General features: G+C 44.0%; 390 protein-coding genes, 2 tRNA genes, 12 pseudogenes and 1 riboswitch (2 of these 405 cut by a window edge). Of the genes and pseudogenes, 225 read left to right on the plus strand and 179 right to left on the minus strand.

Going from position 1 to position 461,373, the window contains the following annotated elements:
- The 4 genes in view from hisH to hisIE are tightly spaced (at most 12 nt apart) and all read left to right on the plus strand, a layout consistent with a single transcriptional unit that may run on beyond the window.
- Nucleotides 1-343: the 3' portion of an imidazole glycerol phosphate synthase subunit HisH gene (gene hisH / locus R7Z78_RS04420; RefSeq protein ID WP_005389830.1), read on the plus strand. Its footprint begins 272 nt before the window's first position; 343 of the gene's 615 nt are visible here — the last part of the coding sequence; its start codon lies off the left edge, out of view; it ends in the stop codon at nt 341-343.
- Between the two features lie 12 nt (nt 344-355).
- Nucleotides 356-1,093 carry a 1-(5-phosphoribosyl)-5-[(5-phosphoribosylamino)methylideneamino]imidazole-4-carboxamide isomerase gene (gene hisA, locus R7Z78_RS04425; RefSeq protein ID WP_104975220.1) on the plus strand — a complete coding sequence of 246 codons (738 nt, stop codon included), beginning with the start codon at nt 356-358 and terminating at the stop codon, nt 1,091-1,093.
- Nucleotides 1,075-1,848 (plus strand): imidazole glycerol phosphate synthase subunit HisF, encoded by a 774-nt coding sequence (hisF, locus tag R7Z78_RS04430; RefSeq protein WP_104975221.1) that lies wholly within the window; start codon nt 1,075-1,077, stop codon nt 1,846-1,848. The genes hisA and hisF overlap by 19 nt, the downstream gene beginning before the upstream one ends.
- Nucleotides 1,845-2,480: a bifunctional phosphoribosyl-AMP cyclohydrolase/phosphoribosyl-ATP diphosphatase HisIE gene (gene hisIE, locus R7Z78_RS04435; protein ID WP_017821718.1), complete on the plus strand. Its 636-nt coding sequence runs from the start codon at nt 1,845-1,847 to the stop codon at nt 2,478-2,480. The genes hisF and hisIE overlap by 4 nt, the downstream gene beginning before the upstream one ends.
- Nucleotides 2,481-2,759: 279 nt before the next feature.
- On the opposite strand, the gene R7Z78_RS04440 is transcribed toward hisIE, so the two are convergent.
- From R7Z78_RS04440 to R7Z78_RS04455, 4 genes are all read right to left on the minus strand, one after another.
- On the minus strand, nt 2,760-3,275 hold the full coding sequence (locus R7Z78_RS04440) for a YchJ family protein (protein WP_104975222.1): 516 nt from the start codon (nt 3,273-3,275) through the stop codon (nt 2,760-2,762).
- An 80-nt stretch (nt 3,276-3,355) separates the two neighbouring features.
- Nucleotides 3,356-4,570: an EAL and HDOD domain-containing protein gene (locus R7Z78_RS04445; protein ID WP_104975223.1), complete on the minus strand. Its 1,215-nt coding sequence runs from the start codon at nt 4,568-4,570 to the stop codon at nt 3,356-3,358.
- A gap of 98 nt (nt 4,571-4,668) precedes the next feature.
- Entirely contained in the window at nt 4,669-5,406 is a 738-nt protein-coding gene (gene lpxH, locus R7Z78_RS04450; protein ID WP_005389817.1) for a UDP-2,3-diacylglucosamine diphosphatase, read from the minus strand.
- A gap of 60 nt (nt 5,407-5,466) precedes the next feature.
- Nucleotides 5,467-5,961, minus strand: a complete 495-nt coding sequence (locus tag R7Z78_RS04455; protein ID WP_104975224.1) for a peptidylprolyl isomerase — start codon at nt 5,959-5,961, stop codon at nt 5,467-5,469.
- 203 nt (nt 5,962-6,164) lie between these two features.
- Here R7Z78_RS04455 and cysS point away from each other — a divergent pair, with 203 nt between their 5' ends.
- Nucleotides 6,165-7,547, plus strand: coding sequence for a cysteine--tRNA ligase (gene cysS, locus R7Z78_RS04460; RefSeq protein ID WP_033905095.1), 1,383 nt, complete (start codon nt 6,165-6,167; stop codon nt 7,545-7,547).
- Nucleotides 7,548-7,634: 87 nt separating this feature from the next.
- The gene (locus R7Z78_RS04465) at nt 7,635-8,213 is read left to right on the plus strand and encodes a thymidine kinase (RefSeq protein ID WP_042522050.1); all 579 of its coding nucleotides are present in this window, start codon (nt 7,635-7,637) and stop codon (nt 8,211-8,213) included.
- Between the two features lie 60 nt (nt 8,214-8,273).
- On the opposite strand, the gene R7Z78_RS04470 is transcribed toward R7Z78_RS04465, so the two are convergent.
- Genes R7Z78_RS04470 through R7Z78_RS04480 form a run of 3 tightly spaced genes read right to left on the minus strand, consistent with a single transcriptional unit; the run spans nt 8,274 to nt 10,637 of the window.
- A complete protein-coding gene (locus tag R7Z78_RS04470) occupies nt 8,274-8,912 on the minus strand; it encodes a YdcF family protein (protein ID WP_005389814.1) in 639 nt (212 codons plus the stop codon).
- Complete coding sequence (locus tag R7Z78_RS04475; protein WP_025766873.1) at nt 8,909-9,736, minus strand: NAD-dependent epimerase/dehydratase family protein; 828 nt, start codon at nt 9,734-9,736, stop codon at nt 8,909-8,911. The genes R7Z78_RS04470 and R7Z78_RS04475 overlap by 4 nt, the downstream gene beginning before the upstream one ends.
- 22 nt (nt 9,737-9,758) lie before the next feature.
- A complete protein-coding gene (locus R7Z78_RS04480; protein WP_104975225.1) occupies nt 9,759-10,637 on the minus strand; it encodes a LysR family transcriptional regulator in 879 nt (292 codons plus the stop codon).
- A gap of 89 nt (nt 10,638-10,726) precedes the next feature.
- Here R7Z78_RS04480 and R7Z78_RS04485 point away from each other — a divergent pair, with 89 nt between their 5' ends.
- Nucleotides 10,727-11,173: a PACE efflux transporter gene (locus tag R7Z78_RS04485; protein WP_042522041.1), complete on the plus strand. Its 447-nt coding sequence runs from the start codon at nt 10,727-10,729 to the stop codon at nt 11,171-11,173.
- Between the two features lie 43 nt (nt 11,174-11,216).
- On the opposite strand, the gene R7Z78_RS04490 is transcribed toward R7Z78_RS04485, so the two are convergent.
- On the minus strand, nt 11,217-11,450 hold the full coding sequence (locus tag R7Z78_RS04490) for a TIGR02647 family protein (RefSeq protein WP_005378148.1): 234 nt from the start codon (nt 11,448-11,450) through the stop codon (nt 11,217-11,219).
- 299 nt (nt 11,451-11,749) lie between these two features.
- Here R7Z78_RS04490 and focA point away from each other — a divergent pair, with 299 nt between their 5' ends.
- Nucleotides 11,750-12,610, plus strand: coding sequence for a formate transporter FocA (focA, locus tag R7Z78_RS04495; RefSeq protein ID WP_005378146.1), 861 nt, complete (start codon nt 11,750-11,752; stop codon nt 12,608-12,610).
- 85 nt (nt 12,611-12,695) lie between these two features.
- Here the strand turns inward: focA and R7Z78_RS04500 are convergent, their stop codons facing one another.
- Together R7Z78_RS04500 and R7Z78_RS04505 are read right to left on the minus strand one after the other, a co-directional pair.
- Entirely contained in the window at nt 12,696-12,833 is a 138-nt protein-coding gene (locus R7Z78_RS04500; RefSeq protein WP_005378145.1) for a hypothetical protein, read from the minus strand.
- A gap of 354 nt (nt 12,834-13,187) precedes the next feature.
- Entirely contained in the window at nt 13,188-14,000 is an 813-nt protein-coding gene (locus R7Z78_RS04505) for an ABC transporter permease (RefSeq protein ID WP_104975227.1), read from the minus strand.
- 462 nt (nt 14,001-14,462) lie between these two features.
- Here R7Z78_RS04505 and torE point away from each other — a divergent pair, with 462 nt between their 5' ends.
- The 4 genes from torE (at nt 14,463) to R7Z78_RS04525 (ending at nt 20,304) form a co-directional block, all read left to right on the plus strand.
- On the plus strand, nt 14,463-14,642 hold the full coding sequence (torE, locus tag R7Z78_RS04510) for a trimethylamine N-oxide reductase system protein TorE (protein ID WP_005378141.1): 180 nt from the start codon (nt 14,463-14,465) through the stop codon (nt 14,640-14,642).
- A gap of 50 nt (nt 14,643-14,692) precedes the next feature.
- Nucleotides 14,693-15,877, plus strand: a complete 1,185-nt coding sequence (gene torC / locus R7Z78_RS04515) for a pentaheme c-type cytochrome TorC (protein ID WP_005378139.1) — start codon at nt 14,693-14,695, stop codon at nt 15,875-15,877.
- 26 nt (nt 15,878-15,903) lie between these two features.
- Entirely contained in the window at nt 15,904-18,366 is a 2,463-nt protein-coding gene (gene torA / locus R7Z78_RS04520) for a trimethylamine-N-oxide reductase TorA (RefSeq protein ID WP_005378138.1), read from the plus strand.
- 198 nt (nt 18,367-18,564) lie between these two features.
- Complete coding sequence (locus R7Z78_RS04525; RefSeq protein WP_104975228.1) at nt 18,565-20,304, plus strand: glycoside hydrolase family 36 protein; 1,740 nt, start codon at nt 18,565-18,567, stop codon at nt 20,302-20,304.
- 77 nt (nt 20,305-20,381) lie between these two features.
- Here the strand turns inward: R7Z78_RS04525 and R7Z78_RS04530 are convergent, their stop codons facing one another.
- Nucleotides 20,382-21,596 carry a putative manganese transporter gene (locus tag R7Z78_RS04530; protein WP_005378133.1) on the minus strand — a complete coding sequence of 405 codons (1,215 nt, stop codon included), beginning with the start codon at nt 21,594-21,596 and terminating at the stop codon, nt 20,382-20,384.
- A gap of 186 nt (nt 21,597-21,782) precedes the next feature.
- Here R7Z78_RS04530 and R7Z78_RS04535 point away from each other — a divergent pair, with 186 nt between their 5' ends.
- Nucleotides 21,783-22,688 (plus strand): manganese-dependent inorganic pyrophosphatase, encoded by a 906-nt coding sequence (locus R7Z78_RS04535; protein ID WP_017634678.1) that lies wholly within the window; start codon nt 21,783-21,785, stop codon nt 22,686-22,688.
- Nucleotides 22,689-22,756: 68 nt separating this feature from the next.
- Nucleotides 22,757-23,146: a DUF2750 domain-containing protein gene (locus tag R7Z78_RS04540; protein WP_005378129.1), complete on the plus strand. Its 390-nt coding sequence runs from the start codon at nt 22,757-22,759 to the stop codon at nt 23,144-23,146.
- An 85-nt stretch (nt 23,147-23,231) separates the two neighbouring features.
- On the opposite strand, the gene R7Z78_RS04545 is transcribed toward R7Z78_RS04540, so the two are convergent.
- The 6 genes from R7Z78_RS04545 to pspF form a co-directional block, all read right to left on the minus strand.
- A complete protein-coding gene (locus R7Z78_RS04545) occupies nt 23,232-24,023 on the minus strand; it encodes an ATP-binding cassette domain-containing protein (RefSeq protein WP_005393308.1) in 792 nt (263 codons plus the stop codon).
- On the minus strand, nt 24,020-25,015 hold the full coding sequence (locus tag R7Z78_RS04550) for an oligopeptide/dipeptide ABC transporter ATP-binding protein (RefSeq protein WP_005378126.1): 996 nt from the start codon (nt 25,013-25,015) through the stop codon (nt 24,020-24,022). The genes R7Z78_RS04545 and R7Z78_RS04550 overlap by 4 nt, the downstream gene beginning before the upstream one ends.
- Nucleotides 25,015-25,902 (minus strand): ABC transporter permease subunit, encoded by an 888-nt coding sequence (locus R7Z78_RS04555; protein ID WP_005378123.1) that lies wholly within the window; start codon nt 25,900-25,902, stop codon nt 25,015-25,017. The genes R7Z78_RS04550 and R7Z78_RS04555 overlap by 1 nt, the downstream gene beginning before the upstream one ends.
- A complete protein-coding gene (locus R7Z78_RS04560) occupies nt 25,889-26,851 on the minus strand; it encodes an ABC transporter permease (protein WP_005378122.1) in 963 nt (320 codons plus the stop codon). The genes R7Z78_RS04555 and R7Z78_RS04560 overlap by 14 nt, the downstream gene beginning before the upstream one ends.
- Complete coding sequence (sapA, locus tag R7Z78_RS04565; RefSeq protein ID WP_017820870.1) at nt 26,851-28,470, minus strand: ABC transporter substrate-binding protein SapA; 1,620 nt, start codon at nt 28,468-28,470, stop codon at nt 26,851-26,853. The genes R7Z78_RS04560 and sapA overlap by 1 nt, the downstream gene beginning before the upstream one ends.
- A gap of 205 nt (nt 28,471-28,675) precedes the next feature.
- Nucleotides 28,676-29,683 (minus strand): phage shock protein operon transcriptional activator, encoded by a 1,008-nt coding sequence (pspF, locus tag R7Z78_RS04570; RefSeq protein ID WP_017820869.1) that lies wholly within the window; start codon nt 29,681-29,683, stop codon nt 28,676-28,678.
- A 232-nt stretch (nt 29,684-29,915) separates the two neighbouring features.
- Here pspF and pspA point away from each other — a divergent pair, with 232 nt between their 5' ends.
- From pspA to R7Z78_RS04605, 7 genes are all read left to right on the plus strand, one after another.
- Nucleotides 29,916-30,587 carry a phage shock protein PspA gene (gene pspA / locus R7Z78_RS04575; protein ID WP_005378119.1) on the plus strand — a complete coding sequence of 224 codons (672 nt, stop codon included), beginning with the start codon at nt 29,916-29,918 and terminating at the stop codon, nt 30,585-30,587.
- A 14-nt stretch (nt 30,588-30,601) separates the two neighbouring features.
- On the plus strand, nt 30,602-30,835 hold the full coding sequence (gene pspB, locus R7Z78_RS04580) for an envelope stress response membrane protein PspB (RefSeq protein ID WP_005378117.1): 234 nt from the start codon (nt 30,602-30,604) through the stop codon (nt 30,833-30,835).
- Nucleotides 30,828-31,217: an envelope stress response membrane protein PspC gene (pspC, locus tag R7Z78_RS04585; RefSeq protein ID WP_025766867.1), complete on the plus strand. Its 390-nt coding sequence runs from the start codon at nt 30,828-30,830 to the stop codon at nt 31,215-31,217. The genes pspB and pspC overlap by 8 nt, the downstream gene beginning before the upstream one ends.
- Nucleotides 31,218-31,378: 161 nt before the next feature.
- Complete coding sequence (locus R7Z78_RS04590; RefSeq protein ID WP_005378114.1) at nt 31,379-32,410, plus strand: efflux RND transporter periplasmic adaptor subunit; 1,032 nt, start codon at nt 31,379-31,381, stop codon at nt 32,408-32,410.
- 1 nt (nt 32,411) lies between these two features.
- Nucleotides 32,412-33,509: an efflux RND transporter periplasmic adaptor subunit gene (locus tag R7Z78_RS04595; protein WP_005378112.1), complete on the plus strand. Its 1,098-nt coding sequence runs from the start codon at nt 32,412-32,414 to the stop codon at nt 33,507-33,509.
- Entirely contained in the window at nt 33,506-36,616 is a 3,111-nt protein-coding gene (gene vmeI / locus R7Z78_RS04600; RefSeq protein ID WP_085569587.1) for an efflux RND transporter permease subunit VmeI, read from the plus strand. Before R7Z78_RS04595 ends, vmeI begins: the two co-directional genes overlap by 4 nt.
- Before the next feature lie 72 nt (nt 36,617-36,688).
- Complete coding sequence (locus R7Z78_RS04605; RefSeq protein ID WP_005378109.1) at nt 36,689-37,255, plus strand: DNA-3-methyladenine glycosylase I; 567 nt, start codon at nt 36,689-36,691, stop codon at nt 37,253-37,255.
- Between the two features lie 24 nt (nt 37,256-37,279).
- On the opposite strand, the gene R7Z78_RS04610 is transcribed toward R7Z78_RS04605, so the two are convergent.
- From R7Z78_RS04610 to cls, 4 genes are all read right to left on the minus strand, one after another.
- Nucleotides 37,280-38,140: a lipase secretion chaperone gene (locus tag R7Z78_RS04610; RefSeq protein WP_104975230.1), complete on the minus strand. Its 861-nt coding sequence runs from the start codon at nt 38,138-38,140 to the stop codon at nt 37,280-37,282.
- Between the two features lie 12 nt (nt 38,141-38,152).
- Nucleotides 38,153-39,058: an esterase/lipase family protein gene (locus R7Z78_RS04615; protein ID WP_053307435.1), complete on the minus strand. Its 906-nt coding sequence runs from the start codon at nt 39,056-39,058 to the stop codon at nt 38,153-38,155.
- Nucleotides 39,059-39,306: 248 nt separating this feature from the next.
- Nucleotides 39,307-40,512, minus strand: coding sequence for a cystathionine beta-lyase (locus tag R7Z78_RS04620; RefSeq protein ID WP_169644476.1), 1,206 nt, complete (start codon nt 40,510-40,512; stop codon nt 39,307-39,309).
- Between the two features lie 211 nt (nt 40,513-40,723).
- On the minus strand, nt 40,724-42,178 hold the full coding sequence (gene cls, locus R7Z78_RS04625) for a cardiolipin synthase (RefSeq protein WP_053303198.1): 1,455 nt from the start codon (nt 42,176-42,178) through the stop codon (nt 40,724-40,726).
- 430 nt (nt 42,179-42,608) lie between these two features.
- Here cls and R7Z78_RS04630 point away from each other — a divergent pair, with 430 nt between their 5' ends.
- The 3 genes from R7Z78_RS04630 to R7Z78_RS04640 all read left to right on the plus strand — a co-directional run bounded on the left by R7Z78_RS04630 (nt 42,609) and on the right by R7Z78_RS04640 (nt 45,718).
- Nucleotides 42,609-43,979, plus strand: a complete 1,371-nt coding sequence (locus R7Z78_RS04630; RefSeq protein WP_042522154.1) for a sodium-dependent transporter — start codon at nt 42,609-42,611, stop codon at nt 43,977-43,979.
- Between the two features lie 82 nt (nt 43,980-44,061).
- Nucleotides 44,062-44,754 (plus strand): TIGR01621 family pseudouridine synthase, encoded by a 693-nt coding sequence (locus tag R7Z78_RS04635; protein WP_169644477.1) that lies wholly within the window; start codon nt 44,062-44,064, stop codon nt 44,752-44,754.
- Between the two features lie 31 nt (nt 44,755-44,785).
- On the plus strand, nt 44,786-45,718 hold the full coding sequence (locus tag R7Z78_RS04640; RefSeq protein ID WP_053303196.1) for a class I SAM-dependent methyltransferase: 933 nt from the start codon (nt 44,786-44,788) through the stop codon (nt 45,716-45,718).
- Between the two features lie 93 nt (nt 45,719-45,811).
- On the opposite strand, the gene R7Z78_RS04645 is transcribed toward R7Z78_RS04640, so the two are convergent.
- From R7Z78_RS04645 to R7Z78_RS04685, 9 genes are all read right to left on the minus strand, one after another.
- Entirely contained in the window at nt 45,812-46,867 is a 1,056-nt protein-coding gene (locus R7Z78_RS04645; RefSeq protein ID WP_053303195.1) for a hybrid-cluster NAD(P)-dependent oxidoreductase, read from the minus strand.
- 80 nt (nt 46,868-46,947) lie between these two features.
- Nucleotides 46,948-48,609, minus strand: a complete 1,662-nt coding sequence (gene hcp, locus R7Z78_RS04650; RefSeq protein ID WP_053307434.1) for a hydroxylamine reductase — start codon at nt 48,607-48,609, stop codon at nt 46,948-46,950.
- A 174-nt stretch (nt 48,610-48,783) separates the two neighbouring features.
- Nucleotides 48,784-50,313 carry a nitric oxide reductase transcriptional regulator NorR gene (gene norR / locus R7Z78_RS04655; protein WP_169644478.1) on the minus strand — a complete coding sequence of 510 codons (1,530 nt, stop codon included), beginning with the start codon at nt 50,311-50,313 and terminating at the stop codon, nt 48,784-48,786.
- Nucleotides 50,314-50,515: 202 nt separating this feature from the next.
- Complete coding sequence (locus R7Z78_RS04660; RefSeq protein ID WP_005386695.1) at nt 50,516-50,995, minus strand: glycine zipper 2TM domain-containing protein; 480 nt, start codon at nt 50,993-50,995, stop codon at nt 50,516-50,518.
- Between the two features lie 123 nt (nt 50,996-51,118).
- A complete protein-coding gene (locus R7Z78_RS04665) occupies nt 51,119-51,730 on the minus strand; it encodes a CDP-alcohol phosphatidyltransferase family protein (protein WP_005386693.1) in 612 nt (203 codons plus the stop codon).
- Nucleotides 51,723-52,370, minus strand: a complete 648-nt coding sequence (locus R7Z78_RS04670) for an ATP-binding cassette domain-containing protein (protein ID WP_115385873.1) — start codon at nt 52,368-52,370, stop codon at nt 51,723-51,725. The genes R7Z78_RS04665 and R7Z78_RS04670 overlap by 8 nt, the downstream gene beginning before the upstream one ends.
- A complete protein-coding gene (locus tag R7Z78_RS04675) occupies nt 52,336-54,045 on the minus strand; it encodes an ABC transporter permease (RefSeq protein WP_169644479.1) in 1,710 nt (569 codons plus the stop codon). Before R7Z78_RS04675 ends, R7Z78_RS04670 begins: the two co-directional genes overlap by 35 nt.
- 9 nt (nt 54,046-54,054) lie before the next feature.
- Entirely contained in the window at nt 54,055-55,215 is a 1,161-nt protein-coding gene (locus tag R7Z78_RS04680) for an ABC transporter substrate-binding protein (RefSeq protein ID WP_104979001.1), read from the minus strand.
- Nucleotides 55,216-55,650: 435 nt separating this feature from the next.
- Nucleotides 55,651-56,097, minus strand: coding sequence for an META domain-containing protein (locus R7Z78_RS04685; RefSeq protein WP_005378077.1), 447 nt, complete (start codon nt 56,095-56,097; stop codon nt 55,651-55,653).
- 184 nt (nt 56,098-56,281) lie between these two features.
- On the opposite strand from R7Z78_RS04685, the gene R7Z78_RS04690 reads away from it, so the two are divergent.
- Nucleotides 56,282-56,530 carry a DUF1289 domain-containing protein gene (locus tag R7Z78_RS04690; RefSeq protein ID WP_005378062.1) on the plus strand — a complete coding sequence of 83 codons (249 nt, stop codon included), beginning with the start codon at nt 56,282-56,284 and terminating at the stop codon, nt 56,528-56,530.
- Between the two features lie 135 nt (nt 56,531-56,665).
- Here R7Z78_RS04690 and R7Z78_RS04695 read toward each other — a convergent pair whose 3' ends face one another.
- Both R7Z78_RS04695 and ushA read right to left on the minus strand, forming a co-directional pair.
- Nucleotides 56,666-56,887 (minus strand): hypothetical protein, encoded by a 222-nt coding sequence (locus R7Z78_RS04695; protein WP_005386686.1) that lies wholly within the window; start codon nt 56,885-56,887, stop codon nt 56,666-56,668.
- Nucleotides 56,888-57,302: 415 nt separating this feature from the next.
- Entirely contained in the window at nt 57,303-58,991 is a 1,689-nt protein-coding gene (gene ushA / locus R7Z78_RS04700; protein ID WP_169644481.1) for a bifunctional UDP-sugar hydrolase/5'-nucleotidase UshA, read from the minus strand.
- A 751-nt stretch (nt 58,992-59,742) separates the two neighbouring features.
- On the opposite strand from ushA, the gene R7Z78_RS04705 reads away from it, so the two are divergent.
- The gene (locus tag R7Z78_RS04705; RefSeq protein WP_104979003.1) at nt 59,743-60,258 is read left to right on the plus strand and encodes a GNAT family N-acetyltransferase; all 516 of its coding nucleotides are present in this window, start codon (nt 59,743-59,745) and stop codon (nt 60,256-60,258) included.
- A gap of 147 nt (nt 60,259-60,405) precedes the next feature.
- Here R7Z78_RS04705 and rplY read toward each other — a convergent pair whose 3' ends face one another.
- The 5 genes from rplY to R7Z78_RS04730 all read right to left on the minus strand — a co-directional run bounded on the left by rplY (nt 60,406) and on the right by R7Z78_RS04730 (nt 65,316).
- Nucleotides 60,406-60,684 carry a 50S ribosomal protein L25 gene (gene rplY, locus R7Z78_RS04710; protein ID WP_005378066.1) on the minus strand — a complete coding sequence of 93 codons (279 nt, stop codon included), beginning with the start codon at nt 60,682-60,684 and terminating at the stop codon, nt 60,406-60,408.
- Nucleotides 60,685-60,968: 284 nt separating this feature from the next.
- Nucleotides 60,969-62,318: an ATP-binding protein gene (locus R7Z78_RS04715; RefSeq protein WP_005378071.1), complete on the minus strand. Its 1,350-nt coding sequence runs from the start codon at nt 62,316-62,318 to the stop codon at nt 60,969-60,971.
- Nucleotides 62,308-62,967, minus strand: a complete 660-nt coding sequence (locus R7Z78_RS04720; RefSeq protein WP_005378073.1) for a response regulator transcription factor — start codon at nt 62,965-62,967, stop codon at nt 62,308-62,310. Before R7Z78_RS04720 ends, R7Z78_RS04715 begins: the two co-directional genes overlap by 11 nt.
- A gap of 76 nt (nt 62,968-63,043) precedes the next feature.
- On the minus strand, nt 63,044-63,409 hold the full coding sequence (locus R7Z78_RS04725; protein ID WP_372036143.1) for a PepSY domain-containing protein: 366 nt from the start codon (nt 63,407-63,409) through the stop codon (nt 63,044-63,046).
- A gap of 155 nt (nt 63,410-63,564) precedes the next feature.
- Nucleotides 63,565-65,316 carry a DEAD/DEAH box helicase gene (locus R7Z78_RS04730; RefSeq protein WP_064376430.1) on the minus strand — a complete coding sequence of 584 codons (1,752 nt, stop codon included), beginning with the start codon at nt 65,314-65,316 and terminating at the stop codon, nt 63,565-63,567.
- A 121-nt stretch (nt 65,317-65,437) separates the two neighbouring features.
- Between R7Z78_RS04730 and rsuA the strand changes: the two genes are divergently transcribed.
- The 3 genes from rsuA (at nt 65,438) to R7Z78_RS04745 (ending at nt 68,441) form a co-directional block, all read left to right on the plus strand.
- On the plus strand, nt 65,438-66,139 hold the full coding sequence (gene rsuA, locus R7Z78_RS04735) for a 16S rRNA pseudouridine(516) synthase RsuA (RefSeq protein ID WP_033905117.1): 702 nt from the start codon (nt 65,438-65,440) through the stop codon (nt 66,137-66,139).
- A 437-nt stretch (nt 66,140-66,576) separates the two neighbouring features.
- Nucleotides 66,577-67,779 (plus strand): Bcr/CflA family multidrug efflux MFS transporter, encoded by a 1,203-nt coding sequence (locus tag R7Z78_RS04740; protein WP_017820848.1) that lies wholly within the window; start codon nt 66,577-66,579, stop codon nt 67,777-67,779.
- Entirely contained in the window at nt 67,779-68,441 is a 663-nt protein-coding gene (locus R7Z78_RS04745; protein ID WP_005378053.1) for a DUF2913 family protein, read from the plus strand. The genes R7Z78_RS04740 and R7Z78_RS04745 overlap by 1 nt, the downstream gene beginning before the upstream one ends.
- Before the next feature lie 30 nt (nt 68,442-68,471).
- Here R7Z78_RS04745 and R7Z78_RS04750 read toward each other — a convergent pair whose 3' ends face one another.
- Complete coding sequence (locus R7Z78_RS04750; protein ID WP_064376429.1) at nt 68,472-69,923, minus strand: DUF2867 domain-containing protein; 1,452 nt, start codon at nt 69,921-69,923, stop codon at nt 68,472-68,474.
- Between the two features lie 94 nt (nt 69,924-70,017).
- Here R7Z78_RS04750 and R7Z78_RS04755 point away from each other — a divergent pair, with 94 nt between their 5' ends.
- From R7Z78_RS04755 to fabV, 8 genes are all read left to right on the plus strand, one after another.
- Nucleotides 70,018-71,394 carry an MATE family efflux transporter gene (locus tag R7Z78_RS04755; RefSeq protein WP_005378048.1) on the plus strand — a complete coding sequence of 459 codons (1,377 nt, stop codon included), beginning with the start codon at nt 70,018-70,020 and terminating at the stop codon, nt 71,392-71,394.
- 187 nt (nt 71,395-71,581) lie between these two features.
- A complete protein-coding gene (locus R7Z78_RS04760; protein ID WP_005378040.1) occupies nt 71,582-72,253 on the plus strand; it encodes an ABC transporter ATP-binding protein in 672 nt (223 codons plus the stop codon).
- Nucleotides 72,234-74,687 carry an ABC transporter permease gene (locus R7Z78_RS04765; RefSeq protein WP_169644482.1) on the plus strand — a complete coding sequence of 818 codons (2,454 nt, stop codon included), beginning with the start codon at nt 72,234-72,236 and terminating at the stop codon, nt 74,685-74,687. Before R7Z78_RS04760 ends, R7Z78_RS04765 begins: the two co-directional genes overlap by 20 nt.
- Entirely contained in the window at nt 74,687-75,811 is a 1,125-nt protein-coding gene (locus R7Z78_RS04770) for a lipocalin-like domain-containing protein (protein WP_085569574.1), read from the plus strand. The genes R7Z78_RS04765 and R7Z78_RS04770 overlap by 1 nt, the downstream gene beginning before the upstream one ends.
- Nucleotides 75,812-76,141: 330 nt before the next feature.
- Nucleotides 76,142-77,293 (plus strand): Na+/H+ antiporter NhaA, encoded by a 1,152-nt coding sequence (nhaA, locus tag R7Z78_RS04775; protein ID WP_005378034.1) that lies wholly within the window; start codon nt 76,142-76,144, stop codon nt 77,291-77,293.
- Nucleotides 77,294-78,012: 719 nt separating this feature from the next.
- Entirely contained in the window at nt 78,013-78,648 is a 636-nt protein-coding gene (locus R7Z78_RS04780; RefSeq protein WP_005378033.1) for a TetR/AcrR family transcriptional regulator, read from the plus strand.
- Nucleotides 78,649-78,719: 71 nt separating this feature from the next.
- Nucleotides 78,720-81,002: an acyl-CoA dehydrogenase gene (locus R7Z78_RS04785; protein WP_104975243.1), complete on the plus strand. Its 2,283-nt coding sequence runs from the start codon at nt 78,720-78,722 to the stop codon at nt 81,000-81,002.
- Nucleotides 81,003-81,176: 174 nt separating this feature from the next.
- Nucleotides 81,177-82,379: an enoyl-ACP reductase FabV gene (gene fabV / locus R7Z78_RS04790; protein ID WP_005388648.1), complete on the plus strand. Its 1,203-nt coding sequence runs from the start codon at nt 81,177-81,179 to the stop codon at nt 82,377-82,379.
- A 73-nt stretch (nt 82,380-82,452) separates the two neighbouring features.
- Here fabV and R7Z78_RS04795 read toward each other — a convergent pair whose 3' ends face one another.
- Nucleotides 82,453-84,135 (minus strand): aspartate:alanine antiporter, encoded by a 1,683-nt coding sequence (locus tag R7Z78_RS04795; protein WP_104975244.1) that lies wholly within the window; start codon nt 84,133-84,135, stop codon nt 82,453-82,455.
- A gap of 175 nt (nt 84,136-84,310) precedes the next feature.
- Complete coding sequence (locus R7Z78_RS04800; RefSeq protein ID WP_005378026.1) at nt 84,311-84,577, minus strand: GrxA family glutaredoxin; 267 nt, start codon at nt 84,575-84,577, stop codon at nt 84,311-84,313.
- Nucleotides 84,578-84,954: 377 nt separating this feature from the next.
- Here R7Z78_RS04800 and R7Z78_RS04805 point away from each other — a divergent pair, with 377 nt between their 5' ends.
- A complete protein-coding gene (locus tag R7Z78_RS04805) occupies nt 84,955-86,199 on the plus strand; it encodes an iron-containing alcohol dehydrogenase (protein ID WP_104975245.1) in 1,245 nt (414 codons plus the stop codon).
- Between the two features lie 76 nt (nt 86,200-86,275).
- On the opposite strand, the gene R7Z78_RS04810 is transcribed toward R7Z78_RS04805, so the two are convergent.
- The 5 genes from R7Z78_RS04810 to R7Z78_RS04830 all read right to left on the minus strand — a co-directional run bounded on the left by R7Z78_RS04810 (nt 86,276) and on the right by R7Z78_RS04830 (nt 91,993).
- Nucleotides 86,276-87,130, minus strand: coding sequence for a MurR/RpiR family transcriptional regulator (locus R7Z78_RS04810; protein ID WP_005378021.1), 855 nt, complete (start codon nt 87,128-87,130; stop codon nt 86,276-86,278).
- Between the two features lie 311 nt (nt 87,131-87,441).
- Nucleotides 87,442-89,088, minus strand: a complete 1,647-nt coding sequence (gene panP, locus R7Z78_RS04815) for a pyridoxal-dependent aspartate 1-decarboxylase PanP (protein ID WP_104975246.1) — start codon at nt 89,086-89,088, stop codon at nt 87,442-87,444.
- A 211-nt stretch (nt 89,089-89,299) separates the two neighbouring features.
- Nucleotides 89,300-89,812, minus strand: a complete 513-nt coding sequence (locus R7Z78_RS04820; RefSeq protein ID WP_104975247.1) for a hypothetical protein — start codon at nt 89,810-89,812, stop codon at nt 89,300-89,302.
- A 208-nt stretch (nt 89,813-90,020) separates the two neighbouring features.
- The gene (locus R7Z78_RS04825; protein WP_005378011.1) at nt 90,021-90,926 is read right to left on the minus strand and encodes a lysine exporter LysO family protein; all 906 of its coding nucleotides are present in this window, start codon (nt 90,924-90,926) and stop codon (nt 90,021-90,023) included.
- A 146-nt stretch (nt 90,927-91,072) separates the two neighbouring features.
- Nucleotides 91,073-91,993, minus strand: coding sequence for an HDOD domain-containing protein (locus tag R7Z78_RS04830; protein WP_005378009.1), 921 nt, complete (start codon nt 91,991-91,993; stop codon nt 91,073-91,075).
- 369 nt (nt 91,994-92,362) lie between these two features.
- Between R7Z78_RS04830 and R7Z78_RS04835 the strand changes: the two genes are divergently transcribed.
- Nucleotides 92,363-92,950: a TfoX/Sxy family DNA transformation protein gene (locus tag R7Z78_RS04835; protein ID WP_005378007.1), complete on the plus strand. Its 588-nt coding sequence runs from the start codon at nt 92,363-92,365 to the stop codon at nt 92,948-92,950.
- A 193-nt stretch (nt 92,951-93,143) separates the two neighbouring features.
- On the opposite strand, the gene R7Z78_RS04840 is transcribed toward R7Z78_RS04835, so the two are convergent.
- The 3 genes from R7Z78_RS04840 to R7Z78_RS04850 form a co-directional block, all read right to left on the minus strand.
- Nucleotides 93,144-93,692 carry a hypothetical protein gene (locus R7Z78_RS04840; RefSeq protein ID WP_005378006.1) on the minus strand — a complete coding sequence of 183 codons (549 nt, stop codon included), beginning with the start codon at nt 93,690-93,692 and terminating at the stop codon, nt 93,144-93,146.
- A gap of 291 nt (nt 93,693-93,983) precedes the next feature.
- Entirely contained in the window at nt 93,984-94,481 is a 498-nt protein-coding gene (locus tag R7Z78_RS04845) for a response regulator (RefSeq protein ID WP_005378005.1), read from the minus strand.
- Nucleotides 94,478-96,418 carry an ATP-binding protein gene (locus tag R7Z78_RS04850; RefSeq protein WP_104975248.1) on the minus strand — a complete coding sequence of 647 codons (1,941 nt, stop codon included), beginning with the start codon at nt 96,416-96,418 and terminating at the stop codon, nt 94,478-94,480. The genes R7Z78_RS04845 and R7Z78_RS04850 overlap by 4 nt, the downstream gene beginning before the upstream one ends.
- Before the next feature lie 186 nt (nt 96,419-96,604).
- Between R7Z78_RS04850 and R7Z78_RS04855 the strand changes: the two genes are divergently transcribed.
- From R7Z78_RS04855 to R7Z78_RS04865, 3 genes are all read left to right on the plus strand, one after another.
- On the plus strand, nt 96,605-97,873 hold the full coding sequence (locus R7Z78_RS04855; RefSeq protein WP_104975249.1) for a DUF945 family protein: 1,269 nt from the start codon (nt 96,605-96,607) through the stop codon (nt 97,871-97,873).
- Between the two features lie 137 nt (nt 97,874-98,010).
- A complete protein-coding gene (gene serC, locus R7Z78_RS04860) occupies nt 98,011-99,105 on the plus strand; it encodes a 3-phosphoserine/phosphohydroxythreonine transaminase (protein ID WP_005378000.1) in 1,095 nt (364 codons plus the stop codon).
- An 83-nt stretch (nt 99,106-99,188) separates the two neighbouring features.
- Complete coding sequence (locus R7Z78_RS04865) at nt 99,189-100,520, plus strand: D-serine ammonia-lyase (RefSeq protein WP_104975250.1); 1,332 nt, start codon at nt 99,189-99,191, stop codon at nt 100,518-100,520.
- Between the two features lie 97 nt (nt 100,521-100,617).
- Here R7Z78_RS04865 and cydC read toward each other — a convergent pair whose 3' ends face one another.
- The 3 genes from cydC to trxB form a co-directional block, all read right to left on the minus strand.
- Entirely contained in the window at nt 100,618-102,339 is a 1,722-nt protein-coding gene (gene cydC / locus R7Z78_RS04870) for a heme ABC transporter ATP-binding protein/permease CydC (protein ID WP_053349524.1), read from the minus strand.
- The gene (gene cydD / locus R7Z78_RS04875) at nt 102,332-104,119 is read right to left on the minus strand and encodes a heme ABC transporter permease/ATP-binding protein CydD (RefSeq protein WP_104975251.1); all 1,788 of its coding nucleotides are present in this window, start codon (nt 104,117-104,119) and stop codon (nt 102,332-102,334) included. Before cydD ends, cydC begins: the two co-directional genes overlap by 8 nt.
- Nucleotides 104,120-104,222: 103 nt before the next feature.
- The gene (trxB, locus tag R7Z78_RS04880) at nt 104,223-105,182 is read right to left on the minus strand and encodes a thioredoxin-disulfide reductase (protein ID WP_005377991.1); all 960 of its coding nucleotides are present in this window, start codon (nt 105,180-105,182) and stop codon (nt 104,223-104,225) included.
- 359 nt (nt 105,183-105,541) lie between these two features.
- Between trxB and R7Z78_RS04885 the strand changes: the two genes are divergently transcribed.
- Together R7Z78_RS04885 and R7Z78_RS04890 are read left to right on the plus strand one after the other, a co-directional pair.
- Nucleotides 105,542-106,198, plus strand: a complete 657-nt coding sequence (locus tag R7Z78_RS04885; protein ID WP_005377989.1) for a 2OG-Fe dioxygenase family protein — start codon at nt 105,542-105,544, stop codon at nt 106,196-106,198.
- Nucleotides 106,182-107,417 carry a cysteine desulfurase-like protein gene (locus tag R7Z78_RS04890; RefSeq protein ID WP_005377986.1) on the plus strand — a complete coding sequence of 412 codons (1,236 nt, stop codon included), beginning with the start codon at nt 106,182-106,184 and terminating at the stop codon, nt 107,415-107,417. The genes R7Z78_RS04885 and R7Z78_RS04890 overlap by 17 nt, the downstream gene beginning before the upstream one ends.
- Before the next feature lie 90 nt (nt 107,418-107,507).
- On the opposite strand, the gene R7Z78_RS04895 is transcribed toward R7Z78_RS04890, so the two are convergent.
- A complete protein-coding gene (locus R7Z78_RS04895) occupies nt 107,508-108,332 on the minus strand; it encodes a DUF2797 domain-containing protein (protein ID WP_005377984.1) in 825 nt (274 codons plus the stop codon).
- A gap of 336 nt (nt 108,333-108,668) precedes the next feature.
- Between R7Z78_RS04895 and R7Z78_RS04900 the strand changes: the two genes are divergently transcribed.
- Entirely contained in the window at nt 108,669-109,988 is a 1,320-nt protein-coding gene (locus R7Z78_RS04900) for a GGDEF domain-containing protein (RefSeq protein ID WP_104975252.1), read from the plus strand.
- A gap of 161 nt (nt 109,989-110,149) precedes the next feature.
- On the opposite strand, the gene R7Z78_RS04905 is transcribed toward R7Z78_RS04900, so the two are convergent.
- The 3 genes from R7Z78_RS04905 to R7Z78_RS04915 form a co-directional block, all read right to left on the minus strand.
- Nucleotides 110,150-111,520: an SLC13 family permease gene (locus R7Z78_RS04905; RefSeq protein WP_005377981.1), complete on the minus strand. Its 1,371-nt coding sequence runs from the start codon at nt 111,518-111,520 to the stop codon at nt 110,150-110,152.
- Between the two features lie 219 nt (nt 111,521-111,739).
- A complete protein-coding gene (locus R7Z78_RS04910) occupies nt 111,740-112,474 on the minus strand; it encodes a vancomycin high temperature exclusion protein (protein WP_005388862.1) in 735 nt (244 codons plus the stop codon).
- Between the two features lie 154 nt (nt 112,475-112,628).
- Complete coding sequence (locus R7Z78_RS04915) at nt 112,629-114,317, minus strand: NAD-dependent malic enzyme (RefSeq protein ID WP_005377977.1); 1,689 nt, start codon at nt 114,315-114,317, stop codon at nt 112,629-112,631.
- A 213-nt stretch (nt 114,318-114,530) separates the two neighbouring features.
- Between R7Z78_RS04915 and R7Z78_RS04920 the strand changes: the two genes are divergently transcribed.
- From R7Z78_RS04920 to R7Z78_RS04930, 3 genes are all read left to right on the plus strand, one after another.
- Nucleotides 114,531-116,885: a helicase-related protein gene (locus tag R7Z78_RS04920; protein WP_104976003.1), complete on the plus strand. Its 2,355-nt coding sequence runs from the start codon at nt 114,531-114,533 to the stop codon at nt 116,883-116,885.
- Between the two features lie 288 nt (nt 116,886-117,173).
- Complete coding sequence (locus tag R7Z78_RS04925) at nt 117,174-117,551, plus strand: hypothetical protein (RefSeq protein ID WP_005377965.1); 378 nt, start codon at nt 117,174-117,176, stop codon at nt 117,549-117,551.
- 329 nt (nt 117,552-117,880) lie between these two features.
- Nucleotides 117,881-119,554 carry an alkaline phosphatase D family protein gene (locus R7Z78_RS04930; RefSeq protein WP_054577921.1) on the plus strand — a complete coding sequence of 558 codons (1,674 nt, stop codon included), beginning with the start codon at nt 117,881-117,883 and terminating at the stop codon, nt 119,552-119,554.
- Nucleotides 119,555-119,632: 78 nt separating this feature from the next.
- Here R7Z78_RS04930 and R7Z78_RS04935 read toward each other — a convergent pair whose 3' ends face one another.
- From R7Z78_RS04935 to R7Z78_RS04965, 7 genes are all read right to left on the minus strand, one after another.
- On the minus strand, nt 119,633-120,736 hold the full coding sequence (locus tag R7Z78_RS04935) for a phosphoribosylaminoimidazolesuccinocarboxamide synthase (protein WP_064368087.1): 1,104 nt from the start codon (nt 120,734-120,736) through the stop codon (nt 119,633-119,635).
- Nucleotides 120,737-120,939: 203 nt separating this feature from the next.
- Nucleotides 120,940-121,332, minus strand: coding sequence for a SulA-like leucine-rich domain-containing protein (locus R7Z78_RS04940; protein ID WP_064368089.1), 393 nt, complete (start codon nt 121,330-121,332; stop codon nt 120,940-120,942).
- Nucleotides 121,333-121,743: 411 nt separating this feature from the next.
- Nucleotides 121,744-121,926: a hypothetical protein gene (locus tag R7Z78_RS04945; RefSeq protein ID WP_005377960.1), complete on the minus strand. Its 183-nt coding sequence runs from the start codon at nt 121,924-121,926 to the stop codon at nt 121,744-121,746.
- Between the two features lie 177 nt (nt 121,927-122,103).
- Entirely contained in the window at nt 122,104-123,078 is a 975-nt protein-coding gene (locus tag R7Z78_RS04950) for a molecular chaperone DnaJ (protein ID WP_054577920.1), read from the minus strand.
- A gap of 76 nt (nt 123,079-123,154) precedes the next feature.
- Nucleotides 123,155-123,814, minus strand: coding sequence for an OmpA family protein (locus R7Z78_RS04955; RefSeq protein ID WP_169644525.1), 660 nt, complete (start codon nt 123,812-123,814; stop codon nt 123,155-123,157).
- A 217-nt stretch (nt 123,815-124,031) separates the two neighbouring features.
- A complete protein-coding gene (locus tag R7Z78_RS04960; protein WP_005377954.1) occupies nt 124,032-124,727 on the minus strand; it encodes a DUF2786 domain-containing protein in 696 nt (231 codons plus the stop codon).
- A gap of 208 nt (nt 124,728-124,935) precedes the next feature.
- Nucleotides 124,936-125,616 (minus strand): DUF3334 family protein, encoded by a 681-nt coding sequence (locus tag R7Z78_RS04965; RefSeq protein WP_005388843.1) that lies wholly within the window; start codon nt 125,614-125,616, stop codon nt 124,936-124,938.
- A gap of 264 nt (nt 125,617-125,880) precedes the next feature.
- Here R7Z78_RS04965 and R7Z78_RS04970 point away from each other — a divergent pair, with 264 nt between their 5' ends.
- Together R7Z78_RS04970 and R7Z78_RS04975 are read left to right on the plus strand one after the other, a co-directional pair.
- Nucleotides 125,881-128,916, plus strand: a complete 3,036-nt coding sequence (locus R7Z78_RS04970) for an FAD-binding and (Fe-S)-binding domain-containing protein (RefSeq protein ID WP_064368092.1) — start codon at nt 125,881-125,883, stop codon at nt 128,914-128,916.
- A gap of 73 nt (nt 128,917-128,989) precedes the next feature.
- Nucleotides 128,990-129,451 (plus strand): methyltransferase family protein, encoded by a 462-nt coding sequence (locus tag R7Z78_RS04975; RefSeq protein WP_033905135.1) that lies wholly within the window; start codon nt 128,990-128,992, stop codon nt 129,449-129,451.
- A gap of 110 nt (nt 129,452-129,561) precedes the next feature.
- Here the strand turns inward: R7Z78_RS04975 and R7Z78_RS04980 are convergent, their stop codons facing one another.
- The 6 genes from R7Z78_RS04980 to hutC form a co-directional block, all read right to left on the minus strand.
- Nucleotides 129,562-130,287 (minus strand): DUF3581 domain-containing protein, encoded by a 726-nt coding sequence (locus R7Z78_RS04980; RefSeq protein WP_017821813.1) that lies wholly within the window; start codon nt 130,285-130,287, stop codon nt 129,562-129,564.
- Nucleotides 130,288-130,622: 335 nt separating this feature from the next.
- Complete coding sequence (hutH, locus tag R7Z78_RS04985) at nt 130,623-132,158, minus strand: histidine ammonia-lyase (protein WP_104975253.1); 1,536 nt, start codon at nt 132,156-132,158, stop codon at nt 130,623-130,625.
- A gap of 11 nt (nt 132,159-132,169) precedes the next feature.
- Nucleotides 132,170-133,867, minus strand: coding sequence for a urocanate hydratase (gene hutU / locus R7Z78_RS04990; RefSeq protein ID WP_104976004.1), 1,698 nt, complete (start codon nt 133,865-133,867; stop codon nt 132,170-132,172).
- Nucleotides 133,868-133,940: 73 nt separating this feature from the next.
- A complete protein-coding gene (gene hutG, locus R7Z78_RS04995) occupies nt 133,941-134,951 on the minus strand; it encodes a formimidoylglutamase (RefSeq protein ID WP_005377946.1) in 1,011 nt (336 codons plus the stop codon).
- Nucleotide 134,952: 1 nt separating this feature from the next.
- Nucleotides 134,953-136,203, minus strand: coding sequence for an imidazolonepropionase (hutI, locus tag R7Z78_RS05000; protein ID WP_005377945.1), 1,251 nt, complete (start codon nt 136,201-136,203; stop codon nt 134,953-134,955).
- Between the two features lie 129 nt (nt 136,204-136,332).
- Complete coding sequence (gene hutC, locus R7Z78_RS05005; RefSeq protein WP_005385493.1) at nt 136,333-137,040, minus strand: histidine utilization repressor; 708 nt, start codon at nt 137,038-137,040, stop codon at nt 136,333-136,335.
- 248 nt (nt 137,041-137,288) lie between these two features.
- Between hutC and R7Z78_RS05010 the strand changes: the two genes are divergently transcribed.
- Entirely contained in the window at nt 137,289-138,032 is a 744-nt protein-coding gene (locus R7Z78_RS05010) for a sporulation protein (RefSeq protein ID WP_025766828.1), read from the plus strand.
- A gap of 6 nt (nt 138,033-138,038) precedes the next feature.
- On the opposite strand, the gene R7Z78_RS05015 is transcribed toward R7Z78_RS05010, so the two are convergent.
- The gene (locus R7Z78_RS05015; protein WP_104975254.1) at nt 138,039-139,016 is read right to left on the minus strand and encodes a DUF3187 family protein; all 978 of its coding nucleotides are present in this window, start codon (nt 139,014-139,016) and stop codon (nt 138,039-138,041) included.
- A gap of 404 nt (nt 139,017-139,420) precedes the next feature.
- Here R7Z78_RS05015 and thrS point away from each other — a divergent pair, with 404 nt between their 5' ends.
- From thrS to R7Z78_RS05045, 6 genes are all read left to right on the plus strand, one after another.
- A complete protein-coding gene (thrS, locus tag R7Z78_RS05020; protein ID WP_005395892.1) occupies nt 139,421-141,349 on the plus strand; it encodes a threonine--tRNA ligase in 1,929 nt (642 codons plus the stop codon).
- 3 nt (nt 141,350-141,352) lie between these two features.
- Complete coding sequence (gene infC / locus R7Z78_RS05025; RefSeq protein WP_080276913.1) at nt 141,353-141,904, plus strand: translation initiation factor IF-3; 552 nt, start codon at nt 141,353-141,355, stop codon at nt 141,902-141,904.
- A gap of 120 nt (nt 141,905-142,024) precedes the next feature.
- Nucleotides 142,025-142,219 carry a 50S ribosomal protein L35 gene (gene rpmI, locus R7Z78_RS05030; protein WP_005377932.1) on the plus strand — a complete coding sequence of 65 codons (195 nt, stop codon included), beginning with the start codon at nt 142,025-142,027 and terminating at the stop codon, nt 142,217-142,219.
- Nucleotides 142,220-142,259: 40 nt separating this feature from the next.
- Nucleotides 142,260-142,613 (plus strand): 50S ribosomal protein L20, encoded by a 354-nt coding sequence (gene rplT, locus R7Z78_RS05035; RefSeq protein ID WP_004727974.1) that lies wholly within the window; start codon nt 142,260-142,262, stop codon nt 142,611-142,613.
- 189 nt (nt 142,614-142,802) lie between these two features.
- Nucleotides 142,803-143,120, plus strand: a complete 318-nt coding sequence (locus R7Z78_RS05040; protein WP_005377919.1) for a heavy metal-binding domain-containing protein — start codon at nt 142,803-142,805, stop codon at nt 143,118-143,120.
- 366 nt (nt 143,121-143,486) lie between these two features.
- Nucleotides 143,487-144,296, plus strand: coding sequence for a helix-turn-helix domain-containing protein (locus R7Z78_RS05045; RefSeq protein WP_005377917.1), 810 nt, complete (start codon nt 143,487-143,489; stop codon nt 144,294-144,296).
- Here R7Z78_RS05045 and R7Z78_RS05050 read toward each other — a convergent pair.
- The gene (locus R7Z78_RS05050; protein ID WP_017821820.1) at nt 144,289-144,474 is read right to left on the minus strand and encodes a hypothetical protein; all 186 of its coding nucleotides are present in this window, start codon (nt 144,472-144,474) and stop codon (nt 144,289-144,291) included. The two genes, R7Z78_RS05045 and R7Z78_RS05050, sit on opposite strands and share 8 nt — an antisense overlap.
- A gap of 270 nt (nt 144,475-144,744) precedes the next feature.
- On the opposite strand from R7Z78_RS05050, the gene R7Z78_RS05055 reads away from it, so the two are divergent.
- The 6 genes from R7Z78_RS05055 to pheT all read left to right on the plus strand — a co-directional run bounded on the left by R7Z78_RS05055 (nt 144,745) and on the right by pheT (nt 153,756).
- Nucleotides 144,745-145,533: a TetR/AcrR family transcriptional regulator gene (locus R7Z78_RS05055; protein ID WP_005377913.1), complete on the plus strand. Its 789-nt coding sequence runs from the start codon at nt 144,745-144,747 to the stop codon at nt 145,531-145,533.
- Nucleotides 145,534-145,782: 249 nt separating this feature from the next.
- Nucleotides 145,783-148,161: an efflux RND transporter permease subunit gene (locus R7Z78_RS05060; RefSeq protein ID WP_054574058.1), complete on the plus strand. Its 2,379-nt coding sequence runs from the start codon at nt 145,783-145,785 to the stop codon at nt 148,159-148,161.
- 18 nt (nt 148,162-148,179) lie between these two features.
- Nucleotides 148,180-148,971, plus strand: coding sequence for an outer membrane lipoprotein-sorting protein (locus tag R7Z78_RS05065; RefSeq protein WP_104975256.1), 792 nt, complete (start codon nt 148,180-148,182; stop codon nt 148,969-148,971).
- Nucleotides 148,972-148,981: 10 nt separating this feature from the next.
- Complete coding sequence (locus tag R7Z78_RS05070) at nt 148,982-150,157, plus strand: hypothetical protein (RefSeq protein ID WP_017634846.1); 1,176 nt, start codon at nt 148,982-148,984, stop codon at nt 150,155-150,157.
- Nucleotides 150,158-150,348: 191 nt separating this feature from the next.
- Nucleotides 150,349-151,332, plus strand: coding sequence for a phenylalanine--tRNA ligase subunit alpha (gene pheS, locus R7Z78_RS05075; RefSeq protein WP_005385470.1), 984 nt, complete (start codon nt 150,349-150,351; stop codon nt 151,330-151,332).
- Nucleotides 151,333-151,350: 18 nt separating this feature from the next.
- Complete coding sequence (gene pheT, locus R7Z78_RS05080) at nt 151,351-153,756, plus strand: phenylalanine--tRNA ligase subunit beta (RefSeq protein ID WP_104975257.1); 2,406 nt, start codon at nt 151,351-151,353, stop codon at nt 153,754-153,756.
- A gap of 215 nt (nt 153,757-153,971) precedes the next feature.
- On the opposite strand, the gene R7Z78_RS05085 is transcribed toward pheT, so the two are convergent.
- Nucleotides 153,972-154,853, minus strand: coding sequence for an AEC family transporter (locus R7Z78_RS05085; RefSeq protein ID WP_005377901.1), 882 nt, complete (start codon nt 154,851-154,853; stop codon nt 153,972-153,974).
- A 534-nt stretch (nt 154,854-155,387) separates the two neighbouring features.
- Between R7Z78_RS05085 and ihfA the strand changes: the two genes are divergently transcribed.
- Entirely contained in the window at nt 155,388-155,684 is a 297-nt protein-coding gene (gene ihfA / locus R7Z78_RS05090; protein WP_005377899.1) for an integration host factor subunit alpha, read from the plus strand.
- Nucleotides 155,685-155,806: 122 nt separating this feature from the next.
- Here the strand turns inward: ihfA and R7Z78_RS05095 are convergent, their stop codons facing one another.
- Nucleotides 155,807-156,586 (minus strand): phosphoribosylglycinamide formyltransferase, encoded by a 780-nt coding sequence (locus R7Z78_RS05095; protein ID WP_025766820.1) that lies wholly within the window; start codon nt 156,584-156,586, stop codon nt 155,807-155,809.
- 315 nt (nt 156,587-156,901) lie between these two features.
- On the opposite strand from R7Z78_RS05095, the gene R7Z78_RS05100 reads away from it, so the two are divergent.
- Nucleotides 156,902-157,552: a thiopurine S-methyltransferase gene (locus R7Z78_RS05100; RefSeq protein WP_021707633.1), complete on the plus strand. Its 651-nt coding sequence runs from the start codon at nt 156,902-156,904 to the stop codon at nt 157,550-157,552.
- A 72-nt stretch (nt 157,553-157,624) separates the two neighbouring features.
- On the opposite strand, the gene purT is transcribed toward R7Z78_RS05100, so the two are convergent.
- The 7 genes from purT to R7Z78_RS05135 form a co-directional block, all read right to left on the minus strand.
- Entirely contained in the window at nt 157,625-158,800 is a 1,176-nt protein-coding gene (purT, locus tag R7Z78_RS05105) for a formate-dependent phosphoribosylglycinamide formyltransferase (RefSeq protein WP_025766819.1), read from the minus strand.
- A gap of 143 nt (nt 158,801-158,943) precedes the next feature.
- Entirely contained in the window at nt 158,944-159,831 is an 888-nt protein-coding gene (gene cdd / locus R7Z78_RS05110) for a cytidine deaminase (protein WP_005377892.1), read from the minus strand.
- A 430-nt stretch (nt 159,832-160,261) separates the two neighbouring features.
- Nucleotides 160,262-160,939, minus strand: a complete 678-nt coding sequence (locus R7Z78_RS05115; protein WP_005377888.1) for an LrgB family protein — start codon at nt 160,937-160,939, stop codon at nt 160,262-160,264.
- Nucleotide 160,940: 1 nt separating this feature from the next.
- A complete protein-coding gene (locus R7Z78_RS05120) occupies nt 160,941-161,315 on the minus strand; it encodes a CidA/LrgA family protein (protein ID WP_005397786.1) in 375 nt (124 codons plus the stop codon).
- A 55-nt stretch (nt 161,316-161,370) separates the two neighbouring features.
- Nucleotides 161,371-162,792: an exodeoxyribonuclease I gene (gene sbcB / locus R7Z78_RS05125; RefSeq protein ID WP_104975258.1), complete on the minus strand. Its 1,422-nt coding sequence runs from the start codon at nt 162,790-162,792 to the stop codon at nt 161,371-161,373.
- 157 nt (nt 162,793-162,949) lie between these two features.
- A complete protein-coding gene (locus R7Z78_RS05130) occupies nt 162,950-164,323 on the minus strand; it encodes an L-cystine transporter (protein ID WP_005377885.1) in 1,374 nt (457 codons plus the stop codon).
- 200 nt (nt 164,324-164,523) lie between these two features.
- Entirely contained in the window at nt 164,524-165,213 is a 690-nt protein-coding gene (locus R7Z78_RS05135) for an NAD(P)H-binding protein (protein WP_169644483.1), read from the minus strand.
- 248 nt (nt 165,214-165,461) lie between these two features.
- Between R7Z78_RS05135 and cobT the strand changes: the two genes are divergently transcribed.
- The 8 genes from cobT to btuD all read left to right on the plus strand — a co-directional run bounded on the left by cobT (nt 165,462) and on the right by btuD (nt 173,526).
- Nucleotides 165,462-166,505, plus strand: coding sequence for a nicotinate-nucleotide--dimethylbenzimidazole phosphoribosyltransferase (gene cobT, locus R7Z78_RS05140; RefSeq protein WP_005377883.1), 1,044 nt, complete (start codon nt 165,462-165,464; stop codon nt 166,503-166,505).
- A complete protein-coding gene (locus tag R7Z78_RS05145) occupies nt 166,505-167,311 on the plus strand; it encodes an adenosylcobinamide-GDP ribazoletransferase (RefSeq protein ID WP_104975259.1) in 807 nt (268 codons plus the stop codon). Before cobT ends, R7Z78_RS05145 begins: the two co-directional genes overlap by 1 nt.
- Nucleotides 167,308-167,841, plus strand: coding sequence for a bifunctional adenosylcobinamide kinase/adenosylcobinamide-phosphate guanylyltransferase (gene cobU, locus R7Z78_RS05150; RefSeq protein WP_065274411.1), 534 nt, complete (start codon nt 167,308-167,310; stop codon nt 167,839-167,841). Before R7Z78_RS05145 ends, cobU begins: the two co-directional genes overlap by 4 nt.
- 10 nt (nt 167,842-167,851) lie before the next feature.
- Nucleotides 167,852-168,466, plus strand: coding sequence for an alpha-ribazole phosphatase (gene cobC / locus R7Z78_RS05155; protein WP_005389801.1), 615 nt, complete (start codon nt 167,852-167,854; stop codon nt 168,464-168,466).
- Nucleotides 168,467-168,594: 128 nt separating this feature from the next.
- A complete protein-coding gene (locus R7Z78_RS05160; protein ID WP_104975260.1) occupies nt 168,595-170,391 on the plus strand; it encodes a M3 family oligoendopeptidase in 1,797 nt (598 codons plus the stop codon).
- A 274-nt stretch (nt 170,392-170,665) separates the two neighbouring features.
- Nucleotides 170,666-171,694, plus strand: coding sequence for a succinylglutamate desuccinylase (locus tag R7Z78_RS05165; protein ID WP_005377878.1), 1,029 nt, complete (start codon nt 170,666-170,668; stop codon nt 171,692-171,694).
- Nucleotides 171,695-171,776: 82 nt separating this feature from the next.
- On the plus strand, nt 171,777-172,772 hold the full coding sequence (gene btuC, locus R7Z78_RS05170; protein ID WP_053306934.1) for a vitamin B12 ABC transporter permease BtuC: 996 nt from the start codon (nt 171,777-171,779) through the stop codon (nt 172,770-172,772).
- Entirely contained in the window at nt 172,759-173,526 is a 768-nt protein-coding gene (btuD, locus tag R7Z78_RS05175) for a vitamin B12 ABC transporter ATP-binding protein BtuD (RefSeq protein ID WP_080960060.1), read from the plus strand. The genes btuC and btuD overlap by 14 nt, the downstream gene beginning before the upstream one ends.
- A gap of 68 nt (nt 173,527-173,594) precedes the next feature.
- On the opposite strand, the gene R7Z78_RS05180 is transcribed toward btuD, so the two are convergent.
- The 3 genes from R7Z78_RS05180 to R7Z78_RS05190 all read right to left on the minus strand — a co-directional run bounded on the left by R7Z78_RS05180 (nt 173,595) and on the right by R7Z78_RS05190 (nt 176,165).
- Nucleotides 173,595-174,170: a nucleoside triphosphate pyrophosphohydrolase family protein gene (locus R7Z78_RS05180; RefSeq protein WP_005377875.1), complete on the minus strand. Its 576-nt coding sequence runs from the start codon at nt 174,168-174,170 to the stop codon at nt 173,595-173,597.
- 110 nt (nt 174,171-174,280) lie between these two features.
- Nucleotides 174,281-174,853: a DUF1415 domain-containing protein gene (locus tag R7Z78_RS05185; protein WP_104975261.1), complete on the minus strand. Its 573-nt coding sequence runs from the start codon at nt 174,851-174,853 to the stop codon at nt 174,281-174,283.
- An 88-nt stretch (nt 174,854-174,941) separates the two neighbouring features.
- Entirely contained in the window at nt 174,942-176,165 is a 1,224-nt protein-coding gene (locus tag R7Z78_RS05190) for an MFS transporter (RefSeq protein WP_104975262.1), read from the minus strand.
- Nucleotides 176,166-176,271: 106 nt separating this feature from the next.
- Here R7Z78_RS05190 and R7Z78_RS05195 point away from each other — a divergent pair, with 106 nt between their 5' ends.
- Nucleotides 176,272-177,141, plus strand: a complete 870-nt coding sequence (locus R7Z78_RS05195; RefSeq protein ID WP_017820887.1) for a LysR family transcriptional regulator — start codon at nt 176,272-176,274, stop codon at nt 177,139-177,141.
- 27 nt (nt 177,142-177,168) lie between these two features.
- Here the strand turns inward: R7Z78_RS05195 and R7Z78_RS05200 are convergent, their stop codons facing one another.
- Nucleotides 177,169-177,399, minus strand: coding sequence for a glutaredoxin family protein (locus R7Z78_RS05200; protein ID WP_005377871.1), 231 nt, complete (start codon nt 177,397-177,399; stop codon nt 177,169-177,171).
- 138 nt (nt 177,400-177,537) lie between these two features.
- Between R7Z78_RS05200 and R7Z78_RS05205 the strand changes: the two genes are divergently transcribed.
- Both R7Z78_RS05205 and rlmF read left to right on the plus strand, forming a co-directional pair.
- Nucleotides 177,538-178,053 (plus strand): M48 family metallopeptidase, encoded by a 516-nt coding sequence (locus R7Z78_RS05205; protein ID WP_005377870.1) that lies wholly within the window; start codon nt 177,538-177,540, stop codon nt 178,051-178,053.
- Entirely contained in the window at nt 178,040-179,167 is a 1,128-nt protein-coding gene (rlmF, locus tag R7Z78_RS05210) for a 23S rRNA (adenine(1618)-N(6))-methyltransferase RlmF (protein WP_104975263.1), read from the plus strand. Before R7Z78_RS05205 ends, rlmF begins: the two co-directional genes overlap by 14 nt.
- A gap of 71 nt (nt 179,168-179,238) precedes the next feature.
- Here rlmF and R7Z78_RS05215 read toward each other — a convergent pair whose 3' ends face one another.
- The 6 genes from R7Z78_RS05215 to R7Z78_RS05240 form a co-directional block, all read right to left on the minus strand.
- Nucleotides 179,239-179,559 carry a hypothetical protein gene (locus R7Z78_RS05215; protein WP_025766761.1) on the minus strand — a complete coding sequence of 107 codons (321 nt, stop codon included), beginning with the start codon at nt 179,557-179,559 and terminating at the stop codon, nt 179,239-179,241.
- 70 nt (nt 179,560-179,629) lie between these two features.
- Nucleotides 179,630-181,225: a S41 family peptidase gene (locus R7Z78_RS05220; protein WP_104975264.1), complete on the minus strand. Its 1,596-nt coding sequence runs from the start codon at nt 181,223-181,225 to the stop codon at nt 179,630-179,632.
- A gap of 365 nt (nt 181,226-181,590) precedes the next feature.
- Nucleotides 181,591-182,355, minus strand: coding sequence for a transcriptional regulator (locus tag R7Z78_RS05225; RefSeq protein ID WP_104975265.1), 765 nt, complete (start codon nt 182,353-182,355; stop codon nt 181,591-181,593).
- Between the two features lie 30 nt (nt 182,356-182,385).
- Nucleotides 182,386-183,060 (minus strand): GntR family transcriptional regulator, encoded by a 675-nt coding sequence (locus tag R7Z78_RS05230; protein ID WP_005377862.1) that lies wholly within the window; start codon nt 183,058-183,060, stop codon nt 182,386-182,388.
- 152 nt (nt 183,061-183,212) lie between these two features.
- Complete coding sequence (locus R7Z78_RS05235; protein WP_104975266.1) at nt 183,213-184,745, minus strand: aldehyde dehydrogenase (NADP(+)); 1,533 nt, start codon at nt 184,743-184,745, stop codon at nt 183,213-183,215.
- Between the two features lie 21 nt (nt 184,746-184,766).
- Nucleotides 184,767-185,768 carry a 4-hydroxyproline epimerase gene (locus tag R7Z78_RS05240; protein ID WP_047008677.1) on the minus strand — a complete coding sequence of 334 codons (1,002 nt, stop codon included), beginning with the start codon at nt 185,766-185,768 and terminating at the stop codon, nt 184,767-184,769.
- Between the two features lie 109 nt (nt 185,769-185,877).
- Here R7Z78_RS05240 and R7Z78_RS05245 point away from each other — a divergent pair, with 109 nt between their 5' ends.
- From R7Z78_RS05245 to R7Z78_RS05275, 7 genes are all read left to right on the plus strand, one after another.
- Nucleotides 185,878-187,134 (plus strand): NAD(P)/FAD-dependent oxidoreductase, encoded by a 1,257-nt coding sequence (locus tag R7Z78_RS05245; protein ID WP_104975267.1) that lies wholly within the window; start codon nt 185,878-185,880, stop codon nt 187,132-187,134.
- Between the two features lie 123 nt (nt 187,135-187,257).
- A complete protein-coding gene (locus R7Z78_RS05250) occupies nt 187,258-188,331 on the plus strand; it encodes a polyamine ABC transporter substrate-binding protein (protein WP_017820893.1) in 1,074 nt (357 codons plus the stop codon).
- 86 nt (nt 188,332-188,417) lie between these two features.
- Complete coding sequence (locus R7Z78_RS05255; RefSeq protein ID WP_053306927.1) at nt 188,418-189,392, plus strand: ornithine cyclodeaminase family protein; 975 nt, start codon at nt 188,418-188,420, stop codon at nt 189,390-189,392.
- 56 nt (nt 189,393-189,448) lie between these two features.
- A complete protein-coding gene (locus R7Z78_RS05260) occupies nt 189,449-190,363 on the plus strand; it encodes a dihydrodipicolinate synthase family protein (protein ID WP_005389756.1) in 915 nt (304 codons plus the stop codon).
- A 73-nt stretch (nt 190,364-190,436) separates the two neighbouring features.
- Nucleotides 190,437-191,558 carry an ABC transporter ATP-binding protein gene (locus tag R7Z78_RS05265; protein WP_048626301.1) on the plus strand — a complete coding sequence of 374 codons (1,122 nt, stop codon included), beginning with the start codon at nt 190,437-190,439 and terminating at the stop codon, nt 191,556-191,558.
- On the plus strand, nt 191,555-192,835 hold the full coding sequence (locus R7Z78_RS05270; protein ID WP_047100695.1) for an ABC transporter permease: 1,281 nt from the start codon (nt 191,555-191,557) through the stop codon (nt 192,833-192,835). The genes R7Z78_RS05265 and R7Z78_RS05270 overlap by 4 nt, the downstream gene beginning before the upstream one ends.
- 2 nt (nt 192,836-192,837) lie before the next feature.
- The gene (locus R7Z78_RS05275; RefSeq protein WP_104975268.1) at nt 192,838-193,686 is read left to right on the plus strand and encodes an ABC transporter permease; all 849 of its coding nucleotides are present in this window, start codon (nt 192,838-192,840) and stop codon (nt 193,684-193,686) included.
- Nucleotides 193,687-193,806: 120 nt separating this feature from the next.
- Here R7Z78_RS05275 and R7Z78_RS05280 read toward each other — a convergent pair whose 3' ends face one another.
- On the minus strand, nt 193,807-194,241 hold the full coding sequence (locus tag R7Z78_RS05280) for a hypothetical protein (RefSeq protein ID WP_042521922.1): 435 nt from the start codon (nt 194,239-194,241) through the stop codon (nt 193,807-193,809).
- A gap of 302 nt (nt 194,242-194,543) precedes the next feature.
- Between R7Z78_RS05280 and R7Z78_RS05285 the strand changes: the two genes are divergently transcribed.
- Nucleotides 194,544-196,988 carry a collagenase gene (locus R7Z78_RS05285; protein WP_104975269.1) on the plus strand — a complete coding sequence of 815 codons (2,445 nt, stop codon included), beginning with the start codon at nt 194,544-194,546 and terminating at the stop codon, nt 196,986-196,988.
- Between the two features lie 160 nt (nt 196,989-197,148).
- Here R7Z78_RS05285 and R7Z78_RS05290 read toward each other — a convergent pair whose 3' ends face one another.
- From R7Z78_RS05290 to R7Z78_RS05320, 7 genes are all read right to left on the minus strand, one after another.
- Nucleotides 197,149-198,945, minus strand: a complete 1,797-nt coding sequence (locus R7Z78_RS05290) for an aminopeptidase P family protein (RefSeq protein ID WP_017633962.1) — start codon at nt 198,943-198,945, stop codon at nt 197,149-197,151.
- Nucleotides 198,945-199,937 carry an ABC transporter ATP-binding protein gene (locus tag R7Z78_RS05295; protein ID WP_017633963.1) on the minus strand — a complete coding sequence of 331 codons (993 nt, stop codon included), beginning with the start codon at nt 199,935-199,937 and terminating at the stop codon, nt 198,945-198,947. Before R7Z78_RS05295 ends, R7Z78_RS05290 begins: the two co-directional genes overlap by 1 nt.
- Nucleotides 199,938-199,946: 9 nt before the next feature.
- Entirely contained in the window at nt 199,947-200,930 is a 984-nt protein-coding gene (locus tag R7Z78_RS05300) for an ABC transporter ATP-binding protein (protein WP_017633964.1), read from the minus strand.
- A 10-nt stretch (nt 200,931-200,940) separates the two neighbouring features.
- The gene (locus tag R7Z78_RS05305; RefSeq protein WP_005377839.1) at nt 200,941-201,873 is read right to left on the minus strand and encodes an ABC transporter permease subunit; all 933 of its coding nucleotides are present in this window, start codon (nt 201,871-201,873) and stop codon (nt 200,941-200,943) included.
- Between the two features lie 9 nt (nt 201,874-201,882).
- Complete coding sequence (oppB, locus tag R7Z78_RS05310) at nt 201,883-202,803, minus strand: oligopeptide ABC transporter permease OppB (RefSeq protein WP_005377838.1); 921 nt, start codon at nt 202,801-202,803, stop codon at nt 201,883-201,885.
- A gap of 144 nt (nt 202,804-202,947) precedes the next feature.
- Complete coding sequence (locus R7Z78_RS05315) at nt 202,948-204,558, minus strand: peptide ABC transporter substrate-binding protein (protein WP_017633966.1); 1,611 nt, start codon at nt 204,556-204,558, stop codon at nt 202,948-202,950.
- Between the two features lie 264 nt (nt 204,559-204,822).
- A complete protein-coding gene (locus R7Z78_RS05320) occupies nt 204,823-205,929 on the minus strand; it encodes a M20/M25/M40 family metallo-hydrolase (protein WP_047100686.1) in 1,107 nt (368 codons plus the stop codon).
- Nucleotides 205,930-206,467: 538 nt separating this feature from the next.
- Between R7Z78_RS05320 and hppD the strand changes: the two genes are divergently transcribed.
- The 8 genes from hppD (at nt 206,468) to R7Z78_RS05360 (ending at nt 212,079) form a co-directional block, all read left to right on the plus strand.
- A complete protein-coding gene (gene hppD, locus R7Z78_RS05325; protein ID WP_005377835.1) occupies nt 206,468-207,541 on the plus strand; it encodes a 4-hydroxyphenylpyruvate dioxygenase in 1,074 nt (357 codons plus the stop codon).
- A complete protein-coding gene (locus R7Z78_RS05330; RefSeq protein WP_005388948.1) occupies nt 207,534-208,664 on the plus strand; it encodes a homogentisate 1,2-dioxygenase in 1,131 nt (376 codons plus the stop codon). Before hppD ends, R7Z78_RS05330 begins: the two co-directional genes overlap by 8 nt.
- Before the next feature lie 9 nt (nt 208,665-208,673).
- On the plus strand, nt 208,674-209,711 hold the full coding sequence (locus R7Z78_RS05335) for a fumarylacetoacetate hydrolase family protein (RefSeq protein WP_047100685.1): 1,038 nt from the start codon (nt 208,674-208,676) through the stop codon (nt 209,709-209,711).
- Between the two features lie 21 nt (nt 209,712-209,732).
- Nucleotides 209,733-210,401, plus strand: a complete 669-nt coding sequence (gene maiA, locus R7Z78_RS05340; RefSeq protein ID WP_005377832.1) for a maleylacetoacetate isomerase — start codon at nt 209,733-209,735, stop codon at nt 210,399-210,401.
- Nucleotides 210,402-210,596: 195 nt separating this feature from the next.
- Complete coding sequence (locus tag R7Z78_RS05345) at nt 210,597-211,256, plus strand: DUF2726 domain-containing protein (RefSeq protein WP_005377831.1); 660 nt, start codon at nt 210,597-210,599, stop codon at nt 211,254-211,256.
- Nucleotides 211,257-211,375: 119 nt separating this feature from the next.
- Nucleotides 211,376-211,714 carry a hypothetical protein gene (locus R7Z78_RS05350; RefSeq protein ID WP_005377830.1) on the plus strand — a complete coding sequence of 113 codons (339 nt, stop codon included), beginning with the start codon at nt 211,376-211,378 and terminating at the stop codon, nt 211,712-211,714.
- A 179-nt stretch (nt 211,715-211,893) separates the two neighbouring features.
- A tRNA-Val gene (locus R7Z78_RS05355) sits at nt 211,894-211,970 on the plus strand.
- Between the two features lie 32 nt (nt 211,971-212,002).
- Nucleotides 212,003-212,079 (plus strand) — tRNA-Val (locus tag R7Z78_RS05360).
- Between the two features lie 196 nt (nt 212,080-212,275).
- Here R7Z78_RS05360 and R7Z78_RS05365 read toward each other — a convergent pair.
- Entirely contained in the window at nt 212,276-213,088 is an 813-nt protein-coding gene (locus tag R7Z78_RS05365) for a tyrosine-type recombinase/integrase (protein WP_033905174.1), read from the minus strand.
- 51 nt (nt 213,089-213,139) lie between these two features.
- Nucleotides 213,140-213,421 (minus strand): annotated as a pseudogene (locus R7Z78_RS05370) (helix-turn-helix domain-containing protein); the annotation flags it as partial.
- 172 nt (nt 213,422-213,593) lie between these two features.
- Between R7Z78_RS05370 and R7Z78_RS05375 the strand changes: the two are divergent.
- From R7Z78_RS05375 to R7Z78_RS05395, 5 genes are all read left to right on the plus strand, one after another.
- Complete coding sequence (locus R7Z78_RS05375) at nt 213,594-213,809, plus strand: hypothetical protein (protein WP_033905175.1); 216 nt, start codon at nt 213,594-213,596, stop codon at nt 213,807-213,809.
- Nucleotides 213,810-214,360: 551 nt separating this feature from the next.
- On the plus strand, nt 214,361-214,804 hold the full coding sequence (locus R7Z78_RS05380; protein ID WP_033905177.1) for a hypothetical protein: 444 nt from the start codon (nt 214,361-214,363) through the stop codon (nt 214,802-214,804).
- Nucleotides 214,805-214,955: 151 nt separating this feature from the next.
- A complete protein-coding gene (locus R7Z78_RS05385) occupies nt 214,956-215,264 on the plus strand; it encodes a hypothetical protein (RefSeq protein ID WP_033905178.1) in 309 nt (102 codons plus the stop codon).
- 833 nt (nt 215,265-216,097) lie between these two features.
- The gene (locus R7Z78_RS05390) at nt 216,098-216,754 is read left to right on the plus strand and encodes a hypothetical protein (RefSeq protein WP_104975270.1); all 657 of its coding nucleotides are present in this window, start codon (nt 216,098-216,100) and stop codon (nt 216,752-216,754) included.
- An 836-nt stretch (nt 216,755-217,590) separates the two neighbouring features.
- Entirely contained in the window at nt 217,591-217,998 is a 408-nt protein-coding gene (locus R7Z78_RS05395) for a hypothetical protein (protein WP_033905182.1), read from the plus strand.
- Between the two features lie 174 nt (nt 217,999-218,172).
- On the opposite strand, the pseudogene R7Z78_RS05400 reads toward R7Z78_RS05395, so the two are convergent.
- The 3 genes and pseudogenes from R7Z78_RS05400 to R7Z78_RS05410 all read right to left on the minus strand — a co-directional run bounded on the left by R7Z78_RS05400 (nt 218,173) and on the right by R7Z78_RS05410 (nt 221,857).
- Nucleotides 218,173-219,150, minus strand: a pseudogene (locus R7Z78_RS05400) (DDE-type integrase/transposase/recombinase).
- A 1,808-nt stretch (nt 219,151-220,958) separates the two neighbouring features.
- The gene (locus R7Z78_RS05405; RefSeq protein WP_064353863.1) at nt 220,959-221,528 is read right to left on the minus strand and encodes a hypothetical protein; all 570 of its coding nucleotides are present in this window, start codon (nt 221,526-221,528) and stop codon (nt 220,959-220,961) included.
- A complete protein-coding gene (locus R7Z78_RS05410; RefSeq protein WP_081248153.1) occupies nt 221,528-221,857 on the minus strand; it encodes an AHH domain-containing protein in 330 nt (109 codons plus the stop codon). The genes R7Z78_RS05405 and R7Z78_RS05410 overlap by 1 nt, the downstream gene beginning before the upstream one ends.
- A 652-nt stretch (nt 221,858-222,509) precedes the next feature.
- Between R7Z78_RS05410 and R7Z78_RS05415 the strand changes: the two genes are divergently transcribed.
- The 4 genes from R7Z78_RS05415 to R7Z78_RS05430 all read left to right on the plus strand — a co-directional run bounded on the left by R7Z78_RS05415 (nt 222,510) and on the right by R7Z78_RS05430 (nt 225,082).
- A complete protein-coding gene (locus tag R7Z78_RS05415; protein ID WP_225452469.1) occupies nt 222,510-222,779 on the plus strand; it encodes a YegP family protein in 270 nt (89 codons plus the stop codon).
- 1,000 nt (nt 222,780-223,779) lie between these two features.
- On the plus strand, nt 223,780-224,013 hold the full coding sequence (locus R7Z78_RS05420) for a hypothetical protein (RefSeq protein ID WP_033905186.1): 234 nt from the start codon (nt 223,780-223,782) through the stop codon (nt 224,011-224,013).
- A gap of 184 nt (nt 224,014-224,197) precedes the next feature.
- Entirely contained in the window at nt 224,198-224,491 is a 294-nt protein-coding gene (locus R7Z78_RS05425; RefSeq protein ID WP_104975271.1) for a hypothetical protein, read from the plus strand.
- Between the two features lie 165 nt (nt 224,492-224,656).
- The gene (locus tag R7Z78_RS05430; protein ID WP_104976005.1) at nt 224,657-225,082 is read left to right on the plus strand and encodes a hypothetical protein; all 426 of its coding nucleotides are present in this window, start codon (nt 224,657-224,659) and stop codon (nt 225,080-225,082) included.
- Nucleotides 225,083-225,438: 356 nt separating this feature from the next.
- Here R7Z78_RS05430 and istB read toward each other — a convergent pair.
- From istB to R7Z78_RS05480, 10 genes and pseudogenes are all read right to left on the minus strand, one after another.
- Nucleotides 225,439-226,179, minus strand: a pseudogene (gene istB, locus R7Z78_RS05435) (IS21-like element helper ATPase IstB).
- Between the two features lie 10 nt (nt 226,180-226,189).
- Nucleotides 226,190-227,705, minus strand: a pseudogene (gene istA, locus R7Z78_RS05440) (IS21 family transposase).
- A gap of 193 nt (nt 227,706-227,898) precedes the next feature.
- Nucleotides 227,899-228,102, minus strand: a pseudogene (locus R7Z78_RS05445) (histone acetyltransferase); the annotation flags it as partial.
- Nucleotides 228,103-228,252: 150 nt separating this feature from the next.
- Nucleotides 228,253-228,633 (minus strand): hypothetical protein, encoded by a 381-nt coding sequence (locus R7Z78_RS05450; RefSeq protein WP_047100679.1) that lies wholly within the window; start codon nt 228,631-228,633, stop codon nt 228,253-228,255.
- Between the two features lie 153 nt (nt 228,634-228,786).
- A complete protein-coding gene (locus R7Z78_RS05455) occupies nt 228,787-229,191 on the minus strand; it encodes a DUF1801 domain-containing protein (RefSeq protein WP_017633973.1) in 405 nt (134 codons plus the stop codon).
- 141 nt (nt 229,192-229,332) lie between these two features.
- On the minus strand, nt 229,333-229,614 hold the full coding sequence (locus R7Z78_RS05460) for a YnfA family protein (RefSeq protein ID WP_225452533.1): 282 nt from the start codon (nt 229,612-229,614) through the stop codon (nt 229,333-229,335).
- 115 nt (nt 229,615-229,729) lie between these two features.
- The gene (locus R7Z78_RS05465; RefSeq protein ID WP_005385757.1) at nt 229,730-230,197 is read right to left on the minus strand and encodes an Sbal_3080 family lipoprotein; all 468 of its coding nucleotides are present in this window, start codon (nt 230,195-230,197) and stop codon (nt 229,730-229,732) included.
- A gap of 419 nt (nt 230,198-230,616) precedes the next feature.
- Nucleotides 230,617-231,300 (minus strand): DUF4336 domain-containing protein, encoded by a 684-nt coding sequence (locus tag R7Z78_RS05470; protein ID WP_086046699.1) that lies wholly within the window; start codon nt 231,298-231,300, stop codon nt 230,617-230,619.
- Between the two features lie 248 nt (nt 231,301-231,548).
- On the minus strand, nt 231,549-233,024 hold the full coding sequence (locus R7Z78_RS05475; protein ID WP_054576461.1) for a Na+/H+ antiporter NhaC family protein: 1,476 nt from the start codon (nt 233,022-233,024) through the stop codon (nt 231,549-231,551).
- Nucleotides 233,025-233,042: 18 nt separating this feature from the next.
- Nucleotides 233,043-234,386, minus strand: a complete 1,344-nt coding sequence (locus R7Z78_RS05480) for a glutamine synthetase family protein (RefSeq protein WP_005377815.1) — start codon at nt 234,384-234,386, stop codon at nt 233,043-233,045.
- Between the two features lie 340 nt (nt 234,387-234,726).
- Here R7Z78_RS05480 and R7Z78_RS05485 point away from each other — a divergent pair, with 340 nt between their 5' ends.
- The 9 genes from R7Z78_RS05485 (at nt 234,727) to R7Z78_RS05525 (ending at nt 245,474) form a co-directional block, all read left to right on the plus strand.
- On the plus strand, nt 234,727-235,473 hold the full coding sequence (locus R7Z78_RS05485; RefSeq protein WP_005385752.1) for a gamma-glutamyl-gamma-aminobutyrate hydrolase family protein: 747 nt from the start codon (nt 234,727-234,729) through the stop codon (nt 235,471-235,473).
- Nucleotides 235,474-235,491: 18 nt separating this feature from the next.
- Entirely contained in the window at nt 235,492-236,049 is a 558-nt protein-coding gene (gene puuR / locus R7Z78_RS05490; RefSeq protein WP_005377813.1) for an HTH-type transcriptional regulator PuuR, read from the plus strand.
- Nucleotides 236,050-236,084: 35 nt separating this feature from the next.
- Nucleotides 236,085-237,569 carry an aldehyde dehydrogenase gene (locus tag R7Z78_RS05495; RefSeq protein ID WP_104975273.1) on the plus strand — a complete coding sequence of 495 codons (1,485 nt, stop codon included), beginning with the start codon at nt 236,085-236,087 and terminating at the stop codon, nt 237,567-237,569.
- A 37-nt stretch (nt 237,570-237,606) separates the two neighbouring features.
- Nucleotides 237,607-238,884 carry an NAD(P)/FAD-dependent oxidoreductase gene (locus tag R7Z78_RS05500; protein WP_054574096.1) on the plus strand — a complete coding sequence of 426 codons (1,278 nt, stop codon included), beginning with the start codon at nt 237,607-237,609 and terminating at the stop codon, nt 238,882-238,884.
- 17 nt (nt 238,885-238,901) lie between these two features.
- Nucleotides 238,902-239,768, plus strand: a complete 867-nt coding sequence (gene aguB, locus R7Z78_RS05505) for an N-carbamoylputrescine amidase (protein ID WP_005377808.1) — start codon at nt 238,902-238,904, stop codon at nt 239,766-239,768.
- A 12-nt stretch (nt 239,769-239,780) separates the two neighbouring features.
- Nucleotides 239,781-240,863: an agmatine deiminase gene (aguA, locus tag R7Z78_RS05510; RefSeq protein ID WP_054574097.1), complete on the plus strand. Its 1,083-nt coding sequence runs from the start codon at nt 239,781-239,783 to the stop codon at nt 240,861-240,863.
- A gap of 54 nt (nt 240,864-240,917) precedes the next feature.
- Nucleotides 240,918-242,345: an NAD-dependent succinate-semialdehyde dehydrogenase gene (locus tag R7Z78_RS05515; RefSeq protein ID WP_054574098.1), complete on the plus strand. Its 1,428-nt coding sequence runs from the start codon at nt 240,918-240,920 to the stop codon at nt 242,343-242,345.
- Between the two features lie 14 nt (nt 242,346-242,359).
- Entirely contained in the window at nt 242,360-243,631 is a 1,272-nt protein-coding gene (gabT, locus tag R7Z78_RS05520; RefSeq protein WP_054574099.1) for a 4-aminobutyrate--2-oxoglutarate transaminase, read from the plus strand.
- A gap of 520 nt (nt 243,632-244,151) precedes the next feature.
- Nucleotides 244,152-245,474, plus strand: coding sequence for an EAL domain-containing protein (locus tag R7Z78_RS05525; RefSeq protein ID WP_081007901.1), 1,323 nt, complete (start codon nt 244,152-244,154; stop codon nt 245,472-245,474).
- Nucleotides 245,475-245,606: 132 nt separating this feature from the next.
- On the opposite strand, the gene R7Z78_RS05530 is transcribed toward R7Z78_RS05525, so the two are convergent.
- A complete protein-coding gene (locus tag R7Z78_RS05530) occupies nt 245,607-246,494 on the minus strand; it encodes a DMT family transporter (protein ID WP_005385740.1) in 888 nt (295 codons plus the stop codon).
- A 110-nt stretch (nt 246,495-246,604) separates the two neighbouring features.
- Here R7Z78_RS05530 and R7Z78_RS05535 point away from each other — a divergent pair, with 110 nt between their 5' ends.
- The 4 genes from R7Z78_RS05535 to R7Z78_RS05550 all read left to right on the plus strand — a co-directional run bounded on the left by R7Z78_RS05535 (nt 246,605) and on the right by R7Z78_RS05550 (nt 248,532).
- Nucleotides 246,605-247,087, plus strand: coding sequence for a MarR family winged helix-turn-helix transcriptional regulator (locus tag R7Z78_RS05535; RefSeq protein ID WP_017633984.1), 483 nt, complete (start codon nt 246,605-246,607; stop codon nt 247,085-247,087).
- 23 nt (nt 247,088-247,110) lie between these two features.
- A complete protein-coding gene (locus R7Z78_RS05540) occupies nt 247,111-247,464 on the plus strand; it encodes an MmcQ/YjbR family DNA-binding protein (protein ID WP_017633985.1) in 354 nt (117 codons plus the stop codon).
- Nucleotides 247,465-247,583: 119 nt separating this feature from the next.
- Nucleotides 247,584-248,018: a DUF962 domain-containing protein gene (locus R7Z78_RS05545; protein ID WP_005377800.1), complete on the plus strand. Its 435-nt coding sequence runs from the start codon at nt 247,584-247,586 to the stop codon at nt 248,016-248,018.
- Nucleotides 248,019-248,220: 202 nt separating this feature from the next.
- Nucleotides 248,221-248,532: a hypothetical protein gene (locus R7Z78_RS05550; protein ID WP_005377799.1), complete on the plus strand. Its 312-nt coding sequence runs from the start codon at nt 248,221-248,223 to the stop codon at nt 248,530-248,532.
- A gap of 146 nt (nt 248,533-248,678) precedes the next feature.
- Here the strand turns inward: R7Z78_RS05550 and R7Z78_RS05555 are convergent, their stop codons facing one another.
- From R7Z78_RS05555 to metA, 7 genes are all read right to left on the minus strand, one after another.
- Nucleotides 248,679-249,770, minus strand: coding sequence for a sulfate ABC transporter permease (locus R7Z78_RS05555; protein ID WP_104975275.1), 1,092 nt, complete (start codon nt 249,768-249,770; stop codon nt 248,679-248,681).
- 1 nt (nt 249,771) lies between these two features.
- Nucleotides 249,772-250,248, minus strand: a complete 477-nt coding sequence (locus R7Z78_RS05560; protein WP_054574102.1) for a hypothetical protein — start codon at nt 250,246-250,248, stop codon at nt 249,772-249,774.
- A 9-nt stretch (nt 250,249-250,257) separates the two neighbouring features.
- Nucleotides 250,258-253,434, minus strand: a complete 3,177-nt coding sequence (locus R7Z78_RS05565) for a response regulator (protein ID WP_081007902.1) — start codon at nt 253,432-253,434, stop codon at nt 250,258-250,260.
- A 156-nt stretch (nt 253,435-253,590) separates the two neighbouring features.
- Complete coding sequence (locus R7Z78_RS05570; RefSeq protein ID WP_104975276.1) at nt 253,591-255,747, minus strand: GGDEF domain-containing phosphodiesterase; 2,157 nt, start codon at nt 255,745-255,747, stop codon at nt 253,591-253,593.
- Entirely contained in the window at nt 255,747-256,676 is a 930-nt protein-coding gene (locus R7Z78_RS05575; protein WP_017633990.1) for a phosphate/phosphite/phosphonate ABC transporter substrate-binding protein, read from the minus strand. The genes R7Z78_RS05570 and R7Z78_RS05575 overlap by 1 nt, the downstream gene beginning before the upstream one ends.
- 267 nt (nt 256,677-256,943) lie before the next feature.
- Nucleotides 256,944-257,669: a type IV pilus biogenesis/stability protein PilW gene (gene pilW, locus R7Z78_RS05580; protein WP_017633991.1), complete on the minus strand. Its 726-nt coding sequence runs from the start codon at nt 257,667-257,669 to the stop codon at nt 256,944-256,946.
- A gap of 187 nt (nt 257,670-257,856) precedes the next feature.
- On the minus strand, nt 257,857-258,798 hold the full coding sequence (gene metA / locus R7Z78_RS05585; protein ID WP_005377792.1) for a homoserine O-acetyltransferase MetA: 942 nt from the start codon (nt 258,796-258,798) through the stop codon (nt 257,857-257,859).
- A gap of 340 nt (nt 258,799-259,138) precedes the next feature.
- Between metA and R7Z78_RS05590 the strand changes: the two genes are divergently transcribed.
- From R7Z78_RS05590 to R7Z78_RS05600, 3 genes are all read left to right on the plus strand, one after another.
- Nucleotides 259,139-259,525 (plus strand): DUF6559 family protein, encoded by a 387-nt coding sequence (locus R7Z78_RS05590; RefSeq protein ID WP_005377791.1) that lies wholly within the window; start codon nt 259,139-259,141, stop codon nt 259,523-259,525.
- Between the two features lie 123 nt (nt 259,526-259,648).
- Nucleotides 259,649-259,984 (plus strand): DMT family transporter, encoded by a 336-nt coding sequence (locus R7Z78_RS05595; RefSeq protein ID WP_169644527.1) that lies wholly within the window; start codon nt 259,649-259,651, stop codon nt 259,982-259,984.
- A gap of 419 nt (nt 259,985-260,403) precedes the next feature.
- The gene (locus R7Z78_RS05600) at nt 260,404-261,354 is read left to right on the plus strand and encodes an LpxL/LpxP family Kdo(2)-lipid IV(A) lauroyl/palmitoleoyl acyltransferase (protein WP_025998561.1); all 951 of its coding nucleotides are present in this window, start codon (nt 260,404-260,406) and stop codon (nt 261,352-261,354) included.
- 70 nt (nt 261,355-261,424) lie between these two features.
- Here the strand turns inward: R7Z78_RS05600 and R7Z78_RS05605 are convergent, their stop codons facing one another.
- Nucleotides 261,425-262,897 carry a carboxypeptidase M32 gene (locus R7Z78_RS05605; protein ID WP_104975277.1) on the minus strand — a complete coding sequence of 491 codons (1,473 nt, stop codon included), beginning with the start codon at nt 262,895-262,897 and terminating at the stop codon, nt 261,425-261,427.
- A 216-nt stretch (nt 262,898-263,113) separates the two neighbouring features.
- On the opposite strand from R7Z78_RS05605, the gene R7Z78_RS05610 reads away from it, so the two are divergent.
- On the plus strand, nt 263,114-263,749 hold the full coding sequence (locus R7Z78_RS05610; RefSeq protein ID WP_017820932.1) for a LysE family translocator: 636 nt from the start codon (nt 263,114-263,116) through the stop codon (nt 263,747-263,749).
- Nucleotides 263,749-264,315, plus strand: a complete 567-nt coding sequence (locus R7Z78_RS05615; protein ID WP_005385713.1) for a hypothetical protein — start codon at nt 263,749-263,751, stop codon at nt 264,313-264,315. Before R7Z78_RS05610 ends, R7Z78_RS05615 begins: the two co-directional genes overlap by 1 nt.
- Before the next feature lie 117 nt (nt 264,316-264,432).
- On the opposite strand, the gene R7Z78_RS05620 is transcribed toward R7Z78_RS05615, so the two are convergent.
- Nucleotides 264,433-265,809 carry an alanine/glycine:cation symporter family protein gene (locus tag R7Z78_RS05620; protein ID WP_104975278.1) on the minus strand — a complete coding sequence of 459 codons (1,377 nt, stop codon included), beginning with the start codon at nt 265,807-265,809 and terminating at the stop codon, nt 264,433-264,435.
- Between the two features lie 122 nt (nt 265,810-265,931).
- Nucleotides 265,932-266,031: riboswitch (glycine riboswitch) on the minus strand.
- Between the two features lie 527 nt (nt 266,032-266,558).
- Here R7Z78_RS05620 and R7Z78_RS05625 point away from each other — a divergent pair.
- On the plus strand, nt 266,559-266,717 hold the full coding sequence (locus R7Z78_RS05625) for a hypothetical protein (RefSeq protein WP_005377784.1): 159 nt from the start codon (nt 266,559-266,561) through the stop codon (nt 266,715-266,717).
- 31 nt (nt 266,718-266,748) lie between these two features.
- Nucleotides 266,749-267,483 (plus strand): chromosome partitioning protein ParA, encoded by a 735-nt coding sequence (locus tag R7Z78_RS05630; protein WP_033905210.1) that lies wholly within the window; start codon nt 266,749-266,751, stop codon nt 267,481-267,483.
- A gap of 89 nt (nt 267,484-267,572) precedes the next feature.
- Here R7Z78_RS05630 and R7Z78_RS05635 read toward each other — a convergent pair whose 3' ends face one another.
- The 6 genes from R7Z78_RS05635 to proV all read right to left on the minus strand — a co-directional run bounded on the left by R7Z78_RS05635 (nt 267,573) and on the right by proV (nt 273,989).
- The gene (locus tag R7Z78_RS05635; protein ID WP_005377782.1) at nt 267,573-267,956 is read right to left on the minus strand and encodes a hypothetical protein; all 384 of its coding nucleotides are present in this window, start codon (nt 267,954-267,956) and stop codon (nt 267,573-267,575) included.
- A gap of 99 nt (nt 267,957-268,055) precedes the next feature.
- Nucleotides 268,056-268,421, minus strand: a complete 366-nt coding sequence (locus R7Z78_RS05640; protein WP_005377781.1) for a VOC family protein — start codon at nt 268,419-268,421, stop codon at nt 268,056-268,058.
- 146 nt (nt 268,422-268,567) lie between these two features.
- The gene (locus R7Z78_RS05645; protein ID WP_104975279.1) at nt 268,568-270,517 is read right to left on the minus strand and encodes an LTA synthase family protein; all 1,950 of its coding nucleotides are present in this window, start codon (nt 270,515-270,517) and stop codon (nt 268,568-268,570) included.
- Between the two features lie 194 nt (nt 270,518-270,711).
- Nucleotides 270,712-271,719 (minus strand): glycine betaine/L-proline ABC transporter substrate-binding protein ProX, encoded by a 1,008-nt coding sequence (proX, locus tag R7Z78_RS05650; RefSeq protein WP_005385703.1) that lies wholly within the window; start codon nt 271,717-271,719, stop codon nt 270,712-270,714.
- On the minus strand, nt 271,712-272,797 hold the full coding sequence (gene proW, locus R7Z78_RS05655; RefSeq protein ID WP_005377778.1) for a glycine betaine/L-proline ABC transporter permease ProW: 1,086 nt from the start codon (nt 272,795-272,797) through the stop codon (nt 271,712-271,714). Before proW ends, proX begins: the two co-directional genes overlap by 8 nt.
- Before the next feature lie 4 nt (nt 272,798-272,801).
- Nucleotides 272,802-273,989 carry a glycine betaine/L-proline ABC transporter ATP-binding protein ProV gene (gene proV / locus R7Z78_RS05660; RefSeq protein ID WP_169644484.1) on the minus strand — a complete coding sequence of 396 codons (1,188 nt, stop codon included), beginning with the start codon at nt 273,987-273,989 and terminating at the stop codon, nt 272,802-272,804.
- 438 nt (nt 273,990-274,427) lie between these two features.
- Here proV and R7Z78_RS05665 point away from each other — a divergent pair, with 438 nt between their 5' ends.
- From R7Z78_RS05665 to R7Z78_RS05695, 7 genes are all read left to right on the plus strand, one after another.
- Nucleotides 274,428-276,308 (plus strand): DUF294 nucleotidyltransferase-like domain-containing protein, encoded by a 1,881-nt coding sequence (locus R7Z78_RS05665; RefSeq protein ID WP_005377775.1) that lies wholly within the window; start codon nt 274,428-274,430, stop codon nt 276,306-276,308.
- Nucleotides 276,308-277,054, plus strand: a complete 747-nt coding sequence (locus tag R7Z78_RS05670; protein ID WP_104975280.1) for a 3'-5' exonuclease — start codon at nt 276,308-276,310, stop codon at nt 277,052-277,054. The genes R7Z78_RS05665 and R7Z78_RS05670 overlap by 1 nt, the downstream gene beginning before the upstream one ends.
- 192 nt (nt 277,055-277,246) lie before the next feature.
- Nucleotides 277,247-278,905, plus strand: coding sequence for a BCCT family transporter (locus R7Z78_RS05675; RefSeq protein ID WP_005377772.1), 1,659 nt, complete (start codon nt 277,247-277,249; stop codon nt 278,903-278,905).
- Between the two features lie 314 nt (nt 278,906-279,219).
- On the plus strand, nt 279,220-279,753 hold the full coding sequence (gene ectA / locus R7Z78_RS05680) for a diaminobutyrate acetyltransferase (protein WP_005393379.1): 534 nt from the start codon (nt 279,220-279,222) through the stop codon (nt 279,751-279,753).
- Between the two features lie 34 nt (nt 279,754-279,787).
- A complete protein-coding gene (gene ectB / locus R7Z78_RS05685) occupies nt 279,788-281,053 on the plus strand; it encodes a diaminobutyrate--2-oxoglutarate transaminase (RefSeq protein ID WP_017820939.1) in 1,266 nt (421 codons plus the stop codon).
- Between the two features lie 14 nt (nt 281,054-281,067).
- Nucleotides 281,068-281,454: an ectoine synthase gene (locus R7Z78_RS05690; protein WP_005377769.1), complete on the plus strand. Its 387-nt coding sequence runs from the start codon at nt 281,068-281,070 to the stop codon at nt 281,452-281,454.
- A gap of 86 nt (nt 281,455-281,540) precedes the next feature.
- Nucleotides 281,541-282,962, plus strand: a complete 1,422-nt coding sequence (locus tag R7Z78_RS05695) for an aspartate kinase (RefSeq protein ID WP_005377768.1) — start codon at nt 281,541-281,543, stop codon at nt 282,960-282,962.
- 176 nt (nt 282,963-283,138) lie between these two features.
- On the opposite strand, the gene R7Z78_RS05700 is transcribed toward R7Z78_RS05695, so the two are convergent.
- Nucleotides 283,139-284,704: an arylsulfatase gene (locus R7Z78_RS05700; RefSeq protein WP_005377767.1), complete on the minus strand. Its 1,566-nt coding sequence runs from the start codon at nt 284,702-284,704 to the stop codon at nt 283,139-283,141.
- Between the two features lie 388 nt (nt 284,705-285,092).
- Here R7Z78_RS05700 and R7Z78_RS05705 point away from each other — a divergent pair, with 388 nt between their 5' ends.
- Nucleotides 285,093-287,423 (plus strand): tetratricopeptide repeat protein, encoded by a 2,331-nt coding sequence (locus tag R7Z78_RS05705; RefSeq protein ID WP_169644486.1) that lies wholly within the window; start codon nt 285,093-285,095, stop codon nt 287,421-287,423.
- 46 nt (nt 287,424-287,469) lie between these two features.
- On the opposite strand, the gene R7Z78_RS05710 is transcribed toward R7Z78_RS05705, so the two are convergent.
- The gene (locus R7Z78_RS05710; protein ID WP_373924807.1) at nt 287,470-288,198 is read right to left on the minus strand and encodes a formylglycine-generating enzyme family protein; all 729 of its coding nucleotides are present in this window, start codon (nt 288,196-288,198) and stop codon (nt 287,470-287,472) included.
- A 238-nt stretch (nt 288,199-288,436) separates the two neighbouring features.
- Here R7Z78_RS05710 and R7Z78_RS05715 point away from each other — a divergent pair, with 238 nt between their 5' ends.
- The 3 genes from R7Z78_RS05715 to R7Z78_RS05725 all read left to right on the plus strand — a co-directional run bounded on the left by R7Z78_RS05715 (nt 288,437) and on the right by R7Z78_RS05725 (nt 292,074).
- On the plus strand, nt 288,437-289,762 hold the full coding sequence (locus R7Z78_RS05715; protein WP_169644487.1) for an anaerobic sulfatase maturase: 1,326 nt from the start codon (nt 288,437-288,439) through the stop codon (nt 289,760-289,762).
- Nucleotides 289,763-289,815: 53 nt separating this feature from the next.
- A complete protein-coding gene (locus R7Z78_RS05720) occupies nt 289,816-290,913 on the plus strand; it encodes a hypothetical protein (RefSeq protein ID WP_065274487.1) in 1,098 nt (365 codons plus the stop codon).
- A gap of 162 nt (nt 290,914-291,075) precedes the next feature.
- Nucleotides 291,076-292,074 carry an HAD family hydrolase gene (locus R7Z78_RS05725; RefSeq protein ID WP_054579698.1) on the plus strand — a complete coding sequence of 333 codons (999 nt, stop codon included), beginning with the start codon at nt 291,076-291,078 and terminating at the stop codon, nt 292,072-292,074.
- Between the two features lie 107 nt (nt 292,075-292,181).
- Here the strand turns inward: R7Z78_RS05725 and R7Z78_RS05730 are convergent, their stop codons facing one another.
- Nucleotides 292,182-293,699, minus strand: coding sequence for an arylsulfatase (locus tag R7Z78_RS05730; RefSeq protein ID WP_005377761.1), 1,518 nt, complete (start codon nt 293,697-293,699; stop codon nt 292,182-292,184).
- 247 nt (nt 293,700-293,946) lie between these two features.
- Between R7Z78_RS05730 and R7Z78_RS05735 the strand changes: the two genes are divergently transcribed.
- From R7Z78_RS05735 to R7Z78_RS05785, 11 genes are all read left to right on the plus strand, one after another.
- Nucleotides 293,947-295,383 carry an arylsulfatase gene (locus tag R7Z78_RS05735; protein WP_225452467.1) on the plus strand — a complete coding sequence of 479 codons (1,437 nt, stop codon included), beginning with the start codon at nt 293,947-293,949 and terminating at the stop codon, nt 295,381-295,383.
- Between the two features lie 152 nt (nt 295,384-295,535).
- Nucleotides 295,536-307,676, plus strand: coding sequence for an Ig-like domain-containing protein (locus R7Z78_RS05740; protein WP_169644488.1), 12,141 nt, complete (start codon nt 295,536-295,538; stop codon nt 307,674-307,676).
- Complete coding sequence (locus R7Z78_RS05745) at nt 307,673-309,844, plus strand: type I secretion system permease/ATPase (RefSeq protein ID WP_047102178.1); 2,172 nt, start codon at nt 307,673-307,675, stop codon at nt 309,842-309,844. The genes R7Z78_RS05740 and R7Z78_RS05745 overlap by 4 nt, the downstream gene beginning before the upstream one ends.
- Nucleotides 309,841-311,154 carry an HlyD family type I secretion periplasmic adaptor subunit gene (locus R7Z78_RS05750; protein ID WP_047102180.1) on the plus strand — a complete coding sequence of 438 codons (1,314 nt, stop codon included), beginning with the start codon at nt 309,841-309,843 and terminating at the stop codon, nt 311,152-311,154. The genes R7Z78_RS05745 and R7Z78_RS05750 overlap by 4 nt, the downstream gene beginning before the upstream one ends.
- Nucleotides 311,155-311,169: 15 nt before the next feature.
- Complete coding sequence (locus tag R7Z78_RS05755; RefSeq protein WP_033905223.1) at nt 311,170-312,483, plus strand: TolC family outer membrane protein; 1,314 nt, start codon at nt 311,170-311,172, stop codon at nt 312,481-312,483.
- A complete protein-coding gene (locus tag R7Z78_RS05760) occupies nt 312,476-313,096 on the plus strand; it encodes an OmpA family protein (protein ID WP_033905224.1) in 621 nt (206 codons plus the stop codon). Before R7Z78_RS05755 ends, R7Z78_RS05760 begins: the two co-directional genes overlap by 8 nt.
- On the plus strand, nt 313,086-313,928 hold the full coding sequence (locus R7Z78_RS05765; protein ID WP_033905225.1) for a hypothetical protein: 843 nt from the start codon (nt 313,086-313,088) through the stop codon (nt 313,926-313,928). Before R7Z78_RS05760 ends, R7Z78_RS05765 begins: the two co-directional genes overlap by 11 nt.
- A gap of 177 nt (nt 313,929-314,105) precedes the next feature.
- Entirely contained in the window at nt 314,106-314,879 is a 774-nt protein-coding gene (locus tag R7Z78_RS05770; protein ID WP_033905226.1) for a DeoR/GlpR family DNA-binding transcription regulator, read from the plus strand.
- An 11-nt stretch (nt 314,880-314,890) separates the two neighbouring features.
- Entirely contained in the window at nt 314,891-315,931 is a 1,041-nt protein-coding gene (locus R7Z78_RS05775; protein ID WP_033905227.1) for an oxidoreductase, read from the plus strand.
- Nucleotides 315,928-316,398 carry a heme-degrading domain-containing protein gene (locus tag R7Z78_RS05780; protein WP_033905228.1) on the plus strand — a complete coding sequence of 157 codons (471 nt, stop codon included), beginning with the start codon at nt 315,928-315,930 and terminating at the stop codon, nt 316,396-316,398. Before R7Z78_RS05775 ends, R7Z78_RS05780 begins: the two co-directional genes overlap by 4 nt.
- A gap of 184 nt (nt 316,399-316,582) precedes the next feature.
- Nucleotides 316,583-318,160: a sensor domain-containing diguanylate cyclase gene (locus R7Z78_RS05785; protein ID WP_005389121.1), complete on the plus strand. Its 1,578-nt coding sequence runs from the start codon at nt 316,583-316,585 to the stop codon at nt 318,158-318,160.
- 51 nt (nt 318,161-318,211) lie between these two features.
- Here R7Z78_RS05785 and R7Z78_RS05790 read toward each other — a convergent pair whose 3' ends face one another.
- Nucleotides 318,212-318,769, minus strand: coding sequence for a DUF3750 domain-containing protein (locus tag R7Z78_RS05790; protein WP_054574115.1), 558 nt, complete (start codon nt 318,767-318,769; stop codon nt 318,212-318,214).
- A gap of 480 nt (nt 318,770-319,249) precedes the next feature.
- Between R7Z78_RS05790 and R7Z78_RS05795 the strand changes: the two genes are divergently transcribed.
- The 5 genes from R7Z78_RS05795 (at nt 319,250) to R7Z78_RS05815 (ending at nt 323,580) form a co-directional block, all read left to right on the plus strand.
- Nucleotides 319,250-319,612 (plus strand): hypothetical protein, encoded by a 363-nt coding sequence (locus tag R7Z78_RS05795; RefSeq protein ID WP_025766707.1) that lies wholly within the window; start codon nt 319,250-319,252, stop codon nt 319,610-319,612.
- 35 nt (nt 319,613-319,647) lie between these two features.
- Nucleotides 319,648-320,112, plus strand: a complete 465-nt coding sequence (locus R7Z78_RS05800) for a GNAT family N-acetyltransferase (protein ID WP_005389117.1) — start codon at nt 319,648-319,650, stop codon at nt 320,110-320,112.
- Between the two features lie 248 nt (nt 320,113-320,360).
- Nucleotides 320,361-321,779 (plus strand): SLC13 family permease, encoded by a 1,419-nt coding sequence (locus R7Z78_RS05805; RefSeq protein ID WP_017634015.1) that lies wholly within the window; start codon nt 320,361-320,363, stop codon nt 321,777-321,779.
- A 3-nt stretch (nt 321,780-321,782) separates the two neighbouring features.
- On the plus strand, nt 321,783-323,120 hold the full coding sequence (locus tag R7Z78_RS05810; RefSeq protein ID WP_169644489.1) for a sensor histidine kinase: 1,338 nt from the start codon (nt 321,783-321,785) through the stop codon (nt 323,118-323,120).
- Nucleotides 323,107-323,580, plus strand: a complete 474-nt coding sequence (locus R7Z78_RS05815) for a response regulator (protein ID WP_005377744.1) — start codon at nt 323,107-323,109, stop codon at nt 323,578-323,580. Before R7Z78_RS05810 ends, R7Z78_RS05815 begins: the two co-directional genes overlap by 14 nt.
- 108 nt (nt 323,581-323,688) lie before the next feature.
- Here R7Z78_RS05815 and R7Z78_RS05820 read toward each other — a convergent pair whose 3' ends face one another.
- Nucleotides 323,689-325,392 (minus strand): putative bifunctional diguanylate cyclase/phosphodiesterase, encoded by a 1,704-nt coding sequence (locus R7Z78_RS05820; protein WP_169644491.1) that lies wholly within the window; start codon nt 325,390-325,392, stop codon nt 323,689-323,691.
- Nucleotides 325,393-325,879: 487 nt separating this feature from the next.
- Between R7Z78_RS05820 and R7Z78_RS05825 the strand changes: the two genes are divergently transcribed.
- From R7Z78_RS05825 to R7Z78_RS05840, 4 genes are all read left to right on the plus strand, one after another.
- Nucleotides 325,880-327,097, plus strand: coding sequence for an HD-GYP domain-containing protein (locus tag R7Z78_RS05825; RefSeq protein ID WP_104975286.1), 1,218 nt, complete (start codon nt 325,880-325,882; stop codon nt 327,095-327,097).
- Nucleotides 327,098-327,299: 202 nt separating this feature from the next.
- Entirely contained in the window at nt 327,300-327,923 is a 624-nt protein-coding gene (locus R7Z78_RS05830) for a LysE family translocator (RefSeq protein WP_025766704.1), read from the plus strand.
- A gap of 212 nt (nt 327,924-328,135) precedes the next feature.
- A complete protein-coding gene (locus tag R7Z78_RS05835; protein ID WP_053350580.1) occupies nt 328,136-329,680 on the plus strand; it encodes a YjjI family glycine radical enzyme in 1,545 nt (514 codons plus the stop codon).
- 22 nt (nt 329,681-329,702) lie between these two features.
- On the plus strand, nt 329,703-330,584 hold the full coding sequence (locus R7Z78_RS05840) for a YjjW family glycine radical enzyme activase (protein ID WP_031778972.1): 882 nt from the start codon (nt 329,703-329,705) through the stop codon (nt 330,582-330,584).
- Between the two features lie 19 nt (nt 330,585-330,603).
- Here R7Z78_RS05840 and R7Z78_RS05845 read toward each other — a convergent pair whose 3' ends face one another.
- On the minus strand, nt 330,604-331,542 hold the full coding sequence (locus R7Z78_RS05845) for a LysR family transcriptional regulator (RefSeq protein ID WP_005377737.1): 939 nt from the start codon (nt 331,540-331,542) through the stop codon (nt 330,604-330,606).
- Between the two features lie 411 nt (nt 331,543-331,953).
- Between R7Z78_RS05845 and R7Z78_RS05850 the strand changes: the two genes are divergently transcribed.
- Together R7Z78_RS05850 and R7Z78_RS05855 are read left to right on the plus strand one after the other, a co-directional pair.
- Nucleotides 331,954-332,724 (plus strand): TerC family protein, encoded by a 771-nt coding sequence (locus R7Z78_RS05850; protein WP_104975287.1) that lies wholly within the window; start codon nt 331,954-331,956, stop codon nt 332,722-332,724.
- A gap of 160 nt (nt 332,725-332,884) precedes the next feature.
- A complete protein-coding gene (locus tag R7Z78_RS05855; RefSeq protein ID WP_104975288.1) occupies nt 332,885-333,487 on the plus strand; it encodes a 2OG-Fe(II) oxygenase in 603 nt (200 codons plus the stop codon).
- Nucleotides 333,488-333,541: 54 nt separating this feature from the next.
- On the opposite strand, the gene R7Z78_RS05860 is transcribed toward R7Z78_RS05855, so the two are convergent.
- Nucleotides 333,542-334,807, minus strand: coding sequence for an HD domain-containing phosphohydrolase (locus tag R7Z78_RS05860; protein ID WP_104975289.1), 1,266 nt, complete (start codon nt 334,805-334,807; stop codon nt 333,542-333,544).
- Between the two features lie 629 nt (nt 334,808-335,436).
- Between R7Z78_RS05860 and R7Z78_RS05865 the strand changes: the two genes are divergently transcribed.
- The 8 genes from R7Z78_RS05865 (at nt 335,437) to R7Z78_RS05900 (ending at nt 346,082) form a co-directional block, all read left to right on the plus strand.
- Nucleotides 335,437-336,630, plus strand: coding sequence for an iron-containing alcohol dehydrogenase (locus R7Z78_RS05865; protein WP_054579464.1), 1,194 nt, complete (start codon nt 335,437-335,439; stop codon nt 336,628-336,630).
- Between the two features lie 161 nt (nt 336,631-336,791).
- On the plus strand, nt 336,792-337,997 hold the full coding sequence (locus R7Z78_RS05870) for an aromatic amino acid transport family protein (protein WP_033905238.1): 1,206 nt from the start codon (nt 336,792-336,794) through the stop codon (nt 337,995-337,997).
- Nucleotides 337,998-338,271: 274 nt separating this feature from the next.
- Nucleotides 338,272-339,396 (plus strand): HD-GYP domain-containing protein, encoded by a 1,125-nt coding sequence (locus R7Z78_RS05875; protein WP_104975290.1) that lies wholly within the window; start codon nt 338,272-338,274, stop codon nt 339,394-339,396.
- An 87-nt stretch (nt 339,397-339,483) separates the two neighbouring features.
- The gene (locus R7Z78_RS05880; RefSeq protein WP_005377723.1) at nt 339,484-339,702 is read left to right on the plus strand and encodes a hypothetical protein; all 219 of its coding nucleotides are present in this window, start codon (nt 339,484-339,486) and stop codon (nt 339,700-339,702) included.
- A 324-nt stretch (nt 339,703-340,026) separates the two neighbouring features.
- Complete coding sequence (locus R7Z78_RS05885) at nt 340,027-340,791, plus strand: ABC transporter ATP-binding protein (protein ID WP_005377721.1); 765 nt, start codon at nt 340,027-340,029, stop codon at nt 340,789-340,791.
- Between the two features lie 11 nt (nt 340,792-340,802).
- On the plus strand, nt 340,803-341,687 hold the full coding sequence (locus R7Z78_RS05890; protein ID WP_169644492.1) for an iron-siderophore ABC transporter substrate-binding protein: 885 nt from the start codon (nt 340,803-340,805) through the stop codon (nt 341,685-341,687).
- A complete protein-coding gene (gene fhuB / locus R7Z78_RS05895; protein ID WP_005377716.1) occupies nt 341,684-343,660 on the plus strand; it encodes a Fe(3+)-hydroxamate ABC transporter permease FhuB in 1,977 nt (658 codons plus the stop codon). The genes R7Z78_RS05890 and fhuB overlap by 4 nt, the downstream gene beginning before the upstream one ends.
- A gap of 199 nt (nt 343,661-343,859) precedes the next feature.
- Nucleotides 343,860-346,082, plus strand: coding sequence for a TonB-dependent siderophore receptor (locus R7Z78_RS05900; RefSeq protein WP_104975292.1), 2,223 nt, complete (start codon nt 343,860-343,862; stop codon nt 346,080-346,082).
- 42 nt (nt 346,083-346,124) lie between these two features.
- Here the strand turns inward: R7Z78_RS05900 and R7Z78_RS05905 are convergent, their stop codons facing one another.
- The 6 genes from R7Z78_RS05905 to R7Z78_RS05930 all read right to left on the minus strand — a co-directional run bounded on the left by R7Z78_RS05905 (nt 346,125) and on the right by R7Z78_RS05930 (nt 354,060).
- On the minus strand, nt 346,125-346,673 hold the full coding sequence (locus R7Z78_RS05905) for a hypothetical protein (RefSeq protein ID WP_017820633.1): 549 nt from the start codon (nt 346,671-346,673) through the stop codon (nt 346,125-346,127).
- Nucleotides 346,674-346,923: 250 nt separating this feature from the next.
- Nucleotides 346,924-348,699, minus strand: coding sequence for an ABC transporter transmembrane domain-containing protein (locus R7Z78_RS05910; protein ID WP_169644495.1), 1,776 nt, complete (start codon nt 348,697-348,699; stop codon nt 346,924-346,926).
- 3 nt (nt 348,700-348,702) lie between these two features.
- Complete coding sequence (locus tag R7Z78_RS05915; RefSeq protein ID WP_104975294.1) at nt 348,703-350,442, minus strand: ABC transporter transmembrane domain-containing protein; 1,740 nt, start codon at nt 350,440-350,442, stop codon at nt 348,703-348,705.
- Between the two features lie 273 nt (nt 350,443-350,715).
- Nucleotides 350,716-351,207, minus strand: a complete 492-nt coding sequence (locus R7Z78_RS05920) for a type II secretion system protein (protein WP_104975295.1) — start codon at nt 351,205-351,207, stop codon at nt 350,716-350,718.
- A 204-nt stretch (nt 351,208-351,411) separates the two neighbouring features.
- Nucleotides 351,412-352,755 (minus strand): sodium/glutamate symporter, encoded by a 1,344-nt coding sequence (locus tag R7Z78_RS05925; protein ID WP_017634031.1) that lies wholly within the window; start codon nt 352,753-352,755, stop codon nt 351,412-351,414.
- A 426-nt stretch (nt 352,756-353,181) separates the two neighbouring features.
- The gene (locus R7Z78_RS05930; protein ID WP_104975296.1) at nt 353,182-354,060 is read right to left on the minus strand and encodes a LysR family transcriptional regulator; all 879 of its coding nucleotides are present in this window, start codon (nt 354,058-354,060) and stop codon (nt 353,182-353,184) included.
- A 103-nt stretch (nt 354,061-354,163) separates the two neighbouring features.
- Between R7Z78_RS05930 and R7Z78_RS05935 the strand changes: the two genes are divergently transcribed.
- Both R7Z78_RS05935 and R7Z78_RS05940 read left to right on the plus strand, forming a co-directional pair.
- Complete coding sequence (locus tag R7Z78_RS05935) at nt 354,164-354,451, plus strand: putative quinol monooxygenase (protein ID WP_017634033.1); 288 nt, start codon at nt 354,164-354,166, stop codon at nt 354,449-354,451.
- A gap of 11 nt (nt 354,452-354,462) precedes the next feature.
- The gene (locus R7Z78_RS05940) at nt 354,463-355,440 is read left to right on the plus strand and encodes a Gfo/Idh/MocA family protein (protein ID WP_017634034.1); all 978 of its coding nucleotides are present in this window, start codon (nt 354,463-354,465) and stop codon (nt 355,438-355,440) included.
- A gap of 91 nt (nt 355,441-355,531) precedes the next feature.
- On the opposite strand, the gene R7Z78_RS05945 is transcribed toward R7Z78_RS05940, so the two are convergent.
- Nucleotides 355,532-356,218 carry a DNA-3-methyladenine glycosylase I gene (locus tag R7Z78_RS05945; RefSeq protein WP_005377694.1) on the minus strand — a complete coding sequence of 229 codons (687 nt, stop codon included), beginning with the start codon at nt 356,216-356,218 and terminating at the stop codon, nt 355,532-355,534.
- Nucleotides 356,219-356,304: 86 nt separating this feature from the next.
- Here R7Z78_RS05945 and R7Z78_RS05950 point away from each other — a divergent pair, with 86 nt between their 5' ends.
- Entirely contained in the window at nt 356,305-356,499 is a 195-nt protein-coding gene (locus R7Z78_RS05950) for a hypothetical protein (protein ID WP_005377692.1), read from the plus strand.
- An 85-nt stretch (nt 356,500-356,584) separates the two neighbouring features.
- On the opposite strand, the gene R7Z78_RS05955 is transcribed toward R7Z78_RS05950, so the two are convergent.
- The 3 genes from R7Z78_RS05955 to R7Z78_RS05965 are packed head-to-tail and all read right to left on the minus strand — an operon-like array spanning nt 356,585 to nt 362,044.
- The gene (locus R7Z78_RS05955; RefSeq protein ID WP_104975297.1) at nt 356,585-359,395 is read right to left on the minus strand and encodes an Hsp70 family protein; all 2,811 of its coding nucleotides are present in this window, start codon (nt 359,393-359,395) and stop codon (nt 356,585-356,587) included.
- A 55-nt stretch (nt 359,396-359,450) separates the two neighbouring features.
- On the minus strand, nt 359,451-361,412 hold the full coding sequence (locus R7Z78_RS05960; protein ID WP_169644496.1) for an Hsp70 family protein: 1,962 nt from the start codon (nt 361,410-361,412) through the stop codon (nt 359,451-359,453).
- Entirely contained in the window at nt 361,412-362,044 is a 633-nt protein-coding gene (locus tag R7Z78_RS05965) for a DUF2760 domain-containing protein (RefSeq protein WP_005389474.1), read from the minus strand. The genes R7Z78_RS05960 and R7Z78_RS05965 overlap by 1 nt, the downstream gene beginning before the upstream one ends.
- Nucleotides 362,045-362,335: 291 nt before the next feature.
- On the opposite strand from R7Z78_RS05965, the gene R7Z78_RS05970 reads away from it, so the two are divergent.
- Together R7Z78_RS05970 and R7Z78_RS05975 are read left to right on the plus strand one after the other, a co-directional pair.
- Nucleotides 362,336-363,877, plus strand: coding sequence for a sensor domain-containing diguanylate cyclase (locus R7Z78_RS05970; protein WP_005377686.1), 1,542 nt, complete (start codon nt 362,336-362,338; stop codon nt 363,875-363,877).
- Between the two features lie 82 nt (nt 363,878-363,959).
- The gene (locus R7Z78_RS05975) at nt 363,960-364,490 is read left to right on the plus strand and encodes a 3'-5' exonuclease (RefSeq protein ID WP_005377684.1); all 531 of its coding nucleotides are present in this window, start codon (nt 363,960-363,962) and stop codon (nt 364,488-364,490) included.
- 235 nt (nt 364,491-364,725) lie between these two features.
- Here R7Z78_RS05975 and R7Z78_RS05980 read toward each other — a convergent pair whose 3' ends face one another.
- The 3 genes from R7Z78_RS05980 to R7Z78_RS05990 all read right to left on the minus strand — a co-directional run bounded on the left by R7Z78_RS05980 (nt 364,726) and on the right by R7Z78_RS05990 (nt 367,656).
- Nucleotides 364,726-365,166 (minus strand): TerB family tellurite resistance protein, encoded by a 441-nt coding sequence (locus R7Z78_RS05980; protein WP_017820644.1) that lies wholly within the window; start codon nt 365,164-365,166, stop codon nt 364,726-364,728.
- A 189-nt stretch (nt 365,167-365,355) separates the two neighbouring features.
- Complete coding sequence (locus R7Z78_RS05985; protein ID WP_169644497.1) at nt 365,356-367,296, minus strand: alkaline phosphatase D family protein; 1,941 nt, start codon at nt 367,294-367,296, stop codon at nt 365,356-365,358.
- A 9-nt stretch (nt 367,297-367,305) separates the two neighbouring features.
- Entirely contained in the window at nt 367,306-367,656 is a 351-nt protein-coding gene (locus tag R7Z78_RS05990) for a hypothetical protein (protein WP_005377676.1), read from the minus strand.
- Nucleotides 367,657-367,891: 235 nt separating this feature from the next.
- Here R7Z78_RS05990 and R7Z78_RS05995 point away from each other — a divergent pair, with 235 nt between their 5' ends.
- On the plus strand, nt 367,892-369,196 hold the full coding sequence (locus tag R7Z78_RS05995) for a MipA/OmpV family protein (protein ID WP_104976007.1): 1,305 nt from the start codon (nt 367,892-367,894) through the stop codon (nt 369,194-369,196).
- Between the two features lie 62 nt (nt 369,197-369,258).
- Entirely contained in the window at nt 369,259-369,648 is a 390-nt protein-coding gene (locus R7Z78_RS06000; protein WP_225452445.1) for a hypothetical protein, read from the plus strand.
- Nucleotides 369,649-369,742: 94 nt separating this feature from the next.
- Here R7Z78_RS06000 and R7Z78_RS06005 read toward each other — a convergent pair whose 3' ends face one another.
- Nucleotides 369,743-370,327 carry an FMN-dependent NADH-azoreductase gene (locus R7Z78_RS06005; RefSeq protein ID WP_054574130.1) on the minus strand — a complete coding sequence of 195 codons (585 nt, stop codon included), beginning with the start codon at nt 370,325-370,327 and terminating at the stop codon, nt 369,743-369,745.
- 185 nt (nt 370,328-370,512) lie between these two features.
- Here R7Z78_RS06005 and hrpA point away from each other — a divergent pair, with 185 nt between their 5' ends.
- The 5 genes from hrpA to R7Z78_RS06030 all read left to right on the plus strand — a co-directional run bounded on the left by hrpA (nt 370,513) and on the right by R7Z78_RS06030 (nt 378,336).
- A complete protein-coding gene (gene hrpA, locus R7Z78_RS06010; RefSeq protein ID WP_169644499.1) occupies nt 370,513-374,499 on the plus strand; it encodes an ATP-dependent RNA helicase HrpA in 3,987 nt (1,328 codons plus the stop codon).
- A 182-nt stretch (nt 374,500-374,681) separates the two neighbouring features.
- Nucleotides 374,682-375,161: an outer membrane beta-barrel protein gene (locus tag R7Z78_RS06015; RefSeq protein ID WP_021033871.1), complete on the plus strand. Its 480-nt coding sequence runs from the start codon at nt 374,682-374,684 to the stop codon at nt 375,159-375,161.
- Nucleotides 375,162-375,361: 200 nt separating this feature from the next.
- Nucleotides 375,362-375,877, plus strand: coding sequence for an outer membrane beta-barrel protein (locus tag R7Z78_RS06020; RefSeq protein WP_005377661.1), 516 nt, complete (start codon nt 375,362-375,364; stop codon nt 375,875-375,877).
- A gap of 362 nt (nt 375,878-376,239) precedes the next feature.
- Entirely contained in the window at nt 376,240-377,820 is a 1,581-nt protein-coding gene (locus R7Z78_RS06025; protein ID WP_005377659.1) for a BCCT family transporter, read from the plus strand.
- A gap of 126 nt (nt 377,821-377,946) precedes the next feature.
- Entirely contained in the window at nt 377,947-378,336 is a 390-nt protein-coding gene (locus tag R7Z78_RS06030; protein ID WP_005377656.1) for an ATP-binding protein, read from the plus strand.
- 19 nt (nt 378,337-378,355) lie between these two features.
- On the opposite strand, the gene R7Z78_RS06035 is transcribed toward R7Z78_RS06030, so the two are convergent.
- The 16 genes from R7Z78_RS06035 to R7Z78_RS06110 all read right to left on the minus strand — a co-directional run bounded on the left by R7Z78_RS06035 (nt 378,356) and on the right by R7Z78_RS06110 (nt 396,765).
- Nucleotides 378,356-378,994 (minus strand): sugar transferase, encoded by a 639-nt coding sequence (locus R7Z78_RS06035; RefSeq protein WP_054576904.1) that lies wholly within the window; start codon nt 378,992-378,994, stop codon nt 378,356-378,358.
- 10 nt (nt 378,995-379,004) lie between these two features.
- Nucleotides 379,005-380,195 carry a glycosyltransferase family 2 protein gene (locus R7Z78_RS06040; RefSeq protein WP_104975300.1) on the minus strand — a complete coding sequence of 397 codons (1,191 nt, stop codon included), beginning with the start codon at nt 380,193-380,195 and terminating at the stop codon, nt 379,005-379,007.
- On the minus strand, nt 380,188-381,306 hold the full coding sequence (locus R7Z78_RS06045; protein WP_169644500.1) for a glycosyltransferase: 1,119 nt from the start codon (nt 381,304-381,306) through the stop codon (nt 380,188-380,190). Before R7Z78_RS06045 ends, R7Z78_RS06040 begins: the two co-directional genes overlap by 8 nt.
- Before the next feature lie 221 nt (nt 381,307-381,527).
- On the minus strand, nt 381,528-382,961 hold the full coding sequence (locus tag R7Z78_RS06050) for a GumC family protein (protein ID WP_005377649.1): 1,434 nt from the start codon (nt 382,959-382,961) through the stop codon (nt 381,528-381,530).
- Nucleotides 382,958-384,082 carry a glycosyltransferase gene (locus tag R7Z78_RS06055; RefSeq protein ID WP_104975301.1) on the minus strand — a complete coding sequence of 375 codons (1,125 nt, stop codon included), beginning with the start codon at nt 384,080-384,082 and terminating at the stop codon, nt 382,958-382,960. Before R7Z78_RS06055 ends, R7Z78_RS06050 begins: the two co-directional genes overlap by 4 nt.
- Nucleotides 384,083-384,197: 115 nt before the next feature.
- Nucleotides 384,198-385,562, minus strand: coding sequence for an O-antigen ligase family protein (locus tag R7Z78_RS06060; protein ID WP_169644502.1), 1,365 nt, complete (start codon nt 385,560-385,562; stop codon nt 384,198-384,200).
- Nucleotides 385,559-386,989: a lipopolysaccharide biosynthesis protein gene (locus tag R7Z78_RS06065; RefSeq protein ID WP_169644504.1), complete on the minus strand. Its 1,431-nt coding sequence runs from the start codon at nt 386,987-386,989 to the stop codon at nt 385,559-385,561. Before R7Z78_RS06065 ends, R7Z78_RS06060 begins: the two co-directional genes overlap by 4 nt.
- Complete coding sequence (locus R7Z78_RS06070; RefSeq protein WP_104975303.1) at nt 386,982-388,154, minus strand: glycosyltransferase; 1,173 nt, start codon at nt 388,152-388,154, stop codon at nt 386,982-386,984. Before R7Z78_RS06070 ends, R7Z78_RS06065 begins: the two co-directional genes overlap by 8 nt.
- Before the next feature lie 11 nt (nt 388,155-388,165).
- On the minus strand, nt 388,166-389,350 hold the full coding sequence (locus R7Z78_RS06075) for a glycosyltransferase (protein ID WP_104975304.1): 1,185 nt from the start codon (nt 389,348-389,350) through the stop codon (nt 388,166-388,168).
- 144 nt (nt 389,351-389,494) lie between these two features.
- Nucleotides 389,495-390,565, minus strand: coding sequence for a glycosyltransferase family 4 protein (locus tag R7Z78_RS06080; protein WP_104975305.1), 1,071 nt, complete (start codon nt 390,563-390,565; stop codon nt 389,495-389,497).
- Nucleotides 390,540-392,066, minus strand: a complete 1,527-nt coding sequence (locus R7Z78_RS06085; RefSeq protein WP_104975306.1) for a sigma-54-dependent transcriptional regulator — start codon at nt 392,064-392,066, stop codon at nt 390,540-390,542. Before R7Z78_RS06085 ends, R7Z78_RS06080 begins: the two co-directional genes overlap by 26 nt.
- A gap of 308 nt (nt 392,067-392,374) precedes the next feature.
- On the minus strand, nt 392,375-392,755 hold the full coding sequence (locus tag R7Z78_RS06090; protein WP_005377636.1) for an Hpt domain-containing protein: 381 nt from the start codon (nt 392,753-392,755) through the stop codon (nt 392,375-392,377).
- Nucleotides 392,756-392,766: 11 nt separating this feature from the next.
- Nucleotides 392,767-393,453 carry an AAA family ATPase gene (locus tag R7Z78_RS06095; RefSeq protein WP_005377635.1) on the minus strand — a complete coding sequence of 229 codons (687 nt, stop codon included), beginning with the start codon at nt 393,451-393,453 and terminating at the stop codon, nt 392,767-392,769.
- Nucleotides 393,453-395,555: an SLBB domain-containing protein gene (locus tag R7Z78_RS06100; RefSeq protein ID WP_104975307.1), complete on the minus strand. Its 2,103-nt coding sequence runs from the start codon at nt 395,553-395,555 to the stop codon at nt 393,453-393,455. Before R7Z78_RS06100 ends, R7Z78_RS06095 begins: the two co-directional genes overlap by 1 nt.
- Complete coding sequence (locus tag R7Z78_RS06105) at nt 395,552-396,418, minus strand: OmpA family protein (RefSeq protein WP_005377631.1); 867 nt, start codon at nt 396,416-396,418, stop codon at nt 395,552-395,554. Before R7Z78_RS06105 ends, R7Z78_RS06100 begins: the two co-directional genes overlap by 4 nt.
- 26 nt (nt 396,419-396,444) lie before the next feature.
- Nucleotides 396,445-396,765, minus strand: coding sequence for an STAS domain-containing protein (locus R7Z78_RS06110; protein WP_017634929.1), 321 nt, complete (start codon nt 396,763-396,765; stop codon nt 396,445-396,447).
- Between the two features lie 422 nt (nt 396,766-397,187).
- On the opposite strand from R7Z78_RS06110, the gene R7Z78_RS06115 reads away from it, so the two are divergent.
- On the plus strand, nt 397,188-398,033 hold the full coding sequence (locus tag R7Z78_RS06115) for a DNA ligase (protein ID WP_086046755.1): 846 nt from the start codon (nt 397,188-397,190) through the stop codon (nt 398,031-398,033).
- 15 nt (nt 398,034-398,048) lie between these two features.
- On the opposite strand, the gene R7Z78_RS06120 is transcribed toward R7Z78_RS06115, so the two are convergent.
- On the minus strand, nt 398,049-399,047 hold the full coding sequence (locus R7Z78_RS06120) for a DUF3080 domain-containing protein (RefSeq protein WP_053303081.1): 999 nt from the start codon (nt 399,045-399,047) through the stop codon (nt 398,049-398,051).
- A gap of 133 nt (nt 399,048-399,180) precedes the next feature.
- Entirely contained in the window at nt 399,181-400,551 is a 1,371-nt protein-coding gene (locus R7Z78_RS06125; protein WP_053303080.1) for an MATE family efflux transporter, read from the minus strand.
- A gap of 392 nt (nt 400,552-400,943) precedes the next feature.
- Here R7Z78_RS06125 and R7Z78_RS06130 point away from each other — a divergent pair, with 392 nt between their 5' ends.
- Nucleotides 400,944-401,555, plus strand: a complete 612-nt coding sequence (locus tag R7Z78_RS06130) for a riboflavin synthase (protein WP_053303079.1) — start codon at nt 400,944-400,946, stop codon at nt 401,553-401,555.
- Between the two features lie 75 nt (nt 401,556-401,630).
- Here R7Z78_RS06130 and R7Z78_RS06135 read toward each other — a convergent pair whose 3' ends face one another.
- Together R7Z78_RS06135 and R7Z78_RS06140 are read right to left on the minus strand one after the other, a co-directional pair.
- Complete coding sequence (locus R7Z78_RS06135; RefSeq protein WP_017634925.1) at nt 401,631-401,825, minus strand: CPXCG motif-containing cysteine-rich protein; 195 nt, start codon at nt 401,823-401,825, stop codon at nt 401,631-401,633.
- Between the two features lie 253 nt (nt 401,826-402,078).
- Nucleotides 402,079-402,945, minus strand: coding sequence for a fructosamine kinase family protein (locus R7Z78_RS06140; protein WP_042522943.1), 867 nt, complete (start codon nt 402,943-402,945; stop codon nt 402,079-402,081).
- A 224-nt stretch (nt 402,946-403,169) separates the two neighbouring features.
- On the opposite strand from R7Z78_RS06140, the gene R7Z78_RS06145 reads away from it, so the two are divergent.
- From R7Z78_RS06145 to R7Z78_RS06155, 3 genes are all read left to right on the plus strand, one after another.
- On the plus strand, nt 403,170-404,144 hold the full coding sequence (locus R7Z78_RS06145) for a response regulator (RefSeq protein ID WP_042523017.1): 975 nt from the start codon (nt 403,170-403,172) through the stop codon (nt 404,142-404,144).
- On the plus strand, nt 404,144-405,106 hold the full coding sequence (locus R7Z78_RS06150) for a GGDEF domain-containing protein (RefSeq protein WP_005377621.1): 963 nt from the start codon (nt 404,144-404,146) through the stop codon (nt 405,104-405,106). The genes R7Z78_RS06145 and R7Z78_RS06150 overlap by 1 nt, the downstream gene beginning before the upstream one ends.
- A 190-nt stretch (nt 405,107-405,296) precedes the next feature.
- A complete protein-coding gene (locus tag R7Z78_RS06155) occupies nt 405,297-405,641 on the plus strand; it encodes a DUF3802 family protein (protein ID WP_005377620.1) in 345 nt (114 codons plus the stop codon).
- Nucleotides 405,642-405,685: 44 nt separating this feature from the next.
- On the opposite strand, the gene R7Z78_RS06160 is transcribed toward R7Z78_RS06155, so the two are convergent.
- Nucleotides 405,686-406,180: an NlpC/P60 family protein gene (locus R7Z78_RS06160; protein ID WP_005377619.1), complete on the minus strand. Its 495-nt coding sequence runs from the start codon at nt 406,178-406,180 to the stop codon at nt 405,686-405,688.
- Between the two features lie 134 nt (nt 406,181-406,314).
- On the opposite strand from R7Z78_RS06160, the gene R7Z78_RS06165 reads away from it, so the two are divergent.
- From R7Z78_RS06165 to R7Z78_RS06185, 5 genes are all read left to right on the plus strand, one after another.
- Nucleotides 406,315-408,333 (plus strand): methyl-accepting chemotaxis protein, encoded by a 2,019-nt coding sequence (locus tag R7Z78_RS06165; RefSeq protein ID WP_104975308.1) that lies wholly within the window; start codon nt 406,315-406,317, stop codon nt 408,331-408,333.
- A gap of 194 nt (nt 408,334-408,527) precedes the next feature.
- Entirely contained in the window at nt 408,528-408,947 is a 420-nt protein-coding gene (locus tag R7Z78_RS06170; protein WP_054574143.1) for an NUDIX domain-containing protein, read from the plus strand.
- Nucleotides 408,937-409,350, plus strand: a complete 414-nt coding sequence (locus R7Z78_RS06175; RefSeq protein WP_104975309.1) for an NUDIX hydrolase — start codon at nt 408,937-408,939, stop codon at nt 409,348-409,350. Before R7Z78_RS06170 ends, R7Z78_RS06175 begins: the two co-directional genes overlap by 11 nt.
- A gap of 198 nt (nt 409,351-409,548) precedes the next feature.
- Entirely contained in the window at nt 409,549-409,929 is a 381-nt protein-coding gene (locus tag R7Z78_RS06180) for a hypothetical protein (protein ID WP_053307088.1), read from the plus strand.
- A 48-nt stretch (nt 409,930-409,977) separates the two neighbouring features.
- On the plus strand, nt 409,978-410,196 hold the full coding sequence (locus R7Z78_RS06185; protein ID WP_005389537.1) for a hypothetical protein: 219 nt from the start codon (nt 409,978-409,980) through the stop codon (nt 410,194-410,196).
- 103 nt (nt 410,197-410,299) lie between these two features.
- On the opposite strand, the gene R7Z78_RS06190 is transcribed toward R7Z78_RS06185, so the two are convergent.
- Nucleotides 410,300-411,115, minus strand: a complete 816-nt coding sequence (locus R7Z78_RS06190; RefSeq protein WP_031777247.1) for a sterol desaturase family protein — start codon at nt 411,113-411,115, stop codon at nt 410,300-410,302.
- A 140-nt stretch (nt 411,116-411,255) separates the two neighbouring features.
- On the opposite strand from R7Z78_RS06190, the gene R7Z78_RS06195 reads away from it, so the two are divergent.
- Both R7Z78_RS06195 and nagK read left to right on the plus strand, forming a co-directional pair.
- Nucleotides 411,256-412,005, plus strand: coding sequence for a tRNA-uridine aminocarboxypropyltransferase (locus tag R7Z78_RS06195; RefSeq protein ID WP_021033873.1), 750 nt, complete (start codon nt 411,256-411,258; stop codon nt 412,003-412,005).
- Between the two features lie 175 nt (nt 412,006-412,180).
- Nucleotides 412,181-413,089: an N-acetylglucosamine kinase gene (nagK, locus tag R7Z78_RS06200; protein ID WP_005377586.1), complete on the plus strand. Its 909-nt coding sequence runs from the start codon at nt 412,181-412,183 to the stop codon at nt 413,087-413,089.
- Between the two features lie 215 nt (nt 413,090-413,304).
- Here nagK and R7Z78_RS06205 read toward each other — a convergent pair whose 3' ends face one another.
- From R7Z78_RS06205 to R7Z78_RS06230, 6 genes are all read right to left on the minus strand, one after another.
- Nucleotides 413,305-413,571, minus strand: coding sequence for a DUF2960 domain-containing protein (locus tag R7Z78_RS06205; RefSeq protein ID WP_005377584.1), 267 nt, complete (start codon nt 413,569-413,571; stop codon nt 413,305-413,307).
- Nucleotides 413,572-413,645: 74 nt separating this feature from the next.
- Nucleotides 413,646-415,424 carry a bifunctional molybdopterin-guanine dinucleotide biosynthesis adaptor protein MobB/molybdopterin molybdotransferase MoeA gene (locus R7Z78_RS06210; RefSeq protein WP_053303075.1) on the minus strand — a complete coding sequence of 593 codons (1,779 nt, stop codon included), beginning with the start codon at nt 415,422-415,424 and terminating at the stop codon, nt 413,646-413,648.
- Complete coding sequence (mobA, locus tag R7Z78_RS06215; RefSeq protein WP_169644506.1) at nt 415,421-416,008, minus strand: molybdenum cofactor guanylyltransferase MobA; 588 nt, start codon at nt 416,006-416,008, stop codon at nt 415,421-415,423. The genes R7Z78_RS06210 and mobA overlap by 4 nt, the downstream gene beginning before the upstream one ends.
- Complete coding sequence (locus tag R7Z78_RS06220; protein WP_025766658.1) at nt 415,986-416,705, minus strand: energy-coupling factor ABC transporter ATP-binding protein; 720 nt, start codon at nt 416,703-416,705, stop codon at nt 415,986-415,988. Before R7Z78_RS06220 ends, mobA begins: the two co-directional genes overlap by 23 nt.
- 50 nt (nt 416,706-416,755) lie before the next feature.
- On the minus strand, nt 416,756-417,454 hold the full coding sequence (locus tag R7Z78_RS06225) for an ABC transporter permease (protein ID WP_005389524.1): 699 nt from the start codon (nt 417,452-417,454) through the stop codon (nt 416,756-416,758).
- 6 nt (nt 417,455-417,460) lie between these two features.
- Nucleotides 417,461-418,279 carry a substrate-binding domain-containing protein gene (locus tag R7Z78_RS06230; protein WP_005389522.1) on the minus strand — a complete coding sequence of 273 codons (819 nt, stop codon included), beginning with the start codon at nt 418,277-418,279 and terminating at the stop codon, nt 417,461-417,463.
- A gap of 334 nt (nt 418,280-418,613) precedes the next feature.
- Here R7Z78_RS06230 and R7Z78_RS06235 point away from each other — a divergent pair, with 334 nt between their 5' ends.
- The 3 genes from R7Z78_RS06235 (at nt 418,614) to R7Z78_RS06245 (ending at nt 423,903) form a co-directional block, all read left to right on the plus strand.
- Nucleotides 418,614-420,065, plus strand: coding sequence for a sigma-54-dependent transcriptional regulator (locus R7Z78_RS06235; RefSeq protein ID WP_017820677.1), 1,452 nt, complete (start codon nt 418,614-418,616; stop codon nt 420,063-420,065).
- Nucleotides 420,055-422,094, plus strand: a complete 2,040-nt coding sequence (locus R7Z78_RS06240) for a cache domain-containing protein (protein WP_005389520.1) — start codon at nt 420,055-420,057, stop codon at nt 422,092-422,094. Before R7Z78_RS06235 ends, R7Z78_RS06240 begins: the two co-directional genes overlap by 11 nt.
- A 216-nt stretch (nt 422,095-422,310) precedes the next feature.
- Nucleotides 422,311-423,903: an ABC-F family ATPase gene (locus R7Z78_RS06245; RefSeq protein ID WP_025766654.1), complete on the plus strand. Its 1,593-nt coding sequence runs from the start codon at nt 422,311-422,313 to the stop codon at nt 423,901-423,903.
- Nucleotides 423,904-424,143: 240 nt separating this feature from the next.
- On the opposite strand, the gene R7Z78_RS06250 is transcribed toward R7Z78_RS06245, so the two are convergent.
- The gene (locus tag R7Z78_RS06250; protein ID WP_104975312.1) at nt 424,144-424,968 is read right to left on the minus strand and encodes a formate dehydrogenase accessory sulfurtransferase FdhD; all 825 of its coding nucleotides are present in this window, start codon (nt 424,966-424,968) and stop codon (nt 424,144-424,146) included.
- 323 nt (nt 424,969-425,291) lie between these two features.
- Here R7Z78_RS06250 and R7Z78_RS06255 point away from each other — a divergent pair, with 323 nt between their 5' ends.
- The 35 genes and pseudogenes from R7Z78_RS06255 to R7Z78_RS06420 all read left to right on the plus strand — a co-directional run bounded on the left by R7Z78_RS06255 (nt 425,292) and on the right by R7Z78_RS06420 (nt 460,733).
- The gene (locus R7Z78_RS06255) at nt 425,292-425,756 is read left to right on the plus strand and encodes a DUF3305 domain-containing protein (protein WP_005389514.1); all 465 of its coding nucleotides are present in this window, start codon (nt 425,292-425,294) and stop codon (nt 425,754-425,756) included.
- Nucleotides 425,746-426,375, plus strand: coding sequence for a DUF3306 domain-containing protein (locus R7Z78_RS06260; protein WP_086046760.1), 630 nt, complete (start codon nt 425,746-425,748; stop codon nt 426,373-426,375). The genes R7Z78_RS06255 and R7Z78_RS06260 overlap by 11 nt, the downstream gene beginning before the upstream one ends.
- A 308-nt stretch (nt 426,376-426,683) precedes the next feature.
- Nucleotides 426,684-428,345, plus strand: coding sequence for a 4Fe-4S dicluster domain-containing protein (locus tag R7Z78_RS06265; RefSeq protein WP_017634908.1), 1,662 nt, complete (start codon nt 426,684-426,686; stop codon nt 428,343-428,345).
- A gap of 9 nt (nt 428,346-428,354) precedes the next feature.
- Nucleotides 428,355-428,981 (plus strand): molecular chaperone, encoded by a 627-nt coding sequence (locus R7Z78_RS06270; RefSeq protein ID WP_017820684.1) that lies wholly within the window; start codon nt 428,355-428,357, stop codon nt 428,979-428,981.
- A 73-nt stretch (nt 428,982-429,054) separates the two neighbouring features.
- Complete coding sequence (locus R7Z78_RS06275) at nt 429,055-429,255, plus strand: twin-arginine translocation signal domain-containing protein (protein WP_005396171.1); 201 nt, start codon at nt 429,055-429,057, stop codon at nt 429,253-429,255.
- Between the two features lie 10 nt (nt 429,256-429,265).
- Entirely contained in the window at nt 429,266-432,121 is a 2,856-nt protein-coding gene (locus tag R7Z78_RS06280; RefSeq protein ID WP_053303069.1) for a formate dehydrogenase subunit alpha, read from the plus strand.
- A gap of 11 nt (nt 432,122-432,132) precedes the next feature.
- Nucleotides 432,133-432,741 carry a formate dehydrogenase FDH3 subunit beta gene (gene fdh3B / locus R7Z78_RS06285; RefSeq protein WP_005377536.1) on the plus strand — a complete coding sequence of 203 codons (609 nt, stop codon included), beginning with the start codon at nt 432,133-432,135 and terminating at the stop codon, nt 432,739-432,741.
- 14 nt (nt 432,742-432,755) lie between these two features.
- Nucleotides 432,756-433,808: a formate dehydrogenase subunit gamma gene (locus R7Z78_RS06290; RefSeq protein WP_005377534.1), complete on the plus strand. Its 1,053-nt coding sequence runs from the start codon at nt 432,756-432,758 to the stop codon at nt 433,806-433,808.
- Nucleotides 433,792-434,208 (plus strand): membrane protein, encoded by a 417-nt coding sequence (locus tag R7Z78_RS06295; protein WP_005377532.1) that lies wholly within the window; start codon nt 433,792-433,794, stop codon nt 434,206-434,208. Before R7Z78_RS06290 ends, R7Z78_RS06295 begins: the two co-directional genes overlap by 17 nt.
- 423 nt (nt 434,209-434,631) lie before the next feature.
- Nucleotides 434,632-439,029 carry an RHS repeat-associated core domain-containing protein gene (locus tag R7Z78_RS06300; RefSeq protein ID WP_104975313.1) on the plus strand — a complete coding sequence of 1,466 codons (4,398 nt, stop codon included), beginning with the start codon at nt 434,632-434,634 and terminating at the stop codon, nt 439,027-439,029.
- Entirely contained in the window at nt 439,022-439,924 is a 903-nt protein-coding gene (locus R7Z78_RS06305; RefSeq protein ID WP_053350543.1) for an immunity 49 family protein, read from the plus strand. Before R7Z78_RS06300 ends, R7Z78_RS06305 begins: the two co-directional genes overlap by 8 nt.
- A 66-nt stretch (nt 439,925-439,990) precedes the next feature.
- Nucleotides 439,991-441,037, plus strand: a pseudogene (locus tag R7Z78_RS06310) (type IV secretion protein Rhs); the annotation flags it as partial.
- Nucleotides 441,027-441,926: an immunity 49 family protein gene (locus R7Z78_RS06315; RefSeq protein WP_169644508.1), complete on the plus strand. Its 900-nt coding sequence runs from the start codon at nt 441,027-441,029 to the stop codon at nt 441,924-441,926. The pseudogene R7Z78_RS06310 and the gene R7Z78_RS06315, both read left to right, overlap by 11 nt.
- A 66-nt stretch (nt 441,927-441,992) precedes the next feature.
- A pseudogene (locus tag R7Z78_RS06320) lies at nt 441,993-442,938 on the plus strand (type IV secretion protein Rhs); the annotation flags it as partial.
- A 1-nt stretch (nt 442,939) separates the two neighbouring features.
- A complete protein-coding gene (locus R7Z78_RS06325) occupies nt 442,940-443,827 on the plus strand; it encodes an immunity 49 family protein (RefSeq protein ID WP_104975315.1) in 888 nt (295 codons plus the stop codon).
- A gap of 707 nt (nt 443,828-444,534) precedes the next feature.
- Nucleotides 444,535-445,428 carry an immunity 49 family protein gene (locus tag R7Z78_RS06330; protein WP_064353920.1) on the plus strand — a complete coding sequence of 298 codons (894 nt, stop codon included), beginning with the start codon at nt 444,535-444,537 and terminating at the stop codon, nt 445,426-445,428.
- A gap of 28 nt (nt 445,429-445,456) precedes the next feature.
- A pseudogene (locus tag R7Z78_RS25000) lies at nt 445,457-445,917 on the plus strand (type IV secretion protein Rhs); the annotation flags it as partial.
- A gap of 1 nt (nt 445,918) precedes the next feature.
- Nucleotides 445,919-446,809 carry an immunity 49 family protein gene (locus tag R7Z78_RS06335; protein WP_033905285.1) on the plus strand — a complete coding sequence of 297 codons (891 nt, stop codon included), beginning with the start codon at nt 445,919-445,921 and terminating at the stop codon, nt 446,807-446,809.
- A gap of 175 nt (nt 446,810-446,984) precedes the next feature.
- Nucleotides 446,985-447,494 (plus strand): annotated as a pseudogene (locus R7Z78_RS06340) (type IV secretion protein Rhs); the annotation flags it as partial.
- A gap of 16 nt (nt 447,495-447,510) precedes the next feature.
- Nucleotides 447,511-448,392, plus strand: a complete 882-nt coding sequence (locus tag R7Z78_RS06345) for an immunity 49 family protein (RefSeq protein WP_033905287.1) — start codon at nt 447,511-447,513, stop codon at nt 448,390-448,392.
- A 168-nt stretch (nt 448,393-448,560) separates the two neighbouring features.
- A complete protein-coding gene (locus tag R7Z78_RS06350; protein ID WP_169644510.1) occupies nt 448,561-449,463 on the plus strand; it encodes an immunity 49 family protein in 903 nt (300 codons plus the stop codon).
- Nucleotides 449,464-449,491: 28 nt separating this feature from the next.
- A pseudogene (locus R7Z78_RS25005) lies at nt 449,492-449,888 on the plus strand (hypothetical protein); the annotation flags it as partial.
- A gap of 17 nt (nt 449,889-449,905) precedes the next feature.
- On the plus strand, nt 449,906-450,805 hold the full coding sequence (locus tag R7Z78_RS06360) for an immunity 49 family protein (protein WP_169644512.1): 900 nt from the start codon (nt 449,906-449,908) through the stop codon (nt 450,803-450,805).
- 168 nt (nt 450,806-450,973) lie between these two features.
- Entirely contained in the window at nt 450,974-451,876 is a 903-nt protein-coding gene (locus R7Z78_RS06365) for an immunity 49 family protein (RefSeq protein WP_033905290.1), read from the plus strand.
- 63 nt (nt 451,877-451,939) lie between these two features.
- A pseudogene (locus R7Z78_RS06370) lies at nt 451,940-452,153 on the plus strand (hypothetical protein); the annotation flags it as partial.
- A gap of 196 nt (nt 452,154-452,349) precedes the next feature.
- The gene (locus R7Z78_RS06375; protein WP_033905291.1) at nt 452,350-452,568 is read left to right on the plus strand and encodes a hypothetical protein; all 219 of its coding nucleotides are present in this window, start codon (nt 452,350-452,352) and stop codon (nt 452,566-452,568) included.
- A 673-nt stretch (nt 452,569-453,241) separates the two neighbouring features.
- Nucleotides 453,242-454,141, plus strand: coding sequence for an immunity 49 family protein (locus R7Z78_RS06380; protein WP_104975317.1), 900 nt, complete (start codon nt 453,242-453,244; stop codon nt 454,139-454,141).
- Nucleotides 454,142-454,446: 305 nt separating this feature from the next.
- Entirely contained in the window at nt 454,447-454,890 is a 444-nt protein-coding gene (locus tag R7Z78_RS06385; protein ID WP_169644514.1) for an SMI1/KNR4 family protein, read from the plus strand.
- A gap of 159 nt (nt 454,891-455,049) precedes the next feature.
- The gene (locus R7Z78_RS06390; RefSeq protein WP_064353925.1) at nt 455,050-455,949 is read left to right on the plus strand and encodes an immunity 49 family protein; all 900 of its coding nucleotides are present in this window, start codon (nt 455,050-455,052) and stop codon (nt 455,947-455,949) included.
- Nucleotides 455,950-456,021: 72 nt separating this feature from the next.
- Nucleotides 456,022-456,279, plus strand: coding sequence for a hypothetical protein (locus R7Z78_RS06395; protein WP_128740512.1), 258 nt, complete (start codon nt 456,022-456,024; stop codon nt 456,277-456,279).
- Between the two features lie 429 nt (nt 456,280-456,708).
- Nucleotides 456,709-457,263 (plus strand): imm11 family protein, encoded by a 555-nt coding sequence (locus R7Z78_RS06400; RefSeq protein ID WP_033905294.1) that lies wholly within the window; start codon nt 456,709-456,711, stop codon nt 457,261-457,263.
- An 88-nt stretch (nt 457,264-457,351) separates the two neighbouring features.
- Nucleotides 457,352-458,244: pseudogene (locus R7Z78_RS06405) on the plus strand (type IV secretion protein Rhs); the annotation flags it as partial.
- Entirely contained in the window at nt 458,245-458,496 is a 252-nt protein-coding gene (locus tag R7Z78_RS06410) for a hypothetical protein (RefSeq protein WP_169644516.1), read from the plus strand.
- Nucleotides 458,472-459,050, plus strand: coding sequence for an ankyrin repeat domain-containing protein (locus R7Z78_RS06415; RefSeq protein ID WP_225452442.1), 579 nt, complete (start codon nt 458,472-458,474; stop codon nt 459,048-459,050). Before R7Z78_RS06410 ends, R7Z78_RS06415 begins: the two co-directional genes overlap by 25 nt.
- A 462-nt stretch (nt 459,051-459,512) precedes the next feature.
- Complete coding sequence (locus R7Z78_RS06420; RefSeq protein ID WP_017634904.1) at nt 459,513-460,733, plus strand: ammonium transporter; 1,221 nt, start codon at nt 459,513-459,515, stop codon at nt 460,731-460,733.
- 32 nt (nt 460,734-460,765) lie between these two features.
- On the opposite strand, the gene R7Z78_RS06425 is transcribed toward R7Z78_RS06420, so the two are convergent.
- On the minus strand, nt 460,766-460,939 hold the full coding sequence (locus R7Z78_RS06425; protein ID WP_005377524.1) for a hypothetical protein: 174 nt from the start codon (nt 460,937-460,939) through the stop codon (nt 460,766-460,768).
- A 118-nt stretch (nt 460,940-461,057) separates the two neighbouring features.
- Between R7Z78_RS06425 and cobB the strand changes: the two genes are divergently transcribed.
- Nucleotides 461,058-461,373 carry the start of a Sir2 family NAD+-dependent deacetylase gene (cobB, locus tag R7Z78_RS06430; RefSeq protein WP_005377522.1) on the plus strand. It continues 416 nt past the right edge of the window, so the window shows 316 of its 732 coding nt (coding positions 1-316); the start codon lies at nt 461,058-461,060; its stop codon lies beyond the right edge, outside the window.

A 461,373-nucleotide genomic window follows, 5' to 3' on the forward strand; every position in this document is an offset into this window, starting at 1 on the left:
AGAGAAAGGGCAGAAAGCCGACGAGTTGGTCGAGTGTCTTGGACTTTGTGATGGCGAAGTGAAGCTACTACAAACTGGCGATTTGCCGCTGCCGCATATGGGGTGGAACACGGTCTCTGCAAAAGCAGGTAACCCACTTTTCAAAGGTATTGAAGAAGGAGAGTATTTCTACTTCGTGCACAGCTTTGCGATGCCAGTTGGGGATTACACGATTGCGGAATGTGAATACGGCAACCCGTTCACAGCAGCAGTACAAAGCGGTAACTATTACGGCGTGCAATTCCACCCTGAGCGTTCTTCAAAAGCGGGCGCGAAGCTTATTCAAAACTTCTTAGAATTATAAAAGGGATTTAGTGTGATTATTCCAGCTCTTGATTTAATTGAAGGACAGGTGGTTCGCCTTTATCAAGGTGATTACGGCCAAGTAACCGAGTACAAAGTCGACCCAGCAGAGCAGTTCAACTTGTACCACCAAGCGGGTGCTAACTGGCTGCACTTGGTGGATTTAACTGGCGCGAAAGACACGACAGCGCGCCAGCTTGATTTGATTGCAAAGCTACTAGCAAGTACACCAGCAAACATCCAAATCGGTGGTGGTGTGCGTACAGAGCAAGACGTTATTGATCTGTTAGAAGCCGGTGCTCAGCGTGTTGTTGTTGGTTCTACAGCAGTAAAACAGCCAGAGCTTGTGAAAGGTTGGATGGAAAAATACGGCGCAGAGAAAATCGTTCTCGCGCTAGATATCAACATCGATCAAGACGGCACACGTAAAGTGGCGATCTCTGGTTGGCAAGAAGATTCAGGCGTGACCATCGAAGCTCTAATCAACGATTACCTAACGGTAGGTTTGCAGCAAGTGCTTTGTACGGACATTTCTCGTGACGGTACGCTAGAAGGCTCAAACGTAGAGCTTTACGTTGACCTATGCAAACAGTACCCACAAGTGCAGTTTCAATCTTCAGGTGGCATTGGCTCATTAGCAGATATCGAAGCGCTAAAAGGCAGCGGTGTGGCTGGCGTGATTGTTGGTCGTGCGCTGTTAGATGGTAAGTTCACAGCAGAGGAGGCGTTTGCATGTTGGCAAAGCGAATAATTCCATGTCTTGATGTACGTGATGGACAAGTGGTCAAGGGCGTCCAGTTCCGTAACCATGAAATCATTGGCGACATCGTTCCTCTGGCACAGCGTTATGCGGAAGAGGGCGCTGACGAGCTCGTGTTCTACGATATTACCGCTTCAAGTGATGGTCGTGTCGTCGATAAAAGTTGGGTCGCTCGCGTTGCAGAAGTTATTGATATTCCTTTCTGTGTGGCTGGTGGTATTAAATCAGCGGAAGACGCAGCGCGCATTCTTGAGTTTGGTGCAGACAAAGTGTCTATCAACTCACCTGCATTGGCGAACCCTCAGTTGATTACTGACCTTGCTGATAAGTTTGGTGTGCAATGTATCGTCGTTGGTATCGATTCATACTACGACAAAGAGACGGGCAAGTATCAGGTTTACCAGTTTACTGGTGATGAAGAACGCACCAAAGCGACCCAATGGGAAACGCGTGATTGGGTGCAAGAAGTACAAAAACGCGGCGCTGGTGAAATCGTACTGAACATGATGAACCAAGACGGTGTGCGTAACGGCTACGATATTGAACAACTTAACATGGTGCGCGAAGTATGTAATGTACCGCTGATTGCATCGGGTGGCGCGGGTGCTATGGAGCACTTTGCGGAAGCATACCAAAAAGCCAATGTGGATGGCGCGCTTGCCGCATCGGTATTCCACAAACAAGTCATCAATATTGGTGAACTAAAGCATTATTTGAAACAACAAGGCATTGAGGTACGACTATGAGTGTGAAAGCCGCCGAAGTAAGTTCGCTAGTTGAGCGAATCAACTGGGAAAAGGTGGATGGTCTGGTACCTGCTATCGTACAAGATTTCCAATCAAGCCAAGTGCTGATGATGGGTTATATGAACCAAGATGCGTTGGCAAAAACGGGCGAAACAGGTCAAGTGACGTTTTTCTCTCGTACCAAGCAGCGTCTTTGGACGAAAGGTGAGACTTCTGGCAACGTATTGCAATTGGTGAACATGCAGCTCGATTGCGATAACGATACGCTGCTGGTGAAAGTGAATCCCATTGGTCCTACGTGTCACTTGGGTAACACAACTTGCTGGGATGTGGACCCTCAAGAGGAGTCACAAATGGTGTGGCTTCATCAACTTGAGCAGCTATTGGCTGCCCGCAAGAGTGCCGACCCAGATTCCTCTTATACTGCCAGTCTTTATGCCCGTGGCACCAAGCGTATTTCGCAAAAAGTGGGCGAAGAAGGCGTTGAAGTCGCGCTTGCGGCGACTTCGGGCGATAAGGCGGAGCTAGTGTGTGAATCAGCAGACTTGATTTACCACTTGCTGGTATTGCTTCAAGACCAAGGCTTATCGATGAATGACGTAGTGAACAAACTGAAAGAGCGTCATAAATAAACCTGCTATAAATAAATGAAAGCCCCTATGCTCTCGAGCCTAGGGGTTTTTTTACTTTAGTGTTCTTGATTCGGGGGAAAACCCGGCAACAGTGCTAGTAGCGATTAGACTCTGAATCACACTCGTTCCTCGCTGTTCAGAATGACGGTATATTTTCTAATGGTACTTGCAGTAGAGTTATTTACTTCAAATAGGTACATATATTCACGTCACTCCAACGAACCTAGGCGAAGTCAAGAATCCAATTAAATCGAGCACAATAAGCTAGGTATGGATGCTTTACCCACAACACTTTTTAAACTTTTTACCGCTTCCACAGATACACGGGTCGTTGCGACCTACTTTTAGGCTACTCACTGGTTGGTTTAGGCGAGGATCTTGTTCTGGTTCTTCTTCTCGCTCTTCTTCTGGAAACGTGCCGTCAATGTAGTACCAAAGCCCATTTTCTTTTACAAAGCGGGAACGCTCGGTCATGCAGTAGCGTTTGCCGTCTTCATCAAAATAAGCGCTAAACTCTACAAAGCCTTCATTGTCATTACTGCCAGCTTCTGTTTTTACAACTTCAAGTTTGCACCAATCGCTGTCGATAGATTGGGCAATGCCTTCACGTTGCTCTTCTGCATTACAGCTTGGGTGGTACGTGTTCACCACGTAATCGACTAGACCTAACACATGCGCACTGTAACGAGAGCGCATTAACTGCTCTGGAGTGGTGACGTCAGCGTGGTTATTGTGGGCAATTTCACAACACTGTTGGTAGGTGCGGTTAGATCCGCAAGGGCAAGAAGAAGCCATAAAATGAAATCTCGATTAATTAAGCGGTAAAAACAAACAACCTCACAATTGCGAGGCTGGAGGTGAGGCATTATAGCGATTTAGGGCGTTTGAGACAGCAGTTCTTGAGCCCATTCCGTCGATTGATTAAAAGCGTCTGCTAATTGAGGTTCGGTTAATTTAAGAACGGTGCAATATCGCTCGGCTAACTCCCAGTCCGCTTGTTCATAGGCGATTGTCATCGAAAGTAAGTGACCAAGTACACCTTTTCGACTGGTTAATGCGAGTTTTATATCTTCGTCAACGGGGATATCTTCAATGACATCCGAGAGAGGTTGATCGAGCAAAGATCCGAGTAAAGAAAACATGCCTGTTAAAAAAGCCTGCCCAGGGTCATACCTAGTGTTCATTTGACTAAGTAACAGTTCACACATTCGTGCACGCTGAATCGCTAAAGAGTAAAGAGAGTCAGGTTTATCTTCTTGAACGGACGCAATTGCAACTAAGGAAATAAAGCGTCGTAGTCGCTCTTCACCCAGATAAATAAGCGCCTGTCTGAACGATTTGATCTTAGTCGTTAATGTATATCCTGAATTTACGTAAGTAAGCAGCTTGTATGACAGCGTCACATCAATCGAAAACAGACGTTCAACCTCATTGAAGTCGATGGGCTTATCAGCAATCTCTTTACAAAGTTGGATGACGGTAAGAAACGCGGGGTTCAACCGTTTTTTCTGGATCATCTCAGGTTTGCTAAAAAAATACCCTTGAAAATAGTTAAAACCGGCTTCTAGAGCTTGCTCAAACTCTTCATAGGTCTCTACCTTTTCCGCAAGAAAGTCGATTTTAAATGGGCTCAACGCCTGAATAAAAATGGCAGCTTTCTTGATCGGCACAAGTCTAATATCAAACTTGATCATGGAAATGTATGGAAGAAAACGCTTCCAAGCTTTCGTCGGAACAAAATCATCCAGAGCAATTTTGTATCCGCACTCATGAAGGTGCTTGATGGCTTCTAACAGTTCTTCTGTCGGTTCGCAGTCTTCAAGGACTTCAATGACGAGAGATTCTTTAGGGAACAAAGTTGGGACCAAGTTCACCAAGCTTTGATGCGGAAAGTTAACAAAGCCAAGTTTGTTTCCTAATGTGTTGTAATGCGTCGATAAAAAATGATCGGATAGCAGTCGACTAGTAGCCAGCTCTGGTTCTACTTCAGGGAAGGTATTTTTAGGGCCGTCTCGAAAGAGGAGTTCGTAACCTATGGTTCGTTTTTCTCTATCCAGAATCGGTTGGCGAGCTACGTAAGAATACTTCAATTAGGTACTTCGTTCTGTTTAACTTAGTATTATGATAATAGCGATTTTTTACAAAATATCTACGACTTGAGCGTGAATCTTCTACACGCTCTACATGCTTAACGCAAATTCTGTATGAACGGTCTCGTTTGTAGGTCAAAACTATCAGAATTTACTTTTAAAACTGAGCCTTGCGTATACCAATCCCCTAAAACAATTCGGGTCTTTTTAACGCCATCGACGTCAAAAAAATGTGTGTTCGGGCGATGTGTGTGACCATGAATCATTAAGTTGACGCAGTTCTGAGACATCACTTTCTCGACCTCATTTTGGTTGACGTCCATGATATCTAATGACTTGCTCATTTTATCATCACGAATATCGGATTGAACTTTTGAGACAATTTTCTTCTTAATGAACCAAGGAATACGGTTAAACAACCATTGTAGCCATGGCTTGTGAACGGTTTTTCTAAACTCTTGGTATTTCACATCGTCAATGCAGAGCGTATCGCCATGTAGGATTACGGCTTTTTGACCATAAAGATCAATCGTGCAGACATCGTCGAGTAATGTCATACCGGTTTCTTTGCAAAAGCGTTTGCCGAGTAAAAAATCTCGATTGCCTTGGATGAAAAAAGTTGGCACACCCGCATCCGTCAGTGCTTTAAATTCTGCACGGATTTGGTCTGCAAAAGGGGTGTTGTCATCGTCACCAATCCAGAACTCAAACAGATCGCCGAGTACATAAAGTGCATCAGCTTTTGTTGCTTCTGTTCGCATGAACGTCACAAAACATTCCGTGATATCAGGACGTGATGGGGTAAGGTGAAGATCGGAAATAAATAATGTCGTCATAGAAATAAGGGGAAGCTATGCCTCCCCATTAACTTATCTTTTAAAAATAATTCCTAAGAATTACTCTTCAATTGTTGTACCAGTGATTACTACGTCTTCTAGAGGTACGTCTTGGTGCATGCCGTAAGAACCAGTGCTAACGCCTTTGATCTTATTTACGATGTCCATGCCTTCGATTACTTCACCGAACACACAGTAACCCCAACCGTCTAGGCTTTCGCTACGGAAATCTAGGAATGTGTTGTTGTTTACGTTGATAAAGAACTGAGAGCTTGCTGAATGCGGCTCCATAGTACGCGCCATAGCAAGTGTACCCACTTTGTTGCTTAGGCCGTTGTTTGCTTCGTTCTTGATAGGTGCACGTGATGCTTTTTCACGTAGACCAGGTTCCATGCCACCACCTTGGATCATGAAACCGTCAATAACACGGTGGAAAAGCGTGTTGTCGTAAAAGCCATCGCGGCAGTACTGAAGGAAGTTTGCGCTAGTCTCTGGCGCTTTCTCTTCGTTTAGTTGAATCTTGATGTCACCAAAATTAGTGTGAAGGGTGATCATGCTACTTTCCTTTACTGTGTTGTGTTGAGCCCGAGATTCTAGCCTAAGTTCTAGTGCTTTAAAAACTCAGGAAGAGGAAATTCTTCGTTTTGTGCTTGAAGTTTAGCCGATTATCGTTTTATCGGTTAATTGCTATTACCTAACCAGGTCGGAGTTGATATACTCGACCTTCTTTTATTCATTCACAATCATAGATAGAGATCATGTTAAAGATATATAACACACTCACAAGACAGAAAGAGGAATTCAAACCAATTACAGCTGGCAAAGTCGGCATGTATGTCTGTGGAGTTACCATCTACGATCTCTGTCACATTGGTCACGGTCGTACTTTCGTCTCTTTTGACGTTGTATCACGTTACCTTCGCTACTTGGGCTACGATCTGACGTTTGTACGTAACATCACAGATATCGACGATAAGATCATCAAACGTGCCGCAGAAAATGGTGAGTCTTGCGATTCATTGACTGAGCGTTTGATTGGTGAAATGCACGCTGATTTTGATGCGCTGAACATGAAACGTCCGGACGTTGAACCTCGTGCGACACAGTTTATTGCTGAAATCATCGAATTGGTTGAGAAGCTAATCGAGCGCGGTTTTGCATACGTTGCAGATAACGGTGACGTAATGTTTGAAGTGGGTAAGTTCAACGAATACGGCAAGCTTTCTAAGCAAGACCTTGATCAGCTTCAAGCTGGCGCGCGCGTTGATATCGAAACAGCAAAACGCAGCCCTCTAGACTTTGTACTTTGGAAGATGTCTAAGCCAGGTGAACCAACGTGGGAGTCACCATGGGGTCCAGGTCGTCCAGGTTGGCACATAGAGTGTTCAGCAATGAACTCTTCAATCCTAGGTAACCACTTCGACATTCACGGCGGCGGTTCTGACCTTCAGTTCCCACACCACGAAAATGAAATCGCACAATCATGCTGTGCACACGATACACAATACGTGAACACATGGATGCACAGCGGCATGGTAATGGTAGACCGTGAGAAGATGTCTAAATCTCTAGGTAACTTCTTTACTATCCGTGACGTTCTTGGTCACTACGATGCTGAAACAGTGCGTTACTTCCTAATGTCTGGTCATTACCGTAGCCAGTTAAACTACAGCGAAGATAACCTAAACCAAGCACGTGCTTCGCTTGAGCGCCTGTACACATCTCTACGTGGTTTAGACCTAAACGCTGCGCCTGCTGGTGGTGAAGAATACGTATCTCGCTTCACTGCAGCGATGAACGATGACTTCAACACACCAGAAGCGTACTCAGTTCTGTTCGACATGGCGCGCGAAGTTAACCGTCTGAAAACAGAAAACCTAGAGAAAGCGAGCGAACTCGGTGCGCTAATGCGTGAACTAGCTGACGTGATCGGTATTCTTCACCAAGATCCTGAAGCCTTCCTAAAAGGTGATGCGGGTAACGATGATGAAGTGGCTGAAATCGAAGCTCTGATCAAGCTGCGTAACGACTCTCGTGCTTCGAAAGATTGGGCGAATGCAGATATGGCTCGTGACAAGCTGACCGAAATGGGCATTGTTCTGGAAGATGGTCCAGAAGGCACAACGTGGCGTCGTAAGTAATTGAATTTTCATTTTTAAAGGGCTGATAATTCAGCCCTTTTATTTTCCATTTCCATAAATTAAAACTTTAACTTTAGGTAATGCTCTGTGGCTCAGATGTATTTCTATTACTCAGCAATGAATGCGGGTAAATCAACAACGCTTCTTCAATCCTCTTTCAACTATCAAGAACGCGGCATGACGCCAGTTATTTTTACGGCTGCGCTAGATGATCGTTTTGGTGTCGGTAAAGTGAGCTCTCGTATTGGTCTTCAATCTGACGCACATTTATTTCGTCAGGATACCAATTTGTATCAAGAGATCGCAGATCTGAATGAGGTTGAAAAACGTCACTGTATTCTTGTTGATGAGTGTCAGTTCTTGTCGAAAGAACAAGTTTATCAACTTACTGAAGTCGTTGATAAGTTGCATATTCCAGTATTGTGTTACGGCCTTCGCACCGATTTTCTAGGCGAACTTTTTGAAGGCAGTAAGTATCTATTATCTTGGGCGGACAAGCTGGTTGAGCTCAAAACAATCTGCCATTGCGGCCGCAAAGCGAATATGGTTATTCGTACCGATGAACACGGCGTGGCAATTAAAGAAGGCGATCAAGTTGCGATCGGCGGTAACGATAAGTATGTCTCCGTATGCCGCCAACATTACAAAGAAGCACTCGGTAAATAAGCCGTATTGATACAGAAAAGCCACCGAACTTGGTGGCTTTTTGTTGTCGGTTAGAAAAAGTTAGACTAAGTCAAAACCAAACCGCTCGAGTAAAACCTGGTAAGAAGATTCGACTTGCTGAGGGATGTTCTGCTCGGTTTGAAATCCTTTCTCTGGATAGCTTTTTACGCGAGAGAAATCTTCCATTAGTGCTTCTAGCACCATCATTAATGGCATGTCTTCATTAATGTATTCAAAAAATGGAAGAGCCGCAGAGCTTACTTGGAGCTGAGTGTAGGGTGACTGCCACTGTTTTTCAAATGTCGCGATTGCTCTACGCTCCATAAACGGTTTTTGTACCAGAATAAACGAGGAACACTGTTTTCCTTCCTCTTTTAATCGTTGCTCAGTAAAGCGAACGTTTTCTCCACTGTTTGTGGATTTAGTCTCGAGCAAAATTGCTTCACTTGGAACGCCCGACAACTTTGCAATCTCGGCAAAGGTTTCTGCCTCGCTTTTTTCAAACAGTCCATCTGTGAAGCGACCTTCCCCCCCTGAAAATACAATCAAAGGTGCCAACTTTTGGTGGTAGAGCTTGGCAGCGTGCTCCGCTACACGCACATCATTACTGCACATCACAAACAAACAGTCCGCAGGTTTCAGTTCATGTTTGAGTTGCATGTAATCCCAAAGCGTTTCTATATGTCTATAGAGTCTCATAGCGCATCCAAAGTTGAATTGAAGTGAAATCGATAACCAAGTGAGAGTAGTTTGTCAGCAAGAATACGCTTGTCAGCTTGCTCTGTGACGGGTGGAAGAGGTATCTCACTTCCGATTTTGTTTATGGCAGCTTGGTAGAACTCAGCCTTGCTGACAGTATGAGGTGTAGTAACGTTAATGACTTGGTTGCTTAAATTGCCTAAGGCAAATTTCGCAGCCGAGACAGCATCATCTTGATGAAGCATATTAGCTGGTGCTTTACGACTAACTTGTTGAAGCCTTGCTGCAAAGCGAGATGGGTGTCTATCTGGCCCGATTAATCCGCTACAACGTAGAATAACAAAGTTAATATTCGAGTCGATAACATGCTGCTCTGCTTGAAGCATAATACGTGCATTGTCAGAGAAATAAGGGCTTTCGGCTGCTAAAGAGAGTGACGCGTCAGCTTCTTCCATATCGGAAGCAAGGTTAGGGTAAACCGTGGTAGAGCTGATCATGAGAAGTTTTTCAACGTTGTTTTGCTTAGCTGCGTTGGCAAGTATTTGCCATTGCTGTGCATATTCTTGACCGCGTCCTTTACGAAATCCTGGAGGAAATGCACCGATAACGTGCGTAATTTGATGCTGTTTGAGCAGCTCATCTAGCCGTGCTGTGGCGTTCAATTGATTGAAATCGAACAATGCGGAGTGAGTTAATGAGGTGGGTAACTCTTTTAATCGAGTTTGGCTACGACGAGTGACGACAACATAGTGTCCATCTTTCATCAATGTTTCTGCTAGCGGAGTTCCGAGCCAGCCTGCACCTACGATCAATGTATTTGCCATTTGGGTCTTCCTACTTACTTACTTATGTCTGCCCGAATAGGGTGAGCAGTTCTGCTTTGGCTTGTTGATGGAGGGGATCTGAATGCCATTTCTGGTGCTGAATAAGGTCAACATTGACTTGCCAAGCCAGTTTTGTGAAATCATCCCGAACCTTTTTTAATGTATTAGGTGAATACGCGACTAAATGCTGTGGTAGAAAGCACCAACCAAACCCTTTATTCGCCAATTCCAACAAAATATAGTAGTTATCAGCGTACCAGATATCTGGGCTAAATGCTTGATTGAGACCACATGGCTCTGCACTTTTGGATCGTATGACCAATTGACGATGTTGTTTTAGTTGATCAATGTGAGTGATTTGCTGCTTTGCTAAAGGATGTGTTGAAGAGACATAGACATCAAATGCAATATTGCCAAGATTGGTGAAATCGATGTGCCTTGGCATTTGTAAATCACTCAAAATAATCCCAGTCGTGGCGCGTTCCGACTTAACCAATTCAATGATATCAGGGCTTGATGCCGTTAAGCATTCAACTTGTAAGTGTGGAAAGCGTTGCTCTAACTTCTTTAGCACATCCGGCAAGCGAGTCAGAGGAATCCCTTCATCAATAGCTAAGACTAATTTGTTCGTTGGCGTGGAAAAGAGCTGTGATGCCCTATTGTTTAGGCGGTCGAGTTGGCTGATTGTTGCTTGTGCATAAGGTACGAGCGCGAGGCCATTCTCAGTTAATTTAGGGTACCTGCCTGATCGATCAAAAAGCTCAACGCCACAGTCGATCTCCATATTCATGATGTGCTGGCTCACTACAGATTGAGCTCGCCCCAGTTTTCTAGCTGCTCCTGAAAATGATCCTGCTTCTGATGTAGCAATAAAAGCTTGCAGTTGTTCGATGGTAAACATATCGCTTAAATCGATGGTATCTAACTTTTGGTTATCTAAATAATAGATAAAATTCTAAGCATTGAGTAGAACTATTTGGACAGAGAAATATGACTCGTAACGAACGAATTTTTCATGCAGTACTTTTTGAGTTAATCGCACTCGCGATTATTGTACCAGCGGCTTCATTGATCACTGGAAAGGGCTCTAGTGATCTTGCGTTGGTTGGGGTCGGGTTGAGCATGTATACCGTGATATGGAACTACATCTACAACTTGTACTTTGATAAGTGGTTTGGTGACAATCGAGCTGAGCGAAGTTTAGCGATGCGGCTTGGACACACTATTGGTTTCGAGGGAGGATTAATCTTTATCTCTCTACCTGTGATTGCCTGGTTCTTAGAAATTACGCTTCTTCAAGCTCTGATGCTGGAAGCCGGCTTCCTCGTTTTCTTCCTATTTTATGCCACTGGTTTTAACTGGTTGTATGACAAGGTTCAACCATTTAGCAAAATGAAAAAGCGATTATTGCCGCAGGCATCGACAGGAAAAATATAGGACTAAAAAACGCCACCGAGTTCGGTGGCGTTTTTTGTTCAAATTACACAGACAAAACTCTTAAAATCTTATCTGCATGTTCTGCAACTTCAATGCCTTCGTCTGTTAGATAACCACCGTCAGGCTGTGTACAAAGTTGCTTCTCATATAGACGAGCAACGGCTGCCTGCATTTCTTCTGACGCGTCTGTATGAACTTTAATACCAGTTGCAGCACTACTTAGGTCGAACTGAAGAAGTAGATTCAATTCGGCGATATGTTCAGCTGAATATTTCATAAATGATTCCTTTGCGCTTTTTTTACCAAGCTAGTCTGAAAAGTAGCGTTGGGCAACATTCAACGACAAGAAGTGTTAAGTATGGCGCTATCAGGCTGATATAACGCAGGATCTTTGTTCGAAAGGCCGAATACTTGTTAAGTATCAATGATACTTACGGTAGCGAATGATAGGCGCTATTTATTGCTTGATCTCCCAATAACAACGATTTTAGTAAACACGCCAAATAGCACTTGAAAAAATAGGGAAATAGAGCGATTATCCGCGCCTCTTTAAATGTTTCTAAATGTTACACCAGAATGAACTTTAATCAGTTTGACTCACTATTACCGCCACAAGCTGCGGAACGCGCGGCTGAAGTGGGGGTAGGCAAAGCAACGAAAGCTCCAATCAAATCTTTTCTGCTCGCCATTTCTGCGGGGCTTCATATTGGTATTGCTTTCATCTTCTATACCACAGTAACGACAGGCGCAGGCGAGCTGCCTTGGGGCATTACACGACTCATTGGTGGTCTGGCATTTAGCCTTGGTTTGATTTTGGTGGTGGTTACTGGCGGCGAGCTTTTCACTAGCTCTGTGCTGACACTAGTTGCGCGTGCGAGTGGAAAAATCTCTTGGCAAGCACTTATCAAAAACTGGTTGGTGGTTTACTTTGGCAATATGGTTGGGGCCATTTTGCTCGTGGCCTGTATGCTAGTTACCAAGCAATATATGTTTGATCATGGCCAAGTTGGTCTTAACGCGATGGCGATCTCCCAACACAAATTACATCATGGTTTCTTTGCTGCTGTTGCGCTTGGCATTATGTGTAACGTATTAGTTTGTATTGCAGTTTGGATGACGTTTAGTGGGCGAACATTGACAGATAAAATAGCGGTCATGATTTTGCCTGTGGCTATGTTCGTGTCGGCAGGTTTTGAGCACTGTATTGCGAACATGTTCCAAGTACCTATGGCGATTGGTATTAAGTACTTTGCGCCAGAAGCGTTTTGGCAAATGACAGGGGCAGATATTGCAAACTACGCGGACTTAAACATGATGGGGTTCATCGTAAACAACCTAATTCCTGTTACGATAGGAAACATTATTGGTGGTGGCGTATTTGTTGGCATGTGGTATTGGATGATTTATCTACGCGATGAAGATAACCATTTGCGATAAGTTTAGAAGATCACAAGAAAGGCGAACCAGATGGTTCGCCTTTCTTTTTATTTGTCTCTGCAAATGTCAAATAAGTCGAGTCATGCTAAATCAACTCTTCGTTGATGCCAAAATCGGTTGGGAGCCAATGAGAAGTTACTTCCTTTGGTTCTTGAACGAGCCAATCCAGAGGTGCATCGGACAGGAGTTCATCGTAATTTTCTTTGATCATTAAGACATCCATGTACGTCTCTCCAAGTTTGTGGTCACTGCCTTTACTATAAAATTAGAACATGTCAGTCACGTGATCAATGCATGACGATTCGATTGATCACTTATGTTGCTATGTTTCTGGTTGCGTATAGGTTTTGGGGGCTTATCCACATTTTCTGTGGATAACCTGTATCAAAGGTCGTGCGTATCTAAACTTGCAAAGAAAATTTCATAAAATTAGAGGCTTATATCAAAAAGAATTCTGCCTGACTTTTCATCTGAAAGCGTCTTGATGAGTGCTCGAAGAATAGTTGAGTTATTCAGTTATAAGTACGTTCGACTTGGCACCATAAGTTGTTTAACGGGCTTTACCCACAAGCGCCAACTAACCGTGAGTTTTGGTCGATTCGGGTTGCTCGATTTTTATCTTGATTCGGCCTTCTTTGGTTTGTACCCAGCGCAATGTCATTTCTAACGTTATGGTTACGGAGGCACTCAACATGACGAAAATAGCCAGCATAATTACTAACTGGTATTTAATCGCAACCATCGGGCTCGCGCCACCTAGAATTTGACCGGTCATCATACCCGGTAAGGTAACCAGCCCTGTAGTGGCCATAGAAGCTAAAGTCGGGGCAAGGGACTTTCTAAGAGCCTCCTGAATGAAGGGGAAGGATGCATAGCGAGGAGAGGCTCCAAGTGAGATAGCAGCCTCGTATTCTGATTGTCTCTGTTCAAAAGCCGTAAATAAATTCTGAAGAGCGATGATATTACCACTCAAGCTGTTACCCAATAACATACCAGCAAGTGGGATCATGTACTGCGCATTGTAAATAGGGGATGGTTGCACTAGGCCTGCTGTAATTGCAATCAGAAGTGGTATTAGACCACAGGTAAGGCCCGTTAGTAGCGGAAGCATAAGTGGCTTTTTAGGTAACTGAGCTTTTCCCGCAATTGAGCTGGCACCAATCAGTAGCATGATGGCAAGCCAAAGTATATTGACAAGTAAACTGTTTAATTGAAAAAGATATTCTAAATACACGCCAATCAATATGAGCTGAAATGTCATTCGGATAACACTGATTATCGTGTCTTTTGCTATCCCTAATTTGTAGCGGGCATTGATAAAGAAGGGGACCAATAAAATCAAACCAAACAGTGCCAGTTTGACCCAGCTTATATCCACCACGTTATCCATAATCGCTCCTTGAAAATACGCGAATAATTGTATCTAAGCCTCCCCTTTATATGAACCACTATGTGCACTTTTTGCTGTTCTTAAAGTAAACCTTGAGTGCTATTTTAGACATTAATACGCAGCATTCTGTTTACAAGTGGTTATCTTTTTCGGAGTTTTTAAGTCGATTTATGGCATGTTAATTACGATTTAAATGTGATCGATGTTTCTTAAATGTTGTTTATTTAACAACTCCTTAAAAGACTTATTTTGTCACATCTGTTCATGTTTTTTAATAAATAACATCAATCCATCATATCTCTGGATGAGCTCAAAAAAGTGTTGAATTACAAGGTCTGAGGTCGCTTATTTGATTGAACCCTACTATTAGTATGGTCTAACATTTTCCATTAGAGATTGTAAAAAACTTAAGCTTGGTTACGCGGGCTTTTCAATAACACTAGATACAAAATAGGCAAATGTATGAGTGATGTTAATAAAATTGAGAGTGGTGAAAAACGCTCCCTGGAGTGGAAGTCGTTCCTCTTCATTGCAGTTGTTCTCTTCCCAATTCTGAGTGTGGCCTTTGTTGGCGGCTACGGGTTCATCGTTTGGATGTTGCAAGTCTTCTTCTTTGGACCTCCAGGCGCGCACGGCATGTAAGCCAGTGAGCTCATAACCACACTTTTGAAAAGATTTTAAGAGAGCAAATAATGAAATCATTAATCATTAAACTGTGGCGTACTATGACGCGCCCAGCTGTACATATCAGCCTAGGTGTGCTGACTATGGGCGGCTTTATTGCTGGTGTTATCTTTTGGGGTGGCTTTAACACCGCTCTAGAAGCAACCAACACAGAAGAATTCTGTATTAGTTGTCACACAATGCGTGACAACGTGTACGTTGAGCTACAAGAAACGGTGCACTGGAAAAACCACTCTGGTGTTCGTGCTACCTGCCCTGATTGTCACGTTCCACATAACTGGACAGATAAGATCGCTCGTAAGATGCAAGCTTCTAAAGAAGTATTTGCACAAGTATTTGGCAACTACGACGAACCGGGTGTGTTCGAAGAGCGTCGTATCGAACTTGCTAAACACGAATGGGATCGTTTCTCGGCAAACAAATCTCTGGAGTGTAAAAACTGTCACAACTACGAATCGATGGATTTCGAGCAAATGTCTCCTACGGCTCGTATCCAAATGAAGCAAGCCGCTGAGAAAGATCAAAGCTGTGTTGACTGTCACAAGGGTATTGCGCACAACCTACCAGCAGGCATGGACAGCATTGGCGGTATCGTGGGTGATCTAGAGGGTATGACTTCTAACACGGATTACGGCGTTGGTCAGCAACTCGTGAGCGTTCGTCACCTACCAATTTACTTTGATGCGCAAGGCAGTAAAGAAGCTGGTCTTCTTAATCCTGCATCGACCGTTAAAGTTCTTGAAGACAAAGGCGAGTTTGTTGAGATCGAAATTGACGGTTGGCGCAAAGCAAAAGGTTTTGGTCGTGTAATTCAAGAAGACTTCGGTAAGAACATTGCGACTGCGTCTCTGATGAAAGAAGCAGCAACAGACAGCAACATTGTGACGACTGGTGAGAAAAAAGTGGATGAGCTAACAGGCCTTCCTTGGGAAAAAGTAGCGGCGAAAGTATGGATTAAGAAAGAGTCTATGCTGAACGACATCAATCCTGTTTGGGAAAAATCTCGTGAAGCCTACAAGACCAATTGTTCTGTATGTCACACTCAACCTGCGGAAGCGCACTTCGACGCGAACACCTGGCCAGGTATGTTCGACGGTATGTTGGCGTTCGTTAACCTAGATACAGACAGTGAAGCACTGATCTTGAAGTATCTACAGAAACACTCTTCAGATTATGCTGAAGGTCACCATTAATAAGCGTCGGATTGGAGTAATTTTAAATGGCTATTACACGAAGAAGTTTTCTTAAAGGTGTAGCAACCACAAGTGCAGCGTCAGTAATTGGTCCTAGCTTATTGGCATCCGCCTCTGCAAATGCCGTTGAGACGACAGGTACTTGGAAAGTAACCGGTTCTCATTGGGGCGCGTTCCGCGCCCACATCTACGCGGGTAAAGTTCAAGAGATCAAGCCGCTAGAGCTAGACAAAAACCCAACAGAAATGTTGAACGGCATTAAGGGTATTATCTACAGCCCTTCACGTGTTCGTTACCCAATGGTTCGTCTAGATTGGTTGAAGAAACATAAATACAGCGCGGATACTCGCGGTAACAACCGTTTCATCCGAGTAACTTGGGATGAAGCGCTAGACTTGTTCTACCGTGAGCTAGAACGTATTCAAAAAGACTACGGCCCATGGGCGCTGCATGCAGGTCAAACAGGTTGGAACCAAACGGGTTCGTTTAACAACTGTACTGCGCACATGCAACGTGCAGTAGGTATGCATGGCAACTTCATCACTAAAGTAGGTGACTACTCGACGGGTGCAGGTCAAACCATTATGCCGTACGTGCTAGGCTCAACCGAAGTTTATGCACAAGGTACGTCTTGGTCTGAGATCCTAGAAAACTCTGACAACATCGTTCTTTGGGCTAACGACCCAGTGAAAAACCTTCAAGTAGGTTGGAACTGTGAAACGCATGAGTCGTTTAAGTACCTTGCACAACTAAAAGAAAAAGTGGCGAAAGGTGAGATCAACGTTCTATCTGTAGACCCAGTGAAGAACAAAACTCAGCGCTACTTAGAGAACGATCACTTGTACATCAACCCGCTGACAGACGTAGCGTTCATGCTCGCTGTGGCACACGTGTTGTACAACGAAAACCTGTACGATAAGAAATTCATTGATACTTACTGTCTCGGCTTTGAAGAGTTCATTCAATACGTTCAAGGTAAGACAAAAGACAAAGTAGAGAAGACGCCTGAATGGGCAGCAGCGATTTGTGGCGTGAAAGCGGACAAGATCCGTGAATTCGCACGCATGCTAGTCAGCGGTCGTACACAGATCCTGATGGGTTGGTGTATCCAGCGTCAAGAGCACGGTGAGCAGCCATACTGGGCAGCGGCTGTGGTTGCTGCAATGGTTGGTCAAATCGGTCTACCTGGCGGTGGTATCTCTTACGGTCACCACTACTCAAGTATCGGTGTGCCTTCTACTGGTTTCGCGGGCCCTGGTGGTTTCCCTCGTAACCTTGACCAAGGTATGAAACCGAAGTGGGACAACAACGATTTTAACGGCTACAGTCGTACTATCCCAGTTGCACGTTGGATCGACTGTCTGCTAGAACCTGGCAAAGAGATCAACTACAACGGCGGTAAAGTGAAACTGCCAGACTTCAAGATGATGGTTATCTCGGGTTGTAACCCATGGCACCACCATCAAGATCGTAACCGCATGAAGAAAGCGTTCCGCAAACTTCAAACGGTTGTAACGATCGAGTTTGCTTGGACTGCGACATGTCGTTTCTCAGATATCGTTCTACCGGCGTGTACGCAATGGGAACGTAACGACATCGACGTATACGGTTCATACTCGAACAAAGGTCTGATTGCGATGCATCGCCTCGTTGATCCATTGTTCCAATCTAAGCCTGACTTCCAAATCATGAGTGAACTCACTCAGCGTTTTGGTCGCCGCGAAGAATACACTCGTGGTATGAGTGAGATGGAATGGATCGAAAGCCTTTACAACGATTGTAAAAAAGCGAACGAAGGTAAGTTTGAAATGCCAGAATTCAACGAGTTCTGGGAGAAGAGCGTACTAGACTTCGGTGAAGGTAAACCTTGGGTTCGTCATGCGGACTTCCGTAAAGACCCTGAGCTTAACCCATTAGGTACACCGTCTGGCTTCATCGAGATTACATCACGCAAGATCGGCCGTTACGGTTACGAACACTGTCAAGAGCACCCAATGTGGTTCGAAAAATCAGAGCGTTCACACGGTGGTCCTGGTTCAGATAAATACCCATTCTGGTTGCAGTCTTGCCACCCTGATAAGCGTCTTCACTCTCAAATGTGTGAGTCTGAAGAGTTCCGCGCGACTTACGCGGTACAAGGTCGTGAGCCGGTTTACATCAACCCAGCGGATGCCAAAGCAAAAGGCATCAAAGATGGTGATTTGGTACGTGTATTCAACGGTCGTGGTCAGCTATTAGCTGGTGCTGTTTTGACTGACAGCTACCCACGTGGCGTTATTCGTATCGAAGAAGGTGCATGGTACGGTCCTCTAAACGAGAAAGAAGGCGCAATCTGTACCTACGGTGATCCTAACACGCTAACGCAAGACATCGGTTCTTCTGAGCTTGCACAGGCGACTTCTGCGAACACATGTATCGTAGACTTCGAGAAGTTCACAGGTAAAGTGCCGCCAGTCACTTCATTTGGTGGTCCGATCGAAGTTGCTTAATTAGTGCAGTTTGCATAAATCGAAATACCAGCCTCAGGGCTGGTATTTTTTTATCAAAATTTCAGTGAGCGTTGTCTCAATAGTAACTTCATAACGTTAAACGAGACTGGTATTCGTGATGATGGTAACGAATTGGGTGAGACAAGCAGGAGATAATGCGCCAAGCTAAACAATAATAATTAAGTGAGTAGACCCTTTATGGCTCAGAGCATTCAATTAGCAAATCACACTGAGATCACTGTGAATAACAATGACTTCCAAGTTGAAGTCGAGGGTAATCAATTACATTTTTCTTTTGCTGGTCTCCACAATAAAACCTTTACCGACCGTGAAGTGTTGCTCGAAATGCCGTTTTTGTACGAGCACGAGGCCAACGTAATTGGGGATGGTTTTCAAATGTTGGCGCAAACGGCGGGAACGATCAATCACCCCGTTGATATTGGTCGCTGCCCAGACAATAATCCTTCTTATCGAATCTACCCTAAAGATGCCCCTAAGCGTTATTACAACTATTTAGTGGTGGAAGGTTCAGCGGGCTACACATTATTTGGCTTCACATCATGTCATCGCTTTGCAGGCTATTTTGATGTTGTGCTGCGTGATGGGCATTGGGTTTTATCAGCCGCAATTGATGGTGAGTTGACTCAAGTGGCGGATTGGGAAAGTAATCAACTTGAGTCCGTGGCGGTACTCTGCGGTCAATCACTGTCCGAGCTTTATCAAACCTATGGCGAGATGATTGCAGAGCATCATCCTGTTCGCCAAGGTGTGACACAAGATGCGCCTGTTGGTTGGTGTTCGTGGTACGCGTACTACGCAGACGTGACAGAGCAAAACATCATGCAGAACGTAGATTGCATGCAAGATAAGCTCGAAGACCTAGAGTGGGTACTTCTGGATGATGGCTATCAAGCCTTTATGGGCGATTGGTTAACCCCATCAGATAAGTTTTCTGGTGGCGTAAAAGAGCTCATTCATAGTATCCGTGCAAAAGGCAAAAAGCCGGCGATTTGGATGGCGCCTTTCATTGCACAGCCTGAGTCGGAGATCTTCAAACAGCATCCAGATTGGTTTGTTCGCCACAAGGATGGTGGCTTACTTAAAGCAGAAGATGTCACATACGGTGGTTGGCGATGCACGCCTTGGTACATTCTCGATACCTCAAATCCAGAAGTGCAAGACCATCTGACGCATGTGGTCTCTGTCATGAGACAAGAGTGGGGCGTTGAGTTGTTCAAGCTAGACGCGAACTATTGGGGCACCTTAAAAGGTGTTCGTAAACAATCTGGTATTACAGGCGTTGAGGCGTATCGCTTAGGAATGGAAGCGATTGCTAAAGGCGCTGGTGATGCGTGGCTTTTAGGTTGCAACGCGCCAATGTGGCCATCTCTGGGACTTGTGGATGCAATGCGTGTTTCTGACGATGTAGAGCGTCATAGTCGTCGATTCGAGCAGATAGCCAGAGAAACCTTTTACCGTAGTTGGCAGCACCGAAAACTGTGGCAAATTGACCCGGATTGCGCGACATTCACTTCATTAGCTAATCAATCTGCATCCAGAGAAGAGTATGAATTTCATCGCACGGTGTTATTAGCGAGTGGTGGTTTGCTGCTGTCTGGCGACCCACTCCCTGAGATTACGCCGTTTGCTAAGAAGACACTGTCTAAGCTCATGTTACGTCAACAACGTAACCAACAATCTGCAAAGTTTACCGCTTTGAGTTTAAATCACGCCTTTTTAAAACTAACGACGAAGAATGACCTTCATTGTTTGTTTAATTATGCGAGTTACGGAGCGATGGAATTTACGCTGACGTCTGATCAACCGGTGGACTGGTATGATTACTGGACAGGGGAAAAGCTAAACCAAGAACCTTGCCAGTTGTTAATGGTGAGCGTTGATAAAGGGCTCAATGCGAAAGCGATCGTTACAGCATAACGTGAAGTAAATCGCCCAATACCAAGATCAAGAAAGGAGCCTATTGCGGCTCCTTTCTCGTTTTGATGCTCTGGGCGTTAGAACTCGAATAAAAAGTAATACCCGTATCCAACAATAAACGCAGGAATGGACGAATAAATAGTCGCGACCAAAGCAGCTTTCGGTGCCATAGCAATGGCGGGGAATAGGGCGTCACCATCGTTAGAAATCGCATTTGCCAATTGCGCCGAAAGTGGCGCTGCGCCAGAGATGTACAGGCTAGTGACTAAAATTTGCGGACCACAACCAGGTAGCATACCAATGGCTAAGCCAGCTAATGGCATCCATATCCCCCAATGAGAAAAGGTTTCTACAAGGTCGAGTCCAGAAAAATAGGTCGTCAGTTCAAACGCCAGAAAAGCGACGATCACCCAAGCACTGACGAAGTTTGTGTCTTGAGCCGCTTTTTGAATTGGATGCGAGTCCACAATTTTTTCATCTTCAGAGACCGTTGACTGATAATCGCCGAGCTCTTTTGTCATAGCCCACAACGACATTGTGATCACCGCGAAGATAGCGCCCAGCCATTCAATGGTGTTGGCTTTCAAAGATAGCAACTGATTAATATCGATTTGGAAAGACATTAACACAGCAACGACACTAGCAGGCACAATAAGCCATTTCCAAAATGCGCCTTGTAGATTGATTGCACGTTGTTCAAGAGGCGTGTGTCGGTCTGTCTGGTGTTGGCAACAAGCATGTGTCTGAGGTGCTTCTTTTGGTTCTGGTCGCAGAAAGTTATCAGCATGAAAAGCATTAACGACTAACCCTGAAAGAGTACCCACGATAATGCCTAATCCAACCACGCCTAATCCTACACTTGGTTTGGCGGCCAGAAGTAAAAAGGCAGCGTCACCCATTGTTGAAGTAAGTACCGCGACAATCGCACCAAATCCCACTCGGCCACTAATAAATTGCGTTGTCACAACAATAGCGCCACCACAGCCAGGCAAAGCACCCAATAAAGAAGCAAAGAAAACCTGATGATTACGCGAGCGATGATATAGCTCGGTAATTCGATTGGTTTTCGACATAAAGTTTGAAAGATAATGATAAATAGCCAATGTGGCAGCAACATAGCATGACACTGCCCAGAATGAGTCGGATAGCGTCTGTACGGCTACGTCACGTGTATTTTCATTGCCTAGCAAAATGAGCATGACGATAGGGATCAGCAATCGCTTATAAGCTAAACGAAACTGAGTAGGCTGAAACAACTGTTGTGCAGAGTGTAATAATTGGGTCGCGTTCATCGTTTACTCAAATGCAAATAGGAATAATTATCATTATATGTAAATGAGATTTATTCGCAATAGCATTGTGAACTTTTCTTCGTGTCAAACTCTCTGAAATCAGGTAAAGTATCGGCCTTTGTGAGCAAACACGCCCTAATTAACTGTATTAGGCGGCGTATAAAATTGACTTGAATAGGAAGAAACATGATTCTAGTTGTAGGTCATAAGAACCCAGACAGTGACAGTATTTGTAGTGCACTCGTTGCAACTGAACTTCTAAAAGCGCGTGGCGTTGAAGCTATGCCAATTCGCCAAGGCGAAATCAACCGTGAAACTCAGCACATCCTAGAAGTTGCTGGCGCTGAAGTTCCTGAGCTTCGCACATCAGTTGCGGGTGAGACCGTTTGGCTAGTAGATTACTCAGATCTAGCACAAGCACCAGACGATATCGCAGAAGCTGAAATTGCGGGTATTGTTGACCACCACCGTCTAGGTGACGTGATGACAGTAAACCCAATGGAAGCATGGATCTGGCCTGTTGGTTGTACCAACACTGTTCTATTCAACATGTTCAAGATTGAAGGTCACGCGATTACTCCACAAATTGCTAAGCTAATGATGTCAGCAATTCTATCTGACACAGTAGGTTTTGCTTCTCCAACTTGTACACAAAAAGACAAAGATGCCGTTGCTGAACTAGCGGCAATCGCAGACGTACAAGATGTTGACGCGTTCACTAAAGATCTTCTAATTGCTAAAACAAACATCGAAGGTCTATCAGCGGCTGAGCTTGTTGAGAAAGACCTTAAAGGTTACCCATTCAACGGTCGTGACGTAGTGGTTGGTCAGGTTGAACTTGCAACTCTTGAGCAAGTTGACGGTATGATCGAAGCACTAGAAGCAGACCTAGAATCTCGTTGTGAGAAAGATAACCTAGCGTTCGCTGCTGTAATGCTAACAGACATCACGACTGCTCAAACTCGTCTTCTATACAAAGGTGAGTGGGCTGAGAAGCTTGTTAAGCACGAAAAAGACGGCATGCTAATGATGGAAAACACGCTAAGCCGTAAGAAGCAAGGTTGGCCTTGGCTTCAAACTGAGCTAGCTTAATTTTCTAGCATATACTTTAAATGCCCGCCTAGCTGCGGGCATTTTTCTATGGGAAATAGGAGACGAATATGTCTGAGCAACTGACCCAAGAGCAGATGGATACCATTAATCGCTACAATGAAGAGCAACGTTTAAAGTACTGCGTAAAAGAGATTGTGGCGAATCGTAAGGTTTGGATTCTGAAAGACGAACATGGCTGTGTCATGTTAAATACAGAAGATGATGATTGTGTACCAGTATGGCCAAACGAAGAGTTTGCTTTGCAATGGGCGAATGGTGATTGGGAAGATTGCGAGCCTGAGGCAATCTCTTTAAACAAGTGGCACAGCCGTTGGACCTCTGGTCTAGAGGATGACGAGCTATCGATTGTTGTATTCCCAAATCAAAATGAAGAAGGGGTCGTATTGTTTCCTGACGAGTTTGATTTTGAACTGCGCAAACAAGCGAGCCGCCGTTAGCTTTTTGATTAGTACCCGTGCAAATGTAAAGAAGCCTGCGTTATAGCAGGCTTCTTTACATTTGCACGATTACATCTTTGATAAGCTATTTTGTTTGATGGCTTGGCGCTTTATAAAAGTGGCTTTCGACTAGTCGTTGAGTAATAGGATGCTCGGGATGAGTCAGTACTTGGTTGGTCTCGCCAAACTCGACCACTTCACCTTCATGCATCACCATCACTTTATCAGTAATATGCTTAACAATGCCAATGTGCTGAGACACGTACACAAATGACAATCCCATCTCTTCTTGCAACTCGAGGAATAAGTTAATGATCTGCGAGCGCATTGCCATATCCAAACCGTTTAACGCCTCATCAGCGACAATGATGGAAGGTTGAAGAATAAGTGCACGAGCCAAACACACGCGCTGTTTTTGACCGGCAGCTAGCATTTGTGGATAAAAATAGGCGTGCTCAGGCAGCAATCCTACGCGGAGTAGGGTGTTCTTTACACGCTGCATGCGCGCATCTGGCGGCATGTTGGTATTTCGCTTTAGCGGACCTTCTAAAATACGACCAATCTGGATTCGTGGGTTTAACGATGTGTTTGGATCTTGGAAAATCATGCGGATGAGCTTGCAGCGTGTCGCGTAATCTTTGTGCTCCAATCGTTCGCCATTCACACGGATCTCTCCGGAGCTTGGTTCAACAACGCCAGCAAGCATACGAGCTAGTGTGGATTTCCCTGACCCGTTTTGACCAATAAAACCAATAGTTTGTCCTGGCTCTAAAGTAAAGCTTACCGGTTTAACTGCCTCATTAACCTGACGTTTGAACAGACGGGAGCGCGTAACAAATTGCTTCGATAAATTATCGACTTCAAGTAACGCACTCATGACTTTTTCTCCGTGTTCAATGGAAAGTGGCAGTTAAATTTATGATTCTTAATTCGTCTGGTGTGTGGAATTTCTACACATTGTTTCTGCGCATATGGGCAACGTGGTCCGAGGCGACAACCGATAGGCAGATGCTGCAATGGCGGAATCGAGCCCGGTAGGGATTGGAGTTTTTGCTTGTGTGGTACCCAATCATTAAAGTCAGGCATCGCTTTAAGCAAGGCATCGGTGTACGGGTGCTTGGGTGCCGCAATGATTTTACTGGTATCGGCAGACTCCACCGACTGACCACAATACATTACCGTAATACGTCCTGCCCACTGTGTTATGGTCGCTAAGTCGTGGCCGATAAGCAAAATGGTTGTGTTATTAAGTTGGTTCATGCGGCTCAACAGACGCAAAATTTGCGATTGAGTAATCGGATCTAAGTCGTTGGTTGGCTCATCTGCGATCAGCAACTTTGGTTTGGTCGCTATCGCCATGGCAATCATGACTTTTTGACACTCACCATCAGTCAGTTCATAAGGGTAGCTACCCATTAAACGCTTGTGATCTTTAATACCCACTTTATGCAAAAGCGCGATGGCCTGTTTTTTACGCCATTTAAATCGCTCCCACCATTTCCCTTCAAATGCGCGAGATGGAATGGATTCAATCAATTGACGCCCGACTTCCTCTGAAGGGTCAAGACAAGTTGAAGGTTCTTGGAAAATCATCGCAATATCACGAGCAATGACGCGCCGACGCTCTTTTGGTGTAAGCTGAAGCAAGTCAATATTGCCAAGGCGCATACGGTCAGCGGTGATGCGCCAGTTATCTTTACTTACCCCGACAATCGCTTTTGCAACTAAGCTTTTCCCTGAACCAGACTCACCTACAAGACCACGAATTTCGCCTTCGTTCAAAGTTAGGCTCATTCGGTCAACGGCTTTGACCAACCCTTGAGGTGTTTCGATCTCAATGGTCAAATGTCGAATATCTAACAACGGCATTATTCGATCCCCGCATTAAGCGCTTGACGTACACCTTCACCTACTAAGTTTAGGGTAATAACAGTAAACATGATGGTCAGGCCGGGTAGGGTCACTGTCCAAGGTGCAATATAAATAAGCTCGACAGAGTCACCTAATATTGCTCCCCACTCGGTGCTTGGGGCCTGTGCGCCTAGGCCAAGAAAACCCAGTGCCGTAATATCTAAAATCGCAGCAGAGAGCGCGAGTGTGATTTCAGCGGCAATGACCGTCAGAATGTTAGGAAGAATTGAACTCCACAGTAAGTAGAAATCATTAGCGCCATCAAGGCGTGCTGCCATTATGTAGTCTTTTTCAACTTCGGTGTGGACTGCGATATAAACAGAGCGAATAAAACGCGGAATCAAAGCTAAGCAGATTGCGAGTAAAATATTGAACCCACCAAAGCCGAGAAATGCCACAAAAATGATTGCTAATAAGAGCGACGGGATCGACATGACGGTATCGAGCAAGTGGTTGAGAGTACTCGACAGTAAGCCTTTCGTCATACCTGCCAATACGCCAATTAAACAGCCTACAACGGCAGCAATTGCGGTGATGGCGACAGCAGCGCCAAATGTTAGCTGAGAGCCCATAATCAGGCGCGAAAGAATATCTCTACCTAAGTCATCGGTCCCCAAAAAGTAATCAACCGTTCCTGCTGGGGCCCATGATGGCGGCACAAGCAACTCACCTGACTGTGCTTGGGCGTCAAATGGTGCAAGTAGGGGCGCAAAAATGGTAATAAGGACGATAAACACCAAGCACCACAAGCCAAACATGGCTAGTCCGTTGGCGCGGTAGCTTCGCCAAAAACGCTCAAACTGTGTTGGAATGCGCTCTTCCTGATAAACGTTATTTGTTAGCATACCATTCCTTTCGAACTAAAGGGTTAATCATCGCGCCAATCAAATCCGAGAGTATGTTAGCGGTAAGAACCAAAGTCGCAAGTACCATCACGCCAGCTTGGATAGATGCATAGTCTTGGCTTGCTAGCGCATCTAAAAGCCAACGACCAATACCTGGCCAGTTAAAAATAGACTCCGTGATGATAGCTAAGGTAATCATACTCGAAAGTTGAACACCAACTTTGGGAATGATAGGCGGTATCGCATTCCGCAATACATGTTGAGTTACGATTTCGCGGTTCGAAAGACCTTTGATTCTCGCTGCACGGATGTAGTTTTGGCTCATCACTTCCGCTACCGAGGAGCGCATTAGTCCGACAACCTGGGTGGTTGGAGCCAAAGCGAGCACCAAACATGGCAGTACCATATGCTCAATAACGCTTTGCAGTGCGTGAGCGCGGTATTCGCCTTTCGCCATGAATGCGTCGATAATGGCAAACCCGGTTACATGATCAATTTCGTAAAGTAAATCATACCGTCCCGCAACGGGAAAGAGTTGGTATTCCAATGAAAAGACCATGATAAGTAGCAGAGCTACCCAAAAAATTGGGGCGGAATAACCAGACATCGACATGAATGAAATGCTGGTGTCGAGCCATTTACCTTGCTTCATCCCAGCCACGGTTCCAAGAGGAATGCCGATCAAAAGGGACACCAAAAAGGCAAAAAAGCACAGTTCCAAAGTGGCTGGGAATACAACGGCGAGCTCGTCGTAAATCGCATTGCCGTTTTTACTTATGCCAAAATCGAGTTGAGAAAGGTTGATTAAGTAAGTTTGCCAGCCAGACCAAAAATCAACGTTTGCCCAGTGCGAGAGAGGGTCAAGGCGAAGCAGAGAAAAACCTACTAATGTAAGGATCATCAAAGTGATGATAAATAGGTTAAAGCGTCGAACGGTATACCAAAACATCAGTGAATTCTCTCAACTCTATCAAACGGTTGGGCATTGAAAGGGCTTGATTTGAAGCCTGTCAGCGATTTGTCGTGCACACGGAACTGCACGCCATGCGCCAGAGGAATAACCGGGAACTCTTGATTCAAAATGTTCTGTGCTTGGCGATATAGGTTCAAACGGTAACGCGGTTCTTGAGTTTCTAACGCCAAATCGAGCAAGAAATCGAAGTCATCGTTACACCACATGGACACGTTAAGGCCAACGCGGTCAGACTCGCAAGATAATAAAGGGCGGAAAAAGTTGTCAGGATCCCCGGTATCACCAATCCAACCTGTTAAAAGTAAATCGATATCGTTGATGTTCTCCAAATCCACACGTTCAAACCTATCATCGGTCAGTAGCGTTAATTTAACCCCAATATCGGCAAAATTCGCTTGGATTAACTCCGCAGTCTTACGAGGGCTTGGGTTAAAAGCACGTGGTTCAAGTGGTACCCACATGGTCAATTCTAGGCCGTCTTCGTAGCCTGCATCTCGAAGTAGTGCCAATGCATAATTCCGGTCATAACGAATTTTTACGCTATCTTTTTGATAAGCCCATGAATTAGGTGGTAGCAAGGTATAAGCTTGGGAGCCAGTTCCGTAGTAAACCGAATCTAAAATATTTTGACGGTTGATCGCTAAGTTAAGTGCTTGGCGAACTCGAGCATCACTCAGCGCGGTGGTTTCTGTGTTTATCGCAATAAAGGAAACGTTGTTAGCTGGTGTAGCCGTCAGCTCAAGGTTGTCATTTTCTTGAATGACAGGTATTTGGCTCGAAATAGGTGAAGAGAGTACGTCACACTCGTTTCTTAAAAGTTTAGCTAATGTACCCGTGCCTCTGTGAGAGATATCGAACACCACTTGTTCCATTTTTGCTGGTGACTTCCAGTAATTAGAATGACGCTCTAATCGAATCAAGTCGTTCACTTGGTATTCTTTTAATTGATAAGGGCCGGTACCGATAGGAAGTTGGTCGATTTCTTCTTTATGATCTTTTGCAGCCAATTGCTGTCCGTACTCCGCAGACAAGATAACCGCATGGCTGGTGGCAATATTGGCCAAGAAAGAAAAGTTTGGCTGAGATAACGTAAACCTTACCGTATGCTCATCTATTGCAACCACGTCTTGGAGTAGGTTTTGAAAATCTAACCCTGCAAACCATGGATAAAAACCACCACCTACTTGGTGAAAAGGATGGTCTACATCGATGATTCGCTTGAAGCTAAATACCACATCTTTTGCATTCAATGGGCGAGTGGGTGTGAACCAAGGCGTGGTTTGGAATTTAACACCACGTTTAAGCTTAAACGTGTATTCCGTCCCTGATTCATTTACTGACCAACTCTCGGCGATGCTTGCCACGGGCTGATGTGATTTAGGATCGAGCGTGAGCAGCGTATCGTACAGCTGCGGGCTCAGAGCCTCTGCGGTAATACCGCTATCAATAAGCTGAGGGTTAAACGTGGTCGGCTTACCTTGCCCGCAAAACACAAAGCCAGCTTTGCGAATATCATTGTGGTCAATTTCATCGCCACAAGCGGTCAGTAGGCTAATCCCAATAAGGCTCAGCGATAATCTTATAAAAGCATTCATAATATGAAATGTTCATTGGATCTTGCTCGTTTCGTTTGATCTTACTCTTTCAAAGCTAACAAGCGAAAATGATCTCGCTAATTTATCACCTTTGTGAACTCGCTCCAAACATAAAATCCATACACTGTAAGGTGTTATGCCATAAATGCATGCGAATTAGAGCGCAGTCACGAGCTCGTGTATTGATTGAGTACTCTCGGTCAAGTTAGCTTTGTCCGACCAAACCATATTTTCTAACCATCCCTCGTAATTGGTGATAGCTCAAGCCAAGTAGCTCGGCTGCTTGTCGTTGATTAAACTTGGCTTCTTCCAATGCACGATTGAGTAAATGGATATCTTGTTCCTCTTGCCATTGTTTATAGTCTAGAGGGAATTGGATGGTGTTGCTTGATGCTTCCTCTTCTTGTTGCTCTGCTTGTTTTGCACTATGGCCAAGCGCGCTGTGCCAAACCGTTTCAAAAGGATTGAAAACCAGTTCATCAATTGGGTGAGCATTCAGACCATGTTGGTAAATCGCACGTTCAATCACGTTTTTTAGTTCGCGGACGTTACCGGGCCATTCATATTCAATAAGCGACTGCTGCGCTTTTGGGGTAAAACCGACAAAGTATTCCAGTTGCAGTTCACGACACATTTTCATCGCGTAGTGCTCTGCTAAAGAGAGAATGTCTTCTTTGCGCTCGCGAAGAGGCGGTAACATAATGACATCGAAGGCTAGCCTGTCGAGCAGATCTGCACGAAAATCACCTTGCTCTGCCAATTTTGGTAGGTCGGCATTGGTTGCACAAACAAGTCGAACATCCGCATTGAGAGCGGTATGACCGCCAACTCGCTCATATTCACCATATTCAATGACACGTAATAGCTTTTCTTGAACTAAAAGTGGTGCGGTTGCCAGTTCGTCAAGAAACAAAGTACCGCCCTCGGCACGCTCGAAACGCCCTTTATGCTTACCTTTAGAGCCCGTGAAGGAGCCGGATTCATGTCCAAACAATTCGGAATCTATTAGCCCTTCGCTTAATGTCGCACAGTTGAGTGATAGTAGTGGTTTATCCCAACGTCTTGATAAATAATGCAAACGCTGAGCGATGAGTTCTTTACCCGTACCTCGTTCACCAATGATGAGGACAGGGCGCTCAATGGGTGCAAGTTGTGATACTTTATCTAGTACAGCGAGAAAAGCAGGTGATTCACCAATCAGGTTTTGCTTCATAAAGTCCTTCTTATTTAACAGCCGAGCCATGATTTAGAGATAGAGTTGGTAAATTTCACCAACAGTTGGTGAAAAACATCATAGCACAATAGTGTGTAACGACAACAAAATGAATAACAATCTGATTTAAAAGAAAATTATAAGTTGGCACGTTACTTGTTATATATTCAGGGAGACACAAGGTTAATCACCACCTTGTCGAGTTTTAATAGGAAAAAAGAGGAGTTCCGTTATGGGTATTTTTTCTCGATTTGCAGATATCGTTAACTCAAACATCAGTGCATTACTGGACAAGGCGGAAGATCCTGAAAAAATGATCCGTCTTATCATTCAAGAAATGGAAGACACACTTGTTGAAGTGCGTACTAACTCGGCTAAAGCGATTGCAGACAAGAAAGAGTTGGCTCGTAAGGTTGAAACGTTAGAAGAGCAAATTGGCGAATGGGGTCAAAAAGCGAGCTTAGCATTAGTTAAAGAGCGCGAAGATCTAGCTCGTGCAGCATTAATTGAAAAGCAAAAGCTAGAGCAAGTAATTAAAGGCCTCCACACTGAGCAAACCTTAGTGGAAGAAACGATCGATAAGCTTACTGGCGAGATTGGTAAGTTGGAAAGCAAAATTGCTGAAACGCGCGCAAAACAGCAAGCACTAGCAATTCGTAACCAAACTGCATCTAACCGTCGTGATGTACAAAAACACCTGCACACTAGCCGTACTAATGAAGCGATGGCGAAATTTGAGCAGTACTCACGTAAAGTGGATGAAATGGAAGCGGAAGCAGACCTATATGCTCAAACTGGTAATGCTAAATCGCTAGAACAAGAGTTTGCAGAGTTGCAGGCACAAGACGAAATTGAAAAAGAGTTGGCAAAACTGAAAGAACAGATGTCATCGAAAGATAAATAAGAAAGGAGCCATTTATGTCGGCATTTTTTATAGCAGGACCAGTGATTGTCTTTTTAATCTTTGTCGCTCCACTATGGCTCTTCTTACACTATCGCAGCAAACGCAAAACAGATAGTGCACTGTCGAGCCAGGACTTAGAGCGCCTTCAGGTACTATCTGAAAAAGCAGAAGCGATGCAGTCCCGAGTTGATACATTGGAGCGCATCTTGGATGCTGAGTCACCAACATGGAGACGCAAGTATGAATAATCGAGAACTGTATCGTGATCCAGTAAATGGCAAAATCTCCGGTGTTTGCGCCGGAATTGCCAACTACTTTGGTGCAGAAGTTTGGTTGATTCGTATTGTAGTGATTTCTGCAGCGCTGTTAGGTGGTACGTTTTTGGTATTGTTAGCGTACATCGCGATGGCGTTTATGTTAGAAAAGCAACCAGTAACGTATTCTGAAAATATCAGAGCGCAGCAAGAGCATACGCTCAAAAGTAAGCCTTGGCAGAAAGGGCAAAGCCCTGATCAACTGCTCAGTGTGTTGGAAAGGGATTTTGACCGTCTTGATGGCAAAATTCGTAACATGGAAGCGTATGTTACGTCTGATACATATAGGGTGAACAGAGAATTCAGTAAGCTCTAGGCATTTTGTATCCAAAGAAGATTTAACTGAAGCAGGCATAAAGCCTGCTTTTTTATCACAAATTACTAATTTTAAAGCACTATTAATCTTTTCTGCTCTGGAAGTTCGTTCAAAATTCATCTACTTTAAAAATAATCCCCCAATTTTTATGGATGAATGTAATGAGAAAATTGCTCATTCCTATTGCCATCTCGGCTGTCTTGTCGGGGTGCGGTAAAGAACTTCCTCCTGTTCCTGAACCTGAATCGCGCCCTGCGAAGCTATTTACAGTATCTGTTGGCAATGCCCAGTTTGAGCGACATTTTCCTGCCACGACGGAAGCTGGCGATAGAGCAGTACTGACATTTCGAGTTCCTGGGCTTCTTCAAACGATAGAAGTGAATGAAGGTCAAGTCGTCAGTAAAGGTGATGTTTTGGCGTCATTAAACCCAGATGAATATTCTCTGCTCGAACAGCAAGCTCGGGCAAATTTTTTGCTCGCAGATGTGCAATACAAGCGATACCAAAAGCTACGTAAAGACCAAGTAGTATCTGAGCAAGATTTTGATGAGGCTAAAGCGAATCACAACTCGGCAAAAGCTCAATGGAATCAAGCAAAGGCAAACTTAAGGTATACCAAACTTGTCGCGCCATATGATGGCACCATTTCGTACATTCCAGCAGAAAACCATGAATATGTTGCCGCGAAAGAAGGGGTGATGAATATTCAGTCCAACCAACTCCTCAAAGTGATATTCCAAATCCCAGACTATCTTCTAAATCGTTACACGCAGGGGAGCGATGTCTCTGCCAGAATGATATTTGATGCGTTCCCCGAGCGAGCCTTTGACTTAACCTTTCAGGAAATCGATACAGAAGCCGACCCTAAAACGGGCAGTTACAAAGTCACGATGGTCATGGAGCGGCCAGCAGAAATAGGCCTTTTGCCGGGAATGTCTGGCAATGCTTACCTCCTGTCCAAAAGTGCAGGAGCGACAAAGATTCCTAACTCCGCGTTGCTAGAAGAGAACGGCAAAACATACGTTTGGCGTGTCGATGAGCAAGGCATTGTGTCCAAAGCCGCAATTGAGATGAATGACAAAAATCAAGTGTTAGCTGGGCTTAACGATGGCGACCAAATCATTATCTCGGGTGTCAGTGTAATTGAACCCGGAATTAAGGTAAGAGCGTGGATTAAGGAAAGAGGGTTGTAATATGAAAGGAATCATCTCTCTAGCGACTTTACTTTCAACGCTTTTTCTCGTTGGCTGTGGGGATAAGGCGCCAGAAAAAGAGCTCGAAACGCCACGAGTTAGGGTTACGTCATTAGCGGGAAACAAGGTGGACGACAACTTGTACTTCCCTGCGGTTGCGAATGCAGCGGATCGCTCTCATTTGAGCTTCAGAGTGGCAGGAGAAGTCAGCCGCATCATGGTAAAAGAGGGCGACAAAGTCACGAAGGGTGATGTTATTGCAACGCTAGATCCCACGGACTATGAGTTGGATGTAGATAATGCGAGTGCGCGTTTTTCTGTTGTCGACAGTCAGTATCGCCGCTCACGCCCTTTGGTTGATAAAGGCCTATTAGCTAAGTCTCAGTTTGATGAAATTGCAGCACAACGACAAATCGCCTTAGCTGAGCTTCAGTTAGCCAAACTTCGTCTATCATTTACTGCCTTAAAAGCGCCCGTGGATGGGATTATTTCGCGAGTTAATATCGACCAATTCGAAAATGTTCAAGTCGGACAGCATATCGTTAATATTCACAGCTTGGAGCGAGTCGAAGTGTTGATTCAGCTTCCTGACCGCCTCTATGTGAACCAACCGCCAACGGAAGAAAGGCTTACCGCGATCAAAGCATTAGTGCGCGTGCCCAGTGGTAACGAATATAACGCGACGGTAAAAGAGTTTACGACTGAGCCCGATCCAACAACAGGTACGTTTACTGTCACACTGTCGCTTCCTATGCCGGAAGAAGAGTACATCCTAGATGGGATGGCTGTTGAAGTAACGTCTAAAGACGAGAATGTTGGGCTTGATTTAAACCTAGGAATTAATGTCCCTATCGAAGCCATTTTCAATGCGGACGGTGACGAGCTGGGACGCGAAAACAAATTTGTTTGGGTACTGAATGACGACAATACGGTATCGCGCAAACAGGTGCGAGCAGGTAAGGCATCTAAAACGTCCATTCAAATCCTTGATGGTCTCATGCTCAAAGACAAAGTTGTGATTGCCGGTGTTTCTCGATTAAGGGATGGCATGAAAGTGGAAGTGATACAGGAAATGGCTACGCAGGAGGCCGGTCTATGAGCGATCTTAATAAATCAGTGCCTCAAAGTGATGATGATGTGACCGGTATTGCTGCGTACTTCATCCGAAATCGCGTCATCAGTTGGATGGTCGCACTGATATTTTTGATTGGTGGTATCGCCGCATTCTTTGGTTTAGGGCGTCTTGAGGACCCTGCTTTTACTATTAAAGATGCGATGGTAGTGACCTCTTACCCTGGTGCGACACCGCAACAAGTCGAAGAAGAAGTGACGTACCCAATCGAAAAAGCGATTCAGCAGCTTACTTATGTTGATGAAGTCAATTCGATTTCTAGCCGGGGATTATCTCAAATCACGGTCACGATGAAGAACAATTATGGCCCTGATGATCTACCACAAATTTGGGATGAGTTGCGCCGTAAAGTGAACGACCTTAAAGGGACGTTGCCTCCAGGTGTGAATGAACCTCAAGTGATCGATGATTTTGGTGATGTTTACGGGATTTTGTTAGCGGTGACTGGCGACGGTTATAGCTATAAAGAGCTACTGGATTACGTCGATTACTTACGCCGAGAGCTCGAACTGGTTGATGGCGTGAGTAAAGTTTCGGTATCTGGGCAACAGCAAGAGCAAGTGTTCATCGAAGTATCGATGAAAAAATTGAGCAGTATAGGTCTTGCTCCGGATACCGTGTTTAATCTTCTTTCGACGCAAAACGTAGTTTCTGACGCAGGAGCGATCAGAATTGGTGACGAGTACATCAGAATTCAGCCGACTGGCGAGTTCCAGAGTGTGGATGAGCTAGGCGATTTGTTGATTACTGAGTCGGGTGCTCAGGGGCTCATCTTCTTGAAAGATGTGGCGGAAATAAAACGTGGTTACGTAGAAGTCCCGAATAATATTATTAATTTTAACGGCAGCCTCGCACTAAACGTGGGTGTTTCTTTTGCTGAAGGCGTCAACGTCGTTGAAGTCGGAAAAGCGTTTGATCATCGCCTTGCAGAGCTAAAGTACCAACAACCTGTCGGTATCGAAATTTCGGAAATCTATAGTCAGCCGAAAGAAGTGGATAAATCGGTTAGCGGTTTTGTTGTGAGCTTGGCTCAAGCTGTCGGTATCGTCATTATCGTACTTCTGTTCTTTATGGGGCTACGTTCTGGGCTACTTATCGGTTTAATCTTGCTGCTGACGGTGTTGGGTACGTTCATTTTCATGAAGTATCTCGCGATAGATTTACAGCGGATTTCATTAGGTGCCTTGGTTATCGCGTTAGGTATGCTGGTGGACAATGCCATCGTTGTGGTTGAGGGGATTTTGATTGGTACTCAAAAAGGGCGAACTCGACTCCAAGCAGCGACCGACATTGTTACCCAAACAAAGTGGCCATTACTTGGGGCAACTGTGATTGCGGTAACTGCATTTGCGCCAATTGGACTGTCTGAAGACTCGACGGGCGAATACTGTGGCACTTTATTTACGGTTCTGCTGATCTCTTTAATGTTGAGCTGGTTTACCGCTATCTCGTTGACACCATTCTTTGCTGACATCTTCTTTAAAGGCCAGAAGATTAAACAAGGTGAAGGGGAAGAAAATGATCCATATAACGGGGTTATTTTCGTTATTTATAAAAAGTTTCTTCAGTTTTGTATGCGTCGTGCTTGGTTTACCGTTGTGGTGCTGATTGCGGGATTAGCGGCAAGTGTTTACGGGTTCACCTTTGTGAAGCAAGCGTTTTTCCCATCTTCGACAACGCCGATTTTTCAGTTAGATGTATGGATGCCAGAAGGAACTGATATTCGAGCAACCAACACAACGCTTAAAGAGTTAGAAAGTTGGTTAGCTAAGCAAGAGCATGTTGACCATATCACGACGACCGCGGGTAAAGGTTTACAGCGCTTCATGTTAACGTACGCGCCAGAGAAAAGTTATGCGGCTTATGGTGAGATAACCACTCGTATGGAAAATTACGAAGCGTTGAAACCATTAATGGCGAAGTTTCGAGAGTATTTAAAAGCCAACTACCCAGAAATCAATTACAAGCTCAAACAGATTGAGTTAGGCCCTGGTGGTGGTGCAAAAATTGAAGCGCGCATTATTGGTTCAGATCCAACCGTCCTTCGTACGATAGCCGCTCAGGTCAAGGACATCATGTACGCCGATCCTCAGGCAACAAATATCAGGCATGATTGGCGTGAACGAACCCAAGTTCTTGAACCTCAGTTTAACGAGAGTCAGGCACGTCGCTATGGCATTACAAAATCAGATGTCGATGACTTCTTGTCCATGTCATTCTCTGGAATGACGATAGGCCTTTACCGAGACGGCACGACGCTCATGCCTATCGTGGCTCGTTTACCAGAAGATGAGCGCATTGATATTCGTAACATCGAAGGCATGAAAATATGGAGTCCAGCACAGAGTGAGTTTATCCCACTTCAACAAGTCACAATGGGTTACGACATGCGTTGGGAGGATCCTATCATCGTACGTAAGAACCGTAAGCGTATGCTCACTGTGATGGCAGACCCTGATATTCTAGGTGAAGAAACCGCATCGACGTTGCAAAAACGTTTACAGCCCCAAATCGAAGCGATTCAAATGCCTCCTGGCTATTCACTAGAGTGGGGTGGTGAATACGAATCTTCTGGTGATGCTCAAGAGTCGCTGTTTACTACCATGCCAATGGGGTACTTGTTCATGTTCTTGATCACTGTATTCCTATTTAACTCTATCAAAGAGCCACTCATTGTTTGGCTTACCGTGCCGCTGGCGTTAATTGGCGTCACCACTGGTTTGTTGGCACTCAACACGCCGTTTGGTTTTATGGCATTGCTCGGCTTCTTAAGCTTATCGGGAATGGTGCTCAAAAATGGCATCGTATTACTGGACCAAATTGAAATTGAAATGAAGTCCGGTAAAGAGGCTTATGACGCGGTCGTTGATGCTGCGGTAAGTCGCGTCCGTCCCGTTTGTATGGCTGCTATCACGACGATCCTTGGTATGATCCCACTGTTGCCAGATATTTTCTTCAAACCAATGGCGGTTACGATTATGTTTGGTTTGGGTTTTGCGACAGTCCTGACACTGATTGTCGTGCCAGTGTTGTATCGTTTGTTCCATAAAGTGGCAGTACCGAAACAGGCTTAGTGCTACTGATATAACGATGAAAAATATCGCGCCTCTAGCTCATCAGTTAGAGGCGCTTTTTAAGGAAGAATAATGACAGAACAAAAAACGTGTGCGTGGGCGATGAATCACCCATTAGAGCGCGAATATCATGATTCCGAATGGGGCGTGCCAGTATATGACGACCAAGTCCTGTTTGAATTTATTACGTTGGAAGGTGCGCAAGCTGGCCTTAGTTGGATCACCATCCTTAAAAAGCGCGAAGGTTACAGAGAAGCGTTCGAGAATTACGATCTAGATGCGTTGGAACAAAGAAATGAAGAACGCGCTGAATACATCGTGGAAAACTTCGATGTTGTGAGACATCGCGGAAAGATTAACTCGGTATTCAGTAATGCCAAAGCGGCCAAAGCGTTAATTGCTGAATACGGGAGTTTATCAGACGCGTTGTGGCAGTTCGTGGATGGCGAACCAATCGTCAATCAATGGCAACATATGAGTGACGTACCAGCTTCGACAGAGCAATCCAAAGCCATGAGTAAATTCCTAAAAAAGAAAGGCTTCAAGTTTGTCGGTGAAACCATCTGTTATGCTTTCATGCAAGCCGTCGGCATGGTGGATGACCATATCGTTGGATGTCCTAAAAAGCAGAATAAGTAACGTTTGGCTATTAAGCTAATGTTGTTAGTTCTGGCTATCATGAATACGTTCCAAAGCTTCGATTCGACGCCATTGAGTGGCATCGAAGCTTTGTTTTCTTAAAGCAATGATTTCTGCCTGTTTTTCGTCTTGCCCTAGAAAATCTCTATTCAGAATATTTTGACGCTGCTTTAAGTAAGTGGCGAGTTGAGTCTCAAATGATGCTCTTTTCTCATCAAGCTTTTGCAGCCTCTGCGCTCCGGCATCTCCTACCAGAGCAACACGGGCGATGTACTTGTCTTGTGAACCAAGCTGAGAAGCTTGCTCGAGCTGCTTTGCTAATGCGTTATTGCGTTCACTTTCTCGTATGTAATCCGGTTGTTCTGATAACGCTTGATTGAGAAGGTGTGTTTGACTCTCGATATCCGATGCCTGTGTTTTAATCGTCAGCTTTTCTAAAGCAAGTTGGCGAAGTCGGTTTTCTTCGTCAAACAATTGGGTTATCTGCACCTCGTTAAAGTATTGAAGCTGTAAGTTCAGTATTGCTTCATTCAGCATGGTTAACTGTTCAAGCGTTAGGTGGTTGTGCTCAAAAGGCTCTAATGCAGTGAGTGCTTGCTTGTAGGAAAGGTAGGCTTGAAAAAGTGTGGCATCAATATTCAGAGTTTGCTTTGCTAAAGTGTCATCATTGACTTCCGCTTTGATCGTATCGAGATCTTCTTCGCCCAGCCGGCTAAGAGAATATTCGAAGAAGTCTTTTGGTGAAGAGACATCGGCGGCTATATCTTGCTGAGATTGCGAATGGTTAGAGGTTATCTCTTGTTGTTTGTCGCTTTGCAACAGAGAAAGCGCTCCCACGCCAAATATCGAGAGCAGGATAAAAGTGGTGAGAGCGACTTTCTTCATTGTGATGACCTCTTATAAACCTTGAAGTTTGAGACGATTTGCATGTTGGCGATAAAGCGTGACTGGATCGGTTTCAAAAAGATGATGAATACCGAGTAGACCGTTAATTTCATCCAAATGGTTCATTTGATAATCATCACGTATGACTTTGCCCAAATGTGTGCTGCACGCACCAACTAAGCCATCATTTGGCCCATCAAAGGCTAAGCCAAGTACCATCATGGCAGCGTCGGTCGGATCGAAAACGTTTGTAAAAGTGGATGATCCGGTCCATGAGTAGTAATAAACGCCATTTGAAGCCAGAAAGTCACCATTACCACATTCACTGGTAGGGACTCCCTCCGGGTAGTGTTGGTTAAACGCTAATGATCCTTCCGTGGTTAATGCTGCTAGTGAGGCTAAAGGGTCTTGGTCGAGATCAGAACCACCTGATAGAAGATTAATAAGAGTAGTTAAGCCTTGCGCCAGTTTTACCGCGAGCTGCTCACTACCCGAACCCTCAGATACGGTGCCACGAACTAAATCTGCTACTTTAGACCCTTTATTAACGCCTCCTATACTCGTAACTGATGCGACTAGGTCAGGACGGACAGAGGCAACATAGCGCGTTGTTGGACCACCATGACTGTGACCAATGAGATTGACTTTCTCTGCGCCTGTTGCTGCAAGTAAGGTTTCAACTTGAGCAAGCAGTTGCTCCCCTCGAACTTCGCTGCTATTGGTCGCGGATACCTGTGCAACATAAACCGTAGCGCCATCTTTTGTTAAGGAATGTGGTATTCCGAAAAAGTAATCAACGCCTGCCAGGGTATCAAAACCAAACAAACCGTGAACCAGAACAATCGGATACTTGGTTTGGGTATAACCTGTTGCAGCGTGTACGGAGGTTATTGGGACGGTAACTAAGGTAAAAAGCATTAGCGCTATAAATTTGAGTTTCAAAACTATCTCCTTGTGGTATGACCTCTTATGAATGATAAAAAGTAGGAGAGAAACTCTAAATTTGGAAAGCCTATTTGTGGCACATTATTTCATTCTGTGACTGCTCAATTGAAAAACAACACAAATGATTAACATTAATTAATGGTTCGGGTGAATGTTAGTTAATTCTAATTAAGTCAGGGGCTTATAAAAACGCCCCGCAATGCAGGGCGATTCAATCATTGTTATAGGGAGGCTTCTTTTTCAAGCATTAAGGCATTATAACGCGCAAAACCAGCCTCTAAATCAGCGATCAAGTCATTTACGTCTTCTAAGCCAATATGAATACGAACCAAAGTACCTTCAAAGTGTGGGTGAGCTATGGTTCTCAGGCTGTTAAAGCTCTTAGGTTCGTTAGCTAGAATGAGGCTTTCATAACCGCCCCAAGAGTAACCCATACTGAAGTGTTTCATACCATCAAGCAGAGCCGTTATCGCTTTTGGATAAGACGTTTTGAGAACAAATGAAAACAAGCCGTTTCCGCCTGTGAAATCTCGTTTGAAAAACTCATGGCCAGGGCTTGTTTCTAAAGCTGGATGGCGGACATGATCAACTTCTGGGCGAGAAGCGAGCCACTGAGCGACTTTTAAACTGCTTTCTGCGTGCTGTCTTAGGCGAACATCCAACGTGCGAATACCTCGAAGACCTAGGTATGCGTCGTCAGGAGAAACGCACTGACCCATCAGGTAGCTTTGTTCACGAAGCTGACCCCAATACTTTTCAGAAGCCACAGCAGTACCTAGCATGACATCTGAATGTCCAACAATATACTTAGTTGCCGCTTGAATGGAAATGTCTACGCCATGCTCGAAAGGAGAGAAGTTCACGCCTGCTCCCCATGTGTTGTCAAGCATCACGATGATATCTTGCTCGTGGGCAATGCGCGCTAATGTAGGTACATCTTGGACTTCCATGGTTATTGAACCAGGAGACTCCAAGAAAAGGACTTTGGTATTCGGCTGAATCAAGTCTCGGATACCTTCACCGATCATTGGGTCATAATAGGTGGTTTCGATGCCCATTTTCTTCATTATGGTGTTACAAAAGTCACGAGTTGGTTCGTAACAAGTGTCCACCATTAGAATGTGATCGCCAGTTTCAACGAAAGAGAGGATGGCGTTTGAAATTGCTGCCGTTCCACAAGGGTAAAGCGCGCAACCAGCTCCACCTTCAATCTCAACCATTGCGTCTTGGAAAGCAAAGTGCGTGTTGGTGCCTCGGCGACCATAAAACAACGTTTTGTTTGCACGATTAATGGTGGCTTGGTTCTTTTCTGCAACGGTATTGAATACCACAGTTGAAGCGCGTTGAACGGGTGGGTTTACAACACCATTTGTCCACTTTTTATCGCGGCCAGCGGTAATGAGTTTGGTTTTTTTTCCCTCTGACATAAAAGTTCCCTGTCTTAAATATTGCGGTTTTGAATATTTAAAACATGGACGACGTAGGTTATGCAAGGGAAAAGTCGACTATCAGCCAATAACAGCCAAGATGAACAGGTAATGATGTCGAGAGGTATCGTGTAGATAGGGAGCTAAAAGAACAAACCTCCAGCAGGATGCATGTAGCGCTGGAGGTTTTTTAGTCGGTGTATTTGAGGTATTAGAGGAGTGGGTTGAAGAGATAGAACACTCGCTCTAAGAACCGAGAAAATAGGCTCCTTTTCTCCCACTCTTCCAATACAACAGTGTGAGATTGCTTAATATAGCTATCTTGTAACCAAGACATTTGCTTGGTGAACTCTTCGTCATCAACGGCGAGGGTCACTTCGAAGTTCAGCCACAAGCTGCGCATATCCATGTTTACGGTGCCAACTAAACAGAATTGGTCGTCAATTACGACAGATTTTGTATGCAGCAAACCACCATAAAACTCATAAATCTTGACCCCTGCACTCAAGAGCTCACTATAAAAAGCGCGTGACGCCCATTGCACCATCATAGAGTCATTTTTATGGGGAATAATGAGTTCAACGTCAATGCCTCGTTGTGCTGTCATCTTTAACGTTTCGAGTAAATCAGCATTGGGCACGAAATATGGTGTTGTGATTCGTACCGAGCGATTGGCTTGGTTTATTGCCAATGTTAATACTTGATAGATCAGATATTCCGGCATACCTGGGCCAGAAGGCACAACCTGAATAGGGTGTTGGAATTCACTCTCATCGATTTTACATTCAGGTAGTCTCGGTAAATGGCGTTCGCCAGTTTCGACTTCCCAATCCCAACAGTGGATGGCACTCAATACGTTTACCGTTGGTCCCGTAATGCGAACCATGATGTCCACCCAATGCCCAACGCCACTATTTTGCTTGAAGTAAGCCGGGTCAACCAAGTTCATTGAACCGGTATAAGCAATTTCATCATCAATTACGATGATCTTGCGATGCTGGCGAAGATCAAGACGACGTAAGAAAATACGCCACATCTTCACTTCTAACGCTTGAATAACTTCAATTCCAGCATCCTGCATCATTCGATACCAAGGACTTCTGAAAAAACGCGGGCTACCTGCTGAATCGAGCAATAGCTTGACATCTACGCCGCGTTTAGCCGCTCGGATAAGTGCAGAAGCGACAGAGTCAGCCAAACCACCTGGATGCCAAATGTAGAATACCATTCGAATACTGCTCTGCGCGTTTTCGATGTCTTCAATAATGGAATGCAAAATCTCATTAGGTGACTGTTGCAGCGACAATGTATTACCGCTCAATGCGGGAAGACCAAGGCGGTTGTTACAAAGTTCATCAATTCGGTAGATGTGCCTTCCCATCGTTTCTGGGTTGTGCGCGTTACAGTCGTTAAGCTGACTGAACCACTTCTCGAATGGTGTAAACATCTCTTTCGCACGTTCGGCTCGTTTTCTGCCTAAGTTCAGTTCACCGAAGAGGAAATAACATGCGACACCCAGAACGGGAAGGATATAAATGATCATTAGCCAAGCTAAAGACACGCTCACTGCACGGCGCTTTAAAACGACACGAATGGTCACACCTGCGACCAGTAACCAATATAGCCCGATGCCAGCTAAAGTAAGAAAGTGATAAAACTTGTCCATATACGCTCAGAGTAATATGCCCTTCTAGGATATTAAGCATAAAAGTGGGTTGGGGGAATAGATTTCCCATTTAGACGTGGGATTGACCTTATATGAGGAACGAATTTCATAACAGCTGATTCTGTTATTTTAATGTGAAAAATAAGGTCATTCTTTAACTTTTGAACAAAAAAGCAGCATTTAACCTGCGTAACTCGACACTTGTGCGATAAATGTACTTTTTTGGGGTTCCAATTTTAAAGGGGAGCTGCTTTACTTTCTAGACATAGTGCGTCGAACGCTTATTTTATAAGTGTACAATAATTTTTACATAAACTTTTTAGACGCCTATCTCTATGCATACACAACAAACTAATTTTGGAGAAAAAGCGTGGCTACAACTAATACAGCAGCACCACGTGATACGTGGGGGTCTAAACTAGGCTTCGTAATGGCAGCAGCGGGTTCCGCTGTCGGTTTAGGCAATATATGGAAATTCCCTTACACAGCAGGTGAGAGTGGCGGCGGTGCATTCGTTGCTATCTATCTTATCTTTGTAATTTTTATCGGCTTTAGCGTGATGCTGACAGAGTTCGCTATTGGTCGTAAGACAGGTCTTTCTGCCGTAGGTGCATTCAAAACAACTGACCGACGCTGGACGTTCACTGGCGTTATGGGAGTCTTCAGTGGTCTTTTGATCATGGGCTTCTACCCTGTGGTTGGTGGTTGGGCATTGGCCTACATCTTTAAAGTGGGTGGTGGTCTACTCAGCGCGCCAGAAGCAATTGGCGACAGTTTTGGCGGTTTCATCTCAGATCCGATTCAACCTTTAATGTGGATGGGTGTTTACCTGTTCCTTAACGTCATGATCGTGATGAAAGGGATTTCGGGTGGTATTGAGAAAGCCGGTAAGGTTCTGATGCCGCTTCTGTTCTTAATCCTAATCGTTGTTTCTGTTAAAGGCTTGATGCTGCCAGGTGCAATGGCTGGCCTTGAGTTCTTATTCATGCCGGACTTTTCTAAAGTCGACAGCAACGTAGTTCTTGCTGCACTAGGGCAGGCGTTCTTCTCACTTAGCTTAGGTATGGGTTGTATGATGACGTACGGTTCTTACCTGAAGAAGAAAGAGAACCTAGTTCAAACAACCGGTATGGTTACTGCGATGGATACAGGTGTCGCGATTCTTGCTGGTGTTGCTATGTTCCCAGCAATGTTTGCCTTTGGCATGGAGCCTGCAGCAGGCCCTGGTCTTGTATTCGTTGTCGTTCCTCAGCTATTTGCTGAAATGGGCGGAGTGATTGGGTTGCTATTCGCGTTGCTATTTTTCATCGGTTTGACGGTGGCGGCATTAACTTCTTCAGTATCACTATTGGAAGTTGTCGTGTCTTACCTAATCGACGAGAAAGGCATGAAGCGCTCTAACGCAGTTCTGTCTGCAAGTGCAGTTATGGCGGCATTATGTATTTTTGCGTCACTATCGTTAGGTGGAATGGGACCAACGCTGTTTGGTACCGGTGCCTTTGATATCTTCGACTTACTAACGGACAAAATCTTCTTAGCGGTTGGTGGTATGTTGGTGTGTATCTTTGCAGGATGGCGCCTAAGCCGTGCTGAGTTAGAAAAAGAGATCACTAATGACGGCGAAGTATCCTTCCCGCTATTTGGATTGTGGTACAACCTAGTTAAATACCTGATTCCTGTTGCGATTGCTATTGTTGCCTTCATGGGGATTAAGTCTGGCTTTGATAGTGGCAAAGGTGAAATCATGCTGCTGGGTATCGCAATCATTGGTCTTGCTGGCATTTTCTCGAAGAAGCTTTAGCAAATACCTTGGGGGCAAGCCTCGATAGCTTTGTCCGATAACTTATGTATACTGCTGGCTCCAAACGTGGAGCCAGTTTTTTATGTTCGATATTCTACATACCCATCCCGATTTTCTGATCATCAATAAGCATCCCAACGCCTCTGTTCATAAAGACGATGGCGACACAATGCTGCTGCAAGAAGTGGCTAAGCAGAGTGGTGATCAGCAGCTCTATCTTATCCATCGCTTGGATAAAATGACATCGGGTATTCTGCTCCTCGGACGCAATGCCAAAGCGGCCAGTGCGTTATCGCAAGCCTTCGCTGACCGCCAAGTAGAAAAGTTCTACCTAGCGATTGGCTCTAAAAAGCCGAAAAAGAAACAAGGTTTGGTCGTTGGTGATATGGAGCGTTCGCGCCGTTCATCATGGAAGCTGGTCAACAGCAAAAATAACCCAGCCGTCACCCAGTTTTTCTCTCTTGCGGCAGAGCCCGGAGAGCGCCTATTTTTATGTAAGCCACACACTGGTAAAACGCATCAAATCCGCGTGGCATTAAAATCGGTTGGCTCAGGTATTGTTGGCGACCCGATTTACAATGCAGGCAATGAGGCTGATCGCGGTTACCTGCATGCATTTTCACTTTGCTTCCAATACCGAGATGAGCAATATCGCTTTGTTTGCGATCCACGAGAATACCAAGTGCTGGGTAACAAATGGCACAATGAAATCGTCTCTCAGGGTTTGGATGCTTGGCTTTCCCCTTGGGAACTGAGCTGGCCTACGACCAAATAACCGTCACAAAGAAAACTAATAAGAGAACTCGATGCAAGCATCACAACTTCCGCTGTTCTTTCAGCATCTAGAAACCGAGCTCGCGCAAGCTCCTAACGAAATTCGTCGACTGTTTCATGGTCGTGGCCGTCGTTTTGAGGGCCTAGAGCAAATCACCTGTGATTGGTTACAAGGTCAGGTGATTATCAACTTGTTTAAAGAAGTCGACGACGCGTTTCTCGCTGAGCTGAAAAACGGCCTCAATGCGTTGGCACAATCACCACTGTGGGCAGACAAGCAAGGTCGCACTATGGTTCTTCAGCACCGTTATGCCGATGGTGCGCCTTCAGAAGTGCTTGTCGGTGAATTAGACGCTCGCCCTGTCGTTGAAGAAAGCGGTTTGAAATACCAATTGGATATTGGCCGCAATCAAAACTTCGGTCTGTTTTTGGACATGCGCTACGGTCGTGATTGGGTACGCGAAAATGCGAAGCATAAGAACGTGCTTAACTTGTTTGCTTACACCTGTGGCTTTTCTGTCGCTGCCATTGCGGGTGGAGCAGATAAAGTGGTTAACGTCGACATGGCGAAAGCATCGCTGTCTAAAGGTCGTGAGAACCACAAGCTAAATGGTCATAACATCAACCAGGTAAGCTTTATGGGGCACGATATCTTTAAATCGTGGGGTAAGATTAAGAAATCTGGTCAGTATGACTTGATTATCATCGATCCGCCTTCATTCCAGAAAGGCAGCTTTGCGCTGACTAAAGATTACAAAAAGATTTTACGTCGGTTGCCGGATTTGTTGGCAGAAGGCGGTCAAGTGATGGCATGTGTGAACTCGCCATCTGTGACAAGCGACTTCTTGATTGAAAGCATGAAAGAAGAAGCGCCAGAGTTGACATTCCGTGAGCGTCTGGATAACCCACCAGAGTTTACGGACGTGGACAGTGAAGCGGCATTGAAAGTGTTGCTATTCAGCTAAAAAACTCTCTGTCGCAATAGAAGAAAAATTAAACAAAAAGCGCCGCGAAACATCTAAACAGACGTATCGCGGCGCTTTTTTGTATTTGGAAAACTAACCAATCTGCACTTCAAGATCCGCTTCGATGGTTGATGAGCAGGCGAGCACATAGCCTTGTTCAATTTCTTCTGGCGTTAATGTTTCTAGGCTGGTGGAAGAGATGCTGCCTTGACGAACCTTGCATTTGCACGAGCCACAAATGCCGCTACGACAAGCGACGATTAATGGTAAACCTGCGCCTTCGAGCACATCGGCCAGTACCTGACCTTTTTGCGCATCGATGCTTTGAGCAAAATCAGGAACAGAAACGTTAACCGTCTCATCGGAGACCGATGTTTCTGCGCCAGTCGCTGGCGTAAAACTCTCTTGGTAGAAGTTCGTCATGTCAAAACCAAGATCATTCAAATAGCCGTGAACATCTTGCATAAACTGACTTGGACCACACAGGTAAACGGTGCGTTGCTTGAAATCAGGAACAAGCTCTTTAATCCAGTCGGCATTCAAACGACCTTGTGGGTGTGACGTTCCTTCGCGGTTTTTCAGCAACAGCTTTAAATGGAAGTTGGGATATACGGCGTCGAGCGTTTCTAGCTGATCGTAGTAAATCGTCTCTTCGGGGCTGCGTGCGATATGAAGAAATGCGATGTCCACATCGTTGTCGTTTTCATCTTGATTACTCAGCCAGTGCTTTGCCATCGAAAATACGGGCGTGACGCCGCAACCTGCACTGATAAGCAAGGCTTTTGTTTCGCCATCACGTAACACGGGTGGATGGTCGATGCAGTTGAATTCGCCTGCTGGTGGTAATGCTTGAACAGTATCACCGAGCAGCAGCGAGTCAACGATGTAGTTCGATACTTTACCGCCAGATACTCGTTTGATGGTGAATTGAAGGTGATCGTCTTCATTGATAGAGCTGATTGAATAGGCGCGAAACTCCATTTTTCCATCAATTTCCACGCCCAAGTTAATAAACTGGCCAGGCTTAAACTGAAACAAAAGTGACTCGGTTAGTTCAGCCAATTTGATGCTGACGGTGTCGTGTGTTTCGAAGTATTTGTCGATGCAACGGAGTGTGACGGGTTGGTTACCTTGCCATTCAAAAAACATAACAATCTCTTTGGTTGTGGCTATTTTTGGTTCGAAATAGTTAGCGCCTCCTCGTAAGGAGGCGCGAACAAGCAAGTTTATTAAGCTGCTAGGATGGCTTTTAGATCATCCTGAACATTGCCAATACTGCGCATATCGAACTTCTCTTGGATTATGGCGATTAGGTTTGGCGTTAGGAATGCCGGTGCAGTAGGGCCTGTGTAAATGCCTTTCACGCCCAATGCAAATAGTGTTAGCAAGATAACGATCGCTTTTTGCTCGAACCAAGAAAGCACAAGCGTGAGTGGTAGTTCATTGATGTCACAGTCAAACTCTTTCGCCAGTGCAAGTGCAAGCTGGATTGCAGAGTAAGCATCGTTACATTGGCCCACATCCAATAGGCGAGGGATGCCGTTGATATCACCAAACGTATTCTTGTTGAAGCGGAACTTACCACACGCCAACGTCAGGATGAGCGTATCTTCTGGCGCTTCAGCCGTAAAATCGGTGTAGTAGCTACGTTCCGCTTTATCGCCGTCACAGCCGCCGACTAGGAAGAAGTGCTTGATGTTGCCTTGCTTCACTTGGTCGATAACCGCAGGGGCGGCGTTCATCAGTGCATTTCGACCAAAACCAACCGTGATGTGGTGTTCGATTTCATCGTGTTGGAAACCATCTTGCGCTAGAGCACATTCAATCACTTGGCTAAAATCATCGCCTTCGATGTGAGCCACACCAGGCCAGCCAACAATACTACGAGTGAATAAACGGTCTGCGTATTGACCCACATTTGGATTCAACAAGCAGTTTGACGTCATTACGATTGCACCAGGGAAGTTGGCGAATTCTTTCTGCTGGTTTTGCCATGCGCTGCCGTAGTTACCGACAAGATGAGAGTATTTCTTCAGCTCAGGGTAGCCGTGTGCAGGCAGCATTTCACCATTGGTGTAAACGTTAATGCCTTTGCCTTCGGTCTGTTGCAGGATTTTTTCTAGGTCATGCAAATCATGGCCAGAAACAAGAATACACTTGCCTTTTACTGGCTTGACGTTCACCGTGGTTGGTTCTGGATGGCCGAAGGTCATTGTTTCACCTTGGTCGAGCATTTCCATCACTTTGTAGTTCATCAGGCCGATGCGCATTGAGCAATCAAGTAGTTCGCCTAGATCTTCAGGGTCTGTGCCCAACCACGCCATGATTTCATGGTATTCGGCGTAGATATCGTTGTTGGTTTGCTCAAGAACACGTGCGTGCTCCATGTATGCTGCGGCACCCTTAAGGCCGTATAGGCAAAGTAGGCGTAGGCCAATAACATCTTCATGTACTTGGTCCTTACCACGGTTAACCGCGACTTGAGGAGCAAAAGCTAAGATTGCTTCTGCGCTATTTGGTAGCTCAAAGTGAGCAACAACAGGGATGTCAGCAACTTCGGTATCGGCGAGTGTTGCAGCAGACATTACTTGCTCTTTTAGCAATGCTTTGTACGTTGAGGCTTGAGAAGTTAACTCTAGGACACGTTCAGGGTCAAAGTTTACGTTCGTCAATGTAGAGAAAAATGCCTTTGGTGCCCATTGGTTGATTTCATCGTTAATGATGTTGAATTCAAGTGCTTTTGATGCCCAAAAAGAAACCCCTTGCAGTGTGTAAACCAACACGTCTTGAAGGTCAGATACTTCAGAAGTTTTACCACACATACCTTGTGCAAAAGAACAACCTTTAACAGCAGGGGTTTGAATTGTCTGTTCACATTGAATACAGAACATATTGGGTTCTCCAGTGATTGTTTTAATAGTCGTGATGTTGACCACTAGAGAGCAGAATGTGTGCCAATTGTTATCTTGTTGATTTGTATTGAATTTTTTCAGATTTAGGAGAGTGGTTGATGTAATTAAGACAACGGGGTTGATGTCTTAATTACATCGGCTTCTTGTGGTTGGTTATTTATTGATCCCGAGCTTTTTACCCATTCGATATAAGTTCCCGCGATCCATTTGCAAAAACTCCGCTGCTTTTGCCCAAACGCCACCAGTTTGGCTTAAAGCATGTTCAATTAAATCACGTTGATAGCTTTCTATCAGTTCTCGCATTGGTTGGCTTTCTTTGGGTAAATAATGCGATGTGTTTTTTACATCACCGAGAGCCAATGAGGTGTCGAAATGGTTAAGCATGATCGTGCTTGCGCCTTGTTGAATGGCGTGCAAAGCCGCGCGCGTTAAAGTATGTTCGAGCTCGCGCACGTTTCCGTACCAAGGTGAAGATTCCAATTGAGTCAACACTTTAGGATGAACGTGAAGATTGGGCGCATTAAATTGTTGGCGTACCTTTTCTAACAGATATCCGGCTAAAACGGGAATATCACCGTCACGGGCACGAAGTGGGGGAACTTGGATTGGGAATACGTTTAAACGGTGGAAAAGGTCTGCTCGAAACGTGCCAGCTTCGACCTCTTTTTCTAATTGTCGATTGGTCGCGGCGATGATGCGCACATTGACCATCAAATGCTGATCGCTACCCACACGTTGCAGCTCGCCTTGCTGAATTACGCGCAGCAATTTTGCTTGCAAAATCATAGGCAGTTCGCCCACTTCATCAAGGAAAATCGTTCCACCGTCTGCCAGTTCAAACTTACCGGCACGGTGGCTATTAGCACCTGTAAATGCGCCTTTGACATGGCCAAACAGTTCACTCTCAGCCAGACCTTCAGGCAGGGCCGCACAGTTGACGTAAATCATCGGCTTATCGCTACGATGAGATTGCGCGTGTACCGAGTGCGCGACCAGTTCTTTACCAGTACCGGTCTCTCCTGTGATAAGTACTGCGTAATCTGATTGAGCAACAGTCGCAATGTTGTTTCGTAACTGGTTAATCTGTGGACTCAAACCCACCATTTCGCCATGTTGAGAACGGGCTTGCTGGATAAGGGTTTGAGTGACGCTTTTTTGCTTCTGGTTTTGCGCTTTGAGCGCTTTTAACTGAGCAATGTTACGCAATGTCGCAGCGGTCAAAGCCGCAAAGGTTTCGATAGCGACAGGATCGATGCCATCAAACGCGCCCACCGTTAGTGCATCCATCGTTAGTGCGCCAACAAGTTGGCCTTCGACATACAAGCTAAAGCCCATGCAATCGTGAACATCAATGCATTGGTCTTCAGTTAATAGTGTGCCGTCGAAAGGATCCGGCAGTGAACAATCGGCATCGAAACGCACCGGTTCACGGCTATGAATAATGGCATCTAAGCGAGGGTGCGCCTTGGGGAAATAGCGACGACCTAAGACCGAGCTGGATAAGCCTTTTACCGCGACAGGAGTTAGAGAACCATCCTCATCGAAGATAAACAGGCAGCTCGCATCACATGGGAATACTTGCGCGACCCCATCAATGAGATTTTGATATTGCTGCTCGTGAGAGCGATTTGAGCTGAGGTTTAGCGCGATATTAAGGAGTACGTGGTCAACAGTCGGAGTCATAACAAGCCCAAAGTTATCTGGAATGGGCTCATGCTAGCAACTTGATGTCATTTGAACATCGAAAGGTGTGGGAGATTGATGTTCCATTGACGACGATCAAGTTTGATACGAAAAGAAACGCGCAAGTTAACAAGCCAGTGATGTAAGCTTGCGCGGGTTAGGTGTTTGAATTAAAGCAGGCCAAAGGTTTGGTTCGTCCGAATTAACGAGGAACGACTCTGGCGTCATTACCAGAAACATTGATTTGGACCGCTTGGCCTGGTTGGAAAATCATGTTTGGATTTGCTTCTTGAACAATAGAGATAATCTTTCCGTCCTCTAAACGAATGGTCAGATTCACGCCATTTCTTTTCGCGGTTGCTTCAGCCGCTTTGCTGCCTGCATAGCCACCCAATAGACCACCACCAATGGCAGCGATATCCGAGCCAGAACCGCCCCCAACTTTTGAGCCTAAGATCCCGCCCACGGCAGCACCAGCGATGGTGCCAATGGCATTGGATTGGGTAGAGGCATCAATGGTTACGGGTTCTACTTTTTCTACTGTGCCGTAGTAAACCTGCTGAACTTTGCGAGTGTCGGATGAGCCGTATGCATCTCCGTACGGGTTAGGTGAGCTACAGCCGCCAAGCACGAGCGCACAAGTAATGGTGAGCAACATGCCTAAATTGATCTGTTTTTTCATATAGCCTCCGAATGGTTTCTTCATTCAAAGAGTATATACCCCAATTTAACCTGCGTTTTGGTGCTTTATAAAACAGTGGCTTAGCGGCCTGTCCCTTAAGGAAACGCGATTGTCTAAGCAGTATTAATGATCGTTAAGCGTATGAAACCCTGAATAAATACGTGTAAAAGTGGTAAACCAGCATGCCGCGCCAAAGATATACGCGATGACGGCAAAGTGTTGCGGTAGCAAACAAAATAAAACCAAACAGCCAATGGTTTCTGTACCTTCGGTTAAGCCGCTCATGTAGTAAAGCGATTTGTTTTTATATACCGGATTATCGATGCCTTGTTTTCCTGCCATGATGGCAAAAGCTAAAAAGCTACTACCAGTGCCGATGAAGGAAAAAATCAAAAATGCGCCTGCAACGGCATTGTGCTCTGGGTTGGCAAGCACAAAGCCAAAAGGAATCAACGAATAGAACAAAAAATCTAAGCTGATATCAAGAAAACCACCCGCATCGGTAATGCCTTGAATCCTTGCCAGTGCACCGTCTAACCCATCACAGATTCTGTTCAGCAAAATAAACAGCAACGCCAACAAGTACTGTTCGGCGATCAAAGCAGGCAGGGCAAAACAGCCAAGCACAAAACCAAATACTGTCGTCTGATTTGCGGTGATGCCACATTTATCGATATATGTCGCACTGAGTGCCAGCGGTTTGCGGATGAGCTTTATACTCAGGCTATCAAGCATGATTTGTCTCCCACGGCCAGTTTAGGCAGCGGCTGCCATCAGGAATATCGTCTTCATCGTGCGTTACCATCAAAGTAGGGATGTTCGCTTGCTGCAATTGTTCGACCACCCAATTGCGAAATTGTACACGCAGGTCTTTATCCAGCTTGCTATAGGGCTCATCAAGTAGCGCAACTTTCGGCTTTGCTAGCAGCATACGAGTCAATGAAATACGGGCGCGTTGCCCTCCCGAAATTTGGTCAGGAAAGGACTCTGCTAGTTTGGTCAATGAAATGTTCTTCAGCGCTTGCATAGCGTGAGCTTTACGCTCTTCACCTTTGATTGAGTTTGGTAGCGCGAAGGCAAGGTTCTCCCACACCGTTAAATGAGGGAAGAGCAAATCTTCTTGGAACAGAATACCGACCTGACGCTTATGGGCAGGGAGGGCATCCAACTTTTCGTTATCAAGCGTAATGGCTCCAGAGTAATTGAACTCGGCGGATAGGTGCCCGGCAATGGCATCCAACAAAGTGGATTTACCACAACCGCTAGGCCCCATCAGGGTAACGATTTCACCTTTTTCTACGGTCATATTAAACGCCGAGAAAAGCGCGTCGCCATTGGTTTTACGGATGGCGAGGTTTTCGAGACAAAGACTCATTCAGTAGTAAACCTTTTATAGACAAGCGGCGATACGTCCTGTGCAAGTGGCTAAGCAGTATCGCAAAAGAGAAGAACATGAATGGCAGCAGAGCTTGCCAAATGGCGTAAATAGCGGCGACACGTCGGTCAAAACCACTGGATAGTGCAACGGCTTCGGTTGTGATGGTGCTAATGCGCCCAGCCCCTAGCACTAATGTAGGTAGGTATTGCGCTAGGCTGACACTAATACCGACAGCCCACGCGAATGCAATCGCAGGTAGGAGGATTGGCAGTTTCACTTTTAACCAAGCTTGCATCGGTGTTTTACCCAAGCTGAGTGCGACGCGAGTTAAGCTGTTATCGAAGCTGCGCCACGGCCCGTCTAGCGAGAGGTAAATAAATGGGAATGCGAAGAACACATGCGCCCAGCATACCCAAAAGAAATACGCGTTACTGTTTAAGTACAGTGTTACCACTTGCATACCGAATAGCACCGATAATTGAGGAATCAGCATCGGGATGGCGATGATGTAACCGGGTATCTGCCAGCGATAACGAAGGCGATACTCATGTGCTATTAAAGCAAGAACTAGCGCGATAGTCGCGCTGATCAGGGCGATTGACATACTTTGCTCTAGAGTCCCTAGAATACTGTGCCATTCGTATTCCCAAAAAAGCAGGCTGTAACGGCTTGGGAGCAAATCTGGAAAGCGCCAACGTTGAGCAAAGCTCCACAGCACCATGAGTGGAATCATTAGAAGTGCAAGTAGCGCAATCAGTGAAAATAGGGTTTTACCGGGTAAACGAAACCCGTTTCGACCAGAGTACTGCCAGCGTTTGAAGCCTTTGGTCGTTAACCATTCCACCAATCGAGCGAAACCAATCAAAAGACTAGCCATCACAAACAGTATTACTGCGCCAGCGGCCGCTCTTGGTAGGAGCGATAAATCTGGATCGTTAAACCATTGCCATACCAAAACCGCAAACGTCGGCGGGTTGGTAGGGCCAATAATCAGGGCGACATCGACAACGGACAAACTGTAAGCCAATACCGCCAGCATTGGGAAACGAAGTTTTGCTAACCATTGCGGAAATACGCATTTCCACCACGCTTGCGCCGAACTATAGCCCATCGAGTGACTGACTTTTTCAACCTTATCGACTTTCAATTGCTGAAGGATCGGAATACTCATCAACAATAAAAACGGCACTTCTTTAATCGCAAGCATGATGACCAAACCGAGTGCATGTGGGTCTTTAATCAACAATGCTAAGTCATTCACCGTTTGTGCATTCGGGTCGTAACCAAACAGTTGGTTGAGAACACGAACGCCCATACCAGTTGGGGCAAACAAGAACGCAAAGCCAATTGCAAACGCGACGTGCGGCATCGCGAGAAGTGGGGAAAGGCTAACTTCAATTTTTCGCCAAAACTTACTGCCCCAAGACGCTTGTAGAATTGCAAATGCGATGAAGCAAGCCAAGTAGCTACTGAAAATGGCGGAGTAGAAAGTAAGCCCGATGGATGTCCAAACACCTTCCCAATCAAAGACGGCATTGAAGCCATCAAAAGAAAAGTGGTGTAGACCGATAGGAGGTACATAACCGAGCGCAGAGACCACCACTCCAAGTAGTCCCGGAATGGTAGGCAAAATACAAACTGCGATAATGACTAAATACAGCGCTCTTAACATGGATTCTTACTAATTCCCGTAGCGTTTCAACCATTCTTTTTCCAACGCCGCTTGCCAACTTGGATGTGGCTCAGCGATAGATTTGAATTGTTGAGTGTTTTTGGCCGAACCAGTTAGGTATTGGTTGCTTAGTACCGAAGGGTCGCCCCAGATGTTTAGGTTACCTTTGCGAGACTGTGCTTCAGGGCTCAATAAAAAGTTTATCGCAACTTGTGCACCAGCACTGGCATTTGCGTTCCAAGGAATCGCTAAAAAGTGGATATTTGAGAGTGCTCCTGCGTCCATTGCGTACGCTTTGGTGCTCTCTGCAAGATTACCGCTCGACTGCGCAGAGAAAACCGCGTTCGGGTTAAAGGTAATCGCCAGGTCAGTCTGACCATCATCTAGTAGCTGAAGGGTTTCTGCTGTACCGCCTGGAAACTGCTTACCACCGCGCCAAGCGACTTTATGGAACTCATCTAGATAAGACCACAGCGGTTGAGTGACTTGTTCAAACGTGTCATCGGTAACTGGTTGTTGCAGCTCAGGGGCGTTGTTAGACAGTTCAATGAGTAATGCTTTGATAAAGCTTGTGCCATGAAACTCTGGTGGTCGAGGGTAAGTCAGGCGATTCGGGAACGCTTTTGCATAGCTCAGCATTTCTGAGAATGATTTTGGAGGGTTATGGAGGGTTTGCTCGTCATGGATAAACACTAATTGTCCTACTCCCCAAGGTGCTTCTAGACCTTCTGTTGGCTCGGAGAAGTCCACATCAATTGGTAGAGATTTATCCACATATTGCCAGCTTGGCAAACCTTCGACAAAAGGACCAAATAGCAATTGGTTATCCTTCATTGATTTGAAGTTTTCGCCATTGATCCAAACCATATCAACACTACCACCGCTGTTTTTGCCTGCCGCTTTTTCTGCGATAAGTCGAGTAGTGGTCTCAGAAATATCAGTTACTTTAACGTGGTTTAGCGTCACGTTATAACGTGATTTTAGCTCTCTACTCGCCCACTGTATGTAGCGATTAATTTCTTGGCTCCCGCCCCAAGCATGAAAGTAGACGGATTGCCCGTCGGCTTGATGTTCGATTTTTTGCCATTCGCTATTCACTGATGAATCGGCAAAAGAAGGTGTCGCAAAAGTCGTGGCTAAAATGCCAATGCTGCTGAGTAGCTTTTTCATATCTATTCCGTGTTATGTCTTTTGGTTCTTGCTTTCGTTTCTATTGACGTTTTCGCAAGTCGTTCCGCTCTGTTACAAGGATAGTAATTCATCTCTCTCTATTATCAATGCCAATCCCAAACGGAATCACTCATTGATTCAAAGAACTACTCTCAATGTGAAGCAAAACGAAGAAAGGACAAATTTGGTGTCATTTTAGGAGCGGACCGTTTATTTGAGGATATTCTTTCAAGTAATTGAAAATTATTGTCCCCAGAGATATGAATAGGTTGTTTTACAGAGCAAAATTGATGTTTAAAGCATGGAATTGAGGGCGAAAAGAGAAAGAAAGTTTGTCACTTAAATGACTTTGGCATGCATGACTAACGATTCATCGATATAAAAAAAGCAGCCGTTTGGCTGCTTTAAGATACTATCTGGTTTACTTAGTTGGGATTAGTTTACCCAGTCACGTAGTGTAAACGTCAATTCGTGATCGGCACTTTTCAGAACAAGACCATCTTTAGTTAGCGTGATATCGCTCCAGTTAGATAGTGTTTGTGTCATTGCGTTTTCGATCTTCATTTGATCTTCCATACACATCTTCATGGTCATGCCCATTTTTTCGATGCGTAGTTGGTTGTTTTTCAGCTCGGCTTGACCGAAGAAGTTGTTACAACCTGCGTTGCCGTTTGCGGTTAGATTTTCACCGATTTCTAGGCGAGCCGCTTTTTGGTGTTCGTCTAGAACGATATTTTTGCCATCAACTTGAACAAGTTCCCAGTTGTGGTGCTGCAAATCTTGAGCCGTTATTTCTTTCACATCATCACCGTTGCTAGCACAAGCAGTCATAAGAACAGGGAGAGAGATTGCTGTAACTAACGTTTTTAGGCTAAGCTTCATTTTATAGACTCCGTTTTTATAAACGCGGTAAGTATAAGTAATAAAACACTGTTTTTGTCAGCATAAGGTTATGGTTTCGTATGTTTTTGACATAACGAAGCATATAGCAAGTTTTGTTGCTGACTAATCTTCTCATTATTTAAACTAGGCCAATACGCCCTAATATGGAAAGAGCGGTTTTAGTATGGAGCAACTGGAGTTTTTTACTGTCCCAAGCCCTTGTGTTGGAGTATGTACCTCCGATGAAAAAGGGTATTGCAAGGGGTGTATGAGAAAGAGAGAGGAAAGGTTTAATTGGCTTAACTTAACCCCCGCTCAGCAGTTGCACGTTATTAAGTTGTGTCGTCAAAGGTACAGAAGAAAGATGTTGGCAGGGAAGACGAAGCCAGAACAGCTTCAAGATGAGTCATCGCCTCAACAAGACTTATTCTAGAATTCTTGTTCAGTCTGTGGGGTTACGCCTTCGCTTTCGGTTCTGATTAGGCTTTTACATATTCCCGGTCCGGCAAGGTGTCCTTTAAGAACCGGGAATCTCCTATCCATTTTCCTTATAAAGCGGTAATTGGCGTTATTTCATCGACCAACGGTCGCTAACCCAGCCTCCCGCTTGTTCGTCGAAGTGATTTCCTGAAAATCGATGATTGAATTCAACATCTAATTTACTTGTTGGGCGTTCATCCATGAGTTGATGAATGTATCTCGCCATAGGATCCGTACAAGCTTCACGCTCTCTACGGGTAACTACTTCTTTGATCATTTGGAGTCTGTAGCTATTGCTGGCTCGTTTCATTTTTGACCTCCAGAACTCGATGGCAGCAGTTTGAACACATTGACGTCCAGATCGCTGCTCATTAGTGTGCGCGTGGAGGCACATCACCATCGTTTGAAGTCCAAAGACAAATTGTTTGAGAGCAGTGTTTGTAACGCCATTCACATCTTTCTCAGAATCATTGACTATGCGATTAAAAATGTTTCGCGAAATTTAGCCGATGAACCTGCATATTTAAAAGACCTTATCAAACATAGAAGCCCAACACAGGGGCGTCAATAACACAAATGAACAATTTTTGAACATATTGTGAAGGTGGAGAGTTTTCAGTAATTTATCGAAAATAAAAAACCGAAGCACAAAGCTTCGGTTTTGAGGAAAGCCCTGATGAAATTGCTTGTAAAAGCTCTTAGTGCCAGGGGGAAGGTGTTTAGTATTAGCTACCAGATGCAGGACAGCCTTTTACTGGTTGGCCATTACTGAAGTACTTGATGTTCTCTAAGTTCTTGTTGTAGTTATCCGCAGAGATTTGTGGGTTGTTTACGAAGAACTCGCGCAAAACGTATGCATCAGTTAGCTGTGTAGATTGAACATCGATGATTGGATAGTTATCGCCACCAGCAGCACTGAAGCTGATTACAGAGAATGTGTACGTTTCGTTTAGATCGAAGCCTTTATTGTTAATATCGGTAATGGTTACTGAGCCAGCATCACAATTTACATCTAAAGTGATGTTATCTAGTTGAGCGTAAGCACCAGACCCTGCAGATTTCGTCGCAACCACGTCTAGGTATTCTTTAACTTCTTTACCTGTCATAGTTGCTTTAGTCACGAAGTTACCAAATGGCTGAACCGTTAGTACGTCACGGTAAGTGATATCACCATCTTGGATTGAATCACGCACGCCGCCAGAGTTCATCACACCAAAGTCAGCATTTACCGTTTTGTAAGTACGGTATGCCTCGCCGAGTAGGTGACCTAGGTTAGTTTGTTGAGAGCGAACTACGTTACGATCACCTTCTAACTTACCCGTCGTATTAGAAATCTTCTCATCTAATAACTCTTGACCTTGTTGTTGGTATGGCAGTAGTAACGCTTTTACCGTTGCATCTTGTTGAATTCGTTCACCGATAACTTCATCGTTTTCGTCTAGAAGGTTTACAGGAATCAGTGCGTAGTTCGCTAAGTGAAGCTTGCCGTCGTAGTATTCGAAGTCAGCACGACCCACATATTTACCCCACTCATGCGCTTGCATAATCCAAGTGCCTTTTTGTTGGTCTGGGGCACAATCATCCCCAGGTTTGAAATCAGCATACTCATTGGTACCTGGTTCCATACATACAGGGTTTTGCGAGTGACCACCGATGATAGCGTTTAGCTGTCCTTCTTCAAGAGAGCGAGCGAGTTTCACGTCACCTGGTGCTTCACTACCGTTTTTACCATCTTCGTAGTGACCCATGTGCGTCGTTGCAAATACTAGGTCTACCTTTTCGTTCTCTTCGATTTCCTTCAGTACCTTTTTGATTTCTACTTGAGGGTCTTCGAAGTGGATGTTTGATACGTTGTCTGGATTGACTAGCTTCGCAGTGTCTTGCGTTGTTAGACCAATAACAGCGATCTTAAGGCCGTTGATAGTAAATACTTTGTAAGGGTCGAAGTAACGCTCGTTTGTATCTTTTTTATAGATATTCGCAGCCAGCATAGGGAAGTCAGCTAGCTCGGCTTGCATATCGAGAATATCTAGTGAGTTATCAAATTCGTGGTTACCGACAGCCATTGCATCGTAACCAAGTAGGTTCATCCCTACGAAGTCTGGAACCGCATCTTGCATGTCTGATTCTGGTACACCGGTATTAATATCACCGCCAGATAGCAGAATGGTTTCACCGCCTTTTGCTTCGACTTCTGTGCGGATAGATTCGATTAAAGTGTGACGCGCAGCCATGCCGTATTCGCCGTCGCTGTTATGCCAAAAGCGACCATGGTTATCGTTAGTGTGGAGAACGGTGAACTTAGTACAAGAATCTGCAGTCTCGCAGGTTACTGGAGAATTGTCGCTGTCTGAGCCGCATCCTGCTAGCGCAGCGCCCACTGCCACTACCAAAAGAGATTTGGAAAACTTCATAAGGGATCCTTTCTTTGTGATTTTGTTATTGTTACGGCGTGAAATATACGGAATTAATGTGAAACTTTAGTGATCTATCTCTTATTTATACTTCTATCGGAGAAATGAATTAATAAGCCTGCAAACTACGTCTATAAATAAACAGAATTGGTATTTAGTATTTATTTTATATAGCTAGCTCTATTTTTTGTGAGGTAGTTAATTGAATGTGTGTTGTTTGTGTGAATCAATGCGCATTTTTGCGAAGTATTACGCTGATTTTGGTGATTATTTTGCCAAGTTTATGTTTTTCCTAATAGGTATGACACAAATCGTTATAAATTTTCGCTCTAATGATGAGGGGCTCGGTTTGTATGCACAATGAACAGCACAGAGCTTAAACTCATTTGATCATGGCTTTATTCTGCCTAACTTTATCAAAAATTGTATTTATCTCTTTACTATAATTGCGATCGTTTAGAAATCTTATGCTTTAAGCATCGTTTATTTATCCTCATCCGATACCTTATCGTGCTTATTCCGCATTTGACACTCGAGTGTTTAAACAAATAGATTCAATCTAATGAGTCAAAATGAAAAGTAAATAATGGATCGTTCTTCTTCGAATATTATGATGTGAACTATCATTTAATTAATGAAAATGAAATGGATTAATGTAAAGCGTTGCGACTGTAGCTGTTATCTTTGAGCTTTGGTTTAAAGGGTAGGGTTAAAAGAATTTGTAAGTGGTGAACGCTAAGAAAGGATGCTTATGAGATACACAGTAAGGGACGCACTCAAAAAGGAAGTCGCCCAAATCGCCAAGATACACGTTGATTCTTGGCAGGTGGCGTATAAAGGATTAATGCCAAAGAGCTACATAGAGCAGTTTACGATTGAGCGTCGAGAAAGGATGTGGGCACGAGTGATGACGGAGCAACTGGCCCAATTGATCGTAGTTGAGAGGCAAGGAGAAATTGTTGGCTTTTTAAGTTACGAGTTACCTAACCACACCAGCGAAGATAAAACGGCATTAGTGACATGTTGCTACGTTACGCCGCTACATTATGGGCAAGGAGCAGGAAGTGCACTGTTAGATGAGTTAGAGACACGTTTGCTCTCTACGTCAGTTATGCAGATCAGTTTGAAAGCACTGGATACTAATCAACAGGGGCTTAACTTTTACAAGAAGTGTGGTTTTGTGCGTACTGGAGAGGAAGAGTCGGAAGTGATTGATAGTATGACGCTGACCGATCTCACTTTAGTGAAGTATATTGCCCGTTCATAAATCAAATGTTATATGCCAAATATAGTAAAACCCCGGAGGTGGTAAGACTCCGGGGTTTTGAAATTTTGTAGATGTCTCGGTTGGTAAATCCGATTATCTTTTATGCAAAAGGTTTGGATTTAATCCGATTAATTCCTTGGTAGGGAATTAGATACGGATGAAGTCCATGTGTTCAACTTTTGGCTTGAACGCGTGACGTTGAACGTCTTGTGGCTTAACTTTAACTTCTTTGCCATCGATAACTAGAACGATGCCTTCGTAGAATTCAGGCTTGTCCATTTGGTTTACGATGTCGTCGTGGTTAAGAACGATAGCTACTGCTGCTTCTTCACCGCCGTATACAACTGCAGGGAATTTGCCAGCGTGACGTAGGCGGCGGCTCGCACCTTTACCTAGTTCAGTACGTACTACTGCTTCGAATTTCATAGTATTTACTCTCAAATTAGTAAAAATCAAATGTTCACAATCAACAATGCGACCTTGTTGTTCGTGGTAAAGCTTGAAACAGGAACTGTTCAAGCGAGCGCGGATACTATCATTCCACTTATAAATGGGCAACCCAAATCGTATCCAAATCAACAAAAAGGTATGATTTAGCGGGGTGGAAGGCTATCCCTTTTAACGCTTTGCTTGGATTTTGTTCACATCGACTTCATTTTCATCGGTTTACTGATCATGGTCCGAAAAACAAAGTTTATGTGTTATATGCTTTATGTTCGGCTGAGATGTAAGACTAAAGATGCTTTTAATCCACCTAAAGCGCTTGTATCCAATGTTAATTGACCTCGGTAACTGTGTGCCATTTCACTGACTATGTTTAGACCAAGACCTGAGCCAGGGGTTGTTTCATCCAATCTAACTCCTCTCTTGATTACTTGACTCAGTTTCTCTTTAGGGATGCCTGGCCCATCATCTTCAATAATGATGTGTATATTTTCCTTATCCTGAGAGGAGTGCACACGAATCATGCTGTTGGCCCACTTATAGCCATTTTCTAGCAAGTTACCTAGCATTTCATCGAGATCGGTCTGCTCTACTGCTACATTCAGCTCTGAATCAAGTTCATTAATTAAGGTAATGCTTCGGCTCGCATACACTTTATCAAACGCCATTGAGATAGCATCCACACGATCTGCTGGGTTCGACTTCACTGATAATATGTTCATCGATCCGGCCATACGGGCACGACCCAAATGGTAATCGATATGGTCTTGTATTTGATTGATTGGAGCTCGGAGACGGGATTGTGCCTCAGGTTCTAACGTCTGAACTTCATTTTTTAGAACAGAAAGTGGCGTTTTAAGTGCATGAGATAGGTTACCTGCATGATTGCGAGCTCTCTCTAGTAATTCTTGGTAATGGAACAGCAGAGCGTTGAGGTCGAAGATTAGAGGAGAAATCTCTTTTGGGTAGGTTTCTTCTAGACTCTTTTTATTACCAGACTTCAGCTCGGCTAATTCTTTTTGTAGCTTTGTAAGCGGACTCAATGACCAAGCAATTTGCAGTAAAATGACGGTAAGTACGCCCGCGAATAATAAACCCAAAATAAGCCAAAGTTGGCCGATTAACGTTTGAAGGGTATTTTTAATGGGCTCTTCGTCAATACCAATAATAATGTGAATAGGACCATCGTAATCAGGAAGATACAGTGCTTTTTCTAGCGTAATTAGTTTTTCGCCTCTTGCTCCATACGCATCTTTATCCAAACCTTTGTATTCGATTTTTTTGTCCCACAACGAACGAGAACGTTCGAGGCTTGCCTCTGTAGAGGCACTCCAATACAAACCACTGTAAGGTCGGTTAAATCGAGGGTCTGATAGCTGAGCTGCGAGTGAAAGATGCCCGGTGTTATCGACTTCTAACTGTGCTGCGACTTCATCCATAAAAATGCTGAGCTGTGAGCGAGTGTCATCAACCATATAGTTGTAGACCTGCGTCGGTATCGTCACACCAGCGGCGAGGATCATTGCCGTTAACCAAACGATCGCCGCTAAAACGAGGCGACTTTTGATACTCAGTCGTTTTATTGCGTTCAACGGTAGCCTGTTTCTATTCGGCATTTAATTGGTATCCCAACCCTCGGACAGTTTTGATGATCTTTGGGGCGATTTTTTTGCGAATTCGGCCGATAAAAACTTCGATTGTGTTGGAGTCACGATCAAAGTCTTGTTTGTAAATGTGCTCGACGAGTTCGGTTCGAGAAATCACTTTTTCCGGGTTATGCATAAAGTAAGCGACCACTTTATACTCTAGCGCCGTCAAGCTTACCGCTTGCCCTTGCCACATGACTTTAGAAGTGCGCGTATCCAAGCTCAAGTCGCCAATTTGCATCACAGGAGAGGCATTACCAGAGGCTCTTCGCAGCTGTGCACGAATACGAGCGATAAGCTCAACCATTTCAAATGGTTTAGTTAGGTAATCGTCTGCACCTGCGTTTAAGCCTTCAACTCGCTGCGTTAGGGTGTCGCGAGCGCTTAGAATCACGACAGGAGTATTAATGTTTTCATCTCTGATGCCTTTTAGGACGGTAAGACCATCCAGTTTTGGCAAGCCGAGGTCGAGAACAATGGCGTCCCATTCTTCCGAAGTCGCGCGATACAGAGCGTCTATGCCATCTTGGGACAATTCTGGTACCCAGCCGGTACTTTCTAATGTTTCGATGATTTGCTCGCCTAAACGAGGATCATCTTCAACAACAAGTATTTTCATATTGATGATTCTTATTATGTTTGGATTTTTATCGAAGTAAGTTACGCATCGTGTCTGGATTACGCATTAGACAAGTTTAGTTGTTTTGCGGCTTTAACGCTTTGTTAAAGCTGCGACCTTTGATCTCAAGCATTTCCAGCGTGGCGGCGTCGTACTCAACTTTCAGGACGCTATTGTTGTACAGAATTTTCAATTCATACACCCAAGCATCATCATCTTCTTCAAGCTCGACCTTGATGATGCGGCCGTATAAGTCGTTTTCTACTGCGGCGTAAAGTTCCGAAAATGGTCGTATATATCCTTGTTGAACCGCGCGGTAGACCTCATCTTGATCTTCATCGAATTCGATGCGTGTTCCTGGCTTTTCGACATCTTGCACGATGGCGTGGCCATTTTGTGATGTGTACTCGTTGTCATGCTTGGCAAAACTTGGTGCACACATGAATGTCGCAATAAGGCCGAAAAGTAACGCAGAATGTAGAGAAGTCGTTGCTTTATACATAGTCAAACCTTTTCTGGAGCGTTAGCCGCAGTATATCGGATATAGATGAACAGAGAGTGAATCAGCTAATTAAGTTTTGCCATGTGTTGTCGATGTTATTTCAACTCATCTTCAAAAATCTTATCCCGCAGCTTCCAAAAGCGACCAGATTTTCTAGCAATAACAAACTGAGGCAAACGGAAACGATGTTGATTAGCTACAACGCGTGTCGGTGAAGCCTCTTCAAAAGGGCGATGCTTGTCTGCTAAGTGGGGGCGTACGAACTGATCTTTAAACGTTTGTTTTTGTTTTTTGGTACTCAATGACCAAAACTCATGAACTAACGCATTGCCTTCGCCTTGGTATGGTTCACCAGAATACGTCACTTTTAGCTGAGATTTACCATCACTGGACTTAAATACAGATAGGTCCATTTCTGTGCATTCAAAGATTAATGCATCTTTGAGATTAAGGGCTTCTTTTAGCTTTTTATCTGGGTCAACGAGCGTCGCGTCACACTCATGACAAATTCGTGCAGCAATATCGTTGTCCGCACCACATTCACCACAGTATTTGGCACGAAAACGGTAGCCACAGTGTTCACGTTCGCCTGTGTCTTCATCTTCAAAGTAACCTTGGCAACGTCTGCCAAAGTGTTCAACCAAGAAACCGTTACTATCCAACTTACCCCAGAAGTTGTTATTGAATCCGCAAGCCGGGCAAGGAATCGTGATAATTTCACTGTCAGAGTCTGGTTTGGGATCACCGACTTCAGGTTGGTATAAATCGTAGCTGTTGCCTGCGTAATCAAGCACTAAACATTCTGATTTTCCGTCTGATAAGCGTAATCCTCGTCCTACTATCTGTTGGTACAGACTGACTGACTCTGTTGGTCGCAAAATCGCGATTAAATCGACATGCGGCGCATCAAAACCGGTTGTCAGTACCGAAACATTGACCAAGTATTTTATTTGGCGATTCTTGAACGCTTGGATGATCGCATCGCGCTCCGGCGTAGGTGTATCACCAATGACGATTTCAGTTGCGCCTTCTGGCAATAAACTGTGTATCTCCTGTGCGTGTCGAACAGTTGCAGCGAAGATCATGACACCTTGACGCTCTTTCGCATATTGCATGATTTGCTCAACAATTTGTGGAGTCGCACGTTTGGCTTTATCGATCACCATGTCCATTTCTGCTTCTTTGTAGCGTCCGGTGTTAGCGGGCTTCAGCTGAGAGAAGTCGTAAGACAAAACGGGCGCATCCATCATGCGGGCTGGAGTGAGGAAGTTTTCGTCGAGCAAGTAACGGATCGGCAGTTCGAAAATACAATCGCGGAAGAATCGAGGCTCTTCGGTTCGCACTTGACCTCGGGTGTGATACTGATAAATCCAGCCCATTCCTAAACGATAGGGCGTTGCAGTTAGTCCCAGCACCTTAATGCCAGGGTTCAGTTCTCGTAAGTGAGTAATAACTTTTTGGTAGCTGCTGTTTTTGTCATCTGGCACACGATGGCACTCATCAATAACGAGCAGAGAAAACTGGTTTTTGAACGAATCTAAGTTACGTACGACCGATTGAACCGAAGCAAACACGACTTGCTGGTCAGTTTCTTTTCGTCCCAATCCTGCTGAGAAGATGGAACCTTTTAAACCATAACCTTCATACTTTGCGTGGTTTTGCTCGACCAGTTCTTTTACGTGGGCGAGGACTAACACTCGTCCTTTCGCAAGGCGAGCAAGTTCTGCGATCACCAAGCTTTTTCCTGCACCGGTTGGCAGCACGATCACTGCTGGTGTCGAGTGTTTACGAAAGTAATGAATAACGGCTTTAACCGAGTCGGCTTGATAAGGACGAAGTGTGTACATGAAAATATGTGAAATTGCTCAACTATTCGAACGAGGAACGCTATAATACCTGACTTTTATACCCAAGTGACCTTTAAACCAAGATTTAGAGATCACTTGGGTATAATTCAATGAGGTATTCATGCGTTTAGATAAATATTTGTGTGACGCTCTGGGTGCAACACGCAAACAGGCAACAAAGATCATCAAAAGTGGAGACATCACCGTTGACGGTGAGGTTCAAAAAAGTGGTGCATTTAAAGTACCTGAAGGTGCGGAAGTGATGTGGGAAGACCGTGTTATTGGTGCTCCTGGTCCTCGTTACATTATGTTGTATAAGCCTGCTGACTTTGTTTGCTCACATGAAGATGGCTACAACCAAACTGCATTCGCATTGCTTGATGAGCCTAAAATTGAAAACCTTCACTTTGCGGGCCGATTAGATGTCGACACAACTGGTTTAGTGTTGATTACGGATGATGGTAAGTGGTCTCACCGTATTACCTCACCTAAGCATAAGTGTGAGAAAACGTACCGTGTTTGGCTCGTCGATGCTATTCAGCCAGATTACGCGGAAAAGCTCGAACAAGGCATCATTTTGCGCAATGAATCAGAAGCAACATTGCCCGCTCGTTTGGAAATCGTGAACGAGGCCGAGAATGAAGTATTGTTAACTATCGTGGAAGGTAAGTATCACCAAGTGAAACGTATGTTCGCGGCGTTAGGAAATAAAGTTGAGTACTTACATCGTGAGCGTATTGGTTCTATCGAACTTGATGAGGCACTAGAACCAGGTGATTATCGCTACCTCACGCAAGAAGAAATTGATTCTATTTGGAACTAATTGTCAGCATGGGAAATTCTTTAGTTCCTAATAGGAACTAGTCTTTTGGTAGGAATTGGCTCAAAATAAATTTTCCTACCAAAATTAGTGCCTAGACAATTCCGGTGTGCTTACTCATCTCAGTGATATGCCTTTGCATTTAGCTGATGCATGCATACTCTTATTGCAAAGCCTTCGGCTACGGTGAATGGAATGATGGTGTCAACGCCATCATTTTTACTGCATTGTGTTTGTTTCCCATAAACACATTTCGCTTTCACATGCTTTTCTATGTCGAGTTCGTCAAGGTCACACCTTGGTACATATTTGCCCTTATGATTCTCGAACGTTAGATAGAACAGGTTTTTGGCTTCTACATTCAGCGATATTCGAACTGTCCGTTATTTTCACTTTGTTCTGCAAGTATTGACGGTAGGGCTCCAACAAGAGGTAAAAGAATGACAGAAAAAGCTCAAAGTGCTCCGCAATCCCAAATCAGTTTTCTATTGTTTCTGGTACTAGGAGCGATTGGTGCTTTGACGCCTTTGGCGATCGATATGTATTTGCCTGCGATGCCGACAATTGCGAAAGATTTGGGGGTCGCGCCTGGCGCGGTTCAGATTACGTTGACGGCTTATACCGCGGGTTTTGCGATCGGCCAGTTAATTCACGGGCCGCTTGCCGATAGCTTTGGTCGCAGACCTGTGTTGATTTTAGGCGTACTTTTCTTCGGCTTGGCTGCTGTTGTGAGTGCGACAACAAATGGCATTGATGCGCTGACCTATGTACGTACGGCACAAGGTTTTGCTGGCGCGGCAGCGGCGGTCATTATCCAAGCTGTCGTGCGTGACATGTTTGACCGTGAAGACTTTGCACGCGCAATGTCCTTCGTTACTCTGGTCATTACTATTGCGCCGTTGGTGGCACCGATGATCGGTGGCCATCTCGCGATTTGGTTTGGTTGGCGTTCCATTTTTTGGGTATTAGCTATTTTCGCTGTAGTCGTGATTTTTCTCGTACTTTGGAAAATCCCTGAAACGTTACAGCCTGAAAATCGTCAGCCTCTTCGTTTCCGCACGACGCTGAGAAACTACGCCAGATTATGCTCCAATCCTGAAGCGATCGGTTTGATGCTCTCAGGTGCGTTTTCATTTTCCGGAATGTTTGCATTTTTGACGGCGGGTTCGTTTGTTTATATTGATTTATATGGTGTTCGACCAGACCACTTTGGTTACCTATTTGGTTTGAACATTGTGGCGATGATCATCATGACCAGTATTAATGGTCGCTTGGTGAAGAAAGTTGGTTCCCATGCCATGCTTCGTTTTGGGTTGTTCGTGCAACTTTTGGCGGGGATTGGTTTATTCGTAAGTTGGTTAATGGACTTCGGATTATGGGGCATTGTGCCTTTTGTTGTGCTGTTTATCGGTACATTGTCGACGATAGGTAGTAACGCGATGGCGCTGCTTTTAAGTGGTTACCCATCAATGGCGGGTACGGCGTCGTCTCTAGCGGGGACATTAAGATTCGGTATCGGTTCATTGGTTGGTGCGCTGGTGGCATCACTGCCCGGGAATGTTGCTTGGCCGATGATCATCGTGATGTTTGCTTGTTCTGTGCTTTCAGCACTGTTTTATTGGACTTTAGGAAGAAAGGCGTAATGTCGAATTACACCAAAGAAATTCAAAACTTGGTTAACTCAGCACTTGAAGAGTTAGATCAAGAGCATCGCTCAGGTAAGTTAGCCAATGCACCTGTTGCGAATAACCATTATTTAGTGCGTTGGGTAACAAAGGCGCTAAAATCACAACGTTTCGGACGTACGGTAGGCGATGACTTAACGCGTTGGCAAAAAGCAGGTCGCTCAAAGGGGAACGATGCTGGTTTGTTGTTTATCTTTAAACGTATTTCTGCTTTTTATGCGCAATTCTTCCCTGAAGGTGAAGACTCCAAAGTGTTCAAAGATTCAGATATTGAGTCTTTTCTTGATTTGATGGAGCAAGCAGGCTGGGAAGTCTCGACGTCTGAGCAACTGATTGGGTGCGGCAAAGTACAAATCTTCACTGAAGGTCAAAACTCTTTAGCGTTATGTGCAGACCAATGCGAAAGCTGTTTTGATGGCGAGTTGCTCGTCAAGCCAATGAGTTGGTTTGTGCGTGGCAATCATGCTGAGTTTGTTGAGAAAGCAGCGCAAGCGGGCTTTATGGTTCATAAGGTAACAGACTACAAATCGATGGTGAAATACCATGGCGAGTACCTTATTTTTCCAGCAAACGAAGGCAACCAGTTAGCCGAAATTCCACTCTCGTTCAAAGCTGACTAAAGTGACATTTTGAGTGTTTAGAAGCCCCTGTTATTGGGGCTTTTTGTTTTCTAAACGGTTTGCTTCTTTCGCGATGGCTTTGACCATGCCTTTAAATATGAAGAGATGGGCTGGCATCATTGCAAACCAATAAAGCAGCCCAAGAAACCCTTGCGGGTGCCACCAGGCGGTAATATCCAGCTCTCGTTCGTCACCGAGATCTTTGATGGTAATTTCTAAACGCCCAAGGCCTGGGCCTTTCATACCAAAAAACAGTGAAAGAAACTGATTATTATCGCAGCGAATCACTTTCCAAGAGTCAATAAAATCACCGACTTTGAGATCTGGTCCAGGAGGAGAAACGCGAATCGGTTTTCCGCCACCAAAAAAGATATCGAGCCATTCACGTGTACGCCACAAGATGTTGGCAAAGTAATAACCTTTTTCGCGACTCCCGATCTTTTGCGCCACTTTCCATAATGCCGCAGCGGAGGCTTGAGTTTTAATGCTCGCTCCAGCTTGTTTTGGGTAATAGCCATATCCTGGTTGCCATCGACGAAGCGCTGCGGGTTCAAACCCCCAGACATTACTGCGTACAAATGTGCCTTCATCTTGAATGGTATCAGTTACCGCTTGCTCGTAGCTGATCAGCGTTTGAGGAAATCGTTCTTCAATCGCTTTGGAGTTTGCAATGTAGTCGTGCTCTAAGCCCGCAAGTAATGCTTTACCGATACTAGTTGGCACTGAGGTAACTAAACCTAGCCAGTACGATGCCATTTTCGGAGTAAGTAGCGGGGTCGACCACAGTCGATACGGCTTGTTCGTGATTCGGCAAATGACTTTGAACTGTTCGCGGTAGCTAAGTGTATCTGGCCCACCAACTTCATAAATTTGACTTTCTTCTGGAGAGGGGGCTTCTGCTAACTTCAACAAATAGTGGTTGAGATTGGGCAAGGCAATAGGGTTCGCTTTTGAGTCGACCCATTTAGGAGCGATCAAAATAGGTAAGTTGTAGACAAAGTCACGCATGATTTCGAAAGCAGCAGAGCCGGGGCCGATGATAACGCCTGCACGCAATTCAGTTACTGGAATACCAGACTGTCGAATTATTTTTCCCGTGGCTTTACGAGCGGCTAAATGGCGAGAGTTTCCGGTTTGAGGTTGAATGGCACTCAAATAGATAACATGCTCGACGGAGCTTTGTTCCAACGCATATTTGAAGTTCAAAGCAAGGTTTAGTTCGTACTCAACAAAGTCATCACCTTGAGCCATCCCGTGCACGAGAAAAAATACTAAATCAAAATCGCTCACTACAGCCTTCGTGGTCTCTGCGTCAGCCAAGTCGAGATACCTTAACGTTAAATTAGGGTGAGGCTGAGTTCTTGACTCTAAATAATCAATATGTCGCGCCGCTGCTGTGACGGCGTAACCTTTGTCTAAAAGTAACGGAAGAAGTTGAGAGCCAATATAACCCGAGGCGCCTAGTACCAACACCTTTTTCATTATCTGTCCTTTTATCGTTGGTGGAATAAACACCACAGAGTATAATCATGAGACACTTTCCTCATTCTATCAATAAGTTGTCGTTGGAGCGCTTGTGACTTTTCTTTCTCAACTCTCAATACACGCAGATAAAGCATTCTTACGTCGTTTATTTGCAATCGCGTTACCAATTACACTGCAAAGCATGATGTTTTCTAGCCGAAGCCTCGTCGATGTTCTTATGCTTGGTCAACTTGGTGAAGCAGAAATTGCCGCTGTTGGAGTTGCTGCGCGCGCGACTTTCGTCACCACCATCATGTTAGTTGGGGTGACAACGGGCGGTGCGTTGTTAACCGCTCAATATTGGGGGGCTGGCGATAAAGTTGGGGTGCGTCGCAGTACCGCTTTAACATGGATGATCGCAATGATGTTTGCTGCGATTGCTGTTGCTTTGTTTGTTGTTTTTCCACAGCCCATCATGAGTTTGACTACCGATTCACAAGAAGTGATTGAATTAGGGGCCAGCTATCTCATTATTTCGTCGGTTAGCATGTTTGCTGTTGCATGTGTGGCCAGTATGTCGGTGGGCCTAAGGGCGATGCACCAACCAGGCCTAAGCACTTTTTTTAGTGGTATAGGCATTTTATCTAATGTGTTTCTTAACTGGGTGTTAATTTTTGGTCAATTAGGCTTTCCTGCTCTGGGTATTACGGGAGCAGCGATCGCAACGGTAATCAGTGGCGCGATCGAAGTAGGTTGCCTGTTTGGTTATCTATGGTTGAAAAAACACATAATCGCATTTGGTTGGGATGATATACGCGCAGGATTGGTCTTAGATAAAATTACGCGTTTCTTGAGCCTCTCTTTGCCAACCACATTTAACTTCTTGGCGTGGGCTGGTGGGCTGTTTGCTTATCACGCCATCATGGGGCAAGCAGGCGTACAAGGTTTGGCGGCACTTTCCGTAATGACACCTGTTGAGTCGATCGCATTGGCGATGATGATTGGCTTATCGAATGCGGCTGCAGTTCTAGTAGGGAACCAGCTCGGCGCTCGTAATTTTGAACCCGTTTATTATCAAGCATGGGCTACGGTCATTTTGAATGTGCTTATCGCATTTGTGGTCGCCGTCTTGTTGATAGTGTCAAATCAATGGATCCTTAATGCGTTTAGTGCGCTGACGACAGACACTCGCGAGCTAGCTGAACAGTTTATGGTGATTCTAGCGTTGGGTGTCGTGCTACGCTCGGTGCCGATGATGGCGATTGTTGGTGTATTACGTGCGGGCGGTGATGTTAAGTTTTGTTTGTATCAAGACATCTTGGCGCAGTGGGTGATCGGGATTCCACTCGCAGCATTTGCAGCGATTTATCTCAATTGGGACCCACAATGGGTTTACTTACTCTTTTTGACGGAAGAAGTTGTGAAGTGGGCGATTTGCTTGCCAAGAATGGTTAGCCGAAAATGGATGAAAAACCTGATTGGCCAGTAAGGAGGAACAGAGTTTATTTTGGCTGCAAAAATCTGCTCAAAACGTCAACAAAATTAGCAACAGAAAGTGAATCGAGTTGCATTTGTACTTCCATAGTGTGATCAAGCATTCAAAATACTTTCTACTAACAGGATTTTAGTGTAGATTCTGATCCCAATTTTTAAACACCATCCGAGCGGCATAATCAATGTTAAAACTGTCAGACCTATGTAAAGGCTATGTAGACGGGGGAGAGTTTCACCCTGTATTACAAGGGGCAGAATTAACATTGCAGCAAGGTGACCAAGTCGCTCTGATGGGAGAAAGTGGTTCGGGTAAAAGTACTCTGCTGAATTTAATCGCCGGATTAGATACTGCCGACTCTGGTGAAGTGCAGTTTCCAAATTTTGCTATGCATGAAGCACCGGAGCATTTAAGAACCCTTTATCGCCGCAACAATATTGGTAATATCTTCCAACAATTCAACCTGCTTCCTACACTTAATATTGCCGACAATATTCGTTTTTGTCGTCAGTTAAAAGGTCTGCCGGAAGATAAAGAGTTGTGGCGTCAAATTCTTTCTGCTTTGGACTTAATGCCATTGCTAGGACGTTATCCGGAAGAGGCGTCTGGTGGTCAGCAACAACGTGCGGCGATTGCTCGCGCCCTTTATATGGAACCCAAAATCCTGCTTGCTGATGAGCCAACTGGTAGCCTAGACGAGCGAAACGCAGAAGCAGTAATGCGCTTATTAACGAGTCTCGCTCGCCAATTGGAGTGTACTTTGCTGTTAGTGACGCACAGTGAAAAAGTGGCCGCCCATATGGAAGGAAAGATTCGACTTCAAGGAGGGCAGCTACATGTTATGGCCCGTAGTTAAGGCACTACTCGGTCATTACCGTCGTTACCCTCTACAAATTATTCTTGTCTGGCTGGGATTAACTTTAGGCGTGTCCCTCCTTGTTGGTGTTACTTCTATCAACCAGCATGCAAAACAAAGTTATGCAACTGGGGAAAAACTTTTCTCTAATCCTTTGCCATACCGAATCCGAACGAAGCACTCTGCCAATAAAATTCCTCAAGGTTTCTATATTCAGTTACGTCGAGCTGGGTTTAACCAATGTGCACCGTTTGATGTGCTTCATCTAGATGCCAAGACCGATATGAGTCTGATGTTGGTGGGGATAGATCCTGTCGCGATGATCCCACTACAACAAGGAAAATCGCTAGGTGAGATGCCTGTTTTATCACTAATGAAGCCTCCTTATCCTATTCTTGTTAGTCAAGATTTGGCCGCTTACATGAGTTGGCAGGATGGGGACTTCATTGAGATGAATGACGGAAGCCGTCTTGGGCCTATTCAAGTAGATAAGGACAAGATGCTTTCGGGTACTCGGCTGGTTACTGATATATCGTTGTTGCGTATGCTCAAGCGGAGCTCAGGTTTGTCTGCGATTTCTTGTGGTGAAATGCCAGGGGAAAAGCTAATAGCACTGAAAAACATGCTGCCAAACGGAATGACGCTCGTTAGGAATACGCGTACAGAGCTTGAGTCGCTAACTAACGCATTCCATATGAATCTCACCGCGATGGGAATGCTGTCGTTTTTGGTCGGGTTGTTTATTTTTTATCAAGCGATGTCTCTGTCTTTCATCCAGCGACAACGTTTGGTAGGTATTTTGAGACAGACTGGTGTTAACGGAACACAGTTAGCGCAAGCTTTATTACTAGAGTTGTCTTTGCTCGTCTTTATTGCGTGGGCGTGTGGTAACTTTTTTGGCTTGATCTTAGCAAATGAACTTATCCCAGCAGTGTCTTCGAGCCTGAGTGATTTGTATGATGCCAACGTAGGCTTAACCATAGGATGGTCATGGCAATCTAGCTTATACAGTCTAATCATGGCAGCGATGGGTGCGTTGATATCGTGTCTGTGGCCATTAATCCGTTTGTTGAAGTCACAACCAATCCGCCTTTCTTCTCGACTGTCGCTAATGCGATTTGCTGGAAGAGAGTTCTCTTGGCAGGCGCTTGCGGCGTGTGCGTTTTGTGTCGCTGCAATAGCGGTATATCAGGCCCCGAAAATACAAGAAACCGGCTTTGCTATTATTGCTCTGATGTTGGTTAGTGTGGCGTTGTTTATGCCATTTATTATGTGGCATATGTTCCAAAGTTTTTCTTATACCATGCGATGGGTTCGTGTCCGTTGGTTTTTTGCTGATGCAGCAGCGAGCATGAGCTATCGCGGTGTGGCTACGATGGCGTTTATGTTAGCGCTGGCGGCAAACATTGGTGTAGAAACGATGGTCGGAAGCTTTCGAGATACAACCGATAAGTGGCTAAATCAGCGATTAGCGGCTGATGTGTACATCTATCCGACCAACAATTCAGCCGCTAGGATGAGCGCATGGCTCCAGAATCAGCCAGAGGTGAACTCGGTTTGGTGGCGCTGGGAAAAAGATATGCCGACCGAGCATGGTGCTCTGCAAGTTGTGAGTACGGGCTCTTCTGAAGGTGAGTTAGACTCACTTACCGTCAAGTTAGGTGTCCCAAATTACTGGTATCAACTGCACGCTACCAAGAGCTTAATGGTCAGTGAGTCGATGGCCTTGAAGCTGGATATCCGCCCTGGCGATTTCATTAACTTGCAAGAACCGCTTGGCGGTGATTGGCAAGTCGTAGGCGTTTACTACGATTATGGAAACCCATATAACCAGGTGATGATGTCGCACCGGAATTGGCTGTATGCATTTGCAGGTACGGGTAATGTTGGTCTTGGCGTAGTATTAAAAGATAACGTCAATGGAGAAGGGCTGAAAAATCGCTTAGAGAATGTATTCCGTCTTCCGCAAGATCGTGTGTTTGATAACGGTAATATTTATAGCCAAGCAATGAGAGTGTTTGATCATACCTTTGCTATAGCAGGAACCTTGGGCAATATCACGCTGATTATTGCCGTGTTTGGTTTATTCTTTGCGACGTTGGCAGGAGAACTTTCACGGCAGCGGCATTTTTCCTTATTAAGGTGCATGGGTGTGTCCGGAAAAGAACTTGTCGTATTAGGTGGTTTGCAGCTATTCGTCTTCGGAGCCATTTCTGCGATTATTGCAGTGCCGCTCGGCTTGGCGCTCGCACATTTGATCGTTGATATTATCATTAAGCAATCATTTGGCTGGTCTCTAGAGCTTCAAACGATTCCATGGGAGTATGCTCAAACCATTGCTTGGGCGATGCTTGCCATCATGGTTGCTGGCGCATTGCCAGTTATTAGAATGATCAAAAGTACACCGATGAAGTCATTAAGGGACGCGTTGTAATGAAAAAAATGGGCTCTAAAAAACGCTTGTTGGTTTCAACGCTCATTGTTGTTACGTTCGCTTTTCTGACTGGGGCTGCTTTTTACTCAACTTTTTGGTTAGAGGCGACAGCAACACGAGAAAGCGAACTTGATTCTATCTTAACGCGTGAAAATCAAACGATTTTCGAGCCTGTACTACCTAACGAGCATGTCTCTTTACCCTCAGACTTTCGCTTTCATCCCGAGTATCAGCATGAATGGTGGCACTACTTTGCGAATTTAAAAGATGAGCAAGGCAAGATCTACAATGTTCAATGGAGCTATTTCAGGGTTGCGACGGACGAGCGAGAAACCAGCGGTTGGCAGAACCCTCAATTGTACATTTCACATGTTGTCGTCAGTCATGGCTCGCATGTATGGAAAGAGCAACGGGTAGCTAGAGGTGGGATAGGCCAAGCTGGTATGATCAATCGTCCTTTCAGGTTATGGATTGATAATTGGACTTGGCGATCACTCGGTGCGACGCCTTTCCCGGGCAACTTGAATGTGAATACTGATACGTTTGGACTTGAGCTCAATACCATGACAAGCGGCCCCTTTGTGGTGAATGGAGACAAAGGCTTCCAAGTTAAACATGCGTTGCAATCTGTTGCTTCTTTCAGCTTCAGTGCTCCATTTTTAAAAGTAAAAGGCAGCTTAAGCTTAAATGGTAAGCGATTCTCAGTGACGGGTTCTGCTTGGGCGCAAAAAGAGTGGGGCAGCGGCTTAATTGGTGAGGGGCAACAAGGCTGGGATTGGTTTGTTTTCAATTTAGATGATGGTCGAGCATTAACTGTTAGCCGTTATCGTCACCATGGGCAAACACCGCACGTGTTTGGCACGTTGTCGACACGCTCAGGTAAAGTCATCAACCTCTCAGACGATGATATCAGTATCAAGCCAATGCAAGTGACCAGTTTATCCAATGGAAGAAGGTTACCTTTGCAATGGATTATCAATATTCCGAAGCATCAAATTAATTTGACTACCCGCATTATCAAGTCAGATATGTGGCTACCCTTTGTAATACCTTACTGGGAAGGGCCTACTTTAGCCTCCGGCTCCAATGAGGCTTGGGGCTTTATGCAGCTGACAGGCTATTGAGTTGTGAAGAAAACCACCCCCTACGGGTGGTTTTTTAGTGCGCGAAGCTTCCTAGCTTTTTCTCAAAAGTACGGGGTTATCATGATGGTACAAGCCGTGTTATGCTGATTTTCTCATCATCTTGATAAATATTTGGTGCGACAAAAACAAATACGATCTCCGATCAAAATTGAGTGTCATGTTGGAAAATACGATGTATAGTAAACTTAACATCGAAAAAACCGAAGTTTATACTCTGAAGAAGCGATTATTCTAAAGTTTTCGACAGCTATACACTCTTATCACTCTTTGTTAATCGTTTATTAAGATAATAAATATAAGGACGAAACCATGAACGATGTCATTCGTGACTTTTTCAAAATGGAATCAGCAGGTGGTATTCTTCTCGTAATTGCAGCGGCAATTGCGATGACCATTGCTAACTCACCGCTGGGCGAAACTTATCAATCTGTACTGCATACTTATGTATTCGGTATGTCAGTTTCTCACTGGATTAATGACGGCCTAATGGCTGTTTTCTTCTTACTTATTGGCCTTGAAGTGAAGCGAGAGCTACTTGAAGGAGCGCTAAAATCAAAAGAAACCGCAATTTTCCCTGCGATTGCAGCGGTTGGTGGTATGTTAGCCCCTGCTCTTATTTACGTTGCGTTTAATGCTAACGACCCAGAGGCGGTTTCTGGCTGGGCCATTCCAGCTGCGACGGATATTGCATTTGCTCTAGGTATCATGGCGCTACTAGGTAAGCGCGTACCAGTAAGCCTTAAAGTATTTTTGTTAGCTCTCGCTATCATCGACGATTTAGGCGTGGTTGTTATTATTGCACTGTTTTACACAGGTGATCTTTCTAGCATGGCGCTGCTTGTTGGCTTCATCATGACTGGTGTCCTGTTCATGTTGAATGCGAAGGAAGTAACGAAACTGACGCCATACATGATAGTCGGCGCGATCTTATGGTTTGCGGTACTTAAATCTGGTGTTCACGCAACACTTGCAGGCGTAGTGATCGGCTTTGCTATTCCTCTTAAGGGTAAACAGGGCGAACATTCCCCACTTAAGCACATGGAGCACGCACTTCATCCATACGTGGCATTTGGTATCTTACCTCTATTCGCATTTGCAAATGCGGGGATTTCGCTAGAAGGCGTATCGATGTCAGGCCTAACTTCAATGCTGCCATTAGGTATTGCTTTGGGGCTACTGGTTGGTAAGCCTCTAGGTATCTTCACCTTTAGTTGGGCAGCTGTGAAAATGGGTGTAGCTAAGCTACCGGAAGGCATTAACTTCAAACATATCTTTGCGGTATCTGTGTTGTGCGGTATCGGTTTTACAATGTCTATATTCATTTCCTCTTTAGCGTTTGGAAATGTAAGCCCTGAGTTTGATACCTATGCTCGACTAGGCATCTTAATGGGCTCGACGACAGCCGCGTTACTTGGCTACGCGTTACTGCACTTTTCTTTGCCTAAGAAAGCGCAAGCGTAAGATACACACACTGTTTAATAAAGCCTCCCATTCGGGAGGCTTTTTTATATCTGCAGATCGGCACATCAACCACTTCAGGGTGATTACTTTTGTGACCAACTAAGGTCTAGCTTATGGAGTTAGGGCAAATCATCGAAAGAGGCGCTTGGTAAATCTATAGGCGAAAAAAAGCCCAGCCGAAAATTTGACTGGGCGGATACAAACATAGGAGTTAATAAGAAAAAAGCAGCAACGTAACAATTAGATGGAAACAAGTTTGACGGCCAGTGAAACTTCAAATGCCCTAACTGTTACGTATATTCAGACCGAGCCTTTTCCAAACAGTTCCATTTTTTTTCAAAAAATTTCTACTTAATGCTTTCTAGCTTCTTACACACCCGAAAGTAATAGAAAAATCGAGATGGATTAACAACTTGGCGAAGTTACTAACTTCTGTGTTTCTCATTTTATCTCCCCTAGAACCGAAGATGTATTTCATACTCTCGTCGCTCACTCCGAGCCGCCAAGGCTATTGTTAGCGTTTCAATTGCGATGGACTGAGAAATTTGATCGTTTTCTTCTGACAAGCTTCACTGGAGTATTCGATTGAATTTCAAAAGATTAGATCACACCTTTTACTGTCTGGTCAGACCAATTGGTTAAAGTGTGATGTTAATCATTTGTTAATCTTAAGTTTCGGGAGTATATTTTCAAACAGTTGTTTAATACGAGTGATTAAAATGGCCCCGAGAACATCAACAAAAGAAAAAATACTCGATGTCGCAGAAGGACTCTTTGCTGAACATGGCTTTAATGATACTTCGCTAAGAACGATAACAGGTAAAGCTAACGTTAACTTAGCATCGGTAAACTATCACTTTGGCGATAAAAAAACGCTGGTTAGAGCGGTTTTAGATAGGTATTTAGAAGCACTTATGCCGAGCATTAAGACGTCATTAATTGAGTTAAACACGCGCGATAGCTACAACATGGACGATGTCTTTGAGTCATTGCGATTACCTTTACGTACATTAAATGATGTACGCCCAAATGGTACTGCGCTATTTATGTTGTTAATTGGCCGCGGTTATACAGACGTTCAAGGTCATCTACGCTGGTTCATTACCACCAGATACGAAGAGGTACTGAACCTTTTCACTTTCTCGATAATGAAGGCGAACCCGGAACTATGTGAAGAACAGTTGTTTTGGCGATTGCACTTCACGTTAGGAACCTGTGTATTTACGATGGCTTCAAGCCAGGCTCTTTCGGAGCTGGCAGAAAGTAAGTTTGAAAAGGAAGTCGATGTGAAATCTGTCGTCGATTTACTGATTCCATATTTGTCAGCAGGAATGTCAGCAAAGCAGTTGGCATAAGACAAATAAGAAAGTTAAACCAATAATAAGATTATACCCCGAGCGGTTACGTGAACAAAAGGATCTGAACTATGAGCTCTCTACGAAGAAAATGGATTAGTGACCCGGCTTTTAAAGTGTTCAAAAAAGTATTGCCACCTCTGTCTAGCACCGAGAAAGAGGCGATGGAAGCGGGTAGTGTATGGTGGGATGCCGAACTATTCTCAGGCAAGCCAAACTTCACAACATTGCATCATTATCCAACGCCTACACTGACGGCAGAAGAGCAGTCATTTATGGATAATGAGCTTGAAACCCTGCTAGAAATGCTTGATGACCAGAAGATTGTCAAAGAAGACAGGGATTTACCGCCTGAAGTATGGGAGTACCTACGTAAAGAGCGATTTTTCTCTTTGATCATCTCGAAAGCATATGGTGGTCGTGAATTTTCCGCTTTGGCGAACTCAACCATTGTTTCTCGTATTGCGACTCGAAGTATCAGTACCGCGGTATCGGTAATGGTACCGAACTCTCTTGGCCCTGGTGAGCTGCTATCGCACTATGGTACGCAAGAGCAAAAAGATTACTGGTTGCCTCGTTTAGCTGATGGTACAGACATCCCTTGTTTCGCCCTAACTGGCCCTGAAGCGGGTTCTGATGCAGGTGGCATACCTGATCAAGGCGTGGTTTGTTACGGCACCCATGAAGGCAAAGAAGTGCTTGGCGTGCGAGTTAGTTGGAATAAACGCTACATCACGCTTGCGCCAGTTGCGACAGTGCTCGGGTTAGCATTTAAACTGCAGGATCCTGAAGGGCTACTTGGTGACAAGAAAGAGGTTGGCATTACATGTGCGTTGATTCCCGCTGACCATGAAGGTGTCGAGATAGGCGAGCGCCATGATCCTCTGGGGTCTGCGTTCATGAATGGCCCAACTCGTGGTGAAGATGTCTTCATCCCTATGGACTGGTTGATCGGTGGCGCTGATTACGCAGGTAAAGGTTGGCGTATGCTGGTTGAGTGTCTTTCTGCTGGTCGTGGTATCTCTCTTCCAGCGCTTGGCACAGCGATTGGTCACCTTACTACACGTACAACAGGTGCTTATGCTTACGTGCGTAAACAGTTTGGAATGTCGATCGGTAAGTTTGAAGGTGTTGCAGAAGCAATGGGGCGCATTGGTGGTCTTACTTACCTACTAGAAGCGACGCGTACGCTAACGACGACTTCTCTCGATATGAAAGAAAAACCTGGGATTGTAACCGCGATTGCCAAGTACCACATGACAGAAATCGCGCGTACCATTCTAAATGATTCGTTTGATATCCATGCGGGTCGTGCGATTCAAGATGGCCCAATGAACTATCTTGCTAAACATTACCTTGGTATCCCGGTTGCTATCACCGTTGAAGGCGCGAATATCCTGACTCGTAACCTGATGATTTTTGGTCAAGGTGCGACTCGATGTCACCCATATGTTCTAAAAGAAATGGAATCCGCGGCGAATCCAGATTCTGAACAAGGTGCGAAAGAATTTGACAACTTACTCTTTAAACACATCAAGCACGCGCTCGGTAATACATTCGGTGCATTTGGTGCAGCACTAACTGGTTCTCGATTTGTTAACGCGCACATGAGTGGCCCAACGCAGCAATACTACAAAGACATTACTCGTCTCAGTCGTGCACTTGCAGTAAGTGCAGACTTTGCGATGTTAACCTTAGGTGGAGACTTGAAGCGTAAAGAAATGATCTCCGCACGTTTGGGTGATGGATTAAGCTATCTATACATGGCATCTGCTGCCTTGAAAAAGTATGAAGATGAAGGCCGTCAACAAGGCGATCTAGACTTCGTTCATTACGCTGTTCAACACTGTTTGTATAACGCTTCTAAGTCATTAAATGAGGCTTACACCAACTTCCCTGTGAAATACGTTGGCGGTGTGCTTAAGGGGCTATTGTTCCCGCTTGGTAATCATTTCAATAAGCCAAGTGATGAGCTGTGTGTGAATTTGGCTGAAGCGATGATGACACCAGGCGCGCAACGTGATCGCCTCACGCATCTGTGCTACATCGGAAAATCAGAGGATGACAGCGTAGGCTTAATGGAGAATGCATTCCTTGCAATGTACGACATTAAACCTTTGGAGCGTAAACTTATGAAGGCTGCGAAGGATGGTAAAGTGGCTCGTAAAGGTCTGCTACATGATCGTTTGCAGCAAGCATTTGAAGCAGGCGTGTTAACTGAACAAGAAATTGATCAAATCATGGCTGCAGATAAATTACGCTACAAGGCGATTCAAGTTGACCACTTTAGTCATGACTTTTCTGAAGTGCGAACTCATAGCCCAAAAAAGTCGCAGTTGAATCCGGCGGCATAATAGACAACTAATGTTAAGAAAAGCACCTCAATGAGGTGCTTTTTTGTATTCTTGGGGAGTGGATGGTGGGATAGTGCTCCAACCACTTGCCTTTTAAGAGCATTTTTACAGAAATTAGATGCGAAATCCCAACGAAACTTTTATCCTAACAAGGTTTTTTAAAGGAAGTTGAATATGATCATCAAACCTAGAATTCGTGGATTTATCTGTACTACAACGCACCCTGTTGGTTGTGAAGCTAACGTAAAAGAACAAATTGCGTACACCAAAGCGCAAGGTCCAATCAAAAACGCACCTAAGCGTGTTCTTGTTGTTGGTGCATCAAGTGGCTACGGTCTATCTTCTCGTATCGCTGCGGCATTTGGTGGCGGTGCATCAACTATCGGTGTTTTCTTCGAAAAAGAAGGTACTGAGAAGAAACCAGGTACAGCAGGTTTTTACAATGCAGCTGCTTTTGAAAAGCTAGCGCGTGAAGAAGGTCTGTACGCAAAAAGCTTAAACGGCGACGCTTTCTCAAATGAAGCGAAACAGAAAACTATCGAGCTGATCAAAGAAGACTTAGGTCAAATCGATATGGTGGTTTACTCACTGGCATCTCCAGTACGTAAAATGCCAGAAACTGGTGAATTAGTTCGTTCATCTCTTAAACCTATCGGTGAAACTTACACATCAACGGCTGTTGATACCAACAAAGATGTGATCATCGAAGCTAGCGTTGAGCCTGCAACAGAAGAAGAAATCAAAGACACTGTCACTGTAATGGGCGGTGAAGATTGGGAACTTTGGATCAATGCCTTGTCTGATGCTGGTGTTCTTGCTGAAGGTTGTAAGACCGTCGCGTACAGCTACATTGGTACTGAGCTAACTTGGCCAATTTATTGGGATGGTGCACTAGGTAAAGCAAAAATGGACCTAGACCGTGCAGCGAAAGCGCTAAACGACAAGTTAGCAGCAACAGGCGGCAGTGCCAATGTTGCGGTACTTAAATCTGTTGTAACTCAGGCGAGTTCTGCAATTCCTGTTATGCCACTGTACATCGCAATGGTATTCAAGAAAATGCGCGAAGAAGGTGTACACGAAGGCTGTATGGAACAAATTTACCGTATGTTCAGCCAACGTTTATACAAAGAAGACGGTAGCGCGGCAGAAGTTGATGAGATGAACCGCCTACGTCTGGATGACTGGGAACTTCGTGACGACATTCAGCAGCACTGTCGTGAGCTATGGCCTCAAATTACGACTGAGAATCTAAAAGAGCTGACTGACTACGTTGAGTACAAAGAAGAGTTCTTGAAACTATTTGGTTTCGGCGTTGAAGGCGTAGATTACGAAGCGGATGTGAATCCAGCAGTTGAAGCAGACTTCATTCAAATCTAATCACAGACTAGATAACCAATAAACAAAAGGCGCTCATTGAGCGCCTTTCTGTATTTCATAGTCAAAGTGAGTATTAACTTAGTATTATCAGAATCGTACCAGCTAGCGTCATTAAAATATTCGCAATCGCATAGGTACCCGCATAACCAAGGGCAGGGATGGTGGACTTAGCGTAGTCGTTAACGACATCCATAGCTGGAGCGCAAGTACGGGCGCCAATAATGGCACCGAAGAGCAGGGCACGGTTCATCTTGAGTACGTGTGCGCCAACTAAGTAAGCCAGAACTACAGGCACGACACTGACAATAAATGCCAAACCAATGACTTTTGGACCTACTTGCGTTAGGTGCTCGAACATCTTTCCACCTGCACTTAGACCAATTCCCACCATAAAGAACATTAACCCTAGATCTTTGACCATATTCAGCGCCCCTTGTGGGACATAACCGAAAGTAGGGTGATTTGCTCGTAAAAAACCAAGCGTAATACCGGATAACAGAAGACCCACCGCATTACCCAAACTGAAAGACACCTGACCGAACGTCATTGTGATGAGGCCAAACAGAATACCCAAAATAAAGAAGCTACAAAAAGCGAGCAAATCGGCCATTTGACTGTGGATCGAGATGAAACCGATTTTTTCCGCCAGTCCATGTACTCGGCTTTTCTCGCCGCTCACTTGAAGGACGTCCCCTTTAGCGAGCACAATGTCTAAGTCCATAGGCATTTCAATCTGAGCGCGAACTACGCGGTTTAAGAAACAGCCAAACTCAGACAAATTCAAATCCGATAAACGTTTACCAGCGATAGCGTCACTTTTTACGACGATTTCTTCTTCAACGATGCGTAAATCAAGCAAGTTACGGTCGAATACTTCTTTACCATTACGGAAGCTAGGGTCTAATCGAGCATGGCTGTCAGGGAAGCCAACCAATGCAATTTCATCTCCCTCTTGCAAGATAGCATCACCATCTGGGTGGGCGAGAATACCATTGCGGCGGATTCGTTCAATGTAACAGCCAGTTTGACGATAAATCCCCAGTTCTCGTAAGTTTTTACCATCAGTCCAGTCAATTAGCTCTGAGCCCACTCGGTAAGCTCGAATAATGGGTAAATACACTTTTCTCTGGCTTGAATTTCCAAGGCCACGCTCTTGTGCGATTTGCTGCGCGGAATCAGAAAGGTTTTGTTTTTGCAGTTTTGGCAACAATTTAGCAAACATGATCATGCTAATTAAGCCGACCAGATAAGCCATCGCGTAGCCTACGGATAGATTTTCTAATACCAGAGAAAATTCCATATTCCGCGGTATAGTCGCAAGGCCAGAGTTAAGAGCATCTTGTGCACCAACCAGTACTGGCGTTGCGGTCAATGCGCCTGCCATCATACCGGCGGATAAGCCAAAATCGAGGCCGAAATAGTGACTCAAACCATACGTTAAGCTGACCGCAGACACGAGAACAGTCATGCTTAAAATAAAATAATGCTTACCATCTCTGAAGAATATACCAAAAAAGTTTGGTCCAGCTTCAATGCCAACGCAGTAGATAAACAGCATAAAGCCAATGGTTAAAGCTTCTGCATTAAATGAGAAACCAAGGTGGCCCATAACCAAAGAGGTAATAAGAACGCCAATAGAGTTGCCTAATTGTAATTTGCCAAATCGAATTTTTCCGATGGCAAGGCCAATGGCTAATACGACGAAGATTAGAAGGATAGGGTTTTGTTCGAGAAGGTATACGACGTCTATGTTCACTGTGTGGCTCGGTAGAGTGTGTGCCAAAAAAGATTAAGAACTGTGAATTGTAACTAAATATAGCAAAAAGATAAGTGAATTTTTTTAGGTTTTACCATTAGTTGACTTAACGTAATAACCAGCTGAAAAATAATAAAAAAGCCGCATGAAGCGGCTTTTTTGAAAACAGTCTTTATTACTCGTCAAATAGACCTAGGTGCTCTTTCGCGTATGCTTCGAACTCGTCGCAGCCACCGATGTGCTCTTGGTCGATAAAGATCTGAGGAACGGTTTCAACTGGTTTACCAACAGTTTTCTCAAGATCTGCTTTAGAAATACCTTCAGCGTGAATATCAACGTAACGGTAGTTGAAGTCATCACGTTTTGCTTTTAGCGTTTCTGCGTGCTCTTTTGCACGAACACAGAAAGGACATGCAGGGCGACCAAAGATAACAACGAACATAATCTTATTTCTCCTAAATCTATTCTTTTTTGAAAGCGTACAAAACATAGCGGCTGAGTGCGCTTTCTTTTGTTGGAGTAACTATGCCCGATCCAGATACGGAAATAAAGCGGCAATTACCTCTTGGTTCTATAGGTGAAATCTATCGAATAAAAACTAAACGCGCGTTCTTATTTTACGGCTCTGAAGTATGTGAAGTGACGCATAAAAAACATACATTCTAAAGGGTTAATGATGGCAAGGTGGAATTGGTCAATTTTTTTTGTTTAAAAAAATAGCAATCTATTTTGGCTATACGCAAATAACTTCAACTCTTACATAAGTGTTAAATCAGAGGGCGAGAGGTTATTTGGGTATATTCTTTTGGGAGGGTGTGTATGTTTCAGTTTATGACTGCAACAAGGATTATATTTGGTGAAGGTGCACTTCAATCTTCATTGTCCGTTATTAACCAATTTGGCTACAGTGTTTTGCTGGTTACTGGGCAGGATACCCAACGAGCCGCCCCCATTATCCAATATCTTAAAGCTCAAAATATGCGTTACCAGCACGTAGCTATCGTTGGTGAACCATACATCACGATGGTAGAAGAGACCGCAGTGCTCGGTAGAAAATTCCAACCTGATATGGTGGTTGCGATAGGTGGTGGCAGCGTCATCGATATGGGCAAAGCCTTAGCTGCCATTATTCCCAATCAAGGCAATGTTTACGATTACGTAGAAGTGGTAGGAAGAAGCGTCCCTTTAAAAGCAAAGCCTCTTCATTTTATTGCAATTCCTACGACAGCAAGCACCGGTTCAGAAGTGACCAGAAATGCTGTGCTGAAATCTGGACAAGATAAAGTGAAAGTGAGTCTTCGAAGCCCTGATATGCTCGCAGACGTTGCCATTGTAGACCCGACACTTACTTACGGGACCGACCAATACACATCTGGACGTGGCGCAATGGATGCGTTCACTCATTTAATGGAAGCGTATGTGTGTGGTGAGCCAAACCCTCTTACTGATATGGTCTGCGAAGAGGGGCTACGCCGTTTAAGCCGTTCAGTGGTTGCCGCTTGTAAGCAAGATAATCATAAGGCGCGCTCTGATTTATCGTTCGCTGCATTGCTTGGTGGTATGGCGATTACTAATGCCAAATTAGGTGCCGCTCATGGGTTAGCATCGGCGTTAGGAGGCAAGTTAGACGCCCCCCATAGCATTATTACGGCTCGCCTAGCTCCACACGTGATGCAGGAGAACATTAACGCCGCTAAACTCGCGGGTAGGAATGATGTGATAAGTCGTTATCGCAAGCTGGCCCAATTAGTCACTGAGCGAGTAAACGCGAACGAACACGATGGAATTCTTTGGGTCAATATGGTGCTAGATAAGCTAGCGTTACCGCTACTGGCTCAATTTGGAGTATGCCAAACCTCTTTTGAGCAAGTGGCGAATGATGCGCTTAAATCAATGGCAATCAAAGGGAATCCTTTACCCCTGAATCAGGAACGTTTGATTTACATATTGCAGCAAGTCTGTGATTGTAGCGGAGAGTGCGCAGCTGAGAGTGCACAACATGTCAGTTCTGTTGAAGTACTGGAATCAAGAACGGACTTATCGAGTGTCAACGACTTAGGATGATTGCTCCCTTAGCTGCATTAAAACAAAAGGGGAGCCTTGAGCTCCCCTAGATAAAGTATTGACTAAGCTTTAGTGCTTAGTACTGGCTTAGTTTGTCATAGCGACTGTCTTTCAACGCATCTTTTACGCGTTTTAGGTTCTCACGGAAACCAGTACCACGGCGAAGAGTGAAGCCAGTTGCTAGCACATCAATCACTGTCATTTGTACAACTCGGCTCGCCATTGGCATGTAAACGTCGGTATCTTCTGGAATATCGAGCGTGATGGCCAGCGAGCTTGCCTTTTCTAGAGGAGAATCCTTCGCTGTAATCGCAATAACCGTTGCGCCATTTTCACGAGCAAGGTTCGCTATTTCTACCTGACTCTTTGTTCGACCGGTATGAGAAATAAGAACCACAACATCATTATCACTGCAGTTGATACAACTCATGCGCTGCATAACAATATCTTCAAAACAAGTAATTGGAATATTAAAGCGAATAAACTTGTTTTGTGCGTCTCGGGCAACAGAAGATGATGCACCAAGGCCAAAGAATGAAATGCGCTTCGCTTGCGTTAGCAAATCGACCGCACGGTTCACTTGCATTGGATCTAGGCTATTTTTCGCGACATCTAAACACGCCATCGTCGATTCGAAAATCTTATGGGTGTACGCGTCCGGGCCATCGTCTTCTTCCACATTACGGTTAACGTAAGGGGTGCCGTTGGCTAGGCTCTGTGCCAAGTGAAGCTTAAAATCTGGAAAGCCCTTGGTGTCCAGACGACGACAGAAGCGGTTTACAGTGGGCTCACTAACGTCGGCCATTTTAGCCAGCGTTGCAATGCTTGAATGAATTGCAGTTTGTGGAGACGCCATAATTACTTCCGCAACTTTGCGCTCTGACTTACTGAAATTCTCCAGGTTTTTTTGAATTTTTTCTAATGTATTCATAGTGTTCACGAGGGTATAGAGAACAACTCGCTGGCTCTGCTAACGAAAGGAAACACGAAGATTCCGGAGTAGAGTGGGGCGTTAACGAAAACAACCAGCGCCATAGAATCAGTATAAACCTGATCTTCAATCAGTCTAAACCAATAACGGGTACTATTTAGTGAGAATTTGACAGGCCTCAAACAAAATGTTGTAAAAACTACAGAATTGGATGTGTAAACGAAGTTTTGTTGCGCTAGTCGCACGATAATGATGTTTGAGTTACATCAAAACGAAAAAAAATTTCAAATTGATGTAACTCGATCTGGCTGTTAAGACGATTGAATATCAACAACCAGCTGTTGAATTCTTTTCATCAAATTTGGTGCTTGCTTGGCGATTTCGCGTTGTTCATCAAGCACTGAGCTCAAAATTTCTTTTGTGGTCAGTGGATTTGCCAAAACCACTCGAAACACTATCGTATTCATGCGTTGCCATTGGTCTGGGTTCAGTCTTGTACGTGAAACGAACGATTTGCCCGTTTCGCGCTGACGCTTTTGAATAAACTGTGTTAACTCATTGATCAGCTCATTCAGTTGTTCTTTTTGTGAGCCTTCTGCTTGTGCTAATGCTTCACGGATGAATGGCGGCAAATAACGGTATGTGAGCAGACAAAGCTCTGGTTCAGAAACTAACTCGAAATCATCTTGCTGTTTGATTAAATCCGCAAAGTATCGAGCCTTTTCAATGCTTTGGTCAATCAGAAGCTCGTAACCTGGGCGACTTATGATGTGCATTGCGGCGTAGACCAACATCGCCATGCCCGAACGTGAGCCTTCTAGTGTATGGCTGCCTAGGTCTTTTGAACCTTTGCGCAATATATATTGAGCGTGATGCTCTATGGATTTCATTGCGTCAGGGTCTTTGAACAGAACCATACCAGCGCCCATCGGGATATAGAGCTGCTTGTGTGCATCAATAGTTACTGAGTCTGCCATTTCCACACCTTTAAGAAGATGACGGTGATGGTTAGACATCAGTGTTGCGCCACCCCATGCGGCATCCACATGGAAGTGACAGCCGTGAGCTTGGCAGACTTCAGCGATTTCAGGCAATGGATCAACATTACCTGTCTCTGTTGTGCCAGCCACACCAATAACAGCAATAGGCTTGATGTTTTGTTTTTCGAGCTCAACAATTTTCGCTTTCAGGTCGTCGATAACAATACGGTTGTTGGTATCGGTTTTAACCGCAACCAAACCCTCTTGGCCTAGCCCTAATACATCGGCTGCTTTCTTAAGGGAGTAGTGACCACGCTCAGACACTAGCACCGCTAAGCCATCATAGCCATAGTGCTTCATGGCTTTAAAAAGGCCTTCCTTTTCCACGCCTTTAAATGAGCCATTGGCTCTTAACGCTTTGTTACGTGCTACCCAAAGCGCAGTGATATTGGCAATGGTGCCGCCGGAACAAAATGCGCCTAATGAGTGGTTTGCACTGTGCATCCACTGATTGTAAAACGTATCATTCTGACCATATATCAAGCGATGCAGCATACCCAAAACTTGACGCTCAAGTGGCGTAAAGGCTTTGGAAGTCTCTATTTTTACCAGGTTTTGGTTTAAGGCGATCATGATCTTTGACAGTGGCATCAAGAAATAAGGCAGTGCCGATGTCATATGACCAATGAAGCTTGGTGAAGATGTGTGAACTGAGTGCGACACCAAAGTGTCGAGTAAGTGCTCTGTATGATCTGACACGAACTCTGGCTGCTCAGGAATCTGAGCAGAAGAAAAGTCTTTTTCGATTTCGCGTAAAGGCTTTTCTTCTGCCACGATGTGTTCACGAAGAAATTGATTTAGATTTCGCGAGAGGCTCTCGTCAATTTTAGTTAACGTTGAGTCCGGACCTTCTGGGACAGTGAAGATCTTTAGCAAGCTCTCAAAGCTAACATCAGCGGTTTTTTGTTCCTTAACCATAGCAAAGAATCTTTGTAGTTATTTTGGTAATGCGAGCGGCACAATCTAAACTAAAACGGGCGCAAAGTCCCGTTTTAATTGTTGAAACCCAAGTTGTAGAAATGAAAATTTTAGGTGAAGGTTACGATATTCACATTAAAAAATTCTAGATTGAGTACGTTAAAACATTCTAGTGTTTTTGAATGCTAATCAACGACTAATGCGAGCAACTTTAGTCACATTTCTGCTTTTCAATCTTTTCTATTGACTGATTGTACTTATTAAGTGCGGTATCAATTTGTTGGGGATGACTAAGCAGATCAGCGAATGCTGAACGAAGCTCGTAGTTTTTTGGGTGGTTAGTTGATTGACGGTCGCTAAATGTCTGTTTTGCAACTTCACCTAACTTATCGCTTCGGCTCGCTAACTGCTTAACGTCATGTTGCTCTAGTTTTAACCATGCTTCGATTGGCTGTTCCGTCGCAACGCGGCTAGGGTCGTTCTCTAGAAAGTAGTGAACCGCTTCGCGGTTTAATTCAAAGTGATGTTTACGTCCATCCAAGAACCATTGGCTAACTTCTTTCAGATCTGGATATTGGGTAACCGTCAAATCAACTAGATCTTGATACCACTGTAGTGAGGCATCGACGTAGCCATCGTATTTGCTAGCAAGACATTGTTGATCTGCGGCAAGCGTAAAAGTTGAGCTTGTAGCGAGGAGCGCTGCAACGACAAAGCGTTTCATTCTTCTTCCTTCTGGTTGTTATCCCTTTATTAACGCAATGCACATCAGTTGATGTTTCTCCCTTCTTTCTATTTGGTCGTGACAAATCGTTGGGCTGAATGACGAAAAGAAAGAGGGGTCTTGCCAAAAAATATTGACCACTTTGACGTTAACTGGGTATTTAAATTTTTGCCGTATTGTAATGGATGTTAAAGCGAAAACCTGAGATCTAGCTAGCAAGTGATACAAAGAAAAGCATCATAACTGGTACCAATAAACTCAAAATAAAGCCGCTAACGATAGCAACAGGAACACAACGCACACCACCGGTGGTTTGAATAACGGGTAGGGTGAAGTCCATTGCTGTTGCACCGGCATAACCAATTGCGGTGCACGGATAGCTACGAATAAAGAGAGGAATGGCAACCAGTGCGACTAGCTCTCTCATCAATTCAATCAAGAACGACGCGCCACCAAATACCGGACCAAAAGCGTCACCCATTAAAATACCTGCGAGGGAATACCAGCCAAAACCTGAAGCCATTGCGAGTGCTTGATAAAGAGGAAGATCCAAAAGCACCGCTGCAAGAACGCCACCAAGCATACATGTTGCGATGACAACAGCCGCAATGGCCATTCCTTGTTTATTTAATAGGATTTGACGCAGAGTAAGTCCACTATTGCGCAGCTGAATACCAATAAAAAATAGAAGTAGAAAGAGTATCCATTCGCTTGCTGTATCTACCCAACTCAAATCAATGGGTAACAGCAGGCCAACCACTAACCCTCCGCCAACGACCACGATAAGCTTAACAGACTCTAAAGCCATCGAAGATAACGGTAGCTTCTTTTGATTCTGATTGGTCTGGAGTGGAATAATTTTATCAATAATAGGCAGAGCCAACAGGTTGCAGGCACTTAGACACAAAAAAAACGTACTCGCATAGAGGAGAATACTTTGTAAGTTGCTGCTTAAATTATCGAGCGCCGCCAAGCTAAGACCCATCAACGACAAAATGACGTAAATAAGGTAGGACGTTGACTGATTGATCTTCTCCAATAACGAAGATCGAGATATAGGAATTAGATACCCCACCACAAGCGGAGCGAAAATAAATAGCATCCCTGAAAACATAAAGCTCAATGATTCCTTTTTGAGATAACATCAACACGCATAAATCAAATTATCTATCGGTTGAAATTAAAGACATTTCACCACACACAGCTCAGCCTTGAGCGAATCGTTTTATCACGGATAAGGTATTATCAGAAAGCGATAAATTACAAACCGCTAGCATTGAGTACAGCACGGATTTGATCATTGAAGTCAGTATCACTCATGTTACTAAGTTCATACAAGACTTCTGCACCAGTTAAGTTGAATTCAACTTCATGTTCGTCAATGCGTTCATCGTGATTGCGGAACATCAATAAATGATGCGCAATTCTAGCGATGTCGAGATAACTCACTTCTGGTCGCGTTAACTCGTATTTTTCATTTGAGGATACTTCTCTAAAGTCGTTGTCAAACCCCCAACGCTCAAGTACCAGTTTACTTGTGGCAGAACAACGTGTTTGGAAGATCTGCAATGCAATATCTGGGTCTAAGTAATTGCCCCTATCTAAGTACAAGTGGTACTCATTAATTAGGCAAAATAACCCAATATCGGCTAATAGACCGACCAATAACGCCTTTTCTTGCTCTAGATGGCCATAAGTGCCTGGCTCGTGGCTACGAAACGATTGAACCAACATCACCATGACGGCACCGAGCTCACGAGATATCGCGGCACTCTTCACCAAGATGGCATTGCATTCTTTAGTGAGATTAACTGAGTGTTTAAGTTGCTCAATCGCTTGTGCGGTAACAATATCACGTACACGAAGTATTCCGAGACGAGATACCGCTGTAGTTAAGTCGTTGCAGGTGATATTTCTGCGATTGAAAATCACAGAGTTAGCGACTCGTAAAACGACCGCTGCTAATCCGGGATCTTCCAATAAACAGTTAGCAACATCGGCAATCGTGGTGTGTTCTTCGACACATAACTGCTGAATTTTAAGCACGACATCAGGAATAGGAGGTAACGAAATCTTACCCGTGGCGATGGACTGTTCTACCAGCTGAGCAAACTCGGATTCCAGTGCGTTGATAAGCTTATCTTTATTATTTGGCAGCCAAAAAAATGATAAATGTTCCATTGTGACGCTGTACTTGAGATCTTTCGTACAGTGTACCCTTACAGCGTATTCTTTATCAATTAAATGCGTATTATGTGCCCGTAATTGCCAGCGAGATCATAATGATGGCGTGTTTTAGGCATGCTATGCGTCAAAAAAATATCACCACACAAACAATAAGTGTGAAACTAATCACGTATGCAGAATTTATACTTTTTTATATGTGACCTATGTCCTAACTTATTTTTCAACGTTAAGTATGATTAAGCAAGTTGGTGAGCACAACTCACAAAAATATCGCCAACAAATCGACATTTATAATTCGCTATAAGCTGCTGTTTATCTGGTGACATCGCTAATCGGGGTAATTTATTCAGATTAAAGAGGTCAATGGACATGACAGACCAAGCTTTTTTTAAATATGTACGCACCTTCAGTGAGTACCAAAAACGTTCTATGTTCGGTGGTATTGGTTTATTCACCGATGATGCTATGTTTGCGCTTGTCAGCAATGATTGCTGCTACTTACGTGGTGGTAATGGGCTAGATGAAGTGTTTACTCAACTGAGCTGTGAGAAGTATAAGCACGTCAAAAAACAGACGACGGCAACCGTAAATTATTATGATGTAACCGATTTATTCGAATCCGGATATGTAGGGCTTGATGAACTGGTACAGAAATCAATTGAATACTCAATTAAGGAACGGAAATATCAAAAGTCCTCTGCCAGTAGACGCTTAAGAGACTTACCCAACATGCAACTAACCCTTGAACGTATGGTCAAGAAAGCCGGTGTTGATGACGTAGAAACCTTTTTAGAACTTGGACCTGTAAAAGTCTTCAACAAAGTTAAAACGGCTTACGGTAATGATGTTGATGTAAAGCTACTGTGGAAATTTGCTGGTGCAACTGATGGCGTACATTGGAAACTGATCCAAGAGCCGCGTAAAAAACAGTTATTGGCACTGTGTGACTAAGCGAAGCTGATCGCACAATGATTGACTCGTTTCGATGGAGTTAGCGGGTCGTAAAAGCAAGTGTGAAAAGCGGAAAAAGGACGTTGAAGTTTTTTACCACTTCATTGAGTTAGTCATTAAATTAGACAAAAAAACCGAGGCAGAGACCTCGGTTTTTGTTTTTTTAATTTGCTCTTTTCTTACAGCACAAATCTTAAAACTTAAAACGCGTAGTGAACATTACCTGATCACCGTAAAAATCGTTGATACGAGCTTCAGCACCCAAAGAGAAAAGCTCTGTTGAGTGGAATCGAGCGTAGGCAGAGCCAGTCCAATCGTCATCGTTATCGATAGAAACGTAGCCGACTTTGCCGCCTACTTCTAATTGAGGGCCCAACCATTGGCGAACACCTAAGTTAAGCTCCATACCAACATCTGTGCTGCTCTCATTCGAAGGTTGCACAACGCGCATTAGCATTTCACCAGTAAGATCTGCCCAGTTGTTTAGCGGAGAATGGAAGCCAAAGCCTGCAGCTGAGTCAAAATCACTTTCAAACTCAGAGTCAATACGAGCAATAACATGCGCGTTCGGGTGAATTGATTTGCTGAATCCAGCACCAAATGTCACAGGACTTGCGCCAATACGTGCTTCGAAATAGTCGTAGCTAAAGTTGCTCATAGTTGCTGGCGCATTGCGATCGTTTGCAGCTAGGGCATGGCTTGATGCCACTAGTAAGGCAGCGGCTAATAGTGTTTTACGCATAACTAACGATAAACCTTGTTCATTATTTCCATGGATTCAAGCAACCACTTGAACCGTAATCTGATTTGTCCGACATCATAATAAAAAGGAAGGTCCACGACCAACAAAAATGTGTCGATGTTTTGTCAATTAACTTAATAGTTCCTTGGTTTAAGCAAAAACTACGCCATATACGTAGTGTCCGAGAATTTCACTCGGACAAGTAACGATGTTTTTCTAACCTCATTCGACTATGCGAGGTTAGGTGGTGCAATGAGCATCGTTGAGTTCAAGTTAGAACCAAACACTTTATTACTCGCCAAAGCTTGCTCTTCTTTCTGCCATGGCGTTGAGGATTGCCTCAGAATCAAGGATTTGAGTCCAGGATAGCAGGTTATCATCATTCTCAATCACAAACGCGGTAAGCTGAGACACGATTGCTTTTCTCAATGCTTCGCCTTTCCAAGGTTTGGCAATGTAATAATCGAGACTCGCGTTATTTACGGCTTCTACGGTGTCTTCCAAACCAGCTTGTCCTGTGAGTAAAACTTTGCGCGCTGCTTTTGTGTCACCATTTTGACTGAGTTCGATTAAGAAGCTGATCCCAGTTTGTTCCGGCATAATGTGGTCACATAAAATGAGCGCAAGCTGAACTTCTTCTTCCGCCATCTCCTCAATCACCTGCCGAGCTTCAGTCACCGATTCCGCTCCTTCGACGACAAAGTTCTCCTCGAAGGGAGCAAGATCTTGGAGCACGCTATCCAAGACTTCTCGTTCGTCATCGACACATAAAATTAGATACTTGGTCATGTTTCATCTCCTTTTTCGATGACTGGTAACCAGACGGTCATTCGTGTGAACTGGCCGATCTCTGATTCGACGTCAATCCACCCTCTGTGTGCTGTTACGATTTGCTGGCAGATGGACAGCCCGATGCCTAAGCCAAAGTTACCTTCTTTTTTTGTGGTGAAGTTCAGCTCGAAAATGGCGTCTCTTTGCGACTCAGGAATGCCACATCCATTATCTTCAAATGAGATAACGGCATAATGTGTGTGCTCTTTTTCTACAAGGCGTGTTTGTATGTTTAACACCCCTTTTTCTGGAAATGCGTCAATGGCGTTAGAGACCAAGTTCGTCCACACCTGTTGGAGTGCGATCGGTTGACAAAGGATGGAAGGCAAGTTTGCATAGTCGGTTGAAACTTGGTGCATTTTTAATTTGTTCTCGAAAATCACCAAGGTGTCTTCAATACCTTCATGAATATCAGCATAGTGCAGGGTTTCATCATCTGACCGAGCATATCCTTTCAGGCTTTTTACCATATCAGCAATTCGTGCTGCACAGACATTAATTGAGCGAAGTGTAGAACCTGCTTTGTGGTATTGCTCTAGTGTATTGAGAGCATGATAAGACGCTTGCTGCTTTCTCGTTAGTTGGGTAAGTAGCTCTTGATCGGACTCTAATCCAAGGCTCACCACTTTTTTTGCCAATGCTCGGTCTGGAAGAGTATGGCTAAGCGCTTTTACGCGTGATCTGAGCTCAGCGGTTGAAGCGGGTTTTGAGGTTTGCGCTTTGCTCAGTAATTCAATGCCTTTGCTTTGTATATCGGAACTGGGCGCATCGTTAAGTAATCGTTCTAGCGTATGCGTTAAATTCTCTACGCCCCTTAATATCGCGGCTACTGGATTGTTTAGTTCGTGTGCCACTCCCGCAACCAATTGGCCAAGCATCGCCATTTTTTCTCTTTCAATGAGCTGCTGGTGGGCTGATTCTAAAGATTCGAGCGTTTTTTGAAGTTGCAGTTTGGTGTTGATGCTTCTTTGCAATCGGCGGTTGAAGTGGCGTAAGAGCAAGTTTGTAAAAAGAGGCAGTAAGTTTGAGTCGCTTTGCATCACTTTATTGAATACGTTGCGATCGAGTTTGATAACTTCTGTTTTGGTTAGTGTCAGAGCTGTCGAGAAAGAACATTCCCCAGTAACAAACGACATGCCTCCGACAATATTCCCTTTGTTATGGCGTACAACCTCTCGCTGCATGCCTTGCTCATCGCGCTTGTACAGAGCCACTTCACCTTCGGTGATAAACCACAAAAAGCTATTTGGCTCGCCTTCCACGGTTAACAAGTGTTCAGGTGAGTATGTACGGCACGCTCTTGTTTCGTCATTATCTTTAAAAAATTGCTGGAGAGCGGAGATCACTTGCTCGGCTAACTCGGCATCAGACATCGAGTGGTAGTCGTGTAAGAATCCGGCTTGATAATGGCTCATCTGGTTATTGATGTGCGCTCGCAACAAGCTGTGATGATCCAATATCTGACTGTAACTTAGCAGGTCTTCTTTGCCATTTCGCAAGATAAATTGGGTCAGCTCTTTTTGCACTGTGTTAAATAAGACGTGATCTGGCAAAGGTTTAGTGAGGCAGTGGTCGAGCCTGCCCTCATTAACGGCAGTGAGAATTGCCTCTATATCAGACGAGCAGCTAATAAGAATTTTTCTTGCTTGCTCGGTATGTGGCATCCGGTCTAAACCAATAAGAAAATCCACGCCGTTAAAATGAGCGTGATGGCTCGCTATAACTAAAGCAACAGTCTGTTCTCTTTCTTCTAGATACTCTAAAGCGCTTTGAGCCTCTTCTATCGATTCGACAGAAAAAATATCAAACTTACTTGAGAAGGCAGACAGCTCCAATCGAAACTGTTCAGCACTGATTGGGTTGTTGTCGAGACACAACACAGCATAACGATTCACAGATGTTTTAGCTCCGGTTAAAACTTCGCCACGCAAACTTTAACAATAAAAGGAGATGATGAGTGGGAGCCAAGTATGATTCCTGATTAATGGACTAGAATAAGCATCAATAGTCTGATTTGTCTCAATGTTTTCTCCGCAGGTGGTTTGGGGTAGACTGACCGAAAATATCTAATAAGTGACGTTATGCAAAATCTTAAAAAAATCGGCGCCATTGGTGGTGCTATCTCATTAGCACTGTGTTGGCCATTGGCTGTCGGACAAATTGGTCAGTCCATCATTGAAGATGGTATTACCAATATGAATGATGAAATGATTAAAGGCGAAGTGGTCGAGTATCAGCGTGGCTATTTGTCTTCAGTCGTGCTGACTCGTTATTCAGTTGTTGATCCTGAGCTTAAAACGCAGTTAGAGCGTGATGGTATGCCAACGACGTTTGACGTAACCAGTGATGTTAGCCACGGTCTAACAAGCCTAACAGCAGATTCAAAATTGGTGGACAATGACTTTTTGCCTCTCACGATGCATAGCCAGACTCAACTAAATGGCAATACAGCATTTATCCTCGACCTAGACAGTTGGCATTATCGTAACGAAGCGCAAGGCGTTTCTGTTTCTACAAGCCCTGCAAAAGTAACAGGTGATGTGACGGTATTGGGTGATCTCAATTACCAAGTTTCCGTTCCTTCTGTTCAAGTGGATTTTGAAAACGGTGAAGAGCTTCATCTGAATGCATTGACAGGGCAAGGTAAAGGAAAGCAAGCAAAAGGCTACTGGTTAGGCGAGCAATCTTTCTCTCTAGAGAAGCTAGATGTGGTTGATGCGAACTTAACGCCTGTCTTTTTGATTGAAAATGCGAGCTACCGTGGTAACACTACGATGAGTGAGTCTGGTGATAAGCTGAACAGTCAATTAAACCTAGATGCTAAGAAACTACGTTTAACTGATGGGACGGATGTCGATAACTTTAAGTTGGATTTCTCAATTGCAGATGTGGATAGCCAGTCTTTTGATCAAATTATGTCTATCTATCAAAGCTCTCCTATGATAGATGAGCAGGAAATTGCGAATTTATTGCCGCATGTCGATACGCTGTTTAGCAAAGGTTTTGATTTATCCGTGAACGAGCTTTCACTCGCGTTCGGTGACGGCAAGTTCCACAATGAGTGGCAACTATCCATCCCTGAAGGTACTGAGCATATTACTCAAGATCCAATGAAGTTGGTGACGGCCACTACTGGTGAACTTAGCACTTACTTCTCCGATGAATTAGTAACGCATTACCCATTTATTCAAGAAGGGATTGATGAGCTCCTTATTATGGAGTTGATCGAAAAAGTAGAGGGCGGTTATCAATTAAAAGCAGAAATTGGTGACGGCAAATTGAAGTTCGAAAATGGGCATGAGTTCCCATTGGTGGCTCTACTTATGCCTGCTTTGATGCAACAACAGTAATTCGTGTTGTTGCGAATTTGTTCCAATTCAACGCTTAGTCTTTAAAAAGAGGTCGTAAGACCTCTTTTCTTGTTTTTATCACTGCGAAAACGTGATATTAATTTCGTAATATTTACATAGCAGGAGCAATGAGCATCATGGAACAAAATACGGACAACGTATTTAACTTCAGTGCAGGGCCAGCAGGTCTGCCTAAAGCAGTTATGCAGCAAGCACAACAGGAACTAATCGATTGGCAAGGCCTTGGTACTTCGGTCATGGAAATCAGCCACCGAAGCAAAGAGTTCATCAAAGTTGCAGAAGAAGCCGAGCAGGATTTACGTGATCTTCTGAATATTCCGGACAACTATAAAGTGCTGTTCTGCCAAGGTGGTGCTCGTGCTCAGTTTGCTGCTGTTCCTCTAAACTTACTTGGTGATGCCGATACGGCAACTTACATCGATGGTGGTTATTGGGCTGAAAGCGCGGTAGCTGAAGCGAAAAAATACTGCGAACCAGACGTGTTTGATGCAAAAACAGAAATCAACGGGAAAGTCGCGGTTCTACCTGCAAGTGAATGGAAAATTGCTCCAGAAGCGGCTTACGTTCACTTCTGTCCAAATGAGACCATTGATGGTATTGAGATTAACGATCTTCCTATCACCGACAAACCGATTGTTGCTGACATGTCTTCGACAATTCTTTCTCGTGAAATCGATGTGTCTAAATACGGTGTGATTTACGCGGGCGCTCAGAAAAATATTGGTCCTTCCGGCATTGCTATTGCTATCGTGCGCGATGATTTATTAGGTATGGCGAAGCAGGTTCTACCAAGTATCTTGGATTACACTGTTTTGGCAGAAAAAGAATCAATGTTCAACACGCCACCAACCTTTGCATGGTACCTGTCTGGTCTTGTTTTCAAATGGCTGAAGGCACAGGGCGGAGTAAAAGCGATTGAGCAAGTGAACCGCGCTAAAGCCGCGCTACTGTATGATTACATCGATCAGTCTGATTTCTACCGTAATGGCGTGCACTCAGCGAACCGTTCTTTGATGAACGTGCCATTTCAACTTGCTAAGCCTGAACTGGATGCAACCTTCCTTGAGTTAGCAGACTCTAAAGGGCTGAAAGCGCTAAAAGGTCACCGAGCAGTTGGTGGTATGCGAGCATCCATTTATAACGCAATGCCGCTAGAAGGCGTTCAAGCGTTAGTAGACTTCATGCAAGAGTTTGAGAAAAACTACGCGTAAGCTCAAACTGATAGTTGTTCTCCAAAGCGTCGCTATTGCGGCGCTTTTGTTTATCTCAACTCACATCATTCCAGGAAGGTAAAATGACCAAGGCAAATATTGAAGCGCTGACTAAGCAGTTCCCACTCTTGGCTGCACTTATTGATCTTGAAGAGGTTTGTTGGTTCAACCCCCATATCACTTCCTTGGAGGAAGGCTTACCTCATGTCGGGTTAGATGAAAAAGATATTCAAGCGGCGAGTGAACGGCTAACACGATTTGCGCCTTATTTGATGAAAGCGTTTCCCGAAACGGAAACGTCGCGTGGCGTTATTGAGTCCGCAGTGGTGGATATTCCCAATATGAAAGTGCGTTTGGAGCAGCAATACGACACGCCAATATTGGGCCATTTAATGCTCAAAAAAGACAGTCATTTGCCAATTTCTGGTTCGATCAAAGCGAGAGGTGGTATTTATGAAGTGCTCACTCATGCAGAAAAGTTGGCGTTTGATGCCGGCTTGCTCTGTGAAAGCGATGATTACAGCAAATTGTTCAGCAATGAGTTTCGGCAGTTTTTTAAGCAGTACAGTATTGCGGTTGGCTCAACCGGCAATCTTGGTATGTCCATCGGCATCATGAGTGCGAAGCTGGGTTTTTCAGTTTCAGTCCACATGTCTGCGGATGCGCGGGAATGGAAGAAAAATAAGCTCCGGTCACATGGTGTTAATGTCGTAGAGCACCAAGAAGATTATGGTATTGCTGTCGAGCAAGGTCGTAAAGAGGCAGAAAAAGATCCCAACTGTTTCTTTATCGATGATGAAAACTCACGGACGCTGTTTCTAGGTTACTCTGTTGCGGGTGAGCGTCTTAAGCAGCAATTTGATGACTTGGGAATCGTGGTTGATGGGCATCATCCATTGTTTGTTTATCTTCCTTGTGGTGTTGGCGGTGGACCTGGTGGGGTGGCATTTGGCTTGAAGGTAGCATTTGGCGAGCATGTCCACTGTATTTTCGCAGAGCCAACGCACTCACCGTGCATGCTGTTGGGCGTACATACAGGCTTGCATGACGATATTTCGGTACAAGATTTGGGTATCGATAACATCACCGCCGCTGATGGTTTGGCAGTCGGGCGTGCCTCGGGATTTGTCGGAAGAGCGATGGAAAGGCTACTTGATGGTTTTTACACCATTGATGACGCTCGTATGTATCACCACTTGGGTGAGTTAAGTGAACTGGAAGGTATTAATCTAGAGCCTTCTGCATTAGCCGGTATGATTGGGGCAGTGCACGTCTCGAATAACCATGCTTATCAGTCTCGAATGAAATTTGACGAAGAAAAACTCAAAAACGCAACACATCTTGTTTGGGCAACAGGTGGGGGCATGGTTCCGGAAGATGAAATGGCGGCTTATCTCAAAAAATCTGGTCGGTAAATCAGCACTGTATACGTGCTTAATTAGGTAACTAATAATACAGGAATAACAAAAGGGCTCATCGTTTGATGAGCCCTTCTCGTCACTGAAAATCGAATTATAGAGATTGTAATAGCTGGTAGTAACGACCTTTTTGAGCGAGTAGCGTTGGATGGTCGCCTTGTTCGATGATCTCACCTTGTTCCATCAAACAGATGCTATCCATACTTTCTAACTCTATCAGTCGGTGTGTAATGAATACTACTGTCTTATTAGCAAAGTGTTCATTGAAAAGCGCCATCACTTTTTGTTCCGTACGCTTATCGAGGCCTTCAGTCGGCTCATCTAAGAGTAGGATTGGGGCATCACGTAGCAATGCTCGAGCAATACCGATTCGGCGTTTCTCACCACCAGATAACTGACGACCGCCGTCGCCTAACCAAGCGTCTAAACCTGGCTCTTCAAGAAGTCCGCCAAGCTCGACTTTTCGTAAAATAGTAGACAGTTGCTCATCACTTGCATCCGGAGCGGCCATGAGTAAGTTGTCACGTAGTGTCCCGTTTAGTACATCTACGCGTTGACTGACCACAGTCATTGCTGCTCGCAGGTCCGACTCGCTCCAATCTTGCAGTTTTGTACCACCGATTCGAACTTCACCTTGGTTAACATCCCAGTAGCGGCAAAGAAGCTGAATCAGTGTTGATTTACCTGAACCTGTTTGACCTACAATTGCAGTTTTAGTGCCCAACGGTAGTGAGAGTGACAAGTCTTTCAGCACCTTTTGCTGACCGTCAGGGTAAGTAAAATCTATGTTGTCGAATTCAATGTCTAACGTTGTGTCTTTATGTTTCGACTGCTCAGGGAAGACGACGTCAGGTTCAGCCAAAATTACTTCATTTAAACGACGAGCAGAAGTCAACGTTTGACCGAGATACTGGAATGCGCCCGCGATAGGCATCAGAATCTCAAAGCTAGCCATGGTTGCAAACGCGAACAGCGCAATCCAAGGATCAGGAGCACGACCACCTACGCCGTCTGCAGCAAACCAAAGCATCACAACCAGTGTAATGCCGTTCACCAGCATAAGCAGGCCTGAAGCCATGCCCGTTAAATTCGCGTTCACAAATTGGTTAGACAGCAACTGCTTCTGCTTCTCTAGAATGAGATTACGATAACGTTCTTCTGCTCCAAAGATACTCAGTTCACTGTAGCCTTGAAGCCAGTCCAGTGTCGCCACTCGCAATTGCGCTTTATGATGAGTGAGATTCTCGCCATTGTTTTTACCCAGTTTATAGAACAGTACTGGCCATACAAACAACATGACGGTAAGAATCGAGCCAAGCAGTAGGGCGAGATGCCAATCAAAGAACGCCAGGACAGCCGTTAAACTCAATATGCCAAAAACACCAATCACGACAGGGCTGATAAGTCGAAGGTAAACGTGATCCATCGCATCTACGTCCGCTACTAAGCGGTTGAGCAGATCGGCATCACGCATCGTAGAAACACGACCCGGAATCAGTGGTGCAAGTTTCTTAAAGAAGAAGATGCGTAGATCGGTAAGCAGCTTGAACGTTGCATTGTGGCTAACGACACGTTCTCCCCATCGACCTGCGGTTCGAGCCATTGCAGCGCCGCGTACCCCGGCACCTGGTAACATGTAGTTGAAGGTCTCACGAGCAACCGTCAAGCCTGCCACCGCTGCGGCTGAAATAAACCAACCTGATAGCGTTAATAAGCCAATAGACGCCGCTAAGGTCAGAAATGCCAGTAGCATACCTAGCGAAAGACCAAACCAGTGTTTTTTATAGAGTTTTAGATAAGGGAGTAAATCACGCATCTAAGTTCCCCTTGTCTGTTTCACGTTGTGCGAGGTTCGCTTCCAACATGTCTTTAAATAAGCCATCTTCTGTCGACAGTGTGGCGTAATCACCACGTTGAACAATCTGGCCGTCCTGCATAACAAGAATTTGCGATACGTTTTGTAAAGGCGCAAGTTGGTGAGTAATCATCAAATTCGTTGTGGCATGCGCATACTTGTTAATGCCTTCCATCACGAGTTTTTCACTGCGAGCATCTAAGCTTGCGGTTGGTTCATCTAATAACCAAAAACGACCATTTTGTAGCATGGCGCGAGCCAGTGCTAAACGCTGCGCTTGGCCGACAGATAAACCACTAGAACGATCAGATATCGGATAATCCAACCCATGCATTTCAACAAATTCAGCAGCGTGAGAGTCATTCAACACAGAATGTACGTCTGCATCCTGAACATTGTGCTTACCTAGTGTGATGTTATCTCGAATGCTACCGTGTAATAGCATCGGGTTTTGACCAATCCAGCTTACTGCCTCTCGCCATGTGGCTAGATCCAGTTGCGACAATTCACAACCATTAATCTTCAAGCTACCTTGATAAGGCATGAAACCGAGGATGGTGTTTACCAAGCTTGTTTTACCTGCGCCACTTGGTCCAACTAAAGCCGTACTTTTGTTGGCTTCAAGAGAGAAGGATAGGGGACCTGCGAGCTGCTTACCTTCCGGACTAAAAATGGTTAACTGGTTCGCTTCAATATGGATAGGGCTGTTTTTATCTAACGCTTGGGTACCATCTTTGATTTGATCGACTTCCAAATCCAGAAACTCGACAATGCTTTCTGCTGCCCCAACCGCTTGCTGTTTCGCATGATAGAACGTGCCCAAATCACGTAATGGCTGATAAAACTCTGGAGCAAGAATCAGAATGAACAAACCAGCAAAGAGCGTAACACCTGTGCCGTAGTAGCCGAAGTCCAGCTCCCCGATATAACTAAAGCCAAAGTAGACAGCGGTAATTGCGATAGAAATGGAAGTGAAAAACTCTAACACCGCAGAAGACAGAAACGCGATTTTCAGAACGTCCATGGTACGAGTACGAAAGACTTCTGAAGCACCCTTTAGCGTCTCAGTTTCAGATTTTGTTCTATCGAATAAGCGAATGGTTGTCATTGCTTGCAAGCGGTCATAAAAGTGACCCGACAAACGCTGCATCGCTTTAAAGTTTTTACGGTTTGCTTCTGCGGCTTTCATCCCAACCAGTGCCATGAAAATAGGCACTAGTGGTGCAGTGACCAGGAAGATCAAGCCTGCTGCCCAGTTTACTGGGAATACGACAACCAAAATGATGAAAGGCACTAGTACCGATAATGACATTTGAGGCAAGTAGCGTGAGAAGAAATCTTGCATATCTTCTACCTGCTCTAAGATGAGCGTTGCCCAACTGCCAGCAGGTTTGCCTTTGATGTAAGCTGGCCCAAGCTTATGAACTTTATCTAAAATGAGTTGGCGAATATAAACTCGAATTTGCTCCCCGCAACGGTAACCGGCAAGCTCTCGACCCCAGGTACAAGCAGCTCGACCGATAACCGTGCCACCGAGCCCAACAAAATGCCAAATGAGCTCGGCTTTGTCGACTTGGTCAATGATTAACTGGTGCAGAATGGAGGCGAGCAGGGCTGCTTGAGCCAATAAAAACACGCTTGAAAGTACGCCTAGGCCTATCGCAATCATAAGCCAGCGCTTGGCTAACTTACTTTGTTGCTTCAGCCACTTATTCAAGCTGCTTTGCTTTTTCTTATCCATCGTGAAGGCTTAATGATAATTGTTTTAATGAGGCGGTAGTATACAAAAGAAAACCCAGCGGGAATACCGCTGGGCTTTAAGGATATGACACAAATGTGAAAAGTTATTTGTCACCAAGTGAGTCTAAGAAACGTTCAGCATCTAATGCAGCCATACAACCTGTACCTGCAGAGGTGATCGCTTGACGGTAGTTGTGGTCCATTACGTCGCCAGCTGCAAATACACCTTCGATACTAGTTTGTGTTGCGTTGCCTTCAAGACCTGATTGAACGATGATGTAGCCATCTTTCATGTCTACTTGGCCTTCAAAGATTTGTGTGTTTGGCTGGTGACCAATTGCGATGAATGCACCCATTACATCGATATCTTCTGTCGCACCGCTGTTCACGTCTTTAATGCGGACGCCCGTTACGCCCATATCGTCACCCAGTACTTCATCGAGAGTGCGATCGGTATGAAGAACGATATTACCGCTTTCAACTTTATCCATCAGACGTTTCACAAGGATCTTCTCTGCGCGGAATGAATCGCGGCGGTGGATCAGGTGAACTTCTGACGCAATGTTAGATAGGTATAGCGCTTCTTCAACAGCCGTGTTACCACCGCCCACAACTGCAACTTTCTGATTACGGTAGAAGAAACCGTCACAGGTTGCACAAGCAGAAACGCCGCGACCTTTAAATGCTTCTTCAGACTCAAGGCCAAGGTATTTTGCTGATGCGCCGGTAGATATGATTAAGGCATCACAAGTGTACTCACCTGAGTCGCCTTTTAAACGAAATGGGCGTTGTGATAGCTCTACTTCATTGATGTGATCAAATACGATTTCAGTTTCAAAACGCTCGGCGTGTTCTTTCATGCGATCCATCAATGCTGGACCTGTCAGTCCCTCAGCATCGCCTGGCCAGTTTTCAACTTCAGTTGTGGTGGTTAGCTGACCACCTTGTTGCATTCCCGTCACAAGCACAGGGTTTAAGTTTGCACGCGCTGCGTAGACGGCAGCTGTGTATCCTGCAGGACCAGAACCAAGAATTAATAATTTACAGTGTTTTACGTCGCTCATTATGGCTCCAAAAAGGGCGTAACATTTCCCTCGATTGTATGGAAATTCTTAGTGCTTTAAAAGCATAAACAACGATTGTGATCGAATAATTGGTTATAGATTAGAACCCACTAAATATTGATTGAGAACGTTGACTTCTAGCATAAAATTCTATTCGTAGTAGAGAAGTCTAGTTTCAAATATTGTCAAAGCGTAAAACTGAAACATGGCTCTGTTTTTGTGGTTTGGTTTGGTTTGTTATGTTGTTTTCGTCGTTTTGTTGAAGCTATCAACGTTAAAAGCTGGTAATTGCAGAATATTTGCGTAACCTAGTGTGTAAATTAAATGTTAATTAATGTGCCTCATTAAAGGAGCAAATGATGTTACATTCACGTGAGAATACTCTACATTTAACACAGCTCAGCATGGCAGCAATTGAGCAGCTTTCCCCATCGTTTGAAGAACTGCCTCGTACCGAACATGCAGATGGTCAGTATCGACTACGACGTTATTCTGTGGTTGGCTTTGATAACGGCAAAGTCATCGACTTAAATAAAAATAGCTTTGTTCAATCCTCTGATATCAACCGATTTCAAGGTGATGTAGTAAGACAATTCGAGCCAATTGAGAAGGATATTCTTACCAGCGATGGATTTCGAGAAATGTGTGAATTGTTTGTCAATGCGAATCATCTGCCAAACGGTCAAGAAATAGAAATTCACCAAATCCGTATCAGGGCACTGGAAGAAGAAACCCAAGTAGCACCTGAAGGTGTGCACCAAGACGGTTTTGATCATATTGCAATGGTTGGTGTGGGACGCCATAACATCATCGGTGGCGACATCATGCTGTACAGCAGCCATAACCAAGCCCCATTTTTCCGTAAAGTGCTAGAAACCGGAGAGGTCGCAATCTTGGCTGATAGCAAGCTGTGGCATAACGCGTGCCCAATCCGCTCTGTTATTGATGACGAAGCGGGCCATATGGATGTATTTGTACTTACTGCTACGGATAAGCGTAATGAACTTCAATCTTAATCAGATCAGAGAGCAATTTCCGGCGTTGGCTCAATACCACAACGACAAGCCCGTGACGTTTTTTGATGGTCCAGGTGGCTCACAAGTGCCTCAACCAGTACTAGACAGCATGGTTGGGTATTTAGGTCGTTTCAACGCTAACTTAGGCGGGCATTATTTTTCTAGCCAAGTGACCGTTGACGTAATGCAAAATGCGCGTGAGTCGGCTCAGGCTCTACTTAATGCCCCTTCATCTGGCAATATTGTCTTCGGTGCCAATATGACCTCACTAACCTTTCAGCTTAGTCGCGCGATTAGTCGAGATTGGCAAGCAGGAGATGAGATCATTGTCTCCGCTTTGGATCACTATTCAAATGTATCCAGCTGGCAGCAAGCGGCAGAAGATAAAGGCGTTACGGTTCATCAAGTTCGTATCAACGAAGAAGATTGTACGCTTGATATGGAGCATTTAAGCCGCCTTCTTTCTGATAAAACGCGCCTTGTCGCTGTGACTTATGCATCGAACACGACGGGCTCTATTGTGGATGTACAGCAAGTAGTCAGCATGGCGCACAATGTTGGGGCACAAGTTTATGTGGATGCCGTCCATTATGCGCCTCATCATTTGGTTGATGTTCAAGCGTTAGGTTGTGACTTTTTAGCTTGCTCAGCTTACAAGTTTTTCGGACCACACGTTGGTATTGCTTACATAGCCGATCAGTGGCTCCACAGTATTCGCCCTTACAAAGTCGAGCCTGCCACTAATATAGGCCCTGGTCGATTTGAAACAGGAACGCAAAGTTTTGAAGGTCTTGCTGGTGTCGTTTCTGCGGTTGAGTATCTGGCTCAATTTGGTGAAGTCGGTTTACCTCTTCGCCAACGATTGGAGCAAAGCTACCAACTGTATGAACAACATGAGCAGCGCTTGAGTGAGCGTTTCTTGCAGCGTTTGAATGCATTAGATGGTGTCAATCTATTCGGTATCGCAAAGGAAGATAGCCAACTCCGCACGCCAACTTTTGCGCTAACGTTTGACCGATATTCTCCAGAGTTCATCGCGAAAACACTGGGTGAACATAACATTTGTGTATGGAATGGTCACTTTTATGCGTTGGGCTTAGTTCGTCAACTTGGTTTAGAAGAATCGGGTGGTGTAGTGCGAATTGGTTGTATGCATTACAACACAATAGAAGAAGTCGATATGTTATTCGATGTGCTAGAAAGCATCCTTGACGCATAACTAACGATTTCTTCCTAATAGAAAAACAAAAGCTCGAGTCAAACTCGAGCTTTTTTCATTTTTATTTGAATCAACGCGTTCTGCAAGCGATTACTCACTAACTTCAACTTCATAGGAAGTGAATTTTCTTACATTAATAACGCCGGTATCAAAGATGAGGTATTGACCTTTGATGCCTTGCAAAGTGCCAGTAACAACCGGGTTTTTATCGAAGTTATGCGAAGTGATCTTCGTTGGGTGCTGTTGTACCGGGTAGCTAAGGTCGGTAATGCTTTCGTTTAATACTTCAATGGCATCTTCGCCGAATTGCTGTTTTATCTCGGCAATTTTCTCTTCGACTAAAGGCAATAGCTCAGCAAAACGGTCCTGCAATGCCATAGGTTCACCGTCACCTTTTAGCAGTGTGCGCCAATTGGTCTTGTCTGCGATATGTTTCGCCAGTTCAACTTCAATTAAACCGGAGATATGGCGAGTTTTTACTTTAAAAATTGGCAAGCCCTGAGTCGCGCCTTGGTCAATCCAACGAGTCGGGATTTGAGTATGACGAGTAATACCAACTTTTAAGCTGGATGTGTTGGACAGGTAGACAAAGTGATCCACCATGCAATTCTCTTCACCCCATTGTGGTTCGCGACAAGTCCCTTGATCGTAGTGGCAGGTCTCTGGCTTCATGATACACATGTCGCAGCTTGCTAGCTTTTTCATGCATACAAAACAGTGGCCTTGCGAATAACTCTTTTTCGTTTTCTTTCCACATGAGCAACAAAAAATATTGCCAGTGTGAGTCAGTGTGAGCGTTTTACCCAGAAACGGAGTTAAGTCGATTTCTTCCTCACCGACAGGAAGACGGTAGTTGACGGCACCGTCCAGAGAAGCACGCATTTTGTTTAGCGTGCCAGTTGCAATTAATGACATGACATTACTCATTATTGTGTTTTTGCACAGTATATACTGAAGTGGAGAAGAGATGCAGGGTTGACAGGAGCTTTAAAGTAAATGTCTTGCACTAAATTATTATGCATCGTGTTTTATTTTCTAAAAATTATGGCTGTGAAATGCTTCGCAAATAGAAGTTGAGCTGCACTTTTTAGAAATTTTAAAACGTGATAACGGTTCAAAATCCGTTACTATGTGTCGAAACTAAGAATTGAATGAGAAAGTGATTTTATTTCTTGATAAATCACCTTGATTTCATTTTTTGAAATTATTGAACCTCACGTATTGCATATAATCTCAGCAGGTCACTTGCCCATGAAGTGGATCCATAACTTTATCTTTGCTCTTTCTATTTGCACTATCAGTTTGGTTGCCCTTTATAGTGTGCTTGGCGATACGCGAAAGCTGACCATTACACCTGAGCATTTCAATATCTATGCAACTAAAGATGCCAGTGAAGGAGGTGTGAGTGAGGCTGATATCACATACGATCGGCAAAGCCTAGTTCTTAGCTGTGAACTAAAGCAGAGCTCGTATGCTTGGCCTTACTGCGGAATCTCGGTTTATACCGATTCAGCAACGCCAACACAGGGTATTGACCTTTCCAACTACCATACGATTCGATTGAAGGTGCGATATGAAGAGGCAGGAATAGGGGCTAACACTAGCCACGACCTACGTTTGTATCTTCGCAATTATAATTCTGAGTATTCCAAGCCGGACGACGAGTACACCATTAAATATAATGGCATGCAGTTTTCTCCGTCGGGTTCGATCGATATTGTCGAAATTCCGATTAAAAATCTTCAGGTGATGACCTGGTGGTTAGCAGATAACGGAGTCGCGATTGAACACTCTGCACCTGAATTTTCAAACATCACACGTATTGATATTGCAACTGGGTCTGGTGCGGCACTTGGTAAACATAGAATTGTGATTGATAAAATTGAGTTTGAAGGCGCTTACCTTGCGCAAGAAACATTGTTGTATGCATTATTACTCTCTTGGATGGCGCTTGGACTGGCTTTTTCACTGCATGAGTTACGAAAAAATAGAGTGGCTTATGAAAAAGCGCAAAAGCGTCACCGTCATTTGGAAAAGGTGAATGATACTTTGCGAGCTCAAAACTATGAGTTTGCAGAGTTAGCGCATCGAGATGCTTTGACGGGCGCGATGAACCGATATGCTGTGCAACACTGGCTGGAACAACAATCTCGTCAGGTTCGCTGGGGGCATAACACCTTCAGTATTCTCTATTTGGACTTGGATAAGTTTAAAAAGGTGAACGACAAATTTGGGCACCAAATGGGGGATGACATATTGCGCGAATTTGTCATGGTGGTAGCGACTTCTATTTACTCAGACGATCGACTCGTTCGTTGGGGCGGCGAAGAGTTTGTCGTATTTTGCCCTGATACCAATATTGAACAAGCGTTAGAGAAGGCAGAAATGATTCGCAAAAATGTGGAGGATCATTTGTGGGTGCACGGTGATTCATTAACTTGCAGTATTGGCGTTGCCCAAATGCAGAATGAACGCGTCTCAGAAACCATGGCGAGAGCTGACGAAGTGTTGTATCAGGCGAAGCGCAATGGCCGCAACCGAGTGGAAGCTTATTATGGTTTACTTGCTTGAGAAAAGAAGCAAGCCTGATAGCCGTTCACTGAAAGGAAAGAAAAAAGGTGGCCAACTGGCCACCAAGAGGGAAACTGCTGAACACCACTTAGGGGGGGAAGTTTGGGTTATCGATACGATTACCGTGAGCAGCAGTGTAGTGCTAATCGAACTTGCTATTTTTACCAGAACAACCAAGCGAAAAGCGTTAGTGCAGCAATACACGCAATGTTTAATACGAAACCAATTCGCATCATTTCTTTTTGCTTGATATGACCCGTACCGAACACAATCGCGTTTGGAGGTGTTGCAACTGGTAACATAAATGCACAAGATGCAGCGACGGCAATCAGTGCAGAAAGAATAACCGGAGACATGCCTAAGGCTTCTGCAATGGTCGCAAATACAGGGACAAGTAGCGCAGCACTGGCGGTGTTACTCGCAAACTCAGTCAAGAAGACAACAAAAGCAACCACTGCAAGAATCGTTAAGAGAATACCGGCTTGCTCAAGGAAGCCTGACAAGCTATGAGCCAAAAATACGCTTGTTCCGGTTGCTTTTAGGACGTTACTCAGACAGATACCACCACCAAATAGGATTAACACACCCCAGTCGGTTGTTTTCTCAATATCTTTCCACTCGACGGCGCGAGAAGCACCAAGTAGAAGGATGGCGCCAATAGCTACAAGAGTATCGAACTTCGCGAAGCCACCCAGCATAGCGTTAATAGGCTTACTGAATATCCACAACGTCACGGTCAGTAAGAAAATCGCCAACGTAATCATTTTGCCGTTTGTCCATTCGACTGGTTGATGGTCAAGGTCAAACTTGTGGCTAAGGTCAGGCTTAGTCATCGTGTACAATACGAGGATAGCGATTGGCATTAATACTAGGGAAATAGGTACACCAAACTTCATCCATTCAGTGAAGCTTAGGCCAACTTCAGCGGCTGCAATTGCGTTTGGTGGGCTACCAACCAGTGTTGCAATACCACCAATTGAAGCACTGTAAGCGATACCGAGTAGAACAAACAAAAAGGTGTTGTGGTTTTTCTTGGCGTCTAGCTTTGTCATCACACCCAGCACAAGCGGTAACATCATCGCGGCGGTGGCGGTGTTTGAAATCCACATTGACAGGCCAGCACTCACACCAAATAGCATGAATACAGCGACAGACATTTTTCCTCTTGCCAGCAATAGTACTTTATCTGCAATAGCTTGATCTAACTTTTGTTTATGTAGAGCCGCAGCTAGTGCAAAACCACCCAAAAATAGAAAAATGATGGAGTTGGAAAAGTTATTCAGTGCGGTTTGAGTGTTGAACACACCCAAAAATACCGCAAGTAGTGGTATGAGCAGCGCGGTAATGCTGACGTGAATCGCTTCGGTTAGCCACAGAATAGCAACAAAAACTAAGATGCTCAGGCCGGTTACTACTTGTGGTTCAAAGGGTAAGGTATTAAACAAGATAATGAACAATAGGATATTCGCGTTCAAAATCATGCTGTTGCGAGTGAAGAACCAATTCTTCAATGTCACAGCGAGTGCGGTCATGGGTAGTGCTCCTTTTGCATTGCCTTTTGTCGGTTTTTTTATGGCAAAGTAACTGACTTGTAGTTATTTATTGATGAAATGTTACTTTGAATGCGAAAAAGAGTTTTGCCTGAATCGTAGAGCAAATTAGAAAGTGTGATGTTGAGAATTGGAAATGGGTAGAAAACTACCCATTTGTTTTATAGAAATGTTACTAGGCTTGTGAGCCACGTTATTCCTCTATTCGACGGGGACTTGAAGAGGCTCGTTAGCTGCTTTATTTGGCTCTTTTACTGCGACGATAGGTTCTTGAGGGCCAAGAAACTTAGGCTGCGTATTGATAATATACAGGTCTAAAAACGCTTTCACACGGGCTAGCAGTTCTCGAACACGCATCGATGTTTTTTGCTTGTTGGCCGTCGGCCCTGCTACCGCGAGACACTGCGCATCAATGCTGTAAGCATCAGCGATGAACAGTGCGCGTTCGCAGTGAAAGCGTTGAGTCACAATCAGAAATCGCTCCGAAGCAAAAATTTTTTTTGCTCGTACAATCGAATCTAAGGTACGAAAGCCAGCATAATCAAGGTGAATCACTTCTTCAGGCACGCCTGCTTTAAGTAAGTCGCGTTTCATTGTCCACGGTTCGTTATATGAACGGTGGGCGTTATCACCACTCAATAAAAACTGTTTTACTTTGCCTTGGTTGTAAAGCTCAATCGCCGCATTAATGCGATGAGTGTAGTAAGTGTTGAGGATCTTTCCGATGTATTTACTGGTACCAAGAACTACGGCAACCTCATGTTGAGGGATTTGCTCGTATTCAGTGAAAATGCTCTCTTTGGCTTGTAAAACCACCCACCGGTCGATGGCAATAACAGAAACAAGCAGACTAAGTGCAGAGATCGACAAAATCAAAGCAAATCGCTTCCAGGAAAATTTCAGCTTCCACTTTGATCTTATGCGAGAAAACAACAAAACGTTTTATATCCTTAACTAAAAATGTAGTTCTCATCATATCTGATAGAAACAAAAAGAGAGAAGCCCATTTATGCCAAAATCTGGTTAGGATGATAAAAAAATAAAAGCCCCTACATGGTAGGGGCTAATTATTAAACGAATTGTCTCAAGCTTAGAACGCAGTGCGTTTGTAGCGGCGGTAAACAGGTTGCCAGAACGACTGTTCAATCGCCACGTTCAATGCTTCATCAGTAATTTCTAATGCGACACCTTGTTCAATTGCCTTTTTACCAACGGCAAATGCGATTTTTTTCGATACTAAGTGGATCTCTTCCAGTGGTGGAAGTAGTGCCCCACGACCGTTGATTGCTAGAGGAGAACATGTTGCGAGCGCGCGGCTTGATTCCATTAGCATCTCGTCAGTGACACGTTTTGCATTGACAGCAAGTACACCAAGGCCAATGCCTGGGAAGATGTAGCTGTTGTTACATTGTGCAATAGGGTAAGTGCGACCTTCATGAACCACTGGCTCAAATGGGCTACCTGTTGCAACCAGTGCTTCACCATTTGTCCAACGAATGATGTCGTTCGGTGTCGCTTCCACGCGGCTTGTTGGGTTCGACAGAGGGAAGACAATCGGACGCTTACAGTGTTTATGCATTTCTTCGATGACTTCTTGGCTAAATAGGCCAGGCGCACCAGAAACACCAATTAGTACCGTTGGCTTGGCGTTACGCATAACATCGAGTAGTGAGAAGCCATTTCCTTCATTTTCCCACTCTTTCGTATTGGTATGCTTTTGCACCAAGCGTTGTTGGAAATCAAGAAGGTTAGGCATGCCTTCTTGTAACAGACCCCAACGGTCAACCATGTAAACTTGTGAGCGAGCTTGCTCGTCAGAAATTCCTTCCGATACCATTTGTGCGATGATCGCTTCTGCGATACCACAACCAGCAGACCCTGCGCCTAGGAAGGTAATACGTTGTTTAGAAAGCTGAGTTCCTGCTGCTTTACAGGCGGCAAGTAGAGAGCCAACAGTAACAGCTGCAGTACCCTGAATATCATCATTGAAGCAACACACGCGGTCTTTGTAACGCTCTAGAAGAGGCATCGCATTTTTCTGAGCAAAGTCTTCGAACTGGATCAAAGCATCAGGCCAACGGCGCTGTACCGCTTGGATAAACTCTTCTACAAATGCATCGTATTCTGCACCCGTAATACGAGGATGACGCCAACCCATGTACATCGGATCAGCTAAGCGTTGCGGGTTATTGGTACCCACATCAAGCACGATTGGTAGCGTGTAAGCAGGGCTGATACCACCACACGCGGTATATAGTGACAGTTTACCGATAGGAATACCCATGCCGCCGATACCTTGGTCACCCAAGCCAAGGATACGTTCGCCATCTGTCACAACAATCACTTTAACGTTGTGGTTTGCTGCGTTGTTCAGCAAGTCGTCAATACGGTCACGGTTTGGGTATGAAATGAACAGACCACGACCACGACGGTAAATGTTAGAGAAGTTTTCACATGCTGCGCCAACAGTCGGTGTGTAGATGATAGGCATCATCTCAGAAATGTGATTTTGCACTAGGCGGTAATACAATGTTTCGTTGGTGTCTTGGATATTACGCAGATAAATGTGCTTATCCATATCGCTTTCGAAACTTTTGTATTGCTGGTAGGCACGTTCCACCTGCTCTTGGATAGTTTCGGTCGACTCTGGAAGCAGACCTTCTAAGTTGAATGAACTACGTTCTTCAGCAGAGAATGCACTGCCTTTGTTCAAAAGAGGGGTTGCTAAAAGAGCCGGACCCGCATATGGAATATATAGTGGGCGTTTATCGTTGTTCATTGGGTGCCTTATGTAGGGTTGAAGGATGCGCACCAAATTTTAACGGGTTCACTATTTAGTTGTAAACATGCGTTGATGCACATCAATGTAATGTCGCAAAAAAATTCAGATACCGACGAAAATATCGGCAATATTGGTTGTTTAGAGATACCTAAAGCAGGATTTTTTTACTTGGGTATAATGTTTTGCATCATCAAATCAAATCCAATTTCTATGTTTCAACTACCTATCGACAGCCTGAAAGCCGAGTTTGACCATCATGTAAGCCTTAACCATCTTGTGGTGGAAGCCGAAACCGGGTCGGGTAAATCTACCCGCTTGCCCATGTGGGCGGCAAAACACGGACGCGTTCTGGTTATTGAACCACGTCGAATTGCTTGTACCTCGCTGGCTGAATTTCTTGCGGAGCAATCTGGAGAGCCAATAGGTCGCAAAGTCGGTTACGCGATCAAGCTTCATGCCTACTTTGATGAAAAAACCGAAGTTGTATTTGTGACTCCGGGGGTTGCACTGCGTTGGTTTTCGGAAAACAAGCTAGCAGACTTTGATGTCGTGATAGTGGACGAATTTCACGAGCGACGCTGGGATATTGATCTATTAACCGCCATTTTGAAGCAAGAAAATCAACATCGATTGATCGTCACTTCCGCTACCTTAGAAGGCGAAAAGCTAGCGCGTTACCTGAATGCTAAGCGCCTGAGTTCGGAGGGACGTTGCTTTCCAGTCACGGTGACACATCGTTCTACAGACAGCCGCTATTTACCGAACAAAAAGGGATGTGAACAGGAGGTTGTCGGAGCGGTAAAAGAAGCACTGGAAGATGAAGATGGCGATATTCTTGTTTTTCTCCCAGGACGTAAAGAGATCGCCCAATGCGCGCAGATGCTACAAAGCAGCAGTGATGTCATGGTGGTTAAACTTCATGCCTCGGTCAGTGATGCAGAACGACATCGTGCGCTGACGGTACAAAAGCAACGGAAAGTCGTATTGGCAACCAACGTCGCGGAAACCTCTCTGACCATTCCTAATATCCGTGTGGTAATCGATAGTGGTTTAGAGCGCAGAACTGTACAACGAAATGGACGTACAGCACTGACATTAACCAACATTTCTAAGGCCAGTGCCGCGCAGCGAATGGGGCGAGCAGGTCGCGTTACCGAAGGGGCTTGTATTCGTCTATATGGTGAGCACGCGCCTTTAGAGTTGGTGACACCTCCAGAATTACACAGAGAAGAGCTCGTCGAGCCCATGCTGGCAGCGGCTTGTTGTGGGTACCGTCTCTCAACACTCGATTTTCTCGACTCAATTCCCCCAAAGTCGCTAGAGGCATCTCATTCGACGTTGTTATCTATGGAAGCGATTGATGAGGATGGCAATGTCACGCAGCATGGGAGAAAAGTATATCCACTACCCATTGATGCACTGTTTGCCGATCTCGTTACCAGAATTCAAGCGAAGCCAGAGAAGGAAGCAATGATTGATTTGGCTGCCGCCTTATCTGTGCCTGCGCAGCTCTATCAGCGACAAAGTGGTGAAGTTGCTGAGCTTCTATCTCAAGAGGAGCCATACGGGTGTGATGCCTCTTTGCTTATCCGTTTGGTTCGGGGGGAGCGACTTCCGGGCATTGTCATTGATGCCAGCGCACTCGAAGAGGCGCAAGGTTTAGCGAAACAAATGCGAGAAGTATTTGAATTACCGGAACTTGACGTTGCCTCTCGATATAAACGTGAAGCGCTCTTTTTTTCCATCGCCTCATTGCACCCTGAGCTTGTGTTTGTCCGACGAGCTCGTCGAAGAGATGCTCTAGGAAATGGCGTAGTCGAGATGCTGGTTGGGCGTAACAGCCGCTTTCCTGATAAAGAAGAAGCGGCCATCGTGCTAGATAGCCATAGCGTGCCAGGACGAGGCGTTAAGCAAACACTAAACCTCGCATCGGTTATGATGCCTATCCCGCTGACGTTATTACGCGAACTTGAATTTGGGGAGTGGCGACAAGGTGAGACGAATTATGAAGAAGAGACGCCAAGAGCAACAATGCATTTGGTCTACGCCGGGCGAACAGTCTGTTCTGAACACCAAGCGTTACAAGGTGATGTTGCTGTTCAGTCTATTGTCGAAATGATAGAAGACGAGACACTGTTACCAGGTTTTGCTTCTCAAAGAAAACAACAAATCCAACACTGGAAACTCTACAACGCATTGGGCCTTAATGTCGAAGGAGAAGAGGTTAACGACTTGGCCTCCTTGACATTTTCTAGCTGGTTAAAGGATCAGTTGGAAACATTAGGCGTTGAAAATGTCGATGATATGGCGTTATTTGAACCGGAAGACTTAACATTTAACGGTGTTCCAGAATGGGAATACGACGATTTCACGGAGCAGTACCCTTTAGAACTTTCGCTGCCAGAACTCCAACTGGATGTTGAGTATTACGCGTCTCGCAAGCTGGTACAGGTCGTTTATCGAGAGGGAAACCGTAAGGGAGACCCGAAGCGTTGGGAGCTGCCACGCTGGGCTGGTTGGAAGATACAGTATAAAAAGGCCAGTCGAGTGATTGATGTGAAGTAGGTCGGCGGATGACGTTGTGACAAGAATTGATATTTTCTTGGTGAATCTATAATTATTTCATATTGATAGCGTTACTTGTGTGTTGTTTTTAGTTTCTTAATTGAAATATTAATCAATTGAATGCTTATATATGGCGAAGCTGTACATCAGTTGTTACAAAGCTGGTTTTAATATTTCCTTTTGTATGTAAATTAGGGCATAAAAGACGAATGTTTTATATCCCATTGCTATATCAAAACAGTTGAACGATATTTGGTATATCTCATTTTCGAGTGTCGGGGGCATAGAATGGATCAACAAGGAAAGACGTGCATTGAATTCGACTACACTAGCTTTTTAGGAGCGACAGGTAGTAAGAAATGGACCTTTTTAGAGGCATTTGCCACCATCGCGCCTATTTTCGGTTTGATGTGGAAACAGAACATTGCGGAATTGAGCAAGCCTGAAGATCGGTTGTGGGATGCCGCATTAAAATCGATGTCTTCTCGTAAAAGTGATGAATCCAATTTGGTCCGCTTAACCCAGCTAGCTAAACATGAAGGGATCAATGAATTGCGAGTCGTTATGCCATATTCGCTCGATGTTCAGCAAATCGAGTACATAGAATCTCGCAGTCAGTTGAAGGTGGATACGTCAGAACAAGATGTCCTTAACATCAAGTTTTAGGCTGAACATTTCCACTTCATCGATGTACCACTTAACAATAGTGCAATGAAAAGCGACCTCAAAGTAGGTCGCTTTTTATTTTGAGGTTTTTGTCGCAGGTCTTAGGAAATGTGATGAATATAGAGTATTTGCACTTAAATTAACAAAAATGTAACCTTTGGAAATGCAATTGTCATAACTAGCTTCTAACTTTGTGTTTTTAGGACAAATTACCGACTAAGTGGTTGGTACTGTAAGTTCGAATTAACGTCCCTTATTGGCATACAAGGATGATCGAGTCACCACGTCATTTGGGCATAAAAACAAACACAATAAGAAAGGAAGTCAATATGTCTTTGTCTCGTCGAGACTTTATGAAAGCTGCCTCTTCAACGGCGATTGTTACCGGGCTGGTGGGCTGTGGTAGCGATGCTAGTGAATCTGCTGCGGTTACCTTTGAGCACGGAGTGGCGAGTGGAGATCCTACTCAAACACAAGTAATCATTTGGACTCGAGTTACGACCTCAGCAAGCTACGCAGATGTAAGCTGGCAAGTTTCTTCTAATGAAAATTTTACTGATATCGTGCAAAGTGGCACTTTCGCTACAGATACGAGCCGAGATTTTACGGTAAAAGTTGATGTTCAAAACCTCAACGCAAATTCTCACTATTACTATCGATTCATGGTTGGAGATGTCACTAGCGAAGTCGGGCAAACTCAAACATTACCAGAGGGTGGTGTAGAAAAGGCATCCATGGCCGTTGTTTCTTGTGCAAACTATCCTGCTGGTTATTTCCATGTGTATCGAGAGATCTTAAATCAACATGAGCAAGAACCGTTTGATGTGGTACTTCATCTCGGTGATTACATTTATGAGTATGGGGCTGGTGGCTACGCTAGTGAAGATGCTGAGGCACTAGGGCGAGAGCCAAGCAAAGGCACTGAATGCATTACCTTAGATGATTACCGAAAACGGTATGCGCAATATCGCCAAGATGCTGATCTGCAAGCGTTACATGCGAGCCTACCAATGATTGCAGTCTGGGATGACCATGAGCTTGCAAATGATAGTTGGAAAAATGGTGCGGAAAACCATCAAGAAGAGGAAGGCAGCTTTAATGATCGTCGTGCAGCTGCGGCTGCCGCGTGGACAGAATGGTTGCCCGTTCGTGAAAACACTTTCTCAAACATGCTGATTTACCGTCAGTTTTCGTTTGGAAGTTTAGTCAATTTGATGATGCTCGACACGCGACTTGTGGGGCGTGATAAACCGTTGGATTATTTCTCGCTCAGCTCACCAACGATGGAAGCGATTGGCGGTTTAGTTGCTCAGTCGCGCAGTCAAGACCGAGAGCTGTTAGGCGGTGACCAACTCGCGTGGCTGATGGATGCGTTCAGTACGCACGACGCAACTTGGAATGTGCTAGGGCAACAAGTGTTAATGTCTCGTATGGAGTTGCCAAGTTCGGTTATGACCGCGATGTTTCAATTGTTTACTGCCACTGAAGAACAAAAAACAGAGGCGTTATTAGCGGTAAACTCTGCGATTACGGGTTATCTCTCTGACCCAAGTTTAGATACCATTGCTTTGCCATATAACCTAGATGCATGGGATGGTTACTACGTTGAGCGAGAGAACGTTTATCAACTGGCCAAAGCCAGCAGTGGTAACTTTGTCTGTTTGGCAGGAGATACGCACAACGCATGGGCAAGTGAGCTTAAAGACGTATCTAAGCATCCTATCGGGGTAGAGTTTGCGACTAGCTCTGTGAGTTCCCCTGGGTTAGAGGCCTACCTCGCGTTAGACCCTGTTGCGATCGCTCAAATGGAATACACGCTGCCGCACTTAGTGTCAGAATTACAGTGGGCAGACATCAAACAGCGTGGCTTTATGCGCGTTACTTTTACGCCCGACAAGGCAGAGTCGACCTGGTATTTCGTATCAACGATTAAAGACAAAACATATCAGGTGACGACCAAGTCAGCCTCTACAACAGATGGCACTACGTTAAATATCGGCTAAACTGAGCCTAATACGAAAAAAGTCCGCAAGCTAGTGCGGACTTTTTATTGGAAAGCATTTAGCAATCTAGCGACAGTGCTAGTCAATCAATCCGTATTCTTTGCTCAGAACTTCGATGATTTCCGCTTTCGGATTCTCACTCAAATGAATCGGCTTGCCTGTAATCTTCTCGGCAATACCAATGTAGGTGCTCGAAATCGCCATCAAAGATTCGACGGGTAAAGCATTATCACGAGCGAGTGCTTCACGCTCTGGCATACGTTCTTTATTTAGCAAGATATCTGGGTCAGGGAAGTGGTTAAGTAGGAACTGGCGGAAACCTTCTTTTGAGTTCTCTACGATGTGACCTGCTTGGTACTCTTTAGCATCCCATATACGAGACGAGTCTGGTGTACCCACTTCATCCATGTAAATCAGCTTTTCATTGCCAGCAGCATCATGAACATAACCAAATTCGAATTTGGTATCGACAAAGATTTGGTCAATTGCTTCTAATGCTTGACTGATAACGTTAAAGCCTTCTTTCAGCAGTTTTTCGTAGAGTGCGATATCGTCCGCACTTGAGAAGTTAAATGCTTCGTAGTTGTCTACGATATTTTGACGAGTAATATTAACGTCATCCGCTTCTGGCACACCGGGAATGCCTTTTAGAATGCCTTTTGTGGATGGGGTCATTAGCAACTCTGGCAGTGCTTTGTCTTTTTCTAACCCTTCAGGAAGTTGGATTCCACAAAACTCGCGCTCGCCATTTGCGTAAGCGCGCCACATCGAACCCGTGATGTATTTGCGGCAGATGGCTTCGATTTTTACCGGTTTGGCTTTTTGTACAATCCAAACAAAAGGGTGAGGAATGTCTAGAATATGGCTATCTGCTAAGCCATTTTCTTTGAACAGTTTGAACCAGTGATTAGAAATCGCATTAAGCGCAGCCCCTTTACCCGGGACACCATTAAGACCACCTTCAGCATGCCAAATACAATCGAATGCAGAGATTCGGTCGCTAATCACCATGATAGCCAAAGGCGCATCTGGAGCGACATTGTATCCTTTTTCTTTGATCAGTCGGGCGCTGTCTTCTTCAGTTAACCAGTAAACTGAACGAACTTTTCCACTATGAACGGGTTTATGGGTGCGAATTGGCAGGTCGTCATTGACGGCAAGTACTTGATTAGCAAGGCTCATTGCGACATTCCTATCATCTTAATCAAACGTCAGAAAGAGAAGATATTCAGCAAAATGTGGGCGCTGAATAAATCGAATGTGGGCATCATACCAGAACTATTTTAACTCGCCAGAGAAAAAGCAAACGTTTGCCTGTTTTCTTTAATACAAAAAAAGCCCCCTTAAAAAGGAGGCGAGATGCAGGATGGATAACGTCGAACTTATTAGTGGTACTTATTAACTCTGCCTTCGACGAAAAAGACTTCACACTGATAGCGCTGCGCCATGTCGCGCAACATAGATTGATTCATAAGTGCAATTTTATTGGATGCGACAACAGCACTGGCATTGCCTGAGCAGATGGCTTTTATCACGATCTCGACTTCTGAAAGCTGTTGAGAGGGCTTCATTTGAATAACGTTTTTACAGCAAATATTAGAAGCAGTGAGTTGTTCAAAGTCTGGACGAGGGCAGTCTGCTGTAAACAAAATCCATTGTTTCTGCTGCGATAAAACAGCCAGCTTAGATAGAAGCTGATCCGAAACGGCCATGGGCTTAGTTGCTTGTGCCAATACGTTGTAACGAGAGTATGTATGAGATTGACTTTGTAACTGCATCTTACTGTTCCTTTATACATGCTGTATGTGTATACAGTAGTTTGTTTTGGTGACCTGATCAACCAGTTTCTCAAAAGTTATTTGCGGTTTTTTGAGAAGGAAATAAAAGGATTTGATTCTAAGTAATTGAATTTATGTGGTTGTTTTTCATTTTTGATATGTCTAACATCAATTTAAAAATGTGAGGTGAGTAGAAAACTGGACGAGAGACATACAGGGGTTTACTACTGTATATACAGGTGTTTTTCACGGACAATGGTTTGTATACAGTGGGAGAGGGCTGATAACCGATGCGACGTGCTATGTAAGATAGGAGGGAATACGAGATAGAGATTGGAAATAGGGCTTGGCCGATCAAAAAAGCGCCTTAAGAGGCGCCTTTGAAAATCAGTTCCGTTGATTCCGTCTTGCTTAGCTCGCTCGTTGCAAGCGTTCGCGCATTTGTAATTCGCCTTGGTTAAATAGGCGCACGTCGATTTTCGCCATGTCGTAACAAGCTTTACATGAGTAGTGGTGCTTGCCATCTAAATAATCGTGACGAGTTACAAGGCTAGGTTTTTTACACCAATCACAGGTGCCTTCTTCAGTGAACATTGATTTTCTCCCCACCTAGATTAATTTGAGTCGTTAGGTGTTATTTTGCGCCGGGCATTATGGCATAAAAGCGCGACTTAAGTTAAATGTCTGTTAATTTGTTTGAGAGGGAGATCGATTGCGGCGCTTGATTATATAGGTCTAAAAGCATGCTAGCCAAAGTATCCTGACCTATTTTTACTGTTTTGTAACATTTTGTGAGACGAGCTTAAAGGCATGATTGAGTCGCTTCATTTCTTCTTCACTGCCTCTTGTGTCAGGATGATAAAGCTTTGATAGCTGTCTATAGCGTAGCTTGATTGCTTGTAAATCAGGGATGTGTTGTGGTGTGTAGCCAAACATAGCACACGCGACGCTTAGCTTATGGTTCTCTGCCTGGGTTTTGGATTTCTTAAATTCTTTGAATACTTTCTCTAGCTGGCGTTTCAGTTGCTTGTTCGTAAACTCTAGCTCTTTTATTTTTTTCGCCATTCGTTGATTTTGGCTTTCCTCTTTGGCTTCAAGCGCTTTTCTATTCTGCTTAAGTTTCTTGATTACGAGAAAACTTAAGCCGCTGATGATGAGTATCGCCGCTAGCCAGATCAGCCATAAAAACTGCGAGTGTTCTACTTTGGGGTTTGCAACTGTGCTTTTCTCTTCCTGTGCTTGCTCAGCCTTTTTATCGAGCGACTTTATTTGGGAGACTTGTTTAGCTCGCAGTTGGTTGAAGCGCTGCTCTAACAGTTGATTATAAGCTTGTTCTGCTGCTGGATTATGCTGAGAAGCCATTTGATACAAGGCTTCAGTCAATTGAGCAGTTGTGACCTTATCTGGATTGCGCTGAATAAAATCGGCGAGAAGAAAGCCACGATCGGTTGGGTCATTGAGTGCGATAGAGGTTAGCCAATATAACGCTTGTGTTTCATTTTTTTCGCCATTTATCCCTTTAGCAAAGTCGTTCGCGAGCTGTTTTTGCGCAGGGAGGTAACCTTGGTTGGCGGATTGCTCTAGCCAGTAGCGCGTTTCTGGTGAGGCTTCAGCTTTGTTTGATGCCAATAATTGTTGTGCGTACTCGTATTGTTCGATGGGGTCATTTGGAGCTTGAGAGGCAAGTGAGTAGCCAGAAAAGCTGAGGCTAAATAAGCAGAGTAGGGCAGACGTTTTGACAGACATTAATATGTCAGGCCTAACGATAATGGTTAGGCCTGCTCCGGTAATTTTTTATTATTACCGTTATGGTGCAACCAAATTACTTCAGTGGCAAGATCTGGATTTCAACACGACGGTTGCACGCACGACCTTCAGAAGTTTGGTTTGAGCAAATTGGGTTACGTTCGCCGTAGCCGCGTGCAATTGCACGACCAGGTGCAACGTTTTGAGATACTAGGAATTGACGTACGGACTCTGCACGGCGCTCTGACAACGTTTGGTTGTATGACTCACTGCCTGTGCTATCCGTGTAACCATCAATAACGAGACTGGTATCTGGGTACTCAACTAGGATGCGAGCAACACCGCTTAGAGTATTATGGATACTAGCATCAAGTTGGTAAGAGCTTGAAGAGAAGCCGATACCGTTTTCCATACGCAGTAAAAGCTGATTTTCACCAACACGCTGAACTTGTACGCCAGAGTTTAGCAAAGCGCGACGTAATTCCGCTTCTTGTTGGTCAAAGTAGTAACCAACGCCAGCGCCAGTCGCTCCGCCTGCGGCTGCACCAATGAGTGCATGCTGACGACGTTCTTTAGCATCATCACCCGTTGCTAGGCCGATTGCTGCGCCAGCGATCGCACCAATAAGCGCGCCTTGCGTGGTGGAGTTAGTTTCGTATTCACCCGTTGTTGCATTTTGGCGTTGAGTGGCTTGACAGCCAGTAAGAGCTAGCACTAGAGCTAGTGCAATAGGCATCTTTTTCAAGGGAAAATCTCCGTATAAAACTGAGGCGAAACCATGCCTCATAATGGGATGCGAATTATGAATAAACAAGCATTAATATTTGTTATGAGAAAGTAAGATTGATAAGAGTTTCTGTAAGAAAATTCCTATCAATACTGCCAAAGCTCTCAAAGTAAGCCCCATCGACATCGAAGTCATTGCTGCTTATGTGAATCCTTTACTATTCTGGCTATTTCGATGAATCGCCCAACATTTTGCGTGCTTGTTCGCCGCCCACTCCACGATTAACTGAAACCTTTCTACCTTTCTTTAAGCCCACTTCGTAGTCTTCAGTTAGGTTTTTCATCGCTTCTTTCAATTGCTTCTTGAACGTTTCGCGGTCAATGTTTTGGAATTCTTTATCAATATAGTCATTAATTTTATTGGCCGACTCTTCATCTGGAGAAATAATTGGCAATTTTTCAATCGCGCCTTCCACCCAGCCAGATACAAATGAGTTCACACGGCGAGTCACTTCCTGAGAAGAGGTGCCGGTGCCAGCAAAGCTGTTTCGGAATTGTCCGGTACTTTCGTTCATCTCGCGATAAACAATATCGAAAGCAAATGCAGCAAAAATAGCGCGATCTGCTTCACCGATAAATTCGACACGTTTGAGCCCTTTGTGATTCAACAATACTGCTTCGACACCGAATTTTGTGTTAATGCCGCGAATCACTCGCAATATGGTAGAACTGATGTTCGCTGGTAGCAGATGAGAAGATTGTGTTTTTCCCATTCTGATGAACTCAATATCGTCTTTATCGAGACCATATTTAAGCATGAGGCGATGTGCCATTTTGATAGCATTGGCAGCCTCATTAACATTAGCGGAATTGCCCAGTTCTAAGCACTTGGCGATTTTTTTCAGAGCTTTTTGTTTATCCATCGACAACCAGTAACGAAAGCAGAAAATTTATGAAGTCAGACATATTACCTTTTTTGACATAAAAACGAAATACAAGGTGGGACTGAAGATAATTTCTGCACATAAAAAGAAGCCTCGCATTAAGCGAGGCTGGCGTTTTAGTTCGTCGTAATCAGTATGAAGTCGTACTTGTGTCTAAGAAGCCATTCTTCATTAAGATTCGTTAGAATTACAACCCGAGCTGGTTGAGCAAGTCATCGGCATCATCGTTTGATCCCGACGATTTAGATTCTTTCTCAGCCAACTGTTTACGTGTTGCCTCTAAAATGTCGTCTGGGTTTTCGTCTTCAGCAACTTCAAACTCTTCCAGTTGGATGAACTCAGTTTTATCCATTGCTAGTTCGAGATAGAAAATATTGTTGTTTTCGGTGGAGAACGTCACTCTGCGCGCTTGAGGGCGGTCAAGGTTGGTATCAACTTGTAAGATAACTTGCTTATTCAGCGCTAGCATTTTTGGTTGGTTTTGTGTGATGTTCGTTTGCAGGTCTTTACGAATTTTATTAGTGAAGTCTCCGACCAGTTGATTCATGAGTTCACCCAGAACATCGCCTACCTCGTCAGAAGTATGAGATATTGCCAGTTCTTCTTCTGGCATGCCCATATTACGCATGTAGTTCGTGTAGATCTCCAGTGCGGCTTTTGCCGTAAAATTAATCACAACTAGCCCGGTAAATCCGCCATCAAACAGAACAAAACAGCCAAAATCTGGTTTGAGGCTAGTCTTGTGGATTTTTTGCACCATTGCTGAATAATTTACTTGAGAAGATGTCGCCGAAGTAAGTACGCCAGAAACAGACTGGCAAAGTTTGAGAAGGATATCTTCAGTGGTCACAATTTTATTTTTTTTCATTCTGAAAACTCATCTAGAAACGCGATTCGTTCCCCAATGTAAGGCATCAAGCGTGAAAAAATAAAGCATAAGTTTAATTATTGTATCGAGATTCTGATTTGCTCGTCTTTTTAAATGTTGTAAAGTGACGAAATTCAAAGAATATTACTTCACTAACTCTTTTGTGGTGTTTTTTTTTCGCTTAGCGCCAATTTGTATGAGAAGTGAGCAAATAATTACATAACCCGCAGCTGATCGGATCAGCGTCGTAGGGGCAGGAAGCAAATGTTACCAAGATTACACTCGCAAACTGATGTCGATCCTCTTGTTCTTAGTTTTCTGAAAGAGCTTGAGCACGCCGGATTCACTGGTGATATCGAAAGCCAATATTCAAGCCGACTAGCGGTTGCCACTGACAACAGTGTTTACCAGCAACTTCCTCAGTCTGTCGTTCATCCCAAAACGACAGAAGATGTTTCTCTCCTCGGGAAACTGAGCAATAAAGAAAAGTACGAACGAATTACCTTTTCACCTCGTGGTGGCGGCACAGGGACCAATGGTCAGTCGCTAACCAAAGGTATTGTGGTGGATATGTCTCGTCACATGAACAAAGTGCTTGAGATTAATGAGAAAGAAGGCTGGGTTCGTGTACAAACTGGTGTAGTGAAAGACCAGTTAAATGACGCTGTTCGCCCTTATGGCTACTTCTTCTCTCCAGACTTATCTACCAGTAACCGTGCAACGATTGGCGGCATGGTCAACACCGATGCTTCTGGTCAAGGCTCTCTGAAATACGGAAAAACATCCGATCATGTTTTGTCGCTACAAGCGGTGTTTGCTGATGGTTCAATTTTAGAGTCGGACTTGTCCCATGGTTACCCAAAAGAAGGCGAGTTTGCTGCCAAGGCGCTACGTGTAACGGAATCCGTATGTCGTGAAAAACGCCAGCAGATCGTAGATAAGTTTCCTCCTCTTAACCGATTTTTAACGGGCTACGATTTAAAAAATGCCTTGAATGAAGACGGTGACCGTTTCGATATCACACGAGTACTTTGCGGCGCGGAAGGTTCATTGGCATTTATTACCGAAGCAAAGCTGAACCTGACGCCAATTCCGAAAGCGCGTACGTTGGTTAACGTTAAATACAACAGCTTTGATTCTGCACTGCGTAATGCACCGTTTATGGTAGAGGCGAAAGCGCTGTCTGTAGAAACCGTTGACTCAAAAGTGCTTAATCTCGCGAAGCAAGATATCGTTTGGCACACCGTGAGCGATTTACTTACCGATGTTCCAAATAAAGAGATGCTTGGCATCAATATGGTGGAATACGCAGGTCAGGACGAAGAGGAAGTTGCTGCTCAGGTTGCAGCGTTGACCGCCAAGCTCGATACCATGTTGGAAACAGAAGAAGCGGGCATTATCGGCTACCAAGTTTGTAACGATGTAGCGAGCATTGGGCGTATTTACAACATGCGTAAAAAAGCGGTGGGTTTGTTAGGCGCAGCAAAAGGTCGTGCTAAACCGGTCGCATTCGCTGAAGATACCTGTGTGCCACCAGAAAACCTGGCGGACTTCATTGTAGAGTTTCGAGAACTGTTAGACAGCAAGTCTCTGAATTACGGCATGTTTGGTCACGTCGATGCTGGGGTGCTTCACGTACGTCCTGCGTTGGATTTGTGTGACCCGCACCAAGAAGCATTGATGCACGAAGTTTCTGATGAAGTGGTCAAGCTGGTGGCGAAATACGGCGGTTTGATGTGGGGTGAACACGGCAAAGGTTTCCGTTCAGAATATGGCCCTGAGTTTTTCGGCGACGAGTTGTTTACTGAACTGAGACGTGTGAAAGCGGCATTCGATCCACACAACAAAATGAACCCGGGCAAAATCTGTACACCGCTGGATAGTGATGCAGAGCTTGTCAAAGTTACCGATACCAAACGTGGTTACTATGACCGTCAGATTGACGTTCAAGTACGTGACAGCTTTAAACAAGCGATGGAATGTAACGGTAACGGTTTGTGTTTTAACTACGATACCAGCTCGCCAATGTGTCCATCGATGAAAGTAACAGCCGATCGTCGTCATTCACCGAAAGGTCGTGCGGGTTTGGTTCGCGAGTGGTTGCGTCAGCTTACTGAGCAAGGCATTGATATTCTTGACTTAGAAAAGCAAACACTAGAAAACAAAACATCAATCAAAACCATGATTGACCGCGTACGTCATTCTATCAATCGTCGTCACGAGTATGACTTCTCTCACGAAGTGTATGAAGCGATGAATGGTTGTTTGGCGTGTAAAGCGTGTGCGAGTCAGTGTCCGATTAAAGTCGATGTTCCGAGCTTTCGCTCGCGCTTTTTAAACATCTATCACTCTCGTTACCAACGTCCTGCAAAAGACTATCTGGTTGCGAACATTGAGACTATGCTGCCGATGATGGCGAAAGCGCCAGGTGTCGTAAATGGTGTTTTGAAGCAGTCGTGGGTGAAAAGTTTAACGGCATCTACGGTCGGGTATGTCGATGCGCCGTTGTTATCAGTACCCACCTTGAAACAACGAGTAGAGTCGCTGACAACGCCTTATGATCTGCAAGCGCTCAGTGGTTTGTCTTCGTCTGAAAAGAGCAAGCATGTTTTAATTGTTCAAGACCCATTCACTAGTTACTACGACGCTGATGTCGTTGAAGACTTCGTTAAGTTATTGAAAAAGCTGGGTATGAATCCGGTGCTTCTGCCGTTTAAGCCGAATGGTAAAGCACAACACATTAAAGGGTTTTTACGTCAGTTTAAGGACACAGCAGCCGACACAGCGAAGTTCTTGGCGATGGTAGCGGATCTGGATATTCCATTAGTTGGCGTCGATCCTGCTTTGGTGCTGTGTTATCGAGATGAATACGCTGAAGTGCTTGGCAGTAAGCGAGGTAATTTCGATGTACTAACAGCCCACGAATGGCTTTACCCAAGACTAGAAGCGTTTGAAAGCGGAGAGCATAAGGCGCAGGAACCTTGGTATCTGTTTGCGCACTGTACTGAAAAAACCAAAATGCCAAATGCGGAAAAAGAGTGGGGCGCTATTTTTGCTCACTTTGGTGCAGTTTTGAATACGGTACCTGTTGGTTGTTGTGGTATGGCGGGTACGTTTGGTCATGAGGTTGATAAGTTGTCGATGTCGAAAGACATTTACAATTTAAGCTGGAAGCCAAGCTTAGATAAGTTGGATAGCGAGAGATGTTTGATTACAGGCTATTCTTGCCGCAGCCAAGTGAAACGCTTTGAAGGAACGAAGCCCAAGCATCCCGTTCAGGCATTGTTAACTTTGTTGTAATCGGACTAAATCAAGCCCAGTTTTACTGGGCTTTTTAGAAACCGTACTTAGACCCTTTCAAAGGATATGAATCTTGAGAAAACTTGAACTCAAAGTCCCACCTGTTGCGGTGTTTTTGCTAGTCATACTTTTGATGTACGGACTTAAAGTTTTGACGCCGAGCATGAACATTCGAGTCCCCTTTGTTGAATTTGTAGTAGGTGTATTAACTTTGTTGTCTGGCTACATGGGCATTGCTGGCGTGTATGAATTTCGCAAAGTAAAAACCACAGTGAACCCAGTAAAACCTGAAGCGGCATCTTCTGTTGTAAGAACTGGTGTGTTTGCCTTTTCACGCAACCCTATGTACACGGCATTATTGCTTCTAATCATAGCAACTGGTTTGTGGTGGCAGCACTTGAGTGTGGTGCTTTGTGGCGTGATATTTGTCAGTTATATGAATCGGTTTCAAATCAAGCCTGAGGAACGCGTTTTAGAGCGATTGTTTGGTGAAGAGTATGTGGATTATAAAAACCATGTTCGTCGTTGGCTCTAAGCATTGCGTTTAGTTTTGTTTGGATGAGACATAAAAAGAAAGCCCAACGGTCGACGTTGGGCTTTCTTTTAGTAAACACGTTTTTTGTGCGCTTCTGATAGGGCAGTCGACTAGGCTGCCTTAACGAACTTTGCTAGGAATGCATCCTTACGTTCATTAAAGCGGCGTACAAGGTCGTCAACCGCTTCTTGGTCATATGGCTTCAAGCCACTTGCAACCATGCGCTTAATACCTTTACCAACGACTTCACCGTCTTCTTTGAACGCAAAGTTTAAGGTGACTACACCTCGTTTTCCTTCTACATCGAATGTTGCGCCAGTGAAATCCACCTCTGGATGCGTAAGGTCTAAGCGTGAAAATTCGACTTCCATGCTTTCATAAATAACTAATGGACGCTGGCAGTTAATCATCATTTGCTTCTCTTCCATAAGAGGAACCATGATGTGAGGGAAGTTCATACCAGAAAATTGCACGTAATTTGTCACTACATGCTCAATAAATGCCGGATCGTGGTTAGTTTCACCTTCACGGGACATGTGTAAGTATTCTTTACCTGCCTCGTCAACAACAGCGCTTTCTTTGTCACACTTATTTTCAATATGAAGTGCTACACCATCGTTTACCATGCCAGAGAAGTTAAAACGCATCTTTTGGCTAACGCCTTCTTTACTAAGGAGCACTGCGAAAAGTAAATCCCCAGGGACACAAAAGCGTTTGTTGTCTTCATCATGAATTGGGTTGTAGTCACCTGCGACACGTTTTGCAAAGTGGCTTGCTTGTTCGCGAGTGAACTGAAACTGGTGATTAGTGTTTGAAAAATAAGGTGTTAGAAACATAATTTTTACGTAGTAACCAAAACTGTGTGGGATTATATGCGAATATCTGCGTAGCAATGGTCCATCCAGTGAAAACTTCACCGTATCCTAACAATAAGACACTATTTCGGCGGATAAACCGTTAAAAACGCATACTTTAGCAACGCTTTTATTTGTGAAAGCAATAAACAACGACCTTTTCGCTCGCCTATCTTTTAAAGTATAGCCATCAAAGTAGACAGGCGTTCATAAACAGTGCCATCAACATGTTTAATCGTATGTAAAAAGGCTCCACGCAGAACGTAGAGCCTTCAAGTCATCATCTGTTTATTCGATGAAATGCCAGTTATGCTTAATTATTGAATACTTGGTAACAAGCTCTCTGGCATGAGCGTGTTGTGGATAGCCAGCTTAAGCAGAGTGTTTGCCTGTTCAATGTCCGGCGCAAAGTAGCGATCTTTATCGTAGAACGATACTTTTTCACGCAACATTTGTTTCGCAATCTCAATACGCTCAGAGGACTTGTTTGGCGCTCTAAAGTCTAGGCCTTGTGCTGCTGAGAGGTATTCGACAGCCAGAATACCGCGAGTGTTTTCGCCCATTTCTTTCAATCTGCGAGCCGCGAATGTTGCCATTGACACGTGATCTTCTTGGTTTGCAGATGTTGGCAAGCTGTCTACTGACGCTGGGTGAGCGAGTGTTTTGTTTTCACTTGCTAACGCAGCAGAGGTAACCTGAGCAATCATGAAACCAGAGTTCACACCACCATTGTCGACTAAGAACGGTGGCAGTTTTGATAGCGCGCTATCGATAAGTAATGCCATACGACGTTCAGACAAGCTGCCGATCTCGGCAATCGCAAGTGCTAGGTTGTCGGCTGCCATTGCAACAGGCTCCGCATGGAAGTTACCGCCAGAGATGATGTCACCATCTTCAGCAAACACCAACGGATTATCTGATACGGAGTTCGCTTCTACTTGTAGTACTTCCGCCGCATTGCGGATTTGCTGTAAACACGCACCCATCACTTGAGGCTGACAGCGCAAAGAATACGGGTCTTGTACTTTTTCACAGTTAGTGTGCGAATCACCTATTTCACTCGATGTGTCTAACAAATGACGGTATGCGAGTGCTGCGTCCATTTGGCTGCGATGACCACGTACACGGTGAATGCGCGGATCGAATGGACGTCGGCTGCCGAGAGCGGCTTCAACAGACATTGCACCACAAACGGTTGCTGACGCGAAAAGGTCTTCCGCGATAAACAGGCCTTCCAATGCGAACGCTGTGGATGCCTGAGTCCCATTTAGTAGCGCTAAGCCTTCTTTTGGCGCCAGAGTGATAGGCTCTAGACCTGCGATTTTTAAAGCTTCTTGCCCGGAAATGATATTACCGTTGTGGCGAGCTTGTCCTTCTCCCAGTAATACTGTGCTCATATGGGCTAGAGGAGCTAAGTCACCTGATGCGCCAACAGAGCCCTTTTTAGGTACGCAAGGGTAAACTTGTGCGTTGACTAGGTCGGTCAGCATATTAATGACTTTTAGGCGAATCCCAGAAAAGCCACGAGACAGACTATTGATTTTTAATACCATCATCAGACGAACCGTTTCATCTGACATAAACTCACCGATACCTGCCGCATGAGAGAGAACGATACTGCGTTGCAGTGTTTCTAAATCTTCTGGTGCTATTCGTGTGTTAGCCAATAGCCCAAAACCAGTGTTAATTCCGTAAACCGTTCGATCTTCCGCGATGACTCGGTCTACGACCTGTGTGCTTTCTTCAATGGCCGGAATGGCTTCAGGATCCAAAGTAAGGTTGACTGGTGAACGGCTCACTTGGCGTAGTTCGTTTAAGCTAATATGACCTGGCTTTAGCGTTAAATTTAACATCTCTTTCATCCTTACTTGAGCTTCTTCAGTTCTTCGTTGAGCATTGGCAAATCTAGCCCTTGCTCTGCTGCACATTGTTTAGCGATATCGTATCCCGCATCAGCATGACGCATCACGCCTGTTGCTGGGTCGTTATGCAGCACGCGGGCAATACGTTCTGAGGCATCTTCACTGCCGTCACAGCAGATAACCATACCTGAGTGTTGCGAGAAGCCCATACCTACGCCACCACCGTGGTGTAGTGAAACCCAAGTTGCGCCGCCCGCCGTGTTGAGTAGCGCGTTTAATAATGGCCAGTCTGATACGGCGTCAGAACCGTCCATCATACCTTCGGTTTCACGGTTCGGGCTTGCTACAGAGCCAGAGTCTAAGTGGTCTCGACCAATGACAACGGGCGCCTTAAGTTCGCCATTTTTCACCATTTCGTTGAATGCTTGACCAAGACGCTCACGATCTTTAAGACCAACCCAGCAAATACGCGCAGGTAAACCTTGGAACTGGATGCGTTCGCGAGCCATATCTAGCCAGTTATGTAAGTGCGGATTATCTGGAATTAGCTCTTTTACTTTTTGGTCGGTTTTATAAATGTCCTCAGGATCGCCAGAGAGAGCAGCCCAACGGAAAGGACCGATACCTTCACAGAATAGAGGACGAATGTAGGCTGGAACGAAGCCAGGGAAATCAAATGCGTTTTCTATGCCTTCTTCCAAGGCCATCTGGCGGATGTTGTTGCCATAGTCGAGTGTTGCGGCGCCGCGATTTTGCAGCTCTAACATCGCTTGAACTTGCACAGCCATGGATTTTTTCGCGGCTTTTACGACCATTGCTTCATCTTGCAAACGCATTTCTGCTGCGTGAGACATGCTCCAGCCTTGTGGTAAATAGCCATTGAGCGGGTCGTGTGCAGACGTTTGGTCTGTTACGACATCAGGCGTGATATTACGTTCTACCAGCTCAGAGAAAACGTCTGCTGCATTACCTAGTAGGCCAACCGATATTGGTGTGTCTGACTCTTTAATGATAGCTAGCGCTTCATCTAAAGAAGCCGCTTTCTTATCGACATAGCCTGTACGTAGGCGGTAATCGATACGTGATTCATCACACTCTACTGCAATCATGGAGAAGCCCGCCATTGTACCAGCGAGAGGTTGAGCACCACCCATGCCACCGAGACCACCTGTTAGAATCCAACGGCCCTTTGCTTCACCGTCAAAGTGTTTTTTTGCAACAGATACGAACGTTTCGTATGTGCCTTGTACGATACCTTGCGATCCAATGTATATCCAGCTGCCAGCGGTCATTTGGCCGTACATCATCAAGCCTTGTTTATCTAGCTCGTTGAAGTGTTCCCAGTTTGCCCAATGCGGAACAAGGTTTGAGTTTGCGATAAGCACGCGTGGGGCATTTTTATGAGTAGGGAAAACACCAACAGGCTTGCCTGATTGAACTAAAAGCGTTTGGTCATCTTCGAGTCTTTCAAGTACTTCAACAATCTTGTCGTAACATTCCCAGTTTCGCGCTGCTCGGCCAATGCCGCCATATACAACCAGTGAATGTGGATGTTCTGCAACATCAGGATCAAGGTTGTTCATCAGCATACGAAGAGGGGCTTCGGTTAGCCAAGATTTTGCGCGCAGTTTATCTCCGTGAGGTGCACGAATTGTTCTGCTTGTATCAAGTCGTGGATCTTGTCCCTGGCGCTGTGTCATTTCAGACTCCTTTAGTTTCTCGTGATGACCAAGTACTTGCTTGGTCGTAATAATCAGTGGCATCTGGGATGCATTATGGTTTGTGCTGTTTTTCCGCCATCGCGTTGGCGATATCCCAACACAAACGGGCAGCTAATCGTGCAGTTTGACTATCGACGTCATAATTTGGGTTGTATTCGGCGATATCAGCCAGCATTAGCTTATTTTTGTAATGAAGAATTCGCTCTAAAAAGGGTGCAATAGTGTCGTAACTCACTCCCCGAGCTGCTGGTGCGCTGACTCCAGGTGCGGTTGCGGCAGGAAATACATCTAGATCAATGGTCAAATAGAGGTAGTCACAGTCGTCAATAAAATGCTGAAGCTGAGTTAAGTGATAACTGTGGTTTAAGTAGCAGAGCTGATTGTCCTCTACATACCAAACATTTAACGCATCTGCTTTTTCAAATAGCGCTTTAGTGTTGCTACTACGGCTTACACCAATACAAGCGTAATGAAAGTCCCAATCGTTACGTTGACAAAAATGATGAATTTGGTTGAAGGGTGTACCAGAGCTTGGTCTTATGTCGGCGAGGTTACTCTCAAATGCGCGCAAATCGAAATGCGCATCGAAATTGATAATGCCGATTTTAGGTTTCTTCTCTGGATAGTGCTCTTTAAAATACCCCGCTAAGCCGGAAAAGGAGGCCCACGCAATCTCATGCCCACCACCCAGCACGATGACTGGCGTATGGGGCAGTGCGCTTGAAATGGTTGCTGCACATAGAGCTTGGCTCTCCTCCAGTAAGTCGTCTTCACACACCACAGTACCTAAGTCATATAGTGGGGCGTCTTGGTGCCATGCTAAATTAGCGAGTGCTCGTCGGATTAAGTCTGGCGCTTTTTTCGCGCCAATGCGTCCTTTGTTTCTCGCAACGCCAGCGTCGGTAGCAAAACCGAGTAATGAGACGCCATGCGCAACGGCACTCAACTCATCTGCTTTTTGGCGTTGAACAACGTGATGAATTCGCTGACCAAGCTTGCCGTCCTCGGCATCATGACGGCCTTGCCAATGAAATAGGGGAGAGTGTAGGTCGAATTGAGACATATTATTGGCCTCCGTGTGAAATGTATTCACCATTTACTATACGACCTACCAGACGTTTTGCTCCGACTTGATAGCTTAAATCCGCAGGGCTTTCGATATCCCAGATAGAGAAGTCCGCATCAAACCCTACTTTGATTTCGCCACGTGAGTTTTGATAACCCAGAGCTTTGGCTGCATGTTGCGTTACACCACGCAGTGCTTCTTGCGGTGTAAGGCGAAATAGTGTGCACGCCATATTCAGCATGAGTGTGAGATCAGAAAATGGTGATGTACCTGGGTTGACGTCCGTAGCAATTGCCATCGGCACGTTATGCTCTCTCAACAACTCAATCGGTGGTAACTGAGTTTCTCTTAGAAAATAAAAAGCGCCAGGCAATAGAGTGGCGACGGTGTTTGATCGAGCAAGTGCTTTAACACCTTGCTCATCTAAAAACTCGATGTGATCCGCTGACAGACCGTTGTATTGCGCAGTGAGGGCTGTACCACCGAGATTAGAAAGTTGCTCAGTATGCCCTTTAACCTTTAAGCCGTGGCGTTTTGCAGCTACAAACACTTTTTCTGTTTGTTCAAGATTGAAACCAATCGATTCACAAAAAACATCGACACTCGTAGCTAATTCTTCCTTTGCGACAACAGGGATTATGTCCTGACAAATGTGCTCAATATAATCATCTGCACGACCTTGGAACTCTGGCGGAATGGCGTGAGCGGCGAGAAGTGTAGTGGTGATTTTAACTTTGCGCTCTTGTTCAAGCATTTTGGCTGCACGGAGCATTTTTACTTCATCATTCAGTGTCAATCCGTAGCCTGATTTCACTTCGACAGAAGTGACGCCGCTCGCGAGTAGCCCGTCTAAACGTGGCAACGCTAACTCAACTAATTGCGCTTCGGTTGCTGAACGCGTCGCATGCACCGTTGAAAGTATCCCACCGCCTTGTTTGGAAATTTCTTGATATGGCACGCCGTTTAAGCGCATTTCAAATTCGTTGGCACGATTGCCCGCGTAAATAAGATGAGTGTGGCAGTCGATCAAACCTGGCAGAACTAACTTGCCTTGAAGGTCGATACTCTGAGCGTAATGTTGGGCAGACAGCAGAGACTCGGTTTGCGGTGCGTCTTCACCAATGGCACAAGTACTGATCGCAACGATTTTTCCAGATTGAATACCAATGCGCGCTGGAGGCGTTGGAAGGTATCCGCATTCTCCCGATTGCATGGTAACTAGACGTGCGTTTTCAATCAGCAAATCCATGTTTGTGTCCCTGTGTTTATTTGTATCATTAAATGTATATACAAATAAATAGAGCAAAATAAGAACACTGACAAGATTGATGTTGCTAAAATGTGATCAAAACGTAGATCTAGAGGACAAACCTTGTCCTTAAATGAGCACTTTTGAGCTCAGCTTATATTTGTTACCAGGGTGATAAAGTAGGGCGGTACTGACTAACTTATCTTGGCTCCACGTTCTGCGATTCAAGAGAAGGCAAGGTTCATTGGCTTGCATTTTTAAGTCTTGCTTAATACGGCTTTCAGGCACAATTGCCTCTACAGTATGTTCTATCGCGCTGAGTGGGCAATTATCTGACAGGTATTGATTTGGAGTGATTTGTGTGAAGTCTTGATTTAAATAACTCGGGGCATATTGGCTATTCACCCAGCGGAGCTCCAATTGAATCGGCGTTTGGTCTTCATAGTGAATAATTTCACTGTAAAACACTGTCGTGCCTAGCATAACGCCGAGTTTTGTCGCAATGTTGTCATCTGCTTTTATGGCAATCTGTTTGAGCACTTTACTGCCATACTTTCGCCCTCTATCGCTGACTTCTTCGGCAATGTTTCGAATGTCTAGCAGGGGAGATTCTGACTTTTCACCAGGATCACACACGAACGTGCCTAAGCGTGGGCGACGTTGTAATCGGCCCTCATTTACTAAATCCCGAATTGCTTTGTTCACTGTCATTCTACTGACACCAAATTGCTCGGTAAGCTCAATCTCGGTGGCGATGCGATGACCAACTACCCACTCTCCAGCATCAATTTTATCCAGGATAAATTGTTTAATTTGAATATAGAGTGGTGCAGACATAATGATTTCCCTTTATTTGACTATACAAATACTGCTTAATTTAGGTACAAATTGCAAACATTTCTCGACGAATGTACCGCTTAGTGACCGAACAATCCTATAGCAGGGCTGAATGACTCTTGCTGCTGAGCATTATTTGGCTTGATGATTGAATTCAAACATTTTCTTGTGGTCTATTGCTTGCACAGCAGAAAACAATTGTGTAAACAAACGATTATTAGAAGAAAAGTCGCTAAAAAAGGAAAAATATGTTTAAAAAATTGAAAGCATCACTGGGGATCGGCTCTGCAAAAGTAGATACCATTTTGGACGAAATGAGCGTGTTTCAAGGAGCGACGCTGAAAGGGCATGTTCATATCAAAGGCGGAGATGTCGAACAACAAATTGATGCTATTACGATTAAATTGAACACGGAAATGAAAGTCGAAGTGGATGATAGCGTAAGTTACCAAACCTTCACTATTGATCAATTGAAAGCAGTTGACCCTTTTGTGATTCAACCTAATGAAGAAAAGCAGGTTCCGTTTGAGCTAAAACTGCATGATGAAACACCAATTACTGCGGTTAGCGCACTTAAGAATCAATGTCATGTTTGGGTCGAGACGACGTTAGATATTGATTTTGCAATTGATCCGCGTGACCGTGACTATATTGAAGTGAAACCACTACCAGTAGCATCTCGGGTTATTCAAGCGATCGAGCAAGCTGGTTTCACTATGGTTAAAGCCGATGTTGAAAAAGGCTTTTTGCGCGGTGGCTCGTTTTCCTCTCGCTCTGGTATTTATCAAGAGCTAGAGTTCCGTAACAACGGCTTTATCTCATCAAAAGAAATTGAGCTTTCTTTTATTCTGGAAGGACAGGTCATGCATTGTTTGGCAGAGATTGACCGTTCGCTCAGTTTGGCTGGTGACCAATATCGCTCGTTTACGTTGCCGATCAATGCAACCGATGCTCAAGTCGCAGCCGCAGTTGCACCAACGCTAAATCTATAGCTCTCATCAACTTGATGAAAATATGTACCGATATCCTATTGTGAAAGCGATATCGGTACTGTTATCCATGTTTCTTGCGTTCTCTACGGCTAAAAACTCAAGCGCTGAATTTTCCATTAGATATCGATAGCCCAATACCAGTTCATTAGAGGCATCAGCAAACTCTGTGGGTCCTTCTGTTGAGCCTTGATACCAATGATATTCCAACATCAGGTGATGGTTATCTTCTAAGGAATAACGGTACCCACCTGCAATGGCAATCGTATTATGTCGATAAGGCAGATCGAGCAAGGCACGGTCATCCGAACGAAAAGTCATGCCAATCATCGAATAAAATGCATGAGCATCACTTAAGTAGCTGTAGTTTAATTGGAAGCCTTGCTCGAAACTGCTGCCTTGAAAAGTGCCGTGAGCCACATCGTTAAAATACAAACTGCCGCCAATCGATAGGCCGTGATGTTCATTTTGGAACACTTGATACTGTAAGTAAGTAGATAGGTTATTGGCCAGTGTTTGTCCTTCGAAATCATCTTCAAGCACATCATATTGCGGCATTGAAATGTAAAAACGATCTCTGTCTACTTTATCCCGCCCATTTTGTCCGATACCGAAAAGTTTATGGAAGCTTTTCGTCAGTCCATCTAAATGGTTGTCAGCGGCAAAGACCCATCGATAGTTGAGCTCCCACTGCCAACGGTTGCTGACTTGCCATTTGCTGCCTAATTCGATTTGATTGTGGTAATAATCCAGTGCGTATTCATCAGTATGAGCCCAAACACTTGCCACGGTTCCTGAACCATAGGCTTCGACAAAACCATAGGGCAGACTATGTCCTGAACGCAGTATGTTGGTGTGACTAACCACTTGCATTGGGGATTGTGCGTAAGAACGCAGCGGGCCATATAAGTCATTTGATGCGAAGGCTTGCAAAGAACATATCGAGGTGCTTAGAAGCACCATAAAGCGCGATTTGAAATAGACCATGATGAATACCTACATACAAACTACTCTATAAAACAACTATATACCTAAATCGCACGTTGAGCTCTCGCCCAGCGTGTTAGGCTTTGTATCGGTTCACACGTAATAGGGGATATTGTAATTTGTTGTGTAAGTTCATTGAGGGGCAATTCCATTCATCAGCTATGCGGTCTCTTAAAAAAAGCATGATCAGATTGTAGTGACGGGTCTGCGGTTAAGTTCTTATGACAAAACAAAATCGCGCTTTGCATTCTAAATGTGAGCTAGGTACAATCCCATTTTCGATAACGGTCCGGTATTCGTGTTACCGAGAGGCCTTTATTGACTCTCAACTATTTTCAACAAATAGCTTCTAATTTGAATAACATGTGTTGCTTGGTGTGCAACACCACTGTAAAGGACATAGCATGCCTATTATTACTCTTCCTGACGGCAGTCAGCGTCAATTTGACAACCCAGTTTCTACTATGGAAGTTGCGCAATCGATCGGTCCTGGTCTTGCAAAAGCAACTATCGCTGGTCGTGTAAACGGTAACCGCGTTGATGCGTGTGATCTAATTGAAGAAGACGCAAGCCTTGAAATCATCACAGTTAAAGATGAAGTAGACGGTCTAGAAATCGTTCGTCACTCTTGTGCTCACCTTCTTGGTCACGCTCTTAAGCAGCTTTACCCTCAAGCTAAAATGGCGATCGGTCCAACCATCGACAATGGCTTCTACTACGATATCGACTTAGACGAATCTCTAACGCAAGAAGATCTTGAAAAGATTGAAAAGCGTATGAAAGAGCTAGCGAAAACCAAGTACGAAGTGGTTAAGAAAAAAGTAAGCTGGCAGGAAGCGCGTGATACGTTTGAATCACGTGGCGAACCATACAAAGTGGAAATCCTAGACGAAAACGTATCTCGTGATGATCGTCCAGGCCTTTACCACCATGAAGAATACATCGACATGTGTCGTGGTCCTCACGTTCCTAACATGAGCTTCTGTCAACACTTCACTTTGCTGAATGTTGCAGGTGCTTACTGGCGTGGTAACAGCGACAACAAAATGCTTCAACGTATCTACGGTACGGCTTTCCACGACAAGAAAGCACTGAAAGCGCACCTAACTCGCCTAGAAGAAGCGGCGAAGCGTGATCACCGTAAGATTGGTAAGCAACTAGACCTATTCCACATGCAGCAAGAAGCACCGGGTATGGTGTTCTGGCATCACAATGGTTGGTCTATCTTCCGTGATCTAGAAGTATTCATCCGCGCTAAGCTAGATGAGTACGGTTACCAAGAAGTGAAAGGTCCACTTATGATGGACCGTGTTCTTTGGGAACGCTCAGGTCACTGGGATAAATACGCTGATGCAATGTTCACAACTTCTTCTGAGAACCGTGAATACGCAATTAAGCCAATGAACTGTCCAGGTCACGTACAGATCTTCAACCAAGGTCTAAAATCGTACCGCGACCTACCGCTACGTATGGCTGAGTTTGGCTCATGTCACCGTAACGAACCATCTGGTGCACTACACGGTATTATGCGTGTACGTGGCTTTACTCAGGATGACGCTCACATTTTCTGTACTGAGAGCCAAATTCAAGAAGAAGTAACAAACTGTATCAAGATGGTGTACGATACGTACCAAACATTTGGTTTCGACAACATCGTAGTGAAACTGTCTACTCGTCCAGAGAAACGTGTAGGTTCAGATGAAATCTGGGATCAATCTGAAGAAGCATTGAAGCAGTCTCTTGAATCGATGGATATTCCATACGAAATTCAAGAAGGCGAGGGTGCGTTCTACGGTCCTAAGATTGAATTCACACTATACGATTGTCTAGACCGTGCGTGGCAGTGTGGTACTGTCCAGCTAGACTTCAACCTACCAGGTCGCTTAGGTGCAACTTATGTAGGTGAAAACAATGAACGTCTTGTACCGGTAATGATTCACCGTGCGATTCTAGGTTCACTAGAGCGCTTCATCGGTATCCTTATCGAAGAATATGCTGGTTTCTTCCCAACTTGGTTGGCGCCAGAACAAGCAGTTCTTATGAACATTACTGATAAACAGTCAGGTTATGTTCAAGAAATAGTACAAAAACTACAAAAAAGTGGAATTAGAGCTAAAGCGGACTTGAGAAATGAGAAGATTGGCTTTAAAATCCGCGAACATACTTTGAAGCGTGTACCGTATATGCTTGTTGTTGGTGACCAAGAAATGGAAGCTGGCGAAATTGCAGTGCGTACTCGTAAAGGTAAAGATCTTGGTAAATTTAAAGTGGATGATTTTATTGCATACATCCAAGACGAGATCTCTAGCCGTAAGCTCAATCTGGAGGAATAAGCTATTAAAGGCGGAAGACGTGGCCAACAGCCGGTAAAACAAAACCCGCACCGTATCAACGGTGAAATTCGTGGTATTCGTGAAGTTCGACTAACAGGCGCTGACGGTGAATCAGTTGGTGTTGTATCGATTCAAGAAGCCATTGCAGCTGCTGAAGAAGCTGGTATGGATCTCGTTGAGATCAGTCCTAACGCCGAGCCACCTGTTTGTCGTGTGATGGACTATGGTAAGTTCCTCTTCGAGAAGAGCAAAACTGCTAAAGAGCAGAAGAAGAAGCAAAAGCAGGTCCAGATCAAGGAAGTAAAATTCCGTCCTGGAACTGATATTGGAGACTATCAGGTAAAACTACGCAACCTGACGCGTTTCCTTGAAGAAGGCAACAAAGTGAAAGTAACAATTCGCTTCCGTGGCCGAGAGATGGCACACCAAGACATCGGTGTTGACGTTCTAAATCGTCTTAAGGAAGATACTGCAGAAATTGCTGTAGTTGAATCTTTCCCTAAGAAGATTGAAGGTCGCCAGATGATCATGGTGCTAGCCCCTAAAAAGAAGTAATTAACGGCTCATCAAGTAATTAAAACCTAGCCGCTTTCCTTTATATAAAGGCATATGGCTGGGTTTTGTTCGCCCTAATTACGTTGTTTATTAAACCTACTCAATGCGGAGTTATTCATCATGCCTAAGATGAAAACCAACAAAGGTGCTGCTAAGCGTTTTAAGAAAACTGCTGGTGGTATTAAGTACAAGCACGCTACAAAACGTCACATCCTGACTAAGCGTACTACTAAGAACAAGCGTCAACTACGTCCGAATGCAATCCTTCCAAAATGTGAAGTGGCTGCAGTAATCCGTATGTTGCCATACGCTTAATTCTTTTTAGTTATCAATCGTTTAGTTTAGGAGAAGCATAATGCCTCGCGTAAAACGTGGTGTACAAGCTCGTGCACGTCATAAGAAAGTTCTAAAACAAGCTAAAGGTTACTACGGTGCGCGTTCACGTGTTTACCGCGTAGCTTTCCAAGCAGTTACTAAAGCTGGTCAATACGCTTACCGTGACCGTCGCGCTAAGAAACGTCAATTCCGTCAACTATGGATTGCACGTATCAATGCGGCATCTCGTCAAAATGGTCTATCTTACAGCCGTTTCATCAACGGTCTGAAGAAAGCATCTATCGAGATCGACCGTAAGATCCTTGCGGACATCGCAGTATTCGACAAAGCTGCATTTGCAGTTCTAGTTGAAAAAGCGAAAGCTGCTCTTTAATTAGCAGTTTAGGATTAAGAGAAGGAGAGCATTAGCTCTCCTTTTTTATTGCTAAAATTTATACCCAAATGACTTTTAGCTTGGCTATTTAGAGTATTGTTTATCAGTCTTCTCAATTTATTGGTTAGCATCTTATGTTAGTTATAAGGTAGCTTGGGTATAAATTTTTACGTTTATAAGGGATTAAAAATGATCTACACAACGACCGAAAGCATTCCTGGCAAGCAGATCTCTGAAATCAGAGGGGTTGTAACTGGTAATGTTGTTCAATCAAAGCATATTGGCCGTGACCTCATGGCGGGTATCAAGAGCATTGTTGGCGGCGAAATTCGTGGTTACACGGAAATGATGACCGACGCGCGTGATATTGCTATACAGCGCATGGTGGCGGACGCTGAATCTAAAGGTGCCGATGCAATAGTAGGGATTCGATTTACCACAAGCTCAATCGTAGATGGTTCTTCGGAAATTTTGGCATTTGGTACTGCAGTGAAACTAGCGGACTAGTCTACTTGAATAGCATTGCAAAAATGCTAATAGAGAGCGGTGAATTATTATGCATTTACCGTTCTGTTCCTTTTAGGTTAATTATTCTAGATTTTTGTAGAGAGAATAGGTTTATATTCTCAACTTTACGTTACTATTAAAATTAATCACGATGATTTAGAGTAATTGCTTCACTTTTATTTTGCATATTATTTTATATCTATAATGAAATTGAATTCATATTGAATTTTTCATTTGTTGTGTGAATTCTCTTTTCGGTATATTAATTCATGTTTTTCTTATAAAAATATGAACTTATACCTTGCCAAGCGGTTCTAAATTGTTACAAATACTATACAGCTGTAACATTGCCAAAAGGAATTGTAGATGAGAGATCTGACTCCCGAATACTTGCTAGCCGCATTACGCCAAGCGATTAAAACAAAAGGGCTAACATATCGAGAGCTATCTGAGAAAATGGGTATGCCACTATCTACCTTTAAGAGACATCTTACAAGCACGAATCTCGCTTTAGATAAGTTGCTGGAATATTGTAGAGCGGTTGATTGCACGTTAGATGAACTACAAAAGCTCGCAAATCAATTGCAAGGTGAAGACGAGGATTACTTTAGTCGCACACAGGATGAAGTATTCTTTCAATTCCCTCACCTTTACGACTTTTATCGTGAATTGAGAATGTTACGAGGTAAAGACGGCTATTCTATTTTAAAGAAAAAGTATGACTTGTCTGAGCAGAGCATGTCCGATTACTTAAAAGCATTAGAGTTGTTGGATCTCGTTTACGTTGATGAAGATAAAAATATAACGCTGCACGGACCTTTATATTATAGCTATGCAGAGAACTCCAAGCTCAACGACAAATATACCGAAATCATAAAAGAGCAGACGACTACCCACGATAAGTGTGTTCGCGTTGCTTTGGCGCGTATGAAAATTACCGAAGAACAGCTTTTGTTACTGGAAGATCAAGTCGCAAAGACCGTCATCGATTTTCATTCCAAAAATGTTGTAGCAGAGAACTTTAATGTCTCTGATTTTACTAATATTGTTCTACTTGCTGGGCCACATCAGCCAGTCACATTCTCTGACGGCATTATTGAGACAGAGGGGCGATTTATTGATGATATTCGTTATGCCATCGCATCTGCAGGTGATAAGCCAAGCCTATCTATATAGATTTTGAGCCTTTTTTGAAGAGAGTTTCTGAAAGGGCGTTGCAAAAGAAAAAGCCTAAGACAGCAAATACTTTGTAAGTAGGGCATTCAGCGGTGTTTGCTCTTAATTCAGACTTAAAGTGTTTTGGGCTTATTTCGAATAATACCTGTTCAGTATCTACTTTCGTCATTTTTAACATGCTGATTTCCTTCGTTGTTCCTCCCAAAGCCTCTCTCGCTTCCTCTACAAAGAAACCATTCTCGTTGAACCAAGCATCCTGTAGCTACTTGGGTATGCATAATTGGTAGCTATTTATCTTCTAATTATAAATTCATACTTGAAATGTTTGTTTTTTGATCTATTATGACGAAGTGTCATTTGTGACGGTTCGTCAACTTTAGTTGCGTTCCTGTATTAAAGAATCGTGTTACAATTATTGGGAGTGTGTTGGTATACGGATCAAAGGATTATGTTTAACTTTCGCTGTAAAAAATATAGCAAGCAAGACGGATGTCGTGTGTCTTCAGGGCTAACAAAAAAGCAACAGGCGATTGCTGATCGTGAGATAGAGCTTATTCAATTGGCTAAGTCTTTAGTTCAAGAGCAAGGCTTTGCCAACTTAACGATGGACAAGCTTACAGCGTCAAGCCCTTATTCTAAAGGGACGATCTACAATCATTTTTGCAGCAAAGAAGATGTGATTCTTGCGCTTTGTATTCATTCGCTGAAAAGCGAAGCAATATTTTTCGAACGTACCGCCAAATTTAATGGCAATACCAGAGAAAAAATCATTGCGATGCATGTAGGTTATCGTATTTACGCTCGTATGGAGCCAGTACTATCAACTTGTGCGATTGTTGCAAAGACGCCTTGGGTTCTAGAGAAGGCTTCGCCTAAACGTGTGAATGAACTGAATAACTTGGAAGAACAAGTAATAGATGGTGCTGATGCGCTAGTGAACAATGCGGTAGAATGTGGTGATCTTAAGTTTTCTCCCGCAATTGGTTCAGATGCTATTGTATTCGCCAACTGGTCTATTGCCTTCGGTTCAAACGCTTTGGCGCAAAATGCATCGAACAGTCGATGTATTCAGCGAATTCAAGACCCATTCTCAGTACTGCACAACGCGAATATGTTACTTGATGGTTTAGGTTGGTCGCCTTTATCTACAGAATGGGACTACCGTAAAACCTGGCGTCGAGTGGAGCAGGAGTTATTTAGTGAAGAGCTTGCTTATTTAGAGTCAGTGAATCGCTGATAAACTGGAAAGGCCAATCTGACGTTATGGTTGGCTTTTTTATCGCACTATTGTGACGAATCGTCATTAAATCTCGAAGGTTGGCGTTCAGCCAATGATCACGAGAAGCATAGGAAGTTACTAAAAACTAACTTATGTAGCCAAATTCATTCGATCTAAAGTTTGCATGTCGAGTTTGTCTGGTTATTTACAGCATTTGCTGTTTTTTTAGTTTTTAAATTTGACGAAACGTCACAAAAGGAGAGTGTGATGCCACATCACAACGTTCAACAATACGCCCGTTCAGGGTGGGGTAAGCTACCAACGAATTACAGTGTATTGGTGATGCTTGCTACCGTTTTATTGATTGTCATAGCAACTATTGGAGGAAAAAATCTTTACTTTAGAGGAGATTACGACATCTTCTTTGATGGAACAAATGAGCAGTTACTTGCGTTTGATGAAATTCAAACCACCTTTGCAAAATCTGACAGTCTTGCTTTGGTTATAGCGCCAAAGAGCGGCACTGTTTTTACTCCTAGCACATTATCTCTTATTCAGCAGATCACTGACGAGGCGTGGCAAGTTCCATACTCGACCCGCGTTGATTCCCTCGCCAACTACCAGCATACCGAAGCGTTTGAAGATGATCTTCTTGTCGAAGATTTACTGTATAGCGAATATGAATTGACACCTCAACGAGTAGAGAAAGTCAAAAGTATTGCGTTGAGTGAGCCGGTTTTGAAAAGTTCACTGATTTCTGAAAAAGGAGATGTCACGGTCGTAAACATTACGGTCCAACTCCCTGAAATAGATAAAACTGCTGAAGTACAAGAGGTGGTTGCTTACATAAACGGAATGATTGAGCGTTATCAGCAAGTGTACCCAGACACGGAATTCCATAAGGCTGGTATTATTGCAATGAACTACGCGTTTATGACCGCAGCCCAAGATGATAGCGCAACATTAGTGCCTACTATGTTACTAGTGATATTGGTGTTTCTGACCATCATGTTGCGCTCATTGCTTAGCGTCATCGCGACACTCATCGTTATTATCGGCTCGGTTATGGTTACAATGGGCTTGTCAGGATGGGCTGGTATGTTCTTAAGCACGGCGACCGTTAATGTGCCTACCTTGGTGATGACGCTTGCCGTCGCAGACTGTGTACACATCATCGCGACAATGCGTCAGTCTATGCAAAACGGCTTTAGTAAAGCCCACTCTATTGAGCGAAGTATTGCGCTCAATTTCATGCCTATCTTGATTACCTCCATTACCACCGCGATCGGCTTTTTAATGATGAATATGTCGGATTCTCCAATCCTGAGAGATTTCGGCAACCTATCAGCCCTTGGCGTCATGGTTGCTTGTTTCCTTTCCATCACGTTACTTCCCTCCTTGCTTAATATCCTTCCGGTTACGGTGAAGTCGGATACTTCTGATGAAAGAAAGCACTTTATGGATCATTTAGGAGATTTCGTGGTGTCAAAGCGACATGCGTTATTGCCGTTGTCGGTGCTTGTTATTGTCGCGAGTGCGAGCTTGATTCCGCTGAACAAAGTCAATGATGAATCCGTCGAGTACTTTGGCCATAGCAATGAATTTCGCCGAGCGGCTGATTTTATGGAAGAGCGAATCAGTGGCATGGCGAACATCAGTATCGCGATAAAAACCAACGAATCGCAGGGCATTGCCGATCCTAATTTTCTCAATTCCGTGGGTAAATTTACTGACTGGCTAAGGTTGCAGTCAGAAACGGACCATGTTGCGACCTTGAGCGATGTTTATAAGCGCCTAAACAAGAACATGCATGGAGATGATCAGGCTTATTACTCGCTCCCTCAAGACAGAGAATTAGCGGCTCAATATCTGCTGCTTTATGAAATGTCACTACCGTATGGTTTAGATTTGAACAACCAAATCAATGTAGATAAGTCGTCGATCAAGATGGTTCTCACCGTGGAGAACTTGGGCAGCGTCGAGCTTGTTGATTTGGAAAATCGCATTTACCAATGGTTTAACGAAAACGCGCCTCAATATGATGTTGTTGCGTCTAGTCCTTCACTGATGTTTGCGCATATTGGTGAAACGAATATGGCCAGCATGCTGTCAACCTTGCCCATTACTCTTGTCTTAATCTCTGCATTACTGATCTTTGCCTTGCGTTCGTTCAAGCTTGGCTTAATTAGTCTTGTCCCGAATATTGCTCCTGCGCTTATTGGTTTTGGTATTTGGGCGCTGGTTTCTGGCGAGATTAACTTGGGATTGTCTGTCGTTGTGACATTAACGCTTGGTGTTGTTGTCGATGACGCCGTTCACTTTCTTTCTAAATATCAACACGCTCGTAAAGATGGCCACAGTGCGGAGCAAGCGGTTCGCTACGCCTTTCGTACCGTGGGGCGCGCACTCTGGATTACGACGGTCGTGCTTGTTGCTGGTTTCTCTGTTCTGGCGATGTCGAGCTTCCGTTTAAATGCCGATATGGGACAGCTGAGTGCCATTGTCATCTTTATTGCCCTTGTTGTGGATTTCATCTTCCTACCGACTCTACTGATGTTGTTTGACAAAGGCGTTTACGACGAGGTGGAGCGCCGAAATAAGCTTAAATCAACTGACTCTCAAACCAAGACTGTTACTCAGTCATAACGAATTAAAGGATCGAACATGAATTTAGTAAAAAATGCCTTAAAAGTATCAGTACTTTCTGTCTCGCTTATTATGAGTCATGCGGTGTTGGCGGATGAAGCCAAAGGACTAGAAATTGCCCAAGAGCGCAAAGCCCGTGATGAAGGGTGGGGGGATTCTGTTGCTACGATGCAAATGATTCTGCGAAACGCGCAAGGAGAAAGCAGCACACGTTTAATGCGCTTACAATCACTCGAAGTTGATGGCGATGGTGACAAAGGGCTCACGATATTTGATGAACCGAGAGATGTAAAAGGCACGGCGTTTCTTAACCATTCTCATACGGTGGGTGCCGATGACCAATGGCTTTACCTTCCTGCACTGAAACGTGTGAAACGTATTTCCTCGCGTAACAAATCAGGTCCTTTTATGGGCAGTGAATTCGCGTATGAGGATCTCAGTTCCTTTGAGATTGAAAAATACCGTTTCAACTACCTACAAGATGACAGCATAAACGGGCAAGATGCTTTCGTTGTAGAGCAAATTCCGACCGATAAGAACTCAGGTTATACCAAGCAAACGGTATGGTTAGATAAAGCGCATTATCGTCCACTTAAAGTTGAGTTTTACGACCGCAAAGGCTCTTTGTTAAAAACGCTTTCTTTTTCCGATTACAAGCAATATCTCAACCAATATTGGCGAGCGCACACTATGGCGATGACAAACCATCAAACAGGAAAAAGTACTGAGCTAACGACTAGCGAAATGCGTTTTAACACTGGATTACAAGACAATGACTTTCATAAGAATGTGTTGAAGCGAGTGAGGTAGTGGAGGAAAAATGAAGCGATTAAATGCTGGGTTGTTGCTTAGTGCAGCAGCCTTTTTTTACTCGATGCCTCTGACTGCCGTCGAGCTTGCAGGACAAGTCAATATTGAGCATCGTCAGTTTTTTAAAACGGGCTCTCAGGGTCAGAGCAAAGCGCAAACGTCACTGGTTTTGCAGCCAGAATTTTACTGGGAGATGCAAAATGGTGATGCAAACTTTACTTTCACACCTTTCTATCGCCTGGATGGTCTAGACGATGAGCGAAGTCATGGTGACATACGAGAGGCACTTTATCTGACTTATTGGGATGATTATGAGCTTCGAGTTGGGATTAGTAAGGTCTTTTGGGGAGTGACTGAATCAGCCCATTTAGTTGATGTAGTAAACCAAACAGATGCCATTGAAGCCGTCGATGGTGAAGATAAACTCGGTCAGCCGATGTTACATTTTACCTCTTTCAAAGACTGGGGCACCGTCCACGCAATGTTGTTACCTTACTTTAGGGAACGAACGTTTGCGGGTACAGATGGCCGCTTGCGAACCGACCCCGTTGTCTCTGATGATGCTATTTATGAATCAAGCAGAGAAGAGAAGCACGTAGATGTGGCTTTTCGATATTCGAAAATGCTTGGCGATTGGGACGTAGGCCTGAGCTATTTATATGGAACAAACCGGGATCCTTACTTTCGTTTTGAGTACGGAGAATTAAAGCCTTACTACGCTCTGATGAGTCATGTCGGTCTGGATGTGCAAGGAATCGTTGGCGATTGGTTATGGAAACTGGAAAGTATTTATCGAGATAGTGCTGATAATCATGTCGGTCTTGTGACGGGCTTTGAGTATACCTTCGTCGGTGCATTTGACACGGTTTGGGATGTGGGGGTTATTGGTGAGTACCTCTATGACAGTCGTGGGAACAACGCACAAACTATCGGTCAAAATGATGTGTTTGCAGGTATTCGTTGGGCGCTCAATGATGAGGACGGAACGGAAGTATTGACGGGAATTACGAAGGATTTAGATAACGATGATGTTTACAATGCTAAGTTAGAAGCATCGAGCCGAATATCGAATCACGTTAAGTGGCAAATTGATGCTTGGTTGTTTAAAAATGAAACACCAAATGATTTGCTCTACTTCGCTAGAGATGACGATTTTATCGAGCTATCTATTCAATACTATTTCTAAAACAAAAGGGCACAGCTAAACGGCAGATTAACTAAAGATGACATTTTTGACGTTTTTGTGCTCTTTTTATTCAATAACCTCTTCTTTTCGTAATTCAATTTGGCATTGGTGCCCGGTTTGGCTACTATGTACAGCTATCAAAAAACCAATCACTCCCTTATGGACACTACCTACAGGTAGATGAGGAAACGATGCAACATCTAGAAGAGATCATTGCTAGCGCGAGCACTGCAATTGAAGCTGCCGAATCGCTAGTCGCACTTGATGAAGTGCGTGTTCAGTATCTGGGTAAAAAAGGTGAGCTAACTGCTCAACTTCAAAGCCTAGGCAAACTACCACCAGAAGAACGCCGTGAAGCTGGTCAAGAGATCAATAAAGCGAAAGGCGTAGTTCAGCAAGCTATCGCAGCTCGTAAAGATGCACTACAACGTGCTGAGCTTGAAGCAAAACTAGCAGCAGAAACAATCGACGTAACACTACCAGGTCGTCGTATTGAAAACGGTGGTTTACACCCAGTAACTCGTACTGTAGAGCGTATTGAGAAGTTCTTTGGCGAACTTGGTTTTAACACCGAGGCTGGACCAGAGATCGAAGATGCATTCCACAACTTCGATGCGCTAAACATCGCAGCTGATCACCCAGCGCGTACTGACCACGATACTTTCTTCTTCAACCCAGACTTGATGCTTCGTACTCATACGTCAGGCGTACAGATCCGTACGATGGAAAATGGTAAACCACCATTCCGTTTCATCGCACCAGGCCGTGTATACCGTAACGACTACGACCAAACGCACACGCCAATGTTCCACCAAGTGGAAGGCATGCTGGTTGATGAGAACGTAAACTTTGCTCAGCTGAAAGGCATCCTGCACGATTTCCTATGTAACTTCTTCGAAGAAGAAGTAGAAGTACGTTTCCGTCCATCTTACTTCCCATTCACTGAGCCTTCAGCTGAAGTAGACGTGAAAGGCAAAAACGGTAAATGGTTAGAAGTACTAGGCTGCGGTATGGTTCACCCGAACGTGCTACGTAGCGTAGGTATCGATCCTGAAAAATACTCTGGTTTCGCATTCGGTATGGGTGTTGAGCGTCTAACAATGCTTCGTTACGGCGTGAACGACCTACGTGCGTTCTTCGAGAACGATCTTCGTTTCCTAAAACAGTTCAAGTAATCCAGAGGGTTCATCAACATGAAATTCAGCGAATCATGGCTTCGTGAGTGGGTAAATCCTGCGGTTACTACTGACGAGCTAACTCACCAAATTACAATGGCCGGCCTAGAGGTAGACGACGTTCTTCCTGTTGCTGGTTCTTTTACTGGCGTTAAAGTCGGTCACGTTGTTGAATGTGGCCAACACCCAGATGCAGACAAACTGCGCGTAACTAAAGTTGACGTGGGTGAAGAAGAGCTTCTAGACATTGTTTGTGGCGCACCTAACTGTCGCCAAGGTCTGAAAGTAGCAGTAGCAACAGTTGGTGCTGTTCTTCCAGGTGATTTCAAAATCAAAAAAGCGAAACTACGTGGCCAGCCATCTCACGGCATGCTTTGTTCATTCACTGAACTAGGTATCGACGTTGAGTCAGACGGTATCATGGAACTAGCAGAAGACGCAGTAATCGGTACTGATTTCCGTGAATTCCTAGGTCTAAACGACGTAACGGTAGACGTAGACCTAACAGCAAACCGCGCAGACTGTTTCAGCATTCGTGGTCTAGCTCGTGAAGTTGGCGTACTAAACCGTGCTGACGTGACAGAGCCATTAGTAGAAGCAGTTGCCCCTTCAATCGACGATAAAGTGTCTATCGAAGTGAAAGCGCCAGCTGCGTGTCCACGTTACCTAGGTCGTGTAGTTAAGAACGTAAACGTTCAAGCTGAAACGCCACTATGGATGCAAGAGAAACTGCGTCGTTGTGGTATTCGCTCGATCGACCCTGTAGTAGACATCACTAACTACGTTCTTCTAGAGCAAGGCCAACCAATGCACGCATTCGATCTAGCGAAGATCGAGGGTGGCATCGTAGTTCGTATGGCTGAGCAAGGTGAGAAGCTAACGCTTCTTGACGGCAACGAAGCAGAACTAAACGCAGATACACTAGTAGTTGCTGACCACAACAAAGCACTTGCAATCGCAGGTATCTTTGGTGGTGAAGACTCTGGTGTAACAACTGAGACTAAAGACGTTCTACTAGAGTGTGCATTCTTTGCACCTGACCACATCCGTGGCCGCGCACGTAGCTACGGTCTTCACACTGATTCTTCAATGCGTTTCGAGCGTGGTGTGGATTACGCACTACAAGTGAGTGCAATGGAGCGTGCAACTCAGCTTCTTGTTGAAATTTGTGGTGGTGAAGTAGCACCTGTTGTAGCTGTAGAATCTGAAGCAGACCTACCTAAGCCAAACAAAGTTGCACTACGTCGCACGAAACTAGACAACCTACTAGGTCACCACATCGCTGATGCTGATGTAGTAGAAATCCTAGAGCGCCTAGGTTTGACTGTTGAAGCTTCAGAAGAAGGTTGGGTGGCAGTAGCGCCAACATGGCGTTTCGATATCGCTATCGAGCAAGATCTGATTGAAGAAGTTGGCCGTATCTACGGTTACGACAACATTCCTAACCAAAACCCAGCAGCAGCACTTAAGATGCACAACCACGTTGAAGCGGATCTTCCACTGAAACGCGTTCGTGATCTTCTTGTTGACCGTGGTTACCACGAAGCAATCACATACAGCTTCGTTGAGCCTGAGCAGCAAAAGCTAGTTGTACCTGGTGTTGAGCCTCTAGTGCTTCCAAACCCAATTTCTGCAGACATGTCAGCAATGCGTCTTGGTCTTATCCAAGGTCTGCTGAACACGGTTGTTCACAACCAGAAGCGTCAACAGCCACGCGTTCGTCTATTCGAATACGGCCTACGTTTCATCCCATGTGAAACTGCAGAAAACGGCATGCGCCAAGAGCCTATGCTTGCAGGTGTTATTGCTGGTACTCGCGGTGAAGAACATTGGGATATCGAAACTAACACGGTTGATTTCTTCGACCTTAAGGGCGATCTAGAAGCGATTCTAGAGCTATCTGCGAACGAAAAAGCGTACTCTTTCGCTGCACTGTCACCTGAAAGCAAAAAAGCTAACCCAGCTCTTCACCCAGGTCAATCTGCGGCAATCATCGTAGACGGCAAAGAAGTAGGCGTGATCGGTACCGTTCACCCTGAGCTTGAGCGTAAGTTCGGTCTAAACGGTCGTACTATCGTATTCGAAATCGAATGGTCTGCAATCAACAGCAAAGTGATCCCAGAAGCGGTAGCACTTTCTAAATTCCCTTCAAACCGTCGTGATATCGCGGTAGTAGTGGATGAAGCTGTTGCATCTGGTGACATCGTTAACGCTTGTCTAGAGCAAGGTGGCGAGTTCCTTAAAGATGCGAAACTGTTCGACGTTTACGTAGGTAAAGGCGTTGAAGATGGTAAGAAGAGCCTAGCAATCGCTCTGACTCTACAGTCACTTGAGCGTACGCTGGAAGATGCAGATATCGCTGGTGCGGTTGACGCTATCGTTGCTCACGTTTCTGAGAAGTTTGGTGCGTCTCTGCGTGACTAATCTCGCGTAACGTATCTTCTTAAGAAATGAAAACCCTGCCAGTTTGGCAGGGTTTTTTATTTTTAGGATTACCTTGTCGTTGTTCAAGTTCCTTACTGCTCGCACCCCCCCCCTCATTATTTTAAAATACTAGACCAAACTAGGGATGGCCCTTACCCGAGATTAGGAACGTATTGTTTTTCAGCTAATACACGCTAACGATAGCTTATTGGCGGTTAGGCAGCGAGTGAGAGGGTATAGCTAAGCAGAAGAGGCAGCGTAAGAATGCTGAAAAAGTTGCCAAATAGTACCATTGACGCCACCTTCATGGGTTCTATATTCAGCCTTTCCGCAAATAGGTAATTCATGACGGCTGGCGGCAGCATTGTGAAGAGCACCATCATTTGCAATTGCATCGTTGGAAGGGGAATTAACCAATAAATAAGTGCAAAAGCGACAGCACCAGTTGCCAGTGACTGCACGGTACACAGCACACCAATCTTTAAACCGTCCAACCTTAAATGACACATTTGTGCCCCCAGAGATAAAAGCATCACGGGTACGGCCGCTTGCCCAAGTAGAGCCGTGGCTTCGTATAAAGGCGCCCATGCTCCCACATTTGACACGTTGAGAAACAGAGCCAACGACGCTGCTAAAAAGATTGGCATCTTGACTATTTGCTTAAAAGGGTTGCCATGACTAAGCAGCATTACGCCTAAGCTGATATGCAAGCATGCTGACACGACAAATAAAAGCACTGCTGACGACAGCGCAATTTCTCCAAACGTATAGGTAAACAAAGGAATAGCTAGATTTCCGCTATTGCGAAACATATGTGGTGGCGCCCAGGTTTTAAACGAGAGTGACGTCCATCGACATACCGGGATCATGAGTAGTGCGGGAATTAAAACCGCAACAATTGCCGCCAAAAGAAGTGGCCCCTGATTTGAATCGAGCGGCATGCTAACGAGTGACGAAAATACCAGTGCTGGCGTAAAAACCTCAATATTAATGCGGTTTATTGGGCGAAAGTCAGGCTTGATGTAACGACCGACCAAATAGCCAACTCCGACAAGAGCAAAAACAGGGAAAAGAATATTTATGATTTGATTAATCATGGTCGCCTAGAAGCAGTGTAAGAAGCCAATGAGGAAATACACGAACTTCCACATTATCAATCTTTGTATATGGCGTCATCGTTAAACAGCGAGAAGCGTGGGTTTAATCAAGCTTTCTAAGCACAGTTGCAAAGTACAGGTGGTCATACCTTTTAATCTAATTGTTACGTATCGAGTTACATACAAATCACTGAATTTACGACAAGTTCTATGTCAAGTGTCTGTTAAATAACCAATATCTGATATTTTTATTAAATAGTGTTTAATGTTGATATTTAAACTAATTTTAGTTTTATAATCTGGATGTTTTTCCTGATAAAGATGAAACAAAAACAAAAATATCAAATTTCTGGCGTTTAACAATAATTTACGTAGTGCTATTCCTTTTGTTCGCCAAGAAAAAAGTTGGCGAAAATCATAAGCTTGTCATACACTTCCTGATGTAACCCCGATATGTTGTTGAATTGGTAGGGTAAAACTGCTCTGGCGCTACACTAACGTAGCATTGTTTAACATAGCTTTGAGGAAAGTTTTATGGCGCTCACAAAAGCCGAACTGGCAGAAAACCTGTTTGATAAATTAGGATTTAGTAAGCGGGACGCCAAGGAAACGGTGGAAGTGTTCTTTGAAGAGATTCGTAAGGCACTGGAAAGTGGCGAACAGGTAAAACTGTCAGGTTTTGGTAACTTTGATCTTCGTGACAAGAATGAACGACCTGGTCGTAACCCGAAAACTGGTGAAGATATTCCAATTACTGCTCGACGTGTAGTGACTTTTCGCCCGGGTCAGAAGTTAAAAGCTCGTGTAGAAAACCTGAAGAAAGTACAGTAAGCCGAATAAATGGATCACGCTAAGGCGTGGTCTTTTTTTTGCGTAAAATTCGTGTGCATACAAATGAAAACCACCGCAATGCGGTGGTTTTTCTGTTTATGAGAGACGCTTAATGATATCGGTTACGCCGCTTCTAGATGCGTTGTTAAGTATGGTTGCCATGCTTGTTGGTACAAGTTCTTAGACTGTGTACGCATGTTGCGAATAGAGGCAAGCTCTATTTCGCTTAGCTCACGTTTTTCCAACATCGCTTGACGTTCTAGTTTCTGGATTTTTTCGTATAGGTCGTGTTCGGGACCGCTTTTTACATCTGCGATTGCTTTCAAGTGCAGTTGAACTTCGGCTACTAGGTTTGTTTTTGGTAAACGAACGAGCAAGTTCAAGTCTCTATATCCTGAAGGGCCAGGTTTTTTGAATCGATTTTTTACTTTCACAATCGTTGTTTCACGCTCTAACGTTTCATAAATGGAGACTAAGCTCGCGACGTCTTCAGCTACAATCGTTGCACGTGCTAGGTCAGTAATACGTTCAACTTTCCCATCTAACTCTAAAGCTATCTTTTCTTCTGCTCGTTGTTTGGATTTCACGCCTGCGAAGTATGGCTGAGCGTCATTAAGAAGTGCGGTACTCTTACAGATAGTTTCAAGTTCAAATTGTGCTTGGTGAGCTTTGCTGTAAAGAATGTCGAAGTCAGAATATGGCTGAGTTGGTGTGGTGTCGATTGACTGAATGCCATATAAACCGCTAAGGCTGTGTTTAAAAAGTTTCGAACAAACTTCGTTTTGGCTGGTTGAACGATTTTGTTCGCCACTAGGCGCAGGGGTAATTGGAAGTGCGGCAAATGCCGGTGCACGGCTAAGTACCAAAAGCATCAATGCTGTAGTACGAAGAAATAAGCTCATTCACTCTCCTTAACTTGCTTGTACTTAGAAAATAGGGAACATAAAGGTCGCTAAGTTCGGCAAATCAGGTACTAACTTATAAATGGGGCCATTACGAAAGATTCCAAGGTTTCAGTTTTATCTTGAAGTAGAATCGTGCGTTAGATCACCATTTCTCTTTTCTTTATTCTGATTATCAGATAAAGGCGCGTCTCCTATGAGACCGATTACATCCTATCACCGCAGTATTAACCAAAGATGAACGGCATAGACAAATTGAAAAAAAACGTTAGTCTTACCTCTCAAAATGAAAACAGCCGACAAGTAGAAAGTAAAATGAGAGACCAAGAATTTTGGCATAACAAATGGGCCAGCAATCAGATCGGATTTCACTTGGAAGATGTAAACCCGCTATTACCAGTATATTGGAAACACACTAATCCAAAGCGTGAAGATAAAGTGTTAGTTCCTTTATGTGGAAAGTCAGAAGACTTGATTTGGCTAGCGATGAAGCATGATTCGGTTGAAGGTGTTGAGCTAAGCCATATTGCTGTGCGTGCCTTTTTTGCTGAACATTTTTACACGCCAACGGTAACGCCTCTTAATGGCATGCACGAGCTTTATCAATTTGATGAGCTCTCTATTTATACTGGGGACTTTTTCACTGCACCAGTATCTCAAGCCGATATCATTTATGATCGCGCCGCGTTGGTTGCTTTACCGCAAGATATGCGAGAGGAGTATGTAGAGCGTCTCAAGCAACTTTTGAACCCAGGCGGTCGTATTTTGCTTGTTACACTCAACTATCCTCAAGAAGAGATGGCGGGGCCTCCATTTAGCGTGCCGGTCGAAGAGATTGAGCAGTTATTTTCAGGTTACAAAGTTACTTGTTTGAACGTAGATGAAGCTGACGAGAATCATCCTAAAATTGCGAAAAAAGGCTTAAGTCGCTTCTCTGAAGAAGTGTACTTAATCGAGAGTGAATAGGCTCTCTTCGGTTTGGAACACGAAATAGCGCAGCAATTTGAGCTGCGCTATTTTTGTATGAGTGGTTCGTATTTAATAAATGATATTCACTTTTGAAGCACTTTCAACAGCATCTTGAACGGCTTCTTCGGTGGTTTTTCGTCGCGTAAGGACAACACCTAAACGGCGGCGACCATCGATTTCTGGCTTACCGAATAGACGAACTTGTGTTTGAGGTTGAGCTAAAGCTTTGCTTAGGTTTTCAAAGCGAATGTTTGTGGAAGTCCCTTGTCCAAGAATAACAGCAGACGCAGATGGGCCATATTGCACAATATTATTAATTGGCATTCCGGTAAACGCGCGCACGTGGAGAGCAAACTCAGACATTTCCTGCGAAATCATTGTAACCATACCCGTATCGTGAGGGCGAGGAGAGACCTCATTGAAAATGACTTTATCGCCTTTGACAAACAGCTCTACACCAAAGATGCCGTAGCCACCGAGCGCGTTTACCACTTTCTCAGCCGTGTATTCAGCTGCTTTTACTGCGTTTTCTGACATAGCTTGCGGTTGCCATGATTCGCGGTAGTCGCCATCTTCCTGACGATGACCAATTGGAGCACAGAAATGCACACCGTCAACGGCTCTGATGGTCAATAAAGTGATTTCGTAATCGAAGTCGATAAAACCTTCCACGATAACGCGACCTGCACCCGTACGCCCGCCTTCCTGAGCGTAATCCCATGCTTTTGTAACGTCGTCTTCGGTCTTGATAACACTTTGCCCTTTACCTGAAGAGCTCATCACAGGCTTCACCACGCACGGAATACCCACATGCTCAACCGCGGCTTTGAAGTCTTCAAAATTATCTGCAAAACGATAAGGTGAAGTCGTCAATTCCAGTTCTTCTGCTGCCAAACGTCGGATACCTTCACGATTCATTGTTAGCCTGGTTGCCTTAGCGGTTGGAACAACATTCAGTCCTTTCTCTTCAAGCTCTACCAGTTTGCCGGTTGCGATGGCTTCAATTTCTGGTACGACGTAAGTAGGTTGTTCCTTCGTAATAACTTCTTCTAAGGCGTTCCCATCTAACATGTCGATAACATAACTACGGTGAGCGACTTGCATCGCTGGAGCATTGGCATAGCGATCACAAGCAATCACTTCTAAACCAAGTCTCTGGCATTCAATGGCGACTTCTTTACCGAGTTCGCCAGAGCCTAAAAGTAATACACGGGTAGTATTTGCGCTAGTTGCAGTGCCAAACATAGTGTTCCCTTACAAAATAGAGTGATGAGACAGAAATTGCAGGAGATCATACTGAAGTTTTATGACAAAGCAAACGTTTGCTTTTGGTTTTTAGGTAATAAAAAAGCTCTACATGTTGTAGAGCTTTTTGTTGAATTTGTCGTTTATACGTTGACAAAACTAAGCGGAATATCTGGATTCAACGCTTCCAACGTTGATTGCGTATCGGCTAAGTGACTGATCTTACCTTCAGAGTTTTCTACCAATGCAGCGGCTTTGATGCTGTCAAAGGTTTCACCCGCAAGTAAAACTTGGATTAGCGCAACTTGTAGCGGTGGCAAGCTAGGATTAAACGCTGCATTTTCTGCATAAGCACCTTGGAATACACGTCCGCTAGTCATCTCTAATGCTAAACCACTCAAGTTGTTGGTGTATGGAGAGTGGCTCATGTTCATCGCTTCAACTGCACTTTGGATGAGTGCGTCTTCATCATCACATGAGAACTGGTGTTTAACTTCTGCCATTAAGCCGGACTCGATACCGAGATCGTTTGGTCCAAAGGCTTCAGGCAGGTATTCATGAAGTGACTTTTCTTCGCGTTCTGGGAGCTGGATTTTAAGCTCGTTTGCGGTAGATAACTCATTCATGAACTGGCGGCAGTGACCACATGGGCTGAAGTTGATAGTGATATCCTTAACACCACGTTCGCCTTTCATCCAAGCATGGCTAATCGCAGACTGCTCTGCGTGAACCGTTTGACCCAACTGTACACCAAAGAATTCCATGTTGGCACCGAAGTAAAGGCGACCTGAAAGACCACGAACGATAGCGCCGACATAAAAGTCAGAAAGGGGAGCATAGGAGTACGCTGCGGCAAAAGGAAGTAGCGCAACACGAAGCTCTTTGTCTGATAGACCGGTAGCTGAAAGCAACTGCTCAAATTGTTGAACTGAAAGCGTAGCATCAAAATCATCAGCTTGGATGATAGGAGCAAGTTGTTTGGAAAGTGCTTCTGGAGCGCCTGCTAGCGCCTGTTCAATGCGACTTTTCATGTTGAATCCTTGTTATTGCATGGACAGTTATTCTATGTGAAAGATAGAAATGTTCCGTGCGTTAGATCACGATAAATAATGCAATTGATAATTCTGTTACATAATTAGAGTGAGCTCACACATGTATTCGATTGCACAGGTGTGAAGCGTTATCTCCGTCTCACAATTAACCATATCAGTATATATTCATATGACCAAGGAGCAGGAGTATGTTACCAACGCGACTTTTACCGCTATGCTACTTTATACCTACGTAATCTAGAGCGAGTGGTAGCAGCTAGAATGCTAACGCTATGAATGTATATCTCGATCAAGTCCCTTCACGATATTACTGGGTGAGGTTGATAGATAAGATAGGGTTTTGAAAAGGGTAAGGGAGAAGCGGAAAGGCTACGGCCTGCCGGAAGGAGGGCAGACCGAGAGCGCTTAACTATTGATATAGCCAGACCGCCAAAGCAAAAAAACTTGGAGCCAAAATAGAAGTTATGATCCCACATAAAACCAATGCGAGTGATGAGAACGCGGCATCAATGGGCTGTTTCTCTGCACATGTCGCGGTGCCTAAGGCATGAGACACGGTACCCATTGTTAGGCCACGTGCAATCGGGTGTTTAATTCCAATTAAGTTGTAAATTGGGTATGCCAAAATCGCGCCCAATAAACCAACAATCAGAACCAAGATCGCCGCAACGGCAGCTTCACCACCGAGGTGACTCGAAATTTCCATTGCTATTGGCGTAGTGACGGATTTACCCACTAGACTTGCGATTAAACTGATATCTGCTTTGAAAGCGACTGCGATCAAGGTGGTTGTCATCATCGACATCACACTGCCTACTGTGCAAGCAAAAGTGATGATTCGCCAGTTTGCTTTAATCTGTGGTAGTTGTTCATATAGCGGGTAAGCCAGAGCAACTACGGCTGGTTGAAGTAAAAAACTGATCCCTTCGTTATCCGCATAATACGTTTCAAACGGTACATTTAAGTAAGTAAGCAAAGGAATGAGCACTGCAATACTGATCAGCAAAGGATTTGCTAGAGGATTATTCACTTTGATTGCGATTTGGCGCGCGACAAGAAAAACCGCAATGGTAACAACTAACCACATATCAGTGCTTCTCCTTTAGCAAGTAGTCCAGCAGCCAAGCGAGGCTGACTAGTACAATGAGTGAGCCTCCAACTGCGCTAGCAATGATAGGGAGGGCATTAGCGAGTAGCATATCGAAATGTTGCATTAATCCCACGCTAATAGGAACGAACAACAAAATCATGTAGCGGATAAATAGCGTGGCGCCCGGTTTGACCCAATCGACCTTTACAAGCCCAAGAGTCATAGAGAAAAACAGTACGAGCATACCGATGACACTTCCTGGGACGGAAACGCCAGTGAACTTTTGAATGGTAATTCCGATGCCAAGTGCCCCCATGATGAGGAAGATTGAAATGAGCAGTTGGATCAGTTGTAAGAATCGTTCTTTAATCATTTTGACAGTATATAAACAACAAGCACACCATAAGGTGCGCTTGTATTAGGAGGAGTTAAGAAGCTAAGCTCTCTACATAACGGTACACGGATTTTAATATCGCAATCTTCTTTTCGTCACTTTCATGTTCGTGAACTAAGTTTTCTAAATTCAGCATGTACTCTTCAATTTGGCTTTCAAACACTTCTCGACAGTGTAATGCCCAGCGTCTTTGTTCTTGCTCGTCTAATGTGCCTGGGAAGTTACGCGCACGATAGCGGAACAATAGAGGTTTAATGCGCTTGTCATCAAATTCAATGTCCAATGCGGCAAGATTGTTCGGGTCGGTTTCTCGAATGATATCCATGGCTGCGCGATCGGCCGGAGAGAAGAATCCGTCGTAAAGTTGAGTGTCCACATCATCGCTTTTTTCAAATTGACGTTCGATAGAGAACAAGCCGATTAGTTTTTCTCGAATCTCAGGGTGCTGGCGAAGTATTGCCAAATTATCGAGACACTTCTGACGATCAATGCCGATGTTTTCTGCGTTTTCCGCCGTTAACGTTTTTGCAGGGGCGAGAATAGGGCATTTGTTCAAATGAACTAGTTTAACTGGCACTGGTAGCAATTCACCAAGATCTTCGCGCTTAGTGTAGAGTCTTTCGTGCAGCTCTTCTGCGGATAGCTCAAGAATAGGTTGAGGGTCTTTCGCTAAATCGATGGTGATAACAGCGTTATTATTGGTTGGATGCCAAGCAACAGGCACAATCCAGCTAGTGTACTGACATTCGCGCCCTAGCATGCCTGAAACGTGCATCAACGGTGTCATGTTGACGATGTCGACTAAATCATTGAGCTTGCGCTTTTGGCGCATAGAAAAAAAGTAATCAAACAATTTTGGTTGCGCTGCTTTTACTTTCTTTGCCATTTCGATAGTCGCAATCACATCTGCCATGGCATCGTGCGCGTTACTATGTTCTATGCCGTTAGCCACAGACAAGTGTTCTAATTTAAAGCTAGTGAAGCCATCTTCGTTTTCTGGCCATTCTACGCCTTCTGGGCGAAGGGCATGGCACGCGCGTAGTACATCGAGTAAATCCCAACGTGAGTTACCGTTTTGCCAACTCCATGCGTATGGTTCGATAAAGTTGCGATAACAAGTATAACGGGTCACTTCGTCATCAAAGCGAATGCTGTTGTAGCCTAAACTGGTGGTATTTGGTCTCGCGAGTTCAGTGTGAATCTTAGCGATAAACTCTGGCTCAGAAAGGCCTTCTTGAACCGTTTTTTGCGGAGTAATACCAGTAATAAGCGCAGCTTCAGGAGACGGAAGATAATCAGCCGGTGGTTGACAGTACATGACTAAAGGCTCGCCGATGATATTAAAGTTTTCATCTGTACGAACACCAGCAAACTGGCTTGGGCGATCTTTCGCGGGGTTGGTTCCCCATGTCTCATAATCAAAGAAGAAAAAAGTGGGCTGATTATCTTGGTGCATTCTGCTTACCGTTTACAAAACCGATGACAGTATTAGACCATTCAACGCCTTGACTAGCAACGAAAGATGCAAGTTGAATTTTTGAAAATGAAAAAAGCCGATGGCGAACCATCGGCTTGATATTTTACGTTTTATCGCTTTGGAAGGAATTTGAGTTCTATGCTCGTGTTTCTTCCAATGTTGCTTCACTTTCTGGTGACTTCAGCACTCGGCTAGCAATTGTACCCGCAGTCATTGAGCCTGAAACGTTTAGTGCGGTACGTGCCATGTCAATCAATGGTTCAATAGAGATAAGCAGCGCTGCGATGGTCACAGGTAAGCCCATTGCAGGAAGAACAATCAAGGCTGCAAACGTCGCACCGCCGCCGACACCTGCAATACCAAATGAGCTGATGGTGATAATCGCAATCAATGACAGGATAAAGTGTAGATCAAGTGGGTTGATGCCCATTGTCGGAGCTACCATCACTGCAAGCATTGCAGGATAGATACCCGCACAGCCGTTTTGGCCGATAGTGGCACCAAACGATGCTGATAGGTTTGCAATCGCTGGTGGTACGTTAAGCTTCGTGATTTGCGCTTCTACGTTTAGTGGAATTGTTGCTGCTGAGCTACGAGATGTAAACGCGAAGGTCAGTACAGGCCAGATTTTCTTAAAGTATTCCGCAGGGCTAACGCCGACAAAAGAGACTAATACGCCATGAACAACAAACATCAGTGCGATAGCAACATAAGACGCCACAATAAAGCCAAGTAGGTTTAGGATGTCGCCTGCGCTTGATGTCGCTACCACTTTTGCCATCAGTGCTGCGATGCCGTATGGCGTTAGGGCCATGATCATCTTCACTAGTCGCATAACGATAGATTGAGCAGCTTCTACGAAAGTACGAATCGGTGATTCCAACTCTGCTTTTTCCATCATCACTTTACGAGCGGCGATACCAGTTAACACGCCGAAAATCACAACAGCGATAATTGATGTCGAGCGAGCACCTGTTAGATCAGCAAATGGGTTGGTTGGAATGAAGCTAACTAGCATTTGAGGAATAGTTAAGTCACTTACTGTACCGGCACGGCTTTCTAAAACGGCGATACGAGCGGTTTCACGCGCACCTTCAGTTAACCCTTCTGCTGACAGGCCAAATGTCGTTGTCACCAAAATACCGATAAGTGCAGCAATTGCAGTCGTTACTAGAAGAACAGAGATGGTCAGGCCAGAAATTTTACCTAAAGATCCACCTTTCTCCAACTTAACAACTGCAGAGATCATCGATACCAATACTAGTGGCATGATGACCATTTTCAGTAGACCAACGTAGCCACTGCCTACAATGCCTACCCATTCAAGTGTTTGAGCAATTGCGCTGTTGCCTTCACCGTGAATGAGTTGCAAAGCAAGACCAAAAAGAGAACCGGTAACAAGACCGATCAAAACGAGACGTGAAAGAGTGTGTTTCTTTTGTTGCTGATTAAATAGAAAGAACAATATTCCAACAAAGACGGCTAGAGAGGCTATCACTGCAAAATTCATAATTTGACCTTATCAACCAGCCGAAGTGGCGGTTGTTTTTTATACGGGGTTTTATACGGATTTATTTATGGAGCGTAAGATAACGCTCGTGATATAACTTTAAAAATGACAAACGGGTATTAGCTAGATCTAAAATGAATATAAAAACGAGATCTAAGTCGCGTGAGAGTGTGAATTAGCACGTTAATTGTACAAAATGGTTATTCGTAGTGATGCAGTAATTCACGCATTTCTTTCCTTTGTAAGTAAACCACCGAGTCTTCTTGATAACTGAAAAGTTGATAAATCATCGCTTTGGCGACATCTTCTGCTCGAATAGGTAAAAAGTTGGACAGTTTGCCTAGCATAAGTGGGCGAATTACCTTAAACAGAGTGTGTACTAACTTCTCGTCCATTCTTGGGTTTTGACGTTGACCAACAAGCGGGCCTGGGCGAACAAATACGATTTCCTCAAAATCCATAGCTTCGATTCGTTGTTCCATTTGTCCTTTACAAGCTAAGTAATGGGATGGCGATTTACTATTTGCACCGAGGCTAGAAACAACCGCAAGGCGTTTGACTCCGATTGTTTTCATTTGTTGGGCGACTTTGCACACCAGATCAACATCTACTCTACGCAAATTATCCTTACTGCCTGCTTGCTTAAGGGTCGTGCCTAAACAGATAAAGCCGATGGTTGGTGTTGGTTGGTTCTCGTCCCATTGGTGGATAGAAAGGTCTGCATCAATGAGAGGAATAAGCTTGTTGTCCACATCTAGGACGCCATCGAGTGGGCGGCGAGAAAGATAATATAATGTTCCAACACCTGATTGATTTATGAGGTTTGCAATGACTTTTGAGCCTACTAAGCCAGTTGCACCGGTGATGATTGCGCAGGTGTTGTTATCCATATCTTTTCTCCTATATGGGAACATAGTCTAAGCTATTGTAGCGGATTTCAACGAGTTACTTATAATCTCGTGCAAGAAAGGTGAGACGCTCTGCGAACTCGGCAGACTATCCTGAGATAAACTTGATTAGCGCTGCCCCAATTGGATGCAAGTGTATACAATAGTGGGCGCGCAAAAACTGTCGCTGAACAAGACCTCTTGAACAACAGAACACCTCTCACCCAGACAACATCAAAGGAACGTAAAAAATGGATGACTCTTTTGCTGCGGAGATACAAGCACGCATAGATAACAAAACCAAACCCGTCGGTTCTTTAGGCTTATTGGAAAAGGTGGCACTGCAGTTAGCTCTTATTCAAAGTCAGAATAAACCTCAGCCAGTTGATTCCATCGCTATCTGCAAACCGAGCATGCTGGTATTTGCTGGAGATCACGGCGTTGCAGAGGAGGGTGTGAGCATTGCGCCAAGCGAAGTCACTCAGCAAATGGTGGCTAACTTTCTCGCTGGCGGCGCAGCCATCAACTGTTTTTGCGACATTAATGGCATTCAACTCAAAGTAATAGATTGCGGCATGTTGGCTCCTATTGATGTGCTGGTTCCAGAATTTAAATCCCATCCCAACTTGGTTGAACAACGGTTGGGTAACGGTACGGCTAATTTTTCTAAACAATCCGCGATGTCCCCAGAACAAGTGGCGTTAGGTTTAGAATATGGTGCGAAGATTGCTGAGCATACCATTTTGCATGGTTCAAACCTCTTAATGTTCGGCGAGATGGGCATCGGTAATACCAGTTCGGCCTCAGCACTGTTATCGGCGCTGAGCTCATTAGATATTGATTATTGTGTTGGCGTTGGCACCGGAATCAATCAACAGCAGTTGAGCCGCAAATATAAACTGGTAGCACAGGGGGTAAACCGATGTCGAGGTCTTGATACCAAAGCGATTCTCGCACAGGTTGGGGGTTTTGAAATCGTACAAATGGTGGGCGCTTTTTTAGAAGCCAAGCGGCTTAAAACTCCAGTTTTAGTGGATGGGTTTATCGTATCGGTAGCGGCTTATATTGCGACGTTGTTAGACGAAGAAACGCGTGAATACATGTTGTTTGCCCATCGCTCTGAAGAAAATGGACATAAATTTGTATTGGAACATCTTAAAGCAGAACCTCTGCTCGACCTTGGTTTACGGCTAGGGGAGGGAACAGGAGCCGCTCTTGCCTTGCCTCTGTTAAAAGCTGCCGCTCAGTTTTACAACAAAATGGCGAGCTTCGAGAGTGCAGGAGTTACAGTATAGTGTCAGTCCCTGATAATTCTGAGAAAGTCACGCCGTCATCGTTAAGATACCAGTGGGAGTTATTTCTATTAGCTACCAGTTTTTTTAGCCGCTTACCCGTGCGCCAAGCGTTGCCTTACAGTGAAGAACGCATGAATCAGGCAGGCCGTTACTTCGCGTTAGTTGGTCTCGTGCTTGGAGCACTTTGCGCTTTGGTATTCTCGCTCACCTCAATTTTTTTCCCAGAGTCGGTTGCCATAGTATTAACGATGGTGTTTAGCTTATTGTTAACTGGGGCTTTTCACGAAGACGGCTTGACCGATATGGCGGATGGCATTGGCGGTGGCATGACCGTAGAGCGACGCCTCTCTATTATGAAAGACAGTCGTATTGGCACTTATGGTGCCGCCACTCTCATTATGGCGTTATTGGCTAAGTATGTTTTTTGGAGTGAACTGGCTAACTTGCCGCACTTTTGGTTGGTCATTGTCGTCGCTTACACCGCAAGCCGAGCACTAGCAGCGACGCTTATTTATGACATGCCTTATGTCAGTGACAGTGATACGTCGAAAAGTAAACCGCTAGCAAGTCACCAGTCTTCTCTAGAAGTCTCCATTTTGTTGTTTACTGGTGGCGTAACATTGCTTGTGCTTGGTATCGCGGATGCGATCTTGATATCGCTTGTTCTCGTGGTATTTCGTTTGATGTTCAAACGTTGGTTAACCAAGAGAATTGGCGGCTTTACGGGGGATTGCCTTGGCGCAGCGCAACAGTTGTCGGAACTGCTTATTTATCTCACTATGATTGGGTTGTATCACTCCTCATGAAGCAATTGATACTCGGTGGCGCGCGCTCTGGGAAGTCGCATTTGGCAGAAAAAACAGCTAAGCAATTATCGGTCGCTTCTCATCGATCATTACACTATGTTGCAACCGCGCTGCCATTTGACCAAGAAATGCGAGAGCGAATAGCGCATCATCAAAAGCAACGCGGGGGCGAGTGGCAAGAGCATGAATGCCCCCTTCATTTATCTGAGTTACTGACAAATTTCGCTATCACCGATGTTGTATTGATCGACTGTTTAACCTTGTGGCTCAACAATTGGATATTTGAGTTAGGTGATGAATGTTCCAATGAGAAGCTAGAAGCAGAAATTGAAAAGCTTATACAGGTGGTACGTGGCTCAGATGCGACGTTAATATTCGTCTCTAACGAGGTTGGAATGGGCATTGTACCTTTGGGGGCGGTTAGTCGTTATTTTGTGGATAATGCAGGACGGATGAATCAAAAACTAGCCAGTGTTTGCCATCGCGTTACCTTTGTTGCTGCTGGTTTGCCGTTGGTTCTTAAAGAGTAGGATGAAAAAAATGAAAACACTCAATATCTATCTTGTGCGTCATGGAAAAGTAGACGCTCCACCAGGACTCCATGGCCAAACAGATGTAAAAGTTACGCCTGCTGATCAAGAGAGTATTGCTCGGGCTTGGGCCGAGAGTGGACGAGGTGTGGGTGGAATAATTTCTTCTCCGCTTTCACGCTGTCAAGAACTGGCAAACATCATTGCTGAACAGCAATTATTACCAGTAATGACGGATGAGTCTTTACAAGAGATGGCATTTGGTGATTTTGATGGTATGCCTTTTGATATGCTCACTGAGCAGTGGAAAAAGCTAGATGCTTTTTGGCAATCGCCAGCACAACATACGTTGCCGAATGCTGAGAGCTTAAGCACATTTTCTGAGCGCATATGTCGCGTTTGGTCTCAAATCATCAACGATATCAATGACAATCTACTTATCGTCACGCATGGTGGCGTCATTCGTATGATTCTTGCTCATGTATTGGAGTTAGATTGGCGTAACCCAAAGTGGTATTCGACGTTGTCGATAGGAAACGCTTCTGTCACGCATGTAACAGTTACCATAGATGAGCAAATTTACGCCTCGGTGCGTTCGATTGGCGTACCTCTTTTAACTCGTTAATTTATAAATATTAAAATGCCCAGAACGATATTGCTTACGGGCATAGTCACGGAAGATGTCAGTGGAAGCCCATCTGCTAGGTGCAGGAAGCGAAAATTGACTCAGTTACATAAAAAGGAAATATAGAAATGACAACGCCGAGTTGGGATTTGTCCATCGTTTATAACGACCTTTCTGACCCACGAATTCAAGACGATATTGCTCTTGTGGAACAATGTATTGATCTTTTGAATAAACAATCAGCAGATTGTGGCAACGTAGAGATCATGCAAAATGCGATTTTGACCAATGAAGCCGCGAGTCGTTTAGCGGGTACAGTTGCAAATTTTGCGAGTTGTTATGCTTCTGTTGATGCAACAAACGCCGAAGCGAAATCGTTACTTGGTAAAATGACCCGCATCTTTTCGGAGCTTTCCCAAGCGTTCAGTCCCTTTGATTTGACACTAACGCATGCCGACGAAGAGTTTATCTTGCGCGTGTTAGACCATGAGAATCCTGATATCAGTGGGCAAGCTTTTTCTATCTTGAATTCTAGAAAGTTGGCGGATACTCGTCTTAGCAACGCAGAAGAACAGTTACTGGCTGCGATGAGTGTGGATGGCAAATCGGCTTGGGGTAACCTATACGATAACCTGACTGGCTCATTGAAAGTGAAGCTTGAGTACACAGATGGTAATAGTGAAGAGCTTGGGTTTTCTCAAGCGGCAAGCATTCTTTATGGTTCTGAATTCGAGCGTCAAGAAGCCGCGTGGCGAGGCGTACAAGATGCAATGCAAACGCACCAAGAATCATTCGCTGCGATTTTGAATGCGTTAGCAGGATGGCGCTTAACTGAAAACAAAAAGCGTTCTACGAAGCGTGAAGTTCACTTCCTAGAGCCGAGTTTGCATGGTAGCCGAATCCAAGCTGAAACTTTAAATGCGATGATGACCGTAGCCAAAGACAGTCGAGCTATTGGTCAGAAAGCGGGTTTATTGATGGCGCAAGTACATGGTCTGGATGAGATGAAACCTTGGAATCATCTGGCGGCTATGCCTGCTTTGAGCGGTGAAGCGAAGGTTTACGACTTTGATGAAGCGATTGAGGTTATTTGTGAAGCATTTGAAACAGTAAACCCTGAGATGTCGGAATTTGTCCGTTTGATGGTACAAAATGGTTGGATTGATGCCGCGCCAAATGCTAACAAGCGTCTTGGCGCATACTGCACCAAACTGCCAGCAACGCGAACACCACTTGTGTTTATGACTTGGAGTGGCAGCCGGTCAGACCTTATGACTCTGGCACATGAACTTGGCCATGCGTTCCATAACTGGGTTATTCGTGATTTGCCACTTTGCCAAACTTACTACCCAATGACGTTAGCAGAAACCGCCTCTATCTTTGCAGAAAACATCGTTCGTGATCATTTGATTTCGAAAGCGGAGAGCGTTGATGAAAAGCTCGAGATGTTGTGGGAAGAGTTGTCATCTGCGCTAGCTTTAATGATCAACATTCCGGTTCGCTACGAGTTTGAAAAATCGTTCTATGAACGCCGCCAGGATGGAGAGTTAACCGCAGATGAATTCTGTGAGTTGATGTCAGAAACTTGGAAAGAATGGTATGGCGACGTAATGAGCGAACCGGATCCGTACTTCTGGGCAAGCAAGCTGCACTTTTCTATTGATAGCGTGAGCTTTTATAACTACCCATACCTATTTGGTTTCTTGTTTAGCAAGGGTATCTATGCACAGCGAGAAAACAAAGGCGAAGCGTTTTACACCGATTACATCAATTTGCTGCGCGATACAGGCTGCATGATGGCGGAAGATGTCGTCGAAAAGCACCTGTCGATGGATTTAACCCAGCCAACGTTTTGGCAGCAGAGTGTTGAGCTAGTGCGTGAAAAAGTCGATGAGTTTGAGCGTTTGCTCGCACAGCGCGGCTAAGTTTTTCGCAGTGTTGATGCATAATCTGCTTTATAGCTACAAAAATTTGATCAAATCATAATGATCTTAATCAGGGCTGTGGTAAAGTTCACAGCCCTAACACTTTGTAATTGTTTGAAAATTAAACGCCTCAATGCTTGATTTGAGTGCCTGGCGCGAAAAGGCATCGGATTTTCGAGGGAAATAGTGATTTCTACTCATAAGTGAGATCGCAGCAACAAAAATCCTTTGTACAATTTATTAACATATCCGCCGTGCTATTAAGGAGTAACGCATGACGAAGTCTCTCTTTCGCCAATCGTTTTTAACTGACACGTTAGATGTTCATATTGATGTTGCACCAGCGGAGCAGGTGCTTTCTAACGGTGTAAAACTTAAACTCTATCAGCGTGGTGTATTAGAAGTAATCCCTGCGAATTATACTCAGGATACGAAGAACATCATCATCTCTTGTGGGGTTCACGGAGATGAAACCGCACCGATGGAGCTGGTGGATTCCATTATTCAAGACATAGAATCTGGGTTCCAGACGGTCGATACCCGTTGTCTGTTCATTATCGCTCACCCAGAGTCCACTCTGGCGCACACGCGATTCCTTGAAGAAAACCTCAACCGTTTGTTTGACGAAAAAGAACACAAACAGACAAAAGAGCTTGTTATCGCCGATACGCTTAAGCTGCTTGTTCGAGATTTTTATCAGGATACCGACCCGACAACACGCTGGCACCTTGATTTACACTGCGCGATTAGAGGCTCGAAGCACTATACGTTTGCAGTAAGTCCTAAGACTCGTCATCCTGTGCGCAGCAAAGCATTGATCGATTTCTTGGACAGTGCACACATTGAAGCAGTGCTCCTGTCAAACTCACCATCGAGCACGTTTAGCTGGTACAGTGCCGAGAACTTTGGTGCGCAGGCTCTCACAATGGAGCTTGGCCGCGTGGCTCGTATTGGTGAAAATGACCTCGATAAACTGACCGCGTTTGATTTGTCTTTACGTAATTTGATTGCGGAAACGAAGCCAGAACACCTACCAAAACCATGCATTAAGTATCGCGTAAGTCGCACAATCGTTCGTTTGAACGAAGACTTTGACTTTATGTTCGACGACAATGTTGAAAACTTCACCTCATTTGTTCACGGCGAAGTGTTTGGTCATGATGGCGACAAACCATTAATGGCAAAGAACGAAAACGAAGCGATTGTCTTCCCAAACCGCCACGTCGCAATAGGTCAACGCGCAGCTCTGATGGTTTGTGAAGTGAAAACCCGTTTTGAAGAGGGTGAGTTGGTTTACGATTAATCCAACATTGCTTTGAGAAGTTAATTGCAATTTACCGAGGCTTAACTGTAAGGTTAAGCCTCGTCTGTTTTTATCGGCTGCTATGGATTTTCAACAACTTATCCTGAACAAGGAGCGACGCTGGCAACGTAACCTGATGGTTATGTCGATCGTGCTCGCTGTACTCTCTGCCATTCACTTGATGGTCGGAGAAATTTTCCTTTCTCCTTTTCAATCCTTATCTGCATTTGAACAGAAGTTATTGGTGGACTTGCGTTTACCGAGGTTAGTGTCTGCGGCAATTATTGGTGCTGCGTTAGCGGTATCTGGCGCGACGTTACAAGTGTTGCTTGGGAACGTGTTGGCTGAACCTGGCGTGCTTGGTATCTCTGGTGGCGCAAGCTTAGCAATGGTCTTAATCATGTTCGCGTCACCTGTTCTTCCTACCCCGATTGTTTTTATGTTGGCAGCGATTGCAGGCTCGATGGTATTCACGTTTGTTTTGGTGGCGATAGCAAGGGCAATGCACCTGACGACGGCTCGATTGCTTTTGGTTGGGGTCGCATTGGGTATTTTATCGAGCGCGATTGTGACCTGGGCATTTTACTTTAGTGATGATCTCAGTTTACGCCAACTGATGTATTGGTTAATGGGCAGTATTGGCGGTGCAAGTTGGTATCAACATACCGTTACTTTGGTGATGTTACCGGTGCTTACCTGGTTATGTTGTAAAGGCAAGTCGCTTGATAAATTGATGCTGGGTGAGATTCATGCGACCCAATTGGGTGTCGATGTGCATCAAATGCGTTGGAAATTGATCCTCGCCATTTCTGTTTTGGTGGGTAGTTCAGTCGCTTTGGGTGGCATCATCAGTTTTGTTGGTTTGGTGGTGCCGCACTTGTTGCGTTTGGCTTTTGGTACGGAAAACCGTTATTTATTGCCACTTTCTGCAATATCTGGTGCTGCGTTGCTTGTATTTGCTGACATCGGCGCAAGACTGTTATTGGACTCCGCAGAGTTACCTTTAGGTGTCATGACAACATCGATTGGCGCACCTATTTTCATCTGGATGCTGGTGAAGAGTCATGATGCACGTTAAACATATGTCGGTTGGTAGTCGATTATTGCCTCTTTCTTTTGAATGCAAAGCTGGCGAAATCGTACATATCGTTGGGCCTAATGGTTCCGGTAAGAGTACTTTATTGGCTGCGATTTCTGGTACGTTAAGTCACCGAGACGGTATGAGTGGTGAAGTGTACGTTGGCAACAAAAACTTGCTTACTTTACCGTTGTCAGAGCAAGCTCATGTTCGAGGTTATTTGTGTCAGCAATCGCGCCCAGCGTTTAATGTTGATGTGTTTCAGTATCTCGCTTTATCTCTGCCAAGTGGTGCTGAGATTGCGGATATCAAAGTGCGTGATGCCGTCAATATGGTGGTGGAGCTGGTACAACTGCAAGATAAGCTTCATCGCAGTATTCAAACATTATCCGGTGGTGAGTGGCAGCGTGTCCGATTAGCAGGTGTATGTTTGCAGGTGTGGCGTACCATTAATCCTTTTTCGCAGTTTTTAATTTTGGATGAGCCAGCAGCACCGTTAGATATTGCGCAAGAGGGTCTGCTCTATCAATTGATTAACGCTATGGCGGCGCAGGGAATTGGAGTATTGGTTGCTAATCACGATCTCAATCGCACATTAAAGCACGCAGATAAAGTATTGCTGCTTAACAACGGTGTGCTGCACTCATCAGGAAATGCCGATACTGTGCTAACGGAAGAAGCTCTCGGGGAAGTGTTCAATACTCAAGTCAAAAAGGTCATCGTAGATGAGCAACCTTATTTAATCTTTGATTAGTATTTAGGGACAATAAAAAACGACCTACTTGAGGTCGTTTCTTTAATCGAGAAAGCCAAACTTAACGCTTACTGAGTTAGCGGTTTTAGATCTGCTGGGCGGTAGTAAACAGATTTGAGTACTTTGCCTTTACGAATGGTTTTACCTTCCGATACGAAATCTTCGGCGCATTTCGCGATGATGTATTCACCTTTCTGCACCGCCATCAACTTGATGCCTTGTTCTGCGTAGAATGCTTCTGTTTCTGAGTACTCTTGCTCGTTACGGCATACTTTGCTCATGTTGCTTGAATGTACTTCATCCCAGCAAGGAATAAACTCGATACCACGGTTTACCGCAACGTTTAATAGAAGATCAATTAAGTAGCTGATCGCCAGATTGTCTTCTACTTTGCTGTGGCCAAGATGAACGAGACGGCCCATTAATACATACACGCTGTCTACGATGGCATCTGCTTGCTCAGTTTTACAATCTGCTTCTGCTAGCTCTGTTAGCTCTTCGATCGCCAAAGAGGTGTGTAGTGTGTCTGCTTGTGTATCAAGGCTTGCAGCGTCTGCGACTGGTAAGTCGAACGTACTACGGAACTCGGTGATATCACGGTATAAGTGATCAAAAATCTCTTGGGTTAGCTTTGACAGTTGCATTCTAATTTCCATTGAATCGATTGAAGCGGCAATGATACCAAACCGCACTTTGAACCCCAAGGGCATTGCATCTAACTGGTGATAAATCTGCCTTTGGGGAATAGTGGTGCTTAACGAAATAGGTAAGGGAACAGCTTTTTACGTTCTTCCTCTGAAAGGGAGGAAACACGAGCGATGTTCGTATCGGGAATGGATTCAGGATCAGGATAGTGTTTTAGTACCTTTTCCATACTCTCTTCGCGAATCAAATGGAAGATCGGGTAAGGAGAACGATTGGTCAGGTTTTCGTCGTCTTCAGGCCTTGCGCCGCCAAAACAGTAATCAGGATGGAAAGTCGCTATTTGGAAAATACCTTCCCAGTTTTGCTGCTTAATTAATCCTTCAACCCAATCTATGCAAAAGTTGTAGTCCCAGAAATCTTGTAGCATGTTGGGAACCACAACCAACGTGGTCTCAAGCTGTTCGGGCTCTGTGTTACTCAGCTCAATCAGTTGCAATAAAATATCTTCAAGAAGCGTTTCTTCTTGAGTCGCTTCACTAACAAAGATTTTGATTTGTTTATTACGTTGCGGCTTGGCAGCAAACGGACAAAGGTTGAGCCCGATTACCACATCGTTGAGCCATTGGTTGACCTGTTGAGTGATCGCTTCGATATCTGTGTTTTGTGTTGAACGCGTTGACATACGACTTTCTGGTTTTATTAAAGTAGCGCAAGCATAGCAGAGTTGGTTATCCAAGTAACCAGAGAGGTATTACGTAAATGAGCGTACCTTAGCTACTCTTTAAACTCGCAGTGTCAGGTGTTTGGTCAGTATGCTTTCTTTCGGCAATGTGTTTCAAATACGCAATTGCAGCAAACATTGCTAGGTAGACGGCGCTTCCCCCCATAAGAACACTCGACCAACCTCCATGCTGCCAACAATAAAGAAGTAAGAATCCTCCTAAGCTACCGCCTACGTAGTAGTGTACTAAGTAGAGCGCTGTCGCGGTGGCTTTGGCACGAGTGGCATTCTGACCGACCCATCCGTAGGCGAGGGTATGAGTAAAGAAGGCACCAAAACTTATCAGCAACAACCCAAATAGCATTGCAGTCAAGCTTTCAACCGCCGCAATCCACATCCCCGTCATGCTCACTATCGCGCCCAAGAACATGCCGAGGATTGATGAATAACGTTTACTCCAGTGGCCTGCGCAACGAGAGGAGAAAGTTCCTCCCAAGTAACAAATAAAGATCAGTGAGGCCAACCCGACGGGCACATTGTGAGGTTCACTCACCAGACGGAACCCCATTACGGAGTAAAGGTTGACGAACAAAGCAAAGTTGAGTCCTCCTATCAGCATCGCGAACCACACGCGTTGGTTTTTAAAATGACCAATAAGCGCACGATTTTGATGGCGCAAGCTGCTTGATGACGGGGTGAAGTTGCGCTGTGTTGGCAATAAATAGTGAACGCCAATGACACCAAGAAGAGTGAACACCATCATAACTTCAATGGCGACATCAACATTGAAATTGTCCGCCAATAAGCCGCCGCTAATACGTCCTGCAATACCGCCTAATGAGTTAGCCGCAATGTACGTTCCAATTGCCATCGAGAAAGCGTGCTTGTCGAGCTCTTCTGCCATGTAAGCCACGGCGACCGCAGCAAAAGCGGCGAGCGCGACACCGATCAGTGCTCGACATACCACCAAAAACAGGAATGAGTCACCAAACAGCATCAAAGCGGAAAGGGTAGGAATCGAAAACAGACCGGCCATCATGACTGGTTTTCGTCCCACTGATTCTGATAACACAGCCATTGGAACGAGGCTAAAAGAGAGAGCGAGTGTTGAGGCCGCAAATAACCAGTTCACTTGCGTTTCTGAGATCGTGAAAATTTGAGCAAAAGTGGGCAGCATTGGCTGTAGTAGGTATAAATTTGAAAAAACCAAGAAGGAACCAAGCGCTAGCGAGAGTGTAATGCGTTTGTATTCCGGTGTGCCAAAACTGACCATGAATCCTGCCTAATGTGAGCAAATGGAGAGACTGTGATCAATCTATCAGTTCGTTATAAATTAAAAAAATATATTAAAAATATGGACACCATATATTTTTGATCTAATGGAATCGAAACAACTTAAACATTTTCTGGCGGTCGCTGAACACGGAAACATTACCCATGCGGCGAAAGCCCTGCATATTGCCCAGCCCGCATTAAGCATTTCTATCAAAAAGTTTGAGCAGTCTTTGGGCGTTACCCTATTTCGCCGTGATGATAAAAAAATCAGCTTAACGAAAGAGGGCGAAACGCTACTTATACATGCCAAGCGGGTGATTCAACAGTTGCACGACGCGCAGCTCGCGATTGATGAGTTGAAAGGCTTAGCGAAAGGCGAAGTAAGGCTCGGGACGCCATCAATGATGGGCAGTTATTTCTTTCCACGAATTGTGATGGCGTTTAAAAGCCAATTCCCGGAGTTAAAATTGACCTTGGTCGAAGCTGGGACTCAATCGATTCGTCGTATGCTGCTCAATGGTCAACTCGATATCGGTGTGATCAGTTGTGATAACGTGCCTGATGACCTAGAAACTGACCATTTGTTTACTAGCCAAATGGTCGCAGTTGTTTCACCTGAGCATGAGTTAGCCCAGCGACACGCTCTTACTTTTGATGAGTTCTTTGAACACGATTTGGTTATGTTTCAGCATGGCTATTTTCACCGTGAATTTTTGGATCAGGTGAGTGAGGAGCATGGGTTTACCATGAAGTCATCATTCGAGACCAATTTACTGCCTTTGATTTTGAGTATTGTGAAACAAGAGTTTGCGATTACCGCGTTACTGGAATTGGTGACTCAACATGAGTCGGGCGTTGTTGGCTTACCGTTTGAACCACCAGTGACGCTGGATCTGGCACTTGCTTGGCGCAAGCAGGGGTATTTATCAATAGCAGATCGAACGTTTATCGACTTTATCAAGCGCTACGTTTAAACGCAGCGCAGATTCATCGTCCGAGCACTAGTCGCCTTTGTACATCTTCTCGAAGTTCTTTGGGTTCCAGCCAATCATTACCCGATCACCAATTTTTAAAACTGGCACTGAACGAGCACCAAGCGCATCAAGTTCTTTGCGACCGCGTTGCATCTTAGCATTGCACAAACGATAGTTAATATTTTTCGAATCCAGATAACGTTGAGCATCTTTGCAGTGAGGGCATTTGTCTTTGACATAAAGAACGACACGTTTCATTGAATTTCTCTCCATTATCATTGGGAGGCGAAGTTTAACGGCCTTTCACCATAAATGAAAGGCGAAAGCTAAGGTGAAACTGTCTTTTATCTCAGGTATATTGAGCGCCTTTATTTTGTCATAACAGACGTTAACTCTATGCATCCGTCACTTCGATACATTCAGGGCTACCCACAAAACATCGTAGAGCAGGTGAGCTCATTGATAGCGAGTGGCAAGTTTGTTCCTTGGTTCGAAAAGCGTTATCCCGATAGGCACCAAATCAAAAGCGAAAGGGCGCTCTATGAGTACGCCATGGCAATCAAAAACCGCTACATGAAGAAAGCCGCGCCAATCAGTAAAGTTGTCTACGATAAGAAAATTCACGCGGTAAACAACGCGCTTGGTTTGCACAGTGTAATCAGTAGAAACCATGGCGGTAAGCTGAAGTCGAAAAACGAGATTCGCATTGCCAATGTATTTAAGGATGCGCCCGAGCCACTATTAAGAATGCTGGTGGTACATGAGTTGGCACATACTCGTGAGAAAAACCACGACAAGGCGTTCTATCAGTTATGTTGCTATATGGAGCCTGAGTATCACCAACTCGAATTTGATGCTCGTTTGTTTATGATTTACCTCGATTTAAAAGCGAATTTGAATGAAGAACAATAATCACAACGCGAAGCAAGCAAAGCCAAAGGCTTCAATGGCGGGTCAGAAGAAAGACGCGAATAAAGACAAGCCGCAGCGTGTTAAAGACAAAGTTGCGCGCAAATCCCCTCAGCCTGCAGGAAAGAGCGAAGTCGAGTTCATAAAAATAGCGAAGAATGGTTTGCATGAGCGTAATGTTCATCGAGGTCGTTACGATTTTAAAAAACTCGTGGAAAGTGAACCACAGTTAAAGCCATTCGTTATCAAAAATCCGAAAGGGGAAGATTCCATAAACTTCTCTGATCCTAACGCGGTTAAAATGCTCAATAAAGCATTGCTTGCTGCGTATTATGGTGTCGAGTTCTGGGACATTCCCGACACCTACCTTTGCCCACCGATTCCGGGCCGCGCTGATTACATTCACCGAGTGGCAGAACTACTTGATAGTGAAGTAAAAGGTCAGTACGCGCACCAAAAAGTGAAAGCGTTGGACATCGGCGTGGGAGCAAACTGTATTTATCCGATTGTTGGTGTAACAAAATACGGTTGGCACTATACGGGCAGCGATGTCGATCCAAAATCCATCCAATCGGCTCAAACGATCGTAGAGCACAATCGTGTTTTGACGGGAAAAATTGCACTGATACAGCAATACAATGATGCCAATATTTATCGAGGTATCATTCAACCGAATGATCGTTATGATGTGACGACATGTAATCCGCCATTCCACCGTTCGGCGGAAGATGCCGCTATGGGCAGCCAGCGTAAAATCGATAATCTAAAAGCAAACCAGCGTAAGAAAGGGCTAAAACCTCAAACCGCACAAGTAAAGACAAGTAAACCTGCGTTGAATTTTGGCGGTCAAAACGCTGAATTGTGGTGTGAAGGCGGAGAAGCGGCGTTTATCCGAAAAATGGCGAATGAAAGCCAAGCTTTTGCCGCACAGGTCTTGTGGTTTACGACACTTATATCCAAAAAAGACAACGTTCGCCCGATGCGCAAGCAGCTTGAAAAATTGGGTGTGAAGGCCATTCGTGTGGTTGAAATGAGTCAAGGGCAGAAAGTGAGCCGCTTTGTAGCTTGGTCATACATGGATAAGCAACAGCGCAAAGCATGGATTGAACTAAAGTAACGTTGACCGTTTCACACTGAACAATAAAGTAGAAAGCCCGCTGATATCAGCGGGCTTCTATTTTGGGAGATCTAAAACTTAATGATGGGCTCACAATCTAGTGAACTGAGAGAGACAAAAGTATCTGTTTTGGCATAGTACAAGCCACAGGTTTCACCTCTGATCTGCAACGTATATTGGTCTGGAAGATCCGTATAGCTGCCATCCAACAGTTGATTGTTTTTCCCTTTTACTCGTCCTTTTTCAATCAACACATGCGGTGAGGATTCAAATACGTTATTTGCGATTCTAGGTGCTGGTGTCCCTTGGATTTCTGCGATCGCGTTTTGAATCTCTATGACTGTTTCCGGAGAGTTCTTTTTACTCAATGCTTCAACGGGTTCTTGTGACATAGCTTGGCATCCTATCAAAGAAATCGAAGTGCCTAAGAAAAGCGCAACCCGAATCAGTATTCGTAAAAAGTTAGTTGATCTCAACATGAATTGCCTCTGTTCGTAGCGGAGAGCGAAGATCGCTTAACTCCGGAGATGAAATGTTACGCGGCATGGCGTTGAAACTTGAAGAGGAGACTGGCGGACAGGTTCCAGTTTCCATGTAGTTTAGTGCCGCAGAAAGCATACCTTCAGACGGATCGCCTAATGGTTTTGTTAGGTCGTCATTGACCCAGCAACCTTCCACTCTGTTGTTTAAGCCTAACTCGGTATTGATTTGGCTCTTTGGAGTAGGAATAAAACCATCAGCGAAGTCGCCAAATTTTTTCTCGTTCGCCGACTTGAACTGAATAGTGTAGTACATAGTGCCGCAGTTTTGTTCTGGTGAGAACCCATACGGTTTACCTGTGGTTGTTGAGCCTATTTGGATAACCTCCACATCAATGCCGCGCAAAGCGTTGATCAACAGTTCACTTGAGGAAGCCGTGCCTCCTGAAGTCAGTACATATACGCGCTTTTTGTTCAGTGTCGGAAGCACTTGGTCCGAATATTTCTGTGCTGCCCAGTCTATTGCTAGATTCGTAAAGCGATAGATGTTATCCCCATCTTTAATGGTACGCATCACTTTGTCATTATGAATCAACTCACTGAAGACTCGGTTCTGACCAGCACCGCTTAGCATGTAGCCTACTTGCGAGGACTGAAGGACTAAGCCACCGCCGTTGTAACGTAAATCAACGACGATCTCGTCAACATTCTCTGCTGAGAGCGTACTGAACGCCTCAATAAGCGGGGCTTGAGCGCTTGGTTCAAAGGAGTTGTATTGCAGATAGCCGATCCGCATACCATTTTGTGTAATCACTTTGGCATTTTTAACTGGAGAGGTCATGACATCAGAGGCGGTAAGCGTCACGGTTTTCTCTAGACCGCCAACACTCTCAAATGTGAAGGTGTAATCTTGATTGATGTCAGGGTTAAAGAGCGTTTTATTAATAAAATCAATGTCGGACTGACTACCGGTGTTAACCACATCAATATTATTGATTTTCTGAAGCTTATCACCACGAGCAATGCCGCTTCTATCAGCTGGCGAGGCTTCTTCAGTGTAGGAAATACGAACGTCTCGAGGTTGTACGCCACGTAGGAATGCCCAGTTAAAACCAAATCCAGCAACTAAACCGGATTGCGATGATTTCATATCATCCTCATAAGGGACGGTAAAATGGAAGCGATCTTTTGGTTTACCCGTCGCGGTAGTAGCAGAGGTGACCAGCGTATTGAAGTAATCAGTAACAGTTTTGTAGTTTGCTGGATTATTATCAGGAACCTCGTCATACCATAGATACGTTTCGTTAGTAAAAGCTCTTAAAAAGAGTTTTTCGTGTAATGCAGAGCCCAATTTATCTGGATAGGCGGCATAGTTGTCATATGGGTCCAGTCCGACGCGGGGCGTTTCACATTGGTTGATAAACGTTTTCGACGGTTGGCTAAAATCATGAACTTTCCACGTTGGACCGTTTGCACTGCTAGTGGACGGAGTAGGTGATGAGCTATCACCGCCACCACCGCCACAGCCTTGTAATAATGCGAGAGTGACTGCCGTTGCTAAAGAATACTTAAATTTCACTTTTCTATGTCCTTATAAATAATAGAATTATAATTATGTGTTTTGCTTTTGTTTTTATTAGCTAGGTGAATGTATTAATTTAATTTGTTCGTCTGCAAATTTATAGTTAAATAGTGTGAGGTAAATAACGTAAAAAAGTTGTCTTTTATACTTAAGCTAAATTAGTCATTACTTAAGTTTTCTGTCTATTTCAAAAGAGCTAACAAGACAATTAATAAGTGTGAAATTAAGACAAGTTCTTAGTTGACTAAGCGACGCTTGCTAAATAAAAAATCAGAATTAGATTCAGGAAACGCTTTGAATCAATAGTTTGGTAGGGATATATGATGTTATCTCGGGGGTGTTTGATTTATTTATCTGATGCTTTAACTTAATTTAGTGAGTTGAGCGACGTGCTTTAATAAGCTTCCGTCAATGTTAGGTAAATCATCAGCGAAAAATATCTGAGCACCGGGAGTGCAGCGCATTAATATATTTGTTAGTTCACCGTCATTGTTGGAAGTGTTAACTGCGTTAAGTTTCGCTAATTTATTACAAAGCTCGTCCTCTATTTGCACTTTCTGCTCTTCGGTGAGCCTAATGCGACCTATACATACGCCTGGGTTGATATCATGAGAAAGCGAATCTTGTTGAAATCGCTCTTTGAATAAGGTGTCTAATGCCGTACCTTCTTCCATAATAAATCGACGACCAGAACGGTAAAACAAGCCGTCTCCGAAGTTTTCGACATATCCTAGAATTTCCGCGATACGCAAATAGAATCGTAAGCTTGTATCAGAAAGTCCGTAAGTTTGGGCTATCTCTTGCGGTTTAATATCACGAGAAGTCAGCATATAAATAAAATCAAGTAAATAAGGATGCTCAACGAAAAGGGCGCTCTCTTCATCTGTTAGCATTTGCTCGTTTTGGTGCTGAAGCTCGTTGGCTAAGGTTGCGAGTTCGATGAGATCGGTATTCAGGTAGTTCAGATAAATAAGTACTTTATCCAAACCTAAAGCTGGATTATGTAGGTGGCGTTTAATACTAGATAAAGGGATGCCACTTTTCTCTGACAAGGAATTGTAGCAAAGCCCTTCTTCTTTAATCTTTTGTCGTAGCGCTGCAAGTAAAAACTTTGGTCCAACATTCATCCTTGAATATCACCTTATTCGTTATTCCGTTTACTGGCTGATATTTTGCCTTTCAAGCAGCAGGTTTCGAATCGCTGTGCCTGCTTCTAGAATGTGCTTTTTCAGTAGGTACTTGGCGCCTTCGATATCGCGATTTTGGCACATTTCAAACAAGCTTAAGTGCTCTTCTTCTGCCTTTTTAATGCCTGTAGTAAACAATAGCTGCATGCGTATGTATCGGTCACACTTTGTGTTCAGGTTGTAAATGACGTCCATAGTTTCAGGCATGTTGGCTGGCGCATATAGGGCTTTGTGGAACTCGTAGTTGTAGTTGCTCCATTCTTCTACTTCGTCGCCACTGTTCACTACTGACTCGAAACGTTCGCGAACTTCGCGCGCGCGTTCAAGGTCAGCGTCTGTCATATTTTGAATCGCGCGCTCTAAAATGTGGCATTCCACGACAGCGCGCAGTTCAAATAGCTCATTGATTTTCTCTGGAGATAGCTCAGTGACCGTCGCACCTTTGTGAGGTTCAAAGCTAACGAGTCCTTGTGCTTCCAATTGAACTAACGCTTCACGCACAGGAATTCGGCTAACATTAAACTCTTTTGCTAACGCATCTTGACGTAAAGGTTGACCAGTTTTTAACTCGCCCTTCAAGATCTGAGTTCGAATTGCTTCCTCAACGAGCTGAGTGCGCGTTTTAAAAACAGGTTTCTGTGACATTGAAGTCTCCCGTGAAATTAATATTGTATCCAATCCATTTTACTTTAGTAGTTTATTGTTTTTCTGGCACAAACCAACTAGGAAAGAAGGTTTTGAGAAGTAGAGTGAAATAAAAGGCATCAGTTGATGCCTTTTTGAGCCATTTGGTGGGCTTATTGGGACACACTGCCATCTATGGCGCGTTGGATACCCAGTGGGTTCGACGCTTTTAATGAATCCGGCAATAAAGATTCTGGCAAAGCTTGATAAGAGACCGGACGCAACCAACGATGAATAGCCTCCGCACCGACAGATGTTGAGGCAGAATTGGTTGAAGCCGGATATGGTCCACCATGAACCATAGCGTAACCAACCTCGACGCCAGTTGGCCAACCGTTGAATACAAGGCGTCCGGCGATTTCTTCCAAACTTGGAAGCAGTTGCTTGGCTTGTTCTTCGTCTTCAGCGGTAGCGTGAAGGGTTGCGGTGAGCGATCCAGTCAGTGAATCACTCAGTTTCAACATGTCATCGAAATCTTCACAGATTACGATTAACGATTGAGGACCAAATATTTCTTCCTCCCATTGCGGGTTTTCACGCCAGTTTTTACTGTCCGTCACGAACAGTGCTGGTGAGACATTGGTCGCTTCTGCTTGTTCAGAACGAGTGACGTTAATGCCTGTTTCGGAAGCTCGCTTATCCACTTCGGATTCATACGTTTCTCGGATTCCTTGCGTTAGCAAAGTGGCCGTTGATTGTTGTCGAATTAACCCTTGAGCGATTTCGATAAAGGCTTGCGTTTCTGGGCTATTCAAGACAAATACAACGCCTGGTTTTGTACAAAATTGTCCACAGCCCAAAGTCATAGAAGCCACAAATTCTTCAGCCAATGATGCGTTTGCCCGTATGGCTGAAGGGAGAATAAATGTTGGATTAATCGCCCCTAGTTCGCCATAGAAGGGGATTGGCTCTGGTCTTTGCTGGGCTAGATTGAACAGCGCACGGCCACCACCGACTGAACCTGTAAACCCAACCCCTTTAATTTTTGGATGGGTAACGAGTGCTTGGCCAAGTGCACGTTTGTTACCTTGCAATAGCGTGAAGATGGCTTGCGGTAAGCACTCTTTCTCAAGTGCAGCCTCAATACACTCAGCAACAAGTTGACTGGTGCCAGGGTGGGCGGTATGGCCTTTTACAATCACAGGACAGCCAGCTGCCAGTGCCGAAGCCGTATCACCACCTGCCGTAGAAAATGCGAGCGGAAAATTAGACGCACCAAACACGGCGACAGGGCCAATTGCGATTTGTTGACGGCGAATATCTGGTTTTGGCAGTGGTTGACGGTTTGGGTTTGGCGTATCGAAAATTGCTTGATGGTGATTACCCGATCTCACAACCTCGGCAAATAGTCTTAATTGGCTCGCGGTACGTCCTATTTCACCGCTTAAACGTGCTTCGGGAAGGGCAGTTTCTAAATGAGCACGAGCAACGATTTCTTCACTCTTCACTTCCAATTCAGAGGCGATAGAGCAAAGTAAGCTCGCTCGCTTTGCATTGCTTAGTTGGCGAAACTCACGCGCAACGCTTTGGGCGGCTGAGGCGGCTTGATTAACTTCTTGCTCCCCATGCACCGGAAACGCTGTGGGTAGAGGCTCACCAGTAAAGGCGTTGACTGCGTAAAAAGTGGTTGGTTCTTGTGGGGTCATCATTCTTCCTTACTATCCTTATTACTTCACTTCAAATCCGTACGCATATGGGTCTTCATCGTCTACCCATATCGTGTTGTGACCGTATACTTGTGCCCATCCTTCAATGCTTGGCAAAATAGCGGCTTTGCCATTCACTTCGGTAATGCCTTCTATACGTCCTTGAAATAGGCTGCCGATGATACTTTCGTGAACAAAGTCTTCTCCTTGATTGAGTTTGCCTCTTGCATGCCATTGCGCCATGCGTGCACTAGTACCCGTACCACATGGCGAGCGATCCAACGCTTTGTCGCCGTAAAACACAGCATTTCGAGCGGTAGCGTTTTCTTGAGTGGGCTCTCCGGTCCATAGCACGTGAGAAACACCGCACACTGTTGGATCTTCTGGATGTACGCACTCAACCGCTCGAGATACCGCTTCGCGAACTTTTGGAGAAAGCATCAAAATTTCATCTGGAGAGTAGTGTTCAAGTCCGGCGTAGTTTTCTTGAGGATCGACGATTACGTAATAGTTTCCGCCATAAGCAACATCGACAGTGAGCTCACCTAAGCCCTCTATGTCCACGGTTACGTCTTGGTGGGCAAGGTAAGCCGGTACGTTAAATATCTTTACCGACGTGACCTTGTCACCTTTTGTTTGGTAGTGCACTTCGATTTGTCCTGCTGGGACATCAAGTATCAAACGACCTTCTTTTTGGGGAGTGATAAGGCGATTTTCGATAGCGGTGGTGACGGTTCCAATGGTGCCGTGGCCACACATTGGTAAGCAGCCACTGGTTTCAATAAACAGAATAGAAGCGTCTGCGTTATCACTGCAAGGAGGCAAGACAACTGACCCCGACATCATTGAGTGTCCGCGAGGTTCAAACATGAGTGCCTGACGAATCCAATCATAATGCTCAAGAAAGTATTGGCGCTTTTCGCTCATGGTATTGCCTTCGAGTGGAGGCACACCGCCTGCTACCAGCCTAACTGGGTTGCCGCAGGTGTGGGCATCAATACAGAAAAAAGTTCCTTGTCTCATTTTTCGCTCCTTGCTGAAAAAATGGTTGAATTAAACAATAGTGATGTTAACGTAATGTAAAATATATTGTATACAATCTACGTTTTCAAGTGTGACTCGGAGCATATTTATGTTGGTCAAGGATGAAACAAAAAAGGAAAGGATCGCCGTGATAGGTGCGGGGATTATTGGCTTATCAATTGGATTGAAGTTGCAGCAGCAAGGTTATCAAGTCACAATTTTTGATCCCAATGGCGTGGGGAATGGATGCTCTAAGGGAAATGCAGGTCATATCGCGACTGAGCAAATCTTCCCTCTTGCAACGCCAGCGCTGCTTCCACAATTACCTAAAATGCTGCTAGATCCCAAAAGTCCGGTTTCGATCCGTTGGCAAGATATTCCAAGCACTATCGGGTGGATGATTCGTTTTCTATTACAAACAAAGCCATCAGCCGCGGAGCAGGCAAAAAACGCGATTAAAACTCTTAACGAGCGGTCAGTGGCAAGTTGGCGTGGCGTGCTTGATTCAATCGGAAAAGCGCATCTAATAAAAATGAATGGTTCATTGCTCACTTTTGAAAACGAGAAACTGTTTAAAGACTACCAAAGTACGCTTAACTCACTGGCCAAAAACGGTGTGGCGTATCAAGTTTGGACGCAAGAGGCGATTCGAAAGCGGATACCTGATCTCAGCCATAAGGTTCGTGTCGGCGTCTTTTTTCCCGATACAGGACATACGCTAGACCCTTATCAGATCTGTGTTGAGCTAAGTGAAGCTTTTGAAGCTCTTGGCGGTAAGATTTTACAAAAAGGTGTATCTGCGTTGGAGAAAAATGGTGATGTGTTGGTTGAGTCTCAAACACATTCATTTGACCGAATCATTGTTGCCGCTGGTGTACATTCTAAGCCTTTGATATGGCAGCTAACCGGAGTCAAAGTGCCTATGCAAGCCGAGCGTGGTTATCACCTAATGGTGGATGACAAGCGTGATGTACTGCCATTTCCTATTAGCTCTGCCGATAGAAAATTCATCATGACTCCGATGTCTGGCGGGCTACGCTTGGCAGGCACTGTTGAGTATGCCGATGTAGAATCACCACCCAATATGAAACGTTCAGAAATGCTTTTTCAGTTAGGTGATGAGATGTTTGAATCGGAGTTAAATCCACTCAAGCAAGGAGAAAAGTGGATGGGTAATCGGCCTTCAACAGTCGACTCGTTACCGGTTATTGATAGCATTTGGGATGGAAATGTATTACTGGCATTTGGCCACCAACACCTTGGATTAACTCAAGCGGCGATTACGGCAGATCTCCTTTTAGAGCTTATCGAAGGAAAGCCGACATCGATTGATCTATCACCTTTTTCATTACAACGATTCGCCTGAAAAATTTAATATTAAATATTGTATAAAATATATTAAATGCTAATGTTAACTTAATTTTAACAAAAATGGTGTCCAACAGCCGTACTCGGATGCCTCCAGAAAAACAACCAAAAGGAGTAAAACATGTCACGAATGACCAAAGCACCATTGGCGCTGTTGATTTCAGGAATGCTGTTGGGGGCCTCTGCTTATGCTGAAGACAAATTGACGGTCGTATCTTGGGGTGGTGCATTCACCAAGAGCCAAGTGGAGGCATATCATAAGCCTTTCATTAAAAAAACAGGTGTTGAGATCGTATCCGAGGATTTCAGCGGCGGATTAGCTGAAATTAAAGCACAGGTGGAAGCGAACAACGTGCGCTGGGATTTGGTTTCTCTCGACAAGCCAGACATTGTTCGTGGTTGCGCCGAAGGGTTACTAGAACCAGTGAACCCAAGTATTTTGCCTCCGGGCGCAGATGGAACACCAGCACAAGAGGATTTTATTGATGGTGCGATTCACGAGTGCGCAATCAATACCATCGTAGTGTCCACTGTATTAGCGGTGAACGAAGACGCGTTTAAAGGTAAGGCTTTGCCAAGCAAGTTGACCGATCTTTTTGACCTAAAAACTTTTCCAGGTCGACGTGCATTGCAAAAACAACCTCAGGGCAATCTTGAGTGGGCACTATTGGCTGATGGTGTAAAGCCAGAAGAGGTCTACAGCCTGCTCGAAACCGAAGCGGGGCGTGAGCGTGCTTTTGCTAAGTTGGATACGATCAAATCAGAAGTACTGTGGTGGACAACAGGTGCCCAGCCACCTCAAATGCTTGCAGACAAAGAAGTGGTGATCGCCTCGGCGTTTAACGGCCGAATCCACAATGCCCGTAAGGATGAAGGTCAACCATTTCGGATTATATGGGACCGTCAAATGGGTTACATGAATGGATGGGCGATACCTAAAGGGAGTGAGAACACAAAGCTTGCATTGGACTTCATTGCTTTTTCTTCAGGAACAAAACCATTAGCTGATCAAGCTAAGTACGTTGCCTATGGGCCTACGCGTAAGTCGTCTTCGGCGGAGGTGAACCCAGACATTTTAGCGAACCTTCCTACCGCACCTCAAAACTTCCAAACCGCCTTCCTGATTAACGATGAATGGTGGTCAGACTACGCGGATGAACTCAATGAAGAGTTCAATACCTGGCTGCTTAACTAGGCGTTAATTTGTGTATGGGGTCGAGTTTTCATCCATAAGCGAGGTTCCGTACTTTCCTCAACTGTATTTATGTTTTCGGAGAAATGATGAAAGTCATCGAAGCACAGCAAGTCGCGCAATGTTTAACAATGAAGTCTCTTATTGAAACGATGCGTGAAATGTACTCGCGGCCAGCAACAATACCTCAACGCCGAGTCATGCCCTTAGAAGAGGGAGAATACGAGGCGTTTGCGCTACTTCCAGCTTGGAACCAGGAGTTGATTGCGGTGAAAGCCTTTACGTATTTCCCGCATAACCCTGAGCAAGGCAAAGATACGCTTGCATCTAAGCTGCTTGTTTTTAGACGAAACGATGGTGAGCCGCTCGCACTCGTGGACGGTAAAGTTTTAACGTTTTGGCGCACCGCCGCAGCTTCTGCGTTGGCAGCGGACTATTTGGCGCGTCCCGATGCTGATCGTCTGTTGATCTGCGGAACGGGCAATCTTGCGCCTTATTTTGCGTGGGCATACGCTGCGGTTCGCCCACTTAAGCAGGTTTATATTTGGGGGCGTAACTCAGATAAAGCCGAGGCGACGGTAGATGCCATTGTGTCATCTTCAGAGTATCAGTCGCTTCCTGATGAGCGTCGGTTTCGCGTTTCAGTCGTAGAAAATGTGGACCACGTTATCAAACACGTTGACATCATCAGCTGTATTACCGCATCAGCAGAGCCTTTGTTTAATGGCGCAGACGTGCAGCCGGGCACCCATATTGATTTGGTCGGTAATCATGACTTGGATAAGCGTGAATGCGACTCCGAAGCAGTGCAACGAGCACAGGTGTATGTTGATAGCCGTATTAATGTATTAGCCGAAGCGGGCGATCTTCTCATTCCAATTCAAGAGGGCGTGTTCACGTCAGACGATATCAAAGGGGAATTACCGCAGCTTTGCGCCCAACAAATCTCAGGACGTCAAAACGATGAGGTCATTACTTTATACAAATCAGTTGGCAGTGCTTTGGCTGATTTGGCCGCTGTAAAGGCGGTGTTGTTAGAAAATGGCATAGATAGCCATGTCTGAGCATTTTCGCTCGTTCATTTAAATTGCATACAATATACATATAAGGAAAGTAGTTCATGAAAATTGATTGGAAAGGTGTTTATCCGGCGGTCAGTACGCAATTTCGTCAAGATCAGTCAATCGACTTAGACGCAACGCAAACTGTTATAGATAACCAAATTAAAGATGGTGTGAATGGCATTATCTGCTTGGGTACTGTCGGTGAGAACTGTGCGTTGTACCCGGAGGAGAAACGCCAGGTCTTGCAAGCGGCAAAAGAAGTCGTAAATGGCCGTGTGCCTTTGATTGCTGGTACAGCAGAGTCTATTACCACAGCAGCTGTTGATTACATGCAGGATGCGTACAAAATTGGTATCGATGGTTGTATGGTGATGCCTGCCATGGTTTACCGCACGTCTGAGAGCGAAACGTTCGAATATTACCGCACGCTAGCAAAAGCAACGCCAGAGATGCCAATCATGATTTATAACAACCCGGTTGCTTATGGTGTCGATGTAAACCTCGATATCATGGCGAAACTGGCTGAGTTTGAAAGTATTGTAGCTATCAAAGAGTCGACCACTGATACTCGTCGTATCACCGAGCTTTACAATAAATTTGATGACCGCTTTACCGTGTTCAGTGGTGTTGATGACATCGCTCTTGAATCATTGATGTTAGGTGCGACCGGCTGGATTTCTGGTTTAACCAACGCATTCCCAGAAGAGTCCGTTGCGATTTATAAACTGGCAAGCCAAGGTCGTTATGCTGAAGCGTTAGAGATCTACCGTTGGTTCTTACCCCTACTGCGTTTAGACACCATTCCTACGCTGGTTCAGTGCATAAAATTGGCCGAGCAAGTCTGCGGACGTGGCTCTGAACAAGTTCGTGCGCCACGCCAACTCTTACAAGGTGAAGAGCGTCAACAAGTCATTCAAATGGTTGAACACGCGTTAGAAACCCGCTTAGACCTATCCAAATACAATCTGTAATTGTGCTGTTTAGTAGAGCGTTAACTGACGCTCTACTCATTCGTAATATTCAAAAAATGAGAAGAGGGAAGTCATGAGCACGGAAAACAAGGACTATGTCAGCTTTCAACACGTTAAGAAAACCTACGATGGCACGAATTTGGTGGTGAAAGACTTCAACTTAGATATTGCTCCCGGAGAGTTTGTTACTATGTTGGGGCCGTCAGGATCGGGCAAGACCACTTGCTTGATGATGCTAGCAGGCTTTGAAACTGCGACCGGTGGAGACATTTATATTGATGGCGTTCCTGTTAATCATCTCGCGCCGCACAAGCGCGATATCGGTATGGTGTTTCAAAACTATGCGTTGTTTCCACATATGACCATTGCTGAGAATCTTGCGTTTCCTTTAAAGGTGCGAAAACTCGACAGTGACACGATTCAAAGCAAAGTTCAGAGTGTATTAGAAATGGTCGAGCTTGAGCATGTTGCGACTCGATACCCGAAGCAGTTATCAGGTGGTCAACAACAGCGTGTTGCGTTAGCGCGAGCATTAGTGTTTGAGCCTAAACTCGTGTTGATGGATGAACCACTAGGCGCGTTAGATAAGCAGCTGCGTGAGCAAATGCAGATGGAAATTAAACATTTGCATGAAAAGCTTGGCATTACCATTTTGTATGTGACGCACGATCAAGACGAAGCTCTCACTATGTCCGACCGTATTGCGGTTTTTAATCACGGCGAAGTGCAACAACTCGCGACACCAACCGAGCTTTATGAATCTCCGAGTAATACGTTTGTTGCGCAGTTTATCGGAGAAAACAACCAACTCTCAGGTTTAGTCAAAGAGTGGAACGGAAAGTATTGCCAAGTGCTCGTTGGGAAAGAGTTATTTACTGCGAAACCTGTCAGAGTCTCTGAGCAAGGGCAGAGAACAACACTTTCCATTCGACCAGAAAAGATTGTTATTCAACCAGAGAAAGCGTCTTGCGAGAACCAAGTCTCGGGCGTCCTACGAGAATTGATTTATCACGGTGATCATTATCGTCTGGTCGTCGAAGTAGAGAGCGTTGGTCACTTCATCGTTAAAGTACCTAACGATAATCGTAAACACTTGCAGTTAACGCCTGGTTCAATTTGTCGTATTGGTTGGCAAAGTGACGATTGCCATGCTCTTGATGGGACACAAACTCAAAGTAGCGAGGTAGCAGCATGAGTCGAGAGCTAACCGCATTAGATTCTGTATTGGAAATCGAACGCCAAGTTCATGAGCAAGAAACCAATCTGAAAGCGCAGTTGCAAAAGGCCGAGCGCCGAAAAAAGCTTCGCTCCATTATGCTCACAACGCCATTGGTGTGTTTTATTCTGCTTACGTTTGCTTTTCCTATCCTCGACATGCTTTATCGAAGCGTGGATAACCGAGAAATATCCCTGTCACTACCACAAACTATTCAAGCCTTAGAAAGTTGGGATTATCAAGGTCAGCCTCATCAAGAAGTCATTGAGGCATTCTCTGTTGAAGTACTTGCGCTTTATCAAAGCAAAGAGCTGCCGAAAATAGCCAACCGGATGAATATTGAAGAGTCTGGTATGCGCAGTTTACTCATGAAAACCGGCAGAAAGTTGTCTCGTTTGACGTCGCTGCCGAGCTCGGTGACACAGTTGGCTAAGCTGGATAAGCGATGGACTAATCCTAAATATTGGGCGGCGTTTAAGAATCTTAGTGGCGCATTAACATTCAGTCACTATCTTGCAGCGCTAGACTTGCAAGTGAATGAGTTTGGAGACATTGAGCCCCAACCAGAAAAACGCCAAATATACGTCGACCTTTTCTTTAAAACTTTTTGGATGTCTATTTCAATCACCTTAATTTGTTTGGTGATGGCGTACCCCGTTGCTTACCTGCTTGCCAATTTACCTGATAAGCGCGCGAACTTACTTTTAATTATTGTGCTGCTGCCATTTTGGACATCATTGTTAGTCAGAACCACGTCTTGGATTGTTCTGCTGCAAAACCAAGGGGTCATTAATGATCTCCTTATTTGGTCGGGTTTTACTTCTGAGCGAATTCAGATGATTCACAATACCTTCGGAACGGTGGTGTCTATGGTTCACATTCTGTTGCCGTTTATGATCCTGCCTCTGTATAGCGTAATGAAAGGAATTAGCCCAACTTATTTCCGTGCCGCTCGTTCTCTAGGCGCGACGCCTTTCATTGCGTTCATCAAAGTTTATATGCCGCTTACGTTACCGGGGATAGGTGCGGGGGCCTTGCTTACTTTCATTCTTTCTATTGGCTTCTACATTACGCCCGCTTTGGTTGGTGGAAGAAGCGGACAGATGATCTCCAATATGATTGCCTATCATATGCAGACATCACTGAACTGGGGGATGGCTGGCGCATTGGGTGGACTGCTTTTGTTCGTTGTACTGGTTCTGTTTTATATGTTCAACCGTGTGGTTGGCATTAACAACCTTAAGGTTGGGGGATAACCATGGCATTACCAAACTATGCATCAAAAGTAGAGCGAGTTGCTTACGCAGGTTACTTAGCTTTTTGTGGGGGGGTGCTGTTCTTTTTAATCGCTCCAATTCTGACCATCATCCCGTTATCGTTTAATGCAACGCCTTACTTTACTTTTACCGAGGGGATGTTAAACCTTGACTCTGCAGCGTATTCTACTCGCTGGTATCAAGAAATGTTTACTAGTGATCAGTGGCTGTTGGCGCTGAAAAATAGCACGTTCATTGCTTTTATGGCGACACTCGTTGCAACAGGGCTGGGAACTCTGGCGGCGTTGGGTTTAGCAAGTAGTAACTTGCCTTTTCGCAATACGATTATGGCGCTGTTGATCTCGCCCATGATCGTACCAGTCATTATCTCTGCTGCTGCGATGTACTTTTTCTACACACGCCTTGGCTTATCACAAACTTATTTAGGCGTCATTTTGGCACACGCTGCGTTAGGTACGCCTTTTGTCGTCATTACCGTTACTGCGACGTTAAGCGGCTTTGACCATAGCTTGGTAAAAGCGGCGGCTAGCTTAGGAGCAAACCCTGTTTATACTTTCAGACACATTACCTTTCCTCTGATTCGTCCGGGGATGATTTCTGGCGGCTTGTTTGCTTTTGGCACTTCGTTCGACGAGGTTGTGGTGGCGTTATTCCTGACTGGGGCAGAACAAAAAACCGTTCCTAGGCAGATGTGGTCAGGAATTCGAGAGCAAATCAGTCCGACTATATTGGCGGTCGCTACGTTGCTGATTTTTATGTCGGTGTGTTTGCTCGTGACTTTAGAAGTTCTACGTAGGCGTAATGTACGCATTCGAGGCATTCAAGAATAACCAAACTTTTTCTTTGTTGCTCGCTACGCACTTTTGTTTAGGTGCTCCTCAATTTTTGACCAAATGCGCCTCATTGTAGGCGCTTGTCTTTTGTGTTTATCATCAGCGATGACTGACATGTCACTCCTGTAGATTAATGCCAGCCTGCTCGAAACGTGCCAAAGGCGACTTGTTTGATCGCTGATACCAACTAGCTGGCATGTTTGGTTTAAGTCGGGCTTTCTCTTCCTTGCTAATCACAACATAGTGCAAAAACGCATTAAGTGTGGTTACCATCACGTTAAACGTCATTTCCCCATCTTTGCTGATGGATTTCAATAACCCAACGACGGTTTCCTCAGAGACTAACGGTTCAACCACCGCCTTTTTTCGCTCTTTTATTGATGTTGAAGCGGGCAGTCTTGCACGTGCCGTCTCCCAACAAACTTTGTTGGTTTTACTGACAAGGTTGTGCTTGTAGCAGTAGTAACTGAATAAAAAGCGTGGCAGGTTTTGCCAGCGTTCGGCTTGGACTTCTAACCAAAGATGTTGTAGCTCAATATCAGCGTCGGTCATAGGAGTTGTTTAGCAAAAAGAAAAGAAACCATTTTATCGCTTTTGTGAGGAGCAATAAAAGATATTTGAATGGAAAGATAAACAACTAGTTGATCAATATTACTAAAGCAAATCGATTTCTGGCAAGCTCGTGCAACGGCAACTCGAGTACCAAAAACTGACACCGTCACGTTCAGTTGTTAACAAAATGTTTCATCTTGTCTTGCGAGTAGATTATATGGAGATGCTCTTGCAGTAATAAGGGCAGTGGCGATGCAAAAGACGTAATGCATTTAAGGAAAACTCAATATAGAAGAAATTAGATGGAACTGAAGACTTTGAGTGTCGCGATTGCGACAACATTAACCAGCACTGGCGTATTTGCGTTAAGCGAGCCAGTTTCTCAAGTTACAGAGCAACATGCACATTCGGCTCATACACACGGTGTTGAATCCAATCGAGTTGAATACCAACCAACCGCAACTCTCCCTATTCAGCCCTCCAAGGCAACTCGAGTACAGTCACTTGAAAGCCTTGATGAGTCGAGCACTGCTTGTGATTTGGAAGCATTGGTTACCGAAAGCAGTAACCAATTGATCAGCGAAATTTTAAGTCAGGGCGCGACGTGCGTGAACCAGTTATTCTCTGCTGAAAGTCGGATTCAGGAGTCGGTATTTAGCTCCGATCATATGTACAACATTGCGAAGCGCACTACGACATTGGCGAAGGGGTATACAGGTGGCGGGAGCGATGAACTCGAAACGTTTTTCTTATACTTGCGCGCGGGTTATTACGCCGAGTTTTACAATGACAACATCTCATTTATTGAATGGGTTACCCCAGCGGTGAAAGAATCAGTGGATGCGTTTGTTAACAACGCAAACTTCTACGAGAACAGCGATCGTCACGGCAAAGTGCTTAGTGAAGTCATCATCACTATGGATAGTGCGGGCTTGCAGCACGCGTACTTACCACAAGTGACCCAGTGGCTTACTCGTTGGAATGATCAATACGCCCAGCACTGGTATATGCGCAATGCGGTTAATGGTGTTTTCACTATTTTGTTTGGTGGGCAGTGGAACGAGCAATTTGTGCAAGTAATTGGTAACCAAACAGACCTTGCCAAAGCTTTAGGCGATTTCGCTCTAAGGGCGTCATCAATCGGTGCTGAAGATGAGTTTATGGCCGCGAATGCGGGGCGAGAGCTCGGGCGTCTGACCAAGTATACGGGTAACGCGAGTTCTGTTGTGAAGAGTCAGCTGAGTCGAATCTTTGAACAGTATGAAATGTATGGTCGGGGTGACGCAGTTTGGCTTGCGGCGGCGGACACCGCCTCATATTACGCAGATTGTAGTGAGTTCGGAATTTGTAATTTCGAAACTGAGCTAAAAGGCTTAGTGCTATCGCAAACTTATACTTGTAGCCCGACAATCCGAATTTTGTCTCAGAATATGACGCAAGAGCAACACGCGGCCGCATGTTCTAAAATGGGTTACGAAGAGGGTTACTTTCATCAGTCATTAGAAACTGGTGAACAGCCAGTAAAAGATGACCACAATACTCAGCTCCAAGTCAATATCTTCGATTCAAGCACCGATTATGGTAAGTACGCAGGGCCAATTTTCGATATTAGTACTGACAATGGCGGTATGTACTTGGAAGGCGATCCTTCCCAGCCGGGGAATATTCCCAACTTTATTGCTTATGAAGCCTCTTATGCGAACGCGGATCACTTTGTCTGGAACTTAGAGCACGAATACGTGCATTACTTAGATGGTCGATTTGATCTCTATGGAGGGTTTAGTCATCCAACTGAAAAAATAGTGTGGTGGAGTGAAGGCATTGCAGAGTATGTCGCTCAAGAAAATGACAACCAAGCAGCACTTGAGACGATTTTAGACGGCTCGACATATACCTTAAGTGAGATTTTCGAGACTACTTATGATGGGTTTGATGTCGATCGAATTTATCGTTGGGGGTACTTAGCTGTACGTTTTATGTTTGAAAATCATAAAGATGACGTAAACCAAATGCTGGTGGAAACACGCCAAGGGAATTGGAGCAATTACAAAGCAACGATCACCCAATGGGCGAATTTATATCAAAGTGAGTTTGAGCAGTGGCAGCAAGCCCTTGTCTCAAATGGTGCACCTAATGCAGTCATAACCGCAAACAACAAGGGGAAAGTCGGTGAAAGCATTACATTTAGCAGTGAAAACAGTACAGACCCAAACGGGAAGATCGTCAGCGTCTTATGGGACTTCGGTGATGGCTCGACAAGTACACAAACCAAGCCGACGCACCAATATGGGAGTGAAGGGGAGTATTCGGTCAGTCTAAGTGTGACAGACAGTGAAGGCTTGACGGCAACCGCCACTCATAGTGTTGTTATCTCAACGTTGGGCGGTAATGACACATTGCCACAAGACTGCGCGGTGCAAAGTAAAGTAAGCGGTGGGCGCCTAACAGCAGGAGAGCCTGTTTGCTTGGCAAATCAACAAACCATTTGGCTGAGCGTGCCAGCGGTGAATGAGAGCTCAAATCTGGCGATAACGACGGGGAACGGTATGGGCAACCTAAAGCTTGAATACAGTAACTCTGGTTGGCCGGATGGTGCTAATCTTCACGGGTGGTCAGATAATATTGGTAATGGAGAGTGTATTACGTTGTCAAATCAGAGTAACTACTGGGGCTACGTTAAAGTCTCTGGTGACTTTGAGAATGCCGCCATCGTCGTTGATTTTGATGCTCAGAAGTGTCGTCAGTAGGGCATTTTAACTGCATCATTTTAATTTAATTGATCGCCTCGCTAACATTGCGGGGCGTTTTTGTTTTTCACGCCGTTATCTCTATAAAAAAACCAGCCCGAAGGCTGGCAAACAAGGAGTTTGAGATGAAAATGAAAACGTTATAAAGCTTGCTGATATCCTATTTCTCAATAAGTTGGGTTGTGCGTTGAAGCCAGTTTTTATCTTGCGTATCAAGAAAAGGGCTAAGTGCTTGATAGACTCGTGAATGGTAATGATTGAGCCAGTCTAGCTCTGCTTGATCTAGCATTGATAAATCAAGGGCGTTGGTCGCAATTGGAGCAAGAGTGATGGTCTCAAAACCGTAAAACGTGCCGAACTCATTTTGTTCTACTTCTACAACTTTAAGAATGTTCTCTATTCTTACCCCGTACTCACCTTCGCGATAAACGCCTGGCTCATTAGTAATGACCATACCCGGTTTTAGTTCAACCTCGTGGTGGCTTTGCGAGAAATTTTGTGGGCCTTCGTGAACATTCAAGCAAATGCCCACGCCGTGTCCAGTGCCGCACTTGTAATCAATACCATGTTGCCATAAGACGCCACGCGCCATGATATCAAGATTGGCACCCGTAGAGCCTTTCATGAATCGAGTCTGAGTCAGTCGGATGACCGCTTTGAGCACCAAGGTATAATCTTTGCGCTGCTTAATGGTCGGTGACCCGAAGTGGAAAGTACGGGTGATGTCTGTTGTCCCGCCAAGGTATTGGCCACCAGAATCGACGAGAAAGAAGTTGCTTTCATTGACTGCCGCATTGCTTTCTTCATCGGCGGCATAATGCATTTTTGCCCCGTGAGCTGCGAAGCCTGCGATAGTGCGGAAACTGTCACTCACATAATGTCGGGTTTGACGGCGATAGTGATTCAGTTGTGCCTCAGCAGACAATTCTGTAACGAGTCCGCTTGGAACTTGCTCTTCGAGCCAGTTCATAAACCTTACGATTGCCACACCATCATCTGTTAATGCCTGTTCTAGGCTAGTTAGCTCGGTCGCATTTTTTATGGCCTTCATTGCCGTTACAGGGCAAGCCATTGGCTTTAGATTCACATTCCCTTCAATCGAACTCACCAATAAGCTGTCTGTGTGGGTCGGGTTAAAAGCGAGCGATAATCCCTCACATTGCTGATTCAAATACTGACTTACGTAGTTGTAATGGCGAATGTGTACACTCTGATCGGTCAGCGCTCTTTCAACGTCTTGAGGCAGTTTGGCTTTATCAATAAACAGTGTCGCAAGTGATTGCTCTACGACTAGATAGGCTTCAGAAACTGGGCAGTAATTCGTATCACCACCTCGAATATTCATTGTCCACATGACATCATCTAGCGTTGACACTAATAAGCTATCTACTTGGTTCTCGGTTAACCAAGAACGGATTCTCGCTAACTTATTTTCAGTGTCAACGCCAGCAAAAGCGGTGGGGTGCTCGAATACGGGTGCACTTGGGCGAGGTGGTCTTTCAAGCCAAATCGGTGTGAGTAAATCCAGGTCGAGAATGATCTTAATGTTTTTCGCTTCAAAGGTTTGTTTGAGGCCTTGATAAAAAGCGTAACTGATGGCGCGCCCGTCAACCGCGATAATACTGTTTTCTGGTAGCGTGGTAGCCAGCCATTTGGCAACTGTCGGCGTTTCTGGTTGTTTGGCTTTAAACAGTTCAAGTCCTGTGCCGTGTAACTGTTCTTCAGCTTGAATATAGTAACGACCATCAGTCCACAGGCCACCACCTTGTTGGGTAATGACGACATCGCCTGCTGAGCCGGTAAAACCTGAAATCCAGCTTCGCGCTAACCAATGATCCGCTGAGTATTCACTGTTATGTGGGTCATTGTTGGTCACGATATATGCAGACACGTTGTGAAAGGACATTGCCTCACGCAATAACGTAAGGCGTTGGTTTACTGAGTTAGTATTGTTCATTAAATGGTTCCTAAAGTCATATTTGAGCAATAGATATGATGCTGCTCCGAGCCTGTTTTTATTGGGTTCTGTTGCCCGCATACTTCTGTTGCTTCTGGGCATCGAGTACGAAAAACGCAACCGCTCGGTGGGTTAAGTGGAGAAGGAAGATCGCCGGGCAATAGTTGTATTTCACGGTCACGTGCTAATTGCGGATTAGCTATCGGGACAGCAGATAACAGTGCTTTGGTGTAGGGGTGTTGAGCATCATCAAATACTTGATCGTAACGTCCTACTTCCATAGGTTTACCAAGATACATCACCATAACGCGGTCGCTGATATGGCGCACCACGCTTAAGTCATGCGCAATCATCACCAGTGTTAACCCCATTTCTTGTTTAAGATCATCTAGAAGATTGATGACCTGAGCTTGTATGGAGACATCTAGTGCACTAACGGGTTCATCACACACGACCAAATCTGGATTGAGAATTAATGCTCTGGCAATGCCCACACGCTGGCATTGACCTCCGGAAAATTCATGTGGATAGCGGTTTCGCTGGCTCGCCAAGAGACCCACTTTATCCATCATAGCGATGACACGCTTTTCTACCTCTGCCCGTTTAAGCTTTGGCTCGTGGGTGAGCAGTGGTTCGGCGATGCATTCTGAGATGGTTAACCTCGGATTCAAACAAGCGGATGGGTCTTGAAACACCATCTGAAATTCTCTGCGTCGAGAGGAAAGCTCTTTTTTACTAAACCCGAGCATGTCTTGACCTTTCCAAGTCAACTCGCCATGTGTAGGTTCAATTAAGCGAAGTAAGGCGCGAGCAAGTGTTGATTTTCCGCAGCCTGATTCCCCCACAATGCCAAGTGTCTCACCTCGGTAAACATCTAAGTCGATACCATTGACCGCTTTCACGATTTTACGTCGACTTGGAATAAGATGACGTGAAACAGGAAAGTGGACGTTTAAATCACGAGCAGACATGAGGACTTCTTTTTTATTCATAACGCCTCCTTAAGCTTTTATTTGAATGGGAGTGATAACACTGGGTGCTTTAACGTGACAGGCAATGGACTGGCTCGTGTTTAATGGAGAAAACCGTGGGGTTTTGTATTGGCAACGCGTCTCTCGATGCTCGCACCGCTCTTTAAACGGACACCCTTGATGGTTAATCAACGCACTTGGTGGGTTACCTGGGATGGTTGGTAAACGCGGCATATCTTCAGTGATGGAAGGAATCGCCTTTAGCAGGCCTTGAGTGTAGGGGTGCGCAGGTTGAGCGAACAATGTCTCGGTATCTGATTGCTCCATTTTTTGACCACCATACATGACCAATACGCGATCACACATCTCGGCGACGACGCCCATATCGTGAGTGATCAGTAAAATAGCCGTATTGAACTCTTGTTGTAAGTCTCGTAATAGCGTCAAAATTTGAGCTTGAACGGTTACATCTAACGCGGTGGTTGGTTCGTCTGCAATTAACAACTCGGGCTTACACAACAAGGCCATCGCTATCATGATTCGCTGACGCATTCCGCCAGATAATTCGTGAGGGTATTGATTCATCCTAGTTTCGGGAGAGGGAATACGCACCGCATCCAACATGTGAATCGATTCAATTTTTGCTTGTTTTCGGGTCATTCCTTTATGAATCATGAGAACTTCACAAAGCTGTTTGCCAATTTTCATAAATGGGTTGAGTGACGTCATCGGATCTTGAAAGATCATTCCGATTTTCTCTGCACGGATGCGGTTGAGCTGCTTTTTAGACATCGCGAGTAAATCATCACCGTGGAACATTGCGCTTCCAGACACGGCGCCGTTATCCGCGGTTAACCCCATTAATGCGAAAACAGACTGGCTTTTTCCCGAACCTGATTCCCCAACAATCCCAAGAGTTTCGCCCGCTTTAATCGAGTAGGAGAGATTACTGACCGCTTGCACTTGCCCATCTGGCGTATCGAAGCGCACGTTCATGTTTTCAATAGATAGCATGGGTTTGTCCTTATCGGTCTTTCGGGTCAAGAGCATCACGCAAGCCATCTCCGATGAAGTTAAAACAAAAGAGGGTGGCAACTAAAAACAGAGAGGGAAAAAGCAGCATCCACAATGCAACGTCAATCGTTTTTGCGCCTTCGGAAATTAGGATTCCCCAGCTCGTGTCTGGTGGTTGAACACCAAGCCCTAAGAAGCTCAAAAACGATTCGAACATAATGAATCCTGGTACCATTAAGGAGGAATAAACCATCACGATCCCAAGCACATTAGGCAGAACATGGCGTCGGACAATTGTCAATTTAGAAACCCCAATAGAGTGTGCGGCTTCGATGAACTCTCGCTTTTTTAGACCGAAGGTGACACCACGTACAACACGGGCAATGCCCAGCCAAGATACCATTCCGATCACGATAAAAATCAGGTAGATGTTGTTGCCAAAAAGGGTAACAAACAGGATAACCATAAACATAAATGGCACCGAATCGAGCACCTCAATAATGCGCATCATTACGCTATCGACAACGCCGCCAAGATAGCCGGAAATACTTCCCCAAATCGTACCAATAACAACGGCGACTAAGGCGCCAACAAAACCTACCAAAATAGAGAGCCTGCCACCTTGCATCGTGCGAGCGAAGACATCTTGCCCGAGATCATCGGTACCAAAGTAATGGCCACTGCTCAGTGAAGGTTTCCCTAGCTCGTATGGATCGATGAGCACTTCCCAGTCAATTTCATCATGGCCAAAAGCGGCAAGAGAGGGGCCGAAAGTGATGCATAAGGTAATGAAAGCCAAAACATACACTGATGTCATCGCGGCTCTGTTTTTACGAAATCGAGTCCATGCATCCTGCCAAAGACTGCGACCTTCGACGGCTTCAATATTGTCGACGACTTGATCTTGAAGAGCTTGTGTATCCAGTTTTTTGATCGTTAACATACCGGACTCCTAAACGCGTATACGAGGGTCGATAATCGTATATAGCAAGTCGACCACAAGGTTAAAGAAGATAGTGAGTGAAGCGACAATCAGAGTAATGCCCATTACTAGGCCGTAGTCGCGGTTGAGAGCCCCAGACACAAAGTGTTGTCCCATGCCACCTGTACCAAAGAAAATGTCGATAATTACCGAGCCTGTCACGACAGACACAAACGCAGGGCCGAGCATCGCAACGACGGGAATCAGGGATGGTCGCAAAGCGTGATGGAATAAAATGTAGGTTGTGGACAAACCTTTGGCCTTTGCCGTTCGAATGTATGGTTGGTTGAGTGTTTCAATCATTGCGCCACGCATGACGCGTGCAATACTCGCAATGGAGCCAATCGCTAGGCTGAGCACGGGAAGAACAAGAAAAGCCAGCTTTCCTCCTTCCCAACCACCAGCAGGGAACCAGCCGAGCTGAATAGCGAAGATCATGACTAAAACTGGAGCAAGCACGAAAGCCGGAACTACAACTCCAGTCATCGAAAGTGTCATCAGGCCGTAATCTAGGCGGCTATTTCGGTTCAATGCCGCAATAGTGCCAAGCAACATGCCAAGTGGAACGGAAATACAAAAGGAGAGTACGCCTAATACTGCTGAAACTGGCCATGATTGTGCGACGAGCTGTGTAACACTGAAGTCTTGATAAACGAAGCTCGGACCGAGATCTCCTTGTATGAAATTACCAATGTAAATCCAAAACTGAGTAAGGAAGGGCTGGTCCAAATGGAATTTTGCTTCGATATTCGCACGTACCACCTCTGGCATAGGCCGTTCCATATCAAATGGCCCCCCTGGTGCAATGTGCATCAGCCAAAATGATACGAGTGCGATGAATAGAAGCGTGGGGATAGCGATAGCTAATCGCTTAACAATGTACCAAATCATGATCCATCATCCTTTGGTCATCCGAAATCACTTCGAACGGTTATGAATAAAAAATGGTCTGAGCTCAGGTTGCCTTCTCCACCGAGAGATATGAGGAACGGCAAGTAAACATTGAACTTGCCGACTCAGACCGAAAACATGCTTTTAGTGGGCTTTTACATAGACATTCTTGCGGTAGTACGACGACTCAGGGTTTGTCAGTTCGTAGCCGCCCACGTAAGGCTTGATGAGGTATTGATCGTTACCCGGACGATAAATAGGAATAATGGCCATGTCTTCAATCAGCATGCTTTCTGCTTGTAAATACAGTTCTGATGGGTTGCTCATGGTCTTTGAGCGAGCCATTAACTCGTCGTATTGCGGGTTGTTATAACGAGAATCGTTGTACTCGCCACTAGAAACGAAGATATCCAACCATGTAGAGGCTTCATTGTAGTCGGCCGTCCAGCCGCCGCGAGTAATGTCGGTCGGCTCTTTAAGTGCGTAGAACACTTTCGGTTCTAGCTGTTTTATCGTGACTTGCGCACCCAAACGGCTTTTCCACATACCTGCCATGGTCGTTGCCATTTTTACGTCCATCGAGAAAGTTGGTACGGTAAACGTTAACTTAAGCGGATTGCTTTTATCGTATCCAGCTTCTGACAGTAATTGCTGCGCTTTTTCGATACGTTTATGGCGGTTCCAAGTTGCGAACTCAGGAGTGTGAGATTTAAAACCATCTGTTTGAGGTGGCACAAGGGTATACATTGGAACCCCACCGTTTCTCAAAATAGCACTCGTTAACAGTTGACGGTCAATGGCATATGAGAGGGCTTTACGGACCCGCACGTCTTTTGTTGGTCCTTGTTGAGTGTTGAGGTAATAGAATGTGGAGCCAAGAGACGCACTGGTGCTTGCCACTTCTTGTGGGCGTTGTTGAATTAACTTTTTCTTCTGAGCGGCAGGAATGGAAACCGCTTGGTCTATCTCACCGGCTAGGTAGCGGTTTAGCACTACGTTTGCATCACCAATTGGTAGCCAGGTGACTTTTTCCAGCACTACATTGCTTGCGTCCCAGTAATGTGGGTTTTTAACCATCACCAGTTTTTCGTTAACTTTCCATTCAGAGACAGTAAACGCACCATTTGTAACGATATGCTCAGGCTGGGTCCAACGGTTGCCATGTTTTTCAACGGTCGCTTTGTGAACGGGGGCAAGCACTGGATGACTTAATAGTTTCGTAAAGAAGGGAATAGGCTCTTCGAGTGTTACCTGGAATGTTTTTTCATCCAGCGCCTTCACGCCCAAGGACTCGGGTTCGGCTTCGCCCTTCATAATCGCTTGCGAGTTTTCGATATTTGGAATGGCCGCAAACCAAGCGTAGGGTGAAGCAGTGCTTGGATTCAGTAAGCGTTGCCAGCTGTAGACAAAATCTTGTGCAGTGACCGTTTCGCCATTTGACCATTTTGCATCACGTAAGTGGAAGGTATAAACCGTATTGTTGTCATTGACTGACCAAGACTCAGCAACACCAGGAATGGTTTTACCTTGCTTATCTTGAATGACCAGACCTTCAAACAGGTCTCGACCGAGATTAAAAGCGGGCTCTGCAGCTTGCTTGGCTGGGTCAATAGAAGTAACTTCAGCCCCATTGTTTAGCGTAATTTCTTGTGTCTCATCGAGGGTCACACCCGAGGGATACGGCACGGCATAGCTTGATGTTGCCAGTATTGGACTCATCATCGACGCTAATAAAAGCAACTTAGGTAATTTCATCCTTGTCTCACTCTTTTCATCCTGAAAGATGCCAGAAATGTATATTGTATAAATTGTCTACACAATCGAGTTTTAACATTACTGTAACAGGGTGTCAGGTGTTGAGCTGTCTAGTCTCAAAAAGTGAGCTAGGGGAATTTCTTTGAAGATCTGATATCAAGTTGGCATGACGGGAAGTAATTTTGCTTCGATACAAATTAAAATCCCCTTCAAGCACAGGCTAGAAGGGGAAGATAGTCAGTCTGCTCTTCAAAAGGCATGACGTTAACTGACTAGGAAATGTTTCACGAACTCAGTGATTTTGACCATATCACTTACCGCGATAAACTCTTCTGTCGTGTGTACTTTTGCCATGCCAGTTGAAAGGTTGACCGTTGTGAGACCTTTCTTGTTAAAGTTGTTGGCATCGCTACCGCCGCCAGTGCCTTTTGTGAAGGCGTCAATTCCTAACTCTGAAAACGCTGCTTTTATAGCGTTTACGTGTGGGTGGTTTTCTTCAATAACAAAAGCGTCGTAGGCTCGGCTAGATTCAATGTCGACTTCTGCACCGTGTTTTTCACAGACAGACTCTAATGTTGAGATCATATGATTGACCTGAGCATCTAGTTTATCGCCATTCAGGGAGCGTGCTTCTGCCACGATTTTTAATTCAGGCATAACAATGTTTGTGGCCTGACCGCCGTTAACCATACCGATGTTGGCTGTCGTTTCTTCGTCGATGCGAAGCAGCTTCATTTGGTTGATGGCATCTGCCGCCACCATGATCGCACTGATGCCTTCTTCTGGCGCAAGCCCTGCGTGTGCTGGTCGACCTTTGATTTTTGCCATGATCTTTTGCTGGCCTGGGGCTGCGGTCACAATGGTGCCAATAGGGCCACCCGTATCTAACACGATTGCTTCCGTTGAAGTGACGTGTGACATATCGAAGTATTGTGAACCGAATAAACCGCCTTCTTCATACACGGTGAAAGCAAGTTCTAACGTTTTGTGCTCACGGTTTTCCGCTTGAATACAACGAACGGCTTCCATGATGGCAGCAATACCAGATTTATCATCGCCACCGAGAATCGTATGGCCTTTTGAACGGATAATGCCGTCTTCGATGAGTGGCTCAATGCCAATACCTGGAGTGACCGTATCCATATGACAGCTCATTAGGATAGAGCCGTCTTTTTTGCCGTCTAAACGGGCGTACACGTTAAAACCGTTAGAAATGTGCTCAGGCACTGGAAGCTTGTGCACGGTAAAGCCTAGCTCGCCTAGCTGTTCTGCCAGTGTTTCTGCAATTTGTTTTTCGTTTTTTGATTCGCTGTCGATACGTACTAGTTGGCAAAAGTGTTCAACTAAGCGTTCTTGATTAATGTGCGTCATTAGATGTCTCTTTTTCTGATCGAGCGTGAAGCCTTGTGGCTCGGCTCGAAAGGGAACAGAGCACCACTTATGGCATAGTTACTTTTGAATAAAACTGAGGTGAATCAATAAAGGGGTATCCATGACACGATTCTGACCGATGAGCCTTTCGAACTGTATGAAGCGTCACGAAACATTACTTTTGATGTTTTGCAGGAGCAAATGAATAAATCGGATAGAGATAGGGGGCAATAGATTTTCCATCCCCTTTTACTTTTTGAGTTACGTTGCCAAGATAAAATGCCAAAGTAACAACTTGTTTACATTTTATGTGATGGCGTAAAGCCGAAAATATCAATCTAATATATTGAAAGTAGGCAGTTTATTTAATGTTTACAAAAGTGGATTCGACGCGCACTCTTCGTGTAACATATATTTTACAATTGTGCGTAAAAATCGCCAAGATAAAGATTTCTCCCCACGTATTCCAATTTCTCAATACCTACGCCAAGTTAGAAAAATAAGTCCAAACAAAAGCTACTGAGACAAGGAGAAAGTCATGGTTGATGCATATAACCCATTAGGAACAGACGGATTTGAGTTTGTTGAATATACCGCTGCTGACAACAAAGGCATTCAACAGCTTAAAGATCTGTTTATATCGTTAGGTTTTGCGGAGATTGCAAAGCATCGCTCAAAAGAAGCGTGGTTATATCGACAAGGTGACATTAGCTTTATTGTGAATGCGCAGCCGCATAGCCAAGCTGAGGGATTCGCCAAAGTTCACGGTCCGTCGGTTTGTGGCATGGCATTTCGTGTGAAAGACGCCACCGTTGCTCTGGCGCATGCGTTAGAGAATGGCGGTAAAGAATATAAAACGGAAATTGGGCCGATGGAGCTTAGCATTCCTGCTATTTATGGCATCGGTGAAAGCTTGCTTTATTTTGTCGATCGTTATGGAAAGCAGAGCATTTATGATGTCGATTTTCGTTTTTATGATGATGCTGATGAGCGTTTATCAAAAGCGAATGTTGGTCTTTACGAAATCGACCACTTAACGCACAACGTTAAGCAAGGCAACATGGATGTCTGGTCAGGTTTCTATGAGCGCATTGGTAACTTCCGCGAAATTCGTTATTTCGATATCGAAGGTAAGCTGACTGGTCTTGTCAGCCGTGCGATGACCGCACCTTGCGGCAAAATCCGAATTCCTATCAATGAGTCGTCAGATGATAAATCACAGATTGAAGAGTTTATCCGTGAATACAATGGTGAAGGTATTCAACACATCGCATTGACCACTGACGACATCTACGAAACGGTCAAAACCTTGCGTGAGCGAGGCATGGACTTTATGCCAACGCCAGATACTTATTACGAGAAAGTCGATCAGCGTGTTGAAGGCCACGGTGAAGATGTAAGCAAGCTTCGTGATTTGCAGATTCTTATTGATGGTGCGCCAACGAAAGATGGCATCTTGCTACAAATCTTTACTCAAACCGTTATCGGCCCTGTGTTCTTCGAAATCATCCAACGTAAAGGCAATGAAGGCTTTGGCGAGGGTAACTTCAAAGCGTTGTTTGAATCGATAGAAGAAGACCAAATTCGCCGAGGAGTATTGAGCGATGCATAAATGGATCACATTCCCTCATCGGGAGGGAGTGTGCTCTAAACAAGCACATGCTGACTTCCCGGAAGAGGCAATTTATGAACGTGAGGCAGGTCGAAGTGGCTTCTTCGGCCCCGCAACACATTTTCATCATCAACATGCCCCAACGGGGTGGTCTGAGTGGGAGGGCGAGCTACGTCCACGAGCGTTTGATTTTAATCTAGTCGAAAAAGCCAGCCATATTACCCCTTGGGCAGTCCCGCATCTATTACACAACGCGAATTGTAAAGTTCGTGTTTGGCGTATGGATGAAAAAATGGACTTCTTGGTGAGAAATGCAGATGGCGACGAACTGCTATTCATCCACCAAGGTACGGCAGATCTCTACTGTGATTATGGTCATTTGAAAGTGAGCGAAGGGGATTATGTCATGATCCCGCGCTCAACGAGCTGGCGTTTAGAACCAAGCGAGCCGATGTTCATTCTGATGATTGAAAACACCGATGCGGCTTATACATTGCCCGAAAAAGGCATGGTTGGAAACCACGCGGTGTTTGATCCGGCGGTTTTAGAAACGCCGTCGATCAACGATCAGTTCCGTGCTCAATATTCTGAGAATCAAACACAGGTTCAGGTGAAACGCCACGATAAAGTCAGTGTTATCACTTACCCATTCAACCCGTTGGATGCGATTGGGTGGCATGGTGATTTGGCGGTAGTAAAAGTGAACTGGCGTGATATTCGTCCACTTATGTCACATCGTTACCATTTACCGCCTTCTGCACATACTACATTTGTAGGAGCAGGATTTGTGGTGTGTACCTTCGTTCCTCGTCCAATTGAAAGTGATCCTGGAGCGCTCAAAGTACCGTTCTACCACAACAATGACGATTATGACGAAGTCTTGTTCTACCATGCAGGTGATTTCTTCAGCCGTGACAACATTGAAGCAGGCATGGTGACATTCCATCCAGCAGGATTTACACATGGCCCTCACCCGAAAGCATTCAAAGCAGGGCGAGAGCACAAGAAGACTTTTACCGACGAAGTTGCGGTCATGATCGATACGCGTCACGCACTTCAGTTTTCGGATGAGCTGGAAAAAGTAGAAAACAAAGAATACGTCTATAGCTGGCAAGAGAAGTAAGAGGCAAGGATGAAATTAGCAACCAAGAAAAATGGCACTCGTGACGGTTTGTTGATGGTCGTGAGCAAAGATTTAACGCGCTGCGTACCAGCGACAGAAATTTTCCACCCCATGAACTTAGCTCCGACGATGCAGGTGGCGCTTGATAACTGGGATACGCTAGCACCACAACTGGAAGAGCTATACGTTGCACTGAACAATGGCACGGTTGCAGGGTATGAAGAGTTTGAAGCGCACTACTGTGAGTCGCCGCTTCCTCGCGCTTATCAGTGGGCTGATGGCAGTGCTTACGTAAACCACGTTGAGTTGGTTCGAAAAGCTCGCGGCGCTGAAATGCCAGAGAGTTTTTGGACGGATCCGTTGATGTACCAAGGAGGCTCTGATGCCTTTATTGGTCCTTGTGACAACATCGAGTTTGCGAGTGATGAATGGGGTATTGATTTCGAAGGTGAAGTTGCTGTGGTAACTGGTGACGTACCAATGGGCGCGAGTGTTGCAGAGGCTCAGGAGTCGATTCGTTTGATCATGCTGGTGAATGATGTCTCACTACGTGGCCTAATTCCGGCAGAGTTAGCTAAAGGGTTTGGTTTTTTCCAATCTAAACCTTCTTCTGCGTTTTCTCCTGTGGCAGTAACACCTGACGAACTCGGCGAAGCGTGGTACGAAAACAAAGTGCATTTACCATTGCTCTCGACCTACAACCACAAGCCGTTTGGTCGCCCAAATGCGGGTATCGATATGACGTTTGATTTTGCAGACTTAATTGTTCATGCGACTAAAACGCGCCCGCTATCTGCTGGGGCAATTATAGGTTCTGGCACGGTATCTAATAAGCAAGGCACCGAACATGGCACTTCGATTGAGGAGGGTGGTGTTGGTTATTCATGTATCGCGGAAGTTCGCATGATTGAAACCATTCGTGATGGTAAGCCGTCGACTAACTTTATGTCGTTTGGAGATTCAATCAGATTGGAAATGTTCGATGCGGATGGCAACAACATATTCGGTTCGATTGACCAACAAGTTAGCCAATATCTCAAGCACTAATAGTGCTGGTTGGGAGACGATATGAGCGATAGCATGATTTTATACGGATACTGGCGATCATCGGCGGCGTATCGTGTGCGTATTTGCTTGAATCTTAAAGAGTTATCGTATGATTCAAAATCGGTACACTTGGTGCGCAATGGTGGCGAGCAACATAGTGACGAGTACCATGAGTTAAACGCTTCTGAACTGGTTCCTTTGCTGGTGGATGGGGAGGTTCAGTTAACCCAGTCACTGGCGATCATTCAATACTTAGAAGAACACTACCCGGATGTCACTGTGATCCCCGAGCAAACGCCGCTTCGATACCAAGCGCTAGCTTTGGCTCAGGATATTGCAATGGAGATTCATCCCCTGAATAACTTAAGAGTTCTACAGTATTTAGAGGGGGAGTTAGCTTGCGAGCCAGAGCGCAAAGTCGCTTGGATTCATCACTGGATCCACAAAGGTTTTACAGCATTAGAAGAGAAACTTCAGAAGCATCGTAAACTAAATGGTGATTGCAAGTTTAGCCTGACAAGCTCGCCATCTATTGTCGATATTTGTCTGGTACCACAATTTTATAACGCACAACGCTTTGGTGTAGATACCTCTCTTTATCCAACCATTAACGCTGTTGTGCAGTCATGCAATCAACTGCCAGCTTTTATTGATGCGATGCCAGAGAATCAGCCAGACGCTAATAGTTGATTCTTAGCATACATAATGTATTAACAAAATTTAAACGAGCCAATCCAAGTGTGTGATTGGCTCGTTTTTATTGGTGAGCAAAATTTTCTGTTTCTCGCTATCGTCGTGGCGCCTCAAAATTGCGAGGTTTTGTTGCTCTGCATAACATTTCCATTTACGCTTTGAGCAACGAGTTGTTTTGGATGCACTTTATTTATGACCAACATTTTTATCATTGTTGTTCTTCTGGTTTTATTCTTCTTTGTTATTCAAAAGTACGTGATTAAGCACGATGACACGCGTGATTATCCTTATCGCTCGAAAGGCCCTCTGCTCAGAGGTCAAGAGGGTGCGTTCTATAATGCGTTAAGAGCGGCGGTAGGGGAGCATGCCGTAGTATTCGCGAAAGTAAACATGTCCAGTTTGGTTACGCCAAAAGAAATCAAAAATAAGAAGCAGTTTTTTGTCGCGAACAACCGTATATCTCGAAGCTATTTTGATTACGTTATTTGTGACCCAAGGACACTAGAGCCGCGCGTTATCGTTGAATTGGATAATGGGCAGGAGCTAAACAAGGGTAAGATAGAAAGACAAAAGTTATTGATTCATGTTTGTAAGACGGCCAACCTGCCTTTAATTGGCGCTTCGATAAAGCACAGTTATCAAGTTGGGCGATTACGTCGTTTGCTTGCGGCACACATTGATTTGATTGAGCCCGATAAAGAAGTGCGTTTTTGTAAAAAATGCGGCAGTCCGATGATCATTAAAACCGCAAGCCAAGGTGAGTTCAAAGGGAGACGTTTCTTTACTTGTAGCCGTCAGCCGAATTGTACATACACCGAAAATTATAACGTTGTGTTTGAGGCGGACGACTAAACACGACAATTAACCAGCAGAAACAAGGGGCTTTGATTAGAGATGATCAAAGCCTTTTTTGTATCAGTCATCAAGGCAGGGCCTATACTTTGAAAAAGAGGGCAGAATAGGGCAGCCATATGCGATACGGATGGATTTTATCGGCGTTGTTCATCGCATCGAATGTTAGTGCGATACCTAATTTGAAACCACTGGAGTGTGAATTGACAGAGACACCCCAAGATCATTTCTTGTTTTACCGAGAGCAAATGGTTTACCACAGTGAGCAGTTTGTCATATTTCAAAACTTCAAAGGCAGGGTGAGCACTCAAGTAGACGTCAAAACAGGAGAGTTGATCCGTACAACCTATATCGGCGAACCATTTAAACCTAAATATCAGATTTTGTTCGGCACTTGCCCTAAGGTATCGCAAACCTTACAGATTTGGATGCTCAGTGAAGTGCCTTACGACAATTAAGTGAGATAATAAAAGTTATATAGATCACACTTTTAAACCCTGCAGGCTCAGTCCTTGTCGATAAAATCATCTGAAAACGCGTGTTGAGTTTACATTTTCGCCAAACGGTTCAAAGTTGGTAAATTTGTGCTTGCACCGTCGTTCGCTTATAGCTAATATCCTCGTCGTTCCAGAGAAATGCGTCCGTAGCTCAGCTGGTTAGAGTATCGCCTTGACATGGCGGGGGTCGGTGGTTCGAGTCCACTCGGACGCACCATTCTGAATTGAATGGTTAGGAACACAAAATTTGGGTCCGTAGCTCAGTTGGTTAGAGTACTACCTTGACATGGTAGGGGTCGGCGATTCGAGTTCGCCCGGACCCACCAAATTTTAGAAAAAGCCCACCTTTTGGTGGGCTTTTTTGTGTCTATAACTTATTGATATTCAAGTGGAATTCCTTCTTTTTTCCTTTTTATCCCCTTGTTATTACTCTGCGTTAGTACTGAGTAAAGTTCGAGGGGGTGGTAAAAGGGTGGTAAAAAGGTGGTAAAATACAGTAGTTTGTACAGCGCTTGAAATGGGCTATATTGCGACGCTTATGGCTGGTACTTCATGCCATTCTACGTCGTGACTATCAGTGTAAATCTGAGTGGTTCTATCACTGGCATGTGCCATGCGTTGGCGAGGGTTTACACCCATTTCATCGATGAGTTTTGCCGATAGCCTTCGGATTTCATGGAAAGTAGGGCGCTTAGCTTTTTCTACGTTAGAGTACAAACCGAGTTCGTCGCGTACTTTGGAAAATGTTTCGCTGATCATGCGACTGGTCACTTGGTAACGGTGGTCACACTGCTTAGCGATATTATTGTTTCTTGCAGGTCTACGATGCACTACGTAAGGGCAATGTAGCTTATCTGTTTTAGATAGCTCTACAACTTCTTTGATAGCGCTTGTCACCGGAATAGCAACATAAGACGTTTTAGCATTCTTAACCTTTGCTCGATGTATGTACAAGGTACCAAATACAATTTCTCCGTTCTCTGGTTTTGGAGTATCAAACCAGACAATTCCACATGTATCCGGTTTTGGTATACGGTATTTTATTCTATGTAGTTCAGCTACTGCGTGAGTCGATTGAATCGATAACCCCATCGCTACTTTTAAAAATAGAGGGGCCTCTTTTTCAATTGCTTTGAATGCTTCTATATCTAAACCCAAGCGTTCTTTCTTATTATCAGAAACATTTAGCCATTTTGGTTTTTTGTTAAACATAAAGTTCTCACTAATTGCGGATTCATCTGCTAGATAGCTAAAGCTCTTCTTTAATCGAGAAAGTTTCTTGTTATAAACCTCTTTGGATTTATCGCCATAATATGTATTTAGAAAGTCGTTCATGGTTTCCTAAGTTAATTGACTTGGAAAGCTTGTCTCCTACAAACTCATTAAGTCGAGCATTATAAGTGCGTCAATAATTTTGAAATCGTGCTTGGTATACCGCTTGTTACGCCGTGATCGGCTTAACCTGTTTCTAGCTCTTTGTTGCGCTCTAGCTGGCTGATAGGAAGGGTTGGGGCGATAGGCATTATATCGAGAGTTACGTTTAAAGTCTCGGTAGATAGTGCTCTTGTGACGCCCTAGCTCTTTAGCGATGTTGACGACACTAATGCCTTGCTTTCTAAGTGCGGACATCATATACCTTTCATTCTCAGTGAGGTGTGTGTAATTCATGGTTTTTCACTTCTTGGCGGGAGTAAAACTTATGAATAGCACATCTCACAGTTTTAAATTTCAGGGGTGTCGCACTTCGTACTTGAATCCAAGCGGTATAACAAGTTACTTCAGAGTGATTCGCAACGCACTAAGTCGACATGATATTTATAAACATTATTAAGAGGAAAAGATGAAATTTGATATGTCTGTTAATGATAACTCTGCTTCATTCTTTTATGAGGGGAGTGAAATGTGTATTTTCGTTGATAGTTTTGATAATAAAAGCTTTGATGTGAGACTAGGAAATATAAGTGAATCAGAGTTAATTGGCTCAATTTCTGCGAAAAGTGACTCTGAATTGAACTCGAAGCTTGAAGAGCTTTATCGTAGCTTTATGGAGGGGTAAACATGATTTCACGATCTCAAATAGCTGCTCTCGAACGTTCAGTGAATAAGATTTTACGTTGCCATAAATGTCATTTAAGTCATCTAAGCACTTTGTTAAAGATAGAATGAATGGCATACGTAATAATCTATTGATAATTATTACTGAGCTTAACTCTATATTTAACAGGTTAACAGTATTACATGTAGAGGTGCTTAAGAAGTTGAGTTACAATGATACTTTTAATATTAGGTGTACGGTTTCGCATATAAATATGCCTTGCGCTGTTAATAAGATTCACGTTGATGGTGATGAGCATCAACGTGAATATAGTTATTACAGTAATGAGGAAAAAAGGACTGGAAGTCAACGGACCCCAAAGAATTTCTTGTTTAACTTAATAGCGCGCTAACAAAGCGTTTAAGAGGGATTTTGCACACGTGGCATTTTTACTATGCGTCGATTTAAGTTATTAAGGTGGTATGCGTCAGCTTCGGCATTGCGTTGCTCACACCTTAACAGGGTGTTAGCTGTAATGCCAGATATTGCCTAATGTAAATTGGAGGAATAACATGAATGGAATCTTACCTGACTTGATTCAAAGCTTTGAAGAGTGCTTAAAAATGGTTGGCGGCCAAAACGATCATTACGATGTTGACGCAGCATTGGCGATGACTCTTATTTTGATGCAAAGAAAAGTTTTCAACGAACAAGAGCGCAGTATCTTGTCCATGAAATTATCCAAAAAGTGTCTAAAACGGGAAAATATATTTAATGATGTGAATGAGCAAGCTGAATTTTTAGAAATGGCCAGTTTTTATCCTGAGACAGTAAAATATTTGGTTAATAACGGAGTGTTTAATCTTTCAACTCTTCGTCTTGCGCTAGATAATTTGAATCATGAAGTACGTAAGAGTAGTGGCTATAGCTCTATGGCACAATGCGCGATGCAAACTCAAAGTAAAGCTGATAGTGCAATCATCATTCAAAACTGTATCAATTTGATAGATAGCTAACAAACTGTTTAAGAGTGATTTCCAACGCTTGGCATTTTTACTATGCGTTAATTTGAGTGATTAAGGTGCTTTGCGGTGCATCGGTTTTGCGTTACTCACCCCCTTAATTGGGCGTTAGCAGACAAAAGTAAATCAAGGAAGAGGGTACGTTATGTCTGATAAAGTAATTAAGTCTTCAACAGCTACAACTCAATTCGGTGCGACTAAAGCAGATGGGAAATTAGAACTAACGAAGCCGGATTTAATTTTTATTCCGTACAACGAAAAGTTGGGTTTTGGTCCATATCAATTAAAGCGCCAAGGCATTGCTGCCGTAGCTAAGTACTTGGGCAAAGGTGGTGGTGTAACTCCAACCAACACGAATGCATTTCGCATAAAGCTAGCCAACAACACGTGTTACGAGTTTATTGTAGCGAAGCCAGAGCAATGGATAGATGCACTCGGTGAAACTTTCAGCTAACAAACTGTTCAAGATGGATTCTCGATTTCATTACAAGGCATTGTTTTATATGTAATATTATCTTGGTGTTACCCTCTAGGGAAACATTGAGAGGAACTGCGAAAATAACTCCTAATTGTGATTTAAATCACTGTTTGTGCTTGTTTTTGTTTCGGATCTTCACCGAATAGCCTCTAAGATCAAAATGTGCTCAAGAGGAGTAATTCAAGTTTGTGGAATTAATCTCAGGATTTAAGATAGCGCCCAAGTTTTTTAAAGTGGAGTTCAAATTCGTTAATTTGCCTCATTTCCTGCTGGCAATAAGTAAGAAACCCTTACCTGTTGCTTTCCAACTCAAAGCAACTCTTTAGTTGTTGCGTCCGTATATTCGGTTTCTTGATGAAGGAGCTACCCTCTAGCCTTTTATGCTTCATCATCTTGTAAAGTTATTGAATTTATTAATGATTAAGCACTGAGCAATATGGGTTTGTATTCGGTGTGCTCTGTTCTAATGATACTGGGCGCTCAAATAAGCGAGTTGCCATACATCAGTTAATTCATGCTCTACTAAATTAGAAAAACGCAACTCTGAACTGTGCAAAGGCGTGTCAGATGTCGACCACGGCAGACTCACCTTTGCCTCAAAATAAGTTTCACCAAGTTACAATCAACGATGCAACTTTACAAGTTTGCATCAGCTTTTGTAACCTAAAAGTGGATACCCCTACCAGATCTCACTTTTAATATAGTTCTATATATCAATACATTAGAAGTAAATGACATTTTACAAACGAAACGCCTACTTAATATTATGTAATGATTTGTGTATTGAAATTACCTAAGGACTTTTAGGCATGGACTCTTTAAGCGTCACATCTTCCAGATACACCCATCGGCAACACAATCAAGATCCGTTAAAGTTTTTCATTGTTCTCATGGGTCTAGAACCATATAAAAATGATTTACATCGTGAAAATCAATCGTTAAGCCTTTTATCTGGTATTGTGTTGTACAGACATTTATCGAAGCCCGACCAAAGAAAAGTAACGAGTAGTGTGTTGAATTTAAAAAACAATCGCTTGAAGTCTAAACTCTATGGAATGATAGGCCAAATCGGCGCAAATCCATACTGGTTCTGCTGGTCACTAAGTGATTCTGAGTTAAAAAGTTATTATAATTCAAACAAGAAAATCTCTGACTTACTCAGTAGCCCTGGCTTTGATGTTCCAACGATTTCAGTCGGAGTGTTACCCGCTGGCGTATATTCTGTTTTTAATGAAGGAATGAAAACAACAGTGACCAAAGGTCTAACGAGTATCGTTAGTTCGAATAAGGTGTTAGAGACAGCGAAAAAATTGGGATTAAGAAAGCAACTTGTAGGTGAGTCAGGGCGAATGCTTGGCGCTTTTGTGATAATGATTATTGGTTTTAATGCAATGCAAACCAAAGGCATGAAAGATGCCAGAAAAGAGCTGATCCTCAGAGGTCTAATCAATCCTTCGGAGTTATAATGATTATAGCAATATTGGGTCTTTTCGGTGGGTGCACTTTACTCTTCTTTTACTTGCAAGGACTAAAGACAGAGCTAAGAGAGGGCTCATCCGGTATAGTTAAATTCAACGCTTTTCCATTCAACGTAGCGATGTTGATTGGTGTTATTGTCGGCTGCTTATTCTACATCGTGATGGCTGTAGACAGTTTGGCTGTGGTATCAGCGACGATAGCGATAACATGGTTTATCTTACGTATATTTCGCGATCGAATAATTCGTGCACTCTTAAAGGGCCTATGAACTACTATCTACCCTTTGATGTTTGCTTCGAGTTCTTAGTATCAAGTTTGAAGTGCGACACTTAGAGTAACTGCTATTTTTGAGTGTGTTAGAGTGCTTTTGTTTCAGTGAGGTACGTACAGTGTCAGTAATTCAATTTGTCAAGTTGTGGAAAAACCATCCATACCCAAAATCTCCTTGTGATAGGGCTCATTTTCCTAATCAGTGTGCTATTCGTACGGGTTGCTCTGGAGGAAACAGGTATCGACACTTCAAGTTTTGACCAAAAATATCCTAATAGGCGCTGCTACCCTGGCTTTAAACATAGTCCTAGACACATTTTAGCAGCCCAAGAGTTAGCAAATTGGATCTCTGTTAACCCTAATATATTTGGAAATAAAGAGCTTATTAAAGAGCAAAGAGAAAATCATTAATGGGTCGGAGAGGGATTATCTTTATCAGGAATGGGTGGGGTAGTACCGATCACATTGACGTTTGGGATGGCGAGCATATGAAGGGAGGCGCCCCTGATTGGATTAATCTTGGTGATGAAGTTTGGTTTTGGGAGATAAAACAGTGAAACAAACAACTACGCTACTTTTATCGTTTGTTAGTTTTTCTTCCTTAGCATTTAATCTGTCAGTTAACAATGGATCATCTTGTACTTTGTTTGAAGAGTCTACCATTTTTGAAACAAAACTAACTTCTCAATGTAATTGGGCAGTTAATGCTCAAGGTGATTTACAGACACTCAGTGTAAAAGGTAACAAAGTAGCCATTCTTCTAGGCCAACCTATATCTTCTAATCAAGCTGAAAAATGGGGGGTGAGTGTCGAACAGAACTGTTCTCTTGAATCTGTTGGTGTAATGATTGATGAGGTTTCAAAAGTAATCGCGGTCAGTAAGCCGCTTGAAGGGGCATTGTTGTGCCCGGTTCTTCCTATAGATGATGTGTTTTTCAAAAGCTACAATTGGTCTCTCTAGCCGCTATACATAACAAAGCATTTAAGAGTGATTCCCAACGCGTGGCATTTTCACTGTGTGTTGGTTTCGGTGTTTAAGGTGGCATCAGTATTGCGTTGCTCACCCCTTAACAGGGCGTTAGTCGCCAGAAAAAGCTAGCAATCAAAATCATGTTTCTAAGCTTAAATGTGTGATTCATAGAGATGGTTTCACTTTTCTTAGCTGAAGATCGAGCTTGTAATTCTGCTCTTGATACCTCTCTTTCTTGATCTCGTAGTTCTGAGATACCTCTTCAGACAAAAGGGTTTGATCAGAATCTTAGTAATCCTGTCTATCCGAGGTTAGCCCATTTAACGAGCTGTGGGGCCGTTCCTAGGTGTAGTAGTGTTGCCATTCAGCTAGCAGCAGGTCCAGTTCTTCCAACCCCACATAGACATCTATGGTCGGATAGAACTCACTTTTATCTGTTTTCTGCGAGAGTTCCATTTTACCATTCAAGTGAGGTGAACCAGGGTTATTTGGGCGAAACTTGATCCCATAAATCATGAGTTGTTTCTGGACTTTCTCAGCAAAGAATTCACGCTCTCTGTCCGTCTGAATACGCTGGATAGGAAATGGTATCTCTTCCACGACACAATCGATAAAGTCAACTTTATTTGCTGCTGTGCGCCGAGAGCAGCACCTTAGAACCCGATAGCGAGAGCAGTCATCAATAGCTGTATAATGGTAAATTCCAGGCGCTATTTTACAGGTGTTCATGTGGACTCTATCACCAGGAATTGGGCGCTCATATCTTTGGAAATCTTTTTTTCGTCGGTAAGTTACGATGAGTTTGACTGGTGCTTCGTATAAAACTTTATGGAGTGTCGCTGTGCTTAGATGTATTTGGTGAAGTCGGATTACTTTCGTTTGTATACGCCGCGCCCCTAAATTGCCTTTCTCACGCATCGTAACGATCAATGCTCTTAGCTCATCATAGAGCTTGGCAACTGGAGATGAATGAGGGCGTCTGCTCTGGCTTTCCAGACCAGCGATTCCATACTGCTTCTATCGCCTAGCCCACTTATGTAATGTTGGTCTGGAAATACTACAGCGTCGACATACCAGGCCTGCATAACCACATTCCTCATACATTTTTACCCACCGTAGTCTTTGTTGGATTTCTCTGTCCATAGACACCCAGCATAGTTGAAAGAATGTCTATGAATCACACAGTTTAGGATAAAGACTCTAAAATCTGAAGGGGCTGGTTTGTGTACGGATAGCGTCTTGGTTGTAGAGGTTTAAATTAGAGACATCCTTTAAAACATGATAGGGCCAAGCTTTGAAAGTTAACTCTAGTCACTTCGTAATATCTTGTATTTGAGGTTGAAAATCCTCCCCTATGGCTGACCGATAAATTAAATTCTTAGCTAACTCACGCATCACTTTAGTACGCATTGACATAAAATGATTTATTTTGTCTCGGTCGACACTATAAGTAATTAAATGAATCAACCCCATTCTCATGTGTTAACTTCAGTTTCTTGCGGAGTTTCTTAATATACTGTTTATCGTCATCTTTTTTGCCCTTGCAATCTCCTGGCTCAAACACATAATTAATTCGTATATCTTCCAATTGTTGATATTTTAGAGGGTGCTCGTCATTTTTCGGCGACGTGAATTACGCTGAAGCCAGTCCGTAACCACTACTAGTTCTTCATCGGATTGAGTAGTAATCAGAAAGCTAGTTGTAGATAGAATAATCAACATCTTTGGTATATTCTTGGGTTTTTCGTCGTCATTTGTGTTTGGGGTACATAGATAATTTGACTCCCTTCTGGATCATACCCTGCACAATTTCGAGAACCACAGTATAAAAATATCATACTAGTCTCATACTCTTTAGTCCGGAATGTGACTTTGTCATTTCCATTGCTTTTTATAACTGCTATCACATCATTTTCTCTAGTGACGCCTTGTTTTTCATGATTGGATATATGACAATAAAAATGAATTTTGCTAAAAGCAATCCTCAAGATACCTTTAAATATGATAGATATTTATCTTCTATTTTCGTTGGATTTTTAGTATTTAACCTAAAGTGCTTTTGACCTGCTACTTTTCTGGCTAAAAATTTTACGTATATTTGTACTGATTGATATTCTAAAAAATGAATATACAAACACACATCCAAACGAAAGAAGCTAAAAATCTACAATATTATTTAAGATTTATATAAAACCTCATAAATAATTTCTTGGAAGCTTCACTCTAATAAATCGCCATCAAGACCTAAGGTTCTAAAATATCCATGTTTAAATTCTGTGCTAGCACAGTATAAACATTCAGTAATTAAAGCAGTAGCTCCCGCGCTGTCAACTAACTTCATATAATTCCCTTTTAAGACTATAATGGAATATTACTTTGTGATAATTTTAATAATTAACTTTAACCACGAAGGTCGCTATTTAATTGAAAATGCCAAGCGTTTGAGTCATTCTTAAGGGATTTTATAAAAGCCGACGTATGTTTACCACAAAGGAAAATACTTTGCTATTGATGTACTCAAAGAAACAGCTATGAGAAATAGCAAACCAAACATAAACATAGGATACATGGTGAAGTTTGTTATAAAATTAAAGTATTTTTGCTCTAGGCCTAGTAGTATTAACTTTGTCTTCTCGTCTGATTTTGCTTTAACTCTTAACTGCCAAGTTTTATGAGGTAAATACTGGGAGCCATTAATCCTTACAAAGAAAATAACGAGTAAAGAAAGAACCCGATTTACCGACGGTGAAGATGTTCCCATATACGTTATTGCCAGAGTAAAAGTTAACACCCCGAACCTGTATTGAGGAAGTTAGCCCACAGTTTAAATTGTTCGCTAACTAGTGCAATGTACTCGTTTGTTCATTCTATTTTATCCAATCACGGTTTCCTCATTGTTACTCTTGAATAATTTAATACATTTCATAGCTGCTACTTGAAATTTAAGTTGGCTAAAACACTCTTAGCAGCTCTTCTTCAAACCGAAGCCCACGCAAGTCATAGTGGTCACATAAGTGTTTAAAAGATTCAGTGGCATACAGTCTTTGACAACCTTCAAGTCGTGATTTAAATAGATATCGCTTCTCGATATCCGATTCTTCGAAATAAAGTATTTCGTAACCATCTTCGATGCCATCAAGATATTTCTTCACGCAAACAGATTCGTCTTCTTGGCCAAAGGAGAGGCAGTTAAAGACATAAACTTGTTCCTCTCCGACAGTTACCAATAGAAACTCACCTTCATTTTCTAAGGTGGGTTTTAATATTTCGTAAGCACGATGGGACAGTACTAGGTATGTCATAGACCACAGCGACACATCAGGGATGTCAGCGTTAGTTCCTAAAACGTCATCGAATGAGGCGGATACATTTTTCCAAATATCTAGTAATGACGTGTTCTGAGAGCGCTGGCGGTGTATGGTCATTAGATGTTGTTTGCCTATGGCACCGAAGAGTTCCGTTGGACCTAATTGCAAAGCCTTGTAATCATGCGGCGCCTCTTTCAATTGGTAGACGTTCATTATTCATCATTCCAGTTCGGGTTTTTGCTAGAAATCATACCTTCGGGGTAAGTAGAAGTTTTTAATTTAATTTTGATATTACGAAGACGGTTAATGAACACATCTTTTTTAAGAGAGTTATTGCTTAAATTTGTAACTACCCATGCTTCATAGTCATAGCGATGAACTTTCTTATATGCTTCAGCATCTGGAGAACTCCAATATCCTTTGTTTTTCACATTTCTAGGTAACCAAACACCATTGGATGGGTCATTGATTCCAAGACCAAGCGTATGAAGGTTGCGTGTTACAAAGATCATTTCCATTTTTCGGAAATGCCCAGTTCCCATAATAATATGGTGGCTTCATGTCGTTTAGTTTGCTTGGTGTCACCGATACTGGGTAGGTATCTTGCCAAAACACGGGTAAGGTGATGAGGTTCATCCATTAAATCGTCTGGCGAAGTCACTGCGCTTCGCTCTTGATATTCTGTAAGTTATTTTGTAATGATACCGTGCATTTAAGCTACGTCTCAAGGTTTTGAGGTGTTTCAAATCTTCTTGAGAAGCTTTGAAAGATTTAGGGTTGTCTCATCCAAGTTTGATTATAAAGTTTAATAGTTGAAACCTCATATCGGTGTACAGCTAGTTCAAGTGCCATTGGATTTTGGGACGTAGTGGTACAGAAAGTGATTTGCCTCTAGGTTGCACAACATAATCTCCATTTCCGATTGTGCGTCTATCATATGCACAACTACAGATAGCTTCAACGCTAATTAGTTGATATTGTAATTAGCTCTCAAAAATGTCCTTGGTTGTTTATAACTCTATAGATGGCAGCTACTTGTGAGTGCATTAAGTTCTTTGAGAACACACCTACAGAAGCTAGTGTGTATTACTTATTCAACATAATTGAAAATTTTGAAAAATTGATTATATTTTGTATGATCTGACATGCATATATCTTTAATGTTTGATTTGTCAATAATATTGTGGGGCGTCTATGTCTGGAAAATTTGAACTTTATAAAGATACAGCGGGAGAATATCGCTTTCGTTTAAAAGCAGGAAATGGACAAAATATCTTAGCTAGTGAGAGCTACACAACAAAACCAAGTTGTGAGAATGGCATTGACTCAGTGAAAAAGAAGGCGCCTGACGATTCAAAATATGAAAGGAAAGAAACAGCGGCTGGCAAATACATGTTCAACCTAAAAGCTGGTAACTATCCAAGGAATCTAAAGCTAGAGGTAAACTTGGCAGAGGTGGTTTAGCTATGTTTGTCATTTTGGGAGCTGTTGCGTTTAATAAGTCTGAATTAAAAAAAGTAAATACAGAGTTAGAAAATCGAAGTGTGCGATTAGTTTCGGGGCTTCATCAATGATTTCAAATATTATTTCTTATGTGCTTGTCACTGTCTTCGCTATATGGTTGTGGAATGATGCTCCAGCTCAACATAGAGATAACCTGTTCTATGTGGCCGTAGTATGTTCTCAAATCGGTTTCTTTATTTATTCTCGAAAGTTAGAGAAACTTAAAAACAGGTTAGACGACTTGGAAAATAAGCACACTCTAGAAACAAAAAACTAACAAGGTATTTAAGAGTGATTTCCAACGCGTGGCATTTTTATGTCATCGTTGGGTTTTGTATTTAAGGCGTATAAGTTAGTGTGGTGGTGACGTTGCTCACACCTTAATGCGGCATTAGTGCGGGTTTGGCGTCGAAGGTCATAAGTTTTGGTATTTATCTGTGTTGGCGCTCGTTTTTACACCTTTCAGTTTGTGTCTTTCATGTTCTTTCCGGTGGCACTATATATGGATTGTTCGCTTCGATTTCATCGTTTACGGTTTCTAACTATTAGCCTACTTCTTTGGAGCTTCTTCGTTTTCGCTGTACTTCCTAAGTTAATCTTGTCGTTTTTCGGGTGTTGCCATAAAAGTGCGATGAATGAATCCTTTTCTAATTTGAAGCCAGTGAAAGTAGGGCAGTTCAGTGCATTTTTCTTCTAGTCAACTCTCGTCCATTAATCGAGTTGAAGTTTTGTAGCTGCCCGTCTCACTTCAGTGTTCAAATTCTTTCATATTATGCCACTTTTCAATATTTTTGAGCGTATAAATAGAAGTGGCGCATGTACGAACAAATTGCTTAAGAGTGATTCGTAACGTGTGGCATTTTTACTTTACGGTGGCTTATGGTGATTAAGGCGCTGTGCGGTAGCTTATTATTGCGTTACTCACACTTTAGCAAGGCGTTAGCATTCATGGAGAAAAAGAATGTCTCACAAAACAGAAGTTCGTTACTGTTCAGATTGCGGTACGGATACTCATCACGTAGTTGTCTTGGTCAGAAAGCCGAGTGCTTTTAAAGGTGCCAAAAATCAGAAATTTAAGGAATTTATAGCAGGCGCGATTAAAGGCTGGGCTCTTGGAGCATTTGTTGCCTCTATGGATGAGTTTGAACGCCACCTAGTTTGTGAAAAGTGCGGTAAAAAGACAGTAGAAGGTTAGCTACCTATATAACGTAGAAAATTTATAGTATAACTTGGTGCTGAATGCTAACAAACGCTTTAAGACGGATTCGCAACGCGCTGCATTTTCACTATGCGTTGGTTTTAGTGTTTAAGGTGGTATGCGGCGGCTTCGGTATTGCGTTGCTCACCCCTTAGCAAGGCATTATTGCCCAGAGGAAAAAATGAAGCATAAACAAAGAGAGCTGTTAGCATATATTGAGTTGGAAAGTGGTACTGTTTTGATTGATATCGTCAAACTGACTCGAAACGGTCGCTCTTATTATTTTCAAGGTAAAAGATGGTTACGCAATCAATATGGATTAGGTTGCGATGATTGCACATCAGAATCTGGGGATAAGCTAAATATTTCCATTTTGAATCGAAGACATGCTCCTAAGTGGATTGAGGGCTCAGTGTTGCGTGTATCTGAAAGGGCAAAAGAACGGTATGAATTTTGGCTATCAAATGGGCGCTGACAGCGTAGCCGTTAGCTCAGTGCAATAACAAACTATTCAAGAGGGATTCGCAACGCGTGGCATTTTCATTATGCGTTGGTTTTAGGGATTAGAGTGGTGTGCGGCGGCTTTCGTATTGCGTTGCTCACACCTTCACAGGGCGTTAGCTTTCTTTGGGAGAATGAAATGAACCAATATTTGATCGAACCAGAAGTTCCTGGAAGCTTGGGTGAAAATACGCTGGCAAATTTCGATTTGCATCCACCGACAATAGAAAAGCTACATTTTCAGTTTGATGGTTGGTTAGGTGATGATTTATTGACTTCATTTCCATGCTTTTTAGTCTCTGAGCGTTTAGCCATGGCCTTACGCTCATCGCAGTTGTCAGGATACAATCTGGAAGTGGCTGAAATATCTATTTCTGACATATTTGAAGAACTGTATCCAGAGTGTACGTTACCTCGTTTTTCGTGGTTCCAAGTCTCTGGAACCATAGATAAAGACGATTTTAGCGTGACAGATACTGGGCTACTCTTAGTTTCTGAAAGGGCACTGGTTTTGTTACAAAAATATCAACTAAAAAATGCTGACGTCATAGAGTACGAAAGCTAACAAAGCATTTAAGAGGGATTCCCAACGCTCGGCAGTTTCAGTTCAAAGTTTTAGTGCGGTGTTTATGGCACTATATTTCGGGTTAGGCGGTGAGTTGCTCACCACTTAATGCGGCGTTATACGCAGGGTGAATTTTGCTTCTAATTCCTTGCGTCAAAGGCTCCTTCTCTGTAGCTTATCGCTTTGTTTTATATGCATTAGTTCCTCTTAGTTTTGCTAAATCATTAGGTAATGGACTCCAAGCCTTCATGCCAAAATTCTAAATTTGCGAGTGTTTTGCGTATTTCGGTGATTGCGATCGCTTGTTTCGTTTTATTCCGATCACCTGATCCTGCCGTTTTTCTCTCTTCCTATTTTTACTCTAAGTGATCGGATTGCGCCAGTTTTCTCATCGACTCACCTCCTAGTTCTGTTCGATGACTATTATGTACCAGCCGATCCATGAGAGCGTCTGCGACGGTTGCGTTGCCGATCATGTTGTACCACTCTTTTACAGGTAACTGAATAATGACGATTGTGCTGCTGTTTTGGTAATGATCTTCGAATACTTCCAGAAGATGGCCTGCATGCTCTTGAGTCAGTTTTTCCATCCCCCAGTCGTCAAGGATCAGTAAGGCTTTCTTAGCCTTCGATTGGAGTTGTTTTTGATAGCTGCCATCTAGACGTTCTGCGGTCAGAGCATCAAGCAAGCGAATTAATCGGTAGTACCTGACGGTTTGTTGTTGGTCGAAGGCACTGGTTGCCAGTGCGCAGCCAAGATAGGTTTTGCCTGCGCCTGTTGGGCCTGTGATCAAGATGTTCTGATGCTTGTAAAGATAACTACCCGTCATAAGTTCGCTTATCTGTTGACGATTGAGATTTCGTCCTTCTTTGTAGATGAGTTGGCTTGGCTTCGCATCTACTCTCAGCTTGGCTTGTCGCTTTAGACGTTGGATTTTGGTCTGAGTACGATTCAAGATTTCACTTTCCAGAAGCAGGCTTATTCTTTCCTCGAAGTCCAACTCTGCGTAGGTGCTTAGTTGTTCCTGTTACTGCTCTAACGATTTTACAGCATGGCTCAGGCGGAGAGTTTTGGTTTGGTCGTTCAGTGAGTTCATGTCTTTTCTCCTAGTGATAACAGTTCGGGCCACGGACATTGCTATGAACTAGGTTCGGCGTGCTCGCCTTGTCTTTGCTTAGTTGCCCTTCTCGATTATTTTTCAGTAGATTGCTGATGAAGGTGTAGTTCGGTTTTGTCAGCATCAGCGCATCGTTACAGGCTTGCTTTAAGCGCGATTCGCCATGCGCTTTGTTCAGATTGAGCAGCTCAAGGCAGGAGCGATACGACTGCTCTGGATGAGGCTTGGAGTTGAGCATCTTATTAACGGCTTCTCGCATAGCTGGGCCGATATTGGCTCCCTTAGTTGAGCAGGCGTCCAAGCGACCACTTCTGATGTTGATGATTACTCGGCATGTGCTCTGGTTGGGTGCTGTTTCCGCGCTCTCTTTGGCTGAGTGGATGCTGGGCGACCAAGTTACTTTGATGGTAGATCTGCACGAGACGGTTGTAGGCTTCCAGTTCGACATGGTGACCTACAAGTTGATGTGGCACGAGTAGTGGTGGCGGCGATATTCGATGTGATAATCAGGCCCGACTTTGGCTCGTTTGGTTTAGGTATACAGGTAACGCTGTATTTTTTTTGGGGGGGGGGGGGAACGGAGGCTTATCGAGTTTGTCGAACAACGCTTTACGACTTGCACCATACTGTTTCATCTCACGTTGGTTTAAGTCGTTCATAAGCTGACGGATGGCGAGATTCAGTTCCTTGAAGGTATGGAAGGTTTGTGTCGTAGCCGCACCATGATCCAGCGCTCTACTAAGAGTTCGGCATTCTCGGCCTTCGCTTTGCCTTTTGGTTTGCAGGGACGAGCTGGCATTACGGCAGTTTGATAGTGATTCGCCAGTTTCTGATAACTCTCGTTAAGCCTTGGCTCATATTGGTTAGCTTTGGTGACCGCGCTACGCAGATTATCGGGAACCAAGTGTTGTGGTACGCCGCCGAGGTGCTCTAACGCATTGGCGCGCCTCTAACCTGTATGACTTACCTTGGCTTGAGAAGGCTTCAACATAGGTGTAATTGGACGCGCCCAAGGTCGCCACGAACACTTCTGCTTCTCGTACTTCGCCTGTGTCAGGATTGACTACCTGAAGCCGAAGCCCACAGTAATCGATAAACAGCTTGTCACCTGCCACATGGAGCTGACGCATGCTGCGCTTTTGGGTTTTGAACCAACGAGTGAAGTGCTCGCAGAACTGAGTGTAAGCGTAAGCTTGCTCTTGATATTGCTCATGATGTTCCTGCCACAACAACATCTTCGTCATACCTTTACGTCTGAGTTCGACTGCGTATTGAATGGAGTCTGGCATGACTTTATCGCGACTGGCTTTGTTGCCGTGATACAGAGCTTGAGTGAGATCAGCATCGCTACAACTTTCAGGTAGAGGCCAACCAAGTTGGCTTTGTTTAAAGCGAGTAAGGAGTTCCGATATGGTGGAAGGGCCGAGTTTAAGGCAAGAAGCGATGCTGCGATTTGAAAGACTGCAGTCGTACTTAAGGCGTAATACCTCTCTTATTTTGTTCATTGGATTCCTCTTTTTGCCATTGTCGCTTCCTTACTTACTTGTTTAAGAAGTAAAGAATAGCGAGCTATTGTTCTAAAAGAGGAAAGGTAGGAATTCGGGCTTTCCGATCGCGGTTTTCGCTATTCCGATCACCAATTTCGGAGTTAGGTTAAAAGTGATCGGATAATCCCGAAATGACTGATCGGAATGTTCCGAAATATGCAACTTGTGAGCTATTTTCGGATAAAGCGACTGTAAACACGCCCCGTTCTGGGAAATGAGTAATGAACTCTTTTTCTTCTTCAGGTGTGAAAGGCGTATCTAATACAGTGTATAAACCTTCAATAATGATGGGATTGAGGACGTTTGTAATGCCTTCAGCATCACCTAAAGTTACCTGACGTACAATTAAATTCATGCCACTTAGCTCCTATTAAAATTAGGGCTGTTTTGTACATGAGTTGGAGACTTGCGGCAACAAGTAACGTCATTAAGTCGTAAAGAATATACCTATTACACTTAAGCGGCGGTTAATAGTGCTGATTGTTACTTTAGTATTTCTGATATATCACTTTTTAAGTGACGGCTTAACTTCTACAGAATATTTCCACATCACGACCCCGTTTTCTACAAGATCATAGCTCGCGCTTTGACCCTCGGAGTTGAGTACAAATACCGGCATTTCCATCCTTGACGTAGCGCCATCTCGGTTGCATGACATGGTAGCTTCAAGCTGTATGCTATTTTTGCTCGGTTCTGAAAGGGTTCCTAAGTACGCGCAGCCGTCGACAAAACTGGTTTTGCTTTTTCCTTTAGAGGATATTTCAAAAGTCGGAAAAATGAATGTTGATTGAGGCTCTGTTACTACCACATTGACTTGATAGTTCGTCGCTGAAAAAGCATTGAAATGAGCTCCAAGCATAAGTAAGAACAAGATTTTTGATTTCATAAACTCTTCTTTATTTCGATATTACTAGTTTGGTAACGGCGCTATTAACGTGACCACTTAATCTAAAACTTTACTGCGTAAGCATTAAAAAGGATACAAAGGTAGAGTAGTTGAATATGGTTAATCGGCCGTAAATAGTTTTATTAAGAGATCTTACATACCTAAAAGAGGTAAGTTCTTTCGCTTTTGATAGGTTAATGCTAATTCTAAACAGGTCTTGATTGAAGCTTCTGGCAAAGGAGCGGATAAAGATAGAATTATTGCTCGATTACCCTGAAACTCAAGTGAGTCACTATACAGTTCGCGGAATGTGTCGACGAGCTTAGTTTGGCAATTAAAGAACAGATAATAACGACTAGGCGTTTTCTGTTTCCAATCCATCCTTACCGGGCTACCTGTTTTCACACTGTAGCTTGGCTCTCCCCATTTTAGAGATTCTTCAACTTCCCCCAGTTTTAATTCAGAAGCGATAGTTAAGACGATATTTCGTAGCTCTTCTATCCGAATACGCACATGTTTTGGATACTCATCAAATCTTGCCTTCACTGCATGGTTCATTGGTATCTCCTATAAATAGCGCTGTTTTGGGGTGAAGCCCAAGCATACTTTGGCTATGTAGCAATTACGTCATAATGTTATTAATCAATAAATCTAGCACATAGCCAAAATACTAAGCGTAAGGGTTTCCCTCGGTTACGTTTAGGATGCTCTGGGTGAAAACATGATGATTGACATGCCAAGCATAGCGACAGAAACCCCCACTATGTCCCAGAGCGTTGGTCGAACGCCGTCGATACACCACAACCATAGAATTGCGACAAAAATATAGACACCACCGTAAGCGGCATAAACTCTGCCAGTTGCGGTAGGATGTAAAGATAGAAGCCAAGCAAACATAGCAAGGCATAGCGCTGCTGGTACCAAAAGCCAAACTGACTTATCTTCCTTTAACCAGAGATAAGGTAAGTAGCAGCCTAATATTTATGCAATGGCGGTTATAAAGAAAAGCCCAATGGTTTTGACTTCAGTCACTTAAACATTCCTATCTTTTTCTACAAATATATGAGGCTGGTTAAATGGGCAATTGCTCGGCTCATTACATTTCGCCCAGCTTAATCTTGGATTGAGCCTCACTCACGGTTTGTTTACCGAATAACAAATCCATCATCGAAATGATTCGTTTGTTGTCTTTACCCCATTTATCTGGATTCGCGCTGTTTGGTGCTTTAAATTCAACTTGTCCTACTTTTTCGTTATTTTTGTAGGCTTTGATCTGAGCATCAGCGATAAATGTTCTAAAATCCCAGCTCCAGCGTGATACGTAAGTAAGTGTCAGCTCAGAGCTAACAGGAGGAGTGCCATCGCTTACGACTGTGCATTTGTGGGCGGTATCCAAACACCAGTCTTGCATCGAATCTAAGAAAACATCTCGCGTGGCGTTGTCTTTTACGATGGTGATTTCCTTGCTCTGATTTTCTTTCGAGATTGTTTCTACCGTATACTTTGGTGCCGCACATGCAGCTAATAGAATAGGCAAGCTTAGAATGATGAGTTTTTTGTGCATCTTATGTCTCTTTTTTTTTAAATTTATATATTCAAACAACTTCAAGATACTGAGTTCAACGAGAATAACTAACAAGCATGGCAACTGTTATTAACAAAACCTTTAGAGTAGAAGGGTTTGTTTCGGGAGTATGCCAATGTCTCGATGCAAAATAATTAGTAAGAGATTGCTATTGCGTTATGTTAACTCTTGAACTTATGTCCGTATCAATGTCCAGAATTCTTCGCATTGAAGTTTTTGAAGTGCAATTCTAACGGAATTTTAAATTGCTGCATAATGCTCAATTAAGAGGAATAGGGGAGCTTATCGTTAAACATAACGTGTAGTGCTGTAAATTGGTCCCTAAGACTAAGCTAAAAGGGCCTAATGTTTTAAAATAGCTTCTTGTCTATTCTGTTGTGTGAGTTTTCAATGTTGTCTCATACTAGCCACTTAAAAGAGCGCTGTAAGAACTCGTCTGCATTATCAAGGACGATTTCACCGTGAGCCATAACCAATATATTAGGTTTCCAAGACAGCAATTTATTTAAGTGTTTTCGAGCCTCTTGTTTGCTAAACATAAAACTTAGGCGCCAATCCAAAGGCATTTTTCCATTCGGAGCAAGAATACCGGCCCCTTTAGCCACAAACCGCTGCCAGTAGTTAAAGTCCTGGCCAGAAAAATTCTCGACGAGGTCAGTAACAATTAAGGTCTTTGAAAGTCGATGATAAAACACACACTCTTCCATTAATGGAGAGCCAGAAAATAGTTCTTGTTCAATCTCAGAGTTCCAAGCATTACCGCCTTGGTTAAGTGAAGCGTGAAAGTGTATATCACGGCACTTCTTAATGACTTCATCTGTGCCATAAATTTCTGCGCTAGGATAGGCAAATACCCATTCAGATAAGAACAAGTGGTGTAAATGATTAGGAGCGATTAAGTATTTCACTTGGCCTAGATTGTTGATTTGCTCTTTAATCGAATTTGATAACTGAATTGGACTATGAACCCAAAGGCCACCATCAGAAAGCCTAACAATAGTCATACGAGTGGTGTATGGGAGTCCTAAGAATTGGACGGGATCTCCGTCAAATATCCATATCTCATGGGCTAACTTTTTCATGTCTCTCCAACCGTTAACACTGTATTAAGGCGGCATTTAAGTTACTCAAAAGCTGCCTTGCTGCACAATAAACGCTTCGCTAAGCGTAAACCAAAAATATTAGGTTTACCAAACCCTTATTGAGTTCAGCTGTATGTCTTTGAGTATTTTTATACTGAACGGCGTAAAGTAGTTTTAAGAGGATCATTTGACTTGATAGAACAAAACCCCGCTATTTTTGAGCAGGGCTTTGCAATTAGATAAAGGGGCTAACCGATAATGAAGAAGAAAATCGCGGTTGCAACAATACCAATCAACGCATAAGGAAACTGTGTGGTTGCGTGTTGCATTGCTGTACAGCCTGAGCCTTGTGCAGATAACACGGTTGAGTCACTAAAGAAACAAGAGTGGCTCCCTGCCGCTGATGCTGAAAGCAGCGCTGCAACGGTTAAGTGTAGAGGCACACCAAGCTGTTCGCCCAAAGGTAGAACAATTGGCATCGCTACTGCAAACGTTCCCCAAGACGATGCCGTTGCAAATACCAACGCGCCCGTAATCATAAAGATAATCGCCGGGAAGTAAGACGCTGACAGGTAAGGGCTGACGGTCTCAATGACATATTGTGTGACGCCCAATGAGTCGTTGACCGATTTCAACATGAAACCACCAATAACGGTCGCAAGCGGCAGTAGCATAACCTTAATGCCATCATAAACAGCTTCGAACATGTCGTTCATCGAGATCAGTTTTTGTGCGCCGTAAAAGCTAATAGTAAAGATTAACGCGACGAAAACACCAGCAAGTAGATCGATACCAAAATACCAACTTGCGGCAACAAGTACGATCATTGGTAACAAGAAGTTGACAAGGCCCATGGTTGGGTTGGTATGTGCAGATACATCGGGACCAAAGTCGACATCTGTTGCACCGTCTGGACGAACTTGACCATTCTTCGCACGCTTTTCTGCCTTTTTCATCGCGCCTAGATCTGGGACCTTTTCCATTGCAACCAGCAAAACAATCACCAGCGTTACCCAGCCGTAAGCCATGTATGGAATAGCTTCAATGTATGCTTTGATACCATCTCCCGCTTCTGCTACTCCGTTTGCTTCTAGCAACGAACTGAAGAAAATTGCCCAAGTGGAAATCGGTACGAGGATACAGATAGGCGCGGCGGTTGAATCCACAAGATATGAGAGTTTTTCACGCGAGATTTGGTAGCCGTCCGTAACTTTTTTCATTGAGGAAGAAATTGCAATCGCATTCAAATAATCGTCGATAAAGATCAGAATACCTAACGCAAAGGTCATCAGCATCGATTGCTTACGGCTTTTTACTTTCGTGACCAACATGTCGGAGAAGCTTAAGATACTGCCGCCTTTCTCCAAAATAGCAATTAGGCCGCCCATCAAACCACAAACGAGGATGATCCAGGCAATAGTTTCATCCATCATTACACTCATGGAAATATCAACAATCTGTTCTACCGCTTCAGTTGGGTTAAGCAGAAGAACACCGGCAATAGCGCCGCTAAAGAGGGCTTCCACAGTTCGGTGTGTTGTCAGCGCAAAGACCAATACCAACGCCGTTGGTAAAAGGCTCATCCATCCGTAGGCTTCGCCTTCCTCATGGTTCAAACCGATTGTGGTAAAAAAGACAAACGTCGCAACCGAGATTAAAGAAACAATAATGTGTTGAGAGTTGATTTTAAGAGGCGCATCCAGCGCCTTGGTCTGCGTAGTCATAAAGTTCATTTCCTTTGTTTATGCCGAGTGCAACATCCAGTCGATTTCCAATGGAGTAATAGCTCGCTCAAATTCTGCGAGTTCACTCTGTTTGCAAGCTAGATACAAATCGATAAAGTCTCTTGAGATGTATTGAGCCAGCTCACTGTGCTCCAGTCGCTCTAGAGCTTCTGACATACGCAGAGGTAACTCAATTGCATCATCACTGAGAGTCGGTGGACATTGATCTTTGGTGTAGCTTTCACTCGCTAATACTGCGGAAAGTACTACTGCAGCGAGAATGTATGGGTTAACGTCAGCGCCTGCTATACGATGCTCTATACGGCGATTTTTGCTATCGCTGATAGGCACACGCAACGCAACACCGCGGTGGTTTTCTCCCCAATCGGCTTTGGTTGGGACGTAAGCGCCAGGAACAAAGCGACGGTAAGAGTTAACGTTAGGACAGATTAGAGCCATGGCATCGGATGTTTGTGACAGCATCGCTGCCATGGTTTGATAGAAGAAGGCGCTCGCTTGACCGTCTGATTGGCTAAAGTGGTTGTTACCATCTGTATCAACCAAGCTGAGGTGAATGTGCATGCCATTACCCGCTTGCTCACTAAAAGGTTTCGCCATAAATGTGGCGTCAAATCCGTGCTGATGAGCGACCTGGCGAATCAAGCGTTTTGCGATGATGATTTCATCACATGCTCGAAGTACATCTTTAGAATGGTTGAAGTTGATTTCGAACTGCCCTGGTGCCGATTCAGATAGGGCTCCGGAAGTGTTTAAACCTTGTTCTAATGCAATTCGATTAAGGTCGGCCAAGAAATCAGCGTAGTCATCTAGTCCATCAAGGTCGTAAACCTCGGTATCTTTTTCTCGAGTTTTTTTCGTGGGGTTAATTGCCGTTAATGGTTCGCCATTTTCGCCGCGGGTTTTGTCTATTAAATAGAACTCCAGCTCGAGCGCGACACAAGGATATTGGTCTTTAGCATGCAGTGTTTGCAATATAGAAGCGAGAATGTTTCGGATGAACAGTGGGTTAGGGTGCTGCCCGGTTTCATCCATCATACTAAGCAGTAGCTGACCAACTTGTTCTTTTGCCGTCGGCATTAAGGTGCCGCTGATTGGATAGCAGAGGTTATCTGGTTCTCCGAGATCTTCTCCCAACCCGGCTGTTTCAACGACGTTACCTTTGGTATCTAGGGTGATGGTCGAAAGGGGGAGGGCAACACCTTTATTCAGTTTTTCTAGAGCATCTATCGGGATGCGTTTTCCTCTTGGGGTGGCATTTATATCGGTAAAGATGAGATCGATAAATTCAATATCGGGCCATTTTTGTTTAAAATTTTGTACTTCCTGTAGATACGATTCCATTTTCTTCTCCAAATAGCCTGACGAGTAGAAATTAGAAATAACCAAATTAACAAATAAATTACAGCACTCTGAACGAGTTGTTTGTTTTTCAGTTTATTTTTAATTTAAACATGCACTTACACTGTGTTTTTGGTGTTTAACGGCTGGTTTTTATGTCTTTCTGTTAACTATTTTGTAACAGTTGGTTTTGTTTTGTTCAATATAATGAGCATAAATATTCAGTTTTGAAGCCTAAAAAGTGCGTCAGATCACGTTGTGACGATAATAATGGTCATCTGTGTTGATAATTTTGTACATGGTTTGTAGGGTTTGTGTTAAATAAATTGAACACGGACATATCATGGCAGATACACACAAACCCATCATTGGTGTGGTTAGCTGCGCTAAAGAGTTGGGTGGCTATCAGATACAAGCGGTCAACGACTTTTACCTTCGCGCCATAAAGGATTTTGGAGGACTACCGATTATGTTGGCTCCCGACATGTCGGGCGATGACGTAACCACCATCCTAGACATATGTGATGGTTTTCTTTTTCCTGGCAGCCACTCTAACGTTGCGCCACATCGATACAATGCAACGCACGAAGAGAGCTACAAAGATGAAGCTCGTGATGAGCTCTCATTCACGTTAATTCGTCATGCGGTTGACCAAAACATTCCGTGCCTTGGTATTTGCCGCGGCTTTCAAGAGATGAATGTCGCACTTGGTGGCTCGTTAAACCCAGCCGTTCATGACTCCGGCTTCAATGACCATCGTGAAGCGCCTGTTGAAGATTTCGAACAAAAATACGCGCCAGCACACGCTGTGCTAGTTCAAAAGCAGAGCTTATTTGAACAATGGCTGGTGCAAAATCATTGGGAAAATACCACCTTCTTTGAAGTGAACACACTACACAACCAAGGCATCGATCAGCTTGCTCCTCTATTACAAGTAGAAGCTAAAGCCCCGGATGGCTTGGTAGAAGCATTTAGTCTTCCTAATCAAAAATTTTTCGTTGGCGTGCAGTGGCACCCAGAATGGGAAGCAAAAACCAATCATTTCTCTCAAATTTTGTTCAATGAATTTATGATGGCTACCTCTCGTTAAACGTTTGGAGCTGTATGAATGGACAATCAAGAGATTGGTAAAAATATTGTTCAGTTACGAAAAAAACATGGATTGTCACAAAGGGAACTAGCCGAGCGCGCTGGTATTACCCACAGTGCAATCTCATCCATTGAAAATGGCAAAGTGAGCCCGTCGGTCAGCTCACTACAAAAAATCGTTAATGTATTTTCTTTATCGTTATCAGAGTTTTTCACTTTTGAACAACCTTCGAACGATGAAGTGAAAGTAGTCATCAAGCCGTCAGATCTTGTGGAAATCGGGAGCGAGACGGTGTCCATGAAACTGGTAACGAATGGCGACAAAGATCAAGTCATCGGATTCTTGATCGAGGAATACGCACCTTATGGAACCACTGGTGCGGCAGAAATCAAACACGAAGGCGAAGAGATTGGCACCGTATTAGAGGGTGAAATCACTCTGGAATATAAAGGGCAATCTCATGTCATAACAGCGGGCGAGTCGTACATTATTGATACGACGAAGCCCCATCGATTTACAAATCACACAGACAAGGCTTGTCGAATGATAAGTGCGCATACGCCAACCACATTTTAGTGGGGGCTTGCCTTGTGTGATCACAAGGAGAGCGTATGAAAACCCAAGAGCAATGGATTGAACTAAAAAACAATCTAAACATCGAAAACAGGGCGTACATTAACGGTGAATACAGTGCTGCTTTAACAGGGCAAACCATCCCGGTAGTTAACCCAGCAACAGATGAGATATTCACCGAAATCGCCCGTTGCCAAAATGAAGATGTTGATCTCGCAGTTTCATACGCTCGCCAAGCATTTCAATCCGGTCAGTGGAGCGAGAGCAGCCCAGCTCATCGCAAAGCAGTGCTTAAACAGTTTGCTGACTTGATTGATCAAAACCAAGAAGAATTGGCTCTGCTAGAAACGCTTGATACCGGTAAGCCTATCTCTCACAGCTTCTCTACCGATATTCCTGGTGCGGCGAGTGCATTACGCTGGTACGCAGAAGCAATCGACAAAGTATACGGCGAAGTTGCCCCAACCGAAAAAGATGTACACGCTTTTATTTCTCATCAACCGATTGGTGTGGTTGCTGCGGTTGTACCGTGGAACTTTCCACTTTGGCTTGCGTGCTGGAAGCTTGGCCCTGCTTTAGCGGCTGGTAATAGCGTGATTCTAAAACCGTCAGAAAAATCTTCTCTCACCGCGATATTCCTAGGTCAACTTGCTTCTCGAGCGGGCTTACCAACAGGCGTTTTCCAAGTCGTTACGGGTTTTGGTCATGAAGCTGGCGACGCGCTGGCGAAACACCAAGACGTAGACTGCATCGCTTTCACAGGCTCGACGCGCATTGCAGGTCAACTGATGGTCAGATCGGGTGAGAGCAACCTAAAACGCGTGTTTGCAGAAGCGGGCGGTAAGAACGCGAACATCGTGTTTGAAGATTGTGATGATTTAGACCGCGCAGCAGCAGACACCGCCGCAGGGTGTTTCTACAACCAAGGTGAGGTGTGCGTCGCGGCAACCCGCCTGCTTGTTCACGAAAGCATCAAAGATCAGTTCTTAGAAAAAGTTATTCAAGCGTCGAAAGCGTTCACGCCAAAAGACCCAATGGACCCAAGTTCATCCATGGGAGCGCTCATCGACCAAGATCATAAATCAAAAGTGTTGGAATACATCTCGTTAGGTGAATCAGAAGGTGCAAACGTACGTTGTGGCGGCGATGTCGATGGGCAAGGTGCATTTGTTTCCCCAACCATTTTAGACAACGTCGACAACAAGATGCGTGTCGCCCAAGAGGAAATTTTTGGTCCGGTGCTGTGTGTCATTCCATTCAAAGACGAAGCGCAAGCAATCGAGATCGCTAACGATTCGAAGTACGGCTTAGGCGCGGCACTCTGGAGTAGCAATATCAACCGCGTTCATCGCGTAGCAAAACGACTGCAAGCCGGCTCGGTTTGGGTTAACAACTACAACGAAGGTGACATGACGGTTCCATTTGGTGGATTCAAAATGAGTGGAAACGGTCGAGACAAGTCTCTCCACGCGATTGAAAAATTCACCGAAACCAAAACCACTTGGATTCGCCTCCATCCTTAAGCCTGCTGACGATTACGATAAATAAAGGAATAGTTCTATGAACAAGCATACGGATTCGTTCTACGCGCACTCTGTGCCAAACATGCCGGAATACCCACAGTTGCAAAACGACATCGAGTGCGATGTGTGTGTAGTCGGTGCGGGATTTTCTGGTCTTTCTTCTGCACTACACCTTGCAGAAAAAGGTTTTAAAGTCGTTGTGCTAGAAAGCGCAAAAGTGGGCTTTGGAGCAACTGGTCGTAACGGTGGTCAAATCGTTAACAGCTACAGCCGAGATGTTGACGTGATTGAAAGCCGTTACGACCAAAACCAAGCCAAAGCTCTGTGCGATATGATTTTTGAAGGCGGCGATATCATCCGTGGTCTGATCGACAAATACGACATCAACTGTGATTACAAGCAAGGTGGTTTGTTCACGGCACTGAATAGTAAACAACTCAAAGGGCTAGAAGAGCATAAGAAGAACTGGGAGCGTTACGGCAACGACCAACTGACTCTGCTTGACGCAGGAGAAGTAGAACAAGCGGTAGGGACCAAAGTGTACACTGGTGGCTTGTTGGATATGCGCGGTGGTCACATTCACCCGCTTAAACTCGCGTTAGGTGAAGCCGCTGCGTTTATTTCTCTGGGTGGCCAAATCTTCGAACAGTCGGCGGTCGTATCGATTGACAAAGGGATTAACCCAGTAGTGAAAACAGCGCAAGGCAGCGTGAAGAGCAAGTACGTGGTACTGGCAGGTAACGCCTACCTTGGTGGTTTGGCACCAAACATCAGCAACAAAGCGATTCCGTGTGGCACACAAGTGGTGGCGACTCAGCCTTTGAGTGATGAGCAGCTAAAACAAGTGCTGACCAGTGACTACTGCGTTGAGGACTGTAACTACTTGCTTGACTACTTCCGCTTAACCGCCGACAAGCGTTTGTTGTTCGGAGGTGGCGTGGTTTACGGCGCACGTGACCCAGAAAACATTGAAGCATTGATTCGTCCGAAGATGGAGAAAGTCTTCCCACAATTGAAAGGCATCAAGATTGATTACACCTGGACAGGTAACTTCTTGCTGACTTACTCACGCATGCCGCAATTTGGCTCGTTTGCAGACAACATTTACTACCTACAAGGCTACAGCGGTCACGGTGTAACGTGTACTCACCTAGCAGGTAAGTTGCTGGCCGAAGCTCTGACCGGACACGCTGAACGTTTCGACGCGTTTGCTGCACTGAAACATTACTCCTTCCCGGGTGGCCGCCACTTCCAAATTCCGTTTACGGCAATGGGCGCGGCTTACTACAACCTACGTGACAAACTGGCGATTTAAGAGATAAGGAATATCCAATGAGCAAAGTGGTGAAATTTGCAGCCCTTCAACTGACGAAAAGCTGGGATCTGGAAGATAACCTAGCCAAAGCAAAAAAGGCGATTCGTGAAGCAGCACAAAACGGTGCGAACGTGATTCTTCCGCAAGAGCTGTTCGCTGCGCCTTACTTCTGCAAAAAACAGGAAGCAAAGTATTTCGAGCTTGCAGAAGAAACGGAGAATTGTCGTCTTATTAAAGAGATGAGTGCGTTGGCTAAAGAGCTCGGCGTCGTTATTCCAGTCAGTTACTTTGAAAAAGCGGGCAACACGTTTTTTAACTCGCTAGTGATGATTGATGCCGATGGTACGGTACTAGATAACTACCGCAAGTCACACATTCCTGATGGCCCGGGCTACAGCGAAAAGTACTATTTTAGCCCTGGCGATACCGGTTTCAAAGTGTGGCAAACCAAGTTCGGTAAGTTCGGTGCTGGCATTTGTTGGGACCAATGGTTCCCAGAGCTTGCGCGCAGCTTGGCTCTGCACGGCGCGGAAGCGATTTTTTACCCAACTGCAATCGGTTCTGAGCCTCAAGATCCGACACTGGATTCACGTGACCACTGGCAACGTACAATGCAAGGTCACTCGGCAGCAAACCTCGTTCCAGTGATTGCGTCAAACCGAGTGGGCACTGAAGTCGATGATGGTATCGAGACGACGTTCTATGGCTCTTCTTTTATCACTGACCACACTGGTGCAAAAATTGCCGAAGCACCGCGTGAAGGTGAAACCATCATTTACGCAGAAATCGACCTCGCTACGACAGCGAAAGCGCGTCACGCGTGGGGCTTGTTCCGCGACCGTCGTCCAGACCTTTACACCAGCGTTGGCAAACTAGCCGTTTAAAGAGGCGTTAAAATGAAGTTATCGACAACACCAGCGCAAGATGGCTTCTATTTTCCGGCTGAGTTTCAGCCGGTTAGTGAAGTTTGGCTAGCGTGGCCAGAAAGGAAAGACAACTGGCGTGATGACGCATTACCCGCGCAAGAAACCTTTGCCAGAATCGCGAACTTAATCGCGGATGTGACCAATGTGTGCGTGGCGGTATGCTCGCACAACTTTGACCGAGCGCGTCAAATGCTCCACTCAGACGTACGTTTGGTGGAAATCCCATTTAACGATGCGTGGATGCGCGATATCGGGCCGACCGTGCTTGTTAACCGAGCGGGCGAGCGCCGTGGGATTAGTTGGCAATTCAACGCGTGGGGCGGCGAATACAACGGGCTTTACGACAACTGGCAGCAGGACGATCTTGTCGCTGGCTCGGTGTGCGACATCATCGGTATTGATTATTACCGCGCACCGTTTGTACTTGAAGGTGGGGCGATTCACACCGATGGTGAAGGCACCCTTTACACCACAGAAGAGTGCTTACTTAGTCCGGGGCGAAATCCACAGTTGAGCAAAGCGCAAATTGAAGAGCAGTTAAAGGCGTATCTCGGTATCGAAAAAGTCATTTGGTTGCCAAATGGTTTATTCAATGACGAAACAGACGGCCATGTTGACAACCTGATGCACGTTATCGCTCCGGGTAAGGTGGTACTGAGTTGGACCGATGACCCAAGTGATCCGCAATACGCGTTATCTCGTCAAGCGGAACAAGTACTGAAATCTCAGCACGATGCGAAAGGGCGCAATATTGAAATTGTCCGTTTGCCATTACCGGGTCCGTTGCATTACAGCGAGCGCGAAGCCAATGGCATTGACGCCAGTTCGGGAATGAGTCGACAAGCTGGCGAACGCCTAAGTGCCTCTTATGCGAACTTTCTTATCGTCAACGAGCATGTGTTCTTGCCGATGCTGGACGAAGAGACCGACGCTATGGCGATCGATATTTTGCAAAACGCGATGCCGGAATACCAAATCATCGCGATACCGTCGAGAGAGGTTCTACTCGGCGGAGGGAACATTCACTGTATTACGCAGCAGATCCCTGCTTAAACATAAACTCGCCGCTGGCTTAGCGGCGATGATGAGTTGTCAAAAGGAATGACCATGCAACAGATACAAAACCAAAGCCTTGTTTCGTTTATGGTAGCGAATCCACAACAGGGCATTGCAGTGACTAATCCGGCGACCGGAGAACTCCTCGGGTACGCACCAGTTTCAACCGAAAACGACATTTTAAATGGCATTGAACGTGCCAGTGTGGCGCAGAAAGAGTGGGCGGCACTGCCAGCAAAAATGCGTGCTGGCATGCTCAATCGTTGGTTCCAACTCCTGTTAGAAAACAAAGTCGACCTTGGCCGTTTGATGACGTTAGAGCAAGGTAAGCCGCTAGCGGAAGCTCAAGGTGAAGTGCTTTACGGCGCGAGCTTTATCGAATGGTTTGCTGAAGAAGCGAAGCGTACCTACGGTGAGACGATTCCTGCGCCAAGTGCGGACAAGCGTTTGGTGACCATCAAACAGCCAATTGGTGTCGCCTGTGCGATTACACCTTGGAACTTCCCAATTGCGATGATCACGCGCAAAGCAGGGCCAGCTTTAGCAGCAGGCTGTAGCTTTGTGGTAAAACCATCTGAATCTACGCCGCTGTCTGCGTTTGCGGTTGCAGAGCTTGCCTATCAAGCGGGTATCCCACGCGATGTGCTGCAAGTGGTATTGGGGGAAAACTCCCGTCAGGTCGGTGCTATCTTCACTTCACACCCGTTGATTCGTAAGTTGTCTTTCACTGGCTCTACTCAAGTCGGTAGCGTGCTGATGCAGCAAAGCGCGGCTGACATCAAACGTACCTCAATGGAGCTCGGTGGCAACGCGCCATTTATCGTATTCGATGATGCGGATATTGATGCAGCTGTGGCAGGCGCGATGGCGTCGAAATTCCGTAACGCAGGTCAAACGTGTGTTTGTGCGAACCGTTTCTATGTACACAGCAAAGTGTATGACGAATTCGTTGCTAAGTTTGACGCTGCGGTTCAGCAGCTCAAAGTTGGTAACGGATTGGAAGAGGGGGTCAACATTGGTCCAGTGATCAGCGAGTCAGCGAAGCAAGGCATTCAGACGCTTATTGATGGTGCTATCGAGCAAGGCGCGAAGCCGGTTTCAGAGCTTAAAAAGCTCGATGGTCTATTTATGCAGCCAGTGGTTCTCAAAGACGTTACTCACGACATGAAGATTGTTTCCGAGGAAATCTTTGGCCCTGTCGCGCCAGTGATTCGTTTTGACAGCGACGAACAGCTAGTCGAAATGGCGAACGACACCATCTACGGTCTCGCGTCGTACTTCTACAGCCAAAACATTCACCGTGTTTGGAAAATCGCAGAAGCGCTCGAATACGGCATGGTCGGCATTAACGAAGGTATGATCTCTACTGAAGTGGCTCCTTTCGGTGGTGTTAAGCAGTCCGGTATCGGACGTGAAGGAGCAAAACAAGGTATCGATGAATACATGGACGTGAAATATCTCTGCTTTGGCGGCAACTAATTAAGGACAAAACAATGACAAACCAACAACTACACGAAAGAAGAAGCCAAGTTATCGCTCAAGGCATGGGCGCACTGTACCCACTTTACGTCGAGAAAGCAGAAAACGCTTACGTATGGGATATCGAAGGCAACAAATACATCGACTTTGCAGCGGGTATCGCGGTGACTAACACCGGGCATTCTCACAAACGTATCAGTGAAGCGGTAAAAGCTCAGTTGGACAACTTCTCGCACACGTGTGCGATGGTTACGCCATACGCGTCATTCGTAGAGCTGGCTGAAAAGCTGACAGAACTTGCACCAGGTGAGACTAAGAAGAAAGCGATCTTTCTAACCACTGGCGCCGAGGCGGTCGAAAATGCCGTAAAAGTGGCACGCGCTCATACAGGCCGTAGCGGCGTGATAGCGTTTAAAGGCGGCTTTCACGGTCGCACAAATATGACGATGGGGTTAACTGGTAAAGTTGCGCCGTACAAAGCGGGCTTTGGTCCTTTCCCGAACGAAATCTACCACGCGCCGTACCCAAATGCGTTCCACGGCATCAGCGTTGAGCAAAGCTTACAAGCGATCGACGATCTATTTGCTTGCGATATTGAACCTTCACGCGTTGCGGCGATTATCTTCGAGCCAGTGCAAGGCGAGGGCGGCTTCTACAAAGCACCTGAAGCGTTTGCACAAGGCTTGCGTCAGCTGTGTGATAAGCACGGTATCATGCTGATTGCCGATGAAATCCAAACAGGGTTTGCTCGTACCGGTAAAATGTTTGCAACAGAGTATCTAGGCATTGAACCTGACCTAATGACAATGGCGAAAGGCATTGCTGGTGGTTTCCCAATCTCAGCGGTAGTTGGGAAAGCGGATGTGATGGACTCTGCACTACCCGGTGGTTTAGGTGGCACTTATGCGGGCTCGCCACTTGGTTGTGTTGCAGGTCTTGAAGTGCTGAAAATCATCGAAGAAGAAGACTTGTGTGCTAAAGCAATGGGCATCGGTGAAGTGGTCAATGTTCGTATGACGAAACTGCAACAATCAGTGCCTGCTATCGGTGAAATCCGTACCACGGGTGCAATGATGGCGATTGAGTTTACTGACCCAGAATCAGGCAAACCACTGCAAGAGATGACCAAAGCGGTGATTTCTAAAGCGCAAGAAAATGGTCTTATCCTGCTTTCTTGTGGAGTAAAAGCGAACGTGATTCGTCTGTTACCTCCATTGACCATCGAATCTGACGTGCTAAATGAAGGCCTAGATAAGTTGGAAAAAGTGATTCTTGAAGTGGCGTAATTCACGCACTTTTAAATAGCAATAACAAATCAAGGAAGCGGTTGGCATCAATCGTTTCCTTTTTATTTTTTTAACGTATCTGCTGCCTATCTAAAAAGTATTGCTCAAGCTCCAAGTTGTCACTCTTATTACGGATGACTTAACAGTTGGGCTCGTTCTTACTTTCCACTTAGTCGCTACTTTGTTCTCCTCGAATGTGGTTTGGTGCTCACATTCTAAATCCCGACATCTGAAAGCCACTTGAGTCTATAATTTTATTGAGCGTCATTCCTCACTTTTTGGACTATAGAAATGAGATAGTATTCATATCCCACTTAGGTTGCTTGACAGATTAGCAGGACGAACTTTGATAACAAAGAATACAAGGTATGCCATTTTACTCGGCTTAGTTCCCATCGCCATATTTGTAGTGGCCTTTCATTCGATAACCAACTTTTACGTCAACTCGGTAAAAGCGTCGAAAATAGATGCTTACGTAGATTATTTAAATCAAAGGTCTGCCTATTTGGACGGAGCAATAGTGAAGCAGATTGCTCAGTTAGATTTTACTTGTAGTGATAGTGATGTAAGAACTTTACGCGACCCACGTTTTTATAACCGTTACATTCGTTTTATTGCGATGACCACAAAAGGCGGAAAAACGTGTTCCACGGTTGGTAGTGAAGTGTCTCGCCCATCTAGTAGTGAACGATTTCAGATGGATGAGAACTTTTTCGCATCACTTATTTTGCCGCAACAGAATGACCAAATAGAGTGGATGGTCATTTATGATAATGAACACGTTGAAGTCTTCTGGGTGCTTGATAACAGTTGGGTTAACGAGGTAATAAAAACGCCTTGCAAAGACTGCCTATTTGTAGAGTTTAAGTATGATGAACCAATATTTGGTGATTTAACGATAAGCCGTGGCAAAGCGAATATTGCAGGAGAAGAAAACGCACTCTCAAAAGAGTTTTTCTTTTCAGGAGAGTCTCAAGCCAACATGCTCATCAAGATATTCAGCGGTGAAAAACTTAAAAATTATGCTCAGGAAAGAGTACTTTTGTGGGGCGGTCTTGTAAGTGTGCTTGCTGGTCTTGTGACTGCCTTTGCATACATATCTGGTAAAAGCTTGAGAAAATCCATTACAGGTCTAATTGAAAATGGGATTAGTAATGCAGAATTTATTCCTTACTACCAGGCGATTGTCGATAGTCGCGATGGTAAGACAGTAGGATATGAAGCTCTGATTCGATGGTCGCGACGTGATGGAATGGTGCCACCAAATATGTTTATTGGTGCTGCAGAAGAAAGTGGCCTGATTATCCCGATGACCAATCAGCTTATTCGTAAAATCATACAAGACTTAAGTGACTTACCCGAGCATACGTGGGTCAGCATCAATATTGTTTCCTCCCATTTAGAGTCAGGTGTATTAACGAAGTTGCTGTCGGAGTTAAATTGGCCAATCTCTAATAGAATTCATTTTGAATTGACCGAGAGAATACCAGTAAAAGACACTGAGGCCGCGAAAAAAGAGATTTTGTATTTAACGAATAAAGGCTACAAGTTCAAAATTGACGATTTTGGTACCGGATATGGTGGCTTTTCTTACCTACAAGATTTGGGCATCCGATGTTTAAAAGTGGATAAGATGTTTATTGATCCAATAGGATCTGACGACCAAAAATTGAAAGTGCTGGACTCAATTGTGTCTGCAGCGAACAAAGCGGAATGTGAGATGATTGCAGAAGGTGTAGAGAGCCAGGCTCAAGTCGAATATCTGGCTCAGCATGCGATTTACCTTATTCAAGGTTATGTTTACGCTAAACCAGAGCCCCTGACTAACCTTGCAAGCGCTTAACAGCCATAATGTCAAAACGTACCGTTTTAAAGGTGTCAGTTGCCTAGGTTAGCGCTGATTTCTGCTGATGGGGTTACACTTGAGGATTCCTAACACTCTCATTACTTCTAGAGTGTTAGGAATTAACGTTACTTAGGAGGAGAGTGCGGCTCTTTTCGTTTTGATTGACGTAATGAGCTGAGGTAGTAATGACATTACGATCATTCCTAGCATTAAGCTGTATTGCAGAGGAGTGAACGTTTCCCCCAATAGCAGTAGGCCCGAAACAATGCCTGCGACAGGGTTTGCAATACCACCAAAGGTAAAATCTACGACCGACATCCGCTGTAATAACCATACATACATGCCATACCCTAATGCAGTGTTCAGAATAATTACCCACAGTAACCCTAGAATATTCGTCATGGATACGTCCTGAACGACCGTAACATATGGCTCTGGATTGTTTATCGCCAGCACACTTGTTGCGATAGACATAATCACGCCACCCAAAATGAGCTGCCATGTTAGCACTGTCCACCAGTGCATTTTTGTACCTAGTGACTTTGTTACGCTACTTCCTATCACGATGCACATAATGGCAGAGATCATCGCAAGTAAGCCCACGGGTTCGAGAGAAATAGAGCTAGGATCAAATAAGAACCAAGCTAAAGTAATCAAAGTTGCGCCGCTTATCGCTTGAATGCCACTAGGCTGACGTTTGTAGACCGCCCAACCAAACAGCATCGCAAAAACGGGGACCGAAACCATACCAACACCAGAGATGGCAGAAGGAAGCGTCAACGCCATGACAAAAATGAGACCAAAGAAGCAAGCGATGTTGATGGTTCCTAAAACAAGCAGCACTTTCCACTCACTTCTTTTTGGAAACGAGGGCTTTATTGCCAGCAACAAAAGACCCGCAGGCAGTGCCCTTAGAGCGCCAAGTAAAACGGGAGGCCAGTCCGGTAGAGTAAACTGAGTAACAGCGTAAGTCGTCCCCCAAAAAAAGGCAGGAATCATCGCAAGTAAAATGTTCATGTTAAATATCTTTATGTAGAGATAATTAAATGTAACGATATCGGCAAGGTGGCTTTTTGTAAAGTATCTTTATGTTAAAATAAAAAATATATGATGTTTGGAGAGAAATAATGGATGCAATTGATAGAGTGGTAGAGCAGTGGGCTAGGGAGAAGCCAGACCTCGACACTGAACCGATGGCAATAATGGGTCGACTAATGCGAATTGCAAAACACATGGAATCTAGGGTCGCCGAGCTACATAAGAAGTACGACCTGAAAATGGGTGAATTTGATGTGTTAGCGACACTGCGTCGAGCTGGTTCACCATATTGTCTTACTCCCTCAGCGTTAATAGAGTCGATGATGCTCACTTCGGGTGCGATGACTAATCGCTTAGATAAACTTGAGAAGAAAGGGTTTATTACCAGAACCCATAGTAAAGAAGACCGACGTAGCGTCACCGTTGAACTAACAGAGCAAGGCTTAACCTTAATTGACAAGCTAATTTTGGAGCATGTAGACGTTCAGCAATCGTTATTGCATGGTTTAGAAGGCAATGAAAAAGAGCAGGTTAACCAGGCGTTAAAATTGCTATTGCCACAATTTGAGTGAGAACGCTGAAGGAGGTAGGGGATATGAAAAGCAAAGAACTAGAACAATACTTAAGTACCTTCATGTGTGCAGAAAGCGATTTCCCATTTGGGCCTGAAGCGCTTGTTTACAAAATCAAAGGCAAGATGTTTGCCATCATTGCAGAGAGAAACGGTCGGGAGTATGTCAGCGTAAAAGTAAAACCAGAAGATGGAGAAGTCTTAACGTCGCAGTTTACGGACATTATCCCGGGTTATCACTTAAATAAGCGTCATTGGATAACGGTTTATTTTAACGGTGATGTCGAGGATGGGTTGATTCAAGACTTGTGTGAACGCTCTTATGCTCTTGTCGTTGCCAAGCTGCCGAAAGCACAACGAGCGTTGCTTGGTGAGTAATCGGCAACGCACTGGCCTCTGTTGTTTTGTCGCTCGTTGCTCGTAGCCTTTACGGAAAAATTCGCACCTTTTTCATCCTCGGGCTATATAAGAATAAGAAGGTGGAAAAGGGGAATGATATGCGAGCATTATCTGAATGGCTAAAAGAATACGGGGAGAGTCACCAAAACCCTATCAACCAAAAGATTCACACAATCGCAGTTCCAGGTATTTACCTTTCTGTGGTTGGACTTATTTGGTCGATTCCCCAGATTTCATTATTAGGCTTCGAACTTAATTGGGTTTGGGTAGCGGTGATCCCCACTTGGGTTTTCTATTTTCGTTTGTCTCTGAGCGTATTCATGATGATGATCGGCTACACATTAGCGTGCATTGGCCTTATTTGGTCTCTAGAGGTATTGATGTTGCCCGTTCTGCATATTTCTATGCTCTTGTTTGGTGTATTGTGGATATTGCAATTTATCGGTCACAAGATTGAAGGTAAAAAACCGTCGTTTTTTGAGGATTTACAGTTTCTACTCATCGGCCCGATTTGGGTGTTCAGAAAACACTAGCGATAAGCAAAATCAGGCATCATCCGAATGACACAAGACATATAACGTTCAGAGATTATGTAGCTCTTACTACAGAATACCTCTCCTTCTTATTGCCACGACAAGCATTCACTTTAGATACGCACTATGATTAAAGAGGTGCCAACGCACTTTACGCTATCGAGATACTTAAACTTACGGCAAGTTTACTTTAGGGGGATGAATGTACGACCGACAATATAAATATGCCTATTGGAGAGAAGAGCGTAAAAAAGGCAAATGGCACTATATATTAAAGTCCTTCTTTATGATTTGTTGTGCATTACTGCTTGGTAAAGTCATCGGTTTGTTCATTTTTGGAGAGCTGCATTCTTTAAGCGACATTTGGGAACAACTCCCTGCGGATGTTTTTATTATGATGCTCGTGGGCTTTCCAATTAGTGTCCTTGGTTGGTACCACGAAGAGTCAAAGTTTTTCCGGGCACTGCGACGCAAAGAAAAGCGGTTAAAAGGCAATCAAAACAAACCGAAATAGAGTAACCTTTGTCTCTGTTTGGATTGCCACTTACCTATCTGAACGATTCTATCCCTTCCAGTCGTTTAGCGTTTAGTTACGTGTTGCAAAAAGCCTTCTTAATACAGCAGCCCCCAGTGTTGTGGAAATTGGTACTGTAAGAAACATTAAAAAACGAAGTTGAGCATTAGCGTATAAAGGCTCGCACTGTCATCCTTTGGGGCTGATGAAAACGCGCCAGAGCTATTATTGTAGGCGTTGAACCTTTGCCATTCTGCGTTCAGGGAAACGTTGTAATCTAGGTCATATCTCAATCCGAGTAAGAAACTGTCTCCACTTTTTTTATCCCGACTATTAAACTGCTGACCGTAAACAATATAAGGAGTTAGCTTGTTTACATTATAACTTGTTGTCGCGTACCAAGATGAGGAAAGATTGCTGGTCTGTCCTTCTGCCATAATCACAATGTTATCGAGCTCGTATCTTAACCCTAGAGAGAACAGATCGATCGTGTTGTTTTTTTCTGTTTCAACTAGACGGTCAATGATTGTGGTTCCGCCACCGGGAGTGGACTGCTCAATGTTAGAGAGCGTCGTTGTTTGATCATAATCGCCGTGGAGGTAGGAAAAATTCCAACGATAGCTCTCTCCGCTTAGCGTTAAGTTCATCCCTGCAGTATTGTTTGACTCAATTTCCAATTCAGTACGTTCATTGATGGTTACGTCACTATTGTCTTTAAACCCGACAAACGGCATGGCAGTAAGTACGACTTGCTCATTGAGGTCATGAATCCAGCGTGCAGATAGGCCGTTATAAGCCGTGATACCTAGAATTCTGTCATATACCTCATTCGGTGGGCGGGCTTGGGTAAAAGCGTGGCCGACATAGTTGTACTCAGACATCAAAAACAGTGGCAGTCTTAAGCGTCCTCCTCGTATTTCTATGTTTTGATAGGTATAAGCCAAATACGCCCACTCGAGCTGAGGCGAGCTCCAATGGTCTTGCGGGCGCTTTACGACTTGTGCGGATGCCCGAAATGCCTTGTGAAAATAATCGAGCTGCATGCCGAAAGTGGTATCGCAATCGAAACAAGATTCATCGCCAATAAAGCGGTTAACTAGTAACGTAGTTGGGTTATCGGATTTTGCCCACGAAGTAGAGCCAAAACCACTTAAAGAAAGTTGTTCTGTTAGTTCAATCGTGGCTGAGCTCGGAAAGGTCGCGATACTCAGCGATAACATGGTTAAATATTTTTTCATATCAATTCTCCGAGCTAACCACACATAAAACATGAGCATTACTAGGGACGCTCGATGTTGGGGCATAACCAATTCTATTCGGCTTCTCTTGCATCCATGCTATGAGGTCATCAATGCTGGAGCGTGCAATCACTTTTGGCGGTCTAGCTTTACCTGAAAAAGACAAGCTTGCCCAATGCGCGTTCATTTGCGCTAAATTTTTGTTGAGAAGATAACGATAGAACTCAGCTCTTTCTGTTGATGTCGCAGGCCAGTCAGAGAGTTCAATTCGCTGGCCTTGTAAAAGTTGCGTCTTCCCTCTGTACAACTTTCGCGCTTTATTGACAGTGAGCGGAGAGAATTCGTCATTAAATGAGAAAACGGCGTAGCTCTCTGCAGCGAGAGCTTGGCAATTTAATGAAAGAAGGGCAATCAGAATATACAGATAGCGTTTTATGTAACGCAAAGGAAAAGCAACGCGAGAATGATTTCTACTCATAGAATCCACCTACATTGCTTGTTCAATTTGATACAACAGTTTTTCTTTGCGCACAGGCTTTGGTACGTAGGCATCCATTCCTGAATCAAAGCAGCGTTGAATATCATCATCAACGACGCTTGCTGTTAATGCGATAATGGGCGTCTTAGCTAATCCTTTACTCGCTTCATAAGCTCTAATTTGCCTAGAAGCTTCAAACCCATCCATTATGGGCATCATGCAATCCATCAAAATAACATCAAACTTTCCATCTTTTTGGAACATTTCGACTGCAATTTGTCCGTTTTCTGCGACTTCGAATTGATAGCCTGCTTTAGATAGCAATAGAGAAGCCACTTTCTGGTTCACTCTATTATCTTCGACAAGCAAGATGCGTTCGGAGCGAATAGGCGTTACCGTTGCTTCTGGTTGCTCAGAACTTGCAGGTAGTTCATGAGTTTTATCGGGGGTGGTGTTCTCTTGGTGTGGTTCAGCAGGCGTCGTGTTGGAAACACGTAACCCAATTGCCTTATCTAACTTCTCTTTAAGCAACCCTGCTTTAAACGGTTTGGGCACATAGTCATCCATTCCAACGTCAAAGCATTTTTGTATATCGTCATCGACCACACTTGCCGTTAGAGCAATAATCGGAATTCTGAAAGCGCGTTTTTCTTTTACTTCTATTTGACGAATTATTTGGGTGGCTTCAAATCCATCCATTACGGGCATCATGCAGTCCATTAAAATTAGGCTGTATTGATTCTGTTGAAATTTCTCAACCGCTTCTTGTCCGTTTACAGCGACATCAAAGTCGAAGCCAGCTTTTGTGACGTGTAGCCCCGCGATTTTTTGATTGACCGTATTGTCATCAACGACCAAAATTTTCGGCAGAGATTTAACATGTTGCGCTGAAGTGCTCTCTTGTTGTGCGTGCGAGAAATTTGCCGCACAACTTTCAAGTGCTTTAATTAAGCGCTGCCCTAGTAGTGGCTGAGTGACCAAGGCGCTGATACTGTTTCTAAAGTCGAATTGTGGGCTATGAAGGTGCTTGATGAGGCAGACACGAATGTTTCGTTTACAAAGGCTTTCTATCTCATCGATATGCATCGCCGCTGCATTTGGTGATGCTTCTACATGAATAACGATAACGCGCTCGTTATCAATCCACGTTGGCAACGCACTTAAGGTATCTACTGACTGCGTTATATTGATGTTGAAAAAACTTAACTCGTTACGCAGTTTTTGTTCTAGTTGAGTACTGCTGCATACAATCCATATATCGTTGTGATTCAGAGCGTGATAAGCGTTAAACTCTTGCGTCACAACAGGAGCAGTTAGTTCAAAGAAGAAGCGACTGCCTTTACCTTTCTCGGATTCAAGTTGAATTTCTCCACCCATTAGCTCAACTAATTGCGTGCTAATGGCAAGCCCAAGTCCAGTTCCCCCAAATTGTCGGGTAGTAGAGTTATCCTCTTGGGCAAATGGAGCAAATATTTTCTTTTGCTGCTGGGCATCAATACCAATCCCAGAATCTTTAACGGAAAACTCGATGACCGCTTCACCATTTTTAATTTCGCGGGTGATGACCGATAACTCTACACTGCCTTGTTCGGTAAATTTTACCGCGTTAGACATGAAGTTCATGACAACTTGGCGTATACGATGGTCATCCAACATTACGTGGTAAGGCGTGTTACGGCTAATGTTGACTTGCACATCGATGCCTTTTTCCTTTGCTTTCGGTGAAATGATAGAAGCAATGTCATAGATAGACTCTCGAACACAAGTTGAATGTGGGCTAATGAGCAACATCCCAGATTCAATTTTTGAGAAGTCTAGAACGTCATTAATTAAACTCAAAAGCAGTTGGGAGGAGGTTTCAATCGTGTCGACGTAATCGCGTTGTGTGGCAGTCAGGGAAGTATCGGATAACACTTCAGAGATGCCAATAACGCCATTTAGCGGCGTGCGGATCTCGTGGGACATGTTGGCCAAAAAGCTACTTTTGGCTTTACTCGCCTTAATTGCATCATCTTTTGCTTGTTCTGCATCTTCTTTAGCTTGTGTGAGCTTTAGTCTGGACAACATCCGCTCATCACTAAGCTTTTTTACCTCTCGAGCAAACTTACTCAGCTCGTCTTTACCCTTTATTAGTTGAGCAAGAGGTGAATTTTCAGTGTTACTTTGTTCATTGCTTTCGTTACTGAGAAATTTGAGGACTAGATTCAAGTTTCCAGTAACTTTTCGCACCAATCTTAGCGTTAAACTTACGACCAACAGCGTTAAAAGGCTCATCATTGCGATAAAGGTAAAGCGGTGCTGTGTCGTCGTGTTGATTGTCTTTGATATATCATCACTCAGCTGTTGTTCCATTTTGTCGTCAACACTTTGTAATAACGATAAGCGTTTGTTGAGTGCAGATAACCCCGCATCAATCTCATCCGGGGTTAATGATTTGAGTTGAGCTGGTTGCAATAAATAAGCACGAAACTCTTGGCTTTTGATAAAGACTTCACCCGTAAACGTCTCAATGAGCAGATCTACTTGTTGTTGATTGGCATTTAGCGTCACAAAACGCTCTAGAAATAGTTGTTGGTTCTGGATTAAAGATTGGATAGAAGCCTGTGTTGTGAGGTCATACTCGTTATTTTCCTCTGAAGATCGAATCAAATATTCGCTTAATCTATGCTCTTCAGTGGACCAAAACATCAACCATTCAAGTTGCATCAAAGAAGAAAGGTGAGTGTTTGTTTCATAACTCACATTTCTAAAATAGACTTTGTCTAAGCTCATGAGGATTTCTTTGAACGTATCAGCGCGCCACTCTGCCGCATCTAACTTTTCTTCTTGATTGTGCGAAGAGAGCATCGAGAGGGTTGCTTCCTCAAAGCTTGTCAACTGGTTTAGTATCTCAGCGTTTTCACCGAATACTGGTGCAGCGGTGTCGCGTAACAATTGAGATATCTGCTGAGTTTTTAGTTGCTTATCTATTACATCAGGGTTATTCGGTAGGTGATAAAGCGAAGATACGCGGTCGATGTAGACAGAGAATAACTGTGCTTTTTGTAGTTCCTGAGCCTGGATAGAAAGGCTTTGTACATGTTTACCCGCGAGGACAAGCAACAATAAAATTGGCAGCAAAACCAACCCAAATAGCTTTTGTTTTACCGACAGGTTGTTCCAAGAAAAGATTCCTACCACGCGCATTTCCATATCCAATAAGTTGATATGAAAAGTGTAGTTTATTTATCTCAGATGTTAGATTTTAAGAGAAAATTCATATTAATGAGGTGGGGGAAGTGTGACCGATATTGCATTACGAGTACTAACGCGCTAAGCGGCAATAGTTAACAAAACGGCGTTCTAAGCAAAGTGATTGACGCTTTGAGCGCCACTCCCTCGTTGGTATTCAAATGCAATCAATTCCTCGGCAGGTACAGGTCTACCTAAGAAAAAACCTTGTACGACGTCACAGTGGAGAGACTCCATTCGTGTGAGTTGAGTTTGAGTTTCTACGCCTTCGGCTACTACTTTCATTCTTAGGTTGTGAGCCATGGATACAATCGCGCGAACTAATGAATCGTCTTGATCGCTTTTTCGGATTTGAGCGATAAATGAACGATCAATCTTGAGCCCGTCAAAAGCCATATGTTGTAGGTAGGCAAGGGCTGAATACCCCGTACCAAAGTCATCTAGCCAAACTTCCACTCCGATACTTTGTAGTTTTTTAAGCACATATTGAGCTTTCTCTGTATCATCAATAAAAAGTGACTCTGTCACTTCAACATGAATGGTTTGAGGGGCGACATCATGTCGTCGTAAATACTTAGAAAATAATTGACTTAAATCTTGGCGATAGATTTGTCTTGGGGACAAGTTTAATGCGATGTGAAAATCAGTACCGAAATGTTCTGCCCACATTGCCCGCTGAGCAACTGCCGTCTCAATGATATGTTCTCCAAGCTCCAATATTAAATCACTTTGTTCTGCGATCGGGATAAACGATTCTGGACTGATATAACCTTTCTCGGGATGATTCCACCTAACCAATGCTTCGACCCCAATTAGGCGATAAGTTTTTAGATCAAATTGTGGTTGATACCACAGCTCGAATTGAGACAAATCACGTACTGAACGACGCAGTTCTCGTTCTATGTATAAACGTTGTTTAATCGTTTCATCAAACGTGGAATCGTATATCGTCATAATGTCTTTACCGCGTCTTTTAGATTCCTGCGCCGCAAGAGAGGAAAGCTGTAAAAGAGACTCAGCGTTTGAACCAAATTCTGGATACACAGCAATTCCGAGGCTTGCCGTAATTTGAATATCGTTCTCTTCCAAACTAAAGGGAGAGAGTAGTTGGCGATGAATAGCGTGCGCTTTTTCTCTAGCTTCATGATTGTCCGAGCACGGAAAGGCCAGTACAAATTCGTCCGCACCAACTCGACTTACGATGGTAGAAAGGCGGTAAAGCGGCTTAAAATAACTCGGCAAACGGCCTTGAAGCTCTGAAGCAAGATGGCCTAGCAATTTATCCCCAATGTTATGTCCGTAGTTATCGTTAATGTGCTTAAAGTCATCCAAGTCAATAAACACAACCGCAAGTGAGGGGGATTTGTGGTCAGTTATTTGCGTTTGAATATCAATGAGTAACTTTTCTCGGTTTGGCAGGGAAGTCAGAATATCGTGGTACGCCATGAACTCAACTCGGCTGGTGTATCGGTTCACTTTGTTTGACATTTTGTTGTACGCCGAAATAAGTTCTCCCACTTCATCTTTGCTTTGTATGTCGGTGACTGGCAGCGCTTGGGTATTTGACTCTGAAAATTGATCTTTTAGTTGCTTGAGTGGCTTAGTTAACGACCGCCCCAAAGCATAAGCGATGATGCTACCGAATAGAACGGATATCCCACTGATCGTTAGCAGCAAGTTAAACATCTTCTGTTTATCGTTTGAGGTAATCGCTTGGACTTGTTCAATGTTCTGTTCTTTCTCTTCCAGTAGATGTATCAAGTTAAGCTCAAGATATACCGCCCCAAGAGTAATGTTTGATTGCTGAATCGGCGCTGCGATCTCCAACTGATGCTTGGAAAAGGAAACGAGAGTTCTGGATTCTTCTATTGCTTTCAAAATAAAAGGAGAGCGGTCATGAGGTTGGGCAAACATCCTTAGCTGAGTAGTGCCGTCGTGAAAGATTAGCCCTTCATTGTCAACAACATGTATTTTCGAGACATCTGGCTGGCTCAATGTTGCCTTAATTTGCTCATACGCTTGACTGATATTGTCTGTATAGAGTGGATCAAAAAGCTGTTTTGATAATAGCTCTGCATAAACCAACCCTTTTTGCTTAACGTAAGATTCTGTTTTTTCTTGAGAGTTGTTCGTGATTTGTTGAGTTAAGCTATTTGAATACGCATCGTAACCGTGCATGTATAACGCAAGATTTATCACCACAACAAACAAGACAACGAACATTGTCGAGCAAATGTATTTGGTTTCGAGTGAGAGCTTTTGAAACATCAATCCACCTTCGGTAACAAGTGAACTGACTTGCGCACTGTACTTAAGGAGGCTCGCATTTCTGGAGTAAGTGCGCTGAATTTTTTGGTGTTCTGAAACTTTTTAAGTGCGAGAGAGCCTTCGTGAGTTGTATCCATATCAAGCAGTATGGACGTGATTTTACGCTGTTGCTCTAGGCTCATGCTTGGAGAAGCGAGAATCAAATCCCTGGGTATTTCAACAGAACGAGAAAAAATCGCTAGTTTGTCTTTCATGTTCTCTGGCAAATCTTTGGGATTGTTCCAGTTGAAGTTACTGAATGCTCCTGCCGCAACTCTCTGTTTATATACCCATACAGATAGGTTGATTTCATTTGACTGAGCGAGTTGCTCATCAAGGAATAAATAACCAATACTGTCTTTGGCCGGTTTGTCATCAGGAGAGGGAAGGTATTGCAGTTTTTCTCCGTGATTCAGCAATGTAATCGCAGGTAGGTAATAGCTGCTGGTAGACGTGCGCTTTTCAAAAACAAGCGTTTTTCCGCGCAGGTCAGAAAGTGACTCAATCCCACTCTCTTTATTAGTAAAGAACACCGTATGATATTTTTGCAGGCCTTTTTTCCATCGTATAGCAAGAACTTGGCTATTAGACTCCTTTTCTAAGGTCATCGCATTAAAGGGGGTCGCCGTTGCAATTTGAACGGTGCCATTTTCAAGCGCAACCGCGAGCTGACGATAATTTTTAAATACCTTTACTGCCCCTTTTGCGTAACCATATTCAGACATATTTTCAGTTACATACTGAGTAAGGGGCGTCGCTTTTTTGATTTTGCTTTGGGCTTTATTGGACACAATGCCAAACGTGAATGTTTTCTCAATATTTTCTTGTGCACTGACAACAAAAGGTGAACTCAGCAAAGTGAGTAATAACAGAGTGCAGGCAGGTTTCATCCGGCTTCAACTTCCTTCTGGTGCATGTCAGTAATATTTAGTATTTATCAATGTGCCGAAATCAATCTTAAAAACAGTATGATGTACAAATTTCGTTGTGTGCGCACTTTTTATAATGTGACTTGGTCACTTATTCCGTTCAAATAGTACCGAATTTGACGTTTATGTACAGGATGAATGTATCACCGTGAGTCTGAATTCACTGGATTCTTGGTCAAGCGCTGTATTGGCTGTGAGCTAATGCGCCTTATGTATCGCTATTTTGTACTAAGAAAATTTTTCCAATTGTTTTTGATACTTTTTCTCGAGAGCTTCATTGCCTGCTGCACGTTCAAGTTGAATCATGAGTTGCAAAGAGGGCTTCTTCACGCCATACATTTGATTGAATCTCATTAATCGAATTCTAGCTTCAGTATAATCACCGCTATCAATCTCTATTTTGGCGAGTTGCAAAATCGATTTTGGTCTATGGGGATCATGATCGATAGCTCTAGTAAAGTAGTATCTCGCTTTGTCTTTATCTTGTGATTTTAGCGCGCAAAAAGCTGCATTCTCATAGCTTGCTGGAATAAGGTAGTAATAAGGCTGCTCAATGGCTCGATTAAACATCTGATCGGCTTTTTCGAAGTCACCTCGCTTGCAAAGAAAAGTACCGTAGTTATTGAGCACATTTCCGTTTTTAGTGTGTTGGTGTAGAGAGCGTTTATACATCTGTTCGGCTTTAATATCTTCACCAACCGTTTCGTAGTAGTGAGCCATAGATAATTGCGCGCGATAGTATTGAGGTGCGTGGTTTAAGGCTTGTTGTAAGTTATCATGCGCGCGAATCATGTTACCGCCGTCTAAATAACCTAGGCCAAGTGCGATACGTGATTCTGCCATTGCCACAGGATCGGCTTTAACGACAGGGCTTCCATCTTCTTTCACCGTCACGCAACCCACGAGTGCAAACTGAGACAATAATAATAGTGCACCGAGCTTTGCTGTTTTCATTCTTTATCCCTACATCCCTACATCCCTGAATCTTTCTGCATGATATGAATTACTTAGCAAAAGCCTATTGAGGAAAAAACACTATGCGATCAGGTTTGCAAACTGTTATGAAAAAGCCGCCATATGGCGGCTTGGTTCACATATTACATTTCGGTAATGATGAGTGCTTTGTTTGCTTATTTTGAAGCTAATCGTCTTTAGTGAAAGCATCTTCACTGAAGTGATCGAGGTCGTACGGTGTTTGCTGATAAACACAGTAGTTCAGCCAGTTTAAAAAGAGGAGGTGTCCATGGCTTCTCCAGCTTGCAATTGGTGGGTTATCTGGGTTGTTGTTTGGGTAATAGTTGACAGGAATAGCGGGCTCCATACCTTCGCTTAAATCTCGGATATATTCATTATGTAAGGTGTGAGAATCATACTCAGGGTGTCCTGTGACAAAGACATTGCGTTTGTCTTTTGTGGTGGCCAAGTACACACCTGCGACATCCGATGTCGCTAAAATGTCTAAGTCAGTATGCTCTTCTAGAAAGTGAGGCGAAAAATCTGCGTAACGCGAGTGAGGAGCCAAAAACGTGTCATCAAATCCGCGTAAGATAGGGTGAAACTGATGATGGATTTGATGATGATAAACACCTGAAAGTTTTTCTTTACGCGTTTTTTTAGGTAGATCGTAGAGTAGCTTTAACCCTGCTTGCGCAGCCCAGCAAACATAAAGAGTAGATGTCACATGATCTTTTGCCCACTCCATGATGGTTTTGAGATGATCCCAATAAATGACATCTTCAAATTGCACCAAACCTAATGGAGCTCCAGTAATGATCATGCCATCGAAGTTTTTATCTCTCACCATTTCAAATTGGCGATAAAACGTGTCTAAATGTTCAGTTGGCGTATTTTTACTCGGGCGGTTATCAATGCGCAGTAATTCGACGTTAACCTGTAGTGGGCTGTTTGAGAGTAGACGCAGAAACTGAGTTTCAGTCTCTATTTTTTTTGGCATCAGATTAAGGATCAGCACTCTTAAAGGACGTATTTCCTGACTCGCTGCACGCGTTTCACTCATCACGAAGATGTTTTCTGTCCTTAATACATCGGTAGCTGGTAATTGATCTGGAATTCTAATTGGCACGACTTTCTCTCCCTAAGTATAGTCAATCTAGACGTCTATACTTCTAAAGCTAACTTAATTAAGTTTAGATGTCGATACGAAATCCGACTTTTCAATCTACTCTTTACATTATGGTAAACCGTACTCGGGGTTGTCACACAATTGTGACTAAAGCAGAGTTTCTGATGAGATAGGTTTGAAACGCAGTGTGTACTATTTGCTGGTAATTATGCGATCACGTTAATATGTGAAGGTGACTTCGTAGTAAGGAAGTCTCAAATTAATGAGCCATACTAAAAACAATCAGCTCACCATTTTGCATTAATGTGCATATTTGGAAACATCGTCAGTGGAGGACATTATGTTCGGTATTTTCAAGAGAAAGACAAAGATTCAGAGCATAGCTCAAGAAGTTCCTTGCGTGCTACTGCATTCGTTTGGTGATAAAGACATTTATACGCCGGAAGAGATTGATCAAGCTCTTCAAAAGCTGGGTTATGATAAGAGCAAGGATATCAGTCATTATCAGTATGCGTATGGAATGTTTGCCGATGAAGCCTCTTACGAGCTCCTAGAACTAACGGATGAGCTAGGTAATTATGGTCATTTCCAACGTGAAGTAGGTAAGATGCTACTCAATACACCTGAGCCGATCGATATGCATATCTACTTTGAAATTTCTCGTCAGCACCAAAACGTCAGCCTTTCACCTGGTCATCAAAAAGTAAGCGAAAGTGATGGTGTGTAAACATCGTTAGTGGTATTCCATCGTGAGATGAGTTGGGTATAATGCGCGGCCTAATTATCCGGACATGTTGTCGGTTACATTTCTGTTGAGCGTTAATGCCTTATGTTCAAAATGCTTGTCTCTATGCCACCAATGTTGGCGCTGTCGATAGCGATTGTATGTGAAGTGATTGCCACTTCTTATATTCCCAAAACAGAGCAATTTACGAAAGTAATGCCGAGCACAGTCGTTTTGATTGGTTACGGCATCGCTTTCTTCTTGCTTTCCGTCACAGTGCAAACAATGCCTGTCGGGGTTGTTTATGCCATATGGAGTGGTGCTGGGATCGTTTTGGTTGCGACGGTTGGTTACTTTGTTTACGGACAGCGTCTAGACTTACCAGCCCTAGTTGGTATTGGGTTTATCATCGCTGGTGTGTTGATCGTAAATTTATTATCCAAAACAGTAGGGTACGAATAACGCCACTCTACTTGTTAAGTGAATAAGAAGCCGCAGCGAGAAATTGCTGCGGCTTTTTAGTGCAAATTCAATCGCTAATGGCGAGTATTGATATGATGTCTATTGTTGCATTCATCACGGTCGCATTATGTGATTGAAAAACAGGCATTATTTAGCGCATTGAAAATACAAAGTTATGTTTCTTCAAACTTTAGAAAAGGGCAGTAGATAAATCACTCCGATAGATGTTAACGTGGCGACTCATCTTTACTGCTTTTTCATTCCCTACATATTTCTGCAAAGTTCTTATTGTGTAGTGTGTCGAAGAACCATAGAATCCGCGCGCTTTAATTTATGTTATTAGCGTTATCAATGATAAAAGTGCAGTCCATTATCATTGTTTTTATCACTTATAGATGGGCACATCTGACAATACTTACATGAACAAATACAAAAAGCCTGCATTCAAGGCCGAATTTCTTTTGCCTCGTTACTGGGGAACGTTAATTATCATTAGCGTGATGTACTTACTTAGCCTCCTTCCTTTTAAAGTTCAACTAGCTTTGGGACGCAACATTGGTCGTTTAGCTATGCGACTCATGAGAAAACGTCAAGTTACGATCAGACGCAATCTTGAGCTTTGCTTCCCTCATATGGAAGAATGCCAACGCGAAGCAATTCTAAAAGACAACATCGACAATACTGGCATCGCACTTTTTGAGACCGCAATGGCATGGTTTTGGTCAGATAAACGGGTAAACAAACACGTCACGATAAAAGGCATGGAGCATCTAGAGGCTTTAGAGAAGTCAGGCAAAGGTGCATTAATGTTGGCCGTACACTCAATGAATCTAGAGTTAGGTGCTCGAGCTTTTGGCATTAAAAAGTCTGGAACCGGTGTTTATCGCCCAAACAATAATCCGTGCTTTGATTATTTTCAGTATAAGGGACGCTCTCGCTCTAATCGTACACTGATTGATCGTAAAAACGTCAAAGCCATGCTTGAATCACTTAAAACGGGTGAGCGGGTTTGGTATGCACCGGACCACGATTATGGTAACCGACGCTCGACATTTGCACCGTTATTTGCCGTTAAAAATGCTTGTACTACGACAGGTACAAGTTTGTTGGTTGATTCTACAGATTGCGCCATTGTGCCTTTTACGATGGTAAGAGGAAAAGACGGACACTATACCCTAACCATTAGTGCGCCCGTCGAAGGTTTCCCGAAAGAGGATCATCAACGTGCCGCCGCATTCGTGAATCAAATAGTTGAAACATCAATCATGGCAAGTCCGAGCCAGTATATGTGGCTTCATCGTCGGTTTAAAACTAGACCAGAGGGTGAGGACTGTTTGTACAAGCCTAGGCTCATCCCTAGCTTGGCATAACACATAGAGAGCCTACAAAAAGCCCAAGGAACATACGAACCTTGGGCTTTTACTTTCTATTCTTTTCGCTTTATAAGTAGCGATCTTTTAGGTGAGCTTGAAAGTGTTTAGCATTCAGTGTTTCACCCGTGGCTTGTTTTACCAACTCATCAGTGGTGAATAAGCTACCTTTACTCCAGATGTTTTCCGAGAGCCAATTGAATATCGGAGCTAAGTCGCCAGAACGAATAACCGCATCTACATCGACGGTTTGTTTCATTGCTGCCATAAATTGTGCAGCGTACATCGCACCGAGCGTGTAGGACGGGAAATAGCCAAAACTTCCGTCTGTCCAATGGATATCTTGCATACAGCCATTTTTGAAGTTTCCTTCGGTTGATAGCCCCAAGTACGCTTTCATCTTTTCGTTCCAGAGTTCTGGTACATCTGTATGTTTGATGACGCCGTTCATGAGATCTCGCTCAATTTCATATCGAAGAATAACGTGAGCAGGATATGTAAGTTCGTCAGCATCTACGCGAATAAAGCCTTTTTCTACGCGAGTGTAAATTTTGGCTAAATTGTCTTTTTCGAATTCACTACCAGAAAAATGGTTAGAAGCCAGTCGAGCGAGGTGATCGATAAACGCGCTGCTTCGTCCTATTTGCATTTCAAAGAAGAGTGATTGTGATTCATGAATACCCATAGAGCGAGCTTCTCCCGCGGGTGTTCCTGATAAATTTTTTGGTAGCCCTTGCTCGTATCGAGCATGGCCAGTTTCGTGGACAATCCCCATCAATGATTGGACAAACTCGTTTTCATTATAACGTGTCGTAATACGCACATCTGTCGGTACACCGCCACAAAATGGGTGGGTACTCTCATCAAGTCGACCGTGTTCAAAATCGAATTGAAGTAGCTTCATGACTTCCAAACCGAGCGCTTTTTGCTTTTCCGCAGGGTAGTGTGCAGTTGGCAATAAGATGTTGTCTGATTGTTGTTTTTCAAGCGCTTCATCGATCAAAGTAGGAAGCCAGGTTTTCACGTCAGCAAAAAGAATGTCTAACGACGCAGACGTTGTGCCAGGTTCATAAACATCGAGCATGGCATCATAAGGAGTCGTGCCATTTGCTTCGGCTCTAATTTGCGCTTCTTCCTGCGATAGCTTTACTACTTCAGCCCAGTTCTTTTCAAAACCAGCCCAGTCATTTTCTCCACGTTGCGTACGCCATGCATGTTCACATTTGGAGCCAGCAAGAGATTGAGCTTGAACTAATGATTCTGGTAGTAAGTTAGCTTGCTGCCACCCACGCTTCATTTCTCTTAGGATAGATTTTTCTTTTGTAGACAGCGTCTCTTCTTCTGCCTGAGCGAAAAGCTCTCCCAAGTGCGGTTGAGTCATTAAAGAATGGATATGTACATCGAGCTCTGCCGTGGCATTCGATCGTGCTTCAGCGCCACCAGGTGGCATGACCGCTGCTTGATCCCAATCTATGATGGCAGATAGATGCTCAAAATTTGCCACTTTTTTGGAATGTTCAACGAGTTTTGTAAATGCGTTCATGTGACTACTCTTATTCTTTTGTTCTTTCCCTAAACACCCGATAACGGGTCCTTCATATGGTGTTGCACTAAGCAACCTACGTTAATTTATTAATAATTAACTCCAACCCATTGTCCATAAACTCACCCAGTTGTATAGCTCTCTTAAAAAAGAAGCTTGCGAATCTTGTGGATTGGCGGTATTGATGAAGGATTGACAATTAATTATCACGATAATATGGATATTTTGAATTTCGAGGCATTTATTATTGCCATTACGATTTTAACGTTAACGCCAGGTTTAGATACTGCACTTGTTATCCGTAACACTAGCCGCTCGGGCCTAAAAGATGGATGTACAACCAGTCTAGGGATTTGCTTTGGCTTATTCGTACATGCTTTTTTTTCTGCGGTTGGTATCTCGGCGATTCTTGCGCAATCAGCAGAGTTGTTCCAAATCGTAAAAATGATTGGCGCGGCTTATCTTATCTGGCTTGGTTTGAGCAGTTTAAAAGCGCTAATGTCGTCGAAAGATGGATTGACCGTGACCGAGCAGATTCACGAAGTGTTTAATGGTAAGCGCTCTTTTAGAGAGGGCTTTCTTTCTAACGTCTTGAACCCGAAAACGGCGGTCTTCTATTTGGCTTTCTTGCCACAGTTTGTGAATCCAGAAGGTTCACCCTTGCTTCAATCAATGATGATGGCATCTGTACACTTTGCTATTGCGATGGTTTGGCAGTGTGGTTTAGCTGGCGCGCTTAACTCGGCTAAAAATCTACTAAAGAATGCAAGCTTTATGAAGTGGATGGAAGGCGCGACGGGCGCAGTATTAGTCGCACTTGGTGTGAAGTTATTAATTGAAAAACCCGTTTAATGCGTAATATTTATCGATTGTTGATACTACTCGCTGTATTTATTGTGGGGATAGGTGCCGCTGTAGCTTGGCATACGTGGCCACAAGTACAGTTTGCGCAACGCGGCATGATCTGGTCTTGGCACTGGGGCTACTTCGAGCCTTTTGCTAATGGAATACAACAAACGCGAACTCAAGACACTAAACAGTTATTGCTCAGGCGTGTGTATTTGCATGACGCTATTGTCGTTTTTGTTTCGACAACTATGGACAATAAATTTGAGGTCGACGTTGTAAAAGAGCAAACCTGTGAACCTAAAACGACGACTTGGGCTTCGGTCTCTGTCAATCATCAACGTGTCAGGCATGTACCTATGGTGTGCGATGCGTTTGGGCAAGGCTACTTTTATCGCTACATCGGGAAACATCTGGAATCGATTGAAGTTGGTGTCGGCGACTCGTTTGTAACAGAAGCATTTTTAGACTGGCCGCTATCAGAGTTGAAAGCGGATCAATTCAAGCAAAAAAATGCGAAGTTTTTTGAAGAACGTGGAGAAAACGTTGAGCATCAATGGTTGAGAGATTAACCATTTAACCGAAGATAAATAAAGCCCGCTAAATAATAGCGGGCTTTGTGTTTTACCATTTCTAATGTGTCTTGCTCTCTGTGACTGACAGTTTGTGACCGCAAACCTGCCGTTTCACTAAGCTTTCACTGCTTCAACTTTACCTGATTGCGATGTTGAGCTAAAGAACAGTTTGGTTTCTGCCAGTACGACGTGACGCAGTGCGATCAAACCAATTAGGTTAGGAATTGCCATCAGACCGTTTACGATATCAGCCAGTAGCCAAATCATATCGAGGTGAAGGAATGCACCAGATGCCACCAAGCCGACGAAAATCAGTTTGTATGGAAGCACAGCTTTAGTTCCGAACAGGAACACAACGCAACGCTCACCGTAGTAGTTCCAACCAAGAATGGTGGTAAAAGCGAAGAACATCAAACCGATTGAGACGAGCATAGGACCAAATGTATCTGCATTTAAACCCACCGCAAAAGCATGAGTCGTCATCGCGGCACCTGCAAAGTCACTTTGCCATGCACCAGTCAGGATTAGAGCAAGGCCTGTCATGGTACAAATAATGATGGTATCGAAAAAGGTACCCGTCATTGAAATTAGGCCTTGTTTAACACAAGAGTCTGTCTTCGCTGCTGCTGCTGCCATAGGCGCGCTACCCAAACCAGATTCATTTGAGAACACACCGCGAGCGATACCTGATTGGATTGCCAGCATGATGCTTGCACCTAAAAAACCACCCGTCGCTGCTGTTGATGTAAAGGCTGAAACCAGCACTAATTCAACGGCATTGAACAATTGGTCTGCATTCATGATGATCACGCTTAAACACGCCAACACATAAAATACAGCCATGGTAGGAACCACTTTTCCTGCAACGTTAGCAATGGATTTGATGCCACCCAAAGTTACGAAAGCAACCAAAAGAGTTAGTACAAAGGCAGATAGCTCACGGTTAACACCAAGAGATATCTCACTTGCATCCAGAATCGCGTTTACTTGTGGAAACGTACCGATACCAAAACAAGCAACACCTAAAGCAAACACTGCAAACATGATCGCGAGAGCTTTTGAGCCAACACCGTATTGCAAGTAATACATTGGGCCACCAATCATTTGGCCTTTATCATCGACTCTTCGGTACTTAACCGCCAACAAACATTCGGCGTATTTAGTCGCCATTCCGAAAAGGGCAGCGAGCCACATCCAGAATAGAGCGCCTGGTCCACCGAGTTTGATTGCTGTGGCAACACCAACAATGTTACCAGTACCAATTGTTGCTGAGAGTGCAGTACAAAGAGCTGCAAAGCTAGAAACGTCACCTTGAGTATTAGATGACTTATCTTTACTGAATACCATCGCTAGCGCTGTTGGGAGGTGTTTAAACTGGATCAAGCCAAGGCTAAAAGTGAAGTAAACACCTGTACCCACTAGCAAAATAAGCAGCGGTGGACCCCAGACAAAATTATCGATGGTTTGTAGTAAAGATTGTAGGTTGTTCATGATTTCCCCTTAATAAAACAACTAATAAGGAGAAGAGGGAAAGGACGAGATCAACGATCTCTAAAAGAACTAAGCTATTGGCTGTAGGCGGGAAGGCCAAGCAAAATAGTTAGGTTGTAACTTTCCACTCCTCTGTCCTTTTGCCTGAGAGTTTCACCTTGCGTGAGTGCAAGACTTGCTCCTTCGGCGACCGATTTAACGGTTCTCTCCAGAGGTTCCTCCAACTACAGTCCCCGCTACCTAGGTAGCACCTGAAATAGTTAATTCTTCGGCGAGTTATGCTAATCAAGTGTTAAAATTTGATTAATAACCACTCTCCTGCAGTCTTCATCGGAACAATTACTCAATTAAATGAGTAAAGGTTAGTTAATGATGCTGGTCATCATTAACGTGTGAACTCTATCATGTTTTTGGTCCATTTCAACACCCTATGTCAATTTATTTTCAATGAAATAACCTTATCTATTTTCATGAAGGTATGTTTGCCAATCTTTTTGTGCGAGTCACGGCATAAATAAAATTTATTGGGTTAGGGAATGGAACCCAAAAACACTTCAGAACGATAAATGTGTTTCGATCGTTACGACATAAGTTATTCAATTAAGGACACAAAATTGATTAAAATCGGAGCACTTATTTTAAAATCTACGCTAAGTTGACCTTATGGTACGTATAAATGGGTTACAATGAATCTTTGTGAAACAGTCTACGGACCTAGGCAGTTTTTCATGAGTGGACAAGGAGGCGGTATGACCAGATTATTAGCCATTGCGGTGTTGATTGCAGTAGCATTTGTGCTGTTTCGTTATCGAACCAATGAAAAAGTCCAAAAAGCGACCGTTATAACATTAATTGGCGCATTTCTGATTTATACAGCATCAATTATGTTTGCGGAATTGATCCGCTAGCAAAGTAAAAGAGTCCTTGGAGTAGTATACGGTGAGTTCTCAGAACAAAATGGAAGAGCAAGACGACGTAGTTGTCATTGAAGAGCGTGACAAACGTACGCATATCTATATCGCAATCGCTGCGGTGTTAGGCTTGGCATTTGGTGGCCTTGTTGGATCGGTTGTCACTGCGAACAAGTGGGAATCGACTTACCACGTATTAGAAGAAAAGTATCAAGCACTAACGCAAGATAAAACCCAGTTGGAATCTCAAGTAAAAGTGCGTGAAGAGGCGCTTGACCAAGAAATACAAAACCAAGTTAGTGAGTTACTTGCCGCGAAAGACGAAGCGCACCAGAAAGCACTTAAGAAGTTGCAAAAGCAATTGACTGAGGTCGAGAAGGTCAACTTGTCACTAGAGTCTCAATTGAAGCAGCAGGCAGATAAGATCAACACGACGAAGTCAGAAAATGAGAAGTTGAGTCGTCAAGCGGATATGCAAGCGACTATGTTTGAGCGGTCCCGCGAAGTATTCCAGAAAGAGCTGAAAATTTCGCAAGAATTAGAGTCTCTCGAGAAAGAACGGTCGAAATTATTACCTAAGATTGAGAAACTCAAGAAAGAGTGTGACGTATTTTTAGAAGGCAAATCTTGGGACGTGAAGTCGGACGCGTGTGATAAACATGATGAAGCTAATTCACGACTAAGTCAGGTCGATCAAATGATTGAAGTCTATAAAATGGACCTCAAACAAATCAAAGCAATAACGGAAGATATCGGCCTTTAAGTCTTTTGTATCCGGTTTTGAAAAGCAAAAGGAGCTCTTTAAGAGCTCCTTTTTCGTTGTTAGCTATGACTTTTAGCCTGTCGCGTATATTAGATTCGTGAGGCGTCATAGCCTGAGGCGAGCAGGAGCTCTCGTTCGTGTTTAATCAGCTGAGCTCGATCTTCAATTAGTTCATTGAGTGCTTGAGATGGCTTACCTGCTAATGCTTTGAACGAAGCAAAAGATTCCGCGGTGTCGATTTTATCAATCATCTGACTGATGACATTACGAGCCTCACACGGGTTACTCGTCGTTGTAAAGTATTCTACTTGCTTTGCTGCCGATTTCATCTCAGTTAATAGCTCAAGCGGGCTACTTTCTTTGGCTACTGCCATGTAGTTATCCAGCACGCGCTTTGCATAAAGCAGTTCTTTGAGGGGGATATCTCTTCCGCTCTCGATTAGGGATTCGCTAAGGATCATACTTGAGCTCATGGGCATTCCTTCTTATTACTACGCCGCTTTTGATGTTTCCTTGAGTCTAATTTATTGAAGTCACATTGGGAATGGGTAAAAAGCATTTTTAACGCATTTTTATTCATTTATGAAAACACGAATGCGATGCTTATCTGGATCGATAGCCATAAAATTTAACCCATACACTGATGTCGCTGGTGGTTGAACAAACTCAACACCTAGGTCTTTCCAGCGCTTGTAAATGCGCTCTAGCATATGACTATTGGGCACCGATAAAGACAACTCGGTGCCACCACCTCTAATTCCGCTGTAGGGTGAAAGATTATCTCTTTGCTTGAGTGTCAACGTTAAGCCTTCGGTCAGTGGAATAGCGGCGAAGGTTGGAGACAACTGCGTGACTTTGCGTTCGAACAGTTTCGAATAAAAAACTTGGCTTATGTGGATGTCCTCAACGTAGAGAACGAATGAATTGATAGTCAGCATGGTTTGTTCCTTAATCAATTAGAAATAGTAGGGGCAATCTAACGGAAAGGAACGACAGGAGTTGTCAGTAGAACATTCTCGAAGGTAAGTGACAGAATAAGAAAAAGGAGCCGTTTAGCTCCTTTTTATCAGCGGAATCATTGGTATTAATGAGTGTGTTTGGAAGAATACCAGTTGTTTTGATACGCTTTAGATGCAAATAATGCGTTTGCTTTTGCACGCTCGATAATAGACTCGTCCACCTCTAGCGGCTTCATGGTTTGGTCTTTAAAGTCGTACGCCAGGGTCGATATCTTTTCACCAGGGGAAAGCACAACGAGATTGTCGCGCGTTAAATAACCAAAGTTTTTGTCGTACTGCATCATTGCGCGTTCATCTTCGCGAGCCAGTGGCTTCGTTAAATCACGACCAATCATCGGTGTTTTAGCATCTACCCCAATCAGAGATAACAGTGTAGGCGGCATGTCTATGTTGTTTGCTATGCGGTCATCTTTACGTGGTTGAATGCCTTTACCAAGGATCAATGCTGGAATGTGAAAGTGCTTAACCGGAACAAGGTTAGCGCCAGAAACACGTGCATCATGATCTGCAATTACAATGAAAATGGTATCATCCCAATAAGATGACTTTTTCGCCTTTTCAAAGAAAGTGCCCAAAGCGTAATCGGAATATTTTACGGCGTTGTTACGCGTCATATGTTCTGAATCGTATGGCTCAATTTTGCCTTTCGGATACTCATAAGGGCTATGATTACTTGACGTAAAAACTAAGCTAAAGAAAGGTTTGTCGCTTTTTGAAAGGCGTTCAAACTCTTCGTTTGCTTTGTTATATAGATCTTCATCGCTAACACCCCAAGAGCCAACAAAGCTTGGGTTGTTATAATCATCTTCTTCTACTATTTGATCAAAACCGTTACCAAAGAAGAAAGTTTTCATGTTGTCAAAGTTGGCTTCACCGCCGTAAATAAATTGCGTGTGATAGCCTTGAGCTTTCAGTAAGTCCGCGATGGTAAAGAAACCCGTTTGGCTTTTACTCAGCTTCACTACCGCGCGAGACGGAGATGGAGGAAAGCCCGTGGTTACGGCTTCAATTCCACGAACAGAACGAGTACCAGTGGCGTACATTTGTGTGAACTGCCAACCTTCCTTCATGAGTTCATCAAGGTTTGGTGTTAGAGGCAAACCACCCAAAGCACCGACAAATTGGGCGCCTAAGCTTTCTTGTAGCAAAATCACTAAGTTTTTATGTTTACCTTGGTAAGTCGCGGGGTTACTGTTCATGGTTGGGAGTAATGAAGGGGTGAAGTCGGACTTTGTTGATGAAGTGCGAACTAATTCCAACATCTTTTGAGTGTCCATTTTTCCGTAGAACTGCTCCGCGCTCTTTTCTGACTTCATGCTATTAACCGCAAACAACAATGAGTAAGATGAGTTCAGTGCTAAGTCGTTAAGCAGTGGATCGTTAGAAAAGGCGACCATAGCAGGATTTAGCGGGCGGTGACCTAAAGATGAGCGAGCACCTGCAACCCCAAAAAGAACAACGAAAAGTGCCAATAGTGGTCGCCATTTCCAGTTGACCTGCTGCGCCTTATCGGTCAGTTTCTTACTCCACTTCCAACCTAAAGTGATGGTTAAAACTGTACCTAACGCACCAATAAACAGTTCTAATTTGTAGCCAGTCAAGAGCATACTCAAGACTTCTTTTGGGTAGATTAAGTATTCCACAAACAGGCGGTTTGGACGTAGGTCGTATTCCTGAATGAATGGCGCTGTTGCTAGCTCCATGTATACAAGCACCCAAAGCCCTAAAACCATCCATATGCGTAATATTCGCTTCCAACACTCTCCCATCTTACCGGTTAATGGCATGAAGGTTGATAACAGTGCTGGAAGAATAAATAACCAGCAAAGCGTTGCAATATCTACGCGCAAACCTTGACCTAGGATGTAAATTAAGTCGTTTAGAGAGTCAATACGGTCAATCTGCCAAAAAGCTAGCAAAACTCTTGAGATAGACAGAAATAGAAGCGAAAACAAAGAAAAGGCAGCAATTGGCTGCAAAGGCCCCCACACAGAGCTCTTTGATAAGTTTTTCATATTTATTCGAATAGTTTAATTGTTATGTTGTGTTGTTTTTAGCAAAGCAAGCGTGAAATAAACGTGAATTATAATGTGGGTTTATGGTCGAGTAGTGTAAGTGTTGGTATGTCTATGTAAGGGGGAGGGGCGTTTGTGTAAAAAAAGAGCCAGTTGATAACACCAACTGGCTCTAGAGATTGATAAAGGCATGATTACATTGCGGCTTTCTTCGCTTCTTCGACCCATGCGTCGAACTTTTTCTGGTTCGCTTTGATCCAACCATTTACATGAGACTCGATGTCCGCTGAGCTGTTCTTACCTTGGCTCATCATCATATTCTGAGCACTAACATCATTGATATTTAGTTTGATGATTTCAAACAGCTTTGCAGCAGCAGGGTTGTTTTCTGTAAACTCTTTATTGGCAACGATGCGCATAGAGTTCATCTCGAAGCCGTAGTTCTTACCGTTCTCTAGTGTTGTATCAATGTCCTTACGCTCACCAGGAAGTGAAGAGAATGGCACTTCTAACCACACAACATCTTTCCCCGGAACTAAAACGCCACTTACCCAGTACGGTGTCCAAGTGTAGTAAAGAATCGGATCGCCTTTTTTGTAACGTGAGATCGTATCAGCGATAATCGCCGCGTAGTTACCTTGGTTGTGTGTTACTGTGTCACGAAGTTTGAAAGCATCCAACTGATGCTCAACAACCATTTCACAACCCCAACCTGGGTTACAACCAGTTAAGTCCGCTTTGCCATCGCCGTTTGCATCGAATAGCTTCGCCAATTTTGGATCTTTTAACTGACCAATGTTAGTGATGTTATATTTTTCCGCGGTTTTCTTATCGATCAAATAACCTTGCGCAGCACCACTTACGTATTGGCCTTTACGGAAGAACTTATCATCACCGCCCGACATCGTGTACTTATCGGCGTGAAGAGGGAACCAACCAACCGCTAAGAAAGTAGCATCACCTTTAGCAATAGAGGTGTAGCCTACGTTGTAGTCCACTTCTTTGGTCGGTTTAACATCGTAACCAAGCTCTTCAAGTGCGCGGTTTACGATCAACGTTTGAAATGTTTCTTCTGCAACGGTTGATTGAACAGGCTGAACAGTGACACCTTCACCCGGTAGTTCACTTGCCACACCATAAGTTGAAAATGCGATAGTACTTAGAGCTCCAACAGAGAGCGCTTTCTTCCATGAATTATTCATTGATGTTTCTCCTAAGTTTTAGATCGTCTTGGTTCGTCTTTGTTTTCAGTTTTAATAGGTATGAAACAGGACCTGTGTGATACCAGCGAAGCTTAGTGTTGCCCGCATTAACCCCTAACACCTGGGTGATACGGTCTAACAAAATCGCAAGAATAACGATGCCTAAGCCACCAACGGCAGCAAGACCCATATCAAGTCGGCCAATACCACGAAGTACCATTTGGCCTAAGCCGCCAACAGCAATCATTGAAGCAATCACTACCATAGAAAGTGACAGCATTAAGGTTTGGTTTACACCTGCCATGATAGTTGGTAACGCCAACGGTAACTGGATGCGATAAAGCATCTGTTTTTTGTTTGCCCCGAAAGAGTGGCCAGCTTCGATAAGCTCTTCAGGTACTTGCTGAATACCCAAAATAGTCAGGCGCACAACGGGAGGCAGGGCGAAAATGATCGTTACTACTACGCCAGGAACGTTACCAATACCAAACAACATAACAATTGGTACAAGGTAAACGAATGCGGGAGTCGTTTGCATTGCATCTAATATTGGCCTAACAAATTTGGCAGCGGTTTGGCTCCTTGCCAACCATATCCCCATTGGTAGCCCTATAAGCAAACAGAAGAAAACGGCGGTTAACACCAGTGCTAGCGTTGTCATCGCTTGTGACCACGCACCAATTAGGCCAATGAAAACAAGGGATACAAGAGTAGAAAAACCAAGTTTTACATTGGAAAACTGCCACGCTAGCAAAAACAAAATGAGTACCATTATAGGCGCAGGTGTAGACACCAAAGCAGTTTCAAACGACGTTAGAATAAAGTCGATTGGAACTCGTATTGCTTGGAAAACAGGTCGACCATGTTCCACCAGCCAGTTCAAACCGGACTCTACCCAGCTATCGAGGGGTAAAACCGCATCTTGGAATGGGTTCATAATATCGAATGGCGCTTGCTCTACAGTTTCTGAGTTGAGCCAATCATTACTTGGTGCGGCCTCTGTACCTTGCGACCAAGGATCATCTTGCGCAGGAGCAGTATTTGACCAGGGATCATTGTTAGTTTGCTCTGAAGACATCGTGTTAATCCTTATCTAGTGTTTGTAGAAGACGTGATTTAGTCACGACACCAAAGTAAGTTCCTTTCTCATCTACGACAGGCACGGCATAAGGAACACCAGCAACCAGACCCAAAATGTCATTAATTGACTGATCAGGCTGAAGAGTAACTTCATCCGGTAATTGAGCACTGGCTAACGAACGGTTTTCTTTATGAGCCAAACGTAGTGAATCAAGAGATACGATGCCGGAATATCGGCTAGATTTATCGACGACAATGCCGTAATCACGGTCGTGATCCATCAGAATCTGCATCGCAGAGCCTGGACCGTCATTTTCCGATTTCTTAAAAACAGCCGCTGGCTTCTTGCGCGCGATATCTTTTGCTGTCAAGACACTTGCGATGTTTACGCCGCGGAAAAACGCTTCGACATAATCATTTGCTGGACTGTGTAATATTTCATCAGGTGTACCAACCTGAACAACCTCACCGTTTTGCATGATAGCGATACGGTCGCCAATACGCATTGCTTCATCCAAATCATGAGAAATGAAGACAATTGTGCGTTTGTCATCGTTCTGTAGACGAATAAGCTCATCTTGCATCTCAGAACGGATCAATGGGTCTAAAGCGGAAAACGCCTCGTCCATTAATAGGATGTCTGGATCACAAGCTAACGCTCTCGCTAAACCAACGCGCTGTTTCATACCACCGGATAATTCGTCAGGGAAAGATTCTGCATAAGGGTCTAAACCCACTCTTTCTAAGGCGGAAAGGGCACTTTTCTGACGCTCATTAACGTCAATGCCGGCAAGTTCTAAACCAAAGGAGGCATTTTCAATCACCGTCATGTGTGGCATGAGTGCGAAACTTTGAAACACCATTGAGATATTGTTACGACGAACTTCTCGAAGTTCATTTTCGGAGATGTGGGCGATATCTCTTCCTTTGAGATAAACACTACCTTTAGTCGGCTCAATGAGCCGGTTAAGAAGTCGAACAAGGGTGGATTTCCCGGAGCCAGAAAGGCCCATGATTACGAAAATTTCCCCTTCATTTATGGTGAGAGATACATCGTTTACGCCGACTGTTAAACCTGTCTGTTCAAAAATACCGTCTTTATCGACGCCTTTGTCGATAAGCGAGAAGGCTCTCTCTGGGTCTTCTCCAAACACTTTATACAGTCCCTTAACTTCCAGTATGGGATCCATGTTATCTGTCCTTTTTCGTGTGTTTATAACTGTTTAACGATTTGTACTCTAATTAATTTTAGTTCAACTTTCAACGAAAGGGGGTTGGTTAACTAGTTCTGCCGTGCATAGAGAGTTCGTTGAGCAAGGTATGTTCAATTCTTATTTTTTATATTTAAAACAATTACTTGTGATGTGTCTTTATCCGCCATAACGTTGCCCTGACGTAGGGTTGAATTTATTTTGAATTTTTTTGTACATTTCAACTCAACTCGCTTGCATAGATATAAGCTGTGATAGCTTAGAACTCTACATATAAAAAGGTTAGAGCTCTAATTTTTGATTAAGACTTGGTCCTGTGAAATCAGTTAGGTACTGTTATCCTTAGATTTATTTATTGCTTGATTTCACTCAGGGTGATATTTATCGCTGTAGTTTAGGCAACGTATGGAATAAAAAATGGAAGCCGAACAGTTAGAAGTGCTCAATTTCATTAGCCAGTACCCACCTTTTGATGACCTACCTGAAGAGCAGCTTAGAAAAATTGCTCTCAATGCCGAGGTTGCATACTTTCGGCAAGGAACAAAAATCCTTAACTTCGGAGATACGATCCGCGACTTGTATATGGTGAGAAGTGGGGCGGTAGAGATTTATCGACGTAAAGGTGAACTCTATAACAGGATTGATGCTGGTGGACTGTTTGGTCAGATGGGGTTGTTGATGAACAACCGCGTACGGATGCCAGCCAAAGCGATAGAAGACACTCTCGTTTACTGTATTCCGGAAAACATCTTCAATGAACTTTGTGATGAGTTTGAAAACTTTGCGGACTACATGGAACTGGAAGATAGCGCGCGTTTGCGAAGCGCAATATCTAGCCGCTCCGAAAGCAATGACTTTACCACCGCTAAGGCACGTAAAATCTTAGCAAGAGATCCAGTAACCCTGGAGGCAACGGCTTCAATTCAGGAAGCTGCGATACTAATGGCAGAGGAAAATGTCACCTCTCTGCTCATTATTCGCCCGACAGAGGAGCTCACAGAAGAAGATGACGAACAGCTGCTTGGAATATTGACTGATCGCGATCTTTGCATTCGCGTACTAGCTCAGGGTATTGATACCAATATTCCAGTGAGTGAGGTCATGAGTTATGACGTGGTTTCATTGGATTATAACGCCTATGTGTTTGAGGCCATGTTAACCATGTTGCGTTACAACGTGCATCATTTACCAATTTTAAAAGATAAAAAGCCGATAGGAATTATTGGCATGACGGACATCGTTCGTTACGAATCTCAGAACAGCCTATTGCTAGTGAGCTCTATTTTTCAGCAAACCAGTGTCGAGGATCTCAAGCAGGTTTCTGAACAAGTAAAAGACTGTTTCGTAAGAATGGTCAATGAAGATGCCAACGCGCACATGATTGGTCGAGCCATGTCGGTTATAGGCAGTAGTTTCAAACAACGCCTCGCTGAATTAGCTGAGCAAGAGTTCGGCCCAGCGCCCATTCCTTATTGTTTAGTCGCAATGGGTTCAATGGCGAGGGATGAGCAGCTAATTGTAACGGATCAAGATAACGCGCTTATTCTCGATAACAGTTATGACGTTGAGATTCACGGAGAGTACTTTGAAAAGTTTGCTAAATTTGTTTGTGATGGTTTAGCGGCATGCGGCTATGCTTATTGTACTGGAGACATTATGGCTACCAACCCAGAATGGCGAAAAACTCGTGCAGAATGGGAAGAATGCTTTGGAAACTGGATAGACAATCCAACCCCTGAGAGATTGTTAAATAGTAATATCTTTTTTGATCTCCTCGGTGTGCATGGGCGAGTGAAATGGGCGGAGCAATTAAGCAGCTTTATTGTGAGACGAGCGAAAAGAAATAACCGCTTTCTTGCTTGTATGGCGTATAACGCAATACGTAGGACGCCTCCACTGGGCTTTTTCAAAGACTTTGTGATGGAGAAAGATGGTCGTCATCGTAACTCGATTAACTTGAAGCGAAGGGGGACGGCTCCGTTGGCCGATTTAATACGGGTGCATTCTCTGGCAATCGGTTCGCGATCGCAAAACTCTTTCGACCGTTTAGATGACATTAATGATGCTGGCATTTTACCGAAAGGTCGAGGTTTGGATTTAAGGGATGCGATGGAGCTAATCTACATGGTTCGAATTCGTCACCAAGCCCTTGACATAGAAAATGGAGAAGAGCCAGACAACAATATTGAGCCGGAGAACATGTCTGAATTTGAACGTCGAAACTTAAAAGCAGCATTTCAAATTCTAAGTAACGCTCAGAACTTCATTAAGTTTCGATATCAGAGAAGTAGCAAATAATGTGGTTCTCAAAAAAAGTAGAAAAAGAACATCCGTTGTTGGATACATCCCAGACGCCAGAGTGGTCAATGTTGTTCAAGCAACTCGCTAAAGAAGCGAAAGACGAGAGGCTCAAACGCTATTATTCGACACCGATGGTTAATGGGGAAACACCAATTGAACAAGTGCCATTTGTCTCGGTAGACTTTGAGACAACAGGATTGAACTCGGAAGAGGATGTCATTCTCACGATCGGACTTGTCCCGTTTACTATTGATCGTGTTCAATGTAATGGCTCTGCTCATTGGGTCGTTAACCCAAACAGAGAGTTAAACCACGAGTCTGTCATTATTCACGGTATCACTGACTCTGAGGTTAAAAACGCGCCGCAGCTGTCTCAGATCTTGGGTGAAATATTGGATGCGTTGTCAGGCAAAGTGGTACTTGTTCACTACAAGAACATTGAAAGGCAGTTCTTTAATAACGCCTTGCTAAATAGCATCGGAGAGGGGATACAGTTTCCTGTTGTTGATACGTTAGATATTGAGTATGCGATACAACGCCGTGAATGCAGAGGTTTTATCAATAAGTTGAAAGGCAAGAAACCCGGTTCTGTACGATTAGGGCACGCTCGTGAAAGATATGGCCTCCCTGCTTATCAACCTCACCATGCCCTGACGGATGCGTTAGCAACTGCGGAGCTGTTTCAAGCACAACTGCAGTATCACTTTAATCGAAACATGCCAATATCTTCGGTTTGGCAATAGGCGTTATTTATGGTGAAAACAATAAAATGCAATGAGAGATAGGGGGCTTTAAGATTATGATGGCGGATTGAGTAACCGCTTATAAGAACAATGTTTTATGAACATGTGCTTGGTAGTGATGAAGACGTTTCATTACTCGAACTCCGACGAAAGTAATTTAAACTTGGTCACGTATTTTTAAGGAGATTATCCGTGAGCACCGATAATAACGGTGGCATTCAACGCCCCGATGGAAAAGTAAACGCAATAGATACTGACTATCAAATTGGTCAGGATAACGTTGCGCTAAAGGTAGGCCCATTTGGCCTTGATATTCATAACCGTGTTTTTGCAATTTCTGGCTTAGCAATCGTCATGTTTGTTGTGATAACACTATTATTCCGAGAACAGGTAGAGCCGTTTTTTGCAGACCTACGAGCGGGTTTGTTGCACAATTTAGACTGGTTTTTTCTCGCTTCAGGTAATATTTTTGTCATTGTCTGTGTCGGATTGATCTTCACACCATTGGGCCGTGTGCGAATCGGTGGTACTGAAGCAACACCGGATTACTCCTATGCCGGATGGTTGGCAATGCTATTTGCTGCAGGTATGGGCATTGGTCTCGTATTCTTCGGTGTATCAGAACCGATGTCCCATTTTAGTTCTGCGATTGGTGGCGTGAGCGTTGAGAATGGTGTACGTACTGACTGGGCACCGCTAGGTGGTGCAGAGGGCGATGCAACTGCAGCTTCGGCATTAGGGATGGCTGCGACGATTTACCACTGGGCACTTCATCCGTGGTCAATATACGCGCTCTTGGCTCTTGGACTGGCTATCTTTTCATTTAACAAAGGTTTGCCACTCACCATGCGCTCAATTTTTTACCCTTTGTTTGGTGAGCGTGTATGGGGTTGGACTGGTCATATTATCGATATTCTTGCAGTGGTAGCGACGGTTTTTGGTTTAGCAACATCGCTAGGCTACGGTGCGTCTCAAGCCGCAACGGGTTTGAACTTCCTGTTTGATGTCCCAATGACCAATACCACGCAGGTTATATTGATTATTGGTATTACTGCGCTCGCTTTAATCTCTGTTGTGGCTGGACTCGATAAGGGCGTGAAAATCTTATCTGAAATCAACATGGGTCTTGCAGCGCTGCTATTGCTATTTGTTATTGTTGTTGGCCCGACGATTGCGATTTTAACTGGTTTCTTCGAGAACATCGTTTCCTATGTGGCTAATATCCCTGCCTTATCTATGCCATTTGGACGAGAGGATGTGAATTACTCTCAAGGCTGGACGGCGTTTTACTGGGCGTGGTGGATTTCTTGGTCACCATTTGTGGGTATGTTCATCGCACGTGTGTCTCGCGGTCGTTCAGTTCGTGAGTTTATTATTTGCGTTATTCTTATCCCATCTTCAGTTTGTGTGTTATGGATGACGGCTTTTGGCGGTAACGCAATTAGCCAATACGTTAATGATGGCTACGAGGCGGTGTTTAACGCAGAACTACCTTTAAAACTTTTTGCCATGTTAGATGTTATGCCATTGGCTGAGATAACATCTTTTGTCGGCATTATCTTAGTCGTGGTGTTCTTCATTACCTCTTCTGACTCAGGATCACTGGTTATTGATACTATTGCTGCGGGCGGTAAGGTCGATGCACCAACGCCACAACGCGTGTTCTGGTGTACGTTTGAAGGTTTGGTTGCGATTGCATTGATGTTGGGTGGTGGTCTAGCTGCTGCTCAAGCAATGGCGGTGACGACTGGTTTACCATTTACTATTGTTTTGCTTGTTGCAACGGTATCTTTGATAAAAGGTTTGATGGATGAACCTCGTCCAAAGGCGGTTTCTAAGAAATCAAAATAACTAGTATCAGCAGTTAAATTATTGATAAAAGCGGTATGCGAAAGCATGCCGCTTTTTTTTGGATTTCTATTTTTCTCTGAGAAATGAACAGCATGGAAAATGGTCTTATTCTGGTTGTTTTTTGTACTGCGCATTTAGGTGACTATTTAATAAATTAGACCTCGAACTATTTTAACTTTTGGTTAATAGGTTTGTTTTTGTGATCTGTATCACAAAAATACCGATAAAAAGGCGGATTATTTGATTTTTAGTCGCGAGGGATGCCCATAATAAAAAGGAAATTTAATTAGACCTCAAAGGATATGTATTTTCACATGATCACATCAGCACCTTGGGTCCTTTATCCAGAGATTGGAGAAGACTCAAGTAAAAAATGGATTTTTCGTGAACCTAAAATCTCTGATGGTGACGACATTTACAGCTTGATTGCAGACTGTCCTCCATTGGACATGAACTCATCTTATTGCAATTTCCTACAGTCTACGCATTTCAGCAAAACCAGTATTTTGGTTGAGCAAAAAGGCGAAATCGCAGGTTTCATTTCCGGTTATCAGAAACCAGACGAGCAAGACGTTTTATTTGTCTGGCAAGTTGCAGTCTCACCTCGCTTTAGAGGTCATGGTTTAGCATTCCGCATGTTGAAAGAACTTCTCACCCGAGAGGAATTAGGCGGTGTTAAATCGGTAGAAACTACCATCACGGAAGATAATAAAGCCTCTTGGGCACTGTTCAAAAAGTTAGATGCGATGAACGGCAATTCTGGCCAAGTAAGCACATTTTTGGATGAAGAAGCCCACTTTAAAGGCAAACACGATACAGAATATTTGTATCGCATTCCTCTCAAATAATCCTCAAACAATAGGAATTAAAAACGGTCTCATCATGGATATTTTCAAAAAGCAGGAATCCAACGTACGCTCATATTCAAACAATTTCCCGGTCGTTTTTCGTAAAGCGAAAGGCTGCTGGCTAGAAACAGAACAAGGTGAACGATACTTAGACTTCCTTGCTGGAGCGGGATCTCTAAATTATGGCCATAACAATCCAGTACTAAAACAAGCGTTGCTTGAGTACATTGAAATGGACGGTATTACTCACGGTTTGGATATGCACTCAGAAGCGAAAGCATCGTTTCTGGAAGCGTTGGATACTTACATCCTTAAACCAAGAAACTTGGATTACAAGGTTCAGTTTACGGGCCCAACAGGCACTAACGCTGTTGAGGCGGCATTGAAGCTGGCTAAAAAAGTAAAAGGCCGCGACAGCGTCGTTGCGTTTACTAACGGTTTCCATGGTTGTACTGCTGGCGCACTGGCTGCAACGGGTAACCAGCATCACAGACAAGGTAACGGTTCTAGTCTAAGTAACGTCACTCGTATTCCATTTGAAGGTTACGCTGGCGTAGATGGTCTCGCGCTGTTCGAAACCATGCTAAATGATAACTCTGCAGGTATGGATAAACCAGCCGCTGTACTTCTTGAAACTGTGCAGGGTGAAGGTGGTTTAAATGCTGCTTCAAACGAGTGGTTACAACGTTTGAGCAAAATCTGTAAAGCCAATGACATTCTTGTGATTGTCGATGACATTCAAGCAGGTTGCGGACGTACCGGTACTTTCTTTAGTTTCGAGCCGTCTGGTATCCAACCGGATATCGTGACGCTATCGAAGTCGATCGGTGGTTACGGTTTGCCGATGGCTGTCGTATTACTTAAGCCTGAGCTTGACCAGTGGAAGCCAGGCGAGCATAACGGTACGTTCCGTGGCAATAATCACGCCTTTATTACTGCTGCAAAAGCACTAGAAATTTACTGGGCAAACGATGATTTTGAAACACACATCAAGCAGTGTTCAGACAAGGTAAGTGCTGTTATTGACCGTTGTGTTCGTCGCTTTCCACAAATGTTTGTGCAGAAAAAAGGCCGCGGCATGATGGTTGGTATTGAATGTATCAATGGTGACATGGCATCTGAAATTGCGAAAAACTGTTTCGAGAATGGAATGGTGATAGAGACAGCGGGTCCAGACGATGAAGTTGTGAAGTTCTTCTGTCCACTAACCATCAGCGAATCAGAGCTAGATCAAGGACTAAGCATCTTTGAAAATGCAGTAGAGACTATCGCTGCGAAACATTTCAAACAAGCATCTTAATAAGGATTTTAATTATGATCGTCAGAACTCTAGATGAATGCCGCAACAGCGAACGACGTGTTGTTTCAGATAACTGGGAAAGTGTCCGCATGTTGTTGAAAGACGACAACATGGGTTTCTCTTTCCACATCACAACGATTTATGAAGATACAGAAACTCATATTCACTATCAAAACCACCTTGAATCGGTGTTTTGTATGAGTGGTGAAGGTGAGATTGAAGTTGTAGGTGGAGAAACGTACCCAATCAAACCAGGTACATTATACATCCTTGATAAACACGATGAGCACTACTTGAGAGCTTATAAGAATAAAGAAATGGTAATGGCGTGTGTGTTTAACCCACCGATTACTGGCGCTGAAGTGCACGATGAAAACGGTGTTTATCCTCTCGTTGACTAAAAGATGATGGTGGGGTGCTTTGCCACCCCACACTTTACTATCTCTTCTTTTTTCTTTTTAAAGTTACCAATCAAAAAAGGCTTATCATGACATTTACCGTAGAAAAAATCGGCGGTACATCAATGACAGCATTTGATGCTGTTCTCGACAATATTATTCTTCGTCCCAAAACGCCATACAATCGTATTTTTGTCGTATCTGCATACGGTGGTATGACCGATGCGCTGCTTGAGTGTAAAAAAACCAGTAAACCAGGCGTTTATCAGCTTATCGCGAAACGCGACGACAAATGGGAAGAAGCGTTAGCGTACGTTGAAAGCCGTATGTTGCTGACCAATGAAAATATTTTTGCGGACCCAATGAATCGTATCCGTGCGGATAAATTCATTCGCTCCCGCATTGCTGAAGCGAAAAACTGTATCGCGAATATTTTAGAAACCTGTCAGTACGGTCAATTTTCGTTGCGCCAGTACTTGCCTCAAATTCGAGAGTTTCTCTCGTCTATCGGTGAGGCACATAGTGCTTACAACACAGCACTAAAACTAAAAAATATGGGTATTAACGCTAAGTTCGTTGACCTGTCTGGTTGGGATAATCAAGCGCCAAGAAGCCTTGATGAGTCGATCAGTGACGCGTTTGCTGATATCGATGTATCAAAAGAACTGCCAATCGTGACAGGTTATGCTTACTGTAAAGAGGGCCTAATGCACACTTATGACCGAGGTTATAGTGAGATGACATTTAGCCGAATTGCAGCAATAACAAAAGCGGATTTAGCAGTAATTCACAAAGAGTACCACTTGAGCTCAGCGGACCCACGCGTTGTTGGCCCTGAAAAAGTATTACCAATTGGTAGTACAAACTATGACGTAGCAGACCAACTTGCCAACCTTGGCATGGAAGCGATTCACCCAAATGCCGCTGCGGGTTTGCGTGAAAGTGGTATTGAGCTACAGATTAAAAATACATTCGAACCTGAACACGAAGGTACTTTGATCTCTTCAAGCTACCGCCCAGAAGAAGACAAAGTCGAGATCATCGCAGGTAAAGAGAAAGTATTTGCACTGCATTTGTTTGACCAAGCAATGGTAGGAAAAGCCGATAACGTTAGTTACGAATTGATGGAAATCATCTCCGATGCTCGTGTAAGTTTGGTTGGTAAAGAGATGAACGCTAACTCTATTACTTACTATCTAGGTGGCAGTACAGATAGCTTAAACAAAGTATTGTATAAAGCCGAGAAACGTTATCCGAATGCCTCGATTAAAGGTCGTATGGTCGCGCTTATCTCAGCCATCGGTTCTCAAATTGATACCAACAAGACGTTGGCGAAAGGTGTGCTTGCATTGATGAATAATGGCGTTACGCCAGTTGCACTGCACTCATCATTGAGAAATGTAAATGTTCAATTTGTTGTCGGTGATAAGGAATACCAGCACGCGATTTGCGCATTGCATGATGAGTTTTTCCAAAGTAGCAGTTTAGCTAAATCGGTTAATGTGGCTTAGTTTATCCACGGTTAAAATACAAAGGAGAGCAGGTTAGCTCTCCTTTTTTGTTTTTCAGTTTGTACTTTTGCATAGTCTAAACAGACGATTTAAGTAAGTTCCTATGTGGCGATACACATAAGCCAGCAGAATGGTCTGCTGGCTTAATGTTACTGATTAACTAACGTTAACTTAGTTTACTTAAACTTGCTGATTTCTTGTTCAACTTTGTCTAGTTGCTGCAGCTTCTCTTGCATTTTTAGAGAGTCGTAGTTTAGTGAAGCAGGGTTCATCGCTGTGCCACGTTGCATTGGGTATTCTGGAAGTGTTTTAAAGAACTCTCCCACAACGTCTTGAACAGGTACAAATAGCCACATGTTGTCAGCCATCCAACGCAAGTACATTTGTGATTCGCTTGGGCCTTTTTCGAATGGGTCAGCGCGTAGGTGGATGATTTTAGGCCAGTTCGGAGCAAAACGAACTGCGTTACTTAGGTTCCCTTCAAGCGTTGCAAAGTGAAGTTTCCAGTCATTCCAGCGGACAGCGTTTAATTCACCATTAGACGTAAAGTAAAGCAGCGACTCACGAGGGCCTTTTTCTTCCTTACCTTCAAAGTATGGCATGAAGTTATAACCATCTAAATGTACACGCCACTCTTTGCCATTTGCTTTGTAGCCTTCTGCCAGTTTTTCTTTTACATCAGGTACGCCAGCAGCTGCCAATAATGTAGGCAACCAGTCTTGGTGTGCCATCATTTCATTGATCTTGGTTCCTGGCTTAATGACGCCTGGCCAACGAACCAGTTGAGGAACACGCATACCGCCTTCCCAAGTTGTACCTTTTTCACCATGGAATGGTGTTGCGCCACCATCTGGCCAAGTCATGGTTTCTGCGCCGTTGTCCGTTGAGTAGATAACGATAGTGTTGTCTGCAACACCTAGCTCATCCAGCTTGTCGAGTAAAACACCTACATGATCATCATGTTCCAGCATACCATCGGCATAAATGCTTACACCTGATTTACCTTGGTATTTTTCCTGCAAGCGAGTCCAAACGTGCATACGAGTGGCGTTATGCCAAATAAAGAAGGGTTTATCCGCCTTAACTGCTTTTTCCATAAATGCCAAAGAGCTCTCTAGGAACTCTTCATCTGCGTGCTCCATACGTTTTCGTGTCATCGGGCCAGTGTCTTCAATCTTACCGTCGGCATAAGACTTAATGACACCACGAGGGCCATAGTTTTTACGAAACTCTGGGTCTTTAGGGTAGTAATAAGTTTCAGGTTCTTCTTCTGCGTTTAGGTGATATAAGTTACCGAAGAATTCGTCAAAGCCGTGTTTTGTCGGTAAGTGCTTATCTTGGTCACCTAAGTGGTTTTTACCAAATTGACCCGTCATGTAACCTTGTTCTTTTAACAGATCTGCAATGGTTGGCGCCCAATCAGGTATGCCGTGGTCAGAGCCTGGCATACCAATTGTTAACAAACCCGTACGAAATGGCTCTTCACCCGTAATAAAGGCCGCGCGACCAGCAGTACAAGACTGTTGTCCGTAGTGATCTGTGAACAATGCACCTTCATTCGCGATACGGTCGATGTTTGGCGTTTTGTAACTCATCATACCTTGGTTGTATGCGCTGATATTCCAGTAGCCGATATCGTCACCAAAAATTGCCAGAATATTCGGTTTGTCGGCTGCCATAGCAGCACTGGACGCCGCTAACAGTCCTGCGCCCACAGCGATTTTGCTCAATTGATTTGCCATAAAAACTCCAGATTGTTGAGAGTAAAGATAAGCACAAGTGAGCCTTATGCTTAGTTGCTGCATAAGTTAATGATGTATATAGAAAAATCCTCTTATACTCGATATAACCATAAGTTATTGCTAGGTTGTAACTATTTGTTAATTAAGAAGAAATAGGATTGTTCTGTTAGTTTGTAGAGATTCGTAAAGTAGATTTAGATCACTTAAGAGCCTTATTTTTATTGCGTAGTAGAAGAGGGGATGGAAATGAAAAACAATAGGATGCTCGCTTGTTTTACGGTCCTAAAGCAATACTAAAGTCGTTATGTATTGCTTGTAATTATTTGTATAACCAGTGATTTAGTGTCTATATTGATTTAGGTTGTACATTATAAATATAAGGATATCTATGAGTCAGTGGGCAGGCCGGTTTCGCATTTTATTGCTGGTCAACGTTGTTGTCAGTTTTATGGCTTTTTCTCAAGAGTTATTAACAGAGAAACCAAATATTCCTTCAGGCTTAAATCCGGAATATGCTGGCACACAAGCTTGTATAGATTGCCACCAAAACGAGGTAGCGGCCTGGAAAGGGTCACATCACGATATGGCCATGAAGCATGCAAGTACAACCTCTGTACGTGGTGATTTTGATAACCATGTTGTAACGCACAAAGGAATGCCTAATCGTTTTTTTAAAAAAGGCGACGAATTTTGGGTCAATATTCAAGGTGCTGACGGGCAATGGCATGACTATAAGATCAGCTATACATTTGGCTGGGAGCCATTACAGCAGTACATGGTCGAGTTTGAAGATGGCCGCGTGCAGCTTATTCCTTTTGCTTGGGACACAAGAGCTAAAGTTGAAGGGGGACAGCGTTGGTTTCATCTTTATCCAGAAACGACAACAACGGATGAATTCTATTGGACCAATACCGGGCAAAATTGGAACTTCATGTGTGCTGATTGCCATTCAACGAACCTAAAGAAGAATTACGACGCTGACAAAAACACTTACAACAGCTCATGGTCAGAGATTAATGTGGGATGCGAAGCATGCCATGGTCCCGCTAGTCAGCACATAGAACTGGCCAAGAAATACAAAAATGCTGGCACTTCTTTTGAGCATGACAGCCATTATGGCTTTGATCGAAATTTGTCTAAAGCAGTGTCGGATTGGGTGTTTGAGGAAGGCCATAGTACGTTACAGCCGAAATCAATTGAAGCAACCAATCAAGTGCAAACATGCGCTCAATGCCATAGTCGCCGAACCCAGTTAAATGAAACAGGTGATCATGTTAAAGGTTCCTTTTTTGATAAATATCGCTTAAGTCTTATAACACCTGAACTCTACTATCATGATGGACAGATTTACGACGAAGATTATGTTTATGGTTCGTTTCTTCAATCTGAAATGGCGGAGAAAGGGGTCACGTGCACTAATTGCCATGATCCACACACGGCAGAGTTAACGATCCCAGAAGAGGCAGTATGTTCGCAATGCCATATTGCATCGGAATATACACCTGAAAAGCATACCTTTCATAAGGTTGGATCTGAAGCATCGCAATGTACGACTTGTCACATGCCAGAAACAACTTACATGCAAGTCGATCCTCGTAGAGACCACAGTTGGCATATTCCACGACCGGATTTGAGCAAACATATTGGAACGCCCAATGTTTGCATGTCATGCCATGAAGATAAAAGCAATCAATGGGCCGATGAACAGATAGCAGAATGGTACCCGAATTCGAAGTATCGTAATCAACAACATTTTGCTGTCGCATTTTATGCGGATTCAATTGGTCATCAAGGAGCAGCAAATGCGTTGGCATACTCTGCTCAGGATTCGTCTTTAAAAGACATTATTCGCGCCTCAGCCCTGGAGAGAATGGGGGGCAACACTGACCAAAATACAACAGTATCTTTGGCTAGGGCCGTTAAGAATGAGAATGAAATGGTTCGATTAGGGGCAATTTCAGGCTCGTCTGGTTATGAATTTCATGATCGGTGGCGGATTCTAGAGCCATTGCTTGGTGACCCGGTGCTTTCAGTGAGAGCGGAAGCTGCCTCGGTGCTGGTAGCGAACTACGCACAAATGACCCCTTTACAAAAAGATATCATTAAATCGCCTTTAGAAGAGTACATGGAAATTCAAGAGTTTAATGCCGATCGTGGTTTCGGAAGAACCAATTTGGCGAATGTGTACCGCAGCTTAGGTGAAATCGACAAAGCGGCCGAGCTGTATAAACAAGCGATCAGCATCGAACCCTATTTCGAAAATAGCTACGTTAATCTAGCAGATTTGTATCGTCACCTAGGTAAAGAAGAAGCTGCGCTCACGGTGCTACAACAAGGGATGAAAGCTCAACCTAAATCCAGCACATTACCATACAGCGCAGGTCTTTCTTTGTTACGTCAAGGCAAAGCCGATGATGCGAAAAAGCTACTTAGACGCGCCGCAGAAGTTGGTGAAACTAATGCGCATTATTGGTACGTGTACGGTCTAGCTTTAGAAAAAAGCGATGTTCTAGAAGCCAGTAAAGCGTTGCATACAGCATTTGAAGTCGGTGGCAATCCACAACACTTGTTTGCTCAATGCGAGGTTCTAGCGAGAAATCATAAAAAAGGTGCTGTCGCTTTTGCTTTCGATAGGTGCATACAAGAGCTTAGTCACTATGCACCTAAGCAAGCTATTGATCAGCTTAAAGCCTCTATTGTTGGGGTCAATAGGAGCTAATTACCAAAAGTGGAGCTTTTATCGCTCCACTTTTTTCTTACTTAGTTTAATCAGCGTCTTTCGCTAATCTCAGCCCCATATCGGACATGATGACTGACTGGCTAGCAAAATCGCGACGATAGTTTTCGGATTCGTCAGCATCATAGGCAAAGCTACCACCTCGTACAGACTTGTGTGCCAGGCTTTCTTTTTCATCTTTTGCGTTTACCGGATTATCACTTGGTGCTGATTTGTAATAGCCTTCATCAAACGCATCAATAACAAACTCACCAACATTACCCGTCATATCGTATAAGCCAAGCTCATTCGGTTTTTTCTGACCTACCTTGTGTGCCTTATTGTTTGAGTTACTGGCATACCAGGCAACGTCGTTAATATCATCAGACCCCGCGTAAGTGAATCCTTGACTTAGATTCCCCCCTTTCGCTGCAAACTCCCATTCTGCTTCGGTGGGTAAACGATAGTGCTCTCCCGTTTTTTTATTCAATTTCTTTATAAAATAATTGGCTTGTTGCCAGCTAATGTTATTCACGGGCGTATTTGGGTTTCTAAAATAACTCAGAGAAGAGCCTGTAACCGATTCGAATAACTCTTGGGTTACCTCAAATTTTGCCAAATAGAAATCATCCACGCGAACGGTGCGAGCCGGGCGCTCGGATTTATTTGCTGATGGATTATCCGAGCCCATCGTAAATTGTCCGCTTTCAATAAGAACCATATCTTGATCGATTTTTTGAGCAAGAGGGCTAGGTTGTGTTGTTGCACATCCAGTCATAATTAGCGAAATCGAAATAGTGGCACCAAGGTAAAGAGTATTACTTTTGGAATGCTTCATAGGGGAGCTCCATCAACATTTATAATCAAAAAATTTTATCAGGCAAGTCTATGAAAAACAGTTATACACACTATAACAAGCGCCACGAATAATTGAACATTATCATCACACTAGGCGATTAACTTAATGATTAGTCTTAACGTCGTTGGGCACAGGCTAGCAACTAAGAAGGTGATGAATGCACATAACTCAAGGTCCGCAGTTCAATGGAAAAGCATCCAAGCGATTACATGTCATGGCGAAACCTATCGGTGCAGTGTGCAATATCGATTGCACCTATTGTTACTACCTAAGCAAACAAGATTTACTTGAGTACAAGCCAGGCTGCTCACCAGTCATGGATGAGGAAACGCTCGAGACCTATATCCGTCAATATATAGCGGGACAAAATACACCTGAAATTATTTTCTCTTGGCAGGGGGGTGAGCCGACAATGCTAGGTTTGGATTATTTCAAGACAATTGTTGAGCTACAGAATAAATACCGTCCCGATGGCATTACGATCTCCAATGATCTCCAGACTAATGGCACACTGCTTAACGATGAATGGTGTGAGTTTTTAAAGGCGAACAACTTTCTCGTCGGTTTAAGCATTGATGGCCCAGAAATGATGCACAACGCTTACCGAACAAACCGAGCTGGTAGAGGCACATTCCGGCAAGTTATGAATGCGGTTGAATTATTACATAAGCACGAAGTAAAGTTTGCTACGCTCACTTGTGTTAACAACTTGACCGGCCGTAACCCACTTGAAGTGTACCGATTCTTGCGAGATGAAGTACGCTCCCCTCAAATGCAGTTTATTCCAATAGTTGAACAGAAAACATTCAGAACAACCGCCCCTCAAACTTGGGAGCCAAAAGAGCAACTAAAGCAAGGAGATAAACGGTTGATCCCAGGTCATAAAGATGCCGTTGTTGAGCCTTTTTGCGTTGCGGATGAAGCATGGGGAAATTTTCTGATCGCGATTTTCAATGAATGGGTTTTACACGATATCGGCAACGTGTTTGTGCAGTACTTTGAAGCTAGTATCGAAACCTGGATGGGCAGAAAAAACCCACTGTGTACGTTAGGTGAAATCTGCGGGAAGGGCTTAGCAATGGAGCCTAATGGTGATGTGTTTGCGTGTGATCATTACGTGTACCCAGAATATAAGGTTGGAAACATTCATCACGAAAAGCTCGATACGCTCGCTTATAGCTCTGAGCAGCAGAAATTTGGGTTTGCTAAAAGTCGTACGCTGCCCCAACAGTGCCTTCAATGTGATTATCAATTTGCATGTTTTGGAGAATGTCCCAAAAACCGTTTTATCCGTACTAGGCAAGGTGAGCCTGGTCTTAATTATCTCTGCGCGGGTTGGAAGAAGTTTTTTACCCATGTTGATCAGTCGATGGCGTACATCTTACGAGCGACAGGTAACCCAGTGGTTCACGGTAAATACAGTGACCAGATTCTACGCCAGCAAGCTACTCAAACACAGACTGTGTTTGAAACGAAGTTTTAAGATAGTCACTACGCCTGCTACAGGCCCGGAAATAAAAGAATATAGGTTATTGAATGCAAAAAATTAAGCTGCTCTCTAAATCATTACTCGTGATCTCGATCGGCATTGCTGCGAGTCAAACAGCAGTGGCACAAGAAACAACATTGCTAGACCCAGACCAGGTATCGCCGACAACGGTTGTCACTCCACAAGAAGCTCAAATGACACCGGCGCAACGAGTCGAAAAGCTGTCTTATGATGCGCAAAATAAAAAGTTGTCTTCAGAAAAACGTATTGATGCTTTACGTGAGTTAGCCAACTATCCAAGCCAAAATGCATTGGTTGCAGTTGCGCGTGGGTTGCAGGATGAAGATGCAGGTATTCGCGAAGCTGCGATTGTGGGAGCACAGCCATATATGATTGAGCACCGTTGGCGTTTGATTTCACCATTATTGAGTGATGACGCCGCCATGGTGCGAATTACAGCAGCGATTAACCTCGTTCGAGATTACGCCAATTTGAGTTCAGAGCAACAGCAGTCACTTGAAGGGCCTGTTTCAGAGCTGACAGCACACTTGTCCAGTAAGAACGATAATGTTTCCAAGTTATTACTTGCAGACGTTTACCGTTGGCATCGTGATTGGGATAAAGCGGCGCTGATATACCCAGAGTTAACTAAGCTTGAGCCAAACAACCCTCAAGTTTGGTTAAGCTATGCAGACAACTTCCGAGCGCAACAGCTAGACCAAAAAGCTATCAACGTGCTTGACGAGGGTATCAAGCTAAATTCAGAAGATGCCTCGCTGCATTATTCTAAATCTCTCGCTTTGGTTAGATTAGACAAAAAGAAAGAAGCGGCGTTTGAAATAGACAAAGCTGCGACGATGGCAAAGACGAACAGTTACTTTTGGTATTTAAATGGTGTTCTGCAAGAAGAGTTAGACTTGAAGAAGTCTGTCAACGCTTTTGAGCAAGCGTATTTGATATCCGGTGCTCCAGAACAATTGTATGCCGTGTGTGACATCTATGTTAGATACGGCAACCCTAAAACGGATGACTGTTTAACAGAGCTAACGAAGGTCGCTCCCGACTATGTTATTGAAGAGCTCAATCAGAAAAAGGGACGTAAAAGTGCCCCTACATCAGTTGAAGCCAATGAATTTAAACTCTAATCGTTAAATTCCATGTTTCTATTTTAATAAAATAGTGGATTAGATTGGTGACATTGTCACTTTCTGGTGGCCGTTGCATATTTCAGTTCAATATGCGCCTGTTTCAATTGAACTATACTTTTGATTGGATTCGCACCTAGCACCTCAATATAAGGAATTAAGATGGCTATAAAGTTAAAGGCGATTGTCTTAGCAACAGGTTTTGCTCTGTCTAGTTACGCTGTTGCTGCTGATATGCAAGATCCACTTCCGTCATGGAACAACACTGACGCTAAGCAAGCTATTGTGGCGTTTGTTACGAAAACAACGACCCAAGGTTCGGATTCCTATGTGCCTGAAAGCCAACGAATCGCGACGTTTGATAATGATGGAACACTTTGGGCAGAAAAGCCTGTTTATCTACAGTTGTTTTTTGCGATCGATAGAGTAAAAGAAATGGCCTCTGAGCATCCTGATTGGAAGACAACCGAACCCTTTGCTTCCGCATTAAAAGGCGACATGGAGGGGATTGGTAAACAAGGACTCGAAGGTGTAATGAAGCTTGTTATGGCAACCCATTCTGGAATGTCTACTGAACAGTTTCATCAAGAAGTTAAGGAATGGTTGAAAACGGCTGTCCATCCAACAACGGGTAGACCATACACTGAAATGGTCTATCAACCTATGCTCGAACTGCTCGACTATTTAAGAGCGAACGACTATCAGACCTACATCGTTTCTGGAGGCGGAATTGAATTTATGCGCGTTTGGGCGCCGGAAGTATACGGCATTCCAACGCAAAACATCGTGGGAACGACGTTAAAGGCGGAATATCAAAGTGTTGATGGAAAACCTACCATCCAACGTATGCCGGAAATAGACTTTGTCAATGACAAAGCAGTAAAGCCTGTGACGATCCAAAACTTCATTGGCAAACGTCCGGTAATGGCGTTTGGTAATTCTGATGGTGATTTACAGATGTTAGAGTGGACGAAAGCAGGTTCAGGTCCAAGATTTTCTGCGATTATCCATCACACGGATGACAAGCGCGAATGGGCGTATGATAAAGATTCTCATGTTGGTAAGTTAGATAAATCGTTTAAAGTAGGTGAAGAGCAAGGTTGGCTATTTGTCGATATGAAACAAGATTGGAATCAAGTGTTTAAAGAGAGCACTAAATGATAATCTTTGTTTGACCATAACTTGCTGCAACCAAACAATTGCAACGAAATAAAAGGCCTCACAATTGAGGCCTTAGTTAATTCCACAGTAGCTTCGATACCTAGGGTCTAGTTTCTAGGTTGCTGTGTCATTGTTTCTACCACTTTTTCAATACTTAACGAGCTACCTTTCGTTGCAGGGAACTCCTTAAATGTCTCTAGGAACTTACGCACGATAGCTTGAGCAGGAACGAACATCCACATTTGATCAGCGTAAAAATGTCTGACGTAAAGTGCTGCATCTGGACCGACCTCGAATGGGTCCATACGAAGGTTTACAATCAAAGGCCAACTAGGTGTTTTGCGGTATGCCTCATTAATGGCACCCTCCATAATACTGAAGTGGATCTTCCAGTCTTTATAACGAACGGCGTTTAAATTACCACCAGCATCGAAGTAAAAGATTTCTTTGCGTGCGCCTTCATCAGCTTTACCAGTCAGCAGATCAAGTTGGTTGTAGCCATCTAAATGTGCTTTAAAGGTTTTGCCCGCTGCTTTATGACCCTTCAATAGTTTTTCTTTCACATCTGGTTCGCCCACAGCTGCGAGTAGAGTTGGCATCCAGTCTTCTTGTGAAAAGATATCGTTGATAACCGTTCCTGGTTTAATGTTTCCAGGCCAGCGTACCATCATCGGAACGCGGAATCCGCCTTCCCAAGTCGTACCTTTTTCGCCCTTGAACGGTGTAGTACCACCATCTGGCCAGGTAAATTTCTCAGCGCCATTATCGGTACTAAAAACAACAATGGTGTTATCTGCTACGCCTAGCTCTTCAAGTTTATCAAGCATCACACCTACTTGATCATCTAGGTCCATCATGCCATCGGCGTATAAGCCGTAACCTGACTTCCCTTGATATTCTTCACTCAAATGTGTCCAGACGTGCATACGGGTTGAGTTATGCCAAATAAAGAATGGTTTGTCTTCTTTTACTGCTTTTTCCATAAAGGCCAAGCTAGCATCCATGAACTCTCGGTCTACGTTTTCCATACGCTTACGAGTAAGGGGACCTGTGTCCTCGATTTTGCCATCCGCAGTCGCCTTCAACACGCCTCGAGGTCCGAATTTTTTACGAAACTCTGGATCTTTTGGATAAAACTCAGACTCAGGCTCTTCTTCCGCGTTTAAATGGTATAGGTTACCAAAGAACTCATCAAACCCATGGTTAGTTGGTAGGTGCTCATCTTGATCACCAAGGTGGTTTTTACCAAACTGACCAGACACATAGCCGTGATTTTTAAGTAACTCTGCGATAGTAGGATCTTTCGATTGAATACCCTCTTTTGCGCCGGGCATACCAATAGTCAATAGACCGGTACGAAACGGATGTTGACCCAGAATAAATGAGGCTCGTCCGGCAGTACAACTCTGTTGTGCGTAAGCGTCTGTGAAAATGGCACCTTCATTGGCGATTTTATCAATGTTAGGAGTCTTCCCTCCCATCATACCATTGTGATACGCACTAATGTTGTATACACCTACATCGTCACCCCAGAACACAAGGATGTTGGGCTTATCGGCAGCAAAGGCTGTGGACGCAGCTAATGTACCGACCAATGCCATTACCTTTTTAATCGAGTTTCGCATGAAAATCCTCCGCGATAAATGAATCCATTATCGTTATATAACGTTACTAATTGTGTTCATCATGGCGAAGTCGAGTGAGATGACACCAAATGAGACAATGTAGTCAGTTGAATATAGTAGAGGTTTTTTGTTGCTTCCAAGTAATCCCTGCTTTTCAAAAATGTTAACTAACATGGACTAGACTTTAGTGTGTTTTAAGTGTGATAAGACGCACTTACAGGATTGAATTTCAATGAAAGGCGACACTATGAAAAATAAAATAGCAACTATCCTGTTTCTATGTATCCCGTTAGAAGTGGTTGCGGAAGAGACACCAAATGTCGTGGTAATGTTGGTTGATAACCTTGGGTGGGGGGAACTAAGTTCCTATGGGAGTACCAGAGGTGTTGAAACTAAAAACTTAGATCAACTTGCTAGAGAAGGTGTACGCCTTACTAATTTTAATGTGGAACCGCAATGCACGCCAACTCGCTCCTCATTCATGACGGGGAGGCGAGCGCTTAGATCTGGGACAGATAAGGTTGTTTGGGGAGTGCCTTACGGTATGGTGAACTGGGAAATAACCATTGCAGAGAAGTTTAAGGAACAAGGATATAACACGAGCCTTTACGGGAAATGGCATTTGGGAGACCAAAAAGGGCGCTTTCCAACGGATCAAGGCTTTGATGAATGGTATGGCATTGCAAATACGACGGATGAGTCAGAATATAGCTCTCAACCCGGTTATAAAGCTATATTACCTAAACCTCAAATCCTTTCAGCTAGAGCAGGGCAGGACCCTAAAGGGGTCAAAGAATATAATTTGGACTCACGTAGAACGATTGACAGTGAGCTAGTTGAACATGCCACAGATTTTATAAATCGAAATGTGAAAGAGAATAAGCCATTTTTCTCTGTAATTACTTTTACTCAACCACATTTACCGACGCTACCTCATCCTGATTTTATTGGTAAAACAGGCAAAGGAAATTACTCAGATGTGTTAGCTGAGATAGATTTTCGAGCTGGGCAAGTTATTGGTGCAATAGAAAAAGCAGGAATTAAAGACAATACACTAGTGATTTGGTTTTCTGACAACGGTCCAGAGTGGCATATGCCATACCAAGGCTCTAGCGGGCCATGGCGTGGTGCGTACTTTACGGCTCTTGAAGGGTCTCTCCGAACACCATTTATTGCCTCTTGGCCTAACCACATCAAACCGGGTAGAGTGAGTGATGAAATTATCCATGTTGTGGATCTATTTGCCTCACTTTCCCATGTCGGTGGATACAAATTACCAAGCGATAGAACAATAGATAGTATTGATCAGTGGGCCTTTTTAAAGGGAGATAGTGAAAAGTCTAATCGAGATGGTTTCATCGTTAACAATGGATCTGAAACCTACGCTTATAAGTGGGAAAATTACAAGATGCACTTTATTGATCAAGATATCATGCCGGAGAAAGGGCGCCCATTACAGATCCCTGAAATATACAATTTGATTGATGACCCTAAAGAGGAGTTTGATTTAAGAAATAATGCCACATGGTTATTTCCTATCATGATAGGAAAGAGAGTAAAGTTTGAATCTTCCGTTTCAACAAGCTGCGATACGATTCCTTTCCCTGCTCCATTTGGATATGAGCCCGATTGTAGCAAGGGGAATTTCAATCAATTTCCAGTGGATGGGTTACGCCAGAAGTAGTTTACCCCAATGGCTCTTTCTCGCATACATGAGGTATGTTTTTGGTTCAATATCTCATTAGAGCCATTTAGGGCCATGTTTTTTCTAGTTTCATTTGAACAGTCATATTCGTCGACCATACTTAAAGTTCGTTGTTTCATATGGGGCGAATTATGCAGCCAATACTCTACATTCAAATCGGTAATGTTCTTTGGGCGGTTTTAAGTGACGGTTCTTGGATCCAAATGTTGCCCAACGAACAATTAGTTCCAGAAGTAGAGGTGGTTGTTCTTAATACTGACATTCTCGATATTGCATTTAATGAAGATACAACAAGTGAGGATGAATCGAGTTCGAATGATCTTTTAATTGCATCTCAAAACGGTATTGAATCCACTTTTAATCAGAGCGTTCGAGATTTTAGTGAGTCTTCTGGTGGGTTAAGTTTTGTTGCCTATATTCGCGCTGTTTTACCTGAGCAACTCGTTTCTAATGGCTATGTTACTAGGCCAGCAGTGCAAGAAAGAGAGAACCCAACTTCTGAGACTCAGGCTCCTGAGCGGTTGAATCCCGATGCTATATTAACGGTGGATATTCTTGATGGCGGTGATGGATACGAAAACCAGTTTGAAGTTCCTAGTGTCACGATTCAAGGTGACGCACTCAAGATAAGCGATGAGTGGCTTGTTACTATCACCATTACCGATAGCCTCAATAATTCTATTACTGTTACAACGACCGTAGAGAACGAGTCTTATACCCTATCAGGCGTTGATCTGTCTTCTCTTGCCGAAGGGCCGCTTACGGTGACTTCTGTGGTTTCTGACATTTATGGCAATAACCTGAACGCCGTCGATACGACCATTAAAGATACGCTTGCAACGGTGAACGTCAATTTTGATGGTGGAGGGGATGAGTATTTAAATCAGTACGAAATCGCGACTACTCGCCTCGAAGGGACGATTGAAAACATTGAAGATGGCCAGCGTATCCAAGTTACGGTAACCGACTCGTTAGGAGCGGTCATAAACTTAGAAACGGTGGTGACTGGTGGAAGTTGGTCTCTGGACGACGTTGACCTTTCTGGGTTGTCTGAAGGTACGCTGACCGTTGTTGCTGAGAGTATAGATATAGCGGGCAACCCTGCAACCAGTGAAAACACCATCATCAAAGATACGCTCGCAAGTGTGACGGTGGACGTTGACGATGGCGGAGACGGCTATTTAAACACTGAAGAGCGCCAATCTGTCACTTTGTCAGGGCAAGTCAGTGATGTTGAAAATGGTCAGACGGTTTCTGTCACGGTTCAAGACAGCTCAGGGGTGATGCTCTCGTTCAATACCGTTGTCGTTGATGGTATGTGGCAAGTCGAAGGGGCGAACTTATCCACGTTAGCCGATGGGGCGTTAACCGTATCTGCCTCCGTGAATGATGTAGCGGGCAACCAAGCGAAAGCAATGGATGAGGCTACGACCATAGATGCCACTGCTCCCACCATTGATATCGATACGGATTTTTATATTAGCGGTGGTCTTGCCATTGATGATTTCCGTGAGGGTATAGTCACGGAAATGAGAGGGACAACCAGTGGTGTAGAGCAAGGTCTGGCAGTGACGATTCGGGTAAGTGACGGAGACAGCACGCTGAATTTTACTGGCCTCGTTGATGCCTCAGGTTCGTGGACAGTAACCGGAATTGACGTAAACACTCTCAATCTAAACAACACGTGGACCATTGAAGCAGAAGTGTTGGATGCCGCCGGCAACCACGCGGTAGATACCATGCCGACAATAGTGCTACCCGGTTCAACGGTATTTTCTGAAAACATCGTTGGATTTTTTGGTGAGCAAAGCAGCTCGGCAGCCATCAACATAGAAAATGGTGTGCCAGCACTGCATGCAGAGCAACCAAGTTTGAGCGCGCTTACATCGGTTGGTCAATCTATTAATGTTGTTGTTGCAGAAGATGGGTTGAGCTTACAAGGAACATCGACTGACGACCGATTAGTTTTCTCTGCAGAGGTCAATGATGATGGTACGGTTCAAATTACTTTTTATGAAGCGATTGATCATGGTGTAGGTCAAGATGAGCTGGTGACTAACGTATTGGTTGAAAGCACTCAAAGTGATGCTGACGGTACACAAGAGGCTGTTGTGGCTCCCCTAGAAATCGTCATCAGTGATGCCGACCCAGTGATCGCAAATGAGTCATATAGTGTAACCGAAGGCCAAGTCATTTCTGGCAATGTACTGGAGAATGACATTGATATTGATGGTGACTTGTACATTCGATATGTCAGAGCCGGAGGAGAGATCCAGTCTGTCCCTGATGGTGGCTCAGTAAGTTTTAGTCTAGAGAAGGGTGAATTAACCGTATTTTCAGATGGCTCTTGGCAGTTGAATGCCAGTCGCAACTTAGATCACACGGTTGAGCAAAGTATCGTATTTGATTATCTCGCAGCCGATGATTCAAAAGATTACGGTGTAGCAACCGCAACTATCGACATTATAGATGGCCAAGCGGGTTATGTAGGCAGCGCTACTATAAACACAGCAGAAGTACCTCTGGGAGAGGCATTATTAACCACCGAAGGCAGTGTTAATGTGATTGCTGGCTCTGATAACCCTGATCCGACTAGTTTGTATTTTGGTGGGGCATCCATTACTAAGTTAGAGGCATTAGGGCTTACAAGCTCAGTCTCTGATAATGAGCTTAGCTACACGTTAAGTTCCAGTGGAAAGCAAATCACAGCATTTGCCAATGGTGTGACTGTATTTACGTTAACATTGAGTGGCATTGAGTCGGGTAACGATGTACTAGCTTCAATCTCGCTTACTCTTGATCATCCTATCGATCAATTCAATAGTAGTGATACGGTAACCTTCCCGCTGACCATTGGAGGGACAGATCTAGACTCCACACCGCTTGTAGAGAATGAAATTGATTTCGTGTTGAAAGATGGTGTTGATCCTACGTTGAGCAACTTGACTGTTGTTGCAATGGAGGAGATTAATCTAGAAAGTGGGGCAATCTTTAAGACAGGGAGCCTTCAACTCGATATCGGGAGTGATTATGTTGACTCTCTTCGATTTAGCGAATTAAACCAGCCCACATTAGTGAGTAGTGAAAGTGAGTTGCTTTACCGTCTGTCTGATGACGGTACGACAATTACTGGCTATATCTTAGAAGGTGGGGTGGAAGTAAATATTTTTCAATCGAAACTATTATCCACATTACCTGTAGAGTCGAGTAGTGAAATAGAGTATTCCTTTGAATTATATCGCTCTTTCGATCTGTCAAAAGATCAAATCCTGGATATACCATTGTTAGTTAATGCAACAGATTCAGACGGTGACACCACCTCCGTAACATTGGATATTACCTTAGAGGCAATTGAAGGTTTGAACGATGATGCCTCTTTAACGGTGGATATTCTTGATGGCGGTGATGGATACGAAAACCAGTTTGAAGTTCCTAGTGTCACGATTCAAGGTGACGCACTCAAGATAAGCGATGAGTGGCTTGTTACTATCACCATTACCGATAGCCTCAATAATTCTATTACTGTTACAACGACCGTAGAGAACGAGTCTTATACCCTATCAGGCGTTGATCTGTCTTCTCTTGCCGAAGGGCCGCTTACGGTGACTTCTGTGGTTTCTGACATTTATGGCAATAACCTGAACGCCGTCGATACGACCATTAAAGATACGCTTGCAACGGTGAACGTCAATTTTGATGGTGGAGGGGATGAGTATTTAAATCAGTACGAAATCGCGACTACTCGCCTCGAAGGGACGATTGAAAACATTGAAGATGGCCAGCGTATCCAAGTTACGGTAACCGACTCGTTAGGAGCGGTCATAAACTTAGAAACGGTGGTGACTGGTGGAAGTTGGTCTCTGGACGACGTTGACCTTTCTGGGTTGTCTGAAGGTACGCTGACCGTTGTTGCTGAGAGTATAGATATAGCGGGCAACCCTGCAACCAGTGAAAACACCATCATCAAAGATACGCTCGCAAGTGTGACGGTGGACGTTGACGATGGCGGAGACGGCTATTTAAACACTGAAGAGCGCCAATCTGTCACTTTGTCAGGGCAAGTCAGTGATGTTGAAAATGGTCAGACGGTTTCTGTCACGGTTCAAGACAGCTCAGGGGTGATGCTCTCGTTCAATACCGTTGTCGTTGATGGTATGTGGCAAGTCGAAGGGGCGAACTTATCCACGTTAGCCGATGGGGCGTTAACCGTATCTGCCTCCGTGAATGATGTAGCGGGCAACCAAGCGAAAGCAATGGATGAGGCTACGACCATAGATGCCACTGCTCCCACCATTGATATCGATACGGATTTTTATATTAGCGGTGGTCTTGCCATTGATGATTTCCGTGAGGGTATAGTCACGGAAATGAGAGGGACAACCAGTGGTGTAGAGCAAGGTCTGGCAGTGACGATTCGGGTAAGTGACGGAGACAGCACGCTGAATTTTACTGGCCTCGTTGATGCCTCAGGTTCGTGGACAGTAACCGGAATTGACGTAAACACTCTCAATCTAAACAACACGTGGACCATTGAAGCAGAAGTGTTGGATGCCGCCGGCAACCACGCGGTAGATACCATGCCGACAATAGTGCTACCCGGTTCAACGGTATTTTCTGAAAACATCGTTGGATTTTTTGGTGAGCAAAGCAGCTCGGCAGCCATCAACATAGAAAATGGTGTGCCAGCACTGCATGCAGAGCAACCAAGTTTGAGCGCGCTTACATCGGTTGGTCAATCTATTAATGTTGTTGTTGCAGAAGATGGGTTGAGCTTACAAGGAACATCGACTGACGACCGATTAGTTTTCTCTGCAGAGGTCAATGATGATGGTACGGTTCAAATTACTTTTTATGAAGCGATTGATCATGGTGTAGGTCAAGATGAGCTGGTGACTAACGTATTGGTTGAAAGCACTCAAAGTGATGCTGATGGTACACAAGAGACGGTTGTGGCACCGTTAACGATTACTATTTATGACTCTGATCCGGTGATTAGAGATGACACATACTCAGTCGTAGAAGATCAAACAATTACGGGCAATCTACTTGAAAATGATATTGATCTTGATGGAACACTTTATGTGAAATTTGTAGAGGCTGGCGGGGAGCAGAAGTCAATTCTAGAGGGGGGATCCGTAAGTTTTAGTTTAGAAAAAGGCGAATTAACCGTATTTTCTGATGGCTCTTGGCAGTTTGATGCAGATCGAAACCTAGATCATTCGGTCGAGCAAAGTGTTTCTTTCAGCTATTTAGCTGCAGATGACTCCCAAGACTATGGCTTGGCTAACGCGACCATTGACATTACTGATGGACAAGCAGGTTACGTAGGCAACGCGACTATAGACGTAACAGAAGTCCCTTTGGATGGCCCGATACTGAACTCTGAAGGAACTGTTAATATTGTCGCGGGATCTGACAATCCGGATCCGAGTAGTTTGTATTTCGGTGGGTCATCTATTACTAAGTTAGAAGCATTAGGGCTTACAAGCTCAGTCTCTGATAATGAGCTTAGCTACACGTTAAGCTCCAGTGGAAAGCAAATCACAGCATTTGCCAATGGTGTCACTGTATTTACGTTAACATTGAGTGGCGTTGAATCGGGTGATGATGTATTAGCTTCAATTTCGCTTACTCTTGAGCATCCTATCGATCAATTCAATAGCAGTGATACGGTCACTTTCCCGTTGACCATTGGCGGCGTAGATTTAGATGCCACACCGCTTGTAGAGAATGAAATTGATTATGTTCTAAAGGATGGTGCAGACCCAACTTTAAATAATTTGAATGGGGTAGAAGTAAAAGAATCTGATCTCGCAAATGGAAGTGTGTTGAGCTCAGGGAATTTTCAAGTTGAGGTTGGCAGTGATTACCTCGAATCTTTGTCGTTCATCGTCTCTGAACAACCCTTGTTGACGAGTGGTGAACAAGTTGTGCTTTATCAAGTCTCTGCGGATGGCAAAACACTTGATGGTTATATTCTTGACGAAGATGGGCAAACTCAGATTCCCATCTTTCAAGCTACCCTCAATGCTTCATTACCTATTGATGCAAATAGCGACATTACCTACTCCTTTGAGCTTTTTCAGGCTCTCGACCAACAAGAAAATACTGATCCAAACGTACCTCTCGTTGTTACTGCAATGGACTCAGACCAAGATAACACGTCGGTCGTTTTAGACATTAATGTGATAGATAACGACAATGGACAAGCGCTAATCAATAGTGGCAATGTCGAGTTAACCGAAACACCTGTCGATACAAACATTGCTCCTGATGGGGTTTCAGCCATAGCGAATACGGATGTGATAGTTACGTCATCATTCGATCCGATTGTGTATCTGGGTGTTGACATAAATGATGGAGATACTGTCAAAACTACGCTTGGTGATGCTGTTACTTATAACGGAGAGGCTGTCACTTGGTACGATAACAATGATGGAAGCTTTGACGCAATTTCTGACACTGGAGACGTTATATTTAGGGTCACGTTACCTAGTGACTTCTCTTTGCCATCAAATGATACGTCTACCGTTAATGTAACTGTAGAGCTTTATCACTCGCTTGACCATGTTTTAGGTGATGGGACGCAATTGTCGATCTCTATGCCCATCGTGGCGAGAGATTCTGATGGAAGCGAGATCTCTACGGAGTCCAACATACTGGTCTATGATGGCTTGTTTCCGGAACTAGTAATTACAGAGGGAATCACAGTCAATGAAAGCGGGTTGAATGATGATTCGCTTGATTCTGGCATCGAGGGCTCGTCACCATCCATTACGCTATTACAAGGTTCAGACTCTATCGCCAGTGTGAGCGTGAATATCGATATGTTCAATGCGCTCGGCTATAAAACAAGTAGTGGTAGCCTGGTTTCGCTTGATTCACCGGACTCGAATGGTTGGTTATATGCAAGAGATGAAAGCGAGCAAGACGTCTTTAGAATTAGATTTAATACCGATGGGACTGTCGAGTTTGATCTATACCGTGCACTTGAACACGATGAACCTGACGGTGTTCCAGCGGACGAGAACACATTAGAACTCAGTTTTTCAATTTATGCCGTTGATAAGGATGGCGACCAGTCTGAAGCTGAGACATATACCGTTAGTGTAGTGGATGATATCCCTGAAGACACAAGCTCACCAATAGAAATTGAACTTACCGAGGGGGATGAGTTTTCGGGAAACTGGTTTAGCAATAATGCCGACTTAATCAGTTCAGATGGCACGTTGATTTCAAGTTTGACCTATGCAGGTGAAACATACGATACGGCGAGTTCGGTATTTAGCAATGATGCTTGGACCATCGATTTAATCAATAGTAGTGATGGTAACTTAAAATATGGAACGCTGACTATTGCTCAAGATGGGACATTTACGCTAACTACCGAGCTTATTGTTAATACGCCTGTAGGTGGTTTGCTTGATGATCTAACGATAACTGTGACGGATGCAGACGGTGACCAAGCAAGCAGTGAAGCTCAATTAATTCTTGATGATGCTAGGGGCTTTATTCGAACCGTTAATGTAGATACGTTAGAAGATAATGGCGCGAATAATAGTGGAGACCCTACGCCAGTCGCGTTACCGATTAGAGTTTCTCCTGGGGATACGGAGAATAATGAGCGTGTTGAAGCGATAAGGATCTCTGTTGAATCTCTACAAGGAGGGGCTCTGTTTTTAGACGGAGCGCGCCTTGAAGATGATGATAATGACGGATTTATTAGTCTTTCTGGTACAGAGCTAATGGGGGTGGGTATATTCACTGTTCCAAATGGTGATCTCACTTATCAACCAGCACTAAACCTGTCGGGCAACACTATCAAAGTTTCGTTAGCAGTGTCTGCATTAATCGTATCTGATGTCGAACCAGATGGTTTTGTATTACAAGGCAATAACACGTTAAATGTTAACGTTTTACCGGTTGCAGATTTGCCAGAGTGGTCTAATGATTCGGACTTTTCTTATCAAAGTGTTGAAGATTCCGCTGAATCACTTTCACTCAATATTGTTGCTGAAAAGTTTGACCAAGACGGTTCTGAAACGCTCCACTACCAAATTTCGAATATTCCAGATGGACTTATATTAACACTTAACGGAAGTGCTATTGAGGAAGGGAAAGCGTATAGCCAATCCGAGTTAGATCAAATTGAAATCACATCTAACGAAAACTTAGCCGGAAGATTTACTTTTGATGTAACGGCAGTAACGACTGAATCGGGTAGTGTGTTTGCCGATGAGCAAGATAAAACAGCGGAGATCACTGAGCAAGTTGTTATCGATATATCTCCAGATGCCGATGTGCCTACGCTGACCGTTAAAAACATTCAGGGGCTTGAAGACCAAGCGATTGACTTAAAAGAGTACATCTTAGGGCGGCTCACTGACACAGATGGCTCGGAGTCTCTGTCTTATCGCATAGAAGTTCAAGATGGTTGGACATTGCCTGTCGGAGCTGGGATTACGCTTATCGGTATTAATACCTACCTAGTGACCTCCAATGCTCTAGCCAATTCAGAGGCGTTACTTCAACCAAAATCGGATATCAGCTCATTTACTGAATCTCTATCCCTTCAAGTAACCGCCATTTCAACAGAGTCGACTATTGATGGCTTAGCACCTCTTAATGAAACCGCCGAGAGCCAATTTGCAACCATTGACATTAAGCTAAAAGGCGTGGTCGATGAACCAATTGTCCTAGATGGTGGACAGGGGAATTGGCAATATGATCAAGCGACTAAAGTAATTAGTAATCTCTCTACGTTAGACGAAGATAACCTGATACAACTGGATTTTATCATCCAGACATCAGACGACGATCTATCAGAAGAAATTAATATCTTGCTTCAGAACATCCCTTTGGGAACACAACTGACAGATGTAAATGGTGACCCTATTGTTCTTCCAATTGCTTACGTGGACCCAATAACGGGGCCAGTTTATCAGGTCTCAAACGCTGTTCTTGAAAACACTTACCTCAAAACAGAGCAAGATTTTAGTGGAACACTGAGCATGGATGTTATCGTCGTTTCAACAGAGCCGGATGGTGATTCTGCTGAAACCCCTCTTAAAGTGGAAATGGAAATCTCACCTATTGTTGATCAAACTGACGGCCAAGAATTACAAAGCAATGGTATTGAGGACAATTTCATCACACTAAATCTTGAGCCTGTCGTTAATCAAGATATAGATTCTAGTGAGTCCTTGACAGGATACACCATTGTATCCATTCCAGATGGCTTAACGCTTTACTTTGATGGTAATGCAGTAGAGGAAAGTAACTTACCGTTAGAACTCAATGAACTACTTGATGGTAGCTCGGCAACATTATCTGAGTTGTTAAACAGTGGACGAATCACTGTAAAAGCTAATGAAGACCTAAGTGGGACGTTTAGCCTGGAAGTTCAGTACGAAGTGACAGACACGTCTCCTACGATGGAGACTGATGTAAAGGCAATCAATGGCTCTTTGAGCGTCGTGGTTTCTGGAAAAGTGGATATTGGTAATGAAGATATTGACAAAACACGTTTAGAAGGCGCGACTGAAGTATTCACAAGTACGGATGGGTCTGCTGTTGACGTGAGTGGAGGCATTACATTTACAGAAGCGGATATTGATGGTTCAGAGTATCTCGATTACATCGTTTTACAGATACCGCAGGGTCAAGACCTCATTGTTACTCATCCGAATGGTGCTTCTCAAGATGCCGATGGGAACTGGCTGATTCCAATGGAAGGAATCACAAGTGATAGCGTGTTGGAAACCGCTCAAGATTTGCTTGCTAGCGCATCGATTTATAGCCCATCTAATACAGAGATACTTGATGTGAATGTGTTAGCGTATGTTCGAGATGGAACGGATGCTCAATACATCACAGGTCAGTTCCAAATTCAAATTACTGGCCATGAAGGAGATGGAGACCAGTGTGCTGATCCTGGTGAACCAGGAAGCGTTCAAAGTGGGGATATTGTAGGTAAAGAAGGTGAAGATGTCTCAATTGGGGCGTTTTTAAACCCTGATGTAGCGAGTAGTGATGGTAACTTAGTTTCCTTCTTTGTCGCCGCAGATTCTTTACCTGAAGGAGTCGAGCTTACTGGCGAAGGTGTGATACCTGCTTATGATAATGCGGGCAATCTGTTGGGTTATTCAATTTCTAGCGCTGGATTGTCTTCCTTGACGCTTACTGGCGTGGATGAGGACTTTGCTGGTTGCATTACTTTCAATTTAGAAGTGACAGAAACGGCCCCATGCGATGGTGACTCGAAAACAACCGCTCAGACCATTACGGTACAAATCTCTCCTGTTGTCGATGATATCGCGATAGCACCAAGCCAAGTTACGGTTCAAGAAGATACTATAACCAACCTGAATCTTGCTCTTGTATTGGGCGATAGTGAAGGACCAATGCAGTCCATTACTGGAGAAGGTGACGCAGCGACTGGCCTTGAAAGTGTCAATTGGGTTTCTTTATCGGTGTCTGACGAGAATGCGCGGTTTACTGCCGTGGACCCGAGCCTACTCATTGACAACGGTGATGGAAAATGGGTAGTGACAGATGTTACGCGTCTAAACGAAATTCAGTTAATCCCACCTGAAAACTACAGTGGAGAGCTTGTTATTTCCGTTGACGCAAACATTACTGATGAAGTCACGGGAAGTTGTTTAAGTACTGACAGTGCGAAAGATACTCAAACTAAATCAACAGAAGTTACCGTTACCATTGCCCCAGTGGTTGATAAAGCGGTTCTGGAAACAGAAGACGTAGTTGGTAATGAAGATAATTATATTTATTTAGGAAACTTATCTGCATCATTAATCGATCAAGATGGTTCTGAGTCGATGTCTTTGGTCATGACAGGAGTGCCAGACGGAGCCGTGTTGGTTTGGGACAATAATGGGACGTTCGAATTACTCCCTGATAACGGTTCAACGGATGGTGAGAGCAAGGAGTGGCAGCTAACTCAAGCACAACTTGATAAGGTTTACTTTCTACCGCCACTAGATTTTAGTGGGGATATTTCATTAACACTGCAAGCTATTACCCAAGAGTCTGGATCAAACGACTATAACTATACCACTTCTCAGTTCAACGTCGGCGTAAAACCGATTGGCGATGATGTATCGTTGAATACAACCTCTAACACGTTCACTGGAGATGAAGGTGATTCCATTTCGATTGACTTTTTAGCGAGCGGTTTTGAAACAAATAGCAACGAATATATAGAAGTGTCGATGTTGATCAAAGCAAGCTCTGAACCCTCTGCATTGGAAGGCTTAGGTAGGATTCGTATTGGAACTCAATTCTCATCCTTTACCTTCGATGACGCGGGCAATGCCGTGGCGACGGTATTAGTGCGAGCAAATGAAGTGTCAGGTTTGGAGTTCATTCCGAAGGATGCATTTGGAACGATGGATGTTGCTCTCAATGTTAGAACGTTTGATCAAGCGATAGTGTCAGAGACACTCGAAACCGATTTTGGAGATGTGCAAACTACCGATCTAACCATTGTTGTTACCCCTGAAGCTGATGAGCCAACACTAACGGCTGATTATCAGTCTATTGTGTCTGAAGCGTCTGGGAGTATTCCTTTGGGGTTGAGCATGAATTTAGTCAATCCTGCACCCGAAGAGTTTGGAAGTGTGGAGATTCGCGGATTACCAACAGATCTAGAGTTGAGTCATGGTGAAAGATTGAACGGCATTTATACTGTTGATCAAGAGAATGTCGCTGATCTTTCCATCGTTGGCGGGTTTAGCGGTGCAAGTGATTTTACGTTGTCGATAAAACCGATTGCAACACTGGGTGCTACAGTCGCAGAAGGTGCTGCTCAGACAGTCAATGTTACCTTAGTGGAAGAAGGGGGCCAAACATTACTTGCGACAGATGCTAATGATTTGCTTATTGGAGGAAGTGGCAGCGATGTATTCCAGTTTGACAGTTCAGGGCTCGGTAACGAGTTAAAGCCCTCGTACGATGTGATCAACGATTTCCAAATATCCGTTATTGGTGATGATAATGACACAATTGACATCGCCTCGATAATCACCGCTACCTCGATAACAGAAGTCGATAATAAGCTCGATTTAACAGAGAATGATGATGGCGTAACGCTTCACATAAAACCAGAAGAGACGGGGACAAAACAACAGATTCTTATGCAGGGCGTCACTCTCGATCAGCTTTACAAAGGTGACTCGACTGGCGTAGCCGAAGAAAATGTCTTACAGAAGATGATTGATGACAACAACTTGCTAGTAGGTGGTATGTCATGAAGCATCACTCATCCTCATCAAGTGAGCTGACTAACGATCCTTGGGGGCAATCGTTAACTTGGTTGATGCGTTATTTTGAGGTTAGACACCATACAAAAAAGGTGCTTTCTGGATTACCTCTTGTTGAGGGTAGATTGGATAGTGACTTATTCATCAGAGCCGCTGAGCGAGCCGATCTTGAACTCACATTAATCGATTTAAAATCCACCGCAATGTTGAGCTTTCCATTGGTGGTAATCAATAGGAAGACGTTACAACCCGCTATTATATCTGAGCGACATAACAGCGATTATCAAGTCACGTTATTTAGTGAAGATCAAGGTGAAACGCAATACGTCACGAGCAAGGAACTGCATAATCAATTCCAGCCTCAAGCATGGCAAGTTTCTATGCGTCCAGAGCTGGACAAACGGATAAGTTCTATTCAAGCGGATTATAATGAACATTGGCTTTTCGCCGTAGTGAAAGAAATGTCTCCGTGGTATCGAGATCTTTTGATTGCCTCTTTCCTTATCAATACGCTAGCGCTAGTTATTCCGCTTTTCACTATGAACGTTTACGATCGTGTAGTGCCTAATCAAGCTTTCAGTACATTATGGGTTTTGGTCGCTGGTGTCTCCGTCATCATTATTTTTGATTGGCTATTGCGTAAAGCAAGGGGAGTTGTCACTGATACCGCGGGTAAGTACATCGATAACAAGCTTTCTTCGATACTTTTTTCTAAAGTTATGGGGATGAAACTTGAACACCGTCCTGCATCAGTCGGTGCATTCGCTCGACAACTACAAGATTTTGATAGTGTTCGCGATTTTTTTACTTCTGCATCTCTTGTGACCTTAGTTGATCTCCCATTTACGTTGTTATTTTTAGTCTTAATAGGTTGGCTAGGTGGGGCAATGATGTTCATACCTATTGCCGTCATGTTTATCCTGCTGATCCTTGGCTTTGCGGTAAAAGCAAAAATAGAACAATCACATACGGAAAGTGCTGCACTATCCATGAAGCGACAAGCTCACTTGTTTGATTCATTGTCCTCTTTAAAAGAGATTAAGCAAAATAACGCTACGGGAGAAGCACAAAAGCGTTGGGAGCAAACGGTATCCATGCTTTCTGATTGGCAAAATCAATCGCGAAACTATTCGAATATCGTTGCTTACTCCATTCAATCTAGCCAGCAGATAATTACCGTAATGTTACTTGTAACAGGCGTGTACAGAATTTCTGAGGGATTGCTCAGCATGGGGGGGCTCATTGCTATTGTCATGCTTAGCGGTCGTGCTGCAGGGGCGATTAACCAGTTAGCTATGTTGTTACTTCGCTATCAACAGACAAAAACAGCGGTTGAAGGCTTAAATTCTATCATGTCTTTACCTCAGGAGGCGCAACGCAGTCAGGTCATTACGTCTGCCGAATTTACAGGGAATATACGTTTAGAAAACGTGAGCTTCCAATACCCAGATGTTGATATGCCATGTTTGAGAGATATTAATCTTACTATCAAGCAAGGCGAACGCGTTGGCGTTATTGGTAGTGCAGGAGCAGGAAAGTCTACACTCCTTTCTATTATTACCAATCAACTCAGTGCCTTACAGGGTAGCGTTTATTTTGATGACATTGACAGTCAGCTTTGGCCCGCCGAATTGATAAGAGAGAAAACGGGTTGGGTTGGCCAAGATTCGCATCTTATATACGGCAGCATTATGGAAAACATAGTATTAGGACATCATGTTATTGATCAAGAACGATTACGCCGTGCGATAGAATTATCGGGTTTGAACCAGTACATGAGTCGCCTTCCTCATGGTCTAGAAACGCAAGTCGGAGAAGGAGGGCGTTATTTGTCGGGGGGGCAAAGGCAAGCTGTAGCGATTTCAAGAGCTTTTTATCGAAACCCAGCAGCATTAATTTTAGACGAGCCAACCAGTTCCTTAGACCAGCCTGCTGAGAATGCATTGTTTAATGCTCTCAAATCGTTGCCGCACTCGACGACGATGATTATTAGCTCTCATAAACATTCCTTATTATCGCTTTGTGATCGAATTGTTGTGCTTGATAAAGGCACAATTTTGAGGGAAGGAGCGCCCCAAGAAATTTTTGCTAAACAACAGTCTAACGCGAAGACGAACAGAGTACGCGCAGTATCAATTGTACGCGAAGGAGGTCAATGATGAGCACAGTTCGTTGGAGTAATGCTCATTTAGCAAACCGTTCGAGAACGTTGATTTGGTTGTCTGCCGCGTTAGTGCTAAGTGTGATTATTTGGGCCTCGTGGGCGAGGTTAGACGAAGTGGTTGTCGGCGAAGGAAAGGTTGTTCCTACTTTGTCTGTTCAGACGATTCAGAGCTTAGAGGGAGGCATTCTAAAGGAGTTACTTGTCATGCCTGGTGAAAGCGTCACTAAGGGGCAAACCATCGCTATTCTGGATGATACAAGGTTTAAGTCGACCTATTCGGAGACCTCTGAACAAGTTGAATCTTTGCTCGCCAGAAAGCAGAGGCTTCAAATTGAATTAGAAACGGTAAAAGTGAATAGCCTCCAACTGGATTGGAAACAACAAGTGAGTATCGAGCCTCAGACATTTGATATTTCGATGACCGGCCACTCTGCCTATCTGAATGCCAAAGCAAACTATCTTGAGCGGTTGAGCCAACTGGAGTCTGAGCTGGAGGAGGCTAAATTGCGAATTGAGCAACAATCGCAAGCTTATCTAGATACCTTGAATACCATTCAAACACTAAAAAGCAGTCTGGTTATTGTCTCGAAAGAGCGAGATATGCTGAGAGAGGTGGTTTCTAGTGGCGCGGTGGCTGAAGTGGAATTATTAAAACTGAATAGAGACGTTATAAAGCTCAAAGGAGACATCGCGAGTTCACAAGCTGCTGCCCAAAAGCAAAGGGCTGTGTATTCTGAATCCATCGCAGATTATCGTGGTACTGCGCTTGCTTTTAGGGCAGAGGCACAAGGGCAGCTCAATGAAGTTGTGACGCAACTAGCGCAGCTCAATGAAAGTCGTCAGGCGATTGCGGATCAGTTGAATCGAACGCAGTTACTTTCTCCGGTCGATGGAACCATCAAAGATGTTTTTGTCAGAACCATCGGAGGTGTGGTTAAGCCGGGTGAGCCTATTTTAGAAATAGTCCCTCGTAATAGCACGTTAATCGTTGAAGCGAGAATTTCTCCTCAGAATATCGCCTTCATAAGGCCTGGCCTGCCGGCAACGGTAAAGTTGTCTGCCTATGACTTTGTCATTTACGGAGGCCTAGAAGGAGAAGTGACCTACGTAAGCGCCGATGCACTTCAAAATGAAGAGGGCAATGCCTACTACCGTGCCAACGTTACTTTCAAGGTTGATGATAAGTTTACGATCATCCCGGGAATGCAGGTTGTGGTAGACATTCTTACAGGAGAAAAAACAGTACTGAATTATTGGTTAAAACCTATATTACGTGCGAAAGAGAATTCGCTCAGAGAAAGATAGACATAAGGATATAAGATGCGGCTTAAATCAACGTTATTGGTCTTGTTTGCAGTATCATCGTCGCCAAACGCTTTGACTTTAGAAGAGTCAGTTACGTTATCTCTCGATAGCTCCCCCAGTTTGCTTGCTCGCTATTCTCGCTATGAGTCGATGGTACGAGACCGAAATGCCATAAATGGTTCATTTCTTCCTCAGGTTAATTTGTATGCAGCAGCAGGGTACGAAGGTACTCGATATAACAACGGAAACTACATCGACAGTGAAGATAGAACATTAGAAAGAACGGAGATGGGCGTAAGAATCTCCCAACTGTTATTTGATGGATTTAAAACAAGTGCTGATGTTGATCGCCTATCTTACGAGGCTGAAGCTGAACGCTTGGACTTATTGGCATCTGCGGAAAATGTTGCATTAGATACTGTCAGAGCGTATGTGGATGTTTTACATGCCCGAGAGTTGATGAAACTGACAGAAAGAAACCTAAATGAACACCAAGAGATCTACCGTTTCATTCTAGATAAAAAAGAAAAAGGTTTAACCAGCAACTCCGACTTAGCGCAGGTTTCTTCGCGTGTCGCGACAACACAGTCCTCATTGATTGCCGCCCAAAACAATCTTTCCGATGCTAGAACAAGATTTGTACGTTTGGTTGGTCGAGCGCCGCAAAACTTAGTTGAACCTGTTTACCCGCAGGAGTTGCTTCCGAATAAGCTTGACGAAGCACTCAAACAAGCGGTTAGGTTGCACCCATCCATACAGTCAGCGATGAAAGATTTAGAGGCGGCTCGACATGAAGTAAAAAGAGAAAAGGGGGATTACTACCCAGAGCTCAAGCTTGAGCTGTCAGCCAACAAAACAGACAACGTGGATAATATTGAAGGCATTAACGAAGATGCAAAGGTTATGCTGACGGTCAACTACGATCTTTTTAACGGCTTTTCTACAGACTCCCGAGTGGAGTCATCCGCCTGGAGAGTAGAGGAGGCGAGGGCTATTCGAGCAAATGCAGAACTAGATGCGAATGAAGGTGTAAGGCTAGCATGGGACGCACATACATTGCTTCAACAGCAAATGGAGTATTTAAAAGTCAACGTTGATGCGGCGAAAGTAACTGAATTAGGGTACATCCAGCAGTTCAATGTAGGGCGACGCAGTTTGTTAGATGTATTAGATGCCAAAGTTGAAACGTTTGTTGCGAGACGGAACTATACCCGAACAAAGTACGATCATTTGGTTGCCACTTACCGTTTATTCAACTCGATGGGGATTCTGACTTATGCGTTGCGAGTTGAGTATCCAGAGAACTGGAAGGAGAACAATAATGGATAAATTCGCAGTGACGAGTCTTCTAGTTTTTATGTTAGCAGGCTGTGCTGAATCACCGAATACGACGTTGACCACTTACCAGTACAACGACCTTAAAGACAATGATAGTGATGGCGTGATAAACCAACGAGATAACTGCGCAGATACGCCAAAAGGTGTCGTTGTTGACAGTGAAGGCTGTGCGAATTGGGTCAACGACTCGCAGACACACCTGATCAGTTTTTTCTTTGCGATGGATGAGCATCAGGTAACGCCATTTCATGATATGCCGCTAAGCGAATTGAAAGCACTGCTTCAGAGTAACCCAAATGCGCAAGTCATACTGATAGGAGACACAAGCCCTGAAGCGTCACTCGAATACAACAAAGCGTTGGCAAAGAAAAGAACGGCAGCTATACGAAAATTGCTAGTGAGAAACGGCATTCAAGATAATCGAATTGAAGAGCAAGAGTTTTATCAGAATACGGCATTGACGGTACAACTAAAAAAACGGGAAAGGCGCACAATTGCTGTTGTAAACACGAAAGCTGAAAGTACTGAACAAGCGTGGACTATATTTAGTTCGGACAGCGAGTTGACACCTAATTCGAAGTTGGAGTTGAATTATGAAAATTAAAGTATTGCCTTTCTTTGCTCTAGCTTCATGTTTGATTTCACCGCTGGCATTTTCTGACTCTGAGGCTCGAACATCGATTTTTGTCGAGCCAGAGATACTAGAAACGATAGAAACATTGATAGATGAGCCAAGTGTAAATGTAGCGCTTGCATCTCAGTCTGGTGGTTTTAACGACATGCTAAATGACGGAACCTCTATTGCGATCACATCTAAGAAATGGTCAGATGAAAACATCTCCCGATTTCAACGAGAAAGAGGCCACAGGCCTACACGTTTGTTTTTAATGGCAAACGCTATTGTCGTAATCAATAGTCAAAAGAGTACGGTAGATAGTGTTTCCGTTAGTGAATTGAAACGCTGTGATGCAAATACGTATGCTTTCGGGGAGATGCGTTTAAGTAACCCAGGTGTGAGCTCTAATGGTTGTCAATCATCGATTCAAATGCTTGATGAAGACCGATTGAAACGGGCTTTAAGCGACGACTTGTCAGCCAAAGCTTATATGCGATACTCCGATTTTAAATACTCAGAACAGTGGTCGAGCTACAAGGCTCTCTCTGTTCATCATAACGATGACTCATGCTCTTTGAGCACAGATTGCATCTATTCTCTTCGCTATCCATTTTCCGTGGTCTATTACGTTTATATAAATAAACAATTCGACACTAATCAGAAGATCAAAAAATCAAAGCTATTTGAACTCCTTACAACCGACCACAATACACAACAGGTACGAAATGCTGGGTTTATTCCACTACCAAAAGCGCTTATTAAAAGAAATAGAGTGAAGTTAGGGCTAGATGAGCCAGTTGTTTTAAACGGGTATAAATAAACTTCATACGCCTAACTATGTGGGCTGAGTGAACGTACCGTCCTAGGAAGTTTTGCCTTGCTGCTCATTTATCTTTGGTTAACCTTTGGTCAATTGAGTTGGTTGTAAGTGGTTTTGTTGGTAATTTTTCTATTATTGTGGCAAATTCACTTAAAATCACTTAAGTGAATTTAAGTTATGACACAAGAAGAAAGACTCGTAGCACTCAGAGCGAAGCTGGAGCAGCAAAACAAAGTAACGTTGTCTGAAGTTTGTGAGTACTTTGGTATCTCGCGAGATTCAGCTCGCCGAGACTTAGTTAAGTTGAGTCAGCAACCTGGGTTACAAAGAATACGAGGTGGTGTCATGCTTGCGCCGATCTCTTCCCATACCGAGGCATACGCGAGTCGACCCGTGAGTGACGTTAAACATCGACTGGCTCAAGCTGCCGCAGCGTTGTTGGATGAGCGCGACCATCTTGTTATTGATACCAGCACCATTTTATCTCTGCTCCCACTCTATGCAGGAAAAGCACATTGTGGAGAAAACAAGCTCAACGTCGTTACTAACAGCATTGATGTGCTGACCGCTGCTGAGACAAACGACACAATGGACGTTTATTTCTTAGGCGGACACTTTGACCCTTATGCCAGAGCAGTTTTAGGGGCGCAAGCAGAGCAGCAAATGCAGCATTATCACGTGAACAAAGCGTTCATTGGCGTGTGTGCGTTGTCATCCCGAGGGCTGACAACAAATAGTTTGTTAGAAGCAACAATGAAACAAGCGATGATTGCTCAAGCTCAGCAGGTCATCGTCGTTTGTGAATCCCGAAAAATTGGTAGCGACAATTTCCACCACGTATGTGATTTGTCAAAGATCGACATCATTATTACAGACCATCCCCCTCAATCAGATTTTCAACAACTCCTCGATCACAATGATATTGAATGTATTGTTGTATCACCGAAATAAGGAATCTTACAATGGCTTACGATCCCGTAAAAACCGCTGTGATTGGTTACGGATATTCAGCAAAAACGTTTCATTTACCCTTCATTAAAGCGCTACCAAATTTAACGCTGAGCGCGATAAGCTCTCGTCAACAGGAGGCGGTTCAAAATGATTGGCCAGATGCTAAGTGGTTTTCTGATGCGAATACTTTACTCGATGATAGTGATGCAGAGCTTGTAATCATTACTGCGCCAAATGACGTACATTACGAACTTGCAAAGCGTGCGTTGAACAATGGGAAACACGTCATCGTCGAGAAACCGTTTGTTACTCGTATAGAAGACGGTAATGAACTTATCGCCTTGGCGGAAGAGAAAGGTCTAGTGCTGAGCGTTTTTCACAATAGACGTTGGGATGGAGATTTTCTCACGGTTAAATCTCTTATCGAACAAGGTAAGTTAGGTGATATAAAGCTGTTTGAGTCACACTTTGACCGTTACCGCCCTGAAGTTCGTCAACGCTGGCGAGAGCTAGCTCAAGATGGTGGTGGTATTCTATTCGACCTTGCTCCTCATCTTCTCGATCAAGCATTGGTGTTGTTTGGCTTGCCAGATGCGATAGACGCACAATGTCGAATGATGCGTCCGGGCGCGACGACGATTGATTATTACAACTTGATACTTCATTACCCTGAGCATATTGTGCACTTGCATTCAAACTTGTATAGCCCAGAGCCGAATCTCCGCTACAAAGTATTGGGTACGGAAGCTAAATATGAAAAGTTCGGATTAGATCCTCAAGAGGGCTACTTAAAAGAAGGCCGTTTGCCGGAAAACGATGCTTGGTCGGAAGAAGATGAGGTGTTATACGGCGTCCGTTACGACGAAGACGGTGCGCAAACTATCAAAACGGAGAGAGGCGAGTACCAAGCTTACTTTGTTGGTGTGGCAGACGCCATTCGTTTGGGCACTGATAACCCGGTTCCTGCCGCTCAAGCAGTACAGAATATCGCTCTGATTGAGATGGCATTGGAAAGCAGTAAAACGGGTAAAACGATTCAGGTGAAACCATGAGTTTGACGCTTGAACTCGTGGCCCTGCAAGAGCATGAACTTCAGTTGGCGGAATTTAATCACCATATTGCGTGGTCTATCGGCCTCGCTCTAAAAGAAGAGGCTGAAGCTCGCGGCGCGGCTGTTGCTATTGAGGTTTACGGCTTTGGACAAACGCTATTTCAATACGCGATGGCAGGAACCTGCGCTGATCATTTAGATTGGGTCCGTAGGAAGCGAAACTCAGTATTAAGGTATGGCCACAGCTCTTACTATCTTTCTCTGTACAACAAGCAAAAGCAACGTGATTTCGAAAATCAGCCTCATCTCGATGCTCGTGAGTACTGTGCTCATGGTGGCGCGTTCCCAATTCGGCTTTCTGGGTCTGGTTTGGTTGGGGTTGTGACGGTATCGGGTTTACCGCAGTTAGATGATCATCAGCTAGTTGTGGATATATTAAAAACGATGACAGAGACAAAACCCTCTTAAACGCCAAATATGAAAGTAGCACGGTTCTTTATCGTGCTACTGAATTCTCTTTTTAGCTCATAAAGTGTTCTTTAATGTGAGCAAATATTAACATTGATCCCAACTTACTACCTGAAAATCAAATCAATTTCATATAACCTATACGCTCATTCATATAGAAAGCCTTCAAAGTTGGCCATTGGCAATGTCTTTTAGAAGAAAAGAAAAACTCAATCTTAGAAATCTTATTGTCACCCTATGTGTGTTCAGTGTGCTTGTCACTTTGATCAACGCATTCTACTCGATTTATCGTGTTCAAAGGGATCTCATCATCAATAACACGTTAGAATCAAACCGTGTTTACGCCCAAAAAATGTCTGAAATGACAGACTCTTTCATAGAAAGCTCAATGTCGCAGCTAAAATACAGTGCGAACGTGCTAAAAGACAAGATGCATGACGCTCAGCTTCTTGATAAAGAGGCTGAGAGATTAAGAACGCAAACCAAATCATTTAACTCTGTGGTTGTCGTTAATGCAAAAGGGGTTATTATTTCCGTATCACCTGAAACACTTCAGGTGAAAGGTGTAAGGTTAGTGGGTGAAAGAAAACGCCAATCTTTAAACGCTCAAGCACCAGTTGTTACTGAACCATTTATATCGCCCGCTGGAAATTACTTGTTAACCATCTCATACCCTATATTTTCTCAATCTAATGAATATTTAGGTTATATCGGCGGCACTATTTATCTAGAAAAAGAAAATATTCTCGCAGAGTTACTCAGCCAGCACGCATACAAAGATGGTTCTTTCCTTTACGTTGTCGATGAGAGTAACACTCTGATTTATCACCCAGATCAATCGAGGGTTGGTGAAGTAATCGACGATAATGAAGCAATCAAAGCGGTGACGATGGGGCAGAGCGGCAACAAAGAAATTGTTAACTCTCGCGGCGTCGAAATGCTTGCTGGTTATGCGCCAGTAAAGTCATCAGGATGGGGAATTGTTGCTCAGCGCCCGAAATCGATGACGTTATCTGTGCTAGATGAACAGATGTGGAATGTTTTCCTTAAGTCGATTCCAATTGGTTTATTAACTTTGCTGCTAATTTGGTTCTTGTCCCTTCTTATTTCTAGACCACTTTGGCAGTTAGCTGGTGCTGTGCGAGGTGTCGAAGAACATTCATCATCTATCGATGATCTCAAACTGGTTAAGTCTTGGTATTTTGAGGTCTCACATTTGAAGCTTAGCTTTCTTAAAGCATTTGGTATCGTGTCAAAAACCATTGATAAGCTGCAACTGGATACATTAACAGATTCGATGACTGGATTATTGAATCGACGTGGATTAGATAAAGTTCTTGGTTTGTTTAAGCAGGAAAATACCGCGTTCTCTGTTTTGGCGCTAGATATTGACCACTTTAAGAGCGTAAACGATAACTATGGCCATGACGTGGGTGACAATTTACTTAGAGAGTTTGCGCAGTTAATGAAAGACCAAGCTCGCTCTAATGATCACCTGTGTCGTTCTGGCGGTGAAGAATTTATGATGTTTTTGGAAAAAACAGACGTAAACCACGCTATGGATGTTGCAGAGCGTATTAGACACAACGTGGAACAACATGACTTCCAGGTGGTTGGTAAAGTCACGGTTTCGTTGGGCGTTTCTCACTGGAAAGGCAATGACACACCAATTGAAGCGGTAATGAAAGACGCCGATAATGCACTTTATAAAGCGAAACATAATGGAAGAAATAGAACGGAGTTGGGTGACGACGCACAATAGATATTGCGCTTTATGCTGAACATAAAACGAGCCAGTGACTAACCTTTGCTGTTAATCGCTGGCGTAACCGCTACCAATTGCGCGAAACGGCAAGTTCAGCTCTAATTCTGGAATTTGTTTACCCACCCAAGCCGGAAATGTATTGCTATTTGGCCCTGGAAACAGAGTATATTCTTCAGCCCAAGGGTATTGGTTAATCACACTTTGTATTTTAGGGATAAGTTGGCGGGCCTTTTCACCTTGTATGGAGAGGATCTTTTCTGGTTTTGCACCATACCAATATCGATCTGGCGTCCCAGTTTGGTACTGATATAGAGCGGGTTGTCCGCGATTCACTCTCCAGCCGACTACTTCATACACTGTATATTCGTTCGCATTTTCAGGCTTTATTGCAAACCATGTATGAACAGCAAACCAGCCTCGCCAACCAAACGCATCTGCGGCGTAAAACTCAATCACAGCATGCTTAACATTAGAAGGGTCGGGTGCGATACCCGCAGGTTCTCTGCTAGCAGTACGCCAATCTCCTTGAGTGCATCCACCCAGCATAACCGCGATTGACATGAACCCAATTTTTACAAGGTGAGTAAAGTTGAGAAGGTCTTTCATTTATTGCTCCTAGACCAACCGATGTTGGTAACGCTCTATTGATTTTAGCTATAAAAACGTGGCAAGCCTGATTGTTGAAATCCTCTCCTTATTAAAAGAGAGAGGGAAGTTAGTGCCATAATTCCAGTTCATACGCAATAATAAGGTAAGCCGATTTGTAACATGTGGCATAGACGATGCCGTATTTCTCGAACGATTCGTCTAGTTGCGTATGAAAAAGTAAGAGGTTGTATGTATTCCTTACACAGCCACATGAATTAAAAGCATTAAAAAAACAGAGGTTTACAGTGGATTTTGACTGATTGAGTGAGTTTGGGACTCTCACATTGTCTCACATTTGCTTGTTTTGGGCGGAATTTTCATCGCTCATCTTTTTGCGCGTTTAGAGTCAGCGTTCAGCTATGGCACAATAGGCGCTCACAGAACAAGTGCTGTTTGGTCATGCAAATAGCAGAAAAATAACTAGAAATAGAATAATTAATGTTTAAATCAAAAAGTATACTCGCATTAAGCATGTTCGCATTTGGCTGTTTTGCCAATCAAGATAGCGAACCAACGTCCGTTGTGCTGAACTATGGTGACTCCTCCATCAGTACTGATATTCAAGCCAATCGAAAATTTCATGTTGTCCGAGACAATGAAAGTGAGCACGTAGAATTTTCCGGCGGAATCATAAAGGAGTATTCCGATTATATTGTGAATGTTCATATCATAAGAAAAAGCAAAATACGCAGATCAAGCCGAGAGCTGAATACAACCGTACTGATGAACAGTGATCAGATTGGGAAGCCTTTAGTGATTGGCATTGAAAATGATGAGTTCACTAGTATCACTTTGCGTTAATGCTTAGTATTTATTGAATAGGAATGAGGAAATTGATGCTCTCAATACGCTGCTATCGCACCGAGGATGCCCCAACACTGTGGGCACTCTTTTACCATACTGTGCGAATCATTAATCGTCGCGATTATACGGAATCACAAGTTTCCGCTTGGGCACCATCAGATTTTGACCTCGATGTGTGGCAACGAAAAATGGACGATATTCAACCATACGTCGCGGAGATAGAAGGGCAGGTCGTTGGCTATTGTGATTTGCAAGGTGACGGCTTGATTGATCATTTCTTTTGCCATCATGAATACCAAGGACAAGGTGTTGGTCGTGATTTGATGTCTTTTCTTTTTTCACAGGCGAAAGTACAGGGGATAAAACGACTGTATTCTGAAGTGAGTATTACCGCCCGACCTTTTTACGAGAAAATGGGTTTCACAGTTAAGTCTCGACAACATGTTGAGGTTAGGGGAGAAACCTTAACTAACTTTATGATGGAAAAGTATATTTAACTTAAATAGTGAGCATTTAGTGAGCTTGAACACAGATATAAAATGTTTTCCAATGTGAAAACGAGTTCATTGATCTCGCACCAACGTTTTGTTTGAAAACAGTGTACATAATCTTCTCTGGAACGCCATTACCGCATTTCGTCTCTGAAGGCTTAAAAACAGTCTGAAAGTTTTGGTTTTGCGGCGGGTAATAGCGTTCCAAACGCCAAATGTGTCTGGCTAACCATCTCAGGAAGAGAAGTAGTACTATGCGCCCTTATCTCAAATACGTTGTTCCAACATTGATACCATTGCTTGTTTGGTTGATGCCTCTCTCTGCGTTCCCATTTGATGGCATTACTATCGTCCAGCAAAGAGTGATTGCAATCTTCTTGCTTGCCGCACTTTGCTGGGTATTCGAGCCAATTCCAATCTACGCCACTTCGGTTGTGATCATTGTCCTAGAGCTATTGCTTGTATCAAATAAAGGTATTGTGCTCTTTCGTTTGCAAGAAGGGCAGCCACATTTTGGTGAGCTATTACAATACAACGAGATAATGGCGACCTTCGCTAGTCCGATTATCATGCTCTTCCTCGGCGGTTTCTTTTTGGCTATGGCGGCGACAAAGTACAGGTTAGATGTCAACTTAGCCCGAGTGTTACTCAAACCATTTGGACAAAAACCAAAGTTCGTTATGCTGGGGTTGATGCTGATCACCGCTGTTTTTTCTATGTTTATGTCAAACACCGCAACAACAGCGATGATGTTGTCCATTTTAACCCCTGTGATAGCGGTTTTCGGGCCTAAAGACCCAGGTCGAATTGCATTCGCCTTGTGTATTCCTGTTGCAGCCAACATTGGTGGCATTGGTACTCCAATCGGCACGCCACCGAATGCCATCGCCCTAAAATATTTGGTTGGTGACAACTTAATTACGTTTGGTGAATGGATGGTATTTGGTGTGCCATTCGTTATTGTGATGATGGCGTTAGCCTGGTTTCTGATTGGCTTTTTGTATAAAGCCGAACAAACCACCATCGATCTGAACATTAAAAGCAAGTTTTTGAAAACACCCAAAGCAATAATGGTTTACGTCACCTTTGCCGGCACGATTATTCTTTGGTTGATGGGTTCTGCACATGGAATGAATTCTTACACAGTAGCATTAATTCCGGTGGCAGTGTTCTCATTGACGGGCATCATCAACAAAGAAGACTTGAAGAAAATCTCTTGGGATGTGCTTTGGTTGGTGTCAGGCGGTATTGCTCTGGGCCTTGCTCTAGATAAAACCGGGCTTGCGAAGCTGGTGGTACACAGCATTCCGTTTGATCAGTTCTCGCCATATGTTGTCTTGTTTGGTGCGGCTTTCTTGTGCTTGTTAATGGCAAACTTTATGTCGCATACTGCCACCGCAAACTTGCTGATGCCGATTATGGCTGCGTTAGGTACCTCTATGGCTTCGTTAACGCCTCTCGGCGGTGAAGTTACTCTGATCTTAGTCGTGACATTTGCTGCTTCACTCGGTATGTCGTTACCAATCAGTACGCCACCAAACGCGTTAGCTCATGCAACAGGGCATGTCGAGAGCGGCCAAATGGCTCGTATCGGTGCCGTGCTAGGCGTGATTGGCGTATTACTCAGCTTTGTGATGGTGTGGATTTTACATACTGTTGGGCATATTGGATAACCCATGTACGAAACGAAGTTAGACGCGTTAGTACAACGCTACTTTAATCACCTTGAACGCCGATTAACGGTTTTATCCGGGTCGGTGCTTATTGAGCAAGCTGGCTACAATGATCGCTTGTACTATGTGCTGTCGGGAGAACTGGCGGGCTATTACGCGGAAGATGACAAGAAACCGATTCAGGTATTTTCTGCGTCTCAAGGTGCGTTTATTGGCGTACATAGTTTCTTTTCTGGTACGTGGACTGCCTCTTCGACAGTGATTGCTCAAACCGATGTTGAATTGGCTTGGATACAGCGTGATACGCCCGCCGTGGAAGAGGCGACATACGGACCATTGACGACACAATTTATGCCTGTGATGGTTAACGAATTATCTCGTCGTCAACGGCGTGCAATGCAAGAGGCATTAGCTAAAGAAAAAGCGCTACAAAAGCTTCATACCGCAGAGCAAATGACAACGTTGGGGCAGCTTGCAGCGGGTATTGCTCATGAGTTGAACAATGCGATAGGCGTTGTAAGCAGTAAATCAGAACGGCTAGAGACAGTTATCATGGAACTGCTTGAAGAAGTTCATCCGGAAGCGAGTCAATTTTTTGATTTTGGTTTAATGCAAGGGCAGAAAGTCTCTTCTAGCGAAGCGAGAAAGCGGGGGCGTCACTTCGAAAAATACTACGGTTTAACCAAGGAGGTTGCTCGTGATCTTGCACGTGCCGTTCCAAATAACTTCCTTTCAGAACATTGGCTAAAAAGACCAGAAGAAGCGATACGTTTCTGGCAAATGGGGCGAGATCTCCATGACTTACGCATCGCTTCTAAACATACCGTTGGCATTGTGCGATCCGTAAAACAATTGGGGCGCACGGATATCGACTTGGATGAAGCGATTAACATCAATGATTCAATCAATCGCGCCTTGGCTCTATTGCAAAGTGACTTAAGACGAGTGAGTGTTCGTTTTAGCCCTGCGGATTTACCTGCTTTTATTGGTTCTCAAACCGAACTCGTCCAAGTTTGGGTAAATATCTTAAAGAATGCGTGCGATGCACTTGGTGAAACGGAGAAACCCAGTATCGAAATACATACTCGGGAGAGTAAGGGTAAAATTTTGGTCACGATTGCTAACAACGGACCAGAAATTGATGAAGCGACACGTAGAAAAATTTTCCGGCCAAACTTCACCACTAAAAAGGGGGGATTGTCGTTTGGTTTAGGGTTAGGTCTGTCGATTGTGAAGCGCATTATCGCCGGATATAACGGCTCTATTGTGGTAAAGAGCGACAGTGAAAAAACGATTTTTAGAATCAAGTTACCAGTAGAGGGTGAACATGGAGAAGCTTAATGTAATTTGCGTTGATGACCAACGAGAGGTACTAAGCGCGGTTCTACAAGATTTAGAGCCGTTAAATCAATGGTTGAATGTCGAAGACTGCGAATCAGCAGGTGAGGCTCTAGAACTGATGGATGAATTTGATGCAGAAGGCGAGATGATCGCATTGATTATTTCCGATCATGTGATGCCAGGTAAAACGGGAGTAGAACTGCTGACCGATGTATCAAAAGACGGTCGTTTTGGCTTTACGAGGAAAGTGCTTCTTACCGGGCAAGCGACGCACACCGATACGATTAATGCGATCAACTCCGCAGGCATTGACCGCTACTTTGAAAAACCATGGCAAGCAAGCCAATTAATAGAGTGCGTTAGAAACCTGGTGACCCAATATATCTTTGATGTGGGCTTAGATTACACTCAGTATCACGAACATTTAGATCAGAGTGTGGTGTTTGAACGCCTACGTTAATTAGGGGGCATTAAGCTTTGTTTTCGTCACGGCCAGTTAGTGTCTGAAATCTATAGTGAATAGTTCAGCATGTTTAACGTGGCCGTGCGGAATATTGCTCTAGTATGCTTAACTCAACGAATAGCGGCTTGCACTGGCAACAGAAAGTGGCTTAGAGAACCAATAACCTTGCAGATAATCGACGCCCATTTCGGTAAAAAATTCACACATTTTGGCGTCTTCAATTCCCTCAATCACTACTTCAATATTATTTTCCTGGCACATAGTGATAAGAAACTTCAGATATTCTTGTGAAGAGCGGTTGGTTAGTGTTTTCCACGCCATCGACCTATCAATTTTGATTTGTGTCATCGGGAGGTCGAAGAAGCTATTTAATGAACTGTAACCAGATCCAAAGTCATCCAGAGAGAGTGCAAATCCTAGTTCCCTGAGGGTATTCAGAGGGGCAATGGCTGTCTGATTATTATCCAAAATAAACGTTTCTGTTAGTTCCAACACAATAGACTCAGGATCGACACCAACCTCATCCGCCATGGCTTTAATTCGCGCAGGGAATTCACTATTCATTAACTGAAGTACAGAAACATTCACGTTTACACGAACTTGGTTTTGGTAACGCTCACGGTAGTTTTTGATAAATTCACACGCTTTGGCAAAGACTTGATATCCGAGTTCGACAATCAAACCTTTGTTCTCTGCGACGGGGATGAATTCGTCTGGATAAATTTCGCCAAACTCTTTGCTACGCCAGCGAACCAGAGATTCGAAGCTCACTACTTTTGAGCTTTTGGCGTCAATAATTGGCTGAAACTTAACGCTTAATGTCTGTTTTTCAAGTGCACTTTTTAGACCTTGCTCAATAAAGAAATAACGGTCTACGGCATGCTGAGTTTTCTCACTGTAAACCGCAATACGGTCTTTATTCTGCTCGCTTGCGTACTGACAAGTTCGTGCTGCTTTACGTAATATTTCCTCTGCTGAGTGACTTGGATCTATGCAAGGATACAAACCAATACTAATGTTACTTCCTAAGTATTGGCCCTCTTCAATCACTGCCTCGTGGTAGGTTTCCTTTAAACTTTCGGCATAACTTTGCAGCGTTTCTACCGAGCATTCATCGTGAATCAAAATCGCAAAGTCATCATCATGTACGCGATATACAGAACTATTTGGAGAAGGTAGGTGACTGAGAGTTTGTAGCAATTTTTCCACTAACCCATCGACCAACTCGCTGCCATATTGATTTAAGTAAGATTTAATCTCTTCTATCTGAATGTAACAGATAGATGCACAAGAATCAGTGGCTCGCACACTATCTTCAATATCCAGCAAGAGATGGGCGCGATTAGCCATACCTGACGCATTGTCATGAAATGCGACTTGATGAATGTAGCTTTCCATCAGCTTGCGTTCAGAAATATCACGGTGGCTACCAACCATATAATGACCATGTTCTGTTTCTTTGGTCATGGCTACACCTTCAATCCAGACGTACTGTCCATTGGGTTTACGCACGCGGTAGGTCGTTGTGACCCTCGTGTTGTTGGTAATGATGTGAGCATCGACCCGAGTGGAGAGTCTTTCTCGATCGAGAGGGTGAACAAGGTCTAACCATTGCTCTAAGCTGATTCGACCAGCGTTGATACCAAGCTGCTCATAAAAGCCCTTGTTATAAAATACCATGGTGCCAAACTCATCCATGTAAAAGAGGCCTTCGTTAAATACATCGAAGATATGAATGAATCGTTCTTCGACGATTTTTAGGAACTCTCGGTCACTATCTGAGACTTGTTGGTCAAATATGGTGGTCAAGATATTTCCTCCTCGAGCCTTTTAGCATCAGAGATGAGTGTTGGGGTTGATAACATAGAGTTGATCTGCTGGCGTACATTACAATCACAAAAGTGTCAGTTCAAATTGTTTGGCTATCATTTTATGCGCTACTAGGTTAATAACATACTAAGATTAGGCGGCTAATCATCGACATTTATAAAAAATAGTCAACAGTAAAAATCATTTATAAAATACAGTTATTGATGCCGTCCGCAATCTATAAATATTTATGAATAATTATCCTAAAGTTATTTTCAGTTGTGTCGGTATCAATGTGCTGTTTTCTAACGTCATTTGTATATATGTTATCTTGGATAAAACCATAATAACAAAAAGGACTTAATGAGCGCGACCGATTATTAATTGACAGGATGCTCATTAATTGTAATCAATTCAAATTTATTATCACGCCAAGTAATCAAATCTCTTATAATGCGGACGTTAATATCGAGTAAGCCTTCTTTATATGCAGTACGATCCGAAAAATTCAATCAAAATTGCGCTCGCTGATATCGGCGTTGGTATGTTTGTTACCGCGATAGAGCACAACAAGCGCTTCAATTTAGCCAATGCAGGGCGGATATCTAGCCCTGAAGGCATTAAGAAGCTTGCTACAAGTGGCGTAAAGTATGTTTGGGTAGATCAAACATTATCTTCGCAGCAGTGTGTCTTCAAGCCTGTAGATGAATCAACTGATGCCACTAAAGAGACGAGAGAGCAGAAACACTCAGATTTTAAGAGGGGTCAACGAACTTATCGTTCGAGAGACATCCAACACAAGCGAGCCAAAAAGCTGATCGCCGAAGCAAAAGATTTGGCGCAGAAACTATTGAATCAAACTTTTGAAGGAAAAATCATTGAAGTTGATGAAGTAGAAGCTTGGGCTGACGATGTCATTGAAAGTGTTTTGATTGACTCAGATGCGTTGCAGTGTGTCTCTGCACTCCGAAAAAAAGACTCTTACTTATTGGAACACTCCGTCAATGTCGCTTGTCTTTTAGTGTCATTCGGTAAGTACTTGGGCTTGGATAAGCCAACGCTAAAACAGCTTGCTGTAGGTGGCATTATTCATGATGTAGGTAAAATTAAAGTCGATGATAAGATCTTGCACAAGCCAGCGAAGCTAACGCCTGAAGAATTTGAACATATGAAGCTACATCAAGTGTTCGCAGGTGAGATTATCCTTCACGTAAAAGGACTTAGTGACGTAAGCCGTGATGTTTCTTTGATGCACCACGAGAAGTTAGATGGCAATGGTTATCCTAGAGGCTTGAAGGGGGAGGAGATTCCAATTCACGGCCGTATGAGCTGTATTGTAGATATCTACGATGCGCTAACGGCTGATCGCTGTTACAAAAAAGGCATGAGTTCTGCCGAAGCGTTTAAAATCTTGTTGAGTCTAACGCCATTTCATTTAGACGCCGACTTAGTTTACAAATTCATTAATTGCATTGGGATGTACCCCGTAGGCTCTATTGTCGAGTTGAACGATGGGCGTGTTGGTATTGTTTGGTCTTCAAATGAATCTCAAGCATTAAAGCCAGAAGTGAAATGTTTCTACTCCCGCAAGTATAAACGATACATTGATGTCACGATGGTGGATTTAAAAACGAGTGCGTACAAAATTGAAAGAGCGATAGCGCCTTCATCGTTAGAGATCGATCCTAAGCCTTTTTATGATTAAGAGAAATAGATAAGCTTATACAACAGGCTTTACATCCTTGCATGTAGATCGTATTTTATTTGCATAACTATCTATTAATTTTTTCTAAGTTGTTTAGATGCAAGATGGTTATTAAGACCTCGGCTTCATGGATAGAAACCGGGCGATAAAATAGTTCTATACACAATGGGCTATAAACCTCATTTTGCTGGAAGGGATGCCAATGCAAATAGATACATGGATTTTTTACACTCTTGCTATTCTCGTGCTCACAGCTTCACCAGGACCAAGCTCACTGTTGTGTTTAAGTAAAGGAGTGAGTAGTGGGTTTCGTATTGCTTTCATGACTGCGCTTGGCAGTTTGTCTGCGATTACGATCATCCTTACGCTCTCATTTACCGGGCTGGGAGTTGTCATTGCTTCATCTGAGTTAGTTTTTAATATTATCAAATGGTGTGGCGCCGCTTATTTAATCTGGTTAGGTATTCAAGCGTTGCGCTCATCTCAGACAGATTTTAATAAAACGGCAACGACTCAAAGTTCCGCGACAGCGTTTAGCGCGTTCACTAGTGGTTTCATTGTTGGCGCTAGTAATCCCAAAGCGATAGTCTTTTTCACCGCTTTGTTTCCTCAATTCATAGAACCTTCCGCACCGCTACTGTCTCAATACGCGATTTTCGCGTCTACATTTGTGGTTTTTGAGCTTAGCTGGCTAACATTTTATGCATTGTTAGGGGTAAAAGCCTCCGATTGGTTGTTTGTCGCTGGAAGAGCGAAGTTGTTTAATCGTTTGACTGGGGGAGTATTTATTGGTGCAGGCGTGATGTTGTCGACGGCAAACCGATAAATAAGACAGACTTCGGTACGCAGTTAGGTTTTCCCATATAGTAAGTTGGAATGCGCTAATTTAGCTTTGTCTTATTTCCAGAATGGAAATAGACGTTTTGTTTATTTTCATTAGTGGCAACAGCCAAGCAGGAGTAAAATCACGTTACTCTTTAGGGGTAGAGCTCGTATTTTGTCTTGTGGGCTTGTGGTTACTTTGTAGGAATATCTTAGATGACAAGCCTTTCTAAACTACAACAACGTTTTCTAGATATCGCGACCGACGTCCGTCTTTCTCCAAAACAGAAGTCGAGTTTTTTAGCTTTAGAGGCTGAAGCGTGCATTCCTTACATGACCGTATCTCCATCACTGAGACAAGCAATGGATGAAGGCATCATCTGCGATATGTTTGAAGGTCATGCACCGTTTAAACCTCGCTATGTGTTGCCTGATTACGCTAAATTTCTATCGCAAGGCTCAGACTATTTAGAGTTGTCTCCGGCTGATGATTTCGATGATGCGTTGAACATGCTGACCATCATTTACCATCATGTTCCTTCGGTAACGAACATTCCGGTTTACTTAGGCCAGTTAGATGATGTCTTGTTGCCTTACATAGGCGACCTAACAGAGAGCCAGATTTACAAAAAGTTAAAACATTTTTGGATCATGCTGGATCGCACATTGCCAGATGCGTTTATGCATGTGAATGTCGGACCGACAGACAACATTATTTGTCGCACTGTTTTAAAAGTAGATGCGGAGCTCAAGCAGATCGCACCGAATCTCACCTTTATGTACGACGAGACAGTTACACCTGATGATTTACTTCGTCAAGCGACACAGAACATTTGTGAATGCAGTAAACCGCATATCGCCAATTACCCAATGCACACGAAAGCCTACAACGGCTCACGCTTTGGTATTGTAAGTTGCTACAACTCGCTTCCATTAGCAGGTGGCTCGAACACATTGGTGCGAATGAATTTAAAAGAAGTTGCAAAACGAGCATCAGACTGTAACGACTTCTTAAACAGTGCGTTGCCTTCTTACCATCGATTAATGGTCGAGCTCATAAACGCAAGAAGCACGCACTTGCATGAAAAATCGAACTTCTTTCAAGGCTTTTTGACGCAAGAAGGGTTGATAAAAGAGTCCTATTTCGCGCCAATGTATGGCGTTTACGGCATGGCCGAAGCGGTAAACCTTCTATTTGAAAAAGAAGGGCAAATAGGGCGATACGGAAAAAATGATCGAGCAAATACTTTTGCTCATGATGTTTCAGCAACACTGGCTAAACTGGTGGACTCAACCCCGGTGAAATATGGTTTAGATGGCAAAGCGCTCTTACATGCACAAGGCGGCATTAGCTTAGATCATGATGTTACGCCAGGTGTACGTCTGCCTTATGGTGCAGAGCCAGACCCTGTCACTTATGTACAAGCAACGGCGAAGCATCATCAGTATTATCGTGCGGGTATCAGCGATATTTTGACGATTGATGAAACGGTGAAATCTAACCCAGAAGCGATGTTCAATTTATGTAAAGGGGCACTAAATGCTGGTTATCGTGAGTTTACCGCGAATGTCACTTCAAATGACTTAATTCGCGTGACAGGCTACATGATCAAACTTTCAGATGTCGCGAAATATGATAAAGAAGGTTCGAGAACCAACACGACGTTTCTAGGTGCAGAAGCAGCAAAAAATACCAAAATTTTAGAACGCTCGCCACGTGTGGTGAGTCATGAAGTAACACCGACTTACACGCAGGCATAAGTTCGGTTTAGGAAAGAACAAGATGTCTAGACGAAGTGGAAGCCTTTTGGCAAAAGTCACTCGTATCCTTCCTTTCTCTTGTGTTGATGGGCCAGGAAATCGTCTAGTCATCTTTCTACAGGGTTGTAACTATCAGTGTTTGAACTGCCACAATCCTCACACGATAAACCATTGTAATCATTGTGGTGAGTGTGTGAGTGAATGTTCAGCAGGCGCATTGAAGTTCGACGAAAACAACAACGTTGTTTGGCTTAAAGAGGAGTGCACCCACTGCGATCATTGTATAGAGATATGTCAGAACCAATCTAATCCAAAAATTACTGACTACTCTGTAGTAACAATGCTCGATTTGATACGCAAACATCGTTTTTTCATCAGTGGTGTTACTGTATCCGGTGGGGAATCTACCTTACAACTTCCTTTCATTATTGAGCTGTTTAAAGGGATAAAACAAGATCCTGAATTACGGCACCTCTCTTGTTTCATCGACAGTAACGGTTCTTTAGCGGTTGCTGGCTGGCAGCGTATTCTACCTTTTCTGGATGGCGCAATGATCGATTTGAAAGCGTGGCAGACGGAGACGCATCAGTGGCTAACTGGGCGTGATAATCATCGTGTATTTAAAACCCTTCAGTACCTTGTTGAGCACGAAAAATTGTACGAGGTCCGCTTACTGCATATTCCCCAAAAAAGTGATTTAGATATAGAAATCGTAGCAATTGGACGTTACTTGAGTACTCTTCCTGAATCGGTGATTATACGTTTAAATGCCTTTCAGCATCACGGAGTAGTGGGGGAGGCGTTAACTTGGGATATGTGCTCTCATCATGATATCGAACGCTTAAAATCAGAGCTTCGATGCTACGTGAGTAACCCTATCACAGTGCCGACAGTACTCACGTAGTACCGTTGTTTATCTATGCTTACGCATCACAGGCATCTAACATGGCGCAGGCGTCGAGTAATTGTTGCTGCAACCATTTTAAAGCGGGATCGTTTAAGCTCGCTTTGTTCCAAACGAGGCTGTAGGCTACCTGTCCGTAATCGAATGGAAGAGCTTGTTCAACCAAACCTTTTGCTTGCATTGCCGCTCTTGCCCAAAGCTTGGAGCATGTGAACAAGTAATCCGAGTGCTGACACATCACCGCAGCTGAACCAAAGTCGGCTACACGCATGGCCAAGTTTCGCTTTGAATGCCTTTGGGTGAGATTTTGCTCAAAATAAGGTTGTGACAGATCTTTATCATGAATACCGATGTGTCTTGCACAAAGGTAACTTTCAACAGATAAGGGTTGCTCAGCGAGTGGGTTCGATGCTCTCATTAAGCAAACCATTTCGTCTTTCAAAATGGTTTTCCAGACCAAGTCTTTATTTTGTGTGGGTGGTTGGCTGAGATCGTGAGGAAGCAACAAAAAATCCACTTGACCTCTTGCTAATGCATCGAAGCTCATTTCCTCTTTCGCATGGACATTCAAGTGCGCGTGGTTGCTCAGTTGTTGGGACAAGTGCTGTAGAACTGGCGCAAAGAGCTCAAATGAACTTTCACGCATTGCTAATGAAAAACTACCTTGATAGTAAGCCGGATTGAAAGAGCCTTGATGTAATAATCCATTCATACTGGAGAGTATGCCATGGATTGATGGGCCTATATGCAGCGCAAATGCTGTCGGCACTAAGCGAGTGCCATCACGGTAAAAAAGGTCATCCTTTAGCGTTTCGCGCAACTGTCCGAGCGTTTTACTGACGCTCGATGGTGTTACACACAAGCGTTCTGCCGCAAGTGTGACGCTGTGAGTGGTTAACAACATATGTAAAACAGTTAGATGTTTAAGGCTTATACGCGAAAGAGCAATGTAGTCCATAAATAGCATGGTTTCTTATGATTTTTGGCAGTATATCAGCATGAAACAAATTTTTACTATTGTTTATCTCGGAAACACGCCTGTTTCTCTTTGAGCTCAATGCATTTAATGGGTTGCATAAGGATTGATGGTGCTTATAAGTCTAGAAATTTATCTTAGTTTTGTTGGACTTTAATGCTTTCATTTATTCAATTCTAAAGCTTCTATGTAATTTTAATCAATTTGGAGGAGTTGATTGATTTGTACACGAATTAAACTTGTTCCTTGTTAATTAAAATAGATATTGTTTTGTTGATTGTTTGGTGATTTACTCATGATCCCTCAGTAACAAAGGTATAAATAATTAATGGACGACCCCTTTAGTCGACAAAACCCTTCACCATATGTCTTCTTATTATTGGAGACATGCTCATGCTAGAACTTTTTATGCAACCAGAAGCTTGGGCTATTTTCGCCACTTTGTTTGCGCTTGAAGTTGTCTTAGGCGTTGATAACGTCGTTTTTATCTCTGTCTTATGTGAAAGACTGCCGCTGCACCAACGTAAGCTGGCAAGAAACCTTGGTATTGGTCTTGCTGTTATTGCTCGTATTGGTTTAGTGTTTTCAATCTCTTGGATCATGCAACTGACTCAACCGCTATTTTCTTTGGCGAACCATGCGCTTACCGGAAGAGACGTCATCATGATTGCGGGTGGTGCATTCCTCTTGGCTAAAAGCCTGAAAGAGTTGTGGAGTTGGTTAAATCACAACGAGTCGGCTCACTCAACTCACGCCCGTACTGGTTTAGCGGTAGTTCTGTTGCAGATTGTTGCCGTGGATGCTGTATTCTCGATGGACTCGGTGATAACCGCCGTTGGTTTGACAAGTGATGTCCCACTTATGGTCGCAGCGATTGTTTCGTCTGCTATCGTGATGGTCATGACAGCCGAAAAAATCAATAACCTGGTGTCGTGTTACCCTGGTTTTAAGACACTTGCTTTGTTATTCCTCGTTTTGTTAGGTGGTTTATTGATGGCAGAAGGCTTCGAAATTCATATCAACAAAGGTTATGTGTACTTTGCGATGGCATTCGGCTTAATTCTGGAACTTTGCCATATCCAGTTAAAAAACAAACAACGCCCGACTATTAAACGTCTTAGTCCGTTGCGAGTTCATCCAACCAGATTAGAAGCTCGTCAATAATAAAAGATATTGCCGCTCATATGAGCGGCATTTTTATATTCGTCATCACCTATTTTTACTCTCTTTTTATTTTGTTGTCGTTTCGACAAAAAATCGCATTTGTTGTGGGGTTGAAGATTTTTTATATAGACCGCCCAACTAATATGAGTGAACGACAATAATGGATAAAATGATCGATGCGTTAGCAACCCATGGCTACTACATCTGGGATGATTTTCTTTCTGAACAAGAAGTGGCTCAATTACGAGACTGCATTCCAAGTAACTGGAAAAAAGCGCGTATTGGTCGTAATGACGATGTGACTCGTATTGAGTCAATTCGAAGTGACAAAATTCAATGGTTATCGCCCAATATGGGGCACGCGGTTACTTCTTACTTAGATAAGATGGAAGAAATACGCCAAGAAGTGAACCGTCACTTGTTTCTAGGACTTTTTGAGTATGAAGCTCACTTTGCCAAGTACGAGGAAGGGGATTTCTACCAAAAGCATCTAGATTGTTTTAAGGGCAATGAAAACCGTCGATTGACAACCGTTTTTTACATGAACGAATCTTGGACGGAAAAGGATGCAGGTGAATTGGTGGTTTACGATCTAAATGATAATAAGATAGCAACCATCTCTCCTCAATCGGGACGCTTACTTTTATTCTTATCTGAGCAATTCCCGCATGAGGTTTTACCGACCAATGCTGAGCGTTTCAGTATTGCAGGTTGGTTCAGAATCAATGGTGTGCGAGACAATGTACTTGATATTGCAAAATGATTGGTTTGCAACCTGCACAAAATCAGCAAAGGGCGTAGATACGCCCTTTATCGATTAAACATTAGTTGATAGCTCGTAACACTCGGTCATGTTTCGCTCTAGCACTGCATAGACGTCAGAACAAAGTTCTTGTTTAGCGACTTGCTCGCCCATAATCGCGGCGATTTGTGCTTGAGCCATTCGTCCTCGGTAGGGACGGTCCTGAGACAGAGCTTGAAAAACATCGGCAACCGCGACAATACGCGAAGGTACATCGAGTTCGTCTCCTGTTTTATGATAAGGATAGCCAGAACCGTCCAAACGCTCGTGATGATTAGAGGCCCACTCCGCTATTTTAGCGTTGGGAAACACTTTGTGTAATGCGAGCTGAGTATCAATTGTATGGCGTTTAATACGCGTATACTCTTGTTTATTAAGAGAGCCTTCTTTATGAAGAATCTCATCTGGTGTTTTTAACTTTCCGATATCATGCACCAACCCAGCAATAAATAACATCTCTTGGTCGTGCTCACAGAACCCAAGCTTGATGGCTAGATACCGAGATAACTCCGCCACTTTTTGCGAATGTTGATAAGTAAATGGGCTTTTTGCATCAACAATTCGAGCGATAAACATTCCCAAACTATTCATATCTTGGATGGTGAGCTGTTTTTGAAGCCAATCAATGCTTTTAAAGTTTAATCCGATGGTTTCTATATTTTCAGACTCCATCGCGAACCAAAATGCGTCGGTCATAACGAGCTTAACCATTGCCTTAGCCATGTCTGGATTAAACAAAGTTCCAGCGTTTGCCATGATGCATTCTGCAATTAGTTCTTCATGAAGTGTGACAATGTCACAGTGGCAGTTCATGACGTATTTGGAACGCATAAAATCGAGACGATCGGCTAAATAGAGTAGGGCAGCGACCTCTTTTTCAAAAGGCGGTAAATCAAGATATTTTAGTTCACTCCAATGTGTATGGTGGTAAAGAACAGGTGTAGCAAACTGACGCAACAAACGACACTGCTTGAGGCTTCGGTATCCTCTTAAGCAATGTGTTTTTACATCTTGTGGCACCAACTCCTCAAGTAACATTTTATGTTCTTGTGTTTCGGAGACCCCACAATCGTGGATCATCCCTGCGAAGTAGCAAAACTCCGCTTTTTCTGGTTCCCAGTTCATGACCCGAGCACATTGGTAAGCTATGTAAGCGACACGATGGCTATGGTGCGTATCATCAACACCGACATAGTCGAGTGATCGAGCAACCCAGATAAGTGCTTGTTTCAGATCGACTTCAAAGCCCATGTCCGTATGGGAATGGCAAGAATGATTCATGGTTTATACCGACATTGCTAATTAGCCCACGCTAAACCCAAATCAGAAGGTGATAGGAAAAATTGGGTACGACAGCGAATAGACCCCAAAAAGGTGGGCGTTTAGACATAGTTTTGATTATGGGCGGGATAATAATCCTAGTTGCATAATAATATCACCTGAAGCTCATGGTTAAGAGTCAGATATTTGAACTAAGTATAAGTTTTGAAAGATTATTGTTGCTCTTGTTGACTTATTTGAAAACGACAATAAATCATGATGTAACGCATTCTTTTTTTTATTTTTGTAGATCGTGTTCGGGCTCAACCAGAGACACACGGTATTGATGTCTGATTAACAGAATTCATATTGTTGCTTTTGAAGGCAAAAAATAAGAAGACTTCTTCGAGGCTTGCTCTGTAACTAACAGAGTAATAGGGAAAGCAGCTTGCTAACTACATGACAATAGAGCGTCGTTGAAAACATTTTCTCTGTAGCTCATGTCGTTGAGGAAAGATAATAAAATGGTACGGTTTCCCAGCGATGCTAGCCCTTTTAGTGAGATAAGTTTATTGAAAATGTGTGATTGCAAAGTAAGCATAGGTAGTAAAAGTAGCTAGAATGATAGCTCTAAATGAAAAGGATTTCGTATGTTGAAGCATCGTTTATATCGGACTTACACCGCAGGGTTAAAAATGGCAGCCCATATCCTTCCTATGCCGAGACCAACCTTGTTTTCCGGCCCTGGTTCGATGAATGAGCTATTAGAATCGATGACCGAGCTGGGATTTAAACGCGTTTTGTTAGTTACCGACGAAGGGTTAGTCCAAGTCGGTATTGTAGATAAGGTGCTTGAGGCAGCAGCACAACTCGATTTACAGTTAGATGTTTTCTCGCAAGTTAAGCCCGATCCTACCTATGATCAGGTAGAGAGCGGTCTAGAGGCTTATCATCGTTTTCATTGTGAGGGCATATTAGCTTTGGGTGGCGGCTCTGCAATGGATTGTGCAAAAGTTATCGCTGCGAAAGTTACCAATAAACGGCCAATAAAAAAATTAGCTGGACTATTGAAGGTATGGCGAATGCCAGCGCCGCTTTTTGCTATTCCAACAACGGCTGGAACCGGAAGTGAAGTTACTATCGCTGCGGTCGTGTCAGATCCCTCCTCACACATTAAAACCCCTTTAATGGATCCAAAGTTGGTGCCACTAATGGCAGCTTTAGATGCGAATTTAATGATTGGTTTACCTCCTAAGATCACGGCTGATACTGGCGTTGATGCATTAACCCACGCTATTGAGGCCTATGTATCGAAAAACGCTACTCAAGAAACGATGGCTTATTCGGTTGCCGCTATTAAACTCATTTTTAAATATCTTCCTAGGGCTGTGATGCAAGGGGATGATGTCGAAGCTCGTCATAAAATGGCTATGGCATCCTATTACGCGGGTTTAGCATTTACCAAAGCGAGTTTGGGTTATGTTCATGCCTTTGCTCACACATTCGGTGCGAGATATGGAATACCTCATGGTATGGCAAACGGATTAGCCTTGTTGCCTGTGCTGCGCTTTTCATTATCAGAGATTGAGCCTCAACTAAGAAAGCTCGATGAGTTGACGGCCGAGGGGCAGTTAGGTAACGCAAGTGCTCAGCATTTTTTGGCGAATCTGGAGTCCTTGTTTTCAACTATTGATATTGAGCAAACCAGTGCGCTCATTCAACGTGAAGATGCTGATGCGCTTGTTGATTTAATTCTGAAAGAGGCGCACTGGAATTACCCTGTTCCCAAGTTCATGAACAGGGAAGAATGCACACAGTTATTGTTAAATATCAGCAAGGTGTAAATTATAGTTTACATGTGTGGTTTTTTATCCTTACACTTTGCTTGATCTTCTGCTAAAGATCCTACAATATCGACGGCAATACAAATATGGTGTTGGTTTCGGTCCGCCGTTGCCCGATCTAATACTGATAATTTCTAATAAAGTGTAAAGATTAATATACAATGAGTCGTTCTAAAGTATTCGGTAGTACGCTAATTATTGCGGGCACTACAATAGGCGCTGGTATGCTAGCGCTTCCACTTGCCTCTGCCGGCATTGGTTTTTCAACTTCAATTATCATCATGCTAGGTTTATGGGCTCTGATGGCTTTCACTGCCTTACTTATGCTTGAGCTTCATCAACATGCGGAGAGTAGTGCTACACTTCATACTTTGGCGAAACAGATCCTAGGTCAAAAAGGCAAGTGGGTGGCAAGTTTTGCGATGTTGTTTCTTTTCTACTCATTATGTGCAGCGTATATCGCTGGCGGTGGTGCTCAGTTCGGAGACCGCCTTGCACAATGGTTTGACCTCGATATTTCAGGGCCTACATCAACGATAATCTTTACCTTGATTGTGACTTTAGTTGTGACAGTGGGTACCGGTACGGTCGATAAAGTAAACCGAGTACTGTTCGCGATGAAGCTTATTGCGATGGTTGCAGTGCTTTCTTTTCTTGCTCCAAACGTTACGGAATCTTACTTGTTAAGTATGCCAATCGAACAAGGCCTTGTTGTAGCGGCGATTCCGGTTATCTTTACTTCGTTTGGTTTCCACGGAAGTATTCCTGCAATTGTGAATTACTTAGACGGTGACACTTCTTCTTTACGCAAAGCCGTTATTATTGGTTCGACGATTCCACTCGTTATTTATATCTTTTGGCAAATCGTGACGTTGGGTGTGGTTAGCCAAAGTACGCTTGTTGAGAACGGAGGGTTGAGCGCACTGATTGGTCAACTATCTCAGACAGTACACCAATCAAATTTGGGTAGCATTGTTGGTGTGTTTGCTGACTTGGCATTGTTGACATCGTTCCTTGGCGTGAGTTTGGGTCTATTCGAATTTTTGGGTGATACCATCAAAGGAAGTAACGATAAGCCTAATCGTTTGATTGCGGCACTAGTGACGTTTACTCCACCGCTAGGCTTCGCACTTTTCTATCCTCAAGGCTTTATTATGGCTTTGGGCTATGCAGCGATTGCCTTAGCGATTTTAGCCATCTTTTTGCCTTTGGTTATGGTGATCAAGGTTCGTAAATCGGATGATTTTACTGGGGAGTACCGCGTCGCAGGTGGTCAAGGTGCGTTAGTGATAACGGGCATCGCTGGCACTGGCATCGTATTCGCTCAGGTGTTAATTACGCTGGGTGTTCTTCCTGCTCTAGGCTAGTTGTTTAGAACGTTCTTTGAATAACTTCTAGTTACTGAATCCATCGTAATCAATCAGTATTGTTAGGCCAACGAGTTTCGCTCGTTGGCTTTTTTAATCTGGATCAAATTACCGTAAGATATCCGGTGAAAAAATTGGTAGAAATGTGCTTTTATTTCGTACACTTAAGTTGTGGTATATCGATAATTTAAGTGGAGAAAACCGCTCAAAATACCATTGAATTTGCAACACAATGAGCTTTTCTTGTTTCTCTGCTTTGGTGTGGAGGTGAAGCATGGCGCACCGGAGTTTTTACCCGTTTGCAAAACCGCTTAACGAGCAACTGCAAACGCTAAAAGGCAGGATGCAGGCGCACTTGCCATGTATTGATAGGGTGTCATTTGCAAAATATCACCCAGACCAAGATGTGCTCAAATCATTTGCAGAAAGTGAGTTCGACACTTGGTGTTTAGCCCATCACGAATCAGCATTCCGTAAACTCCACCACCTCAATATTGCCTCTAAAAACGCGGTTCCTCGTATCGTCGAAGACCTTCATGATATTAAGCACTGTCCTCGGGTTCAAATTTTACTCAAACACGGATATCAGTCGTCGGCTGCTATTCCTTGTTATGACAATAAAGCTTTTACTGGTTTTGTATTTTTGAACTCCACTCAACGTGATGCGTTTAGTTTAGAAGCGCTGAATGGTCTTAAACCTTATTTCGAAATGATTCGATTTGCGGTTGAATCAGAAACTCAAGTAGTCAATGCGATAGAAACGCTAGCGAACCGAATGCAATGTATGATGCCAGGCTATTCACCTGAGTATTACGCGCATACCAAACGCATGAAGTACTACAGTCAAATTATCGCAACGCAGTTAGCGGATCGTTATCACCTGAATGACGAAATGGTCGAAGATATTGGTATTTTTGCTCAGTTCCATGCGCTCGGTGATAGTCAGCTGCCAGTTGAAATTGCTAGCCGCCGAACAAATTACTCTCAAGAACAAGAGGCGATATTGATTCAACATATTGAGCGTTGTATCGATTCAGCGGATGACATAGTTGCCCGTATCGGAAATCCGGTTCACCCGAGTGTGACTTTGTTTTTGCAGATGGTTACTTATCAGTACGAAAACTTAAATGGCACTGGTTATCCTTATGGTTTAACCAATGATGATATACCAATCGCCGCGCAAATTACGGCTGTCGCGAATGCCTTTGATTTTATGACGACGCACCATCCGTATAGACAAGCGTGCTCCATCCCATACGCATTGTTAGAACTTGAAAAATGGGTATATCAGGGATGGTTATCTCGAGAATGTGTTGATGCTCTGCGAGAGCATCAAGGTTATATAAAGCAAATCATCCACAAATATCCCGAGCACTATACAGGCTTGGGGTTAATGTGAAGAGCAGTAACAAAGTTGAAATGTTGACGAGGAGGAATATTTAAACAATACTGTTTTTATATACAGTAACAAGTTTGGAGGTGAAGTATGTTGTGGGAAACCCTTGAAAGAGTAAACCGCTTACGCCAACAAGCACTTGCAAATCCTGAGTTTGTTGAGTCAGCAAAAGAGCACGAACAAGCACTTCAGGAGCAAGAATACCATTATCAAACTAAGAAAAAGCGTTCAGCCAAAGACAAACAAGGTAAAAAGTCGCTGGCCGATATCTATAAAGAAGTAGAGTTTGGCGCTGACGCTCGTCATTAATGTATTCACTGCGGCATTTTTCATTTCTTCATACGCTGCAGTATTCGTTCAAATTTATGCGAGAGCAGTGGGAGACCGCTGCTCTCGTTGACCTGCCTATAATTTACTAATGAAGTTCAGCAGAGCAAATTATCACTAACACTTAGCAATTCTCTCAATGATCTTGTTGATATAATGATAATGACAACGGTTTGCATTTGTATCTTTGTTGTTATATAAAACCTCCCTTATTAATCGTTCTGTTGAATAAGAACGGCAAACGTGATCAACGAATGAGAGCTCTGAATAACTGTTATTCGTAAATGGCTATTAGGTGAAGTAGGGATGTTGGAAGCTAAAGCACTCCAGTTTGAGATTGAAGGCAAGTCATTGCTAAAAGCGTTTGATGTGACATTTGAACCCGGAAAAACATACGCTCTTGTTGGACACAATGGTTCAGGAAAATCCACATTGTTAAAGTTGCTGGCACAGCAACAGCCATACACCGCTGGTGACGTGGTTCTGCATGGAACGAGCATTAACGATCTCTCAGCGAAAAAATTCGCCCAACACATTGCCTACTTGCCTCAGCATCTTCCAGTGACCGACAGTATTTTAGGTCGAGATTTAGTCGGTTTTGGTCGTTATCCATGGCATGGTTTACTTGGACGTTTGAGTAAGAAAGATCACGACATTGTTGAAGAAGCAATGGCGATGACAGGCACACTAAAATACGCAGATCGCTTAGTGGACACGCTATCTGGAGGAGAGCGTCAACGTGTGTGGCTAGCTATGCTGTTAGCCCAAAAAACCGAGTATTTGCTTCTTGATGAGCCTTTGTCTGCGCTAGATATCAGCCATCAAGTCGATATGTTGAAGCTTATCTCTAAACTCAGTCAAGAACTGGGTTTGGGCGTTATTATCGTATTACACGACATCAACTTGGCTGCACGATTTTGCGACTACATCGTTGCATTACATCAAGGTGATTTGATTGCACAAGGCAATGTTGAACAGGTGTTTACTGAACCTAAGTTGAGGGACATATATGGGATAGAGATGATGATCTCTGACCACCCTGCAGGTTATCCGGTGGCGATGCCAAGCTAAAGGTTGGAATAATGAGCAGTACAAACACTCGACTTAAACATTTCTCTTTCGCTCTCTCACTTAGTGCGCTTTTGGTCAGTTCTTTTCAAGCACTAGCTGACGCACCACCTCGGGTGATGTCGGTTGATTGGACACAAACTGAAACGATGTTGGCTTTAGGGGTCGTACCTGTAGGCGTTGCTCAAGGGCAAGATTACGATGCTTGGGTAAAATCGCCACCGTTACCACCTCAAACGAAGGATGTAGGGTTAAGAACTCAACCCAATATAGAGCGCATTTACGAGCTCAGACCTGATCGTATTTTTATTGCCCCGTACTTCTCCTCAATGAAGCATCGCTTAGTTGATATCGCCCCGGTTACCACCATTGACTTATATGAAAGCGGGATTACGGATTGGTCGGTACTTACCAGTTTCACTCGGAGGTTTGGTGAAGAGCTGGGAAGAGAGGCGGAAGCAGAGGCGCTTATCCAACAATATGAAAAACGTTTGTCTTTATTAAAACAGCGTATAAATAAAGGCCAGCCGCCACTTCTAATGATTCAGTTTATGGATACAAAGCACGTACGTGTTTTTGGTCAAAATAGTCTTTACTCCCAGGCTATCGAAAAGATTGGGCTGAGTAATGCATGGAATGAAAAGACGAATAGCTGGGGCTTCAGCCTAGTTGGCATCGACAAGTTAGCTGGCATAAAAGCTCAAATCGTTATCGTAGAGCCATTACCTTATGGTGGAGCGGAGCAACTCTCTCAAGACCCATTTTGGCAATATGTTGTTCAACAATCTGGTGAAAAGGTCATGCAAGTCGCGCCCGTTTGGAGTTTTGGTTCTATGCCTTCAGCCCTCCGTTTCGCAGAGTTAGTTACGGCGAGTAAGGTCAAGGAGTTAACACAATGAAAACGATGCCTTTAAGCTTTGTGGTGTTACTTTCGGCATTTACCTTTTCTATTGGTGCTTTCCAATTGTACCAAGTAAGCTCATTTTCGTTGGCTCTAAGCAGTTTATGGGAGCCTAACTTTCAATCTATCGATTCTGTTTTACTTCACTTTAGCTGGTGGCCTCGAGTCTTCACCACGATTATATCTGGTGCTGGATTAGCGGTTGCTGGGGTATTGATGCAGCAAGTGCTGCGTAACCCTCTCGCTTCACCCACGACACTTGGTGTGGCGAGCGGTTCAAGTTTTGCTTTGATGTTAGCTACGCTATTCGCACCTTGGATGTTGGATATCGCGCCTAATTTGGTTGCTCTCATCGGCGGTGTGATATCGATGGGGTTGGTGATGCTGTTGTCATGGCGACGAGCGTTATCTCCAACGGTTGTCGTCGTTTCTGGGTTAGTGATAAACCTGTACTTTGCATCATTAAGTACGGTTATTCTGATGATGAATACCGAAAAGCTGAATGGGTTAATGATATGGGGAGCCGGTTCGCTTGTTCAGAGTGGATGGGGAGATTTCTCGTATCTTGCCCCTCGAATCGCACTTGCTACGGTCGTTGCATTTGTGATTGCAAAGCCGTTAAGTCTGTTGGAACTCTCCGAGCAAGGTGCCAAGAGTTTAGGTGTCTCGCTAGCTAAGTTGCGTTTTGTCTGTCTTGGGCTTGCGGTGTTAATCACTTCTTGGGTGGTTTCTGCCGTAGGAATCATCGGTTTCATCGGGTTAGCGGCGCCAGCGATTACTCGATTGATAGGTATCAATAAAATCCAGCATAAGCTTTGGGTATCAATGCTGATTGGTGCCATGTTATTGACTTTAACCGATTTGGTTATTCAGCAACTGCCGGGGCTAATGGCGAGTTTTATACCAACGGGAGCAGCAACCGCTGCACTGGGCGCTCCGCTACTGTTATGGCTGTTACCTCGCTTATCACAAAAGACGCAGGGCCATACTCAAACAGTGTTAACTCGACATCGTGAACATGTTTACAAGCTAAACCCTAAAGCGATCTCATTGGCGTTGATCGGCACGTTAATTTCTGTTGTTCTCTTTGCCACGGTTGCTGTGCAAAATGAAGGGTGGGCAAACTTATTTGCTAGCCAAAATTGGATTTTTTTGGAGTGGCGCGCACCTAGATTATTTGCAGCAGCAATTGCGGGGGCAATGTTAGCGATTGCTGGAACCATGATTCAACGCCTAAGTGGAAACCCAATGGCAAGTCCTGAAGTGATCGGTATCAGTTCAGGGACAGCGATGGGATTGATCATCGCGATGTTTACTGGGTTTGGTTCGTCAATTTTCACTCTTTCTCTAGGCGGGCTCGTAGGTGCATTAGCGACGGTATTAGTCATTGTGCTGCTAAACCGTAAGTCAGGCTTTCAGCCGGAGCGTATTTTATTGACTGGTATTGCGATAACCGCACTGATGAATGCAATACAGAGCTTTATTCTAGCCACTGGTGACCCAAGAAGTTATCAAGCATTGGCTTGGTTGTCTGGGTCTACCTACTATGTCTCGGTTGAAACGTTACTCCCATTGTCTTTATCTGCGCTTGTCTTTATAGGGTTGAGTTTTCTCTGCGTAAGATGGCTAGATATTCTTCCTGTCGGTGCCGCTTCCTCTAAAGCACTTGGAATTCGAGTTGATCGTTCACGCGCAATACTGCTTCTTTTAGTTGCTTGTCTCACGGTCAGTGCGACATTGGTTGTTGGTCCGATTAGCTTTGTTGGGTTGTTGGCTCCGCATTTAGCTCGCTTATTTGGTTTTAACAAAGCGTCACAACACATGTTATGCGCCGCGATACTGGGGGCAGGGGTGATGTTGTTGGCTGATTGGTTGGGACGACAGGTCCTTTACCCGCAAGAAATACCAACAGGGCTTATGGCGTCTCTCATTGGCGGTTTGTATTTAATGTGGGGTTTACGCCGCTTATAGAAATGAGCTAAGCCTCAACCAAGAAAGTACTTATACAAATAAGCACTCGTAGTGGCATTCGTAACCTATGCGAGTGCTTTATGCAAAACCTCTGGTTTGTCTTTTACGGAAACAACTGGCGATGCCGTAACTCGCTTTTCTTTCAGCGGTCGCTGAAGTCATGAAGGGTTGGTTTGGCTGCCGACAAAAAGGAGAGAATATGACTCGGCAGTTTATGCTGACACCAACGTCGATGGCGGTTGTATTAGCTGTATCAACGCCAAATGTCTTGGCTCAGGAAGATGAAAATATAGTTGTGATTGGACAGCAGCAAGACAGTGCAGTTGGTCCAGATTTTAGTTATCTCGGAGCGAAGAGTCGGGCAGCGACGAAAACTGATATTGCTATCAATGAGACTCCAAGAGCGGTGTCTGTTGTTACGCGAGAGCAAATGGATGATCGTGCCTCTATTAGCATTTCTGACGCACTACAGTACACACCAAGCATTCAAACTAATTATTTCGGCGAAGATAACAAGCAAGATTGGTTTATTATTCGTGGTTTTAAACAGGCGAACAGTGGGTTGTATCAAGATGGTACCCGTTTATATTCTTCTGGCTTCTATAGTTGGCAAATAGATCCGTTTGCTTTGGAAAGGGTTGAAGTTTTACGTGGTGCAGCGTCTGTTCTTTATGGGCAAAACCCTCCAGGTGGGGTTATCAATGTTGTCAGTAAGCGACCTCAATTTGATGGGGGGTCAGGACTTGTATCTTTGGAGTACGGTTCTGAAGACCGTAAACAACTTTCTCTTGACGTAAACTCTGAGGTGAGTGAGCAGCTAGCTTTCCGCTTTCAAGGGTTAGCGAGAAAAAATGGGACGAGAATTAGTGGGGTAGAAGCAGAGCGCATTCTTCTCTCTCCATCGATGACGTACAAATTTAATGAGACGTCTGAAATTACCTTTCTAACGAGCTATCAAAAAGACGACTCAGATCCTTATCTGCAATTTTTGCCAGTTGAAGGAACGTTAACGCCAAACAAAAATGGAAAGATCAGTGATAGTTTAGCGATAGGCAATCCTAACTGGGAGACGTTTGAGCGTGAGCAGGTGTCTTTAGGCTATGAGTTTTCTCATGCATTTAATGATACCACTTCATTTGTTCAAGCAGCTCGTTACAGCGAAATGGATGTTAAGCTAAGACAAATGTATTCGTACGTTTACTCGGCTGACGTGCCTGCGTTGGGGCCGGCTTTGGACCCATCAAATGAACGCAAAACCATACTTCGGGGTGCTTCAACAGAAGATGGGTCATCTGATGCTTTTAATATCGATAATCGTTTGATGCACCAAGTAAATTGGGGAAGTGTTGAGCATAACTTGATGTTGGGCATAGATTTTCAAATGATCAGTATCGATGGTAAAGATTTTGCCAATGACCCTATAGTTGCTAATGGTAATGCATTATTAAACACACCAATGGGAGCTTTGCCCGATCCTAGGTTTAATGTATTTAATCCTACTTATTCGGATAACATAATGTTACTCGATCCGAATACGCTACAACCATTGAGCGAAACCGATAAGCAAAGAACGAAAATCGATAATCAGCAGCTCGGCGTTTACTTTCAAGATCATATGCTGATCAACGATAAATGGGCGATGTTATTGGGCGCACGTTACGACGATACAAGTAATGAAGTACATAATGTTACCACGGGTGCTCGCACGAAAGTTGATAATGGAGAGTGGACGTTTAGCGTGGGAACGGCTTATATTTCTGATTCTGGCTTCACGCCATACTTTAGTTACTCTCAGTACTTTGATCCAATTATTCAAGAAGACAGCAATGGTAAGCCAGCGAAGCCTGAAAGCGGTGATCAATTTGAAATCGGTATGAAATACCAACCGGATTCATTTGATGGTTATTTCAATATTGCAACGTATCGGGCAACAAAAGAAAACTTGGCTCGTATCTACTTGAGTGAATTAACGCAAATAGGAAAAATAGAAAATAACGGCGTTGAGTTTGAAGCTGTAGCTAATGTGACACCATCCTTAACATTGATCGGGAACATTGCGTACGTTGATGCAGAGATAAAACAAGACATCAATAAGGCATGGGTTGGCAAAACGCCTTCCCAAGTGGCGAATACCGTATCATCAGCTTGGGCACATTATCGTTTCTTTGATGGACCTCTTGATGGCTTTGCTGTTGGCTTAGGCGCGCGCTATACAGGTGAGTCATACGGAGACAATGAAGAGAGACTAAAAGTACCAAGTTATTTCTTAATGGATGCGACGGTCAGTTATCGAATCGGCGATTACAAGCTACAAGTCGCAGCTAAAAACATCGCGGATAAAAAGTACATAGCGACATGTGATGGTTTTTGTTGGTATGGCGACCGACAAAATGTTATTGCAAGTTTAACTTACGACTGGTGAGTTAACGTATAAATAAACACCCCTAACTTTAGGGGTGTTTATTTAGAAATCGGCTTTACGGACAAAGTGCGGGTTTTTGTACTTTTTCTGCGGACCAAACGATGATACGACAAGTTTGTTCCATAATGTTTTGTCAAACTCACCCTTTGGAATCGAAGGGTAGAGGGTTTCCTCTTCTTCTCTTGCAAAGTTCATATATTGTTTCTTTTTAATTTGATTGTACTTTTTGGCGATCTGGTTATGTTTTCTTACCCACTCCAGCTTGTAATTGTGGAGCACTTTTTCACCATCTTCGAGACTCATTCGAGATAGGAACAGTCGCTTGTATGAGACCTTTCTGTCCAGCATTGTGCGCATAACGGTTTGGATATATTTACCGTGATGCGTAATGGTAATGTCGTTTTCATCAACAGGAGTGACACACCAGCCTTTAGGTAAAAAGTCTGGCTTCTTAAATTGCTTATTACGCTCCATTAGCGCCTGATGTAAAACTAAATCAGAGGTGCCGCGGAACGTCTTTTGCCATTTACCGATACGAATTTGAATCGAACCAGGCAAGCGATAGATGTTAGTAAACTTATCTTTGTCCATGGACTTGTGTCATGAGATTAATGTGCATAATTAGAAAGCGGAATTCAGCCCAATGCCACAGGCAGTAGGCTTAAATACCGTACGATTTTACAACGACCTTGCGTGATATAGCGAGGGGTTATGTCAATAATAGGTAAGAAATAGAAAATTAGTTCACATTATGAAGAAATTGGAAGCTTACAAGGCTAAATTTTGAAGTTACACCAATTATGCCCATGCCGACTAAATAAAAGAAGGCACGGGCATAAAATCACACCGCTTCTTCGAGTTGCTTGGTGTCTTCTTCAATCTGTTGTAGGTGTCGGTTTGCTTGCTGTAACTGATACATTTGAGCATAACGACCATTTTGCGTTAAGAGTGCTTTGTGTGTGCCTTTCTCGACTAACTCCCCATGATGAAGAACAATGATTTGGTCTGCATCTAGGATAGTTGACAGCCGATGAGCAATAACAACGAGCGTCATGTCTTGTCTGAGTACCGCCAAGCTCTTTTGGATTAAAGCCTCTGTTCCTGAGTCAATATTTGCGGTTGCTTCATCTAATATCAATATCTTAGGTTTTACCACAAGCACACGTGCTAACGCCAAAAGCTGTTTCTGACCCGCAGATAAATTAGTTTCGCCTTGACCTAACTGCGTGTCTAGCCCGTTAGGGTAACGATGAATTTGTTCTGCCAAACCTACCTTGTCTAACGCATCCCATATTTGATTGTCATCAACCGCCCGACTGAGAGAGATGTTTTCTCTGACTGAAGCAGGGAGAATATGTGGATCTTGTTGAACCATTGCCACATCTTTGCGAAGTACGTCTTTCCCTAATGTTTTAAGTGGACGACCATCTATGAGCAGTTCACCACATTGCGTTGGATAAAAGCCCATTAACAGTGACGCTAATGTGCTTTTACCGCTTCCTGTATGCCCGACAAGCGCGATAAAGTCTTGGTGGTTGGCCTTCAACGAAATGTCTTTTAGGACGTCCTGTTTACCATCGTAGCTAAATGTGAGGTCTTTAAGTTCGATAGCACCTGACCTTAATGGTTGATGATCGCCCCCGTAAGTTTGTTCTTTCGCATCAATCAATTCAAAAACACGTTCGCTTGATACTAACGCCTGCTGAAGTAGAGCAAGTTGCTGAGTCATCTCAATTAGTGGTTCAGTAACTCGCGCAAGATAACTGATAAATGCATACAGTACCCCCACACCAATCAACTCAATACCATTAAAACCAAAGATCGCAACCAAGCAAAGCAACGCAAGACCAGCGAGTAAGTCCATTAATGGTCTTAGCAGATAGCCGTTTAGCCGAATCACTCGTTTAGATGCCACCAGATGCTCTGCGGTTAGCTCGTTGAACTGTTTATTAAAACGCTCTTCTTGTTGCATTAATTGAATGACACTCATCCCTTGAATGGATTCACTCAGATTCGCATTTATATCGGTCAATAGGTCACGCATCTTTCGGTAGCTTTCTGTACTTAGCTGCTTAAACAAGTACATAAAGCCGATGACGATCGGCAGCAATACAAGCACAACGAGTGTGAGCTTCCAGCTCATGAAAAACATAACGCCAAGCATTACGACAATCATGACCACGTTTTTCACCACGGTCGCGATCAAAAGCTCATAAAATTGCTGTAAAGATTCCGTATCGTTGGTGATTCGCGACACCAATTTTCCAGCAGGAGTGTAATCAAACGCAGATAACGGCTGCTTAATCACGCCAGAAAATACTTGCTTACGAATCGCTTTGATCGTGTTAGCCGCGACAATGCTAAATTGCAATGACTGAAAATACTGGAATGTTGCCGATACGATCTGAAGAGCGATATAACCTACTGCTAGCGAAATCAGAACATTTTGTGAATAGTCACCTTTAGCGATGTGCTCATCAATGAAATATTGAATCAACCAAGGGCCGCCGGCGCTAGCTAACGCTGCAATAAACAGCAAGGCGAGTCCTTTAATCATTGGCTTTGGTTGAGATAATGGGTAAGACATTAACCGTTTAAACGTGCTGGTCTGGTTCATGCATTATTCCTCCATCGCCTGTTCTAGTTTTTGGTATTCGAACATTTCGGCGTACCATCCCTGATGCGCTAATAAAGCGCTATGTTGCCCACGTTCAGTAATGTGGCCGTGATTCAAGACAATGATCTCGTCTGCTGCTTCCAATGCGGTGAGGCGGTGTGCAATAACGATTAGGGCTTGATCACGGTAGTGTGTTTCCAAATTCTTAAGGATTTGATGTTCGGTCCGTCCATCAACAGCGGAAAGTGCATCGTCCAAAACCAACACTTGGGCATTCAGCAGCATAGCGCGTGCTATCGCAATACGTTGTTTTTGCCCGCCGGAGAGTGTAATGCCTTTTTCACCAACTTCTGTTTGGTAGCCTTCAGGAAACTTCTCAATATCGTCATGTATACAGGCTAACTTTGCTGCTCTATAGACTTCTTCTTTCTCTGCATTAGGGTTGCCTAAGGCAATATTGTCGAAGATAGATTTGGAGAATAGAAACGGACTTTGGTTAACGACAGCAAAACGGTTGCGCCACTGTGGAAGTAGGGCATCCTTGATCTCGACATCACCGAATTTAATTGAGCCGTTTTCTAAATCATGTTGACGCAAAAGTAGTGTTAACAGGGTCGATTTTCCGCTTCCTACCGGCCCTGCAACTCCCAACATTTTTCCGGGTTCCAGTTCGATGTTTACTTCCGTCAAAGCGGGCGGTAAATCACTAGACCAATGGAAATCGTCGATATCAATTTTCAACGGAAGTGGTTTATTTTCTATTGGCTTATTGCCACTGATAATTTCTGGCTTTTCATCAAAGATCTCTTGTAATCGGTTCCATGCAGCAGAGCCTCTTTCTAAAATGTTAAATAGGAATGCGAATGCCAGCATCGGCCATATCATCAACCCTAAATACATCGTAAATGCGGTCAGATCACCAAGCGTGATCTCACCTTTATCAACAAGGTAAGCACCAGCAGCGACACTAAGAAGGAAAGAAAGACCGATGGTTAACTGAATTGCCGGGTCAAATCTAGCATCGACTCTTGCGACAGCGATGTTCTTTTCGCCAGTATCATCCACAACCTCTTCAAAACGTTGCTGCTCTTGGTTTTCTAATCCGAAAGCACGCAGCATTCGCACGCCATTAAGTGACTCTTGTGTTATGTCTGACATGGTAGAAAAGGCTTCCTGAGCGACACGAAAGCGTTGATGTAGGATACGCACAATAAAGAAGATGATGATGGCAAGAAATGGCATTGGAAGAAGTGCCATTACGGTGAGCTTCCAGCTTACTTGCGTTACCATAATGATTAAAACCGCAATACCAGTGATCAAAGAGTCTGCGGCGGTTAAAACCCCTTCGCCGGCAGTCATAACGATATTACGCACATCATTAGTGCCACGAGCCATCAGATCCCCCGTCTTGTAACGTTCAAAAAAACGAGGTGGCTGTGTCGATAAATGCCTATATAGACGGTTACGTAGAATGGTCCCGAGCTCCCAGCTTGCGCCGAAAAGCCAAATTCGCCATAAGATGCGACACCCATAAATAGTAAAGATCAGTACAGTTAACCCTGAGAGCCATAGAATCAGCGTATTTGTATCTAAAGTGTTGTCTACGACGCCATCAACTATGATGCCAACTGCTTTGGGCGGAACAAGCTGTAGTGCTGATATCACAGCGAAAAGCAGAATGGATCCGACATAGTGCCTCCACTTTTGTTGGAAATACCAACGTAGCTGCCAGAATATTCTCATTACGCCTCCCGCTTTAAATTATTGAATTTGTTATAGAACTATTATTGAGCGAAATGATGAGTTTACAAGCACAAGTTATAGGCGGGTTTAAAAACGATAGATTGTTTCAATTATAACCATGTGTCGGCGCAAATTACTGGTTTTATCTCTATGAGCTAACTGTGCGACGACATTATGTGAAATAGTTGTTAATGGTGGTTTTGGAGCCATGACCTTGCAATAACGATGAAGACACCAAAAGTAAAAGTGTTACTGCCACTCTCTATATGGGAATTAGCAATCGTTAGTTTGTATTTTGTATTTCACTTGGCCACCAGGAGTTTCTGGGTAGTAAACTTCGACATAACACATATGTTCTGGACCAACAGGCTTGTTTGCAAAACCAATAAGGAAGTAGGGCTCGTCTGGGCTATCTACCCCATACCAAGTGTTGATAGTGAGTTGCGGATCAAAGCCTGCTAGCTCTTTTGCTGGAATAACATTTTTGATAAATCCAAAGTAACCAATTAGGTCGTTATGGCCGTCATTATCTAGATCAATGTTATATTGTATGCCGCCATCTACTGTCTCTTGAGATTGAATCACTGCTTTGGTGTAGACAAAGTTGTTGGCGGTCATGAGTGCTTCTCTGGCTCCATATAGAACCGCCACTCTGGCATCTTTTTGTAAGCCAAGAAATTTAGGAAATGCAACGACGCTTACAATACCAAGAATGATGATGCACACAATGAGTTCAATAAGAGTAAATCCTTGAGAGCGACGCACAGCCTTTCTCCATGTTTTAGAAACGAATAGGCGGCTATTCTGATATAGAAACTTTCAGGTCAAGTATTAAAAAAGGATGATAGTAAGAGATCGGGATTGCAAATCTCAAATATAAAACAAGTTGCTTGTTTTCGAGATGAGGAGTGATTTTGATAAAAACCAAGGAATGAACTCGAGAGGATAAAATCCTCCCGAGTAAAGCGACTAAGATTCGTGTGTCAGAGCACTGCTGTTACGTTTAAAAATGAATCGCCAAATAAATAAGACAATTGCGATGTAACCTAATCCTACACCAAGCGCTTGCCAGTGCATGCCGTTATACATCGCGATTGGCATCAAAGAGATGATAAAGATGTCAGTGATTGAGCCAGGGACATAAGCGATGGCGTAATCATCAAGCACCTTGCTACGCATTTTTGGATCAACAATGCGAAGCAACGCAATACCCATGGCAACTGTACCGGTTAACCAACCCCAAGAGAAAATGCCTTTCTCGAACCAATCTTCTCCCATGATACGTGGGGCAACCCAGAAGATTAGCCATAGTGTGAAGGCGATACCGCCGATTGCAAGTACTACCATCGGCATTAAATACTGGGCTAAGACGGTAATCTTGATGGCTGAGATACCAAAGATAATCAAATAATCGGTACTGATGCCCGCAGCATGTTTGAATGCACCGTCACAAAGATAGCGTGAAGCTTTCGTTTGTTTCGCGACGATTCGCACGAGCATGCCGCCAAGGAAGCCAGTTACGAACGTAGGGATTTGTACCTTATCGTGGAAAGAAGATAAGTAGTTAGCCGCTACATACGAGAAAGCTGTTACCACTACAACCAACGCCGCGTGAATCGCAAAAGAATCAACCGACAGGGAAGACATGGTGTCTTTCATTACCGGTTCTTGATCATCAGGCTTAACAAGGCCTTTGCGTTCGTGTTCGTCCATGCTGTCGAAGGTCGTAAAGCTACGAATCCAACCCATCTTCAATGCGAATTGCAGCATGAGCATGCCGACAGAAATCGAGATGAAAATACCCACGGTTGCGAACGTTAAGCCAAGTGTGAAGCCATCTTCCCAGCCAAGCCCCGTGAAGATTTCACCAACAACAGATGCAGAGCCATGTCCGCCCATAAAACCCGCAGACATTGTCACACCAAAGCCAGGATTAATCTCTGGCCAGAAGAAGGTTGTGAGAACTAGACCAAACATTGCCGCAAACAACCACTGAGAAACAGAAGCGATTTGGTTAAATGCCCACAATGAGCCAGCACGCTGTGCGACGGCTTTAGGTGATGGAACATCCGTTGCCAGACCTAACGCAGAAAAAAGTGCAGCAGTTAATAGGCTTGCGTTAGCGGTAAACGTATCGGTCCAAGGCAGTACGTCTAACAGGGCTGGTCCAAAAATTAGACCGAATAATCCTGCGAGAACCGCCGATGGAATGTACATACGCTGTAGTAATGGCGCGTGAACGCGAATGACTTTTGCCAAAATCAATAGTAAGCCAGCGATGGCTAAGTCAGTCAGCATTAGACCTTTAGGCATCTTATCCTCCAGTAAATGCAGTCAAGGGGTAGCGTCCTTGTGACCTACCTTGAATAAAAATCTCTCTCAAGCCAAAAAGTCACATACGTGACTAAAAGCGTTGAGAAATCAATGTCGTTTTCATAAGCAAAGGAATGTGCTTATGCAATTTGAAATGAGTGTAAATGTTGTGATTGCACACGAACAGGAAGAGAAATTAGATTAAATTTCTCGATATTTTTTTGATAGTTCACTCAGGAAAGGCGGCAATCGTAGTCACTTTGTCAGAGCAATGCAATTGGTGTGAATCAATAAATGATGTTCACTAAATGAGCGTTCTTTACTAACAACATGAAAAATAAAGACAATTAATAAGCAATAATATTTGTCATATCGACAATAAAAGTTAATTAAATGGTTAAATTGTCGCCGCTTTATGGTGTGGCGTTACGGATTCACATGCGAAAGAACAAAATCGACTAAGGTGCGATTTTTAAGGGAAAGCTGTTTTGAACGGTAAAGCAGGTGGATCGGTTTTGGCTTGGGAATGTGTGAATGGAGAATTTCTACCAAGGCGCCAGATTGGATTTCCTGCTCAACTAAGATCTTTGGTTGCAGAAGAACACCAGAGCCTTTTAACGCGGCAAACTTAAGCACATCACCATTATTAGACGTTAATCGGGTGTTGCTGTTTCCAAAGGTATTAGATGGCATGTTCACCACCTGTTGGCTTTCCCCTTGGTGGTACTGAAATCCCAAACAATGATGATGTTCAAGGTCATCAAGCGATTGGATAGGGGCATGCAGCTTAAGATAAGAGGGTGAGGCGCAGTAAGTCATGTGGTATTCACCCAATTTTCTCGCGACTAACGACGAATCGACCAACTCACCGATTCGAATAATCACGTCAGCTTCGCTTCGATATGGGTCAATCAAATTGTTGTCCAACATCAGCTCAACGTTCAAATCGGGAAATTCAGCTAAGAAGTCAGCCACGATAGGAGCAATGACCTTTTTGCCATACGTGACAGGGCAGTTAACTTTTACAGTTCCGGTTGGACGGTTGATCAGCGTCTGGATCAGGTTCTCTGCGTTGGTGATGTCTTCAATAATGCGGTGGCACTCTTGGTAGTAGAGTCTGCCAGCTTCGGTCAGGGACTGTTTACGCGTGGTGCGATGAATCAGCTGTGTACCTAAGCTTTGCTCAAGAAAGCTCACGTGCTTGCCAACCATAGTCGGTGAAATATCAAAGTGGTGTGCAGCATTACGAAAGCTGCCGTGTTCGACCACGTAAGCGAAAACTTTCATGCTTGTTAATTTATCCATTGCACACCCAGAGTTGATAAAGAAATAACTAAAGCAGAGTTTATCAATCAAACGAGGTTAATTACAGTGGGCGTATGATTAAGAATGGAGAAAGAGATCCATCATGAATGAGACGATTTTTGTTACCGCCGAACTGAAAATGAATGCCGATAAGCCAAGACAACAAGTAGTTGAAGCCATTGAACAATTTTGCCTTGATATGCAAAGCGAAGCGGGGTGCTTGCAAGCGAATGCGACCTACGATTCTAAAGATCCACAACGTGTGATTCTTTGGGAGCGATATGAAAACCGCACCGCGATTGAAGCGCATTTTGCTATGCCGCATACACAAGCGTTCATTGCAGCTGAAATGGCAGAGTTAGTTCAAGCATTCGAAACCCAAGCTCAATAGGAGAGGCGAACATGAAATGGGGTATTTTAGGCACAAGCTTTATCTCAGGTGTCATGGCTGAGGCAATCCAAGGCGATGACAAGAGTGAACTGTACGCGGTTGCTGGGCGTTCGGAGCAGAACTTAAAGACATTCGCTGAGCAATATGGCATCGAGAATACGTTCAACGATTACGATGCGTTGATTGCCGATGAGCAAGTCGACATTATTTACATAGCATTGCCAAATCACCTTCATCATGACTTTATCGTTAAAGCGGCAGAGCAGGGTAAAGCGATTCTTTGTGAGAAGTCACTGTCGGTAGATATGGAAAAAACCGAGCTGGCCTTAAAAGCAGTCGAATCGCACAAGGTATTCTTTGCTGAGGGTTTGATGTACTTGCATCACCCGTTGATCAGCGAGTTGGTTTCGGTGCTTAAATCGGGAGAGATTGGTGACCTTCGCTCGATCCATACGTCTTATATCGCGTCGATTGCACAGTTTGTGAATCCAGACAGTAAAGGTGCTTTGTATAACTTGGGCTGCTACCCAATGTCACTGGTGCACTTGGTGGTGAAAACCATGTTGGGTGAGCAAGCTTTTGAGAACCGTTCTATGACAGCGATTGGCCGAAGAGGCCATGACGGTAATATCTGCGAGTCGAGCTTGATGATGCAATTCGGAGAGCAGCAAACGGCGAGCGTACACACTGCCGAAGATCATGGATTAAAACACCAATTCACCATCCTGGGTAGTACAGGATGCATTACGTTAGACTCGAATCCATGGTTACCAACGCAAGATAACCAGTTTAGTGTGGAAATTTACGAGACGTCGAAGCGTGAAGTGTCTGTTCCGGCAGCAGGGGATGCTTTTTACTATCAAGTGCGCAATATCCGCCAGGCGGTTGAAGCGGGGCGTACATCGTTAGAGAACCCTTGTGCCACATGGGAAGACTCTCACCGTATCATGCAGCTACTGACGGAGTGGGAATCACTGGCTTCAAAGTAAGCTTGTGTTTAGGTGAAATAGACCAATGAAAATAAAAACGGCGCACTAAATACAATATTTAATGCGCCGTTTCTATTTATGTTCAGCTGGCTTAAATGCGGTTGTCGCCAGTGCTGAACGCAATGATTTGGCTGATCTCAGACAGGCTTCTACCACTTTCTTGCTGCCATTGAACAAACGCTTTGTTGGTGGCATCGAGCGATTTCTTCGTATCTTTGCCACCTTCAATGATCTTGCAATTACGCAGGTAAGCTTCAACGTCGCTAGACAAGATAAAGGTATCAACGCCCATTTGACGCAGTGTGTAAGGACCGGTATTCCCACCTAGGCGATTACCGCGTTTCTTCAAATACGCCCATAGGTCGGTGATTTTCTCTTGCGGCCAATCGGCAACCATTTTGCCAAACGAGCCGTATTCGATTTTTGCTTCGTGGATCATACGAGCATTAGCAGGAATCGACATGACTTTAGTGAGGTGGCGAATGATGCGTTTGTCGGTTGCTTTGGTTTCCCATTGCTCGTCTGACAGCATCAACAACGGCTCAATCTTAAATCCGAAGAACACTTCTTCGAAGTTCGGCCACTTGTTGCGAACCACGCTCCACGAAATCCCACTTTGGAATACCTTCATCGAAAAAGCGGCCAGCCAACGGTCATCTGGAATCGCCGCCAATTCTTCTTTGCTTAGTGGATGAGACAAAAGCGCTTCAAGTTGATCTTCACCACCTTTACGCTCGGCAGCGCGCTGATAAATCGCGTCAAATTTTTCGATACTCATAAAAGAAGTTAGTCCTAGTTTATGTCGATATTTGCGAAACATACTACGCTTAAGTGGCTGAATCGTAAATTAATGGAGTGTCACAAATGAAGAAGGTCACATTAACGTTTGTCGGGGAAGGTTCGGATCGTATTGCGGAAAAATTCTATGCGTGGATGACGGACGGTGGGTTAGAAGACAGCATGATTGAGAATTTATCTGACCGTGAAATCTCAGTGGTCGGCATCAGTGATATGGATAATGAAACGCGTGATGTGGTGATCAATACGGAAATGAACTAACGAGTCGTCTTTCGTCAGCTATTAGAATCAGATAAAACAAAGCCCTTCACGAGAAGGGCTTTGTTGCGTTTATAAGCGTGAGAGCCTAGTTATTTACCAGTGTCAGACCGCTTGGTAGTGCATCACCGAAGATACGCTTCGATTCGCTCTCAGATAGCTCTTTGACTTCTTCAACCAGTGATACCCAAGATTCAGGTACCTTGCTTTGCTTCAACTTAGCCAGTACCTGCTCACGGTAGTCGTCTGAGATATCGAATAGGCGGTCGCCCGTCTTACGACAAATCATTACGGCTGCGAAAGCGATCATTGGCTCTTTCTGCCAGTTCTGCTCTAACAGCTTAGGCAACCACTGTTCCGCTTGTTCACGAGGAATGACGTTATGCTGGCTGCCATACAAAGGCGTACGTGATGCCAAGCGACCCATTGCCCACCAGTGTGCTTGTTCGAACTGGTTATGGTTGATGGCTTTGCTCAAGAACCACGTAGCCAATAGAACCTTGTCTTCGACTTCTAGGTGTTCAAGCGATGCCGCTAATCGAACCATGGATTCATAACCCATGTCTTGTGCCGCTTTGGCTGACTGTGGGTTTTTCATCGCGCCAGGGTGTAGGTATTTCGCGATGTCCGCCAAGATGGTCTCTTGTTGCTCTTGGCTTAAACCACCTGCGATACGACGCCAGAACACCCACCAGTCAGTCCAACCTTGATGGTTCTTGAACTGAATGTTTTGTTGGTAGAGACCCCAAACTTGCTCAATGCGCCATGAGTCGGTTGGATCGCCAAAGCCAGGACGCAGTGCAAAACCAGCCAAACGAAGCCAGTTTTTCTCGTGTTGTTCAGAACGGCGACGACGCTTACGACCCTGTGCAAAGGTATCGAACAGTTGACGTAGGGTCGTGAAATCCCATTCATCACGTTTGCCCAGTTTCTTCTCAAGATCTTTGGCTAAGGTTTTGATCTCTTTACTTTCCGCGCTTTTCTTATTACCGCTGTAAAGGCGAGCGATCAGCTCCTTACATTCGTTCAGTTTAGGGTGAAGCTTAACTTGCTCGTTGTCGTCGGTTTGCTTGTTACGAACTTCGAACTCCAACTCCCAACGTTTGCTATCGTCTTCTGCGCTGACACATTCCATCTTAAGCGTGCCGACTTCGGTCAACTGACACGCCAGTTGTACTTCTACACGCTCTTTCTGGTTGGCTTGCAGTTCAGCGCCTTCACCTTCAAGGGTGGTGATATAAGGCGGAAGAGGAGCAAATAAGCCGGGGTCAACGTCAACCATCACGCCATTTTGAATAGCGGTGTTATTGGTTAAGGTGTCGTGGGTAGAAGTCAGGAGGTTAAAGCGAACAGGTTCACCTAGGGTAAGCGAGAAACGACGACCACTTAAGCGGATCTCGTGTCCTTCTTCTGTCCCTTTTGCAAGCAAACAGAGCGCTTTGCCCATCTTGTTCTTCTCTTGAAGGTGCAAGAAGTAAGAACGCGCTGCACCGCCACCAATTTTAAGCTGCGCACCACGACGTGCTTTACCAAATGCAACAGCACCCAGGGCAACAGACCAATCTGGATGTGGGTTATCTAATACCGTAACCGGAGCGCCGCGCCAATCGGAAAGGAGGGTAGTGACACGCTCAGTCACAAGCTCACTGTTGAACACACCACCGTTGAGTAGCAAACCTACCGGAATGGCATTTTGTTTGTCGTCTTCAATGCGAAGAGCGGCACGAGCAACTTGTTGGTGCTGAGTTAAGAACTCGGCTACGTGTTTGCTAACAGCTGGGTCAGCAACGTATGGAAGACCAAACTCGACAACGGCGCTGCGGCGTTTGTCTGGTACTTCACTGAAATCAGAAAGCGGGAAGAAGCCATCCAAAGCGATTTGGTGCACTTCTTGTTTGCTCAGCCCAATACTCTTTGTTCCGCCAAGAAGTTTCGAGCCGCTGCCCAGCATGGTGATCTTCACTTCTTCAGGTGCACTCGCTGAAAGTAGGTTTTCTTTCGCCTTGCGAGTTTGCTGAATCAACTTAGTCAGGCTTGCAGCAGTGAGCTTCTTACTCTGGTTGAAGCGGCTTTCCGCAAGGTGCGCTAATGCTAAGTCGAGGTTGTCACCGCCCAGCATTAAGTGTTCGCCAACACCAATACGATCAAGGGCTAGTTCATCTTGAGAAGAGAAACTGGCTTCAATCAAGCTCAAGTCGGTAGTACCACCGCCCACATCACACACCAGAATCAGCGGTAACTCTTTGAGTTCATCAGCTGCGGTTTGCTGGTGGCGTGCGTACCAGTCGTAACATACGGCTTGTGGTTCTTCGAGCAGGACGATTTTCTTTAAACCAGCCAGCTGTGCAGCTTCAAGCGTGAGTTTACGAGCGGTTTCATCGAACGAAGCTGGAACGGTCACAACCACATCTTGGTCTTCTAACTTATTGCTAGGATGACGGTAGTTCCATGCTTGACGAATGTGGTTGAGGTAGCTTGCGCTGGCAATGACGGGAGAGACTTTGTCCACTTCTTGTGCACCAGCCCAAGGAAGAATGTCTGAACTACGATCCACTGCTTGGTGTGATAGCCAGCTTTTAGCACTGGATACCTGACGTCCTTCCACCTTAGCGCCTAATTCACGAGCCCATTCACCCACGATTACATTACTAATATCGCCAGATACAGGTTCGTTTTCCCAAGGGAGTGTTAGGTCAGAAGGGGAGATTTGACCAACCGCAGGGTGATAGCGGAATGAGGGCAGCAATGGTTTACGAACCACTTCACCCGGACCAATCAATTGGTCGATGTCGAATAGGGATACTTCGGATTGTTCAAGGTTGTCGGTGATTTCACAGTACGCCACCACAGTGTTTGTGGTGCCAAGGTCAATACCAACAAGAAAACGAGGAGATGCCATACAAACCTTCGTGTATTTAAAAACGGCACCCGATTGGATGCCGTTTGATTTCTATTTATTCTTCTTCGTTTGAGTTGCTTTTCGCGTCTTCGCGCACATCGAACTCAACATGCCATTTTTGCCCGTTATCAGCGGCAATGGCTTCTAAGTAAAGCGTACCAAGCTCTGTGACGCGAGAAGCTAGGGTAACTGGAACCACTTCACCTTCACGACGACCTTCAGAGACAGGCAGCGTTACTTGGATTTCTGGTAGCTCTTCGAGCTCTTCTGGTGCCCAGTAGTCTAGGTGAGTACCCGCTAGGTCATCACGACGAACCGTTGAGCCAAAGAATTGGAAGTTAACCGGCTGACCGATGATCAAACCAAACTCTTGGCTTGGCACGTCAACGCTTGAGCCTTCTTCCATACCAAATGGTGCAACACACAGTGCTTCCATTGGAGGCGCCATGCCCGGAATCGCTGGCATCGCACTTTCGATACCTACGTAGTAAGCCGAAGCGATACCACCACGGATACGAACACCTTGACCACGACGTACAGAGCCGTAGTAAGCCGCACCGCTTGCTACTGCAAGGTCTAGATCCACACCTGTTAGGCGTTTTGCCATTTCAGCATCTGCTTCAATTAGCCATTCGTTGATCGTGTCTTCTAGACGAGTTGCTAGAAGTTTCGATTTCAGAACACCACCGTTGAATAGGATTGCCGTTGGCTTGATGAAGTCAGCTGATTGCGCTGCATCCGCACCTGGCATACCAGGCATGTTAGCGAATGGGTTGAAATCTTGAGCCGCTTCTGCGCCATTTCCTGAAGCAGAAAGGGCATTAGCTTGCTTAGACAAGAACGCTGCAATGTGACGAGTAATGCCTGCATCTTGTGCGTAAGGCAGACCCATTTGCGTTAGTGCACCACGGTTACGTTGAACAGGGTGGTCAGTAATCGCAACTTGAGGGAAGAAGCCGTCAACCAGTGTTTGTTGTACTTCTTCTTGAGTCAGTTCTGTTTTCAGCGTTGCGCCAAGCAGTTTAGAACCACGGCTTGGTACTACGATTGGCACTGACTGAAGTTCGCTGTCGTTCAATAACGCTTCTTTCGCGTCACGACATGCGTGTGTCATTGCCTGAACTTGCCATGGCTGTAGCTCTTTGCCTTCTTGCGCTAGCTTCATTTTCAAGCGGTACGCAAGTGCAAGATCCATGTTGTCACCGCCAAGTAGGATGTGTTCACCTACCGCGATACGGTTCAGAGTTAGGTTGCCGTCGTCTTCAGTTACTTCAACCAAAGAAAGGTCGGTTGTACCACCACCGATATCGACCACAAGCACGATGTCGCCAACTTCAACTTCGTCGCGCCATTTGTCATTGCTGTTATCGATCCAGTTGTAAAGCGCAGCTTGTGGCTCTTCTAGAAGCGTTAGGTGCACAAAGCCAACGTTACGTGCTGCTTCTGCAGTTAGATCGCGAGCAGCAGGATCAAAAGAAGCAGGAACCGTAATAGTCACGTCTTGATCGGCAAGGTTGTGATTTGGGTTCGCGTGATTCCAAGCGTCTTTTAGATGCTCTAGGTAAAGCTCTGTCGCACGAAGAGGGGAGACTTTTTCCACTTCTTCTGGGCTACCTGCTGGCAGGAAAGCATCACGACGGTTTACACCAGCGTGGCAAAGCCAAGATTTCGCACTTGCAACAAGACGAATTGGCGTTTTCGAACCTAGGTTACGTGCAATCGCACCAACCAGAGCTTTTGGCTCGCTCGACCACGGAAGAACGCGTGATTGCGGGTTCATTTCGTGCTCGTGCGGCTGGTAAAGGAAAGAGCCTAATTGGCTACGAGTCTCTACCGTACCCGGCGCAGTCAACTGCGGGATTGGCATCACTTCAACGCGAGCGTCTTCGTTGTGTGTATCAACAAAAGACATGACACAGTGTGTTGTACCTAAGTCGATACCAACACTGAATTTAGGTGTCTGTTGAGTTTCAACAGACGCTTGTTGAGAATGGTTTTCTTGGTTCATGTGTTCCATTACAGCTCAACCTCAGCTGGAGCGATCACAGAAGCATCGTAGTTCTCTGCAAGTTTAGGCAACGTCATTGATGTTGCTTTCCAGCCTTTGTGAACTAGCGTGCCGTTGAATGGCGCGCTGCCTGTTACGTTGCCAGTTAGGCGGATTTCTTGTGGGTTGAAGCCTTCTTCAACCGTAATGCGAGTTTCTTCGTCTTCGTTACGAACATGCGCTAGCGTCACGTAGTCGTTCAGTACTTTCTGACCGCCAGTGTGGATTACGCGAGCGGCTGCGCCTACTTCTTCATCAGAGAATGACGTTAGGTCTTCTTTTAGGAAGTCAATCAGGCGAGCTTCTTGTTGCATGATAGAAAGCAGCTGCATTGCAGAGTCCGTTGACGCGGTTGCAAGTTTTGATTCAACTTCCACCACTTTTTCAACGACTTTCTCTACTTCCACTACTTTTTCTACTTCAACGATCTTCTCAACTGGTTTCTCAACCTCGACGATTTTCTCGACTGGTTTTTCTACCACTTTCTCGACCACTTTTGATTTGCGCGACACTGCAACTAGAAGAAGCAAAACGCTCGATGCGGTTAGGCCAGCGTGAAGCATATCGAACGTTTGAGGAATTAGGTTCAAATCAATGTTCATGACGTTTTTTCTCTTTCTATTGATTTATTGGTGCTCAGTATTGGCTCATATTTGTTCACTAAAACGATCGTCTTTGCGATCTTGCACCAAGTTTAGACATTAAAATGATGACGGATGGTAGCATATTCAAGGCTTAAGGCTGTAATAATTCGTGACTATACCGTACGAACAGCGTGAAAAATCGACGATCAGACTCCCCAATATAGGTTGTTGCTTGATGTTTGTGCATTGCTAACGCAGTATTTCAATAGATCCCGAAGTTTAACTTACGGAAGTATCAAAAATTACGATATGACACAAAGCACCGCTCATAAGAGCTTTATAAAACGACATTCAGACTCTATTTTAGCTTTTTTGGCGACTTTATGTGTCACTGCTGGTGTAGTTGGTGCTGCTTATACAATGCAGCAACGGTATACACAGACGACGTTTGATACTTTAGCCGACCGACAAGCAGAATCACTTAAAGCAAACGTCGAGAATGATCTAAAGTTCATTGGTGCGGGCGCAAACTTTTTCCATTCGATTGAGCGAAGCTATTGGCCATCGTTTCCGATGTATGCGGAACAAGTGATTAACAGCTCGCGAAGTCTCATTGGACTTCAATGGATGCAAAAGGTCGAATTCGAAGATCTTGATGAACATATTTTAAAGACCCGTCAAAAATTTCCAAACTTCCAACCGTTTACCGTTCCTAAAGATGGTCCCAAAACCTACGGGTACATTTTTGAACACAATGAGCCAATTTTCATCGCGTCGGATATCTACCCAAGAACACCGGAAAACCTTTCTCTATTGGGTTTCTATTTTTCGCGCAAACGCTTCGATTTAATCTTGGATGACATTTCCGAAAATGGGCGAGCGAATGTCTCGGATAAAGTTCGCTTACTGCAAGATGGTTATGACAAGTCCATACCTAAGACTGGGTTGCTGGTGTTCCATCCAGTGTTCGACTTCGAGAACAAATATTTATTAGGAGTAGTGACCGGTGTTATTCGAAGTACGGTTTACTTTGAGGATTTGATTACGAAAACCGCGACGGAGCTCGATATGTCGGTGCGCGTAGAAGACTTGGGATTCGACGCAGCAGATGACCCTGTTCTCTTTCAAAGTGCTAGCTGGGATAACATTCGAGGAACCGTTATAAGCCGAACCATTCAACTGCCTAACCGTGAATGGCGTATTGACTTTAAACTTTCTGACGCAGTCTCAGCTTGGGAGCGTTCTATTTTAGCGGGCACGACGCTAGCCGGATTGGTAATCGCCTTTTTGATCAGTTGGATTGTAAATTTACAGTCTCGAGAAAAAGAGCGCTTAGCGGTCATGTTGGAGCTCAAAACCGTTGAATTAAAAAGAATGGCAGAGCGAGACCCTCTAACTCAACTACTGAATCGCCGAGCATTCAACGATCACTTGCTTAATCAGATAAACAAAGGTGTTAACTTCGCCTTGGTTGGTTTTGATATCGACCACTTCAAAGTGATTAATGACAAACACGGCCATTTAGGTGGAGATGAAGCGTTGCAACATGTCACTAAGCTGGTCAGTGCTAATTTAAAACCGGGAGATAAGTTTTACCGCGCTGGTGGTGACGAGTTTTGTATTATTTCTAAAGTCATTGATAGAGCGGTGCTAGAAGCTTACCTAGAAAAGTTACGGAGTGTTGTGGCAAGTACGGCTTTTGATTATGGTGATGCGTCAATCATCTGTACGTTGAGTATCGGTGCGGTTATCCATAAAGAAGAAGATCCTGAGAGCTTGTATCACAAAATGGACAGTCAACTCTATTTGAGTAAAAAAAACGGCCGTAATAATGTGTCGATCGGCGATTAAATGGGCGCACAAATTCGAGTTTTACGCCGTGTTACGATAGAATCGCACGCTTTAAATTTTATGTTAGGAACCAAGGCAAACTATGAACCATAACCGTATTGTATGCTTCGATTTAGAAATGTGTTGCTGGAACGAAAATGGCGTCGGCAGCACGGGTGAAATTATCGAAGTGGGTTTAGCTGAAATAGATTTGTCTAAAGGTGAGATAGTCAAGCGTGCTCAATACTACGTGAAACCAGAACACGATGAAGTGTCTCTGTTTTGCGCTGAGTTAACGGGCATCACACCACGTAAGATTGAAAAACAAGGACGCCCACTAGAAGAAGTGCTTAAATCCATGGTTAAGAACTTCGGTGGTCGCAACAAAATCTTTGCATCTTGGGGGCGAGATGACCTCATTCTTCTAGAAGAGTGTAAGCAAAAAGGTATTGAAGCACCGTTCACAGAGTTCATCAACTTAGCGACACTCTACCGTATTCAAAATCGTCTTAAAGATAAACGTATAGGCCATCGAGCCGCTCAAGAAGCAAAAGGAATAGACTGGGAAGGGCGTCAACACTCTGGCTATGTAGATGCATACAACTTAGCTAAGCTTGCTTTGACCATGTTTTAGTTATTCGAACCTAGCTAGCTTGTAATTAAATAATCATCCAACCATTGTTGTTTTGTAATGCAGTCTGTTTAGTGTGGAAAGAGCTAAACACATACCTTGACCAGTATTTTAATAACAATGTCGTTGGCTTATTGAAAAACGCGCAGAGTGCGCGTTTTTTTATGGCTACAGAAGCGATATCTGTTGTCATTCTAGGGGTAGCTTAGAGTTAGCCTTATATACTCATCTCGTCACTTTACTGAGACTGTAACTTCGCTCGAATGAACTCGCTGTGATCAACATAGAGTAGCTCTGCTGTTTTACGGATCACCGCGTCTTCTAGCGGGTCAATTTCGCCGTCTGCGTAAGCGACTTCCCACATGCTTTTGATTAAGTTGTAACGAGTTTCTTGAGTCAGTTCTCTTAGTTGAGAGGTAAAGTCGTACAGCGAAGCGGAATCTTTTATTTTCTGTTGCGCTTGCTCTAACAAAGTATTTGATTCTTCTTCATTTAACGAAAGCAGTTTCATCAATAAAGAGCGCTTTGTTTCTTGTTCTCTATCATCGACACTATGGTCTGCGCCAGAAACTTCACAAAGCAAACACGCGATAGCCATGTTAGGGGAAAGTGTGTTGGTTTGGCTTAAATCAGAGCCATCAATGAGTTGTTTAAATAATGATGTGAGAGAATTAAACATAATGAACACCGAGCTATTGTTTATTTGGTTAACATGGTAATAAATACGGAAGATCTCAAGGTGCGATACCAAATTTAGTACGCCGTTGACATTTAAGAACGGCCACTTTCTCCCCAAAAAACCTAAACTCCTGAGTTAGTTCAAGGTGACTTGCCTCTTACAAAGGGCAAGTCATTTTGGGATTGATACTCAGCTTTCAGCACGTGTCGGTGGAAAATGAACTTCGTCACCATCACTCGTCAGAATACTAATTTGACTTGGTTTGCCTTCATCATCAAGGCGTAGCTCACCAATGGCACTATGGTTAACCAAGCGATAAAAGTTGTGCGTACTTGGTGCGCGTTTGTAAATCTTGAGTCGTTTACGTTTTGTGAACCAGTTTAAAGGTGAGCGAGGGCTGTATAGCAGTCTATCTAGGCCATCACAAATATTGAGCAGTTGTGTAGGGAACTGATTTTTAATTCCACTACAGGTGATTTGATAGATATTCGGACTGTTTTTTCGATAGCGGAGCTTAATATCGTATGCAAAAGAGTAGTGTACGTCGCCAGAGAGAATAACAAAGTTAGTTGGTGTCTTTGTGTGTGTGAAAATACTAATAAGAGTATTCGCACTTCCGGGGTGAGCCATCCAGTTTTCAGCATCAACCATCAATGGTTTACCAAGCATGGTCACCACACGTTGTAGTGCTTCGATAAATTTCACACCAAACATTGGCGCGGCAGAAACAATAACAACCTTGTCTTGATGCACGAGCTCCTGATGGAACTCAATCATCGCTTCCCAGTCCATTAAGCCAGAAGGTTTGTTCATTTTAGACTCAGAACGCCAGCGTCTGGTTCGTGTATCTAGCACGACAACTTTTGGTGTCGTAGGAATGGTGTAGTGCCAATTCTCAAAGCGATACAAATATTGAATAAATGCATCTTGGGTTTGCGAGGTTCGCTCATCGATAAAGCGTTGAGCGAGGCTCATAAATTCATCATTGAATTTTTCTGGCGCATTTCCCCAACCTTGGCAAACCCAGTAAGCAATCAAGCTATTACCGATAATGCGTTTTGCAAACGTGTTGCTGTATGCGGCTTGTTCCCAGCCTATGGTGAGATTCCAATCGTCGGTGACATCGTGATCATCAAAAATCATATAGGTTGGAATGTGAGCGAGTAAGCGTTGAACCTTGTCCAGACCTGCGACGAATTTATCAATTTGTTTTTTTTCTTCGCGCCATTGCTGCTGCCATTTGGGTTCAAGAACTTCTCCGCCGACAGTAAATTCGTTTTCTAATAAACGATCCGTTCGAACAAGCTTCCACAAGGTCGGAGACCAAACCAATAAGTACATTGCAAAGCACTCAGCAAAGCTTATTAGGTGATTCTCACACTCTTTGGCGCTGAATATTGGTGTCCCTCGGTGTGGAAAAAACTTACTTAGTAAACTGTCATCACTCACATAATGAGGCAACAATTTATCTCGACCATAATAGCAAGCAGGGTGTTGGTAGAGCTCATTGGTATTTTTTATCGGAGCTTGATCGAATTCTTCGCCTGGCAAACCCAATAAAGCTATGACTTGCTCAATGGCATCGAGAGTGGGGCCTGCAACATGGTCTGCATAGATTTGATCACCACTCATGATGAGCATATCCGGTCTTTCTTCAATGGATTGAGACGCGATTTTATGATCCGCAGCGACCAATGTATCATCACTGAAGTGATGGGGATTACGGCAAGAGCCATGTAGGAGATAATCCGCTTTTTCACTAACGAGGAACTCAATACCCAAGTTTGGCGTATTATCTCGCTCATAAGTCAGGTGAGGGAGCAGTTCCGTCACTAATCCATATTGCGTTTTTATTTGATAGCGTAACGCTTGATGGGTTGGAAACTCGCCTTCTAATTTAAGTAAGCAACACCACGCATTGAGGCCGATTTGAAGCTGTTCTTTTTGTTCACTTAAAGGGGCTTGATAAAGGATGGAGGTATTTTCATCCGTAATTTGCACCATACCCTCCAAGCGTTGGGTGGTGACTAGCCAAATATTGATTTCAGTTGCGGTCACTTTACGTAGGATCGGACCTGCAACGACAAGAGGAAGTGAAGAAATTTCAGTCGTGTTCATCAATGCTGGCAAAACGGCTCCTTATGTGTCAGCTTCTTCTTCTAATATTTCGATAACTTGCGAGCTACTAAGTTCATGTCCCATAAGGAACAAACCAAGCATCGCATCGGCTTTTGACGCGTTATCACTGTCTTCATCCAAAATTTGCTGAAGCCGAGTTCTAATTAAGTCGATTTCGTGTTCGACGAAGCCACGCCCTTCTTCGTCACCTTGACCATCTTCTGGTGCATTATCAAAGTGCAAAAACAACATGTCACCATCGAGTTGAGTCCCTATCAACCTCTCTGGCAGCCATGCTTCTCCCATCACAATGTCTGGGTCTGTGTCTGCGGGTAAATGATTCAAGGTAGAGATGAGTTCTGATGCTTTCACTTTTTACTTCATTATGTTTGATTTAGAACTAAGCTAGAGTTTAAGCGCTTGTTGTAATGGTAAAATATTCGCAAACAAGCTCACCTAGTCATGCAATATTAATATGATCATGGGACTCAAACTGTCACGAGGATGACAACATTTGCCATTGTAACGGCTATCATCAGCAGAACATAAGCTTTTAATGGCAAATCATTGATGTTTGCCTGCTTCTCAACCAACATTTTTCGAACTCATGAAGAGATTAATTCTAACAACACTCGCTTTACCTTTAGCTGCGGCAGTTTCTTCTGCGCATGGTGCAGACGAACAAACGTGGGGGATTGCTGCGATGTATCGCACAGCATCGATTCCGTTTTACACCGCCGATAATGACTCTACGGTGAGTACATTTGTACCAATGATGTTCTTTGAAAACGAACATGTGTATATCAATGGCATTGAAGGTGGCGCTTTTTTGTATAACGAGAGTGATTCCGACTGGCGCGCGAGCGCACTCATGCGATTGAGATTTGTCGATATTCCCATGTCGCTACAAAATGCTAATGAAGGGGACAGAGTCGATTTCGGTGGGCAAGTGCGTTATAGCATTAACGACACTTGGCGCGCAGAAGTAGAGTTGATGACGGACGACGAACTCCAGTTTCACTCTAATTACCGCTTTGCTGCCAATTATGTATTTGGTGATTGGGAATTAGAGCCATCGATTACGATTCGATACAAAGACGCTGATTTCAATAGTGAATATTATTCCTTTAAGGATATTACTGGCGAGAGAATTGGAGCTGGGCTTGACACCAATCTTGGTATTAAAGCGCGTTACCATGTAACTTCAAATTTGTATTTATTGGGTGAGACGAGTGTTACTCGCTTAGATGATAACGCCTACAACAGTCAGCTTGTAGAAGATCGATATCAGGGAGAAGTGTTTGTCGGTTTTGGCTTTTTCAACGATAAAAGCAAAGCTCCGAAACCGACACTGAGCAATAAAGCATATCTACGTATTGCGCATGGTTGGGCGACGCCTTCGAACATCGGTGAAATATTTAGCTTTGAGAGAGAAAAAGACCCATACGACAATCAACTTACTTCATTGTTTTATGGGCATCCATTAACGGATGAGCTGTTTGGTTTTCCTCTTGATATTTATTTAACGCCAGGGTTGGTTCATCACTGGTCGTCCAGTGTTCAGTCTGCGAGCACAGAATACGTCATGGCGATTAAGGCTTATTATACGGTTAATTGGCCTACGACTTGGCGATTTGGTGTAGCGGAAGGTGTGTCATACATTGATAGCATTACCTATATTGAAGGCACAGAAATGGAAGACAAGGGTTATACACCAAGCAAGTTGCTCAACTACTTAGATTTCTCGTTTGATGTCAATGTAGGCGATCTCTTCAACCAAAAGAGCTGGAACAATATGTGGGTGGGCTATTCATTGCATCACCGCTCGGCGATTTTTGAAAGCGCTTCCCAGTTTGGGCGAATTAAAGGTGGGAGCAACTACAATACTATTTATTTCCAGTTCGAGTTTTAGCGCATCGCGAGATGCATATAGGTCGGATTTGCAACTGACTTATTTATCGCCCATTATGAGTAATGATGAATAATACTATGCTGCTTTCAACGAGAAATTTCGTATATCGTGCCAGAGTTAAGGCTGTTTGTGATGCATCTGATGAATCGGATGGCATGAGCACCATGAGTATCGACTCCTCATTCAATCTTCAAATTGAAGCGATAAATTGTACCAACGCTGAATTTGCTAAACGCTTTTTTGCCATTCACGGAGAAGGGCATTTGGAGGGCGATGAATGGTTGGTGTTGTACGTCAACTCTCTTGACGTTAAGGCGGGAGACAATATAGAAGTGCGTAGCGATGTCGCGTTTAATGCGATGATCGAGAACATGATATGCGAAGCTGAGCGGTCTTTAGAAAAAGTCTACCTCGATGCAATACGTAACTTGGAGAAAGTGAATCGTTTTTGATGATGTTAGAGACCCTATAAATACGATCAAGGCATCTTGATCTAAAAAGGGATTGGCGCGAACCAATCCCTTTTGTATTCTGGTTTATTCTAACTTACGCCATTGTTGCAAGTTGGCTTTGCGCTTCTGAAATGCCTTTTGCGGCTGCATCTTCACCCATGTTTAGCGCTTCTGCGTAAACAAACTCCACATCAGTGATTCCTACAAAACCCAGTACAGTGCGTAGGTACGGCGTAACGTTGTCAGTTGGTGAATCTTTATGAATACCACCACGAGTCGTTATTACAATCGCCTTTTTACCTTCAATCAAACCTTGAACGCCGTTTTCTGTGTATTTGAATGTCACGCCTGCACGAGCAATCAAATCAATCCAGTTTTTAAGCTGAGTCGGAATGGTGAAGTTGTACATTGGAGCGGCAATAACCAAAGTGTCTGCGGCCTTTACTTCTTCAATAAGGGTGTCAGACAGGTCGACCACCGCTTGCTGTTCTTGTGAAAGATCTTCCGTAGCGCGCAGTGCAGTCGCAACGGCGAAGTCCAAAACAGGTAGCGGGTTTGCAGCCAAATCACGAACAGTAAGCTTGTCTTGGTCTACATTTTTGATGAAGTTTTCAACCAATTTATTTGATTGAGAGTAATCGCCAAGGATGCTTGATTTTAGAGCTAGTACACGAGACATAATGGTTATTCCTTAAATAAGTGCTTTCGACTATGGGAGCCATTATAAGCAACGTAAGTGAGTTCAAAAGCCTAGCGATTCGCTGAACATGTTCGAAAAAATTGAATGAGCTTTCGGTTATCTTGTTACAGATCTTGTGTGATACAATCCGCGCAGTTTTTGTAATGAAAAGAATAGGAAACGCTTTGACTTCGTCACAGCCCCCAAAAAAGAATCTAGCTGAAGAGCAAGCGACACCGTCAAATGGTGCGCAAAAAGCGACAGCGAAACAAGCTCAAACACCTCAGGCTCAAGTGAATAGCGCGGCATCTCTGCGTAAAGCGCTGAATCAGTGCATGATGCGCGACCGTTTCCGCTTGAGTAAACGTATTTCTGGTGCAAGCAAAATTAAGAAGGACGCAGCGCGTAATGCTGTGTTCGACGAAATCGCATTAGACATCGCAAAATCCATGATGGTTGCAGAGCAGCGCAGCAACTACAAACCAACGATTGAATACCCAGAAATCCTGCCTGTAAGCCAAAAACGCGACGATATTGCGAAAGCGATCGAAGAAAACCAAGTGGTTATCGTCGCGGGTGAAACCGGTTCTGGTAAAACCACTCAGCTACCAAAAATCTGTGCTGAGCTTGGTCGCGGTAAATTTGGCCTGATTGGTCATACTCAGCCTCGTCGTCTTGCAGCGCGTTCGGTTGCTAACCGTATTGCCGAAGAGATGGAAACCAAGCTTGGTGAGTTTGTTGGTTACAAGGTTCGATTCAACGATCAGATCTCTGAAAATACCCAAATCAAATTGATGACGGACGGTATCTTGTTGGCTGAAATTCAGCATGACCGTTTCTTGAATCAATACGACACCATCATTATCGATGAAGCGCACGAGCGCAGCCTTAACATCGATTTCATCTTGGGTTACTTGAAAGAGTTGCTGCCACGTCGTCCTGATTTGAAAGTGATCATCACGTCGGCAACCATCGACCCAGAACGCTTCTCAAAACACTTCAACAATGCACCAATCATAGAAGTATCGGGTCGTACTTACCCAGTAGAAACACGTTACCGCCCACTAAACGGTGATGACGACAATGATCGTGACCAGCTTGAAGGCATCTTCGAAGCGGTAGACGAACTGTGCGATGAAGGTTTAGGTGACATCCTGATTTTCATGAACGGTGAACGTGAAATCCGTGATACCGCAGATGCATTGTCCAAACGTAATCTGAAGAGCACGGAAATTGTGCCGCTTTACGCGCGTTTGTCGGCAGGTGAGCAGAATAAGATTTTCCAACCTCACACTGGTCGCCGAATTGTACTGGCAACCAACGTGGCAGAAACCTCGCTAACTGTTCCGGGCATTAAGTACGTTATCGACCCGGGTACGGCGCGTATCAGTCGATACAGTTACCGTACTAAGGTTCAGCGTCTTCCAATCGAGCCAGTTTCTCAGGCGAGTGCGAACCAGCGTAAAGGTCGTTGTGGTCGTGTGGAAGAGGGTATCTGTATTCGTCTGTACTCAGAGGAAGATTTTGAATCACGCCCAGAGTTTACTGATCCTGAAATCCTACGTACCAATCTAGCGTCGGTTATCTTGCAAATGACGGCACTTGGTTTGGGTGATATTCAAGCGTTTCCGTTTGTGGAAGCACCGGATAAACGTAACATCCAAGACGGCGTGCGTTTGCTGGAAGAGCTTGGTGCGATTAACTCTGAGGTAAAAGATCCGAAAAAACGCCTGACTTCCATTGGTCGCCAATTAGCGCGTTTGCCAATCGATCCGCGCTTGGCGCGTATGGTATTGGAAGCGCCAAAATATGGTGCGCTTAAAGAAGTGATGATCATCGCAGCTGCCTTGTCGATTCAAGATCCACGCGAACGTCCTTCAGACAAACAACAATCGTCAGACGATAAACATCGTCGCTTCTTCCATGAAGAGTCGGACTTCCTGACATTTGTGAATTTGTGGGAATACATCCAAAAGCAGCAAAAAGCCTTGTCTAGCAATCAGTTCCGCAAACAGTGTAAGCAAGACTATTTGAACTACTTGCGCGTTCGCGAGTGGCAAGATGTGTACTTCCAAATTCATCAGTCGATGCGTGAGATGGAGTTCAAGCTTAACGACGAGCCCGCTTCTTACCATGGCGTACACAGTGCCATTTTGGTTGGTTTGCTGTCGCACATCGGCATGAAAGACCAAGAAAAGAATGAATATCAAGGCGCGCGTAATGCTCGTTTCCATATCTTCCCTGCATCAGGTCTATTCAAGAAACAGCCTAAGTGGATCATGTCGGCTGAGTTGGTGGAAACCTCAAAACTTTGGGGTCGTATCATCGCAAAGATTCAGCCAGAATGGATTGAGCCGTTAGCTAAACACCTTATTAAACGCAGTTACAGCGAACCACATTGGTCGAAGAAACGTGCTGCGGTGATGGCGCACGAAAAAGTGATGCTTTACGGCGTACCAATCGTACCGAAACGCTTGGTCAACTACGGCAGTATCGATTCGACCGTAAGTCGCGAAATCTTCATTCGTAGTGCATTGGTTGAGGGTGAATGGGAAACCAAACACGCGTTCTTTAAGCAAAACCGTAAGCTTTTACAAGAAGTGGAAGAGCTTGAGCATAAATCTCGTCGTCGAGACATCTTAGTGGATGATGATGAGCTGTTTGATTTCTATGACCAACGCGTTGGCACCGAAGTGGTGTCTGGTAAGCATTTCGATACGTGGTGGAAAAAGGCATCTAAAGAAAATCCGGAACTGCTGAACTTTGAAAAAGAGATGCTGTTCAAGGGTGATGCTAGCCATGTGACCGATTTGGATTACCCGAACTTCTGGCATCAAAATGGTTTGAAGCTCAAATTGAGTTACCAATTTGAACCAGGCGATGATAGTGACGGTGTCACAGTGCATTTGCCGTTGCCGATTTTAAACCAAGTTGAACCAGCGGGCTTTGACTGGCAGATCCCAGGTTTACGCCATGAGCTTGTGGTTAGCTTGATTAAATCGTTGCCAAAGACAATTCGTAAGAACTTTGTGCCTGCGCCGAACTATGCCGATGCATTCTTAGCGCGCGTTACGCCAATGGAAGCGCCGCTGTTAGATTCATTGGAGAAAGAGTTGCGACGCATGACGGGCGTAGAAGTGTTGCGTGAAGACTGGAACTTGGAACAAGTACCTGAGCACTTGAAAGTCACGTTTCGTGCGGTTGATCACCGAAATCGTAAACTGAAGGAAAACAAAGACCTTCATGAACTGAAAGAAAGTTTGAAAGACAAAGTTCAAGAAACGCTTTCCAAAGTTGCGGATGACGATATCGAACAGCAAGGTCTGCATACGTGGAGTTTTGGAGAATTGCCGAAAGTGTATCAACAAAAACGTGGCGGCTACGATGTAAAAGCGTATCCGGCGCTTGTTGATACCAAAGACAGCGTTGAAATCAAACTCTACGAAACCGAATTTGAGCAGATCACCGCAATGCGTGCTGGCCAGCGCCGCCTAATTTTATTGAACGTACCGTCGCCAATTAAATATTTGCACGCCAACTTACCGAACAAATCGAAGCTGGGTCTGTACTTTAATCCATACGGCAAAGTGCTTGATCTGATAGATGACTGCATTGCCTGTGGTGTCGATAAGCTTATTGAAGAGCAGGGTGGTTTAGTTTGGGAGCCAGAGAAGTTCGAAGCGTTGAAAGAACACGTTCGTGCTGAATTGGGTGACACCGTTGTAGAGATTGCTCAACAGGTTGAGACTATTCTGACCACGGCGTTTAGCATCAATAAGAAGCTAAAAGGCAAGATCGACTTCACAATGGCGTTTGCTCTGTCCGATATCAAAGCACAAATTGAAGGCTTGATCTTCAAAGGCTTTGCAACGGAATGTGGCTGGAAGCGCTTGCCTGATATTCTTCGCTACATGCGCGCGATAGAGCGCCGTATGGAGAAGTTGCCTATCGATCCAAACAAAGATCGTTTACATATGCTGAAGATTGAATCTGTGACTCAAGACTATAAAGAGTTGCTGAACAAGATCCCGAAAGGTGTGGCCATTCCTGAAAATGTAAAAGAAGTGCGTTGGATGATTGAAGAACTTCGCGTGAGTTACTTTGCTCAACAATTAGGCACTCCTTATCCTGTTTCTGATAAACGAGTCAAAAACGCGATTGATGCTTGCTAATCAACCAGTAAAATAGTGTCAGATTTGTAATTATCGCTTAAGAAGTTGCTGGTACACTAATTGCTAGTAACTCAATAAGCATTATTTTTTAGTTCTGGGAGGCAATAGTTCGCCTCCCTTTATTTGTAGTACCAACGACTGAGTTATGCAGACGTGGGAATAATAAAGAGTAAAGGTAGATGATGAAAAAAACTCTATTAGCAGTGGCGCTACTTGGCGCATCTTCTGCGGCAATGGCGGATTCTTGGATTTACGGTGGTGCAACAGTAGGTCAGTCTGACTACAAAGGTGAGACGGACACATCATACTCTGTTCACGTTGGTACAGGCATTCTACCTATCATTGGTGTTGAAGCTGGTGTAACACAACACGGTGAGTTCAACGTAAATGGTCAAGACACTAAGCTAACTTCTTACTACGCAGCACTTAAGCCAAGCATCGACTTCGGTCCGCTACACGTGTACGCAAAAGGTGGTTTCCATCAGTGGGACAAAAAAGTGAAAGGCGGCAAAGACGATGACGATTTGGACCTAATGTACGGTGTGGGTGCTGAGTACTTCATTTTTGGCCCGATGTCTGTTGGTGCTAGCTACATGAACTACACTGCTGGTAAAGACGATATCAGCACGTTCTCTGTTAACGCAACACTACATTTCCTATAAGCGTCAAGCTTTCTAACACCATATGAAACACACCGGCTTTATGTCGGTGTTTTTTTTGTCTGGAAGTCACAAAACAAAATTTGAACATAAATTATTCACTTTTAGAGTCTTAAAATGCCTATGCTTTCCAATATATAGTGGCGATTAAATGCGCATATTTGCGTAATGTTTCGCTTAGGAATCGATCAGGAAGGGATAGTATGAAAAAAACACTCTCGTTATTCGCTCTAACGTTGTGCTCAACGTCAGCAATGGCTGACTCTTGGATTTACGCTGGTGGCCAAATTGGTCAGTCCGATATCGACAGCGAAAATGATACAACCTACGGTATTCATGTCGGTACTGGTATTTTGCCGTTCATTGGCATTGAAGCAGGCTACTTTAATCACGGCAAAGTGGATTTATCTTTGAGTGGCAGCAGGGGTAGTGCTGATTTTGATTCATTCTATTTAGCGGCGAAACCTAGTATCGACTTCGGCCCGTTACACGTTTACGCAAAAGGCGGCATCAATGCATTCAACGTTGATTATGACGGCGGACTGAGAAACTTAGACAAAGATGATGGCGTCTCTTACATGTATGGTGTTGGTGCCGAATACTTCTTGCTGGACAATGTGTCTGTGGGCGCGAGTTATCAAGCGTTTGGCGTGGATATTGAAGGCGATAGCGATACCGTTAGCAGCGTAACAGGGAACATCACCTTCCATTTCTTATAACGCTCGCTGGATGAAAGGTTTGCTGATTTGGTTTCGTCGTTAATTGTGAAACCAAATCAGCGCAGGTCTTCTCTATTTGCGCAGTGACTGGCTATGAACTTAAGTATTTCTTGTGTCTTTTCTAGTCTACAACCTACGACAAAATCAATCGTTAGACCTCATAATTTTTGTGTTGATATTATTTCCCCTTCATCTGTCTCGAATTGAGCTTAAAATGCAATAAATCACGACTTTTTGCAAAAATATGTGATTGCTGCTAAAATTCTTCCCGCTTTAAAACTTTAGAGTTCAAATTAATGGAGGGCGGTATTGGAGTTCTTCTCACCTGAGGGGCGTTTCAAATTCACGTTAAATTTGTATTTATGGATAATGCATTTAAAAAATATAGTATTGATACAACCGATTATCAGGTTGGACAGGATAACGTTCAAAAGTGGGGATTCGATATACATAACCCGGTTTTTGGCATTAGTGCGGGGCTCGTTGTTTTCTGTCTGATTTCACTTCTTCTTGTTGAGCCAACCACTGCTCGAGACGTATTAAACGGTCTAAAAAACGGAATTATCGAACAGTTTGATGCGTTTTTTATGTGGTCGACAAACTTCTTCTTATTGTTCGCCGTTGCTCTTCTTTTTTCTCCGCTAGGTAAAATCCGCTTAGGTGGCAAAGAAGCAACGCCGGATCACTCAACCGTTTCTTGGTTGTCGATGCTTTTCGCCGCGGGTATGGGTATTGGTCTTCTGTTCTGGAGTGTGGCTGAGCCGACCGCGTATTTCACTGATTGGTGGGGAATGCCACTGAACGCAGTACCATACACCGAAGAAGCAAAATCCCTCGCGATGGGTGCCACTATGTTCCACTGGGGTGTGCATGGTTGGAGTATTTACGCACTCGTTGCACTAGCATTAGCGTTTTTTGCCTTTAACAAAGGTTTACCACTTTCATTGCGCGCGGCGTTCTATCCAATTTTTGGTGACCGTGCATGGGGTTGGTTAGGTCACGTTATTGATATCCTTGCCGTTTTGTCGACGCTATTTGGTCTTGCAACGTCGCTAGGTCTGGGGGCTCAGCAGGCGACCAGTGGTATTAATCATGTCTTTGGTCTAGAAGGCGGCATTGGTACACAAATGATTGTGATCACCTTCGTTACCTTTATCGCGGTGCTATCAGTGATTCGTGGTATTGATGGTGGTGTTAAGCTACTGAGTAACGTCAATATGGTGGTTGCGTTTGCGCTGCTTATTTTCATTACCTTCATCACGTTTGATACGGCATGGAGCTCGCTACGCGACACAACAATGGCTTACATTGAAAATATTATTCCATTGAGTAACCCTCACGGTCGTGAAGATGAAACTTGGATGCACGGCTGGACGGTATTCTACTGGGCTTGGTGGGTATCTTGGTCACCGTTTGTTGGTATGTTTATCGCGCGTGTGTCTAAAGGTCGTACGGTTCGAGAATTCTTATTCGCAGTCATCGTTATTCCTACAGTTGTTACTTTGATTTGGATGTCTGTGTTTGGTGGTATTGCGCTTGACCAAGTGGTGAATAAAGTTGGTGAGCTAGGTGCAAATGGCCTAACTGATATTTCATTGACTCTGTTCCATGTTTACGATGCGCTTCCGTATAGCTCAGTGATTTCAATGCTTTCTATCGTGCTGATTCTGGTATTCTTTATTACATCGTCAGACTCTGGCTCGCTGGTTATCGATAGTATTACCGCCGGTGGTAAGATTGATGCACCAGTACCGCAACGCATTTTCTGGGCGTGTATTGAAGGAGCAATTGCAGCCGTAATGCTTTGGGTTGGTGGTAAAGAAGCCCTGCAAGCATTGCAATCAGGTGTTGTTGCAACAGGATTACCGTTTACTTTTGTTCTGCTGTTGATGTGCGTAAGTTTGGTGAAAGGGTTAAGAACAGAACTGCCAGCTTACAAATAAATACAACACGATCCATGATTGAGTTTAAATGCCGAGCCTAATGTGCTCGGCATTTTTTATTTCTACTTTTCTTTTCCAATAATTTCGTTACAGTTTAGGCTTATTCCCACCTCATTAAACTGCGTTATGTCACTGGCTAAACTCATTCTTATTCGTGGACTTCCGGGTTCAGGTAAAACAACCTTAGCAAAACAACTAGCGATAGAGCTTGGTGCTAAGCATTTTGAAGCTGACATGTACTTTGAAAATGATGAAGGTGATTATCACTTTGAACCAGTTCAATTACCTCAAGCGCATGAGTGGTGTTTTCAGCAAACTAGAAAGTGGTTGAACAAAGGGAGAGTCGTGATTGTGAGCAATACGTTTGTTCGACATTGGGAGATGAAGCGTTACATGGACTACTGCATGAAGAAGCGCATCGAGGTGGAAATTAAAGTGTGCCACGGAGCGTATCAAAGCATTCATGATGTGCCACCAGCGACGATAGAAAAGATGCGACGCCAGTGGCAAGAGTGACCGTTACCAGAACCGGAAGTTATTGACCTCGTCCGTCAATCATCACAACGAATGTTTTGCTCATGATTGAAAGGTCCATTGAAATCCAAGAGTAAAACGAACCTAAGCTTAGTGCGTAACTGTGGTCAAACCCAACTTTGCGTCTTACATCTTCAATGCATGCATCATAGCCTTGGTTAACCTGAGCTAAGCCTGTGATACCCGGTAACACGCCATATGTGCGCTCTACAAAATAGGGGATTTCATCTTCTAATTTCTGGTAGAAAGCTGGGCGTTCTGGGCGCGGCCCAATCATCGACATTTCACCTCTCAACACATTAAACAGTTGAGGTAGTTCATCTAAACGCGTTTTGCGTAAAAAGCGTCCTACTGGCGTGATGCGGGGATCATTTTCAGTTGCCCATACTGCGCCAGAGCGTTGTTCTGCATCAATATACATGGTGCGAAACTTCATGATTTGAAAAAGATCCATTTTTTCTGGTGTACAGCGCCCAACACGCAGTTGACGATAGATCACTGGGCCTTTCGATGTGATTTTTATAGCTAGCGCGATAAATGGGAAAAGTGGTGCAGTGACGACCAAAATAAGCATTGCAACCAGTACATCAAACGTTCTTTTCGCGTGGCATACATTTGAATCGTAGCGTGAGTTTTTCATGATGCTTTCCTTATTGGTTGACGCGTTTCCAACGTCCATTTTCCATTCCGAGTAAATACTTCATACCGCCGATAAAGTTGGCGAGATGACCAATGACGATGTAGCTAATCAGCTTAAAAGGTTTAATTGTGTTAAGTGCTGGCATCAAGTAAGTGATAAGCGCGATGCTATAAATACCAACTTGTGCGGACAGCATTACTTGAAACAGCGGATTGTGTGCCAGTAGTAGTGAGCAAATAAAGCAAACAATCATCAAATAGGGTGTTGCTAAGCGCAGAACCTTTCCCGATAGAAATGCAAAGGCAGTGCCACGATAACGAGGTAGCAGTAATTTCTTTAATTGCATGAGCTGCTGCATGTTACCCGCTGAAATTCTTAGGCGCCGCTTGAAATCTGCGTTGTCTGAGCTCTGTTCTAGTTCAAGAGCCAGCATGTTTGGCTCGTAAATAGCGCTATAGCCTCGCAAAACGATTCTCATAGGGAGAATAAAGTCGTCATTAATGGTGCTAACTTCCAGTGGTTCAAATAAGTGAGTTCTGAAAGTGTAAAACGCACCGTGGGAACCAATCGTTGAACCTAACAAGGATTCTTGGTGCTTTACTCGAGACTGGTATTGCCAATACGCCGCTTCACCTTGGTTATCAGTGCTCATTATTTGATATGTTGCGTTAACCACTCCAACGTTCTCATTTTGATAATGCTGACTAGCTAGCAACAGAGAATCGCAAGAAATCAATGCCGACGTGTCACTCAGTGCGGTAATGTCCGAGCTAACATGACGCATTTCTTCGTTGAGTAGGGCAACTTTACCGCGATTGACTTGGTGATCATTAATAATGAACAGAGTATCAGAGCAGATTGCTTCTTGAATTGTCGCTTGAGCAATCTCGGCTGTGTTATCTGTGCAGCCATCACATGCGATCACTACCCTTAATTTATCCCTCGGGTAATCTAGGCTCGCAAGGTTACGGATCTTCTCTGCTATCCATTGTTCTTCATTGTAGGCGGGCACGATGACAGTAATAGAGGGTAGCTGGTTATCTGCTTTGGAGGCTTTGTAAGCTCGCTCTACAAATGGTGCTTTGGTTTCGTCTTGCTGTTTTAAAGGAAGCCATTTAAGGAGCAGTGGGTACCCAACGTGATGATAGACAATCAAAAATGCGGATAAACCAAACCCTATAATCCAAAGTAAATCATTCATAGCTAGCCTCCTTGGCCAAACGTGAGTAGCGACTCACCATGTCTCTGATATCAAAGTGTTTGAGAATAAAAGTTCGAGGAGAGCGGTGTGATGATTCCAGTTGTTGTGATAACGCTTCGGCCAACGAAAACACGCGATTTGCTTCAACCAGTGTGCTGTTGTTCGGACAGAGCGTCTCTTTCACGCCGCCAACATCCGTCGCGACGCAAGGAATGTCACATGCTTGAGCCTCGAGGGTTGAGAGAGGAAAGCCCTCTTGAAGTGATGGTAAGCAAAACAAGTCTAGGCTTTGGTAAAAGCTGGGCATATCGTCCACCAAACCTAAAAAGGTTACTCGATCTTCAAGTTTTAACGTTCTAACTTGTGCTTCCAATTGAGTTCGCTGAGAACCATCACCGGCTATTGCTAGGTGTGTGTTTGGCGTAAGATGAGAGAAGGCTTCGATAAGCACTTTATGGCCTTTAACTGCTTCTAGACGCCCGGCAACGCCAATCACGATTTTGTCGGTTGGAAGTTCAAACAAGTGTCTTGTTGCCGTTTGGTCACCGCTTTTAAACTTCTGGCAATCGATTCCATTGTGAATGGTGCAGACTTTGCGGTAATTCAGTTTTGTCTGGATTTGTTCGGCGACAAAGTTCGCATCGGCAACCACATGTGGACGAATCATTTTTAGCAGTAGGGACTGCAGTCGAGTTGATTTTTTGTTATTAAGGTGCCATGCGTCGTGTTCGGTATGAATAACTACAGGTACGTGCGCTAAACGTGCCGCAATCCCACCATATAAGAGTGGTCCGATATGGTGAGTGTGGACCACATCAGGCTTAAGTCCTTTGAGCATGGAAGTCAGCGTACTGATGGTTTTTCCGCTGAATCCAGGTTTCTTATTAAGAAAGTGCAGTTGGCCTTGGTAGGACAATAGTTTTTGCCAGCCTTGTAGTGCATGTTCTTTGCTTCCTTCTAAGCTCACGACAAAAACGGAATGGTTTGGCTGCGCAAAACGAAGCATTTCTAGTACGAGCGTTTCTAAACCACCAGGAGCTAAGTGTTGCACGACGTGTAATATCACTTTTTTGCTGTGCTTAGTGTTATTGTGTTTTTGTCTGAATTCCATTTTCAAACCCTCGTTGAGTTCTTTGTTTATTTAGGAATAGCAGACTGCGTGCCAAAAAATTAATTATTTAAAAACAATAAGTTAATATTGATGTTTGTGAGGCTTTATGTTTATTCTCAATTTGAGATTCATATTAGTGGACATGCTATGAGGCTGTATAAGGCAGTAGTAAAAGAAAAGCACTCGCCGACCGAGTGCTTGTAAATGAGTTCTTATGGCGGTTAGTTTCCGTACACTACGTTAGGTAAAGTGGTGATGACAGGAACACCAAGGTGTTTTTCTAATGCTCTTTTAGAGCGGATAGAGTTATCGGCTAACTCTAGTATCGTCGCTAATCCAATGCCTAAACCAGCGCCACCAATAAATCCTAAAATGACAAATACAAAACTAGGTAAGTTAGTTGGAATCGTTGGCGTGAACGGTTCATCAATGATTTTTACGCGCTTATTCTCTTCAAACTCTCCCAAAGAACCCGTTAGTTGGGCCATCTCATAGCGTTCGACGAGTTCATCATACATTTCTCTCTTCACTGCGACGTCACGAGCTAAGCGGTTGATTTCTGTTGCTGTGCTCCCAAATTGGTGCGCATTTCGCTCTAATTCTTGGATCATGTCTCGCAAGCTGTTGGTTTCTTCCGTAAGTGCTTCAAAACGTCCGCGCATCATTTGTAATTGATGTAGTTGGGAGACAAGTAGAGGCTGTGCTTCGCCAAGACTGTTTACTGTGGTATTGCTCGCGATATCCCATAGTTGAGCACTGTTTAGTTCCGGTTGTTTAGAGTTCAAGAGTACCGAGCGTTCCTGCTCCAACCGGTTTAATTCTCGCAACTTACCTTGCACTAAACTATGCGCCTCTGTGTATTTAGCGCGAAGCAGGGTAAGTTCACTACGAATGTCGATGATTTGCTCTTCCAGTTTACCGATAACTGGGTTCGTTTTGGATAGTTGTTGATCCAAACTGCCTAGACTTCGTGAAACACCAGCAAGCTCCGCCTCCTTTTCGGCTAGCGTTTGTTTGAGGCTAGCAAGGCGAGTAAGGCTTTGAGCTTGCATTTCGGGTGTCGCGTCTGAGTAAGTATTTTTATACTCTGCAAAGGCTTGCTCTGCCTTGTCTAGTTCTTCTCTGCGTTTGTTGATATGGATAGTCAAAAAATGACTCGAATCTTTAATCGAAGAACGCTCAGGAGCCAAAAGCTGTTCGACAAAATGCTCTCTGACAGAGAGCAGCATCGACTCCATTCCTTCTGATTTACCACTTTGCAATTGAATTTGAATGAAGTCTTTACCGAGTGGCTGAACAGACAGGCGCGACGCAAGATCTTTTATGATGAACTCTTGCTCTTTTGCACTCATCTCGTCATTGATCAGCGATTGTTCTTTTGCGACAGAATACAAAACGTGTCGGCTTTTTAGCAGAGTACTGAGTGCGCTCAATCGGTCTTTAAGCATTGTTGAGACGGCAAGGTCTTGAAGGAACGGGTTCATTTTCGCTGTCTCTTGAATAAGCATGCTGGTATGAGCAACATAAGTCGTCGGAACCAGTTTACTTACGATGAAACCCAGCACAGGCAAGACAAGCATAGGGATAACGATCATGTAACGACGTCGCCAAGCGCCATGTAGTAATACACTAAGGTTCTCTCTCAAATCGTTCATAGCGTCCTCACTAATTTCTCAACTTGGTTGGCTCTTGCTTCCCAGCTTTGCTGTTGAACATATTGCTTTGAGTTTGCCGGGGGTGGGATCAGGTGATCGAGACTGGCGCATACATCTTCGACATTTTGAACTATGTGGAGCATATGCTTGTACGGCATTAATGCAGGAAACGACGTGCTAATAACGGGGGTTCCCGTTGCCAAATACTCAAGAAGCTTGAGGGGGTTACACGCTTTGATTTGAGCGTTATTAACAAAGGGCAACCAGCTTGCGTCCCAGTGTTGAGAGTAGCTTGGCAAAGTGTGATGAGCTCTTGGGCCGAGATAGTAAACGTTACTTCTTTGAGGTAGCGGATTGTCACTGAGTTCGTTGGGGCCGATGAAAACCAGATCCCAGTCAGGTGCTTGGTCTGCGACTTGGGCAATTAAGTCGTAATCTAACCATTCAGACAAACTGCCATAAAAGCCCAGCACTTTGCGGCCGTTGTCAGGCAAGTCTTTGGCCTTCGGTGCTGGCTCAGAAAACAGACTAACGTCGACACCATGAGGCAAAGTGACGGTTTTATGTGATGGAAATTTGGTGGAGAGCGTTTCGCTTGCCGTAAAGATAACGCTGGCCGCATTAACAAGAGTACGTTCGTGCTTGGCTACCGTGTCGTGGTCAACACCAGCTAAAGCGCTAAAGTCATCGCCACAATAGTAAATCAGTCCACGTGGGTTCATTTCTGCACAAAGATCGGCAGCAGTCGGGAGCGACGTCCAAAATACAGGCTTATCAAAACCAAGAGCTTGTAATTGTTTGTTGAGTTGGTGTTTCATCATCTTAGCGGCCACTTTTCTTGCTAATGCAGAACTAGGGGCAGGAATGGTGAGCAAGTTGATGATGTGAATGTTTGGGTTTGTTTCAGAGTCCAATGTTGGCTTGTGTGAGCCTACGTTATGAAATACACGAGTGAGTTTGTTTAACGCACGTTGTATGTCTTTAGAATCCAGCTTAGGTTGACGAAGGCCAATGGAGTTCACCCAAAGGATTCGATGGTTCGCTGCTAGTCGCTTGACAATATGCTGAGTGGAAGAGGGTAACCCTCCAAAATCTTCTCCAAATACTACGATGTCCGTCATGTGGCTCTCCTTGAGTCTTGGTTATTTGATTACTAATTAAGTGAGTAATCACAATGCGTGCCAAGGAATTAGCCATTTTAAAACAGTGAGTTATGGGTTTTGTTTATGTTTGAAACTAGGATTTCTCATTTTGACAGTCACTTTGAACAATACGGCTAACGACAACTGTTAATGCCGCTAGAATGTAAATTGGCCAAGTGAAACCTTGAGTCAGAAACGTACCTGATACGATGGTACCGATAAGCCCACTTAACACGGCGTTTGCTCCTACAGAGAGGGTGTAATCTGATTTTGGTGTCAACAATGAGATGGAATGCAAAGAGGTGCGGATCAATGACACAATTAAAGTAATGAACACCGCGAGTCCGACAAAACCCGTTTCTGCCAACACGCCAAACCAAGTACTATGGACCGCGTGGTTGATACCATCCCAGTGTGGGCTGTAGAAATAGTAATTAAAGTAAAAGTTATCTAGACCTACGCCAGTCAACGGGTGATGCAGCGCCATTTTAAATGCCGCTTCCCACGCATAAAGTCGCCCCATCGCAGAGGCATCTATACCATCCTCAGCGGCTCCCCCCGATTCTCGTCCTGAAATACCAGCGAATGCGTAGAGTACGATGGCTGCTACGGCGCCTAGTACCAAGACTAATGTTTTGCTTTTGATGTGTTTAAAAGCAAAGTAGGCAAATACAGACAGTGAACCGAGTAACCCACCGCGGCTCTGAGTCTCAATGATCGCAAAGAACAAAACCAAACAGGTGATAAGGGCAAAGAGCCTGAGATGCTTGGGGGAATGCTTCTCCATCAATTGACTAACGGTAAAGGCAAGGGGAAACATCAGCACTAGTGCCAAATCGTTAGGATCGCCAAGTACTGAACCTATGGATCGTCCTATTGACACGCGCGTTCCTTCGACTAAATCAATGCCATTCGCAGCGTTTTGTAATGCCACTAAGCCAATCAATAATCCGGCGAAAATAATTGCTTTTGACATCTGAGCGAGCTGTGAAGGTTTAGTAATAAGCCAGGTGATGGCCAACGTCATAATGATGATTTTCCAATAGGTATTTTTGAACACCGTTATTGCGATATCACGACTGGAAGCGAATATTATTCCGATGATCACCAGACCCCAAAATATACACAGCCACTTTAATGAAGGGTGCCAAAAAGCTGTAATCTGGCGGCTTATAAGAAGGTGAAAAGCGAGTGCGGCGAGTGCCCCCAGTGATAACAGTAATGGGATCTTGAAGTTATAGATAACAGGAAAGGCTTCGTGAATACGAAAGAATGAAAAAATAACGAACAGTGTGACAAGCCAAAACGTTTGATTGAGAACAAACAGTAACGCGAGTGGTGCGAAACACAACGCAACAATCAAAATGGGATGAGGCATAACAACCCAAAGCAGGCCGATACCGACAGTGATCGTCAGTGCTGCGATGGACTGTTTTGTTCTCACCTTGGTTTCATTCATAACGAGTATCTCTTCACCTGTCCACGCCTTTTCACTATGTATCGAGTGAGAGCATTTAGCGTCTCTTTACTCATGTAGCGAGTGGCTATCCCTGCCAGCAAACTGCATGTCAAAATGCAAATTGCGATGGCGATGCCTATTGATTGTGAAGAGTGAAGCAGGAACAGTGCCACACCGGATATAATCTGTAATAAAACCATCAGACTTAGGTGGAAAGGCAACGCCATACATTGTTGGCCTACTACATAAGTCAGGCCCAGCTTACACAGTTGTGCGTAATAAAGCGCAATGAACACCCCATAAATACCCAGAGAAGATAAGCCAAACAGCAAAGCAATCGCAACGCACGCAGAGACGACATTTATACCCAGTAGCCAGCGAGTACGACGCTTGTACAAAATGGAAATATTAATGAGTTCGCTCCATTCTTTTAACATGGCGATAGGTAGCAAGAATAAGCTGAATAGTACCGCCTCATGATAGGTTTCTGGCAGTAAGTGGGTGATCATCACCATTGCTAATGTGCCGACCACTACACTCAAACCTGTAATGTAAATCATACCTAAGTGTGTGATGCGCACTGCTTCAGTGTTCTTGCGCCCTTCTAAGTAGTTAAATCGACGTGGCATCCACCACATGCCAAACGGCTGCACTAAAATACACATGCCCACTGCAAATTTTACCGCTATCGCGTAAATCCCTAACGTCGCAAGAGAAGTGTTGGCACCAATGAACCAGCGCTCAGCGCCATTGAGACAAAATGCTACTAAACCGGCCATCATCATTGGTAGGCAGTAGTTTAGGTATTGTTTTGCCAATGTCAGCTTAGGAAGAGTGACGTTGTAATGGTTAGCGATGTGCAGCCAAACAAATTGAGTAATAGCAGCCAACAAGCCCCCCCACAAAACAGAAATAACATGGGGATGAACAGACAGCGCCGCGACGATAAAAATGACCTGAAAAATGGTGGTAGTGACCATGACGTTAAGCAGTGTTCTTGCTTTGTCGTCTTGTGTTCTTAACCAGGCAGTGCCGATTGCAATACTGCCTTCTAGAACGATGGCAAACATAACAATAGCAAATTCGACTCGCGTAAAAGGCGCGGGAATGGGGGCGATTAAAATGATAGTGAGCAAGCTAAGAGCGACGACGCCAGCGATGAGTAAAGCAAGTGAGTACAGCTGGTTTAGTAGGCTTGTGCGCGTATTTTTATCCTTTTCAACGCCGACGAATCGATAAAGCGCTTCATGCAAAGCGAAACTGACAAACAAGGTCGTAACAACACCAAAGGTTGTTAGAAGCTCAAGCTTGCCCATTTGTTCTGGTGAGAGAAAGTGGGGCAATACAGGCAGCATGATTAGGCTGATGCTTTTATTGATCACTAAGGCGATAGCAAATAGCGTCATGTTGGTCATTGCTTTAGACATGGTCATATCCTTTGATGTCTCGCGGTGTCTTGAGTGTGCAATCATTGTTGGTAGCAATTTCGGCAGCAAGGTGCTGGGCGATTGGCAAATAACAACGTTCGGCTGTGTATAGTTGAGAAACATTGAGTGCTTCGATACCCATCGTTACTTTCATCCACGGCGATTCATTCAAAAGGCGAATTGCGTTGTGCAACGAAGCCACATTGTTAGGCGTGTATTTAATACAATTTCGGCCGTGAGTTAACACGCGGTCCCAATAACTATCATCGTGTGGAATGACGACACACATACCTGCAGCGAGCGCTTCCAAAATAGATAACCCAAAAGGTTCGTTGAGACTGGTGGAAACAAACACACCACACTGTGAACGCAATTCATCTAAGTTGTTTGGGCACTCATGCCATTCAACACCTTGTGTGTTGAAGTCCGGTGTTGAATATTCCACACCTGCCACGTTAGGATTGATGTAACACACGGTGGATTTGATCTTTTTCGACTCATCAAGTGTTAAAGCATCAAGCAAAAGATCGATGTTCTTCCATTTTAGTAAGCTAGCTGCCCAGAAAACGCGGCTTGAAATCGGATTCGCTTGTTTTGGCCAGCGATCTTTCGATAATCCATTAACAAATGTAGATGTATTCAAACCACACCAATAGCGTTCGGTGGCTGGCTTCTCTGTTTTGAGGTAGGCCTGTAATGCTTCTACCATTGATTCGCGGGTGTTTGCCAAGTAGTAAATTGCCGATGCTTTTACTAAGCAGTAGCCAGCAGATCTCGATCGTCCAATAGGGCCATGAACCATCTGTACCACAGGCTTTTTGCTAATTAATCGTAGTAAGTACAAAGGCATATCATTACTTGGGCAAGATAGGCCCAAAAAGCTATCTATTTTTGGCAGCTTCATGCACGCGTAGAGAAGTTGGAGAAAGTAGTAAGCGTTCATCAACCAGTAGGTCAGTCCATGAGTCGAGTTAAATGGTGATGGTTTTATTTTTATAACTTGCACACGCGGTGTATCACTAAGCAGTGACGCCCAATGCTCTGGATTTGTAGTGAGTAGATAACCAATCACGTTCAGCTTATCGCACTGCTTAAGGAGCTCTGCATTCGCGATTTTGGATCCACCTTGCATTGGGATGGCGTCGAACATCAATACACGTTTCATGACCGGGCTCCTCAATTGATGCTCAACCAGCGTGAAAGAGGCTTCATGCAGTGAGTCATTGGCATTGGTGTAATGGCGTTGTTATTAAGTTCACCTTCGTAAATACGTTCAATAGCGTTGATAGATGCAGTCGTCGTTAAGTGCTGGCTAGCATGTAGGTAAGCGTTTTCCGCCAGCTTGTTTCTTAATGCCGCGTCTTGCATGACTTGTTGAATCGCGTTTAACAGGCTCGCCATTCCACTGTTCTGGTACAGCAATGCAGAGTGATTATGCTCGAACAACTCAGGAATGCCTCCCGTTTTAGGAGCCACGATAGGCAGTTGAGCTAAAGCCGCTTCCCCGAGCACGAGGCCAAAGGCCTCTTCATAGGCGCCGCTAATAAAAGCGTCTGCATTACCACACATCCACGCTCCGGCATTGTGTTGCTCTCCGACAAAGTGCACTCGTTCTTGGATACCAAGATCCGCGGCAAGCTGTTGCAATGCTTCTCTTTCTTCGCCGTCACCAACAATAACAAGGTGAGGGTTGCGGTGGTGGTAGTTGTGCATGCGCATTGCGCGAATAAGGCGGTCGAACCCTTTGCGCTTAATCAGCGAACCCACCGACAGAAAGGTAAAGGCCTGTGATGGGATTCCGAGGCTATCTTTAATGTCGATGGGTGTATCCACGCCTTGAAGTGACACGCCGTTGTGTACGACATGAAGTTGGTTTTGTGGGTAGCCGTCCTGAAGAATTTCGCGTCCAACATCTTTGCTAACGCAAATCAATTTTGGAGAGAGGTGAAGTCCGAGAGAGAAGCGATCGCGCAATGTATAATGGCAATGAAGTTGCGTGACAAGTGGTATATGATTCATGCGAGCAGCCAAACACATCCATTGACAAGGGCCGCCGCTATTGACGTGTACCAAGTCGATGCTGTGCTTTTCGATCAAATCTGATCCTTGTTTGATAAGGCTATTCCACCCGCTAATATCCCAGCGTGGAGCGCTCCAACCACCCACCAAATTGAAGGCTGAATGTTCCGCTTCAATTCCGAGCGATTGGCACTTATCGATTAATGGTTGGCAGTTTGACCATACGAATGGCTCAAACTTATTGCGGTCGATTCCTGAAATGAGATCCAGAAGCACCACTTCACTGCCGCGAATCCAATTATCACCATAATGAACATATAGAATGCGTTTTGGCGTAGTCATAAGTCACCTCTGTCTCATCATTAATCTGCGTTAACTGCTGAGCTGCAATAGAGATGCCAAAATATGCCATTAGTTTATGTGATTGAATCTTATATGATATTTATGTTTGGAACCCATCATTCTCATATTGAGAACCAATATGGATTAGTGATCCGTTTCAATTTGATATTTTTGTAGCAATACGGGAATCACACTTTGCGCTGAGAAATCATCAATGATGGTTTGTCGAGCATTCTGGCGAATGAGTGATTGTTGCGCTTCACCAATCGATATCCAGTCATGAAGACATTTAGCAAGAGAGGGAATGTCTTCGACGATAAAACCATTTTTACCCGTTTGGATAATATCTGGAAGACGACCTACACGTAAGCTCATCACGGCAATGCCTCTCGACATGGCTTCAAGCGCCGCCATCGGAAGACCCTCATAACGAGAAGAAATGATAAGTACACTGATATTTTCCCAAACACCTTCCATATCGGTTTGATGGCCGAGGAAAGTCACGTTTGAAGGGGCAGTTTGATTAAGCGACTCTTTTTCTGGGCCATCACCGTACACACTAAACTGTAATGTTGGACAGAGCCTCGCTACCTCAATAAATTGATCGGCGCCTTTTTCCTGACTCAATCGGCCGACAAAAGCGATCTCCTGATAGTTGAGTTGACTGTTGGGAATCGAAACAAAGTTATTCAGCAGTTCTGAAGAACAAAAAACTTTGCGCTGAATACTTGGACTGACAGCAAAGCAATGGTCAGATAGGCAGCCTGAGCTTCTATCAAGCCAATCGTATAGCCATAGCTTCCCTGAGGACGATTCACCAGCATGATAAGTTGAAATCAAACGAGGAAACGTACGGGTGAGCAGTTTGGCGCAGCGCGACAAAATCGACGCTTTATAACCATGGGAGTGAACCACTGAGGGTTGGTGATTGGCGACGGCGCTTGTTAGGTGTTTAATTTTTAAAGCTTTATTGGGCTCGCCAGACAAATAGTTTAAGTAACTCACAGGGATCGCGGCTTCTTTTGCCTTCTGTACAATCTGAGCAGCTGGTGAATACTCAGTGGTTAGCACAACTCGAGCTTTGTTTCCAAAGGCGATTAATCCCCGAGCTAGCTCGATAACGTGACTTTCAATGCCACCGAATAGACGGCTATCAAGCAAGATCCAAATTTCACCAATGGCAGGTTTATCAAGATTGTTCGAGATTAATTTCATCCGCTTCCCACGCTTGTTTTTTTCGGTAAACCGTAGATGGGCTTAACTCCAGCATGACAGCGGCGTTGAGGACGTTGCCATCACAGTACGCAATTGCGTTTTGAATTGCTTCACGCTCTACTTGCCACATAGGGCGAATGGTTCCATCAGCGTTAAAGTACGGTGAGGTAGCAGCAGAGGACGGTGTACCAGGCTGCTCCGCTGCGGTAATCAAAGGTTCGACCGCAGAAGGTGAAGGTTCCTCAGTATAAACAGGTGGTGGTGTGATTGGTGCAATGTTTGTTGACTCTTGAGCAACATGCGCAGGCGTCGTTGTTTTCGTCACTTTAGACTTTTTAGTAAGTTGAGCGGGTAGGTGGCTCACCGTGACTTTTTCGTCGTTATTAAGCACCACAATGTTACGTATGATGTTTTGTAGTTGCCTTACATTACCCGGCCATTCGTAATGCTTGATGGTATGTTGAGCTTCACTGTCGATTGTTGAGAATTTCTTTTTGTCCTGTTTGGCGTAAGTGGTCAAGAAGTGCTTGGCAAGCGTGACGATGTCACTTCCTCGTTCACGTAATGGGGGCATATCGATAGGTATAACGTGCACACGGTAGTATAAGTCTTCACGAAAACGACCTTCTTCTACTTCTGTTAATGGATCTCGGTTAGTGGCACAAATGATTCTCACATCCACTTTCATTTCTCGAGTGCCACCAAGAGGGGTGTAAGTGCCCGTTTGTAGAAAGCGGAGCAACTTCTTTTGCATCTCAAGTTCCATTTCACACAGCTCATCAAGAAAAAGCGTGCCACCATGTGCCAGCGTCGCCGCACCTTTTCGATCTGTTGTTGCTCCAGTAAAGGCCCCTTTAACGTGACCAAAAATCTCACTTTCCATCAAATCTCGTGGAATAGCCCCACAGTTAATTGCAATAAAAGGCTTGTCTTTACGGTCGCTCTGGCGGTGGACGGCTTCAGCACAAACTTCTTTACCTGTGCCGCTTTCTCCCACAATAAACACACTGGCAGAAGTTGGCGCAACAGCATCAATGGTCTTGTATACCGCCTGCATCGGGAGACTTGAACCGATGAATCCGTGATAGTTGTGGCGATCAAACTTGGACTGAATATTTTCCACCAAATCTTCCAATTTGGCGCGTTTAAGGTGCAATGCAACTGACGTTTTTAGGCGATCAGCGTTTATGGGCTTTTCTAAGAAATCTTCCGCACCTTTTTGAATTAGATTAACGGCTAAGTCGACGCTGCCGTGTGCCGTAGCAATAATAACGGACGTAGGAATGTCATTCTGGTTGATCCAATCCAGCACGTCTTCGCCAGACATGTCGGGCAGTTTCAAATCGAGAATGATGAGCTGAGGTTTGCTTCTTTCAATAAATTGAATCGCTTCGCGACCTGTCTCGACATGAAAAATGTCATAAGGTTCGTCTTTAACATACTGCTTATAAAGTATGGCTAGTGAAGTAGAGTCCTCTACCAGTAACACCCTTGGTCTCATAGTCCCATCCCAACGTAGTTTGTTTCATTTTTTATGATTTTTGTCAGCACTACTATTTGGCATTATGAGTGGTTTATAGCTCTCTAGTGCTGAAAATTCTCAATTTGAGAAAAGCGTTATTTAAGTATTAGCACAAGGTAGGAAATTTGCGAAAAATCCATACTTTTTAATTGATTAAGTTATACCCAAATAATTTCAAGGTGTGTGGCTTGGCGAGGGTGACTGAATTTGGAGCCTAAATTTCTGAGATGATGTCGGCATCGCGCTTTATCAAACGCGATGCTTCGCTAGGGAGTAAGACACTGATACTACTCAAACCCTTGAGCTTTTCGCTTTTCTAACGCATCAAACGATTCATTGGCGAGTTGCGGAAGTGTTTCACAAAGCTCCAATGCTTTTGGTATTTTTCCTTCGACACAGTACTTCTCAATCATTCTTGCTTGTCTTGAAAGCGTTCGATTGCCTAAAGCGAGAGCAGAACTGCCCAGTGTGTGAACCTCGAACTCTAATGTTTGAAGGTCTTTTGTGCTTAATGCTTGCTCTATTTTCTCCATGCGATCGCGTGACTCTTCGACATAGTGATCAATCAAGGTAGGGATGATTTCGGCGCACGTATCTTTGATCATTTGCTGAAGAATATGCTCATCCACTAATTCTTGCTCGATAGTCAATGTATTATTTATCGTCATAATAGCGCTCCCTATAACATAAACAGTTCGCTTTTTTTAATTTGCTGAGACAGTTTTTCTTTCCACTTTTTTGGTAAGAAACGCAGCTTGGAAACTTGGCGGATTAACTCATCTTTCAGGCTTGGAGTGTGCTTCATGTTCAGTACAGAACCAATCAAGTTCGCATCGCTAGCATCGAGTAGCTTTTTGGCTTGCTCGAGCTGGGTTGCAGTCGTAGAGCCATAATGCGCTACTAACAAAGTAGCATCACATACGCCAGCAATCACTTGAGGCGCAATATTGCTTCGGTTGACACTAAGAAGTGGTGATGTATCTATCACGACGCGCTCGTACTGCGTTAACCATTGTGCAATGTTTTGTTTCAGCGTTGTTGGGTCTCGGTACGCTAACTGAGTACTGGCGAGAGATGGAGCTGGGAGGCCGACTAAAGTTTGATGTGTATTCTCTCGTGTGATCAAATGGCCAACCTTCTCGTCATCATCAAATTCGTGAACAGTGTGATAAGCGGGTTTGAATAAGTTGAGGTCTACATACAAAGTATTGTGGCCTGCTAAAACCAAGCGCTCTGCAAGAGATGAAGCCACGGAAGTGACACCATCTTCAGATTTACAACCCACAACACAAATCGTTTTGTGGCCTTTCTGTTCACTCTGAAGATAAATTTGTTCAATCTCAGCGTGAGTTGCAGGAATAGTCATTACAACGCTCCTATTAACACGATGGTTGTGGTGATTTGTAAAACATCTCTTAATCCGGCCCTAGCTTTTTCAACAAAGCTTTCGTCTTTATGGGGAATGTAAATCGTGTCGCCTGCGCGAATGACTGGCAGCTCATAAATGTTGGCTGTTTTACTAAAGTTCACCAAATCAAATGTTCGGGCTTGGCCCTGGCAGCAAGACATATTGACCACACTGATCTTTTCAAGGTAGGCATTATCAGTTGGTCCTCCTGCTTCCGCTAAGAGATCAAGCACAGTCATGTTGTCATTGAATACGTACCGCCCTGGGTCTCTTACTTCACCTAATACGCGTACCGTGGATTCTTTTGAACGATCTAACCAGTTTTTGTTTTTTTCTGGAATGTAAATGGTATCACCAGGACGAACGTGGGGCAGAATTGACTCATCGCCTGTTTCAAAGTACATCGATAAATTCAATTTACTCACTTTGGCATAACCTAGGCCTCGGTGTGTGACACGAATGTTGTGAATATCTGCATCCATTGTCGGTCCATCGGCGGCAGACAAAATATCCAGAAAATGCATATCTTCGGTGAAACGATAGCGCCCAGGTGCATTGATTTGCCCGAAAACGTATATCGATGCGTCAGAGCTTTGGCTTACCCATTGCGACTTATTATCGGATGGGTCGTCAGGCAATGCATGTACCCTTACGACTGTACCAGCGGAAACTCGAGGTAGGCTTGATGTTGGTGAGCCATCCAGAATGTATTGGTCTAAGTCAAATTGTGTCATTTGACCGTTATTGGCGACTTCAATTTTGGTGGTATCAGCTCGTCGAGTTGGGCCACCAACGTGTGCAAGCAGATCAATCAAATCCATTTCGTCTGACCACTCGATACGTCCAGGGCGAACAACTTCTCCCATCACTGCGACCGCTCGACTAGGTGCTACTTTTAACCAAGACTTCTCATTGAAATCGGTTTTCTCCGGCACGAAAATCGCGTCTCCCGGTCCAACATTTGGTGGTCTGGTTGAAGATAGTCCTTCTGTATGCGCGGTAAGATCGAATTTGATGACTTTGCCATCGGCTTTTATAACGCGAATTTGGCGAGATTCCGCGTATCGAGTGGGCCCGCCAGCGTTGGCGAGGATATCCATGAAGCTAGCGCCTTGCTTGCCTTCGTATGCCCCAGGATGGGCGACTTCACCCATCACGTAAACCACATTTGCACCTGCTTTGATTTCTTCTTCCTGTTTTGGGACAAAGATGGTGGCACCTGGCAGGATCTCCGGCAGTAGGCTTTGGTCTCCAGTATCAAGGTACTTTTTCAGGTTAAACATGGTTGGGTTATTGTTTGTTATCACGCGAATTTGCTCAACACTGGCATATCGTGTCACGCCGCCAGCTCGCATTACGACATCAACTAGCGTGGTGTTTGGCTTGTATGAGAACGAGCCAGGTGCGTTGACTTCACCAAAGACTTTGATTGCACGAGCGGAATCTGCGCTGTCACCTGAATTCGCGAGTTTTGCTGCATCAAACTCTTGCTCAATATTCCCTACGAGTGGGGAAGCGGGGACAAATAAGACATCCAGTGATTCTAGTTTTGGCAGCTGGCTATTGTCACCCGTATCAAGGAAGCGTTTGTAGTCAAATTCAATGTTTTTATTTCCACGTTTCACGATCATTTTATCGAGCTGAGCCCCTGCGCGCAGGCCGCCAGCTTCGTACACAAACATTTGAATGTTGGACCCAGAAGGTAAGGTATATTCACCGGGTTTGACCACGTAGCCTTGAACGGACACTAACAACTGTTGCTGTTTAATAAAAACTCGAGCGTTGTTAACGTCACGATACACGGTCTTTAGCCTGTCGATAATCACGTCTTGGAGTTGTTGTTCATTGTAGCCGGCCACTAATACAGGGCCGACTTCTGGTAAATTAATTCGTCCACGACGATCAACCTGAAACCCTTGGTTTAACGACGCCTCTCCGGGTAAGTTAATCTGTATTAAATCACCGACCTTAACAGTATTGCTCTCATCCGCTATGGAAGATGGTACCCACGCGACCAGACACAACAACATTAAGAGGATAAATGGTTTCATCGTGTTCATAGCGCGCCTCCTGCCGTTGGGTTGCGGTTTATTGAGGTATCGCTATCTGAATTAGGGCTAATAACCTCGATGCTTACTCGACGATTAGTTAAACGCACGGCAGATGTTTCACCTTCATAGAGTGGCAGGTTATCCCCGACAGATTTGGTAGTGACTCTCTCTGAAGTGATACCAAATACGGTTAGGTAACGCTTTACTTGTTCCGCACGCGCTTGAGCAAGTTTCTGGTTGTAATCGGGTGTTCCAGTTGCATCCGCATGCCCCGTTACTACAAGAGATAGGTTAGGGTGGTCACGTAAAATGTAGGCTGCTTCTGCCAAATGTCCCATGTACTTCGGGTTGATTTCTGCTGAATCGACAGCAAACTGGTTGTCGATATTAAGTAGTGCATAGATATCCGAGACTATGTTTAGGTCGCTACGTAGTGCTTCAATATCATCGGGCGGTGTGCAAGTGGTTTGGCTCAGTACGTAGTCGAGTTGTTGTTCGAGCTGGTTTAAGCGTCGACGCTGAATCACAAGGTCGTTGGCAGCGTCGAGTAAAAGCCCACCTTCTAACTCGCGCGCAATTCTATTTTGTTTTTCAAGGGCCTGAACAACTGCCGCAGGAAAACACCAGCGCGCGCCCTCTTGGATTAGTGCGTCTAGATGTAACTTGGTCAGTTGCCAATCAAACCTTAACCCATGTTCTGGACCTAAAGGCTCGTCAGGCATCACTGGGGAAAACTGATAATTCTCGATCGAGATATCTTGATAGCTTTCCGCCAAGCCACCTTTCCCGTGTTCTGGGTAGTCAAACGACGAACAACCAAACATGCCGACAACAAGACCGCTTACTGCATATCGTCGTATAAGATTTACCATGCCAACCTCCGTTTAAACCGGTATTTTTAGTGTCCTTTTGAGTTAACGGGAATGGCATGGTTGATACGAAGCAAGCTCATGATTTCTAAAGGTTGGCCTGATACGTTTTCAATACTCATGCTTCTTTCACGTTCAACTAGACGCTTATATAAGTAAACAATGGCACCAATCCCTGAAGAATCAAGAAATTGGACGTGCTGTAAGTTAATTTCGACTTCTTTGTGATGATTGTTGTGAATTACCTCATCAATGTGATGTTGTGCTTGTCGACAGCCACTTGCGTCTAAGTCACCAAAAAACTCAATGGCTAACTTGTCTTGATTGATTTCTAGTTTGCGTAATTCCATGACTCTGTCTCCGTTTGTTTTTCTAATTGGATATAGAGCAGGTAACGTGCCAATTTGAAATTAATTAAAAATCAAATAGTTAAATATTGTTAATGATATTGTTCAATTTGAGAAAGGACTGATTCTCAAATTGAGAATCAAAAACGCACAGAGAAATGGTTTGCTTATAAGAGGTGTTGAGCCGAAAGAAGTCGTTAGAGCGGGGAGGTTCGTCATGATTAGATTCCAACTCGATTGACGAACCATCCGCCTTACGTGAATAGCGTGTAACGACTAAATGCAAAACCTGTCTAAAGTTTATGATTATCTTTGCAAATTATAACTAATGTTGATTGTTATGAGTCGAAGAATAACTAGTAATAAATAGGTCATCGAGAGGACTTACGTTTCAATAAAGACGATTTTTTGTACAAGGTCTTCTTATGCCATTAAAAATGACATTAATTGCGCTGGCTGTTATGGCAGCGTCTTCACAGCTTCAAGCGGATACGTCTCTCGCACCACCAGTTTCTCTTGCACAAAGCTATCAGGATGGCATTGATGTGTCTGAATATTGGTATAGCGAAAAACTTGATGGTGTTCGCGCTTATTGGACTGGGCAACATCTCGTGACGAGAAATGGTAATCGAATCTACGCCCCAGATTGGTTTACAGGACCTTTGCCTGATTATCCGTTGGACGGTGAGCTTTGGGCTGGGAGAGGTAATTTCCATCTTGTTCAGCAAACGGTGTTAGATAAAACTCCTGTAGAGTCTGCTTGGCGACACATCGACTTTATGATCTTTGATATGCCATATTCCGCTGGTGATTATCGGAAGCGTTATTACAACATCAAAGATTTAGTGCTTGAAGTCGACCAGCCTCATATCAAATATGTCGAGCACCGAGCGATTCAAAATGAAGCTCATCTGTTTACACAGTTGGATAAAATTTCAATATCCGACGGTGAAGGGGTGATGTTGCGGAAGGTATCAAGCCGCTATCAGGCTGGACGCGGTAGTGATTTGCTTAAACTAAAACGATACGCAGATGATGAAGCGTTAGTTGTGGGTTATAAGCCAGGAACAGGGCGCTTATTAGGTATGATGGGAGCAATGTTAGTTCGCTTACCAAATGGCATTGAGTTTTACATCGGTAGCGGATTTACCGATGAAGTGCGTCGCCAGCCTCCGAAAATTGGTTCAACCATTACATTTAGATATAACGGTTTTACACATACTGGTAAACCACGTTTTGCTCGATTCTTGCGTGAAAGGTTGAAGGAATAGAACGCTCTGCACTTACTAGTTGCCAACGGTTACGCCACATCGTTTGAAGAGACCCTGCCAAAACTGAACGTGGTTTAGGGTTTCTTGCCTAAATGTCCTATGTGCCTCAATGATGCCATACTGGTGACCATGGAGTTGCATACGGTTCTCCACCAAAGTGGCACCATCATTAAGTTGTTGATAGGTACTGTCTAAATAAGCCAAATAAGGTTGCACTTCTTCAACGTAAATGGATTGAAAGACATTTCTTAAGTAGCGGAACTGAGTGGTGTCTCTGTTCGGCCCGCACAATACATTGCTCTGGTTCTGCTCAAGTAGCTGAGTTGTCGCTTTTAACCAAAGGGATGTATTTACCATTGAATAGTAAAGTCGTCCGAGTAAACGAGATTTCTCTAACTCTTCTTGATATTGCGTAACTTCCACATCGGGTAGACGTGAGACCGCGCGGTGGGGTAAATCATACATTTCGCTGAAAATACGATAGACATCGTTAATGCGTGCAATATCATTCGTCGTGTCTTGAGATAGCCAATCAGAGGCAGTTAGTTGCTTTTGCATGGCATCACTTACGAGTAGTAAGTTGTCGAGATGAATGTCTAAATGTTGCCACTTGGTTGCGTAAAGCTCTGTCAATGTCGCGCGTTCTTCATCGCTAAGTGGAAATTCGGATAAACATCGATTCATGACTCTTAAAAGGGCAGTTTGATAATCAAAATCATGAAAGGCATCCTGCACCTTTCCAAGTTGTGAGTTTTTCTCGGCAAGTAAATTAAAGAGTCCGCACTGTCGTAATTGATAGCTCTCTAGCAGGCCAATAGATAGCCTTGGCAATGGCTCGAACAAAACGCGTTTCGCAGGAATCGTTACCGTAGACTGTAATGTTATTGGAATAGCAGGAGCTTCCAATACATTGGCTACACGTTGATGATACTTATCAAACATGGCGTTCTCTGGATTAAACCAGTTATCACAACCATTAAGAATCAAGATTAAGAACAATAAAATAGACCGCACAAATATCCTTTTTTATAACTTCGTATCCGTTGTCTAGAGAGCAAAATCAACCGCTTCGTAATCTTGTTATAAGTATACTCAACCGTGTGATTATTCGATCAAAAAAGCCAGCGGATGCTGGCTTTTTTACTTTTTATTGAACTGAAAAGTTCAATTGCACTTCTGGCTCTTGGCGATGCATCCAACGCATTCTGACGCCTAACAGAAAGGCCGCAGAAGATAGGCCGATGATAAAACCAAGCCAGAAGCCTTGTGCTCCCATTGGCTCGACAATCCAGTCTGTACGGCCAAGGACGTAACCAATTGGCAGCCCAAGAATCCAATAAGCAATAAAAGTACGGTTGAAGATAGCTCGCATGTCTTTATAGCCGCGTAATGCACCAGCTGCGATCACTTGAACCGCATCCGTACATTGATAAACAGCGGCAAACACGAGCAGGTGCATCGCTAGAGTGATTACCTCTGGGTTGCTAGTATAAAGCTCGGCGATCCACTCACGAGACAAGACGGTTAAAATCGCTGTGAGAACGGACAATGCTAGACCAACCATAATGCCGACTCGTGACGCTACGCGCGCGCCATCGACGTTTTCTTCACCAAGTCGATGGCCGACACGAATGCTTACTGCTGCACCAATACTCATTGGTAGCATAAATACCAACGAGGAGAAGTTAATCGCGACTTGATGCGCTGCCACAATGATAGGACCCAGTGGTGAAACGAGCAGTGCAACAACAGCAAACAGTGTCACTTCAAAAAACAGCGCTGCTGCAACAGGAAAGCCGAGCTTGAATAGACGAACTTGCGCTTTCCATTGTGGGCGATGCCATTCTCCAAATAGGTTGATGCTTTTCAATCGCTCTGATGTCATCACATACAGCAATAGCATGGCAAACATGACCCAGTAAACAATCGTGGTTGCTACACCACAGCCAACACCGCCTAATTCAGGTGCACCAAACTTGCCGTACACGAAAATCCAGTTTAGAGGAATGTTGAGCAGCAAACCGATAAAGCCAATAACCATTGCCGGTTTCGTCAATGACATACCATCCGTAAAGCTTCTAAGCGTTTGGAAAAGTAAAAAAGCGGGTACTGCTAATATAACGGCATGAATGTATCCCACCGTTTTTTCAGCCATCAGTGCTTCAACATCCATCAGCCCGAGAATAAACTGGGTTTGAAGCAGGACTGCAATTATCGGCACACTGATCAGCAATGCCAAAACGACGCCTTGCTGAATTTCAAACGGGATTTTCACTCGACGACCAGAGCCATTTAACTGTGCGACAACAGGGACCAATGCCATTAATAAACCCACCCCAAACAAAATGGATGGTAGCCAAATACTTGAAGCGACAGAAACCGCAGCCATGTCGGTGGCGCTAACGCCGCCAGCCATTACGGTATCAACAAACCCCATACCAGTTTGAGCGACAGATGCGATCAATACCGGGGTCGCCAATTTGATAAGACTTGATGCTTCTTCTTTATAGCGATGCACGAAAAATACTCCAGAGCGGAACAATAAGTTGAAAGAATGAGAGTACTCGAGGGCAAAAGATGTGGTGAACGGATCTGATGGTTGATTTTAGTCACGATAAGGTGAAAAAATGCCTCGGAGAAACTCCGCGCAAATGATAAACAATTGTATGTTTATATTCCATAGCTAGGTAGTGAATAGTCGATAACACTGACTGGACGCTCTCCACGCTAAGGATACGCTTTTACTGAGAACAGCAGCGAATCATGGTAATGTTGAAGCATGCATGAGAACAAACCAGTGTTCATTAAGCCATGGCTTTATCGCCTGAGGTCTTTATTTCCGACCTGTAGCGCAGTGTTTAGGGCTTAGTCTTCGACTACAGTTGGTATTAAATCAATAGGTAAAAAGAAATGTTTACAGGAATAGTTCAGGGTACGGCGAAGGTCGTTAAAATTGATAAAAAAGAACGCTTTCAAACGCACGTTGTCGAGTTAAGCGATGAACTTTGTAAAGGGTTAGAAATTGGTGCATCCGTTGCACACAACGGATGTTGTCTAACTGTGACTAAGATCGAAGGCAACCTTACCAGTTTTGATTTAATGCAAGCGACATTGGCTCTTACTAATTTAGGTCGGCTGGTGGAAGGGGATAGCGTAAACATTGAGCGCGCGGCTAAGTTTGGTGACGAAATAGGCGGGCATAGTATGTCTGGTCATATTAGTTTAACGGCAGATATTGTCGATATCATCGATACGCCCAATAACCGCACGATTTGGTTCCAACTGCCGCAAGAATCAATGAAATATGTATTAGCGAAAGGTTACATTGGTTTAGATGGCTGCTCGCTAACTATTGGTGAAGTTGAAGCGTGTCGTTTTTCGGTACACCTAATTCCAGAAACCTTGCAGCGAACGCTTTTCGGAGTGAGACAAGTAGGGGAGCGTGTTAATATTGAGTTTGATCCTCAGACTCAAGCAATTGTTGATACTGTTGAGCGCGTTCTTGCAGCAAAACAGCTTTAGAATGAGAAAAAGGAGCCTAGTGCTCCTTTTTCATTTAAGCGTTTTTATATTTCTGATGTTCACATGCTCGAGCTGTTATTCGTAATTGTCATCGATAAATAGTTCGACCTTATCTTGTAACTCATCCACTCGCATATTTAGGTGGATAGCGTGGCAACAAGCTGGGCAATCATCATAAAACTCTTGGTCACCATTACTTGCATCTAATGTAATGCCGATAGAGTGTCCGCAATGCGGGCACTTTACATACCTTTCGGTATAATTTTTCATACAACAACTCCTAATCTCGCAGGGCTTTTAAACACACTATTCATCAATGAAGTACAGCCCTTTACTTACTTTGCCTACAAGGAAAATAGGCACAATCCAAAGTTAAGTCTCCTTTGATATTAGGCAGAGTTGTTGCTAATTGAGTCGAAATAAGTACAAAACTTGACCCCAAACTCAACCTTGAGCTTAGGGTGATTTTCTGTAGTGATGTGCCTCGAGATTTTACATCTTGAAATATGCAGTGGCTTCCAAATTAATAAGAAATGATTTTATTAATAACCAGTTGAGCCTGTTCCAAGTAATGGCCGCCAAACAAATTACAATGGTTGAGAACATGGTAAAGGTTATAGATATCTTTACGTTCCTCATAGCTTGAAGAAAGTGGCATAACCGATTCGTAGCCTTGATAAAATTCTGGCTGAAATCCACCAAAAAGCTCTGTCATCGCAATATCACACTCCCTGTCCCCCCAATAGCACGCAGGATCGTAACAGATAGGACCGAATGCAGTGAGTGCCGCATTTCCATTCCATAAATCGCCATGCAACAAAGAAGGTTTCGGAGCATGGTTTGCTAGCCGCTGTTTTACGACGTCGATAAAGTCATCGATATCAACCAAGGTGACGCCTTTTTCTTTAAGGAGCTGTAATTGCCAACCTATGCGTTGCTCAGCAAAGAATACACACCATTTCTTGTGCCATTTGTTGGGCTGTAGAGTCGAACCGAGATAGTTGTCGGTATCAAAACCAAACTCTTTTTGCTCGCCCCACTGGTGTAGGTGAGCTAATTGCTGCCCAAATTTAAAGCTGTTGGGACCATCTTCTAATGGTTTCGTTGGAAGGTAGTTAAGAATTAGGAATGAGGCATTTTTGGTTTTACCAACCAATACCACCTCAGGTACAAATAGGGTTGATGTTTCACGCAAAAGATGCAGGCTTTCAGCTTCTACCTCAAATTTAGACAAAAACTCGCGATCGTTAATTTTCACAAAATAACGTTGCTCGCCATCATTGATCATGTAGCTTTCACTGATATCCCCACCAGACAGCCTTACTTTTTCCGTGATCTGGTAATCGAACAATAAAGTATCAGAAAGCTGTTGCGATATTGCTTGCCACATACAAAACCTCGCGAATCTATTTGACCACCAATAGTTTAGGATAAATAGCAGGGAGTTGGCGCTATGTTGAGCATACTTAGTAAAGAAACCTTCCTCTTAGTGTAGTCAATTTGTATAAATGTGAATCAAATCGCTTATAAGCCTCTGATTTGTTGGCTTAGCATATGGAGATGAACGTTTACAACAGGTATTATGATTTTTTTGACGTTAGTTCCATTGGTGGCATGAAAATACTGATATGTGATGACTCAGCTGTTGCAAGAAAGCTTATTGCGCGTTCTATCGTACAAGATACATCATTGCATCTTATTGAAGCGCAAGATGGTTATGAGGCGCTTAATATTCTTGCTGAGCAAAATATCGATATTTTGTTTCTCGATTTAACGATGCCCATAATGGATGGTTTTGAGGTCCTCGAATCATTACCTGTTAGTCAGTACCCGACCAACATCGTCATTATTTCTGGAGATGTTCAACAAGAGGCAAAACAGCGCTGTCTCGATCTTGGTGCTCAAGCTTTTATCGCTAAGCCTCTGACAGAAGAGCAGGTGCTCCCACTATACGAACAATTAGGACTGCATTATGCGTTCAAACCTAGTCATTCGGTTGATTCTAAAAACCAGGGTTGCGAAGAGCTTTCCTTACTAGCCAAATTCCGTGAAATTGCGAACATTGCCCTTGGTAAAGGGGCTGCGATTATGGCCGACCATTTACATGAGTTCATACAACTTCCTGTTCCTCATGTTGGACCGTTGTCCTACGGCGAGCTTCATATGACACTGGTTGATGTGGTTGGGCGTGACAGTTCCGTTGCGGTAGCGCAGAGGTTTGTCGGTGGTGGTATTCACGGAGAGGCACTGGTGTGCTTACGTGGTAGGGATATCAATCAGATTGGGGAAAAATTAGGTTACCTCCTTGAGTTTACGCCTCATAATGAAATCATCTTGAATATCTCTAACCTACTGGTTTCGTCATTTCTCACATCATTGGGCGATCAACTCGACAAGCAGTTCTCACTTCGTCAGCCAGGCATTGTGGATACCTTAACACCTTATTGTGAAGAGCAAGGCGAGTTGGGTGAGCTCTTTACTATCGAATACACCTACATGGCAGAAGCGCTCGATTTCGAGTGCGAGGTACTGTTTTTAATTGATAAGCCATCCGTAGAAATAATCTATGAAATCATGGAGCTAATCTAATGTCCGATATCACGCTGGACATAGCAGACTTTCATTGGGTCACACAAATTCTCGATACGATGGATTCAGGGCTTATTGTTTTGGATCAAGAGTATAAAGTGTGTGTGTGGAACAGTTTTATGCAGTCATACAGTGGCATTCTATCACAAGAAATTCTTGGTGAATGTTTATTTGAGCATTTTGAAGAGCTGCCAAGAACTTGGCTAGAAACCAAGATAAAAGCTGCCGCCGATCTGGAAACTCGTTCTTTTTCTAGCTGGGAAAACCGACCGTATCTTTTTAAGTTCAACAATTTTTCTCCGGTTTCAAACAGCAGTGATTTTATGTATCAAGATATCGTGATCACGCCGTTAATTGGGCTCTCAGGAGAGGTCAGCCACATAGCGATTCAAGTCAATGATGTTTCTGAAACTGCGAGAAATCGCATTCATTTGAAAGAAACAAATCAACATTTGTCGGAAATCAGTCGCAAAGATGGTTTAACAGGTTTATTTAATCGCGCTTATTGGGAGCAATCATTGAAAGATGAGTTTGCTCACTTAAAAGTTATCGACGGACCATGCTCATTAGTAATATTCGATATCGACCACTTTAAGAAGGTGAATGATACTTATGGTCACCCGACAGGGGACGAAGTCATTCGTCGAACCTCTGCCTTGTTGAGAAAAACAGCAAGAAGCAGTGACATCTGCGGTCGTTTTGGTGGTGAAGAGTTTACGGTACTACTTCCTCACACAAACCAGGAGCAAGCTTGCTATTTCGCAGAGCGTTTGCGCAAAAGAATTGAGCAAGAGATCGTGAAAGTGGAAGATTTTTTGATTAATTACACGATAAGTATTGGTGTTTGCGAGTATAAGCCTTATTTTGAAACTCACACTCAATGGTTAAAGAGTGCCGATGCTGCGCTGTATCGTGCAAAAGAAAATGGTCGTAACCAAACCTGTTTGCATGAAAATGGCTGAAATATAAAAAGGTTTGAAGAAACCCTGTATCCGAATTCAGTGAAGCAAAGCTCAATTGTTTGAAAATCATCCAGTTGGTTCGTGAATGTTTGTTAATATGAAATAAGTTAATGAAATTTTCTCGGCATGTCTTACTATTGAAACTATTCTGCTTTCAGCTTCGAAGGCTTGCAATAAACGGAGAAAAACAGTGGTTTTAGAAACCGATGGATATCTCGCTCTTATCGAGCACTTGTCTCTAAATCTAGATATTTTTACGACCGAAATTGGCGACACTGGATCCGAAAGCATCGAAGATGTTGTCACCGATATGGTGGCTTCAAACATCATGGCGATTTTTGAGCAAAATCCAGAACTTCACTCGAGCGTACGTTTCAAATTGTTGAAAGAGGCTGATGCAGTTGTTGAAGATCTTGGTGAGATATTGGCTGGGGTATGGCATAAAAAAGCGACCAATGAACAGATCACGTTCCTTGATGAATACATCGCTCTGGTCAAAAATCTGTTCGATAATGCTGTTGCGACTTACGACTGATATTGTTTTAACTTACAGCAATGTCCGGTTAAGAGTAAGAAGAGTTACATTGTAACTCTTCTTATTTGCCAAAACTTAGATGCCCAGTATGGGTTGTCGATTCTTGAAATAATCACACCTCTAGACGTCGATGCATGCATGAACTGCTTGTTACCCAAGTAAATTCCGACATGATAAGTTGTACGTCTTGTTTTAAAAAACACTAGATCCCCTTGCTTGGCATCCGTCCAACTTAACTCCACACCTTGCGTTGATTGCTGCCTCGTTGTCCTTGGTAACGAGAGCTGATAAGCCTCAATAAACGCTTTTTGTACAAATGCTGAGCAATCAATTCCAGATTTCTGTGTCCCGCCTAAGCGATAAGGCGTGCCGTGCCACTCTGTGTAAAACTCGAACAAGTCGGGGTTGTCCGACAATAGCTGATTTGTAGGTGCTGTCACTTGAGCTTGCTCACTAGGCTCAGGCCCAGAAGAGCAGGCGCTTAGTAGCACACTGATTATCAAAGGAAAATATACTCGACGCAAATCACCACCTGTCATCTCTATGACTCACAACTGAAATATTAGTGTCATAACCAATCCATAGTATGGGCTGCAAATCACGGTTTTGTCTCACAAATGTGACGGAATCACTGCAGAACCGATTCAACCTTAAGAAAGAATAAAAATTGATTATGGCAAAGCGAAAACGCTCACGCACATCACTTTCACTGATTCAGGCTGTCAGTGCAACATTTTTAACTATCATTGCTCTTGTTATAGCCCTTTCTGTCTCAAGTTTCAAAGGAATGGAACAGGTAGGGGAACAATTTGAAGACTTGTCGCAAAAAGCATTACCAATCGCGATGGCAAACGCAAAGTTAACCAGGAATGTATTGGAGATGGTTAAGCTACTCAACCATGGTATGCAGATTACTGAGCCGAAAGAGTTGCCTCTCGTAAAAGAGCAAATCGACTCTCTTGCAACTCAAAGCACAACTTTGGTTGTGAAAGCGTCTGGTGTAGCTCAGCAACTCTCGGAGGAGTTAGACACCAAACTAGCGCGTTTACATAACATCACGCAGTCCATTTTGTTGAAGCAATCTTCGGTGATACAAATTCAAATGGATATTGATGCCGCTGTTGGTGGTTTTCGCTATGGGCTTAGCTCTATCGGCCCGGAAATGAATCGAATCAGTTCGTTCCTTAGTGCTGATAATCCTGAGTCGAGCGATGCCGCTAACCGTTTCATTGCTTCTGCAAGCTCAATGGAAAGTACGTTCTTAGTCATGATGATGCACTCAGAATTAAACAAAGCCGAAAAAGAATACCGAGAAATGCGAAATCGCATAGCAGGTATTAAACTCGCCTATGAAGACTTCCAATCTTTCCATCCTGAAGTAAGTGAATATGCAAGCTTAACCGCACCATATGAGATGGTGAAACAAGGCTTTAGTGAAAAGGGCGTGCTGCGTTTGATCCTCGCCAAACTAGAACAAGGGGAATTGCAACGTTCAGAGTTTAAACAGGCTTCGATGCTTGCGGATGAAACCATGCGGTTACTTGATCAAATCTCCCAAACCGCTGGTCAGTTGATCGATGAAAAGGAGCGGGTGGTCAACGAGACCATTGAATCGGTGAGCGTTGTGCTCGTGTTTGCGGCGTGTGTGATTTCTTTTATTATTCTTGTTACTTGGTTTAGTCTCAAGTCATGGACAAACCGAGGGTTAAGGAATGTACTAACGCGTCTTTCAGCACTTACCGAACATGATTTTCGTGACAAGGCAGAAGAAGTTGGCCCCTATGAGCTGAAAGAAGTAGCACGAAAGTTGAATCAAGTAATCGATTCCACACATGACTCCATTCAAACGGTGACGCGCAATTGTGAAACGCTTTATCAGACGGCAGAAGTAAGTCACAGTGCAGCCGAACAAACAAGTGATGGGTTGGCAACACAAAATGAAGCGTTGTCGAGTATGATCACGACCATAACGCAGCTTGAAGCCTCTATTCGTGAAATAGCAATGGTGACAAATGCATCTTCACAGGACTCGCTCCTTGCAACCCAACACACTGAAAAAGGGGTTCAAGTCGTGGAACAAAACCGCGAACGTTTGGAGTCATTAGAAAGCTCTTTGGATGTAAATGAACAGTCAATGTTAGAGCTAGACCAGCGTGTAAAACAGATTCGTGAAATGGTCGATATGATCAGTGGGATCGCGGACAACACCAACTTACTTGCTCTCAACGCAGCAATAGAGGCTGCCCGTGCTGGTGAGCAAGGGCGTGGATTTGCGGTTGTCGCTGATGAAGTTCGCAAACTTGCAAGTGATACCTCTCAACAAACTACGAACATCCGAGAAATGATGAGCGAGCTTATTACTGCCGCAGAGCGTTCGCGCCAAGCAGTTAATGATTCAAGAGAAGAAATGACCCACGCGCTAAAGTCCAGCAATGAAGTGAAATCGACATTCTCTGATATCAACCTCGCGGTTAAGTACATTCAAGAACGTGTTGAGCAAATCTCAGTTGCTACAGAAGAACAAGAACGAGCGACGGCAGATGTATCTCAATCCATCACACATATTTCTGATCTTGGCGAACGCACAAAGCTGCAGCTTGAGTCTATGGTTGAGAGTTCTGAGCAAGTGGCGGAAATTGCTGGGCACCAGCAAGCAATGCTGCACAAGTATGAGCTTCATCAGACTAAGTAAATGAGATGTTTCCACCGACTAAAAGCAGAACCTCGGTTCTGCTTTTTTGTTACGGCTACTCATTTAATGGCTCCTATTTGCATTGCAAAAGTGAGTTACATCTCATCTCGTTCATTTCTAAAGGGTTTAGTTGTTAATGCTTTGTTCGAGGGACTCGTTGACTAGAATGTCGCCAGAATTCAAAGGAATGAATCATGCAGTTATCACAAAGAGCCAGCCTCATACTAGTTAATCATCACCAAGAACTTTTGCTTATCCATCGCGTTCGAAACGACAGACAGTATTGGGTTTTCCCTGGAGGCAGTGTTGAAGCAGGTGAGGAACCTGTTGAAGCTGCTAAAAGAGAAGCGCGGGAAGAAACCTCAATAGAACTTGGTTCGGTTAAGAAAGTTTTGGAACTCGAAAATCAAGGTCGCTTAGAAACCTATTTTCTTTCTTATGTAGGGAACTTAAAAGTGAAACTAGGGAGTGGGCCAGAGCAAATCAGAAAATCAGATGTTAATCAGTACCATTTGAAGTGGGTGCGTGTAGAGCAACTTCACTCGATTTCTTTATATCCAGAGAAAGCTAAAGCCTTTTGCTTGAACCATAAGGAGTGGTTTTGTGATCGATAAAGTTTGCCCCGTCGTTCTACGTAATCAAAATCAAGAGATCCTACTTTTTAAACATCCGTTGGTGGGTGTTCAGCTCGTCAAGGGCACTGTTGAAGTGTTTGATGAAAGTTACATCATAGCGGCCAAGCGGGAGCTCGCTGAGGAGTCTGGTATCACACATGTTCGTTCCGCACGATATTTATGCTCATGGGACAGTGGCTTTCAAAATCAAGTATGGCATTTTGTTTTGTGTGAGTGTGCTGACCTCGCTAATTCATGGCTGTTTCATACGCAAGACGATGGTGGACATGATTTCGCGTTCTTCTGGCACGATGTCGAGAGCGGCCTTCCCGCGAATGCACATACTGTGTTTCAGCGCGGGCTGGAAAAGGTACGAGAGTTGATAAACCAAGGCGTGATTTAAAGGAGGATTCTGTCGTTGCATTGGCGGATTTGGGACAATGACAAAGCAAACACTATGCTAAATAAAGAAGGTAGAGCAGCCGTTACTGTTCTCATCGTGTTGATAATGGCACTGTCGATCTCAAAAATGGCGATGGGATTACAAATGTTTAAGTGACTTCTATATGCTTTGCTCATTCATTCAGATAAGGAAACGGTAATGGATAAATTCGTCGTGTTTCTCTTATGCCTTTTTATGACAGTTGGCGGAGTGGTTCATCTTTATGACAACATTGTTGGTGGCTTTTTACCTTACGATTTTGCGCCACGCTGGTTGAATATGTATTGGAGCTCGTTGGGGCTGTTAGACTTATTAGCAGCGTATCTATTGGTCAAGCATCGCCGCTCTGGCCTAGTCGTTATGTTATTGATTCTTATAACCAATGTTATCTTTAGTTCCCACGCTCACTATACATTAGAAATATTAGATAACAACGTCGCCCTACAAATGAAGACACTGTTTTTAGGGTTCTCATTTGGGGTATCTATCTGGTTATGGAATGCGCGAAAACATAGTCAATCGCGCCAAATATTTCGTTAATTATTATTTTCACAACACTCGATTAAGGATTGTAAACAGGGACTCGTTATGAACGATTTTAAAGACTTGGCCAGTTTTGCTGGTTTCAGCGTACTGACAGGTTTGAGCTTTGCCACCACTTTCTTCAGCCTTGCTTTTCTATACAGCTCAATAGAGGCACAGCAAGTAATGAACACCAATGCTTTGGCATGTGCAGTGCTTGGTGTTGTTGGTTTATTTGTTGGTATTACTCAGTTAAACAAAAAGCGTCAGCTAGCAGAAAACTAATCTGTTCTTACACATCATGAGGATGAAGTAGTGTTTAACAGGGGTTTAGGCTTGGTCTATTCGTTTTGTTGACATACTTCATCCAACAATATTTTTTCAACCATTACTTCTTCTCTTTATTGTAGCGAAAGGGCTGCGTTAACAGCTTATCTAATCTTTGCTCTTCTTCGTCTCTAATTTCCGGCACACCAATAACAACATCTTCATGACCCAACTTAGGCTGAGCTCGGTATGTCCCAAAAAAGCGGTCCCAAACTGAAAGGAAAAAACCAAAGTTTGAGTGGGTCTCTTTTACTATCACTGAATGGTGCACGCGATGCATGTCTGGTGTAACGATGACGTTTCGCAGTTTTTGGTCCATAGATAAAGCCAGTTTTGCATTACTGTGATTAAACATCGCGCTCGCATTAAGCACAATTTCAAATACCACAATTCCGATAGGTGAAACACCTAAGATAAACACGGCTGCAATTTTTACTCCCATTGAAATGATTATTTCGAAGGGATGAAAGCGTGCGCCTGTGGTGACGTCTATGTCGAGATCGGCGTGATGCATTCGGTGAATCTTCCACAGCGGTTTTACATGATGAAAGACAACATGCTGAGCGTAAATGACGAAATCAAGCAAAATGACGGTTAGAAAAATATTTAACCAAGCGGGGAGGGACAGAATATTCAGCAGCCCCCATTGTTGCTCCTGAGCTATGACCGCAGCTTGAAAGGCGGCGATAGGCATGATTAAAGCAATAACTAGGCTGTTAAAAGCAACCAATGACAAGTTATTGACCCAGCGAAACCTGCGCGAAGCGGTCAGTGTTTTTCTAGGCAATTTGTTCTCCCAAATGGCACAAAGCAATAATACGCCAAGGAAAAAGCCTAATCTGAGCCATGAGGGTTCTTGAAATGTCGTTTCTGTCACTGTCATTCCCTTATTTATTTCTTTATCTATGACCGAGATAAGAGTGAAATTATTTCAACACACTGCTGATGGGCTTATCTTGAGGCGAAACCATAATATCAGTAGAATCGCGCTCTACTTTTTACTTGGCATTACTTACCATGAGAATTCACGCTTTCCACCGTTTATATCAGTACCGACAATCTATCTCAACCAAGCCTTTCAACGCGCGTGGATGTAAAGTGGTTCGTTGTCAATATTGCCAGGTTTCTGAGCAACACTGTTTGTGCGACCTTCAGCCAAACATCAAGGCCAATATTGCATGTATGTTGATTGTTTCTGAAAACGAAGTGTTTAAGCCAAGTAATACCGGTCGTCTAATCGCTGATACGATTCAAGAGACTTACGTGTATCAATGGAACCGAACAGAACCGTCTGAAGAGATGCTAGCGCTACTACAGGATGACAGTTACCAACCGGTGATTGTATTTCCTGCAGACTATGTGGATGATCCCTCTCGTTTAATTGAAGATCTAGAGCCAGGGCGATTGGTAAAAGAAGATGTCGAGAACAAAAAATGGTTGCTGATCTTTATTGATGGTAGCTGGCGTGAGGCGCGAAAGATATTCCGTCGTTCTGATTTTCTTAAATCTTTGCCTGTGCTTTCCATTGAGCCGGAATCTCTGTCTGAATACATCATGCGCCGCTCCGAGAATGAGCAGCATCTTTCAACCGCCGAAGTCGCGACATTAGTTTTAAAACAAGCTGGTGAGCCGAAAGCTGCGGAATGCCTTCAATTGTGGTTTGAAGCCTTCAGAGAAACTTACATGCTGAGCAAGACTCGAGTCAAAAACGACCCTAACCAGCCACACTTGAAACGTTTCAAAGAGTGGATGAAAACCGAGAGCTGACTCTAAGGAATGAGCTTTTGTTGATGGTATGTTGTTCAACTGGCTTCGGTGAGGGGATAAATCTGCATTCGGTCACGGTTTGCAGGCGTACAGATATGGATAATGCCATCAGTTTATACTTTTGACTCTAGCCATTTTTGAGAGTCGTTTGAAGCATTTTTTAGGAGAGAAATACATGTATTACGGCTTTGATGTCGGCGGCACTAAAATTGAATTTGGTGCATTTAACGAGAAGCTTGAGCGTGTAGCGACGGAACGTGTACCTACACCAACAGACAACTACGAGCTGCTGGTTGATACCATTGCGGAATTGGTGAACAAATACGATACAGAGTTTGGCTGCGAAGGTACGATTGGTCTTGGCCTACCAGGTATGGAAGATGCCGATGATGCAACGGTACTAACAGTTAACGTTCCTGCGGCAAAAGGCAAACCACTTCGTGCTGATCTGGAAGCTAAAATCGGTCGCAGCGTAAAAATTGAAAACGATGCAAACTGTTTCGCGCTTTCTGAAGCCTGGGACGAAGATCTTCAAGATGAACCATCTGTACTAGGTTTGATCCTTGGTACTGGTTTTGGTGGCGGCTTTATCTACGAAGGCAAAGTATTCTCTGGCCGCAACCACGTAGCGGGTGAGGTGGGTCACACACGTCTTCCTATCGACGCATGGTTCCACCTGGGCGAAAACGCACCATTACTTGGCTGTGGCTGTGGCAACAAAGGCTGTTTAGATAGTTACCTATCGGGTCGTGGTTTCGAGCTTCTTTACGCGCATTACTACGGCGAAGAGAAGAAAGCGATCGACATTATTAAAGCGCACGCAGAGGGTGAAGAGAAAGCAGTAGAGCACGTCGAGCGCTTTATGGAGCTGCTAGCAATCTGCTTTGCAAACCTGTTTACTGCAACAGACCCACACACCGTTGTACTTGGTGGAGGCTTATCTAACTTCGAATTGATTTACGAAGAGATGCCAAAACGCATCCCTAAACACTTATTGTCTGTGGCTAAGTGTCCTAAGATCATCAAAGCAAAACACGGTGATTCAGGTGGTGTACGCGGCGCTGCGTTCTTAAACATCAAGTAGCGACTGAAACCTTACTCGATACAAAGTAAGAAATTTAAAGCCCCGTTTAGACCATCAAGGTAAAACGGGGCTTTTTACTTATAATTGAAGTAACTCATATACCCAAGTAACTCATATACCTAAGTAATTTCGGTATCCTCGGGTATGGATCATGAACAAAAGTAGCATGCATAAAAACTCACGGCGAATCGTGAGTTTTCTGTTTGCAGCTAAGCTTATTTATTCTTTTTGCCTACGCCGAGGTTTTCTTTTTGAGCTAGGGTGATTTTACTAAAGCCTAATTTTCTGAAGTAGTTGTCGCGGTAGTTGCGCACTGCTTTAGTGTCAGACACTGCTTCGATTTGTTGCTCCATCTTTAGGAACTCAGTGATATCGATACCTTCGGCTTCTGCAACTGCTTCTTGAATGTTGCGGTGTTGCTGGTATGAGAACGTCAGTTCTTTGTCTTGGTCTTTGTAAGTGTAAAGAATGGTGCGAGCCATAGCTGTCTCTCTGAAAAGGTTTCGGTATTAAACAAAAAGGCCAGACTCGCTGACCTTTGAATTTCTAGTTTGAGCTAGATTCTGCCTTGAAGTGGGATAATTGTCACGCTTTCTCCCGCTTTAACTGTATCAATAGCTGGGGAGATTTCGATCAAACAGTTCGCCTCACTCATTGAACGCAAAATACCAGATCCTTGCTTGCCTGTTGTACGAACGGTTAAACGGCCAGTTGCATCCAGTTCATAGACGCCACGGCTAAACTCGGTACGACCTTGTCGAGAGCGAAGGTTTTCAGTCGCAATGGCATTCACTTTCAGAGGCTTCCAGCCTTGTTCGCCTTGCATCTTACGCAGTGCAGGCTCGACAAAGTTGATGAATGAAACCATCACGGCAACAGGGTTGCCCGGCAGACCAAAGAACGGCTTGTTGTTGATTTGACCAAACGCTAATGGACGTCCCGGACGCATGTTGATTCGCCAAAAATCTATTTGACCAAGTTTATCCAAGGCAAGTTTGATGTAATCCGCATCACCAACAGATACGCCACCAGAAGTCATAACCACGTCCGCTTGCGCCGATGCGTTTTCCAACGCTTCAATCATTAACTTTTCGTTGTCTTCCAGAATACCGAAGTCCAAGATCTCGCAGCCGAGCTTTTCAAGCATGCCCATGATGGTAAAACGGTTGGAATCGTAGATAGAATTCGCTTTTTGCTCTGTTCCCGGCGCTTGTACTTCGTCACCGGTGGAGAACACGGCAACTTTCACTTTGCGGAACACATTCGCTTCACCAAAACCAAGCGAAGCGATCATGCCCATTTCTGGAGAGGCTAGGCGAGTGCCTGCGGTAAAGACGTCACTGCCGATAGCGAGATCTTCACCTGCTTGACGAACGTTTTGGCCTGCTTTGATATTCGCACCGTTAAAGGTGACCTTGTCACCTTCTTGAGAGGCTTGCTCACGCATGACCACTGTGTCGCCGTTACGTGGTGTTGGTGCGCCAGTCATGATCTTCACCGCTTGACCAACGTCCAGAGGTTGATCGTAAGCATGGCCCGCCATCACTTCAACAACCACTTGGTAGCTATCACGGTCAACATCATCACTGCGGATGGCATAACCGTCCATCGCGGAGTTGGTGTATTGCGGCACATTTACTGGTGAAACGATATGTTCCGCAAGAACGCGGCCATAGGCGTTTTCAATCTTGCATGCTTCTATTTCCGAAACCGTGTTCACCAAAGAAAGGATTTTCTCTTGGCCTTGAACCACAGAAAGGAAAGCAGGAGAAAGTGTGTCGCAACATGCGGCTTCTTTCTCTTTGTTTTTTGGTGCTTTCGCTTCTTGAACATACTGAATAACGAACTGAGCAATCGCTTCAAGATCATTGATGTTCATTTGTGGCAGTTCAGAGTCCAACTCGCCGCCGTCTGAAGCGATAGCGATGATGTTTTCATCGTTTGGATAAAGCCAAGGCTTGCCGACTTCTTCACGGTGCAATTCGATTTTAGGAAACGCGATGTTTTTGCAGCCTTCGACCAAAACCACATCAAGCATGTCTTCATCAAAACGTGTTAATAGGAATTCAAACTCCGCTTCGGCTTCTGGCGTTTCTGTCATTAACGCAAAACGGTTGCGAGAAGCAATCAGCATTTGAGATGCGCCAGCTTTGCGTAAACGGTAGCTGTCTTTACCCGGCTTATCGACATCGAAGTTGTGGTGCGCATGTTTTAGCATGCCAATGCGTAAACCTGCTTCGGTCAGCTTTGGCAATAGGGCTTCAAGTAGCGTGGTTTTGCCTGTGCCTGAATAAGCTGCAAAACCAAGAATAGGAATGTTTAGCGTGTGTTTCATGATTCTAATTGTCCAAATTGCGCCAGTTCTTCCGGAGTGTTCAAGTTGACGAAACAGTTTGGTGAGTCGCTAAAGTCAACGTAACTGGTGTTGCACTCTTTGTAGAGCAGAATGATTTTGCGGTCGCCACGTTCTAAAAACGCGGTGAGTTTTGGCAGTACGCGCTTGTGGTAGAGCGTAAAAACAGGTTGCTGATGGTCACCATCATGCGCGACCAAAATATCGCTGTCTTCTTTGACGGCCTGGCAGAAACGCTCGACAAGGTCGGTGTTAATTTGTGGACTATCGCAAGGTACAAATCCGACCCAGTCGGTTTCAGAATGCATCAAACCCGCGTGAATACCGCCCATAGGCCCAGGGAAATCTTTGAATTGATCACTAAATACGAAACCAAATTTGCTGTACGCATCTTGGTTTCGGTTGGCATTAATTAAAATGCGTGGAGTTTGTGGAGATAAACGTTCAATAACGTGCTCGATGAGTGGCTTATGATTTAACTCAATCAGACCTTTATCTTTTCCACCCATACGGCTGGCTTGGCCACCAGCCAAAATGACCCAACTAGTTTGTGTTGGTTGAAGCATATGCATTCTCTTGGGATGTTTCTTTTGGTATGACATACAACAGAGGAGACTCTATCAAAGTCTTGTCTTTAATCCACCACTGTTTTTTACATAAGTCGGTCAGTGCGTTGGCCTGATGGCTTGTCACCACGATACTGGAACCACGATCCAAAAGATCTTTCGCCATCACCACCAATCGTTCAATGGATTCTTGGTCTAAAGACGCACTTGGCTCATCCATCAACAAAATCGACGGTTTTAAGATCCAAGCCCTTGCCATGGCAACGCGCTGTTTTTCACCGCCGGACAACACGGAAATATGTTCGTCCGCTAAGGTTTCTAAACCTACCATGCGCAGCGCGTGAATAACTTGAGCTCGCTTATCTTTTTGCGTGTCTTGTTGATATTTCACTCCATAGACTACGTTTTCATATACAGTGCCGTCAAAAAGGTAAGGGGATTGGTGGAGATAAATCACATCGACACGACCATTGCGACGCGTCAGTCTTTTTAGCCACGTATCTTTTGGCGCAACAACATCACCAGTAGAGGGTTTGAGCAAGCCAGCAAGGATTTTGAGTAGGGTAGTTTTGCCCACACCATTGTCACCCTTGAGATAAATGGCATCATTTGGGCCGATGGCTAACTCAGGGATGTGGAAAAGCACACGCTCTTTAAAGCGCATGGATAACTGTTCGGCGGTGATTTTTATAGTCATAATTCGCCTCGACATGGGGTTAATGGTGAGTCGTTTGTTTGCTTCATGTTCTATGTTCTGAGGTAGCCTTTGCCTCTCATGCTTGATAAGAAGAAGTTTAGAGCCAACGCTAAAGATAGTAATACAATTCCTAATGCAACTCCTTGCGCAAAAGCACCTTTACTGCTTTCCATTGCGATAGCCGTGGGAATATTTCGCGTCACGCCCATAATGTTCCCACCAACCATCATTGAGCAGCCCACCTCGGTCACGATACGTGAAAACCCTGCAATGATAGCCGCAAGTAGAGGAAAGCGGGTTTCCCAAATCATCGTAGCTGCCAAGCGCGGAATGGAGACGCCCAGCGTGATGGCAGTTTCCACTGCACGACGGTCGCTAGATTGTAATGCACCATGCATCATCGATACCAAAACAGGGAAGCAGATCACCATTTGGCCGAAGATCATTGCCTTCTGAGTGAACAGCATTTGCCAGTCTCCCCAAGGGCCAGCACGCGACAGCAACATGTACAGCAACAGGCCAATCACCACGGTAGGGACCGCTTGCAGCGTATTTACGATCGACAACAAAAACCATTTACCGCGAAAGTCGGTATACGCCAGTACAAAGGACATCAAAATAGCCGGCAATACCACTAGGGATATTGCCGTGATAGAAACACTAAAGGAGACCGCAACGATCTCCCATAGGTCTGCATCAAAATTCACCAGTAAGCGAAGCGCTTCCAGTGTTGTATCAGCAAGATTCATATTGCGTTATTTGCTCTCAGCATTCGCAACAAACAGTTGTTTACCGTTTAGGCGGAAACCATTGATAAGTTCCTGTCCGCGAGGGTTTACCAACCAATCACTGAATGCCTTCGCACCTTGGTAGTTAATCGTTGGGTAACGCTCAGGGTTAACAAGAATAACTTGGTACGGGTTAAACAGTTTTTCATCGCCTTGGAACAGAATTTCTAGATCCAATTTGTTTTGGTAAGCCAGCCATGTGCCGCGATCCGTCATGGTGTAGCCTTGCATTTCAGACGCCATGTTTAGAGTTGGGCCCATACCTTGACCTACGCTACGGTAGCCACCAAAGTTCGGTTCGATTTTAGTTTGAGCCCAGAAGCCCATTTCTTTTTTGTGTGTACCAGAATCATCGCCGCGAGAGATGAACGTTGCGTTTTTGTTTGCGATCTCTTTGAATACATCTAACACGCCTTCGTCATTTTTGATTGTTGCTGGGTCAGCTTTCGGGCCTACAATCACAAAGTCGTTGTACATTAGCTTGCGAGGTAAAACGCCGTAGCCTTTCTCAACAAATGCGCCTTCAGCTTTTGGTGCATGTGTCATCACCAAATCTACGTCACCGTTTTCGCCCATTTTTAAGGCTTTACCAGTACCTGCAGCAATAACATCGACTTTGTAGCCCGTGTCTTTTTCAAATTGTGGAAGCAGGTAATCAAGTAAACCTGAATGGTAAGTACTGGTTGTGGTTGCAAGGCGAACGTGTTCTCCGTCTTGAGCAGAAAACGCAGAGTAACTTACAAGCGTGATTGACGTTGCAGCCAGAGTTAGCGCAATTTTTTTCATTTTTATGTGTTCCTTTCCAATGATTCTTTGGAATCTCTCCAGGTTTTAGGGAGAAGCCTTTTTGGACGAGAGCGATTAGCGTAATACGCAAGTTGTCTCAGGGTGTTGGAATAAGCAAACATCAACATCCTGAGATCACTTAAATGCGCTCCGTATCCACCTTATAGCAAACAAGATGCCAACCTTTTACAAGCTTAAAGTGCTTGGTTTATGCACTAAATCATGGGGTTATTTGCATAAAAGTTTGCGTTGGTACAAAATGTCGCACTTTTTGTAGGGTATCTCTGTTTAAACTTGGTACACTCTGTCCCATCGAAATCCATCTGGGGTAAATATGTCTACTCAATCCCATCTTAGTACAAACCAACAATATAGCGCCTTTTCCGTACTGGTCGTCGATGATGAATTAGGCATGCAAGCCATCTTGAAAAAGGCATTGGGTAAGCTTTTTTCACATGTCGATACAGCTGGTAGCATCGAAGAAGCAGAACAACTGCGTAATTCTCGACATTATGATCTGATCTTACTGGATATTAATCTGCCAGGGCGTTCTGGAATTGAGTGGGAAGAAGCGTTTGAAGATGATGACAAACGTGCCGATGTGATTTTTATGACGGGTTATGCGGATTTAGAAATTGCCATTCGAGCGCTACAGCTCGGTGCTTCCGACTTTATCCTCAAACCATTCAACCTTGAGCAGATGTTAAAAGCGGTCAGTCGCTGTATGGATCGCCGTTTGAACGAACGCATGCAGTACGCCATGACACGCGATTACCAACGTCACAATACCTCAGAGATCATCGGCGGCTCAGAAAAAACGCGCCTGCTTAAGCAACTTATTAACCAATTTGCACCATCACGCGCTTCTGTTTTGGTGGAAGGTGAGTCGGGTACGGGTAAAGAGCTAGTTGCACGAGGTATCCACCAGGCGAGTGGGAGAACGGGCCCGTTTGTGCCAATCAACTGCGGCGCGATTGCACCTGAGCTTTTAGAGAGTGAGTTGTTTGGTCATACATCGGGCGCGTTTACCGGTGCAAAAAAATCGCGTGAAGGTTTGTTCCGTGTTGCTAACGGTGGCACCTTATTTCTTGACGAAATCGGGGAGATGCCACTTGCAATGCAGGCATCATTATTACGTGTGTTAGAGCAGCGTACGATTCGCCCTGTCGGTTCAGAAAGAGAGATCAGTATTGATGTCCGTATCGTAGCGGCAACCAACCGAAACCTGCAAGAAGAGGTCAATCAAGGTAATTTCCGCAGTGACCTCTATTACCGTTTAAACGTTCTGAAAATTGAAGTGTGTCCGCTGCGAGAGCGCAAAACCGACTTATTTGAGTTGGTGCCATTTTTCAGCAACATGCTGACGCGCGAGCTCGGTATGCCTGCGCCCAAATGGGCGCACGAGGACATGGAAGCCATGAGTGAGTACGATTGGCCGGGAAACATTCGTGAGCTGAAAAACTTGATTGAGCGTTGTATCTTGCTTGGCAAACCACCTGCACACTATTGGCGAGAGCTGAATGGCGGGCATTCACTGCCTAATGTATCGATTACTGTTTCTCACTCTGCTGAGTTACCAACCTTTAGAGAAGGCAAAGAATTTACTGGCGAAGGCTATCCAAACAGCTGGACGTTAAAAGAAGTCGAGAAAGCACATATTAAACAAGTCGTTAACTTGCATGAAGGCAATAAGTCTGCTGCTGCTCGTGACTTGGGCGTAGCTCGCAAGACCTTAGAACGTAAATACAAAGAATGGGATTCTGAGGATGAGGAATATGCCGACTAACGGCCCACAGCACAAAGGATTGTCAAAATGGACGCACCGTTTTAAAACCATGGTGCGTTATCGTTTGTTATTCTTAACCTCTGCGCCGATTTTCCTCACGTTGTTAGCTCTGATCGGCATTACCATTTATTGGTCTATTCATTACACGTGGCAAAATGCGCTGCTTGATGTCTCGGAACGTCTTGGTGTTGCAAATAACAGTGTAACGTTGTTACAGCAAAAGCAAGCCAATTACGTGCGGGCGTTTGCCGATTCGTACGATTTCCGTATTCGCATTAATAAAGGAACGCCACAAGGTGACCTGCAAAAGTGGGTCACAGAGCAGAAGAAAAGATATGCTTTAGATTTTCTCTCTTTCCAACGCGTTAATTCCATGGAAAACAAATTTCGCTTTATGGATCTCACCAAGCGCGAATCGTTTTTTGATGTACTCAATAAAGAAGAACTCGAACGCCTCGATCCTGAACTCGCCAAACGAGCAGAAGTGCCTATTCTTGCTGATGGTGACAGGGAGGCGCGTGGGTTAGTCAGTCGAACCGTGATTCCGGTATACAGCCAAGCGAACGATTTGATCGGCTTTCTGGATGGTGGTTTGCTCCTTAACAACAGCACAGTGCTGGTGGATCAAATCCGCGATCTCATTTACTTAAGTGATAATGACCGCCTTCGCCCTGTGGGTACGTTGACGGTATTTCTCGATGATTTGCGTGTGAGCACCAACGTTCCTTTAGACAGCGATCATAGGCTAGGGCGCGCCATAGGCACTCGCGTGAGCGCAGAAGTGTATAACCAAGTACTTTCGAAGGGTGAACAGTGGGTTGATCGCGCTTATGTGTATGACGCTTGGTATATTACGGCGTATCAACCAATCAAAGACCAATACGACAATGTTATTGGTATGCTTTATACGGGTTACCTCATGTGGCCATTCGTTAAAGCCTACATGACGAACATTGCCGAAATCAGCTTGATTACGGTTATGTTATTGCTGGTTTCCGGCGTGATGGTATATCGCGGTTCTTATGATCTGTTTCGACCGATCGAACGCATTCATAAAGTGGTGAAGCAGGTCCAACAAGGTAAAGAAAAACGGATTGGCCCGTTAGGATTAGATGCCGATCATGAACTTGCGCAGTTAGCCAGACAGTTTGATGATATGTTAGACGCGCTAGAAGAGCGCAAAATTGAACTGAAAAACTCCGCAGCTCAACTTGAATGCAAAGTTCAAGAGCGTACGGCAAGCCTGAGAGAAAAAACCCAAGATCTTGAACTGCATATTCAATTGCTCAACCAAACCCGCGACAAACTCGTTGTTCATGAAAAACTGGCAGCATTGGGAGAACTCACCGCGGGGATTGCTCACGAAATTAATAACCCAACCGCCGTGATTCTTGGCAACGTAGAATTGATCCATTTTGAATTGGGTGACGATGCAAGTCGAGTACAAGAGGAGATTGATGCGATTCACGCGCAAATTGATCGTATCCGCAATATCACACGCAGTTTATTGCAATACAGTCGCCAAGGCGGTGTTCAAGATGAAATCACTTGGCAACATGTCAATCCTATTATTGATGAAAGCATCACCTTGGTTAAAACTGGCACCAAGAAACGCGACGTTGAGTTTGTGACTGACCTACAAGCGCATACGTCCGTTGAGATAAACCGTCACCACTTGCTACAAATCTTAGTTAATTTGCAAATGAACGCCATTCACGCAATGAGCGGTAAAGGAACTTTAACAGTAGTCAGTGAAGACTGGATTGAAGAGGGCGAAGTGAAAGGAGCTGCGATTCATGTTATCGATGAGGGCTGCGGTATTAAACCAGAAAACTTGAGTCGAATCTTCTCGCCATTTTACACAACGAAACGAGAAGGCACAGGGTTAGGGCTATCGGTCTCCCAAAGTATTCTCAGCCAAACGGGTGGTGAGTTAAAAGCAGAGTCTGAATGGGGAACAGGCAGTAAATTCAGTATTTATTTACCTAAAAAAGCCGAACTGATCCTAGAGGTGACGAACATCGCTTAGTCACTTTTTTGAAGCATTAATGGAAAAAGAGCCACTGACGATAGTGGCTCTTTTTTGTATTTAATGACGCATTTATGTTTACGCTTTTGCTTCTTAGAAACCTTACAATGATTTCACTTGGAGTGAATTAATAAAAACAACACTTGCAGTATGTAGCATGAACAAGTACCGTTGCCCGGTTTTTCTAAATACACCCCAATTGCTAAGGTAAAGGTTTTGATCTCCACAGCGAATATTACTCAACAATTCGGCGCTAAGCCGCTATTCGAAAACATTTCAGTTAAGTTCGGCGAAGGCAATCGCTATGGCTTAATTGGAGCTAACGGTTGTGGTAAATCAACCTTTATGAAGATCCTCAGCGGCGAGCTTGAGCAAACCAGCGGTAACGTAAGCTACGATCCAAACGAGCGCGTTGCAAAACTGAACCAGGACCAGTTCGCTTACGAAGAATTTACGGTAATCGATACCGTCATCATGGGCCATAAAGAGCTATGGGAAGTGAAGAAAGAGCGTGACCGCATCTACTCACTTGCTGAGATGAGCGAAGAAGACGGCATGAAAGTGGCTGACTTAGAAGTTCAGTTTGCTGAAATGGACGGCTACATGGCAGAAGCCAAAGCGGGCGAGCTTCTTCTTGCTGTAGGTATCCCAATGGAGCAACATTTCGGTCTAATGAGTGAAGTAGCACCAGGCTGGAAACTTCGTGTGCTTCTAGCGCAGGTTCTATTCGCAGACCCAGATGTGATGCTTCTTGACGAACCTACCAACAACTTGGACATGGACACAATCCGTTGGTTGGAAGATACGCTAAACGCGCGTAACTGCACAATGATCATCATTTCGCACGACCGTCACTTCCTAAACTCAGTATGTACACACATGGCTGACTTGGACTACGGTGAGCTACGCGTTTACCCTGGTAACTACGACGAGTACATGACGGCGGCTTCTCAAGCTCGCGAACGTCTACTAAACGACAACGCGAAGAAGAAAGCACAAATCGCTGAGCTACAAACGTTCGTTGCACGTTTCTCTGCAAACGCATCGAAAGCAAAACAAGCGACATCTCGTGCGAAGCAAATCGACAAGATCAAACTGGACGAAGTGAAAGCGTCTAGCCGTCAAAACCCATTCATTCGTTTTGAACAGTCTAAAGAGCTGTTCCGTAACGCTCTGATTGTAGAAAACCTGAGCCAAGGTTTTGAAGAGGACTTGTTCTCAGACTTCAATGCAATTTTTGAAGTGGGAGAGCGCGTTGCGATCATCGGTGAAAATGGTGTGGGTAAAACAACACTTCTAAACACGCTTGCTGGTGTACTTGAACCGCGTGCTGGTGAGTTCAAATGGTCTGAAAATGCAAACATCGGTTACTACGCGCAAGACCACGCGCATGACTTTGCAGAAGACATGAACCTAACGGATTGGATGGGTCAATGGCGTCAAGAAGGTGATGACGAGCAAGTCGTTCGTGGTTTCCTTGGTCGTATGCTATTTGGTCAAGATGACATTAAGAAGTCAGTAAAAGTACTGTCTGGTGGTGAGCAAGGTCGTATGCTGCTTGGTAAGCTAATGATGCACAAGCCAAACATGCTGCTAATGGACGAACCAACCAACCACATGGACATGGAATCGATCGAATCTTTGAACACGGCGCTTGAGCAATACAAAGGCACGTTGTTCTTCGTCTCTCACGACCGTGTATTCGTAGACTCACTAGCAACGCGTATTATCGAAATCCGCGATGGTAAAATCACAGACTTTAAAGGCACTTACTCTGAGTTCCTAAAATCTCGTGGTGTTGACGCGTAATTACTCGCAAAGCGTTTAAAAAGCAAAAGCCTCGCTATTTAGCGAGGCTTTTTTGATATTTGGCCTTAATCCTTAAACTGACCTGTTATATACGCATAGAGCCCGACTACGCCAAAGGTAATAATCATAGAAAGCATGATACCGCTGGGCGTAAGCAGAAAATTCCACAATTGGTCATTATTCATAGTCCACATCCTCTGTGAATCCGCATTATTGGTTTTAGTTTACACTGAAAAGGTGTTATTGGTTGCCTTTTACATCAAATTCAACCTTGTCGGCTCCTGTAAAAACTTGGAAGCGCAAACCTTTCGCACGCGCAATGGTTGTAATACCAAATTGCTTCGCTAGATCTAACCCCATTTGAGTAACGCCAGAGCGAGAAAGCAGAACAGGAATGCCCATTTGAGCCACTTTAATCACCATCTCTGATGTAAGGCGACCAGTTGTGTAGAAAATTTTATCTTCACCTGTTTCTTCTTTGAGCCACATCTCACCTGCAAGTGTATCCACTGCGTTGTGACGGCCGACATCTTCCACAAATGATAACACCTCATTTCCTTTGCAAACCGCACAGCCGTGTACTGCGCCCGCTTTTTTGTAGGTGTCGTTGTAATGGGTTAACGCTTCCAGCGCAGAATAAATTTCTGACTGCTTAAGAGAAGCTTGAGGCACTTGATAATTTTCAAGCTGCTTCATCACGTTGCCATACATAGTGCCTTGGCCACAACCTGAGGTGACGGTTTTCTTTTTCAGGGCGCCTTCTAAGTGTTCAGTGTTTTCTTTAGTAATCACCGCTGCGGAATGCGTTTCCCAGTCAATAATAACGGATTCAATCGCGGCTGGATCGGACAGGAAGCTTTGGTTTTTTAAATAACCCAGTACTAGTGCTTCTGGACGCGAACCTAGCGTCATGAGCGTGACCACTTCTTTCCAGTTCAGCATGACCGTAAGAGGACGCTCGCACGCGATTTGCTTTGTCAGTTTTTCGCCGTACTCGTCGTACACATCGACTTCAATGGTTTGCAGGGGATTTTCACTGGTTTTAATAATGTTTGGTTTCAGCACAGTCGTGTCCTAGTGATTAAGAGCGTTAGGTTGCTACGCATTTTAGCTTTTTAAGTGGCTAGCAAATCTCATTCCAAAATAGCGGTTCCCACAGAAATTGCGAGGTTTTATGTCAACAATGCATTAAAACTGCGAGTTCGCAGTAATGACACATCAATACATTTGAGTTTCGTCTAGTTTGGTACTTATAGCCTGAGGGAGTATATAGACTAAGTTATATCAGCTTGGCGCGTTTATTGCTTCGAAGACAATAAAAATGGTCGAAAACGGGGGCAAAATGTCCTGTGTGTTTTCAGACCAAAAATAGAAAGACTGGGTGAGTTATGTCGGATAAGAAAGATTTCGAAAAAAATTACGAAAAGACTGAGGATACATGGCCAATCGGCGTAGAGCTTGTTGAGCATGAGATCAGTACAGGGATTTGGGTGACAACCCAATGGCAGTTGACAGGATTTGCGCTGAATCCGACGGAAGAGACTCCAGATGTTTGTCTGTTGCAATTACATAAAGACGAGCGTACAGACTACCGTTTTAACTTAAGCTCTCAGCAACCTAAACTCTTTTTAGTGATGGATAACGTCGAGTCTGGTGAAAAACCAGCGATACAGCTACTGACGGCCTCACAATCTGTTGCGGCGCAATATATGGATGGTGATAACCTTGTACTATCTAACGATATGCCGTTAGCCGTTCAGGCTTGGATGGAAGCCTTTATTGGTCGTCACGGTGAGTTGTTAGAAGTAAGACGCAAGAAACGCAAAGGAGCAGGCAGAGCAAATGGCAACTAGTTTTTTAAGCCGTTGGTCGAAACGTAAACTAGAAGAATCTTCCCAACATGATGAAGAGATTACGCCGATAGCAGAGACGGAGCAATCCGAAGATAATGTCACAGCGCTTTCAAACGCTGACGAAAGCTCAGATGCTTTGAACATCGATGAGGATAGTCAGGCTCCAGACATTACCGCGAGTGTAGAGACTGAAAAAACCGAAGAAATGTCTGTGGCGCAACTGCTGGTTTCTGAAGCTTCAGAAAGCGTTAAGAAAGCCGCGCTGCGCAAAATGTTCTTGTCCGAAGAATTTAACGTGCGTGACGGCCTAGACGATTACGATGATGATTACAGTAACTTAAAGTCACTTTCTCAAGACGTCGCTGAGACGCTGCGTGATTGGGTTAAAGACAAAGTGGAAGACGAACCAGACGCTGAAACTGCGCAAGGGTCTGAGCTTAACGCTAACGATATCGCATCTGAGGTAGTTGAAGACGCAGAGTCAAACACCGACAAAAGTGGCCAAATTACTCAAGATGAAAATAAACTGTATATAAATACAGTTCCTGGCGAAGGTGATACTTTTGCTGAAGAATCACAGCCTAACGAGGTGAGACAAAATATACCACACAAAGAATAGGTACATTTTGACTAAACACTCAATGAGCCGGCTGAGACAAAATGTCTCAACCGGTTTTTTTATCCCTACTATTTGCCAGTAAAATTGATAACCTATTGATTTTTAGTTGATATTTTATTGGCATGACGCTTGCTTTCTGTTGCTCAATACCAATCTGGTTGAAGTTAGTACGGACGCACTGCGTAGTATTCATCGCCTATAGATGGCGGAATAAGAATGCTCATTGATAAGTTAATCAGCAGAATCTCCGGCGCTAACTACACTAAGAGATGGAAAAGACTATCCATGTTCATAAATGGAATTGAGCAATGCTGAAACAATTATTAGAACAAGCAACTTCCAATAACGGTAAAGCGAGGCTGTACGCTTTCGAAAATACCGTAGAGTTGACCAATCTTATTCCACCAACCGTAAGCTATGAAAGCGGCGGTAATACTTTGATTGTGGGCCCAACAGCAATCATCGAAAGTGCGGCAGCGCAATTGTCGCAAATGAACAGCCTAACGCTGCTTTCTACCGATGGCGAAAAGGGCACAAATCCCGAGCTTTATTACGCCAATTCGGTTCAGGTTTCAGGGTTCTTAGGTACGTTTGAAGTTCTGATTGAAAATCATGGTTCGACCAACAATCTTGCCAAGGTCGCGATCAATAGCGATTGTTTCGATATCGTACTCGATCTTTGCCTTAACAGCTGCATGTCGGAAGAAGTCCCAGTACCGGGCTACTACCCAGTAGGTCGTGGCTATCCGAAACTGGCTGAAGCGTTGGAAGAGATTCCAACCTTAATGGGGACGTTCGATAAACCGAAATTTTTCCGTTTAGATACCGATTTATGTGCACACAGCTCTCGTGGCGTAAAAGGTTGCGAACGGTGTGTGGATGCTTGTCCGGCAGGGGCACTATCGAGTGAAGGCAGCGACAAAACGGGCCATCGCATCGAGATCAACCCATACCTATGTCAAGGCGTGGGTACTTGTGCTACAGCGTGTCCGACAGAAGCGATTCATTACGCACTGCCAAACCCTGAAGATACGCAAAAGTTTATTGAACGTACGCTCGCCAACTATGAGCAAGCGGGTGGTTTAGATCCTATCGTATTGATTTGCAGTTCTCGCCACGAGAGCTACAACGTGATGGCACTAAAAGCACTGCCAGATAATGTGATTCCAATTGTGGTGGAAGAACTGCCTTCGGTTGGTATTGATACTTGGTTCGCCGCGCTTGTGAATGGTGCTACTCAGGTGCTGTTTGCGGCTTCACGTTTTATGCCTCAAACCATTATTCGTGTGCTTAATAGCGAAGTAGGTATTGCTCAAGAGCTGCTCGGTCAGCTTGGTATCGCCAAAGAAACCATCGACATTCTGTATCTAGAGTCACTACGTGAAGGTGCTCCGACACTTTGTACCGAGTCTTTTGATTTGGCATTAGGAGACTTGCAAGGCAACAAACGTCAGCGTCTATTTACGGCGTTGGATGCGTTGTCCGCATCACGTATTCCAGTTGAGAACATTGTTGAACTTCCAGCGAACGCACCTTACGGCACAGTCTCTTGTGAAAGTAAAGGTTGTACGTTGTGTATGAGCTGTGTGGCGGTGTGTCCAACACGTGCATTGCATACGGACGGTCGATCTCCGTCGCTTAAATTCGTCGAGCAAGACTGCATTCAATGTGGGCTGTGCGAGAAAGCGTGTCCAGAGAAAGTGCTGACGCTTACTCCTCGTATGAACTGGGTGAAAGAAGAACGCCAGAAAGCGGTTGTGATTCATGAAGAAAAGGCAGCCGAGTGCATTCGTTGTCACAAGCCCTTTGCTCCGCAATCGATGATCGACATGCTACAAAACAAGTTACGCGGTCACTCTCATTTCTCTGATGAAGCGGCGATCAATCGTATCGCGATGTGTGAAGACTGCCGTGTGATCGACATGTTTGAGTCGATGGCAGAAGACCCAATGAAACAATTAAAATACTAGGAGCTCGCAGTGGACACACAACAAGAACAAACACTGAGAACAGACATTTATCTCGTTCTATCTGCACTTTTTCGTAGTGCGCCTAGTGATGAAATGCTGGCGTTCCTGAAATCGCTAGAAATTGAACCGTCTGAGAGCGCGATGCAAAAAGCTTGGCTCGCACTGCAACAAGCCGCGAACGAAGCGCAGCGAGAAGCGTTAGAAGAAGAATATCAAGATCTGTTTATTGGCATTGGACGTGGTGAAGTTGTGCCATTCGGATCTTGGCATCGCACTGGCTCGATGATGGAAAAACCGTTAGCGGAAATTCGTCGCGATTTGGATCTTTTAGGCATCGAACGAGAAGAGAACGTGAAAGAGCCTGAAGACCATATTTCTGCACTGTGCGAAGTGATGGCAATGCTGACAGGTGAAGAGGAAGAACTTCAACAAGCGGTGTTTAACAAACACATCGCCCCTTGGTTCCAATCTTTTACGCGCCAACTAGAGAGCGCAGAAAGCGTGAACTTCTACAAGCCAGCTGCACAGCTTTGCGACGCGTTTTTAACGTTAGAGCAAGTGCGCTTTAGCGTGAACACCAAAAGCAGTAAGAACAAATTAAAAATTGATGTGAAAAACGTCACTGATTACGAGTAATCGAGCAGTACTTGGTCATATCGATAGAGAGGCATGAGTCTCCAAAGATCTACCGTAAGGTAAGGAAGCAATGATGAAAGATAATAAAGAAATAAACACGAGCCGTAGGGATCTCCTAAAAGGCTTCACAACCGCTGCCGTTGCCGGTGCTGTTGTTGCGGGAACCACGAAAGTGGCCGTTGCTTCAGAAACGGTTGAGCCTTCTGAAAAAGACGTGAAGAAGAAAGGGTATCGTGAAACACAACACATTCGCGATTACTACGACACACTTTAGGAGATAACGGATGAAACTTGTCAAACGCTCCGACAGTGTGAGCAAAGAAACGAACCAGCTTGGCGTATCTCGTCGTGCATTCATGAAAAACACTTCGCTTGCCGCTGGTGGTGCAGTGGTTGGTGCTAGTCTATTCGCACCGGGAATGATGAAAAAAGCGCAAGCAAAATCAGTCGATCCAGAAGCGAAAACAGAAGTAAAACGTACTATCTGTTCTCACTGTTCAGTGGGTTGTGGTATTTACGCAGAAGTTCAAAATGGTGTTTGGACGGGTCAAGAGCCTGCATTCGACCACCCATTTAACGCCGGTGGTCACTGTGCAAAAGGCGCAGCACTGCGTGAACATGGCCACGGTGAGCGCCGTCTTAAATACCCAATGAAGCTTGAAAACGGTAAGTGGAAAAAGCTTTCTTGGGATCAAGCGATCGAAGAAATCGGTAACAAGGTGATGGACATCCGCAAAGAGTCTGGGCCTGATTCGGTTTACTTCTTGGGAAGCGCAAAGCACAGCAACGAACAAGCGTACTTGTTCCGCAAAATGGCATCACTTTGGGGTACGAACAACGTTGACCACCAAGCGCGTATTTGTCACTCAACAACCGTGGCGGGTGTAGCAAACACTTGGGGTTACGGTGCGATGACCAACTCTTTCAATGACATGCACAACTGTAAGTCGATGCTGTTCATTGGTTCAAACCCAGCTGAAGCACACCCAGTGGCGATGCAGCACATTCTGATCGCGAAAGAGAAGAACAACTGTAAGATCGTCGTAGCGGATCCTCGTCGTACACGTACGGCAGCAAAATCGGATCACTATGTATCACTTCGTCCTGGTTCTGACGTAGCATTCATTTGGGGTGTGTTGTGGCACATCTTCGAAAACCAATGGGAAGATAAAGAGTTCATCCGTCAACGTGTATTCGGTATGGATGAGATCCGTGCTGAAGTGGCGAAATGGACGCCAGCAGAAGTTGAGCGCGTAACAGGCGTAAGAGAAGAAGACGTTTACCAAACAGCAAAACTGCTTTCTGAAAATCGCCCAGGCTGTATTGTTTGGTGTATGGGTGGTACTCAGCATACTACTGGTAACAACAACACACGTGCTTACTGTGTGCTTGAGCTAGCGCTTGGTAACATTGGTAAATCAGGCGGCGGCGCAAACATCTTCCGTGGTCACGATAACGTACAAGGCGCAACCGACCTTGGCGTACTTTCTGACACGCTACCGGGCTACTACGGCCTTTCTGAAGGCGCTTGGCGTCATTGGTCAAAAGTGTGGGAAATCGATTACGAATGGATCAAAGGTCGTTTCGATGACAACGCTTACAGCGGTCAGAAACCAATGCACAGTGCAGGTATTCCTGTATCTCGTTGGGTTGATGGTGTACTGGAAAACAAAGACAACATTCGTCAGCGCGAAAACATCCGTGCAATGTTCTACTGGGGACACGCAGTGAACTCTCAAACACGTGGTGTTGAGATGAAAAAAGCGATGCAGAAGTTGGACATGATGGTGATTGTGGACCCTTACCCAACGGTTGCTGCGGTAATGAACGACCGTACCGACGGCGTTTACCTGCTTCCTGCAACAACACAGTTTGAAACACACGGCAGCGTTACCGCATCTAACCGTTCCCTACAATGGCGTGATCAGGTGATTGAACCTTTGTTTGAATCAAAACCAGACCACGAAATCATGTACCTGCTTTCGAAGAAACTGGGCTATTCCGATCTTCTGTTCAAAAACATCCGTGTTGAAAACAACCAGCCGGTGATTGAAGACCTAACGCGTGAATTCAACAAAGGCATGTGGACGATTGGTTACACAGGCCAAAGCCCAGAGCGTTTGAAAGCGCACCAACAAAACTGGCATACGTTCCACAAAACCACATTGGAAGCGGAAGGTGGTCCTGTCAACGGTGAAACATATGGTCTACCTTGGCCATGCTGGGGCACACCAGAAATGAAACACCCAGGTACACACATTCTGTACGATACGTCTAAGACGGTTGCAGAAGGTGGCGGTAACTTCCGTACGCGCTTTGGTGTGGAATTTGAAGGCAAGAGCCTTCTTGCAGAAGACAGTTATTCGAAAGGCTGTGAAATCAAAGACGGTTACCCAGAGTTCACTGACAAGTTGTTGAAACAACTTGGTTGGTGGGACGACTTAACTGCTGAAGAGAAAGTGGCAGCAGAGGGTAAAAACTGGAAGACTGACCTTTCTGGCGGTATTCAGCGTGTCGCGATCAAGCACGGTTGTATTCCATTTGGTAACGCGAAAGCGCGTGCGATTGTTTGGACGTTCCCAGACCGTGTGCCACTGCATCGTGAACCACTTTACACACCACGTCGTGACCTTGTAACGGATTACCCAACTTGGGAAGACAAAGATGCAATCTTCCGTGTTCCTACGTTGTATAAATCCATTCAAGAGCAAGACAAATCGGGCGAGTACCCAATCGTTCTGACTTCTGGCCGTCTGGTTGAATACGAAGGTGGTGGTGAAGAGACGCGTTCAAACCCTTGGCTTGCCGAGCTTCAACAAGAAATGTTTGTTGAAGTGAACCCGAAAGACGCGAACGATCTTGGCTTTAGAGATGGTGATGATGTTTGGGTTGAAGGTGCAGAGAAAGGACGAATCAAGGTGAAAGCGATGGTAACACGTCGTGTGAAACCTGGTTTGGCGTTCATTCCGTTCCACTTTGGCGGTAAGTTCGAAGGTGAAGACCTACGCCCTAAATACCCAGAAGGTACACAACCTTACGTTGTTGGCGAATCGGCTAACACGGCAACCACTTACGGTTACGACCCGGTTACCTTGATGCAGGAAACCAAAGTAACCCTATGTAACATTCGTAAAGCGTAAGGAGTCTGACAATGGCACGAATGAAATTTCTATGTGACACCAAACGCTGTATCGAGTGTAACGGCTGTGTTACTGCATGTAAGAACGAAAACGACGATGCGCTTGAATGGGGCATTCAACGTCGCCGCGTGGTAACACTAAACGACGGTGAAGCTGGTGAAAACTCTATCTCTGTTGCTTGTATGCACTGTACCGATGCACCTTGTATGGCAGTTTGTCCAGCAGACTGTTTCGAACATACCGAAGACGGCATCGTTCTTCACAATAAAGATCTGTGTATCGGTTGTGGTTACTGTTTGTTTGCTTGTCCGTTTGGCGCACCTCAATTTCCTAAACAAGAAGCGTTTGGTGAACGTGGCAAAATGGATAAATGTACTTTCTGCGCGGGCGGCCCAGAAACAGAGCCTGGCTCTGAGGAAGAACGTCAAAAATACGGTGCGAACCGTATCGCAGAAGGCAAGTTACCGATGTGTGCATCGCTTTGTTCAACTAAAGCGCTGCTTGCGGGTGACGCAGAGAAAGTCTCTGACATTTTCCGTCAACGTGTGGTAGAACGCGGCGCGAAAAACGCAGGTTGGACAGACGGAAACGATCTTTCTTACGATGCGACGAAAAGCTAAGTAAGGAGAGGCACATGTTAAACACGCTTAAACGTGCATCTTTAGCAATGCTGTCAATGATGACAGCATTGCTGCTGACTTTCGCAATGCCTGCTTCAGCAGAGGAACAATCTTCTAAAGTTATTCAACAGGAGATCACGCAACTCGCCGGGGCAGACTATTGGCGCGAAGTCAGAGAGGGGCAAGAAGGCTACACCACGTCTCAATCGCCAGAACATGGCGTATTGATCAGTAAACCTGGTGAGACTTGGTACATTCTAAAAGAGAAATGGATGTCTCCAGCGGGTGCTGTCGCGATTTTCGGCAGTATTGCAATGGTAATCATGGCTTACGTATTCGTTGGTCCTTTGATGCTTAGCAAGCCGCGTACTGGTAAAAAAATGAAGCGTTGGTCTCGTTTAGACCGCGCGCTTCACTGGAGTATGGCGTTTACATTCTTAACGCTGGCATTCAGTGGTTTGATGCTGGTTTACGGTAAGCACTTCTTAAAACCGTACGTTCCTACTGAGTTCTGGGGCTTTATCGTCATGTTGGCGAAGCAGTACCACAATTACATGGGACCATTGTTCTTCATTTTACTGATGCTCGTGCTCTTTAAATGGTGGCGCAAGTCGATTCCAAACATGACAGATGTTCGTTGGTTTATGAAAATGGGCGGCATGGTTGGTAAACACAAAGGCACACATCCGTCAGCTGGTTTCTCAAACGGTGGTGAGAAGGCAATCTATTGGTTGTTAATCTTCTTTGGTGCTATCGCGGCAGTGAGTGGCTTAGTTCTGGACTTTCCTATCTTTGGCCAAACTCGCCGTGACATGGAGCTTTCTAACTTAGTTCATGCGATTTCGGCGCTGATTCTAATCTGTGGTTTTATCTTCCACATCTATATTGGTCTATTCGGTATGGAAGGTGCGCTAGAAGGCATGGTGACAGGTGAAGTTGATGAAACATGGGCGAAAGAGCATCACGATCTTTGGTATGAGGAAGTGAAGTCCAAAGAAGCGATGGGTGAAACAGATACGGCACAAACGGAAGTAAAAGGAGCGAAAGCGAATGAACAAACCTCATAACGGGATTTGGGTTGCGTACATCCTGAGCTGTCTGACCCCGTTTACGTTTCTGATCTCAGGCGTTATCGCAATTATCTATGCGGGTTACCGATTAGATAAGGGAGAAGACAGCGACGTAGTGATTTCTCATTACTACGGTTTAATTCGCACCTTCTTTCTCTACCTGACGTTTTTTGTTGTGTTGATCGTCACCGTCGCGACTTCTAACGGTGTACTCGTTGGCGTGAGTGATTATTGGTTGCATAGTACTTTGCTTGAAACCATCGCTTACTTTATTCCTTGGGTAGGGATGGTGTTTGCTGCATTAGCCATCCTGGTGTGGTTTATGCGAATGTTTCAAGGGATGCAGCAACTGCTCAATAACCAACCACACAGACCATCGACAGGTCCAAACCTTTAATCAGTATTCTTTAAGCAAAACCGCCGTAATAGGCGGTTTTTTTGTTGCTGTTTTGTCTCAAATATGAAGCACTTAGTCGCAGTGGTGATACTTGATGCAACTTATTGAGTGAATTTACGTAACTGGGCAGAAAATCATAGTTAAGTAAGAAACATGTAAAAAAATCGCGTCACGATGAGACATTAGTCTCACTCACGCTATTGTTCATTTACTCAGGATTCATCGTCCCGTTAAAGTACGCTGCGCTCAGAAATTCAAAGAGTTGCATACGTGAAAATTGCCATCAATACATTCAGTCTACGCATACAGAGGAATCTCTATCGGAGGATGTTTGATTAAGGCATCTTGCTCTCACAAATAAAAAGAGCGAAACGAGCATTAAATGATGCGGCAAGGTAAGAAAAGGACAAACACGTTACGGCTATGATCCCTCAATTCGTCATTCCTATCACGAATCGCTTTGGCGAAAGTTATCACTTCTCTGGTCAGTTACTTACTAGCGGCGAACCTAAAACATTCGTGACCAAACAAGAGGCAATAGAGTTTCTTGAGAGCTTTGGTGAGCTTGACCTTCGCTCTGTCGAGGACTTGTTCTATGCGATTGGTCAATTCAAGCCAAACATACCTGACGGTGAGCTTACTTCCCAACACTATAATTCAACGTTTGCCAATGCTTTGATGAACGGTGATTTGCATGTCGCTCGAATTGTACCTACCGGCGAAAACTACGCACTCTCGTCAGCGGTTACGCCTCCACCGACTCAAAATACCGTCAATGCAAAACCATCGAAGGGAAAGGGGAAGTCGAATAAAAAGAGTGGCAGAAGTGCCGCATCCGCCAAGCCTCAGCAACAAAGCAGCGAAAAACATGAGAAAGCCGGTGATCCTGTATCACTTGTGACGGGTGAAGAAATTCTCGAACTCTATGATATCGAGCTACAACAAGGTACTACTTGGCAGCGTACTTACCGCTCTTCGCAGTCGGATGTAAATCATGGAATGGGCTTTGGTTGGCGACATGCATTTCAGTTTGAATTACGCGAGAAGACCGACGAGAAAGACAACGTTATCGCTTGGGAGTTTGTTGACGATAAGGCAGATATCACAGAATTTGAGCCAGTAGATATTGGAGCAACAAGTTACCAGATATACGCTGGTGCGAGCTGTTATTTCCTGAGCTCAACAACTCGGATTGTAACGCTCGCTAGTGGGCATCAATATCGGTTTGAGCAAAAAGATGATCGTTGGCTAGCTAAACAAGTTAGAAATGGCACGTTTTCAACGTTTCAATTGCAGTATTCTCGAAACCATCGATTGATCGAGATCGCATATAACAAGCGTCCGGTTCTTGAATGTCAATATGATAAGCAAGGACGCCTTGTAGAACTGCTTAATGCAAAGTCCCAAAAAGTTCTGGCAGCTTATACCTATGATGAGCACGATGATTTGGTCAGTGCAACTAATCATTTGGGCCTAAAGGAACAGTATCAATACCTCGGCCATTTAATTATTAAGCGTGTACGACCAACTGGCTTTACTCATTATTTTGAATGGGATGGCGAAGGTGCAAAAGCGAAGTGCATCAGAAACGTTGGGGACGCAGGAATTTATGACTATCGCTTCCATTATCAGGGAAATCATTCTTCTTATTCTGACTCGTTAGATCATCAATGGTCTTTCTTGCATGACGAGCAGGGTAACTTACTCGAGAAAATAAGCCCCACAGGTAGAACTTGGCGATGGCAATATGATGAATTGGGACGAAAAGCACAAGCTATCTATCCTGATCAGTCAACGGTCAATTATCAATATAATCAGCATGGTCAATTAGTTTCTAAGTTTCATTCCTCTGGCAAAGAAATTCAATATGGCTATGACGGCTTAGGTAAGTTAGTTAAAACGGTTTCACCTGACGGGGATATCGAGAAGGCTTACTACAATAGTCTCGGTCAAAGAGTTTGGGATACCGATCAGTTCGGCTGTGTCACGGAGTATGATTACGATAAACACGGTCAAGTCGTCAAAAAAGAGTCTGAAGATGGTAAGAAAAGTCAGTGGTGGTGGGATGAACAACAAAGACTTATCGCGAATGAAATAGACGGTACATTACTTCGTTACAGCTACAACGAAGAAGATCTAGTGAATGGCGTCGCTTATCCCGATGGGTGTATTGCTCAACTCGCTTATGATCAATTCGGCAGGCGTACATCAGTTCGTTATTTTAACGACGAAGACAAAGTCGGTTATAGCGAAGAATATTCTTACGATGAGCACAGTCGTGTTGCTCAGATTCGGACGCCAGCAGGCATTACCTCGTATCAATGGGGAGCACTCGCGCAACAAGAAGCAGTCATCTTTCCCGATGGCAGCCATATTTCTTACGAATACGATCAACAACGTAACCTGACTAAATTAGTTCGGAGTGACGGCTTAGAGTTCGAATTCCTGTATGACGATGAAGGCCAGCTATCAGGAACTATTGGGTTTGATAATCTACAAAGCCAATTTGATTATGACGATATGGGGCGGATCCATCGTAAGCAAGTCGCCGATAGGACCGTGCTGTACCGCTATGACGCTGCGGGTTATCTCAAGCACGTCAAAGCAGGAAATGCTAGCAGTATTGTAGAGCACCACTTCAATTATACGCTTAGTGGGCGACTTACTTTCGCATCCAATCGCCATCAAACACTGCAATACCAATACTCTTCATTCGGGCATTTAACAAAGCGCATTCAAGGTCAGTTTGAGATAGCGCAGGAGTTTAACAGAGTTGGCCAACGCGTATCTCAGGTACTGCCAGATAATACGGAGCTGAACTTCTCTTATGATCGATATGGGCGTTTTTCAGCGATTCGGTTTGGAAACCTAGATTTACCTCAAATCAAATTTCATTACGATGAAATGGGACGAGTTTCCCAAATTGAAACGGCATATTTTAATGAGCGCATCATTTATGATGGTGTTGGTCGTTTGGTTGAACAGCATTGGCCAGATAGAGAGAAAAAGTACGTTTACAACGCACAAAACCGTATTTCATCAATCATTGATAATACGGCAGGAGCAACGCACTATCAGTACGATACCTTAGGGCAACTTAAACGAGTCAATGCTTCCGGAGATGTGACTAAATTTGAATACGATAGTTTTGGCAATCCTACTTTGCCAACTTCAGAGGTATTCGCTGATCGTATTGAAGTACACGATGATGTACGGTTCAAATATGACGCGCAAGGAAACCAGACAAAACGTGAGGGGCAAGGACACGTTCAGACTCGCGTATTTGATGCGTTAAATCAGCTCATTGAAGTTCACACCGACGATGGTATCAGTCAATATGAATATGATGCATTAGGGCGCAGGACGAAGAAAATTACACAACAAGGCGTTACGGAGTTCTTGTGGGAAGGGGAACGTTTAATTGGTGAACGCTCTTCAGGTGCTTTCCGCTGGTACCTATATCAACCCGAAACCTACACGCCAGTGGCACTGCTAGAAAATGACGTTATTTATTGGTACCAGTGCGATCAAGTTGGTAAACCAGAGCGACTAATCGATTGCGAAGGGAATGTTGTATGGAGTGCCAGTTACGATGCTAACGGCTTTGCTCATGTACATATTGAAAATGTAGCAAATCCACTGCGTTTTCAAGGACAGTACTTCGATCAAGAAACCGACTTACACTACAACCTCGCTCGGTATTACGATCCTAAGCTAGGACGCTTTATCCAACAAGATCCGATATCTATTGCTGGTGGCATTAACCATTACCAATATGCAGTCAACCCAATTCAATGGATTGACCCAACAGGTTTCCTATGTGAAGAAGGGCTAAAACGCTTGGGTCAAATGTTGGCAGAGTATCAGGCGCAAAGCGATGTCCCCCAAGAGGTTTGCGATCAGATTTTAGAAGCAGCAAAAGAGTCATCCGTCGGAGAAGATGGCGTTCGCTCGCAAGTCAAAATCCGAAAACCCAAAGGTAAAAATCATATTCGATATGAATACGATTTAGACCATATTGATTGCGAGAAGAACGAGATTACTTTTTATCGCCACATTAATCATTCTGACGGAAGCAAACATGAAGTGCAGTACGTAGTCGGGATAGAAGAGTTTGTTAATGCTCACGTGTTTGATTCAGAGAAGGTCGGTGGCGATAAGGCCTGCACCATCTTCACCGAGGACCTAGTGCTGAATAAAGCGGATTACAAGGATAACTCAGAATTCGAATTCAATAATAAGGATGAGGATGAGAAATACAAACTTTCTGAAGAATGCAAACAAAAGGTTGATGAGTGTTTAGCAGAACGTCAAAAGGCAATGGATGCGCGTAGCGGCGAAGAAGGGCATAACGCCCAAATTGCTAAAATTAACCAGCAGTCAGCAAAAATTGGTGAGTTGGTCGCGGATGACTTTGTTCGGAATATACGCCCTAATGCTAAGTTGATCCATCCCAAAGACCTTGCAACTTCGGGATCGAAACCAGGTGATTTCGATATGGTGTACCTCTCAGATGATCCTGAAGAAATCATCATCGTCGAGGCTAAGGGTGGCAGCAGCCCGCTCGGCAGTCGTAAAATTGGAAATATGGCATATCAGCAAGGGACAACTGAATATACAGCAGCAATTATTGGTGAGATGTCTAAGCAAGAACAAGGTACAACGGAAAAGATTGCTGCAAATCACATCAAATCCGCTATCAAAGATGATATTCCGATTCGTTATATTCATACACAAGCAGAAATATCTTCAGATGGTAAAGTCTCGAAAATTAAAGCGAAAGAATTTGATATAGACATGGGAGAATTTGGAAATGTTTGATGCCAAGGAATTAAAAAAGATTGAGCGATTGGCTCATATTAGTCTAACTCAAGCGGCAATAGATGCTTACAGAGAAGAAGTAAAAGAGAACTTAGATAAACGAAAAAGGCGCATTGCGATAAAAAGAGAAAACTTGGTTTATTTGAGTGATGATGTGTCTGAGCAAATTCGCCTGTATACATGGCTACCTCCATTAAATGATGATGAGAGAACCGGCACACTATGTCTATATGAAGCATCATTAATGCGTGCATTTTATCATCAGCTCGCCATGAGACCTGACGAGCCTCAAAGTATTCAATTACCTGGATACCCGGAAGTAACCTGGAAAGGTGAAGGTATTTTAAAAACGGGGTGTTTACACCCTAACCGATGGCTTGATGCTTATTTCACTTCGGTGATCGTGCGTGACAGGCCAAGTATGGACGTATTGGCGAGCTTTCCGATTTCTCTGATGAAACAAAGTTCTACGAAGGCTGGTGAGCTTTCTTACATGCTGGTGGATGTGATTCAGTCATTCCACAACCGCACATCGGATTACCCCGATAAGCTAGTCGCAGCAATGGACGCTGCAGTTGCTCAGGGTGATGACTGGGCATTAGAAATCGCCATGGGCATTTTAGAAACCTTTGCCGCCCTGACAACCGATATTGATTATGACTTTGAAGAGGTACTCATTAAGAACCTGCAGTTCCAGGAGCAATATCAAATGCGCTTGGATGCTCCTAAAAAATTGATTTCAATCGAAACCTTCATCTCTTTCCCTCTGCTTGGCATGGCTTGTATGTGGTACGACAAAGGTAACTGTTTATCTGTTGAAACCGGTTGGCTTCCTCCTTATCTCGTTGAAGGGCGTTGGCTAGAAGATGTAAAAGTAGGGAAGATCACACGATAAATTATCATTTATATAGAAATTCAGTATATAAGCCACCTTTCACGAGGTGGCTTATATGTTTACCGATATTCAATCAACCCCATCCAGTGGATTGACCCAACAGGTTTTCTTTGTGAAGAAGGGCTAAAACGCTTGCAGAAAATGCTGGCTGAGTATCAGGCGCAAAACAACGTTCCCCAAGAGGTTTGCGATCAGATTTTAGAAGCAGCAAAAGAGTCATCTGTCGGAGAAGATGGCGTTCGTTCGCAAGTCAAAATCCGAAAACCCAAAGGTAAAAACAATATTCGATATGAATACGATTTAGACCATATTCATTGTGAGAGAAACGAGATTACTTTTTATCGTCATATCAATCATTCAGATGGCAGCAGACACGAAGTGCAGTATGTTGTTGGGATTGAGGAATTTGTAAATGCGCATGTTTTTGACTCAGAGAAAGTTGGCGAGGAAGAAGGTTGCACGATCTTCACTGAAGATCTTGTGCTGAATAAAGCAGAGTATAAAGAAAACTCAGAACTCAATATGAGTGATTATGAGCTAACAGAAAAAAACAAAGCAAAAATTGATGAATGCTTGAAAGAGCGTCAAGAGGCAATGGACGCTCGAACTGGCGAAGAGGGATATAATGCTCAAATTGGCAATATTAACCAACAGTCTGCAAAAATTGGTGAGTTAGCCGCGGATGACTTTGTCCGGAGTAAACGTCCTAATGCTAAGCTGCTTCATCCCAAAGATATTGGAACCTCAATTTCGAAGCCGGGCGATTTTGATATGGTTTACGAGGTGGAAGAGCCGCCACCAGGTGAAATTATAATTGTTGAGGCCAAAGGGGGTAGCAGCCCGCTGGGTAGCAGAAAAATTGGAAATATGGCATATCAGCAAGGGACAACGGAATACACTGCCGAAATCACCAACCTAATGTCTGAAAAAAAGGAAGGAACGACTGAAAAATTAGCTGCCGACGAAATTCAATACGCCGCTTTATCCGGCAGAACTATTCGATATATACATACTCAAGCGAATATCCCTGAAAGTGGTAAGGCCTCAGATGTAAAACTAGAAGTGGCAGAGTTTAAAATTGATTCAAAAGGATTAAGTCAAAATGCAAAGTAAAGAATCGGTCAAATTTTTAGAGCGAAAAGCAAATCCTGAACTTGACACACAAGCCATTGTGAATCGGAAAAAATTTATAAACCGGGTTTTAGATAACAGAAAAGAAGGTCTTAAAGTCAGGCGAGAAAACTTGGTTAGTCTTGGTGATTTTGCCATTGACCAGGTTCGCTGGTATACCTGGTTTCAAGCCTCTCATGAAGACGAACAAATTTGTACATTACGCCTTTATGAAACTTCTTTAATGGGAGCCTGTTATCATCAACTTGCTATGAATCCCAATGAAGAATTAACTATCAAGATCCTTGACTATCCTGAAGTAAAGTGGGACGGGGAAGGCATTTTAAAAACGGGGTGCATAAATCCTAATAGATGGATTGATATGTATTTTATATCGGCAATTGTGCGTGACAGGCCAAGTTTAGACGCATTGGCGAACTTTCCGATTTCTTTGATGATACAGAGCTCTACCAAAGCGGGTGAGCTGTCTTATATGCTAGTAGACGTCATTCAGTCGTTCCACAATCGCACATCGGATTATCCTGATAAGCTGGTTGCAGCAATGGACGCAGCGGTAGCTCAAGGGGATAACTGGGCGTTGGAAATTGCGATGGGGATCCTAGAAACCTTCGCAGCGCTCTCTACTGACATTGGTTATGATTTTGAGGAAGTGCTCGTTAAAAACCTACAGTTTCAAGAGAAATATCATCTTAGAGAATTAGGACCAGATAGGATAGGCATCCGCACGTTCATTAATTTCCCTCTGCTTGGCATGGCTTGTATGTGGTACGACAAAGGCAACCGTTTATCTATTGAAACCGGTTGGCTTCCTCCTTATCTCGTCGAGGGGCGTTGGCTAGAAGAAGTAAAAGCAGGGAAGATCACTCGATAAATTATCATTTAGTTAGAAATTCAGTATATAAGCCACCTTTCACGAGGTGGCTTATATGTTTACCGATATTCAATCAACCCCATCTAGTGGATTGACCCAACAGGTTTCCTCTGTGAAGAAGGGTTAAAATGCTTACAGCAAATGCTGGCAGAGTATCAGGCGCAAATAACGTTCCCCAAAAGGTAAAAATCATATCCGATATGAATACGATTTAGACCATATCGATTGCGAGAGAAACGAGATTACTTTTTATCGTCATATTAATCATTCAGATGGCACCAGACACGAAGTGCAGTATGTTGTTGGGATTGAGGAGTTTGTCAATGCGCATGTTTTTGACTCTGAGAAAGTTGGTGGGGAGAAAGGTTGCACGATCTTCACTGAAGATCTTGTGCTGAATAAAGCAGAGTATAAAGAAAACTCAGAACTCAATATGAGTGATTATGAGCTAACAGAAAAAAACAAAGCAAAAATTGATGAATGCTTGAAAGAGCGTCAAGAGGCAATGGACGCTCGAACTGGCGAAGAGGGATATAATGCTCAAATTGGCAATATTAACCAACAGTCTGCAAAAATTGGTGAGTTAGCCGCGGATGACTTTGTCCGGAGTAAACGTCCTAATGCTAAGCTGCTTCATCCCAAAGATATTGGAACCTCAATTTCGAAGCCGGGCGACTTTGATATGGTTTACGAGGTGGAAGAGCCACCACCAGGTGAAATTATCATTGTTGAGGCCAAAGGGGGGAGCAGTCCTTTGGGTAGTAGAAAAATTGGAAATATGGCATATCAGCAAGGGACAACGGAATACACTGCAGAAATCACCAACCTAATGTCTGAAAAAAAGGAAGGGACGACTGAAAAAATAACAGCAAGAAAAATTCAACATGCAGCTTCGTTCGGTATACCTATTCGATATATACATACTCAAGCAAACATCCCTGAAGGTGGGAATGTCTCAGATGTAAAAGTAGAAGTGTCAGAATTTAAAATTGATTCCAAAGGACTAAGTTAAAATGCAAAGTAAAGTTGTAGAACGCAAAGCAAACCCTGAGTTGAGTGAAAGTGGAGTTTCTTCTGAGAAAGAATTTATCAATAAGATACTAGATCAGCGAAAAGAGGGTCTTAAAATCAGGCGGGAAAACCTGGTCAGTCTTGGTGATTTCGCCATTGACCAGGTTCGCTGGTATACCTGGTTTCAAACCTCGCATGAAGACGAACAAATTTGTACATTACGTCTTTACGAAACTTCTCTAATGGGCGCTTGTTATCATCGACTTGCTATGAATCCCAATGATGAATTAACTATCAAGATTCTCGACTATCCTGAAGTAAAGTGGGACGGGGAAGGCATTTTAAAAACGGGGTGCATAAATCTTAATAGATGGCTTGATATGTATTTCATATCGACAATTGTGCGTGACAGGCCAAGTATGGACATATTGGCGAACTTTCCAATTTCTTTGATGAGGCAGAGCTCTACCAAAGCGGGTGAGCTGTCTTATATGCTAGTAGACGTCATTCAGTCGTTCCACAACCGCACACCGGATTATCCTGATAAGCTGGTTGCAGCAATGGACGCAGCGGTAGCTCAAGGGGATAACTGGGCGTTGGGAATTGCGATGGGGATCCTAGAAACCTTCGCAGCGCTCACTACTAACATTGGTTATGATTTTGAGGAAGTGCTCGTTAAAAACCTACAGTTTCAAGAGAAATATCATCTTCGAGAATTAGGACCAGATAGAATAGGGATCCGCACGTTTATTAATTTCCCTCTGCTTGGCATGGCTTGCATGTGGTACGACAAAGGCAACCGTCTATCTGTTGAAACTGGTTGGCTTCCTCACTATCTCATCGAAGGACGTTGGTTAGAAGATGTAAAAGCAGGGAAGATCATTCGATAAACTCCTTTAGCAAATCAATATATAAGCCATCTCTCATGGGGTGGCATTACCAATATGCAGTCCACCATATCCAGTGGGTTGACCCAACAGGTTTGGGGCAGCCAATGCTGACATAGTATAAAAAAGTCTGAACTCAATACGAGTGATTATGAGCTAACAGAAAGAAACAAAGCAAAAATTGATGAATGCTTGAAAGAGCGTCAAGAGGCAATGGACGCTCGGATTGGCCAAGATGGATATAACGCGCAAATAAGTAAAATCAATAGACAATCGGCAAAAATTGTGAAACGGTCGAGGATGACTTTGTTCGGAGTAAACGTCCTAATGCTAAGCTGCTTCATCCCAAAGATATTGGAACCTCAATTTCGAAGCCGGGCGACTTTGATATGGTTTACGAGGTGGAAGAGCCACCACTAGGTGAAATTATCATTGTTGAGGCCAAAGGGGGAGCAGTCCTTTGGGTAGTAGAAAAATAGGAAACGAAGCATGTCAGCAAGGAACGTCTAAATATGCAGCGGCAATAGTTGGTAAGATGTCTAGGAATGGGCGAAATACAACAGAGTGGGAAACAGCTAAATCAATAAGAAACGCTTCGAGGAGTGGACGCCCAATTAGATAGATACATACTAAAACCCCAATCTCTGAACCAGGGAAAGTTTCAAAGATTAAAGTAAAAGAATTTAATGTAGATTTAGGGAAGTTTTAAAATGTCTGACAAAATTAAAATAAAAAGAAATGCTGATCCAAAGCTGACCTCGGAGTTAATCAAAGGCTATAGTTCTGATATTGATGAAGACCTTGACACGCGCAAAGAGGTAATCAGTATTCGTAGAGAAAACTTAGTTGCTTTAAGTGATGAATCGTTTTATCTAGTGAGATGGTACTCGTGGTTCCCACACTCCATAGAAAATGAACAAATCGGAACACTTTGCCTGTATGAAGCGTCATTAATGCGCGCGTTTTATCATCAGTTAGCGATGAGGCCTGACGAACCTCAAAGTATTCAATTACCTAGATACCCAGAAGTGACCTGGAAAGGCGAAGGTATTTTAAAAACAGGCTTCATTTGTCCTTCAATGTGGCTAGATGCCTATTTTACCTCTGTCATCGTCCGTGACAAAGCTAGCATGGATGTGTTGGCGAACTTTCCGATTTCTTTGATGAGACAGAGCTCTACTAAAGCGGGTGAGCTGTCTTACATGTTAGTAGATGTCATCCAGTCGTTTCATAATCGCACACCGGATTATCCTGATAAGCTGGTTACAGCAATGGACGCAGCGGTAGCCCAAGGGGATAACTGGGCGTTGGAAATTGCGATGGGGATCCTAGAAACCTTCGCGGCGCTCACTACCGACATTGGTTATGACTTTGAGGAAATGCTCGTTAAAAACCTACAGTTCCAAGAGAAATACCAAATGAGGCTTGATAAGCCAGAGGACTTGATTTCTATAGAAACTTTCATATCCTTCCCTCTTCTTGGCATGGCCTGTATGTGGTACGACAAAGGCAACCGTTTATCTATTAAAACCGGTTGGCTTCCTCCTTATCTCGTCGAGGGGCGTTGGCTAGAAGATGTAAAAGCAGGGAAGATCACTAGATAAACTCCTTTAGTTAGCAATTCAGTATAATAACTTTCAAATCGCCAAGATTAATCGGCAATCTGCAGAAATTGGTGAGTTGGCCGCAAATGACGTTGTCCGGAGTAAGCGTCCTAATGCTAAGCTGCTTTATCCCAAAGATATTGGAACCTCAATTTCGAAGCCGGGCGACTTTGATATGGTTTACGATGTGGAAGAGTCTCCACCAGGTGAAATTATCATTGTTGAGGCTAAAGGGGGTAGCAGCCCGCTGGGTAGCAGAAAAATTGGAAATATGGCATATCGAATACACTGCAGAAATCACCAACCTAATGTCTGAAAAAAGGAAGGGACGACTGAAAAATAACAGCAAGACAAATCCAAGATGCAGCTTTATCCGGCATACCTATTCGATATATACATACTCAAGCAAGCATTCAAGAGAACGGGGATGCATCGGATGTAAAACTAAAAGTGGCAGAGTTTAAAATTAATTCTAAAGGGCTAATTTAAAATGCAAAGTAAAGTTGTAGAACGCAAAGCAAACCCTGAGTTGAGTGAAAGTGGGGTTTCTTCTGAGAAAGAATTTATCAATAAAATATTAGATAAAAGAAAAGAAGGCCTTAAAATCCGGCGGGAAAACCTGGTCAGTCTTGGTGATTTCGCCATTGACCAGGTTCGCTGGTATACCTGGTTTCAAACCTCGCATGAAGACGAACAAATTTGTACATTACGTCTTTACGAAACTTCTCTAATGGGCGCTTGTTATCATCGACTTGCTAGGAATCCCAATGGTGAATTAACTATAAAGATTCTCGACTATCCTGAAGTAAAGTGGGACGGGGAAGGTATTTTAAAAACGGGGTGCATAAATCCTAATAGATGGATTGATATGTATTTCATATCGACAGTTGTGCGTGACAGGCTAAGTTTAGACGTATTGGCGAACTTTCCGATTTCTTTGATGAGACAGAGCTCTACCAAAGCGGGTGAGCTGTCTTATATGCTAGTAGACGTCATTCAGTCGTTCCACAATCGCACATCGGATTATCCTGATAAGCTGGTTGCAGCAATGGACGCAGCGGTAGCTCAAGGGGATAACTGGGCGTTGGAAATTGCGATGGGGGTCCTAGAAACCTTCGCAGCGCTCACTACTAATATTGGTTATGATTTTGAGGAAGTGCTCGTTAAAAACCTACATTTCCAAGAGAAATACCAAATGAGGCTCGATAAGCCAGAGGACTTGATTTCTATAGAAACTTTCATATCTTTCCCTCTTCTTGGCATGGCCTGTATGTGGTACGACAAAGGCAACCGTTTGTCAGTTGAAACTGGTTGGCTTCCAGCTTATCTCGTCGAAGGACGTTGGCTAGAAGATGTAAAAGCAGGGAAGATCATTCGATAAACTCCTTTAGCAAATCAATATACAAGCCATCTCTCATGGGGTGGCTTTTACGTTTGAGGTGGGGAGCTTGTTGTTTGTTGAACGCTCCATCATTGGTGGCATTACCAATATGCAGTCCACCATATCCAGTGGATTGACCCAACAGGTTTGGGGCAGCCAATACTGGCATAGTATAAAAAAGTCTGAACTCAATACGAGTGATTATGAGCTAACAGAAAGAAACAAAGCAAAAATTGATGAATGCTTGAAAGAGCGTCAAGAGGCAATGGACGCTCGAGCTAGCAAAGAGGGATATCACGCTCAAATTGGTAATATTAACCAGCAGTCTGCAAAAATTGGTGAGTTGGTCGCGGATGACTTTATTCGGAATATACGCCCTAATGCTAAGTTGAGCCATCCCAAAGACCTTGCAACTTAGGGATCGAAACCAGGTGATTTCAATATGGTGTACCTCTCAGATGATACTGAAGAAATCATCATCGTCGAGGCTAAGGGTGGCAGCAGGCCGCTCGGCAGTCGTAAAATTGGCAATGAAGCATATCAGCAAGGGACAAGCAAATATGCGGCGGAAATCGTTAAATTAATGTCTGAACAAAAAGCTGGTACAACAGAAATTGATGCTTCAGATGGCGTATCTAAAGTGAATGTAAAAGAGTTTGATATTAGCCTCGAAGAATTAGGTTAAGGGAAGTAAAGTTAGTATGAAAAAGATAAATAGAAAAGCAGCCTACGAGTTGAATACTGAGGAACTTAATTACTATACAAAACAAATAGAAAAAAACTTAGAGAAAAGAAAACATCGTATCACAATAAAGCGCGAAAACTTGATATATCTAACAGACGGGGTTTGGGAGCAAGTTAGGTTATATACTTTGTTTCCAGTGTCTGAACTAAATGACCGAATAGGAACGCTGCGTCTATTTGAAGCCTCGATAATGCAAGCTAGCTATCATCGACTAGCTCAAAAACCTGAAAGCCCTTTGACGGTTAAGGTACCTGATCATCCTGAAATAACTTGGAAAGGCGAAGGTATTTTAAAAACAGGTTTCATTTGTCCTTCAATGTGGCTAGATGCGTATTTTACCTCTGTCATCGTTCGTGATAAACCTAGCTTGGACGTATTGGCGAACTTTCCGATTTCTTTGATGAGACAGAGCTCTACCAAAGCGGGTGAGCTGTCTTATATGCTAGTAGACGTCATTCAGTCGTTCCACAATCGCACATCGGGTTATCCTGATAAGCTGGTTGCAGCAATGGACGCAGCGGTAACTCAAGGGGATAACTGGGCGTCGGAAATTGCGATGGGGATCCTAGAAACCTTCGCAGCGCTCACTACTAACATTGGTTATGACTTTGAGGAAGTGCTAGTCAAAAACTTACAATTCCAAGAAAAATATCATCTTCGAGAATTAGGATCAGATAGGATAGGCATCCGCACTTTTATTAACTTCCCACTGCTTGGCATGGCTTGTATGTGGTACGACAAAGGCAACCGTTTATCTGTCGAAACTGGTTGGCTTCCTCCCTATCTCGTCGAAGGGTGTTGGTTAGAGGATGTAAAAGCCGGAAATATAATTCGCTAAGCTTTAAAGGGAGCTAGGTCATCATTTCTGACGTTTTGTTGCGTTATACTTGGCATTATGTGTCCTTTTTAAAGATACCTAAGCCCTTTTACTCGAATAGCTTGAAGCGCTCAGACGTAGTAGTAGAAGTAGCAGAGTTTAAAATTGATTCCAAAGGACTACGTTAAAATGCAAAGTAAAGGAACAATCAAAATTGTAGAACGCAAAGCAGATCCTGAGCTGAGTGAAAGTGGAGTTTATTCTGAGAAAGAATTCATCAATAAGATATTAGAACAGCGAAAAGAAGGTCTTAAAGTCAGGCGAGAAAACTTGGTTAGTTTTGGTGATTTTGCCATTGACCAGGTTCGCTGGTATACCTGGTTTCAAACCTCACATGAAGACGAACAAATTTGTACATTACGTCTTTATGAAACTTCATTAATGGGGGCTTGTTATCATCGGCTGGCTATGTTTCCGAATGAGCCATTAACTGTTCAGATACTCGGTTATCCAGAAGTAACATGGGATGGTGAAGGTATCTTAGAAATGGGCTTCATTTGTCCTTCAATGTGGCTGGATACTTATTTTATATCGGCAATTGTGCGTGACAGGCCAAGTATGGACGTATTGGCGAACTTTCCGATTTCTCTGATGAGACAGAGCTCTACCAAAGTGGGTGAGCTGTCTTATATGTTAGTAGATGTCATTCAGTCGTTCCATAACCGCACATCGGACTACCCTGATAAACTGGTGGCCGCGATGGACGCGGCAGTTGCTCAGGGTAATGACTGGGCGTTAGAAATCGCCATGGGTATTTTGGAAACTTTTGCTGCCCTGACAACTGACATCGGTTATGACTTTGAAGAAGTATTAGTTAAAAACCTACAGTTCCAAGAGCAATACCAAATGAGGCTCGATAAGCCAGAGGACTTAATTTCTATAGAAACCTTCATCTCTTTCCCTCTGCTTGGCATGGCTTGTATGTGGTACGACAAAGGCAACCGTTTATCTGTCGAAACTGGTTGGCTTCCTCCATATCTCGTCGAAGGGTGTTGGTTAGAAGAAGTAAAAGCAGGGAAGATCACACGATAAAACCCTTTAGTTAGCAATTCAGTATAATAACGTTCAAATCGCCAAGATTAATCAGCAATCTGCAAAAATTGGTGAGTTAGCCGCGGATGACTTTGTTCGGAGTAAACGTCCTAATGCTGAGCTGCTTCATCCCAAAGATATTGGAACCTCAATTTCGAAGCCGGGCGATTTTGATATGGTTTACGAGGTGGAAGAGCCGCCACCAGGTGAAATTATAATTGTTGAGGCCAAAGGGGGGTAGCTGCCCTATGGGCAGCCGTAAGATTGGAAACGAAGCGTATCAGCAAGGGTCTAGCAAATATGCTGAAGAAATCACTAAGCTAATGTCTGAAAACGAAGATGAAACGACAGAAAAAATAGCTGCGAAAAAAATCAGAGATGCATCAGATATAAAACTAGGAATAGCTGAGTTTAAAATTGATTAAGAAGGGTTAGTTCAACAATGCAAGGTAAAAAGCCAGCCAAAATTATAGAGCGTACAGCAAGGCCCAGGTTAGATGATAATAGCATTGCTTCTGAGAAAGATTATATCAATCGAATCTTAGATAAAAGAAAAGAAGGGCTCAAAATTAGGCGAGAGAACTTGATTAGCTTTGGAGATTATGCATTCGAGCAAGTGCGCTGGTTTACGTGGTATCAAGCTTCATGTGAAGACGAAAAAATTTGTACATTACGCCTTTATGAAACTTCGTTGATGAGTGCTTGTTATCATAGCCTTGCAATGCATCCCAATGATAAATTAACCATAAAGATCCTCGACTATCCTGAAGTAACATGGAAAGGCGAAGGTATTTTAAAAACAGGTTTCATTTGTCCTTCAATGTGGCTAGATGCGTATTTTACCTCTGTCATCGTTCGTGATAAACCTAGCTTGGACGTATTGGCGAACTTTCCGATTTCTTTGATGAGACAGAGCTCTACCAAAGCGGGTGAGCTGTCTTATATGCTAGTAGACGTCATTCAGTCGTTCCACAATCGCACATCGGATTATCCTGATAAGCTGGTTGCAGCAATGGACGCAGCGGTAGCTCAAGGGGATAACTGGGCGTCGGAAATTGCGATGGGGATCCTAGAGACCTTCGCAGCGCTCACTACTAACATTGGTTATGACTTTGAGGAAGTGCTAGTCAAAAACCTACAATTCCAAGAAAAATATCATCTTCGAGAATTAGGACCAGATAGGACAGGCATCCGCACTTTTATTAACTTCCCTCTGCTTGGCATGGCTTGTATGTGGTACGACAAAGGCAACCGTTTATCTGTCGAAACTGGTTGGCTTCCTCCCTATCTCGTCGAAGGGTGTTGGTTAGAGGATGTAAAAGCCGGAAATATAATTCGCTAAGATTCAAAGGGAGCTAGGTCATCATTTCTGACGTTTTGTTGCGTTACACTTGGCATTATGTGTCCTTTTTAAAGATACCTAAGCCCTTTTACTCGAATAGCTTGAAGCCCTCAGACGTAGTAGTAGAAGTAGTAGAGTTTAAAATTGATTCAAAAGGATTAAGTCAAAATGCAAAGTAAAGAATCGATCAAGATTGTAGAGCGCAAAGCAAATCCTGAACTTGACACACAAGCCATTGTGAGTAAAAAAAATTTTATAAACCGGGTTTTAGATAACAGAAAAGAAGGTCTTAAGGTCAGGCGAGAAAACTTGGTTAGTCTTGGTGATTTTGCCATCGACCAGGCTCGCTGGTATACCTGGTTTCAAACTACGCATGAAGACGAACAAATTTGTACATTACGTCTTTACGAAACTTCTTTAATGGGAGCCTGTTATCATCAACTTGCTATGAATCCCAATGAAGAATTAAGTATCCAGATACTCGGCTATCCAGAAGTGACATGGGATGGTGAAGGTATTTTTAAAACAGGCTTTATTTGTCCTTCAATGTGGCTTGATGCTTATTTTACTTCGGTGATTGTGCGTGATAAACCTAGCATGGATGTATTGGCGAACTTTCCGGTTTCTTTGATGAGACAGAGCTCTACCAAAGCGGGTGAGCTGTCTTATATGCTAGTAGATGTCATTCAGTCGTTCCATAACCGCACGTCGGACTACCCTGATAAACTGGTGGCCGCGATGGACGCGGCAGTTTCTCAGGGTGATGATTGGGCATTAGAAATCGCCATGGGTATTTTGGAAACTTTTGCGGCCCTGACAACTGACATCGGTTATGACTTTGAAGAAGTACTCATTAAGAACCTACAGTTCCAAGAGCAATACCAAATGAGGCTCGATAAGCCAGAGGGCTTAATTTCTATAGAAACCTTCATATCTTTCCCTCTGCTTGGTATGGCATGTATGTGGTATGACAAAGGCAACCGTCTATCTATTGAAACCAGTTGGCTTCCTCCTTATCTCGTCGAAGGACATTGGTTAGAAGATGTAAAAGCAGGGAAGATCACTCGATAAATCCTTTAGTTAGCAATTCAGTAAATAATCCACCTTTCACGAGGTGGATTATATGTTTACCGATATTCAATCAACTCCATCTAGTGGATTGACTCAACAGGTTTCCTCTGTGAAAAACGCTTACAGCAAATGTTGGCAGAGTATCAGGCACAAAATAACTTTCCCCCAAGAGGTTTGCGATCAGATTTTAGAGGCAGCAAAAGAGTCATCCGTCGGAGAAGATGGCGTTCTCTCGCAAGTCAAAATCCGAAAGCCAAAAGGTAAAAAACATATCAGAAGCTCTAGTCAAAATTCCAGTCAATGAATTAATAAAACTAACGGTATCTCGCCCTTTTTGGGGGCATTAAGCGTTGGATGGGAGCCTACGAGCGATTTTTACCCAGCAGTCGGTGAAGGTGGAGTTAATCAATTTCTAGGAGAAACTAAAAGTTGGGACGATAGCTAGGTTATCCCATTACAAAGTTGAGGATAAAATGAATTTTGAAGATGATCTTGTGACTATACTCATAAATTTCAGAGATAACATTATTAATGATATGGCTCTTAAAAAGTGGGTTACTAATAATGAGTGCGATTTAAAAGCCTTGCTAGGAAAGTCAGGGCTTACTTTGAAAATAAATAATGGTGATAGAAAGGCAGTTACGTCTGTAATTGCTCAATATAGTGGCTCGGAAAAAACTTATTTTATATAAGGAGGGCCCCTTCAAAGGCTTGACCGACGTTGAGTGCTGTGAAACAGCAATTGCTATGGCAGTTTCTAATGGAATTCTAAAAAAGTGCCTCAACCTCATTGGTTTCAGCCGTCCACTAAAGAGATCGGGGCCGCCGAGTTTTACGAATCTATAGGCAGTAAATCTGTTTGGAATCTGGTAATCCCAGAGCGAGCATCTAGAGGGTACTGGAAAAAATAGGTTAGATCTCTATTTTTGGCGTTCATGTTTCGTGACACATGGCATTTTATGGCTAAGACTCAACGGTATGTCACTTAACTAGGAGTTGTCCCCTAAAAAATAATGGCGTGTTTTCTTACAACCAGGAGACTACGGTATGGCCTACCTTGTAGAAGAACCCAAAACCCAGGGAAATTATTCTCGTAGACGTTAAGAGGTATTAGCCCACTAGACAGCCGTAAGGTTGGAAATATGGCATATCAGCAAGGGACAACTGAATATGCAACTGCAACTACTGATCTAATGGCTCAAAAGGACAAAGATACAACCGAATAGAAAGCGGCCAGAAGTATAAAAAGCATTGAGAAAAAAAACTCCTGTTAGATATATTCACACCGCAGCGGCTATTTCTGATGCTGGAGAGGTTTCTTCAGTTAATGTAAAAGAATTTAACGTAGAATTAGGACTGGATTAAATGTCTGATAATAAAAAGAAAGTTAGCATGAGGAGAAAGGCGGAACCTCAATTGACACCAAATGATGTCGCTGACTACCAAATGTATATCAATGAAGATTTAGATGAGCGCAAAAAGCTAATAGCAATCCGCAGGGAGAACTTAGTCGCTCTTAGCGACGACGTTTCAGAACAAGTGAGGTGGTATAGTTGCTTTCCATCTTCAATAGAAACTGAACAAATCGGAACACTTTGCCTTTATGAGGCATCATTGATGCGTGCTTTTTACCATCAACTTGCCATTAAACCAAATGAACCTCAAAGCGTTAAATTACCTGATTATCCAGAAGTGACATGGAAAGGCGAAGGTATTTTGAAAACTGGATGTTTACACCCTAATCGATGGCTAGATGCTTATTTTACTTCGGTGACTGTGCGTGATAAACCTAGCATGGACATATTGGCAAACTTTCCGATTTCTTTGATGAGACAGAGTTCTACCAAAGCGGGCGAGTTATCTTATATGCTAGTAGACGTCATTCAGTCGTTCCACAACCGCACATCGGACTACCCAGATAAGCTGGTTGCAGCAATGGACGCGGCGGTAGCTCAAGGGGATAACTGGGCGTTGGAAATTGCGATGGGGATCCTAGAAACCTTCGCAGCGCTCACTACTAATATTGGTTATGATTTTGAGGAAGTGCTCGTTAAAAACCTACAGTTCCAAGAGAAATATCATCTTCGAGAATTGGGACCAGATAGGATAGGCATCAGAACTTTTATCAACTTCCCTCTGCTTGGCATGGCATGTATGTGGTACGACAAAGGCAACCGTCTATCTATTGAAACCGGTTGGCTTCCACCCTATCTCGTTGAAGGACGTTGGCTAGAAGATGTAAAAGCAGGGAAGATCACTAGATAAATTCTCTTTACTTATAAGCCATCTTTTACGAGGTGGCTTATAAGTTTATGGTGAGGGGTTCGTTGTTACGCGATTACAAAAGAGGCAGCGAAGCGTTTTACTTCAAAGCAGTTGTTCAAAATGATTAAATCAGGAAGACTTCTCGACGGATTTAATCATTCACCATAAGACCTCTTTTATTTCGGAAAGGGGATAACTCGTTCAATAACTTCAGGGTAATGAATTCCAAGCCTCATCAGAAGTACAACAAGCGATTGCACTGGTACGATGAAGGCAAAATATATATCAAAAATAGAGTTTTAAATATGAGAAGCTTAGACGTAATGCTCGATCAATTCACCGAAAAAGAAGGGTTTGAGTGCTTTGGAGAGTTGAATGACGTATCAATTCATGAAATGGAAAATCAGCTAGGATTATCCTTTCCGGAGCCATATAAAGTTTTTCTAAGAAAATATGGTTACGTTGAGTGGTTTGGTCATACGATTTATGGATACTCTGAAGATGAGGACTATCTTACAGTTGAGCGCACTCTTGAACTTCGCGAGGATGAGATACCGAGTGATTTTGAGAAAATACCACAAAACGGTTGCGTATTAGAGCGCTATGCCGGAGGTGGCTACTACTTTTTATTTTCAAATGAATCAGAAAGATCGGGGCAAGTAGCCCTTTTCATAGATGAATTGTTTGGTAAAGAAGCCCAATCATGGACAACATTTGAGGCATTTTTGGAATATATGCTCAGCCTTTGAACTGTTGTTACATAGAGCCTCAATTTCGAAGCCAGGCGACTTTGATATGATTTACGAGGCACCAACTGAAATTACATACACAAGCAGAAATACCCTCTAGCGGTAAGGTTTCCAAGTTCAAAGCAAAAGAGTTTGATATAGATATAGGAGAGTTCAGAAGTGGTTGATAGCTCAGAGGTAAAAAAGGTTGAACGAGTAGCTCATGTTGAACTAAGTGATTTTGAAAGAGAAGCTTATCGAGAAGAAATAAAAGAGAGTTTAGACAAAAGGAAAAGGCGCATATCTATAAAAAGAGAAAACTTGGTTTACTTGAGCGATGGTATTTCTTATCAGCTCCGTCTGTATACATGGTTACCTCCATTAGACGATGATGAGAGAATCGGCACGCTATGTCTATATGAATCATCATTGATGCGTGCTTTTTACCATCAACTTGCCATCAAGCCAAGCGAGCCTCAAAGCATTAAATTACCTGATTATCCAGAAGTAACATGGAAAGGCGAAGGTATTTTAAAAACAGGCTTCATTTGCCCCTCAATGTGGCTAGATGCGTATTTTACCTCTGTCATCGTTCGTGACAAAGCTAGCATGGATGTGTTAGCGAACTTTTCGATTTCTTTGATGAGACAGAGCTCTACCAAAGCGGGTGAGCTGTCTTATATGCTAGTAGACGTCATTCAGTCGTTCCACAACCGCACATCGGATTATCCTAATAAGCTGGTTGCAGCAATGGACGCAGCGGTAGCTCAAGGGGATAATTGGGCGTTGGAAATTGCGATGGGGATCCTAGAAACCTTCGCAGCGCTCACTACTAATATTGGTTATGATTTTGAGGAAGTGCTCGTTAAAAACCTACAGTTCCAAGAGAAATATCATCTTAGAGAATTAGGGCCAGATAGAATAGGGCTCCGCACGTTCATTAATTTCCCTCTGCTTGGCATGGCTTGCATGTGGTACGACAGAGGCAACCGTCTATCTGTTGAAACCGGTTGGCTTCCACCCTATCTTGTTGAAGGACGTTGGCTAGAAGATGTAAAAGCAGGGAAGATCACTCAATAACACCCTTTAGTTAGCAATTCAGTCTATAAGCCATCTTTCTCTTGAAATGGCTTTATATTTATGGTGGGGAGTTTGTTGTTTGCCGAACGACCAATCATTCGTGGCATTATCAGAAAACCCAAAGTTAAAAATCATATTCGATATGAATACGATTTAGACCATATTGATTGCGAGAAGAACGAAGTTACTTTTCATCGTTATATCAATCATTCAGATGGTAGTAAACGCAAAGTTCAATATGTTGTAGGTATAGAGGAAATTGTCCAAATCATCCCCTTAAATAAAACTCAAAGGAGGGGAGTGTTGCGAATTATTATGGCGGTTCTTTAAGAAGAGGTTGTGGGCTCAAGTTAAATAACGAAATAGTTGGCGGGTTACCTGAAAACCATGCTGGAAATCACCAAATTAGTATCAATATTGCTCAGGAATATCCGGTCATGCATAGAGCTACCGAACTTGATTACAACATTAACAGAGGTGCAAATGGGATTGCACTTCCAACTAATATTAAAACATCTGTCGAAATAGGCCTTCCCTGACACGTGGGTAGACATCTAAGTGCAAGGCACCAAGGTTCTCAGGTGCTTTAGTTCGACGAGAAATGAGAGCGTTGTAAACTAAGTATGGTCGTGGTTTGATCGATGATATGATTTTTGTAGATGAAATTGGAAAAACAGAAAGTAACATTAGGAATGCTCTGGAAAAGAATGAAGCTCGATCGCAATTGGATGATCCGCAATGGAAAAGTAGGAAGTAGTAATGACACTTAAAATTTGGACCAACAAGGTAGATAGAGACTCCGATTTTACTCAAGGCAAAGTAACGCAGTCTAGTGTATTAATAGGATTGAATCTGACGGGAGGCGTTGCCCTAGGAGACAAATGGCCAAAAGTTACTATTGATGTCATATCAGATGACAAGCCTGCGGATAGTTTTCTTAGTGGTCCTTTATTAATCGTGAGTCGACGGTTATCTGATTTAATTTCTAAGCACACACAAACGAGTGAAGTTGAATTCCTACCGATTGAGGTTAATTACCAAGGTAAAAGTTTTGGTGAATACTATTTTTTAAATGTTCTTGCGATTTGCGATTTACTGGATAGAAATCATTCAATATTTAGTGAGTTTGATGGAGAGGTTGATTCAATTGATCGAGTTGTCCTTAAGAAAGATATTGAAATGCAGAAAACTATATTTCAACTGGATGCTATCGAGTGGTTATTATGTGTCGATGAAAAACTGGCTGAATTAATCGAGAACAAAGATTTTTCAGGAGTGGTATTTAAGTCAGAAAGTGAATGGCGTCCTTTTTAGAGCTCCTCGGGTATTTTTTTAGCCATCTCTTACGAGGTGGCTTTTATATTTATGATTGGGAGCTTGTTAGTTGAACTGTCAATAGTGGCATTACCAATATGCAGTCAATCCTATCCAGTGGATTGACCCAACAGGCTTCTTGTGTGAAGAAGGGCTAAAACGCTTGGGTCAAATGTAGGCAGAGTATCAGGCCCAAAGCGATGTCCCCCAAGAGGTTTGCGATCAGATTTTAAACGCTGCAAAAGAGTCATCCGTCGGAGAAGATGGCAGCAGACACGAAGTGCAGTATGTTGTTGGGATTGAGGAATTTGTCAATGCGCATGTTTTTGACTCTGAGAAAGTTGGCGGGGAAGAAGGTTGCACGATCTTCACTGAAGATCTTGTGCTGAATAAAGCAGAGTATAAAAAAACTCAGAAATCTATATGAGTGATTATGAGCTAATAAAACGAAACAAAGCAAAAATTGAAGAGTGTTTGAAAGAACGTTAAGAGGCTAGGAAGGCTCGAACTGGCGAAGATGGATATAACGCTCAAATCGCCAAGATTAATCAGAAATCTGCAAAAATTGGTGAGTTAGCCGCGGATGACTTTGTCCGGAGTAAACGTCCTAATGCTAAGCTGCTTCATCCCTAAGGTAAATTTAGAAGCCGGGCGATTTTGATATGGTTTACTAGGTGGCAGAGCCGCCACTAGGTGAAATTATAATTGTTGAGGCCAAAGGAGGGAGCAGCCCGCTGCGCAGCCGTAAGATAGGTAACATGGCATATCAGCAAGGGACAACTGAATATGCAACTGCAATTACTGTTCCAATGGCTCAAAAGGACAAAGATACAACCGAATGGAAAGCGGCCAGAAGTATAAAAAGCATTGAGAAAAAAAACTCCTGTTAGATATATTCACACCGCAGCGGCTATTTCTGATGCTGGAGAGGTTTCTTCAGTTAATGTAAAAGAATTTAACGTAGAATTAGGACTGGATTAAATGTCTGATAATAAAAAGAAAGTTAGCATGAGGAGAAAGGCGGAACCTCAATTGACACCAAATGATGTCGCTGACTACCAAATGTATATCAATGAAGATTTAGATGAGCGCAAAGAGCTAATAGCAATCCGCAGGGAGAACTTAGTGTGGGCTCCAAATCGGATTCAAGGTCAGTATGATATTTATGCGTTGCGGCAGGTTGTTGATACTCTTAAAGTGACAGATAAATGTTGGGTAAACGCGGTGATATAGTTAATGCTTTAAAATTACTGGTTAAAACCGCAGCTGAGGAGATAAATATGGCAGGTGAGCATAGCGCAAAAGATGTAATGGCCGCGATTAGATCCGGTGACGTGAGTGAGGTTGAAAAAATTCTCTCAGGAGATGACAAATTACTTCATCTAATTACGCCTCTGGGTTCTTGGTTGCATATCGCAACGGAGCAAGGGCAAGATAAAATTGTAGAGCTTCTGGTGAATCTAGGTATTGATGTAAATGTTAAGGGGGGGCCTTCAGGTGTAACTCCTTTAAATACAGCTGCATATGAAGGTCATTTAGACTTACTTACCTATTTTCTAGAAAGAAATGCAGTGATGGATATATCTGAACCAGACCGCAACCCATTGTTTGCTGCGATCCATGCAGGTCATAAAAATATTGTGGAGCTATTACTAAAAGCTGGTATAGATACAAAGGTAAAATATACTGGTAACTCTATGAAAGACATGGACGCTATAGCGTTTACTTATGAGTGGGGACGCAAGGAAATCGCAGAAATGATTAAAGAGCACAATAGGCACGCTTAGTAGAAGTTAATATGGTACGACAAAGGCAACCGTCTATCTGTTGAAACCGGTTGGCTTCCACCTTATCTTGTTGAAGGGCGTTGGCTAGAAGATGTAAAAGCAGGGAAGATCACTCGATAAACTCCTTTAGTTAGCAATTCAGTATATAAGCCACCTCTCATGGGGTGGCTTTTACGTTTATGGTAGAGAGTTTGCTGTTTGTTGAACCATATAGTGCGCATTGTGTTGGTGCACTAAAACCATATTGGTGCATTTATTAGCATGTTAAACACCATTTCAAGAATACGTAATTTTATTAAAGTTCATACAAAACAATAAATTAAAGCGTAAGTGTTAGAAATATAAATTATGGAATGAGAATTGCTCTGTTAGACGCTCTATAAATTAAGTTCACCAAATTGGTGATGAGCCTAACTTTGATGCACAGGATAAGTGCGCTACAGATCAACGGAGACAATCATAATGAGTGTAACTGCCAATCAGGTACACGGCGCTGTACAAACTCTCACGCAAAGTTCCGACACACTTTTCTTACTACTTGGCGCAATCATGGTTTTTTTGATGCATGCTGGTTTTGCTTTTCTTGAAGTAGGAACCGTGCGCCAAAAGAACCAAGTTAATGCTTTAGTTAAAATCTTGGCCGATTTCGGTATATCCGCCATCGCGTATTTTTTCATTGGATACTGGGTCGCTTATGGCGGCACCTTCTTCGCTGATGCTGAGACATTATCTCAAGGCAATGGTTACGAGTTAGTGAAGTTCTTTTTCTTGCTGACCTTCGCTGCAGCGATTCCCGCTATTGTTTCAGGTGGTATCGCAGAACGAGCTCGTTTTTATCCGATTTTAATCGCAACATTTTTCACTGTCGGTATTGTATACCCACTATTTGAGGGAATGATCTGGAACGGAAACTTTGGTGTTCAAGCTTGGTTTGAAAATACCTTTGGTTATGGCTTCCACGATTTTGCAGGTTCAGTCGTTGTGCATGGTGTTGGCGGCTGGATAGCGCTTGTTGCCGTCGTGTTTTTGGGCATGAGAAAAGGCAGAGTTCGAGCAGGAAAGCACACCAACTTTGCACCTTCGAATATTCCGTTTTTGGCTTTGGGAGCTTGGGTCTTATGTGTGGGGTGGTTTGGCTTCAACGTCATGTCAGCTCAAACTGTGTCAGGCATAAGTGGCTTGGTGGCTATGAACTCATTGATGGCAATGGTCGGGGGCATTGTCGCGTCACTGTTGGCTGGTAAGAATGACCCTGGCTTTATTCATAACGGCCCACTAGCTGGCTTGGTTGCTGTATGTGCGGGCTCAGACTTAATGCATCCTATCGGTGCTTTAGTGACAGGTGCGATTGCTGGCGTGCTATTTGTTTATCTTTTTACCCACCTACAAAACAAAACCAAGATTGATGATGTGCTAGGTGTCTGGCCTTTACACGGTGTATGTGGCGCTTGGGGTGGTATTGCCGCTGGGATTTTTGGTCAAAGCGCATTGGGTGGGCTAGGTGGCGTGAGCATTATCGTTCAGCTTCTAGGAACGCTTTTGGGCCTTTCCATCGCAGCGCTTGGTGCACTTGTAGTCTACGGTGCGATTAATACCAGTATGGGACTGAGGCTTTCAGAAGAAGACGAATTCAATGGCGCTGACCTAGCCATTCATAAAATATCTTCGACCAACGAGGATTGAGGCCAATATGGGAGCGGCATAAAGCCGCTCTTTTAGCAGTTGTCTTTCTTGGCTTGGCCCGGAGGACAGAAATTACCATTACCTCGATGGTCATCATCATTGGTGCTGACTCTTACCTTTACATCATCGACTTCGCCTTCAACATTGGTAAGTTGACAGCCTGCCAAAGTCAGAAGCAATGTAAACGTTAGAGATACTTGTCTCATTGCTGTTCCTCTTAAATTGTAATTCTAATAGTGACCATTACGACTATGGTCTAATCCATATTACTACTGTTGCTATTCTTTCAGTGTTAAGCTAATGAAAAAACAGCAAGGATGAGTTATGAATTTCCCTTATAGAAATATTGTAGTACTTACTGGTGCAGGTATCTCGGCCGAATCTGGTATTCAAACATTTCGTGCGCAAGATGGCCTTTGGGAGAATCACCGTATTGAAGATGTAGCAACACCTGAAGGGTTTGCTCGCGATCCGGACCTTGTTCAAGATTTTTACAACCAACGCCGCAAGAAACTTCAAGATAATGCGATAAAGCCTAATGCAGCGCATGAAGCATTGGGTCGTTTAGAGGCTGAGTTAGAAGGTAAAGTGACGGTCATCACTCAAAATATAGACAACCTTCACGAAAGAGGAGGCAGTC

Origin of the sequence: Vibrio sp. 1167 (assembly GCF_033340375.1) — a bacterium.
GTDB lineage: Bacteria > Pseudomonadota > Gammaproteobacteria > Enterobacterales > Vibrionaceae > Vibrio > Vibrio alginolyticus.

Excerpts from the sequence above, each read along its gene's own strand:
- focA (WP_005378146.1), top strand. The coding sequence starts at position 11,750 with ATGAACTTTAATCAGTTTGACTCACTATTACCGCCACAAGCTGCGGAA.
- R7Z78_RS05840 (WP_031778972.1), top strand. The coding sequence starts at position 329,703 with ATGTCTAGACGAAGTGGAAGCCTTTTGGCAAAAGTCACTCGTATCCTT.
- R7Z78_RS04705 (WP_104979003.1), top strand. The coding sequence starts at position 59,743 with ATGAGATACACAGTAAGGGACGCACTCAAAAAGGAAGTCGCCCAAATC.
- R7Z78_RS06300 (WP_104975313.1), top strand. The coding sequence starts at position 434,632 with ATGATCCCTCAATTCGTCATTCCTATCACGAATCGCTTTGGCGAAAGT.
- R7Z78_RS05495 (WP_104975273.1), top strand. The coding sequence starts at position 236,085 with ATGAAAACCCAAGAGCAATGGATTGAACTAAAAAACAATCTAAACATC.
- R7Z78_RS05450 (WP_047100679.1), bottom strand. The coding sequence starts at position 228,633 with ATGAAATCAAAAATCTTGTTCTTACTTATGCTTGGAGCTCATTTCAAT.
- R7Z78_RS06105 (WP_005377631.1), bottom strand. The coding sequence starts at position 396,418 with ATGGTAAATCTTATACGACGATATGCAGTAAGCGGTCTTGTTGTCGGC.
- R7Z78_RS06050 (WP_005377649.1), bottom strand. The coding sequence starts at position 382,961 with ATGAACGATTTGAGAGAGAACCTTAGTGTATTACTACATGGCGCTTGG.
- R7Z78_RS06385 (WP_169644514.1), top strand. The coding sequence starts at position 454,447 with ATGAGAAGCTTAGACGTAATGCTCGATCAATTCACCGAAAAAGAAGGG.
- R7Z78_RS06135 (WP_017634925.1), bottom strand. The coding sequence starts at position 401,825 with ATGAAAAATTATACCGAAAGGTATGTAAAGTGCCCGCATTGCGGACAC.
- R7Z78_RS04825 (WP_005378011.1), bottom strand. The coding sequence starts at position 90,926 with ATGTTTTCAGGGATGCTATTTATTTTCGCTCCGCTTGTGGTGGGGTAT.
- aguB (WP_005377808.1), top strand. The coding sequence starts at position 238,902 with ATGAGCAAAGTGGTGAAATTTGCAGCCCTTCAACTGACGAAAAGCTGG.
- R7Z78_RS06150 (WP_005377621.1), top strand. The coding sequence starts at position 404,144 with ATGTCCGATATCACGCTGGACATAGCAGACTTTCATTGGGTCACACAA.
- R7Z78_RS05590 (WP_005377791.1), top strand. The coding sequence starts at position 259,139 with ATGTTCGGTATTTTCAAGAGAAAGACAAAGATTCAGAGCATAGCTCAA.
- oppB (WP_005377838.1), bottom strand. The coding sequence starts at position 202,803 with ATGATTTGGTACATTGTTAAGCGATTAGCTATCGCTATCCCCACGCTT.
- R7Z78_RS05755 (WP_033905223.1), top strand. The coding sequence starts at position 311,170 with ATGCGGCTTAAATCAACGTTATTGGTCTTGTTTGCAGTATCATCGTCG.
- btuD (WP_080960060.1), top strand. The coding sequence starts at position 172,759 with ATGATGCACGTTAAACATATGTCGGTTGGTAGTCGATTATTGCCTCTT.
- R7Z78_RS06255 (WP_005389514.1), top strand. The coding sequence starts at position 425,292 with ATGTCGGATAAGAAAGATTTCGAAAAAAATTACGAAAAGACTGAGGAT.
- R7Z78_RS05725 (WP_054579698.1), top strand. The coding sequence starts at position 291,076 with ATGGCTATAAAGTTAAAGGCGATTGTCTTAGCAACAGGTTTTGCTCTG.
- R7Z78_RS04930 (WP_054577921.1), top strand. The coding sequence starts at position 117,881 with ATGTCTTTGTCTCGTCGAGACTTTATGAAAGCTGCCTCTTCAACGGCG.
- R7Z78_RS05925 (WP_017634031.1), bottom strand. The coding sequence starts at position 352,755 with ATGCCTAAAGGTCTAATGCTGACTGACTTAGCCATCGCTGGCTTACTA.
- R7Z78_RS05910 (WP_169644495.1), bottom strand. The coding sequence starts at position 348,699 with ATGAACCAGACCAGCACGTTTAAACGGTTAATGTCTTACCCATTATCT.
- R7Z78_RS06170 (WP_054574143.1), top strand. The coding sequence starts at position 408,528 with ATGCAGTTATCACAAAGAGCCAGCCTCATACTAGTTAATCATCACCAA.
- R7Z78_RS05865 (WP_054579464.1), top strand. The coding sequence starts at position 335,437 with ATGTTGAAGCATCGTTTATATCGGACTTACACCGCAGGGTTAAAAATG.
- R7Z78_RS05120 (WP_005397786.1), bottom strand. The coding sequence starts at position 161,315 with ATGATTAAAGAACGATTCTTACAACTGATCCAACTGCTCATTTCAATC.
- R7Z78_RS05720 (WP_065274487.1), top strand. The coding sequence starts at position 289,816 with ATGCAAAAAATTAAGCTGCTCTCTAAATCATTACTCGTGATCTCGATC.
- R7Z78_RS05205 (WP_005377870.1), top strand. The coding sequence starts at position 177,538 with ATGCATCCGTCACTTCGATACATTCAGGGCTACCCACAAAACATCGTA.
- torC (WP_005378139.1), top strand. The coding sequence starts at position 14,693 with ATGAAATCATTAATCATTAAACTGTGGCGTACTATGACGCGCCCAGCT.
- R7Z78_RS04920 (WP_104976003.1), top strand. The coding sequence starts at position 114,531 with ATGTTTCAACTACCTATCGACAGCCTGAAAGCCGAGTTTGACCATCAT.
- R7Z78_RS06090 (WP_005377636.1), bottom strand. The coding sequence starts at position 392,755 with ATGACGATAAATAATACATTGACTATCGAGCAAGAATTAGTGGATGAG.
- R7Z78_RS06305 (WP_053350543.1), top strand. The coding sequence starts at position 439,022 with ATGTTTGATGCCAAGGAATTAAAAAAGATTGAGCGATTGGCTCATATT.
- R7Z78_RS04485 (WP_042522041.1), top strand. The coding sequence starts at position 10,727 with ATGACTCGTAACGAACGAATTTTTCATGCAGTACTTTTTGAGTTAATC.
- R7Z78_RS05825 (WP_104975286.1), top strand. The coding sequence starts at position 325,880 with ATGCAGTACGATCCGAAAAATTCAATCAAAATTGCGCTCGCTGATATC.
- R7Z78_RS04505 (WP_104975227.1), bottom strand. The coding sequence starts at position 14,000 with ATGGATAACGTGGTGGATATAAGCTGGGTCAAACTGGCACTGTTTGGT.
- R7Z78_RS04530 (WP_005378133.1), bottom strand. The coding sequence starts at position 21,596 with ATGAACGCGACCCAATTATTACACTCTGCACAACAGTTGTTTCAGCCT.
- R7Z78_RS05905 (WP_017820633.1), bottom strand. The coding sequence starts at position 346,673 with ATGGACAAAGATAAGTTTACTAACATCTATCGCTTGCCTGGTTCGATT.
- R7Z78_RS05260 (WP_005389756.1), top strand. The coding sequence starts at position 189,449 with ATGAAAATTGATTGGAAAGGTGTTTATCCGGCGGTCAGTACGCAATTT.
- rsuA (WP_033905117.1), top strand. The coding sequence starts at position 65,438 with ATGCGTTTAGATAAATATTTGTGTGACGCTCTGGGTGCAACACGCAAA.
- R7Z78_RS05305 (WP_005377839.1), bottom strand. The coding sequence starts at position 201,873 with ATGTTAACGATCAAAAAACTGGATACACAAGCTCTTCAAGATCAAGTC.
- R7Z78_RS05230 (WP_005377862.1), bottom strand. The coding sequence starts at position 183,060 with ATGTCACAGAAACCTGTTTTTAAAACGCGCACTCAGCTCGTTGAGGAA.
- R7Z78_RS05570 (WP_104975276.1), bottom strand. The coding sequence starts at position 255,747 with ATGTTTCAAAAGCTCTCACTCGAAACCAAATACATTTGCTCGACAATG.
- R7Z78_RS04670 (WP_115385873.1), bottom strand. The coding sequence starts at position 52,370 with ATGAGTCTTTGTCTCGAAAACCTCGCCATCCGTAAAACCAATGGCGAC.
- pheT (WP_104975257.1), top strand. The coding sequence starts at position 151,351 with ATGAAATTCAGCGAATCATGGCTTCGTGAGTGGGTAAATCCTGCGGTT.
- R7Z78_RS04680 (WP_104979001.1), bottom strand. The coding sequence starts at position 55,215 with ATGAAAAAGCTACTCAGCAGCATTGGCATTTTAGCCACGACTTTTGCG.
- R7Z78_RS05380 (WP_033905177.1), top strand. The coding sequence starts at position 214,361 with ATGAATGGAATCTTACCTGACTTGATTCAAAGCTTTGAAGAGTGCTTA.
- R7Z78_RS05975 (WP_005377684.1), top strand. The coding sequence starts at position 363,960 with ATGAACCATAACCGTATTGTATGCTTCGATTTAGAAATGTGTTGCTGG.
- R7Z78_RS06415 (WP_225452442.1), top strand. The coding sequence starts at position 458,472 with ATGTTGGGTAAACGCGGTGATATAGTTAATGCTTTAAAATTACTGGTT.
- R7Z78_RS04940 (WP_064368089.1), bottom strand. The coding sequence starts at position 121,332 with ATGCAGTTACAAAGTCAATCTCATACATACTCTCGTTACAACGTATTG.
- R7Z78_RS06375 (WP_033905291.1), top strand. The coding sequence starts at position 452,350 with ATGAATTTTGAAGATGATCTTGTGACTATACTCATAAATTTCAGAGAT.
- R7Z78_RS05565 (WP_081007902.1), bottom strand. The coding sequence starts at position 253,434 with ATGCGCGTGGTAGGAATCTTTTCTTGGAACAACCTGTCGGTAAAACAA.
- R7Z78_RS06365 (WP_033905290.1), top strand. The coding sequence starts at position 450,974 with ATGCAAAGTAAAGAATCGATCAAGATTGTAGAGCGCAAAGCAAATCCT.
- maiA (WP_005377832.1), top strand. The coding sequence starts at position 209,733 with ATGAGCGATAGCATGATTTTATACGGATACTGGCGATCATCGGCGGCG.
- R7Z78_RS05960 (WP_169644496.1), bottom strand. The coding sequence starts at position 361,412 with ATGGAACACATGAACCAAGAAAACCATTCTCAACAAGCGTCTGTTGAA.
- R7Z78_RS04690 (WP_005378062.1), top strand. The coding sequence starts at position 56,282 with ATGGAGCAACTGGAGTTTTTTACTGTCCCAAGCCCTTGTGTTGGAGTA.
- R7Z78_RS06130 (WP_053303079.1), top strand. The coding sequence starts at position 400,944 with ATGTTTACAGGAATAGTTCAGGGTACGGCGAAGGTCGTTAAAATTGAT.
- R7Z78_RS04800 (WP_005378026.1), bottom strand. The coding sequence starts at position 84,577 with ATGTTCGTTGTTATCTTTGGTCGCCCTGCATGTCCTTTCTGTGTTCGT.
- R7Z78_RS06025 (WP_005377659.1), top strand. The coding sequence starts at position 376,240 with ATGGATAATGCATTTAAAAAATATAGTATTGATACAACCGATTATCAG.
- R7Z78_RS05800 (WP_005389117.1), top strand. The coding sequence starts at position 319,648 with ATGCTCTCAATACGCTGCTATCGCACCGAGGATGCCCCAACACTGTGG.
- R7Z78_RS04475 (WP_025766873.1), bottom strand. The coding sequence starts at position 9,736 with ATGGCAAATACATTGATCGTAGGTGCAGGCTGGCTCGGAACTCCGCTA.
- R7Z78_RS04960 (WP_005377954.1), bottom strand. The coding sequence starts at position 124,727 with ATGGATAAACAAAAAGCTCTGAAAAAAATCGCCAAGTGCTTAGAACTG.
- puuR (WP_005377813.1), top strand. The coding sequence starts at position 235,492 with ATGGACAATCAAGAGATTGGTAAAAATATTGTTCAGTTACGAAAAAAA.
- R7Z78_RS05695 (WP_005377768.1), top strand. The coding sequence starts at position 281,541 with ATGACATTTACCGTAGAAAAAATCGGCGGTACATCAATGACAGCATTT.
- R7Z78_RS04480 (WP_104975225.1), bottom strand. The coding sequence starts at position 10,637 with ATGTTTACCATCGAACAACTGCAAGCTTTTATTGCTACATCAGAAGCA.
- R7Z78_RS06265 (WP_017634908.1), top strand. The coding sequence starts at position 426,684 with ATGCTGAAACAATTATTAGAACAAGCAACTTCCAATAACGGTAAAGCG.
- R7Z78_RS04470 (WP_005389814.1), bottom strand. The coding sequence starts at position 8,912 with ATGAGACTCTATAGACATATAGAAACGCTTTGGGATTACATGCAACTC.
- R7Z78_RS05115 (WP_005377888.1), bottom strand. The coding sequence starts at position 160,939 with ATGTGGTTAGTTGTTACCATTGCGGTTTTTCTTGTCGCGCGCCAAATC.
- ectA (WP_005393379.1), top strand. The coding sequence starts at position 279,220 with ATGATCACATCAGCACCTTGGGTCCTTTATCCAGAGATTGGAGAAGAC.
- hutC (WP_005385493.1), bottom strand. The coding sequence starts at position 137,040 with ATGTCTGCACCACTCTATATTCAAATTAAACAATTTATCCTGGATAAA.
- pheS (WP_005385470.1), top strand. The coding sequence starts at position 150,349 with ATGCAACATCTAGAAGAGATCATTGCTAGCGCGAGCACTGCAATTGAA.
- R7Z78_RS04845 (WP_005378005.1), bottom strand. The coding sequence starts at position 94,481 with ATGACCAAGTATCTAATTTTATGTGTCGATGACGAACGAGAAGTCTTG.
- R7Z78_RS05070 (WP_017634846.1), top strand. The coding sequence starts at position 148,982 with ATGAAGCGATTAAATGCTGGGTTGTTGCTTAGTGCAGCAGCCTTTTTT.
- R7Z78_RS04595 (WP_005378112.1), top strand. The coding sequence starts at position 32,412 with ATGAAAGGAATCATCTCTCTAGCGACTTTACTTTCAACGCTTTTTCTC.
- R7Z78_RS05875 (WP_104975290.1), top strand. The coding sequence starts at position 338,272 with ATGGCGCACCGGAGTTTTTACCCGTTTGCAAAACCGCTTAACGAGCAA.
- R7Z78_RS05055 (WP_005377913.1), top strand. The coding sequence starts at position 144,745 with ATGTTTAACTTTCGCTGTAAAAAATATAGCAAGCAAGACGGATGTCGT.
- R7Z78_RS05420 (WP_033905186.1), top strand. The coding sequence starts at position 223,780 with ATGTCTCACAAAACAGAAGTTCGTTACTGTTCAGATTGCGGTACGGAT.
- R7Z78_RS05750 (WP_047102180.1), top strand. The coding sequence starts at position 309,841 with ATGATGAGCACAGTTCGTTGGAGTAATGCTCATTTAGCAAACCGTTCG.
- R7Z78_RS05475 (WP_054576461.1), bottom strand. The coding sequence starts at position 233,024 with ATGACTACGCAGACCAAGGCGCTGGATGCGCCTCTTAAAATCAACTCT.
- R7Z78_RS04535 (WP_017634678.1), top strand. The coding sequence starts at position 21,783 with ATGATTCTAGTTGTAGGTCATAAGAACCCAGACAGTGACAGTATTTGT.
- R7Z78_RS06035 (WP_054576904.1), bottom strand. The coding sequence starts at position 378,994 with ATGAAAAACTCACGCTACGATTCAAATGTATGCCACGCGAAAAGAACG.
- R7Z78_RS04550 (WP_005378126.1), bottom strand. The coding sequence starts at position 25,015 with ATGCCGTTGTTAGATATTCGACATTTGACCATTGAGATCGAAACACCT.
- R7Z78_RS05535 (WP_017633984.1), top strand. The coding sequence starts at position 246,605 with ATGGATGCAATTGATAGAGTGGTAGAGCAGTGGGCTAGGGAGAAGCCA.
- nhaA (WP_005378034.1), top strand. The coding sequence starts at position 76,142 with ATGAACGATGTCATTCGTGACTTTTTCAAAATGGAATCAGCAGGTGGT.
- R7Z78_RS06020 (WP_005377661.1), top strand. The coding sequence starts at position 375,362 with ATGAAAAAAACACTCTCGTTATTCGCTCTAACGTTGTGCTCAACGTCA.
- R7Z78_RS05060 (WP_054574058.1), top strand. The coding sequence starts at position 145,783 with ATGCCACATCACAACGTTCAACAATACGCCCGTTCAGGGTGGGGTAAG.
- R7Z78_RS05700 (WP_005377767.1), bottom strand. The coding sequence starts at position 284,704 with ATGGCAAATCAATTGAGCAAAATCGCTGTGGGCGCAGGACTGTTAGCG.
- R7Z78_RS05715 (WP_169644487.1), top strand. The coding sequence starts at position 288,437 with ATGCACATAACTCAAGGTCCGCAGTTCAATGGAAAAGCATCCAAGCGA.
- R7Z78_RS04830 (WP_005378009.1), bottom strand. The coding sequence starts at position 91,993 with ATGGAACATTTATCATTTTTTTGGCTGCCAAATAATAAAGATAAGCTT.
- R7Z78_RS05770 (WP_033905226.1), top strand. The coding sequence starts at position 314,106 with ATGACACAAGAAGAAAGACTCGTAGCACTCAGAGCGAAGCTGGAGCAG.
- R7Z78_RS04660 (WP_005386695.1), bottom strand. The coding sequence starts at position 50,995 with ATGAAAAAACAGATCAATTTAGGCATGTTGCTCACCATTACTTGTGCG.
- R7Z78_RS04740 (WP_017820848.1), top strand. The coding sequence starts at position 66,577 with ATGACAGAAAAAGCTCAAAGTGCTCCGCAATCCCAAATCAGTTTTCTA.
- fdh3B (WP_005377536.1), top strand. The coding sequence starts at position 432,133 with ATGGCACGAATGAAATTTCTATGTGACACCAAACGCTGTATCGAGTGT.
- R7Z78_RS04900 (WP_104975252.1), top strand. The coding sequence starts at position 108,669 with ATGAAGTGGATCCATAACTTTATCTTTGCTCTTTCTATTTGCACTATC.
- R7Z78_RS06100 (WP_104975307.1), bottom strand. The coding sequence starts at position 395,555 with ATGAACACGATGAAACCATTTATCCTCTTAATGTTGTTGTGTCTGGTC.
- R7Z78_RS06075 (WP_104975304.1), bottom strand. The coding sequence starts at position 389,350 with ATGACTACGCCAAAACGCATTCTATATGTTCATTATGGTGATAATTGG.
- R7Z78_RS05605 (WP_104975277.1), bottom strand. The coding sequence starts at position 262,897 with ATGAACGCATTTACAAAACTCGTTGAACATTCCAAAAAAGTGGCAAAT.
- R7Z78_RS05295 (WP_017633963.1), bottom strand. The coding sequence starts at position 199,937 with ATGAATAAAAAAGAAGTCCTCATGTCTGCTCGTGATTTAAACGTCCAC.
- proW (WP_005377778.1), bottom strand. The coding sequence starts at position 272,797 with ATGTCTTCAGAGCAAACTAACAATGATCCCTGGTCAAATACTGCTCCT.
- pspF (WP_017820869.1), bottom strand. The coding sequence starts at position 29,683 with ATGAAGCAAAACCTGATTGGTGAATCACCTGCTTTTCTCGCTGTACTA.
- R7Z78_RS06055 (WP_104975301.1), bottom strand. The coding sequence starts at position 384,082 with ATGACGGACATCGTAGTATTTGGAGAAGATTTTGGAGGGTTACCCTCT.
- R7Z78_RS06080 (WP_104975305.1), bottom strand. The coding sequence starts at position 390,565 with ATGAAATTAATCTCGAACAATCTTGATAAACCTGCCATTGGTGAAATT.
- R7Z78_RS06335 (WP_033905285.1), top strand. The coding sequence starts at position 445,919 with ATGCAAAGTAAAGTTGTAGAACGCAAAGCAAACCCTGAGTTGAGTGAA.
- R7Z78_RS05250 (WP_017820893.1), top strand. The coding sequence starts at position 187,258 with ATGTCACGAATGACCAAAGCACCATTGGCGCTGTTGATTTCAGGAATG.
- R7Z78_RS05970 (WP_005377686.1), top strand. The coding sequence starts at position 362,336 with ATGACACAAAGCACCGCTCATAAGAGCTTTATAAAACGACATTCAGAC.
- lpxH (WP_005389817.1), bottom strand. The coding sequence starts at position 5,406 with ATGACGACATTATTTATTTCCGATCTTCACCTTACCCCATCACGTCCT.
- mobA (WP_169644506.1), bottom strand. The coding sequence starts at position 416,008 with ATGCTTCAACCAACACAAACTAGTTGGGTCATTTTGGCTGGTGGCCAA.
- trxB (WP_005377991.1), bottom strand. The coding sequence starts at position 105,182 with ATGAGCGACGTAAAACACTGTAAATTATTAATTCTTGGTTCTGGTCCT.
- R7Z78_RS06000 (WP_225452445.1), top strand. The coding sequence starts at position 369,259 with ATGATGAATAATACTATGCTGCTTTCAACGAGAAATTTCGTATATCGT.
- R7Z78_RS05465 (WP_005385757.1), bottom strand. The coding sequence starts at position 230,197 with ATGCACAAAAAACTCATCATTCTAAGCTTGCCTATTCTATTAGCTGCA.
- R7Z78_RS05190 (WP_104975262.1), bottom strand. The coding sequence starts at position 176,165 with ATGGTCAGTTTTGGCACACCGGAATACAAACGCATTACACTCTCGCTA.
- R7Z78_RS05640 (WP_005377781.1), bottom strand. The coding sequence starts at position 268,421 with ATGCTGACTATCAATTCATTCGTTCTCTACGTTGAGGACATCCACATA.
- R7Z78_RS05845 (WP_005377737.1), bottom strand. The coding sequence starts at position 331,542 with ATGGACTACATTGCTCTTTCGCGTATAAGCCTTAAACATCTAACTGTT.
- R7Z78_RS05345 (WP_005377831.1), top strand. The coding sequence starts at position 210,597 with ATGACCAACATTTTTATCATTGTTGTTCTTCTGGTTTTATTCTTCTTT.
- R7Z78_RS05185 (WP_104975261.1), bottom strand. The coding sequence starts at position 174,853 with ATGTCAACGCGTTCAACACAAAACACAGATATCGAAGCGATCACTCAA.
- R7Z78_RS04525 (WP_104975228.1), top strand. The coding sequence starts at position 18,565 with ATGGCTCAGAGCATTCAATTAGCAAATCACACTGAGATCACTGTGAAT.
- R7Z78_RS05765 (WP_033905225.1), top strand. The coding sequence starts at position 313,086 with ATGAAAATTAAAGTATTGCCTTTCTTTGCTCTAGCTTCATGTTTGATT.
- R7Z78_RS05870 (WP_033905238.1), top strand. The coding sequence starts at position 336,792 with ATGAGTCGTTCTAAAGTATTCGGTAGTACGCTAATTATTGCGGGCACT.
- R7Z78_RS05610 (WP_017820932.1), top strand. The coding sequence starts at position 263,114 with ATGGATATTTTGAATTTCGAGGCATTTATTATTGCCATTACGATTTTA.
- R7Z78_RS04720 (WP_005378073.1), bottom strand. The coding sequence starts at position 62,967 with ATGAAAATACTTGTTGTTGAAGATGATCCTCGTTTAGGCGAGCAAATC.
- proV (WP_169644484.1), bottom strand. The coding sequence starts at position 273,989 with ATGGATCCCATACTGGAAGTTAAGGGACTGTATAAAGTGTTTGGAGAA.
- R7Z78_RS05285 (WP_104975269.1), top strand. The coding sequence starts at position 194,544 with ATGGAACTGAAGACTTTGAGTGTCGCGATTGCGACAACATTAACCAGC.
- R7Z78_RS05160 (WP_104975260.1), top strand. The coding sequence starts at position 168,595 with ATGACAACGCCGAGTTGGGATTTGTCCATCGTTTATAACGACCTTTCT.
- R7Z78_RS05930 (WP_104975296.1), bottom strand. The coding sequence starts at position 354,060 with ATGGATAAATTAACAAGCATGAAAGTTTTCGCTTACGTGGTCGAACAC.
- R7Z78_RS06290 (WP_005377534.1), top strand. The coding sequence starts at position 432,756 with ATGTTAAACACGCTTAAACGTGCATCTTTAGCAATGCTGTCAATGATG.
- R7Z78_RS05245 (WP_104975267.1), top strand. The coding sequence starts at position 185,878 with ATGTTGGTCAAGGATGAAACAAAAAAGGAAAGGATCGCCGTGATAGGT.
- R7Z78_RS06095 (WP_005377635.1), bottom strand. The coding sequence starts at position 393,453 with ATGACTATTCCTGCAACTCACGCTGAGATTGAACAAATTTATCTTCAG.
- R7Z78_RS05760 (WP_033905224.1), top strand. The coding sequence starts at position 312,476 with ATGGATAAATTCGCAGTGACGAGTCTTCTAGTTTTTATGTTAGCAGGC.
- R7Z78_RS05255 (WP_053306927.1), top strand. The coding sequence starts at position 188,418 with ATGAAAGTCATCGAAGCACAGCAAGTCGCGCAATGTTTAACAATGAAG.
- R7Z78_RS04665 (WP_005386693.1), bottom strand. The coding sequence starts at position 51,730 with ATGCTTGATAGCCTGAGTATAAAGCTCATCCGCAAACCGCTGGCACTC.
- R7Z78_RS06220 (WP_025766658.1), bottom strand. The coding sequence starts at position 416,705 with ATGACTATAAAAATCACCGCCGAACAGTTATCCATGCGCTTTAAAGAG.
- R7Z78_RS06165 (WP_104975308.1), top strand. The coding sequence starts at position 406,315 with ATGGCAAAGCGAAAACGCTCACGCACATCACTTTCACTGATTCAGGCT.
- R7Z78_RS05235 (WP_104975266.1), bottom strand. The coding sequence starts at position 184,745 with ATGACCCCACAAGAACCAACCACTTTTTACGCAGTCAACGCCTTTACT.
- R7Z78_RS05290 (WP_017633962.1), bottom strand. The coding sequence starts at position 198,945 with ATGAACAATACTAACTCAGTAAACCAACGCCTTACGTTATTGCGTGAG.
- pspC (WP_025766867.1), top strand. The coding sequence starts at position 30,828 with ATGAATAATCGAGAACTGTATCGTGATCCAGTAAATGGCAAAATCTCC.
- R7Z78_RS05130 (WP_005377885.1), bottom strand. The coding sequence starts at position 164,323 with ATGAATTTTGCAGTGATAGCCTCTCTAGCCGTCTTTGTTGGAATATTG.
- R7Z78_RS05780 (WP_033905228.1), top strand. The coding sequence starts at position 315,928 with ATGAGTTTGACGCTTGAACTCGTGGCCCTGCAAGAGCATGAACTTCAG.
- R7Z78_RS05375 (WP_033905175.1), top strand. The coding sequence starts at position 213,594 with ATGAAATTTGATATGTCTGTTAATGATAACTCTGCTTCATTCTTTTAT.
- ihfA (WP_005377899.1), top strand. The coding sequence starts at position 155,388 with ATGGCGCTCACAAAAGCCGAACTGGCAGAAAACCTGTTTGATAAATTA.
- R7Z78_RS06030 (WP_005377656.1), top strand. The coding sequence starts at position 377,947 with ATGTCACTGGCTAAACTCATTCTTATTCGTGGACTTCCGGGTTCAGGT.
- cdd (WP_005377892.1), bottom strand. The coding sequence starts at position 159,831 with ATGAAAAGTCGCATTGAACAGGCGCTAGCAGGCGCTCCAGAAGCACTT.
- R7Z78_RS04560 (WP_005378122.1), bottom strand. The coding sequence starts at position 26,851 with ATGTTTTGGTATACCGTTCGACGCTTTAACCTATTTATCATCACTTTG.
- R7Z78_RS04965 (WP_005388843.1), bottom strand. The coding sequence starts at position 125,616 with ATGAAAAAAAATAAAATTGTGACCACTGAAGATATCCTTCTCAAACTT.
- R7Z78_RS06280 (WP_053303069.1), top strand. The coding sequence starts at position 429,266 with ATGAAACTTGTCAAACGCTCCGACAGTGTGAGCAAAGAAACGAACCAG.
- R7Z78_RS05350 (WP_005377830.1), top strand. The coding sequence starts at position 211,376 with ATGCGATACGGATGGATTTTATCGGCGTTGTTCATCGCATCGAATGTT.
- R7Z78_RS05095 (WP_025766820.1), bottom strand. The coding sequence starts at position 156,586 with ATGAGCTTATTTCTTCGTACTACAGCATTGATGCTTTTGGTACTTAGC.
- R7Z78_RS04895 (WP_005377984.1), bottom strand. The coding sequence starts at position 108,332 with ATGTCATTAATTGCAACTGGCACGCTAAACAAAATGCGTGCTTCTCTG.
- R7Z78_RS05335 (WP_047100685.1), top strand. The coding sequence starts at position 208,674 with ATGAAATTAGCAACCAAGAAAAATGGCACTCGTGACGGTTTGTTGATG.
- R7Z78_RS04455 (WP_104975224.1), bottom strand. The coding sequence starts at position 5,961 with ATGATCACCCTTCACACTAATTTTGGTGACATCAAGATTCAACTAAAC.
- R7Z78_RS06360 (WP_169644512.1), top strand. The coding sequence starts at position 449,906 with ATGCAAGGTAAAAAGCCAGCCAAAATTATAGAGCGTACAGCAAGGCCC.
- R7Z78_RS05455 (WP_017633973.1), bottom strand. The coding sequence starts at position 229,191 with ATGAACCATGCAGTGAAGGCAAGATTTGATGAGTATCCAAAACATGTG.
- R7Z78_RS04890 (WP_005377986.1), top strand. The coding sequence starts at position 106,182 with ATGAACTTCAATCTTAATCAGATCAGAGAGCAATTTCCGGCGTTGGCT.
- R7Z78_RS04980 (WP_017821813.1), bottom strand. The coding sequence starts at position 130,287 with ATGTTTCTAACACCTTATTTTTCAAACACTAATCACCAGTTTCAGTTC.
- R7Z78_RS05785 (WP_005389121.1), top strand. The coding sequence starts at position 316,583 with ATGTCTTTTAGAAGAAAAGAAAAACTCAATCTTAGAAATCTTATTGTC.
- R7Z78_RS04770 (WP_085569574.1), top strand. The coding sequence starts at position 74,687 with ATGAAAAAAATGGGCTCTAAAAAACGCTTGTTGGTTTCAACGCTCATT.
- proX (WP_005385703.1), bottom strand. The coding sequence starts at position 271,719 with ATGAATAATTCATGGAAGAAAGCGCTCTCTGTTGGAGCTCTAAGTACT.
- R7Z78_RS04545 (WP_005393308.1), bottom strand. The coding sequence starts at position 24,023 with ATGAGTGCGTTACTTGAAGTCGATAATTTATCGAAGCAATTTGTTACG.
- R7Z78_RS06160 (WP_005377619.1), bottom strand. The coding sequence starts at position 406,180 with ATGACAGGTGGTGATTTGCGTCGAGTATATTTTCCTTTGATAATCAGT.
- R7Z78_RS05645 (WP_104975279.1), bottom strand. The coding sequence starts at position 270,517 with ATGAAAAACTTATCAAAGAGCTCTGTGTGGGGGCCTTTGCAGCCAATT.
- R7Z78_RS04955 (WP_169644525.1), bottom strand. The coding sequence starts at position 123,814 with ATGCCTATTGCACTAGCTCTAGTGCTAGCTCTTACTGGCTGTCAAGCC.
- pspB (WP_005378117.1), top strand. The coding sequence starts at position 30,602 with ATGTCGGCATTTTTTATAGCAGGACCAGTGATTGTCTTTTTAATCTTT.
- R7Z78_RS06295 (WP_005377532.1), top strand. The coding sequence starts at position 433,792 with ATGAACAAACCTCATAACGGGATTTGGGTTGCGTACATCCTGAGCTGT.
- R7Z78_RS05830 (WP_025766704.1), top strand. The coding sequence starts at position 327,300 with ATGCAAATAGATACATGGATTTTTTACACTCTTGCTATTCTCGTGCTC.
- R7Z78_RS06230 (WP_005389522.1), bottom strand. The coding sequence starts at position 418,279 with ATGAAAAAAATTGCGCTAACTCTGGCTGCAACGTCAATCACGCTTGTA.
- R7Z78_RS04865 (WP_104975250.1), top strand. The coding sequence starts at position 99,189 with ATGACCAAGGCAAATATTGAAGCGCTGACTAAGCAGTTCCCACTCTTG.
- R7Z78_RS06015 (WP_021033871.1), top strand. The coding sequence starts at position 374,682 with ATGAAAAAAACTCTATTAGCAGTGGCGCTACTTGGCGCATCTTCTGCG.
- R7Z78_RS05430 (WP_104976005.1), top strand. The coding sequence starts at position 224,657 with ATGAACCAATATTTGATCGAACCAGAAGTTCCTGGAAGCTTGGGTGAA.
- R7Z78_RS04635 (WP_169644477.1), top strand. The coding sequence starts at position 44,062 with ATGTTCGATATTCTACATACCCATCCCGATTTTCTGATCATCAATAAG.
- R7Z78_RS05545 (WP_005377800.1), top strand. The coding sequence starts at position 247,584 with ATGCGAGCATTATCTGAATGGCTAAAAGAATACGGGGAGAGTCACCAA.
- R7Z78_RS04730 (WP_064376430.1), bottom strand. The coding sequence starts at position 65,316 with ATGTACACACTTCGTCCTTATCAAGCCGACTCGGTTAAAGCCGTTATT.
- R7Z78_RS06275 (WP_005396171.1), top strand. The coding sequence starts at position 429,055 with ATGAAAGATAATAAAGAAATAAACACGAGCCGTAGGGATCTCCTAAAA.
- R7Z78_RS05620 (WP_104975278.1), bottom strand. The coding sequence starts at position 265,809 with ATGAACAACCTACAATCTTTACTACAAACCATCGATAATTTTGTCTGG.
- R7Z78_RS05935 (WP_017634033.1), top strand. The coding sequence starts at position 354,164 with ATGAATGAGACGATTTTTGTTACCGCCGAACTGAAAATGAATGCCGAT.
- R7Z78_RS04590 (WP_005378114.1), top strand. The coding sequence starts at position 31,379 with ATGAGAAAATTGCTCATTCCTATTGCCATCTCGGCTGTCTTGTCGGGG.
- R7Z78_RS05320 (WP_047100686.1), bottom strand. The coding sequence starts at position 205,929 with ATGACGCACATTAATCAAGAACGCTTAGTTGAACACTTTTGCCAACTA.
- R7Z78_RS04605 (WP_005378109.1), top strand. The coding sequence starts at position 36,689 with ATGACAGAACAAAAAACGTGTGCGTGGGCGATGAATCACCCATTAGAG.
- R7Z78_RS06045 (WP_169644500.1), bottom strand. The coding sequence starts at position 381,306 with ATGGAATTCAGACAAAAACACAATAACACTAAGCACAGCAAAAAAGTG.
- R7Z78_RS06085 (WP_104975306.1), bottom strand. The coding sequence starts at position 392,066 with ATGAGACCAAGGGTGTTACTGGTAGAGGACTCTACTTCACTAGCCATA.
- hppD (WP_005377835.1), top strand. The coding sequence starts at position 206,468 with ATGGTTGATGCATATAACCCATTAGGAACAGACGGATTTGAGTTTGTT.
- R7Z78_RS05365 (WP_033905174.1), bottom strand. The coding sequence starts at position 213,088 with ATGAACGACTTTCTAAATACATATTATGGCGATAAATCCAAAGAGGTT.
- R7Z78_RS05165 (WP_005377878.1), top strand. The coding sequence starts at position 170,666 with ATGACGAAGTCTCTCTTTCGCCAATCGTTTTTAACTGACACGTTAGAT.
- R7Z78_RS05200 (WP_005377871.1), bottom strand. The coding sequence starts at position 177,399 with ATGAAACGTGTCGTTCTTTATGTCAAAGACAAATGCCCTCACTGCAAA.
- R7Z78_RS05665 (WP_005377775.1), top strand. The coding sequence starts at position 274,428 with ATGGAAGCCGAACAGTTAGAAGTGCTCAATTTCATTAGCCAGTACCCA.
- torA (WP_005378138.1), top strand. The coding sequence starts at position 15,904 with ATGGCTATTACACGAAGAAGTTTTCTTAAAGGTGTAGCAACCACAAGT.
- nagK (WP_005377586.1), top strand. The coding sequence starts at position 412,181 with ATGTATTACGGCTTTGATGTCGGCGGCACTAAAATTGAATTTGGTGCA.
- hisIE (WP_017821718.1), top strand. The coding sequence starts at position 1,845 with ATGAGTGTGAAAGCCGCCGAAGTAAGTTCGCTAGTTGAGCGAATCAAC.
- R7Z78_RS05555 (WP_104975275.1), bottom strand. The coding sequence starts at position 249,770 with ATGAAAAAATATTTAACCATGTTATCGCTGAGTATCGCGACCTTTCCG.
- R7Z78_RS05390 (WP_104975270.1), top strand. The coding sequence starts at position 216,098 with ATGGACTCTTTAAGCGTCACATCTTCCAGATACACCCATCGGCAACAC.
- R7Z78_RS04855 (WP_104975249.1), top strand. The coding sequence starts at position 96,605 with ATGCAAAATCTTAAAAAAATCGGCGCCATTGGTGGTGCTATCTCATTA.
- R7Z78_RS06060 (WP_169644502.1), bottom strand. The coding sequence starts at position 385,562 with ATGAATGAAACCAAGGTGAGAACAAAACAGTCCATCGCAGCACTGACG.
- R7Z78_RS06235 (WP_017820677.1), top strand. The coding sequence starts at position 418,614 with ATGTCTACTCAATCCCATCTTAGTACAAACCAACAATATAGCGCCTTT.
- R7Z78_RS04805 (WP_104975245.1), top strand. The coding sequence starts at position 84,955 with ATGTTTCAGTTTATGACTGCAACAAGGATTATATTTGGTGAAGGTGCA.
- R7Z78_RS05470 (WP_086046699.1), bottom strand. The coding sequence starts at position 231,300 with ATGAAAAAGTTAGCCCATGAGATATGGATATTTGACGGAGATCCCGTC.
- R7Z78_RS05410 (WP_081248153.1), bottom strand. The coding sequence starts at position 221,857 with ATGGGAACTGGGCATTTCCGAAAAATGGAAATGATCTTTGTAACACGC.
- purT (WP_025766819.1), bottom strand. The coding sequence starts at position 158,800 with ATGTTTGGCACTGCAACTAGCGCAAATACTACCCGTGTATTACTTTTA.
- R7Z78_RS05860 (WP_104975289.1), bottom strand. The coding sequence starts at position 334,807 with ATGAATCATTCTTGCCATTCCCATACGGACATGGGCTTTGAAGTCGAT.
- R7Z78_RS05225 (WP_104975265.1), bottom strand. The coding sequence starts at position 182,355 with ATGAATGTTGGACCAAAGTTTTTACTTGCAGCGCTACGACAAAAGATT.
- R7Z78_RS05415 (WP_225452469.1), top strand. The coding sequence starts at position 222,510 with ATGTCTGGAAAATTTGAACTTTATAAAGATACAGCGGGAGAATATCGC.
- R7Z78_RS04810 (WP_005378021.1), bottom strand. The coding sequence starts at position 87,130 with ATGAATACATTAGAAAAAATTCAAAAAAACCTGGAGAATTTCAGTAAG.
- R7Z78_RS05515 (WP_054574098.1), top strand. The coding sequence starts at position 240,918 with ATGCAACAGATACAAAACCAAAGCCTTGTTTCGTTTATGGTAGCGAAT.
- R7Z78_RS05890 (WP_169644492.1), top strand. The coding sequence starts at position 340,803 with ATGAGCAGTACAAACACTCGACTTAAACATTTCTCTTTCGCTCTCTCA.
- R7Z78_RS05485 (WP_005385752.1), top strand. The coding sequence starts at position 234,727 with ATGGCAGATACACACAAACCCATCATTGGTGTGGTTAGCTGCGCTAAA.
- R7Z78_RS05710 (WP_373924807.1), bottom strand. The coding sequence starts at position 288,198 with ATGACTGGATGTGCAACAACACAACCTAGCCCTCTTGCTCAAAAAATC.
- R7Z78_RS05885 (WP_005377721.1), top strand. The coding sequence starts at position 340,027 with ATGTTGGAAGCTAAAGCACTCCAGTTTGAGATTGAAGGCAAGTCATTG.
- R7Z78_RS04905 (WP_005377981.1), bottom strand. The coding sequence starts at position 111,520 with ATGACCGCACTCGCTGTGACATTGAAGAATTGGTTCTTCACTCGCAAC.
- R7Z78_RS05815 (WP_005377744.1), top strand. The coding sequence starts at position 323,107 with ATGGAGAAGCTTAATGTAATTTGCGTTGATGACCAACGAGAGGTACTA.
- cobC (WP_005389801.1), top strand. The coding sequence starts at position 167,852 with ATGAAAACACTCAATATCTATCTTGTGCGTCATGGAAAAGTAGACGCT.
- R7Z78_RS05065 (WP_104975256.1), top strand. The coding sequence starts at position 148,180 with ATGAATTTAGTAAAAAATGCCTTAAAAGTATCAGTACTTTCTGTCTCG.
- serC (WP_005378000.1), top strand. The coding sequence starts at position 98,011 with ATGGAACAAAATACGGACAACGTATTTAACTTCAGTGCAGGGCCAGCA.
- R7Z78_RS05805 (WP_017634015.1), top strand. The coding sequence starts at position 320,361 with ATGCGCCCTTATCTCAAATACGTTGTTCCAACATTGATACCATTGCTT.
- R7Z78_RS04685 (WP_005378077.1), bottom strand. The coding sequence starts at position 56,097 with ATGAAGCTTAGCCTAAAAACGTTAGTTACAGCAATCTCTCTCCCTGTT.
- R7Z78_RS05270 (WP_047100695.1), top strand. The coding sequence starts at position 191,555 with ATGAGTCGAGAGCTAACCGCATTAGATTCTGTATTGGAAATCGAACGC.
- R7Z78_RS05540 (WP_017633985.1), top strand. The coding sequence starts at position 247,111 with ATGAAAAGCAAAGAACTAGAACAATACTTAAGTACCTTCATGTGTGCA.
- R7Z78_RS04750 (WP_064376429.1), bottom strand. The coding sequence starts at position 69,923 with ATGAAAAAGGTGTTGGTACTAGGCGCCTCGGGTTATATTGGCTCTCAA.
- R7Z78_RS04785 (WP_104975243.1), top strand. The coding sequence starts at position 78,720 with ATGAGCTCTCTACGAAGAAAATGGATTAGTGACCCGGCTTTTAAAGTG.
- R7Z78_RS06115 (WP_086046755.1), top strand. The coding sequence starts at position 397,188 with ATGCCATTAAAAATGACATTAATTGCGCTGGCTGTTATGGCAGCGTCT.
- hutI (WP_005377945.1), bottom strand. The coding sequence starts at position 136,203 with ATGGATTTGCTGATTGAAAACGCACGTCTAGTTACCATGCAATCGGGA.
- rpmI (WP_005377932.1), top strand. The coding sequence starts at position 142,025 with ATGCCTAAGATGAAAACCAACAAAGGTGCTGCTAAGCGTTTTAAGAAA.
- R7Z78_RS05040 (WP_005377919.1), top strand. The coding sequence starts at position 142,803 with ATGATCTACACAACGACCGAAAGCATTCCTGGCAAGCAGATCTCTGAA.
- R7Z78_RS06180 (WP_053307088.1), top strand. The coding sequence starts at position 409,549 with ATGGATAAATTCGTCGTGTTTCTCTTATGCCTTTTTATGACAGTTGGC.
- R7Z78_RS06070 (WP_104975303.1), bottom strand. The coding sequence starts at position 388,154 with ATGAAACGTGTATTGATGTTCGACGCCATCCCAATGCAAGGTGGATCC.
- R7Z78_RS06260 (WP_086046760.1), top strand. The coding sequence starts at position 425,746 with ATGGCAACTAGTTTTTTAAGCCGTTGGTCGAAACGTAAACTAGAAGAA.
- cysS (WP_033905095.1), top strand. The coding sequence starts at position 6,165 with ATGTTAAAGATATATAACACACTCACAAGACAGAAAGAGGAATTCAAA.
- R7Z78_RS04885 (WP_005377989.1), top strand. The coding sequence starts at position 105,542 with ATGTTACATTCACGTGAGAATACTCTACATTTAACACAGCTCAGCATG.
- R7Z78_RS04490 (WP_005378148.1), bottom strand. The coding sequence starts at position 11,450 with ATGAAATATTCAGCTGAACATATCGCCGAATTGAATCTACTTCTTCAG.
- R7Z78_RS04675 (WP_169644479.1), bottom strand. The coding sequence starts at position 54,045 with ATGTTAAGAGCGCTGTATTTAGTCATTATCGCAGTTTGTATTTTGCCT.
- R7Z78_RS05730 (WP_005377761.1), bottom strand. The coding sequence starts at position 293,699 with ATGCGAAACTCGATTAAAAAGGTAATGGCATTGGTCGGTACATTAGCT.
- R7Z78_RS04935 (WP_064368087.1), bottom strand. The coding sequence starts at position 120,736 with ATGAGCCTTGCTAATCAAGTACTTGCCGTCAATGACGACCTGCCAATT.
- R7Z78_RS05945 (WP_005377694.1), bottom strand. The coding sequence starts at position 356,218 with ATGAGTATCGAAAAATTTGACGCGATTTATCAGCGCGCTGCCGAGCGT.
- cobT (WP_005377883.1), top strand. The coding sequence starts at position 165,462 with ATGGATGACTCTTTTGCTGCGGAGATACAAGCACGCATAGATAACAAA.
- R7Z78_RS04765 (WP_169644482.1), top strand. The coding sequence starts at position 72,234 with ATGTTATGGCCCGTAGTTAAGGCACTACTCGGTCATTACCGTCGTTAC.
- R7Z78_RS06210 (WP_053303075.1), bottom strand. The coding sequence starts at position 415,424 with ATGAAACACACGCTAAACATTCCTATTCTTGGTTTTGCAGCTTATTCA.
- R7Z78_RS06410 (WP_169644516.1), top strand. The coding sequence starts at position 458,245 with ATGTCTGATAATAAAAAGAAAGTTAGCATGAGGAGAAAGGCGGAACCT.
- R7Z78_RS06345 (WP_033905287.1), top strand. The coding sequence starts at position 447,511 with ATGAAAAAGATAAATAGAAAAGCAGCCTACGAGTTGAATACTGAGGAA.
- R7Z78_RS05265 (WP_048626301.1), top strand. The coding sequence starts at position 190,437 with ATGAGCACGGAAAACAAGGACTATGTCAGCTTTCAACACGTTAAGAAA.
- R7Z78_RS06040 (WP_104975300.1), bottom strand. The coding sequence starts at position 380,195 with ATGAATGATTTACTTTGGATTATAGGGTTTGGTTTATCCGCATTTTTG.
- R7Z78_RS04760 (WP_005378040.1), top strand. The coding sequence starts at position 71,582 with ATGTTAAAACTGTCAGACCTATGTAAAGGCTATGTAGACGGGGGAGAG.
- R7Z78_RS05300 (WP_017633964.1), bottom strand. The coding sequence starts at position 200,930 with ATGCTATCTATTGAAAACATGAACGTGCGCTTCGATACGCCAGATGGG.
- R7Z78_RS04945 (WP_005377960.1), bottom strand. The coding sequence starts at position 121,926 with ATGTTCACTGAAGAAGGCACCTGTGATTGGTGTAAAAAACCTAGCCTT.
- fhuB (WP_005377716.1), top strand. The coding sequence starts at position 341,684 with ATGAAAACGATGCCTTTAAGCTTTGTGGTGTTACTTTCGGCATTTACC.
- R7Z78_RS04630 (WP_042522154.1), top strand. The coding sequence starts at position 42,609 with ATGGCAGCAGCGGGTTCCGCTGTCGGTTTAGGCAATATATGGAAATTC.
- R7Z78_RS04925 (WP_005377965.1), top strand. The coding sequence starts at position 117,174 with ATGGATCAACAAGGAAAGACGTGCATTGAATTCGACTACACTAGCTTT.
- R7Z78_RS04620 (WP_169644476.1), bottom strand. The coding sequence starts at position 40,512 with ATGTCAGAGGGAAAAAAAACCAAACTCATTACCGCTGGCCGCGATAAA.
- R7Z78_RS05900 (WP_104975292.1), top strand. The coding sequence starts at position 343,860 with ATGACTCGGCAGTTTATGCTGACACCAACGTCGATGGCGGTTGTATTA.
- cobU (WP_065274411.1), top strand. The coding sequence starts at position 167,308 with ATGAAGCAATTGATACTCGGTGGCGCGCGCTCTGGGAAGTCGCATTTG.
- ectB (WP_017820939.1), top strand. The coding sequence starts at position 279,788 with ATGGATATTTTCAAAAAGCAGGAATCCAACGTACGCTCATATTCAAAC.
- R7Z78_RS05215 (WP_025766761.1), bottom strand. The coding sequence starts at position 179,559 with ATGTCACAAGAACCCGTTGAAGCATTGAGTAAAAAGAACTCTCCGGAA.
- R7Z78_RS05850 (WP_104975287.1), top strand. The coding sequence starts at position 331,954 with ATGCTAGAACTTTTTATGCAACCAGAAGCTTGGGCTATTTTCGCCACT.
- R7Z78_RS05530 (WP_005385740.1), bottom strand. The coding sequence starts at position 246,494 with ATGAACATTTTACTTGCGATGATTCCTGCCTTTTTTTGGGGGACGACT.
- R7Z78_RS05385 (WP_033905178.1), top strand. The coding sequence starts at position 214,956 with ATGTCTGATAAAGTAATTAAGTCTTCAACAGCTACAACTCAATTCGGT.
- R7Z78_RS05835 (WP_053350580.1), top strand. The coding sequence starts at position 328,136 with ATGACAAGCCTTTCTAAACTACAACAACGTTTTCTAGATATCGCGACC.
- R7Z78_RS06315 (WP_169644508.1), top strand. The coding sequence starts at position 441,027 with ATGCAAAGTAAAGAATCGGTCAAATTTTTAGAGCGAAAAGCAAATCCT.
- R7Z78_RS05775 (WP_033905227.1), top strand. The coding sequence starts at position 314,891 with ATGGCTTACGATCCCGTAAAAACCGCTGTGATTGGTTACGGATATTCA.
- R7Z78_RS04950 (WP_054577920.1), bottom strand. The coding sequence starts at position 123,078 with ATGTCTGTCAAAACGTCTGCCCTACTCTGCTTATTTAGCCTCAGCTTT.
- R7Z78_RS05600 (WP_025998561.1), top strand. The coding sequence starts at position 260,404 with ATGAACAAATACAAAAAGCCTGCATTCAAGGCCGAATTTCTTTTGCCT.
- R7Z78_RS05050 (WP_017821820.1), bottom strand. The coding sequence starts at position 144,474 with ATGTTAAAAATGACGAAAGTAGATACTGAACAGGTATTATTCGAAATA.
- R7Z78_RS05950 (WP_005377692.1), top strand. The coding sequence starts at position 356,305 with ATGAAGAAGGTCACATTAACGTTTGTCGGGGAAGGTTCGGATCGTATT.
- R7Z78_RS06400 (WP_033905294.1), top strand. The coding sequence starts at position 456,709 with ATGACACTTAAAATTTGGACCAACAAGGTAGATAGAGACTCCGATTTT.
- R7Z78_RS05100 (WP_021707633.1), top strand. The coding sequence starts at position 156,902 with ATGAGAGACCAAGAATTTTGGCATAACAAATGGGCCAGCAATCAGATC.
- R7Z78_RS05275 (WP_104975268.1), top strand. The coding sequence starts at position 192,838 with ATGGCATTACCAAACTATGCATCAAAAGTAGAGCGAGTTGCTTACGCA.
- R7Z78_RS04610 (WP_104975230.1), bottom strand. The coding sequence starts at position 38,140 with ATGAAGAAAGTCGCTCTCACCACTTTTATCCTGCTCTCGATATTTGGC.
- R7Z78_RS06380 (WP_104975317.1), top strand. The coding sequence starts at position 453,242 with ATGTCTGATAATAAAAAGAAAGTTAGCATGAGGAGAAAGGCGGAACCT.
- R7Z78_RS05500 (WP_054574096.1), top strand. The coding sequence starts at position 237,607 with ATGAACAAGCATACGGATTCGTTCTACGCGCACTCTGTGCCAAACATG.
- pilW (WP_017633991.1), bottom strand. The coding sequence starts at position 257,669 with ATGAAAACAGCAAAGCTCGGTGCACTATTATTATTGTCTCAGTTTGCA.
- R7Z78_RS04645 (WP_053303195.1), bottom strand. The coding sequence starts at position 46,867 with ATGTTTTTTGAATGGCAAGGTAACCAACCCGTCACACTCCGTTGCATC.
- norR (WP_169644478.1), bottom strand. The coding sequence starts at position 50,313 with ATGACTCCGACTGTTGACCACGTACTCCTTAATATCGCGCTAAACCTC.
- R7Z78_RS05880 (WP_005377723.1), top strand. The coding sequence starts at position 339,484 with ATGTTGTGGGAAACCCTTGAAAGAGTAAACCGCTTACGCCAACAAGCA.
- R7Z78_RS05550 (WP_005377799.1), top strand. The coding sequence starts at position 248,221 with ATGTACGACCGACAATATAAATATGCCTATTGGAGAGAAGAGCGTAAA.
- R7Z78_RS05795 (WP_025766707.1), top strand. The coding sequence starts at position 319,250 with ATGTTTAAATCAAAAAGTATACTCGCATTAAGCATGTTCGCATTTGGC.
- R7Z78_RS04780 (WP_005378033.1), top strand. The coding sequence starts at position 78,013 with ATGGCCCCGAGAACATCAACAAAAGAAAAAATACTCGATGTCGCAGAA.
- R7Z78_RS05240 (WP_047008677.1), bottom strand. The coding sequence starts at position 185,768 with ATGAGACAAGGAACTTTTTTCTGTATTGATGCCCACACCTGCGGCAAC.
- vmeI (WP_085569587.1), top strand. The coding sequence starts at position 33,506 with ATGAGCGATCTTAATAAATCAGTGCCTCAAAGTGATGATGATGTGACC.
- R7Z78_RS06185 (WP_005389537.1), top strand. The coding sequence starts at position 409,978 with ATGAACGATTTTAAAGACTTGGCCAGTTTTGCTGGTTTCAGCGTACTG.
- cydD (WP_104975251.1), bottom strand. The coding sequence starts at position 104,119 with ATGGATAAGAAAAAGCAAAGCAGCTTGAATAAGTGGCTGAAGCAACAA.
- R7Z78_RS06145 (WP_042523017.1), top strand. The coding sequence starts at position 403,170 with ATGAAAATACTGATATGTGATGACTCAGCTGTTGCAAGAAAGCTTATT.
- R7Z78_RS05085 (WP_005377901.1), bottom strand. The coding sequence starts at position 154,853 with ATGATTAATCAAATCATAAATATTCTTTTCCCTGTTTTTGCTCTTGTC.
- sbcB (WP_104975258.1), bottom strand. The coding sequence starts at position 162,792 with ATGCACCAAGATAATCAGCCCACTTTTTTCTTCTTTGATTATGAGACA.
- R7Z78_RS04725 (WP_372036143.1), bottom strand. The coding sequence starts at position 63,409 with ATGTGTGCACCAAGTTTTGCCAAGCATGACAACGAGTACACATCACAA.
- R7Z78_RS04695 (WP_005386686.1), bottom strand. The coding sequence starts at position 56,887 with ATGAAACGAGCCAGCAATAGCTACAGACTCCAAATGATCAAAGAAGTA.
- R7Z78_RS05195 (WP_017820887.1), top strand. The coding sequence starts at position 176,272 with ATGGAATCGAAACAACTTAAACATTTTCTGGCGGTCGCTGAACACGGA.
- R7Z78_RS06225 (WP_005389524.1), bottom strand. The coding sequence starts at position 417,454 with ATGAATCTTGCTGATACAACACTGGAAGCGCTTCGCTTACTGGTGAAT.
- hutG (WP_005377946.1), bottom strand. The coding sequence starts at position 134,951 with ATGTCTCAATTCGACCTACACTCTCCCCTATTTCATTGGCAAGGCCGT.
- R7Z78_RS05045 (WP_005377917.1), top strand. The coding sequence starts at position 143,487 with ATGAGAGATCTGACTCCCGAATACTTGCTAGCCGCATTACGCCAAGCG.
- R7Z78_RS05015 (WP_104975254.1), bottom strand. The coding sequence starts at position 139,016 with ATGGTCTATTTCAAATCGCGCTTTATGGTGCTTCTAAGCACCTCGATA.
- R7Z78_RS05615 (WP_005385713.1), top strand. The coding sequence starts at position 263,749 with ATGCGTAATATTTATCGATTGTTGATACTACTCGCTGTATTTATTGTG.
- cls (WP_053303198.1), bottom strand. The coding sequence starts at position 42,178 with ATGGACAAGTTTTATCACTTTCTTACTTTAGCTGGCATCGGGCTATAT.
- R7Z78_RS05740 (WP_169644488.1), top strand. The coding sequence starts at position 295,536 with ATGCAGCCAATACTCTACATTCAAATCGGTAATGTTCTTTGGGCGGTT.
- R7Z78_RS05575 (WP_017633990.1), bottom strand. The coding sequence starts at position 256,676 with ATGAAACCTGCCTGCACTCTGTTATTACTCACTTTGCTGAGTTCACCT.
- ushA (WP_169644481.1), bottom strand. The coding sequence starts at position 58,991 with ATGAAGTTTTCCAAATCTCTTTTGGTAGTGGCAGTGGGCGCTGCGCTA.
- R7Z78_RS05690 (WP_005377769.1), top strand. The coding sequence starts at position 281,068 with ATGATCGTCAGAACTCTAGATGAATGCCGCAACAGCGAACGACGTGTT.
- panP (WP_104975246.1), bottom strand. The coding sequence starts at position 89,088 with ATGGTTAAGGAACAAAAAACCGCTGATGTTAGCTTTGAGAGCTTGCTA.
- R7Z78_RS04555 (WP_005378123.1), bottom strand. The coding sequence starts at position 25,902 with ATGCTAACAAATAACGTTTATCAGGAAGAGCGCATTCCAACACAGTTT.
- R7Z78_RS04915 (WP_005377977.1), bottom strand. The coding sequence starts at position 114,317 with ATGAACAACGATAAACGCCCACTATATATTCCATATGCGGGTCCGGCT.
- R7Z78_RS05745 (WP_047102178.1), top strand. The coding sequence starts at position 307,673 with ATGAAGCATCACTCATCCTCATCAAGTGAGCTGACTAACGATCCTTGG.
- btuC (WP_053306934.1), top strand. The coding sequence starts at position 171,777 with ATGGATTTTCAACAACTTATCCTGAACAAGGAGCGACGCTGGCAACGT.
- cydC (WP_053349524.1), bottom strand. The coding sequence starts at position 102,339 with ATGCGTGATTTACTCCCTTATCTAAAACTCTATAAAAAACACTGGTTT.
- R7Z78_RS04540 (WP_005378129.1), top strand. The coding sequence starts at position 22,757 with ATGTCTGAGCAACTGACCCAAGAGCAGATGGATACCATTAATCGCTAC.
- R7Z78_RS06005 (WP_054574130.1), bottom strand. The coding sequence starts at position 370,327 with ATGTCTCGTGTACTAGCTCTAAAATCAAGCATCCTTGGCGATTACTCT.
- R7Z78_RS05670 (WP_104975280.1), top strand. The coding sequence starts at position 276,308 with ATGTGGTTCTCAAAAAAAGTAGAAAAAGAACATCCGTTGTTGGATACA.
- R7Z78_RS05315 (WP_017633966.1), bottom strand. The coding sequence starts at position 204,558 with ATGAAATTACCTAAGTTGCTTTTATTAGCGTCGATGATGAGTCCAATA.
- gabT (WP_054574099.1), top strand. The coding sequence starts at position 242,360 with ATGACAAACCAACAACTACACGAAAGAAGAAGCCAAGTTATCGCTCAA.
- R7Z78_RS06195 (WP_021033873.1), top strand. The coding sequence starts at position 411,256 with ATGAGAATTCACGCTTTCCACCGTTTATATCAGTACCGACAATCTATC.
- hutH (WP_104975253.1), bottom strand. The coding sequence starts at position 132,158 with ATGTTAAATTTAACGCTAAAGCCAGGTCATATTAGCTTAAACGAACTA.
- R7Z78_RS05480 (WP_005377815.1), bottom strand. The coding sequence starts at position 234,386 with ATGGAATCGTATCTACAGGAAGTACAAAATTTTAAACAAAAATGGCCC.
- R7Z78_RS06325 (WP_104975315.1), top strand. The coding sequence starts at position 442,940 with ATGCAAAGTAAAGTTGTAGAACGCAAAGCAAACCCTGAGTTGAGTGAA.
- R7Z78_RS05180 (WP_005377875.1), bottom strand. The coding sequence starts at position 174,170 with ATGCAACTGTCAAAGCTAACCCAAGAGATTTTTGATCACTTATACCGT.
- hcp (WP_053307434.1), bottom strand. The coding sequence starts at position 48,609 with ATGTTCTGTATTCAATGTGAACAGACAATTCAAACCCCTGCTGTTAAA.
- R7Z78_RS04715 (WP_005378071.1), bottom strand. The coding sequence starts at position 62,318 with ATGCCGAATAGAAACAGGCTACCGTTGAACGCAATAAAACGACTGAGT.
- R7Z78_RS04970 (WP_064368092.1), top strand. The coding sequence starts at position 125,881 with ATGTTACCAAGATTACACTCGCAAACTGATGTCGATCCTCTTGTTCTT.
- fabV (WP_005388648.1), top strand. The coding sequence starts at position 81,177 with ATGATCATCAAACCTAGAATTCGTGGATTTATCTGTACTACAACGCAC.
- rplT (WP_004727974.1), top strand. The coding sequence starts at position 142,260 with ATGCCTCGCGTAAAACGTGGTGTACAAGCTCGTGCACGTCATAAGAAA.
- R7Z78_RS04745 (WP_005378053.1), top strand. The coding sequence starts at position 67,779 with ATGTCGAATTACACCAAAGAAATTCAAAACTTGGTTAACTCAGCACTT.
- R7Z78_RS05980 (WP_017820644.1), bottom strand. The coding sequence starts at position 365,166 with ATGTTTAATTCTCTCACATCATTATTTAAACAACTCATTGATGGCTCT.
- aguA (WP_054574097.1), top strand. The coding sequence starts at position 239,781 with ATGAAGTTATCGACAACACCAGCGCAAGATGGCTTCTATTTTCCGGCT.
- R7Z78_RS06140 (WP_042522943.1), bottom strand. The coding sequence starts at position 402,945 with ATGTGGCAAGCAATATCGCAACAGCTTTCTGATACTTTATTGTTCGAT.
- R7Z78_RS05010 (WP_025766828.1), top strand. The coding sequence starts at position 137,289 with ATGTTTAAAAAATTGAAAGCATCACTGGGGATCGGCTCTGCAAAAGTA.
- R7Z78_RS05705 (WP_169644486.1), top strand. The coding sequence starts at position 285,093 with ATGAGTCAGTGGGCAGGCCGGTTTCGCATTTTATTGCTGGTCAACGTT.
- R7Z78_RS05560 (WP_054574102.1), bottom strand. The coding sequence starts at position 250,248 with ATGAGTAGAAATCATTCTCGCGTTGCTTTTCCTTTGCGTTACATAAAA.
- R7Z78_RS05635 (WP_005377782.1), bottom strand. The coding sequence starts at position 267,956 with ATGAGCTCAAGTATGATCCTTAGCGAATCCCTAATCGAGAGCGGAAGA.
- R7Z78_RS05735 (WP_225452467.1), top strand. The coding sequence starts at position 293,947 with ATGAAAAATAAAATAGCAACTATCCTGTTTCTATGTATCCCGTTAGAA.
- R7Z78_RS05330 (WP_005388948.1), top strand. The coding sequence starts at position 207,534 with ATGCATAAATGGATCACATTCCCTCATCGGGAGGGAGTGTGCTCTAAA.
- R7Z78_RS04840 (WP_005378006.1), bottom strand. The coding sequence starts at position 93,692 with ATGCGTAAAACACTATTAGCCGCTGCCTTACTAGTGGCATCAAGCCAT.
- hisF (WP_104975221.1), top strand. The coding sequence starts at position 1,075 with ATGTTGGCAAAGCGAATAATTCCATGTCTTGATGTACGTGATGGACAA.
- R7Z78_RS04820 (WP_104975247.1), bottom strand. The coding sequence starts at position 89,812 with ATGAAACGCTTTGTCGTTGCAGCGCTCCTCGCTACAAGCTCAACTTTT.
- R7Z78_RS05135 (WP_169644483.1), bottom strand. The coding sequence starts at position 165,213 with ATGGATAACAACACCTGCGCAATCATCACCGGTGCAACTGGCTTAGTA.
- pspA (WP_005378119.1), top strand. The coding sequence starts at position 29,916 with ATGGGTATTTTTTCTCGATTTGCAGATATCGTTAACTCAAACATCAGT.
- R7Z78_RS05810 (WP_169644489.1), top strand. The coding sequence starts at position 321,783 with ATGTACGAAACGAAGTTAGACGCGTTAGTACAACGCTACTTTAATCAC.
- R7Z78_RS06240 (WP_005389520.1), top strand. The coding sequence starts at position 420,055 with ATGCCGACTAACGGCCCACAGCACAAAGGATTGTCAAAATGGACGCAC.
- R7Z78_RS04640 (WP_053303196.1), top strand. The coding sequence starts at position 44,786 with ATGCAAGCATCACAACTTCCGCTGTTCTTTCAGCATCTAGAAACCGAG.
- sapA (WP_017820870.1), bottom strand. The coding sequence starts at position 28,470 with ATGAATGCTTTTATAAGATTATCGCTGAGCCTTATTGGGATTAGCCTA.
- hutU (WP_104976004.1), bottom strand. The coding sequence starts at position 133,867 with ATGACACAGCGCCAGGGACAAGATCCACGACTTGATACAAGCAGAACA.
- rplY (WP_005378066.1), bottom strand. The coding sequence starts at position 60,684 with ATGAAATTCGAAGCAGTAGTACGTACTGAACTAGGTAAAGGTGCGAGC.
- R7Z78_RS06110 (WP_017634929.1), bottom strand. The coding sequence starts at position 396,765 with ATGGAATTACGCAAACTAGAAATCAATCAAGACAAGTTAGCCATTGAG.
- R7Z78_RS05405 (WP_064353863.1), bottom strand. The coding sequence starts at position 221,528 with ATGAACGTCTACCAATTGAAAGAGGCGCCGCATGATTACAAGGCTTTG.
- R7Z78_RS05280 (WP_042521922.1), bottom strand. The coding sequence starts at position 194,241 with ATGACCGACGCTGATATTGAGCTACAACATCTTTGGTTAGAAGTCCAA.
- R7Z78_RS04440 (WP_104975222.1), bottom strand. The coding sequence starts at position 3,275 with ATGGCTTCTTCTTGCCCTTGCGGATCTAACCGCACCTACCAACAGTGT.
- R7Z78_RS04835 (WP_005378007.1), top strand. The coding sequence starts at position 92,363 with ATGGACATGACAGACCAAGCTTTTTTTAAATATGTACGCACCTTCAGT.
- R7Z78_RS05855 (WP_104975288.1), top strand. The coding sequence starts at position 332,885 with ATGGATAAAATGATCGATGCGTTAGCAACCCATGGCTACTACATCTGG.
- R7Z78_RS06425 (WP_005377524.1), bottom strand. The coding sequence starts at position 460,939 with ATGAGACAAGTATCTCTAACGTTTACATTGCTTCTGACTTTGGCAGGC.
- R7Z78_RS05915 (WP_104975294.1), bottom strand. The coding sequence starts at position 350,442 with ATGAGAATATTCTGGCAGCTACGTTGGTATTTCCAACAAAAGTGGAGG.
- R7Z78_RS05940 (WP_017634034.1), top strand. The coding sequence starts at position 354,463 with ATGAAATGGGGTATTTTAGGCACAAGCTTTATCTCAGGTGTCATGGCT.
- R7Z78_RS06330 (WP_064353920.1), top strand. The coding sequence starts at position 444,535 with ATGTCTGACAAAATTAAAATAAAAAGAAATGCTGATCCAAAGCTGACC.
- thrS (WP_005395892.1), top strand. The coding sequence starts at position 139,421 with ATGCCTATTATTACTCTTCCTGACGGCAGTCAGCGTCAATTTGACAAC.
- rlmF (WP_104975263.1), top strand. The coding sequence starts at position 178,040 with ATGAAGAACAATAATCACAACGCGAAGCAAGCAAAGCCAAAGGCTTCA.
- R7Z78_RS06205 (WP_005377584.1), bottom strand. The coding sequence starts at position 413,571 with ATGGCTCGCACCATTCTTTACACTTACAAAGACCAAGACAAAGAACTG.
- R7Z78_RS05790 (WP_054574115.1), bottom strand. The coding sequence starts at position 318,769 with ATGAAAGACCTTCTCAACTTTACTCACCTTGTAAAAATTGGGTTCATG.
- R7Z78_RS06350 (WP_169644510.1), top strand. The coding sequence starts at position 448,561 with ATGCAAAGTAAAGGAACAATCAAAATTGTAGAACGCAAAGCAGATCCT.
- R7Z78_RS05425 (WP_104975271.1), top strand. The coding sequence starts at position 224,198 with ATGAAGCATAAACAAAGAGAGCTGTTAGCATATATTGAGTTGGAAAGT.
- R7Z78_RS06420 (WP_017634904.1), top strand. The coding sequence starts at position 459,513 with ATGAGTGTAACTGCCAATCAGGTACACGGCGCTGTACAAACTCTCACG.
- R7Z78_RS04615 (WP_053307435.1), bottom strand. The coding sequence starts at position 39,058 with ATGCTTTTTACCTTAGTTACCGTCCCAATAACCTCCGTACACGCTGCA.
- R7Z78_RS06065 (WP_169644504.1), bottom strand. The coding sequence starts at position 386,989 with ATGTCTAAAGCAATGACCAACATGACGCTATTTGCTATCGCCTTAGTG.
- R7Z78_RS05965 (WP_005389474.1), bottom strand. The coding sequence starts at position 362,044 with ATGAACATTGATTTGAACCTAATTCCTCAAACGTTCGATATGCTTCAC.
- R7Z78_RS05955 (WP_104975297.1), bottom strand. The coding sequence starts at position 359,395 with ATGGCATCTCCTCGTTTTCTTGTTGGTATTGACCTTGGCACCACAAAC.
- R7Z78_RS05995 (WP_104976007.1), top strand. The coding sequence starts at position 367,892 with ATGAAGAGATTAATTCTAACAACACTCGCTTTACCTTTAGCTGCGGCA.
- R7Z78_RS05625 (WP_005377784.1), top strand. The coding sequence starts at position 266,559 with ATGACCAGATTATTAGCCATTGCGGTGTTGATTGCAGTAGCATTTGTG.
- R7Z78_RS04500 (WP_005378145.1), bottom strand. The coding sequence starts at position 12,833 with ATGGATGTCTTAATGATCAAAGAAAATTACGATGAACTCCTGTCCGAT.
- torE (WP_005378141.1), top strand. The coding sequence starts at position 14,463 with ATGAGTGATGTTAATAAAATTGAGAGTGGTGAAAAACGCTCCCTGGAG.
- R7Z78_RS05595 (WP_169644527.1), top strand. The coding sequence starts at position 259,649 with ATGCCACCAATGTTGGCGCTGTCGATAGCGATTGTATGTGAAGTGATT.